Annotated in this window: 396 protein-coding genes, 1 tRNA gene and 1 riboswitch (1 of these 398 only partly in view); of the genes, 254 read left to right on the forward strand and 143 right to left on the reverse strand. The window is 70.9% G+C overall.

The window, feature by feature from the left end; translation table 11 throughout:
- A partial coding sequence (locus tag AC5RVZ_RS00005; protein WP_494063737.1) for a chaplin family protein occupies positions 1–533 on the reverse strand: 533 nt, incomplete at its 3' end.
- Positions 534–619: 86 nt separating this feature from the next.
- The gene (locus tag AC5RVZ_RS00010) at positions 620–1,582 is read right to left on the reverse strand and encodes a hypothetical protein (RefSeq protein ID WP_494063738.1); all 963 of its coding nucleotides are present in this window, start codon (positions 1,580–1,582) and stop codon (positions 620–622) included.
- Positions 1,583–2,157: 575 nt separating this feature from the next.
- Here AC5RVZ_RS00010 and dnaB point away from each other — a divergent pair.
- Positions 2,158–3,531 (forward strand): replicative DNA helicase, encoded by a 1,374-nt coding sequence (gene dnaB / locus AC5RVZ_RS00015; protein WP_494063739.1) that lies wholly within the window; start codon positions 2,158–2,160, stop codon positions 3,529–3,531.
- Between the two features lie 54 nt (positions 3,532–3,585).
- On the opposite strand, the gene AC5RVZ_RS00020 is transcribed toward dnaB, so the two are convergent.
- Positions 3,586–4,137 (reverse strand): DEAD/DEAH box helicase family protein, encoded by a 552-nt coding sequence (locus AC5RVZ_RS00020; protein ID WP_494063740.1) that lies wholly within the window; start codon positions 4,135–4,137, stop codon positions 3,586–3,588.
- 103 nt (positions 4,138–4,240) lie between these two features.
- On the opposite strand from AC5RVZ_RS00020, the gene cmtR reads away from it, so the two are divergent.
- Positions 4,241–4,576 (forward strand): Cd(II)/Pb(II)-sensing metalloregulatory transcriptional regulator CmtR, encoded by a 336-nt coding sequence (gene cmtR / locus AC5RVZ_RS00025; RefSeq protein ID WP_494063741.1) that lies wholly within the window; start codon positions 4,241–4,243, stop codon positions 4,574–4,576.
- Positions 4,573–5,271: a cation efflux transmembrane domain-containing protein gene (locus AC5RVZ_RS00030; protein ID WP_494063742.1), complete on the forward strand. Its 699-nt coding sequence runs from the start codon at positions 4,573–4,575 to the stop codon at positions 5,269–5,271. Before cmtR ends, AC5RVZ_RS00030 begins: the two co-directional genes overlap by 4 nt.
- Before the next feature lie 74 nt (positions 5,272–5,345).
- Here the strand turns inward: AC5RVZ_RS00030 and AC5RVZ_RS00035 are convergent, their stop codons facing one another.
- Positions 5,346–6,296: an NAD-dependent epimerase/dehydratase family protein gene (locus AC5RVZ_RS00035; protein ID WP_494063743.1), complete on the reverse strand. Its 951-nt coding sequence runs from the start codon at positions 6,294–6,296 to the stop codon at positions 5,346–5,348.
- Positions 6,293–6,937 carry a MerR family transcriptional regulator gene (locus AC5RVZ_RS00040; protein WP_494063744.1) on the reverse strand — a complete coding sequence of 215 codons (645 nt, stop codon included), beginning with the start codon at positions 6,935–6,937 and terminating at the stop codon, positions 6,293–6,295. The genes AC5RVZ_RS00035 and AC5RVZ_RS00040 overlap by 4 nt, the downstream gene beginning before the upstream one ends.
- Before the next feature lie 70 nt (positions 6,938–7,007).
- On the opposite strand from AC5RVZ_RS00040, the gene AC5RVZ_RS00045 reads away from it, so the two are divergent.
- Positions 7,008–8,477, forward strand: a complete 1,470-nt coding sequence (locus AC5RVZ_RS00045) for a glycosyltransferase (protein ID WP_494063745.1) — start codon at positions 7,008–7,010, stop codon at positions 8,475–8,477.
- 85 nt (positions 8,478–8,562) lie between these two features.
- Here AC5RVZ_RS00045 and AC5RVZ_RS00050 read toward each other — a convergent pair whose 3' ends face one another.
- The 3 genes from AC5RVZ_RS00050 to AC5RVZ_RS00060 form a co-directional block, all read right to left on the reverse strand.
- On the reverse strand, positions 8,563–10,845 hold the full coding sequence (locus AC5RVZ_RS00050) for an esterase-like activity of phytase family protein (RefSeq protein ID WP_494063746.1): 2,283 nt from the start codon (positions 10,843–10,845) through the stop codon (positions 8,563–8,565).
- Positions 10,846–11,006: 161 nt separating this feature from the next.
- Positions 11,007–11,186: a CsbD family protein gene (locus AC5RVZ_RS00055; protein ID WP_494063747.1), complete on the reverse strand. Its 180-nt coding sequence runs from the start codon at positions 11,184–11,186 to the stop codon at positions 11,007–11,009.
- Between the two features lie 44 nt (positions 11,187–11,230).
- Positions 11,231–11,893: a hypothetical protein gene (locus tag AC5RVZ_RS00060; RefSeq protein WP_494063748.1), complete on the reverse strand. Its 663-nt coding sequence runs from the start codon at positions 11,891–11,893 to the stop codon at positions 11,231–11,233.
- A gap of 129 nt (positions 11,894–12,022) precedes the next feature.
- Between AC5RVZ_RS00060 and AC5RVZ_RS00065 the strand changes: the two genes are divergently transcribed.
- A complete protein-coding gene (locus AC5RVZ_RS00065; RefSeq protein ID WP_494063749.1) occupies positions 12,023–12,811 on the forward strand; it encodes an alpha/beta fold hydrolase in 789 nt (262 codons plus the stop codon).
- Position 12,812: 1 nt separating this feature from the next.
- Here AC5RVZ_RS00065 and AC5RVZ_RS00070 read toward each other — a convergent pair whose 3' ends face one another.
- The gene (locus AC5RVZ_RS00070; protein ID WP_494063750.1) at positions 12,813–13,253 is read right to left on the reverse strand and encodes an iron chaperone; all 441 of its coding nucleotides are present in this window, start codon (positions 13,251–13,253) and stop codon (positions 12,813–12,815) included.
- A 210-nt stretch (positions 13,254–13,463) separates the two neighbouring features.
- Between AC5RVZ_RS00070 and AC5RVZ_RS00075 the strand changes: the two genes are divergently transcribed.
- From AC5RVZ_RS00075 to AC5RVZ_RS00085, 3 genes are all read left to right on the forward strand, one after another.
- Positions 13,464–14,849: a pyridoxal phosphate-dependent decarboxylase family protein gene (locus AC5RVZ_RS00075; protein ID WP_494063751.1), complete on the forward strand. Its 1,386-nt coding sequence runs from the start codon at positions 13,464–13,466 to the stop codon at positions 14,847–14,849.
- Between the two features lie 121 nt (positions 14,850–14,970).
- Positions 14,971–15,651, forward strand: coding sequence for an acyl-CoA synthetase (locus tag AC5RVZ_RS00080; protein WP_494064692.1), 681 nt, complete (start codon positions 14,971–14,973; stop codon positions 15,649–15,651).
- Positions 15,648–15,977, forward strand: coding sequence for an amino acid transporter (locus tag AC5RVZ_RS00085; RefSeq protein ID WP_494063752.1), 330 nt, complete (start codon positions 15,648–15,650; stop codon positions 15,975–15,977). The genes AC5RVZ_RS00080 and AC5RVZ_RS00085 overlap by 4 nt, the downstream gene beginning before the upstream one ends.
- A gap of 67 nt (positions 15,978–16,044) precedes the next feature.
- Here AC5RVZ_RS00085 and purB read toward each other — a convergent pair whose 3' ends face one another.
- Both purB and AC5RVZ_RS00095 read right to left on the reverse strand, forming a co-directional pair.
- Entirely contained in the window at positions 16,045–17,424 is a 1,380-nt protein-coding gene (purB, locus tag AC5RVZ_RS00090; RefSeq protein WP_494063753.1) for an adenylosuccinate lyase, read from the reverse strand.
- A gap of 59 nt (positions 17,425–17,483) precedes the next feature.
- Positions 17,484–17,990, reverse strand: coding sequence for a low molecular weight protein-tyrosine-phosphatase (locus AC5RVZ_RS00095; protein WP_494063754.1), 507 nt, complete (start codon positions 17,988–17,990; stop codon positions 17,484–17,486).
- A 186-nt stretch (positions 17,991–18,176) separates the two neighbouring features.
- On the opposite strand from AC5RVZ_RS00095, the gene AC5RVZ_RS00100 reads away from it, so the two are divergent.
- From AC5RVZ_RS00100 to AC5RVZ_RS00110, 3 genes are all read left to right on the forward strand, one after another.
- Positions 18,177–20,840: an ExeM/NucH family extracellular endonuclease gene (locus tag AC5RVZ_RS00100; RefSeq protein WP_494063755.1), complete on the forward strand. Its 2,664-nt coding sequence runs from the start codon at positions 18,177–18,179 to the stop codon at positions 20,838–20,840.
- 262 nt (positions 20,841–21,102) lie between these two features.
- Entirely contained in the window at positions 21,103–21,408 is a 306-nt protein-coding gene (locus AC5RVZ_RS00105) for a hypothetical protein (protein ID WP_494063756.1), read from the forward strand.
- A complete protein-coding gene (locus tag AC5RVZ_RS00110) occupies positions 21,405–22,871 on the forward strand; it encodes a hypothetical protein (protein ID WP_494063757.1) in 1,467 nt (488 codons plus the stop codon). Before AC5RVZ_RS00105 ends, AC5RVZ_RS00110 begins: the two co-directional genes overlap by 4 nt.
- Here the strand turns inward: AC5RVZ_RS00110 and AC5RVZ_RS00115 are convergent.
- On the reverse strand, positions 22,843–23,235 hold the full coding sequence (locus AC5RVZ_RS00115) for a phage holin family protein (protein ID WP_494063758.1): 393 nt from the start codon (positions 23,233–23,235) through the stop codon (positions 22,843–22,845). The genes AC5RVZ_RS00110 and AC5RVZ_RS00115 overlap by 29 nt on opposite strands.
- Before the next feature lie 63 nt (positions 23,236–23,298).
- On the opposite strand from AC5RVZ_RS00115, the gene AC5RVZ_RS00120 reads away from it, so the two are divergent.
- The 4 genes from AC5RVZ_RS00120 (at position 23,299) to AC5RVZ_RS00135 (ending at position 28,126) form a co-directional block, all read left to right on the forward strand.
- A complete protein-coding gene (locus tag AC5RVZ_RS00120; protein ID WP_494063759.1) occupies positions 23,299–24,411 on the forward strand; it encodes a histidinol-phosphate transaminase in 1,113 nt (370 codons plus the stop codon).
- A gap of 4 nt (positions 24,412–24,415) precedes the next feature.
- Positions 24,416–25,582 carry a thiamine pyrophosphate-dependent dehydrogenase E1 component subunit alpha gene (locus tag AC5RVZ_RS00125; RefSeq protein WP_494063760.1) on the forward strand — a complete coding sequence of 389 codons (1,167 nt, stop codon included), beginning with the start codon at positions 24,416–24,418 and terminating at the stop codon, positions 25,580–25,582.
- 23 nt (positions 25,583–25,605) lie between these two features.
- Entirely contained in the window at positions 25,606–26,616 is a 1,011-nt protein-coding gene (locus AC5RVZ_RS00130) for an alpha-ketoacid dehydrogenase subunit beta (RefSeq protein WP_494064693.1), read from the forward strand.
- Positions 26,617–26,752: 136 nt separating this feature from the next.
- Positions 26,753–28,126, forward strand: coding sequence for a dihydrolipoamide acetyltransferase family protein (locus AC5RVZ_RS00135; protein WP_494063761.1), 1,374 nt, complete (start codon positions 26,753–26,755; stop codon positions 28,124–28,126).
- Positions 28,127–28,133: 7 nt separating this feature from the next.
- On the opposite strand, the gene AC5RVZ_RS00140 is transcribed toward AC5RVZ_RS00135, so the two are convergent.
- On the reverse strand, positions 28,134–29,894 hold the full coding sequence (locus AC5RVZ_RS00140; protein WP_494063762.1) for a glycosyltransferase: 1,761 nt from the start codon (positions 29,892–29,894) through the stop codon (positions 28,134–28,136).
- 120 nt (positions 29,895–30,014) lie between these two features.
- On the opposite strand from AC5RVZ_RS00140, the gene AC5RVZ_RS00145 reads away from it, so the two are divergent.
- From AC5RVZ_RS00145 to AC5RVZ_RS00195, 11 genes are all read left to right on the forward strand, one after another.
- Positions 30,015–31,031, forward strand: a complete 1,017-nt coding sequence (locus tag AC5RVZ_RS00145; protein ID WP_494063763.1) for a metal ABC transporter solute-binding protein, Zn/Mn family — start codon at positions 30,015–30,017, stop codon at positions 31,029–31,031.
- Positions 31,028–31,870, forward strand: coding sequence for a metal ABC transporter ATP-binding protein (locus AC5RVZ_RS00150; RefSeq protein WP_494063764.1), 843 nt, complete (start codon positions 31,028–31,030; stop codon positions 31,868–31,870). The genes AC5RVZ_RS00145 and AC5RVZ_RS00150 overlap by 4 nt, the downstream gene beginning before the upstream one ends.
- Positions 31,867–32,748 carry a metal ABC transporter permease gene (locus AC5RVZ_RS00155; protein ID WP_494063765.1) on the forward strand — a complete coding sequence of 294 codons (882 nt, stop codon included), beginning with the start codon at positions 31,867–31,869 and terminating at the stop codon, positions 32,746–32,748. Before AC5RVZ_RS00150 ends, AC5RVZ_RS00155 begins: the two co-directional genes overlap by 4 nt.
- Before the next feature lie 9 nt (positions 32,749–32,757).
- Complete coding sequence (locus AC5RVZ_RS00160) at positions 32,758–33,171, forward strand: Fur family transcriptional regulator (protein WP_494063766.1); 414 nt, start codon at positions 32,758–32,760, stop codon at positions 33,169–33,171.
- The gene (locus AC5RVZ_RS00165; RefSeq protein WP_494063767.1) at positions 33,158–34,228 is read left to right on the forward strand and encodes a permease; all 1,071 of its coding nucleotides are present in this window, start codon (positions 33,158–33,160) and stop codon (positions 34,226–34,228) included. Before AC5RVZ_RS00160 ends, AC5RVZ_RS00165 begins: the two co-directional genes overlap by 14 nt.
- A complete protein-coding gene (locus AC5RVZ_RS00170) occupies positions 34,221–34,991 on the forward strand; it encodes a TIGR03943 family putative permease subunit (RefSeq protein ID WP_494063768.1) in 771 nt (256 codons plus the stop codon). The genes AC5RVZ_RS00165 and AC5RVZ_RS00170 overlap by 8 nt, the downstream gene beginning before the upstream one ends.
- Positions 34,981–36,393 (forward strand): hypothetical protein, encoded by a 1,413-nt coding sequence (locus AC5RVZ_RS00175; protein ID WP_494063769.1) that lies wholly within the window; start codon positions 34,981–34,983, stop codon positions 36,391–36,393. Before AC5RVZ_RS00170 ends, AC5RVZ_RS00175 begins: the two co-directional genes overlap by 11 nt.
- Positions 36,394–36,463: 70 nt before the next feature.
- On the forward strand, positions 36,464–36,823 hold the full coding sequence (locus tag AC5RVZ_RS00180; RefSeq protein WP_494063770.1) for a PadR family transcriptional regulator: 360 nt from the start codon (positions 36,464–36,466) through the stop codon (positions 36,821–36,823).
- Positions 36,820–37,647 carry a hypothetical protein gene (locus AC5RVZ_RS00185; RefSeq protein WP_494063771.1) on the forward strand — a complete coding sequence of 276 codons (828 nt, stop codon included), beginning with the start codon at positions 36,820–36,822 and terminating at the stop codon, positions 37,645–37,647. The genes AC5RVZ_RS00180 and AC5RVZ_RS00185 overlap by 4 nt, the downstream gene beginning before the upstream one ends.
- Positions 37,648–37,800: 153 nt before the next feature.
- Positions 37,801–38,541 (forward strand): DNA-3-methyladenine glycosylase, encoded by a 741-nt coding sequence (locus AC5RVZ_RS00190; protein ID WP_494063772.1) that lies wholly within the window; start codon positions 37,801–37,803, stop codon positions 38,539–38,541.
- Between the two features lie 61 nt (positions 38,542–38,602).
- The gene (locus AC5RVZ_RS00195; protein ID WP_494063773.1) at positions 38,603–39,946 is read left to right on the forward strand and encodes an acyltransferase family protein; all 1,344 of its coding nucleotides are present in this window, start codon (positions 38,603–38,605) and stop codon (positions 39,944–39,946) included.
- Here the strand turns inward: AC5RVZ_RS00195 and AC5RVZ_RS00200 are convergent.
- Both AC5RVZ_RS00200 and AC5RVZ_RS00205 read right to left on the reverse strand, forming a co-directional pair.
- Positions 39,906–40,559 (reverse strand): response regulator, encoded by a 654-nt coding sequence (locus AC5RVZ_RS00200; protein ID WP_494063774.1) that lies wholly within the window; start codon positions 40,557–40,559, stop codon positions 39,906–39,908. The genes AC5RVZ_RS00195 and AC5RVZ_RS00200 overlap by 41 nt on opposite strands.
- On the reverse strand, positions 40,556–41,761 hold the full coding sequence (locus AC5RVZ_RS00205) for a sensor histidine kinase (RefSeq protein ID WP_494063775.1): 1,206 nt from the start codon (positions 41,759–41,761) through the stop codon (positions 40,556–40,558). The genes AC5RVZ_RS00200 and AC5RVZ_RS00205 overlap by 4 nt, the downstream gene beginning before the upstream one ends.
- Positions 41,762–42,021: 260 nt before the next feature.
- Here AC5RVZ_RS00205 and rpmB point away from each other — a divergent pair, with 260 nt between their 5' ends.
- The 6 genes from rpmB to AC5RVZ_RS00235 all read left to right on the forward strand — a co-directional run bounded on the left by rpmB (position 42,022) and on the right by AC5RVZ_RS00235 (position 46,731).
- Positions 42,022–42,258: a 50S ribosomal protein L28 gene (gene rpmB / locus AC5RVZ_RS00210; protein WP_449569998.1), complete on the forward strand. Its 237-nt coding sequence runs from the start codon at positions 42,022–42,024 to the stop codon at positions 42,256–42,258.
- Positions 42,258–42,428 carry a 50S ribosomal protein L33 gene (gene rpmG / locus AC5RVZ_RS00215; protein ID WP_005051772.1) on the forward strand — a complete coding sequence of 57 codons (171 nt, stop codon included), beginning with the start codon at positions 42,258–42,260 and terminating at the stop codon, positions 42,426–42,428. Before rpmB ends, rpmG begins: the two co-directional genes overlap by 1 nt.
- A gap of 3 nt (positions 42,429–42,431) precedes the next feature.
- Positions 42,432–42,737 (forward strand): 30S ribosomal protein S14, encoded by a 306-nt coding sequence (rpsN, locus tag AC5RVZ_RS00220; protein WP_494063776.1) that lies wholly within the window; start codon positions 42,432–42,434, stop codon positions 42,735–42,737.
- Between the two features lie 105 nt (positions 42,738–42,842).
- A complete protein-coding gene (locus AC5RVZ_RS00225) occupies positions 42,843–43,970 on the forward strand; it encodes an alpha/beta hydrolase (protein ID WP_494063777.1) in 1,128 nt (375 codons plus the stop codon).
- Between the two features lie 304 nt (positions 43,971–44,274).
- Positions 44,275–44,562, forward strand: a complete 288-nt coding sequence (locus tag AC5RVZ_RS00230; protein ID WP_494063778.1) for an HU family DNA-binding protein — start codon at positions 44,275–44,277, stop codon at positions 44,560–44,562.
- A gap of 219 nt (positions 44,563–44,781) precedes the next feature.
- Positions 44,782–46,731, forward strand: a complete 1,950-nt coding sequence (locus tag AC5RVZ_RS00235; protein ID WP_494064694.1) for a bifunctional copper resistance protein CopD/cytochrome c oxidase assembly protein — start codon at positions 44,782–44,784, stop codon at positions 46,729–46,731.
- An 84-nt stretch (positions 46,732–46,815) separates the two neighbouring features.
- Here AC5RVZ_RS00235 and AC5RVZ_RS00240 read toward each other — a convergent pair whose 3' ends face one another.
- Positions 46,816–47,964 carry a hypothetical protein gene (locus AC5RVZ_RS00240; protein ID WP_494063779.1) on the reverse strand — a complete coding sequence of 383 codons (1,149 nt, stop codon included), beginning with the start codon at positions 47,962–47,964 and terminating at the stop codon, positions 46,816–46,818.
- Positions 47,965–48,025: 61 nt separating this feature from the next.
- Positions 48,026–48,859 carry an NAD(P)/FAD-dependent oxidoreductase gene (locus AC5RVZ_RS00245; protein WP_494063780.1) on the reverse strand — a complete coding sequence of 278 codons (834 nt, stop codon included), beginning with the start codon at positions 48,857–48,859 and terminating at the stop codon, positions 48,026–48,028.
- Positions 48,860–48,911: 52 nt separating this feature from the next.
- On the opposite strand from AC5RVZ_RS00245, the gene AC5RVZ_RS00250 reads away from it, so the two are divergent.
- The gene (locus AC5RVZ_RS00250) at positions 48,912–49,427 is read left to right on the forward strand and encodes a MerR family transcriptional regulator (protein WP_494063781.1); all 516 of its coding nucleotides are present in this window, start codon (positions 48,912–48,914) and stop codon (positions 49,425–49,427) included.
- A 9-nt stretch (positions 49,428–49,436) separates the two neighbouring features.
- Positions 49,437–50,795, forward strand: coding sequence for an ATP-dependent DNA helicase (locus tag AC5RVZ_RS00255; protein ID WP_494063782.1), 1,359 nt, complete (start codon positions 49,437–49,439; stop codon positions 50,793–50,795).
- A gap of 21 nt (positions 50,796–50,816) precedes the next feature.
- Here AC5RVZ_RS00255 and AC5RVZ_RS00260 read toward each other — a convergent pair whose 3' ends face one another.
- Positions 50,817–51,473 carry a biliverdin-producing heme oxygenase gene (locus tag AC5RVZ_RS00260; RefSeq protein WP_494063783.1) on the reverse strand — a complete coding sequence of 219 codons (657 nt, stop codon included), beginning with the start codon at positions 51,471–51,473 and terminating at the stop codon, positions 50,817–50,819.
- A 77-nt stretch (positions 51,474–51,550) separates the two neighbouring features.
- Positions 51,551–51,877, reverse strand: a complete 327-nt coding sequence (locus AC5RVZ_RS00265) for a DUF2470 domain-containing protein (RefSeq protein WP_494063784.1) — start codon at positions 51,875–51,877, stop codon at positions 51,551–51,553.
- An 81-nt stretch (positions 51,878–51,958) separates the two neighbouring features.
- Here AC5RVZ_RS00265 and AC5RVZ_RS00270 point away from each other — a divergent pair, with 81 nt between their 5' ends.
- Together AC5RVZ_RS00270 and AC5RVZ_RS00275 are read left to right on the forward strand one after the other, a co-directional pair.
- Positions 51,959–53,221 carry a serine hydrolase domain-containing protein gene (locus AC5RVZ_RS00270; protein ID WP_494063785.1) on the forward strand — a complete coding sequence of 421 codons (1,263 nt, stop codon included), beginning with the start codon at positions 51,959–51,961 and terminating at the stop codon, positions 53,219–53,221.
- Positions 53,222–53,262: 41 nt separating this feature from the next.
- Entirely contained in the window at positions 53,263–54,105 is an 843-nt protein-coding gene (locus tag AC5RVZ_RS00275) for an EamA family transporter (protein WP_494064695.1), read from the forward strand.
- Positions 54,106–54,128: 23 nt separating this feature from the next.
- Here the strand turns inward: AC5RVZ_RS00275 and AC5RVZ_RS00280 are convergent, their stop codons facing one another.
- Positions 54,129–54,623 (reverse strand): hypothetical protein, encoded by a 495-nt coding sequence (locus AC5RVZ_RS00280; protein WP_494063786.1) that lies wholly within the window; start codon positions 54,621–54,623, stop codon positions 54,129–54,131.
- A 426-nt stretch (positions 54,624–55,049) separates the two neighbouring features.
- The gene (locus AC5RVZ_RS00285) at positions 55,050–56,150 is read right to left on the reverse strand and encodes a LacI family DNA-binding transcriptional regulator (RefSeq protein ID WP_494063787.1); all 1,101 of its coding nucleotides are present in this window, start codon (positions 56,148–56,150) and stop codon (positions 55,050–55,052) included.
- 215 nt (positions 56,151–56,365) lie between these two features.
- Between AC5RVZ_RS00285 and AC5RVZ_RS00290 the strand changes: the two genes are divergently transcribed.
- Positions 56,366–61,786, forward strand: coding sequence for a fibronectin type III domain-containing protein (locus AC5RVZ_RS00290; RefSeq protein ID WP_494063788.1), 5,421 nt, complete (start codon positions 56,366–56,368; stop codon positions 61,784–61,786).
- Between the two features lie 81 nt (positions 61,787–61,867).
- Positions 61,868–62,851, forward strand: coding sequence for a Gfo/Idh/MocA family protein (locus tag AC5RVZ_RS00295; RefSeq protein WP_494063789.1), 984 nt, complete (start codon positions 61,868–61,870; stop codon positions 62,849–62,851).
- A 21-nt stretch (positions 62,852–62,872) separates the two neighbouring features.
- On the opposite strand, the gene AC5RVZ_RS00300 is transcribed toward AC5RVZ_RS00295, so the two are convergent.
- Positions 62,873–63,976: a LacI family DNA-binding transcriptional regulator gene (locus tag AC5RVZ_RS00300; protein WP_494063790.1), complete on the reverse strand. Its 1,104-nt coding sequence runs from the start codon at positions 63,974–63,976 to the stop codon at positions 62,873–62,875.
- Entirely contained in the window at positions 63,973–65,940 is a 1,968-nt protein-coding gene (locus AC5RVZ_RS00305; RefSeq protein ID WP_494063791.1) for a heparinase II/III domain-containing protein, read from the reverse strand. Before AC5RVZ_RS00305 ends, AC5RVZ_RS00300 begins: the two co-directional genes overlap by 4 nt.
- Positions 65,941–66,101: 161 nt before the next feature.
- Between AC5RVZ_RS00305 and AC5RVZ_RS00310 the strand changes: the two genes are divergently transcribed.
- The 12 genes from AC5RVZ_RS00310 to AC5RVZ_RS00365 all read left to right on the forward strand — a co-directional run bounded on the left by AC5RVZ_RS00310 (position 66,102) and on the right by AC5RVZ_RS00365 (position 79,459).
- The gene (locus AC5RVZ_RS00310; RefSeq protein ID WP_494063792.1) at positions 66,102–68,096 is read left to right on the forward strand and encodes a DUF2264 domain-containing protein; all 1,995 of its coding nucleotides are present in this window, start codon (positions 66,102–66,104) and stop codon (positions 68,094–68,096) included.
- Positions 68,097–68,146: 50 nt separating this feature from the next.
- Positions 68,147–69,445: an ABC transporter substrate-binding protein gene (locus AC5RVZ_RS00315; protein WP_494063793.1), complete on the forward strand. Its 1,299-nt coding sequence runs from the start codon at positions 68,147–68,149 to the stop codon at positions 69,443–69,445.
- Positions 69,446–69,533: 88 nt separating this feature from the next.
- On the forward strand, positions 69,534–70,478 hold the full coding sequence (locus AC5RVZ_RS00320) for a carbohydrate ABC transporter permease (RefSeq protein ID WP_494063794.1): 945 nt from the start codon (positions 69,534–69,536) through the stop codon (positions 70,476–70,478).
- Positions 70,478–71,431 (forward strand): carbohydrate ABC transporter permease, encoded by a 954-nt coding sequence (locus tag AC5RVZ_RS00325; RefSeq protein ID WP_494063795.1) that lies wholly within the window; start codon positions 70,478–70,480, stop codon positions 71,429–71,431. The genes AC5RVZ_RS00320 and AC5RVZ_RS00325 overlap by 1 nt, the downstream gene beginning before the upstream one ends.
- 3 nt (positions 71,432–71,434) lie before the next feature.
- Positions 71,435–72,136 carry a ferredoxin-NADPH reductase gene (locus AC5RVZ_RS00330; protein WP_494063796.1) on the forward strand — a complete coding sequence of 234 codons (702 nt, stop codon included), beginning with the start codon at positions 71,435–71,437 and terminating at the stop codon, positions 72,134–72,136.
- A 38-nt stretch (positions 72,137–72,174) separates the two neighbouring features.
- Positions 72,175–73,371 (forward strand): glycoside hydrolase family 88 protein, encoded by a 1,197-nt coding sequence (locus AC5RVZ_RS00335; protein ID WP_494063797.1) that lies wholly within the window; start codon positions 72,175–72,177, stop codon positions 73,369–73,371.
- Positions 73,368–74,276: a fumarylacetoacetate hydrolase family protein gene (locus AC5RVZ_RS00340; RefSeq protein WP_494063798.1), complete on the forward strand. Its 909-nt coding sequence runs from the start codon at positions 73,368–73,370 to the stop codon at positions 74,274–74,276. Before AC5RVZ_RS00335 ends, AC5RVZ_RS00340 begins: the two co-directional genes overlap by 4 nt.
- The gene (gene kduD, locus AC5RVZ_RS00345) at positions 74,273–75,037 is read left to right on the forward strand and encodes a 2-dehydro-3-deoxy-D-gluconate 5-dehydrogenase KduD (protein WP_494063799.1); all 765 of its coding nucleotides are present in this window, start codon (positions 74,273–74,275) and stop codon (positions 75,035–75,037) included. The genes AC5RVZ_RS00340 and kduD overlap by 4 nt, the downstream gene beginning before the upstream one ends.
- A 43-nt stretch (positions 75,038–75,080) precedes the next feature.
- Positions 75,081–75,932 (forward strand): 5-dehydro-4-deoxy-D-glucuronate isomerase, encoded by an 852-nt coding sequence (kduI, locus tag AC5RVZ_RS00350; RefSeq protein ID WP_494063800.1) that lies wholly within the window; start codon positions 75,081–75,083, stop codon positions 75,930–75,932.
- 32 nt (positions 75,933–75,964) lie between these two features.
- Positions 75,965–76,888: a sugar kinase gene (locus AC5RVZ_RS00355; RefSeq protein WP_494063801.1), complete on the forward strand. Its 924-nt coding sequence runs from the start codon at positions 75,965–75,967 to the stop codon at positions 76,886–76,888.
- Positions 76,889–76,985: 97 nt separating this feature from the next.
- Entirely contained in the window at positions 76,986–77,639 is a 654-nt protein-coding gene (locus AC5RVZ_RS00360) for a bifunctional 4-hydroxy-2-oxoglutarate aldolase/2-dehydro-3-deoxy-phosphogluconate aldolase (protein ID WP_494063802.1), read from the forward strand.
- The gene (locus AC5RVZ_RS00365; RefSeq protein WP_494063803.1) at positions 77,636–79,459 is read left to right on the forward strand and encodes a glycoside hydrolase family 35 protein; all 1,824 of its coding nucleotides are present in this window, start codon (positions 77,636–77,638) and stop codon (positions 79,457–79,459) included. Before AC5RVZ_RS00360 ends, AC5RVZ_RS00365 begins: the two co-directional genes overlap by 4 nt.
- A 29-nt stretch (positions 79,460–79,488) precedes the next feature.
- On the opposite strand, the gene AC5RVZ_RS00370 is transcribed toward AC5RVZ_RS00365, so the two are convergent.
- Both AC5RVZ_RS00370 and AC5RVZ_RS00375 read right to left on the reverse strand, forming a co-directional pair.
- Positions 79,489–81,213 carry an acyltransferase gene (locus tag AC5RVZ_RS00370; protein WP_494063804.1) on the reverse strand — a complete coding sequence of 575 codons (1,725 nt, stop codon included), beginning with the start codon at positions 81,211–81,213 and terminating at the stop codon, positions 79,489–79,491.
- 4 nt (positions 81,214–81,217) lie between these two features.
- A tRNA-Gly gene (locus tag AC5RVZ_RS00375) sits at positions 81,218–81,288 on the reverse strand.
- 87 nt (positions 81,289–81,375) lie between these two features.
- Between AC5RVZ_RS00375 and dcd the strand changes: the two genes are divergently transcribed.
- Positions 81,376–81,981: a dCTP deaminase gene (gene dcd / locus AC5RVZ_RS00380; protein ID WP_494063805.1), complete on the forward strand. Its 606-nt coding sequence runs from the start codon at positions 81,376–81,378 to the stop codon at positions 81,979–81,981.
- A gap of 11 nt (positions 81,982–81,992) precedes the next feature.
- On the opposite strand, the gene AC5RVZ_RS00385 is transcribed toward dcd, so the two are convergent.
- Positions 81,993–82,925, reverse strand: a complete 933-nt coding sequence (locus AC5RVZ_RS00385; RefSeq protein ID WP_494063806.1) for a hypothetical protein — start codon at positions 82,923–82,925, stop codon at positions 81,993–81,995.
- A gap of 140 nt (positions 82,926–83,065) precedes the next feature.
- Positions 83,066–83,854: a MarR family winged helix-turn-helix transcriptional regulator gene (locus AC5RVZ_RS00390; protein ID WP_494063807.1), complete on the reverse strand. Its 789-nt coding sequence runs from the start codon at positions 83,852–83,854 to the stop codon at positions 83,066–83,068.
- A gap of 118 nt (positions 83,855–83,972) precedes the next feature.
- On the opposite strand from AC5RVZ_RS00390, the gene AC5RVZ_RS00395 reads away from it, so the two are divergent.
- Both AC5RVZ_RS00395 and AC5RVZ_RS00400 read left to right on the forward strand, forming a co-directional pair.
- Positions 83,973–84,548, forward strand: coding sequence for a MarR family winged helix-turn-helix transcriptional regulator (locus AC5RVZ_RS00395; protein WP_494063808.1), 576 nt, complete (start codon positions 83,973–83,975; stop codon positions 84,546–84,548).
- 152 nt (positions 84,549–84,700) lie between these two features.
- The gene (locus AC5RVZ_RS00400; protein ID WP_494064696.1) at positions 84,701–86,347 is read left to right on the forward strand and encodes a BCCT family transporter; all 1,647 of its coding nucleotides are present in this window, start codon (positions 84,701–84,703) and stop codon (positions 86,345–86,347) included.
- 27 nt (positions 86,348–86,374) lie between these two features.
- On the opposite strand, the gene AC5RVZ_RS00405 is transcribed toward AC5RVZ_RS00400, so the two are convergent.
- Entirely contained in the window at positions 86,375–87,739 is a 1,365-nt protein-coding gene (locus tag AC5RVZ_RS00405) for an MFS transporter (RefSeq protein ID WP_494063809.1), read from the reverse strand.
- Positions 87,740–88,081: 342 nt separating this feature from the next.
- Here AC5RVZ_RS00405 and AC5RVZ_RS00410 point away from each other — a divergent pair, with 342 nt between their 5' ends.
- The gene (locus AC5RVZ_RS00410; protein WP_494063810.1) at positions 88,082–95,731 is read left to right on the forward strand and encodes a DUF7927 domain-containing protein; all 7,650 of its coding nucleotides are present in this window, start codon (positions 88,082–88,084) and stop codon (positions 95,729–95,731) included.
- Between the two features lie 81 nt (positions 95,732–95,812).
- On the opposite strand, the gene AC5RVZ_RS00415 is transcribed toward AC5RVZ_RS00410, so the two are convergent.
- Both AC5RVZ_RS00415 and AC5RVZ_RS00420 read right to left on the reverse strand, forming a co-directional pair.
- The gene (locus AC5RVZ_RS00415) at positions 95,813–96,847 is read right to left on the reverse strand and encodes a zinc-binding dehydrogenase (RefSeq protein WP_494063811.1); all 1,035 of its coding nucleotides are present in this window, start codon (positions 96,845–96,847) and stop codon (positions 95,813–95,815) included.
- A 65-nt stretch (positions 96,848–96,912) separates the two neighbouring features.
- The gene (locus tag AC5RVZ_RS00420) at positions 96,913–97,314 is read right to left on the reverse strand and encodes a VOC family protein (RefSeq protein WP_494063812.1); all 402 of its coding nucleotides are present in this window, start codon (positions 97,312–97,314) and stop codon (positions 96,913–96,915) included.
- Between the two features lie 242 nt (positions 97,315–97,556).
- On the opposite strand from AC5RVZ_RS00420, the gene AC5RVZ_RS00425 reads away from it, so the two are divergent.
- Complete coding sequence (locus AC5RVZ_RS00425) at positions 97,557–98,174, forward strand: peptidase M23 (RefSeq protein WP_494063813.1); 618 nt, start codon at positions 97,557–97,559, stop codon at positions 98,172–98,174.
- 212 nt (positions 98,175–98,386) lie between these two features.
- On the opposite strand, the gene AC5RVZ_RS00430 is transcribed toward AC5RVZ_RS00425, so the two are convergent.
- The 6 genes from AC5RVZ_RS00430 to AC5RVZ_RS00455 all read right to left on the reverse strand — a co-directional run bounded on the left by AC5RVZ_RS00430 (position 98,387) and on the right by AC5RVZ_RS00455 (position 104,368).
- Positions 98,387–99,190 (reverse strand): PfkB family carbohydrate kinase, encoded by an 804-nt coding sequence (locus tag AC5RVZ_RS00430; protein WP_494063814.1) that lies wholly within the window; start codon positions 99,188–99,190, stop codon positions 98,387–98,389.
- 11 nt (positions 99,191–99,201) lie between these two features.
- A complete protein-coding gene (locus tag AC5RVZ_RS00435) occupies positions 99,202–100,215 on the reverse strand; it encodes an SIS domain-containing protein (RefSeq protein WP_494063815.1) in 1,014 nt (337 codons plus the stop codon).
- Positions 100,216–100,315: 100 nt separating this feature from the next.
- Entirely contained in the window at positions 100,316–101,164 is an 849-nt protein-coding gene (locus tag AC5RVZ_RS00440; protein WP_494063816.1) for a sugar phosphate isomerase/epimerase family protein, read from the reverse strand.
- Complete coding sequence (locus AC5RVZ_RS00445; protein WP_494063817.1) at positions 101,161–102,069, reverse strand: carbohydrate ABC transporter permease; 909 nt, start codon at positions 102,067–102,069, stop codon at positions 101,161–101,163. The genes AC5RVZ_RS00440 and AC5RVZ_RS00445 overlap by 4 nt, the downstream gene beginning before the upstream one ends.
- Positions 102,063–103,055: a carbohydrate ABC transporter permease gene (locus AC5RVZ_RS00450; protein WP_494063818.1), complete on the reverse strand. Its 993-nt coding sequence runs from the start codon at positions 103,053–103,055 to the stop codon at positions 102,063–102,065. Before AC5RVZ_RS00450 ends, AC5RVZ_RS00445 begins: the two co-directional genes overlap by 7 nt.
- Positions 103,052–104,368 carry an ABC transporter substrate-binding protein gene (locus AC5RVZ_RS00455; RefSeq protein WP_494063819.1) on the reverse strand — a complete coding sequence of 439 codons (1,317 nt, stop codon included), beginning with the start codon at positions 104,366–104,368 and terminating at the stop codon, positions 103,052–103,054. The genes AC5RVZ_RS00450 and AC5RVZ_RS00455 overlap by 4 nt, the downstream gene beginning before the upstream one ends.
- 264 nt (positions 104,369–104,632) lie before the next feature.
- Here AC5RVZ_RS00455 and AC5RVZ_RS00460 point away from each other — a divergent pair, with 264 nt between their 5' ends.
- The 14 genes from AC5RVZ_RS00460 (at position 104,633) to AC5RVZ_RS00525 (ending at position 139,505) form a co-directional block, all read left to right on the forward strand.
- Complete coding sequence (locus AC5RVZ_RS00460) at positions 104,633–105,634, forward strand: SIS domain-containing protein (RefSeq protein ID WP_494063820.1); 1,002 nt, start codon at positions 104,633–104,635, stop codon at positions 105,632–105,634.
- A gap of 99 nt (positions 105,635–105,733) precedes the next feature.
- The gene (locus AC5RVZ_RS00465; protein WP_494063821.1) at positions 105,734–106,624 is read left to right on the forward strand and encodes a PfkB family carbohydrate kinase; all 891 of its coding nucleotides are present in this window, start codon (positions 105,734–105,736) and stop codon (positions 106,622–106,624) included.
- Positions 106,625–106,652: 28 nt separating this feature from the next.
- Positions 106,653–107,783 carry a LacI family DNA-binding transcriptional regulator gene (locus AC5RVZ_RS00470; RefSeq protein WP_494063822.1) on the forward strand — a complete coding sequence of 377 codons (1,131 nt, stop codon included), beginning with the start codon at positions 106,653–106,655 and terminating at the stop codon, positions 107,781–107,783.
- 160 nt (positions 107,784–107,943) lie between these two features.
- Entirely contained in the window at positions 107,944–109,809 is a 1,866-nt protein-coding gene (gene dnaK / locus AC5RVZ_RS00475) for a molecular chaperone DnaK (RefSeq protein ID WP_494063823.1), read from the forward strand.
- Positions 109,810–109,811: 2 nt separating this feature from the next.
- Complete coding sequence (locus AC5RVZ_RS00480) at positions 109,812–110,456, forward strand: nucleotide exchange factor GrpE (RefSeq protein WP_494063824.1); 645 nt, start codon at positions 109,812–109,814, stop codon at positions 110,454–110,456.
- Positions 110,457–110,471: 15 nt separating this feature from the next.
- Positions 110,472–111,458 carry a DnaJ C-terminal domain-containing protein gene (locus AC5RVZ_RS00485; protein WP_494063825.1) on the forward strand — a complete coding sequence of 329 codons (987 nt, stop codon included), beginning with the start codon at positions 110,472–110,474 and terminating at the stop codon, positions 111,456–111,458.
- 79 nt (positions 111,459–111,537) lie between these two features.
- A complete protein-coding gene (locus AC5RVZ_RS00490; protein WP_494064697.1) occupies positions 111,538–112,011 on the forward strand; it encodes a heat shock protein transcriptional repressor HspR in 474 nt (157 codons plus the stop codon).
- Between the two features lie 282 nt (positions 112,012–112,293).
- Positions 112,294–121,389 (forward strand): DUF7927 domain-containing protein, encoded by a 9,096-nt coding sequence (locus tag AC5RVZ_RS00495; protein ID WP_494063826.1) that lies wholly within the window; start codon positions 112,294–112,296, stop codon positions 121,387–121,389.
- The gene (locus AC5RVZ_RS00500; RefSeq protein ID WP_494063827.1) at positions 121,386–121,964 is read left to right on the forward strand and encodes a hypothetical protein; all 579 of its coding nucleotides are present in this window, start codon (positions 121,386–121,388) and stop codon (positions 121,962–121,964) included. The genes AC5RVZ_RS00495 and AC5RVZ_RS00500 overlap by 4 nt, the downstream gene beginning before the upstream one ends.
- 123 nt (positions 121,965–122,087) lie before the next feature.
- Positions 122,088–128,120, forward strand: a complete 6,033-nt coding sequence (locus AC5RVZ_RS00505) for a DUF7927 domain-containing protein (protein ID WP_494063828.1) — start codon at positions 122,088–122,090, stop codon at positions 128,118–128,120.
- Between the two features lie 314 nt (positions 128,121–128,434).
- On the forward strand, positions 128,435–130,954 hold the full coding sequence (locus AC5RVZ_RS00510; RefSeq protein WP_494063829.1) for a LuxR C-terminal-related transcriptional regulator: 2,520 nt from the start codon (positions 128,435–128,437) through the stop codon (positions 130,952–130,954).
- Positions 130,947–131,489 (forward strand): hypothetical protein, encoded by a 543-nt coding sequence (locus AC5RVZ_RS00515; protein ID WP_494063830.1) that lies wholly within the window; start codon positions 130,947–130,949, stop codon positions 131,487–131,489. The genes AC5RVZ_RS00510 and AC5RVZ_RS00515 overlap by 8 nt, the downstream gene beginning before the upstream one ends.
- Before the next feature lie 296 nt (positions 131,490–131,785).
- Entirely contained in the window at positions 131,786–138,955 is a 7,170-nt protein-coding gene (locus tag AC5RVZ_RS00520; RefSeq protein ID WP_494063831.1) for a DUF5979 domain-containing protein, read from the forward strand.
- Positions 138,956–139,076: 121 nt separating this feature from the next.
- Entirely contained in the window at positions 139,077–139,505 is a 429-nt protein-coding gene (locus AC5RVZ_RS00525) for an MmcQ/YjbR family DNA-binding protein (protein WP_494063832.1), read from the forward strand.
- Here the strand turns inward: AC5RVZ_RS00525 and AC5RVZ_RS00530 are convergent.
- Positions 139,470–140,066 (reverse strand): hypothetical protein, encoded by a 597-nt coding sequence (locus AC5RVZ_RS00530; RefSeq protein WP_494063833.1) that lies wholly within the window; start codon positions 140,064–140,066, stop codon positions 139,470–139,472. The genes AC5RVZ_RS00525 and AC5RVZ_RS00530 overlap by 36 nt on opposite strands.
- Before the next feature lie 123 nt (positions 140,067–140,189).
- Between AC5RVZ_RS00530 and AC5RVZ_RS00535 the strand changes: the two genes are divergently transcribed.
- The 3 genes from AC5RVZ_RS00535 to AC5RVZ_RS00545 all read left to right on the forward strand — a co-directional run bounded on the left by AC5RVZ_RS00535 (position 140,190) and on the right by AC5RVZ_RS00545 (position 143,941).
- On the forward strand, positions 140,190–141,401 hold the full coding sequence (locus AC5RVZ_RS00535) for a glycosyltransferase (RefSeq protein WP_494063834.1): 1,212 nt from the start codon (positions 140,190–140,192) through the stop codon (positions 141,399–141,401).
- 5 nt (positions 141,402–141,406) lie between these two features.
- On the forward strand, positions 141,407–142,651 hold the full coding sequence (locus AC5RVZ_RS00540; RefSeq protein WP_494063835.1) for a glycosyltransferase: 1,245 nt from the start codon (positions 141,407–141,409) through the stop codon (positions 142,649–142,651).
- A 246-nt stretch (positions 142,652–142,897) separates the two neighbouring features.
- Positions 142,898–143,941 (forward strand): GlxA family transcriptional regulator, encoded by a 1,044-nt coding sequence (locus AC5RVZ_RS00545; protein WP_494063836.1) that lies wholly within the window; start codon positions 142,898–142,900, stop codon positions 143,939–143,941.
- 53 nt (positions 143,942–143,994) lie between these two features.
- Here the strand turns inward: AC5RVZ_RS00545 and AC5RVZ_RS00550 are convergent, their stop codons facing one another.
- Positions 143,995–145,593 carry a M28 family peptidase gene (locus tag AC5RVZ_RS00550; RefSeq protein ID WP_494063837.1) on the reverse strand — a complete coding sequence of 533 codons (1,599 nt, stop codon included), beginning with the start codon at positions 145,591–145,593 and terminating at the stop codon, positions 143,995–143,997.
- 193 nt (positions 145,594–145,786) lie between these two features.
- On the opposite strand from AC5RVZ_RS00550, the gene AC5RVZ_RS00555 reads away from it, so the two are divergent.
- Together AC5RVZ_RS00555 and AC5RVZ_RS00560 are read left to right on the forward strand one after the other, a co-directional pair.
- The gene (locus AC5RVZ_RS00555; RefSeq protein WP_494063838.1) at positions 145,787–148,003 is read left to right on the forward strand and encodes an ATP-dependent Clp protease ATP-binding subunit; all 2,217 of its coding nucleotides are present in this window, start codon (positions 145,787–145,789) and stop codon (positions 148,001–148,003) included.
- A 94-nt stretch (positions 148,004–148,097) separates the two neighbouring features.
- Positions 148,098–148,940, forward strand: coding sequence for a UbiA family prenyltransferase (locus AC5RVZ_RS00560; RefSeq protein ID WP_494063839.1), 843 nt, complete (start codon positions 148,098–148,100; stop codon positions 148,938–148,940).
- 10 nt (positions 148,941–148,950) lie between these two features.
- Here the strand turns inward: AC5RVZ_RS00560 and AC5RVZ_RS00565 are convergent, their stop codons facing one another.
- From AC5RVZ_RS00565 to AC5RVZ_RS00580, 4 genes are all read right to left on the reverse strand, one after another.
- Complete coding sequence (locus AC5RVZ_RS00565) at positions 148,951–150,096, reverse strand: FAD-dependent oxidoreductase (RefSeq protein ID WP_494063840.1); 1,146 nt, start codon at positions 150,094–150,096, stop codon at positions 148,951–148,953.
- A 4-nt stretch (positions 150,097–150,100) separates the two neighbouring features.
- On the reverse strand, positions 150,101–150,805 hold the full coding sequence (locus tag AC5RVZ_RS00570) for a methyltransferase domain-containing protein (RefSeq protein ID WP_494063841.1): 705 nt from the start codon (positions 150,803–150,805) through the stop codon (positions 150,101–150,103).
- On the reverse strand, positions 150,802–151,974 hold the full coding sequence (locus AC5RVZ_RS00575) for a type III polyketide synthase (RefSeq protein WP_494063842.1): 1,173 nt from the start codon (positions 151,972–151,974) through the stop codon (positions 150,802–150,804). Before AC5RVZ_RS00575 ends, AC5RVZ_RS00570 begins: the two co-directional genes overlap by 4 nt.
- 85 nt (positions 151,975–152,059) lie before the next feature.
- On the reverse strand, positions 152,060–153,484 hold the full coding sequence (locus AC5RVZ_RS00580) for an MFS transporter (protein WP_494063843.1): 1,425 nt from the start codon (positions 153,482–153,484) through the stop codon (positions 152,060–152,062).
- Positions 153,485–153,542: 58 nt separating this feature from the next.
- Here AC5RVZ_RS00580 and AC5RVZ_RS00585 point away from each other — a divergent pair, with 58 nt between their 5' ends.
- Positions 153,543–154,079 (forward strand): helix-turn-helix domain-containing protein, encoded by a 537-nt coding sequence (locus tag AC5RVZ_RS00585; protein WP_494063844.1) that lies wholly within the window; start codon positions 153,543–153,545, stop codon positions 154,077–154,079.
- A 52-nt stretch (positions 154,080–154,131) separates the two neighbouring features.
- On the opposite strand, the gene AC5RVZ_RS00590 is transcribed toward AC5RVZ_RS00585, so the two are convergent.
- Entirely contained in the window at positions 154,132–155,499 is a 1,368-nt protein-coding gene (locus AC5RVZ_RS00590) for a glucose-6-phosphate dehydrogenase (RefSeq protein ID WP_494063845.1), read from the reverse strand.
- A gap of 142 nt (positions 155,500–155,641) precedes the next feature.
- On the opposite strand from AC5RVZ_RS00590, the gene AC5RVZ_RS00595 reads away from it, so the two are divergent.
- Positions 155,642–156,052 (forward strand): VOC family protein, encoded by a 411-nt coding sequence (locus AC5RVZ_RS00595; RefSeq protein WP_494063846.1) that lies wholly within the window; start codon positions 155,642–155,644, stop codon positions 156,050–156,052.
- A gap of 111 nt (positions 156,053–156,163) precedes the next feature.
- Here the strand turns inward: AC5RVZ_RS00595 and AC5RVZ_RS00600 are convergent, their stop codons facing one another.
- Positions 156,164–157,276 (reverse strand): ABC transporter permease, encoded by a 1,113-nt coding sequence (locus tag AC5RVZ_RS00600; protein ID WP_494063847.1) that lies wholly within the window; start codon positions 157,274–157,276, stop codon positions 156,164–156,166.
- The gene (locus AC5RVZ_RS00605; RefSeq protein WP_494063848.1) at positions 157,273–158,157 is read right to left on the reverse strand and encodes an ABC transporter ATP-binding protein; all 885 of its coding nucleotides are present in this window, start codon (positions 158,155–158,157) and stop codon (positions 157,273–157,275) included. Before AC5RVZ_RS00605 ends, AC5RVZ_RS00600 begins: the two co-directional genes overlap by 4 nt.
- A gap of 234 nt (positions 158,158–158,391) precedes the next feature.
- Here AC5RVZ_RS00605 and AC5RVZ_RS00610 point away from each other — a divergent pair, with 234 nt between their 5' ends.
- Positions 158,392–158,961 carry an NADPH-dependent FMN reductase gene (locus AC5RVZ_RS00610; RefSeq protein WP_494063849.1) on the forward strand — a complete coding sequence of 190 codons (570 nt, stop codon included), beginning with the start codon at positions 158,392–158,394 and terminating at the stop codon, positions 158,959–158,961.
- Positions 158,962–159,226: 265 nt separating this feature from the next.
- Here AC5RVZ_RS00610 and AC5RVZ_RS00615 read toward each other — a convergent pair whose 3' ends face one another.
- The 4 genes from AC5RVZ_RS00615 to AC5RVZ_RS00630 form a co-directional block, all read right to left on the reverse strand.
- Positions 159,227–159,976, reverse strand: coding sequence for a response regulator (locus tag AC5RVZ_RS00615; protein WP_494063850.1), 750 nt, complete (start codon positions 159,974–159,976; stop codon positions 159,227–159,229).
- Complete coding sequence (locus tag AC5RVZ_RS00620; protein ID WP_494063851.1) at positions 159,973–161,274, reverse strand: sensor histidine kinase; 1,302 nt, start codon at positions 161,272–161,274, stop codon at positions 159,973–159,975. The genes AC5RVZ_RS00615 and AC5RVZ_RS00620 overlap by 4 nt, the downstream gene beginning before the upstream one ends.
- 74 nt (positions 161,275–161,348) lie before the next feature.
- The gene (locus AC5RVZ_RS00625) at positions 161,349–163,502 is read right to left on the reverse strand and encodes a sigma-70 family RNA polymerase sigma factor (RefSeq protein ID WP_494063852.1); all 2,154 of its coding nucleotides are present in this window, start codon (positions 163,500–163,502) and stop codon (positions 161,349–161,351) included.
- 201 nt (positions 163,503–163,703) lie between these two features.
- Positions 163,704–164,543, reverse strand: coding sequence for an exodeoxyribonuclease III (locus tag AC5RVZ_RS00630; RefSeq protein ID WP_494063853.1), 840 nt, complete (start codon positions 164,541–164,543; stop codon positions 163,704–163,706).
- A 106-nt stretch (positions 164,544–164,649) separates the two neighbouring features.
- Between AC5RVZ_RS00630 and AC5RVZ_RS00635 the strand changes: the two genes are divergently transcribed.
- Positions 164,650–165,450, forward strand: a complete 801-nt coding sequence (locus AC5RVZ_RS00635; RefSeq protein WP_494063854.1) for a S1 family peptidase — start codon at positions 164,650–164,652, stop codon at positions 165,448–165,450.
- Between the two features lie 59 nt (positions 165,451–165,509).
- Complete coding sequence (gene pyrE, locus AC5RVZ_RS00640; RefSeq protein ID WP_494063855.1) at positions 165,510–166,088, forward strand: orotate phosphoribosyltransferase; 579 nt, start codon at positions 165,510–165,512, stop codon at positions 166,086–166,088.
- A 150-nt stretch (positions 166,089–166,238) separates the two neighbouring features.
- On the opposite strand, the gene AC5RVZ_RS00645 is transcribed toward pyrE, so the two are convergent.
- Both AC5RVZ_RS00645 and AC5RVZ_RS00650 read right to left on the reverse strand, forming a co-directional pair.
- The gene (locus AC5RVZ_RS00645) at positions 166,239–166,811 is read right to left on the reverse strand and encodes a YdeI/OmpD-associated family protein (RefSeq protein ID WP_494063856.1); all 573 of its coding nucleotides are present in this window, start codon (positions 166,809–166,811) and stop codon (positions 166,239–166,241) included.
- Positions 166,812–166,859: 48 nt separating this feature from the next.
- Entirely contained in the window at positions 166,860–167,669 is an 810-nt protein-coding gene (locus AC5RVZ_RS00650) for an HAD-IIA family hydrolase (protein ID WP_494063857.1), read from the reverse strand.
- A 40-nt stretch (positions 167,670–167,709) separates the two neighbouring features.
- On the opposite strand from AC5RVZ_RS00650, the gene AC5RVZ_RS00655 reads away from it, so the two are divergent.
- Positions 167,710–168,660 carry an SDR family NAD(P)-dependent oxidoreductase gene (locus AC5RVZ_RS00655; RefSeq protein WP_494063858.1) on the forward strand — a complete coding sequence of 317 codons (951 nt, stop codon included), beginning with the start codon at positions 167,710–167,712 and terminating at the stop codon, positions 168,658–168,660.
- Positions 168,661–168,813: 153 nt separating this feature from the next.
- Here the strand turns inward: AC5RVZ_RS00655 and AC5RVZ_RS00660 are convergent, their stop codons facing one another.
- Together AC5RVZ_RS00660 and AC5RVZ_RS00665 are read right to left on the reverse strand one after the other, a co-directional pair.
- Entirely contained in the window at positions 168,814–169,467 is a 654-nt protein-coding gene (locus AC5RVZ_RS00660) for a metal-dependent transcriptional regulator (protein WP_494063859.1), read from the reverse strand.
- Positions 169,468–169,489: 22 nt separating this feature from the next.
- Positions 169,490–170,779 (reverse strand): Nramp family divalent metal transporter, encoded by a 1,290-nt coding sequence (locus AC5RVZ_RS00665; RefSeq protein ID WP_494064698.1) that lies wholly within the window; start codon positions 170,777–170,779, stop codon positions 169,490–169,492.
- A 225-nt stretch (positions 170,780–171,004) separates the two neighbouring features.
- On the opposite strand from AC5RVZ_RS00665, the gene AC5RVZ_RS00670 reads away from it, so the two are divergent.
- Entirely contained in the window at positions 171,005–171,646 is a 642-nt protein-coding gene (locus tag AC5RVZ_RS00670; protein WP_494063860.1) for a TrmH family RNA methyltransferase, read from the forward strand.
- 18 nt (positions 171,647–171,664) lie between these two features.
- Here the strand turns inward: AC5RVZ_RS00670 and AC5RVZ_RS00675 are convergent, their stop codons facing one another.
- Positions 171,665–172,990 (reverse strand): MATE family efflux transporter, encoded by a 1,326-nt coding sequence (locus tag AC5RVZ_RS00675; RefSeq protein ID WP_494063861.1) that lies wholly within the window; start codon positions 172,988–172,990, stop codon positions 171,665–171,667.
- A 56-nt stretch (positions 172,991–173,046) separates the two neighbouring features.
- Here AC5RVZ_RS00675 and AC5RVZ_RS00680 point away from each other — a divergent pair, with 56 nt between their 5' ends.
- From AC5RVZ_RS00680 to AC5RVZ_RS00690, 3 genes are all read left to right on the forward strand, one after another.
- On the forward strand, positions 173,047–175,029 hold the full coding sequence (locus tag AC5RVZ_RS00680; RefSeq protein WP_494063862.1) for a M13 family metallopeptidase: 1,983 nt from the start codon (positions 173,047–173,049) through the stop codon (positions 175,027–175,029).
- Between the two features lie 118 nt (positions 175,030–175,147).
- Positions 175,148–176,032 (forward strand): serine hydrolase, encoded by an 885-nt coding sequence (locus tag AC5RVZ_RS00685; RefSeq protein WP_494064699.1) that lies wholly within the window; start codon positions 175,148–175,150, stop codon positions 176,030–176,032.
- Between the two features lie 17 nt (positions 176,033–176,049).
- On the forward strand, positions 176,050–177,216 hold the full coding sequence (locus AC5RVZ_RS00690; protein ID WP_494063863.1) for a thiolase family protein: 1,167 nt from the start codon (positions 176,050–176,052) through the stop codon (positions 177,214–177,216).
- An 11-nt stretch (positions 177,217–177,227) separates the two neighbouring features.
- On the opposite strand, the gene purU is transcribed toward AC5RVZ_RS00690, so the two are convergent.
- On the reverse strand, positions 177,228–178,103 hold the full coding sequence (purU, locus tag AC5RVZ_RS00695; protein WP_494063864.1) for a formyltetrahydrofolate deformylase: 876 nt from the start codon (positions 178,101–178,103) through the stop codon (positions 177,228–177,230).
- A gap of 47 nt (positions 178,104–178,150) precedes the next feature.
- Positions 178,151–178,537, reverse strand: a complete 387-nt coding sequence (locus tag AC5RVZ_RS00700) for a MerR family transcriptional regulator (RefSeq protein ID WP_494063865.1) — start codon at positions 178,535–178,537, stop codon at positions 178,151–178,153.
- A gap of 63 nt (positions 178,538–178,600) precedes the next feature.
- Between AC5RVZ_RS00700 and AC5RVZ_RS00705 the strand changes: the two genes are divergently transcribed.
- Entirely contained in the window at positions 178,601–179,812 is a 1,212-nt protein-coding gene (locus AC5RVZ_RS00705) for an MFS transporter (RefSeq protein ID WP_494063866.1), read from the forward strand.
- A gap of 52 nt (positions 179,813–179,864) precedes the next feature.
- Here AC5RVZ_RS00705 and AC5RVZ_RS00710 read toward each other — a convergent pair whose 3' ends face one another.
- Positions 179,865–180,590: a helix-turn-helix transcriptional regulator gene (locus AC5RVZ_RS00710; protein WP_494063867.1), complete on the reverse strand. Its 726-nt coding sequence runs from the start codon at positions 180,588–180,590 to the stop codon at positions 179,865–179,867.
- A 90-nt stretch (positions 180,591–180,680) separates the two neighbouring features.
- On the opposite strand from AC5RVZ_RS00710, the gene AC5RVZ_RS00715 reads away from it, so the two are divergent.
- Positions 180,681–181,568, forward strand: a complete 888-nt coding sequence (locus AC5RVZ_RS00715; protein WP_494063868.1) for an NAD(P)H-binding protein — start codon at positions 180,681–180,683, stop codon at positions 181,566–181,568.
- On the opposite strand, the gene AC5RVZ_RS00720 is transcribed toward AC5RVZ_RS00715, so the two are convergent.
- Both AC5RVZ_RS00720 and AC5RVZ_RS00725 read right to left on the reverse strand, forming a co-directional pair.
- The gene (locus AC5RVZ_RS00720) at positions 181,565–183,163 is read right to left on the reverse strand and encodes a peptide MFS transporter (protein ID WP_494063869.1); all 1,599 of its coding nucleotides are present in this window, start codon (positions 183,161–183,163) and stop codon (positions 181,565–181,567) included. The genes AC5RVZ_RS00715 and AC5RVZ_RS00720 overlap by 4 nt on opposite strands.
- A gap of 95 nt (positions 183,164–183,258) precedes the next feature.
- Positions 183,259–184,659 carry an MFS transporter gene (locus AC5RVZ_RS00725; protein ID WP_494064700.1) on the reverse strand — a complete coding sequence of 467 codons (1,401 nt, stop codon included), beginning with the start codon at positions 184,657–184,659 and terminating at the stop codon, positions 183,259–183,261.
- 116 nt (positions 184,660–184,775) lie between these two features.
- On the opposite strand from AC5RVZ_RS00725, the gene AC5RVZ_RS00730 reads away from it, so the two are divergent.
- Complete coding sequence (locus tag AC5RVZ_RS00730; protein ID WP_494063870.1) at positions 184,776–185,489, forward strand: GNAT family N-acetyltransferase; 714 nt, start codon at positions 184,776–184,778, stop codon at positions 185,487–185,489.
- A gap of 54 nt (positions 185,490–185,543) precedes the next feature.
- On the opposite strand, the gene AC5RVZ_RS00735 is transcribed toward AC5RVZ_RS00730, so the two are convergent.
- From AC5RVZ_RS00735 to AC5RVZ_RS00745, 3 genes are all read right to left on the reverse strand, one after another.
- The gene (locus AC5RVZ_RS00735; protein ID WP_494063871.1) at positions 185,544–186,464 is read right to left on the reverse strand and encodes a helix-turn-helix domain-containing protein; all 921 of its coding nucleotides are present in this window, start codon (positions 186,462–186,464) and stop codon (positions 185,544–185,546) included.
- A 36-nt stretch (positions 186,465–186,500) separates the two neighbouring features.
- Positions 186,501–187,709 (reverse strand): MFS transporter, encoded by a 1,209-nt coding sequence (locus AC5RVZ_RS00740; RefSeq protein ID WP_494063872.1) that lies wholly within the window; start codon positions 187,707–187,709, stop codon positions 186,501–186,503.
- A 110-nt stretch (positions 187,710–187,819) separates the two neighbouring features.
- Positions 187,820–188,698 (reverse strand): LysR family transcriptional regulator, encoded by an 879-nt coding sequence (locus AC5RVZ_RS00745; protein WP_494063873.1) that lies wholly within the window; start codon positions 188,696–188,698, stop codon positions 187,820–187,822.
- A gap of 69 nt (positions 188,699–188,767) precedes the next feature.
- Between AC5RVZ_RS00745 and AC5RVZ_RS00750 the strand changes: the two genes are divergently transcribed.
- Entirely contained in the window at positions 188,768–189,787 is a 1,020-nt protein-coding gene (locus AC5RVZ_RS00750; RefSeq protein WP_494063874.1) for a nitrilase-related carbon-nitrogen hydrolase, read from the forward strand.
- Positions 189,788–189,819: 32 nt separating this feature from the next.
- Here the strand turns inward: AC5RVZ_RS00750 and AC5RVZ_RS00755 are convergent, their stop codons facing one another.
- Positions 189,820–190,032 carry a hypothetical protein gene (locus tag AC5RVZ_RS00755; protein ID WP_494063875.1) on the reverse strand — a complete coding sequence of 71 codons (213 nt, stop codon included), beginning with the start codon at positions 190,030–190,032 and terminating at the stop codon, positions 189,820–189,822.
- A 2-nt stretch (positions 190,033–190,034) separates the two neighbouring features.
- Positions 190,035–190,841: an SDR family oxidoreductase gene (locus tag AC5RVZ_RS00760; RefSeq protein WP_494063876.1), complete on the reverse strand. Its 807-nt coding sequence runs from the start codon at positions 190,839–190,841 to the stop codon at positions 190,035–190,037.
- A 175-nt stretch (positions 190,842–191,016) separates the two neighbouring features.
- On the opposite strand from AC5RVZ_RS00760, the gene AC5RVZ_RS00765 reads away from it, so the two are divergent.
- The 6 genes from AC5RVZ_RS00765 (at position 191,017) to AC5RVZ_RS00790 (ending at position 196,350) form a co-directional block, all read left to right on the forward strand.
- Positions 191,017–191,943 carry a cyclase family protein gene (locus AC5RVZ_RS00765; RefSeq protein WP_494063877.1) on the forward strand — a complete coding sequence of 309 codons (927 nt, stop codon included), beginning with the start codon at positions 191,017–191,019 and terminating at the stop codon, positions 191,941–191,943.
- 136 nt (positions 191,944–192,079) lie between these two features.
- A complete protein-coding gene (locus AC5RVZ_RS00770; RefSeq protein WP_494063878.1) occupies positions 192,080–192,274 on the forward strand; it encodes a hypothetical protein in 195 nt (64 codons plus the stop codon).
- A 103-nt stretch (positions 192,275–192,377) separates the two neighbouring features.
- Positions 192,378–193,511, forward strand: a complete 1,134-nt coding sequence (gene menC, locus AC5RVZ_RS00775; RefSeq protein WP_494063879.1) for an o-succinylbenzoate synthase — start codon at positions 192,378–192,380, stop codon at positions 193,509–193,511.
- A 56-nt stretch (positions 193,512–193,567) separates the two neighbouring features.
- Positions 193,568–194,557: a putative periplasmic lipoprotein gene (locus AC5RVZ_RS00780; RefSeq protein ID WP_494063880.1), complete on the forward strand. Its 990-nt coding sequence runs from the start codon at positions 193,568–193,570 to the stop codon at positions 194,555–194,557.
- Between the two features lie 101 nt (positions 194,558–194,658).
- On the forward strand, positions 194,659–196,044 hold the full coding sequence (locus tag AC5RVZ_RS00785) for a glycine--tRNA ligase (protein WP_494063881.1): 1,386 nt from the start codon (positions 194,659–194,661) through the stop codon (positions 196,042–196,044).
- 66 nt (positions 196,045–196,110) lie between these two features.
- Entirely contained in the window at positions 196,111–196,350 is a 240-nt protein-coding gene (locus tag AC5RVZ_RS00790; protein WP_494063882.1) for a DUF3072 domain-containing protein, read from the forward strand.
- A 15-nt stretch (positions 196,351–196,365) separates the two neighbouring features.
- Here the strand turns inward: AC5RVZ_RS00790 and AC5RVZ_RS00795 are convergent, their stop codons facing one another.
- A complete protein-coding gene (locus tag AC5RVZ_RS00795) occupies positions 196,366–196,788 on the reverse strand; it encodes a DUF1801 domain-containing protein (RefSeq protein WP_494063883.1) in 423 nt (140 codons plus the stop codon).
- A complete protein-coding gene (locus AC5RVZ_RS00800; RefSeq protein ID WP_494063884.1) occupies positions 196,785–197,357 on the reverse strand; it encodes an HhH-GPD-type base excision DNA repair protein in 573 nt (190 codons plus the stop codon). The genes AC5RVZ_RS00795 and AC5RVZ_RS00800 overlap by 4 nt, the downstream gene beginning before the upstream one ends.
- 108 nt (positions 197,358–197,465) lie before the next feature.
- On the opposite strand from AC5RVZ_RS00800, the gene AC5RVZ_RS00805 reads away from it, so the two are divergent.
- The 11 genes from AC5RVZ_RS00805 to AC5RVZ_RS00855 all read left to right on the forward strand — a co-directional run bounded on the left by AC5RVZ_RS00805 (position 197,466) and on the right by AC5RVZ_RS00855 (position 209,777).
- Positions 197,466–199,877 (forward strand): FtsX-like permease family protein, encoded by a 2,412-nt coding sequence (locus AC5RVZ_RS00805; RefSeq protein WP_494063885.1) that lies wholly within the window; start codon positions 197,466–197,468, stop codon positions 199,875–199,877.
- Positions 199,874–202,600: an FtsX-like permease family protein gene (locus AC5RVZ_RS00810; RefSeq protein ID WP_494063886.1), complete on the forward strand. Its 2,727-nt coding sequence runs from the start codon at positions 199,874–199,876 to the stop codon at positions 202,598–202,600. Before AC5RVZ_RS00805 ends, AC5RVZ_RS00810 begins: the two co-directional genes overlap by 4 nt.
- Positions 202,601–202,604: 4 nt before the next feature.
- Positions 202,605–203,564, forward strand: coding sequence for an ABC transporter ATP-binding protein (locus tag AC5RVZ_RS00815; RefSeq protein ID WP_494063887.1), 960 nt, complete (start codon positions 202,605–202,607; stop codon positions 203,562–203,564).
- Positions 203,561–204,349 carry an ABC transporter ATP-binding protein gene (locus AC5RVZ_RS00820; protein ID WP_494063888.1) on the forward strand — a complete coding sequence of 263 codons (789 nt, stop codon included), beginning with the start codon at positions 203,561–203,563 and terminating at the stop codon, positions 204,347–204,349. Before AC5RVZ_RS00815 ends, AC5RVZ_RS00820 begins: the two co-directional genes overlap by 4 nt.
- A gap of 37 nt (positions 204,350–204,386) precedes the next feature.
- On the forward strand, positions 204,387–205,856 hold the full coding sequence (locus AC5RVZ_RS00825; protein ID WP_494063889.1) for a protoporphyrinogen/coproporphyrinogen oxidase: 1,470 nt from the start codon (positions 204,387–204,389) through the stop codon (positions 205,854–205,856).
- A gap of 100 nt (positions 205,857–205,956) precedes the next feature.
- On the forward strand, positions 205,957–206,340 hold the full coding sequence (locus AC5RVZ_RS00830) for a hypothetical protein (protein ID WP_494063890.1): 384 nt from the start codon (positions 205,957–205,959) through the stop codon (positions 206,338–206,340).
- Between the two features lies 1 nt (position 206,341).
- Positions 206,342–206,743, forward strand: coding sequence for a phage holin family protein (locus AC5RVZ_RS00835; protein WP_494063891.1), 402 nt, complete (start codon positions 206,342–206,344; stop codon positions 206,741–206,743).
- A complete protein-coding gene (locus AC5RVZ_RS00840) occupies positions 206,733–207,011 on the forward strand; it encodes a DUF3618 domain-containing protein (protein WP_494063892.1) in 279 nt (92 codons plus the stop codon). Before AC5RVZ_RS00835 ends, AC5RVZ_RS00840 begins: the two co-directional genes overlap by 11 nt.
- 160 nt (positions 207,012–207,171) lie before the next feature.
- Entirely contained in the window at positions 207,172–208,014 is an 843-nt protein-coding gene (locus AC5RVZ_RS00845; RefSeq protein WP_494063893.1) for a uroporphyrinogen-III synthase, read from the forward strand.
- Positions 208,015–208,054: 40 nt separating this feature from the next.
- Complete coding sequence (gene cofD / locus AC5RVZ_RS00850) at positions 208,055–209,032, forward strand: 2-phospho-L-lactate transferase (RefSeq protein ID WP_494063894.1); 978 nt, start codon at positions 208,055–208,057, stop codon at positions 209,030–209,032.
- Between the two features lies 1 nt (position 209,033).
- On the forward strand, positions 209,034–209,777 hold the full coding sequence (locus AC5RVZ_RS00855) for a sulfite exporter TauE/SafE family protein (RefSeq protein ID WP_494063895.1): 744 nt from the start codon (positions 209,034–209,036) through the stop codon (positions 209,775–209,777).
- Between the two features lie 100 nt (positions 209,778–209,877).
- Here AC5RVZ_RS00855 and AC5RVZ_RS00860 read toward each other — a convergent pair whose 3' ends face one another.
- The 5 genes from AC5RVZ_RS00860 to cofG all read right to left on the reverse strand — a co-directional run bounded on the left by AC5RVZ_RS00860 (position 209,878) and on the right by cofG (position 216,221).
- On the reverse strand, positions 209,878–210,309 hold the full coding sequence (locus AC5RVZ_RS00860; RefSeq protein ID WP_494063896.1) for a cupin domain-containing protein: 432 nt from the start codon (positions 210,307–210,309) through the stop codon (positions 209,878–209,880).
- Positions 210,310–210,459: 150 nt separating this feature from the next.
- Entirely contained in the window at positions 210,460–211,191 is a 732-nt protein-coding gene (cofC, locus tag AC5RVZ_RS00865) for a 2-phospho-L-lactate guanylyltransferase (protein WP_494063897.1), read from the reverse strand.
- Positions 211,188–212,225: a glucose-6-phosphate dehydrogenase (coenzyme-F420) gene (fgd, locus tag AC5RVZ_RS00870; protein WP_494063898.1), complete on the reverse strand. Its 1,038-nt coding sequence runs from the start codon at positions 212,223–212,225 to the stop codon at positions 211,188–211,190. Before fgd ends, cofC begins: the two co-directional genes overlap by 4 nt.
- Positions 212,222–213,727: a flavin-containing monooxygenase gene (locus AC5RVZ_RS00875; protein ID WP_494063899.1), complete on the reverse strand. Its 1,506-nt coding sequence runs from the start codon at positions 213,725–213,727 to the stop codon at positions 212,222–212,224. The genes fgd and AC5RVZ_RS00875 overlap by 4 nt, the downstream gene beginning before the upstream one ends.
- Positions 213,728–213,797: 70 nt before the next feature.
- The gene (gene cofG / locus AC5RVZ_RS00880) at positions 213,798–216,221 is read right to left on the reverse strand and encodes a 7,8-didemethyl-8-hydroxy-5-deazariboflavin synthase CofG (RefSeq protein ID WP_494064701.1); all 2,424 of its coding nucleotides are present in this window, start codon (positions 216,219–216,221) and stop codon (positions 213,798–213,800) included.
- A 113-nt stretch (positions 216,222–216,334) separates the two neighbouring features.
- Between cofG and AC5RVZ_RS00885 the strand changes: the two genes are divergently transcribed.
- A complete protein-coding gene (locus AC5RVZ_RS00885) occupies positions 216,335–216,799 on the forward strand; it encodes a hypothetical protein (protein WP_494063900.1) in 465 nt (154 codons plus the stop codon).
- 36 nt (positions 216,800–216,835) lie between these two features.
- On the opposite strand, the gene AC5RVZ_RS00890 is transcribed toward AC5RVZ_RS00885, so the two are convergent.
- Together AC5RVZ_RS00890 and AC5RVZ_RS00895 are read right to left on the reverse strand one after the other, a co-directional pair.
- Complete coding sequence (locus AC5RVZ_RS00890) at positions 216,836–217,657, reverse strand: ABC transporter permease (RefSeq protein ID WP_494063901.1); 822 nt, start codon at positions 217,655–217,657, stop codon at positions 216,836–216,838.
- Entirely contained in the window at positions 217,654–219,249 is a 1,596-nt protein-coding gene (locus tag AC5RVZ_RS00895) for an ABC transporter ATP-binding protein (RefSeq protein WP_494063902.1), read from the reverse strand. The genes AC5RVZ_RS00890 and AC5RVZ_RS00895 overlap by 4 nt, the downstream gene beginning before the upstream one ends.
- A gap of 166 nt (positions 219,250–219,415) precedes the next feature.
- On the opposite strand from AC5RVZ_RS00895, the gene AC5RVZ_RS00900 reads away from it, so the two are divergent.
- The 4 genes from AC5RVZ_RS00900 (at position 219,416) to AC5RVZ_RS00915 (ending at position 222,899) form a co-directional block, all read left to right on the forward strand.
- Positions 219,416–220,477: an enoyl-CoA hydratase/isomerase family protein gene (locus AC5RVZ_RS00900; protein WP_494063903.1), complete on the forward strand. Its 1,062-nt coding sequence runs from the start codon at positions 219,416–219,418 to the stop codon at positions 220,475–220,477.
- A gap of 12 nt (positions 220,478–220,489) precedes the next feature.
- Entirely contained in the window at positions 220,490–221,317 is an 828-nt protein-coding gene (locus AC5RVZ_RS00905; RefSeq protein WP_494063904.1) for an LssY C-terminal domain-containing protein, read from the forward strand.
- Entirely contained in the window at positions 221,314–221,865 is a 552-nt protein-coding gene (locus AC5RVZ_RS00910) for a hypothetical protein (protein WP_494063905.1), read from the forward strand. The genes AC5RVZ_RS00905 and AC5RVZ_RS00910 overlap by 4 nt, the downstream gene beginning before the upstream one ends.
- Before the next feature lie 92 nt (positions 221,866–221,957).
- Positions 221,958–222,899 carry a DnaJ domain-containing protein gene (locus AC5RVZ_RS00915; RefSeq protein WP_494063906.1) on the forward strand — a complete coding sequence of 314 codons (942 nt, stop codon included), beginning with the start codon at positions 221,958–221,960 and terminating at the stop codon, positions 222,897–222,899.
- A 37-nt stretch (positions 222,900–222,936) separates the two neighbouring features.
- Here AC5RVZ_RS00915 and AC5RVZ_RS00920 read toward each other — a convergent pair whose 3' ends face one another.
- A complete protein-coding gene (locus tag AC5RVZ_RS00920; RefSeq protein ID WP_494063907.1) occupies positions 222,937–224,598 on the reverse strand; it encodes a D-alanyl-D-alanine carboxypeptidase family protein in 1,662 nt (553 codons plus the stop codon).
- Between the two features lie 38 nt (positions 224,599–224,636).
- Positions 224,637–224,748, forward strand: a riboswitch (TPP riboswitch).
- Between AC5RVZ_RS00920 and AC5RVZ_RS00925 the strand changes: the two genes are divergently transcribed.
- From AC5RVZ_RS00925 to AC5RVZ_RS00935, 3 genes are all read left to right on the forward strand, one after another.
- Entirely contained in the window at positions 224,739–225,383 is a 645-nt protein-coding gene (locus AC5RVZ_RS00925; RefSeq protein WP_494063908.1) for an ECF transporter S component, read from the forward strand. (Overlaps the previous riboswitch by 10 nt.)
- 1 nt (position 225,384) lies before the next feature.
- Entirely contained in the window at positions 225,385–226,860 is a 1,476-nt protein-coding gene (locus tag AC5RVZ_RS00930) for an ABC transporter ATP-binding protein (RefSeq protein WP_494063909.1), read from the forward strand.
- On the forward strand, positions 226,857–227,654 hold the full coding sequence (locus AC5RVZ_RS00935) for an energy-coupling factor transporter transmembrane component T family protein (protein ID WP_494063910.1): 798 nt from the start codon (positions 226,857–226,859) through the stop codon (positions 227,652–227,654). The genes AC5RVZ_RS00930 and AC5RVZ_RS00935 overlap by 4 nt, the downstream gene beginning before the upstream one ends.
- 19 nt (positions 227,655–227,673) lie before the next feature.
- Here AC5RVZ_RS00935 and AC5RVZ_RS00940 read toward each other — a convergent pair whose 3' ends face one another.
- Together AC5RVZ_RS00940 and AC5RVZ_RS00945 are read right to left on the reverse strand one after the other, a co-directional pair.
- Complete coding sequence (locus AC5RVZ_RS00940; RefSeq protein WP_494063911.1) at positions 227,674–228,177, reverse strand: SRPBCC family protein; 504 nt, start codon at positions 228,175–228,177, stop codon at positions 227,674–227,676.
- Positions 228,174–228,899, reverse strand: coding sequence for a phosphotransferase (locus AC5RVZ_RS00945; protein ID WP_494063912.1), 726 nt, complete (start codon positions 228,897–228,899; stop codon positions 228,174–228,176). The genes AC5RVZ_RS00940 and AC5RVZ_RS00945 overlap by 4 nt, the downstream gene beginning before the upstream one ends.
- Positions 228,900–229,162: 263 nt before the next feature.
- On the opposite strand from AC5RVZ_RS00945, the gene AC5RVZ_RS00950 reads away from it, so the two are divergent.
- From AC5RVZ_RS00950 to AC5RVZ_RS00970, 5 genes are all read left to right on the forward strand, one after another.
- Positions 229,163–229,750 carry a DUF6790 family protein gene (locus AC5RVZ_RS00950; protein ID WP_494063913.1) on the forward strand — a complete coding sequence of 196 codons (588 nt, stop codon included), beginning with the start codon at positions 229,163–229,165 and terminating at the stop codon, positions 229,748–229,750.
- Between the two features lie 104 nt (positions 229,751–229,854).
- Positions 229,855–230,616, forward strand: coding sequence for an SDR family NAD(P)-dependent oxidoreductase (locus tag AC5RVZ_RS00955; RefSeq protein ID WP_494063914.1), 762 nt, complete (start codon positions 229,855–229,857; stop codon positions 230,614–230,616).
- A gap of 11 nt (positions 230,617–230,627) precedes the next feature.
- Entirely contained in the window at positions 230,628–231,413 is a 786-nt protein-coding gene (locus AC5RVZ_RS00960) for an enoyl-CoA hydratase/isomerase family protein (RefSeq protein WP_494063915.1), read from the forward strand.
- A gap of 124 nt (positions 231,414–231,537) precedes the next feature.
- Complete coding sequence (locus AC5RVZ_RS00965) at positions 231,538–232,386, forward strand: SDR family oxidoreductase (RefSeq protein ID WP_494063916.1); 849 nt, start codon at positions 231,538–231,540, stop codon at positions 232,384–232,386.
- 23 nt (positions 232,387–232,409) lie between these two features.
- A complete protein-coding gene (locus AC5RVZ_RS00970) occupies positions 232,410–232,790 on the forward strand; it encodes a VOC family protein (RefSeq protein WP_494063917.1) in 381 nt (126 codons plus the stop codon).
- A gap of 22 nt (positions 232,791–232,812) precedes the next feature.
- On the opposite strand, the gene AC5RVZ_RS00975 is transcribed toward AC5RVZ_RS00970, so the two are convergent.
- The 3 genes from AC5RVZ_RS00975 to AC5RVZ_RS00985 are packed head-to-tail and all read right to left on the reverse strand — an operon-like array spanning position 232,813 to position 234,845.
- Positions 232,813–233,676: an HAD family hydrolase gene (locus tag AC5RVZ_RS00975; RefSeq protein WP_494063918.1), complete on the reverse strand. Its 864-nt coding sequence runs from the start codon at positions 233,674–233,676 to the stop codon at positions 232,813–232,815.
- Positions 233,676–234,314 (reverse strand): LysE family translocator, encoded by a 639-nt coding sequence (locus tag AC5RVZ_RS00980; RefSeq protein ID WP_494063919.1) that lies wholly within the window; start codon positions 234,312–234,314, stop codon positions 233,676–233,678. The genes AC5RVZ_RS00975 and AC5RVZ_RS00980 overlap by 1 nt, the downstream gene beginning before the upstream one ends.
- Before the next feature lie 54 nt (positions 234,315–234,368).
- Positions 234,369–234,845, reverse strand: coding sequence for a GNAT family N-acetyltransferase (locus tag AC5RVZ_RS00985; RefSeq protein WP_494063920.1), 477 nt, complete (start codon positions 234,843–234,845; stop codon positions 234,369–234,371).
- A 52-nt stretch (positions 234,846–234,897) separates the two neighbouring features.
- On the opposite strand from AC5RVZ_RS00985, the gene rlmN reads away from it, so the two are divergent.
- A complete protein-coding gene (rlmN, locus tag AC5RVZ_RS00990) occupies positions 234,898–236,169 on the forward strand; it encodes a dual-specificity RNA methyltransferase RlmN (RefSeq protein ID WP_494063921.1) in 1,272 nt (423 codons plus the stop codon).
- Positions 236,170–236,208: 39 nt separating this feature from the next.
- The gene (locus tag AC5RVZ_RS00995; protein ID WP_494063922.1) at positions 236,209–237,720 is read left to right on the forward strand and encodes a DUF4407 domain-containing protein; all 1,512 of its coding nucleotides are present in this window, start codon (positions 236,209–236,211) and stop codon (positions 237,718–237,720) included.
- A gap of 36 nt (positions 237,721–237,756) precedes the next feature.
- On the opposite strand, the gene AC5RVZ_RS01000 is transcribed toward AC5RVZ_RS00995, so the two are convergent.
- Complete coding sequence (locus AC5RVZ_RS01000; RefSeq protein WP_494063923.1) at positions 237,757–238,677, reverse strand: LysR family transcriptional regulator; 921 nt, start codon at positions 238,675–238,677, stop codon at positions 237,757–237,759.
- 96 nt (positions 238,678–238,773) lie between these two features.
- Between AC5RVZ_RS01000 and AC5RVZ_RS01005 the strand changes: the two genes are divergently transcribed.
- Genes AC5RVZ_RS01005 through AC5RVZ_RS01015 form a run of 3 tightly spaced genes read left to right on the forward strand, consistent with a single transcriptional unit; the run spans position 238,774 to position 241,262 of the window.
- Positions 238,774–239,709 carry an aldo/keto reductase gene (locus tag AC5RVZ_RS01005; RefSeq protein ID WP_494063924.1) on the forward strand — a complete coding sequence of 312 codons (936 nt, stop codon included), beginning with the start codon at positions 238,774–238,776 and terminating at the stop codon, positions 239,707–239,709.
- Positions 239,710–239,765: 56 nt separating this feature from the next.
- Positions 239,766–240,779, forward strand: a complete 1,014-nt coding sequence (locus AC5RVZ_RS01010) for an aldo/keto reductase family protein (RefSeq protein WP_494063925.1) — start codon at positions 239,766–239,768, stop codon at positions 240,777–240,779.
- 9 nt (positions 240,780–240,788) lie between these two features.
- Positions 240,789–241,262: an NUDIX hydrolase gene (locus tag AC5RVZ_RS01015; RefSeq protein WP_494063926.1), complete on the forward strand. Its 474-nt coding sequence runs from the start codon at positions 240,789–240,791 to the stop codon at positions 241,260–241,262.
- A 41-nt stretch (positions 241,263–241,303) separates the two neighbouring features.
- Here AC5RVZ_RS01015 and AC5RVZ_RS01020 read toward each other — a convergent pair whose 3' ends face one another.
- Genes AC5RVZ_RS01020 through AC5RVZ_RS01035 form a run of 4 tightly spaced genes read right to left on the reverse strand, consistent with a single transcriptional unit; the run spans position 241,304 to position 244,911 of the window.
- Positions 241,304–241,837 carry a ribonuclease H family protein gene (locus tag AC5RVZ_RS01020; protein ID WP_494063927.1) on the reverse strand — a complete coding sequence of 178 codons (534 nt, stop codon included), beginning with the start codon at positions 241,835–241,837 and terminating at the stop codon, positions 241,304–241,306.
- A gap of 10 nt (positions 241,838–241,847) precedes the next feature.
- A complete protein-coding gene (locus AC5RVZ_RS01025; RefSeq protein WP_494063928.1) occupies positions 241,848–242,306 on the reverse strand; it encodes a GbsR/MarR family transcriptional regulator in 459 nt (152 codons plus the stop codon).
- A gap of 20 nt (positions 242,307–242,326) precedes the next feature.
- Complete coding sequence (locus AC5RVZ_RS01030; protein ID WP_494063929.1) at positions 242,327–243,946, reverse strand: ABC transporter permease; 1,620 nt, start codon at positions 243,944–243,946, stop codon at positions 242,327–242,329.
- Positions 243,943–244,911 carry an ABC transporter ATP-binding protein gene (locus tag AC5RVZ_RS01035; protein ID WP_494063930.1) on the reverse strand — a complete coding sequence of 323 codons (969 nt, stop codon included), beginning with the start codon at positions 244,909–244,911 and terminating at the stop codon, positions 243,943–243,945. The genes AC5RVZ_RS01030 and AC5RVZ_RS01035 overlap by 4 nt, the downstream gene beginning before the upstream one ends.
- A gap of 163 nt (positions 244,912–245,074) precedes the next feature.
- On the opposite strand from AC5RVZ_RS01035, the gene AC5RVZ_RS01040 reads away from it, so the two are divergent.
- The 8 genes from AC5RVZ_RS01040 to AC5RVZ_RS01075 all read left to right on the forward strand — a co-directional run bounded on the left by AC5RVZ_RS01040 (position 245,075) and on the right by AC5RVZ_RS01075 (position 257,948).
- On the forward strand, positions 245,075–245,788 hold the full coding sequence (locus AC5RVZ_RS01040; RefSeq protein ID WP_494063931.1) for a GntR family transcriptional regulator: 714 nt from the start codon (positions 245,075–245,077) through the stop codon (positions 245,786–245,788).
- Between the two features lie 10 nt (positions 245,789–245,798).
- Positions 245,799–247,325, forward strand: coding sequence for an MmgE/PrpD family protein (locus AC5RVZ_RS01045; RefSeq protein ID WP_494063932.1), 1,527 nt, complete (start codon positions 245,799–245,801; stop codon positions 247,323–247,325).
- 127 nt (positions 247,326–247,452) lie between these two features.
- Positions 247,453–248,352, forward strand: a complete 900-nt coding sequence (prpB, locus tag AC5RVZ_RS01050) for a methylisocitrate lyase (RefSeq protein WP_494063933.1) — start codon at positions 247,453–247,455, stop codon at positions 248,350–248,352.
- Positions 248,353–248,383: 31 nt separating this feature from the next.
- The gene (locus tag AC5RVZ_RS01055) at positions 248,384–249,574 is read left to right on the forward strand and encodes a bifunctional 2-methylcitrate synthase/citrate synthase (RefSeq protein ID WP_494063934.1); all 1,191 of its coding nucleotides are present in this window, start codon (positions 248,384–248,386) and stop codon (positions 249,572–249,574) included.
- A 4-nt stretch (positions 249,575–249,578) separates the two neighbouring features.
- On the forward strand, positions 249,579–250,034 hold the full coding sequence (locus tag AC5RVZ_RS01060) for a hotdog fold thioesterase (protein WP_494063935.1): 456 nt from the start codon (positions 249,579–249,581) through the stop codon (positions 250,032–250,034).
- Between the two features lie 207 nt (positions 250,035–250,241).
- Positions 250,242–251,417, forward strand: a complete 1,176-nt coding sequence (locus AC5RVZ_RS01065; protein ID WP_494063936.1) for a thiolase family protein — start codon at positions 250,242–250,244, stop codon at positions 251,415–251,417.
- 270 nt (positions 251,418–251,687) lie between these two features.
- Positions 251,688–257,432, forward strand: coding sequence for a pullulanase-type alpha-1,6-glucosidase (gene pulA / locus AC5RVZ_RS01070; RefSeq protein ID WP_494064702.1), 5,745 nt, complete (start codon positions 251,688–251,690; stop codon positions 257,430–257,432).
- Positions 257,433–257,546: 114 nt separating this feature from the next.
- A complete protein-coding gene (locus tag AC5RVZ_RS01075; RefSeq protein WP_494063937.1) occupies positions 257,547–257,948 on the forward strand; it encodes a hypothetical protein in 402 nt (133 codons plus the stop codon).
- A gap of 29 nt (positions 257,949–257,977) precedes the next feature.
- Here the strand turns inward: AC5RVZ_RS01075 and AC5RVZ_RS01080 are convergent, their stop codons facing one another.
- The 4 genes from AC5RVZ_RS01080 to AC5RVZ_RS01095 all read right to left on the reverse strand — a co-directional run bounded on the left by AC5RVZ_RS01080 (position 257,978) and on the right by AC5RVZ_RS01095 (position 264,274).
- Positions 257,978–258,160 (reverse strand): hypothetical protein, encoded by a 183-nt coding sequence (locus tag AC5RVZ_RS01080; protein ID WP_494063938.1) that lies wholly within the window; start codon positions 258,158–258,160, stop codon positions 257,978–257,980.
- A gap of 139 nt (positions 258,161–258,299) precedes the next feature.
- The gene (locus tag AC5RVZ_RS01085; protein ID WP_494063939.1) at positions 258,300–261,947 is read right to left on the reverse strand and encodes a choice-of-anchor I family protein; all 3,648 of its coding nucleotides are present in this window, start codon (positions 261,945–261,947) and stop codon (positions 258,300–258,302) included.
- A gap of 141 nt (positions 261,948–262,088) precedes the next feature.
- Positions 262,089–263,465 (reverse strand): GGDEF domain-containing protein, encoded by a 1,377-nt coding sequence (locus AC5RVZ_RS01090; protein ID WP_494063940.1) that lies wholly within the window; start codon positions 263,463–263,465, stop codon positions 262,089–262,091.
- Positions 263,462–264,274 carry an alpha/beta fold hydrolase gene (locus AC5RVZ_RS01095; protein WP_494063941.1) on the reverse strand — a complete coding sequence of 271 codons (813 nt, stop codon included), beginning with the start codon at positions 264,272–264,274 and terminating at the stop codon, positions 263,462–263,464. Before AC5RVZ_RS01095 ends, AC5RVZ_RS01090 begins: the two co-directional genes overlap by 4 nt.
- Before the next feature lie 192 nt (positions 264,275–264,466).
- Here AC5RVZ_RS01095 and AC5RVZ_RS01100 point away from each other — a divergent pair, with 192 nt between their 5' ends.
- The 3 genes from AC5RVZ_RS01100 (at position 264,467) to AC5RVZ_RS01110 (ending at position 267,508) form a co-directional block, all read left to right on the forward strand.
- Positions 264,467–265,666, forward strand: a complete 1,200-nt coding sequence (locus tag AC5RVZ_RS01100; RefSeq protein WP_494063942.1) for an acyl-CoA dehydrogenase family protein — start codon at positions 264,467–264,469, stop codon at positions 265,664–265,666.
- Positions 265,667–265,695: 29 nt separating this feature from the next.
- Positions 265,696–266,607 carry a 3-hydroxyisobutyrate dehydrogenase gene (gene mmsB / locus AC5RVZ_RS01105; protein ID WP_494063943.1) on the forward strand — a complete coding sequence of 304 codons (912 nt, stop codon included), beginning with the start codon at positions 265,696–265,698 and terminating at the stop codon, positions 266,605–266,607.
- A gap of 124 nt (positions 266,608–266,731) precedes the next feature.
- Complete coding sequence (locus AC5RVZ_RS01110) at positions 266,732–267,508, forward strand: enoyl-CoA hydratase (protein ID WP_494063944.1); 777 nt, start codon at positions 266,732–266,734, stop codon at positions 267,506–267,508.
- A 70-nt stretch (positions 267,509–267,578) separates the two neighbouring features.
- On the opposite strand, the gene AC5RVZ_RS01115 is transcribed toward AC5RVZ_RS01110, so the two are convergent.
- A complete protein-coding gene (locus AC5RVZ_RS01115; RefSeq protein ID WP_494063945.1) occupies positions 267,579–268,115 on the reverse strand; it encodes a MarR family winged helix-turn-helix transcriptional regulator in 537 nt (178 codons plus the stop codon).
- A 176-nt stretch (positions 268,116–268,291) separates the two neighbouring features.
- On the opposite strand from AC5RVZ_RS01115, the gene AC5RVZ_RS01120 reads away from it, so the two are divergent.
- The 6 genes from AC5RVZ_RS01120 (at position 268,292) to AC5RVZ_RS01145 (ending at position 274,765) form a co-directional block, all read left to right on the forward strand.
- Positions 268,292–269,068 (forward strand): electron transfer flavoprotein subunit beta/FixA family protein, encoded by a 777-nt coding sequence (locus tag AC5RVZ_RS01120; RefSeq protein WP_494063946.1) that lies wholly within the window; start codon positions 268,292–268,294, stop codon positions 269,066–269,068.
- A gap of 10 nt (positions 269,069–269,078) precedes the next feature.
- Entirely contained in the window at positions 269,079–270,059 is a 981-nt protein-coding gene (locus AC5RVZ_RS01125; RefSeq protein ID WP_494063947.1) for an electron transfer flavoprotein subunit alpha/FixB family protein, read from the forward strand.
- 482 nt (positions 270,060–270,541) lie between these two features.
- Complete coding sequence (locus tag AC5RVZ_RS01130) at positions 270,542–271,855, forward strand: cytochrome b/b6 domain-containing protein (protein ID WP_494063948.1); 1,314 nt, start codon at positions 270,542–270,544, stop codon at positions 271,853–271,855.
- Positions 271,856–271,935: 80 nt separating this feature from the next.
- Complete coding sequence (locus AC5RVZ_RS01135) at positions 271,936–273,204, forward strand: sensor histidine kinase (RefSeq protein ID WP_494063949.1); 1,269 nt, start codon at positions 271,936–271,938, stop codon at positions 273,202–273,204.
- Positions 273,192–273,896 (forward strand): LuxR C-terminal-related transcriptional regulator, encoded by a 705-nt coding sequence (locus AC5RVZ_RS01140; protein ID WP_494063950.1) that lies wholly within the window; start codon positions 273,192–273,194, stop codon positions 273,894–273,896. Before AC5RVZ_RS01135 ends, AC5RVZ_RS01140 begins: the two co-directional genes overlap by 13 nt.
- Complete coding sequence (locus AC5RVZ_RS01145; RefSeq protein ID WP_494063951.1) at positions 273,893–274,765, forward strand: DUF4097 family beta strand repeat-containing protein; 873 nt, start codon at positions 273,893–273,895, stop codon at positions 274,763–274,765. Before AC5RVZ_RS01140 ends, AC5RVZ_RS01145 begins: the two co-directional genes overlap by 4 nt.
- A gap of 94 nt (positions 274,766–274,859) precedes the next feature.
- Here the strand turns inward: AC5RVZ_RS01145 and cofE are convergent, their stop codons facing one another.
- Together cofE and AC5RVZ_RS01155 are read right to left on the reverse strand one after the other, a co-directional pair.
- Positions 274,860–275,639, reverse strand: a complete 780-nt coding sequence (cofE, locus tag AC5RVZ_RS01150; RefSeq protein ID WP_494063952.1) for a coenzyme F420-0:L-glutamate ligase — start codon at positions 275,637–275,639, stop codon at positions 274,860–274,862.
- Positions 275,640–275,668: 29 nt separating this feature from the next.
- On the reverse strand, positions 275,669–276,175 hold the full coding sequence (locus AC5RVZ_RS01155; RefSeq protein ID WP_494063953.1) for a GNAT family N-acetyltransferase: 507 nt from the start codon (positions 276,173–276,175) through the stop codon (positions 275,669–275,671).
- A 187-nt stretch (positions 276,176–276,362) separates the two neighbouring features.
- On the opposite strand from AC5RVZ_RS01155, the gene AC5RVZ_RS01160 reads away from it, so the two are divergent.
- Positions 276,363–276,923, forward strand: coding sequence for a thioesterase family protein (locus AC5RVZ_RS01160; RefSeq protein WP_494063954.1), 561 nt, complete (start codon positions 276,363–276,365; stop codon positions 276,921–276,923).
- 4 nt (positions 276,924–276,927) lie between these two features.
- Here the strand turns inward: AC5RVZ_RS01160 and AC5RVZ_RS01165 are convergent, their stop codons facing one another.
- Both AC5RVZ_RS01165 and AC5RVZ_RS01170 read right to left on the reverse strand, forming a co-directional pair.
- Entirely contained in the window at positions 276,928–277,059 is a 132-nt protein-coding gene (locus tag AC5RVZ_RS01165) for a hypothetical protein (RefSeq protein WP_494063955.1), read from the reverse strand.
- 84 nt (positions 277,060–277,143) lie between these two features.
- Entirely contained in the window at positions 277,144–277,458 is a 315-nt protein-coding gene (locus tag AC5RVZ_RS01170) for a DUF7882 family protein (RefSeq protein ID WP_494063956.1), read from the reverse strand.
- 175 nt (positions 277,459–277,633) lie between these two features.
- On the opposite strand from AC5RVZ_RS01170, the gene AC5RVZ_RS01175 reads away from it, so the two are divergent.
- Positions 277,634–278,425, forward strand: a complete 792-nt coding sequence (locus tag AC5RVZ_RS01175) for an EAL domain-containing protein (RefSeq protein WP_494063957.1) — start codon at positions 277,634–277,636, stop codon at positions 278,423–278,425.
- On the opposite strand, the gene AC5RVZ_RS01180 is transcribed toward AC5RVZ_RS01175, so the two are convergent.
- Positions 278,410–278,667, reverse strand: coding sequence for a hypothetical protein (locus AC5RVZ_RS01180; RefSeq protein WP_494063958.1), 258 nt, complete (start codon positions 278,665–278,667; stop codon positions 278,410–278,412). The genes AC5RVZ_RS01175 and AC5RVZ_RS01180 overlap by 16 nt on opposite strands.
- A 52-nt stretch (positions 278,668–278,719) precedes the next feature.
- Here AC5RVZ_RS01180 and AC5RVZ_RS01185 point away from each other — a divergent pair, with 52 nt between their 5' ends.
- A complete protein-coding gene (locus AC5RVZ_RS01185; protein ID WP_494063959.1) occupies positions 278,720–279,019 on the forward strand; it encodes a DUF7882 family protein in 300 nt (99 codons plus the stop codon).
- Here the strand turns inward: AC5RVZ_RS01185 and AC5RVZ_RS01190 are convergent.
- On the reverse strand, positions 279,011–280,954 hold the full coding sequence (locus AC5RVZ_RS01190; protein ID WP_494063960.1) for a bifunctional diguanylate cyclase/phosphodiesterase: 1,944 nt from the start codon (positions 280,952–280,954) through the stop codon (positions 279,011–279,013). The two genes, AC5RVZ_RS01185 and AC5RVZ_RS01190, sit on opposite strands and share 9 nt — an antisense overlap.
- A 179-nt stretch (positions 280,955–281,133) precedes the next feature.
- Here AC5RVZ_RS01190 and AC5RVZ_RS01195 point away from each other — a divergent pair, with 179 nt between their 5' ends.
- The 7 genes from AC5RVZ_RS01195 to rocD all read left to right on the forward strand — a co-directional run bounded on the left by AC5RVZ_RS01195 (position 281,134) and on the right by rocD (position 289,686).
- Positions 281,134–281,691, forward strand: a complete 558-nt coding sequence (locus AC5RVZ_RS01195) for a hypothetical protein (protein ID WP_494063961.1) — start codon at positions 281,134–281,136, stop codon at positions 281,689–281,691.
- Between the two features lie 101 nt (positions 281,692–281,792).
- Positions 281,793–285,560: a proline dehydrogenase family protein gene (locus tag AC5RVZ_RS01200; RefSeq protein ID WP_494063962.1), complete on the forward strand. Its 3,768-nt coding sequence runs from the start codon at positions 281,793–281,795 to the stop codon at positions 285,558–285,560.
- Positions 285,561–285,676: 116 nt separating this feature from the next.
- Positions 285,677–286,126 carry a hypothetical protein gene (locus tag AC5RVZ_RS01205; RefSeq protein ID WP_494063963.1) on the forward strand — a complete coding sequence of 150 codons (450 nt, stop codon included), beginning with the start codon at positions 285,677–285,679 and terminating at the stop codon, positions 286,124–286,126.
- Complete coding sequence (locus AC5RVZ_RS01210) at positions 286,126–286,341, forward strand: helix-turn-helix transcriptional regulator (protein ID WP_494063964.1); 216 nt, start codon at positions 286,126–286,128, stop codon at positions 286,339–286,341. The genes AC5RVZ_RS01205 and AC5RVZ_RS01210 overlap by 1 nt, the downstream gene beginning before the upstream one ends.
- A 1-nt stretch (position 286,342) precedes the next feature.
- Positions 286,343–287,389, forward strand: coding sequence for an NAD(P)-dependent alcohol dehydrogenase (locus AC5RVZ_RS01215; RefSeq protein WP_494063965.1), 1,047 nt, complete (start codon positions 286,343–286,345; stop codon positions 287,387–287,389).
- Positions 287,390–287,532: 143 nt separating this feature from the next.
- On the forward strand, positions 287,533–288,447 hold the full coding sequence (gene ddaH, locus AC5RVZ_RS01220; protein ID WP_494063966.1) for a dimethylargininase: 915 nt from the start codon (positions 287,533–287,535) through the stop codon (positions 288,445–288,447).
- Between the two features lie 12 nt (positions 288,448–288,459).
- Positions 288,460–289,686 (forward strand): ornithine--oxo-acid transaminase, encoded by a 1,227-nt coding sequence (rocD, locus tag AC5RVZ_RS01225; protein ID WP_494063967.1) that lies wholly within the window; start codon positions 288,460–288,462, stop codon positions 289,684–289,686.
- Between the two features lies 1 nt (position 289,687).
- Here the strand turns inward: rocD and AC5RVZ_RS01230 are convergent, their stop codons facing one another.
- Positions 289,688–290,392, reverse strand: a complete 705-nt coding sequence (locus AC5RVZ_RS01230) for a FadR/GntR family transcriptional regulator (protein ID WP_494063968.1) — start codon at positions 290,390–290,392, stop codon at positions 289,688–289,690.
- Positions 290,393–290,571: 179 nt separating this feature from the next.
- A complete protein-coding gene (locus AC5RVZ_RS01235) occupies positions 290,572–291,624 on the reverse strand; it encodes an NAD(P)-dependent alcohol dehydrogenase (RefSeq protein WP_494063969.1) in 1,053 nt (350 codons plus the stop codon).
- A gap of 257 nt (positions 291,625–291,881) precedes the next feature.
- Here AC5RVZ_RS01235 and AC5RVZ_RS01240 point away from each other — a divergent pair, with 257 nt between their 5' ends.
- From AC5RVZ_RS01240 to AC5RVZ_RS01285, 10 genes are all read left to right on the forward strand, one after another.
- Complete coding sequence (locus AC5RVZ_RS01240; RefSeq protein WP_494063970.1) at positions 291,882–292,913, forward strand: zinc-dependent alcohol dehydrogenase family protein; 1,032 nt, start codon at positions 291,882–291,884, stop codon at positions 292,911–292,913.
- Entirely contained in the window at positions 292,910–293,575 is a 666-nt protein-coding gene (locus tag AC5RVZ_RS01245) for a DUF2291 family protein (protein ID WP_494063971.1), read from the forward strand. The genes AC5RVZ_RS01240 and AC5RVZ_RS01245 overlap by 4 nt, the downstream gene beginning before the upstream one ends.
- Complete coding sequence (locus AC5RVZ_RS01250) at positions 293,572–295,101, forward strand: sugar ABC transporter ATP-binding protein (protein WP_494063972.1); 1,530 nt, start codon at positions 293,572–293,574, stop codon at positions 295,099–295,101. The genes AC5RVZ_RS01245 and AC5RVZ_RS01250 overlap by 4 nt, the downstream gene beginning before the upstream one ends.
- Before the next feature lie 20 nt (positions 295,102–295,121).
- The gene (locus AC5RVZ_RS01255; RefSeq protein WP_494063973.1) at positions 295,122–296,240 is read left to right on the forward strand and encodes an ABC transporter permease; all 1,119 of its coding nucleotides are present in this window, start codon (positions 295,122–295,124) and stop codon (positions 296,238–296,240) included.
- A gap of 76 nt (positions 296,241–296,316) precedes the next feature.
- Positions 296,317–297,309: a D-ribose ABC transporter substrate-binding protein gene (locus tag AC5RVZ_RS01260; protein WP_494063974.1), complete on the forward strand. Its 993-nt coding sequence runs from the start codon at positions 296,317–296,319 to the stop codon at positions 297,307–297,309.
- A 93-nt stretch (positions 297,310–297,402) separates the two neighbouring features.
- Positions 297,403–299,127, forward strand: coding sequence for a dihydroxyacetone kinase family protein (locus AC5RVZ_RS01265; protein ID WP_494063975.1), 1,725 nt, complete (start codon positions 297,403–297,405; stop codon positions 299,125–299,127).
- Positions 299,128–299,142: 15 nt separating this feature from the next.
- Positions 299,143–299,616 (forward strand): ribose-5-phosphate isomerase, encoded by a 474-nt coding sequence (locus AC5RVZ_RS01270; RefSeq protein ID WP_494063976.1) that lies wholly within the window; start codon positions 299,143–299,145, stop codon positions 299,614–299,616.
- On the forward strand, positions 299,609–300,400 hold the full coding sequence (locus AC5RVZ_RS01275) for a triose-phosphate isomerase family protein (protein ID WP_494063977.1): 792 nt from the start codon (positions 299,609–299,611) through the stop codon (positions 300,398–300,400). Before AC5RVZ_RS01270 ends, AC5RVZ_RS01275 begins: the two co-directional genes overlap by 8 nt.
- A gap of 15 nt (positions 300,401–300,415) precedes the next feature.
- A complete protein-coding gene (locus AC5RVZ_RS01280; protein ID WP_494063978.1) occupies positions 300,416–301,246 on the forward strand; it encodes a DeoR/GlpR family DNA-binding transcription regulator in 831 nt (276 codons plus the stop codon).
- Positions 301,243–302,100, forward strand: a complete 858-nt coding sequence (locus AC5RVZ_RS01285) for a ribokinase (RefSeq protein WP_494063979.1) — start codon at positions 301,243–301,245, stop codon at positions 302,098–302,100. The genes AC5RVZ_RS01280 and AC5RVZ_RS01285 overlap by 4 nt, the downstream gene beginning before the upstream one ends.
- Before the next feature lie 15 nt (positions 302,101–302,115).
- Here AC5RVZ_RS01285 and AC5RVZ_RS01290 read toward each other — a convergent pair whose 3' ends face one another.
- The 8 genes from AC5RVZ_RS01290 to AC5RVZ_RS01325 form a co-directional block, all read right to left on the reverse strand.
- On the reverse strand, positions 302,116–302,262 hold the full coding sequence (locus AC5RVZ_RS01290) for a hypothetical protein (protein WP_494063980.1): 147 nt from the start codon (positions 302,260–302,262) through the stop codon (positions 302,116–302,118).
- Between the two features lie 230 nt (positions 302,263–302,492).
- Positions 302,493–303,482 (reverse strand): serine hydrolase domain-containing protein, encoded by a 990-nt coding sequence (locus AC5RVZ_RS01295; protein ID WP_494063981.1) that lies wholly within the window; start codon positions 303,480–303,482, stop codon positions 302,493–302,495.
- A gap of 130 nt (positions 303,483–303,612) precedes the next feature.
- Positions 303,613–305,034 carry a rhamnulokinase gene (locus AC5RVZ_RS01300; RefSeq protein WP_494063982.1) on the reverse strand — a complete coding sequence of 474 codons (1,422 nt, stop codon included), beginning with the start codon at positions 305,032–305,034 and terminating at the stop codon, positions 303,613–303,615.
- A 136-nt stretch (positions 305,035–305,170) separates the two neighbouring features.
- Complete coding sequence (locus tag AC5RVZ_RS01305) at positions 305,171–307,207, reverse strand: bifunctional aldolase/short-chain dehydrogenase (protein ID WP_494063983.1); 2,037 nt, start codon at positions 307,205–307,207, stop codon at positions 305,171–305,173.
- Positions 307,208–307,258: 51 nt separating this feature from the next.
- Positions 307,259–308,011, reverse strand: coding sequence for a DeoR/GlpR family DNA-binding transcription regulator (locus tag AC5RVZ_RS01310; protein ID WP_494063984.1), 753 nt, complete (start codon positions 308,009–308,011; stop codon positions 307,259–307,261).
- A gap of 4 nt (positions 308,012–308,015) precedes the next feature.
- On the reverse strand, positions 308,016–309,038 hold the full coding sequence (locus tag AC5RVZ_RS01315) for a LacI family DNA-binding transcriptional regulator (protein ID WP_494063985.1): 1,023 nt from the start codon (positions 309,036–309,038) through the stop codon (positions 308,016–308,018).
- Between the two features lie 45 nt (positions 309,039–309,083).
- Positions 309,084–310,238 carry a Gfo/Idh/MocA family protein gene (locus tag AC5RVZ_RS01320; protein WP_494063986.1) on the reverse strand — a complete coding sequence of 385 codons (1,155 nt, stop codon included), beginning with the start codon at positions 310,236–310,238 and terminating at the stop codon, positions 309,084–309,086.
- Positions 310,235–311,074 carry a class I fructose-bisphosphate aldolase gene (locus tag AC5RVZ_RS01325; RefSeq protein ID WP_494063987.1) on the reverse strand — a complete coding sequence of 280 codons (840 nt, stop codon included), beginning with the start codon at positions 311,072–311,074 and terminating at the stop codon, positions 310,235–310,237. Before AC5RVZ_RS01325 ends, AC5RVZ_RS01320 begins: the two co-directional genes overlap by 4 nt.
- A 153-nt stretch (positions 311,075–311,227) precedes the next feature.
- On the opposite strand from AC5RVZ_RS01325, the gene AC5RVZ_RS01330 reads away from it, so the two are divergent.
- The 14 genes from AC5RVZ_RS01330 to AC5RVZ_RS01395 all read left to right on the forward strand — a co-directional run bounded on the left by AC5RVZ_RS01330 (position 311,228) and on the right by AC5RVZ_RS01395 (position 325,604).
- A complete protein-coding gene (locus tag AC5RVZ_RS01330) occupies positions 311,228–312,235 on the forward strand; it encodes an aldose 1-epimerase family protein (RefSeq protein WP_494063988.1) in 1,008 nt (335 codons plus the stop codon).
- A gap of 143 nt (positions 312,236–312,378) precedes the next feature.
- Positions 312,379–313,455 (forward strand): LacI family DNA-binding transcriptional regulator, encoded by a 1,077-nt coding sequence (locus AC5RVZ_RS01335; RefSeq protein ID WP_494063989.1) that lies wholly within the window; start codon positions 312,379–312,381, stop codon positions 313,453–313,455.
- Positions 313,452–314,498: a class I mannose-6-phosphate isomerase gene (locus tag AC5RVZ_RS01340; RefSeq protein ID WP_494063990.1), complete on the forward strand. Its 1,047-nt coding sequence runs from the start codon at positions 313,452–313,454 to the stop codon at positions 314,496–314,498. Before AC5RVZ_RS01335 ends, AC5RVZ_RS01340 begins: the two co-directional genes overlap by 4 nt.
- Positions 314,495–315,907, forward strand: a complete 1,413-nt coding sequence (locus tag AC5RVZ_RS01345; RefSeq protein WP_494063991.1) for an FGGY-family carbohydrate kinase — start codon at positions 314,495–314,497, stop codon at positions 315,905–315,907. Before AC5RVZ_RS01340 ends, AC5RVZ_RS01345 begins: the two co-directional genes overlap by 4 nt.
- 2 nt (positions 315,908–315,909) lie before the next feature.
- Complete coding sequence (locus AC5RVZ_RS01350; protein WP_494063992.1) at positions 315,910–316,758, forward strand: ATP-binding cassette domain-containing protein; 849 nt, start codon at positions 315,910–315,912, stop codon at positions 316,756–316,758.
- Positions 316,755–317,837 carry an ABC transporter permease gene (locus AC5RVZ_RS01355; protein WP_494063993.1) on the forward strand — a complete coding sequence of 361 codons (1,083 nt, stop codon included), beginning with the start codon at positions 316,755–316,757 and terminating at the stop codon, positions 317,835–317,837. The genes AC5RVZ_RS01350 and AC5RVZ_RS01355 overlap by 4 nt, the downstream gene beginning before the upstream one ends.
- Positions 317,838–317,887: 50 nt before the next feature.
- Positions 317,888–318,889: an ABC transporter substrate-binding protein gene (locus AC5RVZ_RS01360; RefSeq protein ID WP_494063994.1), complete on the forward strand. Its 1,002-nt coding sequence runs from the start codon at positions 317,888–317,890 to the stop codon at positions 318,887–318,889.
- Positions 318,890–318,961: 72 nt separating this feature from the next.
- Complete coding sequence (locus AC5RVZ_RS01365; RefSeq protein ID WP_494063995.1) at positions 318,962–319,729, forward strand: SDR family oxidoreductase; 768 nt, start codon at positions 318,962–318,964, stop codon at positions 319,727–319,729.
- A complete protein-coding gene (locus AC5RVZ_RS01370; protein ID WP_494063996.1) occupies positions 319,729–321,267 on the forward strand; it encodes a rhamnulokinase in 1,539 nt (512 codons plus the stop codon). Before AC5RVZ_RS01365 ends, AC5RVZ_RS01370 begins: the two co-directional genes overlap by 1 nt.
- On the forward strand, positions 321,264–322,019 hold the full coding sequence (locus AC5RVZ_RS01375) for a class II aldolase/adducin family protein (RefSeq protein WP_494063997.1): 756 nt from the start codon (positions 321,264–321,266) through the stop codon (positions 322,017–322,019). Before AC5RVZ_RS01370 ends, AC5RVZ_RS01375 begins: the two co-directional genes overlap by 4 nt.
- Positions 322,016–322,750: an SDR family oxidoreductase gene (locus AC5RVZ_RS01380; RefSeq protein WP_494063998.1), complete on the forward strand. Its 735-nt coding sequence runs from the start codon at positions 322,016–322,018 to the stop codon at positions 322,748–322,750. The genes AC5RVZ_RS01375 and AC5RVZ_RS01380 overlap by 4 nt, the downstream gene beginning before the upstream one ends.
- Positions 322,750–323,784: a zinc-dependent alcohol dehydrogenase gene (locus AC5RVZ_RS01385; RefSeq protein WP_494063999.1), complete on the forward strand. Its 1,035-nt coding sequence runs from the start codon at positions 322,750–322,752 to the stop codon at positions 323,782–323,784. The genes AC5RVZ_RS01380 and AC5RVZ_RS01385 overlap by 1 nt, the downstream gene beginning before the upstream one ends.
- 3 nt (positions 323,785–323,787) lie before the next feature.
- Complete coding sequence (locus AC5RVZ_RS01390) at positions 323,788–324,615, forward strand: class II fructose-bisphosphate aldolase (RefSeq protein WP_494064000.1); 828 nt, start codon at positions 323,788–323,790, stop codon at positions 324,613–324,615.
- Complete coding sequence (locus tag AC5RVZ_RS01395; RefSeq protein WP_494064001.1) at positions 324,612–325,604, forward strand: 1-phosphofructokinase family hexose kinase; 993 nt, start codon at positions 324,612–324,614, stop codon at positions 325,602–325,604. Before AC5RVZ_RS01390 ends, AC5RVZ_RS01395 begins: the two co-directional genes overlap by 4 nt.
- A gap of 5 nt (positions 325,605–325,609) precedes the next feature.
- Here the strand turns inward: AC5RVZ_RS01395 and AC5RVZ_RS01400 are convergent, their stop codons facing one another.
- Entirely contained in the window at positions 325,610–326,806 is a 1,197-nt protein-coding gene (locus AC5RVZ_RS01400; protein WP_494064002.1) for an HAD-IA family hydrolase, read from the reverse strand.
- Positions 326,807–326,905: 99 nt separating this feature from the next.
- On the opposite strand from AC5RVZ_RS01400, the gene AC5RVZ_RS01405 reads away from it, so the two are divergent.
- The 3 genes from AC5RVZ_RS01405 (at position 326,906) to AC5RVZ_RS01415 (ending at position 330,333) form a co-directional block, all read left to right on the forward strand.
- Complete coding sequence (locus AC5RVZ_RS01405; protein WP_494064003.1) at positions 326,906–328,315, forward strand: FGGY-family carbohydrate kinase; 1,410 nt, start codon at positions 326,906–326,908, stop codon at positions 328,313–328,315.
- 56 nt (positions 328,316–328,371) lie between these two features.
- Positions 328,372–329,280, forward strand: coding sequence for a hypothetical protein (locus AC5RVZ_RS01410; protein WP_494064004.1), 909 nt, complete (start codon positions 328,372–328,374; stop codon positions 329,278–329,280).
- 84 nt (positions 329,281–329,364) lie between these two features.
- Positions 329,365–330,333, forward strand: coding sequence for a LacI family DNA-binding transcriptional regulator (locus AC5RVZ_RS01415; protein WP_494064703.1), 969 nt, complete (start codon positions 329,365–329,367; stop codon positions 330,331–330,333).
- 166 nt (positions 330,334–330,499) lie between these two features.
- Here the strand turns inward: AC5RVZ_RS01415 and AC5RVZ_RS01420 are convergent, their stop codons facing one another.
- The 5 genes from AC5RVZ_RS01420 to AC5RVZ_RS01440 all read right to left on the reverse strand — a co-directional run bounded on the left by AC5RVZ_RS01420 (position 330,500) and on the right by AC5RVZ_RS01440 (position 335,738).
- Positions 330,500–331,975: a mannitol dehydrogenase family protein gene (locus AC5RVZ_RS01420; RefSeq protein ID WP_494064005.1), complete on the reverse strand. Its 1,476-nt coding sequence runs from the start codon at positions 331,973–331,975 to the stop codon at positions 330,500–330,502.
- An 85-nt stretch (positions 331,976–332,060) separates the two neighbouring features.
- Positions 332,061–333,050: an ABC transporter substrate-binding protein gene (locus AC5RVZ_RS01425; RefSeq protein ID WP_494064006.1), complete on the reverse strand. Its 990-nt coding sequence runs from the start codon at positions 333,048–333,050 to the stop codon at positions 332,061–332,063.
- On the reverse strand, positions 333,047–334,168 hold the full coding sequence (locus tag AC5RVZ_RS01430; protein ID WP_494064007.1) for an ABC transporter permease: 1,122 nt from the start codon (positions 334,166–334,168) through the stop codon (positions 333,047–333,049). The genes AC5RVZ_RS01425 and AC5RVZ_RS01430 overlap by 4 nt, the downstream gene beginning before the upstream one ends.
- Complete coding sequence (locus AC5RVZ_RS01435) at positions 334,165–334,959, reverse strand: ATP-binding cassette domain-containing protein (protein WP_494064008.1); 795 nt, start codon at positions 334,957–334,959, stop codon at positions 334,165–334,167. Before AC5RVZ_RS01435 ends, AC5RVZ_RS01430 begins: the two co-directional genes overlap by 4 nt.
- Positions 334,956–335,738, reverse strand: coding sequence for a nucleoside/nucleotide kinase family protein (locus AC5RVZ_RS01440; RefSeq protein ID WP_494064009.1), 783 nt, complete (start codon positions 335,736–335,738; stop codon positions 334,956–334,958). Before AC5RVZ_RS01440 ends, AC5RVZ_RS01435 begins: the two co-directional genes overlap by 4 nt.
- A gap of 152 nt (positions 335,739–335,890) precedes the next feature.
- Between AC5RVZ_RS01440 and AC5RVZ_RS01445 the strand changes: the two genes are divergently transcribed.
- Positions 335,891–336,619: an SDR family oxidoreductase gene (locus AC5RVZ_RS01445; RefSeq protein ID WP_494064010.1), complete on the forward strand. Its 729-nt coding sequence runs from the start codon at positions 335,891–335,893 to the stop codon at positions 336,617–336,619.
- A gap of 12 nt (positions 336,620–336,631) precedes the next feature.
- Here AC5RVZ_RS01445 and AC5RVZ_RS01450 read toward each other — a convergent pair whose 3' ends face one another.
- The 3 genes from AC5RVZ_RS01450 to AC5RVZ_RS01460 all read right to left on the reverse strand — a co-directional run bounded on the left by AC5RVZ_RS01450 (position 336,632) and on the right by AC5RVZ_RS01460 (position 339,159).
- Positions 336,632–337,480, reverse strand: coding sequence for an alpha/beta hydrolase fold domain-containing protein (locus AC5RVZ_RS01450; RefSeq protein WP_494064011.1), 849 nt, complete (start codon positions 337,478–337,480; stop codon positions 336,632–336,634).
- Between the two features lie 132 nt (positions 337,481–337,612).
- Positions 337,613–338,779 (reverse strand): L-rhamnose isomerase, encoded by a 1,167-nt coding sequence (rhaI, locus tag AC5RVZ_RS01455; protein WP_494064012.1) that lies wholly within the window; start codon positions 338,777–338,779, stop codon positions 337,613–337,615.
- The gene (locus AC5RVZ_RS01460; RefSeq protein ID WP_494064013.1) at positions 338,776–339,159 is read right to left on the reverse strand and encodes an L-rhamnose mutarotase; all 384 of its coding nucleotides are present in this window, start codon (positions 339,157–339,159) and stop codon (positions 338,776–338,778) included. The genes rhaI and AC5RVZ_RS01460 overlap by 4 nt, the downstream gene beginning before the upstream one ends.
- A gap of 185 nt (positions 339,160–339,344) precedes the next feature.
- On the opposite strand from AC5RVZ_RS01460, the gene AC5RVZ_RS01465 reads away from it, so the two are divergent.
- Complete coding sequence (locus AC5RVZ_RS01465) at positions 339,345–340,127, forward strand: nucleotidyltransferase domain-containing protein (protein WP_494064014.1); 783 nt, start codon at positions 339,345–339,347, stop codon at positions 340,125–340,127.
- 11 nt (positions 340,128–340,138) lie between these two features.
- On the opposite strand, the gene AC5RVZ_RS01470 is transcribed toward AC5RVZ_RS01465, so the two are convergent.
- The 3 genes from AC5RVZ_RS01470 to AC5RVZ_RS01480 all read right to left on the reverse strand — a co-directional run bounded on the left by AC5RVZ_RS01470 (position 340,139) and on the right by AC5RVZ_RS01480 (position 343,368).
- Positions 340,139–340,960, reverse strand: a complete 822-nt coding sequence (locus AC5RVZ_RS01470; protein ID WP_494064704.1) for a carbohydrate ABC transporter permease — start codon at positions 340,958–340,960, stop codon at positions 340,139–340,141.
- 83 nt (positions 340,961–341,043) lie between these two features.
- Positions 341,044–341,970, reverse strand: coding sequence for a carbohydrate ABC transporter permease (locus tag AC5RVZ_RS01475; protein WP_494064015.1), 927 nt, complete (start codon positions 341,968–341,970; stop codon positions 341,044–341,046).
- Between the two features lie 87 nt (positions 341,971–342,057).
- A complete protein-coding gene (locus AC5RVZ_RS01480; protein WP_494064016.1) occupies positions 342,058–343,368 on the reverse strand; it encodes an ABC transporter substrate-binding protein in 1,311 nt (436 codons plus the stop codon).
- A 250-nt stretch (positions 343,369–343,618) separates the two neighbouring features.
- Here AC5RVZ_RS01480 and AC5RVZ_RS01485 point away from each other — a divergent pair, with 250 nt between their 5' ends.
- From AC5RVZ_RS01485 to AC5RVZ_RS01495, 3 genes are all read left to right on the forward strand, one after another.
- A complete protein-coding gene (locus AC5RVZ_RS01485) occupies positions 343,619–346,309 on the forward strand; it encodes a family 78 glycoside hydrolase catalytic domain (protein WP_494064017.1) in 2,691 nt (896 codons plus the stop codon).
- 84 nt (positions 346,310–346,393) lie between these two features.
- On the forward strand, positions 346,394–349,225 hold the full coding sequence (locus tag AC5RVZ_RS01490) for a family 78 glycoside hydrolase catalytic domain (protein ID WP_494064018.1): 2,832 nt from the start codon (positions 346,394–346,396) through the stop codon (positions 349,223–349,225).
- Positions 349,226–349,303: 78 nt separating this feature from the next.
- Positions 349,304–350,311: a LacI family DNA-binding transcriptional regulator gene (locus AC5RVZ_RS01495; protein ID WP_494064705.1), complete on the forward strand. Its 1,008-nt coding sequence runs from the start codon at positions 349,304–349,306 to the stop codon at positions 350,309–350,311.
- 174 nt (positions 350,312–350,485) lie between these two features.
- Here the strand turns inward: AC5RVZ_RS01495 and AC5RVZ_RS01500 are convergent, their stop codons facing one another.
- The gene (locus tag AC5RVZ_RS01500) at positions 350,486–353,338 is read right to left on the reverse strand and encodes an FAD-binding and (Fe-S)-binding domain-containing protein (RefSeq protein ID WP_494064706.1); all 2,853 of its coding nucleotides are present in this window, start codon (positions 353,336–353,338) and stop codon (positions 350,486–350,488) included.
- Positions 353,339–353,409: 71 nt separating this feature from the next.
- Between AC5RVZ_RS01500 and AC5RVZ_RS01505 the strand changes: the two genes are divergently transcribed.
- Complete coding sequence (locus AC5RVZ_RS01505; protein ID WP_494064019.1) at positions 353,410–356,559, forward strand: glycoside hydrolase family 2 TIM barrel-domain containing protein; 3,150 nt, start codon at positions 353,410–353,412, stop codon at positions 356,557–356,559.
- Positions 356,560–356,592: 33 nt separating this feature from the next.
- Here AC5RVZ_RS01505 and AC5RVZ_RS01510 read toward each other — a convergent pair whose 3' ends face one another.
- On the reverse strand, positions 356,593–357,252 hold the full coding sequence (locus AC5RVZ_RS01510) for a histidine phosphatase family protein (RefSeq protein ID WP_494064020.1): 660 nt from the start codon (positions 357,250–357,252) through the stop codon (positions 356,593–356,595).
- 50 nt (positions 357,253–357,302) lie between these two features.
- Here AC5RVZ_RS01510 and AC5RVZ_RS01515 point away from each other — a divergent pair, with 50 nt between their 5' ends.
- Both AC5RVZ_RS01515 and AC5RVZ_RS01520 read left to right on the forward strand, forming a co-directional pair.
- Positions 357,303–358,544 carry an MGH1-like glycoside hydrolase domain-containing protein gene (locus tag AC5RVZ_RS01515; protein WP_494064021.1) on the forward strand — a complete coding sequence of 414 codons (1,242 nt, stop codon included), beginning with the start codon at positions 357,303–357,305 and terminating at the stop codon, positions 358,542–358,544.
- 161 nt (positions 358,545–358,705) lie between these two features.
- Positions 358,706–358,918, forward strand: a complete 213-nt coding sequence (locus tag AC5RVZ_RS01520) for a hypothetical protein (RefSeq protein ID WP_494064022.1) — start codon at positions 358,706–358,708, stop codon at positions 358,916–358,918.
- A 66-nt stretch (positions 358,919–358,984) separates the two neighbouring features.
- Here the strand turns inward: AC5RVZ_RS01520 and AC5RVZ_RS01525 are convergent, their stop codons facing one another.
- The 7 genes from AC5RVZ_RS01525 to AC5RVZ_RS01555 form a co-directional block, all read right to left on the reverse strand.
- On the reverse strand, positions 358,985–359,380 hold the full coding sequence (locus tag AC5RVZ_RS01525; RefSeq protein WP_494064023.1) for a hypothetical protein: 396 nt from the start codon (positions 359,378–359,380) through the stop codon (positions 358,985–358,987).
- 97 nt (positions 359,381–359,477) lie between these two features.
- On the reverse strand, positions 359,478–359,627 hold the full coding sequence (locus AC5RVZ_RS01530; protein ID WP_494064024.1) for a hypothetical protein: 150 nt from the start codon (positions 359,625–359,627) through the stop codon (positions 359,478–359,480).
- A 63-nt stretch (positions 359,628–359,690) separates the two neighbouring features.
- A complete protein-coding gene (locus AC5RVZ_RS01535; protein ID WP_494064025.1) occupies positions 359,691–360,536 on the reverse strand; it encodes a hemerythrin domain-containing protein in 846 nt (281 codons plus the stop codon).
- A gap of 193 nt (positions 360,537–360,729) precedes the next feature.
- Positions 360,730–362,880 (reverse strand): beta-galactosidase, encoded by a 2,151-nt coding sequence (locus tag AC5RVZ_RS01540; RefSeq protein WP_494064026.1) that lies wholly within the window; start codon positions 362,878–362,880, stop codon positions 360,730–360,732.
- Between the two features lie 2 nt (positions 362,881–362,882).
- Positions 362,883–364,394 carry an apiosidase-like domain-containing protein gene (locus AC5RVZ_RS01545; RefSeq protein WP_494064027.1) on the reverse strand — a complete coding sequence of 504 codons (1,512 nt, stop codon included), beginning with the start codon at positions 364,392–364,394 and terminating at the stop codon, positions 362,883–362,885.
- Between the two features lie 27 nt (positions 364,395–364,421).
- The gene (locus tag AC5RVZ_RS01550) at positions 364,422–365,426 is read right to left on the reverse strand and encodes a LacI family DNA-binding transcriptional regulator (RefSeq protein ID WP_494064028.1); all 1,005 of its coding nucleotides are present in this window, start codon (positions 365,424–365,426) and stop codon (positions 364,422–364,424) included.
- A 4-nt stretch (positions 365,427–365,430) separates the two neighbouring features.
- Positions 365,431–366,276 (reverse strand): NAD-dependent epimerase/dehydratase family protein, encoded by an 846-nt coding sequence (locus AC5RVZ_RS01555; protein WP_494064029.1) that lies wholly within the window; start codon positions 366,274–366,276, stop codon positions 365,431–365,433.
- An 84-nt stretch (positions 366,277–366,360) separates the two neighbouring features.
- Here AC5RVZ_RS01555 and AC5RVZ_RS01560 point away from each other — a divergent pair, with 84 nt between their 5' ends.
- Positions 366,361–368,961, forward strand: a complete 2,601-nt coding sequence (locus AC5RVZ_RS01560; protein WP_494064030.1) for a family 78 glycoside hydrolase catalytic domain — start codon at positions 366,361–366,363, stop codon at positions 368,959–368,961.
- Between the two features lie 61 nt (positions 368,962–369,022).
- On the opposite strand, the gene AC5RVZ_RS01565 is transcribed toward AC5RVZ_RS01560, so the two are convergent.
- A complete protein-coding gene (locus tag AC5RVZ_RS01565) occupies positions 369,023–370,513 on the reverse strand; it encodes a carboxylesterase/lipase family protein (RefSeq protein ID WP_494064031.1) in 1,491 nt (496 codons plus the stop codon).
- Positions 370,514–370,713: 200 nt separating this feature from the next.
- Here AC5RVZ_RS01565 and AC5RVZ_RS01570 point away from each other — a divergent pair, with 200 nt between their 5' ends.
- On the forward strand, positions 370,714–371,694 hold the full coding sequence (locus tag AC5RVZ_RS01570; protein ID WP_494064032.1) for a sugar-binding transcriptional regulator: 981 nt from the start codon (positions 370,714–370,716) through the stop codon (positions 371,692–371,694).
- A gap of 57 nt (positions 371,695–371,751) precedes the next feature.
- On the opposite strand, the gene AC5RVZ_RS01575 is transcribed toward AC5RVZ_RS01570, so the two are convergent.
- The 4 genes from AC5RVZ_RS01575 to AC5RVZ_RS01590 form a co-directional block, all read right to left on the reverse strand.
- Positions 371,752–372,414 carry an aspartate/glutamate racemase family protein gene (locus AC5RVZ_RS01575; protein ID WP_494064033.1) on the reverse strand — a complete coding sequence of 221 codons (663 nt, stop codon included), beginning with the start codon at positions 372,412–372,414 and terminating at the stop codon, positions 371,752–371,754.
- Positions 372,415–372,418: 4 nt separating this feature from the next.
- A complete protein-coding gene (locus AC5RVZ_RS01580; protein ID WP_494064707.1) occupies positions 372,419–373,333 on the reverse strand; it encodes a carbohydrate ABC transporter permease in 915 nt (304 codons plus the stop codon).
- A gap of 2 nt (positions 373,334–373,335) precedes the next feature.
- The gene (locus tag AC5RVZ_RS01585) at positions 373,336–374,217 is read right to left on the reverse strand and encodes a carbohydrate ABC transporter permease (RefSeq protein WP_494064034.1); all 882 of its coding nucleotides are present in this window, start codon (positions 374,215–374,217) and stop codon (positions 373,336–373,338) included.
- A gap of 68 nt (positions 374,218–374,285) precedes the next feature.
- The gene (locus AC5RVZ_RS01590; RefSeq protein WP_494064035.1) at positions 374,286–375,620 is read right to left on the reverse strand and encodes an ABC transporter substrate-binding protein; all 1,335 of its coding nucleotides are present in this window, start codon (positions 375,618–375,620) and stop codon (positions 374,286–374,288) included.
- A gap of 156 nt (positions 375,621–375,776) precedes the next feature.
- Between AC5RVZ_RS01590 and AC5RVZ_RS01595 the strand changes: the two genes are divergently transcribed.
- From AC5RVZ_RS01595 to AC5RVZ_RS01615, 5 genes are read left to right on the forward strand one after another with little or no spacing between them, the layout of a single operon-like run.
- Positions 375,777–377,768 (forward strand): glycoside hydrolase family 127 protein, encoded by a 1,992-nt coding sequence (locus AC5RVZ_RS01595; RefSeq protein ID WP_494064036.1) that lies wholly within the window; start codon positions 375,777–375,779, stop codon positions 377,766–377,768.
- 5 nt (positions 377,769–377,773) lie between these two features.
- On the forward strand, positions 377,774–379,030 hold the full coding sequence (locus tag AC5RVZ_RS01600) for a RuBisCO large subunit C-terminal-like domain-containing protein (RefSeq protein ID WP_494064037.1): 1,257 nt from the start codon (positions 377,774–377,776) through the stop codon (positions 379,028–379,030).
- Positions 379,023–380,291, forward strand: coding sequence for a four-carbon acid sugar kinase family protein (locus AC5RVZ_RS01605; RefSeq protein WP_494064038.1), 1,269 nt, complete (start codon positions 379,023–379,025; stop codon positions 380,289–380,291). Before AC5RVZ_RS01600 ends, AC5RVZ_RS01605 begins: the two co-directional genes overlap by 8 nt.
- A gap of 33 nt (positions 380,292–380,324) precedes the next feature.
- The gene (locus tag AC5RVZ_RS01610) at positions 380,325–381,863 is read left to right on the forward strand and encodes an HNH endonuclease signature motif containing protein (protein WP_494064039.1); all 1,539 of its coding nucleotides are present in this window, start codon (positions 380,325–380,327) and stop codon (positions 381,861–381,863) included.
- A gap of 30 nt (positions 381,864–381,893) precedes the next feature.
- Positions 381,894–382,466, forward strand: a complete 573-nt coding sequence (locus tag AC5RVZ_RS01615; protein WP_494064040.1) for a YdeI/OmpD-associated family protein — start codon at positions 381,894–381,896, stop codon at positions 382,464–382,466.
- Here the strand turns inward: AC5RVZ_RS01615 and AC5RVZ_RS01620 are convergent.
- Positions 382,451–382,843: a hypothetical protein gene (locus AC5RVZ_RS01620; RefSeq protein WP_494064041.1), complete on the reverse strand. Its 393-nt coding sequence runs from the start codon at positions 382,841–382,843 to the stop codon at positions 382,451–382,453. The two genes, AC5RVZ_RS01615 and AC5RVZ_RS01620, sit on opposite strands and share 16 nt — an antisense overlap.
- Positions 382,844–382,913: 70 nt before the next feature.
- Here AC5RVZ_RS01620 and AC5RVZ_RS01625 point away from each other — a divergent pair, with 70 nt between their 5' ends.
- Positions 382,914–383,597 (forward strand): 2-phosphosulfolactate phosphatase, encoded by a 684-nt coding sequence (locus tag AC5RVZ_RS01625; RefSeq protein WP_494064042.1) that lies wholly within the window; start codon positions 382,914–382,916, stop codon positions 383,595–383,597.
- 70 nt (positions 383,598–383,667) lie between these two features.
- Here the strand turns inward: AC5RVZ_RS01625 and AC5RVZ_RS01630 are convergent, their stop codons facing one another.
- The 3 genes from AC5RVZ_RS01630 to AC5RVZ_RS01640 all read right to left on the reverse strand — a co-directional run bounded on the left by AC5RVZ_RS01630 (position 383,668) and on the right by AC5RVZ_RS01640 (position 385,722).
- Entirely contained in the window at positions 383,668–384,156 is a 489-nt protein-coding gene (locus tag AC5RVZ_RS01630; RefSeq protein ID WP_494064043.1) for a SprT-like domain-containing protein, read from the reverse strand.
- Between the two features lie 41 nt (positions 384,157–384,197).
- Positions 384,198–384,725 (reverse strand): tetratricopeptide repeat protein, encoded by a 528-nt coding sequence (locus AC5RVZ_RS01635; RefSeq protein ID WP_494064044.1) that lies wholly within the window; start codon positions 384,723–384,725, stop codon positions 384,198–384,200.
- Positions 384,726–384,825: 100 nt separating this feature from the next.
- On the reverse strand, positions 384,826–385,722 hold the full coding sequence (locus tag AC5RVZ_RS01640) for a spermidine synthase (RefSeq protein WP_494064045.1): 897 nt from the start codon (positions 385,720–385,722) through the stop codon (positions 384,826–384,828).
- A 179-nt stretch (positions 385,723–385,901) separates the two neighbouring features.
- Here AC5RVZ_RS01640 and AC5RVZ_RS01645 point away from each other — a divergent pair, with 179 nt between their 5' ends.
- The 3 genes from AC5RVZ_RS01645 (at position 385,902) to AC5RVZ_RS01655 (ending at position 389,706) form a co-directional block, all read left to right on the forward strand.
- Complete coding sequence (locus AC5RVZ_RS01645) at positions 385,902–387,575, forward strand: ABC transporter substrate-binding protein (RefSeq protein ID WP_494064046.1); 1,674 nt, start codon at positions 385,902–385,904, stop codon at positions 387,573–387,575.
- A gap of 114 nt (positions 387,576–387,689) precedes the next feature.
- Positions 387,690–388,694 carry an ABC transporter permease gene (locus tag AC5RVZ_RS01650; protein ID WP_494064047.1) on the forward strand — a complete coding sequence of 335 codons (1,005 nt, stop codon included), beginning with the start codon at positions 387,690–387,692 and terminating at the stop codon, positions 388,692–388,694.
- A gap of 49 nt (positions 388,695–388,743) precedes the next feature.
- Positions 388,744–389,706, forward strand: a complete 963-nt coding sequence (locus AC5RVZ_RS01655; protein ID WP_494064048.1) for an ABC transporter permease — start codon at positions 388,744–388,746, stop codon at positions 389,704–389,706.
- Between the two features lie 137 nt (positions 389,707–389,843).
- Here AC5RVZ_RS01655 and AC5RVZ_RS01660 read toward each other — a convergent pair whose 3' ends face one another.
- The gene (locus tag AC5RVZ_RS01660; protein ID WP_494064049.1) at positions 389,844–391,598 is read right to left on the reverse strand and encodes an ABC transporter ATP-binding protein; all 1,755 of its coding nucleotides are present in this window, start codon (positions 391,596–391,598) and stop codon (positions 389,844–389,846) included.
- A gap of 207 nt (positions 391,599–391,805) precedes the next feature.
- Here AC5RVZ_RS01660 and AC5RVZ_RS01665 point away from each other — a divergent pair, with 207 nt between their 5' ends.
- Both AC5RVZ_RS01665 and AC5RVZ_RS01670 read left to right on the forward strand, forming a co-directional pair.
- The gene (locus tag AC5RVZ_RS01665) at positions 391,806–392,561 is read left to right on the forward strand and encodes a 5-oxoprolinase subunit PxpA (RefSeq protein ID WP_494064050.1); all 756 of its coding nucleotides are present in this window, start codon (positions 391,806–391,808) and stop codon (positions 392,559–392,561) included.
- A complete protein-coding gene (locus tag AC5RVZ_RS01670; RefSeq protein WP_494064051.1) occupies positions 392,555–394,111 on the forward strand; it encodes a 5-oxoprolinase subunit B/C family protein in 1,557 nt (518 codons plus the stop codon). The genes AC5RVZ_RS01665 and AC5RVZ_RS01670 overlap by 7 nt, the downstream gene beginning before the upstream one ends.
- A gap of 42 nt (positions 394,112–394,153) precedes the next feature.
- On the opposite strand, the gene AC5RVZ_RS01675 is transcribed toward AC5RVZ_RS01670, so the two are convergent.
- Positions 394,154–396,787 (reverse strand): DUF4062 domain-containing protein, encoded by a 2,634-nt coding sequence (locus AC5RVZ_RS01675; protein WP_494064052.1) that lies wholly within the window; start codon positions 396,785–396,787, stop codon positions 394,154–394,156.
- A gap of 297 nt (positions 396,788–397,084) precedes the next feature.
- Here AC5RVZ_RS01675 and rpoB point away from each other — a divergent pair, with 297 nt between their 5' ends.
- Together rpoB and rpoC are read left to right on the forward strand one after the other, a co-directional pair.
- Positions 397,085–400,585 (forward strand): DNA-directed RNA polymerase subunit beta, encoded by a 3,501-nt coding sequence (gene rpoB / locus AC5RVZ_RS01680; RefSeq protein WP_494064053.1) that lies wholly within the window; start codon positions 397,085–397,087, stop codon positions 400,583–400,585.
- A 42-nt stretch (positions 400,586–400,627) separates the two neighbouring features.
- Entirely contained in the window at positions 400,628–404,497 is a 3,870-nt protein-coding gene (gene rpoC, locus AC5RVZ_RS01685; protein WP_494064054.1) for a DNA-directed RNA polymerase subunit beta', read from the forward strand.
- 63 nt (positions 404,498–404,560) lie between these two features.
- On the opposite strand, the gene AC5RVZ_RS01690 is transcribed toward rpoC, so the two are convergent.
- Genes AC5RVZ_RS01690 through AC5RVZ_RS01700 form a run of 3 tightly spaced genes read right to left on the reverse strand, consistent with a single transcriptional unit; the run spans position 404,561 to position 406,460 of the window.
- A complete protein-coding gene (locus tag AC5RVZ_RS01690; protein ID WP_494064055.1) occupies positions 404,561–405,163 on the reverse strand; it encodes a DUF3618 domain-containing protein in 603 nt (200 codons plus the stop codon).
- Entirely contained in the window at positions 405,160–405,576 is a 417-nt protein-coding gene (locus tag AC5RVZ_RS01695) for a phage holin family protein (protein WP_494064056.1), read from the reverse strand. Before AC5RVZ_RS01695 ends, AC5RVZ_RS01690 begins: the two co-directional genes overlap by 4 nt.
- Positions 405,573–406,460 (reverse strand): hypothetical protein, encoded by an 888-nt coding sequence (locus AC5RVZ_RS01700; RefSeq protein ID WP_494064057.1) that lies wholly within the window; start codon positions 406,458–406,460, stop codon positions 405,573–405,575. The genes AC5RVZ_RS01695 and AC5RVZ_RS01700 overlap by 4 nt, the downstream gene beginning before the upstream one ends.
- A 224-nt stretch (positions 406,461–406,684) precedes the next feature.
- Here AC5RVZ_RS01700 and AC5RVZ_RS01705 point away from each other — a divergent pair, with 224 nt between their 5' ends.
- The 53 genes from AC5RVZ_RS01705 to rplQ all read left to right on the forward strand — a co-directional run bounded on the left by AC5RVZ_RS01705 (position 406,685) and on the right by rplQ (position 455,962).
- Positions 406,685–407,299 carry a hypothetical protein gene (locus AC5RVZ_RS01705; RefSeq protein ID WP_494064058.1) on the forward strand — a complete coding sequence of 205 codons (615 nt, stop codon included), beginning with the start codon at positions 406,685–406,687 and terminating at the stop codon, positions 407,297–407,299.
- A gap of 123 nt (positions 407,300–407,422) precedes the next feature.
- Positions 407,423–408,406 (forward strand): ABC transporter, encoded by a 984-nt coding sequence (locus AC5RVZ_RS01710; RefSeq protein ID WP_494064059.1) that lies wholly within the window; start codon positions 407,423–407,425, stop codon positions 408,404–408,406.
- Positions 408,406–408,954, forward strand: coding sequence for a hypothetical protein (locus AC5RVZ_RS01715; RefSeq protein WP_494064060.1), 549 nt, complete (start codon positions 408,406–408,408; stop codon positions 408,952–408,954). The genes AC5RVZ_RS01710 and AC5RVZ_RS01715 overlap by 1 nt, the downstream gene beginning before the upstream one ends.
- An 80-nt stretch (positions 408,955–409,034) precedes the next feature.
- Entirely contained in the window at positions 409,035–409,700 is a 666-nt protein-coding gene (locus tag AC5RVZ_RS01720) for a spermidine/putrescine ABC transporter substrate-binding protein (protein ID WP_494064061.1), read from the forward strand.
- A gap of 115 nt (positions 409,701–409,815) precedes the next feature.
- Positions 409,816–410,955 (forward strand): serine/threonine-protein kinase, encoded by a 1,140-nt coding sequence (locus AC5RVZ_RS01725; protein WP_494064062.1) that lies wholly within the window; start codon positions 409,816–409,818, stop codon positions 410,953–410,955.
- Positions 410,952–416,912 carry an Ig-like domain-containing protein gene (locus AC5RVZ_RS01730; RefSeq protein ID WP_494064063.1) on the forward strand — a complete coding sequence of 1,987 codons (5,961 nt, stop codon included), beginning with the start codon at positions 410,952–410,954 and terminating at the stop codon, positions 416,910–416,912. Before AC5RVZ_RS01725 ends, AC5RVZ_RS01730 begins: the two co-directional genes overlap by 4 nt.
- Before the next feature lie 37 nt (positions 416,913–416,949).
- Positions 416,950–417,915 carry an AAA family ATPase gene (locus AC5RVZ_RS01735; protein WP_494064064.1) on the forward strand — a complete coding sequence of 322 codons (966 nt, stop codon included), beginning with the start codon at positions 416,950–416,952 and terminating at the stop codon, positions 417,913–417,915.
- On the forward strand, positions 417,912–419,285 hold the full coding sequence (locus AC5RVZ_RS01740) for a DUF58 domain-containing protein (protein WP_494064065.1): 1,374 nt from the start codon (positions 417,912–417,914) through the stop codon (positions 419,283–419,285). Before AC5RVZ_RS01735 ends, AC5RVZ_RS01740 begins: the two co-directional genes overlap by 4 nt.
- Complete coding sequence (locus AC5RVZ_RS01745; protein WP_494064066.1) at positions 419,282–421,798, forward strand: transglutaminase TgpA family protein; 2,517 nt, start codon at positions 419,282–419,284, stop codon at positions 421,796–421,798. Before AC5RVZ_RS01740 ends, AC5RVZ_RS01745 begins: the two co-directional genes overlap by 4 nt.
- The gene (locus AC5RVZ_RS01750) at positions 421,795–423,372 is read left to right on the forward strand and encodes a DUF5684 domain-containing protein (RefSeq protein WP_494064067.1); all 1,578 of its coding nucleotides are present in this window, start codon (positions 421,795–421,797) and stop codon (positions 423,370–423,372) included. The genes AC5RVZ_RS01745 and AC5RVZ_RS01750 overlap by 4 nt, the downstream gene beginning before the upstream one ends.
- Complete coding sequence (locus tag AC5RVZ_RS01755; RefSeq protein ID WP_494064068.1) at positions 423,369–424,130, forward strand: hypothetical protein; 762 nt, start codon at positions 423,369–423,371, stop codon at positions 424,128–424,130. Before AC5RVZ_RS01750 ends, AC5RVZ_RS01755 begins: the two co-directional genes overlap by 4 nt.
- A gap of 16 nt (positions 424,131–424,146) precedes the next feature.
- The gene (locus tag AC5RVZ_RS01760) at positions 424,147–425,424 is read left to right on the forward strand and encodes an RDD family protein (protein ID WP_494064069.1); all 1,278 of its coding nucleotides are present in this window, start codon (positions 424,147–424,149) and stop codon (positions 425,422–425,424) included.
- Positions 425,421–429,911 (forward strand): type VII secretion EssC family protein, encoded by a 4,491-nt coding sequence (locus AC5RVZ_RS01765; protein ID WP_494064070.1) that lies wholly within the window; start codon positions 425,421–425,423, stop codon positions 429,909–429,911. Before AC5RVZ_RS01760 ends, AC5RVZ_RS01765 begins: the two co-directional genes overlap by 4 nt.
- A 224-nt stretch (positions 429,912–430,135) precedes the next feature.
- Complete coding sequence (locus AC5RVZ_RS01770) at positions 430,136–430,423, forward strand: WXG100 family type VII secretion target (RefSeq protein ID WP_494064071.1); 288 nt, start codon at positions 430,136–430,138, stop codon at positions 430,421–430,423.
- A 66-nt stretch (positions 430,424–430,489) separates the two neighbouring features.
- The gene (locus AC5RVZ_RS01775) at positions 430,490–430,816 is read left to right on the forward strand and encodes a hypothetical protein (protein ID WP_494064072.1); all 327 of its coding nucleotides are present in this window, start codon (positions 430,490–430,492) and stop codon (positions 430,814–430,816) included.
- Between the two features lie 8 nt (positions 430,817–430,824).
- A complete protein-coding gene (locus AC5RVZ_RS01780; protein WP_494064073.1) occupies positions 430,825–432,174 on the forward strand; it encodes a hypothetical protein in 1,350 nt (449 codons plus the stop codon).
- Between the two features lie 10 nt (positions 432,175–432,184).
- On the forward strand, positions 432,185–432,778 hold the full coding sequence (locus tag AC5RVZ_RS01785; RefSeq protein ID WP_494064074.1) for a hypothetical protein: 594 nt from the start codon (positions 432,185–432,187) through the stop codon (positions 432,776–432,778).
- Complete coding sequence (locus AC5RVZ_RS01790) at positions 432,778–433,320, forward strand: hypothetical protein (protein ID WP_494064075.1); 543 nt, start codon at positions 432,778–432,780, stop codon at positions 433,318–433,320. The genes AC5RVZ_RS01785 and AC5RVZ_RS01790 overlap by 1 nt, the downstream gene beginning before the upstream one ends.
- The gene (locus tag AC5RVZ_RS01795; RefSeq protein ID WP_494064076.1) at positions 433,317–434,177 is read left to right on the forward strand and encodes a hypothetical protein; all 861 of its coding nucleotides are present in this window, start codon (positions 433,317–433,319) and stop codon (positions 434,175–434,177) included. Before AC5RVZ_RS01790 ends, AC5RVZ_RS01795 begins: the two co-directional genes overlap by 4 nt.
- A 388-nt stretch (positions 434,178–434,565) precedes the next feature.
- Entirely contained in the window at positions 434,566–434,934 is a 369-nt protein-coding gene (rpsL, locus tag AC5RVZ_RS01800) for a 30S ribosomal protein S12 (RefSeq protein WP_018171438.1), read from the forward strand.
- A 5-nt stretch (positions 434,935–434,939) separates the two neighbouring features.
- Positions 434,940–435,410, forward strand: a complete 471-nt coding sequence (gene rpsG / locus AC5RVZ_RS01805) for a 30S ribosomal protein S7 (RefSeq protein WP_106816549.1) — start codon at positions 434,940–434,942, stop codon at positions 435,408–435,410.
- An 87-nt stretch (positions 435,411–435,497) separates the two neighbouring features.
- On the forward strand, positions 435,498–437,612 hold the full coding sequence (gene fusA / locus AC5RVZ_RS01810) for an elongation factor G (protein ID WP_494064077.1): 2,115 nt from the start codon (positions 435,498–435,500) through the stop codon (positions 437,610–437,612).
- A gap of 203 nt (positions 437,613–437,815) precedes the next feature.
- Entirely contained in the window at positions 437,816–439,009 is a 1,194-nt protein-coding gene (gene tuf, locus AC5RVZ_RS01815) for an elongation factor Tu (RefSeq protein WP_494064078.1), read from the forward strand.
- A 506-nt stretch (positions 439,010–439,515) separates the two neighbouring features.
- Positions 439,516–439,824 (forward strand): 30S ribosomal protein S10, encoded by a 309-nt coding sequence (gene rpsJ / locus AC5RVZ_RS01820; protein ID WP_194397473.1) that lies wholly within the window; start codon positions 439,516–439,518, stop codon positions 439,822–439,824.
- 11 nt (positions 439,825–439,835) lie between these two features.
- Positions 439,836–440,495: a 50S ribosomal protein L3 gene (gene rplC / locus AC5RVZ_RS01825; RefSeq protein ID WP_494064079.1), complete on the forward strand. Its 660-nt coding sequence runs from the start codon at positions 439,836–439,838 to the stop codon at positions 440,493–440,495.
- Between the two features lie 5 nt (positions 440,496–440,500).
- Positions 440,501–441,163: a 50S ribosomal protein L4 gene (gene rplD, locus AC5RVZ_RS01830; protein ID WP_494064080.1), complete on the forward strand. Its 663-nt coding sequence runs from the start codon at positions 440,501–440,503 to the stop codon at positions 441,161–441,163.
- Positions 441,160–441,465: a 50S ribosomal protein L23 gene (gene rplW / locus AC5RVZ_RS01835; RefSeq protein WP_494064081.1), complete on the forward strand. Its 306-nt coding sequence runs from the start codon at positions 441,160–441,162 to the stop codon at positions 441,463–441,465. The genes rplD and rplW overlap by 4 nt, the downstream gene beginning before the upstream one ends.
- 26 nt (positions 441,466–441,491) lie before the next feature.
- Positions 441,492–442,331 (forward strand): 50S ribosomal protein L2, encoded by an 840-nt coding sequence (gene rplB / locus AC5RVZ_RS01840; RefSeq protein WP_494064082.1) that lies wholly within the window; start codon positions 441,492–441,494, stop codon positions 442,329–442,331.
- Between the two features lie 12 nt (positions 442,332–442,343).
- Positions 442,344–442,625, forward strand: coding sequence for a 30S ribosomal protein S19 (rpsS, locus tag AC5RVZ_RS01845; RefSeq protein ID WP_494064083.1), 282 nt, complete (start codon positions 442,344–442,346; stop codon positions 442,623–442,625).
- A 25-nt stretch (positions 442,626–442,650) separates the two neighbouring features.
- Positions 442,651–443,070, forward strand: a complete 420-nt coding sequence (gene rplV, locus AC5RVZ_RS01850) for a 50S ribosomal protein L22 (protein WP_494064084.1) — start codon at positions 442,651–442,653, stop codon at positions 443,068–443,070.
- Positions 443,070–443,813, forward strand: coding sequence for a 30S ribosomal protein S3 (rpsC, locus tag AC5RVZ_RS01855; protein ID WP_494064085.1), 744 nt, complete (start codon positions 443,070–443,072; stop codon positions 443,811–443,813). Before rplV ends, rpsC begins: the two co-directional genes overlap by 1 nt.
- Positions 443,813–444,232, forward strand: a complete 420-nt coding sequence (gene rplP / locus AC5RVZ_RS01860) for a 50S ribosomal protein L16 (RefSeq protein WP_067354305.1) — start codon at positions 443,813–443,815, stop codon at positions 444,230–444,232. Before rpsC ends, rplP begins: the two co-directional genes overlap by 1 nt.
- Positions 444,232–444,546, forward strand: a complete 315-nt coding sequence (gene rpmC / locus AC5RVZ_RS01865) for a 50S ribosomal protein L29 (RefSeq protein ID WP_494064086.1) — start codon at positions 444,232–444,234, stop codon at positions 444,544–444,546. Before rplP ends, rpmC begins: the two co-directional genes overlap by 1 nt.
- Complete coding sequence (gene rpsQ, locus AC5RVZ_RS01870) at positions 444,546–444,878, forward strand: 30S ribosomal protein S17 (protein WP_494064087.1); 333 nt, start codon at positions 444,546–444,548, stop codon at positions 444,876–444,878. Before rpmC ends, rpsQ begins: the two co-directional genes overlap by 1 nt.
- Positions 444,875–445,243: a 50S ribosomal protein L14 gene (rplN, locus tag AC5RVZ_RS01875; protein WP_292709660.1), complete on the forward strand. Its 369-nt coding sequence runs from the start codon at positions 444,875–444,877 to the stop codon at positions 445,241–445,243. The genes rpsQ and rplN overlap by 4 nt, the downstream gene beginning before the upstream one ends.
- A 2-nt stretch (positions 445,244–445,245) precedes the next feature.
- Positions 445,246–445,605 (forward strand): 50S ribosomal protein L24, encoded by a 360-nt coding sequence (gene rplX, locus AC5RVZ_RS01880; protein ID WP_494064088.1) that lies wholly within the window; start codon positions 445,246–445,248, stop codon positions 445,603–445,605.
- Positions 445,606–445,607: 2 nt separating this feature from the next.
- Positions 445,608–446,198, forward strand: a complete 591-nt coding sequence (gene rplE, locus AC5RVZ_RS01885) for a 50S ribosomal protein L5 (RefSeq protein WP_494064089.1) — start codon at positions 445,608–445,610, stop codon at positions 446,196–446,198.
- A gap of 89 nt (positions 446,199–446,287) precedes the next feature.
- Positions 446,288–446,686, forward strand: coding sequence for a 30S ribosomal protein S8 (rpsH, locus tag AC5RVZ_RS01890; RefSeq protein WP_494064090.1), 399 nt, complete (start codon positions 446,288–446,290; stop codon positions 446,684–446,686).
- A 6-nt stretch (positions 446,687–446,692) separates the two neighbouring features.
- Positions 446,693–447,229, forward strand: coding sequence for a 50S ribosomal protein L6 (gene rplF / locus AC5RVZ_RS01895; protein WP_494064091.1), 537 nt, complete (start codon positions 446,693–446,695; stop codon positions 447,227–447,229).
- 2 nt (positions 447,230–447,231) lie between these two features.
- On the forward strand, positions 447,232–447,591 hold the full coding sequence (rplR, locus tag AC5RVZ_RS01900) for a 50S ribosomal protein L18 (protein WP_494064092.1): 360 nt from the start codon (positions 447,232–447,234) through the stop codon (positions 447,589–447,591).
- A complete protein-coding gene (rpsE, locus tag AC5RVZ_RS01905; protein ID WP_494064093.1) occupies positions 447,588–448,274 on the forward strand; it encodes a 30S ribosomal protein S5 in 687 nt (228 codons plus the stop codon). Before rplR ends, rpsE begins: the two co-directional genes overlap by 4 nt.
- Positions 448,274–448,459, forward strand: coding sequence for a 50S ribosomal protein L30 (gene rpmD, locus AC5RVZ_RS01910; protein WP_060960260.1), 186 nt, complete (start codon positions 448,274–448,276; stop codon positions 448,457–448,459). Before rpsE ends, rpmD begins: the two co-directional genes overlap by 1 nt.
- The gene (gene rplO / locus AC5RVZ_RS01915; RefSeq protein WP_494064094.1) at positions 448,459–449,052 is read left to right on the forward strand and encodes a 50S ribosomal protein L15; all 594 of its coding nucleotides are present in this window, start codon (positions 448,459–448,461) and stop codon (positions 449,050–449,052) included. The genes rpmD and rplO overlap by 1 nt, the downstream gene beginning before the upstream one ends.
- A gap of 102 nt (positions 449,053–449,154) precedes the next feature.
- Positions 449,155–450,480 (forward strand): preprotein translocase subunit SecY, encoded by a 1,326-nt coding sequence (gene secY, locus AC5RVZ_RS01920; RefSeq protein ID WP_494064095.1) that lies wholly within the window; start codon positions 449,155–449,157, stop codon positions 450,478–450,480.
- On the forward strand, positions 450,477–451,070 hold the full coding sequence (locus AC5RVZ_RS01925; protein ID WP_494064096.1) for an adenylate kinase: 594 nt from the start codon (positions 450,477–450,479) through the stop codon (positions 451,068–451,070). The genes secY and AC5RVZ_RS01925 overlap by 4 nt, the downstream gene beginning before the upstream one ends.
- A gap of 4 nt (positions 451,071–451,074) precedes the next feature.
- Positions 451,075–451,914: a type I methionyl aminopeptidase gene (gene map, locus AC5RVZ_RS01930; RefSeq protein WP_494064097.1), complete on the forward strand. Its 840-nt coding sequence runs from the start codon at positions 451,075–451,077 to the stop codon at positions 451,912–451,914.
- Positions 451,915–451,932: 18 nt separating this feature from the next.
- A complete protein-coding gene (locus AC5RVZ_RS01935) occupies positions 451,933–452,622 on the forward strand; it encodes a DsbA family protein (protein WP_494064098.1) in 690 nt (229 codons plus the stop codon).
- A gap of 144 nt (positions 452,623–452,766) precedes the next feature.
- On the forward strand, positions 452,767–452,988 hold the full coding sequence (infA, locus tag AC5RVZ_RS01940; protein WP_005050493.1) for a translation initiation factor IF-1: 222 nt from the start codon (positions 452,767–452,769) through the stop codon (positions 452,986–452,988).
- 66 nt (positions 452,989–453,054) lie between these two features.
- The gene (gene rpmJ / locus AC5RVZ_RS01945; RefSeq protein WP_138174654.1) at positions 453,055–453,171 is read left to right on the forward strand and encodes a 50S ribosomal protein L36; all 117 of its coding nucleotides are present in this window, start codon (positions 453,055–453,057) and stop codon (positions 453,169–453,171) included.
- A 147-nt stretch (positions 453,172–453,318) separates the two neighbouring features.
- Positions 453,319–453,699: a 30S ribosomal protein S13 gene (gene rpsM / locus AC5RVZ_RS01950; RefSeq protein ID WP_494064099.1), complete on the forward strand. Its 381-nt coding sequence runs from the start codon at positions 453,319–453,321 to the stop codon at positions 453,697–453,699.
- Positions 453,700–453,735: 36 nt separating this feature from the next.
- Positions 453,736–454,134 (forward strand): 30S ribosomal protein S11, encoded by a 399-nt coding sequence (rpsK, locus tag AC5RVZ_RS01955; protein ID WP_013583990.1) that lies wholly within the window; start codon positions 453,736–453,738, stop codon positions 454,132–454,134.
- A gap of 172 nt (positions 454,135–454,306) precedes the next feature.
- Positions 454,307–455,296, forward strand: a complete 990-nt coding sequence (locus AC5RVZ_RS01960) for a DNA-directed RNA polymerase subunit alpha (protein WP_494064100.1) — start codon at positions 454,307–454,309, stop codon at positions 455,294–455,296.
- Between the two features lie 66 nt (positions 455,297–455,362).
- Positions 455,363–455,962: a 50S ribosomal protein L17 gene (rplQ, locus tag AC5RVZ_RS01965; RefSeq protein WP_494064101.1), complete on the forward strand. Its 600-nt coding sequence runs from the start codon at positions 455,363–455,365 to the stop codon at positions 455,960–455,962.
- Between the two features lie 134 nt (positions 455,963–456,096).
- Here rplQ and AC5RVZ_RS01970 read toward each other — a convergent pair whose 3' ends face one another.
- Complete coding sequence (locus tag AC5RVZ_RS01970) at positions 456,097–458,139, reverse strand: acyltransferase family protein (protein ID WP_494064708.1); 2,043 nt, start codon at positions 458,137–458,139, stop codon at positions 456,097–456,099.
- A 181-nt stretch (positions 458,140–458,320) separates the two neighbouring features.
- Between AC5RVZ_RS01970 and truA the strand changes: the two genes are divergently transcribed.
- Complete coding sequence (truA, locus tag AC5RVZ_RS01975) at positions 458,321–459,178, forward strand: tRNA pseudouridine(38-40) synthase TruA (RefSeq protein ID WP_494064102.1); 858 nt, start codon at positions 458,321–458,323, stop codon at positions 459,176–459,178.
- Between the two features lie 30 nt (positions 459,179–459,208).
- Here truA and AC5RVZ_RS01980 read toward each other — a convergent pair whose 3' ends face one another.
- Together AC5RVZ_RS01980 and AC5RVZ_RS01985 are read right to left on the reverse strand one after the other, a co-directional pair.
- Positions 459,209–460,384, reverse strand: coding sequence for a hypothetical protein (locus AC5RVZ_RS01980; protein WP_494064103.1), 1,176 nt, complete (start codon positions 460,382–460,384; stop codon positions 459,209–459,211).
- A protein-coding gene (locus tag AC5RVZ_RS01985) for a sensor histidine kinase (RefSeq protein ID WP_494064104.1) crosses the window boundary here: on the reverse strand, positions 460,381–461,373 show its 3' portion. It continues 669 nt past the right edge of the window; the window shows 993 of its 1,662 coding nt (coding positions 670–1,662); its start codon lies beyond the right edge, outside the window; it ends in the stop codon at positions 460,381–460,383. The genes AC5RVZ_RS01980 and AC5RVZ_RS01985 overlap by 4 nt, the downstream gene beginning before the upstream one ends.

The raw sequence follows: 461,373 nt of genomic DNA on the forward strand, positions 1-461,373 counted from the left end.
CCGGTGGCGCCGTCGGTGTGGCTGTCGCCGATGACGGAGATGGCGTTGCCGGTCACCGAGACGGGTGCCGCGACCGACACCAGCCCCTGCGTGCCGGCGAGCAGTCCATCAGCGCCGGACGTGTGGCCGCTGGTGGCACCGTCGGAGCTCGCGGGAGCCGAGCCGGCGGCATCCGTTGAGGAGCTGTCGCCCACCACCGAGACCGCGTTGCCGGCAACCGTGACGGGCACCTTCACCGACACGAGAGCCTGGCTACCGGAGCCGACTCCGTCCGCGCCGCTCGTGGTCGCCGACGCGGGTGAAGCGGAGGACGGCGGGGCCGCTGACGCATCACTGCTGGATGCGTCGCCCAGCACGGATACGGCGGTGCCGGTGACGTTGACCGGGATGTGGACGTCGAGGACGGCCTGGGTGCCCGAGAGCAGCCCATCCTCCCCTGTGGTTTCGGTCGCGTTGGCGACCGTCGCACCGAGCAGCGTGATGCCGCCCGCGAGAAGCGTGCCCAGGAGGGCGCGCTTGCAGAAGCTTTGCATGATGTTCCCCTTGTGAGTTGATTGGCGAGCGCGCCCGAGAGTGCGCGCGGAAGTCGTGCCGCGCTTCAGCAGCGGCCGATCGCCGATCAGTCGGGGAAGACGTCGGTGGATCCGACGGGCGCCGGAGGCACGTCGTCGTCCTCACGTCCGGCACGGCGCACCCAGGCACGGTGTGCAGCCAGCGGAAGGAGGGCAGCGAGCGCCCAGGCGCCGGAACCCGCACCGCCGGGTCCCGTCATGGTCGCGGGAGGGCAGAGCCCAGCCGCAGGAGCACCGCCGAGAGGCACGGCGGTGGAAGCTGTTGCGCCGGCGAGCGGCGCGGCGGACACGTCAGAGGCCGACGCATCGCCACGCCCGGAGGAGCGGCTCCTCGTGGGCGATGTCACCGCGTCGTCGGGCTCGAGCGGCGCCGCGGCCACGTCGGCAGGGCCGCATGTCCACTCCGATGCGTCACCGTAACCGGGAAGCCCCGGGATCGCGGGGATCGACGGCCCGCCACCGCTCGATGGCCGGCCGATGGACGTCGCGGTCTCACCGACCGCGCGAACGGTCGCGCCCAGGGTGCTGTCGACCGACTCGATCAGGTCAGTCAGGGCATCGTCGGCACCCGTCTCGGCCACGACCCCACCGATGACCGGCACGTCCGAGATCAACTCGACGACGGGCGCGGTGACCCCGCCCACGACGCCGTCGGCGACGATCTCGGAGGCCGGCGCCGTCACGGTCGTGGCAACCGACCCCACCGTCCGGACGGCCTCGCGGACCGGCTGCCGGACGGGGGCGGGCGCGACCTCGATGACGTGTTTGACCGTGCTCGTCGCACCGGCGGTGACCGAGGTGACGCCGTCGGAGACACCGGATGTCGTCCGGTCGACCAGTGAGGTGACAGCACCCAGCAGGCCGTCGCCGTCGGCCTGGGAGTCGTCCGCGTGTGCGTGCCCGGCAGTGAGGCCGAACAGCACCGCTATGACGATCCAGGCGAACGCGGTCGCGACCCCGATCAGGGCCAGCCGAAGAATCTTCGGCAGCCGCCAGGTTGCTTGCTCCACGTTCACCTCCCCACGACGAACGACGTCACACGTTCCGAGCGGAACGTGCCTGAGGGTGCCTGGACCTGAGACAGTACAGCGCTTTCCGAGGCGGTGTCTAGAGGTCCCTTACCACCTTGACACCGGGCACGTTCATCGCGTACGCGCGTGGAGCATCCCGATCGCGGTGCCGAAACTGTGCACAGGTCACTCGTCAGGAGGAAACCTTCAACGACCACTTTAACCACATCTCCATCCACAGGGTGTGAGCGAAGAAACACCAGGTCTCGCGCTGTAAACGCGCCGCACCGCCCGGATATCGCAGCAGTTCTCCACAGCCGTTGCTCACAGGCGTCGCGGCGTTTCGCGCAGGCTCTCCACAGAGTTATCCACAGGTGCTGTTGCGGCTGTCGGAGGCCGTCCCTAGCGTGGGGTGCGGCTCACAGGGGGCGCGCTGCAACGTCGCGGCGGCACGACGGAGGGCACGAAGACGGACCGCGAGCATCCCGGATGCTCGCGAGCTTTCGCGTGCGCGCCCCGACCCGCGAGAGCCTCGCCCAAGATGTGACCCCCGAGAGTTGGAGGACGTGCAGCCTATGTCGATCGCCGACATCTCCGAGGAGCGCATGGGAGGCCCTCGCGAGTTCGAGCGCACACCACCTCACGATCTGCTCGCCGAGCAGAGCACGCTCGGCGGCATGCTGCTGTCGAAGGACGCCGTCGCCGACGTGATCGAGACCCTGCGGGGAACCGACTTCTACGTTCCCAAGCATGAGCTCATCTTCGAGGCGATCCTCACCCTGTACTCGCACGGGGAGCCCACCGACGTCGTCGCGGTCACCGATGAGCTGATCAAGACCGGTGATCTTCAGCGCGCCGGCGGCGCCGACTATCTTCACACCCTGACCTCGATCGTCCCGACGGCTGCCAACGCCGGTTACTACGCGTCAATCGTGTCCGAGCGGGCGCTGCTGCGTCGCCTCGTCGACGCCGGCACGCGGATCGTCCAGATGGGCTACTCGGGTCAGGGTGAGGCGCTCGACCTCGTCAACAACGCCCAGGCGGAGATCTATTCGGTCACGGGTGCCGAACAGGCAGAGGATTACGTGCCGCTGACCGTGGCCGTGGATGCCGCGGTCGAGGAGATCGAAGCCGCACGCGGCCGAGACGGTCAGATGACCGGCATCCCGACGGGGTTCTCGGGCCTCGACCAGCTGACGAACGGGCTGCACCCGGGCCAGATGATCATCATCGCGGCACGGCCGGCGATGGGTAAGTCGACGCTGGCCCTGGATTTCGCGCGCGCCGCGGCGATCAAGCACAACATGCCGACGATCTTCTTCTCGCTGGAGATGGGTCGCAGCGAGATCGCCATGCGTCTGATGAGCGCCGAGGGTGCGGTGCCCCTGCAATCCATGCGCAAGGGCACGCTGGATTCGCGAGACTGGACGACGATCGCGGCGACGCGCGGGCGCATCAACGACGCACCGCTGTACATCGACGACAGCCCCAACATGACGCTCGTCGAGATCCGCGCCAAGTGCCGGCGGCTCAAGCAGCGAGCGGGTCTGAAGATGGTGGTGATCGACTACCTCCAGCTCATGACGTCGGGCAAGCGCGTCGAGTCCCGTCAGCAGGAGGTCTCGGAGTTCTCGCGTGCGCTGAAGCTGCTCGCGAAGGAGCTCGGCGTGCCCGTCATCGCGCTGTCGCAGCTGAACCGCGGCCCCGAGCAGCGAGCCGACAAGAAGCCGGCCCTTTCGGATCTGCGTGAATCAGGGTCGATCGAGCAGGATGCCGACATGGTGGTGCTCCTGCACCGCGAGGCGGCGTACGAGAAGGATTCCCCGCGGGCGGGCGAGGCCGACCTCATCGTCGCCAAGCACCGCAACGGGCCCACCGACACCATCACCGTGGCGTTCCAGGGTCACTTCTCTCGCTTCACCGACATGGCCCCGGGCGACTTCGGGTGAACAACGGGGCGACCCCGGCCGGCGGGTCAGGGGAGTATCGGTAGCCCGTTCGCATCAGGGTTTGGGATCGACCGCCAGGGCCTCCAGAGCGGCGAGTCGTTGGTTCCGGTCACCGGTGATCTCGACGACATTCGGGTGTGAGCCGACGATGTCATCGTCTGCAATGAGGTCTAGAAGAACGTCGTTCATTGCTTCGCGAAGCGGAAGATGTTCCTCGGGGTGAGCGAAGATTTCGTCGGCGGGGGTGATGGGCAGCACGACAAGGAGGTCGACATGCTTCATCGCATCCCGAGTGATCTCGATCGATCGGCCGACGACTTCGCGAGAGTCCGCAGCGCCGGTCAGGTCCTCCACCGCCAGCAGGTAGGCGAGGAAATCGACAGGACCGCGCTCGGCGACGAAGGGGCCAGCGGTTTCGTCCGGATGCAGCCGCGTCGCGGAAACCCCCAGCTGGGCGGCGAACAAGGCGGCGCTCGGGCTGTCCCAGGCCTCATCGACCAGCTCGAACGGGTCCGGCAGCACTGCGAAATCCGGATGAAGACCGGCGAAGTCGGCCACGAGCGTGCTCTTCCCGCTCGCATGAGTTCCCGAGACGACGATTCGCACGTCGTGACTCTACGGCGCGGAGATCGCACTGTCAGCCGGGCGGCAGCCTCGGATGAGACGAGAACGACAGATGTCAGTTCAGTGACCGCTGTATAGTCACTGTGTGCTGACTGTTGCTTCGCGGCTGGATGTCATGAACCGGCTCGGCCGGGCGATGGCCGATCCGACGCGCTCCCGGATTCTGTTGAACCTTCTCGACCGCCCGGGGTACCCGGCCGAGCTCGCGAGCGAGCTGGAACTGACTCGCACGAACGTGTCCAACCACCTCTCGTGCTTGCGAGGCTGTGGGCTGGTCGTCGCCACACCAGAAGGCAGGCGCACGCGGTACGAGATCGCCGACCCGCACCTCACGCGGGGACTGCGCCAGCTGCTGGATGCCGTCGTCGCCGTGGACGAGGGAGCGCCGTGCGCCGGTGCTGATTGTGAGTGCTGCGCATGAGCCCCCGTCCCGGTCCGCCGACGTCGGCGAGTGTGGGAACCCTCGCCGCAGAACGCCGGCACACTCTGCAGCGTCGGATCCGATGGATCGTCACCGCGACGATCGGCTACAACGTTATCGAAGCCGTCGTGGCGATCGCGGCGGGAACCGCGGCATCCTCGGCGGCGCTCATCGGCTTCGGACTGGACTCCACGGTCGAGGTGCTCTCCGCGGCCGCCGTCGCGTGGCAGTTCACCCGCCGCGATCCCGAGCGATGGGAGCAGGGCACGCTCCGCGTCATCGCGGTGGCGTTCTTCGCCCTCGCCCTCTATGTCACCGCGAGCTCGATCCTGGCCCTCGCCGGCGGTGCCGCCGTCGCCCATTCGCCCGCGGGGATCGCCATCACCGCTCTCAGCGTCGCCATCATGCCGTTGCTGTCGCTGGCCGAGCGCCGCGCCGGGCGAGAGCTGGGGTCGGCCACCGCCGTCGCCGATTCGAAGCAGACCCTCATCTGCACCTATCTGTCAGGCGCCGTCCTCATGGGGCTCGTCCTGAACGGCCTGTTCGGCTGGTGGTGGGCCGACGCGATCGCCGGGCTCGTCATCGCCGCCTTCGCCGTCCGCGAGGGCGTCGAAGCATGGCGGGGCGACGCCTGCGCGACCTCCGTCGGAATGCTGCTCGACGCGGACGGCGAGGATGATCACCGCCACGAGTGACGGTGACCAGTCCCCGAGGCCCGAGCATCAGGTTCCGGACGGACAGCTCGTGTCGCGCGGCACAGGGGTGGCGCTCACGAGGTCGCAGGCAGCCGGCCCTCCCGTCGTGATCGCGCTGCATCGAGACAGGCCGCGATGCCGTCCGCGATCGGAGTGGCGCGGAGCCCGAAGGCCGCTTCGAACGCTGTCGACTCGAAGACGTAGGGCGCGGTGTACTGATACGACATCTCGAGCGTTTCGCGCGCGTCGCGATTGAACAGCGCACCGATCCGCATCGTCCTCATCCTCATCACGCGCGCGGTCGTGGACTCGCCGGCCGCGAGCCGGATGTACTCGCGACCGGTCAGTGCGGGCGCCGTCGGTAAGTGCCATACGCCGCCGCGCGCGGTGGCGCTCGTGCCGAGGACCGCGAGTGCTTCGCCGATATCGCGGGTGTACGTCAGGGAGTGCGGCTGGTCGGCATCGAAGAGCCATGTGCCATCTCTGTCCGCCGCGACCCGGTCGATCACGAACGTGTTGAACGCACTCGTGGTGGCGCCGGGCCCATAGAAGTCCGCGCTGCGGCCGACCGTGACGCGCAGCCCCCGCGACGCGGCGTCGTCGAGCGCTGCCAGCGCGGCTGCGCGCACTCGTCCCTTTCTGCTGGATGGCTCAAGCGGGGTCCGCTCCGTCATGGGCCTGCCGACCCGTCCGTAGGCGTAGACGTTGTCGAGGTACACCAGGTGTGTGCCGTGCACGAGGGCGGCCTCGATCGTGTTGTTCAGGATGACAGGCCACTGTCTCGCCCAGGCGCGGGCCGAATACGGCAGTCCGACGGTCAGGTACGCGACGTCGGCGTTCGCGAGCGCGCGCGACACGTCGGGCGCGCTGGTCAGGTCGGCCATCACGGACCGCGCGCCTTCGACGACCGACGGCCGCCGGCCGACTGAGGCGGTGGTCAGTCCCCGAGCGACGAGAGAGCGGACGGTCTCGCGGCCGGCGACGCCGTTGCCGCCCAGGACGACATGAGAGGCTCTCGTGTTCACGGCCGGGCTCGATTCGCGTCGAAGGGGAAGAGGTCGTGAGTGGCGTCTTGATGTGCGAGCCGACGCAGGCCTGCGAACAGCGGATCGCCGAGCACCGTGCCGACGATCATGCGCTCCGCGACGCTGTCGCGCTCGACCATGGTGGTCAGCGCGTGCAGGTCGGCCGCGGCGACTTCGGCGGCGGCGGTGGCGTAAACGGCCATGAACGCGTCGGGGGGATCGAACGAGATCGCGCGGAGGCCGTCCAGAGCCCGCGCTGCCGCGTCGATACCGGGGTTGTCTTCTGTGATGCGCCACCCCTGCGCTCGCGCGGCCGCCAGCACCCGATCGCGCGCGGCGTCGCTCGGAGCCGACTCGGGCGTTCGCGGTGTGCTCATCGCGTGCTGTGCGACCCGGAACGTCTCGGCCAACGGTTCATCCGGCGCGTCCACGGCCCGGATCACCTCTTTGGCTGCGGCGACCGACAGGCCACCCGTTTCCAGCAGCGCTCTGATGAGACGGACGCGCTGCACATGGGTGTACCCGTAGTCGACCTGGTTCGGTGCCGACCGCGTGCCCTCTGGAAGAAGACCTTCACGCTGGTAGTACTTCACCGCCGACAGCGCCACACCGGCGCGCCGGGCCAATTCGGATATCCGCACTATCGGAGAGTAACACTATCCGCTGCTCGAGCCCAGGCCATTTCCAGGACATGTGGCTAACGTGCGGTGCGTGGCGACGACGCCTCTTCCCAGCGGCAGGCACTTCGCGCTCGCGTGGACGATCCCCGATGAGATCGGCGGACTCACCAGTGCGATGCTTCATCGCTCGCGCGCCTTCGCGTCGCTTGCCGGGATCCCCGTCGACATCCTGACGTTCGACGATCGCGTCGACTACGCCGACGTGGAGGCGCGCCTTCGCCGCACCGGCGACATCGTGGACGGCATCCGGATCGTCAATCTCTGGGACTGGCTGCGTGTCCACGGCGTGCGGCCGGCGAAGGTGCCACTCGGCTCGCCGGAGCGCGCCTTCACCCCGCTCGCGCCGGCTCAGACGCACCGATCCGCCCATCACGACGGTGTCGAACTACGCCGCGCACGTCTCGCCGACGACGGACGCACGGTGCTCCAGGTCGATCACCTCCGCCCCGACGGCTCGTTGCTGGCCAGCGACCGCCGGGATACCCGTCAGCGGGGAGCGCTCGGCGGCAGGTCGGTCGTGCTCTGCGACGGGGAGGGGCGGCCTGCGCGTTCCTGGAGTCGCAGCTGGTCGCTGTACAGCTGGTGGCTCGATCAGGTCACCCACGGCGATGCGCCGAGCTTCCTCATCGCCGACAGCAAGCCGATGTCTCGGTTCATCCACACGTACCGCAGGGGGGATCGGACGATCGTCCACGTCGTGCATGGCTCGCATCTCGCCGGCAACATCGGCCCGTGGGGGCGCCTCCGGCCATCTCGTGCCGAGGTCTTCCGCCACCTGGGGGACTATGACGCCGTGGTGTTCCTCACCGAAAGGCAGCGGCGGGACACCCAGACGCGGTTCGGACGCGGAACCAACCTCTGCGTGATCCCGAATACCCGCACGCCGCCGCCCCCGCCTCGGCTGAACCGCCTGCCGACGGCGGGTGCGATGGTGTGCACGCTGTCCGGCCTGAAACGGCCCCAGCACGCTGTGCGCGCGATCCTGCTGGCGCGTCGTCTCGCTCCCGGTCTGACCCTCGACGTCTACGGCGACGGTCCCCGGCGTGCGGTGCTCGAACGCGCCATCGACCGGGCGCGCGCCGGCGACGCCGTGCGCCTGCATGGATACGTGCCCGACGCTCGGGAGCGGCTCGCGGAGGCTTCGTTCCTCCTCATGACGTCTCGCTCCGAGGGATTCGGGCTCGTCATGCTCGAAGCGATGGGCGCCGGCTGCATCCCGATCGCCTACGACATCCGATACGGGCCGGCCGACCTGATCACGCCTCGCGTCGACGGCTTCCTCGTCACGAGCGGCAACGTCCTGGGGCTCGTCCGCGCGATCCTGCGGCTGCAGGCGATGCCGCCCGGCGAGGTGCTCGCCATGAGGTCGGCGGCCCGCCGCACCGCGGAGCGCTACAGCGACGAACGGCTTCTGCCGCTGTGGGCGCGGGAGCTCGCGGCGGCGAGGGAGCGCAACCTCATGTCCCTCAGGACGTCGGCCGCGAGAGGAGGCGAGCCGTGAGCGGACACGGGGCCGATGCGGTGCCACACGATGCGTAGAGGGGGGCGATGCCGCAGCATCGCCCCCCTGCGCTCACCAGCGGCGGTCAGTCCTGGAGCGTCACGGTGTCGATGGTGACCGCGGCGATGCCGGGGTGGTCGCTGAAGACGCCGTCCATCCCCGCGGCAAGGAAGACCCGCAGCTCGCCTGCCAGGTCACCGGGCGCAGCGGGATCCGCGCTGGAGCGGAACTCCGCCGGCAGGAACTGGTTCTCCAGACGGAACGTCCAGCCGTGCACCGACAGTCCGGCCGCGTGGGCATCGGCGATGACGGACGTCGGGGTGCCGAGGGTCCCGGCGGCCGTGCGAGGGATCATGACCGACTTCTCGAGCCCCACGCCGTCCGCGTACTCGGCGATCTCGGCGAGACCGGCCGGCGTCACCATGTCGGCGTACGTGCGGGGGTCGCCGGCCAGCGTGAAGTCGTACGGACGGCCCGACGGGCTCACGAGCTGAGCGAGCGAGACAGCGGTCATGCCGGCGAGCTCGCGCAGATTCGACACCTCGAAGCTCTGCACGATGACCGGCGCGTCGTCGCGGTCCATGCCATTGGCGCGGAGGGCTGCGACCAGGGGCTCCTCGAGCGAGAGGCCGATCGAGTCGAAGTACGACGGATGCTTCGTCTCGGGGTACACCCCGACCGTTCGGCCATCGCAGCTCACCGAGTGGCGCGCGAGGTCGATCACCTCGTCGAGCGTGGGGACCTGGTAGAGCCCGTCGAACGCGGTGTTGCCGGGACGGGTCTGAGGCAGGCGCTCCTTCGCACGGAGGGTCCGCAGCTCGGCGAGCGTGAAGTCCTCTGTGAACCAACCGGTCACCGAGGCGCCGTCGATGACCTTGGTGGTCCGGCGGGAGGCGAACTCAGGACGGGCGGCGATGTCGGTCGTCCCCCCGATCTCGTTCTCGTGGCGGGCGACGAGGACGCCGTCCTTCGTGGCCACGACGTCCGGTTCGATGTAGTCGGCGCAGGCGGTGATCGCCGCCTGGTACGCCGCCAGGGTGTGCTCCGGGCGTGTGCCGCTGGAGCCGCGGTGACCGACCAGGGTGACGGTCGAGGGCTGGATCTTCGTCTTGTCGAGATCCACGATCACCAGCTCGGTGTCGTCGGGCGTGCCCGGGATGCGTGCGTCGTTGCCCGGGTAGTTGTTGTCATTGCCGATCAGGAGACTGCCGTCGCGCAGCTGCACCACTGTCTCGAACGACTGCACCGGAAGCGAGAACACCTCCCCCGTGCCGTACCCGTCCCCCTCGCCGATCCGGTGCGGATTGGCGATGCGCAGCGCGTCCAGCACGAGCGACTTCTGGAGATACCCGTCGGCATCGGAGCGGCGCAGATCCACCTCGTAGACCCGCTTGGTCACCGACTGCTCGCCTTCGAAATCGTCGCGCTCGACGAGCAGCAGGACGTCGTTGCGGACGGTGAACGCGTCGCCGATGACGTTGGCCTCCTGGTCGGTCTGGTAGCTCCAGGTGCGGCCGGTGTACTCACCGCGGCGGGTGTCGAACTCGAGGATCTCGCGGCGGCGGAGATCCGGGTCGTCGGCGTACGCTCCTTCGACCACCGGGTACAGGTAGCGGCCGTTGACGGAGCCCGCGAGGGCCTCGAATCCGCGACTCGCGCGCACACGCGGCGTCTCCCCCGGCTGCAGGTACGGGTTCTGCGGAGACTTGGCGCCGTCCAGTGCGTACGGCTTCTCCAGGAGCGTCCCGTCGCTGTCGAAGTGCAGCAGGAACGGCCCGAACTCCTCACCCACCCAGAAGGTGCCGTCCTTCGCGCGGACGACGGACTCGATGTCGAAGTCCGCACCGGTGAGCAGCCGCTCAGAGGTGTCCTCATTGACGATGGGGAAGTCCAGGACGTGGTTGCGGTCGTTGTAGGAGATGTAGCGCTCGACGCGGATCGAGCCGTCGCCGCCCTCGGCGGTCTGCCACGCCGGCCGCACCAGGTAGTTGCGCAGGAGGAAGTCGGCGGAGTTGCCCTTGGTTCCGAAGCCGTTGTCGGGCTGCGCCCAGAACGTGCCGTCGCCGTTGTCGATCGCGGCCGAGAAGCCGGGGATCACCTGACCGTTCCATGGCCCCGTCCGACCGTTCGCCGGCGATGCCAGGGCACCCGATGCCGGTCCCGGCTCCAGGTGATCGGCGGAGAGGGTGGCGCGAGCGACCAGCGTGGGCACGTGGGTCTGGACGAACGGGGACGAGGATCGCCCCTCCGAGGGACTCGCTGCGGCAGCGCTCGAGGTCGCTGCAGGCAGCAGGGCGGCGGCGGCCAGCGCCGCGGTGGTCAGGGCCATCAGGCGCAGCCGTGCGCCTCTTGTGCGGTTCGGACTCATGTTCCGAGCCAAACCACTCCGCCCTGCCTCGGCGTGACCGCCCGGCGAAGAGATGACAGCGACGCGGTGAACGGCGGGCTTCCGTGCCGTGCGCGATCACGTGCGCAGAACGAAGGATGCCCCCGGCCACTGGGGCCGGGGGCATCCGTTTCGACTCGATCTCAGCGGTCGTCCGTGAAAACGTCCTTGACATCGTCGCCGACCTTCTTCAGCTTGGCGCTGGCCTGGTCTCCCTGGCCCTCCGCCTCGAGACGGTCGTTGTCGGTGGCTTCGCCGATGCCCTCCTTGGCCTTGCCCTTGAGGTCCTCGGCGTTGTGCTTGATGTCGTCTCCCATACCCATGGGCATCTCCCTTCTCTTCGGACTGCGGTCTGAGTGGCCTCGTCTTACGCGCCCAAGCCGACGCGGTCGACGCGTCGGTGGTAGCGCATCCCCGTGATGCCGCCGAGGATCGCGGCGACCAGCGTGATGATCGCCGCGCCGATGGCGGTCAGGATGCCGGTGAGAGTCGCCGTCTCGGGCGTCACCGGGATGCGCGGGAAGCTGTCGAGATTCGCCAGGATGTCCCACTGGCTCCCGGCGACGGCGGTCACGATCGCGACGATGATCGCGATCGCGACGGCCCAGATCCACACGGCGAGGCCCTGCTTCCCTCCGCTGAAGCGCGCCATGCGCCCCGCGACGTAGCCGCCGGCGAAGTAGGCGAGGAACAGGACCACCGCGATGGCGATGGCCCCCACGATCGTCGCTCCGCCGAGGTTCTCGTTGGCCGCCTGGGTGGCGTCCTGGACCGTCTCCGGCGCGACGAGCCCAGCCGCGGCACCGACCGCCGCCACGATCGCTGTCAGGACCACCACGGCACCCATCGCGGTCAGCCACCCGAAGAAGGCGGCGCCGAACTTGAAGCCCCCGAAGCGCTCCTGCTCGCGGCCGACCACCTCGTCTCGCAGGCTCGCTGCGCGGCCGTCGGGCACGCCGTCGGCGTCGCGGTCGGTGCGCGGCGCGACCGGCTCACCGGTGCGCGGCTCACGGTCATCGTAGGAACTCATGCGGCGACGATATGCGCGACGAGGGATGCGATCAGCCCCGTTGCGAGCCCGCTCCGCCGGAGCTAACCTGTACCCCCCGCCCGCCGGCGGCCCGCTCCGCCGCGCTGATAACGGGAGCAGAATGGCGTCATGGACGCCACGCTTCCTCGCACGGAGATGCCCGCGCCGAGCTTCGTCATGTCGGAGGAGGGCTACAGGATCGCGACCTACGCGTGGGGCGAGCCGGATGGCGAGCCGGTGCTGTGCGTGCACGGCTTCGCATCGAGCTGCCGCGACAACTGGGTCGAGACCGGGTGGGTCCGCGACCTCACGCGGGCGGGCTTCCGCGTGATCGGCGTCGATCAGCGCGGCCACGGCGCGAGCGACAAGCCGCACGACAAGCAGGCGTATTCCATGGCCGCGTTCGTGGCGGACCTGCTCATCGTCCTCGACACCTACCTCGTCGACGACGTCCGTTACGCCGGGTACTCGCTCGGAGCGCGCGTCGGATGGCAGTTCGCCGTCGACGCCCCCGAGCACGTCTCCCGCGCCGTGCTCGGAGGCATCCCGGACGGAAAGCCGCTGGCGCGCCTGCAGATCGAGCAGGCGCGGGCTTACGCCGAGGACGGTGTGCCCGTGGATGACCCCGTCACCCGCAACTACGTCACGCTGGCCGAGCGGGTGCGGGGCAACGACCTGCGGGCGCTCGTCGCGCTCGCCGAGGGCATGCGGCTCGGCGACACCGATCCCGATCCGGCGCGTCCGCCGCAGCAGCCGATCCTGTTCGCGACGGGCTCCGGAGACGCGATCCTCGAGCGGTCGAAGAGGCTCGCGGCGAGCACGCCGCGCGGGGTCTTCGAGGAGATCCCCGGGCGTCACCACTTCAACGCACCCGGCTCGAGGGTCTTCCGTCAGCGGGCCCTCGACTTCCTGGTCTGAGTCACGCGACCGCCGCGCGCACCAGCTCGGTGACTCGCTCCTCGACGGCAGGCGTCCACGAGCGCACCGCGAACCCCACCGGCCACATGTCGCCGTCGTCGAGGTTCGCCCGGTCCTCGAAGCCGATCGTCGCGTAGCGCGTCTTGAACTTCCGGGCCGGTTGGAGGAAGACGACCATCTTGCCCTCGTCGTTGGCGTAGCCGGGCATGCCGTAGTAGGTCTTGGGCACGAGGTCGGGCGCCACCTCTGTGACGACCTTGTGCAGACCCTCCGCGAGGACCTTGTCCTCGGGCTCGAGGGCGGCGATCGCCTCGAGCACGGCTTTCAGCCCGGCCTCGCGGCTCTTGCCCGCCTTCGCCTGCGCGCGCAGCTCCTTCGCGCGCTGCCTGACGGCGTCGCGCTCCTCCTTGGTGAGACCGTCCGCCGTGGTCTTGTCGGCCATGTCGCTCCTCGCTTCCTTCCGCGGTGTTCCCGATGTCCGGGGTGGCGACCCCTCATCGTCACGTTACGTGCGGCGATCCCGCGGATGCTTCTCCATTCCTGCGCGATCCGCGACCGTCGGCATGGGCCGCGGCGCGCAAGGCCCCGCTCGCCTTGAGTGAGCGTCGCCGCGACCCCTACCGTGAGGTGTCACCCCCACCACGGAGCAGCCATGACCGCGACACCGCGCCCCGATCACATGCACGCCATCTCGGAAGCCACCCGGGACACGGTCGATGACGTACTGGACTACGCCCGCCGGCGGGCCCTGTACCCGGACGTGCCATTGGACAAGCCGATGAGCCCGCGCGACCTCGCCCGACTGGCCTCGGGGTCGATCACGGCGTCGGGCATCGGCTCCCGCCGCGCGATCGCCCTCTTCGAGAACGTTCTGGCTCCGGCGTGCCTGTCGATCGACCACCCCGGCTACCTCTCCTTCATCCCCTCCGCCCCCAGCAAGGCCTCCCTCGCCTTCGATGTCGTGGTGTCGGCATCCGCCATCTACGGCGGCTCGTGGCTCGAGGGCGCGGGAGCCGTCTTCGCCGAGAACGAGGTGCTGCACTGGCTCGCGGGCGAGTTCGGGATGCCTCAGGGCTCGGGCGGGGTCTTCGTCCAGGGCGGCACCATCGGGAACCTCTCCGCCCTCGTGACCGCACGGGATGCCGCCCGCCGCCGCAACCGCGAGGCGGGGCGCCCGGACCCCGCCCGCTGGATCGTGGCCTGCAGTGCGGAAGCGCACTCGTCCATCGCGTCGGCCGCCGCCGTGATGGACGTCGACGTCATGACGGCGTTGCCGGACGAGAGCGGAAGGCTGCGCGGCGAGGCCGTCGCGCGGATCCTCGACGAGCAGGACGACGCGGTGTTCGCCGTCGTCGCGACCGCGGGGACGACGAACTTCGGCATCGTGGACGACATCGCCGGTGTCGCCGAGGTCACGCGCGAACGCGGTGTGTGGCTGCACGTCGACGGCGCGTACGGTCTGGCCGCGATGCTCGTGGAGCGGATGCGGCCGGTGTTCGCGGGCGTGGAGCACGCCGATTCCGTCATCGTCGACCCGCACAAATGGCTGTTCGCCCCCTTCGACGCGTGTGCGCTGATCTACCGCGAGCCCGCGCTGGCCCTCTCGGCGCACACGCAGAAGGCCGAGTACCTCGAGACCATCACCGGCAAGCCCGACTGGAACCCCTCCGACCTCGCCGTGCAGCTCACCCGCCGCGCCCGCGGCCTTCCGCTGTGGTTCTCGCTGGCGACGCACGGCACCGACCAGTACCGGGCCACCATCGAGCACGGGATCGACCTGGCCCGGCGGATCGCCGACGAGATCACGGCGCGCGACGGGCTGTCGCTGGTGCGGGAGCCCGAGCTGTCGGTGGTCGTCTTCCGCCGGGAGGGCTGGACGCTCGCCGACTACGACGCGTGGTCGGACCAGCTGCTCGACGACCAGCACGGATTCGTCGTGCCGAGCGCCCACCGGGGCGAGCCGGTGCTCCGGTTCGCGATCATCTCGCCGCTGACCACCTTCGACCTGCTGACGGGGATCCTCGACACCCTGAGGTGAGGCATCCCGCGGCCGCCCGGAGGCTGTCGCGACACGCCGCGCACGTAGACTGGAGGTGTCCTTCTGCACCGAAGGGCCCCGCTCCCAGGAATGCGCCGTGACCTCAGCTTCTTCTGCTCGCATGTTCGACGTGCGCCATGTGCAGCTGGCGCGCGCGGCATTCGCGGCGATCGCAGCGGTCATGATCACGTTCTCACCGGACCACTCGGCCGCGGTGGGCATGGCGGTCTTCAGTGGCTTCGCGATCGCCACGGGGCTCGTCCTGCTCCTCTCGGTCTGGCTCGTGTATCCGGCCGGTAGGCGTTGGCCGGCCGCTGCTCTGGGCACGGCCACCCTCGTCGCCGGCATGGTCGGCGGCCTCGCACCGCTGCGCACCGTGACGGGCTTCTTCGTCGTGGTGATCGTGTGGGCGCTCGTCACCGGCGTGATCGAGCTCGTCGCGGGAGCCCTCGGCCTGCGCGGGCGCACCGAGCGTCGTGAGGTCGCGCCGGGCGTCGCCGATGCGCGACCCGCTCTTCCGCCGGTCCCGCATGCGGAGAGCCGCGACGCACTCGTGCTCGGCGTCATCACGCTGCTCTTCGGGATCGCGATGCTGTTCGTCCAGCCCGGCTATGCCCTCGACTACGCGATCGAAGAGGCGCACCAGACCTTCACGCTCACCGGGGTGATCATCGGCGTCGGCATCTTCGGGGGCTACGCCGCCATCGCCGCGGTCTACCTGGGCATCGCCGGATTCTCGCCGCGCACCGCACCTGCTCCGGTCGATGCCCCTGTCCCCGCCGACCAGAAGGATCCCGCGTGAGCGAAGAACGCCCCACCCGCCGTGACCTGATGAAGCCCGTGCAGCTGCTCGGGCTGGCCTTCGCCGCTGCGCTGTTCGCCGGGATCGTCACGCTCGTCTCGATGGGCTTCTTCCAGCAGCGCAGCGCCGAGGAGGCGCAGGGAGCGGTCGTCCTGGCGCTCATCGTCGCCGGCGTCAGCTTCATCGCGGTGCTGCTGATCGTGTCGCTGCTGCTGCTGGCGATCGACCCGGCGCAGGTGGCCAAGCCCGTCGACAAGCCCGTGCTGCTGCCGGACGAGGACAACGACGCGCCGGATGCCTCGGCATCCGGCGGGCCGAAGGCCTGAGCGAGGGCCTTCGCTCAGCGATCGGGAGCGGTCCTTCGTCGCAGCGCCGGAACGTGCCGTCGTCGCGTCAGAGCTCGTCGACCAGCCGTGACGCCAGGCCCGCGTAGGCCGCGGGGGTGAGGGCGAGCAGGCGCTCCTTGGCGGCGTCGCCGATGTCGAGGCCGCGCACGAACTCGGCGAGCTCGCCCGCGCCCACGCGGCGACCGCGCGTAAGGTCCTTCAGCAGCGCGTAGGGGTCGGTGATGCTCGAGCGGCCCGCCGCGATCTCGGCGCGCACCACGGTCTGGATGGCCTCGGCGAGCACCTCCCAGTTCGCGTCGAGGTCGGCCGCCAGCGCGTCCTCGGCCAGCGCGATCTCGCCGAGGCCCCGGCGCAGGTTGTCCAGCGCGAGCAGCGAGTGCCCGAGCGCGACGCCGATGTTGCGCTGCGTGGTGGAGTCGGTGAGGTCGCGTTGCAGGCGGCTGGTGACGAGCGTCTGCGACAGCGTCGACAGCAGCCCCCCCGAGATCTCGAGATTGGCCTCGGCGTTCTCGAACCGGATGGGGTTGATCTTGTGCGGCATCGTCGACGAACCGGTGGCCCCGGCGACCGGGATCTGCGTGAAGTACCCGATGGAGATGTAGGTCCACACGTCGGTCGCGAGGTTGTGCAGGATGCCGCCCGCGTGGCGGATCCGGTCGTACAGCTCCACCTGCCAGTCATGCGACTCGATCTGCGTCGTGAGCACATTGAAGTCGACGCCGAGCCCCTCGATGAACGAGCGGGTGAGCGCCGGCCAGTCGACGTCCGGGTCGGCCGACAGATGCGCCGACCAGGTGCCGGTGGCTCCCGAGAACTTGGCGAGGTACTCGCCGCTCTCGATCTGGCGTGCAACGCGCTGGAGGCGCCAGGCGAACACGCCGAGCTCCTTCCCCATCGTGGAGGGCGTGGCGGGCTGACCGTGCGTGCGCGACAGCATGGCGGCATCCCGGTGCGCGACGGCGAGGTCGGTGAGCGCCGTGATCACCTCGCGGAGCCGGGGCAGCCACACGCGCTCGACGGCGCGCTTGACCGTGAGCGCGTACGAGGCGGAGTTGATGTCCTCGCTGGTGCAGGCGAAGTGCGTCAGCTCGGCGATGGCGTCCAGACCCAGCGACGCGAGCCGGTCACGCACCAGGTACTCGACGGCCTTGACGTCGTGGCGTGTGACGGCCTCCTTGTCGGCGAGCCAGTCGATCTCGGCCTGCCCGAACTGGAGGTACAGGGCGCGCAGCCGCGCCTTGTCGTCGTCGGCGAGCGGCGTCGTGCCGAACAGCGACCGGTCGGTGAGGGCGATGAGCCACTCGACCTCGACCTCGACGCGCGCACGGTTGAGGCCGGCCTCGGAGAGGTAGTCGGCAAGCGGAGCGACGGCGGCGCGGTAGCGGCCGTCCAAGGGGCTGAGCGGCTGAGCGGGGAACTCGGTCACGGGACTCTCCCGTCGAAGTCGGAGGCGGAGATGCGACGCGGACGCGCGTGCGCCGGAGATCACATCGCCGGGCGGATCGCGGGTTCGAGCTGCCGGAAGAGCGCCCGGCTCGCGCTCTCGATCATACCGAGCACCTCGTCGAACATTCCGGGCCCGGCATAGTAGGGGTCGGGCACGTCCAGCGTCCGTGCGGCCGCGTCGAACGACAGCAGCAGCGCGATCTTGTCGGCGTCGGACTCGTCGCGCGCCCAACCCCGCAGGATGCGCTCATGACTGCGGTCCAGCGCCACGACGAGGTCGTTGCGCGCGAAGTCCGCGTGCGTGAACTGGCGGGCGCGGTGCCGCGTGCCGTCGTAGCCGGCTCGCTCGAGCGCCTCCAGGGTGCGCTGATCGGCACGCTCGCCGACGTGCCAGTCGCCGGTTCCGGCGCTCGACGAGACCACCCGGGCACCGAGTCCCGCGGCATCCGCGCACTCCCGGAACACGACCTCCGCCATCGGGGAGCGGCAGATGTTGCCGGTGCACACGAACACGACGCGGAAGGGCTCCACGGCGCTCGGGATCATGGGCTCCATTCTGGCGCGCCGCACGGCGCCCCCCAAGCGGAAGGGCGCGGCACCGCGCCGTCACCGAACGTTAAGGATCTCTCCTCCGGCGGGTCTTCCGGCCGGGATGCCTCTCCCCTACGTTGTGAGCATCAGGAAGGCCGCGCGGCCTTCCTTTCTTCTGTCCCGCGCCCGCCAGGAGGTCCTGTGCCCCGTCCACCCCGCCGCCTCACCGCGGCCTTCACCGCCGCCGCCCTCGCCGCTGCGGCGGTCGCCCTCGCCGCGCCGCCCGCGGCCGCCGCATCCGGTGATCTGCTGTTCAGCGAGTACGTCGAGGGGTCTTCGAACAACAAGGCTCTCGAGATCTACAACCCCATGACCGCCGCCGTCGACCTCGGCGCCGCCGGCTACGCGCTGCAGGTGCACTTCAACGGCTCCGCATCGGCCGGACTGACGGTGCCGTTGACGGGGACGGTGGCGCCCGACGACGTGTTCGTCTTCGCCCACGCCTCGGCCGGGGCGGCCGTGCTCGCGCAGGCCGACCAGACGACCACGTCGGGCCTGTTCAACGGCGACGACGCCGTCGCGCTCGTCAAGGGCGCCACCGCCGTCGATGTCATCGGCCAGATCGGGACGGATCCGGGCACCGAGTGGGGTACGGGGCTCACCTCCACCGCCGACAACACCCTGCGTCGCGCCGCGGCCACCTGCGTCGGTGACCCCGTGGGAGACGACGCCTTCGACCCGGCGGCGGGATGGATCGGGTTCGCCACCGACACCTTCGACGGTCTGGGCACCCACGACGCCGACTGCGCGCTCGAGCCGGGCACCGACCCGGGAACCGACCCCGGCACGGACCCGGTGACCGCCGACTGCGAGGCGCAGCCGGTCGCCATCGGATCCATCCAGGGCGCAGGTGACGCGACGCCTGTCGCAGGCGAGGACGTGCTGATCGAAGGCGTGGTCGTCGGCGACTTCCAGACCGGCGGCTTCAACGGCTACTACGTGCAGGACGCCGGTGACGGCGACCCGGCCACCTCCGACGGCGTGTTCGTCTACGCGCCGGGCGGCCTCGACGTGGCCGTCGGCGACGTCGTGTCGGTCGCCGGTGAGGCGGCGGAGCACTTCGGGATGACGCAGGTCGTCGCCGCCGATGTCGCCCTGTGCGCCTCGGGGCAGGAGCTGCCGGCACCGACCGAGCTCGCGCTGCCCGCGAGCGCCGAGCAGCGCGAGGCCCTCGAGGGCATGTACGTGACGCTGCCGCAGCAGCTGACCGTCGCCGAGACCTTCGAGTACGGCCGCTACGGCACGGTCAGCCTGACCCTCGGCCGCCAGCCGCAGCCGACCGCCGTCTACGACGCCGGCTCACCGGAGGCCGTGGCGCTCGCCGCGAAGAACGTCGCCGAGAGCATCACGGTCGACGACGGCCGGAGCTCGCAGAACCCCGACCCGGCCATCCACCCGAACGGCGAGGTCTTCACCCTCGAGAACACGTTCCGCAGCGGCGACCTGGTGACGAACGTCACCGGCGTGCTGGACTACCGCTTCGACGTGTGGGCGGTGCAGCCGACCGAGGGCGCCGACTTCGAGGTGGGCAACCCGCGCCCCGAGGCGCCCGAGGTGGGCGGCGACCTCAAGGTCGCGAGCTTCAACGTGCTGAACTACTTCACCACGCTCACCGGCTCCGACGCCCGTGGCGCCAACGACCCGGTGGAGTTCGAGCGACAGGAGGCGAAGATCGTCACTGCGCTCGCCGAGATCGACGCCGACGTGTTCGGGCTGATCGAGATCGAGAACAACGGCACCGCGGTCGCCACGCTCACCGAGGCCCTCAACGAGCGCCTCGGCGCCGAGGTGTACGACTACATCGACACCGGCGTGATCGGCACCGACGTCATCACCACGGCGCTCATCTACAAGCCCGAGTCCGTCACCCCCGCCGGGGCGTTCCAGCTGCTCGAGCAGGAGGACGACCCGCGCTGGCTCGACGACTACAACCGTCCGGCGCTGACGCAGACCTTCGCCGACGCGGACGGCGCGAAGGTGACCGTGGTCGTGAACCACCTGAAGTCGAAGGGCTCGGACTGCAACGCGGTGGGAGACCCGACCGACCCCAACGGGCAGGGCAACTGCAACGGCGTGCGCACGCAGGCCGCCGCGGCGCTCGCCGACTGGCTCGCCACCGACCCCACCGGTCAGGGCGCCGGCCGCGAGCTCATCCTCGGCGACCTGAACTCCTACGCGCAGGAGGACCCCATCCAGGTGCTCACCGGCGCCGGCTACACGGATCTGCTCGCGCACTTCCAGGGCCAGGATGCCTACTCGTACGTGTTCGACGGGCAGCTGGGCTACCTCGATTACGCCCTCGCCGGCGGCGATCTGCTCGATGAGGTCACCGACGCCGCGGTCTGGAACGTGAACGCCGATGAGCCGAGCCTCATCGACTACGACATGACGTTCAAGCAGCCGGCGCAGGACGCGCTCTATGCCCCGGACGCGTACCGCTCCAGCGACCACGACCCGGTGATCGTGGGGCTCGACCTGACGGGTCCCGACACGGTGGCGCCCACCATCGAGGCCGAGGCCGACCCGTCGTTCATCCGCGTGCCGAACAACAAGATGCACCCGGTGCAGGTGCGCATCGAGGCGGCCGACGACAGCGGCGAGGCGGACGTCGTGCTGACCGACGTCACGGTCGAGGGCACCTCGAAGGGAGCGTGGGAGCAGACCGGCGACCGCAGCTTCGAGGTGCGCGCGGTCAACGGCGCGATCTACCGGTTCACGTGGACGGCGACGGATGCCGCGGGCAACACCTCGACGGCGACGGCCACCGTGGTCGTCGGGCAGAAGGGGCTCCGCAACATCTCCTGATCTCCGGATCCGCTCGTCAGGACGCCGCCTCGGAAGCGAGGCGGCGTTCTGGCATTTCCGGCACTGTGCGTCCGGCGGCGCGGATTCGGATTGCGGGCGTGGATCCGGGCCCGGTGTGGCATCCCGGTCCGAATCCGCGGCGGAGCTCCGAATCCGCAGCGGTAGGCGGCGCGCCTCCTCCACATCGACGCGGATGCCGTTCGCGTCCACGACAACGCCATCGCGTCGGCGCCGGCGCGGTCGGCGGGGCCAGCATGAAGGCGTGATCGACCACGCCCTGAACTCCGCCGTGACGGACCTCGCGATCGTGGCACGCGAGCTCGCTTCGCTCATCGACCGCATCACGGATGCCGCCGCCACGGCTCGCGGGCTGGCCGATGCGACCGACTGGCAGGCGCGCGCGGCCACGGCGTTCCACGAGAAGACCGAGACCTGGGCCGGCGACGTCTCGGGCCTCGTGTGCGTCGCCGAGACGGCGCGGCTCGATGCGGCGGCGGCATCCGAGCGTCTTGCCCTTCTCGCCGCGTGGGCCCACCCGCATCCGCTCCTCCCGGCGGGGGCAAGGTGAACCTCGACGCACCCGACACCGCGAGCGGCAGGCCCGGCGGTGACGCCCCCCGCGACGCGCACGGCGGACTGATCGGCCTGCTGCCGACCGTGTGGCCCCGCGACGACCCGGGGCTCGAGATCCGCGGCGGGGGCGCGGTCGCCGTCGACACCGCGACGCTGCGCGACGCCGCCGCACGCGTGGTCGCCGCGAAGGGCGAGCTCGACGCCATCAGGGGCCGGCTCGGCTCGCTCCAGAACATGCTCTTCGTGGTGCAGCAGCACGCCCCCGACGCCCTCGCTTCGACGTCCGCGCTGTGGGCACGGCTCCTCGAGACGCGGCAGGAGGCCGAGCGGATCGCGGCGGCGCTGCGTGCAGCCGCCATCGCGTACGAGCTGGTCGAACTGGACGTCGCGCATCGGGCGGCGCTCCTCGCCGGCGACGGGGTGACAGCCGCCCGGATCGAGACGCGGTTGACGCTGCTGCGTGAAGAGCATCCCGATGCGTGGTCGACGGCGCTCGAGGCGCAGTGGGAGCGCACGGTGATGTGGCCCTCCGAACTGGTGCGCCAGGCGACGGAGACGGGCGTCACGGTCGGCTCGGAGTTCGGCGACCCGGCTGCGATCGTCGCCGGCGCCACGGCCGGCCTCCTGACGCTCGGCACCGCCTCCGCCCTCGGGATCTCGGGCACCGGGCGGCTCGCGCGCGGCACGCGACTGTCGGGCTCCGCGGGCCCCGTGGCGCTCGCGCCGGTCGTGCCCGCCCGCGCCTCGGGACCGCCGACGAGCCTGACCGCGGTGACGCAGCGGATGCCGGGGGCCGGCGAGTCCCGGGTGCGCGTCGAGCGGTACGTCATGCCGAACGGCACCAGGCAGTTCGCCGTCTACATCGCCGGCACGCAGTCCCTGGCCGTCGGCGGCGACGATCCGTGGGACAACGCCTCGAACGCCGAGCTGTACACCGGCCGCACCTCCGACTCGTACGCCGCCACCCGGCAGGCCCTGGCAGCCGCAGGCGCCGAGCCCGGAGACGTCGTGCATGCCTTCGGCCACTCGCAGGGCGCGATGATCGCGGCGCACCTGGCCCTCGAAGCGGACTACGAGACCAGAACGCTGGTCTCCTTCGGATCACCCGTCGCCGCCGACGTGGGCCCCGGCACGCTCAGCGTCACGGTGCGCCACACCGACGACCCCGTCGCGGCACTGGCCGGCGGCGGTCACGCGGAGGCGGTCGGTGCTCCGGGCAGCTTCGTCGTCGAACGCGTCGCCCACCCCGAGGTGGGACCGGGCGAGGTCACCGTGCCGGCGCACCGCATGGTGCAGTACGCCGACACCGCGGCGCTCGTGGATGCCTCGGCCGACCCGCGCGTGCAGCACCTGCGCGATGTGTTCGCCGAACTCGGTTCGGCATCCACCCTTACCGTCACCGAGTACGCCGCGGTCCGCGGCGGCGCTGTCAGTCCCTCTTCTTCGGCCGGAGGATGATGCCGAAGAGCCAGTTGATCAGCGAGATGAGCAGAGCCGCGACCACACCCCACCAGAACGACTCGACGCGGAGCCCCCAATCCCAGAAGCCTGTGATCCAGGCGGTCAGCCACAGCAGGAAGGCGTTGATGATGAGGCCGATGAGCCCCAGCGTGAGGATGTAGAGCGGGAAGGCCAGCACCTTGATGACCGTGCCGATGACGGTGTTCACCAGCGCGAAGATCGCCGCGACGAGCAGCAGGGTCAGCACCAGCTGGAGCGTCTCCCCCGGCGGGAACGCGATGACCGAGACCTGCAGCGCGGGAATGAGGGTCACGACCCAGATCGCGAACGCATTGACGACGACGCGGATGAGGAAGCCCATAGTGCGTCAGTCTGGCATGCACGGCCGACCGCTCGGAAGGCGCCGCGCTCGTAGACTCGGGGCGTGACCGACGCACCTGAGATCCCCGTTCGCGTGCGACCCGAGGTGGCGTCGCTGCCGCCGTACAAGCAGGGCAAGCAGGCCGGGGCCGACGCGTTCAAGCTCTCCAGCAACGAGAACCCGTTCGATCCGCTGCCGGGCGTGCTCGAGCGCATGCACGCGGCATCCGCTCTCAACAGGTACCCGGATGCCTCGGCGATGCGGCTGCGCGAGCGCCTCGCCGCCCGGTTCGGCGTGACGGCCGACTCGGTGCACATCGGAGCGGGGAGCGTGTCGATCCTGGCTCAGCTCGTCCAGGCGACCGCCGGGCCGGGCCACGAGGTCATCTACGCGTGGCGCTCCTTCGAGGCCTACCCCTGGCTCTCGGTGGTCGCCGGCGCCACCGCCGTGCAGGTGCCCCTGACCGAGGACGCGCGCCACGACCTGCCGGCGATGGCGGCCGCGGTGACCGAGCGCACCCGCGCGATCCTCGTCTGCACGCCCAACAACCCCACCGGTCCGATCGTCACGCAGGCCGAGTTCGACGCGTTCATCGACCGCGTGCCCGCCGACGTGCTGGTGATCCTCGATGAGGCGTACGCCGAGTTCGTCACAGATCCGGATGCGGTGAACGGGCTGCGCGTCCTGGGCGAGGGCAGGCACCCGAATGTCGTGGTGCTGCGCACCTTCTCCAAGGCCTTCGGGCTCGCCGCCCTGCGCATCGGATACGCGATCGGCCACCCTCGCATCCTCGACGCGGCCCGCAGCACGGCGATCCCCCTCTCGGTCACGGCTCTCGCCGAGGAGGCCGCCCTGGCCAGCCTCGACGCGGAGGACGAACTGCTGGAGCGCGTGCGCGCCATCGCCGAGCGGCGGGACCGGCTCGCCGACGCCCTCCGCGACGCCGGATGGCGCGTGCCCGTCGCGCAGGGCAACTTCGTGTGGCTGCCGGGCGGCGCCGAGACGCTCATGCTCGCCGATGCCTTCGACCAGGGCGGCCTCATCGTGCGGCCGTTCGCGGGCGACGGCATCCGCATCTCGGTGGGCGAGGAGGAGTCTGTCGAGAAGGTCCTACGGATCGCGGCATCCGTTGTGAGCGACCTCCCAGAGGGGCACCCCGGGCGCGGGCTAGCGTAGAACGGTGACCCCGTCCCAAGAATCGGCGACGCCCGGCGTCGCGGCGCCCGCGGAGGGCTCCGCACTGGTCCGCATCCTCGAGGCGGACGGGTCGTTCGCGCCGACGCCCGCGGCCGAGCGGTATCTCCAACTCGTCGAGGCGCTCAGCGACGCCGAGCTCGAGACGTTCTACCGCGACATGGCCGTCATCCGCGCGTTCGACGTGCAGGCGACGAACCTGCAGCGGCAGGGGCAGCTCGCGCTGTGGCCGCCGAGCTACGGCCAGGAGGCGGCGCAGGTCGGCTCCGCCCGCGCGGCACGCGCCCAGGACCACATCTTCCCGTCCTACCGCGAGCACGTGGTGACGAAGATCCGGGGCGTCGACCCCATCGACATCATCCGGCTCATGCGCGGTCTGACCCACGGCGGCTGGGACCCCACCGACCCGAAGAACGGCAACACGCGCATCTACACGCTCGTGCTGGGCGCCCAGACGCTGCACGCCACGGGCTTCGGCATGGGGCTGGTCTTCGACGGCCGCTGCGGCAGCGGCGACCCCGAGCGCGACGAGGCCGTGATCGTCTACTACGGTGACGGCGCGTCGAGTCAGGGCGACGTGCACGAGGCCATGGTCTTCGCGGCGAGCTACCGCACCCCCGAGGTGTTCTTCCTGCAGAACAACCAGTGGGCGATCTCGGTGCCCGTGTCGACGCAGTCGCGCTCGCCGCTGTTCAAGCGGGGCGAGGGCTACGGGATGCCGAGCATCCAGGTCGACGGCAACGACGTGCTCGCCAGCTGGGCGGTCACCCGCGTGGCGCTCGACGAAGCGCGAGCCGGGGACGGGCCGCGCGCGATCGAGGCGATGACGTACCGCCTCGGCGCGCACACCACGAGCGACGACCCCACCAAGTACCGCACGTCGGACGAGGAGGAGTCGTGGCGCCGCCGCGACCCGATCGCCCGCATGAAGGCGTACCTGCAGGCGCGCGGCGCCTCGGAGGCGTTCTTCGCCGACGTGGATGCCGAAGCGCAGGCCCTCGCGGACGACACCCGCACGCGGACGAACGCCCTCGGCGGCCTCGAGCGCGACGCCATGTTCGCCCACGTCTACAGCGACCCGCACCCGCTGGTGGACCAGCAGCGGCGGTGGCTGGCGGAGTACGAGGCATCCCTGGAAGGGAACGCGTCATGACGGACACCGCGCAGTCGCCGGCCATGCGCAGCGAGACCGCACAGCCCGAGGCATCCGCGCTGCAGACGATGCCCCTCAGCCGCGCCATCAACGCCGGCCTGCGCGCGGCTCTCGCCGGCGACGACCGCGTGCTGCTCATGGGCGAGGACATCGGCAAGCTCGGCGGCGTCTTCCGCGTCACCGAGGGGCTGCAGGCCGAGTTCGGCGACCGGCGCGTGCTCGACACGCCCCTCGCCGAATCCGGTCTCGTGGGCACCGCCATCGGTCTGGCGATGGCCGGCTTCCGGCCCGTCGTGGAGATCCAGTTCGACGGCTTCGTCTTCCCCGCGTTCGACCAGATCACGACGCAGCTGGCCAAGATGACGAACCGCCACGAGGGCGCTCTGGCGATGCCGGTCGTGATCCGCATCCCGTACGGCGGGCACATCGGCGCCGTCGAGCACCACCAGGAGAGCCCCGAGGCGTACTTCACGCACACGGCCGGTCTGCGGGTGGTGAGCCCCTCGACGCCGAACGACGGGTACTGGATGATGCAGGACGCGATCGCGTCATCCGACCCGGTGATCTTCCTCGAGCCCAAGAGCAAGTACTGGCAGAAGGGCGAGGTCGACACGTCGGCCCGGGCCCTGCCGCTGCACGCCTCCCGCGTCGTGCGGCGCGGCACCGACGTCACCCTCGTCGGGCACGGCGCGATGGTCACGACCATGCTGCAGGCCGCCGCGCTGGCGGAGTCCGAGGGGACCTCGTGCGAGGTCGTCGACCTGCGCTCGCTGTCGCCCATCGACTACGGCCCGATCCTCGACTCGGTGCGCCGCACCGGACGCATGGTCTACGCCCAAGAGGCCCCGGGCTTCACCAGCCTCGGCTCGGAGGTCGCTGCGACGGTCATGGAGCAGGCCTTCTACGCCCTCGAGGCGCCGGTGCTGCGCGTCTCGGGCTTCGACACGCCGTTCCCCGCCGCCAAGCTCGAGAGCACCTACCTGCCCGACGCCGACCGCATCCTCGAAGCGGTCGACCGCGCCCTGGCCTACTGATGGACCCCACCTCCCTCCGCGAGACTGCATCGGAGCGCCGAGACAGCAGGCGACGACTGCAGTCTCGGCGCCCGGATGCTGTCTCGCGGACAGGGGACGGGATCGGAGCGCGACGGATGCCTCGAAAGGACACCGCATGAGCACCCAGACATTCGTCCTTCCCGATGTCGGCGAGGGTCTGACCGAGGCTGAGATCGTCGCGTGGCGGGTCGCCCCGGGCGACACGGTCGCCGTGAACGACGTGCTGGTGGAGATCGAGACGGCCAAGTCCCTGGTCGAACTGCCGTCGCCGTTCGCCGGCACGGTGGGCGAGCTCCTCGTCGCGGAGGGCGCGACCGTGGACGTCGGCGCTCCGATCATCACGATCGCCTCGCCGACGGATGCCACCGCCCCGGCCGTCGTCGGGCAGTCCGAGCACGGCGGTGCCAGTGAAGCGGCGCCCGAGGGGGGCGAGGGCGCGGTGCTCGTCGGCTACGGCACGGGAGGTCACGTGCAGTCGCGCCGCCGCAAGCCCGCCGCACCCGCACAGCAGCGCGTCGCGGCATCCGTCGGCGTGGTCGCCAAGCCGCCGATCCGCAAGCTCGCGCGCGACCTCGGGGTCGACCTCGCGTCGGTCACGCCGAGCGGTCCGGCGGGCGAGGTGACGCGCGAGGACGTCGTCCGCCACGCCTCGCAGGCGAGTGTCTTCCGCAATCTGGAGACGCCCGAGTGGGGCGAGGAGCGCGAGCGGACCATACCCGTGGCGCCGCGCCCGGCCGCTGTGGCGCCGGCCGCCGTCGCGCCCGCGCAGCCGACCCCGGATGCCGCGGGCCGCGAGGAGACGATCGCCGTCAAGGGTGTGCGCAAGGCCACCTCGTCGGCCATGGTGCAGTCGGCGTACTCCGCGCCCCACGTGTCGGTGTGGACGGATGTCGACGCCACCCGCACGATGGAGCTCGTCAAGCGCCTCAAGGCCTCGCCCGATTTCGCCGACATCAAGGTGTCGCCGCTGCTGATCATGGCCCGCGCCGTGATCTGGGCGGCTCGCCGCACGCCGATGGTCAACGCCGCGTGGGTGGATGCCGAGAGCGGGCCCGAGATCCGCGTGCGGCGCTACGTCAATCTCGGCATCGCGGCCGCCACCCCGCGCGGACTCCTCGTGCCGAACATCAAGGACGCGCAGGACCTGTCGATGCGCGAGCTGGCCCGCGCGCTCGAGCGGCTGACCCTGACCGCGCGCGAGGGGAAGACGACGCCCGCCGATCAGCAGGGCGGCACGATCACGATCACGAACATCGGCGTCTTCGGGATGGATGCCGGCACGCCGATCATCAACCCCGGCGAGTCGGGCATCGTCGCCCTCGGCACGATCCGTCAGAAGCCGTGGGTCGTCGACGGCGAGGTGCGGCCCCGGTGGGTCACCACCGTCGCCGGCTCGTTCGATCACCGGGTCATCGACGGCGACGGCATGTCGCGCTTCATCGCCGACGTCGCGTCGATCCTCGAGGAGCCCGCCCTGCTGCTGGACTGAGCCGAGGTCACGCGCCCCGGCCTGCGCGTCGCAGGCGGTCGGCGACCCGGCGCGGGATCGAGCGGGGATCGGGATGCCGCAGTCCGGCGTCCACGCCCACGACCGTGTCGTCCACGTGCAGCAGGAAGCGCGTCTTCACCGCCCCGCCGGCGAGCCGCTCCGACGCTTCGCGTGAGAACCGCGCGATGCGCCATCGTCCGATCCGCCGCATCGTGTGCAGGGCGGACGCGTTCGTGCGGGTGGCCAGTCGCACGTCGACGCGCGCCGCCGGCGACAGCGACGCCACGCGCGCCGTGACGACCAGCCGGCCGCGCAGGCGGCGGACGCGCACGCGCTCCAGGGCCGTCTCGTCGACCTCCTGACGGCGCGCATGACGCTGTACCGCCTCCCGCTGCACCTCCGCCCACCGCGCCACGGTCGAGCGGTCGTCGTGCCGCTGCGCCGTCCGGCGCGCGTGCCGTCGCATCGCCGCCAGCGCGTCGTCCTCGAGCAGGCACAGGCCGACGAGGGCGCGTGCCGCGGCGTCGATGTCGCCGTCGGGAACGAGCCGGCCGTTGCGATCGTCGGCGATCACCTCGGCGGGACCGTAAGGGATGTCGTAGGCCACCGGCAGGCATCCGGACGCCATCGCCTCGAGGATGCTGAGCGACTCGCCTTCCGACCGGCTGGTCAGCAGGGTCCACGCGCCCTTCGCGTACTGGGTCGCGCCGTGCGGGATGTAGCCGGCGAAGCGCACGGCATCGGTCAGGCCGAGCCGCGCCGCTTCCTCCTCGAGCCGCGCGCGACGGCTGCCGTCGCCCACGATCTCGGCCGTGACCGGGATGTCCAGCGCCCGGACGGCCGCGATGATCCGCAGCGCGTGCTCTAGCCGCTTGATCGGGCTCAGCCGCGACACGATCACGCCGTGGAGGCGGTCCGGCGGCAGCCGCGGGATGTGGTCGGGCAGCGCCACCGCGTTGGAGACGACGGCGAAGTTGCCGGTGTCGCCGACCGACGCGACCGCGGCCGCGCGCTGACGGTCGGTGAGGAAGACGACGGCGTCCCACCGGTGCAGGTTCTCGAAGATGACGCGCCGCGCCGCGGTCAGCCGTCCCTGCGCGTCGTGATGCGACCCGTGGACCATGTGGATCAGCGTCACGTGCGGCCGCCGGTACTTCTGCAGGGAGCGGGCGACGGTCTTGCTGTCCACGATCGCCACCGTCGGGGCGCCGCCGGTGAGCTCGTCCAGCCACGCGAATCGGAACGCCGTCATCGAGCGCCACTGCCCCGTCGTGCGGCCTGCGCGGTCGAACGATGTGATGAGCCGTCCGCCGCGACGCCGGCGCTCCTCGAGGACGGCCAGCGTCCCGTCGGCACGCCGATGCTCGACGCGCGTGTCGTCATCCCCGGCTCGCCAGCGGTGAAGCGACCCGTACGGCGTCACGATCTCGGCATCGCAGGGACCCGGTGCGTCCCCGGGGTGCTCGACCGCCGGCACGGGTGCGCGCTCGGCCTCGCGGAAGTGCTCGTAGATGTTGCGCAGGCGCATGCCGTCGATGAGCTCGCCGCGCTCGCGCAGCGCGGCGCGCACCACGGCGCAGTCCGGCCGCGTCTCGAAGGTCACGACGTCCACCTCGGCATGGGCGTACTGGACGAAGGCTCGGGAGCGGCGCAGCAGCGCGGCGGTCATGCCGCCGAAGTCGTCCGGGATCCCCCACGCCACGGCGAGCTGCCGGCTGGGCGGGAGCGCGGCCGGCGCATCGGTGTCCGCAGGGAGAAGGTCGATCATCGGCGTTCACGGTACGCCACGCTCCAGCGCCCGTCCTGCAGGCTTGACGCGCCCCCGGCTTGCGGGTAGCCGACCCGCGGGCGGTTTGAGAACGATTATCAGTAACGTTAGAGTGGATGCATGACCTCGCGCCGACGTTCTCTCACCCTGCTCACCCTCGCCGCGGCATCGACTCTCGCGCTGGCAGGGTGCGCCGGTGCGCCGGCTGCGGGAGGGGATGCCACCGCCGAGGGAGGCGACCGCATCTCGGTGGTCGCCTCGACCAATGTGTACGGCGAGATCGCCGAGCTCGTGGGCGGCGACCTCGTCGAGGTGACCTCGATCGTCACCAGCGCGGCACAGGATCCGCACTCGTTCGAGCCGAGCGCGCGGGACCAGCTCACGATCTCGAGCGCCGACCTCATCGTCGAGAACGGCGGCGGCTACGACGGCTTCATCGACGCGCTCATCGAGTCCAGCGGCACGGAGGCGCCGGTCGTCACGGCGGTCGAGCTGTCGCATGACTGGCCCGAGAACGCAGGGCACGAGGAGGAGCACACCGAGGACGCGGCCGAGGAGGAGCACGCCGAGGAGGAGCACGCGCACGACCACGGCGATCATGAGCATGTCGAGGGCTTCAACGAGCACGTCTGGTACGACCCGCACACCGTCGCGCACCTCGCGGAGGAGATCGCGCACGCGCTGGGCGAGCTGAGCCCGGACGACGCCGACGAGTTCGCGGCCAACGCGGACGCCTTCGCCGCCGAGGTCGAGGGCCTCGAAGGGCTTCTCGCCCAGATCGACGCGGATCACGCCGGCGCGCGGGTGTTCATGACCGAGCCGGTCCCGGCGTACCTGGTGCGTGCGGCGGGGCTGGAGGACGTCACGCCCGCCGCCTTCAGCGAAGCCGTCGAAGAGGGCCAGGATGTCGCGCCGGCGACCCTGCTGGAGTCGCTGCAGCTCCTCGAGTCCGGCGACGTGGGCCTCGTCATCACGAACACGCAGACCGGCGGCGCCGAGACGGGACAGGTCGTCGAAGACGCCGAGGCGCGCGGCATCCCGGTCATCGCATTTTCGGAAACGCTCCCCGAGGACGAGACTTACATCTCGTGGATGCAGGCGAACATCGAGGCGCTGAGCGCAGCGCTGGCGGAGTGAGCGCGCGCGCCCACGATCCGGCGCCGCCGATCCTCTCGATCGCGGATGCCTCGCTGCGCCGCGGCGACCGGGAGCTATGGTCGGGCCTGGATCTCGAGGTGCGAGCGGGCGAGCTGATCGCGGTGCTCGGGCCCAGCGGCTCCGGCAAGACCACGCTGCTGCGGGCGATCCTGGGCCTGGAGCAGCTCTCGGGCGGCACGATCACCGTCCACGGCCGGCCGGGCTCGGACCTGCCGCGCCGCCACGGCAACCGCCGGATCGGCTACATCCCGCAGGCGCGGCCCCTGCCGCCCGACACCGCACTGCGCGGCCGGGATCTCGTCGCGCTCGGGGTCAACGGCCACCGTTTCGGCCTTCCGTTCCCCCGCCGCGGCGACCGTGCGCGGGTCGACCGCCTGATCGACGAGGTCGGCGCCCGGTCCTTCGCCGACCGGCCGGTGGGCCTTCTCTCCGGTGGCGAGCAGCAGCGGCTGCGCGCGGGCCAGGCGCTCGCCGACGATCCCGTGCTGCTGCTGTGCGACGAGCCGCTCACGAGCCTCGACCTCGCCAACCAGCAGGCGGTCATCGGCCTCATCGACCGGCACCGGCGCGAGAAGGATGCCGCCGTCCTGCTCGTGACCCACGACATCAACCCGCTGCTGGGCAAGGTCGACCGCATCCTCTACATCGCGGGCGGCCGTTTCACGCTCGGGACGCCGCAGGAGGTGCTGCGCTCGGACGTGCTCACCGCCCTGTACGGCGCGCACGTCTTCGTGCTGCGCGCGGGCGACCGGCTGGTCGTCGTCGGCGCACCCGACGCCGAGGCATCCCACCATCACCACGACGAGGCGCACGCATGAACTGGAACGACGTCGCCGACGCGATGTTCGGCGGCCTGCCCGTCTACGGCGAGATCCTGGCGCTGGTGTCCAACTCCGTGTGGGCCGGAGCCGTCCTCGGTCTCGTCGGCGGTCTCATCGGCGTCTTCGTGATGCAGCGCGACATGGCCTTCGCCGTCCACGGCATCAGCGAGCTGTCGTTCGCCGGCGCGGCCGCCGCCCTCCTCATCGGCTGGGACGTCGTCAGCGGCTCCATCGTCGGCTCCATCATCGCCGCGGCGATCATCGGGCTGCTGGGCGCGAGAGCGCGTGACCGCAACTCGATCATCGGGGTGCTCATGCCGTTCGGGCTGGGCCTGGGCATCCTGTTCCTCTCGCTCTACGACGGCCGCAGCGCCAACCGGTTCAGCCTGCTGACGGGTCAGATCGTCTCCGTGCAGACCGGTCAGCTCGGCTGGCTGATCGCCATCGGCGCGTTCGTCCTGCTGGGGCTGCTGCTGATCTGGCGGCCGCTGCGCTTCGACTCGCTCGATCCGCAGTCCGCCGCCGCGCGGGGCGTGCCCACCACGGCGGTGTCGCTGGCCTTCATGCTGCTGCTCGGTCTCATCGTCGCCGTCGCCGTGCACATCATCGGCGCGCTGCTGGTGATGGCGCTGCTGGTCACGCCCGCCGCCGCCGCGATGCGCGTGGCATCGGGACCGGTCTCGGTGCCGCTGCTGTCGGCGCTGTTCGGCTTCGTCTCGGCAGTGGGAGGCATCCTGCTGGCGATCATGGGAACGCTGCCGGTGAGCCCGTACATCACCACGATCTCGTTCGGGATCTATCTGGTGTGCCGGGCCGTCGGAGCCCGTCGCGGCCGCGTCACCCGCTCCCAGCCTGTTCTCCAGCCCGCCATCTAGACTCGGACCATGGTCCAGCGCAACACGTGGCAGCGCGAACGCGTGCGCGAGGCGCTCGCCGACGCCCGCGGTTTCGTGAGCGCGCAATCGCTGCATGCGACCCTCCGCGACGAGAACACCGGCATCGGCCTGGCCACGGTCTACCGTGCGCTGGCGGGCCTCGCAGCGCAGGGAGAAGCCGACTCGCTGCAGAGCCCCGAAGGCGAGGCGCTCTACCGCGCCTGCGCCAGCAGCGGCCACCACCACCACCTCATCTGCCGGTCGTGCGGCCTGACGGTCGAGATCGAGGCGAGCGACGTCGAGCAGTGGGCCCGCAGCACCGCGCAACGGCACGGCTTCCGCGACGCCGAGCACGTCGTCGACATCTTCGGACTGTGTGCGTCGTGCGCCCAGGCCCGGGAATCAGAGCGTGGCGGGAACTGACACTCGCACGCCGCTCGGCACATCGCCGAGCCGGCGCACCGCCACGGGTCCGGATGCCGCGCAGCGGCCATCCGCGACGGCGCGCACCCTGCTGTGGGCCGGCGTCGGCGCGGCCGTCGTCGCCGGCCTGTTCCTCATCGACGCCATCGCGCCCGCCCTCTTCCCGGCACCCCTGCCCACCCGTGCGCAGGATGGCCTGACGCTCGCGATCAGCGTTCTGATCGAGTCGCTGCCGTTCGTCGCGCTCGGGGTGGTGCTGTCGATCCTGGTGCAGGTGTGGGTCCCTCCGGGTGTCATCGAGCGCTGGATGCCGCGGCGCGGCTGGGCCCGTCGTGCGGTGCTGTCGCTCCTCGGCATGATTGTGCCGGTGTGCGAGTGCGGCAACGTGCCGTTCGCGCGGGGACTGATGATGCGGGGCTTCACCGTCTCGGAGACGATGACGTTCCTCATCGCCGCGCCGATCGTCAACCCGATCGTCATCATCACCACGCACCAGGCGTTCGGCTTCGACGACGGCATCCTCGTGGCGCGGCTGCTCGGCGGATATGCGATCGCCAATCTCATCGGGTGGCTCTACAGCCGGCACCCCGACCCCGACGCGCTCCTCACCGAGCGGTTCCGCGACGCCTGCGCCCTGGTCGTGAACGAGCCGGGCGGCCGCTGGCGGCGGACCCTCGCACAGTTCGTGGTCGAGCTGCGCGCCGTCATGCCGGCGCTGATCATCGGGTCGGCGCTCGCGGGCGCCGTGCAGGTGCTGATCCCGCGCGAGGCGCTGGTGGCCATCGGATCCAACCCGGCGCTGTCCATCGTGGCGATGATGTCCCTCGCGATGATCGTCGCGATCTGCTCCAACGTGGACTCGTTCTTCGCGCTGTCGTTCGCCTCGACCTTCACGCCGGGCTCACTGGTCGCCTTCCTGCTGGTCGGTCCGCTGGTCGACGTCAAGATGCTCGCGCTCATGCGCACGACCTTCACGTGGCGCGCGCTGGCCGGTGTGGTCGTGGTCGTGGTGCTCGCCTCGTTCGCGATCGGAACGGCGGTGAACCTCCTTGCGTAAGGCGCAGTGGGTCGGCACACGGTGGCTCGGGGTCGGGCTCGCCGCCGTCCTCGCTGTGGTGACGATCTCGCTCGCGGCGACGGGGCGCCTGGCGCTGTACATCAACCCCGACTCGACCTGGTTCGCGGTGTCGATGGCGGTGGTCGTCCTCGCCGGCACCGTGGCATCCTTCGCGCTGCCGCTCGGCGCCGAGGCCGATCACGGGCATGACCACGGCGGCGACCACGACCGGTCCGGAAGCGACCACCACCACGCGCCGCACCCGGTGGCCGTCGCCGCGACGGCGGTCGGGGGGATCGCGGCATCCGGCGTCGCCGTGCTCACGCTCGTCCTGCCTCCCGCGTCGCTGTCGGCCGAGCTCGCCATGGCCCGCGATGTGGGGGCCACGCCGCTGTTCGGCGGACAGGACGTCGTGACCCTCGCCGCCAGCGGCGACACGTCCTCATTCGGTGTCGGCGACTGGGCCACGGCGTTCGCCACGGCGACCGGTCCGGGTGCCTTCGACGGCGACGAGGTGGAGCTCACCGGGTTCGTCACGCCCGGCGAGGGCGATGCGTTCGACCTCACCCGCATGGTCATCACGCATTGCGTGATCGACGCCCAGCCGGCGAGCGTCCCGGTGGTGGGGCTCCCGGGAGATCCCGACACCGGGCAGTGGGTCACGGTCACCGGCACGGTGCGGTCGACCTCCGACGGCCGTCTCGCGATCGACGCGACCTCGGTGGAGCGGATCGCCGAGCCGGAGGACCCGTATGAGTACTGAGCCGGCGTCACGGCGCGCCCGCGCCCGGCGCCGCCGCAGCCGCGCGTTCGCCGTGACGTTCGCCGCCGTCGTCGGCGCCCTCGCCGTGCTCGGGCTGGGCGGCGCCGCCGTCAGCGTCGCGCAGGGACCCCGCGTCACCGATGTGTCGGTCGACCCCGCAGCCGCGGTCGAGGCGTCCGGATCCCGCCTCATCGTCACCACCTCGCAGTCCCTCGCCGAGATCGACCCGTCCCAGGTGACCGTGACCCCCGAGACGCCGTTCGACGTGGACACGTCAGGCCGCAGCATCGGGGTGCGCTTCACGCTGCCGCTGTGGGACGACACCGAGTACACCGTGCGCATCGACGACGTCGCCTCCCTCGGCGGCGGACCGACGGCGACCGTGACGGAGAGCTTCCGGACTCCGGCGGCGCAGGTGTACCTGCTGCAGCGCGGCACGGGCGACGGCGACGTCATCTACCGCACCGACCTGTCCGGTGAGCGGGCCACGGCGGTGTTCCGCCATCCGCACATCGAGGACTTCCGCGCCACGACCGCGCATCTGGTGATGTCCGTGCGCACCGAGGACGATCAGGCCGGCCTCATCGTGACGGATCTCGACGGCGGCGACGAGCGCAGCCTCCCCCTTCCCGGGGACGGGTTCGTCTCGAACCTGCAGAGCGCCGACCGCGGGGAGCTCATCGGGTACACCTTCTCGGATGCCGATCTCACGGCCGATTCCGGGCGGGAGAGCCGGCTGTTCACGGCGTCGCTGAAGGATCCGGAGGCCAAACCCGTCGAGATCGCGGTCGAAGGCGCGGATCCGCGCGTGGCCGAGTGGCGCTTCGTGCCCGACACCGACAGCATCCTGCTGCTGTCCTTCGACGGCTCCCTTCTGCTCACCGGCTCGGGCGGCGACGGCGCGACGGCGCTCGGCACGGCGATGACGCTCGAGGGCATCGCGCGCGGCTCGAGCGAGGCCGTGGTCGACCGTGTCGAGGAGACGACGGTGATCGATCTGACCGACGCCGGCGAGGAGCCGCTCGTCGCGCCGGACGTGGAGCTCGGCGGCACGAGTTCCGTGACGCCGCTTCCCGACGGGTCGACCATCCGCACCGCCGCCGTGCTGGAGGACGGCACGCCGACGGGGCGGACATCGGTCGCGCTCGTCGCCGCCGACGGCGCCACGCGCGTGCTCACCGAGGTCGCCGACACCGACGCGGTTCTGCAGGTGTGCGTCGCGCCGAGCGCCCGCTACGCCGCGGTCCTCGTCGCCCCCGACGCCGTCGCCAACGCGTACGACACGTACCAGCTGCCGCTTCCCGAGCGTCCCGAGACCCGCGTGGTCGCGCTCGAGGACGGGTCCCCGGTCGTGGCGCTGAACGGCTCCGCGATCTCGTGGTGCCAGGTGCCGCCGCAGTAGGACGCCGCGGCTCGACGCGGACGATATCTTCCTATTGACAATAGGAAGATATCTGCCTGATGATGGTGCCATGCGACGGCGACCGGGATCCCTGCTTCCGCTCGAGGCGGCGATCCTCAACGCGGCCCTGCGGCTCCACCGCAGCGGAGAGGACCGCTTCCACGGCTTCGGGATCGCGAAGGTGATCGCCGACGGCAACGAAACGGGCGCGCTGACCTCCCACGGCACGCTGTACAAGGCGCTCGGCCGGCTCGAGGCCGCGGGCCTTCTGACCAGCGACTGGGAGGACGCCGACCTGGCGACCGAACAGGGACGACCCCGGCGCCGGCTGTATCGGGTGACCGGAGCGACCGCCGTGGCCCTCGCCGAGCACCGACAGACGATCCCGCGGAGCGCCCCGCTCGGGCGCGCCGCGTGGGAGACACCGTGACCGGGCGTGCCGCCCGCGAGCGGGACAGGACAACGGCGACCGGTGTCGCCGTGCGCATGGTCCTGGCGTGGGTGGACTGCTACACAGGATGGGTGAGCGCGGAGGCGGCCGAGCGCCGACGCGAGGAGATCCACTCAGACCTGTGGGAGCAGCAGGCCGACGCACGCGCGAACGGAGCGCCGCGGCTGACCGCGACGCTGTCCATCGCGAGACGAGCAGCGGCCGGCGCGCCGGCCGACCTGCTCTGGGTACACACGCAACGCGCGGCATCACGGGGTCTGCCGGCCGAACAGAAGGCACGATCCATGAACAACACCGTCCGTCTCCTCTCCCGCTGGTGGTGGGTGCTCGGCGCCGCCGTCGTCTCCGCGTGGGGACTGGCCATGAGCACCGGTCAGCTGCTGCAGCCGGGCATGCCGTATCTCGAAGGCACGATCCAAGGGTTCGTCACGGCGCTGCTGCTCGCCTCCGGCGTCGTGCTGCGAGCGCGGATGCCACGTACCGCCGGCGTGCTCGTCGTCGCGGGGGGATCGATGTACGCGATCCTGTGGTGGGCGCCCCTCGTGATGGCGGTCGCGATCGCCGTCGTGGTCGGCGCCGCCGTCGAGGTGCTCCGGTCCGTCCCGCGTCGCGATGTCGGGCGGCTCACGCTCGCCGCTTCGGGGCTCCTCGCCGTCGGCATCACGCCGATCGGCTACGTCATGGTCGGCTACGACGCCGGCGCGGTCGGCCTGACGTGGTTCGCCGCCGCTGCGGCGGGAACCGCGCTCGTGTGGGCTTCCTTCCGGACGGCGCCCCTCTCGACGGGCCCGGCGACCGCATGAGACCTCATCGACTCCGGCGTGGCGAGGCGCAGGCCTCGACCCCGTGACCGCCGGAGCGCGTCCCGGGGGGCCGCTCGGCACGGCATCCCGGGACGCGTTGTCGTCCAGCGCCGCCCCCACGGCGAGCCTCTGCGAGCGCCGTAGACTCGGGCCATGGCGGAGGAACGGCTGCGGGCGGTGACCCGCGCCGACCTCATGGGACTGCCCGCCGACGTCGCCCCGCGCCTTCTCGGCGCGCACCTGTCGACGACGGTGGCGGGCGAGACCGTCACGGTGCGGATCACCGAGGTCGAGGCCTATCACGGCCGCGGCACCGGGCCGGTTCCCGACCCGGGCTCGCACGCGCGTATGGGTCCGACCGCCCGGAACGCGACCATGTGGGGCGAACCCGGGCACCTGTACGTGTACCTCAGCCACGGCATCCATTCCTGCGTCAACGTCGTCTGCGGGCCGGAAGGTCTCGCGGGCGGGATCCTGCTGCGCGGCGGTGAGGTGATCGAGGGAACGGATGCGGCGGCCCGTCGCCGCCCGGCAGCGCGATCGCACCGCGAACTGGCACGGGGCCCCGGTCGGCTGGGCGATGCCATCGGCCTGAAGCATCCCGTCCACGACGGTATCGACGTCGTCACCGGTGAGCCGCGGCACGGGGCGGTCGCGCTGCTGCGGCTGCGCGAGCGACCCGTCGCCGACGTCGCCGCCGGCCCGCGCGTCGGGGTGGCAGGGCTCGCGGGCACCGACGAGTTCCCCTGGCGCTTCTGGATCCCGGGCGAGCCCACGGTCTCGGCGTTCCGCTGGGGCCGGGGTGCCCTCGACGCGCACCTCGCCCGGGCGGCGGTCGACAGCGCTCACGGTGACGGGCCCACCGCGTCCCACCCCTACCCCGGTAGGGGGTGAGAAGCGGTACCCCGGAGGGATTCGGGGTGATGGCCGCCGTCCATAGCGTCGGAGGACGCTCATGGAAGGCCTCCGAATGTCCGTCGCCGCGCCCCTCGCTCCGTCTCTCCCCCGTACCGACCCGGTGGCCGGCGGTCCACCGTCGCGGGACCGCGCGATCGACGTGGTGCGCGCCGCGAGCCTCGTCGTCGTGGTGCTGCTGCACGGCCTGATGGCGGGGATCTGGGTCGAGGGCGGCCAGATCCGCATCGTCAACGCCGTGGAGGGTCAGGACTGGTTCGCGCCGGTGTCGTGGTTCGTGCAGGTCATGCCGCTGTTCTTCCTCGCCGGCGGCGTGGCCGCCGCGACGCAGTGGCGGCGTGTGCGGCCGCGCGGCACCACGGCGTGGCAGTTCGCGGCGGGACGCGTGCGCCGACTCGCGCTGCCCGCGGCGGTCGCGTTCGGCGTGATCGCCGCCGTGCTGACCGTCGCCGCGCTCGCGGGGACGCCGGCGGATCTGCTGGCTGACATCGGGTGGCGGCTCGCACAGCCGATGTGGTTCCTCGCGGTCTACGTCGGCGCATCGGCTCTCGTGCCGCTGCTGCACCGGGCGCACGAGCGCGCGCCGTGGCTGACGCTGGGGCTCCTCGTAGCCGCGGCGTTCGGCGTGGACATGGCCGGCATGGCGAGCGGGGCTTCCGCACTGGGCATCCTGAACCTCGCCTTCGTCTGGTTGGCGATGCAGCAGCTGGGGTTCTTCTGGGCGGACGGCTGGTTCCGTTCGCTGACGCCGGAGCGGCTCATCGCCGGCGTCGTCGGCTGCGTCGGTGCCCTGGCGGTGCTCGTCGGCATGGGATACAGCCCCGACATGTACGTGAACCTGAACCCCCCGACGGTGGCCCTCGTGGTGCTCGGCGCGGCGCAGACCCTCGTGGTCGCGGCGCTCGCCCCGCGTCTCACGCGCGCGCTGGATCGGAGCGCGGCCCTGTCGGCGGCGGTCGACGCGATCGGCGCGCGATCCATGTCGATCTACCTCTGGCACATGTCGGCGCTGGTGATCGTCGCGCTGGGGATGCTGTGGATCGACGCGTCGTTCCCCACCCCGCTCACCGTCGACTGGTGGATCACGCGGCCGCTGTGGCTGGCCGCGGTCACCGCGGCCGCCGTGCCGCTCGCCCTCGTCGCCGGGCGGCTCGAGGCACGCCGGACGGCCCCCCGAGCCGAGGGGCGTGCGCGCACCGTCGCCGCGGTCGCGGTCGCCACGGCGTCGGTGTGCGTCGTGCTGCTGTCGGGCTTCGCCCTCTGGGGCGCCTGGGCCGGCGCGATGGGTGTGACGCTCGCCTACGGACTCGCCGGGGGACCGCTCCCGATCGGACGCCGGCGCATCAGGAGGGCATCACGAGCCGCGACTCGTACGCGACCATGACCGCCTGAGCGCGGTCGCGGAGCTCGAGCTTCTGCAGGATGCGCGAGACGTGCGTCTTCACCGTCTGCTCGGCGATGAACAGCGACGCCGCGATCTCGGCGTTCGACAGTCCTCGCGCCACGAGCGTCAGGATCTCGCGCTCCCGTTCGGTGAGCTCCTCGAGCACCGCGCGATCGGTCCGGCGAGGCGTGGGTCCGGCGGTGTACTGCTCGATCAGCCGGCGGGTGACGCTCGGCGCCAGCAGCGCGTCGCCGTTGACGACGACGCGCACGGCGGCGGCGAGCTCGTCGGGCAGTGCGTCCTTCAGCAGGAAGCCGCTGGCCCCCGCGCGCAGCGCCTCGAAGACGTACTCGTCGATGTCGAACGTCGTGAGCATGATGACCCGTGGAGCATCGTCGTCCTGAGCGAGCGTCCGTGTCGCGGCGATGCCGTCGGTTCCCGGCATCCGCACGTCCATCAGCACCACGTCCGGGCGCAGCTCGCGGGCGAGGCTCACCGCTGCCGCGCCGTCGGCCGCCTGGCCGACGACGCGGATGTCGTCGTACGCGTCCAGCAGCGCCGCGAAGCCGGCGCGGACCATGGCCTGGTCATCGGCGATGAGCACCGTGATCATGTCGCACTCCTCTGGTGGACGGACGAGCGGGGGATGGACGCCGTCAGCTCGAAGCCGCCGTCGGGCAGCATCCCCGCGAAGACGACGCCTCCCAGACGCGTGACGCGTTCGCGGACGCCCTCCAGGCCGCTTCCTCCTCCGGTCTCGCGCGGGCCGGGTGCGGGCGCCGCGCCGTTGACGATCGACAGTCGCACGACGTCATCGTCCGACGTGAGCGCGATCCTCACCGGTGCGCCGGGGGCATGCCGCAGCGCGTTGCTCACGCCTTCCTGAGCGATGCGGTACAGCGCCAGGCTGACCACCTCGGGGAGGTCCTCCGGCGCGCCGGCGCTGCCCTGGAACGACACATCCGCCCCGGCTGACGCGGCCTGCTCGACCAGACGCGGGATGTCGCCCGCGTGGGCGAGCGGCGCCCGCGGGGCCTCGTCGCCTCCGCGGAGCACCGCCAGCAGCTCTCGCATCTCGCCCAGCGCGCGACGCGACGCCGCCGCGATCTCCTCGAACTCCGCCCTCAGCTGCGGTGGCGTCCCGGGGTGGCGCGCCGGTGCGCTGAGCGCCTGGACGTTGATCAGCGACATGCTGTGTGCGATCACGTCGTGAAGCTCCCGCGCGATGCGCGCCTTCTCCTCGGCGATGACGCGGGCCGCGTGCTCCTGCGCGGTGACCACGTTCGCCTCGGCGAGCTGGCGGCGTGTCCGCCACCACCGCTCACCGATGGCCGCCAGCGCCAGCACACCGGCCGACACCGAGAGGGCGACGATGATGTTCACCGACGCCGCCTCATCGTCGCCGCCGGGCACGAGCGCCACGACGGCGACCGTCGCCACGACGGAGGCCGCAAGGCCGGATGCCGCCACCAGCCAGTGCCCGCGGATCGCCAGCACGCCCGCCGTCGCCGCCGCCGCGATCAGACCGGTGACCGACCACGGCCACGGCGCACCCGGTTCGGCTGCCGCGGTGGACGCGAAGAGGACGGCGCTCGCCGTCGATCCCACCGCGGCTCCGAGCGGCAGGTACCACGCCGCGACGAGCGCCGCGGCCCGCACGAGGGCCACCGCGAAGGCGAGCCCGGCCGGCATCCCATGGACCGTCGCGTTCAGCGGCGCGTCCACGGAGACGACGCCGATGGCGGCGAGGGCGAGCACGACGGGAGCCCACGTGCGCGCGCGATGTCGGCTCATCGGTGCGACCGCTTCTGCCATGACTCCGACCCTAGGGCGCCTCCCCGGGTCGTCGCCTGCGCGCGGCGGTCGGAAGCGACGGCCGCTGCCTGGTGACCATGACGGCCGTCGGGCCGCGCGCCGGGTCCGTGCTAGACTGACTCTTTGTCTGCGCGCACTCCAGCACGCAGTTCGTGTCCCCACCTTGATCGCGGGCCTTCACGGGCCGGGTCGGGCGTGGGATGCAGACAAGGGATCTTGGGTGGCGCCGTCCGGCTCCACGGTACTAAGGAGACATCACTATGGCAGCAGTGTGCCAGGTGACTGGAGCAGTTCCCGGCTTCGGTCACAACATCTCGCACTCGCACCGCCGGACGAAGCGCCGCTTCGACCCGAACGTGCAGAAGAAGACCTACTTCGTGCCCTCGCTCGGCCGTAAGGTCACCCTCAACGTGTCCGCCAAGGGCATGAAGGTGATCGACGCGCGCGGCATCGAGTCGGTTGTGAAGGACCTGATCGCGAAGGGTGTGAAGCTCTGATGGCGAAGAAGGCACAGGACGTTCGTCCGATCATCAAGCTGCGTTCGACCGCCGGCACGGGCTACACCTACGTGACGCGCAAGAACCGCCGCAACAACCCCGACCGCATCGTGCTGAAGAAGTACGACCCGGTCATCCGCAAGCACGTCGAATTCCGCGAGGAGCGTTGATCCATGGCTAAGAAGAGCAAGATCGCGCGCAACAAGCAGCGCCAGGAGGTCGTCGACCGCTACGCCGCCAAGCGCGCGGAGCTGAAGAAGGCTCTCGTGAGCCCCAACTCGACCGACGAGGAGCGCGAGGCCGCCCGTGTGGGGCTGCAGAAGCTCCCCCGCAACGCGTCGCCCGTGCGCCTGCGTTCGCGCGACGTCATCGACGGCCGCCCCCGCGGTGTCCTGACGAAGTTCGGCATCTCGCGTGTCCGCTTCCGTGACATGGCGCACCGTGGCGAGCTGCCCGGCGTGACCAAGTCGAGCTGGTAAGCCGAGTCTGACGCGAAAGACCCGGGATTCTTCGGAATCCCGGGTCTTTCCGCGTCTCACGGGACATCTACACTCGGGCGTGAGCGCAACGGGGGAGGAGGGTGCATGCCGCTGGATCCGGTCTTCGAAGAGCGACTCCGCGTCCACCGCCGGTACCTCTTCGACCAGGCGCTGGGCGGCGTGCGCGCGCGGCTGACGGCGCTCTGGCCGTTCGGGCGCGCATCCGGGCCTACCGAGGGGGCGAAGGCGCCGCCGGAGGCGAAGACCACGGCGGCGTCCCCGCGGCGCTCGGCCGGCAAGGGCAAGCCTCCGCTCGGTCCGCACGCCCGCGCCAGAGCCCGTCACCGCCGCGCAGCGCTGGCGTGGGACCGCAAAGAGCTTCAGACGGTCGGCACGGCGGGTCCGGACGTGCGCATGACCGAGCATCGCCTGTCACCGGACGGCGTCCCGGCCTTCCGCGTCCGCATCTATTACCCGGAGCTCCACGGCAGCACCGCACGGGAGGAGCCGGTGCCGGCTGCGCTGGCGTTCTATGGCGGTGCCTTCCGCATCGGCGGCATCGACTATCCGACGACGGATGCCGGTCACCGCCGTCGTGCCGCCGACTCCGGCGTCGCGATCGTCGCGGTCGACTACGCCCTGGCGCCCGAGCACCGCTACCCGACAGCCGTCGAGCAGGCGTACGCCGCACTGGAATGGGTGTTCCGCGAAGCGGCGGCACTCGGGATCGACGGCGACCGCATCGGGCTGGCCGGCACCTCGGCGGGCGGCAACATCGCCGCGGCGCTCACGCTCGTCAACCGCGATCGCGCGGGGCATCCGCTGCGCCTCCAGATCCTGGAGGTCCCGGTGGTCGACCTCACCGGCCGTCACCTCGATCTTCGGGCGACGCGCGCCCTCGGCATCCCGCGGTTCCTCGCGATGCGGGAGCTGCGCTCGGTGGCGCGCACGTACCTGGCCGAGGTGTCGGACGCCCGCGACCCGTACGCGTCGCCGCTTCTGGCCGGCTCGCACGCCGGGCTGCCGCCCGCGGTCATCCTCACCGCGGAGTTCGATCCGCTGCGCGGCGACGGCGCCGCGTACGCCGCGGCCCTCCGTCGTGCGGGGGTGGAGGCGAGCGCCGTCCAGTACCTCGGCGTCACGCACGACACCCCCATCTTCACCGGCGTCCTTCCCGCCGCACAGCGGTGGCACGATGACGTGGTGACGGCGCTGCGACGGCTGCACAGCTGACCCGCCGCTGCGCTGGAACGGTCCGGGATCCAGCCCTTCGCCGGACGATCCGACGCCGATCCTCCCGACATGCGCGCGATCTCCGACGCGGGGCGATCGAGCCCGGTGAGCGTCACAAATGCCACATCCGTCACTCGCATCGTGCGACACGCCGCTCGAAAGGCCCGAAAACCGCAGAAATACGCGGAAAGAGCGGTCTGGTCGGGTACATTCGGACCCGGTCGATAGACCAACCGCGAGGCGATGGCCTCACGGTCCGAGCAATGACAAGACGGCGATCCGTCGTCGCTGGAGGACATACCCAATGGCCGACAAGTCCATCACCAAGACCGAGCTCGTTGCGAGCATCGCGAGCGCGACCGGGCAGAGCCAGTCCGCCGTCTCGAGCGTGCTCGACTCCCTCTTCTCCACCGTCTCCGAGGCGGTCGCCAAGGGCAGCAAGGTCGCCATCCCCGGCTGGATCTCGTTCGAGCAGGTCGAGACCTCGGCTCGCACGGGCCGCAACCCGCAGACCGGCGAGGAGATCAGCATCCCCGCAGGCAAGCGCGTCAAGGTCACCGCGGGCTCGAAGCTGAAGGCCGCCGTCAAGTAATCGACGAAGACCTCGAGAGGGGGATGCCGCGCACCGCGGCATCCCCCTCCGTCTTCCTCGGGCGCCCGGCAGCCCGCGTCACCCAGCGAGCGTCGATCTGCCGCGACGTAGGCTGGGAGGGTGACCTCCACCTCGGCTCGACCCGGCGTCGCCGCGCCTGACGGAGCCGCGCGACCCGCCGGATCGCCGTCCCGCCTCCTCAGGGCTGCCGGTCCCGCGATCCTGGTCGCAGCCGCACTGGCCACTCTGCTGTGGGGGCTCGCGTTCGGGGGAGGGGCGGCGCCGCTCGAAATCGGGGATCCGGGCCCGTTCGCGCGCTGGGGGCTGCCCGTGGCCAAGCTGCTGGTCAACCTCTCGGCGGCCGGGATGGTCGGCGTGCTCATCACCGCCCTGTTCACGCTCCGGGCGGGCGACCGGGAGTTCGACGTCGCCCTCGACACGGCATCCATCAGCGCCGCGGTGTTCACGATCGCGTCGGCCGCGACGGGATTCCTCACCTTCGTCGACGCCTTCAACCCCGCCGTCGACGCCGGCCCGCAGTTCGGCGCCCAACTCGGGCGCTTCCTCGTCGAGACCGAACTCGGCCGCACGTGGCTCATCACGACGATCGCCGGCGCGGCGCTGACCGTCCTCACCTTCGCGGTGCGCTCGTGGACGGCGACGGTGTTCGTCGCCCTCGTGGCGACGGCGTCGCTCGTGCCGATGGGCACGCAGGGACACTCCGGCGAGGAGGCGTTCCACCACGAGGCCATGACGGCGCTGATCCTGCACATCATCGCCGCGGCCGTGTGGCTCGGCGGGCTGCTGCTTCTCGTCGTCGTGCGGCCCCTGCAGTCCCGCGGCGACCTCGCCTCGACGGTGGCGCGGTATTCGAGCATCGCCCTCGCCGCCTTCGCCGTCGTGGCGCTGACGGGCACGGTGCGGGCGGCGATCGGCCTGCGCGAATGGAGCGCGCTGCTGTCCTCGTACGGCGTCGTGCTCGCCGTGAAGGTCGTGGCGCTCATCGCGCTCGGGCTCTTCGGCGCCTGGTACCGCACCCGCCTCATCGGCCGCATGCGGGAGTCGGATGCAGCGGCCGGCGCCTTCTGGAAGCTCATCGCCCTCGAGCTGGCGCTGATGGGGATCGCGAGCGGCGCCGCTGCGGCGCTCGCGCGCACGCCTCCTCCCGTGCCGCCGGCGATCCCCGAGGTGCCCTCGCCCGCCGAGCGCTTGACCGACGCGCCGCTGCCGCCGGAGCTCACGCCCGAGCGGTGGCTCACCGCCTGGAACATCGACCTGCTCTGGGCGGTCGTCGCCGGCTTCGCCGTGTTCTTCTACCTCGCCGGCGTATGGCGCCTGCGCGGGCGCGGCGACGCGTGGCCCGTCTACCGCACGATCATGTGGATCGCGGGGTTCGCGCTGCTCGTCTGGGTCACCGGCGGAGTGATCAACGTCTACCAGGACTACCTGTTCAGCATGCACATGGTCGGGCACATGCTGCTGACCATGGCGATCCCGCTCCTCATGGTCGCCGGCGCGCCGGTCACGCTGGCGGCGCGCGCGATCCGCAAGCGCGACGACGGCACCCGCGGCGGCCGCGAGTGGATCCTGTGGGCCGTGCACTCGCCGGTGGCCCGCGTGCTGACCAATCCGTTCGTCGCGGCCGGGCTCTTCATCGGCTCGCTCTGGGTGTTCTACTACACCGACCTCTTCCGCTGGTCGCTGTACGACCATCTCGGGCACGAGTGGATGGTCGCCCACTTCCTCATCACGGGCTACCTCTTCGTCCTGAGCCTCATCGGCATCGACCCGGTGCCCTTCCGTCTGCCCTACGCCGGGCGGCTGCTGCTCCTGATCGGCGTGATGGCGATGCACGCCTTCTTCGGCATCGCGATCATGATGCAGGAGGGCCTGATGGTGGCCGAGTGGTTCGGCTCCATGGGGCGTACCTGGGGAGCGACGCCGCTGGAGGACCAATACACCGGCGGCGGCATCGCCTGGTCGATCGGCGAGGTGCCCACGCTCATCCTGGCGATCACCGTCGCGATCCAGTGGAGCCGCAGCGACGACCGCGAGACGAAGCGGCGGGATCGGCACGCCGACCGCACTGGAGACGCCGAGCTGGAGGCCTACAACGCACGCCTCGCCGCGCTCGCCGAGCGTGACGCGAAGGCCGCCTCGCGGAGCTAGGGACGTTTCGTCTCCGTCCCGTCCCCGCGCGCACACTCCACGCGGCGCCGGCTCGGTCACCGCGGTGGTCGGCGACCGGGACGATCACTCGGTGGTGGGGCCGGTGACGACGATCGACGCGCTGCCGTCGGGCAGCACCGTGATCGAGCCCTCCACGACGAACGGCACGTCCTCGCTCACCGACCGCACCTTGCCGTCGAAGAGCGAGCGGATGTCGACGTCGATGTGCGCGACCGCCTCGGCGGGCCTGATGCGCCAATGCGCGCCGTCCGGGGCGACCGACACGGACGGCTGCCGCACGATCGACCAGGTGGGGAGCGAGTCGATGCGGTCCCGCACGACGTAGCCGAACGGGCAGGCCGTGGGCTGCAGCACCTGCTGCGTCGTGCAGGCGCTCAGGAACTCCTCGACCTTCTGCTGCACGACCGCGACGAACTCCTCCGTCGGCTCGGCCTGCACCTCGATGGGGATCGACCGGAACGGGCTGTCCGAGAGCACCGCGACACCGGGCGTGCTCGAGATGGCGGTGTCCACCGACACCGAGTACAGCCCGGGGGAGAACACGAGCAGGGGAAGGGGCGCCAGCGGGTCGGCATCCGCCCCGTCGGGTGAGACCTGCCGTTTGTCGATCTCGAAGCCGTTGACCTCGAACACCATCGAGCCGCGCACGCCGAGCTCCATGACCGCGAGCGGGCTCGTGGCGAACCGCCACGTGGGGGCGAAGCCGATCGTGCCGGCGCGCTCGATCTCGAAGGTGGTGATGCCCGGATGCCCGCGGGCCTCGTACTCGACCGTGACGCGGGTGATCTGCCCCTTCTGCTCCTCGGACACGACCTGCGCATCGCTCAACGGAGCCAGCGCGGCGCTGCGCAGCAGCGCCTCCGAAGCATTGGGCGGCAGGCCGGCCGCCTCGAGATCGGCCGAGCTCACCGTCACGCCCGGGACCGTGAGAGCCTGCGCCGCGTCCCCGTCGGCGAGCAGTCCGAGGTAGCGCTCGACGAACGCCGACGGACTGTAGAACTCCTTCTGGATCGTCGCGTAGGCGGCGACCGCAGCCCCTGCGAGCAGGATGCCGATGACGCCGAGCAGGCTCAGATCGGTCACGAGCCCGCGTCGCGACAGCATCTTGCGCGGCGGCTGGATCAGCGCGGGCGACTCGGCGCGCGCAGACACAGGGGCGACCGGCTGCGCGGTCGCGCGACCGGATGTCGTGTCCACCGCCCCTTGGTCCACGCGACCAGTCTAGAAAGGCGCCACCCGGGAAAGCCCTGGATGTCGGGGGATTGCGACGCGATCACGCCACGATCGCGTCGCGCACGACGCAGGCCGCCGCGACCTGGCCCGCCGCGATGGCCGCGGCCAGCGACACCATCGGCCCGCCCGCCGTCGCCGCGTGCGCCATATCGCCGGCGGCGTACACGCCCGGCACCGTCGTGCGCCCGAGCGGATCGATCTCGACGCCGCCGCTGCTGAGGATCCGGCACCCGAGCTGCTGTGCGAACGGTGCCCGCTGCCGGGATGTCGCCGCCGTGAACACGCCCGCGACGTCGACGTGCGAGCCGTTCGCCAGGTGCAGTTCGAGGCCGTCGTCGCGTGGCGAGACCCGCTCGAGCTCGCTCGGTGCGACGACCAGCGAGGAGGCGACGACAGGACGCAGCATCCGCTCGACCATCACGGCGTGGTCGCCGTCCATCACGATGCCCACGCGCTGCCCGGCGAACTCGTGACCATGGCAGAACGGGCACTGCGCGACGCGGGCGCCCCAGTGCTCGGCGAGACCGGGCACCGCCGGCAGTTCGTCGCGCATGCCCGTCGCGAGGATGATGCGGGCCGCCCGCTCGACCCCGCTCTCGGTGCGCACCGTGAAGCCGCCGATGGCTCCCGCGATCTCCTCCACTCGTGCATCGCGCACCTCGACCGTGCCGTACGCGGAGAGCTCGGCGCGGGCGAGTGCCCGCAGCTCAGCCGGGTTCCGGCCGTCGTTGGTGATGAGATTGTGGGCGTGCTCCACGGTGCCGTTGCGGTACTCGCCGGAGTCGAGCAGCAAGACCGAGCGGTGCATCCGCCCGAGGGTCAACGCGGCCTGCAGGCCGGCCGGTCCGCCGCCGATCACGATCGCTTCGTACATGGGTTCCCTTCCTCGAGTTGCGTTCGACTCGATCGTGTGACTTCATGTCGACATGAAGTCAAGTGGTCTGTCGATCGGGGATGCCGCGGCCCGGTTCGCGCTTCCCACGCATGTCCTCCGCCACTGGGAGGACGTCGGTCTGCTGCGACCCGTCCGCGACGGGGGCGGCCGTCGACGCTATGACGACGACGACCTCGTGCGCATCGCCGTGATCGTGCGGAGCAAGCGCGCGGGGATGAGCCTGGAGCAGATCGGAGTGCTCCTGGACGAGAACGCACCCGAGCGCCACCGCGTGCTCGAGGACCACATCGCCGACCTGCAGCGCCGGATGGCCGAGATGGAGCGCTCGCGGCGGATGACCGAGCACGCGCTGCACTGCCGCGCGCACGACATCACCACGTGCCCCCGCTTCCGCGCCATCGTCGCCGACGTCGTCGCCGGCACCGGGCCCTGGCGGGATGCCGAACCGCCGATCGGCACGGCGCCGTGGGAGGGCGCAGCAGGGGACGGCGCGGCGCCGTCCACCGATGCTCACGGCGCACACCGGAGCCGGGCATCCGCTGGTTAGCATGAATCGGTGAACACGCCGCCTCTGTCCGCCGAGCAGGAGGCGCTGTTCCGGCTCATCGAGGACACCCGGGAGCATGTGTTCGTGACCGGCCGCGCCGGCACGGGCAAATCGACGCTCCTGCAGCACCTCGCCTGGAACACCGACAAGCAGATCGCGATCTGCGCTCCCACCGGGGTCGCGGCGCTGAACGTCGAGGGGCAGACGATCCACTCGCTGTTCAAGCTGCCGATCGGACTGATCGGCGCGCACGACGAGCCGCAGTCCGACGCGACCCGCAAGCTCCTCAACGCCATCGACACGCTCGTGATCGACGAGATCTCGATGGTCAACGCCGATCTCATGGACGCCATGGACCGCGCGCTGCGCCAGGCGCGGGGGCGCCGGGCCGAGCCGTTCGGCGGCGCGCAGATCGTCATGTTCGGCGACCCGTATCAGCTCGCCCCGGTGCCGCCGCGCGGCGACGAGCTGCGGTACATCCGCGACCACTACCGCTCGTTCTGGTTCTTCGACGCCAAGGTGTGGGTGGGCGAGACCGCCGGCGACGGCATCATCGACATCGGCTCGTACGGTGCGGACCTGCACATCAGGGAGCTCGTGGACATCCACCGGCAGTCCGACCCGGCCTTCAAGGCGATGCTGAACGCCGTCCGCTACGGGCGCGTCACCGCCGACATCGCGCAGATCCTCAACGACACCGGCGCCCGCACGCCCCCGGACCCCGCAGACGGCGAGCATCCCATCATCACGCTCGCCACGCGCAACGACATCGTCAACAACATCAACCGCCGCCACCTCACCGAGCTGATCGGTCGCGAGCAGACCGCCGTCGCCGAGATCAACGGCGATTTCGGCCGCGGGGATGCCGCATACCCCGCTGACGTCGAGCTCAAGCTGAAGGTCGGCGCCCAGGTGATGTTCCTGCGCAACGACACCCAGTCGTTCGGTGAGCCGCCCAGGTGGGTCAACGGCACCATCGGGACGGTCACGCGGATCGCCGGCGACACGGTGCGAGTGGACGTGGACGGGGAGGAGTTCGACGTCGAGCCGGCGGTGTGGGAGAAGTACCGCTACGCGTACAACCCCGGGTCCAAGACGCTCTCGCGGGAGATCGTCGCCGAGTTCACGCAGTTCCCGCTGCGCCTGGCCTGGGCGGTGACGATCCACAAGTCGCAGGGCAAGACCTACGACCGCGCGATCATCGACCTCGGATCGGGAGCGTTCGCGCCGGGTCAGACCTATGTCGCGCTGTCGCGGCTGACCTCGCTCGACGGGCTCTATCTGTCCCGGCCGCTGCGTCCGCGCGACATCCAGGTGGACCCCGACGTGCAGCGCTTCATGGCCGGTGTGCGCGCCCGCGCGTCCTGATCCCGGGGTCGGCCTTCCGGGTCAGGCCACCTGCACGGATGCCTTCGCCGCGGCGAGATCCTCGAAGAGCTCCGTGTTGAACCGGTACGCCAGCAGGACCTCATCGATCACGCGCTCCCGCTCGGCGGCATCCCACGGCGCGGCGTCGAGCTGCTCCCGGTAGACGTCCTTGAAGGCCCTGGGGTCGGCGATGTCTTCGAAGAGGTAGAACCCGATGCCGTTGGTGTCGAAACCGAAGCGGCGCGCCATCAGGCGCCCGATGAACTGCCCGCCGGAGAGGTCTCCGAGGTAGCGGGTGTAGTGGTGGGCGACGAAGCCGCCCGCCCACGTCGCCCCGACCTCGTTGATGCGGTCGACGTAGCGCTGCGTCGTCGGCAGCGGTTCGATGCGCTCGCGCCAGTCCGGGCCGACGAGGAACTCGAGGTCCGCCTCGAGGGCCGGCAGGCGGGTCAGCTTGTCGCTGATGAAGACCGCGGCCACGGGATCGTTCCGCATCTGGCGCGCCGTCCGCTCCAGCGCTTCATAGATGAACCAGTGCTGCGCGACGAGTGCCACGTAGTCGTCCCGGGTGCCCTCGCCCTTCATGAGGTCGGCCATGAACCCGGCGCCCTCGCTCGACGAGTGGGCGCGGCTTGATCGCTCCCGCAGGGCGGTCGAGAACGGGATCGGCTCGCTCATGGCGCCAGTGTAGCGAAAGTAAGGCGTGCCTAACCTCCGCGTTCTCCGGACGGCCGGGCTGAGGCGAGGCTCCCGCCTCAGGAGTGAGGCCGCGGCGCGACCCCGAGGCGGCGACACGCCTCGTCGTACAGTGCGACGATCTCGCGCCGCACCTGCTGGCGTTCGGAGATCGGGCCGTTCAGCCAGCGGACGGCGACCGGTGCGGTGGAGCCGTCCGTGAGCGTCGCCTGCCAGCGGCCGCCGTCGCCGTCGAAGCCGTCCATGCGCGCCGCGATGATGTCGCCCGGTGCCACGCCGACGTCGCCGGCGAACGCGCGGGCGATCAGCAGATTGTCATCGCCGTGGTCGCCGTTCATGTGCCTGAGCACGCCCTCGAGCACCGCGTCATCGAACTGGTGGGTCATCCCCATACACTACGGAGGAGCGAGACGCGACCGTGACCCTGGTGTGTTTGAATTCATAACACGATCCTCCGGGGGTGTCAGTTGCCGGTCCGCTTCCGATCACGCCGCGCCGTCGCGGCGATCTCCGGCGTCCTCGCATGCGTGCTCGCGTTCGCCGCCTGCTCGGTGGATCGGCACGTCGAGCTCGACACTCCGACGCAGGCCGAGCGGCCGCTGCCCGAGGAGACCGTCCAGCAGCTGCAGGATGCGGTCACCCACGCCATGGGTACGACCGGCTCGTCCGGTGCCATCGTGGGCGTGTGGGCGCCGTGGAGCGGCTCGTGGGTCACCGGGCTCGGCACGCAGCGTCCGGACGGCGGCGGTGAGGTCAGTGCGGACATGCAGTTCCGCGCAGGGAAGCTCACGCGCGCGATGACGTGCGACATCCTCTATCAGGTGGCCGAGGAGGGGCTGGTCAAGCTCGGCGACGTGGTCTCGACCTACGTCGCAGGAGTGCCGAACCTCGACGTCACCCTCGGTGAGCTGTGCGACGGCACGTCGGGCATCGGGTCCTACTCGGGCCAGCTGTACTCGACGTGGATGGGCAACCCCACCCGCCAGTGGGACCCGCGGTACCTGGCGAGCTTCGGACTCGGGCAGCCGCGCAACAGCGAACCCGGTGCGGCATACCGCGACTCGGACGCCGGCTACGTGCTGCTGGGCCTCGCGCTCGAGCGCGCCACGGGACAGTCCGCCCGTCAGCTCTTCCGAACCTACGTCGCCGACCCGCTCGACCTGTCCGCCACCGCGCTGGGTGCGCTCGACGCCGAGCCCGTCCTGCAGGGCGGGCAGTCCCTGCCGGGTGAAGGCGGGGCGCTCGACTGCGCGCAGCCGCTGGATCTCACGCAGGCCTCGCCCAGCACGGGATTCACCGACGGCGGAGCGGTCACCGACATCGACGACCTGGGGAAGTACGTGCAGGCGCTGGCTTCGAACTCGCTCGTCGAAGACGAGAAGCGGTTCGCCGACGCGCTGCCGGTGGCCGCGGATGGGCCGACCTGGTTCACCGCGGCGGGCGGCGCGATCCAGGCTGGCCCCCTCGTCGGCCAGTACGGCAAGGTGCCGGGCTACATCACCGCGGCGTTCGCCGACTCCCGCAGCGGCCTGGCCGTCGCGGTCGTGCTGAACAACTCCGCCGCGGACGGCGCCGTGGGCGCCTACCTGGCGTGGGAGCTCGCGGCGATCGCGTCGAAGGCGCCTGCCGCCGACGGCGGCACCATCCCGGAGGCGGGCCTGCCGTGGACGGCGGAGCAGTACCGCGAGGCGATCGGGGCTGCGGCCGTGTGCGCACCGCCGGCCGGCTAGTGACGCCCGGCACCATCCGACGAGGCGCGACCCCGGCCATCCTGCTCGTCGTGGCAGGTCTGGCGTGCCAGGAGGTCGGCGCGTCGCTCGCGGTCCTGCTGTTCGACGAGGTCGGTCCGCTCGGCATGGTGATGCTGCGGCTGGTGTTCTCCTCGCTCATCCTGCTGGCGATCGCCCGGCCCCGCCTGTCGGGCCACGCCCGCGCCGACTGGACCGCTGTCGTGCTGTTCGGCGTGGTCCTCGCGGTGATGAACGGGCTGTTCTACCTCGCGCTCGCCCGCCTGCCGCTGGGCGTCACCGTCACGATCGAGGTGCTCGGTCCACTGGTGCTGTCCATCGTCGCCAGCCGGCGGGCGTCGGCGTGGCTGTGGGCGCTGCTGGCGCTCGCCGGGGTGGCGGCGCTGGGCGGTGGCGGTTGGGACCGTCTCGACCCTCTGGGCGTCGTGTTCGCCCTGGGCGCCGCCGCGAGCTGGGCGTTCTACATCCTCGCGTCCGCGCGCGTCGGGCGGGCCTTCCCGCGACTCGATGGGCTCGCGCTCGCGATGACGGTCGGAGCCGTCCTGGCCCTGCCGTTCGGCATCGCGGATGCCGGCGCGGCTCTGCTGCGCGTAGACCTGGTGGCTCTGGGCGCGGCGGTGGCCCTGCTGTCGTCGACGATCCCGTATGCCTTCGAGCTCGTAGCGCTCCGTCGACTGCCGGCGGCCGCCTTCGCGATCCTCATGAGCCTCGCTCCCGCCACGGCCGCGCTCGCAGGCTTCATCTTCCTCGGGCAGCGTCTGTCGTGGCTCGAGATCGTCGGCATCGCGCTCGTCATCGCGGCGAGCATCGGTGCGGTGCGCTCGTCGGCGCGGGCCGCGCGGGAGGCCGCCGAACCGGTCGGGTGATGAGCGGCGCGCTCGACGCTCGGCTAGAGCTGCTGCTGCAGGGCGGCGCTGCGGATCGACTGCCGCGTCAGCTCGGGCCACGCCAGCGCCATGTCACCGGCGGGACCGGCAGGCGCCGAGACGGTGTTCGCGATGCGGTCGCGCAGCAGCTCGCCGTTCTCGCAGCCGGTGATGTCGATCGCGACGACGTCAACATCCCGACCCAGCTCGCGCTCGAGGGCCGCGTGCAGCTTGGCCGCCAGGCGCGCCGCGCTCGACAGGCAGCTTCCCTGCGGCATCGCTCCGCGATGGCTGTAAGGCAGGAACAGATGCACGAGACGGTTGTCGGAACGTGCGATCCGCACCACGTCGTCGAAGGCGTGGCGCAGCTGCCGCTTGACCGCCAAGCGCGTGGAGCACTCGCCGAGGTCGATGCCCCATACGAGAGCTCGTGGGGATGCCGTCGCCTCGGTCTGGTTCACGGCCAGCTCGTTGAGTGCGGGCAGATGATCGCCCCGCACGAGAATGTCGGCTGACATTGTTGGTCTGCATTTCCCTTCGCTACCGCCGACCAGACTTCCCGGCACACCGTGGTTCCCCGCCTTCTGGGAAACCGCATCTGAGCATACGCCTTGCACGGTGACCTGGCGCCGGACGCCGCACCGTCGACCTTCCGCGACCCCCGTGACGGAATCGCGCGGGTCGCGCAAGCCCCTCGCGGTGGCATCCCTCTTCGAGGAGTCTGCCCGCATGAGCGAGGACGACCAGAAGCAGATCGCGGACGAGTTCGCCCGTTCGGTCAACATGACCGCCGGCGAGCTCGAGACGTGGCTCGACACCGACGAGTCGACGTCGGTGGGGCGTCGAGGACACGCCCTGGCGCTACTCACTGATGAACTGGGGTCACGACCCGCTGAAGTGATCAGCGGGGACGCCCCGCTGCCAGGTCAGGGCGCAGGCCGGCGTCATGCGACCCTCGTGGACTCGCGTGGTCGCAGTTCCGGCAGGAGGTGCACTCGCTGCACGGGTCGGAGCCGCCCCTCGGTCAGGCGCCCCACGATCGTCTCTATCGCGAGGCGGCCGACCTGCTGCTTCGGTGGACGCAGAGCCGTGATAGCCGGCTCAGCGCTTTCGGCCACTTCATCGTCATAGGCCACGACCGCGAGGTCCTGTGGGATGACCCAGCCGTGATCCCGCGCGTGCTGTTGCAGAAGCACGGCTTGCGGGTCGGAGTGGATCAGCACCGCCGTCGTCCGGGTATCGCGGCAGGTGCGCAGAAGATTCTCCATCTCCTGCTCTCTGCTGGCGCCGTCCAGGGTGTCCAGCGCCGTGTCGAGGTCGAACGTCGGGGTCAGGCCGAGTTCGTCGACGGCGCGTGTCCACCCCCGCCGGAGTTGCCATGACGTCGGTGAGCCGGGAGAGGCGAGGAGCCCGACACGGCGGTGGCCGCGGGATGCGAGATGGCGAGCTGCCAGCGAGCCTCCGAAGACGTGATCGGACGTGACCGCTTCCAGCCGCGTCAGGGCCAGCGACGAGGGCACGCGTCGCTCGGCGAGCACGACGGGGATCGGCAGACTGTCCAGCCACTCGAGCAGTGCCGAGCCCTCCGGCCCCTGCGTCTCCGGGGCGACGATCAACCCATGGAGCGTTCCCGCTTCCACGAGCGAGCTGATCTGGCGGCGCTGGTCCGCGGCGGAGTAGCTCGCGCCTCTCAGAACGAGCTGCACGCCCGCATCGGTCGAGGCGGCGCGGGCGCCGATGATGACATGCGGCCAGTAGTACCCGAGCGACGGCACGACCATCCCGACCCTGAAGCGCGGTGGGTCCGATCCTCGAGCGCCGTGTGCGACCGTCGTGTCCAGCCGACTGCGCAACGTCGCGCCGCCGTGGACGCGCGTGAGCAGACCCCTGTCGGCGAGCGCGCCGATGTCGCGGCGGATCGTGAGCTCGGCGACGCCGAATTCGCGCGCCAGGTCGGCTACGCGCACGGAGCCGACGCGCCGGAGCTCGTCCATGATCCGCTCACGGCGCGACAGGCCGAACGGCGGCGGCGTGCGAGATTCCACGGCGATCTCCCTCGATCGGTGCGTGCGAGCGTGTTCGATCGAGGATAGTCCGCAGCCTGAGATGCGCCGGAATCGGTGCACTGGCAGGTCGAGCAGTTCGATTCGATTCGAGTGTGTTCGACTGTGTGCTTTTCGCTTTTCGACTCTCAGCGCGAGGTGGTTCCCTGGCGAGCGGACCCGAGTGGGCTAATCCTTTCAACGACGAGGAACCTTCCATGGCGAAGATGTCATCTGCCCGGATCACGGCCGCCCTCACGACCGCCGCGCTCGCGCTGACAGCGGTTGCGATTCCGCTCTCGCCTGCCGCGGCGGCGGTGACCGATCCGGTGGTGCTGACCGTCGACGGCGCCGACGTCGCCGCAGCGGCGCAGAATCGGAACGGGCTGACTTTCAAGGGCTTCGGCGTGCTGTCGGCGAACTCCACCAGCGCGCTGCTGCTGGACTACAAGGCGCAGCATCCCGACAAGTACTGGGAGCTCATCGAGACGCTCTTCGGCGGCGACCACCCGATCATGAACACCGTCAAGATCGAGATGGGCAACGACCGGAACACCTCGACGGGTCCGAACGCCGCCACGATGCGGTCGCGCGACGAATATCCGAACGTGCTGCGCGAACCCGGCTTCCAGCTCGCCGCGGATGCGCAGCTGGTGGCTCATGGCGACGTGCACGTGAGCCTCCTGCGCTGGAACCGTCCGACGTGGGTCACGAACCATCAGGACCAGTACATCTGGTTCAAGAACACCGTCCTCGCCGCCTATCGCGAGTTCGGCATCATGGTCGACTCGATCAACCCCGACGCCAACGAGACCGGCAACCCCGAGATCCCGCTGTACAAGGACTTCTCCGCCTGGGTCGCGAATGACTCCAAGGGCTACGAGGGCGCCACCGCCACCGATCCGAACAACGGCTTCGCGTCGGAGGAGGAGAAGAGCCTCTACCAGGCCATCCAGACCATCGCCGCCGACACCGTCGGGACACCACCGGTATCATTCGGCAACGCGATGACCTCGGCCACCGACCCGTCGCTGCGCGACGCCGTCGACATCGTCGGCTTCCACTACTCCAGCGCCGACGACAGTGCCGGCAACATGAAGAAGATCGCCGAGCAGCTCGACAAGGAGGTCTGGAACTCCGAGGGCCAGTCGACGTTCTCCAGCTCCGCCGACCGCCCGAACAACAACGCCAGCGACGAGCAGGGCGGCTTCGGCACCCAATTCGGAGGCACCAACAGCGCGCTCGAGATGGGCAACTGGGTGACAACGGGGTTCCACGCGTCGCGCCGAACGATGAACATCTTCCAGCCGGCGATCGGCTCGTTCTACGACGGGTTCCAGTACTCCTCGAAGGAGCTCGTGAACGCTCGTGAGCCCTGGTCGGGCTGGCTGTACTACGACGGCGGTCTCTCCGTGATCGAGCAGTTCACGCAGTTCGCGAAGCTCGGGTGGGAGAACGCCGACAACACCGCCGGCATCTGGCGCGCGATCCCGCAGGCCTCGCGCAGCGAGCTGGGCACCGGCAACCCGCCGGGCGGCGCCCGTGCGGGCGGCGCGTCGTACACAACGCTCGCGGCGCCCGACGCCTCGGACTTCTCGACGGTGATCATCAACGACTCCACATTCACGAAGACCTATCGCATCAACGCGAAGGGCCTGAACCTCGGCTCCGACCAGACGGCGGAGCTGTGGGAGACCCGCGCTGCCGACAAGGGCGAGGCGTACGACGCCAACTACCTGCAGCCGGTCGGCGAGCTCACGCCGGACGCGGGCGGCTCGTACACGGTGACGGTCAAGCCGTGGTCGGCACTGACCTTCACCACCCTCGACCATGCAACGGCCGGTGCCGACGGCGCGATCACCGCGAGGGACGGCTACGGCAGCTCGCTGCCGAGCGCGAAGGAGTACACCGACGCCGACGGCGGTCGCGACGTCCTCGACACGGATGTGTCGGGTCACGTCAACGGCGTGACCGACGACGCCTTCCTCTACGGCGACGACTTCGACTATCGCGAACAGGAGCCGATCAAGGGCTACGACCCCGAGACCGGTCGGGTGGTCGACACGGACGAGTCGTTCCTCGACGCCCGTGGCGGCCGAGCCAAGCCGGAAGGCACACCCGCCCTGCAGGCAGAAGACAACGGCGTGACGCCGCGCTACACGAACGACACCAACGGCGCGTTCGAGTCGGTGGCGACCCCCGATGCCGCCCATGGGCGCGTGCTGCGTCAGCAGGTCGGCCCGGGCATGGCGGGCGGAGCCTGGAACGGCGGTGATCCGAAGACGACCATCGGTGACGCGCGCTGGGCCAACTACACCGTCTCGGCCGATGTGCTGTTCGAGGCATCCGGATCCCAGTACGCGACCGTCGGCGCCCGCGAGCAGGGCGGCACGCCGAACGGGCAGAACGTGTCGGCGGCCGAACTGCGGATCGATCCGGCCGGCGCGTGGACCTTCATGCGCTACGGAGCGACGCTGTCGAGCGGCAGCGTCGCAGGCAACGCGGCGGTCGGCTTCCAGCCCGGTGCGGGCGTCTGGAACAACGTCGCCGTGAAGGTGGCCGGCAACGTCTACACCGCGTACGTCAACGGCGTCGAGGTCGCCGCCTATACGGACGCCGCGCCGCAGGCGGCCGGTCGTATCCAGCTCGGCTCGAGCTTCAGCTTCGTGCAGTTCGACAACCTCAAGGTCGAGACCGTGCCCGGCTACACGCCGTACTACGCGGCGATCGTCGACGGCATGCACCAGACGAGCTGGGACGACACCTCGGAGCCGGTCCTCGAGTTCGACGGCAGCTGGAGCCACGTGAACGGACAGGGCATGTTCGAGTGGCAGCGCACCGCCTCCAAGAGCACGGCCAAGGGTGCCGCGATGACGTACTCGTTCACCGGAACGGGACTGGACATCATCGGCACGAACAGCGGCGCGCCCACCGTCGACGTGATCGTCGACGGCATCACCGTTGCCACTGCCGCGCCGACCTTCCCGGCCGGCAGCGAGAAGACGGCGTTCATGCTGCGCGGGCTCGAGAACACCGCTCATACAGTCGTGATCAGGACGGCGAACGACAGCTCCATCAACGTCGATGCGGTCGGTGTGATCACCGCGACCGCGGACTCCGCCGCCGTCGACACGGCCCCGCTCGCCGCGGCCATCGACACGGTCGACGGCCTCGAGGAGAGCGAGTACAGCGCCGAATCGTGGGCCGTGTTCGCCGCCGTGCTCGCCAACGCACAGGAGGCGGTCGACGCGCCAGAGGAGTACGGCCTCGACGCCGAGGGCGCAGCAGCCATCGCCACGCGCCTCACCGCTGCCGCCGACGGCCTCACACCGAAGGATGTCAGCCCCGACGTCCTCGACCTCGGCGTGGTGACGGTCACGTCCAGCGAGCGAAAGCTTCCGGCCAAGCTCGACTTCGCCGGCACGGATGCCGCGGTGACGTGGAGCCTCAGCTCGACCGCCGGGGCCAAGACCGTTGCAGAGCTCGGCACCTTCGCGGGGACCGGTCGCTCGACCGAGAAGCTGTCGTCGGGCTACTACCAGCGCTTCAGCGCGACCGTGCTCGTCGTACCCGCCGATCTCGAGTACTTCATCGACTCGGGGGCGTCGGGCGCGCCGGAGGGCTCGGTCTACACCGGAGTGAAGGCATCCTTCCCGGACCTGCGCAACGATGCCGCCGACCAGAAGTGGGACGGCACGACCGCGGGCAAGACGTGGGGCTACTCCACCGCCGCGACGACGCTCGCCGCCGGCACTCCGCGCGACTGGGGCTCGTCGTACGTGGGCGCCGACTACAACAAGCCCGTCACGTACCACCTCGCGCTGCCCGCGGGCTCGTACAACATCGTCGCCGTTCAGGCGCCGCGTGCCGGCCTCACGACCAACGTGTACTCGAAGATCAAGGTCGCCGGCGCCGAGACGACGAAGACGGCGGTCTCGAACGGTGCGGCCACCCCGGTCGCGCAGACGCTGACGCTCGACGCGGATGCCATCGTCGATGTCGAGTTCGGCACCAACGGCACGAGCGGCTACAACGCCCGCCTCGCGCTCGTCTACGTGCAGACCCTGCCGCGGGACCTCGGAGTGCAGGGCGCTCTCGGCGTCGACGACGAGCTGCCCGGGACCGTCGACGTCGCAGGCACGCCGCGAGCCGTGGAATGGGATGCCGAGTCCGCCGCGCAGCCTCGCGCCGAGTACGGCAAGCTCACGGTCACGGGTCGGTTGGCGGACACCGACCAGCGTGTCGTCGCCGGCTTCGAGGTCGTGCCGCCGGCGCTCGTGTACTACATCGACTCCGGCACGAACGGGGCCGCGTCGCCGCAGTACTCCGCCGTCGCAGAGGCGGTCCCCGGCCTGCGGAACGACAAGGTCGACCAGGTCTCGACCGCCGCAGAACAGTGGGGCTATGTCGCCGACGGGATGAAGGTCAAGGGCACGACCGACATCAACGAGAAGTACTCGACGGGTCTGTACCAGGACACGACGAAGCTGATCTACCGGCTGCCGCTCGACGCGGGCACGTACACCCTGACCGGCGGCTTCACCGAGTGGTGGAACCTCAACCGCACGATGAACCACACCGTCTCGGTCGCGGGCACGGAGCTCGCGAAGGGCAACATCCCGCTGTCGGGCTCGAGCACCCCGCTCGCCGCCGCACTGACCTTCACACTGACCGGCCCCGCCACGGTCGACTACATCGTGACGAACGAGGGGGCGGGCAGTGAGCGACCCGTCATCTCGTGGCTCGCGGTGGCGGACCGGACCCTGCCGGGCGCTCCGCAGAACGCGACCGCGGTCGCCGCGGGCGACACCTCGATCAAGGTCTCGTGGGATGCCTCGGCGCTCACCGGACCCGGATTCACCGGCTACCGCGTGTACGAGGCCGGCGGCACCGAGCCCGTGTGCGAGACGGCTGAGACGGCCTGCACCGTCAAGGGCCTCGAGCTCGGCACGACGCACGCCTACGAGGTCGCCGGCGTGAACGAGCTGGGAGAGGGCGAGCGGTCCGCGGCGACGGTACCCGTCACCCTCCCGGAGGTCGCATCGGACGACGGCGCGAAGTCGGCCCCCGGCAAGGGCGTGCTGGCGTCGAACGACGGCTGGGACACGGGCCTGCAGGACGGCACCTTCCAGGTGACGATGAACCTCTGGTGGGGTGAGAACGGGTCGCTGTTCAAGCTCTACCGCGACGGCCAGATCGTCGCGAAGGTGCCGCTCACGATGATGTCGCCGGGCGCCCAGCGCGCCGTGGTCGATATCGAGGGCCTTCCCAACGGCACCTACGTCTTCACGGGCGAGCTGCTGAACTCGAAGGGCACCACGGCGACGCAACCGCTCACGGTGAAGGTGACGGACGCCTCGCCCGGCAAGCCCGCGCTCTCGGCCGACAACAAGGACGGCGACGGGAACTACACGGTCACGGCGAACCTGTGGTGGGGCACGAACGCGACGTCGTACCGGTTCCTCGAGAACGGCGCCGAGGTGGGTGCGGGTGAACTCGAGGCGGCGAGCCCCGACGCGCAGCGTGCGACGCTGAAGGTGTCGGACAAGGCGAAGGGCACGTACACCTACACGGTCGAGTTCACGAACGCCGCCGGCACGACGACCTCGAAGGAGCTGGCGGTCAAGGTCACCAAGTGACCACACGGAGCGGGCGCTCGGTGGACGAGCGCCCGCGCCGGCGCCGCGTGGACGACCTGCGCCGCTGGTACCGTCAACGAGATGCGCGCGACGAGATGGGGGGTGCTCGGCCCGGGTGCGATCAGCCGCGACTTCGTGGCGGGTCTGCGCGCGTCCCAGTTCGGCGTGCTCCGTGCGGTCGGCAGCTCCTCACCCGATCGCGCGGCAGCCTTCGCCGCCGAGCACGGTGCCGCAGCATCCGGTTCCTACGACGACGTGCTGACACGGGAAGACGTGGACGCGGTGTACATCGGGACCGTGCACACGACCCACGCCGACCTCGCGATCCGGGCGCTCGAGGCGGGCAAGGCGGTGCTGTGCGAGAAGCCCGCGAGTCCGACCACCCACGAGGTGGAACAGGTGCTTCAGACGGCGCAGCGCGTGCGGCGGCCGTTCCTCGAGGCATTCAAGACGAGGTTCGGCCCGTTCGCCGACGCGTTGCGAGGGTTCGCCGCAGGGGGTGAGCTCGGCACGCCGGTGCACGTCGATGCCGCATTCGGCTTCGCCGCCGGGTCGCGGAAGGGCCGTCTGTTCGATCCCGCACTCGCCGGAGGCGCCATCCTCGATGTGGGGTGCTACCCGGTCGCGCTCGCGGTGCAGATCGCAGCGGCAGGCCATCAGCCGCTGGACACACCGACGATCGCGAACGTCGTCGCGGACCAGGTCGACGGGGTGGACGCCACCGCGTCGGCCCGGATCTCGCTGGGCGGGCTGTCGGCGGGGGTGTCGGCCTCGATCGTCCGGACGCTTCCACGGTCGGGAGCGATCCGCTTCGCCCGTGGGGAGCTCGTCCTCCCCGAGGCATGGGGAAGCCGCTCCCGCAGCCCGTCCAGCATCATCGTTCGAGGCCGCGATCGCGAGCGCCGTGTCGAGCTGCCGGTCGTGCAGCCCATGGCGGCCGAAGCGGATGCGATGTCGCTCGCCCTCGCAGACGGGCGGCTCGAGGTGCCCGAGATGCCGTGGTCGCATACGCGCGCGGTCGCGCGCGTGCTGACGCAGTGGCGCGCAGACGCGATCGGCGCCTGATCGCCGGCTCCCGTGCGGAACTCAGGCGCCGCGCGGGGGCGCGGTCGAGCCGCGCACGTTCAGGATCGGGCTGAGCACGACGCGGTGGATCGGGCGCAGGGGATCCTCGATGCGTCGCGCGACGAGGTCGACAGCGGCTCGGCCGACAGCGGCGCGCGGCGGACTCACCGCCGTCAGTGCCGGCGTGAAGAGCTCGGCGACCTCGTCGTCGTAGGCGATCACCGAGAGGTCTCCCGGCACGGAGATGCCCCGGTTGAGCGCCAGGTCGACGAAGGCCATCGCCTCGGGATCGGAGTGAACGACCAGCGCGGTGACCGCGTTCGACAGTGCGGCGTCGAGAGCGGCGTCCACCACAGCCGAGAAGTCGGGGCTGGTGCGGGGTGGAAGGCTGGTCTCGAAGTGGTCGGCGGGCGTCAGCCCGAGCTCGGCGCACGCGGCCTGCCAGCCTGCGGCGATCTTGCGCGACGTGGGCGAGTCGCGCGCGATGATCAGGCCCACCCGCCGATGGCCGAGCGACGCCAGATGGCGGGCGGCGAGCACGGCACCCAGGGCGTGGTCGGTCGTGACGTTCTCGACCGGGGTGCCTCCCGGCAGCAGCACTGCGTCGCGCTCGACGAGGACGCTCGGGACCCCGCAGTCGGCAAGCCACTGGACGACGTCCTGAGCGTGCGGCGTGTCGGTGTTGGGTGCGACGACGAGGCCGCGCACGCCCTCCGTGTGCACGAGGCGCTCGAGGACCGGTCGTTCGTCCTGCAGTTCGTAGGATGCGCCGCGGAGGACCACCCGCATCCCGAGCTGCGCCGCCTCGGCCTCCGCGCCGCGGACGACGCTCGGCCAGTAGAAGCTCAGCGACGGCACCAGCATCGCAATGGAGCCGGTGCGTGAGCGACTGGCGTGCGCTGCGTCGGTGTCGTCGAAGCTGTTCGTGCTGGGCACGGCTCCGCCGTGCACGCGCACGAGAAGACCTTCGCGCTCCATCTGAGCCAGGTCGCGGCGAAGCGTCACGGGTGCGACGCCGAGCTCGTCCATGAGCTGAGCGACCCGCACTGCGCCGTCCCGCTCGAGCGCGGCCAGCACGTGCGCGCGCCGCTCGGCGGCCAGCAGTACCTGGGGCTGGTCGGTCATCGTGCGTCCTCCGGGTTCGTCGAGTCCTGTTCTACCGTGACCGTGAGGCCCGTGCGCGTCGTCACGTCGAGGTCGAGGCGTGTCAGGCGCTGGCCCCAGACGCTCGAGAGCATCGGGTCGTCCAGCTCGCGCACGAGCAGCGCGGCGACGACTCCATCGGGCCACGAGATGCGCACCGGCGTCACGCCGTCCAGTGGCGTCACGTACGCGGATGCCTCTTCCAGGCGCACGTCGCCGGCCAGCAGCATCCGCACCGTCGTCCGGCTCTCGCCGTGTCGCTTCCCCGGGGTCCAGGCGTCCTCGATCACGGCCTGCCGCGTCGTCCGGTCGAGTCGAACGGTGCGACGCCAGGACGACACCGGCGGACCGGGGTACGCGCCGGCGATCTCCGCCGCGAACGACGACGTCTCGTCGGTCAGCGAGACCTCGACATCCGCGGCGGCGAAGCGACGGCCGTCGTGCTGCTCGGTGCCCTCGATCGCGGGCACGTTGTGCCAGCCGCTCTGCATGGTCCAGATGTCGTAGCGGCCGGGGCCGAACGTCTGCAGCGTGTAGGTGGGGCGTCCGGCGTCCACGATGACGGGCACGCCGTCGGAGGCGACGACGAACGAGCCCACGTCGTTGTGGTTGTGGTGCTCTGCGTTGTTCCCGCCCTTCGCGGCGACGGTGAGTCCCCTTGACGAGCCGGCGCGCTCGCGGGCGAGCAGCACCTCGGTCGAGGCGAACCAGACGTCGCGGGGCAGAGGGGATCTCGCCTGCGCGAGCCCGCTCCACGCGCGGTCGGTGAGACCACGCAGGAGTCGGCCGAGGCCTTCGCGCTCGTGTGCGGCGGGCGCACCGGGAACGCGATGCGCGGCCGCATGGGATGCGGCGTCGTCATCGCCCAGGGCGCGCGCCGCTCGGTGCAGCGCGTGCCACGGCTGGGCTTCCGTGGGCCGCGCCTGGCCGTCGGCGAGATTGAGGTACCAGGCGCCGCCGAGGTGGACGCGGTGCGGGAAGGCCACCGTCTCGCGCAGCGCCGGGATGTCCCGGAAGTCCAGCGCCCCGCCGGTGGCGTGACGGAGGATCTCGAGCACCTCCAGGGCGCGGCATGCGCCGTTCCACCAGTACGCGTAGCCCTCGTCGATCGCACCGTCGTCGGGCAGCGACGACACGTAGCGGTCGAGCCCCTCGATCGCGAGCGCGATCACGCTCGCCCTCTCGATCGGGGCATGCGGGTCGTCCAGCAGCCGCAGCGCTGCGACGATCACGTTCCCGTGGATCCAGGGATTCCAATTGTGGACGTCGCCGTCCAGGCCCAGCCAGTGCCAGTCGCGGCGCTGGACGAACGGGTTGAAGATCCGCGTGCGGGCTTCGTGACGAATCCGTGCGCGGAACCCCGGATAGCGGGCCTCGAGCTGCGCGCCGATGAGGTGATCGATCCAGGCGAGCTGCCCCACCACCTCGCCCGCGCCCAAGTCCACGAACGGCTCGGTCACCGTGGCGAGCACCGACCCGCGTCGGACGAAGGCGTCGTCGTGGGCCGGCCAGCACCACGAGCTCTGCTCGCACAGAAGCCACACGCCGTCGAGCACCTCCGCGAGCCACCGGTCGTCGAGGGTGACGGCTGCCGCGACGACGGCGCGGCTCAGGCGGTGCTGCCGACCGAAGGCCACGCGCTCCCACCCTTCTCGGTCGCCGTCCAGATGCACGCGGGCAGCCGCGCTCGCGCGCGGAAGGGGCCACTGGGCTGCGAGGTCCGCTTCGGCACGGGAGATGATGTCGGAGACGCTCCGAGCATCGGCCACGCCACCGGGGCCCCACACCGTCCGATCGGCGGCGGGTGCGACCGGCAGCGACGAAGGCGGCGGCACGAGGAGGGACGCGAGAACGGAGGCGAAACCGGCGGTGTCGACCCCCGTCTGTCGCCGGAAAGCCGACGCGAGGCGGCCTTCGAAGCGGGCTTCTGCGATCACCGCCGACATGGTTCCTCCTCGAGAAATGGGCGGATCCGCGGCCCGATGGACGGCGAATCGATCAAAAACGATCATAACAAGTCTGAACCAGTCTTGCAACGACCGGTTCCGGTTGATACGCTCGCAAACGTTCGCTTCAACGGCGAGAAGAACGCAGCGAGGAGAGCCCAGTGACGGACCTGCAGCAGAGCACGTCGGCGCTCGCCGGCATCGGCTCCGGCTGGACCCGCGCGGACTGGCTGACGTACGCCGACCGACTGCTCGGCACGGCGCGCACCTACGCCTCGCCCGGCAATGGACGGATCCTCTTCCCCGGAGCCGAGGGCGGCTACGGCCGCGCGGTCGACGGCCTCGAGGGCTTCGCCCGCACGTTCCTGCTGGCCGGCTTCCGCATCGCCGGCGCGCGCGGCGAAGGCACCGAGGAGCTCGCCGAGTTCTACCGACGCGGCGTCGTCACCGGAGTCGACCCGCACGCTGAGGACCGCTGGGTGCGTCTCGAGGAGCACGCGCAGGCCAAGGTCGAGGCCGCCTCCATCGCCCTCGTGCTCGACATGACGCGTCCCTGGATCTGGGATCGCCTCGACGCGGTCACGCAGCAGCGCGTCATCGACTACCTCGCGCCGGTCGTGGGCGACGACACGTATCCCAAGACCAACTGGCTCTGGTTCCGCGTCGTCGTGCAGACCTTCCTGCGCTCGGTCGGCGGACCGTGGTCGGCCGACGACATCGCGCACGACCTCGCGCTGCACGACGCGCTCGTGCGCGATGACGGGTGGATCTCGGACGGCTTCGAGCGCTCCTTCGACCACTACGTCGGCTGGGCGCTGCACGTCTACCCGGTGCTGTGGTCACGGATGCAGGGCGCAGACGAGCTCGCCGACGGTCGCACCGCGGGCGACGTCGCGCGGCTGGACCGCTTCCTGCAGGATGCTGTCGCGCTGATCGGCGCCGACGGCTCGCCCCTGCTGCAGGGTCGCAGTCTCATCTACCGCTTCGCCGCCGCCGCCCCGTTCTGGGCCGGCGCCATCGCCGAGGTGCCGACAGTGCCGCTCGGCCGACTGCGCACTGCGGCCGAAGCCGTCGTGCGCCACTTCGCGTCACGCGGCGTGCCCGCAGCCGACGGCGTCCTCACCATGGGATGGCACCATGAGTGGCGGCACCTCGCGCAGTCGTACTCCGGTCCGGGCTCGCCGTACTGGGCGGTCAAGGGCCTCCTCGGCATCGTGCTGCCCGCCGACCACCCGGTGTGGTCCGCAACAGCTGAAGCGCTGCCCATCGTGACCGCCGACGATCTGCGGGTCGTGCGCGCGGCGGGGTGGGTCGTCTCCGGAACCTGCGCCGACGGCATCGTCCGCATCGCCAACCACGGCACCGACCACGCCGCCGAGGGCAGCATGGTCGGCGACTCACCGCTGTACGCCCGCATCGGCTACGCGACGGCAGCCGCGCCGCTGGCGGACCTGCGCGCCTGGGACGAGCCGCTCGAGCAGTCGGTGACGCTCGTCGACGCCGAAGGCCGGGCCACGCATCGCGCCGCGATGGAGCTCATCGACGTGCGCGTCCAGGACGACGAAGGCGGTCGCGTCGGCATGTCGGCATCCGTCTCGCGGGCGCACTGGATCACGCCGCGCCCCTCGGCACATCGCCACGGCTCCGGTGTGGAGGGCGACGTCGAGCCGGCGGGCACCGTGACGGTCCACTCGCTGCTGCGCGGACCGTGGGAGGTGCGCCTCGCGCGGGTCGAGTCCCTGGCGGATGGCGTGGACGCCGGATCGCTGACACTTCGCGTCGGCGGCTGGGCGATCGCGGCCGACAGCGTCGTGCATGAGGCAGGTGACGCCGGGGCCTGGGTGTCCGGGAACGGGCTGCGCAGCAGCATCCGCCCCCTCCTCGGCGCAGCGGTCGGGGCCATCGAGACGCGGCGCGACGCCAGTCCTCTCGGGGCCGAGGCCGCCGTGCCGATCACGACGCAGCCGGTCGCGGTGGGGGAGTGGACGGCCACGCTGCTCGAGCTCACCGCCGACGACCTCGCCGCCGACGCGCGCGCCGACGTCGCGTTGGCGTCCGACGGCATCGGAACCACCGTCACGGTCACGTGGCCGGACGGGACGGCGACCACGAGTCGCCTCGCACACCCCGGAGACGCGTCCGACGCTGACCGGTAACCCCGATGGGCCCGAGGACGGGTCCGCAATCACAAAGGAGTATTCCCAGAATGAAGCGCAAGTACGCAGCCGCGGCGGGCATCGCCGTCGTGGCGACGCTGTCGCTCGCGGCCTGCAGCGGCGGCTCCGAGCCCGCGGCCGAGGAGTCGGGTCCCGTCACGCTGAGCCTCTCGGGCTGGAGCCTGGACACCACGCCCGAGTTCCAGGCCCTGGCGGACGCCTTCCACGAAGCGAACCCCGACGTCACCGTCGAGCTCAAGGGCTACGACGCCGCCGAGTACAACACGCTGCTCACCGCCGACCTGGCCGCCGGATCGGGCCCGGACATCATCACGCAGAAGGAGGTCAAGTTCGTCCCGACATTCGTCGAAGGCGGTCAGCTCCTCGACGTGTCCGATGTCGAGCTCCCCGACGGCATCAGCGGTGCCGCCTCGTACGAGGTCGACGGCAAGGCATACGCGGTGCCCTATCGCAACGACTCGTGGGTGCTCTTCTACAACAAGGCGCTGTTCGACCAGGCGGGCGTGGAGTACCCCGACGGCTCGTGGACCTGGGACGACTACAACGAGGCGGCCACTGCACTGACCGAGGGCCTCGCCGCGGCGGGCAGCTCGGCCAAGGGCGCGTACCTGCACCGCTGGCAGTCGACCGTGCAGGGCTTCGCCAACGCCCAGACCGGGTCCGACATCCTCGAGGGCGAGTACGAGTACATGGAGCCCTTCTACGAGAACGTGCTCGAGCTGCAGTCCGAGGGCGCGCAGGTCGACTTCAACACGTCGAGCGCGAACCAGCTCACCTACCAGGGCGAGTTCGGCAAGCAGAACGCCGCGATGCTGCCGATGGGCACCTGGTACGTCGCGACGCTGATCGCGCAGCAGGCCTCTGGTGAGGCCGACGAGTTCGAATGGGGCATCGCCCCCATTCCGCAGGCCGACGAGTCGACCGCGGGACTGGAGAACACCCCCGTCACCTTCGGCGACCCGACCGGCTTCGGCATCAACGCCGGCATCGACGAGTCCAAGGTGCAGGCCGCGAAGGACTTCCTCGCCTTCGCCGCGGGTGAGGAGGGCGCGCAGATCCTCGCCGGCATCGGCATCACGCCGGCCGTGCTGAGCGACTCGGTCGTCGAGACCTACTTCGCCGTGGACGGCGCTCCCGCCGATGACCTGTCGAAGTTCGCCTACTCGACCCACGAGGTGTTCCCGGAGAACCCGACGTCGAACAAGGCTGCCGCCATCCAGGGCATCCTCAACGACATGCACACCGCGATCCTGTCGGGCTCCAAGCCCGTCGCGGACGCGATCACCGAGGCGCAGGAGCGCGTCGCCAACGAGGTCGGTCTCGACTGATCCCCTTCCCGCCGGCGGGCTCGGACATCCGGCCCGGGCCCGCCGGCGGACCATCCTTCGCACTCGTACATCCACCCGGAGGTCCGCCATGGCGACCATCACCGCCGCCGCCGAGACCGGTGCCGCGCCGCCCCCGCCCGTGCCTGCGCATCGTCGGCGCTCGAAGCTGAGGCTGCGCAACACCCTCATCGGGTGGAGCTTCATCCTTCCCAACTTCCTGGGCTTCGGGCTGCTCACGCTCATCCCGATCATCGTGCTGTTCTACATGTCGTTCACGAACTGGAACGTGTTCGGCACGGCGAACTGGGTCGGCCTCGACAACTTCGAGCGGCTGCTCGGCGACGGCAGCTTCCGCATCTCGGTCCTCAACACCCTCTACTACTCGGTGCTGCACATCCCGCTGACGATCATCGTCTCGCTGGGACTGGCGCTCCTGCTGAACAACAAGCTGCGCGGCGTCGCGTTCTTCCGCACCGCCGCGTTCTTCCCCTACATCACATCGATCGTCGCGATCGCCGTCGTCTGGAATCTGCTGTTCAGCCCCGACTACGGCCCGATCAACGAGTTCCTGCGGTTCATCGGCATCCAGAACCCGCCCGGATGGCTCACCTCCCCCGAATGGGCCATGCCCGCGGTCGTCATCGTGGGGACGTGGCGTGACATGGGCTACTACATGATCCTTTTCCTCGCCGGCCTCCAGACCGTTCCGCGTGAGCTGCACGAGGCGGCGCGCGTGGACGGAGCGAGCGTGTGGCAGCGCTTCGTCAACGTGACGCTGCCGTGCCTGCGGCCGACCATGTTCTTCGTCACCGTGATGCTCACGATCAACTCGTTCAAGATCTTCGACCTGATCCTCGTCATGACCGACGGCGGCCCCGGGCAGTCCACGCTCGTGCTGTCGCAGTTCATCTACCGCAAGGGCTTCGAGGAGAGCCAGTTCGGCTACGCCTCGGCAGCGGCAGTCGCGCTGTTCTTCATGTGCATCATCGTGACGATCCTGCAGTTCCTCTGGAACAAGAAGCGGAGCATCTGATGACCGGTACGACCCAGACCGCGTCCGACCTGCAGACGATGGCCATCGTGTCGCCCGAGATGCCGCGCCGCGGACTGCGCAAGCTCTCCGGCGGCGCGCCGCAGCCGGCCGGACGCGAGAAGCTGACCCCGGCCCGGCGGGTCGGTCGGATCGCGATGTACGTCGCACTGATCGCGTTCGCGATCGGCCTGCTCACGCCCTTCGTCTGGATGGTCATGAGCTCGCTGAAGTCGGCGAACGAGGTGTTCTCGGTGCCGGTGCAGTGGTTCCCGGACGCCTTCGTGTGGGAGAACTACGTCGACATCTGGACGCAGTCGAACATGCTCGTCTGGATCCGCAACACGCTGTTCCTGGCGGTGGTGGTGACGTTCCTGCAGGTGCTGACCGGGTCGTTCGCGGCGTACGGCTTCGCGCGCATGCGCTTCCGCGGGCGCGACGTCCTGTTCCTGCTGTACGTCGGCACGATCGCCGTCCCGTGGCAGTCGTACATGATCCCGCAGTTCATCCTGCTGTCGAACTTCAAGGTGTCCGACACCCTGTGGTCGATCATCCTTCTGCAGGCCTTCGGCGCGTTCGGCGTGTTCCTGATGAAGCAGTTCTACGAGACCATCCCCGAGGAGCTCTCCGAGGCGGCACGGCTCGACGGCCTGAGCGAGTACGCCATCTGGCGCAAGATCATGCTGCCGCTGTCGATTCCGGCGCTGGCGTCGCTCACGCTCCTGACCTTCGTGAACACGTGGAACGACTACCTCGGGCCGCTCATCTACCTGCGCAACCCCGACCTGTGGACGATCCAGCTCGGCCTGAAGGGCTTCGTCTCGAACCTCTACGACACCAACTACGCGCTGCTGTTCGCAGGGCTCACCATCTCGGTCATCCCGATCGCGGTCATCTTCCTCCTCGGCCAGAAGTACTTCGTCGAGGGCATCGCGACGAGCGGACTGAAGGGCTAGGCCATGAAGAAGTCCGGCCCGCTGCAGAAGCTCAACGGCCTCGTTCCGCACGACACGTGGGCGTCCCTCATCGGCATGGTGTACCTGGCGCTGGTCGTGAACCTCCTGCTCGTCATCTCGTGCATGCCGCTCGTGGCGCTCCTCATGATGACCGACCCGGCCCGCTCGTGGCCCCTGCTCGCGGTCGCCGCGCCCCTCGCGGCTCCCGGCGTCGCGGCGGCGTTCCGCGCGTTCCGCGAGCACGCGGCGGGCGGCCTCGGCCCGGTGCGCGCGTTCATCGCGGGGATCCGCGAGACGTGGTGGCGCGCGCTCGTGACCGGCGCAGCCGTCACGGCGGTCGTCGTGGTGCTGCTGGTGGACGTGCGGATGCTGTCCGCCACGCCCGCAGCCGTGTTCACGGTTCCGCTCCTCGGCGTGCTTGCGGTGCTCGCGGTGGCCTTCGGGCTGGTCGCCCTCGTCGCGATCGCCGAAGTGCCCGGCGCCCGCTTCGGCGACGTGCTCCGCGCGAGCGTCCATCTCGCTGTGCGTCGCTGGTACCTCACCGCCGTGTCGCTCGCGGCGCTCGCGGCGCAGGCGGCGGTGTTCGCGACCGCACCCGCGATCGGACTGGGGCTGACGGCATCCGCCGCCCTGTATCTCGCTTGGACCAACTCGCGCTTCACGCTCCGCCCCGTGCTCGACCTCGACGAGCCGGCCGCCGCCTGACGGCGCTCCGGCTCTCCCCGACGAAGGATCCCTCACTCATGACGTCCACTTCGCCCGCTGCGGGCATCAGCGCACCCTCCGCTCCCGAAGGGACGGATGCCGCGATCGCGGCCGCGCTGTCCACCGTCCGCCGCAACAGCGCGAGCTTCGGCGGCGGCTTCCCCGGCGACACCACCGTCGACGACCGCTACGAGCTGCGGCCTGCCGAGGGCGGTATCCCGGTCGGCGGCAACCGCGGGTGGACGACAAGCTTCCGGACCGGGATGCTGTGGCTGGCGTGGCAGTTCAGCGGCGACGAGGACTTCAAGGATGCGGCCATGGCCGACGTCGTCGACTTCGAGCGCCGCGTGCGCGCCGAGGAAGACCTCGACACCCACGACCTCGGCTTCCTCTACACGCTGTCGACCGTCGCGGCCTGGCGCCTGGTCGGCGACGCGAAGGCGCGCGAGGCCTCGCTGCTGGCCGCCGAGCACCTGATGCGCCGGTTCCTGGAGCCTGCCGGAATCATCCAGGCGTGGGGGGACCTCTCCGACCCGGCGCAGCGGGGCCGCACCATCATCGACAGTCTCATGAACATGCCGCTGCTGACGTGGGCGCACGAGCAGACCGGCGAGAAGCGCTTCGCTGACGCCGTCGCACGCCACACCGCCCAGCTGCGCGAGCACATCCTGCGCGAGGACGACTCCACCTTCCACACCTTCTACTGGGATGCCGAGACGGGGGAGCCGCTGCGGGGCGCGACCGAGCAGGGCGCGTTCGACGAGTCGTGCTGGGCTCGCGGGCAGGCGTGGGGCATCTACGGCTTCGCCATGAACTACGCCGTGACCGGCGATGAGCGCCTGCTGGAGGCATCCCGTCGCTGCGCCGAGTACTTCCTCGCGCACCTGCCCGCCGACGAGGTGCCCTTCTGGGACCTCGTGTACACCGACGGCAGCGACGCCCCCCGCGACAGCTCCGCCGCAGCCATCGCGGTGTGCGGCCTGCTGGAGCTGGCGAAGCTGGAGACGGATGCCGAGCGCGCGGCCGAGTGGACCGCTCGGGCCCATTCGATCCTGGCGTCGCTCATCGCGAACTACACGCCGTCAGCGCCCGAGGACTCCGACGCGCTGATCCTGCACTCGGTCTACGACCTGCCCAAGGACAACGGCGTCGACGAGGGGACGCTCTGGGGTGACTACTTCTACCTGGAAGCGCTGATGCGCGTGACGCGCCCGGAGTGGAGGAAGTACTGGTGAGGCTGGCCTCCTATGCCGGCCCCGGCGGCGCCCGGCCGGCGGCCGTGGTCCGTGCCGGCGGCGAGGACCGTCTCCTGGACCTCGGTCATCTCGCACGCGACGTGACCGAACTGCTCGCCGGGGACGGGCTGCTTCAGCTCGCAGTCGCGGAGGTCGCGGCATGCGATGCCGCCTCCCTTCCCGCCGTCGACCCAGCGTCGCTCCTGGCCCCCGTCAGGCCGGGGAAGATCCTGTGCCTCGGCTACAACTACCGCGGCCACGTGCCGGACGGCGCGGCCCCGACGGCGAACGACCCGGAGTTCCCGGACGTGTTCGTCAAGACCGCCAACACGCTCGGCGGGCCGAGCGATCCCGTCCTGATCCCGCCGGGAGCGACGGACGTCGACTACGAGGGCGAGGTCGCGGTCGTGATCGGCAAGCGCGCGCGGCACGTCCCTCTCGAGGACGCGCTCGACCACGTCGGCGGCTACACGATCCTCAACGATGTGTCCGAGCGCGCCTGGCAGCGGCGGCAGAGCCAGTGGGCCCTGGGAAAGTGCTCCGACGGCTTCGCGCCCCTGGGCCCGTGGATCGTCACGCCCGACGAGGTGCCCGACCCGCAGAACCTGCTCGTCGAAGTGGTGCGCGACGGTGTCGTGACGGTCTCGCAGTCGACGGCGACCACGATCTTCAGCGTGGCGTACGTCATCCACCACCTGAGCCAGATCCTGACGCTCGCGCCGGGCGACATCGTCTCGACCGGTACGCCGCAGAAGCTGCCTGCCGCGCAGGAGACCCACCGCCCGCTCGCCGACGGAGACGCCGTCACCGTCCGCATCTCCGGGATCGGCGAGCTCACCACAAGATTCATCGCCGCTCAGGCCGTCGCCGCAGCGCCCGTCACCGCAGGGGAGTCCGCCACATGATCCTCGAATCGTTCCGCCTCGACGGCAAGGTCGCGCTCGTCACGGGTTCGAGCCGCGGACTCGGACAAGGTGCCGCCGTCGCGCTCGCCGACGCCGGGGCGGATGTCGCCCTCCTCGATCGCGGCGACGCCTCCGCCACCGCCGCGCTCATCGAGGCGAAGGGCCGTCGCGTGCATCGCGTGCAGCGCGACCTGGCCTCGGCGACGGCGGACGAGCTGTCGTCGGCCGTCGACGAGGTGATCGCCGAGCTCGGCGGGCTGGACATCCTCGTCAACAACGCCGGCACGATCCGGCGCTCGCCGGCGGCCGAGTATCCGGCCGGTGACTGGGACGACGTGCTCGCGATCAACCTGGACGCGGTGTTCCATCTCTCGCAGGCCGCGGGCCGCCACATGCTCGCTCAGGGGAGCGGCCGCATCATCAACGTCGCGTCGATGCTGTCGTTCCAGGGTGGCATCCTCGTGCCGGCCTACACCGCCTCCAAGCACGCCGTCGCCGGTCTCACGAAGGCGCTGGCGAACGAATGGGCCGCGGCGGGCGTCACGGTGAACGCCATCGCGCCGGGCTACATGGCGACGGACAACACCGCGCCGCTGCGTGCCGACGAGGACCGCGCCGCGTCGATCCTGTCGCGCATCCCCGCAGGTCGCTGGGGCGAGGCATCCGACCTGCAGGGGGCCTTCGTCTTCCTCGCATCGGATGCCGCCGCCTACATCACCGGCGCTGTCATCCCCGTCGACGGCGGCTGGCTCGTCCGCTGACGGCCGCCGACACCCGAGATCACGCAGAACCAGGAGAGAATCCGTGACCCAGACGCACATTCCGCAGCGCTACGCGACCAACCCCGCTCAGATCCCGGGCATGACGACGAAGGACCTGCGCGACACGTACCTCATTCCCGACGTGTTCGTGCCGGGCGAGATCCGGTTGACGTACACCCACCACGACCGCATCGTGCTCGGCGGCGCGGTGCCCGCCGGCTCGGTGCTCGAGCTGGGCGGATACCCCGAGATCCGCAGCGACTACTTCCTCGAGCATCGCGAGGTCGGCGTCATCAACGTCGGCGGCACCGGCACGGTCACCGCCGACGGCGAGGTCTACACACTGGTCAAGGGCGCGTGCCTGTACCTCGGCCGCGGCATCAGGAACGTGTCGTTCGCCGACGCTCCGGGCTCGGACGAGGCGGGGGCGCAGTTCTACCTGTTCTCGGCACCCGCGCACACCGCGTACCCCGCCGCGCTCGTGTCGCCCGGGGAGGGCACCGTGCGCGAGCTCGGCGATCAGGTCACCTCCAACCGCCGCACGCTCAACCAGTACATCCACGAGAACGGCGTGAAGAGCTGCCAGATCGTGATGGGCGTGACCGAGCTGCATCCGGGCTCGATGTGGAACACGATGCCGGCGCACACCCATGACCGCCGCACCGAGTGCTACCTGTACTTCGACCTGCCCGAGGACGCGCGCGTCATCCATCTCATGGGCGAGCGCGAAGAGACCCGTCACCTCGTGGTCGCCGATCGTCAGGCCGTCATCTCGCCCTCGTGGTCGCTGCACTCGGGCGTCGGCACTGCCGCCTACTCGTTCATCTGGGCGATGGCGGGCGAGAATCAGGCGTTCGACGACATGGACGCGGCTCCGGTCACCGACCTGCGGTGACGTATCCCGCCTCCCGACCGAAAGGGTGACCGATGCCGCAGCCTGACGACTCCGGCGGGGTGCCGCGCACGCTGCTCGCGATCGGCGAGACGATGGCGATGGTCACGCCCGTCGTTGCGACTCCCGTGGTCGACGCCGACGCCTTCCTCCTCGACGCGGGAGGTGCGGAGTCCAACGTCGCCTCTCATGTCGCAGCGCTCGGTCACCGTGCGGTGTGGTTCAGCAGGCTCGGCGCCGACGCCCTCGGACGGAGGATCGCTCGTCAGCTGACGGCCCGCGGTGTGGATGTCTCGCGCGTGGCGTATGACGAGGCGCACCCGACAGGGTTGTACGTGAAGGATCCGGGGAACGGCGTCCTGTACTACCGGCGCGGCTCGGCGGCCGCGCACCTCTCGGAGGCGGACGCCGAGAGGGTGGCCTTCGACGGCGTCGACGTGCTGCACGTGTCGGGCATCACTGCCGCGATCTCGGCATCCGCCTCCGCGTTCCTCTCGCGGGTCATGGCACGGGCGCGGGACCACGGCGTGCCGGTGTCGTTCGACGTCAACCACCGCGCGCCGTTGTGGGACGCCCGCACCGCGGCACCCGTGCTGCTCGATCTCGCTCGACGCGCCGACATCGTGCTGGTCGGCCGTGATGAGGCCGAGGCGCTGTGGGGCACGGTCGCGGCGACCGACGTGCGAGCGCTCCTGCCCGAGGTCGCCGAGCTCATCGTCAAGGACGGCGACGTCGGAGCCACGGCGTTCGCCGGCGCCGATGAGGTCTTCGTTCCCGCTCTCGTCGTCGAGGTCGTCGAGCCGGTCGGAGCGGGCGATGCCTTCGCCGGTGGCTATCTGGCCGGGTACCTCTCGGGGGATCCCGTACAGGACCGGCTGCTGGCCGGTCATCTCCGCGCCGCCCGCACGTTGCAGACCACGACCGACTCGATCGACGAGTCCGCGTCCAGCGGCCCATGAGGTCCGCCGCTCCGGGCGACGGGCACCGGATCGTCCAGTCCGGCGGGGCCTGCCCGCACCCTCAGATCAACCGCATCGACGCACGAAGGATCCCCGTATGACCTCGAACACGATCTCCCCGACGGATCCCGCGCCGCGAGGCGACTGGTTCGACACGGCGTTCGCCGCGGCACCGCTCATGGCGATCCTGCGGGGAATGGGCGTCGAGCGCAGCGTGCGCCTGTCTGACACGGCGTGGAACCTCGGCATCGACTCCGTCGAGGTGCCTCTGCAGACCGACGAGGACGAGCGGACACTGCGCGAGGTCGCGCGTCTGGCGGCGACCCGGGGCAAGAGGGTGGGCGCTGGGACGATCATCACCACCGATCAGGTGGCGCTCGCCGCAGACGCCGGCGCCGCGTACCTCGTCTCGCCCGGACTCGATCCGGTGGTCGTGCGGGCGGCGCAGGACGCCGGCATCCCGATCCTCCCCGGCGTCGCGACGCCCAGCGAGGTCCAGCTGGCGGTCTCGCTCGGGTTGACATGGCTCAAGGCGTTCCCCGCCACATGGCTCGGGGTGAACTGGTTCACGCACATCCGCGGTCCCTTCCCGCACGTGCGGTTCGTCGCGACCGGCGGTCTGGATGCCTCCAACGTCGAGGAGTTCCTCGACGCCGGCGTGCGTGTCGCCGCCGTCGGCTCGGCGCTGGAGGACGCGACGCAGCTCGAGCGGCTGGCTGCCCTGCTGCGGGCACGAAAGTCAGCCCGATGAGCGCGGACTTCGCGGACTCATCGGTCACGAAGGGCGGCTGGCACCAGCCCCACCGGGCGGGCGAGCAGCGTTTCTCGATCGGTGGATCGGACTTCCTGCTGGACGGCGAGCCGTTCCGTGTCCTGTCGGGTGCGCTGCACTACTTCCGGGTGCATCCCGGGCAGTGGGCCGACCGCATCCGGAAGGCGCGGCTCATGGGCCTCAACACCATCGAGACCTACGTGGCGTGGAACGCTCACGAGCCTCGCCGCGGCGAGTGGAGCGCCACGGGCTGGAACGACCTGGGTGCCTTCCTCGACCTGGTGGCGGCGGAGGGGATGCACGCGATCGTGCGCCCAGGCCCGTACATCTGCGCCGAGTGGCACAACGGCGGGCTGCCGGTGTGGCTGACGGGGATGCCAGGCATCGGGCTGCGCCGGTCCGAGCCGTCGTATCTCGCCGAGGTGACCGGCTACCTGGAGCGCGTCTACGACATCGTGGCTCCGCGCCAGATCGATCGGGGCGGTCCGGTGATCCTCGTGCAGATCGAGAACGAGTACGGCGCATACGACAACGACACCGCGTACCTCGAGCACCTGGTACGGGTGACGAAGGATGCCGGCATCACGGTGCCTCTCACGACCATCGACCAGCCCACGGACCAGATGCTTCGCGACGGCAGCGTCCCGGGGGTGCACCTCACGGGGTCGTTCGGCTCCCGGGCGGCCGAGCGGCTCGCGACCTTGCGGCGCCATCAGCCGACGGGTCCGCTGATGTGCGCGGAATTCTGGGACGGCTGGTTCGACTGGTGGGGCGGCTACCACCACACCACATCGGCGGTGGAGTCGGCCGCGGAGCTCGACGTGCTCCTGGCTGCCGGAGCATCCGTCAATCTCTACATGTTCCACGGCGGAACGAACTTCGGTCTGACCAATGGCGCGAACGACAAGGGCCGGTACCTGCCCATCGTGACGTCGTACGACTACGACGCTCCGCTCGACGAGCGGGGCGACCCGACCGAGAAGTACTTCGCCTTCCGGGACGTCATCGCGAAGTACGCGCCGGTGCCCGACGAGCTGCCGGTCCGTTCGGCCGCCGCGCCCGAGTTCTCGGTCCCGCTTGCGCGGCTGGACGCCGGCGCTTGGCTTCCTCCGCGTGACGAGCGGAGTTGGGACGCACCGCCGACGTTCGAGCAGCTGGATCACCTGAGCGCGCTCGTGTCGTATGAGGTGGACTTGCCGGACGACTTCCCGGGCGGCGTGCTGACCGTCGGCGAAGTGCGGGACCACGCCTGGATCAGCGTCGACGGTCGCCCGGTCGGCACGTTGTCGAGAACGTCGCATCAGGACGCGCTGATGCTGCCCCCGGGCGCGCGGCTGAGAATGCTCGTGGAGGAGCAGGGACGCGTCAATTACGCGTCCCGGCTCGGGGAGCCGAAGGGACTGGTCGGCCCTGTCTGCGTCGGAGATGCGCAGCTCACCGGCTGGGCGGCGACTCCGATCGACGTGGCGGAGGCCGGTGCCGTTGCGGCGGCCACGGACGCCGGGGCGACCACGACGGAGTCCGAGCTGGTGGGACCGTTCGCGCTGCGCGGCACCTTCGAGTTGGAGGCGCCGGTCGACCTCTTCCTGCTGACCGACGGCTGGGGCAAGGGCTATGCGCTCGTGAACGGGTTCCTGCTCGGGCGGTACGGCAGCAGCGGACCCCAGCGGACGCTGTTCGTACCGGCCGGCGCTCTGATGACGGGACGGAACACGCTCGTGATCATCGAGATCGAACGATCCGTCACGCCCGAGGCGCGCTTCGTCGCCGCGCCCGACCTCGGCCCACGCGAAGAGTAGGCCGCCCGAACCGGGCCGCCCCCTGCGGACTAGCCGAGCGTCGCGGCCGGCTCGGGCCGGTGCACGCCGCGAGGACGATATCCCAGCGCGTCCGAAATCCCGACCAGATCGCTCAGATACCAGAGGATGGCCAGCCACATCTCTGTGCCTTGAAGACCGGGCTCCGTTTCAGGTCGCCCCTGGGTTGCGACGCCCGGCTCGCGGAACCCGAAGCCCGCAGCGGGCCTCCACGCTTCCAGGGCATCCGCCAGCAGTCGAGCGGCCAGTGCACGCACCTCGGCCTCGCGGTACCCGGGACTGCCCGTTGCGCGTGCGAGCCAGAGCGGGTGGGCGACGTCGAGCACATTGCAGGCATCGCGCACGCCTGCCGAGAAGTAGCGAGCATCGGCGGCGTGCCGCAGCACGGTGTCGGTGACGCGATCCGGGTAAGGCACAGGCACGCCGAACTGGGCGAACGTGCCACGCGTGGCGCGGTAGAACCCGTTCACCGGCAGCAGCAGACCCCGCTGCGGGCTTTCGGCGCCCCACATCCCCGTCCTCGGATCCACGTGTGTCACGAGCCAGCCGAACAGCGCCTCGGCGATTCCGGGCGGAATGTCGCGGCCATCGCGGCGCGTCCACAGCAGGGCCGTGCCGAACCCGTCGACGTGGTGGCCGGCGTTCCAGGCGTCGGTGCCCCACGGCAGGTCGGCGCAGAACGCGATCACGGACGACGGCGTCGCGTCGGCGACCCAGCCGAGGGGCACGCTGAAGGACGATCCGAGGAGGTCGAGCGCATACCCGACGCTCAGCACGTGGTACGCGACATCCGGATGCCGGAAATCGAGGCCCGCCACCTGGCGGCCGTCGGCGTCCAGAGGCGCGACGGCGCCGCTGACGGCATCCTGCCACCCCCGCAGCCGGGCGACCTGGTCCGCCGCGGGCAGCTGTGGGGGAGGAGAGGCCAGCAGCAGGTCGGCGATCTCGATCGCATCCGCCTGGGCGCGCACGGTCGGCGCGGCACCGGGCCGGTCGAGGAAGAGTCCGCGCTCGGCATCCCATGCCCGATCCAGCAGGGCGGCCGCCTCGGAGCGCGCCTGATCCGCGAATCTCGAGACGCGGGTGGCGAGGCCGGTGACGGCGTCGGGTCCCGTCGGATGGGCCGTCCTACCGGTGGGCTCCGAACCGGCGGGAGGCGCGCCCGCCGCTTCGACCGGCTCGACCCGCCAGCGGATGAACTTCGCCGGGTTGCCGCCGACGATCGCGCCGGCGGGTACGTCCTTGGTGACCACGGCGCCCGCGGCGAGGACCGAATGCGAGCCGACGCGGACGCCGTCGAGGATGACCACGTGCGAACCGATCCAGACGTCGTCGCCGATGACGATGCCCTTCGACGACAGCGGCTGTCGGAACACCGGCGTACCGGGCTCCATCGAGTGGTTGAAACCGAGGATGGAGGTGTGAGCGCCGATCCGCACGCCGTCGCCCATCGACACGCGGCCCCGGATCACCGTGTAGGGGTTGATGCTGCAATCAGCGCCGACGTGAAGCCGGCCCGTGAGGTAGGCGCCGGCGGCCACGTAGCTGCGGTTCCCCAATCGCAGCACGTCGTTGTCGACGGACGCGTGCCTCGACACGAACGCCTCATCGCCGAACTCGTGGTCCGGGCGCTCGCCGAGCTCGCGGAGCAGCGCCCGTTGGGCCTCTTGGGCGTCGGCGTCGGCATCCCGCCAGAAATCCCACGGTGAATACTCGTGGGGTGCGACGGTGGCCATAGAGAGGGGCTGACGGGAATCGAACCCGCGCTGTCTGCTTGGGAAGCAGAAGTTCTGCCATTGAACTACAGCCCCGTGTGTGTCGATGAGCGCTGGCGCGCTCCTCGACGACCGGATGGTCGAGGGCCAGCATAACAGCACACCCCCGATAGGCTGGGCGGCGTGCTGCTGAGCGACCGCGACATCCATCTCGAGATCGACGCGCGGCGCATCGGCCTCGATCCGTGGGACCCCGCGATGGTGCAGCCCTCGAGTGTCGATGTGCGGCTCGACCGATACTTCCGGCTCTTCGACAACCACAAGTACCCGTTCATCGACCCCGCCGAGGATCAGCCCGAGCTCACACGACTGATCGAGGTCGACCCGTGCGAGCCGTTCATCCTTCACCCCGGCGAGTTCGCGCTCGGCTCCACCTTCGAGCTCGTGTCATTGCCCGATGACGTCGCGGCGCGGCTGGAGGGCAAGTCCTCGCTGGGCCGACTGGGACTGCTCACGCACTCCACGGCTGGATTCATCGACCCGGGATTCTCCGGTCACGTCACGCTCGAGCTGTCCAACGTCGCGACCCTTCCGATCAAGCTCTGGCCGGGCATGAAGATCGGCCAGCTGTGCTTCTTCCGGCTGTCCTCGCCGACCGAGAACCCGTACGGCTCGGGTCCGTACGGCAACCGGTATCAGGGGCAGCGCGGGCCGACGGCATCCCGTTCGTTCCAGAACTTCCATCGCACCGATGTGGGCGCCAGCGACGCGGGGGCGCGCGGCAACTGACGCCCGCCGTCTCACGGCTCGTTCGCGTAGACGAGCACGTCGTCGCCGTTGAGCACGAACTGCAGCGCCGTGCCGTCGGCGTACCGATCGCGCAGCTCCTCGGGTGCCTGATCCGATACGGACAGCGCCGCGGTGGGGGCGAACGCTCCTGCGGCACAGCCGATGGTGGACATGACCCCTCGGTTGCCTCTGTCGAGCACGTACAGGCAGTCGATCGAGTCGCCCGCTCCCAGCGACTGCGGCATCATGACGACGACGAGACCGAGATAGGTGTCGAACACGCGCGCGTCCGGTGGAGGATCGCCGAGCACCATCTCGGGCCACTCGGTCTCTTCGGCGACGTGGAGGACGGCGACCTGGTCCTTGTCCTGCACGGCCCACAGCGTCACCGCCACGGCGACGAGCGCGGTGAGCACGAGGGAGCCGGCCCAGACCAGCCGCACACGCCTGCGCCACCAGGGTGCGGGCTTGCCCTCCGCTGCCGCTGACGAGGGGGACTCGCCCCCGGATTCGCGGTCAGCGCGCTCCGCGTCGACCCCCGGCGGGATGCCGTCAGCGGGCGCGTAGACCGGATCGTGGTCGAGCGGCGCGGCGGTGAACGCCGCGGCGCGACCGGGCGAGCGCTCGCGTTCGGGGTCGGCATCCCATGTCGACGTCGCCTCACTGATGTCGGCGGATGCGACGGCTGCCGTCCCGCCGATCGAACCCGGCCCGACGGGCTCGGCCGCGCCGACGGGCACCGGAGCGACGCCATCTGCCGGCATGGCCGGGACCGTCGGGAACGTGGGGTTCGGGGTCGTGGGCGCGGCCTGGGATTGGGTGCGCGACAGCTCCTCCAGCTCCCGCAGCCGCGAGAGCGCGGCTGGATCGCCGTGGATGTCGGCGGCCGGGCCGTACGCGCGCTCGCGGAGGGCCCTCAGCTCGTCGCTGAACTGTTCGGGCACTCTGCCATCTTCCTCCACATCGGTCACCCGGAGGAGGGAGGACGGGGGATCTCGATACGCGCTGCTCGCTGCTCGATCGCCGGAGGCGAGGCATCCCCGGCGGTCGAGCAGCGGGCGGCGAGCGCGTCCATGCCGACCGGTCAGGCGGCGCCGGCCTGACGGCCCCGCTCGAACCCCGCGTCGAAACCGCGCTCGTACGCGCGCTCCGCCTTCCGTCCGCCATGGCCGTGCGGCTGGTGGTGGTGGCCACCACGCCGATGTCCATGGCCGAAACCGTGCCCGTGCGCCGACCACGGGCCGTGGCATCCCTCATCGAAGCCGTCCCGCGGGCCCTCGTGCGCGTCGGGTCGGCGACCGGGGTGTTCCGGGCGCCCCGGCTCGAAGCCGTGGTGCCGGTTCGGGCCCCAGCCGTAGCGGATCTCCGGACGGAAGGGCCGGGGGCCGCCCCAGCCTCCGAGGCGGCCCGGTCCGGGGAAGAACCCGGCCGCGCGGTCCTCATCCCGGCCGAGCTCGCGTGCCATCGCCTCGAGGGAGGCCATCGTGGTGGCGAACGCATCGGCTCCCACCGCGTCGACGAGACGGGTGCGCAGCCCGTCGAGGACCTCGCCCAGGCGGTCCTTGGCTGCGCGGCCCTCGTCAGTGAGCGTCCATGTGCCGTCGCCTCGCTGCTCGGCCCAGCCGCGCTCCGCCAGAGTGCGCAGCCGCTTGCCCTTGCCGGCCGGGCGCTCCTTCGGGCTCGGGCCGTCGACGTCGCCGGCGAGGACGTTCAGCAGCATCCAGTCGCTGCGGGTGACCCCCTCGCTCCCGAGCGCGGCGCCGACCTCGCGGGTCAGCAGTTCGTCGACCACGCGCAGCCAGTAGCCGAGCGGTCGTCGGTCCGTCGGGCGCTGTTCGCCGCCCGGGGCGTCTGGTGTGTCATCCGTGTCCATGAGAAGTCCTTCCGATGTGCGACGGCCCCGCCGCCGCGTCAATTGCATGTCATAACGCATGTACATGCAGTGTGACATGTGTTCCAGGTCCATGTCAATGCGCATGTATCTTGGGCTTATGCCGTCCTCGCCCGTCGACCCGGCCGACGCCATCGCCACGGCACTCTCGCGCCTGCGGGCGCGGCGGATGCCGAAACCGCCCTGGGGCGAGGGACCGATGCACCGGGGCCAGGGGCCGCAGCCGGCCGATATCCATGGCGGTGGTGCGCGCTTCGGGCCGCATGGCGCTCCAGGATGGGGGCACGGTGCTCGCGGACACGGCCATGGCGCCCAGCCGTGGGCCGCGTCGCGGCTGGGCGGGCCAGCCCGCATGCGCCTGCTCGAGGCCCTGGCGCAGGCATCCCACCCGCTCTCGATCGGCGAGATCGCGCAGGCCGTCGGCGTGGACCAGCCCCGCGCCTCGCGCCTCGTCCAGCAGGCGGTCGACCTCGGTCTCACCCGCCGCGAGGTCGACCCGAACGACGCACGCCGGACCCGCGTCGCGCTGACGGATGCTGGCAGCCGGCTCGTGCGCGGGTTTCGAGGTGAGCGGCGAGAGGCGATCGACGCGGCGCTCTCTTCGTTCACCGAGGACGAGCGGGCAGAGCTGGCGCGGCTGCTGACGAAGCTTGCAGATTCCTGGCCGCAGGTCTAGCCCCCTGGGTCGGCGGTGGGCCCGTCCGTTAGCGTGAGACGGTGAGCGACAGCGTCACTTCGCCCGAACCCGCGGGAGGAGCAGAAGGACAGGACGCGACGGAGTCCCCGGGCACCGGCGCAGCCGTCGTCCCGGCCACGGGGCGGGCAGGGATTCAGCGCTGGGTCTTCTGGCCCGCGGCCGTGGTGGTGCTCCCTTTCAGCGCGTTCGCGATCCTCGCGCCCCGCGCCGCGGAATCGCTGTTCTCGGGCATCCAGTCGACCATCGTCAACGCCTTCAACTGGTACTACGTCCTCCTCGCCGCGCTCTTCGTCGCATTCGTGCTCGTCGTGGGCTTCTCACGATTCGGCGACATCAAGCTCGGTCGCGACGATGACGAACCGGAGTTCTCGATCGGCGCGTGGTTCTCGCTGCTCTTCGCGGCCGGCATGGGCATAGGCCTCGTCTTCTACGGCGTCAGCGAGCCGCTGAGTCACTTCGTGAACCCGCGCCCCGGTGTCGAGGGCACGCCGCAGCAGCTTGCGCAGCAGGCGCTCACCCAGACCTACCTGCACTGGGGAGTCCAGGCGTGGTCGATCTACGTGATCGTCGGTCTGGCGCTCGCATACGCGATCCACCGCCGCGGCCGACCGATCTCCATCCGCTGGACCCTCGAACCGGTGCTGGGGCGCAAGCGGGTGGAAGGGCCGTGGGGCCACGCGATCGACGTCGTCGCACTCGCCGGCACGCTGTTCGGCGTCGCGACGTCGCTGGGGCTGGGGGTCCTGCAGATCAGCGCCGGTCTCGGTGCCGCCGGTTTCGGGGAGCCCAATGTCGCGATGCAGGTCGGCATCATCGGCGTCATCACGCTCTTCGTGCTGCTCTCCGTGCTCTCGGGCGTCACACGCGGCATGAAGTGGCTGTCGTCGACCAACCTGGTGCTCGCCGGGCTGCTGCTGGTGTACGTGCTGGTCTTCGGACAGACCGAGTTCCTGCTGCGGGAGTGGGTGCAGTCCATCGGCGGGTACATCCAGAACTATGTGGGCCTGTCCTTCACCGTCAGCGCGTTCCAGGGAACGGAGGGCGAGGCGTGGCAGGCGGCGTGGACCTCGTTCTACTGGGGCTGGTGGATCTCGTGGGCGCCCTTCGTCGGCATCTTCATCGCCCGCGTCTCGCGCGGGCGCACGGTCCGCGAGTTCGTGGTCGCCGTGATCCTCGTGCCCACCATGCTCGGCGTCCTGTGGTTCGCCGTCCTCGGCGGATCCGCGCTCTACCTCGAACTTAACGACCCTGGTGCGATGACCGGGCCGGATGGCACGGTCAACCTCGAAGGGGCGATCTTCCAGCTGCTCGGCCACTTCCCGGGCACGGCTGTGCTGACGATCGGGGTGATCGTCCTCATCGGCATCTTCTTCATCACCTCGGCCGACTCCGGCGCACTCGTGATGGGCATGATCGCAAGCGGCGGCGACCAGGAGCCGCCGAAGTGGGTCCGCACGTTCTTCACGCTGGTCACGGCGCTGCTCGCGATCGCCCTGCTGCTCACCGGCGGCCTGACCGCTTTGCAGACGGCAGCGATCACCATCGCCCTGCCGTTCAGCGTGGTCATGCTCCTCATCTGCTGGGCGACCATCGTCGCCTTCCGACGCGAGCGCAATGCCTACGAGCATGCTCGACGTGCGGCGTTCGTCGAGCGCATCGGCGAGTACTACGGGCTGGAAGTGGAGGAGCCGGACCAGCGCGGGATCCGCTGGCCGCAGCTGCCGCGCTGGTTCCACACGCGCGGGCGAGCCCCGCGTGACGGCGCGCCGCCGGAGTGACGCGGATGTCGCGAACGGCCCGCGTCGTCAGTGGCTGAGCTTCTCCTGCTTCGCCCGCACGGGCAGCAGCAGGAGAAGGCCCGCCAGCAGCACCAGCACGATGCCCAGGATGCCGAAGTAGGCCGCACCGAAGACGGAGACGAAGACGGCGAACATCGTCGGTGCGAGGAACGACACCGCGCGTCCGGTGGTGGCGTAGAGGCCGAACACCTCGCCCTCGCGCCCCGCCGGGATGATGCGGGCGAGGAATGTCCGCGACGCCGACTGGGCGGGGCCGACGAACAGGCAGAGCGCCAGGCCCGCGGTCCAGAAGACGATCTGCCCGCCGTCGTGCAGGAAGAACACGAGCAGGCCCGAGATCACCAGGCCGATGAGTGCGGCGACGATGACGGGCTTCGCTCCGAGCCGGTCATCGAGCGCGCCCACGGCGATCGTCGACAGTCCCGCGACGACATTGGCGGCGATGGCGAAGAGGATGACCTCACCGGGGGAGAATCCGAAGACGGATGCCGCGAGCACGCCGCCGAACGTGAAGACGCCCGCGAGCCCGTCGCGGAACACCGCGCTGGCGAGCAGGAACCACACGGTGTGGCGGCTCTCACGCCACAGGCGCGCGATGTCACGGCCGAGGCGCGCGTAGGAGGCGAAGAATCCCACCTTCTCGCGCCGGGCACCCGCGCCGCGGTACTCCGGAACGGCGAACAGCACGGGAAGGGCGAACAGGCCGAACCACAGTGCGGAGACGACCATCGCGAGCCGAACCGGCCAGCCGTCCTCGTCCGGCACGCCGAAGAGCCCCTGGATGAAGCCGAAGTAGACGATCAGCAGCAGCACGATGCCGCCGACGTATCCCATGCCCCAGCCGAAGCCGCTGACGCGGCCGATGGAGCGGGGCGTCGACACCTGGGACAGCATCGCGTTGTAGTTCACGCCGGCGAACTCGAAGAAGACGTTGCCTGCGGCGACGAGGAAGAGCCCCAGCCACAGGAACGACGGGTCGGGTGCGACGAAGACCATCGCCACGGTCAAACCGACGACGATGTACGTGTTCACCGCGAGCCACAGCTTGCGGCGGCCGGACGTGTCGGAGCGCTGACCGGTGACCGGCGCGAGCAGGGCGATCAGCAGGCCCGCGGCAGCGAGGGCCCAGCCCAGCTGCGCCTCGACGGCACCGGGCTCGCCGAAGCTCGAACTGGTCAGGTAGACGGTGAAGACGAACGTCGTGACGACGGCGTTGAAGGCCGCCGAGCCCCAGTCCCACAGTCCCCAGGCGAAGACCGCCCGCCCGCTGGTGCGCTGAGCTCCCTCGCCCGCCGCGGCCGCGGCGATCCCGTCGGTCCGCGTGAGGCCGGTGACGGTCGGTGCGGGAACGCGGGATTCGGGCGAACTCATGTCGGTCACGCTATGGCCCTTCGATGAACGGCTGGTGTCGCCGGTACATGCGCCGCCACACCGCGGCACCTCGTCAGGCTACCTCCCGGGCGATCCCGCACGGCGGCAAGGCTCCGGGTGAAACGAGGGGTGAATTTCGGGACGCTTCCGCGGGCACTTGGTAGAAAGGCTGGAAGTCTGTCTTCAGCGAGATCCCAGATTTCACGCACGGCGCACCGCTTGCCTGGCGATGCGTGCCGACCGGGGGGGTTGTTTGTGAGTCATACGCGTCTGTTCGCGCGGCGATCGATGACGGCGATGCGGGCGGACCGTGGCACGACCGCGCCGCGTCGCAGAATGCGGATGGCGCGGCGGCAGCGCAGCGCGGCCGCGGTCGCCGTCTTCGCGATGGCGGCGAGCTTGCTGACCAGCGGCGCAATGGTGACGTTCGGTGCGGCGGCTCCTGCATCCGCGGCAGTCTCAGCCTCGCAGGCGTGGGTGACGGGCGTCTCGGCCGTCAGCGCCGGCGACGCTGCCGGCAACGGTGCGTGGCGTACGTTGACGTTCGACACCGGCGTCACCGCCACCGAGACCACGACCTCCGTCACCGGAAGGTGCAACCCGTTCGGTACCGGCTCGGCCGGCGCGAACAATGTGGCGGCCTTCCTCGAGCCCGACCCACCTGCGGACGTGCGATCCGCGGACATCAACTGCGCCGGGCCCTACTTGGGCGGCGGGGCGAGAACCGCGACCGTCGAGTTCAGCAAGCCGGTGATCGCCCCCGTTCTTCATGCGGTGAATCTGGACGCCTCTCGAGCCGGGATCACCGGCGCGGGCATCACGCTCACCACCCTCGCCAAGAACAACGCCATGGAGGTCACGGGCACCACGCTGAACTCCACGCTGCAGCAAGCACTCAATGTCGGTTGCGCCGGTGACGACGGGTCGAACCCCAACGGTGCGTGTGGGTCGTTCCGGCTGACGTCCGCGGCTCCTGTCACCACCTTCACGCTGACGAACGACACGACGGGCAGCACGCTGCCGGAGGTGGGCAGCAACGACTCGTGGAGCTACACGCTGTCGTACCCGACCGCACCGATGACCAAGGCGTTCAACCCGGCCAGCATCACAGCGGGCGGCACCAGTGCGCTCACCTTCACGATCAGCAACCCGGCCAGCCCGACGCAGCCGACCCTCACTCCGCTCGACTTCACCGACCAGCTTCCCGCGGGGGTCACGCTGGCCGACGACACCGTGGCTGCCACGCCGGGCTGTGGTTCTCCGACGGTCAACGCCGCTGCCGGTGCGACCGAGATCACCGCTTCGGGCATCTCTGTCGCCGCCGGTGCGACGTGTGAGATCACGGTCAACGTCACGTCGGACACGGTGGGCAGCTACACGAACGACACGGACAACCTCTCCACCTCGGTGGCGAACCTGATCCCGGATGCCGACACCACCCTCACCGTGACTGAGGCGCCGGAGTCGCCGGTGCCGTTCTCCTGCCTCGCGGGTGCTCCCGGCACGCTTTTCCAGCAGGCGCCGACCGATGTCTACAGTGTCGATCTGATCACCGGTGCCAGTTCTGAAGTCGCAAGTGACATCGCGGCGAGCAACCTCAACGCGGCCGGCTACAACCCGGCAGATGACTTCATGTACGCGTTCGACCAGTCGGTTTCCTTCGTGCGCATCGGCAGCGACTGGGCGATCGACGACCTCGGGCTGCCCTCGAACTGGACGACGTTCCCGGTACCCACCGCCCTTCGCACCGCCTTGAACGTCGGCGAGTTCGACGCGGACGGCCACTACTGGGTGAGCAACTCGAACGCTGCTCAGCCGGGCTGGGTCGAGATCGACCTCAGCGACCCCGCCTCGCCGACATACATGCAAGTGGTCTCCGCCGGCAGCTTCACGATGCCGGCAGGGTGGCTGCAGGGCCCCGACTGGGGCTACAACGTCGAAGACGGCGACCTCTACGCCACGGCGTACATGAACACCGTCACGCCCGTGCGCATGGCGCTCGTCCGCTTCGACACCGACACGCACACCATGTCGCTCGTGCGGGATCTCGGCCCTCTGCAGAACCCCGGTGGTCAGCCGGTCAGTGCCTTGTTCGGCGCCGTCTACAGCGACCCCAACGGTTTCCTCTACGGTTCCGACAACGGCACCGGCGCGATCTGGCGCTTCGACATGGAGACCGGCGCAGCCGCGTTCTTCGCGCAAGGTCCGGCATCCGGGTTCAACGACGGCGCCCGCTGCTTCAACTCGCCGCTCTCGGTCGACTTCGGCGACGCGCCGAACTCCTACGGCACAACGCTGGTTTCCGACGGTCCCCGCCATATGATCGTCGACGGCATCCAGCTCGGCTCGGATGTGGATGCAGAGGCGGACGGCCAGCCGAACGCCGCCGCGGACGGCGATGGCGCTGACGAGGACGGCGTCGCCTTCAACCCCGCGCTCGACTATCCGAATGCCACGATCCGTACAGGTGTGGACGCGAACTCGCAGCAGCCGGTCGAAAACACTCTGGAGGTGGAGGCATCCGCTGACGGGTTCGTGAGCGTGTGGGTGGACTGGAACCAGGACGGCGACTTCCTCGATACCGGCGAGCAGGTCGCCAACGCGCAGCCGGTGACCACCGGCTCCAACGACATCACCTTCGCTCAGGGAACCAATCCTGCGGGCATCCAGACGTATGTTCGTGTGCGGTACTCGACGGACGCCGCGTCGATCGCCTCGCCCTCCGGTGCCGCACCGGATGGGGAGGTCCAAGACTACCGCGTGCTCGTGGAGCGCTTGATCCAGCCCGACTCCTGCGTTACCAACACGGTGGAGTTCTCTGCACTCACGTTCGGCGCTCCCATCTCCGAGGTGTCCAACGGCGGCGCTCCGGGCACCCGGGTTCGGTACGCCAACGTGACGGTCGTCAACGGAGTCGCCGTCGACGTCATAGGAGAGGTCGAGTCGGGTGCGCTGAACCCCGGCGTTCGGCCGCCGGACGGCTTCGGGGATTCCGCCGGCGCACACGACGACGCCGCCTGGACGACCGGTGATGCGACGATCCGCTACTCGTTCGTCGGGGCCGGCACGACGACGCCGGTGCCGATCAACGCGGTGATCACCGTCAACGACATGGACGCATTCACCGCCGACGTCAGAGAACGGGCGACCTTCGACCTCGCTGACCTTCGCTCATACGCCGTCACCCAGGGAAGCACCGTTGCCATCAGCGAGGCGGAGGGGAAGGTGACATTCACCGGAACCGTCGCGAGCGACGCGGGACCGGAAAGCCGGTTCCAGGTCGTGCTCCAAGGGATCGAATCATTCGAGTCCCGCTGGGAAGGCGCCCGCAGTTCCGGGTTCTCCATGGACGGCGACGGCGATATCGGCATCCAACCGCCCGCCTGCTCCGACTTCGGTGATGCTCCCAACTCGTACGGCACCGACCTCGCGAGCAACGGTCCGCGGCATACGGTCACCCCGGGCCTCACGCTCGGCGCCCGGATCGACTTCGACAGCGACGGTCAGCCGAATGCTGAGGCCGACGGCGACGACTCTGATCGTCTGGCGGACGAGGACGGGGTGAGCTTCAACCCGGCACTCGGGTATCCGAGCGCCACGATCCGGACCGGTCTGGACCCCGACTCGCAGCAGCCGGTCGAGAACACTCTGGAGGTGGAGACATCCGCTGACGGGTTCGTGAGCGTGTGGGTGGACTGGAACCAGGACGGCGACTTCCTCGATACCGGCGAGCAGGTCGCCAACGCGCAGCCGGTGACCACCGGCTCCAACGACATCACCTTCGCTCAGGGAACCAATCCTGCGGGCATCCAGACGTATGTTCGTGTGCGGTACTCGACGGACGCCGCGTCGATCGCCTCGCCCTCCGGTGCCGCACCGGATGGGGAGGTCGAAGACTACCGCGTGCTCGTGGAGCGCTTGATCCAGCCCGACTCATGTGTCACGACCGGCTCGCAGTACTACGCCTTCACGTTCGACAACGTGGCGGCCACCACCGGTATCGGGATGGTGGGATCGTCCACGCGGTTCGCGAACGTCAGCGTGATCCAGGGTGTACCGGTCGACATGGTCGTCGAGGTGCTCGAGGGCGTCATGAGGCCCGACCAGATGCCCCCCAACGGCATCGGTCGCGGCGACGGGATCAACTTCGGCATCGATGACGGCCAGTGGCAGATCAACACCATGGCGCGACTGCGGTACTCGTTCTACGAGGCCGGCACGACGAGTCCCGTCGAGATCAGCGGTGTGTTCACCGCCAACGACATGGACGGCCCGAACGTGGAGTCCGCCACGTTCACCGCTTCCGATCTGGCCGGTTACGCGGTCACTGAAGGCAGCGCGGTGACGATCCGCACGACTGGCGATGACATCGTGTTCAGCGGCGGCAAGGCATCGTTCGGAGACCCGGGAAGCCGCTTCCAGGTCGCGCTCGAGGACAAGAGCTCGTTCGAGATCCTCTGGAGAGGCGGGAACGGCTCCGGCTTCGGGTTCGACGGCGACGGGGACCTGACCATCCAGCCTCCCGCCTGCTCCGACTTCGGCGACGCGCCGGACTCGTACGGGACCACCCTCGCGAGCAACGGTCCGCGTCACACGATCACCCCTGGCCTCGCCATCGGCTCCCTGATCGATTTCGATCCCGACGGGCAGCCCACCGCCGCCGCCGATGGCGACGACACCGACCGTGTGGCGGACGAAGACGGCGTTGCCGGTGACGTCGTCGTAACAGTGGGCGACGAGACGACGGTCACGGTGTCGGTCACGAACGGCACCTCGGGTGCGGCGACGCTCGCAGGCTGGATCGACCTGAACGGCAGCGGCGCATTCGACGACGGTGAGCTCGTGACGGCTCCGGTGCCGGCGAACTCCGGGACCGCGGACTACCAGCTCACCTTCCCGGTGGGCGCCGTGACGACCGACACGTTCGCTCGGTTCCGTCTCTTCCCGGGTGATGTGACGACGTTCTCGCCGACGGGCGCGGCCACCGCCGGTGAGGTCGAGGACTACCCGGTGACCGTCGTGGAACGGGAACTGTCGATCACGAAGACGTCGGATGCGACGGCGGACTCGCGGCCGGGTGACACCATCACGTACACGGTCACGGTTCAGAACACCGGTGACGGCGATTACACGACCGCCAACCCCGCCGTGGTGCTCGATGACCTGTCCGGTGTGCTCGATGACGCGGCATTCAACCACGACGCGCAGGCCTCCGATGGCCCGGCGCCGACGTTCTCGAGCCCGCGACTGAGCTGGGCGGGGCCGCTGGATGCCGGCGAGACGGTGACGATCACCTATTCGGTGACGCTCGCCGCAGGTGGCGACGGCGTGGTGCGCAACGTGGCGTTCGGCCCCGGGTGCGACCCGGCGGATCCGGCGTGCGACACGACCGCCCCGGCGTGCGAACCGCCCGTGGGCGGCGTGGATCCGGTCACCGGCGTGCCATGTGCCGAGACAGAGCTCCTGCTGCCGCGCCTGACGCACACCAAGGTCGCGGACACGACCGAACTGCCGGCCGACGGCGGGGTGGTGACGTACACCGTGACGGTGGAGAACACCGGTCCGGGCGTGTTCACCGCGGCTGCGCCCGGCACGATGACGGACGACCTCTCGGCTGTGCTCGACGACGCGGCGTACAACGATGACGCCTCGGCGGACATCGGGACGGTCAGCTTCGATCCGGCGGACGACTCGCTCACCTGGGAAGGTCCGCTCGCGGTCGGTGCGATCGCGACGATCACCTACTCGGTGACGTATGACGCGTCCGCCGGCGACAACAGCTTGGTGAACGTGGCGTGCGTGCCGGCCGAACTCGCCACGGACCCTGCCGATCCGTGCCGATCGGTGCAGATTCCCGGCTCGGCGCTGCAGGACCGCAAGTCGGTGAACCCGGCATCCGGGACGTCGGTGGTCGCCGGTCAGCAGGTGACGTACACGCTGTACTTCCAGAACACCGGACTGGCCACGGCCACGGTCGACACGTTCGACGATCTGTCCGACGTCCTCGACGACGCCACGCTCACCGGCGGTCCGACGACATCGAACCCGGCGTTGTCGGCTGTGGTGAACGGCACGCGGATCGACGTGACCGGAGCGGTGCCCGCCGCTGCGACCTACACGGTGTCGTACACGGTGACCGTCAAGGCGTTCGCCGAACAGGGCGACCACGTGCTGGGCAACGTGCTCGGGGGCGACGCCGGATGCCCGACGGCAGACCCGACGTGCCGTACCGAGAACCCGGTGCGGCACCTGGCCGTCACCAAGACGTCGGATGCCGAGACGGATGTGACCACCGGCGATGTCGTCACGTACACCGTCACCATTCGCAACGACGGCGAAGGCGACTACACCGACGACGCCCCCGCCGTCGCCCAGGATGACCTGTCCGGCGTGCTCGACGACGCGAGTTACAACGCCGATGTGTCCGCGTCGGCCGGGTCGATCTCGTACACCGCACCCATCCTGACGTGGACCGGGCCCCTCGCGGCCGGCGACGCCGAGACCTTCACCTACTCGGTGACGGTCACCAACGGCGGAGACCATGTGCTGCAGAACACCGCCGCCGCGGTGTGTGCGAGCCCGGAGATCTGCGACCCGCCGGCCATCGTGACCACGCCCCTCCCGCACATCGTGCCGAGCAAGACGTCGGACCCGGCATCGGGCGAGGCTCTGCAGGGCGGCGATGTCGTGACGTACACGCTCTCGTGGACGAACGACGGCCAGGCAGCGGGGGCCGTCGACTCGACCGACGACCTGTCCGACGTGCTGGACGACGCCGACGTGACCTCCGAGCCCGCGCCGTCCGACGCGGCGATCACCGCGGAGCGCACCGGCGACGAGATCCGCGTCACGGGGACGCTGCAGCCCGACCAGACGGTCACGGTCACCTACTCGGTGACGATCAAGCCGGACGGCGAGCGCGGTGACAACATCGCGTCCAACGTGCTGACGCCCGACGTGCCGCCGTACCTCTGTCAGGACGCGGATGCCGACTGCGAGCCGTTCGCGCCGCCGACCACCACGCACCCGATCAGCGAGCTCGACGACTGGAAGCTCGTCGACCCGGCGTCGGGAAGCACCGTCCGCCCAGGCCAGCAGGTGACGTACACCCTGCACTTCGAGAACACCGGAGAGGCGGACGTCGATGTCAATCGCGACGACGTGCTCACGCAGGTGCTCGATGACGCGGCGGTCACGACCGGGCCGACGAGCTCCGACCCTGCCCTGTCGGTGTCGCCCATCAGCGCGGACCGCTTCACGGTGTCCGGCACGCTGACGCCGGGCCAACACGTGACCGTCATGTACGCCGTCACGGTGAACGCCGACGGTGATCGCGGGGATGACCGTCTTGGGAACGCCCTGGTTCCGACCGGAACCGACCCGGACGGCAGCTGCGTGCCGGTCGACTCCGACCGCCCGGACTGCACGGTGAACCACGTCTCCAACGTGATCGCGTCGAAGTCGGCCGACCCGGCGTCGGGCACCGAGGTGTCGCAGGGCGACCGCGTGACGTACACGCTCACGTTCGAGAACGTGTCGACGAACCCGGATGCCGCCAGCACGCCGATCGACTACACCGACCACCTGGCCGACGTGGTCGACGACGCCAACGTCTCGGCGGGTCCGGTGGCATCGGATCCCGGCGTGACGGCGGAGCGCGGGAGCCAGGCGATCCGGGTCACCGGCGCCGTGGCGTCGGGAGACACTGTGACGGTGACATACACGGTCACCGTGAAGGCGTACGACGAGCAGGGCGACCACCGACTCGGCAACGTGGTCGCCGTCACCGGCGAAGAGCCGATCTGCGCGCCGGGCTCGAACCTGTGCACCGAACATGTCCTGGTGTCACCGCCGGGCCTCGCGATCACCGGTGGCACGATCGCGTGGGCTGCGGTGCTCGGCGCGCTGGTGCTGCTGCTGGGCGGTGGCGGAGCGCTCGTCATCGCGCGCCGTCGGCGTGCGGGAGCGGCCGCGGACATCGCGGCTGACTGAATCGGGTGACGGCTGCGCCCCGCCCTCGCGGCGGGGCGGAGCCGCCACGACGCACCCGTTCTGACGTCGGATGCGGGCTCGTCACCGTCGCGGATCGATCATCGTCATCCCCGCGGGCGTGGCGGTGTCAAGATGCGGGAGCAGCCGAGCGGCCTCCTCGAGGCCGACGACCCGCTCGATGAGCTCGTGCGGTCGAAGCACCCCGCGTCCGATGAGCGTGAGCATGTCCGGATAGTCCACGGCGGCCATGCCGTGACTGCCGAGCAGATCGAGCTCCCACGCGATGGCTCGCGCCATGGGAACTGCCGTGAGGCCGGTGGCCGAGGGCAGCAGCCCGATCTGCACATGGCGTCCCCGTCGCCGCAGGCTCAGAACCGCGTCGGCGCAGGTCTGCTCGCTGCCGACGGCATCGACCGTGACGTGAGCGCCGCCACCGGTGAGGGCGTGCACCGCGTCGGCGACATCCGTCGCGGCATCCACGGTATGCGTCGCGCCGAGCCGGGTCGCCTCCGCCAAGGCATCGGGATTGCGGTCCACCGCGATCACGCGAGCTCCGAGTGCCGTCGCGATCATGACAGCGCTCAGGCCCACGCCGCCGGCACCGACCACGGTGACCCACTCGCCCGCCTGCACCCTCGCGCGTGCGGTCAGCGCTCGATAGGCCGTCGCGAATCGGCATCCCAGCGCGGCCGCGGCCTCGAAGGAGACGCCCTCGGGGATCGCGACGAGGTTGACGTCAGCGGCGTGGAGGACGACCGCCTCGGCGAACGAGCCCCAGTACGTGAAGCCCGGCTGCTCCTGCTGCGGACACACCTGGGCGTCGCCGGCGAGGCACCATTCACACCGGCCGCAGCCGAGCACGAACGGGGCCGTCACGCGGTCGCCGACCGACCACCTCCGCACCTCTTCGCCGACGGCGACGACCACGCCGGCGAGCTCGTGCCCGGGAATGTGCGGAAGCGCGATGTCATCGTGGCCGGCCCACGCGTGCCAGTCGCTGCGGCACAGTCCGGTCGCTCGCACCTGGACGACCACACCGCCGGGCGGCGGAACCGGGTCCGGCACCTCGCGGATCGAGAGTGGACCCGCCACAGCATCCATGATCATCGCGCGCATCGTCGCACCACCGTACGTCACGTGGGGGACGTCGTCCGCGGTCGCGCTCGCAGCCGCGCGAGCGATCAGGCGCCGTGAGGAGGGTTGTGCATGAACTCGATCCGGATGCCGTTGTCGTCCTCCACGAAGGAGGCGTAGTACCGATCGTTGAAGCGCGGGTATAGCTTCGGCTCCCGCACCGCCGACCAGCCGGCTTCCATGGCCACGGCGTGCAGGCGATCGACCTCGGCGCGCGAGTCCACCGCGAAGGCGAGGTGCTGCCACCCCACGCGCCCGTGGCGATGAGGGCCGGTACCCGGCTCGCGGGCGGGGAAGAGGATCAGCTCGGTCTCGCCCTCGGTATGCCAGGACACACCGCTCTCGGCGTCGCAGCGGGTGAACCCCAGCGCCCGGAGCACCGGATCGAACTGCGCGATTCCGATCTCGAGGTCGTCGACGGTGATGCCGATGTGATCGAAGACGGGCATCCCGGCAGTCTTGCGCACCGCGCCGCTCGCGAGCAACACGTCGCTCCCGGCGGAGACGAGGCCCGTTCCCAGCCGGGACTGGGAGACTTCGGGGCATGGCGCGAACCGGTCCCTCACGTGCGGCCGCGCGCCACGCCCGCCGGCCGCCGAGGAAGCGCACGCCGTCCGATGCGCGGGCGAACGGGAATCGGCGCCGCTCCGGCGCGAGCCGTCGGCGTTCCCGCGGCGCGCGCGCTCGCCGCGTGCGCATCCTGCTCATCACGTCGGCCGCCTCTCTCGCCGTCCTCGGCCTCCTCGCCGCCGTCGCGCTCGCGAGCACCGTGATGCGGGGGTCCGGCGACTGCCGCATCGCGGCCCTGGTGCCGCAGCGCTCGGCTGTGTCGGCGAGCGGGTGGGATGCCGAGCAGCTCGACAACGCCGCCGTCATCATGCGTGCCGGCAGCGACCTGGGGCTGTCGGCTCGTGATCAGGCGATCGCCGTCATGACGGCGATGGGGGAGTCCTCGCTGCGCAACCTCGACTACGGCGACTGGGAGACCAGCGGCGTCACCAACCCGGACGGCAGCCGCACCACGTCGATCGGGCTCTTCCAGCAGCAGGACGGCTGGGGAACTCGAGAGCAGCGCCTGGACCCGTACGCCGCGGCGTCGCTGTTCTACCGCGCCATGACGAAGGTCGTGCCGGAGGTGGAGAGGCATGGTCTCGCACCGACACTGGTGGCGCACCGCACGCAGATCAACGCCGACCCTCAGCACTACGCCCGCTACTGGCCGGCCGCGGTGCGCGTGGTCGAGCAGCTGTCCGGCTCAGAGACCGGGCTCGACGCGGCGACCGGCGCCCAGGAGTGCCCACGGGGGTGAGCCGCCGGTCTCGAGCGCAGGCTGATGACCGGTTCGGCGGAGGCGATCCATGCGGCCTTGACAGGCAGCGAACCCGAGGTCGTGGAAGGTTCCCTTCCGAGCAGGAGATGTGTCTCTCCGCAGGAGGCTCGAGCCCGAGAACTCCTGTGGAAGGGCGCTCTCCTGTGGAGCGAGCACGGGGACACGGATGCCGCGACCCGGGACCGTCGTTCTCACGGGATGCGCGCGTCCGGCCACCCGCCCCGATGCTCACAGGCGCGAGCGGCCTGTTGGGCGCCCGCAGCAAGCGCCGTCCCGACGCCTGCACCGCCCAGGCGTGCGGCGATGAATCCGGCGATGAAGGCGTCGCCGGCGCCCGTGGTGTCGACGACCTCGGCGGGCACAGCATCCTGCCGCCACCACCGCGAGCCGTCGGTTGCCATCGCACCCAACGCACCGCGCGTCACCACCGCCAGGGCCGCTCCTCCCGCGATGGCTCGACGCGCCCACGCGCGTGCTTCCTCCTCAGGCGGATCGGCAACCGATCCGAACGCGACGTCGAGTCCGGCGAAGCCCCGAGAGACCGCCCCGTCCTGGCTGAGACGTGGCAGTCGTCCGCCCATGGTGCGGATGGCAGCGCGGACGGCATCGGCTTCGGCGAGCATTCCGAGGTGCACCCAGTCGGCGCGGGAGATCAGCGCGAGCTCGGCTCGCCGCGGAACGTAGTTCGCGGTCACCCCGAAATCCTCGGAGACGAACTCACGCTCACCGCCGGGCTTCACGTCGATGCGCGTGAGTGCCGTCGCACCCGGACGAGTGACGAGGCCCTCGGGCGTCAAGCCGGCTCGCAGCACGCCCCGAGCGACCGCGCGGCCGAAGGCATCGGATCCGATGGCTCCGAAGTACGCCGTCGGAATGCCGGCGGCCACGAGCTGAGCGCCGACGTTGAGCGCATTGCCCCCGACGAACAGCGCCGGTTCCGCGCCGATGTACTCGTCGATGGTGTTGTCACCCACCACCGCCGCGGTCCGCCGCATCCGTCGCCGCCTCAGTACTGCACGCGCCTGTAATACCGGCGCGTGGTGAGTGGGTGGTCGCGGAGCACTTCCAGGTGGGCACTGACGCGCTCCAGCGCGGTCGCAAGCAGCGTGGGCGCGAGCAGCGCTCGGAGCTGTGGAGAGAATCCCGGCAGCTCGAAGTCGGCGGTGTCGATCACCGTGAGGGTCTGGGTGACGGTGGGTACGAACGCCTCGACGCGCTCGATCAGCGGCCGTCCGGCATCTTCACCCTTCAGCGCGAGGACGCTGACGCCGGGCTCGAGCAGCTCGAGGGTGCCATGGAAGAAGTCGCTGGCGTGCACCGGCCGGGTGCGGATCCACTGCATCTCCTCCAGGATGCACATGCCGTAGTAGAAGGCCTCCGGCCAGCTTCCGCCGGCGCCCGTCACGATGTGGTAGTCGCTCGCGGCGATCACTCGGGCGATCTCCTCAGCCCGGCCCTCGAAGGTGCGCTTGATGCCGAGGAGGGCGCCGGGCAGGTCCGAGAGCTGGGAACGCAGCCGCGGTGCGTCGTCGTCGCCGTCGAAGGCCTCGAGGATCGAAAGCGCGAGCAGCAGTGCCTGCACCGTGAAGGTCTCGCTCGAGGTGTCGTCCGCGGCGAACGTCGTGAGGTTGGCGTCGGCCTCCTTCGCGAGCGGGGTGCCGGCATCGCCGGTGAGCGTCACGACGAACGCGCCCGCGGCCTGGGCGGAACGCAGCAGCTCGATGCTCTCGACCGTCGTTCCCGAGAGCGACGGGATCACCACGAGCGTCGTTGGCCCGAGATGCACCGACCCGGTGTGCACGAGCTCCGCGGGCATCTCCTGCAGCACGCGAAGCCGGGAGCGCGTCTGCAGGAACCGGACGGCGGGCTGCATCAGGATGCCGGCCCCGCCGGAGCCGGCGAAGATCACGGTGTCGGTCCCGGCTGCGAGTCGCCGGCGCACGAGTTCGTCGATGCGAGGAGCGAGCGCGACGGCGCCGGACTGGATGTCGAAGAAGCGTTCGGTGTCGAGGTTGAGCATGGAGAAGTCCTTGAGAGTGAGGGGGAACGAAGGAATGCGCGCCCGTGGTCATGCACCCGGAAGGCGCGCGCCGGGCGGGCGCGGTTCGGCAGGTGCCGTCTCAGGCAGCGGCGGCTCGTGGGAGCGCCTGCTCGATCGCCGCGAGCGAGCGCTGCAGCACCGGCTTCGGGTCGAAGGCGTAGGAGCCGTCACCGAAGAGCTCGACCGTCATCGGCCCGGTGTAGCCGCGGCGGTCGAGGGCGGCGAGGATGTCGCGCAACGGCAGCTCGCCGTCACCCCAGGCGAGATGACCGGCCGGACTGCCGTCGATCAGGTGCACGTGCCGCACCAGCGAGCCGAGCCGGTCGAAGTACGCGTCGACGTCGTCGCCCGCCACGGTCATCGCCACGGTGTCGAGCGCGACGCCGAGGTTCGCGGCCGCGATGTCGGCGAGCATCGCGGCGGCATTCCCGGCCGTGTTGACCAGGTTGGACTCGACCCGCTGGAGCGGCTCCAGCACGCAGTCCAGCCCCAGGCTGTCGGCGTAGGCCGCGATCTCGCCGATCGCGTCCACGGCACGTCGCCATGCCGCATCCGTCGATTCGCTCTCGAACCCGCGACCGGGGGTCAGGAACAGCCGCGACGCGCCCAACTCGACGGCGAGCTCGGCCGCGCGGCGGAACATCGCGACGCTGGCGGCGCGCAGGCGCGTGTCGGGCGAGGCGACGTTGACCGGGTACATGACCTGCTCCGGGGTGAGGCAGTCGATCCGCAGGCCGCGCTCGGCGGCGAGACGGCGGATCGCCCGAGCCTCGCCATCGCTGGTCCGGCTCACGTGGAGATGCGGAGCGATGCCCCACAGCTCCACACGCTGCCGGCCGAGCTCGGCGAGATCGTCGAAGCACTCCGCGAGCGGGCGGTGCTGGTAGGAGAAGTTCGACCCGTTCACCTGGTCGAGTGCGATCGTCATTTGCCGATCCCTTCCGAGAGTCCCTTGATGAAGTACCGCTGGCAGAGGAAGAACAGGGCCACGACCGGCACCGCTGCGATCACCATGCCTGCGAAGACGACCGGGTAGTCGGTGCCGTGCTTGCTCATGAGGCTCGTCAGCCCCACGGGCAGCGTCTGCACGTCGGTGCCGCTGGTGAACACCATCGCGAACAGATACTCGTTCCACGCGAACAGCACGTGGAGGATGACCGTCGAGATGATGATCGGCTTCGACATCGGCAGGATGATCCGCCAGAAAGTCGTCCACCGGCTCGCGCCGTCGACCTCAGCCGCCTCGTCGACCTCGCGCGGCAGATCGATCATGTACGCCCGGATGAGGAACGTGGTGAACGGGATCCGGAACGCCGTGTAGAGGATCAGCAGCGCCCAGAAGGTGTTGTACAGACCCATCGCCTGGAACATCTTCACCAGCGGAACCAGTGCAACCGCCGGCGCCAGCATCAGTCCGCCCAGGATGAGCCCGGCGGTCACCCGGCCGAAGGGCACGCGGACGCGGGTGAGCCCGTACGCCGCCCAGGCGCTGATGAACACGGTCGTGATCGTCGACGTCACCGTCACGAGCACGCTCGTGGTGAGGTATCCGCTCACACCGCGGTTCCAGGCGTTCGCGTAGTTCTGCCAGCTCCACTCGAGGGGCAGCGCGAACGGGTTGCCGAAGAGCTCGGCGTTGGTCTTGAAGCCGTTCAGCACCATCCACAGCAGCGGGTAGACCACCACGGTGACGAGTCCGAGCAGGAACGACCAGATGAAGACCTTGCCCACGACGCCGAGGAAGCCTGCCCGCGTCACCGAGCGCGAGCGCACGTTGCGCGGGTTGACCGTGCGATTGGACACGGTGCGATCGGACACGGTTGCCGTCACCATTCGACCCTCCTGCGGCGCGTGTACCAGAGCTGCGCGAGCGCGATGGCGAGCGTGACCACGAAGATCACGGTGGCGATGGCCGCGGCGTAGCCGAAGTCGTTGCGGACGAACCCGTTCCGGTAGAGCCAGGTGCCGAGCACCTGCGTGGAGTTGTTGGGACCGCCACTGGTCATGACCATCACCTCGTTGAAGACCTGGAAGGCGCCCGAGATGGTGACGATCATCATCAAGCCCGTCATCTCGCGGACGAGCGGCAGCGTGACGTGGAAGAACCGCCGCACGGGGCCGATGCCGTCGAGCGATGCCGCCTCGTACAGCTCCGACGGGATGCGCTGGATCGCCACGGCGAACAGGAGCGTCGAGTACCCGAAGCCCTGCCACTGGCTCATCGCGATGATCGCGACCATCGCCGTGCTCTCCTGCCCCAGCCACGGCTGGGCCAGAGCGCCGAGACCGAGCACGTCGAGCAAGGAGTTGAGCAGCCCGAGGTTCGGCTCGTAGATGAAGTAGAACAGCAGGCCGGCGACCGTCAGCGAGATCGCCGAGGGGACGAAGTAGATCGCTCTCAGCGCCTTGCGCCAGCTCGTTCGGCGCAGGCTCTCGATGAGCGCGGCGAGCACGAGAGCGCCCGCCACTTGGAACGCGATCGACAGCACGGCGTACAGAACGTTGTTGCCGAGCGAGGCCCAGAAGACCGGGTCACCGGCGAGCTTCACGTAGTTGTCGAGGCCGACGAACGTCTGCGTCCCGCTGTAGATGTCCCACTCGAGCGTCGAGAACCCGAAGTTCTGGATAAGGGGCAGGTAGACGAAGACGGCGATGACGACGATCGCGGGCAGCACCCACGCGAGGCCTGCGAGTCGACGGGCAGGCGAGGCGCCGACCGACCGGCCGGGCCTGCCCGTTCTCGGCCGACGGCCGAGAACGACGGACGTGGTGTCTGTGGGAACGAGGGGGCCGGCGGTGGCCGGCCCCCTCGTGGTCATCGTGCTGATGAGTTCGCTCCTTGCACGCTCTCCATGACCTGCTCGGGCGTGGAGCTTCCGCTGATGAGGGCCTCACCGCCGGCGAGCCAGGCATCCGCCACCTCAGGGACGGTCACGGTGTCGAGCCAGACGACGAGCTGCGAGGCCTCGTTCACCTTCGTGATCCCTTCGAACACCGCGGCGCTCGAGGTCTCCTCCGTGACGGCGCCGATGACCGTGCTCGGCTGGCCATACGGCGGCGACGACAGTGTCTTGGCGTTCTCCTCGTCGGTGACGAACTTCATGAAGTCCACCGCCAGGGCGGCGCGCGGCGACTTCGCATTGATGAGGTAGCCCTCCGGCGAGCCTTCGATCGCCGCGGTGTCGCCCGCCGCATCCGAGGGGGCGGGCAGCGCGAAGATGCCGAACTGGTCGGGCGTCAGGACGTTGCCCTCCGCCGTGACGGTGTCGAACTCCAGGATCTCCTGGTAGTACATCGCCGCCCGCCCGCCGGCGAGGGCCTCCTGCGCCGTGGTGTAGAGCACGCCGTTCGTGCCGGTGCCGGTGTCGGTGCACTCGTCGACGAGGGTCTTGAACTGCTCGAGTGCGGCCGTGTATCCGGGGTGGCTCCACTCGGCGGAGGCGGGATCGAAGTCGGCGTGCAGCACGTCGCTCGGCACGTTGTACGCGAAGAGCTGCTGCAGGTAGTGCAGTGCCGGCCAGCCGTCCTTGTTGCCGAAGGCGATCGGCTCGTATCCGGACGCTCGGAGCGGCGCGCACGTCTCGATGAGCTCCTCGAAGGTGGTGGGCACCTCGACGCCTGCCTCGGCGAACGCGGTCTTGCTGTACCCCATGAACTTCCCGTTGTTGTACAGCGGGATGCCGTAGTACTTGCCGTCGACCGCGAAGGCGTCCAGCGACGCCTCGCCGAAGCGGTCGCCCCACTCTGTGCCGGGCGCGATGACCTCGGTGAGGTCGGCGGCGAGGCCGCCGCTGATGAAGTTCTCCGCCCAGTCGCCCGCCCACGTGAAGTAGATGTCGGGCAGGGCCCCGCTGGCCGTGAGCGTCTTCGTCTTGTCCTTCACCGACTGGTCGGTCTCCTGAATGAGTTCGACGTCGACGTCCGGATGCTCGGCCTCGTACGCCGCCGCCAGATCCTCGAAGTACGGGCCGAGGGGTTCGCCGGCGAACTTCGTGAGGATGCTCAGCGTGCCCGAGTACTCGGGTTCCGCCGTGACGTCGGCTGCGGGAGCAGGAGAGCCTCCGGCGCACCCCGCCAGGGTCAGGGCCGCGGCCGTCGCGGCCGCGGTCATCGCGTATCTGCGTACGTGCATGGGTACCTCTTTCCGAAGGACGGTTCTCGGGAGGGACCGACGGCGCCCGGGCGCCCACCGATCCGACGCTGGATATTGCGGTGCGTGACTTGGGAGCCGAATGTACATGAAACCTGAGACCGGTACCAGTCTCGAGTTCAAAAGATTCCCGCGGCGCGCATGCTTGACAGTCGCGTCAAGGCCGTGTCAACATGGTCGCCACCTGAGACCGGTATCACATTCGGATCCCGTGCCGGCCGGGAAACCACGCGAAAGGACACACGCATGCTCGGCTTTGAGGAGCCCGAATTCCGCGCTCAGACGGCCAGCGCCGTCGCCCTCCGCCCGCAGGTCGAGGAACTCGTCGAGGGCCTTCTCGACGACGGCATCGAGAATGTGCTGCTGGTCGGCTCCGGCGGCACGTACGCCCAGATGTGGCCGTACGAGTTCCTGGCGCGGCAGCGCTCGAGCCTTCCCGTGCGCTCCGCGATCGCAGCTGAGCTGATCGAGTCGGGCGACGCGCTCCTCGGAGAGCGCACGCTCGTCGTGGTGGCGTCGGTCTCGGGCACGACGGAGGACGTCGTCCGGGCGCTCGACTACGTCAAGGGCTTCGGTGCGAAGACCGTCGCCTTCACCGGCGTGCCGACGTCGCCGATCGCCCTGAACGTCGACCACGCGCTCGTCTCCGAGCCGAAGACCTGGCCGTTCGACATGCAGCTACTGCTGCTCGTGGGCCGCATCCTGTATCGGCGCGGCGAGTTCGACGGCTACCCCTCGCTCGCCGACGAGCTGGTGCATCTGCCCGACGCGCTCGTGGCCGCGGCGGAGCAGGCTGAGCCGCTCGCCGCGGCGTTCGCCGAAGCGCACGTCGAAACCGACTACTACTTCCTCATCGGCGGTGGGCCGCTGTGGGGCTTCACCTACCTGTATTCGATGTGCATCCTCGAGGAGATGCAGTGGCTGCGCACGACGCGCGTGCACAGCGCGGAGTTCTTCCACGGCTCACTCGAGCTGCTCGAGGAGGACACGGCGGTGCTCATCTTCCAGGGCGAGGACCGCACGCGTCCGGTCACCGACCGCGCGGAGGCCTTCGCCAAGCGGATCTCGAAAGACGTCACCGTCTTCGACACCCGGGACTACGCGCTCGAGGGCTTCAGTCAGGAGAACCGGCAGTACATCGCGCCGATCGTGCTCGACACCGTGATGGGCCGAGTGAGCAAGCACCTCGAACGCGTGCGCGATCACTCGCTCGACCTGCGTCGCTACTACCGCGTCATGGAGTACTGAGCACGACACGATCCGCGGGGCCGGACGCGCGTCCGGCCCCGCTCGACCCGCCGGACGCCTGCGGCGCGGGCGCCGGGTCAGAGGCAGGTGGAGGCACACATGCGCGTACTGGGATTCGGCGACAACATCGTCGACCGCTTCCTCGATCGAGGCATCGACTACCCCGGCGGCAATGCGGTGAACGTCGCGGTCTTCGCCCGACGGCTCGGGGCGGACGCGGCGTACGTGGGCGTCTTCGGGGACGACGACCTCGGCGCGTTCCTGCGTGAGGCGGTTCACGCGGAGGGCATCGCCATCGACCGGAGCGTCGTCCGCGCCGGAGAGACCGGCGTCTCGTCGTTGCACGTCCGGGAGGGCGACCGCGTCTTCCTGGGATGGAACGGCGGCGGCGTCACGGTGCGCGAGCCGATCGACCTCGAGGACGGACGGCTGGAGTACGCGGCGGGATTCGACCTGGTGCACTCCAGCGTCTACTCGCGCGTCGAGTCCGAGCTGAAGCGGCTCGCCGGCCTCGACGTGCTGGTGAGCTACGACTTCTCCAGCGAGGACGAGTTCCGGACGGGCGAGTACCTCGACGCCGTCGCCCCGCACCTCGACCTCGCTCTGGTGTCCTGCTCCGGGCTCGACGACTGCGAGGCGCGGGCGCTCCTGGCCGACATCGTCCGACGCGGTGCGTCGCTCGCCCTCGGCACGCGCGGCACGGATGGCGCCCTCGTCACCGACGGCCGCTTCTGGCGAAGTGCTCCCGCGCACCGCATCGAGGACGAGTCCGCCATCGTCGACACGATGGGATGCGGCGACGCCTTCGTCGCAGGATTCATTGTGTCGCTCCTCGGTGAGGGCTGGCGCAAGGCTGCGGGGCCGACCGCCGGGCAACTGGAGCGGGCGCTCGCTGCTGGCGCCCAGTCGGCCTGGGCGCAGTGCTTCGTCGAGGGAGCGTTCGGCCGCGGCCGCCCGGTCGGCGACGCGGTCGCCAGTAGCATGTGGTGAGCCGGTGACGCGGAAGGGGGCGCGGACGATGTCCCCCGAGCGCTCGACTCCTCCGACGATCTCCGACGTCGCCACCGAAGCCAATGTCGGGCGCGCGACGGCGGCCCGCACGCTCGGCGGCTACGGGTACGTGAGTCCTGAAGCCCGCGAGCGCGTTCTCGCGGCGGCGGAGCGCCTCGGGTATCGGGCGAACGCCCTCGCACGCAGCATGTCGACGGGCGTCAGCCACACCCTCGGGGTGGTCGTCGCCGACATCGGCAACCCGTTCTTCGCCGGCGTCGTGCGGGGCATCTCCGATGCGTCGCGCGCCCGCGGGTTCGACACCCTGGTGCTCAGCACGCACGAGGATCTGACCGAAGAGATCGCCGCGGTGAACGTGCTCATCGACAAGCGCGTGGACGGCATCATCGTCGCGTCGGCGGCGCTCACGCCCGCCGGCACCGCCCACATCGAGGAGGCGCGGGCGCGCGGCATCCCGGTCGTTCTCGTCGACCGCGCGGTTCCCGGGCTCGACGACCTCGCGGCCGTCGTGATCGACAACCGCGAAGCCAGCCGGGAGGCGGTGGCTTCGCTCATCGCCGCCGGTCACCGGCGCATCGGCTTCGTCTGGGGACCGCCCGTTCCCGAGCGTCCGGCCCGCCGGCGAGAGCTCGTGGATGCGGCCGCCCGGAACCTGTGGACCGACGGCGAGCGCCTGCGCGGCTACCTCGACGCGCTCGACGACGCCGGGTTGCCGTTCGACGCCGACCTCGTGATGGTGGGGGAGAAGACGGAGGCGCGCGCGATCGCCGAGGTGGAACGGATGCTGCGACTCGACGACCGCGTGACGGCGTTGTTCTGCACCGAGACCGACGCGGTCACCGGTGCGCTGCACGCGATCCGGGCGGCAGGCCTGCGCATCCCGGCCGACGTGTCGCTCATCGGCTTCGACGACAGCTCGTGGGCTTCGGTGATGGACCCGCCCCTGACCATGGTCGAGCAGCCCATGCTCGCCCTCGGCACTCGCGCCGCGGAGGTCCTGCTCGGCCATATCGACCGCGCCGCGTCGAGCGATACATCGCCGGAGGACGCGTCGGGCCGGATTCGCCACACTCTCGACACGCGTCTCATCAGGCGCGCCTCGGTGGCGCCCCCGCCGGGTGTCGCTCCAGCAACTTGAGCCGGTTCATATCAAGTTTGATTTGACGGATGCCCGGACGCAGGCGTATGGTTGAGCCATCGCGGCTCAACCTTGGGTCGATCCAAGCGACGTCGCGAGCAGACTTCACCCGATCCACGGGCTCAGGCAGCCGCCTCGGCCCACACGAAGGAGAGAACACATGGCACGTGCTGTTGGAATCGACCTCGGTACGACGAACTCGGTCGTGAGCGTCCTCGAGGGCGGCGAGCCGAAGGTCATCGCGAACGCCGAAGGGTTCCGCACGACCCCCTCGGTCGTCGCCTTCACCAAGGACGGCGAGGTGCTGGTCGGCGAGACCGCCAAGCGCCAGGCCGTCACGAACGTCGACCGCACCGTCTCGTCGGTCAAGCGCCACATGGGCACCGACTGGACCTTCGGCGTCGACGGCAAGAAGTGGACGCCGCAGGAGATCTCCGCGCGCATCCTGCAGAAGCTCAAGCGCGACGCCGAGCAGTACCTGGGCGACACCGTGACGGATGCCGTCATCACCGTCCCCGCCTACTTCAACGACGCCGAGCGTCAGGCCACCAAGGAGGCCGGCGAGATCGCGGGCCTGAACGTCCTCCGCATCATCAACGAGCCCACCGCCGCCGCGCTGGCGTACGGCCTGGACAAGGGCAAGGAGGACGAGCTCATCCTCGTCTTCGACCTCGGTGGCGGAACGTTCGACGTGTCGCTGCTCGAAGTGGGCAAGGACGACGACTTCTCCACGATCCAGGTCCGCGCGACGGCCGGTGACAACCGCCTCGGTGGCGACGACTGGGACCAGCGCCTGGTGGACTACCTGATCAAGCAGTTCAAGGACACCACGGGCGTCGACGTCTCGAACGACAAGATCGCGCTGCAGCGTCTCAAGGAGGCCGCGGAGCAGGCGAAGAAGGAGCTCTCGTCCTCGACGAGCACCTCGGTGAACCTGCCGTACCTGTCGCTGACGGAGTCCGGACCGGTGTCGCTGTCCGAGACGATCTCGCGGGCGAAGTTCGAGGACCTCACTAAGGACCTGCTCGACCGCACCAAGAAGCCGTTCGAGGACGTCATCCGCGAGGCCGGCATCAAGGTCAGCGACATCGACCACGTGGTGCTCGTGGGCGGCTCGACCCGTATGCCCGCCGTGTCGGAGCTCGTCCAGCGCGAGGCCGGGAAGGAGCCCAACAAGGGCGTGAACCCGGACGAGGTCGTCGCCGTCGGCGCCGCCCTGCAGGCCGGTGTCCTCAAGGGCGAGCGCAAGGACGTGCTGCTGATCGACGTCACGCCGCTGAGCCTGGGCATCGAGACCAAGGGCGGCATCATGACGAAGCTCATCGAACGCAACACCGCCATCCCCACCAAGCGCAGCGAGACGTTCACGACCGCCGACGACAACCAGCCGTCGGTCGCGATCCAGGTCTTCCAGGGCGAGCGCGAGTTCACCCGCGACAACAAGCCGCTGGGCACGTTCGAGCTGACCGGCATCGCCCCGGCTCCGCGCGGCATCCCGCAGATCGAGGTCACGTTCGACATCGACGCCAACGGCATCGTCCACGTGTCGGCGAAGGACAAGGGCACCGGCAAGGAGCAGTCGATGACCATCACCGGCGGTTCGTCGCTGCCGAAGGAGGACATCGAGCGCATGGTGCGCGAGGCCGAGGAGCACGCCGCCGAGGACAAGAAGCGCCGCGAGGCCGCCGAGGTGCGCAACCAGGCCGAGACGCTCGCGTACTCGATCGAGAAGCTCATCAAGGACAACGACGACAAGCTGCCCGCCGACGTCAAGGAGAGCGTGCAGGGCGACGTCGACGCGCTGAAGGCCGCGCTGGCCGGTGACGACGACGAGGCGGTCAAAAACGCCTTCGACAAGCTCAGCCAGAGCCAGACGAAGCTGGGCGAGGCGATCTACGCCGCCGGCCAGGCGTCGCAGTCGACGGATGCCCCGAGCGAGCAGCCCGCAGGCGACACGGGTTCGGCGGACTCCGATGAGGACGTCGTGGACGCCGAGGTCGTCGAAGACGAGGACGAGAAGAAGTAATCATGGCTGACAAGGACCACAGCTCCGTTCCCGAGCCCGAGGACTCCCGCGGCGCTGACGAGGTCCGGCCTGCTCAGGAGGGGTCGGAGGCGAACGCCTCCGACCCCGCCCCGCAGGAAGGACAGGATGCCGCCGGCGAGGCCGACGAGCTCACGGTGGACGACATCCTGGGTGCGTCGCAGACGGCCGAGGCCGCCGACGCCGACACCGCCGCCGACCGCGTGGAGGCGCTGGAGTCGCAGCTCCTCGACGACCTCAAGCGGCTGCAGGCCGAGTACGCCAACTATCGGCGCCGCACCGAGGAGCAGCGCGAGATCGAGGTCCAGCGCGCCCAGGGCGCCGTGGCGAAGGGTCTGCTGCCCGTGCTCGACGACCTCGACCGCGCCGCCAAGCACGGCGACCTCGTCGACGGCTCGCCCTTCGCCGCGATCGCCGAGAAGCTGCGCACGCTCGCCGAGCGCATCGGCCTGGTGACGTACGGGGAGGCCGGCGAGGTCTTCGATCCCCAGCAGCACGAGGCGATCTTTCAGGCGCCGACGCCGGGCACGACCGAGCCGACGATCCTCGAGGTCGTCGAGATCGGGTACCGGCTCGGCACCGTCGAACTGCGCCCTGCGAAGGTCGTCGTCGCCGTGCCGACCGAGTAGCACCGAAGGAGATCCATGGCCAGTCAGGACTGGTTCGACAAGGACTTCTACGCGGTGCTCGGCGTCTCGAAGGACGTCACCGATGCGGACCTGAAGAAGACCTACCGCAAGCTCGCCCGGAAGTACCACCCGGACTCCAACCCGGGGGATGCCGCCGCGGAGGCGAAGTTCAAGGAGATCAGCGAGGCCTACTCGGTGCTCTCCGACCCGGAGCAGCGGCAGGAGTACGACCAGATCCGTGCGATGGGGTCCGGCGCCCGCTTCACCGCGGGCGGCCAGGGCGCCGGCGGCTTCGAGGACGTGTTCAGCATGTTCGGCCAGGGTCGCGGCACCCGCACGCAGGCGCAGGACTTCGACGACATCTTCGCGATGTTCAATCAGCAGGGCGGCGGCTTCGGCAGCGGCCGGTTCGGGCAGACCAGCGGCGGCTATCGCGGCTTCGGCGGACCGACACGGGGCGCCGACGTCACCGCCCGCACGACGATCGACTTCGTCACCGCGACCAAAGGCGAGACCATCACGCTTCAGGGCGAGGACGGCAAGCCCTTCAAGGTGAAGATCCCCGCCGGCGTCGCCGACGGGCAGCGGATCCGTCTGCGCGGCCGGGGTCGTCCGTCGCCGGACGGCGGCGAGAACGGCGACATCGTCGTCCTGGTCACCGTGCGGCCGCATCCGGTCTTCACCCGCGACGGGCTGAACCTTCGTGTGACCGTCCCGGTGACCTTCACCGAGGCTGCCCTGGGCGCCACCATCGAAGTGCCCACGCTGGGCGGTGAACCGGTCAAGCTGCGCGTGGCGCCGGGCACGCCGTCCGGTCGCGTGCTGCGGGTGAAGGGGCGCGGCGTGTCGACGGCGAAGGGCACCGGTGACCTCCTCGCCGAGGTGCAGGTGGTCGTGCCATCGCATCTCGACGGTGCGGCGCGTGAGGCGCTCGAGCGCTTCCACGAGCTCGAACCCAAGGAGAACCCGCGTGCCGACCTCATGGCCAAGGCGCGCGGCTGAGACGATGCGCTCGCTGAGCGAGAGAGTCCGCGACCCGGACGACATGCGATAGACGAGAGTAGGCAAGGGGGTGACTGACATGGCAGAGGAGCACCAGATCGACGAGGACGCGCCGATCTTCGCGATCGCCGTCGCCGCCGAGCTCTCCGGCATGCACCCCCAGACGCTGCGCCAGTACGACCGGCTCGGGCTCGTCGTGCCCGCGCGCACACAGGGCGGGTCCCGGCGCTACTCGCTGCGGCATGTGCAGCAGCTCCGCGAGGTGGCGCGGATGTCGGCCGACGGCATCGGGCTTCCTGCGATCGCGCGCATCCTCGAACTCGAGGACCGGGTGCGCGAGCTGCACGGTCGCGTCCGCGACCTCGAGGAGCGGGTGCGGGTCGAGCTGGAGCGGCGCCCCGGCGCGCGCGTCTTCGCCGCCGGATCGACCGGGTCGGTGGTGACGCTGCGCAGCGGCACGCGCGTGCGCCGCGCGACCGAGCTGGTGGTGTGGCGCCCGCGTCACCCGCTTCCGCCCGCCGGTGACGCAGGCCGTTCCGACGACGACGCGTAGCCGGGCGCGAACGATCGCGCGGCACGTTCCTCGCGCCTCGCGCACGAGCGCTGCACTTACCGGCGATCGCTGCAGTCGGAACTGCAGCGGTCGCAGGGATGTGGCGCGCTCGGGATGCCGCCGGGTCGGCCCCCGGCGCGGGTGAAGCGAGGGGTGAAAATTCGCTCAGCGGATTCTCATTCGCGATAGCCTCCCGCCTGGAGGCCGTAATCCGATCTGACCGGATGCGGCCGAGTGACACGTGATGACGACCCAGCGTCATCGCGCATTCGGGGGAGTGACATGAGCGGTCGCCGGCGCGCGATTTTCGGTGAGCACACACAGCGACGGAGCATCCGGCGGACGGCCAAGGCGGCAGTGGCCAGCCTCGCCGCGGCGCTGATGGTGATCTCGGGCGCCACGGCGGCCAGCGCCGCCATCGTGGCGGCCCACGAGATCACCGCGAACTGGGCGGCCCCGGCGCCGACCAGCGTGATGTACGGCAACCCGGTCATCGCCGAGTGGCACATCAACACCAACGACGCCGAGCAGCCCGAGTCGAACCAGGATGTGACGAACGTCACGGCCACCCTTACGGCGGCGAACGGAAAGTTCGCGAACCTGCCGAGCGTGTGCCGGACGACCGGGGTCACGCCGGCCTCCTCCATCTCCGCAGACGGCGTCACTCTGGTGTGCAACGTCGGCACCGTCAAGGCCGGCACCGCCACCGTGCTGCAGACGCCGATCCGTGCCACCAGCACGAACGGCCAGCCGCTCTCGGCCTCGGGCTCGGTGTCGTCCGACCAGGCGGCCGCCCCGTCCGCCGTGGCCACGCTGCCCCCCGTGCCGGTGACCTACAACTACGGCATGGACCTCGTCATCTCGACGCCGTCGAGCAACCCCGCCGAGGGCGGGCAGCGCTCCCGCTACTTCGAAGGCAACGTCGAGCGCCAGTACATGATCGTCGACTGGGCGATCGCCGCGAACGTCGGCAGCCGCCCGGGCCCGGCGAACTACTCCTTCGTGCTGAACGTCTCCAGCTCCACTCCGAACGCCAACCCCAACCTCATCACGCCCGAGGAGTGCCGCCCCGTCAACGGCGAGATCGCGGCAGGCATCCCGTTCTCGGCGGCGAACCGCCCCGATCGCGCGGCCTTCCCGGGCGGCTGCACGATCACGAAGCTCAACGCCACGCAGTACCGCGTCACGTTGACCAACATCGACTACAGCCTCACCCGCGTTCCGGTGAAGGACTCCAAGGGTCAAAACCTTCCCGCAGGCAAGAACTACATCGCGTCGGGTGCTCTCATGCTGTCGCACCCCTCGCCGGCCACGTTCAACCAGACGTTCAACTTCACCGCCGCCGCTCCGGCATGGACCTACCCGGGCACCACGCAGCAGACAGCCGACCCGACGGCCAACAACGCCGACGCGATCACGCTGTACGTGCCCGGCGACTTCAGCAACCACTGGGCCGGCACTCCGGCGTCCTCGCGCTCCGCATGGGACGACCAGCTGTTCGTCGCGCCGGGTACCGGCTCGACGTGGACCCTGCCCAGCCCGACCGGTCAAGCGGCGGGTCAGCCCCTCCCGTTGTATTCGCAGGCCAACAGCTACGCGTGGAACGACTACCGTGGCCCGAACGCCGGCAACATCGCCGGCGTCTGCACGATGAATCAGACGGCGACGAACGCGCCCCCGCCGGAGAGCAACAACTTCGTCTACCGCTACATGGACGGCGGCGGGTGGGATCCCGCTCGCGGCGGGTATCTGCAGGTCCCGAGCCTGCGCTATTGGTACACCACCGCCAACATCGACACACGAACGTTCACCTGCGACTCGACGGCCGTGACCTGGGTGGCCGCGACGCCGGCCGGCGGCGTCACCGTCGGCGACCCGCGCGTCACGGGGACGAGCGTCGTGCAGCTGCCCGCGAACGTCACCGCTTTGAAGGTGACGTGGAACCCCGCGGTCGACAAGCCGTTCATGGTCTTCGTGCGCGGCTTCGGCTACATCAAGGCGAATGCCACCCCCTGGGTGGCCGGGGCGCCGAACAACATCGCGGAGGAGGGCTGGACCGTCGGGTCGTTCAACCGGCCCAACACCGTCACGGCGGCAGCGAACACCTGGTACAACAACAGCGCCGTAGGCGGCGTCAACGCGGCTACCCCCTGGAGCCCGTACACCGGCGCTGCGGGCGGCACCAACGGATACCGAGACGTCTTCCGCATCATCGGCAACACCGGCACGATCTCGAAGTCGGCGAGCCCGCAGACCGCGGGCCCCGGTCAGCCCGTCACCTATACGGTGCGGGCGGCGACCAACAGCACGACCACGCCGCCGACCAACAGCAACCTGACCGTCGTCGATCTGCTCCCCGCCGGGATGCAGTACATCGCCGGCTCGGCACGCATCGACGGCACCGCGGTCACCCCCTCCTCCACGACGGTCAGCGGCAGGCAGCAGCTCACGTTCGCCATGACGAACTCGCCCGCCAATACGCAGCGGGTCATCACCTACCAGGCGATGCTGCCGGCGAACTCCACCGTCGCTCCGGGCACGACCCTGACCAACACCGCGGAGGTCCGCGTCCCCGGTGACAACCGGGAGGCGGCTCTGAGACAGGCCTCGGCATCCGTCGTCGTGCCGAACAACGGCACGACGTCCTTCGGCAAGAGTTCGGCCGCGACGTTCGTGCCCTACGCGGGCGGAAGCTCGTTCTGGCGCATGACGCTCAACTCGCTCGACCCGTCCTCGAACGCCTACACCGACACGATCGACATCCTGCCGTACAAGGGCGACGAGAACGGCACCAACATCGACGGCGGCTACGAGGTCACCCGCGTCGCCGTGCCGGCGAACACCTGGCGCGTCTTCTACACGACGGCCGACCCCACGACGCTCAGCGATGATCCCCGCACCAAGTCCAACGGCACCAACCCCGGCGCGATCGCGGGCAACACCGTCGGCTGGACCGCTGTCGCTCTGAGCGGCACGAACGCCGCCATCCCCGCGAACGCCACGGCGATCCGTGTCATCGGACCGGCGCTCGCGCCGGGTGCGCAGCAGTCCTTCGACGTGCACTTCACCACCGCGGCGCCCACGAGCACCGAGTGCGCCGCGCCCGCGGCCGGCGACAACAAGCCCGGCCAGGTCATCGTCAACGCCGCCACCAGCATCGCCGCCCACACCGGCCTGCCGATGAAGTCGTCGGCGACCACCACGATCGCGGACTGCAATCAGATCGAGATCAAGAAGTACGTCCTCGAGAAGGGCGGCGACCGCAGCGACCCCGATGCCTGGCACGACGCCCAGGATCTCAGCGACTCCCCGCAATACGCGCGCGGCGACTCGGTGCCCTACCGCATCGTCGTGACCAACCGCGGCACCGGCACCCTCACGAACGTCGCGGTGACCGACCCGATGTTCCCCCAGTGCGCCTTCACGGTCGCGAGCCTCGCGGCCGGGGCCTCCGAGAGCCGTGAGTGCACGGCCGGTCCTGCAGCGCTCGGCACCACCGTCAACGAGGCGTTCGTCAACGTGACGCCGCCCGTCGGCGAAGCGCTGACGGGAAGCGACCCCGCGGGCATCGTCGTGCCGCTGCCGCCCAGCGTGACCAAGACGGCCGATCCCGCCACCGGCACGCCCGCGCTCGCGGGCGACCGCATCACGTACACCGTGACGATCTCCGAGCCTGAGGACAGCCCGGCGCCGTTCCTCTCGCCGAGCTTCGTGGACGACCTCTCCGGCGTCCTCGACGACGCCGTGATCGACGAGGACAGCATCACCGTGACGTCCTCGGCCGCGGACGGCGAGCCGGGCACCGCGGTCCTCGACGGGAACGCGCTGCGGTGGTCGGCCGACCGGATCTTCCCGGGCGAGACCATCACCATCACGTACGCGGTGACCGTGAAGGCCTACGACGAGGTGGGCGACCACCGCCTGCGCAACGTCGTGACCCCCGGCACCGACATCGAGTGCGACGTGTGCTCCACCGATCACCCGGTGCCCGGCATCCGCTTCACCAAGTCGGCGGCGCCGGGCACGGTGACCCCGGGTGGCACCGTCACCTACACCGTCGACGTCGTCAACACCGGACAGGTCGCCTACGGCGAGGACGGGTTCGCGACGGCGTCGGTGACCGACCCGCTCACCGACGTGCTGAAGGATGCCACGTGGCTCGGCACGTCGTCGCCCGGTGTCACCTTCGACCCGGCTGTCGGCGTGACGTGGAGCGGACCGCTCGCCGTGGGCGCCGCGACGTCGTTCAGCTTCCAGGTGCAGATCAAGCCCGCCGGAGTGGACGAGGACATCCGCGACGACCGGCTCGTGAACACGATCGTGTCCGACACCCCGGGCAGCAACTGCGCCGAGGACTCCACCGATCCCGCCTGCGACGCCACCGTGCTGGTGCAGTCGTACACCGTCGAGAAGTCCACGGCTGAGACGCCTGTCGTGCGCGGCGATGTCGTCTCGTACACGATCACCGTGCGCAACACCGGAGAGGTGGCGTACACCGCCGAGAACCCGGCATCCTTCGACGACGACCTCGCGGACGTCCTCGACGACGCCGACTTCGTCGAGGGCAGCGCCACCGGCGGTGCCGCGTTCGCGAACGGGCATCTGACCTGGGCGGGGACGCTCGCCGTCGGCCAGGTCCGGACGTTCTCGTACTCGGTGGCGGTCAAGCAGGCGCCGAACCTCGACAGCATGGTGCTGAACAACACCGTCACGCCGACGGGGGCCGGCGGCAGCTGTGCGGGTGAAGGACTGTGCGACACCTCCACGCCGATCGCGCAGTTCCATGTCGCGAAGTCCGCGGAGCCGGCGTACGTCAACCCCGGCGGCACCGTGCACTACGAGATCGTCGTCACCAACACCGGCGGCGTGCCGTTCACCGACGCGTTCCCGGCATCCTTCCGCGACTCCTTCGCCGGCATCGTCGACGACGGCGAGCTCGCGGCGACGATCGACGACGACGGGCAGATCGTCGACGGAAGCGTGACCTGGACGGCGGGCGAGCTCACCTACCGCGGTTCGATCCTGGACTGGAGCGGCCCGCTGGCGGTCGGCGGCACCGTCACGATCGAGTACGACGTGCGGGTGGACAACCCCGACCGCGGCGACCACCTGCTCGCCAACCGGATCACCACCCCGACCGGGCTCGCCAACTGCGACACCGGCTCGGCCGACCCGCTGTGCGTCACCGAGACGCCGGTGCAGTCCTACGAGCTCGTCAAGGTCGCCGACACCGACGTGGTCGAGGTGGGCGACACGGTGCAGTACACGATCACGGTGCGCAACACCGGAAACGTCCCGTACCCGGCAGGAGCCGGCGAGCCGCAGGCCCAGGTCTCGGACCCGATCGGCGACGTGCTCGAGAACGCCGCCTTCGACGGCGCGGTCACCGCATCTGCCGGAACGGCGACGTGGGATCCGGCATCCGAGACGATCCGCTGGACGGGCGACCTCCCTGTCGGCGGCGACCCGGTGACGATCACCTACAGCGTCGCCATCACGACGGCAGCGACACCGCCCGACCGGCTCGTCAACCGCGCGAGCACCGACAGCCCCGGCGGCAACTGCGACCCGGCCACCGACATCGATCAGGCCGACCCGCGCTGCTGGGTGGAGCTGCCGACGCGCTCGTACCAGGTCGTCAAGTCGGTGAACGACACCGTCGTGGAGCCCGGCCAGCAGGACCTGACGTACACGATCACGGTGACCAACACCGGCTCGGAGGACTACACCGGCACCACGATCGGCGACGAGAACGCTGCGGAGATCCGGGACGACCTCACCGACACGCTCGGCGACGCCGGCAACCCCGTGCTGGTCTCGCAGCCGGCGGGCTGGCAGGTGACGTTCGAGAACGGCGTGCTCGTCGGGGCAGGGCCGCTGGCCGTCGACCAGACCGTCACGTTCGTCTACACGGTCGACGTCGACGACCCCGACACCGGCGACCACCGCATGGACAACCGCGTGGAGACCCCGCCCGGACGCGGCGGGAACTGCACGACGATGTCGACCGACGGCGACTGCGACGTCACGGTGCTCGTGCGCGAGTTCACGGTCGAGAAGACCGTCGCGCCCGAGGTCGCCGAGATCGGCGACACGGTCGTGTACACCGTGCGGGTGCGCAACACCGGCGCCGTCGACTACACCACCGGCGACCCGGCCGGTTTCACCGACGACCTGACCGACGTGCTGCGCGACGCCGACTGGGGCGCCGTGCTGCAGGGCGGCGCGATCTTCGACGGCGTGGACACCCTCTCGTGGTCGGGAGCGCTGCCGGTCGCCGGTGAGGCGGTCATCCGCTACACCGTCATCGCGAACGGCGACACCGACGACGACATCCTCGTCAACGACGTGGACCCCGTCGGCCCTGGGGGTGACTGCGTCGATGCCGACAGCTGCACCACCGAGGTGCCGATCCGGTCGTTCACCTACGACAAGCAGGTCGACGCGACCTCGCTGGCCGAGGGTGACGATGTCACCTACACGATCACCGTGGCCAACACCGGCGCGGTGGCGTACACCGACGCGGCGCCGGCCGACATCGTCGACGACCTCTCGGGCGTGCTCGACGATGCCGGCGACCTCCGCGACATCACGATCGATCCCGATCGGGGCGCTGCGACGGCGAACGGCAGCGCGCTGCGGTGGCAGGGGCCCCTCGACGTCGACCAGACGATCACGATCCGCTACACGCTGACCGTGAACGACCCCGACACCGGTGACCACCACCTCGTCAACGCGGTCACGAGCTCGACGGGCGAGTGCGCCGAAGAGGGCGCGTGCACGACCGACACCCCGGTCCGCAGCTATCTCGTCGAGAAGTCGTCGATCCCCGCGGTCGTGACCCCGGGCGACGACGTTCAGTACACGGTGACCGTCACCAACACGGGTGCCGTCGCGTACACCGATGACGACCCGGCCTCGTTCGCCGACGATCTCGCCGACGTGCTGGATGTCGCCGGCGAGCCGTTCGACCTCTCAGTCGAGGGCGGCAGCGACAACGCGCCGACGTGGCACGCGGCGGACGAAGAGCTGCGCTGGGAGGGCGAGCTGCCGGTCGGCGGCGTCGTCACCGTCCGGTACACCGTGACCGTCGACGCGCCCGTGGCCGACGGGGCGGACTTCCTCCTCGAGAACGTCGTCACCCCGACGAGTCCAGGCGGCGAGTGCGGCGACTGCGAGACGGTCACGCCGATCCGGGCATACGACACCGTGAAGACCGTCAGCCACCGCGAGGTCCGTCCCGGTGACGTCGTCACCTACACCGTGCGCGTGAAGAACATCGGGCAGGTGGCGTACGCGGCACCCACGCTCGCCACGTTCACCGACGACCTGTCGGGCGTGCTCGACGACGCGAGCGGGCCGACCGGGCTCACTGGCGGTGCGACCGTCGCGGACGGTGCCATCTCGTGGGCCGGGGAGCTGCCGATCGGCGCCGTCAGGACCGTCACGTATTCGGTCACCGTGCTCGACCCCGCGCAGACGCCGACGCCTCCGGCTGACGGCATCCTCCGCAACGCCGTGGTGACGCCGCCCGAGGGTGGCTGTGCGGACACCGCCGCTCCTGACTGCACGACGGAGACGCCGGTGCGGGCGCTGCACTTCGAGAAGACCGTTGACCAGGAGGTCGCTCTCGCGGGCGACGTGATCGAGTACACGGTCACCGTCGAGAACACCGGTGCGGTGGACTTCACCGCCGACGACCCGGCCTCGTTCGACGACAGCCTCGCGCGGGTCCTCGACGACGTCGATCCCGTCACCGAGGCGTCCCTGCAGCTGGATGCCAGCGCGGGTCAGGCGAGCTACGCCGTGGCGACCAGCACGCTGCACTGGGAGGGTCCGCTCGCCGCGGGAGCCACGGCGACGATCACCTACCAGGTGACGATCGCCAATCCGAACCGCGGCGATCACGCCCTGCACAACCGCATCGTGACGCCTCCCGACATCCCGTCGAACTGCGGCCGGGACTCCGAGGACCCGCTCTGCGGCACCACGACGCTGGTGAAGTCGTACCACGTCGAGAAGTCGGCCGACCGGACCGAGTTCTTCCCCGGTGATGTGGTCGAGTACACCATCACCCTCGAGAACACCGGGCAGGTGCCCTACACCGCCGACGAGCCGGTCGTCTGGGACGACCCGCTCACCGACGTCCTCGACGACGCGGTGTACAACCTCGACGCGGCGGCCACCTCGTCGGTGCCCGGCAGCGACCCCGCCGAGGTCGCGTGGGATGCGGATGCCGGCACCCTCAGCTGGTCCAGCCCGTTGGCGGTCGGCGAGGTGATCACCTTCACCTACACCGTGTCGGTGCTGAGCCCCGCGCCGGAGACGGCCGACAAGATCCTGTTCAACCGGGTCAGCTCCACGACGCCCGGCGGCAACTGCTCGCCCACAAGCGGGGACCCCGTGTGCGAGGTCGACCTCGGCGGACCCTCGGTCGAGGTCGAGAAGACCTCGTCGAAGCAGACCGCCTTCGCCGGTGAGGTCGTGGAGTACACGATCACCGTGACGAACAACGGCGGCGTCGACTGGACGGCGGACCGTCCGGCTCAGATCGAGGACTCGCTCGTGGACGTGCTGGATGACGCGACCTACAACGACGACGCCACCCAGGGTGCGACGCTCGTCGGGTCGCGACTGCAGTGGCAGGGAGCGCTGCCGGTCGGCGAGTCGGTCTCGATCGAGTACTCGGTCACGATCAACGCGCCGCGCACCGGCGACGGCATTCTCGACAACGTCGTGACGACGCCGCCGGAGGTGCCGAGCAACTGCACCGCGATCCCGCCGCAGGCGCCGGACGCCCCGATCGGAAGCGCGGTCGATCCGACCGCGTCGACGGACGAGGCCTGCGCGACCCGCACGCTGGTGCAGTCGTACGAGACCGTCAAGACCTCGGATGCGGGCGACAAGGTGGCGCCGGGCGACACCGTGACCTACACGATCACGGTCCGGAACACGGGGCTCGTGGCGTACACCGAGGAGGAGCCGGCGCTGTTCGTCGACGACTTCAGCGGTGTGCTCGACGACGCGACGTACCTGGGTGACGCCACCGGGGGAGCCCGCTACGAGGCGCCGGAGCTGTCGTGGGCCGGTCCGCTGGCGATCGGCGAGGTGACCTCCGTCACCTACGGCTTCGAGGTCAACGAGCAGGGCGGCGACAACCGCATGCTCAACGTCCTCTTCAGCTCGGGCGAGATCGGCGGCAACTGCGTCGCATCGGACGTCGCCGGCTGCCAGGTGCAGACGCTGGTGGAGCGACCGCTGGCGATCACCGGCGGCACGTTGGCTCTCTCGCTGATGGGTGTCGTCGCGGGCCTGCTCGTCGCGGGCGGTCTCTTCCTCTGGATGGGCCTGCGTCGCCGCAGCCGCCGGACGGCATGACGCGCCTTCTCGCCCTCGCGATCGCCCTGCCGGCGCTGGTGACAGCGCCGGCAGGAGCGGTCGCCGACTCGGGGCAGCCGGCGATCTCCGTCACCGTCTCGAACGGCGTCGACCAGGCGGCACCCGGCGACACGTCGACCTACCGCGTGATCGTGGAGAACTCCGGCGGCGCGGATTTCGCCGGCTCGGTCGACCTCCGCCTGCCGGAGTTCGCCGACATCGCCGCCGACACCGGCGTAGAGGGCGGCACCGCCACCTGGAGCGTCGAGCTGCCCGCGGGGCAGGGTGCGGACTTCGAGGCCGAGGTGACGTTCGCCCGCGACGCCGGCGACGCCTATCAGGTGGTGGCGCTGGCGGAGGTCCGGGACGCGTCAGGCGACCTCGTCGTACGAGCGGCGGATGCCGACGGCATCCCGGGAGCCCACGCCCCCGCCGCCGTGCCCGGCATGACGCCGGACGGCGCGGACGGATTCGCGTGGTCGGTGCCGGTCCTCATCGGTGCCGGCTCGGTCCTTGCTCTCGCTGGGGTGTCGTGGTGGCTGATCGCGAGCGGGCGGCGTCCTCGCGACGGGTGAGGCAAGGGGTGAAGCGACGGGTGAAATCGCGACCGCTCCTGAAGGTTTCCTGATAGGCAGGTGAGGGCACCCTTGCGGGTGCCTGTTCGTGTTCGGTCACGAACGATGGCAAGAGGGGGAAACTTGAGCCGTTCGGGTTGGTTCAGCACGTTCACGCACGCACGCTCGGCGACCGGTGGACGGCGACGGATGCTGAAGCTCGGCGTGGTGACAGCGGTCACCGGTTTGACGGCGGCGCTCGTTCCGGCCGTCGCGTTCGCGGCGCCGGTGTCGGTGCACGAGATCACCGCGAGATGGGCGGGCGACCCGGCGCCGACCTCAGCGCCGTTCGGGCAGCCGGTCACGGCGGAGTGGCGGGTGAACACCAACGACGCCGACGACCCGTACTCGAACGAGCCGGTCGACAACGTGCGGGCGACGCTGACGGCAGGCAATGGTGTCTTCACCAGCATCCCCACCGTCTGCAAGACCCGGGATGTGACCCCGGCCTCGGAGATCTCGCCCGACGGCACGACCCTGCTCTGCAACCTGGGCACGGTGCGCGAGGGCACCGCCACGGTGATCCAGACGCCGCTGCGGGCGTCGTCGACCGCCGGCGGCAACCTCACCGTGTCGGGTACCGCGACGTCCGACTCTGCCGTCGCCGTGGCCGGCCCGGTCGACCCCGGGCCGCTGCCGATCACCTACTCCTATGGCATGGATCTCTCTTTGGACTCGGTGCCCGGCGCCACGTACCAGGGGACCGTGAAGCCAAGCCGCACGGGTGGCAACCGCATCTTCGTGCTTATGAACTACTCGCTCATCCTCGACGCCGGAAGCCGCCCCGGGCCGTCGAACTACTCGTTCCCCGTGACGGTCAGCACCAACGTGCCCAACGGCCTGGCCGGTCTGCAGTGGGAGGGCTGTGTCCCCATCGGCACCAATGCGCGGTCGACCGGACAGCCGTACTCTGATCCCGCGCAGACCGATCGCACGAACTTCCCCACGTGTTCGGTGACGGGGTCAGGCACGACGTATCAGGTCTCTCTCTCGAACCTCGACTACTCGCTTGTGAACACACCGACCGTCGACAGCCTCGGTCAGCTGCTGGGCGGGAATGGGGCGTACATCGCGTCGGGCACGGTGCAGTTCAGCATCCCGTCGCCGGTCACGCAGGTCACGGACATCGCCTTCGCCGCGGCGCCCGGGCCGTTCACCTTCACCGACGGCACCGTGCGTGCGGACGGAAACGCTTCGAACAACGCGTCCAACACCACGCTCGTTCCGCCGGGCGGCTTCAGCAACGCCTGGCACGGGTCGCCGGCGTACTCTCGGGCGGCATGGGACGCGAACCTGTGGGTGAGCCCCGGGACCAGTCAGAACGTGCCTTTGCCGCAGCCTGGCATCGATGACCAAGCCGACTGGGACGAAGCCATCGCGAACGGCACGTACCAGCAGGAACTGCCGCTGTACATGCAGGCGAACAGCAGCATGTGGAACACGTACCAGGGGGCGGGCGGTGCGCAGCTCGCCGGCATCTGCACTATGACGCAGACTCCCGCGTTCGTGCCGACATCGTTCGATGGTGGAGGTTGGGACGAAGGCCCGGGGGCATACCTGCCCTTCACCACCGCGCGTTTCTACTACACCACGCAAGCGCTCGACACGAAGACCGAGACCTGTGGCGACGCGGCTCCGAGTGCCAAGTGGGTCGAGGTGATTCCGCCGGCCGGGCACGAGCTCACCGATCCACGTGTGGGAAGCGACATCCTGATGCCCCTTCCCGCTGGCGTGACGGCGGTGAAGATGACATGGGACCCGGCCGTCGACCGCGTCCGCACTCCGCACGGCATTGCGTTCGTGCGCGCGTTCGGGTACATCGACCCGAATGCTCCGACCAGCGGTGAGGGGTGGACGGTCGGCGCGTTCAACTCGCCGGCCGATGCCGCGGCCACGTGGCCTGGGTACCCGACTTCCAACAACTGGGTCAACCTGAGCACCCTCCCCGGCGGTGCGGTCATTCCCGGTAGCACGTACGGGCCGAACGCGAACGGCATCCGGGACGCGTTCCGGCTGCAGGGTCCGCAGGGGCTCGTGGAGAAGGCAGTCTCGAGTACGACGGCTGAGCCGGGTGTTCCGGTGACGTACACACTGCGCGCTCAGGCGCAGAACACGGTGACCGGCCCGCCGCCGGTGTCCTTCGAGGTGGTCGACACGCTGCCGGCCGGCATGGTCTACGTGCCGGGTTCCGGGCAGCCGGCCCCGTCGAGTGTGAGCGCGGACGGGCGGACGCTGACCTGGAGTTTCACCGATGTTGCAGCGAACGTCTTCCAGAGCATCCGCTACCAGGCGCAGCGTCCGGCTGACAGTGTCATCGCTCCCGGGACGACTCTGACCAACGTCGCGGTGATCAACGTGCCCGGTGACAATCGCCCGGCGCACACGCCGGGGCGGACGGCGTACGCGACGGTCACGGTGCCGAGCGCGTCGGCGACGGTGTTCGGCAAGTCCTCGGTGGACAACGTTCTGTCGTTCGAGGGCGACACTTCGGCGTGGGTGCTGACCATCAACTCGCAGGATCCGGAGGCGAGCGACTTCACCGACACCATCGACATCCTCCCCGCCGTCGGCGATGGTCGGGGGACGGACATCGATGGCACGTACACGGTGACGGGTGTCGACGCGCCGGCGGGTTCGACGGTGTACTACACCGACGCGCCGCTGTCTGAGCTCAGCACCGATCCGCGAGACCCGTCGAACGGCGGCACGCCGGGGTCGGTGAGCGGCAACACCGTGGGCTGGTCGACGACGGCTTCGGAGAGCCCGACGGCGATTCGTGTGCTGGGTCCGGCGCTGGCGCCCGGTGCTACGCAGACGATCCGGATCGCGTACGAGACGCCGGCCGGCTCGAGCTGTGAGAACCCGGCGGCGGACGACAACAAGCCGGGCCAGATCCTGGTGAACACGGCCGGGTCGTGGGCGGAGCACAGCGCGCTGCCGATGCTGTCGTCCTCGGTCACCGAGATCGCGAACTGCTACGCGGTGGACCTGAAGAAGTACGTGCAGGATGCCGACGGTGAGTGGCACGACGCGAACACGCCCGCCGACTACCCGACGTTCCGCGTCGGCGACGAGGTGACGTACCGCATCGTGGTCGAGAACATCGGGCAGGGCACGATCACCGACCTTGAGATCACCGACGACCTTTTCCCCGAGGGGTCGTTCACGGTGGACGAGCTCGCCCGCGGCGAGGAGGACGTGCACGAGTACACCGTGACGATGACCGGTGGCGGCACCGTCATCAACAACGCGTGCGGCACGGCCGCCACGCCGCCGGACGCCGAGGCGCCGACGATCCTGTGCGACCCGGCCGGTGTCGAGGTGGTCAACTACACCACGGTGAAGTCGTCCGACCCGGCCTCGGGTGAGACGGTCAAGCCGGGCGACACCATCACCTACACGATCACGGTCGCGCAGGAGGGATCGGTGCCCGCGGACGCGGTGTTCACCGACACTCTGGTGGATGTCTCCGATGACGCCGTCTACAACGGTGACCTGTCCGCGGACATCGGCACGGTGTCGCTGGACGGCGATGTCATCTCGTGGTCGGGCGCGGTCCCTGTCGGGGGCACCGCGACCGTCACCTACTCGGTGACGGTGAAGGACTCCGCCGGGCTGGCTGCCGACGGTGATTACCTGCTGGGCAACGAGGTGACCAGCCCCGGCTGTGTCGGCGAGTGCACCACCGAGCACCCTGTCGCGGACTACCGCGTGGTGAAGTCCTCCGACCCGGTCGACGGGTCGAACGTCGAGGTCGGCGACACCATCGAGTACACGGTCACCGTGACGCAGCTCGGTGAGGCCGCGTACGAGGGGGCGTCGCTGGTCGATGACCTGTCGGACGTCCTCGACGACGCCACGTGGAACGACGACCTGGCCGCGTCGACGGGCACCGTCGGTTTCGACGCGGTCACGCAGACCCTGTCGTGGTCGGCTGACCTCGCTGTCGACGCCGTCGCGACCATCACGTACTCGGTGACCGTCACCGGAGAGGGCGACACGCACCTGCACAACGTCGTCACCAGCGATGGCTGTGCCACGCCGGAGTCCTGTGAGACGGAGCACTACACCGCGAGCTACACCACGGTGAAGACGTCCGATCCCGTGTCGGGCACGGACGTGCAGGTCGGTGACGTGATCACCTACACCGTCACCGTGACGCAGTCGGGTCTCGGCCGCGTGGTCGCGCAGTTCTTCAACGACGACCTGACCGATGCGCTCGACGACGCCACGTTCAACGACGACCTCGCGGCTGATGCCGGGACGGCGTCGTTCGATCCGGCCACGAGCCGCATCTCGTGGACGGGCAACCTCGGACCGGGCGACGTCGCCGTCGTGACGTACTCGGTGACGGTGACCGCCGCCGGTGACACCACCATCGCCAACGTCGTGCAGTCCCCGGGCTGCGAGACCGCGGCGGACTGCCGCACCGAGCACCTGACCGGCCGCTATGAGACCGTCAAGATGTCGAACCCGGCCTCGGGCAGCGACGTGCAGATCGGAGACACGATCGAGTACACCGTGACGGTGTCGCAGGTCGGTGAGGCGGCCGTCGAGGACGCGTCGCTCATTGACGACCTGACGGCGGTGCTGGACGACGCCACGTGGAACGACGACCTCGACGCCGGCGCCGGCGCGGCCGATTACGCCGAGCCGACGGTGACGTGGTCGGGCGACCTCGCTGTCGACGCCGTTGTGACGGTCACCTACTCGGTGACGGTCACCGGCGACGGCGACATGACGCTGACGAACGTGGTCACCAGCGCCGGCTGCGTCGACGAGGCATCCTGCACGACGACGCACCAGACCGGGGACTACACCGTGTCGAAGACCTCGAACCCCGCACCCGGAAGCGATGTCGCCGTGGGCGACACGATCACCTACACGGTCACCGTGGCGCAGCGGGGGCCGGGTGCCGTCACCGGAGCGTCGTTCGACGATGACCTCTCCGAGGTGCTGGACGACGCCAGCTGGGATGACGCCGTCACCGCGAGCGTCGGGACGGCCTCGTTCGACGACGCCGCAGCCGGGCTCGCCTGGTCCGGCGACCTCGCGGTCGGGGCGGTCGCCACCATCACCTACACGGTGACCGTCACGGGCGAGGGCGACATGGTGCTGACCAACGTGGCGGTGCCGGGGGAGAACGGTGAGTGTGTGCCGTCCGCCAACGGCAACCCGGAGTGCACCACGACGCACCAGACCGGCCGGTTCGAGTTCTCGAAGATGGCCGACCCGGTGCACAACAGTGACGTGCAGGCCGGCGACACGGTGACCTACACGGTCACGGTCAGCCAGGTCGGCCCGGCCGGTGTCGCGGCATCCGTCACCGACGACCTGTCGGACGTGCTGGATGACGCCACGTACAACGACGACGTCGCCGCGACCGCCGGCGCGGCCGCCGTGGACGGGTCGACGCTGACGTGGGCCGGTGACCTGGCGCCCGGCGACGAGGTCACGGTCACGTACTCGGTGACGGTGACGGGCGCCGGGAACACGACGCTGGCCAACGTCGTCACGTCCCCGTCGGAGGCGGGTTCGTGTGTCACCGCCGCCGACGGCACGGAAGACTGCCGCACCGTGCACAAGACCGGCGGGTACGTCTACGCCAAGAGCGCGGACCCGGCGTCGGGCACCGAGGTGCACACCGGCGACACGATCACCTACACGCTGACGGTCACGCAGCGCGGCCAAGGCGCTGTCGCCGACGCTGTCGTCACCGACGACCTGTCTGGCGTGCTGACCGCGGCGTCCTGGAACGACGATGCCACTGCCACCACCGGGAACGTCACCCGCGACGGCGACACGCTCACCTGGAGGGGTGACCTCGCGGTCGGGCAGACGGCCACGATCACCTACTCGGTGAGGGTCACCGCAGGCGGGCCGGCGGAGCTTGTCAACGCCGTCACGAGCGCGGACGAGCGGGCGATCTGCGACCCGGCCGGTGTCTGCGCCACCCAGCACGACGTGCCCGCGCCGCCGCCGCTGGCGATCACCGGCGGCACGATCGTCTGGACCGCCGCCGGCATCGCGGCGCTGCTCGTCCTCGCCGGAGCCGCGGCCATGATCATGGCCCGCCGCCGTCGAGAGGGCAGCCGGCCGGACGTCACGCTGAGCTGACCGACCCCACCGCCATCGTGCCCCGCCTCTCCGGAGGCGGGGCACGATGCGTTCCGGTCGCCCCCACACCGAGCGCTGCCGTTTCCTGCGAGCGCTGCACATCAAGCCGTAGCTGTCGCCGGAAACTGCAGCGCTCGCTGGACCTATGAGCGCAGACGAGCCCTCGACGCCGGCTCGGCGATGCGGCGACCGAGAATCGCGAAAACCGAGCGACATACGGGCCGCGCCGACCGGATTGGTTGTACCACTCCGCCGGACTGGCACAATGGACGGTGACTGGGGCCGGAAAAAGGACGCAACGCGAAGTGTGGTCAGTGCAGCGGCTCGACGTCGGAGTGCCTCGGGTGCCCGGCGACGTCATCTCCCGGCCGCGGCTGTTCGCGCTGCTCGACCAGAAAGCGCCTCTGACGCTCGTGCGCGGCGCATGCGGCGCCGGCAAGACCGTGCTGCTGCACGACTGGGTGCGCACCGCTGACGACCGCGTGGTCTGGCTGACCGCGGGTGCCGACGGAGCCGACAGCGACCGACTCGCCATCGAGCTCCTCCGGCGCCTCGACGTCCGGTCCGCGGATGCCGCCCGTGCGGGATGGCGCGGCGTCCGTGAGGCACTGGCCGACTTCCGCGACTCCCTGGTGATCATCGTCGACGACGCCGCACTCCTGTCCCGCAAGGCTCTCGTGCAGCTGTGCGAGACGGTCGCGGCGGTCCCGAACGTGCGCGTGATCGCGGCGGCGAACCGGCGCACCGTGCTCGACGACGACGGCGTGGCGCTGATGCTGGACCGGCTCGTCATCGGGCCGGCCGAGCTCATGTTCGACGAGGATGAGATCCAGCGCGCGCTGGGCGGAGACGCCGAGTCGGCGCGGCGGGTCCGGGCGCTCACGAGCGGATTCCCGGCGCTCATCCACGCGATGGCCAAACGCGGCGTCGCCGGGGACGCCGAAGCGCTGCTCGAGGTCTCGGCAGAGGCCGTCGAAGAGTACATGCGGATGCGGGTGGCGCGGTCGGGCTACAACCCGACGGTGATCGCGACGCTCGTCAAGGCGAGCTTCGCCGACGAACTCGACGTCGCGTTGGCGCGGGAGCTCACCGCGGATCCCGACGTCGACGTGGCCGGCGTGCTGGACGACGCGGAGCACTATGGCTTCGGCGCCTGGTCCTCGGATGCGAGGGGAGCGGTGTTCCGGTTCGCCCCGTTCGCCCGTCTCCTCCTCCGCCGCGAGCTCGAGCGCGCCTACGCCGACGACCTTCCGCGCATGCGACGCGCGACCGCGAAGTGGGCGCTGGGCCGCCGCCGGCCCGATGCGGCGCTTCGCATCGCCGTCGGGGACGACGCCGATCTCGCACTGGCCCGGGATGTCGTCATCGCGTCGTGGTACCAGCTGCTCAACCACGGTCACACCGTCCGCACGGTCCTCGGCGCCATCCCCATCTCCACCCTCAAGCAGGAGCCGCTGCTGGTCATGCTCCTCGCCGTCTGCTACAACGCCGTGCGGGTGCGCCGGGTACGAGGACTGCAGCTCTTCCGTATCGCCGTCTCCGCGGCCAACGCCCGGGATTCCGACCTGTCCAGCATCGACCGCATCTTCATCTGGGTCGCCGAGAGCGTCGCGCTCCGTCTGCTCGGCATGCACGATCGCGCCGCCGGGGTCGCGACCCGAGCGCTGAAGCTGCTGGTCGACACGCCCGAGGAGGAGAAGGAGGGCTACGCCGAGCAGATTCCGCTCCTCTCCGCACAGCTGGGCATCTCGCTGTACTACGGCGGCGACCACCGTGCGGCCATCGAGTGCTTCTCGTTCGGGGCCGCGCTCGCCGCGACCGGCGAGAACGAGCACGCGATCAGCAACCTCGCGATGCTCAGCGGCATCCACGCCATCAACGGTGACATCCCCGAGGCGCGGCACTACGTCGAGCTGATCCGCAGCGGCCGCTGGGGCAGGCGATATCTCGACGGCTACCAGGGGACGTTCTATCGCGTCGCCGAGGCCATCCTCGCCCTCGAGGAATCGGATGCCTCGCGCGCCGCCGAGCACGTCCGGGCGTTCGAGCACCACCGTGCCACGAGCGAGCACTGGCTGACGATGGCCTTGATCGAAGCGCTCGTCTCCCTGCGTCGCGGCCAGCCGGCGCTCGGTGTGGCGCAGCTGGAGTCACTGGTGCAGCTGCGAGGACGCGAGGGGACCTCCAGCAGCGCGCGACGGTCGCTCAGCCGACCCCGGCTCCTCCTGCAGCTGGGGCTCGGCAACACGACCGCAGCCAAGGCGATCCTCGACAAGGACTCGCCCGAGGACCGCTACGAGACCATCGTCGAACGCGCGCGGATCGCGCTGATCGAGAACCGGCCGCGCGACACGCTGCGCATCCTGCAGAGCCGCGTGGCGCCCAGCACGTCGCGGCTGCGGGCGTCGGCGGGCGCACTCAGGACCGCGGCCCTGATCCGCACCGGCGGCCCCGGCGCGGCTCGTCACGAGGTGCAGGCGCTCAGTGCTCTGCTGCGCGACCGCGGCCTCCGGTGGCCGCTCTCGCTGCTTCCGCCCGCCGACGCGCGGGCCGTGATCGCGATGCTGCGCGAGGACTCGCCGCAGGCTTTCGAGACAGCGGAGTCCGTGCTGCCCGAGTCCGTCGGCGTGCCGCCGCTGACCGATCGGGAACTCGTCGTGCTGCGGGCGCTGTCGTCCGGCGATCCGCTGCAGACGATCGCAGCAGACCTCGGTGTGTCGCTCAACACCGTCAAGACGCAGGTCAAGAGCGTGTACCGCAAGCTGGGCGTGACGAGCCGCGAGGAGGCGGTCGCCGCCGCGGTAGCCCGTGATCTGCTCTCCGACCATGACTGATCGCCGGATGCCGACGCGCGCACTGCTGATCTCCGCGTCGTTCGCGGCGGTGCAGACGGTGATGTTCGCGCTCGTCGTTCCGGTCACGACCGTTCTCGCGGCATCCGCCCCGCCCCTCTACGCTCTGGTGGCGGCCCTTCACAGTGCGATGCCGCTCCTCGCGCGACTGGTCACGGGACTGCCCGGCACGGCCACCATCACGGCGGGGATCACGGGACTGCTGACGGCGGTGCTCTCTCCGATCGGGTTCCTCGCTGCCGTGCCGATGCTCGTGGCCGGGATCGTGTACGACGTCATCCTGCATCGGCGGCGGGACGGCGTGCCGCTCTGGCGGCTCCTGATCGCCGCGACCGCGGTGGGCGCCGCGCTCTTCGTCGTCTCGCTCCCGGTCTTCTCCACCGACCACCTCGTCCTGCCCGTGCTGCTTGCGACGCTCGTCTGCCGGGTCGTCGGCCAGATGGCCGTCGCGCTGCTCGTCGCCGCGGTCGCCCGCCTCCTCCTGCAGGCCGGCATCCGCCGCGCGGCTCCCCGCTGAGCGCTGCACGGATGCCGGCGGGCAGCGGCGCCGCGGGTGAAGGCCAGGGTGAAACGCCGGGGTGATGGCTGCCGCACGGGCCAGCGAATGACTGGTACCGTTCCCATCGCGATTGCGCTCGACGAAGCGCTCGGCACCAGGGGGAGCGGCGCCGCGGGGATCCGATCCGGGACGCCGCGTCATGATCCGTCTGCTGCTGCGTCTTGATCATCGGCGCCGTATCCACGGCGCCGGTCAGCTACCTCCCGAGTGCCCGCACAACGACGCGGGCGCTCGGCATGCGAAGGGCACCACCTATGGCATCCACTCGTGCGCGCAGATACCCGCTCGCCCGCTCGCGAACCTCGATCGTCGCAGCGGTCGCCGCCGTCCTCTCCCTCTTCGCCACCCTCGTCATCGCACCGCCCGCCAGCGCCGCGGACGCCGCCCTCACCGTGAACAAGGTGGTCGACGGCGTCGACGCGGCGACGCACCGCCCGGGTGACGAGTTCACGTACACGATCACGGTGGGCTGCGACGACGCGGACTGCATCGAGGCGGAGCTCATCGACGAGGTGCCGGCGGCGTTCGCGGGCTTCGAGATCCTGCGGCACGCCTCGCAGCCGTCGTCGCAGCCCGCGACACTCACGCTGCAGGGCTGCCAGGCGACGGTCACCGAGGACTGCTCGCTGCACGTGGACTTCCAGCAGCCGCTCGACGGCGGTGGTGTCGGCATCCGCGCGGGCGACACCTATCAGGTGACGCTGACCCTGAAGGTGCCGCAGGACCTCACGCCGATGTGGCCCTCCAACGGCGTCCCGGTGCTCAACACCGCCACGGCGTCGGCCACCACCGCTGACTCGGTGTCCGACACCGCGACCGTCACCGTGGAGATCGCCCGCACGATCGACGTCGCCGTGGGCAAGACCTGGCAGCCGGCGTCGCAGCAGTTCCAGCCCGGTGCGGCCTCCACCATCGACCTGACCGTGCGGAACACCTCGAACGTGGATGCCTCCTCGCTCACGCTTCAGGACCCGGCAGCCGCCGACGACAGCGCCGCGACCCTGGATGCCGCCAACCCGTTCCGCCTGGTCGACTTCACCGGCTTCGGTCCGGTGACCGCGCCGGAGGGTGCCGACCTCGTCGCCGTCGACGCCTACGTCTACAACGCCGGGTCGTGGACGTGGGTGACCGGTGCGCCGGCGCCGATCGCCGACATCGCGCTGCCGGGCGGCGTCGCCCCGGCTGCCGTCGGCGGGCTCCGCTTCACCTTCAGCTCGTCGGACGGGGCGATCGTGGCGGGCGGCGCGGCCGGCTCGGTCGCTCTGGCGGTCGCGCAGCGCGCGACGGACCGCAACTCGGGCGCCTCGCTCATCACCGGCGCCGAGGTGACCAACCGCGTCGCGGGCACCGTCACCGTTCCCGACACCGCGCCCGTCACCAAGACCGCCACGGCCCCCTACGCCGTCGGCGCGCTGACCGTGCTCGTCGAGGCGACCAAGTCGATCTCTCCGGCGCGCATCCCGGCCGGGACGAGCGCCACTGCGACGATCGGCGCGCGCAACAACTCCAACGGCCCGCTGACGTCGCTGACGCTGACGGAGGCCGAGTACTTCACCGAGGACGTCCTGTTCGAGGGCTTCACCGCACCCATCGCCTATCCGAGCGGCGCCACGTCGGCGAGCGTCACCTGGACGTTCAGCAGCGGCGCACCGGTCACGGTGCCGGTCGCGAACGGCGAGACGCCGGCGGATCCGACGCCCCCGGCCGGTGCGCACCTCACCGGCTTCGCGCTGACCTTCGAGGGCGCCATCGCCGCCGGCACCGTCTTCAACGCCTCGTTCGGCATCGGCACCACCGCAGACCTCGTCGAGTCCGAGGCGGGCAGTCCTGTGGAGCTGCCGAACACGGTCGACGTGACGGCCGTGAACCCGGCGGGAACGGCGTCCGACGACGCGACCGCTCCGCTCTCGGTCTTCTACCCCGACATCCGGCTCGCGCTGGACAAGAGCATCTCTGCCGCCGCTCCGGTGACGGCCGGCGGCACCGTCGTCGTGCAGCTGCCCACCACCACCTCGACCGACTCGGCCTATGTGCGACCCGACCGAATCGTCGTGGAGGACCTCTGGCGCGAGAGCGAGGCCGACGACTTCTGGAACGCGTTCACCCCGACCGCGATCGCTCCGACGCAGGTGCTCTCCGGCTCGACCCTGACGATCGAGGCGCTGACCGCCTCGGGCTGGCAGCACGTGACGGTGTTCGGCCCCGCGGGCACGACCGAGGTGTTCTCGGGTGACCTCGCGACCCTCGACCCGGATCTGGACGTCGAGGAGATCGAAGGCCTGCGCTACACGTTCGCGCACCCGGACGGCTTCCCCGCGGGGACGACGGTGAGCCCGAACACCGTGTTCGAGGCGCGCGGCACGCTGCGCAGCGGCGACGGCCCGACTGCGACCCCGAACGCCGATCCCGTCGAGTACGAGAACGTCGCCACCGCTCAGGCCGAGGGCCTGGTCGCCGGCGGCACCCGCGTCGACAGCGACCTCGTCACCGCCGACGCACCTGCCGAGATCGTCGCCTTCAGCGGCGTGGGCACCCTGATGGCGGACAAGAACTGGACGCCGTCGTCGCTCAGCTCGCAGTCCGGGGCCGAGGCGACCAGCCGCCTGGGCTGGGGCGTGACCGCCACGGGGTTCGAGTCCGTGACGATCTCCGACCCCGCGGACGGTGAGGCGACGCCGGAGCAGACGGTCTTCCAGGCCTTCGACCTGCGGCAGATCCGCTCGTCGAACGACGCCAGATGGCGATGGGACTCGGTGTCCAGCGTGGAGCTGTACATCAACGGCGCCTGGGCGGCCGTGCCCGCCCCCGGCGGTTCGTGGATGAACGGCCCCGCGTTCAAGGGCTACACCCTCACCGCCGAGCAGTCGGCCGCCGCGACCGGCGTGCGTCTGACAGTGGTGCCCAACGACGCCGCGCGTGCGGCCAGCACCGATCCGCTGCGCCCCGCGCCCGGCTCGGGCGTCGCTCCCAGCCCGCTCGACGACTTCCGTTCCTTCGACCTCGTCTGGCAGCTGCGCAACGTCGTCCGCGTGGTCGACGACGCGGGCCGGTGGGCCACCGCCAAGCACGGCTACAACGACGCCGATCCGGCGACGATCTGGAACACCGTCGGCATCAGCGGCGTGCAGCGCGGCGAGGCCGTGGGCCCGCGGACCGACCGCGACAACATCACGCTGATCGACCAGCCGCCCGCCGTGGTGGCGACCAAGTCGGTCGACCGCGATGTCGTGCCCATCCCGGTGATCGGTGAAGTGCCGGCCGAGGGCTACCCGCAGATCGTCTACACCGTCGGAGCCCACAACGACTCGTCGTCGCGCGCGTCGTACCTCCGCGTGACCGATCCGATGCCGTGCACCGACGCGACGGTGGAGAGCTGCGTCTCCGACGCCGACGCGTGGGATGCCGACCCCTACGCGGGTGCCGCGTACGACCCGGCGACCAACCCGTTCGAACGGGTCGACCTCACGGCGATCGCCTTCAGCATCCCGGGGAACGCCGGCGTCGACCCCGCCGCCTCCACGCTGACGCTGTGGAAGCGCGCCGCGGACGGCACGCTGTCGACACAGCAGGTCCGCGTCGCAGACGCTGCCGCGCTGTCGGCCGACGAGCTCGCGGACGTCGTCGGCGTGAGCGTCCTGTACCAGGGCACCAACCCCGAAGTCACCGGCGGCACCATCGCGACCGATGTGAACCTCGGCATGACGCTGACGACACGTCTGCGCGTGACCGAGCGCAGCACCGGGGCGAACGCCACCGAGCCGGTCGTCGTGCCGAACGACGTGGTCGCCCAGTCGTACGACCCGGTGCTCTTCGCCACGGCGACCCCGTACGACCCCGCCGAGGCCGACCTCCGCCTCGTGACCGGACGCCTGGATGTGACCGCCGCCAAGACGATCACCCCGGCGACGCTTCTCGAGCGCGACCGCGACGACCCCGTCGCCGTGCGCCTGGAAGCCACCGACGGCGAGGCGACCGTCGCGACCGAGCGGGTGACGATCGAGGATTCCGACACGGACTTCTGGGACCGCTTCCGCTTCGTCTCGCTCGACGGCGTGCAGCTGCCCGCCGGCGCCGACCGCGTGCAGATCGACCTCCGAGTCGGAGGCGAGTGGATCGAGGGCGAGCCGGCGCCGCAGGCGACGCTGCCGGATGCTCCGCTCGAGGACGTCACCGGCATCCGCTTGGTCTTCACACGGGCAGACGGCGGCGTGTTCTCGCACACCGCGCCGCCTGCGCACTGGACCGCCGCCGCCGATCTCACCGTGCAGCTGCTGGACACGCTGCGCGGCACCGAGGACGCGATCCCGTTCCCCAGCACGGTCGACAACACGGTGCAGACGGAGTCGGCGCGCGCGGACGACGCCGCGTACCCGGCAGTCACCGCCGACGCGGCCGACGACATCGCGCTGGAGACCGGCACGTACGCGGTCGACGTCGCCAAGGCTCCGGAGGACAACGTCCACACGGTGGAGGCGGCGACGACGGTGCCGTGGACCCTCGAGTTCACGAACGCCGGAACCGGCTACATGACGGTCGAGCGGCTGACCGACACCCTGCCGACCTCCCTCGAGCCGGACTTCTCCGAGGCGCCGGCCTTCGAGACCTCCGACGGCGGCCTGCTGTCGACCGACGTGACGTTCGCGTACGACCCGGCGACGAGGCAGATCGCCTTCACGTGGCCCGAGAACGGGCGCCGGATGGCTCCCGATGAGACGTTCACCATCACGCTCGGAATCGTCCTGCAGCCGGGACTGACCCAGGGGCAGCGTGCGACGAACCAGTTCGTCGTCACGACGGCGCAGGAGCTGACGTCGTGCACGAACACGTCGGGCAACAATCAGGGCGTGCTCGACGGCCTCGCGGCCAACGAGTGCGGTACGACGAACTTCGTCGAGCCGATCCCCGGTGCATCGCTGGCGACCGTCAAGGGCGTCAAGGGCGAGATCGACGGGGTCCTGGTCGACGGCGCGGTCAACACCGTGACCGCCGGCGGACCGTGCGTGTCGGACGCCGAGGGCTACTACCGCACGCCGTGCGCGGCGTACACCGTCGTGGGCGCGACCGACGCGTGGAAGCTCGACACGGTCAACAGCGGCACCTCGCCGTACCGTGCGCTCACCATCGTCGAGCCGCTCCCGACCCCGGGCGACCGCATGCTCGCCACGGGTGCCGCCCGCGGCTCGACCTACCGGCCGATCCTCGACGGCGCCTTCGGCCTCGATGTCGCCGCGCCCGAGGGCACGACGATCGTCCGTCAGGTCACGACCGACGCCGACGTGTGCGTCGGATCCGGCACCGGGACGACGTGGCCGTCCGACCCCACGTGCGACGCTCAGACCTGGACCGACATGGCCGCCTTCGCGGGCGACTGGTCCGAGGTGACGGGCCTGCGCGTGCGGCTGGACTTCTCGACGACCGCGGCGGGCTCTCTCGCGCCGGGCGGTGCGGTCGTGGTCCGCTACCAGACGGTCAACGAGCCGGCGACGGCGGACGACCCGGATCTCGCGCCGATCGATGTGCCCGTCACCGACCAGTTCGCGTGGAACCAGTACGGCGCCCAGGCGGAGCTGATGGACGGCAACACGCTGCGGCGCGCACCGGTGAAAGCCGGTGTGACGCTCGTGAGCGGTCCGATCGAGGTGCGCAAGGAGGTCGGCGGTGCTGCCGCGGCCTACGCCGCCGATGCGTTCCGCGTCGACGTCGCCTGCACGGTCGCCGATGCGACGCTCGACCTCGGCGCGGCCGCGACCGTCACGCTCGACGCCGGGAACGACTTCGCGGCACGGATCGACGGCATCCCCCTGGGTGCGCAGTGCTCGGTGTCCGAGCAGGGCGAGGTCGGCGAGTTCGGCGAGACGAGCCGGATCGAGCCGGATGCCCCGATCCTGGTCCTGCAGTCCGGCACCGAGGTGCCCGGCGCTCAGGTCGCCACGATCACCAATGTGTACGACTTCGGCGCGCTGAGCATCACGAAGGACGTCGACACGGCGGCCACCGTGGGCTCGTTCGGACCGTTCGCGTTCGAGCTGTCGTGCACCACCGGGCTCGGCGATGACGTGGAGCTGGCGGCATCCGACCGCTCGTTCACGCTGGCCGACGGGCAGACGCACACCGTGACCGCGGGCACCGTCCCGATGGGCGCGACCTGCGAGGTGACCGAGACGGACGCCGACGCCGCGGATGCGACGACGTTCTCGGGCGACGGTGTGACCGATGCCGGCGACGGCTCGGCGACCATCACGGTCGGCGCTGCCGCCGCGGTCACCGCGGTCAACCGCTATGAGGCCGGCGAGCTGTCGGTCCTCAAGACGGTGATCGGCGATGGCGCCGCCGAGTACGGCGCGGGCCCGTTCGCGGCAGCGGTGTCGTGCACCTACGGTGGCGAGATCGTCTACACGAACCCGGCCCTGCAGATCGTCCCCGACGAGCCGACGCTCGTCGACGCGCGATTCCCCGCCGGCACCGTCTGCGAGGTGAGCGAGGTGCTCACCGGCGGCGCGACCGAGACCGAGAACCCGCCGGCTGTCGTCATCCCGGCACCGGAGGACGGCGAGGCGCTGGGTGCCGTCACGGCGCTCGTGACGAACGACTTCCGCACGGGAGGACTTCTGATCGAGAAGGAGCGCACCGGCGACGGCGTCGAGGAGTTCGGCGCCGGCCCGTTCGAGGCGCAGGCGGTGTGCACCTGGGTCAAGGACGGTGAGACGCTCACTGTCCCGCTCGCGGACGGCGGGTTCGTGACCCTCTCGGAGGAGAACGGTTACGAAGCGCGGATCGACGGCATCCTCGTCGGCGCGGAGTGCGCGGTCGCCGAGACGGATCAGGGGCTGGCCACCGAGGTCACCCTCAGCCCCGCGGACGGCCTCGTCACCGTGCTCGACCCGGAGGCGACCGAGGAGGTCGCGACGGTGCTGATCACCAACCGGTTCGACGTCGGCCAGCTGCAGATCGAGAAGATCGCGGACCGCGGGACCGCGCTGGTGGGCGACACCGTGCGCTACACCATCATGGTGCGCAACACCGGGCAGATCGACGCGGTCGACCTCACGGTGACCGACACGCTGCCCCAGGGTGCGTCCTTCGTGGCCGCGAACCCGACGGCCCGCGCCAACGGCGGGGCGGTCGAATGGGAGCTCGCCGAGCTCGCTGTGGGTGAGGCCGCGGTGTTCACCGTGGACGTGCGCTACGACCGCGCGGGCGAGACGGTCAACCGGGCGACGGTGACCAATCCCGACGGCCCCTGGCGTCCGATCGACGCGGGCAACCCGTGCGGCGACGACGATGAGGCGGTCTGCGCACCGGTGCTCGTCACCGAGCCGCTCGCCATCACCGGTGGCGCCGGCTGGATCCTTCCGGCCGCTCTCGCGGCGGCGCTGCTCGCGCTCGGACTGGTGCTGTTCGCGCTGCGCCGACGCCGGGTCTGACGCTCACAGCGGAAGGAGGCGGGTTCCTCGGGACCCGCCTCCTTCGGCGTCCTCCAAAGCGAAGGCACCGAGGTCGCGCCGGGTGGTCGCGGATCCGGTGAGGACCACGCAGGATGGACGCATGGCGACACTGGACGACGTCCGGGCCATCGCGCTCGGCTTTCCGGGCGTGACGGAAGCCGAGGATGGGCACAGCGGACTGCCGACGTGGCGGACCAAGGCGGGAGCCTTCGTCTGGCAGCGGGTCCCCAGCGGGCGGGACCTCGAGCAGTTGAGGCGGCACGGCCGGCAATGGCCGCCTGGCGAGGTGGTCGATGTGCGCACGGACGGCCTGGACGTGAAGCAAGCCCTCGTCGAGACGTACGCCGAGACGTTCTTCACCATCCCGCACTTCGACGGCTATCCGGCCGTGCTGCTGCGGGTGTCCTCGATCGCCCCAGACCTCCTGCGCGAGGTGCTCACCGACGCATGGCTCACCCGGGCGACCAAGCGCGACGCCGAAGCGTGGCTCGCGTCACCTCGGAGGTTCGATCCGCAGCACCTCGGGTGAGGGGGCGAGCGTCAGCTCGTCGGTGACGCGGACGGTGCGGGCGAGATCGTCGACCGCGCCGATCACGGTGCCGAAGCGCTCACGATCCGAGCACACGGCCGTCACCGTCACGAAATGGGTGCCGGTGTCCCACGTGTACGTCGCGAACGGCGGCGTGCGGGCGTCGCTCGGAAGCGCCATCTCGAGCTTCTCGCCGACCCCCAGGTAGGGGTTGGGGAACGAGACGGTGTCGTCGTACTCCATCGGCATCATCGCCCGCGCTGCGCGCAGCTCGTTGGTGGCCTGCTGCAGCTGGGCCATGACGACGACGAGCTCCGCATCGGCCTTCCAGACCCACACCAGCACGCGGCCGGCGGCGCGGCGCATCAGGAAGGGCGCGGCCTGGCTCATCGCCCACGCTGCGACGCCGCCCCCCGGTCGGGCCTCCATTCCCATGGCCGAGCCCGCCTGCGACAGCAGCATCCGGATCGCCGCCTTGCGGTGGCGTCGACCGCGGAGGCCGAGGGACTCCGTGACAGCAACCCAGAGCGTCGGATCCGCGTCGGCCTGAAGTCGGGGCATGACCCCAGCGTACGTGCCACGCCCGCCGGTTCCCGTGTCCGGCGAAACCCCTCGGGTACAGTGGACCCCGCGCGACACGACCCTCGCCGCCGCGCGTCCGCCGCACAGACAGGCCCCCATCCCGTGACCGATCCTGCGACGCCCGCCGACTCCTCCACCGGCTCGAACCCCCCGCTGACCATCCTCATCGGGGCCGACACGTTCCTTCCGCACGTCAACGGCGCCGCCCGGTTCGCAGAGCGCCTCGCCGCGGGTCTGGTCACGCGCGGGCACCGCGTCCACGTCATGGCGCCCAGCAGGACGCATCGGGAGCACGGAACTTTCACCGAGGTCATCGAGGGCCAGCCGATGACCATGCACCGCCTGCCTTCGTGGCGGTACTACCCGCATGACTGGCTGACGTTCGTGCTGCCGTGGCGGTCGAAGCACTACGCCCGCATCGTGCTCGACGAGGTCAAGCCCGACGTCGTCCACATCCAGTCCCACATCGTCATCGGACGCGGGCTCGCACGAGAGGCGAGGAAGCGGGGCATCCCTGTGGTGGCCACCAACCACGTGATGGCCGAGAACATCCTCGACTTCACGACGCTGCCCGACGCACTGAACAAGTGGTTCGTCAAGATCGCATGGGCCGACGCCAAGCGGACGTTCCAGCTGACGCGCGCGGTCACGACCCCCACGCGCAAGGCGGCGGACTTCCTCGAGTCGACCATCGACATCAGCGGCGTCATCCCGATCAGCTGCGGGATCGAAGCGGCCAACTACACCGCCGACCTGACCCCGCGCAGCGACAACCGGATCGTCTTCGTCGGCCGCCTCACCACCGAGAAGCAGATCGACGTGATCCTGCGGGCCATCGCGAAGCTCGACCCTGAGCTGGACGTCCGCTTCGACGTCGTCGGCACCGGTGACCGACGGCGCGACCTCGAGCACCTGACCGCCGAGCTCGGGCTCGCCGACCGGGTGCACTTCCACGGGCACACCTCCGATGAGGAGCTGCGGGACCTGCTCACGCGTGCGAGCGTCTTCGCGATCGCGTCCATCGCCGAACTGCAGTCGATCGCGACGATGGAGGCGATGGCGTCCGGGCTTCCCGTCGTCGCAGCCGACGCGGTCGCCCTGCCGCACCTCGTGCACGACGGCCAGAACGGGTACCTCTTCACGCCGGGTGACGTCGACGACCTCGCCGCCAAGCTGACGACGGTGCTGACGCAGGCGCCCGAGGAGCGGCTGCGGATGCAGCGGGCCTCGCTCGAAGGCGTCAAGGTGCACGACATGCGCCGCACGCTCGACACCTTCGAAGCGCTCTATCGCGACGAGCCGTTGCCCGAGTAGGTCCCGTGCACGTCGTGATGTTCGGCGACCAGCACGCCGAGACGCTCGGCGGCGCCCAGGTCTCCATGCGCCTGCAGCGGCGCTTCCTCGAGAAGGCAGGACACACCGTCACGATCGTCGCGCCTGCGCGACACGGATCGCGCGCGCGGTCCGCGCAGCCGGATGCCGCGTACGTCGACCTGCCGTCGATGCCGATCACCGCCGACCGTGAGTACGCGCTGGCGTGGCCCGGACCGCGCACCGACCGACGGGTCGATGCGGCGCTCGCGACGCGGCCGCCCGTCGACGTGGTGCACGTCCAGGCCGACTTCTGGAGCGCGTTCGTGGCGTACCGGTTCGCCGCGCGGCACGCGCTGCCGGTCGTCCACACGATGCACAACCGGCTCGACGTCGGCGTCGAGGCGACGGTGCCGTTCCCCTCCGTCGCGCTGCGGGCCCTTCACTCGTGGCAGCGACGGGCGCTCGGGGCCACCGGCATGCATGCAACGGCGGGGCACGACGGGTGGGCGTACCTGCGCGGCCTCGCCGCCGGCGCGCATGCGGTGACGGCGCCGTCGACACACTTCGCTCGTCGTCTCGAACAGCACGGCGTCCGCCCGGGACGCGCGGTGGAGGCGGCGCAGGGGGTCGACGTCATCTGGAACGGCATCGACGACGACCTGCTCGTGACGACGCTGGCCGCCACACCCGCCGAACGGGTCGCCGGCCCACCACGCTTCGTGTGGCTCGGCCGCATGAGTCCCGAGAAGCGCCTGCTGCCCTTCCTCGAGGCGGTCGTCGCGTCTGAGGTGGACGCGGAGGTCGAGCTGATCGGCGCCGGCGGCCAGCTGCGCGCGGCTCAGCGACTCCTCGCCCGGCGCCCGCCGCGTGCGCGGGTGCGCTTCGCGGGACGGATGCCGTACCCCCAGTCCCTGCGGCGGATCGCCGCCGCGGACGCGGTGGTCCAGACATCCATCGGCTTCGAGACGCAGGGCATGACGATCTTCGAGGCTGCGTCGCTGGGCACGCCGTCGGTGGTGAGCGACCCGGATCTCGCGGCGGAGCTCGGCTCGGGGCTGTGGCCGGTCGGAGACGGCACGACGCCCGACACGTCCGTCGACGCGCTGGCGGGCGCGCTGCGCGCCGCGGCATCCGACATCGCCGCGGGCACCCCGCGGGTGCCCGATGTGTCGATCCGCGAGCGGTTCCGCCAGTCGTCGCGCACGGCCGCGATGGTCGAGGTGTACGAGCGGGTCATCGCCGCGCACTGAACGGTCCGGTGCGGACGAGAGAAGGTCGTCTCTCAGGGGAGACGGGCGCGGTCGGTGGGGATGCGCCGGTAGCCGTCGGTGCGGAGCGAGACGACGGTCGAGGCGATCGCAGCGACCGACAGGGCGGCGAAGGCAATCACGATGAACATGGCAGAAACGCTACGCTTGCGGTGATTCTGCCACGAGTGGCAGAATGGACAGCGCTCGTAGGAAAACTGCCAGCTCCATCTCGCAGAGGGAGATCTCATGAAGACGGTGGCGTGCATCGTCCAGGACGGGTTCGCGCCGTTCGAGTTCGGCGTGGCGTGCGAGGCGTTCGGGCTCGACCGCGCGGACGACGGCATCCCGAATTTCGACTTCCGGGTCGTCACACCCGACCCGGGCCCGGTGAACTCCAAGCTCGGATTCTCGATCAACGTCGACAACGACCTCTCGTTCGCGTACGAGGCCGACCTCGTCGTCGTGTGCCCGACGCCCCGCGAATACTGGCAGCGCACCGACCCGCGCGTTCTCGACGCGGTGCGGGCGGCCGTCGCCCGCGACGCCTGGGTGCTCAGCGTGTGCAGCGGATCGTTCATCCTGGCCGCCGCCGGCGTCCTCGATGGTCGGCGCGCGACGACGCACTGGATGTACGCGCCGACCATGATGGCGATGTATCCGCAGATCGAGGTCGATCCCGACGTCCTCTACGTGCAGGACGGGCGCATCATCACCAGCGCGGGCACGGCAGCCGGGCTGGATGCCTGCCTGCACCTGCTGCGCCAGGAGCTCGGCGCCGAGCTGACCAACAAGATCGCGCGGCGCATGGTCGTCCCGCCGCAGCGCGACGGCGGCCAGGCGCAGTTCATCGACAAGCCGCTGCCGACCACCACGTCGCTGTCCCTCGCTCCGGTCACGGACTGGATGCTCGAGAACCTTCGCCTGGAGCTGACCGTCGATCAGCTGGCCGCCAAGGCCCACATGTCCCCGCGCACGTTCGCGCGCCGGTTCAAGGCGGACCATGGCGCGACGCCGGCGGCGTGGCTGGCCCGGCAGCGCATCATCCACGCCCAGCGCCTGCTGGAGAGGACCGACCTCGGCCTGGATCGCATCGCATACGAGAGCGGCTTCGGCTCCGCTGCGGTGCTGCGCCAGAACTTCGCCCGCGTCCTCGGCATCACACCGACGGCGTATCGCGCCCGCTTCTGCTGCACGGCCGAGGCCGCTTCCGCCGCAGCGGCGTCGGCTCCGGATGCCGCCGATCCCGAGAACCGCGGCATCGACGCATCCCTGCTCGAGCCGGTCGCCTGACGGGCACGACGGGAGCGGCGGGGCCCATCCGTCCCCGCCGCTCCCGGATCCGGTCAGCGCAGCGCGCGATCGCGCAGTCCGTCGAGGTCGGCACCCGACCCCGAGGACTTCGCGCTGAAGGTGCCGACGCCGCCGCCGGTCACGGTCGACGTGTCGAACGCGAACGTGATGACGGCGGCCGCCATCGCGTCGGAGTTGACGTCGAGCGCGATGCGGTTGACGTTGCCGGTCAGCCGCCGCTTGTACGCGTCGTTCAGCGCGTCGTACAGCGCCTCGTCCTGCCCTTCGCCGGTCAAGTTGTCGCACGGCTGGTGGTAGCAGGGGTCGTACGCCGCGCCCGGCACGCCGCCGTACAGCGCAGCCTCGTCCGCGGTCTTCAGCTCCTCGGCGCCGGTGAACAGCCCGCCCGCCGGGATGCCGACCGCGATGAACGGACCGTAATCCGAGCGACCCGAGAAGTCGGTGTCCTGATAAGGGAGACCCCGGGCGTCATAGAACTGCTCGAAGACGTCCTCGATCGCCGCCGAGCCCTCCGGGATGAACCCGTCGGGCGCCGTGCCGCTGGAGTTGTCCCCGTCGTAGATGCCGTAGAAGTAGTTCGGAGAGCCGATCATGTCGAAGTTGAGGTACAGCGCGATGTCGGCCACCTCCTGCTCCGACAGGTTCGCGACGTAGTACTCCGAGCCCAGCAGGCCGTCCTCCTCGGCGCCCCACCAGGCGAAGCGCACGGTGTTGGTCGGTTCGACCCGCTGCATCTGGATCGCCGTCTCCAGCAGCGCCGCGCTGCCGGTGCCGTTGTCGTTGATGCCGGCGCCGCCCTGCACGCTGTCGAGGTGAGCACCTGCCATGACGACGTTGGTGTCATCGCCCGTGCCCGTCTCCGCGAAGACGTTGTAGGAGGTCCGCTCCTCGGCGAAGTAGTCGACCGTGACCGTCACCTGCGCCCCGGGCGTGCCGGCGAGGTCCTCACCGACGGGAGAGGCCACGAAGACGGCGGGGATCGTCAGACCGGTCGCGTCGCCGATCATGCTCACCAGGCCCGGCCGGCCGTCGTTGGTCACGATCACCGCGGATGCTCCCGCTGCCTGGGCGTTCAGCGCCTTGAGACTGAAGTCGCACGAGCCGCGCTGCACGAGGGCGACTCCTCCGACGGGGAAGCCGGTGAAGTCGGCCGCCTCGCATCCGCTGGTGCTGGTTCCGTCGGCGGGGAACGGCACGATGAGGTCGACCGGGACGAGCGGGCCGGTGGCCGTGCCCTCCGGTGTGCCGCTGTCGAAGGTGTTGCGCACGAAGTCCTGGCCCTCCACCCACGTGGTGGCCGGGTTGGCGCGGCTGAGCGCGCTGTTCTCCTCGGTGTACGTGAACGGGAACTCCTGCACCTGCGGGGTGTATCCCGCACGCTCCAGCTGCTCGACGACGTAGTCGACGGACGCCGAGTACCCCGGTCGACCGGCGGCGCGGTCGCCGTGCTCGTCGGCGATGTCCTGCAGCTCCTTGAGGTGATTCATCACCTGGCTGATCTTCACGGCCCGCGTGATCTTCTCGACGGTGTCCGCTTCGGGCACGGCGTAGGCCGGCGCAGCCAGCCCCACCGTGGCGACCATGGCGGAAGCGGCGATGCCGACTCCCCACCTGCGCCTCGTGAGCGTCATGGTTCCTCCTTCTCGGATGTCGGCGACCTCGTTGACGCCGATGCCGACGAACGTAGCCGCCCCGCGCAGGGCTTCGTAAGGGGGGTCTCGTGCACGAGAAGAAGCGCTGGTGCGATTGCCGTGGCATCCCGCGACTGGTAAACTTGAGTCGTGCAGGCTCAACTTTGGAAGCCCCACAGATTTCAGGAGACGTATGAACGCCACACAGCAGCCCGGACAGGAGGAGCAGCAGAGCGCCCTCGAGCAGTTCGGGATCAACCTCACCGATCGTGCCCGACAGGGCAAGCTCGACCCCGTCATCGGGCGTGACAGCGAGATCCGCCGTGTCAGTCAGGTGCTGACGCGACGGACCAAGAACAACCCCGTGCTGATCGGCGAGCCCGGCGTCGGCAAGACCGCCGTCGTCGAAGGCCTCGCGCAGCGCATCGTCGCCGGCGACGTCGCCGAGTCGCTCAAGGACAAGGAGCTCGTCGCCCTCGACATCTCCGCGCTGGTCGCCGGCGCGATGTACCGTGGCCAGTTCGAGGAACGCCTCAAGAGCGTGCTGAAGGAGATCACCGAGTCGGACGGCCGCATCATCACGTTCATCGACGAGCTGCACGTGCTCATGGGCGCGGGAGGCGGCGAGGGCTCGGTCGCGGCATCCAACATGCTCAAGCCCATGCTCGCTCGCGGCGAGCTGCGCATGATCGGCGCGACGACGCTCAACGAGTACCGGGAGTTCATCGAGAAGGATGCCGCGCTGGAGCGCCGCTTCCAGCAGGTGTACGTCGGCGAGCCGAACGTCGAGGACACCGTCGCGATCCTGCGTGGACTGAAGGGGCGCTACGAGGCGCACCACGGCGTGACGATCACCGACGGCGCCCTCGTCGCCGCCGCGTCGCTCAGCAACCGCTACATCCCCAGCCGGCAGCTGCCCGACAAGGCGATCGACCTGATCGACGAGGCCATGAGCCGACTGAAGATGGAGATCGACTCGAGCCCGGTCGAGATCGACCAGCTCCGCCGCCAGGTCGACCGGATGCGCCTGGAAGAGCTCGCGCTGAAGAAGGAGAAGGACGAGGCATCCAAGGAGCGCCTCGCCCGGCTGCGCGAGCAGATGGAGCAGGCATCCGTCGAGCTGAGAGAGCTCGAGGCGCGCTGGGAGCGGGAACGCGCCGGACTCAACCGCGTGGGCGAGCTGAAGAAGCGCCTCGACGCGGCGATCACCGAGCGCGACCAGGCGCTGCGCGCCGCCGACTACGCCAAGGCGTCGCGCCTGGAGTACGAGACGATCAAGCAGCTGCAGGCAGAGCTCGCCGCCGCCGAGAGCGCCGAGGCGAACCCCGCCGAGGAGCGCATGGTCAACGAGCAGGTCACGGACGAGGACATCGCCGCGGTCATCGCAGCGTGGACGGGCATCCCGGTCGGACGCCTGCTGCAGGGCGAGACCGAGAAGCTGCTGCACCTCGAAGCCGAGCTGGGCAAGCGCCTGATCGGACAGAAGGATGCCGTCAAGGCGGTGTCCGACGCCGTGCGCCGGTCGCGGGCGGGCATCAGCGACCCGAATCGGCCGACCGGCTCCTTCCTGTTCCTCGGGCCCACCGGTGTGGGAAAGACCGAGCTCGCCAAGGCGCTCGCGGAGTTCCTCTTCGACGACGAGCACGCCATGGTGCGCATCGACATGTCCGAGTACGGCGAGAAGCACTCGGTGTCGCGTCTGGTCGGCGCCCCTCCCGGCTACATCGGGTACGAACAGGGCGGTCAGCTCACCGAGGCGGTGCGGCGGCGCCCGTACAGCGTCGTGCTGCTCGACGAGGTCGAGAAGGCGCATCCCGAGGTCTTCGACGTGCTGCTGCAGGTCATGGACGACGGCCGCCTCACCGACGGTCAGGGGCGCACGGTCGACTTCAAGAACGTGATCCTGATCCTGACGTCGAACCTCGGCTCGCCGATCCTCATCGACCCGACGCTGTCGGTCGAGCAGAAGCGCGAGCAGGTGCAGGGGCTGGTGCGGCAGGCGTTCAAGCCGGAGTTCGTGAACCGTCTGGAGGACATCGTGATCTTCGCGGCGCTGACCGAGGACGACCTGGCGCAGATCGTCGAGCTCGCCGTCGACGCGCTGCAGCGGCGCCTGAAGGATCGCCGCCTCACGCTCGCAGTCACCCCGGACGCGCGCGCGTGGCTCGCCGAGCGCGGCTACGACCCCGTGTTCGGCGCGCGGCCGCTGCGCCGGCTCATCCAGTCCGAGATCCAGGACCGCCTCGCGATGGCCCTGCTGTCGGGCGGCGTGCGCGACGGCGACGTGGTGCGCGTCGACGTCGCTGCCGACAGCTCACAGCTGGTGCTCACCAGCGACGGGCCGGCCTCGGCATCGGATACGCCTCTCGACGAGGACGAGGTGATCGAGGCCGAGCTGCTCGAAGAGTGACACGGTTCGCCGAGCCTCGTCTCGCCGCCGTATCGGTCGGGTGGCGCGGCGGCAAGCTCACCGGCCACGACCAGTGCCCGTGAGAGCATCGAGCGTGCGCACCGTCCGGGCTCTGTGGGGATCCTCGCATCCCGGCCCCACGCTCGTGGTCACGGCGCTCGCGATGGCGCTGGGCATCGCGGTCGGCCTCGAGCCGTGGCGGCTCGGGCTGCTGGCGCTCGCGGTCTTCACCGGTCAGCTGTCGATCGGCATCTCGAACGACGCCCTCGACGCGGTGCGCGACCGTGCCGTGGGTCGCACCGACAAGCCCGTCGCACGCGGCGAGGTGAGCGAGCGCGTCGCGTGGGGTGCGGCATCCGGCGCCCTCGTCGCGGCTCTGGCGCTGTCGGCTCCGCTGGGATGGCGGATGCTGGCGGCGCATGCCCTGATGCTGGGATCGGCATGGGCGTACAACGTCGGACTGAAATCCTCCGCCTCCTCGCTCGTGCCGTTCCTCGTGAGCTTCGGGATCTTCCCGTCGCTCGCGCCGCTGTCGGCGGCCGATCCGGCGTTCGCGGCCGGCTGGGCCTGGATCGCGGGCGCGGTCCTCGGCGCGGCCGTCCACCTGACGAACGTCCTGCCCGATCTCGACGACGACGCCAGCACGGGCGTCCGCGGCCTTCCGCATCGGCTCGGCGCGCGCATGTCGGCGGTGCTCGCCGCCGCCGGCATCCTCGCGGGCGCGGTCGCCGTGCTGGTGGGTCCCGCGGGCGGCGATCTCGCGCGCGTGTCGCCGGTGTCGTGGGTGTTCTTCTGCGCGGTCGTGCTCGTCGCCGTGGCCACCGTGGTCCGCGCGTCGGTGCGGCCACCCGCGCGCGTGCTCTTCCGCCTGGTGATGCTGGCAGCGCTCCTTCTCGCCGCGCAGCTCGTCGCGTCCGGCGGTGCGCTGGCCGGCTGAGCAGGCCGGATCAGTGACCGGCGTCGCGGTCGAAGCCCATCGCGTACGCGTGCGCGAATGCCCGGTCGACCGGCGGCGTCAGCATCCCCCGCACGGCACCGCGGCGCACCGCGTCGCTCGCGACCGACGCCGGCCGGCCGAGCGCGGTGTTGACCGCCGCCAGTCGTGCAGCGGTGCGCGCGGATGCGAGCCGTCTGCGCTCCCAGCGCTGCAGGTCGGCAGCCGGTTCCCGGCCGGTACGGATCCAGCCGGCCAGGAGAGGAGCGAGCGTCGCCGCATCGAGCAGTCCGAGGTTCATCCCCTGCCCGCCGATGGGGCTCACCTCGTGCGCGGCGTCACCGATCACGAAGACGCGCCCGTTGCGCATGCGGCGTGCCACCGCGCGCCGCACGCCGAACTCGGTCGCCTCGACGATACCCGCGGCGGCCGTCTCGTCGCGTGCCGCGACGGCCTGCCGCAGGCGCTCGGCGCGCGCCGCGGGACTGGGGTCGCCGCCGGGCCGGTCCCAGGCGACGAACCGGCGGACGCCACCCGGCAGCGGGAACGACTCCAGCACGCCTTCGGCGTCCAGGTTGACCACCGCCACCTCGGAGTCGTCGCGGTCCCCGACCACGGCATCCGTCATGAGGTAGCGATCGCGGTACTCGTGCACGCGGACCGCGCCGCGCCGATACACGACATCGCGTCCGCCCACGCCGCCGGCGACGACGACGAGCGGCGCCCGGATGTCCTCTTCGATGCCGTCCGTCCACGCGCGCACCCGCGCCCGATCCGCCTCCGGCGACACGGTGGACACGCGCATGCCCCGTCGCGGCTGCGGGGCTCCCGCGGCGAGCACCCGCTCGGTGGCAGCCTGCGGCAGGGTCGCCACGAACGGGAACCGCGCGGAGAGGCGGCCGAAGTCGACGGCGCCGATCGTGCGCCCTCCTGCGCGCGCCTCGCCGCGCCGCACGCGGACGGCGTCGGCCAGGAGAGCGTCGGTGACACCGGATGCCTCGCACGCCGCGAGCACAGGCGCGTGCACGCCGATCGCCCGCGAGCCCGCTCCGGCGCTCACGCGGCGCTCGAGGACCTCGACGTCGACGCCCTGCCGGGTCAGCTCGCCGGCCAGGAGCAGGCCGACCGGGCCGGCGCCGACGACGACGACATCCGCCACCGGGTCAGGCCCGCCCGAGTCCGACGGCGAGCAGCCGGAACGGGGCAGGCGCCTGCACACGCCATCGACCGGGCGCCATGCCGTCGAGCACGTCCTGCAGCTCCGCCCTGGTGAAGCTGCGACGGATGCTGCGCAGCCCGTCGGTGCGCAGGAACGTTCCGGGAGCGAGAGGTGTGACACCCACCGCGTACAGCGCGTAGGCCAGGCGGCTGCGGGCGATGTCGCCGTGGAGGATCAGGCCGTTGCTCAGGCGCTGGGATGCCGTGACGTAGCCGGCGAGGTCGTCGCCGAGGTGATGCAGCACGTGGTTGGACAGCACGGCGTCGTATCGCTCCCCGGCTTCGAGGAGCGACGCCGCGTCCGCGCACCGGAACGTGACGGCAGGCGGGTGCTCGCGGCGCGAGGCGACCTCGTGCGCGCGGGGGTCGGGGTCGGCGCCCGTCCACTCGACCTCGAGGCCGTCGCGCTCCGCGCGGCGTGCGAGTCGCACGACGAGGTCGCCGCCGCCGGACCCGAGGTCGAGCACGCGCGCAGGTCGTCCGAGCGCCGCCAGATACGGGCGCAGCCGGGTGCGGTACACGGTGCCCCACCCGGCCACGAGGCGGTTGACGGTCTCGAAGCGCTCGAGGGTCAGGCGCAGTCGCTCGGCATCGCACTCCGGGTCGTCCATCAGCTCGCGGACGGTCTCGTCGCGGACGGTGAGGTTCATGCGTCCGCCATCGCCCATCCCGCGCGATCGTCCGCCGCGGTCGGTGCGGCGTCGATCGCGCGCTTGGTGAGGAGCGCGGATTCCACGGTGAGCCCGGGACCGAACGCGATCGCGGCGATCGCGTCGCCGTCGCCGGTGGCGTCGTCGCGGAGGAGCTCCCTCAAGATGAACAGCACGGTCGCGCTCGACATGTTGCCGTAGTCCCGCAGCACGCGCCGCGAGGCGTCGATCGCGCCCGGCGGGAGGGCCAGGCCGCTCTCCACACGGTCGAGCACGCTGCGCCCTCCCGGGTGCACCGCCCACGCCTCCGGCGTCGGCGCGTCGCCGAGGAAGCCCCGGACGGCCTCGCCGATCTCCCGGCCGATGATCCGGGGAACCTGCGGCGTCAGCGTCATCTCGAAGCCGTGGTCGCCGATCGTCCACACCATGTCGGCCTCGCCCTCGGCGGTCACCGTGGTCCCGAACCGCTCGATCTCGAGCCCGCCGGGCGAGCCGACGGAAGGGTCGGCCGTCACCACGGCCGCTGCGGCGCCGTCGGCGAAGACGCTCGCCGCGACGATCTGCTGCGGGTCCTCGGAGGCTCGGATGTGCAGTGAGCACAGCTCCACGCACACCACCAGCACCACCGCCCGTGGCTGGGATCGGCAGATGTGCTCCGCCATCCGCACGGCGGGGATGGCAGCGGCACAGCCGATGAAACCCAGATGGAAGCGCTCGACGGTCGTGGGCAGTCCCAGGTCGCGGACGAGGCGGTAGTCCGGCCCCGGCGCGAAGAATCCCGTGCACGACACCGTGATGACGTGCGTGATGGCGGATGCCTCGACATCGGCCTCCGCGAGGGCGTCACGGGCGGCCTCGGCGTACAGCGGCGGGGCCAGTCGCGTGTAGAGGTCATTGCGTGTCCCGGTCAGCGGATGCCTGAGGGCTCCCGTGGCGTCGAGGAAGGCGGCATCCGTCGATCGCTCCCCGCGGTCGTGCGCCGTCGCGGTGCCGAGCTCGGCGAGCACGGTGTATCGCGTGTCGATCTGCGCGGCGTCGAACGCGGCGGTGATGCGACGTGCGGTGAGCCGGTCGACGCCTGGCTGGCCGGCGAACAGGTCGCGCACATGCGCCTGGGGGAGCCGGGTGATCGGAACCGCCGTCCCGATCGACACGATGCGCGCGGTCATGCTGCAACCTAAGCATCCGCGCGGCGGATGCGGCAGACCGTTGCGCCGGAGGCCCTTCTTGTCTATGAGGGCCGGAGGTCCCGCGTCACGCGGGGCGGGACTCGTCCGCAGCCGCTGTTGTCGTGTGCACGTCGGGGAGGTCGCGCATCCTCCAGAAGGGCCCGAAGACGACGAAGGCGGCCGACGCGAGCTGGCCCGCCGCGCCGATCCACATCGTCGGCACGACGCCGAGCCAGGTGCCCAGTCCGCCCGCGAGGAGAGCGGCGATCGGCATGACGCCCCACACGACGAATCGGACCGAGGCGTTCATCCGCCCCAGCAGCCGGGACGGCGTGATGCGCTGACGGAACGTGACCTGCGTGATGTTGTACAGGAGCACCGTGAAGGTGACGACGAACGACTGGGCGATCAGCAGCGGGAACGCGATCGAGGGCACCATCGCCGCAACGGGGAGCAGCATCGCCACGAGGCTGAACCCCAGCGAGCTGACCGGGATGGCGCGGGCTTCGCCGATCCAGCGCACGATGTGCGGCGTCGCCATCGCGCCCACCAGCCCGCCCACCGCGCCCAGCGAGAACACCACGCCCATCGCGGCCGGTGAGAACCCCAGCTCGCGCAGCAGGAACAGCGGCAGCAGCGTCATGGAGATGGTGCTGAAGAAGTTCGACGCTCCGGTGGTGCCGACGATGCGGCGCAGCAGCTTCTCGGTGAAGACGAAGCGCAGGCCCTCCCAGATGTCGCGCAGGATGGGCCCGTGCTCGGTGGGGGCGCGATCCTCGTGGTCCCGGGTGAACACCAGCGCCAGCGCCGACACGAGATAGGTCCCCGCCGTCGCGAGGACGGCGAAGGGGGCGGTGACGATGCCGATCAGCCAGCCGCCGACGCCGGGGCCGGCGATGTTGGCGAGCTCGTACGTGGCCTGAAGCTTGCCGTTGGCCTCAGCGATCTGATCGGATCGCACCAGAGACGGGACGATGCTCTGATACGACACGTCGAAGAAGACCGTCGCGACGCCGACGATCGCGGCCACCACGATGAGGTGCCAGATCTCCAGCACGCCCGCGAGCCACAGCAGGGGTACGACGGCCAGCGCGATCGCCCGCACGAGATCCGCCGCGATCATCACATGGCGCTTGCGCATCCGGTCGATCCATGCGCCGGCTGGCAGGCCCACCAGAAGGAACGCCGCAACGTTGGCGGCACTGAGGACGCCGACCTCGAGCTCGGTCGCCTGCAGCAGGAGTACGGCGAGCACCGGCACGGCGAGCTCTGTCAGCTGCGCCCCGAACTGGCTGAGCGCCTGCCCGCTCCACATCGTCATGAAGTTCCGATCGCGCCACAGCGAGGCGGCGCGGCGGCGGCGCTTCGAGGTGGCTGCGGGGTCCGCAGCGGCGACATCCGCGGCGGCGTCGGCACGCGTGGTGAGCGCGCCTGCGGCTTCCGCGCGCGCCTGTGCCACGACGTCGTCGTCGACGCCGGGCGGCGGCTCGGAGGGCGGCGATTGGGACATGTCAATCAGTGTGCGCCCGCTGATTGAGGAAAGTCAATCAGTAACGTACTCTGGCGTCGTGGTCCAGCATCGCGAAGACCGGATCGAGCTGCGGCGAGGCGATCCCGAGGCCGAGGCGCGCATGCGGGCCCTCAGCTCGCCGCTGCGCCTGCGGGTGCTGCGACTGTGCGCCTTCGAGTCGCGCACCAACAAGGAGCTCGCCGAACTCCTCGGCGTCAATCCCGGCACGATGCTGCACCACGTGCGCACTCTCGTGCAGACGGGCTACCTCGCCGCCGAGCCGGAGCGCACGGGTGCCCAGGGTGCGCGCGAAGTGCCGTACCGCGCGACAGGCCTGTCGTGGCGCACGTCCATGCCCGAGGGCAGTCACGTCCTCGTCGAGACCTTTCTGCAGCAGATCGAGGGCGTCTCGGACGCGGACCTGGATGCGACCTGGCTCGGGCTCAAGCTCAACGCCGAGCACAAGGCCGAGCTGCAGCAGCGTCTGTACGAGCTCGTGCAGGAGTTCAAAGAGCGCGGGCCCGACCCCGACGGCGACACGTACTCGCTGTTCACCGCGCTGCACCCCGACCACAACCCGCCGTCGCTGCACTGAGTCGCCGCACTCCGGGGCGGCGTCCTGCGGCGGCGGGTCGGCGGCTGCCGGGTCAAGGAAGCGCGGGCCAGTCCTCGGGACCGAGCGAGCCGGCGGGGTACTCCTGCAGCGGCACCTCGCCGCGCCGCCAGGCGGCCAGCACCGGCTCGACGATGCGCCAGGAGTCCTCGGCGGCGTCGCCGCGCACCGACAGCGTCGCGTCGGCGTCGAGGATGCCCGAGAGCACCTCGCCGTACGCCTTGAGGGCGCCGGGGCCGAGATCCGCCGCCAGCGTCGCGCGCTCCAGCTCGAACGGGTCGTCGCCGCCGTTGACGTTGAGCTCGAGGTCCATGCGGTCGGGCCCGAGCGAGAAGCGCAGCACCGATCCCGGCGCGTCGCCGGTCAGACCCGCCGGGACGAGGTTGACGGGGCGGAAGGTCACCACCACCTCGCCATGCTTCGCCGGCAGGCCCTTGCCCGACCGCAGCCGGAAGGGCACGCCGGCCCACCGGTCGTTGCGCACCTCGCAGACCAGCTCGGCGAGCGTCTCGGTCTCGCGCGCGGGGTCGACACCCGGCTCGTCGACGTAGGACGGCAGGTCCCGCCCGCCTGCCGAGCCGGCCGTGTACCGCGCTCGCCGCGACGCGGTGGCCGGGTCATCGCCCCAGACATGCGTGGCGCGCAGGACCGCCCCGGTCGCGTCGCGGAAGTCGCGCTCGTGCAGCGTCGCCGGCGGCTCCATCGCCAGCACCGCCATCACCTGCAGCAGGTGACTCTGGATCATGTCCACGAGCGCCCCGGCGCGGTCGTAGTAGCCGGCCCGCCCCTCGAGACCCAGCGTCTCGTCGTACCGGACGACGACCGACTCGATGTGCTGGGCGGACCAGACCGGTGCGAACACCCGGTTGGCGAACCTCACGCCGAGCATGTTGAGGGTGGTCGACCGGCCGAGGAAGTGATCGACGCGGAACACCTGCTCCTCGGGCACGAGACGTTCCAGGGTCGCATTGAGCGCGCGGGCGCTCGCTTCGTCGACGCCGAAGGGCTTCTCCAGGGCCAGGATCGTGCCCTCGGGGATGGCGACGTCCTGCAGCGCCTCGCACGACGTCGCGGCGACGGCGGGCGGCACGGCGAAGTAGAGGGCGATCCGGTTCCCGGGGTCCGACAGAAGGCTCGTCAGATCGGCGGGATCGGTGATGTCCGCGCGCTGGTAGCTCGTCTCGGCGATCGTGTCGAAGGCGGCAGCGAACCCGGCCGACGTGAACGCGTCACGGACCACCGTCCGCCAGCGCTCGTCGTCCCAGTCGTCCATGCCGGCCCCTCTCAGCCGCACCCGGCGATCGGGCTCCATCGTGAGCAGCTGCCCCAGTGCCGGCAGCAGCAGCCGCGAGGTGAGGTCGCCCGAGGCGCCCAGGATCAGAAGCGTGGTCTCCGTCGCCATGCGGCCCAACCTACCGACGCCGGCCGGCCCCGGAAGAGGGGCTTGCGCGGCGGCATCCCGCCCCGCGTCCACCGGGATCTCGACAACGACCGCCGGCCGGAGGATCGTGGGATGCGGGGGTCAGCTCAGTCCCGGAGGAGAGATGTTCACACCGAATCGGCCGTTCTCGAGCTTCGCCGTTCCCGACGTCGGCGAAGCGGTGGCCTTCTATCGCGACACGCTGGGGCTCGACGTCACCGTCTATGAGGAGATGGGCGGCGGCTTCACCATCGCGCTGCCCGGCGGCGGGCAGATCTTCGTCTACCCCAAGCCCGATCATCAGCCCGCGGTCTTCACGGTGCTGAACTTCATCGTCGACGACGTCGATGCCGCCGTCGATGACCTGAACGCGCGCGGCGTGGTGACGAAGATCTACACCGACCCCGACTACGGAACGGACGACAAGGGGGTCTCCCGCGGATTCGAGGGCGGCCCCGACATCGCCTGGTTCCGCGACCCCGCCGGCAACGTCATCGCGGTCATCGCAGCCGATCCGCAGATGATCGGCCGCTGAGCGGCCGGCCCCGACGCCGCATCCGGTCGACGAGCGAGCGAAGCGAGACGAAACGCCGCGCGCGTTTCGTCTCGCTCCTTCCTCGCTCGCTCAACGATCCGAGGCGCCGTGTCAGCTCGAGAGCGCCTCGGTGAGCTTGACGCGCGCGCCCATGCGCAGCAGCGAGTTCTCGTAGATGCGGGCGCCGACGAGGATCGCCGCGATGCACGTCGCGATGAGGATCACGAGCGACAGCAGCGGCTCCCACCACTGCGCCTCGCCGAGGAACAGCCGCATCGGCATGCCCACCGGCGCCGAGAACGGCACGTACGACATGACGCCGAGCACCAGCGGGTTGTCGTTGAAGAAGATCACCAGGAAGTACGGCGCCATGATCAGCATCGTCAGCGGCGTGGTGGTCGAGCCGATGTCCTCCTGACGCGACACCATCGACGCTGCCGCGGCGAACAGCGACGCGAGGAGGATGAAGCCGAACAGGAAGAAGATCGCGAACCAGGCGATGGGGCCGCCGAGGCCCTGCAGCAGCGCCGTCTGATCCGTCACGGTCAGGCCCACGACGGCGATCGCGGCGAGGATCAGGATCTGCGCCATCGCGAGGATCGTGTTGCCGATGACCTTGCCCGCCAGCAGCACGCGGACCGGGATGGCGGAGATGAGCAGCTCCACCACGCGTGTCTGCTTCTCCTCGACGACGCTCTGCGCGATCGTGCCACCGAACAGCGACGCGGCCATGAGGAACACCACACCGAAGCCGATCGCGGCCACGTAGCCGAGCGCGGCGTTGGTGTCATCGGGGTTCAGCAGCTCGACCGGCGGGACCTGTGCGAGCTGCAGCAGCAGCTGCGTCGGGGCGCTGTCGTCGGCGAGCACCGTGAAGCCCGTCGGCGACGCCGTATCGCCCACGATCGCGGCGTCCACGTCGCCGCTCTCGACGAGGGACTCCGCCTCGCCCCGGTCGGCGACATCGGTGATCTCCAGGCCCTCCGCGTCCGTGACGTACTGCTCGGCATCCGAGGTGACGGCCACCGGCGTGCCGCTGGAGTTGGCCGCCGAGAAGCCGCCCCAGATCACCAGCGCCAGCGCGCCGACGAACAGGATGGCGGTGGAGATGACGAACGCCTTGCTGCGCAGCTTCGAGCCGATCTCGCGCTCGGCCACGAGCCAGATGCCCTGCGCGGGGCTGAGACCCGACGCGGTCGTCGATGAGGGGAGAGGCGTGCTCACTGGATGACCTCCTTGAAGATCTGGGCGAGGGTGGGATGCTGCGGCGCGAAGCTCGCGACGTCCCCCTGTGCGACCGCTCGACGCAGCACCCGCTGCGCGGTCTCGTCGCTGTCGGCATCGAACACGGCGTAGCCGCCGTCGAAGTCGAGCACCTCGACGCCCGGCTCGGTGCGGAGCCAACCGGCGTCACCGGCCGAGACGAGCTCGAACCGGCGGGTGGAGTGCGCGGCCCGCAGCGCATCGCGGGCCCCGGCGGCGCGGATCGTGCCGCCGGCGATGATGACGAGGTCGTCGCAGAGGCGCTCGACGACGTCGAGCTGATGCGACGAGAACAGCACCGCCGCACCGGCCGCGGCCCGCTCCTGCAGGACGCTCGCGACGACGTCGACGGCCAGCGGGTCCAGTCCCGAGAACGGCTCGTCCAGGATCAGCACCTGCGGCTCGTGCACGAGGGCAGCGGCGATCTGGGCGCGCTGCTGATTGCCCAGCGACAGCGTCTCGACGTTGTCCTCGAGCCGCTCGCCGAGGCCGAGCTGCTCGAGCAGCGCGCGTGCGCGGTGCGTGGCATCCGTCTTGGAGAAGCCGTGCAGGCGGGCGAGGTACACGATGTGCTCGAGGACCTTCATCTTCGGGTACAGCCCGCGCTCCTCGGGCATGTAGCCGAATCGGCGGCGGTCTCCGGTCGTCACCGCCGCGCCGTCGAGCGTCACGCTGCCGGCGTCCTTGGACAGCACCCCGAGGGTGATGCGCATGGTGGTGGTCTTGCCCGCGCCGTTCCCGCCGACGAAGCCCGTGAGCCGTCCCGGCCGCACGTCGAACGACACGTCGTCGAGCACACGGCGCCCGCCATAGCTCTTGGTGATGCCTCGCAGTCGCAGCATCCCTCTCTCCTTCCGGCCCGCATCCGATCGGGACGTGCTCCACGCTACGGAGCGGGGTCGCGCCGCGCCTCCGCCCTGAGGCGGATTCCGCGGGACCGCCCCGCGGGGGAGGGTCGAAGACGCCGGCGGATTTTCATGCGAGGGAATAGATGGCCAGTGCATGTACTTGAATAGATGTTGGAACGTCCCCGGCGCACCGCCTGGAGCGCCGCCGTGTGAAGGAGAAGACGCACCATGACCGATCGGACCATCGGCTACATCGTCGGCAGCATCTCGTCGACCTCGATCAACCGCCGCCTGGCGAAGGCGCTCGAGCGTCTCGCCCCCGAGGGCACCACCCTCGTCGAGATCCCCATCAAGGACCTCCCGTTCTACACGCCCGACTACGACGCCGACTTCCCCCAGGTCGCGCGCGACTTCAAGCAGGCGATCGCCGACGCCGACGGCGTCATCATCATCACTCCGGAGTACAGCCGCTCCATCCCCGGCGTGCTGAAGAACGCCCTCGACTGGTCGGCCCGCCCGTGGGGCCAGGCATCCTTCGACGGCAAGCCCACCGCCGTCATCGGCACGTCGCAGGGCGGCATCGCGACCGCCGCGGCGCAGCAGCACCTGAAGGCGATCCTCAGCCACTACAACGCGCCCACGCTGGGCCAGCCCGAGGGCTACGTGCAGAGCACGCCGGGCCTGTTCACCGACAACGGCGAGGTCACCAACGAGCAGACCGCCGAGTTCCTCGCCGGCTACCTCCAGGCGTTCGTCGCGCTGATCGACCGCTTCGCCGAGGTCCCCGTCGCGGCCTGAGCCGCGTCCTCGCACCTCCGGAGGAGATCGCTCCTGCGGAGGACGGAGAACCCGAGTCCGTCCTCCCGATCGCCGATCTCCTCCGGTACGCATCACGGATGCCCCGTCCGGCGCACTGCGCCCGGCCGGGGCATCCGTCGTCTCGGGCCCCGCGCCCCTGATCGCAACTCAGGCAGAACCCGCCTCGCCGGCCCGGATGCCGGCATCCGGGCCCTTCCAGCCTGAGTCATGGGCACCGGCGGCCGGCACCGCGGCCGGGGACGCGTCAGGCGAGACCGTGGCGGTGCGCGTAGACGACGGCAGCGACGCGATCGCGGGCGCCGAGCTTCTGCAGCACGTTGGACACGTGCGTCTTCACGGTCGCCTCGCCGATGTACAGCCGCGCCGCGATCTCGGCGTTGCTGAGCGCCTGCGCCACGAGCCGCAGCACCTCCGCCTCCCGCTCGGTCAGGTCGGGCACCGGCGCAGGCCCCTCGCGCGCCGAGAATCCACCCGGCGGCCGAGACTCCGGGTGAACCCCACGGTCTCGGCCGTGCGGCGGATTCTCGCGGCCGGCACCGGCGGCCCGGGCCTCGACAGGCGAGCGGGCGAACCGCTGGATCACGCGGCGGGTCACCTCGGGAGCCAGCAGCGCATCGCCGGCAGCCGCCACGCGCACGGCGGCGACCAGCTCCTCGGGCCCGGCGTTCTTGAGCAGGAAGCCGCTCGCACCGGAGGCCAGCGCGTCGAACAGGTAGTCGTCGCGGTCGAAGGTCGTCACGATCACGACGGCCGCCGTCACGCCCGGGTCCGCCGCGAGGCGCCGGGTCGCCTCGAGCCCGTCCATGTCCGGCATCTGCACGTCCATGCAGATGACGTCAGGCCGAAGGGCGGATGCCGCCGCCAGGGCCTCCACGCCGGTCGTCGCCTCACCGACGACGGCGATGTCGCCGGCCGACTCCAGGATCATGCGGAATCCGGCGCGCATGACGGCGTGGTCGTCGACGAGGAGCACGCGGATCGGGGAGGCGGTCATGCGCGCACCGCCGCGCCGGACGACGCCGCCCGATCGATGGAGTCCCCGCCGAGCGGGATGCGCAGCCGGACCAGGAACCCGCCACGGCTGCGCGGTCCCGCCTCGAGCGTTCCCCCGGATGCCGCCGCCCGTTCCCGCATCCCCACGATCCCGAGCCCCGGTCGCATCGGCGTGGTGGAACGCCCGGTGTTCGACACCTCGAGTTCCACGGCGTCGTCGCCGTAGCGCAGCCGGACGTCGGCGGAGGCGCCGGGCCCGCCGTGACGGCGGGCGTTGGTCAGCGCCTCCTGTGCGATGCGGTAGAGGTTCACCTGGGTGACCTCGGGCAGCTCGACCGGCTCGCCGATCACCGTGAACGTCGTGGGAAGGCCGTTGTCGTTGGCGTGCGCGATGAGGTCGGGCAGGGCCGACACGTGGACCGTCGAGCCGCCCTCGGCGTCGGTCGCGGAAGTCCGCAGCGTCTCCAGCAGATGCCGCAGCTCCTGCAGTGCGGACCGAGCGGATGCCTCGACGCCGAGCAGCGCCGCCCGCGCGGCATCCGGGTCCCGGTCCAGCACCGCGCGTGCCGCACCCGCCTGCACGCCCATCGCCGAGACGTGGTGCGCGACGACGTCGTGAAGCTCGCGCGCGATCCGGACGCGGTCGAGGGCGACGGCCTGGGCGGCGGTGACCTCGCGCTCGCGTTCCAGCTCGTGCGTGCGCTCCTCGAGCGCGGCCCGCGAGAGCGCGGCCGCATACGACCGATCGCCGAAGTAGTAGGCGCCGCCGAAGAAGGCCGCGTTGACGAGGAACTGGATGAGCATGAAGGCCGCGAACGGGGAGAACAGGCCGGCCCGTGACAGGGTCTCATCGCTCGGATCGATGGCCGCCTGGAACGTCGTGATCAGCAGCCACACGAACATGCCGACGATGATGCCGACGCGTACGAACATCGCCCGGCGCCGGTCGTCGACCCACGCGCCCACCGTGTACATCGCGATGAAGACGGCGATGTTGCTGACGTACAGCTCCGGGATGCGTGCGGACACCCCGGCGAAGAACACCACGGCGACGACGATCGCCACGATCTCGGGGTACCGGCGCCGGACAGCGAGCGGGGCGGCGAGGCCGACCGCGTACAGCAGCGCCCACTGCATGTCGGCCGCTTCCTCGCCGCCGTAGACGCCCGCGACAGAGCCCAGAGCGGCGCTCAGTACGGCGCCGAGCAGCAGCGCGCCTGCCAGCCACGCGTCGTTGCGGAGGTCGCGTGCCGTCGGCGGCGGTCGGCGCTCGAGGCGGGCGGAAGCGGAATCGGCCATCCCTCCACGCTACGGCCGGGCCCGATCCGCCACATCCGTCGCACGGGGGAGAGCGGATGCCGCCCGGTGCGGACTCAGGGCGCCGAGCCGGTCGGGTCGGTCACGGTGAAGGTGTAGGACTCCAGACGTCCGACTCGCTTGGTGACGGGATCGATGTACCGGATGCCGATCACATGCGTGCCGGCGCGCACATTGCGCACCACCCGCTCGATCGGCTCTGCCTCCAGGCGATGCTCGTTGCCGGTGAAGACGGAATCGACGGCCACGATGACGGTCTCGCCGGGGATGCCACTGAGGAAGATCGGGAACTCGCCGACGCCGTCGCCGTCCACGTCGGTCAGGGTCGCGTCGAGGCTGCCGTCCTCCGAGGCCACGGTGGGCACGGGGAAGACATACGGGCCGATCGCGGTGCTCGGCTCGGACGGCAGCGACTGGGCGTCGGTCTGCACGGCGCGGACCGTCATGCCGTCATGCAGCGCGTCGCCCGGCAGCGCAGCGGTGAACGTCCCGTCGGGCGCGACGTCGGCTCGGGTCAGTTCGGTCCCGGTCTCGTCGAGCAGCGTGACGACCGCCCCGGGAACGCCGGTGCCCGTGACCTCGTCGGGCACGGGCGAATCGAGGCGCTGCGGAGCGCTCAGGGTCGGCGTGGCCGAGACCGGCGTGGGCGTCGGGGTGGGTGTCGGACTCGGCGTGGGTGTCGGTGTGGGCACCGGATCCGGAGCCGGACTCGGTGCGGGCGGCGGCGGTGTGACCGGCCGCGGTGCCGGTGACGGGTCTGAAAGCGGCACGGGTGCCGTCACCGGCGGCGACGTGATCGGTTCTGTGACGGGTGCGGCGACGGGCGCCTCGGGTGCCGCAGAAGCCTGCGGCGCCGGTCGGTCGGCGGCCGGTCGATCGGGTGCGGTGTCGGACGGCGCTTCGATGGCCACGTCCGGGTCGGGAGCCGGTGGCGTTCCCCACGGCGCCACCGCGATCACGATGGCGGCCGCGGCGGCGACGGCGGCCACGCCCAGACCCACCAGGATGCCGATGACCGCCGGGGTGGCGCCGCCGGTGCCCCCCGCACCGGCAGCGCCACCGCCGGCGCCCACGACCCCTGCGGCGCTCGCGGCGGTCCCCACCGCCCCGGCGCTTGCGGCCCCTGCGGCGCTCGCGGCGGTCCCCACCGCCCCGGCGCTTGCGGCCCCTGCGGCGCTCGCGGCGGTCCCCACCGCCCCGGCGCCCGCATCCCCTGCGGCGGTCGCCGCGGTCCCCAGTCCCGCGGCGCCGCCAGCCCCTGCAACGCTCGCGGCGGCCCCCACCGCCGCAGCGCTGCCAACCCCGATGCCCCCGGCATCCCCCGCGCGACGTGCCCCCGCGTCGCCGGTCGCCATCCCTTGGGATGGATCCGCGCCGTTCCCCACGACGGTCGCGGCCCCTGCCGCCGCGGCCGGAGTGGCGTCGGCGGTGTAGGCGAGGGCCCCCGCCCCGCCCAGGACGAGTGGGAGAAGGACCACTCGCAGCTTGTGAGAGACGTTCTCGATGTCGGCCGAGACGATCTGGCACGCCGCGCACTGCGCGAGGTGCTCGTCGAAGCGACGGCGGTCGCCGCGCGACATCTTGCCGCCGGCGAGGATGCGCTCGCAGACCCACCGGCACTCGGCCGGCCGATTCGGGTCGGCGACGTGCGCCTCGAGCCACGCTCGCCGGAAGCCCTCCCGGGCGCGATAGGCCAGGGCCGACACCGCGTTGGAGGACATCCCCAGCAGCGGCGCGATCTCGCGCGGCTTCATGCCCTCGACCTCGGTGTACCACAGCAGCTCGCGCCAGCGCTCGGGCAGCGTCCGGAACGCCTGCACGAGCACAGACCGTTCGGCGATGCTCTCGGCCGCGTCCTCCGACGCGTTCTCGAGCCGATCGTCGAAGTCGTCCACCGGCAGCTCCTGCGCGCGTCGTCCCCACGACGCGGCGAGGTTGCGGATGGTGCTGAACAGATAGGGCCGGAATCCCTCTCGCGGCCCGCCACCGTTGCGGATGGCGCTCAGGATCGACGTGAACGCCTCCGACACGAGGTCGTCGGGGTCGAAGCTCGGAGCCACCGCGCGCGCGGCACGCAGTCCGCTGCCGACGTGGCGCTCCCACAGCGTCGCGTACGCCGCGTCGTCGCCGCTCCGGGCCGCGACGACGAGCTCGTCGTCCGAGGGCTCGAGGGGAGCGTCGTCCACGTTGGGGTGGACGGGGCTCGACACGGGTTCACCTTCCTCGCCGATCGGCGTGCGTTTCACGGGTGCGGCCTGGCGGGCGACACCGCGCCAGGCGCCGGCCGCGTCCCGCGGTGACCCCGTACGGAGTCCCCCCTGAATGGACGCAGCGTGGCGTACACAAGACAGGACGTCTCGATTCGCGAAACGTGACGCGAAACGAAGAATTTCTCCGAATCTAGCGCCGAATCAGAAGATCATGGGCCGATCGTCGTCATCGGGGCCCTGCAGATCCAGGTCGACGACGACGGGAACGTGGTCGCTCGGCGCCTCACCCTTGCGCTCGTCGCGGTGGATCGCCGCTGCGGTGACCGCATCGGCGAGCGCGTGCGAGCCGAGGATGAAGTCGATGCGCATGCCCTGATTGCGCGGGAAGCGCAGCTGCTTGTAGTCCCAGTACGTGAAGCCCGTCGGCACGAGCGGCCGCACGACGTCCTGCAGCCCGGCCGCCTCCAGCGCGGCGAACGCCTCGCGCTCGGGCGGGGACACATGCGTCGAGAAGCCCTGCACGACGGCGGGGTCGCCGTTGTCGGCATCCGTCGGAGCGATGTTGAAGTCGCCGACGAGCGCCAGCGGAAGATCCGGGTTCGCCGTCAGCGCCGCACCGGTGTACTGCGCCAGGGCCGACAGCCATTCCAGCTTGTAGAAGAAGTGCGGGTCGCCCAGCGACCGGCCGTTGGGCACGTACAGGCTCCACACCTCGACGCCGCCGATCGTCGCGCCGAGCGCGCGCGCCTCCTGCGGGGCATCGGGGCCGGTGTGTCCTTTCGCGAAGCCCGGCATGCCGGGGAACTCGGTCCGCACGTCGGTGATCGGCTCGCGGCTGGCGATCGCCACGCCGTTCCACTGCGAGAAGCCGTGCGCCTCGACGTGGTAGCCGGCCTCCTCGAAGCGGTCGAACGGGAACTGGTCGACCTTGCACTTGATCTCCTGCATCGCGAGCACGTCGATGTGCTCGCGCTCGGCGAAGCCGACGATGCGGTCGACACGCGCGCGGATGGAGTTGACGTTCCAGGTGGCCAAGCGCATGGGATCAAGCCTAGGTCGGGGCGGCGACGCTCCCGTGCGAAGGAACCCCTTGTCGCCGCCGCGCCGCGGTGGAATGCTCTACCGCAACCTGACAAAGGGAGGCACCATGCGCAAACCAGCGCTCGCCGTCGCGGCTGCCGCGGCGGCTTTTCTGTTCCTGTCCATCGCGTCACCGGCCCAAGCCATCACGAACGGCGTGCCCGATGGTGACGATCATCCGAACGTGGGCCTGATGGTGGCCTTCATCGACGGCGAGCCGCAGTGGCGCTGCAGCGGGACGCTCATCTCGCCCACCGTCTACCTCACCGCCGGACACTGCACGTACGGCGCCGACCATGTCGAGATCTGGTTCGACGACGACCTGAGGGATGCCGCGGCCGTGGGCTACCCGACCGACGGGGAGGTCTCGGGCACCCCCTACACGCACCCGCAGTACGACGACGCCGCCTTCTACCTCTACGACCTCGGCATCGTGGTGCTCGACGAACCCGTCATCGTCGACGAGTACGGAGCACTGCCGACGCTCAACCAGCTCGACGCGCTGGCCACCCAGCGCGGCAAGCAGGACGTCACCTTCACCGCGGTCGGATACGGCCTGCAGAAGAGCTTCCCCGACTCGATCGCGGACGTGAAGAACCAGGCCGACCGGCTGCGGATGGTCTCGTACCCGAAGCTGAACCAGATCAACACCGGCTTCACGGGGGAGGGCTCGCTGCTGCTGTCGAACAACGCCCACACCGGTGGAACGTGCTCGGGCGACTCGGGCGGCCCGAACTTCATCGGCGATTCGAACGTGATCGCCGGTGTCACCTCGTACGGGCTGAACGTCACGTGCGCAGGCACGGGCGGCGTCTACCGGATCGACCGCGCCGACGACCTGGCGTGGATCTCGACGTTCCTGGACTGATCGGGTGAGACGGATGCCGCGATCTCTCGCCGGATCGCGGCATCCGTAGACTCGATCCCATGACCGCCGCCTCGACGCCCGAGCTCGAACTCGACCGCCAGCAGCTCATCGCGCTGATCAAGGCCGAGGCGGTGTTCCACGGCGACTTCACGCTTTCCAGCGGGAAGAAGGCGTCGTACTACGTCGACATGCGCAAGCTCACCCTGGACCACCGTGCCGCTCCGGCGATCGGGCGCATCATGCTCGATCTCATCCGCGATATCGACGGCATCGTCGCCGTCGGGGGACTGACCCTCGGCGCCGACCCGATCGCGAACGCCGTGATGCACGAGTCGGCCCGCACGACGCGGCCGCTGGACGCCTTCGTCGTCCGCAAAGAGCCCAAGGACCACGGCCGCGGCCGTCAGGTGGAGGGAGCGGATGTCGCGGGCAAGCGCGTCGTGGTGGTCGAGGACACCTCCACCACCGGCCAGTCGGCGCTGAAAGCCGTGGAGGCGCTGCGGCGCGAGGGTGCCGAGCCGGTCGCCGTCGCCGTGATCGTCGACCGCAAGACCGGTGCCCAGGCCGCGGTCGAGGCCGAGGGTCTGCAGTGGCTCGCGGCCATCGACCTCGACGACCTGGGACTCGCGCCGCAGTAGGCCGTTCGTCTCGGTCGCTGCGCTCCCTCGGTCAGTCGCGGTCTCCGCCGCGGCCGCGCCCGCGCCACCACTGCCACAGCACCACCACGAGCGTGCCGAGGATGATGAGGCCGCTCGTCATCAGCAGCAGGCTCTGCTCGAACTCGCTCATCACGGTCTCTTCCCCTCCGCCGCGTCCGCGACGAGCTTCGCGATGCGCGCCGCGCGGGTCTCGGTGCGGCGTGCGGTGTCGACGTTCGTGATGCCGAGCTTGCGCACCGACGGCGGGAAGGCATCCCACGCCGCCCGGGCGGCCGGGACGGCGTCGAGCGCGGCGGCGAGGTCGTCGGGCTCCCGGAGGGCCTCGGCGTTGTCGAGCACCGTCCACGAGCCGTTCGCCTTCGCGACCTCGATGGCGCGGATGCCGGCTTCGGCGAGGAGCCCTTCGGCTTCGAGCCGTTCCACGCGCGCCTTGTTGGTCGCCGCCCACCCGCTCGACGGTCGCCGCGGCGCGAACCACAGCCCGCCCCGGAGGTCGTCGAACGTGCGCACCGGTCCGTCGATCCATCCGAAGCACAGCGCCTGGAGGATCGCGTCCTCGTACTCGACGAACGTCAGGCCCGAGCCCGGGCGGGCTCGCACCAGCCACGCACCCGTGGAGGTGCGATGGTTCTGCTCGAGCCACGCGCGCCAGGCCGCGGCATCCCGCGCCTCCACCCGTTCGCCGACGTCGAGCGCTCCCATGGTGCGACCCTACCGGGAACCCCCGACGCGGTCGCCTCGCGTCGAAGGTCAGATGCCCTCGGGCATCTCCGACTCGACCGGCTCGTGATGCAGCAGGTCCGCGACCGACTCCAGCACCTCGTCGGGGCGGAACGGGTACCGCTGGATCTCGGCGGCGTCGCTGATGCCGGTGAGGACCAGCACGGTGTGCAGACCCGCCTCGATGCCCGCCACCACGTCGGTGTCCATGCGGTCGCCGATCATGCCGGTGTTCTCGGAGTGCGCCCCGAGCCGGTTCATCGCCGAGCGGAACATCATGGGATTCGGCTTGCCGACGACGTAGGGCTCCATGCCGGTGGCCTTGGTGATGAGGGCCGAGATCGCCCCCGTGGCCGGCAGCACCCCCTCGGTCGACGGGCCGGTCGCATCGGGATTGGTCGCGATGAACCGGGCGCCGGCGTTGATGAACCGGATTGCCTTGGTGATCGCCTCGAACGAGTAGTTGCGCGTCTCGCCGACGACGACGTAGTCGGGGCGCGTCTCCGTCATGATGAAACCGGCCTCGTGCAGCGCCGTCGTGAGACCCGCCTCGCCGATCACGAACGCCGTGCCCCCGGGCATCTGGCTGCGGAGGAAGTCAGCGGTCGCCAGGGCGGAGGTCCAGATCGACTCCTCGGGCACGATGAGCCCGGAAGCCCGCAGCCGGGCGCTCAGATCCCGCGGCGTGAAAATCGAGTTGTTGGTGAGCACGAGGAAGGGGGTTCCGCTGTCGCGCCACTGCTGCAGCAGCGCCGAAGCGCCCGGAATCGGGGTGTTCTCGTGGACCAGCACCCCGTCCATGTCGGTCAGCCAGCAATCGATGTCGGCACGGGTGCGCATGCGTCCAGACTATGGGGGCGGCGGGCATAAGGTCGAAGTCGTGACCTGGGACCCCCGGAGCCTCCCCGACCTCTCCGGCCGTGTCTATCTCGTGACCGGATCCAACGCGGGCCTGGGCTATTTCGCCTCGGAGCAGCTGGTGCGCGCGGGCGCGCGCGTGGTCATGTCGGCGAGGCATCCCAACCGGCTCTCGAGCGCGCGCGCCGCGATCCGGCGACGGGTTCCGGATGCCTCGCCGGATGCCACCGAGCCGCTGATCCTCGACACCAGCAACCTCGGCTCGGTGCGCTCGGCGGCGGCGAGCGTGCGCGGCCGCGGACGCCTGGACGGCGTGCTGCTGAACGCCGGCATCGTGCACGCGCCCAAGACGCGCCAGACCACGGTCGACGGGCACGAGGTCGTGTTCGCGACGAATGTGCTGGGGCACTTCGCGCTCGCGGGAGAGCTGCTGCCCGCCCTGGCCGAGGCCGAGGGGCGCATGGTGTGGGTGGGCAGCGTGTCGACGTCGCTGACGCCGTACGACCCGGTCGACCCCCATCTGACCGAGCGCTACTCGTCGTGGCGCGCCTACGTGCAGTCGAAGGTCGCCACGACATCGCTCGGATTCGAGGCGGACCGCCGTCTGCGTGCTGCGGGCGTGCCGGTGTCGAGCATCGTCGCGCACCCCGGCTACTCCATCGGCGGGCGCACCCCCGAGATCGCCGGAGTCAACGAGCCGTCACGCGCCAAGCGCCTGAAGGACCGGCTGCAGGCCGGCATCGCACAGTCCAAGGAGCACGGGGCCTGGCCGCTGGTGCGGGCGCTGGTGGACCCCGGGGTGCGCGGCGGGGAGTTCTGGGGCCCGCGCACCGGCACCCGCGGCGAGCCGCGCCGCGCGACGGCATCCCGCATCACCCGTGACCCCGAGATCGCGTCGCGCCTGTGGGAGGCGGCCGAGAGCGCGACCGGCGTGCACTGGCCGTTCGAAGCGGCCGCCCGGCCGCGCCACTGAGCCGCCGCGGCACCGGAACCCGACTGCCTGCGGCCACCACTCTGCGCATAACTCAGGCTGAACGGGCCCCCGTGGTCCCGAGCCGGCCAGGATGCGGCCTCCAGCCTGAGTTGTGAACACTCGGACGTTCCAAGCGGCCGCCCGCGGATGTGATCAGGCGGAAAGCCAGACGGCGTCGGCGGCGGCCGCCGGCAGCGACACGTCCGTTCCGCCGGCTGCGGCGCCGATGGTCAGCCGCGGTGCGGCGGCATCCGCGACCGTCACGGTCGTCCCCACCAGCACCCCAGCCGCCTCGACAGCGCGCAGCACCTCGGGATCGCGGTCGCTCACCCGGAGCACGCGTCCGACGTGCCCGGCGGGCGCCAGCGCGAGCAGGACGAAGGGCTCGCGGTGCACCGTGCCGTCGGCATCCGGGATCGCATCGCCGTGCGGGTCGAAGCGGGGGCGGCCCAGCCGCTCGTCGATGCCCTCGAGGAGCCGGTCGCTGATGACGTGCTCGAGCACCTCGGCTTCGTCGTGCACCTCATCCCACGCGTAGCCGAACTCGCTGACGAGCCAGGTCTCGATGAGACGGTGTCGTCGGATGATGGATGCCGCGCGGCGCGCACCCTCCTCCGACAGTGAGATGGGCCCGTACGGGCGATGCGTCACGAGTCCCTGAGCCGCCAGCTTGCGGACCATCTCGGTCACGCTCGAGGGGGCCAGGCCCAGCTCTGCCGCCAGCTGCGACGGAGTGATCCGGTCGTCCTGCCACTCGGTGTGGTGGTAGATCGTCTTGAGATAGTCGTCGACGGCGGGGGATGCCACGTGTTCAGGCTACCGGCGCCGCTCAGGCCCCCGTGAGCACGAGCCAGAGCAGCACCGCGTTGAGCGCGATGAGGAAGACCGAGGCGAGGGCTCCCGCGACCGTCGTCCACACGCGGTTGCGGTACCCGCCGAGCACGTCCGGCTTCGCCGTCAGCACGACGAGCGGGACGAGCGCGAACGGGATGCCGAAGGACAGGACGACCTGGCTGAGCACGAGGGCCAGAGTCGGGTCGAAGCCCAGTGCGAGGATCGCCAGCGCCGGGACGAGCGTGATCAGCCGTCGCGCCAGCAGCGGGATGCGCACGTGCAGCAGCCCGTGCATGATCTCGGCGCCAGCGTACGCGCCGACCGACGTCGAGGCGAGGCCGCTCGCGAGCAGTCCCACGGCGAACAGCGTCGCCACGAGCGGCCCGAGCCCCACGTCCAGGGCGGCGTACGCGCCCTCGAGCGAGTCGGTGCCCGGCACGCCGGCCAGGTTCGCCGCCGCCAGGAGCAGGATGCACAGGTTCACCGTGCCGGCGATGAGCATCGCGATCGTGACATCCCACCTCGTGGCACGCAGCAGCCGCCGGGTCGAGATGCCGCGCAGCTCCTCGAGCGGGACGTCGACCCGGGGGCCCGCTGAGGCGTCCGGCTCCGAGCGGGAGCCCCGCAGGCGCCCGACCGCGGCCGCCGGCGCGAACCGGTCCCGCGCGAGGGCGCTGTGCGCGTAGATCGCGTGCGGCATGATCGTTGCGCCCAGGATCGAGGCGGCCAGCAGCACCGAGTCGGTTCCCTCGAACCGTGGAACGAGTCCGGTGGCGACCGCGGAGGGCTCGGGCGGCGCGAGGAAGACCCCGAACGAGAACCCGACCGCGATGATGACCAGCAGGCCGATCACGACGAACTCGAACGGCTTCGGTCCCCGTCGCGACTGGATCAGCAGCAGCGCGATCGACACCGCGCCGGTGATGACGCCGCCCCACAGCAGCGGGACGCCGAACAGCAGGTACAGCGCAACCGCCCCGCCGATCACCTCCGCGATGTCGGTGGCCATCGCGACGAGCTCGGCCTGCAGCCAGTACGCCCGCCGTCCCCATCGGCTGCGGATCCGGATGCCGAGCGTCTCGGGAAGGCTCCGGCCGGTGACGATGCCGAGCTTGGCCGACAGGTACTGGATCAGCCACGCCATGACGTTGCCGATCACCACCACCCACACCAGGAGGTAGCCGTACCGGGCGCCGGCGGTCATGTTGCTCGCGACATTGCCGGGGTCGAGGTAGGCCACCCCGGCGACGAGCGCGGGACCGATCAGCCAGGCTAGACGCGGCAGCGACCGCGGAGTCCGCGGACGGTCGGTCCGCGGCGTCCGGTCGACGTCGGCGACGACGGAATCTTTCGGCACCCCGAAAGATTACCGCAGTTTCGGCGCACCGAAAGATCATTCACGTCGGTGTTGCGCCGGCGTCGTCCCTCGCCTGGCGATCATGTCCGATAGGCGCGTGAACGCGCCTCTGGCGCGTCCGCCGTGCGGGGGACACGGGGATAGCCTGAGCCGGTGACCACTGCTGACGCGCCCGGAACGGGTGAGCCGACGCTCCCCGTCGGCGTCGGTCCGTGGCCGGGTGGTCCCGACGCATGGCCGGATGATCCGCGTTACGACCCGGACCTGCTGGCGCGCGGCGACAGCCGCAACGTCGTGGACGCGTACCGGTACTGGCGGATGGAGGCGATCGTCGCCGATCTCGATACGCGCCGCCACGGCTTCCATGTCGCGATCGAGAACTGGCAGCACGACATGAACATCGGCTCGATCGTGCGCAGCGCCAACGCGTTCCTCGCGGCCGAGGTGCACATCATCGGCCGAAGGCGCTGGAACCGCCGCGGCGCGATGGTCACCGACCGCTACCAGCACGTGCGCCATCACGAGGACGTCGCGGCTTTCGCGGCATGGGCGGATGCCGCATCCCTGCCGGTGATCGCGATCGACAACGTGCCGGGATCGGTGCCGCTTCCCGACGCCGACCTGCCGGAGGCGTGCGTGCTGCTGTTCGGTCAGGAGGGACCCGGGCTCTCACCCGAGGCGCTGGCGGCGGCATCCGCGGTGGTGGAGATCACCCAGTACGGCTCCACGCGCTCGATCAACGCCAGTGCGGCCGGCGCCGTCGTCATGTACGAGTGGTGCCGCCGCTGGGCGTGACACGGGTCCGGACGGCGCTCAGACGCCGACCGTCATCCACGCGGCGCCGCGCACCCGCCAGCCGAGCGTCACCAGGCGCGCGAGCATGTAGACGCCGAAGAACGCCGCCGCGAGCCACGCCAGACCGGCCGCCCCGGCCGGATGCAGCATCCCGACGAGGGCGAGGACGGGCAGGAACGGCACGAGGTTGAGGACGCCGACGATCGCGAGGTACTTCGCGTCGCCGGCGCCGATCAGCACGCCGTCGAGCACGAAGACGACTCCGCACACCGGCTGCGCGACGGCGAGCACGACAAGAGCGGGCTGCACGAGCGCCGCGACGGCGGCGTCACCGGTGAACACCAGGCCGATCACACCGGAGAAGGCCCCGATGAGCGCCCCGACGACCACGCCGAACCACGCGCCCCATGCGACCGTCCGGCCGAGCACACGGCGCACCAGGGGGGTGTCGCCCGCGCCGAGCCCCTTGCCGATGAGCGCCTGCGCGGCGATGGCGAGGGCGTCGAGGGCGAAGGCCGCCGTCGAGAAGATGGTGAAGGCGACCTGCCAGCCCGCCAGTTCGCCGGTGCCGAGGCCTGTCGCGACGGCCACCGTCGCCAGCAGCGCCACGCGCAGCGACACGGTGCGCAGGAAGAGCCATCCGCCCGATCGGGCCGATCCGCTGACGCCGTCCCGCTGCGGGCGGACGGATGCCTCGTGCCGGCGCGCGAGCCGGCCGACCACGACGACGTAGGCGGCGACCATGCCCCACTGCGCGACGACCGTGCCGACCGCCGACCCCGCGATTCCCCAGCCGAAGCCGTAGATGAACAGCCAGTTGAGCAAGGCGTTGGCACCGAAGCCCACACCGGCGATCCACAGCGGCGTCACCGTGTCCTGCATGCCGCGCAGCAGCCCGGTCGCGGCGAACACGACCAGCATCGCCGGCAGGCCCCACATCGAGATGCCGAGGTAGGTCTCCGCCTGCCCGGCCACGGCGGGCGCCGCGCCGAACAGCGACACCAGGAACGGGGTGGCGAGGTACCCGACGAGGGCCAGCACCGCGCCCATGCCGAGCGCGAGCCACATGCCGTCGATCCCCACCGAGACGGCGCGCGAGGGGTCGCCCGCGCCGAACCGCCGGGCGACTGCCGGCGTCGTCGAGTACGCGAGGAACACCATGAGGCCGACGATCGTCTGCAGGACCGCGGAGGCGATCCCCAGTCCCGCGAGCGGCGTCACACCGAGGTGACCCACCAGTGCCGAGTCGACGATGAGGAACATCGGCTCGGCGATCAACGCGCCGAGCGCCGGGACGGCCAATCGCAGGATGTCGCGGTTCAGCGTGTCGCGCGTGCTCGTCACGCTCCGAGCCTAGGCCGCACGACCGCTGCCCTCGGGCGGGCCACTACCCTGGACCCATGACCGACGCCGCCCGCTCCGGTCTCGCGCTCGAGGAGCTGAGCGCCGAGATCCGCCCTCAGGACGACCTCTTCCGCCACGTCAACGGCGCATGGCTGGAGCGGACCGAGATCCCCGACGACAAGGCCCGCTGGGGTTCGTTCCACCTCATCGCCGAGCAGGCCGAGAAGGACGTCCACGCGATCGTCGAGGAGTCGCAGCGCGCCGAGCCGGGCACGGAGGCGCGCAAGATCGGCGACCTCTACACGAGCTTCATGGACGTCGAGCGCATCGAGGAGCTCGGCGCCGCTCCGCTGGCCGACGTGCTCGCACGGATCGACGCGATCGGCAGCATCCCGGAGTTCCTGGGCGTCGTCGGGCAGTTCGAGCGCGACGGCGTCGCGGCGCTCATCCACCTGTACATCGAGCCGGACCCGGGCAACCCGCAGCGATACGTGCCGTTCTTCATCCAGGGCGGACTGTCGCTTCCCGACGAGAGCTACTACCGTCTGGACAGCTTCGAGCCGACCCGCACCGCCTTCCGCGCGCATCTGCAGCGGATGCTGGAGCTGGCGCACGTCGAGGATGCCGCGGCCGCCGCCGACCGCGTCTTCGCCCTCGAGACAGAGCTCGCCACCCACCACTGGGACAACGTCGCCAGCCGCGACGCCGTCAAGACCTACAACCTCAAGACGTGGGACGAGGTGCAGGAGCTCGTCGGCGCCGACCTGACGCCGTGGCTCGAGGGCGCCGCGCCCGGCCGCGGCGAGGCATTCGGCGAGGTCAACGTGTACCAGCCGAGCTATCTCGAGGGCCTCGGCGCGCTGCTCGTCGAGGACCGGCTCGAGGACTGGAAGGCGTGGCTGCGGTTCACCGTCGTGCACTCGGCGGCGCCGTTCCTCTCCGACGACTTCGTCGCCGAGAACTTCGCGTTCTACGGCACCCAGCTCACGGGCGTTCCCGTGAACCGCGAGCGCTGGAAGCGCGGCGTGAGCCTGGCCGAGGCGGCGATGGGAGAGGCGATCGGCCGCGTGTACGTCGAGCGGCACTTCCCGCCGGCGGCCAAGGGGGCGATGGACGAGCTGGTGGGGAACCTCATCGAGGCGTACCGGCAGTCGATCGCGGAGCTCGAGTGGATGAGCCCCGAGACCCGCGAGCGGGCCCTGGCCAAACTGGATGCCTTCACGCCCAAGATCGGCTACCCGGTCAAGTGGAAGGACTACTCCACGCTCGAGATCGATGCGACCGATCTCGTCGGCAACGTGCGGCGTGCGCACGTGTGGGAGCACGACCGGCAGCTCGACAAGGTCGGCCAGCCGATCGACCGCGACGAGTGGTACATGACGCCGCAGACGGTCAACGCGTACTACAACCCGCTGATGAACGAGATCGTGTTCCCCGCCGCGATCCTGCAGTATCCGTTCTTCGACGCCGGCCGCGACGCCGCCGCCAACTACGGCGGCATCGGGGCTGTCATCGGCCACGAGATCGGGCACGGGTTCGACGACCAGGGGAGCCGCTTCGACGGGGACGGGTCGCTGCGCGACTGGTGGACCGACGAGGACCGTGCGGCGTTCGAGGAGCGCACCCGAAACCTCATCGCGCAGTTCGACGCGCTGACGCCGACCGGGCTGTCGGAGGAGTACAAGGTCAACGGCTCGCTCACGATCGGCGAGAACATCGGCGACCTCGGCGGTCTCGGCATCGCCATCAAGGCCTACCGGCTCCACGTCGCCAAGTCCGCGGACGGCGGGGACCCCGACGGTCCCGAGATCGACGGCTTCACCGGCATCCAGCGCCTGCTGCTGAGCTGGGCGCAGATCTGGCAGCAGAAGGGGCGGGATGCCGAGACCATCCGGCTGCTGACGATCGACCCGCACGCGCCGAACGAATTCCGCTGCAACCAGATCGTGCGCAACATCGACGCGTTCTACGATGCCTTCGGGGTCACCAAGGCCGACAGGCTGTGGCTCGACCCCGAGCAGCGCGTCACCATCTGGTGAGCCGGCCGGAGGCCGCTCGCATCCAACTGAACACGCAAGGACCCGACGGAACACCTGCCACCTGAACGCACAGGAAGGAAGCCCCGTGGGCACTGAGCCCAGAAGGGATGCCGAATCGCTGCGGGGGTCGCGGCGCGGCACCAGTCGCCGACCGCCCAGAAGGGCGGCGGTCGGACGCCGCTCATTCACGTCGACGCTGAAGGCGCTCGATGACCTCGCCGCGTCCGGAGCGAAGGTCTCCGTGCGCATCAACGATCTCGACCGGGGGACCTCCGTCCTCACGGGCGACGACTTCGTCACCCTGCCGATCGCCGGGCTCGGTGTCGTGCCGCTGCTCATCGAGGTCGCGGCCGGCTTCGAATCCGGGCGGCTGGACCCGCTCGAGATCGTCGACCGGTCCGGCGTCGAGACGGTGACCGTCGGCGGCGTCTGGCAGCACCTGAAGGCGCCGGCGCTGCCGCTGTCGGACCTCGCCGTGCTCACGGCATCCACGGGTGACGCGCTGGCGACGAACGCGCTGCTGTCCCGGGTCGGTCTGGAGGCGGTGCGCACCCGCATCGAGCAGCTCGGCCTCACGCGCTCCGCGCTGCTGGACCGGTTCCGTGACGAACGGGGCCCCGACGACGCCCCGCACTTCGCGCTCGGCTCGGCACGCGAGCTGGCCGAGATCTTCGCCGCGCTGGTGAACTCGCAGGTCGTCTCCCCGGGAGTGAGCGCCCAGGTCGCGGAGTGGCTGAGCCTCAACCACGACCTGTCGCTGGTGGCATCCGCGACGGGACTGGACCCCTTCGCGCACGAGAACGATGACTACGGACTCCTCTTCGTGAACAAGACCGGCCGGGATGCCGGCATCCGGGTCGAGGCGGGTGTCCTCGCGGGCCCGCGCGCCGGTGTGGCGTACGCGCTGATCGTGTGCTTCGACGACCTGTCGATCTACCACCGGCTGCGGGCGCACGAGGCCTTCCGTACGCTCGGAGTCGAGCTCATGGAGTACGTGTTCTGAGCCTGGGAAGGAGCGACGTGGCTCCCGCATACGTGTACGACGCCGTACGCACGCCGTTCGGCAGAGCCGGCGGCGCGCTGTCGGGCGTCCGGCCCGACGACCTCGCCGCGGTCGCGGTCCGCGCTGTCGTCGAGCGGACCGGCATCGATCCGGCGCAGCTCGACGACGTCATCCTCGGCGATGCGAACCAGGCGGGCGAGGACAACCGCAACGTGGCGCGGATGGCCGCACTGCTGGCGGGCTTTCCCACGTCCGTGCCCGGTATCACCGTGAACCGGCTGTGCGGATCCAGTCTCGAAGCCGTGATCCAGGCATCGCGCGCGATCGAGGCAGGAGACGCCGATGTCGTCCTCGCCGGAGGCGTCGAATCGATGAGTCGCGCCCCGTTCGTCGTCGAGAAGTCCCACAGGCCGTGGCCCACGGGGAACCAGACGCTGTGGAACACCGCGATCGGCTGGCGCATGGTGAACCCGGCGCTGCCGACGGCGTGGACCATCTCGAACGGCGAGTCGGCCGAGAAGCTCGCCCGGATCCACGGCATCTCCCGCGCGGCCCAGGACGGGTTCGCGCTGGAGAGCCACCGTCGCGCCGCGCGGGCTTGGGCCGACGGCGTCTTCGACGACGAGATCGTGCAGGTGCCGGGCGCGCCGCTTGCCCGCGATGAGGGCATCCGCGACGACACGTCGCTGGAGAGGCTCGGGTCGCTGGCCGCGCTCTTCGCCGAGGACGGCACGGTGACCGCGGGCAACGCGTCGCCCCTCAGCGACGGCGCCTCGGCCGTCCTGATCGGCCGCGACGGCGCGGTGGATGCCGAGCCGCTCGCCCGGATCGCCGGCCGCGGCGCGTCCGGCAACGATCCGGATGTCTTCGGTGTGGCCCCCGTCGAGGCAGCCGATCGCGCGCTCGCGCGGGCGGGGCGCACGTGGGCCGACGTCGATCTGGTCGAGCTGAACGAGGCGTTCGCTTCGCAGAGCCTGGCGTGCCTGGCGCTGTGGCCGGAGCTCGATCCCGCGAAGCTCAACGTTCACGGCGGCGCGATCGCGATCGGTCACCCTCTGGGCGCATCGGGCGGGCGCATCATCGGCCGCGCGGCGCACGAGCTCGCGCGCCGCGGAGGCGGCGTCGCCGTCGCGGCGATCTGCATCGGCGTGGGTCAGGGCCTCGCGGTCGTGCTCGAGCGCTGACCGCGCGCTGGTCAGAACACGATGGTGTGATTGCCGTGACGGATCACGCGGTCCTGGGCGTGCCACAGGACGGCGCGCGAGAGCACCTGGCGTTCGACGTCGGCGCCGCGGCGTGCCAGTTCGGCGGCGGAGTCGGCGTGCGTGACGCGCACCGTGTCCTGCTCGATGATCGGTCCCTCGTCGAGGTCCCCGGTGACGTAGTGCGACGTCGCGCCGATGAGCTTGACGCCGCGCTCCTTGGCCTTCTTGTACGGCTCGGCTCCGATGAAGGCCGGCAGGAAGGAGTGATGGATGTTGATCACCGGCACGGCGAGCCGCTCGAGGAAGCCCGGCGACAGGATCTGCATGTAGCGAGCGAGCACGACGAAGTCGACGTTGCCCCGCAGCAGCTCGAGGATCTTCGCCTCGGACTCCGACTTGTCGGGACCCGCGACCGACGGCACGTGGAAGAACGGCACGCCGAACGAGCGGACGTCCTCGGCCGACGTGGTGTGGTTCGAGATCACCATGGGGATCGTCACCGGAAGCTCGCCTCGGCGGTGCCGCCACAGCAGGTCCAGCAGGCAGTGGTCCTGGCGCGACGCCAGGATCGCCATGCGCTTGGGCGCAGACTGGTCGGTCAGCGACCATTCGAGATCGAAGCCCGCGAGGGTCTGAGCGATCTCCGCCTCGATGTGCGGCCGGTCGGCTGCGAACCGGGGACGGTGGAACACCACGCGCTGGAAGTACGCGCCGCCGGTCGGGTCGTCGGAGTACTGGTCGAAGGCGACGATGTTGCCGCCGATGCGCGTGATCATCGCCGAGACCGCCGCGACGATTCCCGGGCGGTCGCTGCCGTGGACGATGAGGCAGGCGTGATCGGGGTTGAGCAGCGGGGAGACGGCCATTGTTCGATTCTGCCCTGCTTCGACGGCGGACCCGAAAGCGAATGCCGTCACCCCGCCCGCAGTGCGCCGATGAGATCGCCGTGACGCGTCAGCTGGAGATAGCGGGAGACGGCGTCGCGGCTCTTCGTCAGGCACGCGATGCGCTCCTCGAGCGCCGCGAGCTCGGAAGCGAGCTCTTCGGCGAGGGCGAGGGAGCACTCCGGCGGCGCGGCCAGCTCGCACTGGCGTTCGATGTCGAGCACGACCTTGGCCATCCGCGTGGAGAGCCCCGCCTGGATGAGTCCGCGCACACGGCGTGCGCGCTCCACGTCGGCTTCGTCGTACGCGCGGTAGCCGTTCGCGCAGCGGTGCGACGACAGCAGCTCCTGCTGCTCGTAGTACCGCAGCATGCGGGTGGGGATGCCGGTGCGCTCCGACAGCTCGCCGATCTTCATGTCTTCTCGTCGTTCGTGACAGAGCTTGACCTTGACATTGGTGTCAAAGTTTAGTCTCGCACCATGACGACGACAACGCCTGTGGGCGCGGCACCCGCAGCCGCCCTCCGCTTCCCGCTGCGTGCCCTGCTCATCCTCAGTCTCGGCGTGCTGATCACCGTGACCGCCGAGTCGCTGCCGGCGGGGCTTCTGCCCGAGATGTCGGCGGACCTCGGCGCGTCGCCGATGCAGATCGGGCTGCTGATCTCGGTGTGGGCTCTGACCGTCATCGTGACGAGCCTGCCGCTCGCGCGGGCGACGGCGCGCGTGGATCGACGGCTCGTGGTCGGCTTCTCGCTCGCGGTCTTCGCGCTGGCGAACCTCGCCACAGCACTCGCACCCGGCTATGCGTTCGCGCTGGCCATGCGCGTCGTCGCCGCCACGGCGCACGGGGTGTTCTGGGCCGTCGTGATCGTCTACGCCACGTCGCTGCTGTCGCCCTCGCATCTGGGCCGCGGGCTCGCGATCGTCACAGCCGGAGGCACTGCCGCGACCGTCGCAGGACTGCCCGCCGCCACGCTCCTCGCCCAGGGGGTGGGGTGGCGCGCGGCCTTCATCGTGCTCGGGGCGATCGCGCTGATCCTCGGGGTCATCGTGGTGCGCGCCATGCCGCGGTTCCAGCCCGCGCCGGCCGAGGCATCCGACCGCGGCGCCGGTCTTCTGCGCGATCCCTCGCTCCCGGCGCTCGCGGCGTTCGGGATGGCGGCCGTGCTCATCGCCGTCTCGCAGTTCGCGTCGTTCACGTACATCCGCCCGTACCTCGAGGTCTCCGCGGGCGTGGAGGCGGACTGGGCGGCGGGGCTCCTGTTCGCCTACGGGATGGCGGGGATGGTCGGGGTGGTGGCGGCGGGCTTCCTCGCCGACCGGTTCCCGCGCGGCGCGCTCGTGACGATCCTCGTCGGCTTCGTCGTCGCCTTCGCCGTGCTCACCGGGTTCGCCGCATCGCTGCCGGCGGTGATCGGCGCGCTCGTGGTGTGGGGCTTCGCGATCGGCGCGCTGTTCCCGCTGCTGCAGACGACGCTGATGCGGATCGCCACCGATCGCACGAGGACCCTCGCCAGCGCCGGCATCGTGGTGCTGTTCAATGTCGGCATCGCCGTCGGGCCCTGGCTCGGAGGTGTCACCGGCGGTGACCTCCGCCCCACCCTCACGACCGCCGTCTCCGCCGGCGCGATGCTGGTCGCCGCCGTGGTGGGCGTCGTGGCCGTCATGCTCGCCGGGCGCCGCCTGCGCTGACCCGCGCGACCCGCGGCCGGGAGACCGCGGCTCGAGGGTGCCTCAGCGCCGGTCATGCTCGGCGGCGCCGCTCTTCTTCGCGCGCGCGGCCGAAGTCGGTGAGGAGCCAGTGCTCGATCGAGACGTCCGGGAAGGGGCGCGCGCGGAACGAGCTGGGTGTCGGTTCGAGGTCGCCGAGCCGGTCCAGGCGGAACAGGCGCCAATCGTCGCGGTCGACGTCGAAGCCGATGAGGTACCACTTCCCACCGCGGAGAATGTGGCGGTAGGGCTCGATCAGCCGGTCCGAGACGCGACCGCGCTGATCGCGGTACCGGAAGCGGACCCGCACGCCGGCGGCGATGGCGTCGGCGAGCACGCCGATCGCAGCGACGTCGACAGGGACCTTCGCCCGTTCCAGCACCTGCGTCGACAGCGCCGTGGCCCGAGCGCGGCGACTCAGCCGCGGCGGGAGCACCTGCTCGAGCTTCATGGCGGCCGTCGCCACCGCCGGGTCGCCAGGCACCCAGGCGCCCAGCACCGCGATAGCGGCGACCATGGCGGTGACCTCCTCCTCGGTGAAGAGCAGCGGCGGCACCTTCAGTCCCGGACGCAGTTCGTACGCGGCCCCCGGGCCAGGGCGTGAGCGGACGTCGTAGCCGAGTTCCCGGAGTCGCTGGGCGTCGCGCCGCACCGTGCGCTCGCTCACCTCGAGCCGGCGCGCAAGGACGTCGACCGCCCAGGAGCCGCCGCCCTGCAGCAGCGACAGGAGCTGGAGCCTGCGCTCGGTCGGTCCCGCCATGCGACCATCCTGCCGGGAGAAACGGCCAGGAATCGGCCGCATCCCCTCGTAGCGTCGCATCCGGGACCTCGTCAGGAAAGGAATCACGTCATGCGAATCGCCGTCACGACTCCCAACGGCCACGTCGGTCAGCACCTCGTGCCCATCCTGGTGCGGGCCGGCATCCGCCCACTGCTGCTCACCCGCACGCCGTCGCGCGTGCCCCGAGACCTGCACCACTACGTCGACATCGTGCGGGCCGACTCCTGGAATGCCGAGGAGGTCGTCGCCGCGACCTCCGGGGCTGACGCGCTGTACTGGGTCACGCCGTCACCCTCGAGCGCCGACCCGCTGGCGGACTACGCCCGCGGAGCGGATGCGCTCGTTTCCGCGGTCCGGCGCAACGGCATCCGCAGGGTGGTGTTCCAGAGCAGCGTCGGGGCGGAGAAGCGTCACGGCGCCGGCGAGATCGATGGCCTGGCGGCGACCGAGGTCGCCCTGGATGCGCTCGGCGTCGACGTGGTCCACCTGCGCTGCGGCTACTTCTTCACCAACCTGCTGTTCCAGCTGGAGGCGCTCCGGGTCGGCACGATCGAGGTGGTGCTGCCGCCCGATGCGCGGATGAGCTGGGTCGCTCCCCGTGACATCGCAGAAGTGGGCGCGACCTGGCTGCTCAACCCCGGCTGGTCGGGGCGGCGCGTCCAGGCCGTCCACGGCGCCGCGGACCTCAGCTGGAACGAGGTGGCCGGCATCCTGAGCGCTGAGCTCGGGCGCGAGATCCGGGTGGTGCGCATCCCGGACGAGGCGATGCGGGACCGGTACCTCGCTGCGGGGATCCCCCCTCGCGCCGCCGATGCGCTCCTGGGGATGTCGACGGGGCTGCGCGACGGCTTCGCGCCCGAGCAGCCTCGTACCGCCGCGACCACGACGGCCACCTCTCTGACGTCGTGGGTGCGTGAGGAACTGGCGCCGGCGCTGATGTCGGCGAGCGCGGTCTAGCGCACGCCGCGCATCAGGGCGAGCACCGGCTTGACCGACAGCACGAGCGCGACGCCGAGCACGATCGAGATCGCCCCGAGGATCGTGAAGTAGGGCACCTCGTCCTCGGGGTTGTAGAACTGCGCCAGCCACCCCGCGATCACCGTGCCGAGCGCGACGGACAGGAAGTACAGCGCGACCATCTGCGTGTGGAAGCGCTGGGGCGCGAGCTTCGTGGACGCCGACAGCCCGACCGGCGAGATGAACAGCTCAGCGAGCGTGAAGACCAGCAGGATCATCACGACCGCCAGGAGCGGCGTGGAGTTGGCCGGACCGTTCGCCCACGGCAGGAACAGCAGGAACGCCGCGCCCATGATGATCGCGCCGAGCGCGAACTTCGTCGGCGTGGACGGCTGGCGGGTGTCGAGCTTCGTCCAGACGGCGGCGAAGACGCCGGAGAGCACGATGACGAAGATGGGGTTGATGGAGTTGACCCATGACACCGGCATCTCCCACCCGAACAGGTCGCGGTCCAGCCGCTGATCGGAGTAGATCGTCAGCACCGTGAACTGCTGCTGATACAGCGACCAGAAGCCGACGTTGACGATGAAGAGGGGAATGAAGCTGAAGACCCGGGAGCGCTCGACGGCGCTGATCGCGCGCGAGGAGAGGATGACCGCGAAGTACGCGATCGCTGCGGCCAGCGTCACGAGGATGACGATGCCGTCGAGATTCTCCGCTCGGATGACGCCGACCAGCACAAGCACCGCGATGAGGGCGACGCCGGCCGCGGCGATGCCGATGACGGGGCCGCGCCGGCTGCGTGGCAGCGGGTTCGGCACGGCCCGCGCCGACTCGGGCAGCTGCTTGCGGCCGAAGGAGTACTGCAGGAGGCCCAGGGCCATGCCGACGGCCGCGGCGCCGAAGCCCCAGTGGAAGCCGACGGTCGACTGGAGAGCGCCGGTGACGATCGGCCCGAAGAACGCGCCGAGGTTGATGCCCAGGTAGAACAGCGAGAACCCGGCATCCCGTCGCGGGTCCTTCTCGCTGTACAGGGTGCCGACCACGGCCGTCGCGTTCGCTTTGAGCCCGCCCGAGCCGACGGCGACGAGGACCAGGCCGATGGCCAGGCCAGAGGCGTTGGGCAGGATCGCCAACGCGATGTGGCCCGCCATGATGACGATCGCGCTGTAGAACAGCACCCGCTCGGAGCCGAGCAGCCGGTCGGCGATCCACGCCCCCAGGATCGTGGAGAGGTAGACCGTGCCGCCATACGCGCCGACGATGCCGGTGGCGACCCCCTCGCCGATCCCGAGTCCGCCCTCGGTGGCGGTGTAGTACATGTAGATCAGCAGGATGCCCTGCATGCCGTAGAAGCTGAACCGCTCCCACATCTCCACGCCGAACACGTGCGCGAGAGCCCAGGGCTGACCGAAGAACCGGGTGTCGTGGTCCTCGGTGCCCGGAGGCGCGGTCGTCGCGGCGGCGTCGGTGCCGCTCTCCTCCGCTGCCCGTCGCCCGCGGCGGGTTCCTGCGGCAGGATCGGCCGCAGCGGTCGCCCCGGTCGGCGGACCGACCGGCACCTGCTCGGGCTCGGAGTCTCGCCTGTCGTCCATGGCGCCAGGGTAGCCACGCCGACTCGCCGCGGCGAGGGGGCTTGCGCCGTGGCCCTTCACTGCGGCAGGACATCCCCATCACGCAGCGGCGAACGTCACTCCCGCAACGACGGATGCTGCTCACGTGTCGAGTGGTGACGCGGGATGAACAGCGCGACCAGGAGAGCCACCACTGCCGCACCGCCGCCCAGGACGAACGACACCTGGAATGCGACGGGTTCGGGGACGGCGACGCCGTCCACATCGATCGCGAAGGTGGCCAGCACGGCGCCGATGACGGCCGCGGCGGTGCTCGTGCCGAGCGAGCGGAACAGGGCGTTCAGCCCGTTGGATGCGCCGGTCTCGGACTGCGGCACGGAACGCATGATCAGCATCGGCATGGCGGCGTATCCGAATCCGATCCCGACACCTATGCCGATGTTCGCCACGACGATCTGCCACACCTCGTCCTGGAACAGCAGCGTGAAGGCGTAGGTGACGATGAGCGCGATAGCCCCCGCGATCAGGAGGAGCTTCGGACCCACGGCGTGTGCGAGCCTTCCGGAGAAGGGCGACAGCACCATCATCACCAGGCCTGCAGGCATCACGACGAGACTCGCCGCCAGCAGCGACAGGCCGAAACCGCCGGTCGCGACGGGGAGTTCGAGCATCTGCGGGTAGATCACGTTCGACGCGAACAACGAGAAGCCGACGGCGATCGATGCGATGTTCGTGAGCAGCACGGGGCGGCGTGCCGCGACACGCAGGTCGAGGAGCGGCTCGTCGATCCGCAGCTCGTACCAGCCCCACGCCAGCAGCACGGCGACACCGCCGAGGCCGAGCGTCAGCACCGCAGGGGAGGACCAGCCCCACTCGTTGCCGCGCGAGACGGCGAGAAGGATGCCCAGCAGACCGACCGCGAGCCCGACCGTCCCGACGTAGTCGAACCGGCCGCCGGTCCGCAGGGCGCTGACCGGCACGATCCACAGCACGAGCCCGATCACCACGACACCGAGACCGGCCGACATCCAGAAGAGGGCATGCCAGTCGCTGTGCTCCGTGATGAGCGCGCTGATCGGGAGGCCGAGCGCCCCGCCGACGCCGAGCGTGGCGCTGATCAGCGCGATGGCGGCATCCACCCGGTCCTCGTGCAGCACGTCCCGGAGGATCGAGATGCCCAGCGGCACGACCCCGGTGACCGTGCCCTGCAGGGCCCGGCCGACGATGACTCCGACGATCCCGGGGGACAGCGCCGCGATGACCGATCCCAGAACGAGCAGCCCGAGAAGCACCAGCACGATCCGGCGCTTGCCGTACATGTCGCCCAGTCGCCCGGAGATGGGGGTCATCACGGCGGCCGCGACGAGCGTCGACGTCACGACCCACGCCGTATCCTCACGGCTGGCATCGAGCAGCTCCGGCAACTCCGACTGGATCGGGACGACCAGGGTGAACATGAAGGACGAGGCGAGCCCCGCGATCGCCAGGACCGCGACGATGGCGCCCTGCCGAGGCATCCGGGTGAGGCTCCGTCTGTCGTCCTCGCCTCGGCTGCCCATCCGTCCAGGCTAACTGCGCCCTCGCACCCCGGCTCTGCGGCGGCACCGCCGTGCGCACGAGGTAGCGTGGGCGGATGGCCGAGACCGCGCCGCGCCCGGGAATCGAGATCCGTCCGCTGGAGAGCGTGGAGGAGGTGTTCCGAGCCTCCGACGTGCTGGCCGAGGTGTGGGGTGGAGACCGCGCCGGGATGCCTCCGAACCTGCTGCGGGCACTGGCCCATTCCGGCAACTACGCGGTGGGCCTCTACGACGGCGACCGGATGGTCGGAGCATCCGTCGCCTTCTTCGCCGCGCCCGCGACCCGGTCGATGCACAGCCACATCACCGGCATCCTTCCCGGTCTCCAGGCGCACGGCCTCGGCCGGCTGCTCAAGCAGCACCAGCGCGAGTGGGCGCTTGAGCGCGAGGTCGGCCACATCACCTGGACCTTCGACCCGCTCGTCGCGCGGAATGCGCATTTCAACCTGCGGGTCCTTGGCACCCGCGTCACCGACTACCTCGTCAACCACTACGGCCCGATGGACGACGGCGTCAATCGCGGCGACGAGACCGACCGCATCATGGTGCGCTGGGCGCTCGCCGCGCCGCCCGTGCCCACCCCCTCGCACGATCGGGTGGTGGCCTCGGTGCCGATCCCTCACGACATCGAGGCGATGCGGCGCCAGTCGCCGGCGGATGCCGCGGCGTGGCGCCTGCGCGTGCGCGAGGCCGTGCTCGGCCACCTCGCGGAGGGCCTGGTGATCGGCGGCTTCGACGACGAGCGCGGATACCTGATGGTGCGCCCGTGACCACGCCGCAGCGGGCGTGAACGACGGCTCACCCGGCCGAGCGCCGGGACTCGGCTACGCGACGACAGCCGGACGCCGACTGTGCCGCCACGCCGACGGCGTCATCCCGGTCTGCCGGCGGAACGCGCGGCTGAAGCCCTCGTCGGACGAGTAGCCGAGCTCGCGCGCGACCGTGGACACGGGCAGTCCGCGCTCGAGCATCCCTTTGGCGGTGTCGATCCGCACCTCGGTGACGTAGCTCGCGGGGGAGCGGCCCAGCGCCGCCCGGAACCGCTCGGCGAACACCGAGCGCGACATGGCGCCGACGTTCGCGAGGAGCTCGACCGTCCAGTCGCGCCCAGGCTGGTCGTGGATCGCCTCGATGACGCGCGTCAGGAACGGATCGCGTCGCGACGCGGGCCAGCCTTCGGGGGCGCAGCCGTTCTCCGCCCACGCCCGGATGAGCGAGAGGAGCACCGTGGTGTTCATCAGGCGGCAGATGACGGGATCACCCGAGCGCGTCGCGCATCGGTCAGGGTCGACGAGCCCCATGTTGGCGGCCAGGGCGGCGGCTGCCGGCTCCAGGCCCGCGAAGTCGGTGACCGCGAGCACGTCGTCGGGCAGGAGGGCGCGCAGCCCCGCGGCCGCGTCCGCGAGCTGCAGATCGACCACCACGACGGCCGACGCGCTCTGCGCCTGCAGTGCGAGAGGCTTTCCTCCCAGCGCGAGCAGGGCGTCGCCGGTCCGGAGCAGCGAGTGGTCCCCCGGTGCGGCGACCTCGATGCGGCGCGACGCGCGGTCGACGTCCAGGCGGCAGCCCGCACTGAGCGGAGGGCGCCCGCGAAGCGCGCCCTCCGCGATGTAGACCAGGGTCACCGCGCCTGACCGAAGGGGCAGCAGTGATCCTGCTTCCAGCGCGACGCGTCGAGCCACTCCGACACGGAGGTCGACGGAGGCGAGCACGTGCGCCAAGGCATCCTGGTCGACAGTCACCATGAGGTCGGCAACATGCCCCGGTCGAGGGCTATTCCGTCAGGTGCGGATGCGGTTGGAAGCGCCGAACAGCACCGCGCCGACCACGAGCATCGCCGCGCCGATCATGTAGACCAGCTCGACCCCGACGTTGTCGACGAGGAACCCGCCGACGGCGGCGGCGAGAGTGATCGCGGCCTGGAAGCCGACGACCACCAGGCTGCCGCCCGGCTCGAGCCGGTCAGGCATCCGGTGTCCCACCCATGTGTTGATGACGATGAGCCACGAGGCGAAGAAGAAGCCCCAGACGAACGACACCACTGAGATGGCGACGACCGATCCCGACAGCAGCAGCATCGCCATCACCGCCACGGCGATCACGACCGGGGCGAGCACCGCGAAGAACGCGAACGAGCGGTCCACCACCATGCCGATCACGATGTTGCCGATGAGGCCTCCGACGCCGAACAGGGCGAGCAGCAGCACGATGGTGCCTGCGTCGACGGTGGCCGCGTCGGGTCCGACCTGCATGCGCTCGAGTGCCAGGCGGATGTAGGTGTAGGCCAGGAAGTGCCCGAGCACGACCAGGATGTGCCCGATCAGGCCGAGCGTGATGCCGGGGCGCCGGGCGGTGTCGCGAAGGATGGCGAAGCTGGACGCCTGCGCGGGCGGCACGGACGGCAGCAGCAGGCGGAGGGCCAGTGCGAGAAGACCCGTGACGACGCCGGCGAGCGCGAACACGACTCGCCAGTCGAGCAGCTCGCTGAGCATGACACCGACCGGAACGCCCGCGACGGTGGCCAGCGACGCACCCGCCGACGCGAACATGACGGCCCGTCCGAGCCGCTCGGGCCCGGCGATCCGCGCGGCGACGGTGATCGACATCGACCAGAACGCGCTGATGGCGGCGCCCAGGAAGAACCGCGCCAGCAGGACGATCAGGAGGTTCGGCGCGACGGCGACGGCGAGGTTCGACAGCGCGGCCGCCAGCGCCATCCACGCCAGCAGGGAGCGGCGGTCCAGGCGCGGGAAGACCAGTCCCACGGTGGGTGCGACGAGGAGGCCGACGAGAGCGGTGACCGTGACGGTCTGGCCCGCCTGCCCCGCCGTCACCCCCAGTCCGGCTGCCATCTCGGTGAGCACGCCGTTGGGGAGGAACTCTGCGGTGACGAGCAGGAAGCTCATCAGCATCATGGCGATCAGTCCGCCGTAGCGCATCTTCTCAGCGGCGGCGGACAGGGCGACGGGGATCGAAGCGGTCGTGGGCATAGCGCCACGATGTCAAGCGGCCGGCCGCACCGCCCGACCACTCGTCCGCGGCATCCGACCGATCGTCCGCAGCGCCCGTGCGGCGCGGATGCCGTGAGCGCCGCCGCGGGTCAGCGCGGCGCCGGCTGCGTGAGCCGGGCGAGGAACGCGCGGACGACCGGCGTCTCCGTGCCGGGCTTCCACACCGCCCCGACGCGCCAGGACGCGCTGCGTCCGCTCACTGCGGTCATCCGGACTCGGGGAGGGGTGATGTGGCGGCCGCTCTCGGGGACGATGGCCGTTCCCGCGCCCGCCGCGACGAGAGCGAGGACGGTCTGCAGGTCGTCGGCCTCCTGGGCCACCGCCGGATGCGCTCCGATGTCGTCGAGGAACCGTGCGATCTGCGAGCTCAGTCCTGGTCCACGCGCCGGAGCCAGGCGGACCAGCGGCTGGCGGTCGAGCCACCCCGCGACGGTGGCTTCGTCGGTCGGCGGATCGACATCATCGGGGTGCGCGATGGCAAGACGGTCGCTCAGCACGGGGATGCTGCGCAGGTCGCCGGGTACGGGCAGTCGCGCGAACCCCACGTCGATGCGGCCGACCCTCAGTCCCTCGATCTGCGCCGACGACGACATGTCGTGCAGGCTCACCGACACGCCGGGACTCGTTCTCCGGAACGCGGCGATCGCGCGCGGTGCGACGGAGATGCTCGAGAGGCCGAACCCCACGGTCAGGTGGCCCTCTTCGCCCGTCGCCACCCGCCGTGCCCGCCCCTCCAGACGTGCCACGCGGTCGACGATCTCGCGGGCCTCCTCCAGGAGCGCCGCGCCCGCGTCCGTCAGTTCGGCACCGTGCCTGCCGCGCCGGAACAGCGGTGTGCCGACGACAGCCTCGAGCTGCTGGATGCGCTTCGTCAGTGCGGGCTGCGTGATCGACAGCGACGCCGCCGCCGCGCTGAACGTCGGGGAGAGCGCGGCGCTCGTGAACGCCTGCAACAGGCGAAATTCCATTCCTCGATGGTATAGAACGGCGCCGGATCTTCATTGGACGTTATCGCGCGGGTGAGGTTGGCTGGATGCGTGAGTGAAGCAGACGGCACGATGCCCGACACCCAGCCCGCGGGCATCCGCGCATCCGTGGTGCAGTTCACGCCCGCACCGTCCGACAAGAGCGCGAACCTCGCGACCGTCCGTCGTCTCGCGGAGCAGGCGGCGGCCGACGGAGCCCAGCTCGTCGTCTTCCCGGAGATGTGCCTCCTCGGCTATTGGCACCTCACCAAGACGACTTCCGAACGCCTGCGCGCGCTGGCCGAGCCTGCCGACGGTCCGCTCGTGCGAGCGATCCAGGAGATGGCGGCCGAACTGGGCGTCGGGATCGGCGCGGGCTTCCTCGAGTCGGAGGATGGCCGGCTCTACAACTCGTACGCCGTGTGCCTTCCCGGCGGGGAGGTGCACATCCACCGCAAGCTGCACGCCTTCGAGCATGAGGCGATCACGAGCGGCGACCGGTTCACGGTGTTCGACACCCCCTGGGGACAGCGGACGGCGATCCTCATCTGCTGGGACAACAACCTCGTCGAGAACGTCCGCGCCGTGGCGCTCCTGGGCGCGACGGTGCTGATCGCGCCCCACCAGACCGGCGGGACGAACTCGCGCAGTCCCCACGGCATGAAGCCGATCCCGGCCGCTCTGTGGCACAACCGCCATGAGGATCCGGAGGCTCTCGCGGAGGCGGTCGACGGTCCCTCCGGGCGCGGCTGGCTGATGCGGTGGCTGCCGTCGCGTGCGCATGACAACGGCATCTTCGTGCTGTTCAGCAACGGGGTCGGGCCCGATGACGACGAGATCCGCACGGGCAACGCGATGATCCTCGACCCGTACGGCCGCGTCGTCGCCGAGGCCGCCGTCGCCGACGAAGCCGTCGTCACCGCCGACCTCGACCTCGACCTGCTTGCGCTGGCCACCGGGCGCCGCTGGCTGCTCGGCCGTCGCCCCGAGCTCTACGGCATCCTCACGCAGTCTTCGGGCCTGGAGAGAGACGCCCGCGCCGCCCGCCACTCCGACGAGCCGGTACCCGTCGACTTCCGCGTCACGAGCTGACGTCGGGGCCATGCGGGGGCACGCGCCCGACGCTATTCCTCGGGCTCCTCGTACGGGTTGCCGGGGCGCACCGGAGCATCCTCGCGGATGTCGATGCGCGTCACACCGTCGCGGTGGGTGACGTCGATGCGCGGCGCGGCATCCTCCTCCACGGCATCCGGTGCCGAGAGCAGCTGATCGCGACGCTTCTCCTCGTGCGTCATGCCGGTCTCGTCCCGCTCTTCGCCGGACTCATCGGATCGCATGCTCATCCCTCCCGCCAGTCGTCGCTGGTCAGATGCGAGCCGGCCTGCGGGCCCATCTGCAGCATGCCGCCGTCGACGCTCCAGCTGGCGCCGGTGACGTAGCTCGCGGCCGGCGAGGCGAGGAAGGCGACCACCGCCGCGATCTCCTCCGCCTTGCCCGGGCGTCCCAGGGGGATTCCCGGCCGGTGGGTGTTCTCGGCGTCCTCGGAGTCCATGTCGTTGATGGGCGTCGCGATCTCACCGGGGGCCACGGCGTTCACCGTGATGGCGTGTTCGCCGAGCTCCTGCGCCATCGTCTTGACCAGGCCGCCGAGGCCGTGCTTGGACGTCACGTACGGCGCGGATCCGACGCGGGGCTGCGTCTCGTGGACGCTCGTGATCGCGATGATGCGTCCACCGGCTCCCGCCGACACCATGCGACGGGCTGCGGCCTGCATGCCGGCGAAGGCGCCGTCGAGGTTCAGCGCGACGATGCTCCGCCAGTCCTCGAGCGACAGCTCCAGGAAGGGACCGCCGGAGCCGCCGCCGGCGTTGTTGACGAACACATCGATGCCGCCGAGGCGGTCCATGAGCTGCTCGAGGGTGGGTGCGACCTGATCCAGCTTCGTCGCGTCGAACTGCACCACCTCGGCGGTGCGGCCGCGTTCGCGCACGGCCTCGGCCGTGCGCTGGGCGCCCTCCTCGTCGGAGTGCCAGGTGATGCCGACGTCCATGCCGACGTCGGCCAGAGCGATCGCGGTCGCTTGGCCGATGCCGGAGTCGGAGGCCGTCACGATCGCGCGTCGCGGTGCGAAGTCGAAGGTGTCCATGTGCCGACGCTAGGCCGGTGGGGCGGCCGGTTGAAGGGGTTGCCTCACGGCGCCGGACCGGCTAACGACGCCTGCATGTCGGAGGATCGGCCGTTCGTCGGAGCATTCCTGCCGAATCCTCCGAACCCAGCGCGAATCTCCGACCGCGCCCGGCTGCCGGTGGGATGCTGGCCGCATGTCGCACACGCCCGCGCAGTACCGCGCCCACTTCGACTTCGACATCCGGTTCGCCAACGGCGGGGGGCTGGCCGGCACGGGCTTCCGCCTCGACCTGCCCTCGGCGGAGGTCACCGAGGAGGAGCTCGGGCGGCTGCTGGTCGCCCATCTCGGGGTGGCCCTCGTGGACGAGGTCGAGCTGCGCGGGGTGCGCATCGTCGAGGAGCCGCACCGCGGCAGTCGCGGCGTGGCCCCCGCGGACTCGGGTGCGGGTGCACGGGTGGTCGACCTCAGCCACCCGATCCGCGCGGGCCTGGTGACCTACCCCGGTCTTCCGGCGCCGACCATCACGCCGCACCTCACGCGCGAGGACTCCCGCGCTCGCTACGCTCCGGGAACCGAGTTCGCGATGGACCTCATCACGATGATCGGCAACACCGGCACGTACCTGGACTCGCCGTTCCATCGCTACGCCGACGGCCCCGACCTCGCCGGGCTCGAGCTGTCGACGATGGTGGGCCTGCGCGCCGAGGTGTTCCACCTCGAGGATGCCTGGGATCAGGCGCGCCGCGGCATCCGCGCGGAGACCCTCGCCGACCGCGACGTGCGCGGGGCGGCGGTGCTCCTGCACACGGGATGGGACCGGTGGTTCGGCCGCCCCGAGTACGGAGTCGGGGCCCCGTTCCTCACCGGGGAGGCCGCCCAGTGGCTCATCGATGCGGGGGCGGTGCTCGTCGGCATCGACTCGGTGAACATCGACGACACCCAGTCGGGCGGCGAGCGACCTGCGCACTCGCTGCTGCTCGCGGCGGGCATGCACGTGGTCGAGCACCTCACGAACCTCGGGGCCCTTCCGCCGCGGGGCGCGCGATTCACCGCCGCGCCGCCCGCCGTCGAGGGCTTCGGCACGTTCCCGGTCCGCGCCTTCGCCGAGCTCCCCGCCTGACTCCGCCCCGCGGCCGCGATTCGCGCAGCGGCCGGCGCGTCACGGGTGCCGTCCTTTCAGCACTCGGCGACAGGCGAGGGGCGGGTGTATCAGCTGCGGGGGCCGGGGCTCTTCCCTGCGAGCGAGGGGAAGAGCCATGCGCGAGCACATCGAGATGTTGATCCAGGCGCTGGGGAGCGCACTGCGCGGCGGCGGAGCCGAGCGCACGGCGGTGCGGCACCGGCGCGGCCCGATGCGGACTGCACCGAAGCGACGCCGTCCGCGGGTCGCGCGGTCGACGTACGTGCCGTTGCGCCGCGAGGCGCACGCGCCGATGCGCTACGCGCACTGAGGCGGATGCCGGCGCCGCTCGGCACCTGACGGGGCCGACCGGTGCTCGAGCTGTCCCGGGAGCGCCGCCACCCCAGCGGAAGGGCCCGGCGTACCCTGAACGCATGCCCATCGCCCGGCCCGCGGCATCCGTCGCTCTCGAAGCCGTCGAGCTGCGCGTCTTGCACGTGCCGCTGGTCGCGCCGTTCACGACGTCGTTCGGCACCGAGACCGTCCGCGAGGTGATCATCGTGCGTGCGCTCACGGCCGACGGCGACGGCTGGGGCGAGGTCGTGACGGGCGACGCGCCGCTGTACTCCAGCGAGTACACGCAGGGTGCGTGGGATGTCGCACTCCGGTTCCTGGTGCCGGCCCTGCTGGATCGCGGACGCCTGGCGCCGCACGAGGTGGCGGGCGTGCTCGAGCCGTTCAAGGGCCACCGAATGGCCAAGGCCGGCCTCGAGCTGGCGGTCATCGACGCGGCGCTGCGCGCCGAGGGACGGCCGTTCGGCGAATACGTCGGCGCGAAGCGCGACCGCGTGCCCAGCGGCGTGTCGGTGGGCATCCAGCGGGATCCGGCTGCGCTCGTGGAGACCGTGGCGGGATACCTCGACGAGGGATACGTGCGGATCAAGATCAAGATCAAACCGGGCCGCGACGTCGACGACACCGCGGCCGTGCGGGACGCGTTCGGCGGCATCCCCCTGCAGGTCGACGCGAACTCGGCGTACACCCTCGCGGATGCCGACACGCTGGCCGAGCTCGACCGGTTCGACCTGCTGCTGATCGAGCAGCCGCTTCAGGAGGACGACCTGGTCGACCACGCGACGCTCGCCCGGCGCCTGCGCACCCCGCTGTGCCTGGACGAATCGATCGTGTCCGACAAGGCCGCCGCCGACGCCCTGGCGCTGGGCTCGGCATCCGTCATCAACATCAAAGCCGGCCGTGTCGGCGGCTACCTCGAAGCGGTCCGCATCCACGACCGGTGCCGCGGGGCCGGCGTGCCGGTGTGGTGCGGCGGCATGCTCGAGACCGGCATCGGCCGCGCGGCCAACGCGGCGCTCGCCGCGCTGCCGGGCTTCACGCTGCCCGGCGACGTGTCGGCATCCGACCGCTTCTACGCCCGCGACATCGTGACCGAGCCGGCGACGCTCGAAGACGGACACGTCCGCGTGCCCACCGGTCATGGGCTCGGCGTCGACATCGACCCGGTCGCGCTCGAGGACTTCACCGTCGCGAGAGAACTGCTCAAGCGGTAGCCGGAGCCGTCGTGTCCACGCCGTCGCGTTCGCAACTCAGGCAGAACGGGCGTGGGATGCCGTCGTACGGCCCTGGCAGCGGCGATCTGCCTGAGTTGCGCGCACGCGTCGGGCGGCAGCGGCGGCTGCTCGAGCGCGCATCGGTCCGCCGCGGGCCCGTCCGCCGCGCCTGGGCGGTGACGTTCGCGCTGACAGCGCTCGCCGCTTCCGCCGTGCTCGCCGGCTGCACCGCGTCCGCACCCGCCGGTGCCGGACCGACGCCCACGCTGCCGGCCGGGATCTCGGTCGACCTCGTGCAGCTGCGCGCCGATCTGGCGCCGCGGCAGGCGCAGGTTCACGTGGTGAACGGCTCGGACGAAGCGGTGACGGTCGGCGAGGTCCGTGTCGAGGACGCCCGCTTCGACGGCCCCGCCAGGCGCGTCGTCGCCGGACGCACGAGCGTGATCCCCGCCGGTCGCAGCGTCGACGTGCGCGTCCAGCTGCCCGCTGTCGACTGCGCCGCCTCGTCGGACGGGCGGCCGAGCGTCGTGCTGGAACTGGTCACCGGCGACCGCGCGATCGAGGTGAGGGCGTCGGCCTCCGATCCGCTCGGCTTCCTTTCGCCCCTGCACGCGCGCGAATGCCGGCGGGAACGGCTGGCGGATGCCGCGACGCTGGCCTTCACCGGCTTCCGACCGTCGCCGCCGGGCGAACCGGCAGCGCTCGAGCTCACCGTGACGCCGACCGGCGACGCCGCGGCGACCATCGCCGGCGTCCAGCGGACGAATCTCGTCGACTTCGACGCCGGGACGGCGGAGGGCGCGTATCCCCTCGACCTGCGGATCGCACCCGGTGCCGCCGAGCCGATCGTCGTCGCGCTGCCGATCGTGCCGTTCCGCTGCGATCCGCATGCCGTGCAGGAGGACAAGCGCGGCACCGTCTTCGACGTCCGGGTGGAGCTCGAGGGGGACGGGGGCGAGTCCGGTGAGATCGAGCTGTTCGTGGGCGAGGAGCTGCGCGGCGAGATCCTCGGGTGGGTCGCGGACTGGTGCGGCTTCGCCGGATGAGCGTCGAGCGGCCGTTCGCGGCGTGATCGATAGAATCGACGGATGCCGCGTCCGCGGCATCCGCACCTTCGTGCCTTTCCTTCCCGACCATTGGAGCCACCGTGGCCGAGCAGTCCCGCCTCGACAAAGTCATCGCCCTCGCCCGTCACCGCGGGTTCGTCTTCCAGGCGGGTGAGATCTACGGCGGATCCCGGTCGGCGTGGGACTACGGGCCCCTGGGCACCGAGCTCAAGGAGAACATCCGCCGCCAGTGGTGGCAGAACTTCGTACGGGGCCGGGGCGACATGGTGGGCCTGGACTCGTCGATCATCCTGCCCAAGCGCGTGTGGGAGGCCTCGGGTCACGTCGCGACGTTCACCGACCCGCTCGTGGAGTGCCTGCAGTGTCACAAGCGTTTCCGGGCCGACAATCTCATCGAGGACTTCGAGGAGCGCAAGGGCCGCAAGGCCGAGAACGGCCTCGCCGACGTGCCCTGCCCGAACTGCGGCACCAAGGGCCAGTACACCGAGCCGAAGGCGTTCTCGGGACTGGTGAAGACCTACCTCGGCGTCGTCGACGACGAGTCGGGCCTGCACTACCTGCGTCCCGAGACCGCGCAGGGGATCTTCGTCAACTTCTCCAACGTCCTCACCGCCAGCCGCAAGAAGCCGCCGTTCGGCATCGGCCAGGTCGGCAAGGCCTTCCGCAACGAGATCACGCCCGGCAACTTCATCTTCCGCACGCGCGAGTTCGAGCAGATGGAGATCGAATACTTCACGCCCCCGGCCGAGGCGCACGAGTGGTTCGAGCACTGGGTGGAGGAGTGCTGGAACTGGTTCGTCGACCTCGGCGTCGACCCCGGCAACATGCGCCGCTACGACGTGCCGGAGGAGGACCGCGCGCACTACTCGGCCGGCACGATCGACGTCGAGTACCGCTTCGGTTTCCCCGGCAAGGAGTGGGGCGAGCTGATGGGCATCGCCAACCGCACCGACTACGACCTGAAGAGCCACACGGAGGCCTCCGGCCAGAGCCTGACGTACTTCGATCAGGCCTCGGGTGAGAAGTACATCCCGTACGTCATCGAGCCGTCGTTCGGTCTCACCCGCGCGATGATGGCGTTCCTGGTCGATGCGTATCACGAGGAGCAGGCCCCGAACGCGAAGGGCGGCATGGACACCCGCACCGTCCTCAAGCTCGACCCGCGGCTGGCGCCGGTGAAGGCCGCGATCCTTCCCCTCTCGCGCAACGAGCAGCTGTCGCCCATCGCGCGCGAGGTGGCCGAGGATCTGCGCGGCGAGTGGAACATCGACTTCGACGACGCCGGCGCGATCGGCCGTCGCTACCGCCGGCAGGACGAGATCGGCACGCCGTTCTGCGTCACGGTCGACTTCGACTCCCTGGACGACCGTGCCGTCACCGTGCGCGACCGCGACACGATGAGCCAGGAGCGCGTGCCGCTCGAGGCCCTCCACGGGTACCTCGCGGAGCGCCTCAAGGGCGCCTGACGAGGGGATGCGACCGGGGTTGTCAACCCCGGTCCGGCGTCGTCCAGGCGGGTTAGTCTCGCACCCATGTCCGATTCGAACGACGCACCCGACGTGCTGGGGGCCGGCGAGCCCACCGACAACCCGGCGGCGAAGGATCCTTCCCAGTGGGTCACCGGCGACGAGCCGATGACCGCGGCTCAGCGCAGCTACCTCGACACGCTGGCTCGCGAGGCGGGCGAGGAGATCTCGGCCGACCTCACGAAGGCCGAGGCCTCCGAGCACATCGAGCGCCTGCAGCAGAAGACGGGGCGCGGCGCGGAGTAGTCCGCTCCACGGCGGTCAGCCGGTGACGGTGATCCGGGTCGAGCCGGTCTCCCCCGCGAGCGTGCGCCGGTAGTCCTCGGCGATGATGTCGCGCAGCACCTCGGTGTCGACGGACTGCAGGTCCTTGATGTAGAGGCAGCCGACGCCGGTGTCGTGGGGTCCGAGCCTCGCCAGACCCGCGCTGTGGGCACCCGTGTCGAGGAGGTACACCGTGGTGGCCTGCTTGCGGGGAGCGAAGGCGACCAGCGGCATGTCGCCCTCCGTGCCGGTGGGGTAGCGGTAGTGGCACGATCCGAAGCCGACGATCGTGCCCCACAGCTCGGGCTCGCGCCCGGTGATCTCGCGCATGAGCGCGACCATGGCGACGGCATCCCGCTGCCGCTTGGCCGGCGTCACTGCGGCGAGGAACTCGTCGACGCTTCCTCCGGTCGGCTTCATGCCTTCTCCTTCGCGGCGGCCTTCACCGCCCGCTTGTACTCGCGCACCTTCGTCAGCGACTCCGGCGAGACGATGTCGGCGACGCTCCGATACGCGCCCTCCTCGCCGTAGGGGGCGGATGCCTCGCGCCAGCCCTCACCGGCGAACCCGTACTGCTTGCCGAGGAGGGCGAGGAAAATCCTCGCCTTCTGCTCGCCGAACCCCGGCAGCCTCTTCAGACGCCGCAGCACCTCCGCCCCGTCCGGCGAGCCCTGCGTCCAGATGGCGGCGGCGTCGCCGCCCCAGTCGTCGGCGACAGCCGCGCACAGCGCCTGCACGCGGCCGGCCATCGAGCCGGGGAAGCGGTGCACCGCCGGAGTCGCTTTGAACAGCTCGGTGAAGGTCTCGGGATCGAAGGTCGCGATGGCGGAGGCATCCAGCGTTCCGGCCCTCTCGGCGATCTTGAGGGGCCCTGCGAAGGCGGTCTCCATCGCGACCTGCTGGTCCAGCAGCATGCCGATCAGCAGCGCGAGCGGGTCGTCGGTCAGCAGTCGATCGGCGGCGGGATCGCCCGTGATGTGGAGCGTCATGGCCTCAGTCTCCCATCGCGGCGCCACGTCGGCATCCCCGCCGCAGGCTCTCCTCCAGTAGGTTGTCAACCACCCAGGAACGACGACGAGCCGCGGAGGACCGAGCCCATGCCCGATCGCCGCTCGCTGTCGTCGGCGCGGCTGCTGGCCGCCCGCGCCCTGGCCCGCCGCGCGCTGCTCGCCAGTGCCACGGCAACCGTCGCGGTGGCCATCACCACGGTGACGCTCGTCCTCGCCTGGCTCGAGCGGGCGGTCGCGGGCGCCGGGAGCCCGCCGCCCCCCGGCGTCGCGGCCGGAGAGGTGGCGGCACAGGCCGCGCAGGGAGCGGCGGCGCTGGCTTCGGCGGCTCCTGCCCTCGTCCTGCTCGTGACGATCCTCGCCGGCACCGCCGTCGCCCAGATCGCGCGGCTGACCGCCGCCGCCCGCGACTACGAGACCGCGACGATCCGGGCCCGCGGGTTCTCGCGCGCGCAGTCCTGGACGACCGATGGCGCTGAGGCCGCCGTCGTGGCGATCCTCGGGCTGGCGATCGGCGTCGCCCTCGCCGCCGGGATCGCCGCGACGACCGGGATGACCGCTTCCGCCGCGCTCGCGCAGTGGCCGTGGGCGCTGGTCACCGCCGTCGTGCTGGCCGCCGTGCACGCGGTGTCGCTGCGTCGCGGTGAGGAAGCGAGGCCGTCGTCGCGGGTCACGCGCGCCACGACCGCGGCCCTCGTCGTCGTCGTGGTGCTGGCATCGGCCCTCGTGATCTGGCAGCTGCCGCTCGCGCGCGGGAGGGGGTTCGACCCCGTCGTCGCGATCGCGCCCGCGGTCGTGCTCATCGCCGGCGCGCTCCTGGCGCTCGCGGGGTTCGGTGCGGCGTCGTCGGCGTGGTCGGCACCGGCCGCCGCGCTGCCCGCGCTGCGGCCGGGATACCCAGCGCGGCAGATCGCCCGCCGCATCCCGGTCTACGCGGTGGCGGTGCTGCTCGTCTCGCTCACCGTCGCACAGGCCGCGTTCACGTCCGCCTACGCGGCCACGTGGCAGGCGATGACGACCGGCTCCGCGGCCGTGCGCGCCGGCGCCGCCCTTCGCGTGGACACCGCTCCCCATGCCGTCGAGCCCGAGGACGTCGCGACGGCGGCGGCCGTGGAAGGGGTGGATGCGGTCTCTCCGGCGTTCGTCGGCGACGTCGAGATCGGCCAGGTCGTCGCGCAGGCGGTGGCCACACCCGCCGCCGCGCTGAGCACCGTGGTGACGGAGGCCGATGGGCTGATCGACGCACGCGCGCTGGCGGCCCTCGCCGAAGCGGCCGATGAGGGTGCCCCGGTCGTCACGACGGACCCCGTCGAGCTCGGCGAAGGGGCGACCGGTCTGCGTGTGACCGCCGATGTGGATTCCGCGGCCGGCAACACCGCGTCGCTGGTCATCGATGCGCTGCTCCTGGACGCGACGGGGACGCCGGTCCTGATGGGCCTGGACAGCGAGTACGTGCTGCGCGACGGGGCAGCAGCCGGTGTGATCGCCGAGGCGCCCCTCCCCGCGGGGACCGCCCCGTGGCGCGTGCTCGCCCTCGCCGCGGGAGTCGGGCCGCGTGCGGGCGCCATCGACCTGGCCGTGACGGTGTCGGGCGTCGAGGCTGTCGGGCAGGGTGCCCTCGAGATCGCGGGCACGGCGGTGCTGAGGGGCAGCGCCCCCGAGGACCTCCTGTGGCTCGCCGACGGCGGTGCGCTCGCGGACGCCCCGCCGTCGGAGGGCGCCGCACAAGGGGCGGGCCTTCCTCCGGTCGCCGCGGCGGTCACGGCGGAGCTGGCGGAGCGCCTCGGCCTCGGGGTCGGGGAGCCGTTCGAATTCCGCTACGCCGGAACCGGGCGTCGCGGCGCCGCCGTCGTGTCGTCCATCGTCGAGGCGGTGCCCGGCGCCTCCTCCTCCCTCGCCGTCTTCGTGCCGCTCGAGAGCCTGCTGACCTCCCAGCTGCAGCGCGGCACATCTTTCGTGCCGGCGAACTCCCTGTGGGCGGCGGGGGCGACGACGGCCGATGATGCCCTGAGCGCCGCGCTGGGCGACCGGCCGGTCCAGACCTCGGCGCCCGGTGTCGCGGCGAGCGTGGTGGGCGCCCTCGGCGCGGGGTGGTGGATCGCCACGGCCGGATCCGCCGCGCTCGCGCTCATCGCCGCGTTCGCCATCGCGCAGACCCTGGCCGCGGCGCGCAGGCGCGAGCTGGGCGTGCTGCGGGCCCTCGGCATCACCGCGGGTGCGCAGGCACGCATGCGGGCGGCGGAGCTCGGCGGCGTCTTCGGCGCCGCGATCGTCCTCGGCACGGCCGCCGGTGTGCTGGTCTCGTGGCTGATCGTCCCCGAGCTCGTCCGCGCGATCACCCCGGGCATCCTTCCTCTGGCCGGAGGCGTCAGCATGTCGTGGACGCCTTTCGCCGTCACGATCGCGGCGTTGTCGGCCGGTCTCGCCGTCATCGTGGGAGTCGCCGCCGCCGCGGTCTCACGAGCGGCCCGCGTGGCGACGGTGGGGGAGGAGGCCCGATGACGCGGCGCGTGGCGACCGGCGCGCTCGTTGCGCACCACCTTCGGTCCCGTCCCGGCGGCGGCGCCACGGTGGCGCTGCTGGTGCTGGTGCTGTCGCTGATCGCGATGGGCGCGCCGCTCGCCCTGGGGCTCCTCGGCGACGCCGCGCTGCGGGACCGGCTGGACGCCCTCTCGGCCACCGAGCGGGACGTGGTGTCGGAGAATCCCGGAACGCCGCAGCTGCCCGAGGCGGATTCGGGCGAGCCGATGCCGGTCGGTCGGGTGTGGGGGACCTTCCAGCGCGCCCTGGAGGGCATCAGGACGACGGCGGATGCCCCGCTTCCCGCCGTCCTCGGAACGGCTCACGCGGTCACCGTGTCCAGCGAGAACCAGGTGCTCGAGAACCCGCAGACGCAGGCGCTGACCGTCGCCTTCGATCCCGGATACGAGGACCACATCCGCGTCGTGGACGGTCGGCTGCCCGATCCGGCCGGGGCGTATCTCACCGCCGAGGGGACCGGCTTCGGCGGCAGCGCTCTGGTCAACCGCTTCGAGGTCGTCCTCGCGACGACGGTGGCATCCGATCTCGGGTGGACGGTCGGCGAGACCCGTTCCCTGGGACTGCCGGCCGAGCCCGTGGAGATGGTCCTCGTCGGCCTCTTCGAAGCGGTCGACCCGGCGTCGGACTACTGGCAGCACATGCCGTCCGTGCTCACGCCCAAGATCTTCGACGACGGCAATGGCCCCCGCGTCACCACGGGGACCGTCTACGCCCACCCCGCCTCGCTCATCGGCGCCGGGCTCGTCGGGACCTACACGACACGCGTCTGGTTTCCGGCGGACGTCCCGGCGATCGACGCGCGCATCGCGGGGCAGACCGTCGCCGCCCTGCGCAAGTTCACCGCCGTCTCCCACGCCGTGGGCACGCAGGCGGACGGCGTCGGCATCCTGAGCCTTCGCTTCGACGCCGACATCACCGGCGAGATCGAGCTGGCGCGCGCGCAGGAGACGTCGACCGCGGGCGTGATCGCGATGCTCGTAGCGGGACCGGTGGGCGTGGCGGCGGCGGTGCTGATCCTGGGATGCCGGCTCATCCTCGAGGGGCGGCGGCCGGGTCTCCGCCTACTGTCGGCGCGCGGAGCCTCGCTCGGACAGCTGCGCGGACTCCTCGGCGTGGAGGGGGCGCTGTTCGCTGCGGTGCCGGCCGTGATCGGCGCGACGGGCGCGATCGTCCTGGGCGCCCTTCTGTTCGGCGCGTCACCGGGTCTCGTCGGGGGCGTCGCCGTCGTGCTGCTCGCCGTCGCTCCGAGCGTCATCCTGGTGGCGCTGGCGCCCACGGCCGCCGAGCGCCCGGCCCGCGCCGATCTCGGCCGCCGGGGATCGCGCCTGCGGCTGATCGTCGAGGCGGTGATCGCCGGCCTTGCCGCCCTGGCTCTCGTGCTGCTGTTCGTGCGCGGCTACAGCGCCGGGGTCGACGTGCTCCTCGCTGCGACCCCGCTCCTGCTCTCCCTCGTCGCGTGCCTGCTGACGTTGCGTCTCTACCCTGTGCCGGTGCGGGCGATCCTCGGCCGCGCCCGGTCCGCCCCCGGTGCCGACGCGTTCCTCGGATCGGCCCGTGCCCTCCGGGAGCCCACCATCGGCCTCACGCCTGTGCTCGCGCTCGTGGTCGGAGTCTCGGTCGCCGTGAGTTCGGGCATCCTCCTCTCGGCACTGCAGAACGGCGTCGCCGAGTCCGCTCGCGCGCAGGCCGGCGCGGATGTGCGCGTCACCGGCGCCAGCTTCACGCGCGACCAGGTGGACGATGCGGCAGGCATCCCCGGCGTCGCCGCCGCCGCGGGGATCTCGGGCGCGGAGCCGGAGATCCTCGACATCGGCGGCGCGAAGCGCTCGACCTCGGTCTTCGTCGTCGACACGACCGCGCTGCGCGCGGTACAGGGCGACGGGCCCGGGATGCTGCCGGCCGGCGTCTCGCTCGAGGCGGAAGGCGAGGTCGTGCCGTTGGTCGTCGCCGGGGCGACGGACGGCATGATCGACGGCTCCGGCGAGCTGCGGATCGGCGGGGTCGACGCCGAGGTGGTCGGTGTGACGCGGGGACCGGTGCCCATCGGCGCCCGCGAGAACTGGGTGGCGCTGGACTCCTCGTACGCCGAGGACGTGCTGGGCCGGGATCCCGCGGATCGCACGGTGCTCGTCCGACTGGCCGACGGCGTCGCCGCCGGTGACGTGGAGGCAGAACTGCGGACGATCCTCGGCGCCGACATCCGGATCGACACCGCCGACGAGATCACCCGGCGCATCGAAGCGGGACCCGCGGTGCAGGGCGTACGGTGGGCCCTGCTCCTCGCGACGGCGGTCGCGGCGCTGCTCAGCGCGCTCGCGATCGTGATGACGCTCACCCTCGCGGCCGGTCCTCGCGCCCGCGTGCTCGCTCTGCTGCGGACGCTCGGCGCCCCGTCGCGCTCGGCGACCTCGCTGGCGCTGTGGGAGATCGGCCCGCCCGCGGTCGCCGCCGTGGTCGCCGGCACGGCCTTCGGCGCCCTGGTGCCGCTCGTGGTGCTCGCCGCCGTCGACCTGCGTCCGTTCACCGGCTCCTCGGTGGCGCCCGCATACCAGGTGGACCCCGGGATCCTGGGGCTCACGCTCGGAGGATTCATCGCCCTCGCGGCGCTGCTCACCGTCGTCGCGCTGACCGCCTCCCGGCGTGTGCGTGCGGCGGGTGCGCTGCGGACGGTGGAGGAAGGATAGGACCATGGCCGTGACGCGACAGACCCTGGGGTCGACCGCCCCGGATGCCGACATCCTGTGTCTGGATCTGGTGCGCATCTTCAAGGTGGCCTCCACCAGCGGCCCTGGCGTCGAGGTGCAGGCGCTGCAGGGCCTGAACCTCCGTGTCGACCCGGGGGAGCTCGTCGCCGTCGTCGGCGCGTCGGGATCGGGCAAGTCGACGCTGCTGTCGATCCTCTCGAGCCTGGATCAGCCGACCGCCGGCGTCGCGTGGGTCGCCGGCCACGACCTGCTCACTATGAGGGAGAAGGAGCGCGTCCAGTTCCGCCGGCACAGCGTCGGGTTCGTCTGGCAGCAGACCTCGCGCAACCTCCTGCCGTACCTGTCGGCGAGCGAGAACGTCGCCACGGCTCTGGCCATCACGGGGAAGGTGCGCGGCGGGACCGCTCGCCGTGCTCGGGTGGCGGAGCTGCTGGACCTGCTGGAGGTCTCGCACTGCGCCGACCGCAGGCCCGCCGAGATGTCCGGCGGCGAGCAGCAGCGGGTGGCGATCGCGGTGGGCATCGCGAACGAGCCGCGCGTGCTGCTCGCGGACGAGCCGACGGGTGAGCTCGACGACACCACGAGCGCCCACGTCCTCGAGGCGATGCGATCGGTCAACCAGGAGCTCGGGGTGACCACCCTGATCGTGACGCACGACCCCGCGGTGTCCGAGCACGTGGCCCGCACGGTGCAGATCCGCGACGGCAGGACCTCGACCGAGGTCCTGCGCTCGACGCGGCTGGACGAGCACGGCGCCGAGCACCACGTCGCGGAGGAGTACGCGGTGCTCGACCGGGTGGGACGGCTGCAGCTGCCCGACGAGTTCGTCACCGCGCTGGACCTGCGCGACCGGGTCCGCCTGGCGCTGGAACCGGACCACGTCGGCGTCTGGCCCGGGCAGACCGCGCCGGCCGCGGCATCCGTCCCCGAGGAGGAGTCATGACCAGCGCGCTCCGCGGCGAGAAGCTCAGTCGCACGTTTCACTCGGCGGCGGGCGACGTGCACGCCTGCGTCGACATCGACATCGAGGTCGCCGAGGGGGAGCTGGTCGTCGTGCGCGGGGCATCCGGCGCCGGCAAGACGACGCTGCTGAACATGCTGGGCGGGCTCGAGCGCCCGACGTCGGGGCGGGTGTGGATCGGCGATGTCGAGGCCACGGCGCTCGACGAGGACGCGCTGGCCGAACTGCGGCGCGAGCGCCTGGGCTTCGTGTTCCAGTCCTTCGGACTCATCCCCATCCTCTCCGCCGCCGAGAACGTGGAGCTGCCGCTGCGGATCGTCAAGACGCCGCCGGCCGAACGCGATGCCCGCGTGGCGGAGGCGCTGCGGCTCGTCGGGCTGGCCGATCACGGTGCGCAGCGCCCGGGCGAGCTCTCGGGCGGACAGCAGCAGCGGGTCGGCATCGCCCGCGCGATCGCGGCGCGCCCGCGCGTGCTCATCGCGGACGAGCCCACCGGTCAGCTGGACTCACGGACCGCCGCAACGGTCATGGACCTCATCGGTGACCTCGTGCACTCCCAGGGTCTGGCGGCGATCGTCTCCACGCACGATCCGCTGCTCGTGCAGCGCGCCGATCGCGTCATCGAGCTGCACGACGGCCGTGTCACCTCGGTCGACGGGAAGCCGCGCGCCGCCGATACCGCTGTCGCGCTCGAGCCGTTCGCCGACACGGAGCCGCCCGCCGCGCCGCTCACCCGGGCCGAGGCACGCCGCCGCGGTCACCCCTGACCCCGGCTGCCGGCCCGCGACGAGCCCGAGTGGGAGGATGGATGCCGTGACCTCCGACCTCGACGACCTGGCCGCGTGGGCTGGCGAACGCCGTGTGGTCGTCATCGGGGGCGGCATCGCGGGCCTCGTGGCCGCATGGGAGTGCGCCAAGATCGGCATGGCGGTCACGGTGCTGGAGGCATCCGACCGCCTCGGCGGTGTCATCGGCGAGGCCCGCATCGCGGGCGTTGACGTGGAACTCGGTCCGACGTGCTGGTCGACGCGAGGCGGAGCCGTCCGGAGGCTCCTCGACGAGGTCGCCCCCGGGGCGGCCGTCGCCCGGCCGCGCGCCGACGCCGAGTGGATCGCCGGCATCCCGAGGACGGGGGCGGCGCCGCTGCCGGCGGCGACCGTGCTCGGCATCCCGGCCAACCCCTGGGATGAGAGCGTCCGCCGCATCATCGGCTGGCGCGGCGCGTGGCGTGCCTACGTCGATCGGCTCCGTCCTCCGCTGACGATCGGGTCCGAGCGCAGCCTCGGCCGCCTCGTGCGCTCCCGCATGGGCGCCGTCGTGCACGACCGGCTCGTCGCCCCGCTGAGCGTCGACCGGTTCGGGCTGCATCCCGAAGAGGTCGACGTCGAGATCGCGGCCCCCGCCCTGAACCCGGCGCTCACCCGCACCGGCTCGCTCGCCGGCGCGGCCGCGGAGCTGAGCCTGGACGAGGACACGGCAGCGGCGTACGAGGGTCTCGTGGGCGGGATGCCGCAGCTGGTCGCCGCGCTCGGCGACCGTCTCGCCGAGCGGGACGTCGACGTGCGCACCGGCACGCGGGCGACAGGAGTCGCGCCCGTGGAGGACGGCTGGATCGTCGACACCGAGACGCTCGAGGAGACGGGCGCGGAGTCGGCGGCGGCCGTGATCGTCGCGACGGACGAGGTCTCCGCGCGCACGCTGCTGGCGCCGGCGCTCGAGGCGCCGTCTCTCACGGTCGAACCGCCCGGCGGCATCGCGCGGGAGGTCGTCACCCTCGTCGTCGACGCGCCGTCGCTGGACGCCTCCGCCCGCGGTCCCCACATCCACGCGATCCCCGGTTCGCACCAGGCCGTCGGAGTCGTCCACGAGACCGCGCGGTGGGCGTGGCTCGCCGAGGCCGCCGGTCCCGGCCGGCACATCGTCCGGGTCGCCTTCGGCGCGCCCGGCGTGGCGCCTGCCACACAGGCCCTCGACGACACCGAGGCGGGCCGGCTCGCGGGGGCCGAGGCATCCGCCCTCCTCGGGGTGCCGCTCGAGCAGGCCCAGGTCCTGGGAGCGCATCGCGAGCGCTACACCCTCGTCCCGCCCGCGTCCGCCCTCGGCCGTCGCGACGCCACCGCCGCGCTGCGGGCGCGGATCGAGCCTCGGCCGGGGCTCGGCGCGGTGGGCGGCTGGCTCTCGGGCAGCGGCTTGGCGCAGGTCGTCGCCGACGCCCAGCGCGAAGCCGACCGCGTACGGCGTGCGGTGCTGTGGGGCCGATCACCGGCGGGGTGAGTGCGCTCGGACCCCGCGTGTCAAGAGCGGATGCCGGGATCGGAATACGCCGCTACCCTGGGGAGCGTCGTCAGTGCACCACCGAGCGTGAGGAGACCTCATGAAGGGCAAAGCAGGACTCGTCGTAGGACTGGCCGTCGGGTACGTGCTCGGTTCACGGGCAGGGCGGGAACGGTACGAGCAGATCAAGGAGCAGTGGCTCAAGGTCTGGAACCTCGACCAGGTGCAGGAGCAGGTCGGGAAGGTCAAGGAGGCCGCCGGCTCGGCCGCGGCGGCGCTGCCCTCCACGCTGTGGAAGTCGGCGGTCAAGGTGACGCAGGCGGCGTCCTCCAAGGGCACGCCGGGTCAGAAGCTGGATGCCACGCTGAAGGCGGGCAAGGAGTCGGTCGACGACGTCGACACGGCGGCGAAGACCTCGGCTGCGGCGGTGAAGGACGCGGTCGACGACGGTGTCGAGGGGACGAGCGGCCGGGGCGGAGCCTGACGTGACGACGCCGCGAGGCTTCCGCGATCGCGCGGACGACAGCCTGCTCACGCTGCTGGGCGAGGTGCCCGAGCTCATCCGCAACCTCGTCGTCGCCGAGATCGACGCGGCGAAGAAGTGGGTGGGCCGCACCGCGAAGGACGGCGGGTGGGGCGCGCTGTGGATGTTCGCGGCGCTGTTCGTGCTGTTCTGGTCCGTTCCCGTGCTCGGGACGTTCGTGATCGCGGGACTGTCGTCGTGGTGGCCGGTGTGGCTCTCGGCGCTCGTGGTGTTCTTCGCGATGCTCATCGTCACCGCCGTCCTGGCGCTCCTGGGCATCCTTCGTTTCCGGCGGATCGGGCAGCGCCAGAACCCCGTCCAGTCGGTCGCTCAAGACGTCAAGGAGGTGCGCGATGAGCTCTGAGGCTCCCGTGCCCGTGCCCCGCACCGCTGTTCCGCTGGGCATCACGGATCCCGTCGAGCAGGCCAGGGCCGAGCTCAAGGCCGCGCTCGCGGCGATCGAGGAGAAGGCGAACGTGCCGCGCCGCGTCGGGCGCGCGGTGGACGAGGGCGTAGAGAAGGCGCGGGCGTTCCGCCGCCGCAACCCGCAGGCGGCGACCGCGGCGGTGGTGGCGACCGCGTTCGCGATCGGCACGGCGGTGTGGGGTCTGGTGCGCCTGTACACGCGCTGACCGGCCGCCGGACGCACCCTCCGGAGGTGAGGGGTATGCTCGGGAGGCAAGGCAGTGCAATGGTGCGTATGCTGCCGACCGCGCGAACCCGATTCGAATCGCGCGTCGGCTGCTCGAACGTCTGGGGCGGCCGACTGAGCACCACGAGAGTCGACCCCTCATGAACACAGCTGCACACCATCAGCCCACAAAGCCATTGACGGGATGGCGCGTTCTCGTGCCCCGCGGTGGCCCCTGGGGCGACGGCGTCGCCGCTACGCTGCGCAAGCAGGGCGCGACGCCCGTGATCGCGCCTCTGATCAACTTCGCCCCCACGAACGACCAGGCAACCCTCGAGCAGGCGCTCGCCGACCTCGCCGCGGGTGCGTTCGACTGGCTGACCGTCACGAGCGCCACCACGGTGGACGTGCTGTACGCCTATCGCGCGATGGTTCCGCCGCACACCAAGATCGCGGCTGTCGGTGAGACGACGGCGGCCGCGCTGCTCGCCGTCGGGTACCGCGTCGACCTGGTGCCCGAGCGGGACAACTCCGCCGCGGGCATGGCCGAGCAGCTCATCGCGCTCGAGCCGGAGCCGCGCGACATCCTGACCCTGCGCAGCGAGATCGCGAAGCCCGTTCTCACCCGGATGCTGTCCGAGGCCGGCCACCGCGTCCGCAGCGTGGTGGCGTACCGCACCGTCGGCGTTCCGGTCACCGATCGCATCGCCGAGGATGTGCGCTCGGGCCGCATCAACGCGATCCTCGTCACCAGCGGATCGGTCGCCGAGCAGGTGCACGCGCAGTTCCCCGATCTGCCCGAGACCACGCTCATCGCCGCGATCGGCCCCCGCACCGCGAAGGACGCCAAGCGCGCCGGTCTCGACGTCGACGTCGTCGCCGACACGCAGACCGTCGAGGCGCTCATCGACGCCGTCGCGAGGTTCCCGCTTCCGCACGCGACCGACGAGTTCGCACCGCGCACCGGCGCCCTGCCGCTGCCGCGCGCGGACCGCGGGGCGTGATCGCGGGTGCACGCGTGACTCCCGGTCGACAGGCCGGTCGATGACCGCCACGCGCATCGTCGTCCTGGCGGGCGGCGTCGGCGGGTCGCGCTTCGTCCTCGGCGTGCGCGCCGCCCTGCGCGCGCGGGGCATCGACGACACCGCGGACGCGCTGACGGTGGTCGTCAACACCGGCGACGACCTGTGGCTCTCCGGCGTGCGCCTGCAGCCGGACGTCGACTCCATCACGTACGCCCTCGCCGGGGTCAACGACTCCGAGCGCGGCTGGGGTCGTGCGGGCGACACCGAGACGGTCAACCAGGAGCTCCAGGCCTGGGGCGCCGGATGGCCCTGGTTCACGCTGGGCGACCTGGATCTCGGCACGCACGTCGCGCGCACGGGCTGGCTGCGCGAAGGACGCACGCCCACGCAGGTGCTCGAGCGGATGTCGCGACGCTGGCCGCTGGGCGCTCGTCTGCTGCCGATGACCGACGCCGAGGTCGACACCGTCGTCGAGCTCGTCGACGGCGCCCGGATGCACTTCCAGGAGTGGTGGACCCGCCACCGCGCGACGCTCGCGCCCGCGGCGTTCCACAATCCCGGCATCGGCTCGGCGTCGCCCGCGCCCGGAGTCCTCGAGGCGATCGCCGCCGCGGATGCGGTGCTGGTCGCCCCGTCCAACCCCGTCGTCTCCATCGGGCCGATCCTCGCCGTGCCCGGGATGCGTCAGGCGCTGCGCGGCGCGCGAGCCGTCGTCGGCGTCTCGCCCATCATCGGAGGGCGCGTCGTCCGGGGGATGGCCGATGTGTGTCTCACGGCGATCGGCGTCGAGACGTCGGCCGCCGCGGTCGCCGCCCACTACGGCGCCCGTTCACAGGGCGGCCTCCTGGACGCGTGGCTGGTGGCCGACGAGGACGAGACGCTCGCGCCGGCGGTCGCCGAACTCGGCATCCGCTCGGTGGTTGCCCCGCTGTGGATGACGGATGCCGCGCGATCGGCCGCGCTCGCGGAGGCGACCCTCGTGGCGGCCGGCGCCTGACGTGCCCGAACTGACCTGGTTCGCGTGGGCGCTGCTCGCGCTGGCATCCCTCGTCGTGGGACTGTCGAAGACCGCCGTGCCCGGCGCCGGCACGGTCGCGGTGGCGATCTTCGCGGCGGTGCTGCCCGCGAAGCAGTCCACCGGCACGCTGCTGCTTCTGCTCATCGTGGCCGACCTGTTCGCCGTCACGATGTACCGGCGGCACGCGGACTGGCGCACCATGCTCCGTCTGGCGCCGGCGATCGTGGCGGGCGTCATCGTCGGCGTCGGGTTCCTCGCGGTCGCCGACGACGTGTGGGTCAAGCGGACGATCGGCGTGATCCTGTTCGGCGTCATCGCCGTCACGCTGCTGCGTCGCCGGATGCAGGCCGGCACTCCGCCGGACCGGTCGCACCGCGTCGCCGCGGCCGTCTACGGCACGCTGGGCGGCTTCACCACGATGGTCGCCAACGCCGCGGGGCCGGTGATGTCGATGTACTTCCTGGCGGCGCGGTTCGAGGTGAAGGCGTTCCTCGGCACGGCGGCGTGGCTGTTCGCGCTCGTGAACCTGTTCAAGGTGCCGTTCTCGATCGGCATCGGAGTCATCACACCGGCCGGTCTGCTGGTCGATCTCGTGCTGGTGCCGCTCGTGATCGCCGGCGCGCTGGGCGGCAGATGGATCGCCTACCGGCTGAACCAGCGCCTGTTCGAGCGCCTGGTGATCGTGTTCACGATCGTCGGTGCGGCGTACCTGCTGTTCAGCTGATCGGCTCCGCGGCATCCGGTCGGCGTGACATCCGCGGGCAGAACGCGCTCGGCGGGCCGCCCGCGCCGCGAACCGTCCCCCGGTGCGTGAGCCGACGGGGTCAGGTCCAGGGTGAGGGGCGGTCGGGACCGCGCCGGCTGTCATCGGGCAGGTGGGGCAGCTGCTCGCCTCCGGCGCGGATGCAGAGCCACCGCAGCTGCTCGGGGCTGTCGGGCAGCGCCCGCCATGTGCGCCACACGTCCTGACCCACCCGCACCACGGTGCCCGCTCTCACGTCGACGATGTCGTCGTCGAGGGCCATCTGACCGCGTCCGGCGAGGAACACGTACACCTCCTCCACGCGGGAGTGCGTGTGCCAGTACCCGGCCTCCTCGCCCGGCTCGTACGCGTTGGCGGTCATGCCGATGTACTGCATCGCGAGCTCGTGGTCCACGACCCGCCGACCGTCGCGCGAGCTGTCCGCGCGGAAGCCGCCGTAGTGCTCCCGCCACTGCTCGAGCCCGCCCATCTCCAGCACCTGATAGTCGCTCACGACGTCAGGCTAGCCGGGCGCCCGCTCGTCCCGCGCTTCCGGCGGCACGCGAGGGAGGAGATGGCCGGAATCGAGGGACGGATGGCGCGCCGGACGTCTCCGGCCGCGGCCGTGTCCTCGTCGAAACGCCGGATGCCTGGTCCCGTCCGGTCAGCGGGACCCGTCCCTGAGCACCGCCGTCGTCCGCGGACCCAGGCCCAGGCCCGCGGCCTCCTCGAGCTGCTCCGCGGTGTCGACGTCTCGGCGCAGGGTGGAGGTCTCCGCCACCGGCAGCGCCTCGCACCCGAGCAGCGCGTGGCGCGCGAACGAGCCGTCGCCGAACGCGGAGGCCCAGGTCATGCCCGCTCGCGCGGTGACCAGCGTGCTGCCCGTCCCCTCGGCATCGGCGACGACGGCGCGGTCGACGGATGCCGCAGCGCCGAGCGCGTCGGCGAGGTCGGCGGGCCGCAGCGCAGGAAGGTCCCCGAGCAGCGCGGCGCGAGGCATCCGGCCCTGCGGATCGACGGCGGTCATGCCCGCCGCCACCGCGGCGTCGACACCCAGCGCTCCCCCCTCGGACACATACCGCAGCGCGGGGATGGAGGCCGACTCGCGCGCGAGGGCGGGGTCGTCGGTGACGACGACCACCTGCGCCACCGCCTCGCAGGCGCTCGCGGCCGCGAGCGTGTCGAGCGCGATCGCGCGAGCGAGGGCGGCCCGGTCGACACCGTCGACGTCCAGTCGCGACTTGCCCCGCGACGGCGGCTTGACCGGCACGACGACGATCCACCGGGGCGCCCCGGTCTCGTCGGTCGCGGCAGCCTCCGTGAGCACGAGGTCGTCGGGATCCGACGCCGTGCCCTTCGACCGCCGCCGGAACAGCGTGTTCAGGCGGACCTTCATGACGCGTACCGCGCCCGCAGTCGCGGCAGGATCTCCTCGCCGTACCTGCGCAGGAAGGCCTCCTGGTCGTGCCCCGGGTCGTGGAACACGAGGTGGCGGAATCCGAGGTCGATGTACCAGCCGATGCGCTCGACGTGCTCGTCGGGGTCGTCCGAGACGATGAAGCGGGACGCCGCCCGCTCGAGGGGCAGCGCCTCGCCGAGCCGCTGCATCTCGATCGGGTCGTCGACGCCCATCTTCTCCTCGGGACTCAGCGCCAGCGGCGCCCAGAACCGCGTCTTCTCCCGAGCCTGCTCGACCGTGTCGGCCAGCGACACCTTGATCTCCATGAGGGTGTCGATGTCGTCCCGGGTGCGGCCCGCCTTCGTCAGGCCCTCGTCGAGCGCGGGCATGAGCGTGTCGGTGTACAGCTCGCGCTTCTTGCCGCTGGTGGTGATGAAGCCGTCCGCGATGCGGCCCGCCAGACGCGTCGCGGCGGGGCCCGCCGCGCCGATGTAGATCGGCACGGGCTCTGGCAGCTTGTCGTAGATCGTGATGTTGTGCGCGTGGTAGTAGGTGCCGTCGAAGCTGACGCGCTCCTCGGACCACAGCCTGCGGATGAGCCCGATCGCCTCCTTCAGGCGCTGGAAGCGCTCGGGCGGGTCGGGCCATGCGATGCCGAGGTTCGCCTCGTTGAGGGCCTCGCCGGTGCCGACGCCCAGGATCACGCGCCCCGGATACATCACGCCGAGCGTCGCGAAGTCCTGCGCCACGACCGTCGGGTTGTAGCGGAACGTCGGCGTGAGCACCGATGTGCCGATCAGCACGCGCGACGTCTTCGCCCCGATCGCGCCCAGCCATGGGACGGATGCCGGGGCGTGACCTCCTTCGTGCAGCCACGGCTGGAGGTGGTCCGAGATGAAGACGGAGTCGAAGCCCACCTCCTCGGCGAGGACGGCGTAGTCCAGCAGCTCGGTCGGGCCGAACTGCTCCGCGGACGCCTTGTAGCCGAAACGCAGGGGGACGGCGGTGCGCTGATCCTGTCGCAGCGTCATGCGACTCCTTCCATCGGGACGTGCTGTGCGGTGGTGCGGGGAACGGGGGCCGGCGCGGGGAGGAACTCCGAGCCGTCGGCGCGGTCCAGGCGCGCGCGGAAGGCGTCGACGGTCCCCGGCCACAGCAGCGTGAGCCGGCCGGAGCGCTCGTCGACGTACCAGTTGCGGCATCCGCCGGTCATCCAGGGGGTGGATGCCGCTGCCGAGGCGATCTCGTCGGTGTAGGTCCGCTCCGCGGAAGGATGGACGCGCAGGACGCCGCCGGCCGCGCCGCGGTGCCCCAGCACTCGGGCGACGTAGGCCGCCTGCTCCTCGATCATGAGCACCGACGAGGAATGGCCGAGCGACGCGTTCGGACCGTTGAGCACGAACAGGTTCGGGAACCCTGCGACGACCGTGGAGGCGAAGGACGTCATGCCCTCGGACCAGTGCGCCGCAAGGGTCTCGCCATGCTCGCCGACCACCAGGTCGGCGTACGGCTGCTGCGTCGACGCGAAGCCCGTCGCGAGCACGAGGGCGTCGACGTCATGACGCGACCCATCGGCGGCGACGAGCGTCGGCCCGGCGACCGCTCGCAGTGCGGACGGCACGAGGGTGACCGCGTCCGAGGCCACGGCCGGGTAGAACTCGTCGGACAGCAGCACCCGCTTGCAGCCGAAGGCGTAGTCGGGCGTGAGCATCGCACGCAGAGCCGAGTCGTCCACCTGCGCCTCGAGGTGGGCGAGAGCCTGCGCTCGCGCGTGCGCGGACGCCGCGGCATCTCCCGACCGCGACGCGAAGCGCGCCTCGCCTTCGGCGTACAGCTCGGCACGCAGACGCGACAGCTCGTCCGGACGCGCCGCGAAGCGCGCGCGGTCGGCGTCGGTGTAGGCGACGCCGCCGCGGGGGACGATCCAGGCGGGACTGCGCTGGAACAGCGTCACGTGCGACGCGATGCGAGCCAGCTGCGGCACGAGCTGGACGGCGCTGGCACCGGACCCCACGACGCCGATGTGCAGACCCGCGAGGTCCGCGCCGTGGTCCCACCGTGAGGAGTGGAACAGCGGCCCGCGGAAGGTCTCGAGCCCCGCGACGTCTGGGATGCGCGGCTCGGTCAGTCGCCCGCAGGCCAGCACGATGGCATCCGCGGCCACGACGCCGGCCGGTGTGCCGATGCGCCACACCTCGTGCTCGGCGTCCCAGTCCGCCCACTGCATCGCCGACCGCAGCCGCAGGCGGTCCCGCAGCCCCTCGGCGGTGACGACGTGCTCGAGGTACTCGCGGATCTCGTCGCCCCGGGCGTACGTCCCCGACCACGCCGGGTTCGGGTGCGTCGCGAACCCGTACAGGTGCGAGGGCACGTCGCACGCGACGCCGGGGTAGGTGTTGTCGCGCCACGTGCCGCCGACGGATGCCGCGCGCTCGAGGATGACGAAGTCTTCGCGGCCCGCGCGCGACAGGGCGATGGCCGTGCCGATCCCCGCGAAGCCCGCACCGATGATCGCGACCTCGACGCGGGTCATGCGGGACCGCCTGCGGCTGCGGTCGGCGATGCCCCGGTGCCGGGAGCGGATCCCGGCGGATGCAGCGGCGTCATCGCAGCGACGCCCTGCGGTCGGCGGGCGGCTCGGCGTAGTCGGTGGTCCGCTGGCGGAACGGCCGGAAGAGCCGGGCGACGAGCGCCGCGGCATCCCGCACCGGCAGCTCGGCGCCGTACTCGATGCCCGCCTGGGGCTTCACCCGCCCGTCGAGCAGCGTGCCCCCGAGGTCGTCGCCGCCCGCGCCCAGCAGCTCGGCCGCGGCGCTGCGGCCGACGCGCGTCCAGGGGATCTGGATGTGCCGGATGCTTCCCGAGAGCAGCAGCCGCGACACCGCGACCATCGCGCGGTGCTCGTCGAGGGCGCTGCGCCCCGGAACGAGCGGAACGCCCCCCGCGGGGCCGGGGAGCGGGATCGGGACGAACTCGGTGAACCCGCCCGTCTCGCCCTGGATCCGGCGCAGCTCCCGCAGGTGGGCGATGCGCTCCGCGGCCGTCTCGACGTGCCCGTAGAACAGCACGGACGTGGAGCGGAAGCCCGCGCGGTGCGCGGCCGCGATGCCGGCGATCCAGCGATCGATCTCGAGATCGCCGGGGGCCACGAGCGGGCGGACGCGCTCGCTGAGCACCTTCACGCCGGTGCCCGGGACGGTGTCGACCCCGGCGCTACGCAGCGCGTCGAGCGCTCCCTCCAGGCCCAGCGCGCCGCGGTCGGCGAGATCCCACACGTCCTGCGGGCGGTAGGCGTGCACGTGAAGGTGCGGGACCGCCGCCTTCGCGGCGCGCACGATCTCGAGGTATCCCTCGGGATCCTCGGATGCCGGCAGCCGGCCCTGCACGCACAGCTCGGTCGCGCCGAGCTCCCACGCGTCGCGGGCGATCGCCGGGACGTCGTCGAGCGTGAAGGTCGTGGGGTCGGGCTCCGGGGCCGAGCGCAGGCCGGTCGAGGTGAGGTTGCGGTTCACGACGATGCCGACCGCCTCGCCCACGGTGTAGCGGCGCACGTCGTCGGCGGTCGCCGCCAGCACGTCGAGGTCGTCGCCGGTCGCGTGCAGCAGCGCGACCCACTCGTCGTCCTCGAGCGCCGAGGGGTCGGCGGCGGCCGTCTCGGCCAGACGGCCCGCCGCTCCCCGGCGCGCGCGCCCCTCAGCCACTCCGTGTCCGTCCGCCACGGCTGTCCGCGATCGCGGGCCGGGCGCGAACCGGTGTGACGGACGGACCTCGGGACCCTCGGCGAGGCCCGCGCCCGCGGCGAGACCCGTGGCGGGGTCGGCCAGAGCGGCGACGGCCGGGTGGAGAGCGGGATCGATCCAGGTCCCGGCGTCCTGCACGAACTCCGGCTGCGCAGTCAGGCGCTCGCGCAGCTCGAAGCCGAGTTCGCGGGTGAGCCGTGCCAGATCGTCCAGGTGCGGCCAGGGCCGCTCGGGGTTGACGTGATCGGCCGTGAGCGGCGACACGCCGCCCCAGTCGTCGGCGCCCGCCCGCACCAGCAGCCCGAACTCGGACGGGTCGGACAGATTCGGCGGCACCTGGATCCGCATATGCGGGCCCATCACGAGGCGGGCGACCGCCACGGCGGCGACGTACTCCCGCAGGTCGGCGTCCGGCGCGCCCTCCATCGCGGTGCGGGGCTTGGCCCGGAAGTTCTGCACGATCACTTCCTGCACATGACCCTGCCCGCCCACGGCATGGCGCTCGTGGACCTCGCGGATCGCGACGAGCGACTCGGCGCGGTCGCGCACCGTCTCGCCGATGCCCACGAGGATGCCCGTGGTGAAGGGGATCCGCTCGCGCCCGGCATCCTCGATCACGGCGAGTCGCACAGCGGGATCCTTGTCGGGCGATCCGTAGTGCACCTGCCCGCGCTCCTCGAACAGGCGGCGCGATGTCGTCTCGAGCATCATCCCCATCGACGGCGCGGCCGGCCGCAGCATCCGCAGCTCCTCCGCGCTCATGACGCCCGGATTGGCGTGCGCGAGAAGGCCTGTCTCGGCCGTGATGAGACGCGCGACGTGCGCGACGTAGTCCAGGGTCGATGCGAAGCCATGCTCGTCGAGCCATGCGCGGGCCTGCGGCCACCGGTCCTCGGGGCGGTCGCCGAGGGTGAGCAGGACCTCTTTGCATCCCATGGCCTGGCCCTGCCGCACCACCGCCAGCACCTGCTCCGGCGACATGTACGCGGGCTTGCGCTTCTTCAGCAGCTGGCCGGGCGTGTCCACGAAGACGCAGTAGTGACAGCGGTCGCGGCACAGCGTCGTCAGCGGCACGAACACCTTGCGCGAGTAGGTCAGGATCCCCGGCCGGCCGGATGCCTCCAGCCCGGCGTCGCGGACCTCGCCGGCCGACGCCAGCAGGCGCTCGAAGGGCTCCCCGGTCGCCGTCAGGAGTGCGACGGCGTCGTCCACGTCGAGGCGCTCGCCCGCTGCCGCGCGCGCGAGCGCATGGTCGACGAGCGAGGCGGAGGTGCCGGAAGGGGACACGACGGTCACCGATACAGTCTCGCATCGCGCGCGCCGGCCGGCGTCGAGGATCGTTGCCCTCTCGTGAGCAAAATCGTCCTGGCGCGGCGGCGCTGCGCTGGCAGACTAGATCCATGGTGACCCTGCTGCTGGACTCGACGCAGCTCGCGGTCGTGCTCTCGCCGACGGAGCGTGCCATGTCATTCCGCAAGGGGAATGTCGTGATCGAGCGATCCGCCATCACCAAGGTGCAGCTCACCGACGACGCGTGGACCTGGCTGCGTGGAACACCCAGCCCCGGCACGCACGTGCGCGGCCTCGTCGCGATGGGCACGTGGCGCTCGGCCGCCGGCGACGACTTCGCCGTCGTCCGCCGCCGCCGCCCGAGCGTCGTGATCGACCTCGACGGCCATCACGAGTTCGAGCGCGTGATCCTCACCACGCGGCACGGGGTCGCGCTGGCGCAGGCACTGCGTCTCGAGGTCGACGAGGAGCCGGCCGACGTGGCCGAGATCGCTGCGGAGACGGCGAGCACGCCTGCCGGAGCCGGCAGGAAGCCCCGCAAGCGCAAGGCGCCCGCTCCCATCCCCGCTGTCTGACCGCGGTCGCCGAGCGCGCCCACTGGCCCCGGGGCGTCAGCTGACGTCGCGGCGCCAGCTGACCAGGTGTCCGACCACGACGAGCACGACGGCGTAGCCGGCGAGCACGAGGCCGCCCGCCCACCAGTCGAGGTCGCCACCGGTCGTCGCGCCCGTCATCGCGGTGGCGTAGAGGCTCGCCCCCACCAGCGTGTCGCCGGCGGCGCCCGGCAGGAAGCGCGTCACGTCGCTCAGGCCCTCGACGAAGCCCGCGGCCATGCGGCCGATGGGCTCCAGGAACTGCGTGAACACCAGCACGCCGACGATCGCGCCGACCTGGTTGCGCACCAGGGCGCCCACGCCGATGCCGATGAGGGCCCACAGGACATAGGCGAGCAGCATCCGGGCGAACTGCGCCCATGTGTCACCCGACGCGATCGCCGTCTCGAGCCCGTACGCCGCGAGCAGGCCGGCCGACGGGCCGACCGACGCGACGATGCCGACGACGCCGAACAGCACGCCCAGGAGCACGCCGACCGCCACCTTCGCCGTCAGCACGCGGCCTCGGCGCGGGGTGGCGAGGAACGTCGACGTCAGCGACTTGTGCCGGTATTCCGACGTGACCATGAGGGTGCCGATGAGGAGGGGGAAGACGTACCCCGCCGAGGTCGCGGTGCTGTACAGCACGGGCGGAAGAGCGTCTTCCGGAACCGCCGGAGCGTCGCCCGGCAGCGAGCCGGTCGCGGCGGCGGCGAACACGAATGCGACGGCGGCGGCGGTGAAGCCGATGTAGACCACGAGGACGATCGCGAGGATCCACCACAGCGACGTCGTGAACTGCTTGGTCGTCTCTGCGCGCGTGGCGGCGGTGAGGCTCATCGGGGCTCGCCCCCTTCGGTGTCGTGGCCTTCGTGATCGGGATCGGCCGGATGCTCGGCGTTCGGCGCCGACGGGGAGTGGACGACCTGCTTCCCCTCGGCGCGGCGAGCGTCGAAGGAGGAGAAGAAGCGGTCGGCCTCCACGTCGGACTCAGTCTTGACCTTCGATTCCCACGGCCGGTCCGGATCGGATGCCGACAGCTCCTGATCGATCGCGCCGATCGCCTCGACGTCGGGGTCGGCGTCCTCCGGCGTGGGCGGTGCGTCGGACGAGGCCGCGGCGTCGTCTTCGAACGCGTGCTCTCCGGCGTCGGCTGCCGACGCCGCCGGCGGCACGACGTCGATGACACCGGTGCGCGCGACCGCGTAGGTCGCGGTGTTCGTCGTGGCGAGCTCCGGAGAGCGCGCCGCAGCCGCATCGGCGACCGACACGTCGGCATCGGGCGCCGCGCTCGTATCCGTCGGGCGCGCCTCGGCGGCCGTCGCGGCGGCGCCGGCGCTCGTCACGGACTCGTCCGCACCGGACGCATCCGTCGCGCCGGCGGCATCCGTGGCGTCATCCGCCGCCGCACTCGCACCGGCCTCCGTCGCCGCGACGCCCACCGCTGCGGGCGTTCCCGCGGCGTCCTCGGATTCGGCCGCCGGCGCGCCGGCGGCGCCGGACACCGGGGCATCGACGCCGGCGGCGCTGTGATGCACGCGCCGCCCATCGACGAGCTCGAGGAAGACCTCCTCGAGCGCCGGTCCTCGCTTGTGAAGAGTCGACAGGGCGATGCCGGCGGCTGCGACGGCCTTCCCCACGGCGGCGGGCTCGACGCCGCGCACGGTCAGACCCGACCGCAGCACCTCGAACGGCACGTCCGCGGCGCGCAGCGCCGCCGCGAGCGAGACCCGGTCGGGGGCATCCACGACGGTGGCGTGCTCGGCGGGGTCGGACAGCTCATCGAGCGTCCCTTGGAACACCAGCCGCCCCCGCGAGATGATCAGCAGCGCATCGACCGTCTGCTGCACCTCGGCCAGGAGGTGGGACGAGACCAGCACGGTGCGCCCCTCGCGCGCGAGCTCCCGCAGGAACCCGCGGATCCAGCGGATCCCCTCGGGGTCCAGCCCGTTCGTCGGCTCGTCCAGCACGAGCACACCGGGGTCGCCGAGCAGCGCGTACGCCAGCCCCAGCCGCTGCCGCATGCCCAGCGAGAAGCCGCCGATCCGCCGGCCGGCGGCATCCGCGAGACCGACCAGCCCCAGCACCTCGTCGACGCGGCTCTTGGGCACACCCGCCGCCTGCGCGTACACCGTGAGGTGCGCGGCCGCCGTGCGTCCGGGGTGGAAGCTGGATGCCTCCAGCACCGCGCCCACCGTCTGCAGCGGACGCGCAAGGTCGGCGTAGCGGATGCCGCCGATGGTCGCCGACCCCGCGGTGGGCTTGACCAGTCCGAGCAGCATCCGCAGGGTGGTGGTCTTGCCGGCCCCGTTGGGTCCCAGAAAGCCGGTGACCCGTCCGGGTTCGACGCGCGCGGTCAGATCGGAGACCGCCATGACGGACCCGAACCGCTTGCTGACCCCGGAGAATTCCAGCGGCTGTCCTTCGGGCATGCCGAACCCTCTCGTCGTGCTGAGCATCCTCCCCATCTTGGCGGAACTCCGCTCCGGCCGCCGGGAATGGCGGGCCCGACGCTCCGTCGCCGGGTCGCCGAGACCCCTGGCCGGCGGCTCGTGGGCCCGATCCCGCCGGTGCGCGCCTCCCGGTAACGTTGCGCTCGTGACCGACGTCGACGAGCCCACCGTCCTGGTTCGCACGCGCGGAGGTGTCGGGCGCCTGACCCTCAACCGTCCGCGCGCCATCAACGCCCTCGATCTCGGCATGATCCGTGCGCTGCACCAGGCGCTGGACGCGTGGGAGCGCGACAGCGAGGTCGCCCTGGTCGTCATCGACGGCGCGGGCGAGCGGGGCCTGTGTGCCGGGGGTGACGTGCGCGGACTCGCCGAGCGGGTCAACGCCGGACGCGCCGACGAGACGGCGCAGTTCTTCCGCGAGGAGTACGCGCTCAACGCGCGGATCGCGGAGTATCCGAAGCCGATCGTCGCCTTCGCGGACGGGATCACCATGGGCGGCGGGATCGGGGTGGCCGGCCACGCCGCCATCCGCGTCGTGACCGAGCGCTCGCAGCTCGCCATGCCCGAGACCCGCATCGGCTTCACGCCCGATGTCGGCGGGACGTGGCTGCTGGCGCGCGCACCCGGCCGGCTGGGCGAGTACCTCGGACTGACGGGTTCGACCATGGACGCCTCGGATGCGATCGACGCCGGCTTCGCGGATCACTTCGTCCACTCGGACAGCCTCGGCGACCTCCGCGACGCCTTCGAGACGCGCGCGGACCCGTCCAGCCCCACCGAGCTCGTGCTGCTCTTCGACGACACGCCGCCGCCGTCACGACTGGCCCGCGCACGGGAGTGGATCGACGACGCGTTCGCCGCCGACACCGTCCCGCAGATCATCGAGCGCCTGCGGGAGCGACCGGAGGCCGAGGCATCCGAGACCGCCGACCTGCTCGAGCAGCTCTCGCCGACGGGCCTGGCCGTGACGCTGGCATCCGTCCGTCGCTCCCGCGAGCTGGCGGGGCTGCGCGACGTCCTCGCGCAGGAGTACGGCCTTGTGATGTGGTTCGCCACGACGCAGCCGGACCTCCGAGAGGGGATCCGGGCGCAGGTGATCGACAAGGACCGCTCCCCGCGCTGGCAGCCGCCGACCCTCGCCGAGCTCCCACCGGACGTCGCGGACTCCGCTCTGGCGCATCAGCCCGACAGGCCGCTCTGGGATTGATCGCGAGGCGTGATGAACCGGGAGCCGCGTCGTCGCCCGTATTCGATCGGGATCGCGATCGACTGGTTCTTCTTCGTCTTCGCCGGTCTCGCGTCGGTGTGGCTGGCGTACCTGAGCTTCACAGAGACGTTCCGCATCGGCTGGTGGGGCATCCCGTTCTTCGTCGTGTTCTGGGTACTGCTGGCCTACCTCGTGCTGCCGCGCCTGCATCGCATCCTCACGACCGTCTACGTGCCGGACTACTTCATCGGCCGGGCACGCACGAGTGACGGTCTGCTCGGCGATCCGGTCAACATCGCCTTCCTCGGCCGGGGCGAGCAGATCGAGGCGGCGATGCGCGCCGCCGGATGGACACGCGCGGACGACGTGACCCTCGCGTCCTCATGGCGCCTCATCACCTCGACCCTGCGTCGCCGCAGCTACGACGAGGCGCCCGTCAGCCCGCTGTTCCTGTTCGGCCGGCAGCAGGACTTCGCCTATCAGCAGGAGGTCTCGGGCAATCCCGCGCAGCGTCATCATGTCCGGTTCTGGCAGTGCCCCGACGGCTGGCTGCTGCCGGGCGGACGCCGCGTAGACTGGCTCGCCGCCGGCACGTTCGACACCAGCGTCGGACTGTCGCTGTTCACCTTGCAGGTGACGCACCGCATCGACGCCGACACCGACGTCGAGCGCGACCACATCGTCGCATCGCTGCGGGATGCCGACCCTCGCGTCGTCGTCGACGTCATCGAGGACTTCGCGACCGGCTACCACGCCCGCAACGGCGGGGGCGACAGCATCCGCACCGACGGCGACCTGCCGATCGTGGACGTCCGCGCCCTCGAGGCGGTGCACGCATGAGCGACCCCCGGCCGGAGGCGACCCCGCCCGCCCGGGAGCCCACGCCCCACAAGCGCCCCGCGTACGAGCCGGCCACGCGGCTGCTGGTCCCCACCGGCTACGACCCCGACATGAAGCGGCCGGTGACGACGGTCGCCGGTGCCGCCCTGGTCCTGGTGCGAGTGATCGCGGGGATCGTCGTGCTCGTGGGCATCGCAGCGGGCTGGGACTCGCTGATCGACGACGCCGACTCGCTGCTGGACGGCTTCGACCCCTCGCCCGAGGGGGCGCAGGCCGCGTTGTGGTTCGTGCTCGCCGCCGGCGGCACGGTCCTCGCGATCGACCTGCTGCTGGCGGTGTTCGTCTACCTCGGGCGCAACCCCGCGCGTGTCATCGTGATGGTCATCGCGGCGATCTCGATCAGCACGTCGTTCTTCGCGTGGTGGGCGCAGGGGCAGGAGATCCAGGTGGAGGGGACCTACTTCTCCCTGAGCCTGGACATCCTGATCCTGCTGGCCCTGTCCAGTCGCAGCGCCGCCGCGTATGCGCGTCGCAACGAAAGACGCTGAGCCGGCTGCGCGATCGAGGCTGAGAGCCGCCTCCGGGCCCGTGGCGTACCCTGAGTCCGGCCGCGAAGGCGGCGGAAAGCGGGAGGGTGCGCGTGTTCGACAGTCCGTTGTCGGCCTCGGCCTACGAGGTGCTCGCGGTGGAGCCGGACGCGGACGATGAGACGCTTCGGCGCGCGTACCGCCTGCGCCTGCGGCAGACGCACCCGGACACCGGCGGCGACGCGGCGCTCTTCATCCAGGTGCAGCGTGCATGGGAGCTCATCGGAACGCCGGAGGCGCGGGCGGCCTACGACCGGGGTCACGGCTTCGGCGACACCCCGGCGGCGCAGTGGTCCGGGTCGTCCGGCGAGAGCTGGCGCCCGCCGGCGGCGCGCACCGACACACGACCCCGGGCCCGGTCGTACGGGCATCCCGGCGGCTGGCGACGCGAGCGCTATCTGGATCTGATGCGCGAGTGGGTCGGCCGCGGTGTGGCGCTGGAGGATCCGTACGACCCCGCGCTGGTGCGGTCGGCTCCGCAGCATCTGCGCCGCCTTCTGGCCGACGCGCTCGCCGAGGAGGCGACCGCGCGCATCGTCGCCGACCTCGGGATGGGCTACACGGTGTGGCATGACGTCGCGGCCGTGGGGCGGGATGCCGACGCCGACGCGAAGATCGACCACATCGTGCTCGGTCCGAGCGGCCTCTACGGCATCCTCTCGGAGGACTTCGGCGGGCCGGTGCGGATCCGCCGCGGCGAGTTCGTCGGCGACGGCGTTCCCGGTGCCCCGGTCGCGCAGCTGCTCGCACGGATGCGGGTGATCGCGCGGGCCGCAGGGGTCCGCTTCAGCGGCGCGATCGTCGTGCTCCCCGATGACGACGTGCTGGATGCGATCGAGGAGATCGGCAAGGTGCGCGGGGTGCGCGTCGCGGTGGTCTCCCGCAGCGCCCTGGCCACCGTGCTGCGGCGCGGGATCACCGGCGCCCGCGACATCGGCGGCAACGAGGTCTTCGACGTGCGCACCCGCCTGCAGCAGACCGTGCGCTTCGCCTGACGTCCGAAAACCGCCGGCGGAACGAGGGAACCCCTCGTCAGTCGTTCAGGCCGAACAGGTCCAGCGGATGGGTGAGTCGCCACCACGGCGACGGGTCGGCGACGTCGTCCGCGAGCCGGAGGTCCACCGTCGCGGTGTCGACCGGGCCGGCGACATCGAGGGAGCCGACCGTCTCACCGGCGTCGCGGTCGTCGCCGAGGTCGAAGGTGGTCGTGACGGTGCCCGCCTGCCCGTTCCACAGCACCACCGACGCGTCCTCGGCGGTGACGATCTCGACCTTCTCGCCCCACCGCGTCTCGACGTACCCTGCGACGCTGCCCTCCGTCACCGACGGCTCCAGCTGCAGGTCCTGCTCCAGCTGGGCGTAGAGATCCCGGCTGGCGGCGAGCCGCGCAGCGTCGTCCGGCTGGCCGAGCACCGACGCGAACAGACGCACGGTGGTGTCGCCGATCGCGACGTCCTTGGCCGACAGCAGGTTCCACGCGTCGAGCGTGCCGGTCTTGATGCCCAGGACGCCCGGGTCGGCGAGGAGGCCGTTGGTGTTCTCGACGAGTCCGGCGCCGGGCAGCTGCACCGACGGCTTCGCCACGATCTCGGCGATGACGGGATTGGCCAGCGCCTTCTGCGCGAGGGCGATGAGCGCCTCCGGGCTGGCGGCATTGCCCGGGTCCATGCCGGTCGGCTCCACGACCGTCACGCCGGGGACACCGTGCGACTCCAGCCACGCGCGAGCAGCGGACGCGAAGACGGCATCCGAGGGCCAGAGGTTCTGCGCCAGACGGTCGGCGTAGTTGTTCGCCGAGCCGATCAGCATGCCTTCGAGCATCTGATACTGCGTCAGGACGCCCCCGACGGGAACGTCGAGCGCCGACTCGCCGTTCGCACGGTACTGCCAGTAGCGGGTGCTGTCGGCGGCGGTGAAGCGGAACTCCGGACCCTGCTCGCCGGGCGACAGCGGCATCTCGTCGAGGACGACCAGCGCCGTCACGACCTTGGTGATGCTCGCGATCGCGTCGGGGTCCGTCGCGGAGGCCACGGCGCCGGGGAAGCCGTCCACCGCCACCGCCGCACTGCCTTCGGCAGGCCACGTCAGCGCGGCCGCCGGCGCCGCCGCCGGCTGCACCTGCACGGCGGTCACGGTGGGCGCGACCGCGTGCAGCGGCCACAGGAGCGTGGTGCCGGAGTAGGCGCCGAGGAGGCCCGCGATGACCGCCACCGGGGCGATGACCCCCGCTCGCAGCGGCGAGCGGCGCGGCGCGTTCGCGAGCAGGTCCTTCTCGACGGGCACGTAGGGACTCGCTGCCGCGGTGAGGTCGCCCGGAGCCGGCATCCGGCCGACAGTGCTCCCGTCGACCCACGCCAATGCCCGAGGCCGGCTGACGACCTCGGCGGGCCGGAACGCCGCGGTGGCGGCGCCGGCGGGGGACTCGGGTGCCGAGAGGGAGCCGGTGCCGATCGAGGCGTCCGTGGCGGTGTCGGTGGCCGTCGCCGCCGGCACCGGCGGCGACGCGACGGTGAGCCCGGTGTCGCCGGCAGCGGCGGGCGCCGCGCTGCGCGCCGGATGCGCGGTGTCCGCGGTGTCCGACTGCCGGGGCGGGGCCGCCTCTCCCTGCGCCGCGTCGCCGGACAGGACCGGGATCGCACCCGTCCGCGCGCGCCGTTCGCGGCGCGTGCGCGGGGGAGCGTCGTCCAGTGTCACTCGCTCAAGATACCCCGCACGCGCGGCGGTATACTCGAGGCCACAACCACGGGAGTCCGGTGAGCCGGGCTGAGAGGAAGCGATCCACGCTTCGACCGTCGAACCTGATCCGGATCATGCCGGCGCAGGGAGGAGTTCATATGCACACGTCCACGTCCACCGTCGACTCCGCTCGCGGCGGGAAGACCCCGACGAACCGCTACCGCTGGCGCGTCGTCGACATCGTGGTGGCCGCCGTCCTCGGCGTCGCCCTGGGCCTGGTGTTCTGGGCCTGGAACACCGTCGGCTATGCCTGGTTCACCGCGATGGACGGCTTGACCCCCGGCCTCGGCGGGATCGCCGTGGGCATCTGGCTCATCGGCGGCGTGATCGGCGGCCTGGTCATCCGCAAGCCGGGAGCCGCGCTGCTGGTCGAGGTGATCGCCGCGATCGTGTCGATGCTCATCGGGAACGTGTGGGGCGTGTCCACTGTTCTCTCCGGCCTCGTGCAGGGGCTCGGCGCGGAGCTCATCTTCGCGCTGTTCCTGTACCGGCGGTTCACTCTTCCGGTGGCGATCCTCGCCGGCGCGGGCGCCGCTGCGGCCGCGTGGATCTTCGAGCTGTTCTACGGCAGCTCGCCGAACATCCTGAAGACGCTGGAGTTCAACCTCATCTACCTCGGGTCGGTGCTGGCGTCCGGGGCGGTGCTCGCCGGCGTCGTCGGATGGGCCGCGGTGCGGGCGCTCGCGGCGACGGGGGCGCTGAACCGCTTCGCGGCCGGACGCGAAGCGCGCCGCGAGGTCTGACATGCCGACCACCCGCCCGGCCCGCATCACGGCGGCGGGCTGGGGATGGCGCTACGCCGGGCGTCGTGCACCGGCCGTGCGCGATGTGTCCTTCACGATCGAGCCCGGCGAGCGCGTGCTGCTGCTCGGCGCGTCCGGTGCGGGCAAATCGACGCTGCTCGCCGGCATCGCGGGCCTTCTCGGCGGTGCCGACGAAGGCGACGAGACCGGCTCGCTGCTCGTCGACGGCCACCGCGCCGAAGCGCAGCGCGGTCGTGTGGGGCTCGTGCTGCAGGATCCGGACGCCGGGGTGGTGCTCTCACGTGTCGGTGACGACGTCGCGTTCGGCTGCGAGAACCTCGGCGTCCCGGCGGCCGAGATCCCGGCGCGCGTGCGCGAGGCGCTCGACGCGGTCGGGCTCCGCGTGCCGCTGACGCATCCGACGAAGGCCCTGTCGGGCGGGCAGAAGCAGCGACTGGCTCTGGCCGGGGTGCTGGCCATGCGTCCCGGCGTGCTGCTTCTGGACGAACCGACCGCCAACCTCGATCCCGAGGGCGTTCGCGACGTGCGGGAATCCGTGGCGCGCGCCGTGGCGGAGACCGGTGCGACCCTCGTGGTCATCGAGCACCGCACCCCGGTATGGGTCGACCTCATGGATCGCGTGCTGGTCGTGGGTGCCGAGGGCGGCCTCCTCGCCGACGGCCGACCTGACGAGGTGTTCGCCCGCCACGGCGCGACGCTGGCGTCGGCGGGCGTGTGGGTGCCGGGGCATCCGCTCGAGCTGCCGGTGCTGCACCCGGCCGCGCCGGCCGCCGACGCCGTGCTGGAGGCATCCGCTCTGTCCATCTCGCGCGACGGACGCGCCGTCGTGCGCGAAGGACTGGACGTGCGCGTCCCCCGTGCCGCCGCGACGGTCGTCACCGGCCCGAACGGAGCGGGCAAGTCCACGCTCGCCCTGACGCTCGCGGGGCTCCTGCCCGAGGCGGCCGGGGAGGTGATCGCCGCACCCGAGCTCGCGGCGCGGTCCGGCCGGCGCCCCTCGCGCTGGAAGTCCCGCGAGCTGCTGACCCGCATCGGCACGGTGTTCCAGGAGCCCGAGCACCAGTTCCTCGCCTCGACCGTGCGGGACGAGCTCGCGATCGGTCCGCGCTCCCGGGGCCTGAACGCGCCGGCGGTGGCCGCGATCGTGGACGACCTGCTCGAGCGGCTGCACCTGGCACCGCTCGCGGCGGCCAACCCGTTCACGCTGTCGGGTGGCCAGAAGCGTCGGCTGTCGGTGGCGACCGCGCTCGCCGACGCGCCGCCGGTGATCGTTCTCGACGAGCCCACCTTCGGTCAGGATCGCCGCGGCTGGATCGAGCTGGTGCGCCTCCTGCAGGCCCAGATCGCCTCGGGCACGAGCGTCGTCGCCGTCACGCACGACGAGGAGGTCCGGCACCACCTCGGCGGCCACCGCATCGACCTGGGAACCGCCGTCCCGGCGGGGAGCATGCCGTGACCGCGGTGCAAGTCCGCACCGAGAGCCGGTCGCCTGTCACCCCGTGGCTCGACGGCGTGAACCCGGTGACCAAGATCGTGCTGGCCCTCGTGCTGTCGATCCCGCTCCTCGCCTCGATCGATGTCGTGAGCGCCCTGGCCGCGATCGCCCTCCAGCTGTGCTGCATCCCGCTGACGGGTCTGCCGGTATCGACGGTGACGAAGCGGATGCTGCCGATCCTCATCTTCGCGCCGGTGGCCGGTGTCAGCATGCTGCTGTACGCCGAGCCCGGTGGAACGGTGCACTGGTCGTTCTGGTACGCCACGATCAGCGACGACTCCATCGCGCTCGCCCTCGCGGTGTGCGTGCGCGTCCTCGCGCTGGGACTGCCGACGATCCTGCTGTTCGGACGCACCGACCCCACCGATCTCGCCGATGCGCTCGCGCAGATCGCGAGACTCCCCAGCCGGTTCGTGCTCGGCGTGCTCGCCGGCACGCGCACCCTCGGTCTCTTCCTCGACGACTGGCGCAGCATGGACCTCGCCCGTCGCGCGCGGGGCGTGGGGGACACCGGCGCGGTGCGCCGCTTCTTCTCCATGGCCTTCGTGCTGCTCGTGTTCGCCGTGCGCCGGGGCACGAAGCTCGCGATGGCGATGGAGGCGCGCGGCTTCGGCTCGGGGATCCCGCGCACGTGGTCGCGTCCCTCACGGCTCGGAGCGCGCGACCTCGCGGCGCTCGGAGGCGGCGTGGCGATCATGGCGATCGCGATCGGCGCAGCGGTCGCTGCCGGATCGTTCCGTTTCGTATGGTCGTGACGTCGCGCCCCCCGCGCGATCAGTCGGCGGCCACGAGCTCCTCGTACGCCGGCTGCAGCGCGGGGAAGTAGTCGTCCCACCGCACCGAGTCCGCGTCGAGCCCCGCCTGAGCGGCGACGAGGCGGTCGAGGTAGTACTCCCAGCCGGGCCCGATCGTCCCGACGTCCTCACTGGGGTTCAGCCGCTGGCCGAAGGTCAGGATGGTGTCGCCGTCCTGCTGGGCGAGCTCGAACCACAGGTGCCACGCGCCGCCGGCCTGCGACGTGTCGCCGGCGAAGCGACGGGGCGGATCGCACTCGAGGATCGTGTACTCCTCGGGCTCGGCATCCGCTCCCTCCGCCGTCATGAAGAACGTCACGCCGCCGGTTCTCGGGTCGCCTTCCCACCGGCCGATCCAGCGCTCGAGCCGGTCGGACTCGGTCAGCTCGCGCCACACCTCCTCGGGGGTGGCGCGGAAGCGCCGAAGGATCACGAGGTGGGGGTCGCCGTCGATCTTGGCGACGGTTCCGGTGATGGTCGTCATGTCGCGTTCCAGAGCTCTCGGTAGTACGACAGACGCACGGGGTCGGGCTCGATCCCATACGCCTCGATGAGGGCGTCCTCCCATCCGTCGCCATAGTCCCATGCCGTCGACATCGACGCCACCGCGATGTCGGCCCAGCGGTCCGCGACGCCCAGCGTGCCGAAGTCGACATGCCCGCTCCATCGACCATCGTCCCCGATGAGGGTGTTGGGGCAGCAGGCGTCGCCATGGCAGACCACGAGCCGGTCGATCGGAGGCGCCTCGCGCAGCGCTGCCGGCATCCGGATGCCTCGGCGCTCGGCGTTCGCGATCCGCGCGGGCACCGACCAGTCGTAGGGGCAGTCGGCCACCGGAAGCGCATCATGCAGGGCGCGCAGGCCCTCGCCGACCGCGCGCACGGCGAGCTCGGGCTCGGCGACCCAGCGCGGGTCCACCGCCGACCGCCCGGTCAGTGCGCCCGTCACGAGCCACTCGTGCGTGTCGTCACCGCCCAGCTCCAGCGGCGACGGCACACGCGCGTAGGGTGCGGCCCAGGCAAGGCGAGCAGCCTCGCCGGCGAACGAGGACTCGGCGTTGCGCGGGCCGTGCTTGATGTAGCGACCATCGTCCGTGCGGAATGTCAGACCGCCGTAGTCGTTGCGCCACACCGGTTCGAGGCGCGCCCCGCGGGCGAGCTTCCGCACCACCTCGGGCACGGCGACCGGCTCGATCGGGATCGACACGGGTCCATCCTGCCCTGCCGCGTCCGCTCATTCCGGCTGCCCCATCGCCGAGACCGTATCTCCTCGCCGAGACCGCACGCTGCGGGCGTGCGCGACATGCGGTCTCGGCGAGAGCACACGTCGTCGACGGGGTCGGGGGAGGGGTGGGGCTCATTCGAGTCAGGCCGACGCCCCTTGTCATCGTCGTTCCCCGGCGGGACGGCCAGTACAGTGCAATCGCGGCACCCGCCGTGGTCGTCAGGGGGACTGTCGGAAGGACGTCCATGGAATCCGTCATCGCGAACACCATCACTCTCGTGCTGTCCAACTTCACCGTCACGCTGCTGCTGCTCGGCCTGATCACCGCCGGCATCGGGATGCTCAGGCGCAAGCGTCGGACCGGCGAGCTCTCACCGGCCGATGTGTGGGAGAAGCTGCTCAACCACTTCCTGCTGCTGTCGGTGGGGGTCAGCTACCTCTACAACTTCGTCATGCACAGCGTCTTCGGAGATTTCACGGCCGAGATCATCGGCTGGGAGCAGAGCCCGTTCCAGCTGGAGGTCGCCTTCGCGAGCCTCGGCTTCGCCGCCGTGGGCTTCCTCGCCTTCCCGGACCGGCAGGGCTGGGTGGTCAAGCTCGCCGCCCTGCTCGGGCCCGCGCTGTTCCTGTGGGGCGCCGCGGCCGGCCACGTCTACCAGCTCGTCACCAGCGGCAACCAGGCGCAGGGCAACGCGGGAAGCATCCTCTACACCGACATCCTGCTGCCCGTGGTCGGGTTCGTCTTCCTCTGGGGCTTCGTCGCGGCCGCCCGCCGCGAGCGCGACGTCCTCCGGCAGGAGGACGCCCTCGCGGACCCGGTCGACGCCCGCTGACCCGACCGGGCGGTCGCATCGGTAGCGTGGGGTGAGGCATGCCGCGCGTGCTGGAACGCAGTACCACGTATGGTGGAACCCGATACCGGTTCGAAGGAGAACGAATGGACATCACGGGTGCGTCCGCTCTCGTCACAGGAGGGGCGAGCGGCCTCGGTCTCGCAACGGCACGCTGCCTCGCCGAAGCTGGAGCGGCCGTCACGATCGTCGACCTTCCGGGCTCGGCCGGCGCCGAGGTCGCACGTGAGTTCGGCGGGTCCTTCTCGCCGGCCGATGTCACCGATGCCGACCAGGTGGCGGCAGCGGTGGCGGCCGCGGCGGCTTCCGATCCGCTGCGCGTCGTCGTGAACTGCGCCGGCATCGCGCCGCCTGCCAAAGTGCTCGACAGGGACGGGATGCCGACGCCGCTCGCCGGCTTCGAGCGCATCGTCCGGGTGAACCTGATCGGCACGTACAACGTCATCGCTCAGGCGTCGGCCGTCATGGCGCAGGCCGACCCCAGCGATTCCGGCGACCGCGGCGTCATCGTCAACACCGCCAGCGTGGCCGCCTTCGACGGGCAGATCGGCCAGCCGGCGTACTCGGCGAGCAAGGGCGGGGTGCACGCCATGACGCTGCCGATCGCGCGGGAACTGGCCCGCTACGGCATCCGGGTGTGCACGATCGCCCCCGGCATCATGGAGACGCCGATGCTGAAAGGCCTGCCGCCGGCCGCGCAGGAGTCGCTCGGGCAGCAGGTGCCCTACCCGCAGCGCCTCGGCACCCCGGACGAGTACGCGCGTCTGGTTCTCGCCATCGTCGACAACGGCTACCTCAACGGCGAGACGATCCGCCTGGACGGCGCGATCCGGATGGCGCCCAAGTGAACGAGGCTGACATGACCGATTCGATCCTCCTCGACGTCCGCGACGGCCTCGCCCGCGTGACGTTCAACCGCCCCGCCTTCCTCAACGCCATGGATTTCGAGATGGGCGCGCGCTGGCGCGACATCGCCCGGACGGTCGTGGACGACGCCTCGGTGGGTGCGGTGATCCTGGATGCCGCCGGCCCGGCGTTCTGCGCGGGCGGCGATGTCATGGCGATGGCGACGTCCGGCGCCGCAGGCGCCGACGTCACCGCCGCCGCGAAAGTCATCCACGAGGGCATCCGGACGTTCGTCGAGTCCGACAAGCCCATCGTCGCCGCGGTGCAGGGCGCGGTCGCCGGCGGCGGGCTCGGACTGATGCTGACGGCCGACTACATCGTTGCGGCGGACTCGGCGAAGTTCGTCAGCAAATACGCGAACATCGGCCTGACGCCCGACCTCGGGGTGTCGACCCTGCTGCCTGCGGCGATCGGTCAGCGCCGGGCGCTTCAGCTGCTGCTGCAGGATGTCACGATCGAGGCCGCGACGGCGCTGGACTGGGGGCTGGTCACCGAGGTGGTCGCTGCGGGACACGTCGCCGGGAGGTCCGAGGAGGTCGCGCGGTCCTGGCTCGACGGTGCCACGGGCGCGTTCGGGCAGGCCAAGCGCCTCATCCGCTCCGGCGCCGGGCGCGCCTTCTCCGACAACCTCGACGACGAGGCCGCGTCGATCGGCGCCCGCTTCAATACCGAGGAATCGAGAGCGCGAGTGGCGGCCTTCGCCGCGGCATCCGCGAAATCCGCTCGACCCCGAGACTGACCATGTCCCGAATTCGCTGCTCGAACGCCCTCCCAGGCCGCATTCCTGGGACACGTCACCGCGAGATCGGGACACACCATCGCCAGGAGCCAGACGTGATCACGGCCAGCAAGGAGACCTCGACATGACCGATGCCGCCAACGGAACACTCGCCGGCAAGACCATCCTGATGTCCGGCGGCAGCCGGGGCATCGGACTCGCCATCGCGCTGCGGGCAGCGCGCGACGGCGCGAACGTCGCGCTCCTGGCCAAGACCGACACGCCGCACCCCAAGCTGGAGGGGACGGTGCACTCCGCCGCCGAGGAGATCCGCGCCGCGGGCGGTCGGGCGCTGCCGATCGTCGGCGACGTCCGCAACGACGACGACGTCACCGAGGCGGTGCTCAAGACCGAGGGCGAGTTCGGCGGCATCGACATCGTCGTGAACAACGCCAGCGTGATCGACCTCTCCGGCTCCCTCGACCTGCCGGCGAAGAAGTACGACCTGATGCAGGACGTCAACGTGCGCGGGACGTTCATGCTGTCGCGGACGGCGATCCCGATCCTGAAGGAGGCCGCGAACCCGCACATCCTGTCGCTCTCGCCGCCGCTGAACCTGTCGCCGCGCTGGCTCGGCGCGCACACCGGCTACACGCTGGCGAAGTACGGCATGACGATGGCGACGCTCGGACTCGCGGCCGAGTTCGCCGACGCCGGCATCGCCGCGAACACGCTCTGGCCGCGCACGACGATCGCGACCGCCGCGGTGCGGTTCGCCCTCGGAGGAGACGCGATGATGAAGGCGAGCCGCACGCCCGAGATCTACGCCGACGCCGCGTACGAGGTGCTCATCAAGCCCTCGCGCGGGTACACCGGGCAGACGCTGATCGTCGAAGACGTCCTCGAAGCGGCCGGCGTGACGGATTTCTCGCGGTACGCCGCCGTGCCCGGGACGCCGGACGAGCAGCTCTTCCCGGACGTCTTCCTGAACTGACAGCGCCGGCGTAAGGTGACCGCATGGCGGTGCGGCAGCTCTTCCCGATCCTGGTGACGCGCGACCTGCCGGCCATCGTGCGCTTCTACGAAGCGGCGCTCGGCGCCGCGGTGACCTACCGCTTCGGTGCCGATGACGTCGACGACTACGTCTCGCTCACGCTCGGCGACGCGTCCCTCGGCATCGGTCGAGACCCCGACGTCGAGCCGGCGCCCGCCGCTCACGACCGCTCGTCGCTGTGGTTCTACGTCGACGACGTCGACAGCGCCTTCGAAGCGTGCATCGCCGCCGGCGCCCAGGCGGATCAGCCGCCGGCCGACATGCCGTGGGGCGAACGGGTCGCCCGCGTGCGCGACCCCGCCGGCAACCTCGTCAACCTCGGCGCCGAACCGGCGGTCGGCTGAAAGCTCCCGCCGGCGGCGCCGGTCAGACCAGGCCCAGCCGCCGGAAGGCGTGCCACACGCCGTCGTCGAGCACGTTCGTCGTGACGAAGTCCGCCATCGCCTTGAGCTCGTCGTGCGCGTTGCCCATGGCGACGCTCGTGCCGCAGACCTGGAACATCTCGACGTCGTTCCAGCTGTCTCCCACGGCGATCGCGCTCGCCGCGTCGCGTCCGAGGTGCTCCAGCAGCAGCTCGATCGCCGACCCCTTGGTGGTGTCGCGCTCGCTGATCTCCCCGTTCGAGCCGCCCGGCAGCGGGATGCTCCCCGGCACCACGAGGAAGTCCTCGCCGAGGTCGGCGCGCAGTTCGTTCAGGCCCTCGGCGTGGTCGCTCACGAACACGGCCTTGGCGATGCGCGTGAGGTCGGCGTCGGCCGTGCTCGGGAACCGGCGGCCGGCGAGGCCGGCGAACGAGTCCTCGGGCCGGAGGCCGCCGCGGGCGGTCTCGCGGTCGCGCAGCTGCTGCAGATACGTCGCGAGCAGCTCCGCCATGTCGTCGCTCGCGTAGACCCCGTCATGCGTCTGCAGGAAATACCGGATGCCACGGGCATGCAAGGCGGACAGCATCCGGTGGGTCAGTGCGGGGGCGAGCGGCCGGTCGGCGACCACCGTGTCACCCGCCGTGACGAGCGCCCCCGAGTTGGTGATCGCCCCGTCGAAGCCGATCTCGGCGACGCGGGGGTGGATGTCGGCCGCCGAGCGTCCGGTGCTGAGGAACACGAGGTGCCCCGCGGCGCGGGCGGCGCGGATCGCCTCGGCCGTCCGCGGTGCGATGTGCTCCCCGTGCTCGAGAAGGGTCCCGTCGACGTCGAGGAAGATGGTGCGCGAGCTCGCGGTGTCCGGCGCCATCAGTGCCGGTCCCCGCTGAACAGCAGGATGCCGCCGAGCCCGATCATGAGCCCACCGCCGGTCGCGGACAGCGTGGCGATGCGGCGCGGGGAGCGGCCGAACCAGGACCGCGCCGCGGCCGCGACCAGCGCCCAGATGCCGTCCGAGACGAGGGCGATGACGAAGAACACCAGGCCGAGCTGCATCATCTGCAGCGGCACGGAGCCGCTGGACAGATCGACGAACTGCGGCAGCACCGCGACGAAGAACGCGATGGTCTTGGGGTTGGTGATGCCCACGAGGAACCCTTCGCTCAGCTGGCGCCACGCGGAGCGGGGCATCGTCGCGCCGGCGGCTTCCGCGGCGGCGCGGGAGCGATGGCGGATGGCCTGGATGCCGAGGAAGACCAGGTAGGCGGCGCCGAGGATCTTCACGGCGGTGAACAGCATCACGGACTGCGCGACGATGCCGCCGACCCCGAGGGCGACGAGCCCGACGACCGGCAGCAGGCCCAGAGCGTTCCCCAGCACGCTGAGCAGACCTCCGATCCGGCCGAGGGCGAGCGCGCGCCCGATCGTGAAGAGCACGCTCGGACCCGGGATCACGATCAGCACCACAGCGGCGAGCGTGAAGGCCAGCAGGTTCTCGAGTGGGACCACGACGTCACCCTAGTCCCCGCGCCGCGCGAGCCGAAGCGCCCGGTGGAGCCGGAGTCAGTCGCGCAGCGACTTGCGCATGAAGACCTGCGCTGTGCCGTCGTCGCCGGGCACCCGCTGGGTCTCGCGGTAGCCCTCGCGCTGGTACAGCCGCAGGTTCGCCTCGCTCAGCGACCCGGTGAACAGCTCCGCCTCGGTCGCGCCGACCTCGCGCCCGCGCGCCTCGACCGCGGCGAGGAGCGTCGTGCCGACGCCTCGGCCCTGCTGATCGGGCGCGATCGCGATGCGGCCGATCAGCAGCAGCTCGCCGTCTCGCTGGGCGCGCACGGCCCCGACGATCCGGGGCCCCGACAGCGCGACGCATCCGAGGTTCTCGCGCAGCTCCGCCTCGAGCTCCTCGAGGGTCTGCGTGAGCGGCGGCATCTCGGGGGTGCCGTAGATGAGGGCCTCCGACACGAACGCCGCGCGCTGGAGGGTCAGCACCTCGCCGGCGTCCTCGGGTCGGATGGGTCTGACCGTCACCTCGTCGCTCACGACACCACGCTAGCCGGGCATCCGTTCAGGCGGGTCGCCTACCCTGGGAACCATGACCGAGATCTCGCCCGTGCGCGCCACGAAGCCCCGTCCGGTGCGCCAGGACGGCGAGTCCGGCGGCGTGGCGCAGGTGCGGCCGCGCACCGAGGGATGGACCCAGAAGAAGGATGCCGAGGGCCGGCCGCTGCTGCAGTTCGCCAGTCCCAAGCGCGGCAAGCCGCCGGTGCATCTGGCCGATCTCACGCCGCCGGAGCGGGTGGCGAAGGTGCAGGAGCTGGGGATGCCGGGGTTTCGGGCCAAGCAGCTGGAGAAGCACTACTTCCGTCACTACACGCACGACCCCGCCGAGATGACGGATCTGCCGGCGGCCGGGCGCGACGAGCTCGTGCACGGTCTCCTCCCGCCGCTGCTCACCGAGGTGCGCCGCCTCGAGACCGACAGCGGCGACACCATCAAGTTCCTGTGGAAGCTGCACGACGGGGCCCTGGTCGAGTCGGTGCTCATGCGGTACCCCGGTCGCATCACGCTGTGCGTGTCGTCGCAGGCCGGATGCGGCATGAACTGCCCCTTCTGCGCCACCGGGCAGGCGGGCCTCACGCGCAACATGTCGGCCGCCGAGATCATCGAGCAGGTCGTCCGGGCGAACCGCATCATCCGCGACCGCGGCTTCGGACGCCCCGAGCATCCCGACGAGCGCGTCACCAACATCGTCTTCATGGGGATGGGTGAGCCGCTGGCCAACTACGCGCGCGTCATGCAGGCGGTGCGGGTCATGACCGACAAGGATCACGGGCTCGGAATGAGCGCACGGGGCATCACGGTGTCGACCGTGGGCCTCGTCCCCGCGATCACGAAGCTCGCGAACGAGGACATCCCCGTCACCTTCGCGCTGTCGCTGCACGCGCCCGACGACCAGTTGCGCGACGAGCTCATCCCGGTCAACTCCCGGTGGAAGGTCGACGAGGCCCTCGATGCGGCACGGGCCTACTTCGAGAAGACCGGGCGCCGCGTGTCGATCGAATACGCCCTGATCAAGGACATGAACGATCACGGGTGGCGCGCCGACCTGCTCGCCGAGAAGCTCAACGCGCGCGGACGAGGCTGGGTGCACGTGAACCCCATCCCGCTCAACCCGACGCCCGGGTCCATCTGGACGGCCTCGGAACGCGACGTCCAGAACGAGTTCGTCCGGCGGCTGAACGCCGCCGGCATCCCGACGACCCTCCGCGACACCCGTGGCAAGGAGATCGACGGCGCGTGCGGCCAGCTGGTCGCGACGGAGGAGGACGTGGCCGCGGCCGCCGTCACGCCGCAGGAGGCGTGACACACCCGACGCCCAGGTTGGCTTGCCTATGGTGGCCGAATGTCTTTTTCCGTTCATCGGCCGGGCAGGTTCGGCTCCGACGGCCGCATCGAGCTCGACGCGGACTCCGAGACGGCGGACGAGCTGTACCTCGACGACCTCCGGAGGGCGCGTGCAGCGTCAGGTGACACAGACGGTCCCGAGGACCCGTTTCCGGCGACCGACGAGCTGATCGACACCCCGGCGCAGCATCGTGCGGGACGCGGCCCCGAAGCCGAGCGCACCGGGGACGCCGAGGGCAGCCCGGAACGCAGCGCCGATCCCGCGCTCGCCGGACGCCCCGCACGCGCGCGGCGGGCACGCAGCCGCGGCTCGGCCGCGCGGCGGCTCGCGGTGCTCGGCGGTGCCGACGGCTCGGTGCTGGATCACGTCCCCACCGAGACGCCCCGCTTCGTCCAGATGTTCTTCGTGCTCGCGGGCACCGCTCTGGTCTCGGCCATCTCGATGTTCTTCGCGCTCACGACGGGTGTGCAGATCCTCGCGTGGGCCGCCGTGCCGCTGGCGATCGTGTGGGCGCTCATCATCTTCAACCTCGACCGCTTCCTCACGTCGACGATGCGCTCGAGCCACAGCATCTGGCGGCTCATCGGCCTCGCGTTCCCGCGCGTGATCATGGCGGCGGTCATCGGCATCGTGGTGGCCGAGCCGCTCGTGCTGCAGATCTTCCACAACGACATCGCCCGCGAGGTCAACGCCACGAATGTCGTGCAGGCGCAGACGGACCAGGACGCGGTCGCGAACGGCCCTGAGAAGCAGGCGCTGGATGCCGCGAGCGAGCGCGTCGCCGCCCTCGAGAGCCAGGCGGCCACCGGCGTCGTCGCGGGCGCCGACACCATGTCGGCGTCGGCCGCGGCCGCGCAGCAGACCGTCGACGATCTGACCGCGAAGCTCGCCGCCCAGCAGCAGGTGATCGATCAGGCACGCGCGATCTACCAGTGCGAGATCAGTGGCGAGGGCGCCGGCGAAGTCGCCGGCTGCAGCGGTGTCGCCGGCGAGGGGGCAAGCTCCGGCGCCGCTCAGGACCAGCTCGAGGCCGCCCAGGCGTCATACGACGACCTGGCCTCGCAGCTGCGCGCCGCCGAGGCCGATCTCGCTGCCGCGCAGGCGACCGGGACCGCGGACGTCGCCGCCTCGGAGGCGCAGAACAAGCAGCAGGCGCGGGACGAGCTGCCGGCCGCACGCGAGCAGTACGAGGCGGCCCTCGCCGCCTACAACGCCCGCGCCGCGGAGATCGCGGGCGGCAACGCCGGTGCGACGGGCCTGCTCAGCCAGATCAGCGGGCTCGAGCGGCTGTCGCACCAGCAGCCGGTGCTCGCGTGGGCGCACTGGCTCATCGCGGGCCTCTTCTTCATGATCGAGCTGCTGCCCGTGCTGGTGAAGGTGCTCACGAGCTGGGGCGAGCCGTCGCTGTACGAGAAGGCCGACGCCCTGCGACGGCAGGTCGCACTGGACCGCGTCACCGCGCGCAGCTGGCGCGAGCGCGTCGACGTCGCCCAGGGCGGCGTGGCATGACCTCGGCGCGCTGATCGCGGCCGTCCGCGCCGACCGTCAGGCGGGCGCCAGCGCCTCGGCCGCCGGCTCGGCGTCACGCGAGGCCCGCTCACTCGCGAGCAGGTCGAGGAGGCGGCCGGCCGACGGATCGGCGGTAGGTGCGACGATCGCCGAGACGACCCACTGGGGCGTCGCATCCTGAGGCAGCGACACCTTCACGAGGCCCTCCGCGTGCGGCTTGGATGCCACGTGCTCCGGCACCAGCGCGATGCCGAGCCCGCGATGGACGAGGTCGAGGAGCGTGTGGACGTCGTCGACGGTGCACCGCACCCGGCGGCGGATCCCGTGAGAGGCGAAGGCCGCGTCGTTGAGCGACCGGACGCCCCACGCGGGGCGGAAATCGACGAACTCGCGATCGGTCAGCTGAGCCCACGCGACGCGGGCCGACCCGGCGAGCGCGTCGTCCGGCGGTGTCAGCAGCACGAGCGGGCGGCGGCCCAGCTCGGTGGCGCGCACCGTGGAGACGTGCTCGGTCGTCGCGACGAAGGCGACGTCGAGTTCGCCGCCGCGCGCCTGCGCCGACAGCTCGTGGGAGCCGGCCTGCGTGAAGTGGATGTCGACCAGCGGATGCCGGCGATGGAAGCGCTCCAGCAGCGGCGGCAGGTCCACGAACCCGAGGCACTGCTCCGCGCCCACGCGCAGGCTCCCGGACAGCTGGTGCGTCGCCCGGACGACGGCATCCCGCCCGGCGGCGGACTCGGCGAGCATGCCCCGCGCGTGCGGCAGCAGAGCGAGCCCCGCATCGGTCGGAACGACACGGCGCGTGGTGCGCGAGAACAGGCTCGTGCCCAGCTCCTCCTCGAGACTGCGGATCGCAGCCGACAGGCCCGACTGCGAGACACCGCAGATCGCCGCTGCGCGCGTGAACTGCTGCTCGTCGGCGAGGGCGACGAAGTACTCCATCTGACGGAGATCCATTCACACACGATACTTCTGAATCGCATTGTTGTCAGTTGTTGGACTTCTGCCTGGTGCGGTGCCTAGGGTGGAACCCCCACGCAGCGAGGAGCAGCAGTGAAGCGAATCCCCTTCGGTCCGGACGCCGCCGAGGCGCCGAACATCGTCCTCGGCCTGATGCGCATCGCCGACAAGACCGATGACGAGGTGCGCGAGCTCGTCCGCACCGCCCGCGACGCCGGCATCGACTTCATCGATCACGCCGACATCTACGGCAAGGAGCTGCACGGCTGCGAGCGCCGCTTCGCCGAGGCGATGCAGCTGACGCCGTCGCAGCGGGAGGGGTTCACCATCCAGACGAAGGCGGGGATCGTCAAGGACGGACCGTACTTCGACTTCTCGTACGAGCACCTGATCCGCTCGGTCGAGGGCTCGCTCGAGGCGCTGCAGACCGACTACATCGACGTCCTCCTGCTGCACCGTCCGGACGCGCTCGTGGAGCCCGACGAGGTGGCCCGGGCCTTCGACGAACTGGAGCAGTCCGGCAAGGTGCGCGCCTTCGGGGTGTCCAACCACACGCCCGGACAGATCGCGCTGCTGAAGACCGCGGTGCGCCAGCCGATCGTCGCCAACCAGCTGCAGCTGTCGATCACCCACGCGCCGATCATCGCGCAGGGGGTCGCGGCCAACATGGCGGGGCTCGAGCAGTCGGTGACGCTCGACGGCGGGGGTGTGGTCGACTACTGCCGCTTGGAGGGCATCACGATCCAGGCGTGGTCGCCGTTCCAGTCCGGCTTCTTCACGGGCACATTCCTGGGTGCGCCCGAGTATGCCGAGCTCAACGAGGTCATCGACCGGCTGGCAGCCGAGTACGACGTCCCGCCGATCGCGATCGCGACCGCCTGGATCACCCGGCATCCCGCCGGCATGCAGGTCGTGCTCGGCACCACGACTCCCGAGCGCGTCGCCGGCGCCGCTCTCGGCTCCGACATCCCGCTCACGCGCGCTCAGTGGTACGAGCTGTTCCGCGCAGCGGGGTACCGCGTCCCCTGAACCGCCGCGCCCTCCCGGCGCGGCACCAGCCACCCCTCGAAAGGAATCACATCCGGATGGTCGAATATCGCTACCTCGGCAACAGCGGGCTCAAGGTCTCGGAGATCACGTACGGCAACTGGGTGACCCACGGGTCGCAGGTGGAGAACGACGCCGCCATCAAGACGGTGCACCGGGCTCTGGATCTCGGCATCACGAGCTTCGACACCGCCGACGTCTACGCCAATACGGCGGCGGAGTCGGTGCTGGGCGAGGCGCTCAAGGGCCAGCGTCGTGAGTCGCTCGAGATCTTCACCAAGGTCTACTGGCCGACCGGGCCCAAGGGACCGAACGACAACGGCCTCAGCCGCAAGCACATCTTCGAGTCCATCAACGGCTCCCTCAAGCGGCTCGGCACCGACTATGTCGAGCTGTACCAGGCGCACCGCTACGACTACGAGACGCCGCTCGAGGAGACCATGCAGGCCTTCGCGGACGTGGTGCGGCAGGGCAAGGCGCTCTACATCGGCGTGTCCGAGTGGACAGCCGAGCAGCTGCGCGAGGGTCACGCCCTCGCCAAGGAGCTGAAGTTCCAGCTGGTGTCCAACCAGCCGCAGTACTCCGCGCTGTGGCGGGTCATCGAGGGCAAGGTCGTGCCGACCTCCGAGGAGCTCGGGATCTCGCAGATCGTCTGGTCGCCGATGGCACAGGGCGTGCTCACGGGCAAGTACCTTCCCGGGCAGCCCGCGCCCGAAGGCTCGCGGGCCACCGACGAGAAGAGCGGCGCGAACTTCATCGCCCGCTTCCTGCGCGACGAGGTCCTCGAGGCGGTGCAGAAGCTCAAGCCGGTCGCCGAGCAGGCCGGGCTCACCATGGCGCAGCTGTCCATCGCGTGGGTGCTGCAGAACAAGAACGTCGCGGCCGCGCTGGTCGGGGCATCCCGCCCCGAGCAGCTCGACGACACGGTCAAGGCGTCCGGCATCGCCCTCGACGCCGACACGATGGCCGCCATCGACGAGGCCCTCGCCCCCGTCGCGGTCACCGACCCGCAGGAGACCTACTCCGTGTCGCCGAAGAAGCGCCCGGCCTGATCTGAGATCATGCCCACGACCAGCGCCGGCATCCTGCTGTACCGGCTCACCGGCCCCGAGCCCGAAGTGCTCATCGCGCACATGGGCGGGCCGTTCTGGGCTGCGAAGGATGCCGGCGCTTGGTCGATCCCGAAGGGCGAGTTCGACGAGGGCGAGGAGCCGGCGCTGGATGCCGCACGCCGGGAGTTCCGCGAGGAGCTGGGGGTCGACCCGCCCGAGGGGCCGTATGCCGAGCTGGGGACGTTCCCGTACTCGTCGGGCAAGCGGGTGACGGTGTTCGTCGCCGACGGCGAGGACTTCACGGTCGAGAACCTGGAGTTCGGCGAGTTCGAGATGGAGTGGCCGCCCCGCTCAGGGCGGACCGCGTCCTTCCCGGAGGTCGACCGCGCCGAGTGGATGGGGCTGGATGCCGCCCGGGAGCGCCTGGTGAAGGGCCAGCGCGCCGCCATCGATCAGCTGCAGGAGCACCTCGCCGCGCTGTGAGCTGCGCGTCCCGGATGGGCGACGAAGGAGGCCGGTCCGCCTCAGCGTCCGTTGCGGGGGGCGCTCGAGACGTCGATCCGATCCTGTGAGCCCAGCGACGACCACGCGCTCGCGACGCCCTTGGCGGCATGCTCGGATGCCCGCACGGCGCGTTCGTCCGCCCACGCGTTGAGCACGTGTCCGGAGTGGCCGCGCACATGCTCGAGCACGACATCGGGAAGGCCCGCCGCGCGGCGCGCGTCCCGCACGCGGATCAGCTGCTCGAGCAGATCGACGTTCTTCGTCGGCGCCCCCGTCGAGGTCTTCCAGCCCCGGCGGCGATGACCGTCCATCCACTTCTCGTACGTGTCGATCGCGTACCGGGAGTCGGCCTGGACGACGAGATCGACCACATCCATGTGGTCCTCGATGGCCTTGAGCAGTCCGGTGAGCTCGCCGATGTTGTTCGTCCCGAGCGGGATCGACCCCGCGGCCCAGTGGCCGTCCTCCCCGACCCACGCCCATCCGGTCGGTCCGGGGTTGCCCTTGCAGGCGCCGTCGGTGGCCACGATGTAGCGGGGAGGAGCGTCGGTCACTCAGGCAAGGCTACCGGCGCTGCGCTCTCCACTCGTCCACGAGCTGCGGCATCCGCTCGGTCAGGAAGCGCAGGAAGTCGGCGGTCTCGCGGGCGCGCGCGACCGACGCGGGAGCATCCTCGTTCTCATCCGCGATGCGCTCCATGTGCGCCGCGAGGGCGGCGTACAGGGGAGCGTTCGACGTGATCATGCCGGCCCACGCGTCGTCGGTCAGGTCGTAGCGGTCACGACGGTCGCCGGGCCGCGACAACCGCTGGATGAGCCGCATCGAGATGAGGTACCGCACGGCGCCCGACACGGCTGCGGCCGAGACGCCGAGCCGGTCGGCCAGCTCCGCGGCGGTGTACCCCTCATCGGGCGAGCCGACGAGCGCCATCATCACGCGGGCAGGCATCCGAGCCATGCCGGCCGCCGCCAGCATCGCCGCTGCCTGCTCCGCGGATTCGACGCCCGGATGCCCATCGCCCATGGATCCTCCCCTACTCGAACCTATCCGCCCGGGGCGAGTTCGCGACGTCGCATGAAGGCGAGCGCCGCCGCGCCCCCGCTGAGCATCGCGATCGAGAGCCACAGGATGCCTCCCTGATCGACACCGTCGCCGTCCGGGACCGGGATGGCAGCGAAGGGCGAGAGAGCGACGAGGTCTTCGTCGATGCCGAAGATCGTCCCGAACAGAGCCAGGCAGGCCGCCGCCAGGACCAGCGCCCATCCGACGACGACTGTCGCCCGTGGTGCGACGGCGAACACCAGCGCTGCGAGCACGGCGAACACCGTCGCGGCGAGGGCCTGCCCGGCTCCGACCACCAGGGCATCCCCGACCAGCGACTCCTCGCCCCCTGACGCCGTCAGGGCGATCCCCGCCCCGAGGACCGCGGCGCCCGCGATGACGACGATGCCGAGCAGTGCGACGACCAGGAACGCGCTGAGCCATCTCACCCGGCTCACCGGCGTCGCGAGCGCCGCCTCGGCCGTGCCATGCGTCTCCTCCTGCCGTGCACGCTGGACGGTCTGCACGCCGTAGCACGCCGCCAGGACGCCGACCATGACGAAGAACGTCACGATGAGGCCCTGATCCATCGATCCTTCGGCGGCGAGCTGATCGAGGATCGCCCTGACGGCCGGGTTCTCCGACGCGACCTGCTGCACCACCGAGGCGAGAGATGTCGAGAGGATGCCGACCACCGCCGCGCCGACGGTCCAGGCGATGAGCGAGCCGGCGCTCAGCCGCCACACCAGTCCCACCGGGCCGGAGAGGAGCGGGGATGCCGCCGGACGAGCCCGGCGCGCGGCGAGCACACCGGTTCCCAGGTCACGCGCCGACTTCAGGACCAGGGCGATCCCGATGAGCGCTGCCGACACGCCGAGCGCGAGAAGCAGGGGAAGCGGATCATCATCGGCGAACGGGCGGCTGTTCTCGGCCCACACGAAGGGCGAGACCCACGCCAGCCCGCTGCTGGTCATCCGGGTCAGCGTGTCGTCGGGTGCGCCGAGGGCGTTGCCGATGCCGCCCACGAGGAACGTCCCGACGAGCAGCATCACGGTCAGCGAGTTGGCGGCTCGTGCGCTGTGGAACAGCTGCGCCGCCAGCAGCCCGACGGCGAGGAAGACCACGCCCGTGGCGGCGATCGCCGCGCCGGTGAATGCGCTCCCGGCGAGGCCGAGACCGCTGAGGAGCAGTCCACTCGCGCCCGCCACGCCGATCAGTGCGCATGCGAGCACACCGTGCAGGAGGGTGGCGGCGAACGGCACCCCTCGCCCGGCAGGTGTGGCCGCCACGAGTTCGGCCCGTCCGGTCTCCTCCTCGGCCCGGCTGTGCCGGACCGCGAGGAACCCCGCCATGAGGGCGGCGAGCATCGCGAGGAACGGCAGCACCAGGAACACGATGAACGCCCCTTCGTCGGTGCCCGACGGAAGCCCGCGGAAGAGCAGGACCACGGGATTGGCCACCGCCAGCGCCAGCAGCGAGGTGCGCTCCTCGAGCGAGCCGAAGGATTGGGCCACTCCCACGCTCGAGCCGTACGCGAGCACGGCTGTCGCGAGCGTCCACACGGCCAGCTGCGCGCCGTCGCGCTGCGCGCGCAGCCCGAGGAGGGCCGTGAAGCCGTTCACCGGGCACCCTCGAGTCGGCCACCGGACACTCCGGCACTCGACGATGCGCGGTCTCCTGCGTCGCCGCGGAGCTCGTCGCCGTAGTGGCGCAGGAAGAGCTCCTCGAGCGACGGCGGTGCGATACGCAGCCCCGAGACGCGTCGCCGCGCGAGCTCGGGCAGCACGGTCGCCACCGCATCGCTGTCGACGGTGAAGCGCACGCGTCCGTCCCGGGCGCTGACGTCATGGACCCCGGTCAGCTCCGCGAAGGCGGCGGCATCGGCGCCTTCGAACGAGACCTCGTCGCGCGTCAGGTGCCGCAGCTCCGACAGGGTGCCGCTCTCGACCACGCGGCCCGCTCGGATGATGGACACGCGGTCGCACAGGTGCTCGACCTCCGAGAGGATGTGGCTCGACAGCAGCACCGTGGCTCCGGCATCCCGGACCCGTTCGATCTCGCGGCGGAACATGACCTCCATGAGGGGATCGAGGCCGCTGGTGGGCTCGTCGAGGATGTAGAGGTCGGCCGGCACGGCGAACGCGGCGATGAGAGCGACCTTCTGCCGGTTGCCCTTCGAGTACGCCCGACCCTTCTTCCGGGGGTCGAACTCGAAGGCCTCCATCAGCCGCTGCTTCTCGGTGCGGTACCGGGCGTCGTGCCGGGACGCACCGCGAAGCCGCGCCATGAGGTCGATCGCCTCACCTCCGGACAGGTTCGGCCAGACGCTGACATCGCCCGGGACGTAGGCGATGCGGCGATGCAGCGCGACGGCATCCCGCCACGGGTCGGCACCGAAGACGGATGCCTCGCCGCCGGATCTGCGCGCAAGGCCGAGCAGGATCCGGATGGTGGTGGACTTCCCGGCGCCGTTCGGGCCCAGGAACCCGTGGATCCGGCCCTCCTCGACGACGAGGTCGAGGCCGTCGAGGGCGTGGACGCTGCCATAGGTCTTGGTCAGGCCGCTCGTGCGGATGACGGTGTTCATGGTGGCGAGGATACGCGCGTTTCATGAATTTGTGAATCGTGTAGCGCTCGGGACGAGCGCATCGGCGGCTTTGTATACCAGTCGACCGAGCATCCTGCCTTTCGCTCCCGATCTGACCGCGTTTGTATACACTGGGTCGGGCCGTGGTGAAGGAGGTGACGCCGTGCGAGCCAGTGACCGCGCGTACGCGACGCTCCTCGATGAGATCCAGTCCGGTGTGCTCCGTCCCGGCGCCGTCCTCGGCGAAGTCGAGCAGGCGGCCCGCCTGGGGGTCAGCCGCACCCCGCTGCGAGAGGCGCTCGGACGCCTCGCCGCGGACGGGCTCGTGGCCCAGCAGTCGCCGCGCGTGACCGTCGTCACGGCGATCGACGCCGACGACATCCGCGAGATCTTCGAGGTGCGACGCGCACTCGAGGAATCCGCCGCGCGGCTGGCCGCCGCACGAGGGGATGCGGCGGCGTTCGCGGAGCTCGAGCGTGCGTTCGCCGGCGTCGATCTCGACGGCGGTGACGGACTCGACTCCTACTACCGGCTCATCGCCCGCTTCGACGAGACGCTCGACGACGCGGTGGCCAACGACTATCTCACCGCCGCGCTGCGCACCGTCCGCAATCACCTCGTCAGGGTGCGCAGGCTCGCTCGTGACAACCGGGACCGGCTGACGGCATCCGTCGCCGAGCACCGGCTCATAGCCTCCGCCATCGCCCGCGGCGACGCCGACCTCGCCGCGCACGCGACCCATGTGCACCTGCACAACGCGCTGACCAACATCCTCGAATCCCTCGACGCCGCGTCCCGGCCGTCGGGCCACGGCGATGGCTCGCATGCCGTCACGCCCGCCGGCCCGTCGGAGCTCGTCGACGGGCCGCGCCCCTGAAAGGACGATCATGACCGTCATCCACCATCTCCGCGTCCACCGCAGCGACGAGAACCTCCCTCGCGAGGGGCAGCTGGCGTGGCACATCGCCCAGGTCGCAACGGACCCCGTCGAGGTCGACGGCGATGTGGTCGACATGATCATCAACCGTGTGATCGACAACGCCGCCGTGGCTGCGGCATCCCTCACCCGTCGCCCGGTCAGCGCGGCGCGTCAGCAGGCCCTCGACCACGCGGTGTCGGTCGGCGGCGCGGGGGCGACGGTCTTCGGGTGCGCCCTCGAGCGCCGCACCTCACCGGAGTGGGCCGCCTGGGCCAACGGCGTCGCGGTGCGGGAGCTGGACTTCCACGACACGTTCCTCGCGGCGGACTACTCGCACCCCGGTGACAACATCCCCCCGATCCTCGCCGTCGCGCAGCACGTCGGGGCCGACGGGCGCGCGCTGGTGCGCGGGATCGCGACCGGCTACGAGATCCAGATCGACCTCGTGCGCGCCATCTGCCTGCACAAGCACAAGATCGACCACGTGGCGCACCTGGGACCCTCCGCCGCGGCCGGCATCGGCACGCTCCTCGGACTGGACGTCGAGACGATCTATCAGGCCGTGGGCCAGGCGCTGCACACCACGACCGCCACGCGCCAGTCCCGGAAGGGGGAGATCTCCACCTGGAAGGCGCACGCACCGGCCTTCGCCGGGAAGATGGCCGTCGAGGCGGTCGACCGCGCGATGCGCGGCGAGACCTCGCCGAGCCCGATCTACGAGGGCGAGGACGGCGTCATCGCGTGGCTCCTGGACGGGCCGGATGCCACCTACGACGTGCCGCTTCCCGCCGCCGGGGAGCCCAAGCGCGGCATCCTGGACTCGTACACGAAGGAGCACTCGGCCGAGTATCAGGCGCAGGCCTGGATCGACCTCGCCCGGCGGCTCGGCACCGAGCGGCCGGAGCTGCGGGACCCCGCGAACATCGAGTCGATCGTGCTGCACACCTCGCACCACACCCACTACGTCATCGGGTCGGGCGCGGGCGACCCGCAGAAGTACGATCCGAGCGCTTCCCGTGAGACCCTCGACCACTCGATCCCGTACATCTTCGCCGTGGCGCTGCAGGACGGCGGGTGGCACCACGTGCACTCGTACCTGCCCGAGCGCGCTGCCCGTCCCGACACGGTGGAGCTGTGGCGCAAGGTCTCGACGGCGGAGGACCCTGAGTGGACCCGTCGGTACCACTCGGAGGACCCGGACGAGAAGGCGTTCGGCGGTCGCGTGGTGATCACGCTCACCGACGGATCCGTCGTCGAGGACGAGATCGCCGTCGCCGACGCCCACCCGGTGGGCGCCCGCCCCTTCGCGCGCGAGGACTACATCCGCAAGTTCCGCACCCTCGCCGAGGGCGTGCTCGCCGCTGCCGAGATCGAGCGCTTCCTCGAGCTCGCGCAGCGTCTGCCGGAGCTCACGCCCGAAGAGGTGCAGCAGCTGACCATCGTCGCGGACTTCGGCGTGCTCGCCTCCGCCCCGGCGCCGAAGGGCCTGTTCTGATGTCGATCTGGCTTGCTGCCACCGCGCATGACTCAGGCAGATCCGGCCAGAAGCGCCCGCTTCCGGTCCATCCGGAACTGATCTGCCTGAGTTATGCGCACGCGGAGGGGCAGAGGAGGAATCGCTGATGCTGTACTCGACCGTGTCACCCGCCGAGAAGCGGCGGCTCCTCCGCGAGCGGCTCGACTCGGGTGAGCTGCTGCGCTTCCCCGGCGCCTTCAACCCGCTCAGCGCCCGCCTGATCGAGCGGAAGGGCTTCGAGGGGGTGTACATCTCGGGCGCCGTGCTGTCGGCCGACCTCGGGCTTCCCGACATCGGCCTCACCACGCTCACGGAGGTGGCGGGGCGCGGCCAGCAGATCGCCCGCATGACCGACCTGCCGGCCATCATCGACGCCGACACCGGATTCGGCGAGCCCATGAACGTCGCGCGCACGATCCAGACCCTCGAGGACGCGGGCCTTGCCGGCACGCACATCGAGGACCAGATCAACCCCAAGCGCTGCGGGCACCTCGACGGGAAGGCCGTCGTCGACGAGGACACCGCCGTCAAGCGCATCCGCGCCGCCGCCGACGCCCGCCGTGACCCGAACTTCCTCCTCATGGCGCGCACCGACATCCGGGCGGTGGAGGGGATGGACGCCGCGATCGACCGGGCGAAGGCGCTGGTCGACGCCGGCGCCGATGCGATCTTCCCCGAGGCCATGCGCACGCTCGAGGAGTTCGCGGCGATCCGCGCCGCGGTCGACGTGCCGATCCTCGCCAACATGACCGAGTTCGGCAAGTCCGACCTCTTCAGCGTGGACCAGCTGCGCGACGTGGGCGTCAACATCGTGATCTGGCCGGTCTCGCTCCTGCGGATCGCCATGGGCGCGGCATCCCGTGCACTCGATACGCTCGACGAGGAGGGGCACCTCGCCTCCAAGCTCGACGAGATGCAGCACCGCGCCGACCTGTACGACCTGATCGACTACGAGCAGTACAACCACTTCGACTCGAACGTCTTCAACTTCCACATCCAGCGGTGAGCGACCGGGAGTCCAGCAAAGGAGCAGGCACATGACCGAACCCGACATCAAGAAGGGCCTCGCCGGCGTCGTCGTGGACTACACGGCGATCTCGAAGGTCAATCCCGAGACCAACTCGCTGCTGTACCGCGGATACCCGGTCCAGGAGCTCGCGTCGACGCAGCCGTTCGAGGCGGTGGCGTACCTGCTGTGGCACGGCGAGCTGCCGAACGACGTGCAGCTGGCACAGCTGCGGGCGACCGAGCGGTCGTACCGCCACCTTCCGGTGGACGTGCGCGCCGCGATCGATCTCGTGCCGATCGACGCGCACCCGATGGACGAGGTGCGCACCGCGGTGAGTCTCATCGGCGCCCGTGACCTCGCGGGGTCGGGATCGGTGCTCGACGCCAGTGGAAGCGCGGAGGAGAACCTGGCGCGCAGCATCCGTCTCTTCGCGGTCCTGCCGGCGATCGTCGCCTACGGCCAGCGCCGTCGCCGCGGCCTGCAGCCGGTGGCGCCGCGGGACGACCTCGACTACTCGGCGAACTTCCTGTGGATGACCTTCGGCGAGGAGGCCGATGGCGTCGTCGTCGACGCGTTCAACCGCTCGATGATCCTCTACGCCGAGCACTCCTTCAACGCCTCGACGTTCACGGCGAGGGTGATCGCGTCGACCCTCAGCGACCTGTACTCGGCTGTCGTCGGTGCGATCGGCGCTCTCAAAGGACCGCTGCACGGCGGCGCGAACGAAGCCGTGCTGCACATCTTCACCGAGATCGGGTCGGCCGAGAAGGTCGGGCCGTGGCTGGACGAGGCCCTCGCCCAGAAGCGGAAGATCATGGGCTTCGGGCACCGCGTGTACAAGCGCGGCGACTCGCGCGTGCCGACGATGAAGGCGGCCCTGGACACGCTCGTCGAGCACTACGACCGACCGGATGTCGCCGCGCTGTACGACGCGCTCGAGTCGGAATTCGTCAGTCGCAAGGGCATCTACCCCAACCTCGACTATCCATCGGGTCCGGCGTACAGCCTCATGGGCTTCGACACGGCGACCTTCACGCCGCTGTTCGTCGCCGCCCGCGTCACCGGGTGGACCGCGCACATCATGGAGCAGCTCGCCGCGAACGCGCTCATCCGTCCGCTGTCGGAGTACAACGGTCCGGCGGAGCGGCACATCGAGGGGTACGTCCCGGATGCCGCGACGCTCGAGGCCGCCGAGCGCGCCGAGGAGTCCGCGGGATGACGCGATGACCCTGTGGCACGGCGACGTCGCCGCCGTCGACCTCCCGGCGATGGCGACCGGCACGCTCATCGAGAACCTCGGGATCGAGATCGTCGAGGTGCGCGACGACGCACTGGTGGGCCGGATGCCGGTGGATCACCGCACCGTGCAGCCGGCCGGTGTGCTGCACGGCGGGGCATCCGTCGCGCTCGCCGAGACCCTCGCATCGTGGGCCGGGTACCTGGCGGTCGACCGCGAGAAGTTCCACGTCGTCGGGCAGGAGATCAACGCGAACCACGTCCGCCCGATCGCGTCCGGCTGGGTGACCGCGACGGCCACTCCCGCGAACATCGGCCGCCGCGCGCACGTGTGGGAGATCCGCATCGTCGACGAGGCGGGCCGGCTGGTGTGCATCTCGCGGTGCACGCTCGCCGTGATCGAGCAGCGCAGCACCTACGCCCCGCCCGGCTCGCGCGGCTGACGCGCCGCCGTGCAGCATCCGCCTCCCGTCGAGACCGCACGTACTCGCCGGGGCCGCACGCTGCCGGCGCCGTCGACGTGCTGACTCGGCGAGAGGATGCGGTCTCGACGAGGGAGACGAGGGAGACGACGGAGACGAGGGAGACGAGGAAGACGAGGGGGCGAGGGAAGGGCGGGAGGGACGTAGGCTCGAAGGAGGAGGAGAACCATGCCCGCAGCCGTCATCGTCGACGTCGTCCGCACTCCGTCCGGGCGCGGGAAGCCCGGCGGTGCGCTCAGCGGCGTGCACCCGGTGGACCTGGCGGCGCACGTGCTCACCGGGCTGCTGGAGCGCAACGGCCTCGAGTCGCGACAGGTCGACGACGTGCTGCTGGGATGCGTGAGCCAGATCGGCGACCAGGCGATGAACATCGCGCGGCAGGCCGTGCTCGCGGCCGGGTTCGACCAGACCGTTCCCGCCGTCACGATCGATCGCCAGTGCGGATCCAGTCAGCAGGCGGCGCATTTCGCCGCGCAGGGCGTGATCGCCGGCGCGTACGACATCGTGATCGCGGGCGGTGTCGAGTCGATGAGCCGGGTGCCCCTCGGCTCCTCCCAGCAGGGCGGCTCGCCGGCGTCAGGCATCCGCCGCCGCTACCCGGACGGCCTGGTGAATCAGGGTGTGTCGGCGGAGCTCATCGCCCACCGCTGGGGTCTGTCCCGTGGGGACCTCGACGCGTTCGCGGTGCTGTCGCACGAGCGGGCCGCGGATGCCTGGGCGAAGGGGTGCTTCGACTCCCAGGTGCTTCCGGTCCTCGGTGCGGAAGAGGCGGTCGCGTTCGACGAGACCGTGCGACCCGGCACGACGACCGAGGGGCTCGCGGGCCTGAGCCCGGCGTTCCGCACGGAGGAGCTGGCCGCGCGGTTCCCGGAGCTGGACTGGCGGATCACGGCGGGCAGCTCGTCGCCGCTGACGGATGCCGCTTCCGCGGTCCTGATCATGAGCGAGCAGAAGGCGACGGAGTTGGGCCTGACGCCGCGGGCGCGCTTCCACTCGTTCGCCGTGGTCGGCGACGACCCCGTCATGATGCTCACCGGGCCGATCCCCGCCACGCGGCGCATTCTCGAGCGCAGCGGACTCTCGCTCGACGAGCTGGACGCGTACGAGGTGAACGAGGCCTTCGCATCGGTCCCGCTCGCCTGGCTGCAGGAGCTGGATGCCGATCCGGCGAAGCTGAATCCGTGGGGCGGTGCGATCGCCCTCGGTCACGCGGTCGGCGCGTCCGGCACGCGGCTCCTCGGCACCCTCGTGTCGTATCTCGAGGCGACCGGCGGTCGTTACGGTCTGCAGACGATGTGCGAGGGCGGCGGCATGGCGAACGCGACGATCATCGAGCGGCTCTGAGCGCTTCGTCGCTGTCGCAGCCGTACGCGGCCGTCGCCCGGCTGGGGATGCGCGGTGGACCGCGGGGATCGGTGACCGGGCCTGCCGACTGCAAGCGGTTGCTCCTGCGGCCGCTTCCGCCGCGTCGACAGCTCGCACTCACGCGCGATGAGACGGTTCTCATTCTGTAAGCGCTTGCATCTGCGGGCCGGCAGCCGCTAACGTCGGGGCCACACACGCACACCCCGGCACGTCGCCGTGCCAACGCCTCAGCCTGGAGCTCCCGTGTCGATGACGACCTCCCCGCGTGCCCGCCGCAGCCTCGCCGCGCTGACAGCGACCGCCCTCACGGCGACCGCCTTCACCGTGACCGGCCTCACCGCGACACTTCCCGCCGCTGCCGCCGACCGGACCTTCGCGCTCGTGGGCAGTCTGCAGTCCGAGCTCGGCTGCCCCGCCGACTGGCAGCCGGACTGCGCCGCCACGGAGCTCGCCGCCACCGGGACCGACGGGGTCTACGCCGCGGAGTTCGAGGTGCCGGCGGGCTCGTACGAGTACAAGGTGGCCGTGAACGACTCGTGGGACGAGTCGTACGGGCTCGACGGCGGCGGAGACAACATCCCGCTCACCGTCGCCGGCCCCGCGACGCTGCGGTTCCTCTTCGACGACACGACGCACCGCGTGGGCCTGGAGGTCGAGAGCCTTCGCGCGGGCTACACCGACGCGGATGACGCGCTCGTCGCGCCTCCGGTGCGCCAGCCCGGCAGCCAGGAGCAGTTCTACTTCGTCATGACGGACCGCTTCGCCAACGGCGACCCGTCGAACGACACCGGCGGCATCGCGGGCGACCGGATGGCGCACGGCTTCGACCCGGCCGACAAGGGGTTCTTCCACGGCGGCGACATCGCCGGCCTCCGCGAGAACCTCGACTACATCGAGGGGCTCGGCACGACGGCCATCTGGCTGACGCCGAGCTTCGCGAATCGACCGGTGCAGGGCGAGGGAGCGAACGCCAGCGCCGGCTACCACGGTTACTGGGTCACCGACTTCACACGGATCGACCCCCACCTCGGCACCAACGAGGAGCTCGCGGCTCTCATCGACGAGGCGCACGCGAAGGACATCAAGGTCTACTTCGACATCATCACCAACCACACGGCCGACGTCATCGACTACGCCGAGAAGCAGTACTCCTACATCGATCAGGCCACCGAGCCGTACCGCGACGCGAGCGGCACGCCCTTCGACCCGGCCGACCATGCCGGCACCGGCGGCTTCCCGGCCCTGGATCCCGCCACGTCGTTCCCGTACACGCCCGCGGTCGACGCGGACGATGCCGACGCGAAGACCCCGGACTGGCTCAACGATCCGACGCTGTACCACAACCGAGGCAACTCGACCTGGTCGGGGGAGTCCGTGACGTACGGCGACTTCGACGGTCTCGACGACCTCATGACGGAGCATCCCACCGTCGTGAACGGCTTCGTCGAGGTCTATCAGGACTGGATCGACCTGGGGATCGACGGCTTCCGCATCGACACGGCCAAGCACGTGAACTTCGAGTTCTGGGAGCAGTGGTCGGCCGAGGTCCTCGACTACGCGCACGCGCAGGGCAAGCCGGAGTTCTTCATGTTCGGCGAGGTGTACGACGCCGATCCGGTCAAGCTCGCCCCCTACGTCCGCGACACCGACATGAGCAGCGTGCTCGACTTCGCCTTCCAGTCGGCCGCTGTCAGCTTCGCCGCCGGCAACAGCGCCAAGGGACTGCAGAGCCTGTACGCGGGCGACGACCGCTACACCACGCCGGATGCCTCGGCGGCGGCGCTCCCGACCTTCCTCGGCAACCACGACATGGGGCGGGTCGGCTACCACTTGCAGTCCACCCCGGATGCGTTCGAGCGCGATCTGCTCGCCCACGAGCTGATGTTCCTCGGCCGCGGTCAGCCCGTCGTGTACTACGGCGACGAGCAGGGTTTCGCCGGCGCGGCGCCGGGGAACGACAAGAGCGCACGTCAGTCGCTGTTCGCCAGCCAGGTCGCCGAGTACCAGAACCAGCCGCTCATCACCGGCGAGAGCGCCGGGTCTGTCGACCGCTACGACGCCTCCGCGCCGGTCTACGAGCACATCGCGGCGCTGTCGGCGCTGCGGGAGGCGCACCCCGCCCTGGTGACGGGCGCGCAGATCGAGCGGTACGCCGACAGCGGCGCCGGGGTCTACGCGTTCTCGCGGGTGGATCGCGACGAGAAGGTCGAGTACCTCGTCGCGCTCAACAACACCGCGGCCGACAAGGCCGTCAGCGTGCCGACCCTCACCGCAGGTGCCTCCTTCTCGCCCGTGTACGGCACCGACCGGTCGCTGTCGACGGATGCCTCGGCCCAGGCATCCGTCACCGTCCCGGCCCTCTCGGCCGTCGTCTATCGCGCGGACGCTCCCGTCACGGCGCCCGACGCGCCGGTGGCGATCACGGTCGCGGCGCCGGCAGCCGGCGCGGCAGTGACCGGCTCGTCGGCGGTGAGCGCGGATGTGGACGACTCCACGTGGCAGGAGACGAGCTTCGCGTGGCGCGTCGTCGGCGCGGACGAATGGCACGCGCTCGGAACCGCCGAGGACACCGATCCGCGGGTCTTCCACGAGATCAGCGACCTCCCGAGCGGCACGCTCGTCGAGTACCGCGCTGTGACCACCGATGCCGCAGGCGGCCACGCCGCCGCCTCGACGTACGCCTCCGTCGGCAACGCCGTCTCGCTCATGGCGCCGGAGGAGCCGGAGTCGCCGATCGACATGGTGACGGTGCCCGGCAGCCTCAACTCCGAGATGGGCTGCGCCGGAGACTGGGCGCCGGGCTGCGAGGCGGCGAGGCTCACGCTGCGCGCCGACGGGATCTGGGCGGGAACGTTCGACCTGCCGGCCGGCGACTACGAGTACAAGGTCGCCGTCAACGGCTCGTGGGACGTCAACTACGGCGCGAACGGGGCCCCCGGCGGCGCCAACATCGCGATCGCGCACGGGGGCGGGTCGATCACGTTCTACTTCGATCCGCGCACGAACATCGTGCAGTCGACGGCCGAAGGTCCCATCGTGACGCTGCCGGGGTCGGCGCAGAGCGAGCTCGGGTGCGCGGCCGACTGGGCGCCGGACTGTCTGGCGACACTCATGGCCGATGGCGACAAGGACGGCGTGTACGAGTTCGCGACCGATGCGATCCCGACCGGCGCCTACGAGGCGAAGGTCGCCCACGGTCTCAGCTGGGCGGAGAACTACGGCGTCGGCGGTGCCCGCGACGGACAGAACTACTCATTCAGCGCGACCGAGGGCAAGCTGATCGTGTTCCGCTACACGCTGGAGACCCACGTGCTCGAGATCGAGGTGTCCGACCCGCCGCTGGCCGGCACGGGCGAGCAGCGTGCGCACTGGATCGACGCCGGCACGATCGCGTGGCCCGCCGACCTCGGCGCACCGGCCGACGGCGCGACCTGGCAGCTGCACACCTCGCCCGAGGCGTCCCTCGAGGTCGCCGAGAACGAGGTCATCGGCGGCGACGCGATCGATCTGTCGCCGATCCAGGGCGGCCTCACCCAGGCGCAGAAGGCCCGATTCCCCGCTCTGGCGAGCTTCATCGCCCTTCGCGTCGACGACGCGGATGCCGCCGAGCTGCTGCGCGGGCAGCTGAAGGTCTCCCAGCGGGATGCCGACGGCACCCTGTCCGCGTTCACCGGGGTGCAGATCCCGGGCGTGCTGGACGACCTCTACGCCGACGCGGTGGGCGAGGCCGACCTCGGGGTGGCCTTCAAAGCGAACAAGCCGACGTTCCGCCTGTGGGCGCCTACCGCTCAGCGGGCCGCTCTTCTCACGCGCGATGCCGGCTCCGAGGGTGACGCCACGAGGCACGAGGCGCACCGGGATGAGGCATCCGGGGTCTGGACGGTGCAGGGCGGCAAGGCGCTGAAGGGCGACGAATACTCGTGGGAGGTCGTGGTCTACGCTCCCACGACGGACGCCGTCGAGACCAACGTCGTGACCGACCCGTACTCGGTGGCGCTCACCCTGAACTCCGAGGCCTCCGTCGCCGTCGACCTCGACGACAAGCAGTGGCGGCCGAAGCTGTGGGAGAAGACCAAGGCACCGGTGATCGACCGGCCCGTCGACCGTGCCATCTACGAGCTGCACGTGCGGGACTTCTCGATCACCGACGAGTCCGTGCCCGAAGCGGAGCGCGGCACGTACCGGGCCTTCACCCGCGACAGCGCCGGGACACGGCAGCTGCGGCAGCTGGCCGAGGCCGGAATCAACACGGTGCACCTGCTGCCGACGTTCGACATCGCGACCATCGAGGAGGACCGCTCGAAGCAGGCCGTGCCCGACTGCGACCTCGCCTCGTACGGCCCGGCCGACACCGCGCAGCAGGCGTGCCTCGAAGCGGTCGCCGACGCCGACGGCTTCAACTGGGGCTACGACCCGTATCACTTCTCGACGCCCGAGGGCTCGTACGCCGTCGATCCCGAGGGCGGCGCGCGCGTGCACGAGTTCCGCGAGATGGTGGGCGCGCTCCACGGCATGGGTCTGCAGGTCGTGCTCGACCAGGTGTTCAACCACACCGCGCAGTCGGGCCAGGGTGAGAAGTCGGTGCTCGACAAGGTCGTGCCCGGCTACTTCCACCGGCTCAACCTCGCCGGCGGGGTCGAGACCTCGACGTGCTGCCAGAACGTCGCGACCGAGCACGACGTGGCGCAGAAGCTCATGGTGGACTCGGTGGTGCTGTGGGCGCGCGAGTACAAGGTGGACGGGTTCCGCTTCGACCTCATGGGGCATCACTCGAAGGCGAACATGCTCGCGATCCGCGAGGCGCTCGATGCCCTCACCCTCAAGAAGGACGGTGTCGACGGGTCGAAGGTCTACCTGTACGGCGAAGGGTGGAACTTCGGGGAGGTCGCGAACAACGCACTGTTCGAGCAGGCGACGCAAGGACAGCTCGGCGGCACGGGCATCGGCACGTTCAGCGACCGCCTGCGCGACGCCGTGCACGGCGGCAGCCCGGTGGCGGCAGAGACGGTCCAGCAGCAGGGCTTCGGCACCGGGCTCGGAACGGACCCGAACGGCGCGCCGATCAACGGCACGCCGGAGCAGGCGCTCGCCGACCTCGCGCACCAGACCGACCTGGTGAAGCTCGGCCTCGCCGGCAACCTTCGGGACTTCACCTTCACCGTGTCCGACGGCTCGGTGAGAGCCGGGGATCAGCTCGACTACCGCGGCTCTCCGGCGGGCTACGCCGAACAGCCCGACGAGATCATCACCTACGTCGACGCGCACGACAACGAGACGCTGTACGACCTGTCGGTGCTGAAGCTTCCTGCCGATACGCCGATGTCCGACCGGGTGCGCATGAACACGCTGTCCCTCGCGACCACGGCTTTCGCGCAGACGCCGTCGTTCTGGCACGCCGGCACGGAGCTACTGCGGTCCAAGTCGCTCGACCGCAACAGCTACAACTCCGGTGACTGGTTCAACCGCATCGACTGGACCGGCCAGGAGTCCACCTTCGGGTCGGGGCTCCCGCGAGCCGCCGACAACGAGGACAAGTGGGGCATCATGGCGCCGCTGCTGGCCGACCCGGCGTTGAAGCCGGGTGCGGCCGACATCGCCGCGGCCGAGGCATCCGCTCTCGATCTGCTGCGGGTGCGTCAGGAGGTCGGGCTGCTGCGGCTGGGATCGGCCGAGCTGATCCAGCAGAAGGTGTCGTTCCCGGGAAGCGGTCCGGATGCACAGCCGGGTCTGCTGGTCATGCTCATCGACGATCTGGTGGGCGAGGACGTCGACCCCGCGCTCGACGGTGCGATCGTGGTGTTCAACGCCTCGCCGGACGCCCGCACCCAGGCGCTGCCGGAGCTGGCCGATCGCGACTTCGCCCTGGCCTCCGCGCTGGCGGAGGGCTCGGATGCCATCGTGAAGACCACGACGTGGGATGCGTCGACCGGTGCCCTCACGATCCCTGCGCGCACCGCGGCGGTGCTGGTCGAGCGCACGACAGCGGACAGGTGATGCGCGCAGACGTCTCCCGAGCAGCCCGGATGCGCTGATCAGCGGCGGCGTAGCGCCGACCCGGCCGTCCACAGCCGCCTTCCGCCCGCGCGGACCCGGGTCTACCATGCACGCATGGCCTCGGGACAGGGCGGTTCCGGAGGGAACGCGGCGCCGCGCCGGGACTGGCTGGCGCGGACGCCGATGTGGGCTCGGATCGTGGTGCCGCTCGCGCTGCTGGCCGTCGCGGCGCTGATCGTCGTCGCCGTGCTGTCGACGAGGGGCCGGCCCGAACCCGAGGCGGTCATGCGCGAGCAGTGCGCCTCCGCCGCGGAATCGCTGCTCGAGGGCCGCGGCGCCACCGACATCGAGGTTGCGGCATCCGCGATGCAGGTGACCGAGACGAGCGACGGCTACCGCGTGCAGGGGACCGCGTCGTTCGAGCAGGACGGCGCGGGGCATCACACCGACCTGCGGTGCATCCTGCGTGCGGAGGGAGACGGCTGGCGGATCGCCTCGGTCCGCGTCAGCCCGTGAGCGTTCGCCAGGACGTCGCCCCAGGCCGATCACACGACAGCGAGAAGGCCGCCGCCGAAGACCGCTGCGGCCGCCAGGACGAACGCGCCCAACGCCAGGGCGAGGATCAGCGCGACGAGGATGTTGCCGGCGATCGCCAGCATGAACGCGGCGGCCACGGACGGGGTCCGGCGGCCGACGGCGACGGGACGGGTGTTGACGGAAGCGGTCACGACTCCGACGGTACGGACCGGCGCTCGCACGCCGCGTCGGCCTCGAGTCGTATCCCGCTCCGTCGGAGGGATGATCCTGCTGGTGAAACGGGAAGGGCCCACGGATGCGGCATCCGTGGGCCCTCTTTCCGGCTGTCGGTCAGACGCGTGCCATCGGCCGTCGTCGCACCATCAGGACGGCGCCGCCGAGGACGGCGAGCACCGCAGCGATCAGCGCGAGCGCCAGCGGCAGCTGCGCGCCCGTCACCGCGAGCTGTCCCGGGGCGACCACCGTGACGGTGGCCTCGAGCGGCTCGTATCCGGCGGACTCGATCACGAGCGTGTGAGCGCCGAGCGGGAAGTCCGCCGGCACCCGCAGCGTGAACGACACCGTGCCGTTCGCGTCCGCCGCCGGGATGCCCTCCACGACGACCGGGTCGCTGAAGAGCGTCGCCGAGATCTGCTGACCGGGTTCCAGCCCCGACACCGTCACCGGCAGCGATCCCCCCTGCTCGACCGTTCCCGAGCCGACGTCGACCGTCGCCCACGCGGTACCCGGGGCCGGCGACGGCTCCGAGCCGTCGGCGACAACCGCGCGACCGAGGGGCGCGGGGGCGACCGGCGAGTTCGCCTCGAAGTACGCCACGGTCGCGGTCAGGTCCACCTGACCGGTGTCGGTGCGGTCGGCGCCCTGGGCGAAGGTGAAGAAGTTGTCGCCGCCGGCGGCCAGGAACGAGTTCGTCACGACGGTGAAGCGGTCCGTCGGTGCGATCCGCTCGCCGTTCAGCGACATGGACACGATGCGCTCGCCGCGCGCGGCATCGGGATCGTACTCGTACGAGAAGCCCTCCGAGACGCCGAGGTGCAGCTTCGGGCGCGACGCTCCGTCGGGCTGCCACTGCTCCTCGAGCACCGCCTTCAGCTGGGCGCCCGTGAGCGTCACCGTGACGAGCGTGTTGGCGAAGGGCTGCACGTCGGCCACGTCGCGGTAGGTCATGGTGCCGTCGGTGCCGTACAGCAGGTCGTCCCGCAGACCACCGGGATTCATCAGCCCGATCTGGGCCGGCGTGCCGGCATAGTCCTCGTTCGACGTCGCCCACAGGTACACATCCGCGACGAGGTTGCCGAGCGTCGACTCGACGCCACGGTCGGAACCGGCCGTGCCGCCGCGCAGGATGTCGGCCGTGATGGAGCCGACCTCGACGGCGCCCTCGACCTCGGCCACCTCCACGGCATCCTCGACGATCGCCTTCACGGTCGCGTCCTCGGGGAACGCCGCGACGCCGTCGACCACCAGCGGAACGAGTCCGCCCGCGATCGACACGAGCTCCTTGGTTCCGGCGTCCACCGAGATGTCCAGCGTGCCCAGGGTGGTGCCGTACTGGTGCGCCTGGATGACCGGGCGCTCCGTCCCGGCGGCGCCGTCCACGGGAACCGAGCACGCGTACTTCTGGTGGGTGTGGCCCGAGACGATCGCGTCGATCTCCGCCGAGGCTCCGCGGATGAGCTCGCCGTATGCGGTGTCGTCCGCTGCGACCGCCGCGCAGTCGCTCGACGCGGAGCCTTCGTGCGTCAGCAGCACGATGACATCCGCGGCATCCGCGGCCGTCAGCTCTCCGGCCACCCGGTTGGCGGCCTCGAGCTGATCCCCGAACTCGATGTCGGCGATGCCGGTCGGGGTCACCATGGATGCCGTCTGCTCGGTGACGGTGCCGATGAAGGCGATGCGGACGCCGTCGACCTCGCGCACGGCGTACTCCGCCAGCGCGGGCGTGTCGGTTCCCTTGAGGTAGACGTTCGCCCCCAGGCCGAACAGGTCGTCGCCGTAGCGGGGGAGCACGCGGTCGGTCAGGTCATCGAAGCCGCGGTCGAACTCGTGGTTGCCGACCGCGCCGAGGTCGAGTCCTGCGGCGACGAGCGCATCGATCGTCGGCTCGTCCTCCTGGATGAACGAGGTGAAGGTGGAGGCGCCGATGTTGTCGCCGGCCGAGACGAACAGCGTGTTCGGGCTCTGCGCCTCGAAGGCCTTCACCGCGCCGGCGAGGACCGCCGCCCCCGCCTCCCCGTTGCCGTAGTTAGCCTCGATGCGGCCGTGGAAGTCGTTGATCGTCAGCACCTGGATGTCGGTGGTCGCGGGCTCGACGACCTCGGAGATCGCGTACAGCGTCGTCGTCCCCGACACCTCGTTGCCCACGGCGAGCAGAGGCTCGCCGGTCGCCGAGGTCTCGGCGGGAATGAAAGCGATGCCCTCCGGACCGAGGTCACCGGCCGCGCTCAGGGCCCCGCCGTCCTCGACCGACACGGAGAAGTCGCGGTTGTTCACGTACGTCACGAACTCGGATGCCGCCGGCTCGGTGACGTCGTAGACGGCGACGCCTCCGACGCGCTCGAAGCCCACGAACGCGTACGTGCGGCCGCCGACGGCGCCCAATGCCACGTTCTCAGGCTCGGGACCCTTGTCGTCGCTGCGTCCCTCGAGGTTCGACGCGGAGTGGTTCGAGTTGACGAACTCCGGAGCCGCCGCGGCGGTCACTTCCTCGAAGGAGGAGCCGGAGTCGAAGACCTGCTGCCCGTCGACGGTCCAGATCGAGAACGATCGGGCGCCGTAGGCGTACAGCTCGCTGTAGCAGCCGGCGTCCGCGTCGAACCCGTCCTCGGTCGTGACGTTGAGGCGGCCGAGGTCGGCGTCGCCGGTCAGGGCTGCCAGCGGCGCGCACACCGGACCCCGGCCGTCCGTGGCCAGGTCCTTCACGCGGGCCGGCTCGACGTAGTCGCCCCACTCGCGGGCGTCGCCCTCGTTCGCGGTGACGAGATACGTCTGGCCGCCCGCCGTGTACGACTGGATGCCGTCGGGCATGTACATGCCCTTGAGTCCGGCGAAGGTGCGAAGCGAGAAGCCGCCGTCGCGGTCGCTCGGGTCGAGGGCGTTCCGGGTCAGCGAGTGGTCCTTGGCGCCGAGCGCCCAGATGCCGGTGACGGTCGCCGAGGCGAGGTCGACGACCGCGACCGCGTTGGCCTCCTGCAACGACGCGTAGGCGGTGCCGCCCTCGACGGTGATGTACTCCGGCTCGAGGTTGCGGCTCACCGGGAGGTCGTCGGCGTGGGGGGCCGGTCCGAACACGCGCACGTCAGCCGGGAGCGTCTGAGATCCGCCCGCTTCGAACGCGTGGAAGTCCGCCGTGCGCACCGCCTCCTGCGAGGGAGCGGCGACGGTGTCGGGCAGCGCCACGACGCCGATCGACCCCTCCGGATCGACGCTGAAGTCCTCCGCAGGCTCGCCTTCGTTCGCCACGACCGCGAAGGCGCCGTCCTTCGAGAAGGTCACCATGTCGGGCAGGGCGCCGACCTGGACCGTGCCCAGCGCTGCGGAGGCGGCATCCGTCGCGTTGGCGTCGAAGAACAGCAGATGCCCGGGGTCCGTCTTCACCTCCGCCTCGAACGCCACGACGCCGAGGCCGTCGGCGCGCACGGCGACGGAGTTGGCCACGCCCGAGGAGCTGATGGTGAACTCCTCGGCCATGGCCGCGGGGTCGCGGTAGTCGATCACGCTGACGGAGCCCGCCTGCGCGTTCACGACGAACAGGCGGTCGCCATGGGCGGCCACGATCTCGGCCGCGCCGTCGTCGAAGACGCCGGTCTCGAACGTGCCGACCGGTGAGAGCGACAGGGCGGCGTCCTCGGCCGAGTGCTCGATGGGATCGGGGACGATCGCCGCGGTGGCGGGGATGAACGGCGTCAGCGCGAGCGCACAGACGGCTGCCGTCGTCGTCGCGGCGGCGACGAGGCGGCGAGAGGCATGCGAGAGCATCGGGTTCCTCACGGAGGGGACGGGTGACGCGCGGACTGCGCCCTCCGTGCCTACCGGTGCCCGGTGTCCTCCGGGTGAACACGGGGGGAACGGGCGCGCGCTCGCACGCCGCATCCAGCGTCGGCCGGGCTGCCCATCGCCTCAGACGGTGCTGTCGAAGGTCGCCCGACGCTTCCCCGCCCGCTTGGACTCGTACATCGCGCCGTCGGCGCGGACCAGCAGCTGCTCGGCCGTGGGAGGGGAGTCGAGGCCCGGCCGGTAGAGCGAGATGCCGACGCTGACCGATGCCGAGATCACGGCATCCTGAGCGAGGATCGGCTCCTGCGCGATCTCGAGGATGCGTGCCGCGATCGCCGCCGCGGCATCGCCGTCCGCGTCGGCGCAGATCGCCACGAACTCGTCGCCGCCGATTCGGCCCACCATGTCGCCGGAGCGGACGCCATGCTTGAGGCGGGCGGCCAGTTCCACGAGCACCATGTCGCCGACGGCGTGACCGAAGGCGTCGTTGATGCTCTTGAAGTCGTCGACATCGAGGAACAGCAGCGACAGCGGTTCGCCGTCGCGCGTCGCAGATTCGATCGCATCGTCGAGTCGCTGCTGCAGCAGCACGCGGTTGGCGACACCGGTGAGCTGGTCGTGCAGCGCAAGAAGGGCCAGCCGCCGCTGAAGCCGCACACGCACCAGGGTCTGCGACGCCTGGCGACCCAGTGCCCGCTGCAGCTCCGAGAACTGGTCGTCGAAGTCGGTGCGACGGGCGAACGCGCAGACGAGGACGCCGAGTCGCTCCGCGTCGGCGACGATGGGCGTGACGCTGACGGACACCAGCCGCGCTGCCCGCAGCGCGGCGGCGAGCTCCGGGTGCTTCCGCTCCGCCTCATGCGCGGTGAGGACGACGGGCGCGGTGGCCGCGTGCAGTGCGGGAGCGGCGGAGAGGACATCCTCCAGCACACCGGATCCGCCGGCCAGCACGAGTGCGCCGTGCTCGTCGGTCAGCAGGACCGCAGTCTCACGCGCCGAGAAGGCGCTGCGCGACACGGCGGCGAGCGATTCGGCGACGTCCTCGTCGGTGGCGCTCAAGTCGAAGCGGCTGGAGATCTCCTGGAGCACTCTGACGCGCTCGGCAGAGGCCTCAGCTTCGCGCCGGGCCTGCAGGAGCGTCCGCTCGTATCGCGTGCGCTCGCTGGCGTTGAACACCGCCGTCCGGACGAGAGCCGCCTCGACGTCGTGGCGGGAGTTCACCATCACGGGCAGCGTCTGCCCGCCGGCGGTGACCATGGTGATGGCCACCTCCTCCACGGCTCCGCGCAGATGCAGCAGCTGGGTGTGCCGGGTCTCGAAGAAGAGGCGGCTTCCCGGGTCGAGGAGCTCGACGAACCTCCTCCCGATGACGTCTTCGGCGGTGTGGCCGAGCCAGTCGAGGAGGGTGCCGTTCGCTTCGACGATGGTTCCGTCGATGGTCGTGGCGACGAGCCCGCAGGGTGCGCTCTGGAACCAGTCGCTCTTGGGCCCGGCGCTCACGATAGATGACGGCGTATTCCCGCGACGACCTCATCCGGTGCCGACAGGATCGGGACGTGCCCCGTCGCCTCGAGCATCGTCAGGTGGCTGCCCGAGATGGTGGCGTTCACATACTCGCCGACGGGGACCGGGGCGATCAGGTCCTCGCTGCACTGCATGACCACGGTGGGCACCGAGACAGCGGGAAGGTCGGCGCGGTTGTCCGACAGGAAGGTCACATGCGCGAAGTGCCGGGCGATCCGCGGGTCCATGCGGCAGAAGCTCGCGGTGAGGCGCTCGCCCAGCTCAGGGCGATCCGCATTGCCCATGATGACCGGCGCCATCTCCTGCGACCAGCCGAGGTAGTTGGCGTCCAGCGATTCCAGCAGCGCCTCGATGTCGGCCTGCTCGAAGCCGCCGTAGTAGGAGCCGTCGTTGGTGTAGCGCGGAGAGGGGCCGATGAGCACCAGCGTGCCGAACCGCTCGGGGCGTCGGTTGGCGGCCAGAACGCCGATCATCGCACTGACGGAGTGGCCGACGAACACGACGTCGGAGGCATCCAGCGCGTCGAGGATCTCGAGGATGTCGGAGGCGTAGCCGTCGAGCGAGTCGTATTTGCCGTGGTCGTACTGCGACACATCGGATCCGCCCGAACCGACGTGGTCGAACAGCACGACGTTGCAGTCCTCCTCGAACTGCGGTGCGACGAGGTTCCACGTCTCCTGGCTGCACCCGAAGCCGTGTGCGAACATCACGGTGCGTCCGGCCGGGTTGCCGCTGATCGTGACGTTGTTCCGGCGCAGGACGTCGGTCATCTCGGAGGTGGTCATGGGTGCGGCGTTCCAATCTTCGGCGAGGTGCCGTCCCCACCCGATCGTAGGCGAGAGCACGCCGCGCCGCCGATTGCTCGGTCCTCCTATCGAATACGAGGACATCCAGGTATTCTGGATCCGTCGCGCCGACGATGGCCGATGACCCGGATCCGGATGCCTCACGAGGGCGTCGCGATCGAAGGAGCAACGATGTCCACCACGATCACTCCCGCCGCCCCCGCCGCGCTCCCCGATGACGAGCGAGCCGCGATCCTCGAGGCGGTGCGCGACTTCGCGCAGACGGAGCTCGCGCCCCACGCGCTCGAGTGGGACGCCGCCTCCCACTTCCCGCGCGAGACCCTGCACCGGGCGGGGGAGCTGGGCCTGGGCGGCGTGTACGTGCGGGAGGATGTCGGCGGCTCGGGATTGTCGCGCTCGGACGCAGCCGCGATCTTCGAGGAGCTCGCCCAGGCCGACCCCGCCATCGCCGCGTACATCTCGATCCACAACATGGTGGCCTGGATGATCGACGCCTACGGCTCCGACGCCCAGCGGCGGGAGTGGCTTCCCCTGCTCACCTCGATGCGAGGCTTCGGCAGCTACTGCCTCACCGAGCCGGGAGCCGGCTCCGACGCGGCGGCGATCACCACCAGCGCGATCCGCGACGGCGACGAGTTCGTGCTCACCGGCGTCAAGCAGTTCATCTCCGGCGCGGGCGAGGCATCCGTCTACGTCGTGATGGCGCGCTCGTCCTCGGTCGGCGAACCCGTCCAGCCGGGCGCCCGAGGCATCACCGCCTTCCTCGTGCCGGGCGACGCCGCCGGCCTGACGTTCGGAGCGAACGAGCACAAGATGGGCTGGAACGCCCAGCCCACACGGCAGGTGATCCTCGACGAGGTGCGGGTGCCCGCGGCGAACGTGCTCGGGAGCGTGGGGCAGGGCTTCAAGATCGCGATGTCGGCGCTCGACGGCGGCCGCATCAACATCGCCGCGTGCTCGCTGGGAGGCGCGCAGTGGGCGCTGGACCGCGCGATCCGCTACGTGCACGAGCGGTTCACCTTCGGTGAGCCGCTGGCCGAACGCCAGGCCGTCGTGTTCGCGCTCGCCGACATGGGAACCGAGCTGCGCGCCGCCCGCGCGCTGGTGCGCGATGCCGCCGCAGCCCTCGATGCGAAGGTCGCCGGGGGCGATGTGCCCGATCTCGCCATGCGATGCGCCATGGCGAAGCGCTTCGCGACCGACGCGGGCTTCCGTGTCGCCAACGAAGCGCTGCAGCTGCACGGCGGCTACGGGTACCTTCACGAGTACGGCATCGAGAAGGTGGTGCGCGACCTCCGCGTGCACCAGATCCTCGAGGGCACGAACGAGATCATGCGCGTCATCATCGGCCGGCAGCTGCTCGACGCCTGACGCGTGTCCGGACGAGGAGGTCCGCACACATGAGGATCGCATTCCTGGGCCTGGGTCACATGGGCCTTCCGATGGCGAAGAACCTGGCCGCGGCCGGTCACGACGTGGTGGGCTTCGACGTCGTCCCCGCTGCGAGGGAGTCGGGCCGCACCGCGGGCCTGACGGTGGCCGAGTCGGGAACGGATGCCGTCGGCACGACCACGCCGCAGGCCGAGGTCGTCATCACGATGTTCCAGACCGGCGGACAGGTGCTCGACGCCTACCGTGGGCCGGGCGGGGATGACGGGCTGCTCGCCGCGGCCGCGCCGGGAACCCTCTTCATCGACTGCTCGACCATCTCGGTCGAGGACGCGCGCTCCGCCCACGAACTGGCCGAGGCCTCGGGCCACCGAGCCCTGGACGCGCCGGTGTCGGGTGGTGTGGTGGGCGCCGAGAACGCCACGCTGGCCTTCATGGTGGGCGGCACCGAGAAGGACTTCGAAGCGGCCCGCCCCCTCCTGGAGACGATGGGTCGCCGTGTCGTCCACTGCGGTGGCGCGGGGCTGGGGCAGGCGGCGAAGGTCTGCAACAACATGATCCTGGCGGTGTCGCAGATCGCCGTCGCGGAGGCGTTCGTGCTCGGGGAGCGTCTGGGACTGTCGCATCAGGCGCTCTTCGACGTCGCCTCGAACGCGTCGGGACAGTGCTGGGCACTGACCACCAACTGCCCCGTGCCGGGCCCCGTCCCCACGAGTCCCGCCAACCGGGACTACCAGCCGGGGTTCGCCGGAGCGCTCATGAACAAAGACCTGGGGCTGGCGGAGCATGCCATCGAGGCGACGGGTGTCGAGGCCCGCATGGGCATGCTCGCCCGCGAGATCTACGCCCGCTTCGCCGAGGGTCCCGGCGCGGGCATGGACTTCTCGGGCATCATCACGACCATCCGCGACCACTCCGCCTGAGCGGCTCGTCCGCTCCCGCGTTCTCGCTCTGGCGAGCGCAGGACGATCCCCGACAAGATCGACGTGTGCCGGCGAGAACCATCGCCTCGCGAGGCGCCGACACCCCGAAGCGAAAGCAGGACCGATGACCGAGTACGCCACGATCCTCGTCGAGACGCGCGGACGAGTGGGGTGGATCACGCTGAACCGCCCCGAAGCGCTGAACGCGCTCAACACGCAGGTGATGCAGGACGTCGTCGCCGCGGCATCCGCGTTCGACGCCGACGACGGCATCGGCGCGATCGTGCTCACCGGCTCCGAGCGGGCTTTCGCCGCCGGCGCCGACATCAAGGAGATGGAGGGCAAGTCCGGGCTCGAGATGCTCATGGGGGACCACTTCGGCGGCTGGAGCCGGTTCGCCGCCGTGCGCACGCCCGTGATCGCCGCCGTCGCGGGGTACGCGCTGGGCGGCGGCTGCGAGCTGGCGATGATGTGCGACATCATCCTCGCCGCCGACACGGCGAAGTTCGGCCAGCCCGAGATCAACCTCGGCGTCATCCCGGGCATGGGCGGGTCTCAGCGACTCATCCGCGCAGTCGGCTACTACAAGGCGGCCGACCTCATCCTCACGGGCCGGGCGATGGATGCCGCGGAGGCCGAGCGCTCGGGGCTGGTCTCGCGGGTCGTGCCGGCATCCGACCTCCTCGACGAGGCGGGCGCGCTCGCCGACGCGATCGCGTCGAAGTCGCTGCCGTCGGTGTACGCGGCGAAGGCGACGCTGGATGCCGCGATGGAGGTGCCTCTCGCCGAGGGCCTGCGGCTGGAGCGCCACGTGTTCGCGAGCCTGTTCGACACCGCCGATCAGAAGGAGGGCATGGCCGCGTTCCGCGAGAAGCGCCCTCCGAGGTTCGAGAACCGCTGACGACGTGGCGTGGCGGCCGTCGATGAGGGAGCGACCGAGCCCTGCGGAGGGGCACCCGGGAGGGGAGCGCTCAGAGCGGCTCGGGCTGCGGCTTGGGATCGGTGAAGTCGCCGGCGTCCTTGCGCAGCCGCGCGATGATGCGCACGAGCTCGGTCGTGTCCTCCTCGCTGAGGCCCGGCTGCTCGAAGACCTGCTCGTTGAGGGCCAGCGTGGCCTCTTCGACGAGCGACCGCCCCGCCTCCGTGATCACCAGGATGGCGGCCCGCCCGTCGCCGGGGTGCGGCTCCCGCGACACCAGCCCGTCGCGGGCCAGCCGGTCGACGGTGTTGGTGACGCTGGTGGGATGCACTTGGAGGCGGGCGATGGCGCTCGCCATCGGCATCCGTCCCTCCCGGGTGAACCCGAGGAGCCTCAGCATCTCGTAGCGCGCGAACGAGAGACCGAACGGCTTCAGCGCGGCGTCGATGCGCGCGAAGATCAGCTGCTGTGCCCGGATGATCGATGTGACGACCGTCATGCCGGCCGCCGCCGGCTCCCACCCATGCGCGATCCACTGGCGCTTCGCCTCGGCGATCGGGTCGATCGGAAGACGCCTGGTGCCTGCCACGTGAACCTCCTCGCTCCACCGTACCGGGGTCGTGCCGGACAGCGCTCGGATGCCCCGTCGCGCGGGCTTATGTATACACAGACCGCCGCGGCGGTGCGCTTCACCCGAGCTCGAGCGCGTGATTGGGTACATTGCATCGCGCGCCATAGACTCGTGGCCAGCGTGAGGAGATCGTCATGAAGATCGTCGTCCTGGTCAAGGAAGTCCCGGATACGTACGGGGATCGCAAGCTGTCGCTGGAGACCGGGCTCGCCGATCGCGCGGCGTCTGAGGCGGTGCTCGACGAGATCTGCGAGCGCGCGCTCGAGGTGGCCTTGTCGTACGCCGACTCCCACGCCGGGACGGAGGTCGTCGTGCTGTCCATGGCGCCCGAATCGGCCGTTGCGACCGTGCGGAAGGGACTCGCGATGGGTGCCGGATCGGCGGTGCAGATCGTCGACGAGGCGCTTCTCGGCGCGGATCTCGGCCTGACCGCGGAGGTGCTGGCCGCCGCCCTGCGCCGGATCGGATTCGATCTCGTGATCGCCGGCAATCAGTCCACGGACGGGTCCGGGGGCGTGCTGCCGGCCATGATCGCGGAACTGCTCGAGGTGCCGCACGCCACGGCGCTGAGCACCGTCGAGATCGGCGAAGCCGCGGTGCGGGGCGTCCGCTTGAGCGACGCGGGATCCATGACGGTGTCGGCGCCGCTGCCGGCGGTCGTCTCCATCACCGAGGCGCTGCCGGACGCCCGGTTCCCCAACTTCAAGGGCATCATGGCGGCCAAGAAGAAGCCGTTCGAGACGCTGTCCCTGGCGGACCTGGGAATCGAGGCGGAGGAGCCCGAGGCGGCGCGCTCGATCATGATCGCGGTGTCCGAGCGACCGCCCCGAGAAGCAGGCATGAAGATCGTGGACGAGGGCGATGCCGGCGAGCAGCTGGCGCAGTTCCTCGTGTCGAACCGGTTGGTGTGAGGAGCGGGTGGTGGCGGAGTTCGCAGCGGATTCGATCCTGGTCCTCGTCGACGTGATGCCCTCGGGGGAGCTCGCCAAGAGCGCCGCGGGGCTGCTCGGCGCCGCAGCCGAGGTGGGGACCCCCGTGGCGGTCGTCGTGACGACGCCCGGCAAGGTGCAGCAGGCCGCCGAGCAGGCCGCGACGCTGGGCGCCACGGCGGTGCTGACCGCCGAGGGCGATCCGGGCGTGCTGTCGGCGCCCGTCGTGGACGCACTCGTCGCCGCCGCCCAGCTGGTGCACCCCGACGCGGTCCTGGTGTCGAACTCGATCGAGGGGCGTGACATCGCCGGGCGCTTCGCCGCCCGCACCCGGTCGGGGCTGTGCGTGGATGCCGTCGGGGTATCCCGCGACGCCGAGGGCGTGGTCGCACACCACTCGGTGTACGGCGGGGCCTACAACGTCGACGCGGCGGTGACCTTCGGCGCGCCGGTGATCACGGTGCGTCAAGGCGCGATCGACGCCCGCGCCGAGGCGCAGCCGGTGAACGCGGTGCCGTTGGCGGTGACCGCGTCCGGCAAGCCCGCCGCGAGCGTCGAGGCCTTCGACGAGGTGCAGGCGACGTCGACGCGGCCGGAGCTGCGCGGCGCGGCCAAGGTCGTCTCGGGCGGCCGGGGCCTCGGGTCGAAGGAGAAGTTCGAGCTCGTGGAGCAGCTCGCCGACGCGCTCGGCGCCGCCGTCGGGGCGTCTCGCGCCGCGGTCGACGCCGGATACGTCCCCCAGTCGTACCAGGTGGGTCAGACCGGTGTGTCGGTGAGCCCGCAGCTGTACGTCGCCCTCGGCATCTCCGGGGCCATCCAGCACAAGGCCGGCATGCAGACGGCGAAGACCATCGTGGCGATCAACAAGGATGCCGACGCCCCGATCTTCGAGATCGCGGACTTCGGCGTGGTGGGCGACCTCTTCACCGTCGTGCCGCAGCTGATCGCGGCGCTCGACGCCAAGAAGAGGTAGGACTGATGGCGACCTTCGGCTCGACGGTGCGACGCGGACTGCCCCGGGTGCCCGGTGGCGAGCCGTGGCCGCCTGCCGCCGCGATCCCAGGTCAGGGCGAGGTCGGGACGGGCCCGTCAGCGGAGTCGTCTGCAGCATCGGAGCCGTCCGCGCAAGCCGTCGTCGCGCCGCGGCCCGCCGCACCGGGGGAGCCCGCTGGGCCTCCTTCGGTGACACAGGCCGCTCCGGTGACGCCGGGAGTGCGCCCCGATGCCGCGGCGTCGTCGGCTGCGTCACTCCGGGCGTCCGCAGACGGCGCGCGCGTGGTGCGGCGCGGGCTTCCCCGTGTGGCGGGCGGCGAGCCGTGGCCGCCCGCGCGAGAGGTGCCCGTCGCGCGACGGGCGACCGCCGCGCCGGCGGGTGCCCAGACGGTGCAGCCCGCCGCCTCCGACAGTGACACCCCACAGGATGCGACGCCCGAGATCCAGCCCAAGCCTGCTGGAGTGTCGCAAACCACGGGCTCGGGCGGCTCCACTCCGCGCGTCGTGGCGCCCGGCTCGACGGCGGCCGCTCCCGCGGGTGCGGGGCGCGCTCTGAGACGCGGGCTGCCGCGCGTGCCGGGCGGTGAGCCCTGGCCCCCCGCAGGGCTCGCGCCGACGCGGTCGGATCGCTCCGCCGAGAGCACAGCCCCTCTCGAGACGCCCGACCGCGCCGGTTCCCTGCGAGGGCTGCAGGAAGAAGCGCCGCGCTCGCCGGGAACGGCAGCGCTCGTTGCGGATGCCGGCACAGGGGCGTCCGAGCAGCCGTTCGCCACGGCCACCGGGGTGCCGTTGACGGAGCCGCTTCCGTTCACCCGCACGGTGTGGGCCGGTGCTGCCGCGCGCACGCGACCGGCGCCGCGGCCGGAGCCGGAGCGGGTCGGGCCGTTCACGCGTCTGCAGTGGGCGGGCGCGGCGATCGTGGCCGGTGGCGGGCTCCTGGTCGCCGCCGCGATGGCCGTGCTGGTGGTGCGGTGGCTGCTGTCCACTCCGTGGGGTGCGGACTTCCTGCAGGCGTTCCCCGGCGAGTACCACCTGCCCGAGGGGGCGCCGGTGGGCTTTCCGGCGTGGCTGGGCTGGCAGCACTTCTTCAACACGTTCCTGATCGTGCTGATCATCCGCTCGGGGTGGCGGGTGCGCACCGAGAAACGGCCGACGGCGTTCTGGTCGCCGCGGACCAACAGGAAGCGCAAGATCAGCTTGACGCTGTGGTTCCACCAGGCGCTGGATGTGCTGTGGGTGCTCAACGGCGTGGTGTTCGTGGTGCTGCTGTTCGTCAGCGGGCAGTGGATGCGGATCGTCCCCACCAGCTGGGAGGTCTTCCCCAACGCGCTGTCGGCGGCGCTGCAGTACGTCTCGCTGGACTGGCCGACCGAGAACGGCTGGGTCAACTACAACAGCCTGCAGCAGCTGGCGTACTTCGCCACCGTGTTCGTCGCGGCGCCGCTGGCGGCGGTGACGGGGGTGCGGATGTCCGGCGTGTGGCCGAAGAACGCCGCGGCGCTGAACCGCGTCTACCCGGTGGAGTGGGCCCGCGCGATCCACTTCCCGGTGATGATCTACTTCGTGCTGTTCATCCTCGTGCACGTCGCCCTGGTCTTCGCCACGGGGGCGCTGCGGAACCTGAACCACATGTACGCCGCGCAGGATGCCGTCAACTGGACCGGCTTCTGGATCTTCGTCGCCTCGATGGTGGTCATCGCGGCGGGCTGGGTCGCCGCACGCCCGCCGGTGCTGGCCCCGATCGCGCGGCTGTTCGGGACGGTCTCCGGCCGCTGACGCGGTGTGGGGGATAACCCGAAGAGAAGTCTCCGGATGCCTCGGACGCGCGGTATGAGGCCCCGTCCTACGTTTGAGCCATGGCTTCTCCACCTCGCTCCGTCGCCGCAGGCGCCACGACCTCGCCCGCGCGCGTCGCCGGCGCCGTCGTCCACCTCGCCGCGCTCGGCTCCGTCGGCCCCGTGCTCTTCACGATCGTGCTCGTCCTGTTCGCGCTCGGACTCGGACTCCTTCCGCTGCTGGGTATAGGGCTGCTCTTCCTGCTCGCGTTCGTCTATGCACTCTTCGCCCTCGGCTGGCTCGAGACGGCGCGCATCGACGGGCTGTACGGCTTCGGCCTGACCCTCCCGCGGCCGCGCCGCAGCGGCCGGCCCGGCTTCGGCGGGTTCCTGCGGACCCTGTGGCAGCAGGCGATCGATCCGACCACGTGGCGCGCGGTCGCGAACGCGGCGATCGCCACGCTGCTCGGCTGGATCACGCTCGTGCTCGTCGGCACGTTCGCGTCCTCGCTGGTGATGGCCTTCGCGCCGCTGTTCGCCGATGCCGGCTCCGTGCCGCTCGCGCGCACCGGTATCGACGTCCCGCTGTCGTGGACCGTCCCCGTCGGCATCGTCGCCGCCGTGCTGTCGGCCGCCGCCGTGATCGGGCTGGCGCTGCTGCACGGCATCCTCGCCCGCGCCATCGTGGTGCCCTCCCGCGAGGCCCAGCTCGCGGAGGACGCGCGCACGTCGAACGAGCAGCGGGTCGGCGCAGTGCGCGCAGCCGACGTCGAGCGGACGCGGATCGAGCGCGACCTGCACGACGGCGTCCAGCCACGACTGGTCTCGGTCGGCATGACGCTCGGCCTCGCGCAGCAGAAGATCGACGCCGACCCGGAAGCGGCGAAGGCGCTCATCGCCGAAGCCCACACCTCGACCAAGGCGGCCATCACGGAGCTGCGGCAGCTGGCCCGCGGCATCCACACCGCGGTGCTCGACGACCGAGGCCTGGACGCCGCCCTGTCGGCGCTGGCCGGGCGCTCCGTGATCCCGGTGCACCTCGACGTGCGCCTGGACGGACGCTGCAGCCGCGACGCCGAGGCCGCCGCATACTTCACCATCGCGGAGGCGCTCACGAACGCGGCCAAGCATTCGCGCGCCACCGAGTGCCGGGTGGTCGTGCGGCTCCGCGAGCCGGGCACGCTGTGGGTCCGCGTCGAGGACAACGGCGTCGGCGGCGCTCGCGTCGTGGCCGGCGGCGGCCTCGACGGCATCACGAACCGCGTCCTCGCCGCAGGCGGGCAGCTGCGGATCGACAGCCCCGTGGGCGGTCCGACCAGCATCGAGGGGAGCATCCCGTGCGCATCGTGATCTGCGAGGACTCGGCGCTGCTGCGCGAGGGCCTCGTCCGGGTCCTCGAGGATGCCGGCCACGAGATCGTCGGCAGCCTCGCCGACGCCGGCCGTCTGGACGAGACGGTCGATGCGACAGCGCCCGACCTGTGCATCCTCGACGTGCGACTGCCCCCGAGCTGGACCGACGAGGGCATCCGCGCCGCACTGTCGCTGCGCGGACGGATGCCTCATCTGGCCGTGCTCGTGCTCTCGCAGTACGTCGAGGAGCGCTACGCCGCCGACCTCATCTCCTCCAGCGGGGGAGCGCTCGGCTACCTCCTGAAGGACCGGGTCGCCGACGTGTCGGACTTCCTCGAGGCGATCGACCGCATCGGCGGCGGCGCGACCGTGCTGGACCCCGAGGTGGTGGCGCAGCTGCTGAGCCGGCGCCGCAGGGACGACCGGATGCAGCGGCTGACCGATCGCGAGGCATCCGTGCTCGCGCTGATCGCCGAGGGTCGCTCGAACCAGGCGATCGCGAAGGCGCTGCACGTGAGCGAAGGCAGCGTCGAGAAGCACATCACGGCGGTCTTCCAGAAGCTCGACCTCGAGCCGGACGAATCCGGCAACCGGCGGGTGCTCGCGGCGCTCGCACACCTCGAACACGGCGGGTCCCGTCCCGCTCCCGGATCAAGCGGCCCTGCTCCGCAGACAGGAACGAATCGATGAGCACGATCACTCCGCCCCCTCCCGGCGCGCCGGCCCCTCAGGCGGCGCCCGTCCCCCAGCCGCCGTCGGGATCCGCCTCCCGCGTGGTGGCGATCCTCGCGATCGTCCTCGGCGCCGTCGTCGTCCTCGGCGCGCTGACCTCCGCGGTCGTGGGGACGATCGCGGCGGCGTCGGTGCACAGCTCCACCCGCACGGTCGCCGTCGACGGCGTCGAGGACCTCACCGTCGATGCCGCGGCCGGCTCGATCCGCGTGGAGTTCGCCGACGTCGACGAGGCCGAGCTGGAGGTCACCGGGGTGTTCGGCGCCGACCGGTGGCGACTGGACGAATCCGACGGCTCACTCGTGGTCGCCTCGCCCGACCGCTTCGGCCCGTGGTTCTTCCGCGACTGGTTCTTCGGCGACTGGTTCGGACGCCCGGGTGACGCCGTCCTGCGCCTTCCCACGGCCCTGCAGGGACTGGATGCCGACGTGACGCTGTCGGCCGGCGAGTTCACGCTCGAGGGCGACCTCGGCGAGCTCGACCTCGAGCTCAACGCCGGGCGTGCGACCGTCACGGGCAGCGCCGAGGAAGCGTCCGTCGACGTGCAGGCCGGACGCGGATCGCTCGAGCTGAGCGATGTGTCGACGGTGGCGCTGTCGGTCAGCGCAGGGTCTCTGGACGCCGAGTTCTCCGGGAATCGGCCGGACGATGTGCAGGTCGACGTCAGCGCCGGATCGGTGAACGTCACCGTGCCCGACGGCGACTACGACGTGACCAGCAGCGTGTCGGCGGGAGGCCTGGACAACCGCATCGGCTCCTCTCCCGGCGCGGCCAGCACGATCCGCGTCGATGTCGCGGCCGGACAGGTGACCCTGAGGGCGAACTGACGCGGGACGCGGGAGGCGGGAGCGGGCGACATCGTCCGCTCCCGCCTCCCGCATGCCCCGGAGCGCTGCCCCGCGCCTGGAGCGCATCTCGACGTCAGCCGTCGGATGCCGCGGCGCGGCCTGCCTCGTAGCCCTCGGCGTAGGCCTCGTCGGCGCCGAGCCGGAACATGTCGCGCTCCGCCGGCCGCACGATCGTCCGCGCGCCGGGCAGGTCGAGAGCCCCGACCAGGTCCGCGCGGCCCCGGACGACCGCGACCGGTCGGCGTGCCGCCTTCCCCTTGACGAGGTCGGCGGCGGCGGCGACCTCGTCGGCCACGCACGGCATGGTCACCACGAGCGGCCGGCCCTCGGCATCCGTTGCGCCGCGCATGTCCTCGAAGACGAGCACGCCGCCCGCGCCGATGGCGTGATCGGTCTGACCCTCGCGCCACGCGCGTCCCAGCGTGTCTGAGATGATCACGCCCACGCGCACGCCCAGGCGGGCTCGCAGGCCCGCCGCGAGTGCGCGCGCCGAGGCATCGGGGTCGACGGGCAGCAGAAGCACGGTCCCGTGCGGGGTGTTCGACGCGTCCACGCCCGCGGCCGCCGAGACGATCCCCAGGCGGTTCTCGACGATGCGGGTGGTCTGGCCCGTGGGGGAGGTGCGGGATGCCACGACCCGGACGGTCTCGGCTGTGATGGCGTCCTCGCGATCGTCGGCCGCGACGAACCGGCCCTCCGCCTTGGAGACGATCTTCGACGTCACCACCAGGATGTCGCCGTCGGACAGCTGGTCACCCGCTGCCTGCGCGAGGACCTCGACGAGGTCGGTGCCGGACGTGATCTCAGGGATGCCGTCGAGCGGCCAGACGGTGAGCCGGGGACGAGGGGTCATGCCCTCCAGTCTCCTGGAACCGACGTGCGTCAGCGGACGAACCGCACCTCGGTCAGCGTCTCGCCCAGGAACGGCTCGGTGTGCGTCGCGCCGTCGAGGGTGAAGCCGTTTCGCGTGTAGAAGCGATGCGCCCGCGGGTTGTCATCCGCGACCCACAGGTACAGCGGCTCGCCCTCCTCGACGACGGCGTCGAACAGCTTCTGGCCGATGCCGGTGCCGTGGTACGCGTCGAGCAGGTAGATGAAGTACAGCTCGCGGAAGCGCGGCGCGTCGCGGTCGCGCGCCGGGCCCGAGCCGGCGAAGCCGACGATCTCGCCGTTCACGAGTGCGGCGTACATCTTGAACTGCGGGCCCTGTGCGGCCCAGTGCGTCCACAGCTCCGCCAGGCGCTTGGGCGAGACGGCCTCGAGTGCGGCCTTGCTGATCAGGTGATCGTAGGTTTCATGCCAGCACGTCGCGTGGACGCGCCCGAGGGCTTCCGCGTCGACGTCTCGCACCGGACGGACGACGATGTCGGTCTGGATTTCGGCTCCCATGGCCAGACTCTACGCGCGAGGTCGCGGAACGAGAAATCGCGCGAACGCCGTGTGAACGGCCCATGACGGATGCCACGCGGACGACGCATCGGACGATCTCCGGCCCGCGCTCGCACGCGGGAAGCGCACTGTCGGAAACCGACAAACGAATCCCGGTCTCACGGGGAGATCACTACCATCGCTCGACGTGAACGTGATCTGGCGGACGCTCCTGGTGATGCTGACGGCGCGACGCCGTGCCCGGCGGGACGGGCGACTGGGTCCGACCGAGATCGGCCGCATCCGCCTGACGACGCTGCCGACCGACATCGACCTGCTGCGGCACATGAACAACGGCCGCTATCTGTCCCTGTTCGACCTGGGCCGCTGGGATCTGCTCGTGCGGACCGGGCTCTGGGACGTCATGAGGAGGCACGGCTGGTACGCCGTCGTGTCGAGCGAGACGGTGACCTTCCGCAAGTCGCTGAATCTGTGGCAGCGATTCGAGCTCGAATCCCGCTTGATCGGCCACGACGACAAGGCGATCTACCTGGAGCATCGAGCAGTCGTCGCCGGGGAGGTGTACGCCCGAGCGATCATCCGGGCGCGGATGCTCAAGCGCTCCGGCGGCACGCTCTCGCACGAGGAGCTCTTCGCCGCGGTCGGTCGCCCCGAGGGCATACCGGAGGTGGATGCCTGGGTGCACGACTGGGCGGCGGCATCCGCTCTTCCTCCCACGCGCGCCGAGGCGCCGAGCGTGTGGAGCTGAGCGGTCAGCGCAGCAGCGCGGCGACCACCAGGGAGAGCGACCCGGCGATGGCGATGTTGATGGTGGCCAGCAGCGCCGTCCACACCTGAGTGGAGCGCCGGGCCATCACCGCGCCTCGGCTCGGTCGAATCGTCATGCTCCGACGTTAAGCAACCGGCGGGCTGCCCGGCCGCCCTTGACAGAAGGCGCATCACCGTCTATGGAGCGGTGCGGGGTCCGCTCAGGGTGCCGCGCGGGGGTCCTCCGGCTCCGGCACGATCATCAGGCCGCCGGGAGAGTTCGCGGACTTGGTGAGGGCCTCCACCCACGCGGGATTCAGGCGCGGCTGACGGCTGCCGAAGTATTCGAACGCGAGGGAGACGTTCGGGCTCAGCCACACCGACATGCGGCCCATGCCGCTGCGCATCGGATCGGTCCAGGTGAACGCGAAGGTCTCTCCGCGACGGAGCTTGGACCAGATGACGACCTGCAGGTGCGCCAGCACGCGGTCATCCAGCGAGACGGTGACCTTGGAGTCGTAGGTGAGCGTGCCCATCGCACCCACCTTACGCGTCTGTCGGCGGCGGGCCCACTCGGCGGGCGGGACACGCGGGGAACCGGGCGACGACACCGAACGGACACGCGCGCGGATGCGGTCAGCGAATTATACGCATTCGACTATCATTTGTCCGATGTTGCGTGAATCCCGTCGTGTCACCGACGCTAAGGGGATGATCGATTCGCCCGTGCTGACGCGCGACCTGCGGATGGCCGTTGAGGACGACGGTCTCGCCGTGGCGTATCAGCCGATTTTCGAACTGGGGAACGGGCCTGGGAGCACCGCGCGTCTGACCGCGGTGGAGGCGCTGAGTCGGTGGGCGCATCCGTCGGTCGGCGAGGTCTCGCCCGACCGCTTCATCCGCCTGGCCGAGAGTGCGGGATTCCTGGACGCTCTGGACGAGTACGTCCTCGTGCACGCCGGTGAGCAGCTGCGCGTGTGGCAGGCGGCAGGCCACCGGCTGGGGCTGTCGGTCAACGCGTCGCCGTCGCACCTCACGGTCGCGTACGTCGACGTCATGCTCACGCGCCTGGACCACCTGAAGCTTCTGCCGGGCAGCCTGACGGTCGAGATCATCGAGGTGCCGTCGCCGCAGATCATCCCCGGCATGGCGGAAGCCTTCTCGCTGCTGCACGAGGCCGGTGTGGCGATCGCCATCGACGATTTCGGAGCCGGCGACACGACCTACGACATGCTGCGGATGCTGCCGATCGACGAGGTCAAGGTCGACCGCAGCCTCACTCAGAGCAGCAGCGGTGAAGCGGACGACACCGTCCACGAGGTCGTCGCCCTCGCAGCGGAGCACGGCTGGCGCGTCGTCGCCGAGGGGATCGAGACCGAAGCGGATCTCGAGCGGGCCCGCCGCCGCGGATGCCACCGCGGCCAGGGGTATCTGCTGGGCAGGCCGACGGGCCCGCAGGAGATCGAGGAAGTCCTGAACGGACGGGATCAGAGCGCGGTGTAGTGCCCGTCCGCGTCGTCGTCCTCGTCGGCCGCGGAGTTGTCCCCCACGTCGATCGTCGTCCAGGTGACAGGCATCCCGGGGGAGAACAGGATGTCGATGCCGGGGCCTCCGCGCAGACCCGGGATGTTGACGTACCCGCCGCCATCGCGGATCGCTTCGAGAACCTGCTGCTTGAGCGGGGTGACAGGATCGGGCAGGAAGTAGTCTCGCCCGTCGACTGTGAGCCGGTGCATGATCGCCATCCCTCCAGCGTAGCGGCGCGGAAGTGCCCGCTTCCCTCGTAGGATCGAAGGGATGGGTACTCTCCACTACGGCTCGCCTTCGGCCGAGTTCTCGATCGACGACCGCACGCTCGCACACCTCGAGCTGGTGATCGTGGCGAAGCTTCGCCGCAAGGAGGGCCTCGCCTTCTCGATCACCGACGAGACGACCCGCGTGCGTCAGGCCATCTGGCTGTCGCCCGCGGCGACGGTCCGGTTCGAGTACGACGCACCCATGCCCGAGATCAACCGGGTGTGGCTGCAGGAACTCGTCGAGGCGGCGAACTCGCCGACAGGTCTGCGCATCCTCGAGGAGCCCTCGACGTCAGCCTGACGCTCGAGCGCCGCCCTGCCGCTTCGCGCGGTACATCGCCGCGTCGGCGGCGGCCAGCAGCTGCGACGCGGTCCGGGCCTCGCTCACGGCGACGACCCCGGCCGACGCCGTCACCGCGATCGAGATGCCGCCCACGGCGATGGGCTCGGACACGGCGGCGAGCGCGCGCTCGGCCACCACGCCGGGATCGCCGACGTCGATGCACACCATCACGAACTCGTCCCCTCCCAGCCGCGCCACGACATCCGAGCCGCGGGCGAGGCCTGACAGGCGCCGGCCGACGGCGGCCAGCACCGCGTCACCGGCATCGTGGCCGTGCGTGTCGTTGACCGCCTTGAAGCCGTCGAGGTCGATGAACACGACGGAGACGTGCCCGCGCTCGCTCTCGAGCACCTGATCCAGCCGCTCGGCCAGGAAGCGACGGTTCCGCAGCCCCGTGAGGGCGTCGCGCATCGCGAGCTCCGCCAGCTCGGCCTGTGCGCGGCCCGCGAGAGCGCCGCGGATGTCGGCTCCCAGGGCGAAGGCATCCTGGGCGTGTGCGCCCCAGGGCAGGCACTGCCCGGTCACGCTCTCCCTCCATGCGGAGAACGAGCGCCGAGGAGACAGGTCGTGATCGCGGTTCGCGCTGGTCTGGTCCCCGAGCCATTCGACGGTGCGCGCCACCTCTTTCCGCAGGAAGACCAGCCGGTCATCGCCTTCGAGCGGCACCACGATGACACCCGCGATGCCGTCGAGCTCCGCGGCCAGGTCGGGCCGCTCACGGGGCAGCGCCTCCGACACGAAGCCGCCGTCTCCTGCGGCCGCGAGCAGGTCGGCCGTGCGCTCCAGCGGCGGCACGGAGCCGAGTGTGTGCAGGGCGCCGCTCAGCCTCAGCACCACGCCGTCAGCGGGCACGACATCCAGCACGGTGCTCGCGCCGCGCAGCAGGACGGAGGCGACGTCGACCGGGCCGTGCAGCGGCGCCGTGAGCGTCGCCCGTCGCGCGCGCGCTCCGAGCTCGCGGCGAAGGCGGGTGATCTCCTCAGCCGCGGTGAGCTGCATCGTGAGCTGGCTCGCGAGCACTTCGAGCGCTCGCCGCAGGAGCACCGGCACCCGACGCGGCGTCCGGTGCGCGCACGTGATCATCCCGACCAGCCGCTCCTCGGCCACCAGGGAGAACGAGACGGTGGAAGCCTGACCCATGTTGCGCATGAACTGCAGGTGGTGCGCAGACACCGCGCGCAGCTCGGTCGGTCCCAGGTCGACCGGTTCCGCGCTCGGAAGGAGCGTGCGCACCTCCCGCCCGGGGTCCTCGGTGTCGGCGATGAGCCGCGAGCGCTTCTCGACGTACAGCGCGCGCGCCTGAACCGGGATGTCGGAGGCGGGGAAGTGAAGACCCAGGTAGGGCTCCATGTCGGACTCCCGTGCATCGGCGACGACCTGACCGTGGCCGTCGTCGTGGAAGCGGTACACCATGACGCGGTCGAACCCGATGAGCCGCTTGATCTCGTCCGCTGCGCGCACCCGGAGCTCGTCGGGATCGGTCACGGAGGCCAGCCGCTGGATGGCGCCGACCACCCCCGTCCGCACGTACTCCAGGTCAGGGACGACCGGCTCCAGCTCGACCAGCAGCGGCGCCGTGGCGCGATGCGTGATGACGTCGTAGGACCGGCCCTCGATCACGACCCGCACCGGGTCCACGGCCACGCCGTGCGCGACCGCCCGGTCCAGCACGCCGTCGCCCACGTCCGCGATCGGACGCCCCAGCCAGCCGGCCGCGTTGTCGCTGGCCACGACGACCGTGCTGGTGCCTTCCTCCACGCCGAGCAGCATCCCGTGCGACTGGATGCGACCGATCGTGCGGATGGGCTCGGCGGCGCACTCCTCCAGCCGCCTCCGCTCGCCGCTGTCACGGAGGGAATCGCTGTGGAACGACAGTGCCGGGTGGTCCGTCACAGCGCCTCCTTCGGGGACGGCTCTCCGGCGTCACCGGCGAAGCCCTCCCATCGTAGGGCGAGGATCGCCGGACTACTCCAACGCCGTTGCACGCGCAAGGGCGTTGCCGGTGGGTCGAAGGCGGCGCTTTCGTGGACCGTGGGAGCGTCGCGACAGTCGGCGCCGAGGAAGGAGGGACCGTGGACGCCACCACCATCATCTGGATCATCGTCGGCATCGCCATCGTCCTGGTCATCGTGGTCGTCGCGCTGCTGCTGATCTCGCGGGCGCGCGGGGAGCGCCATCGCACCGCCCAGCACCAGAAGGCGGAGCGCCTGCGCGAGGAAGCGCGCGAGACCGACCTGCGGGCCCGCGAGCACGAGGCCGAGGTCGCACGGGCGCGTGCCGAGGCGTCCGCGGCGACCGCCGCAGCCGAGGCCGCACGCGCACGCGCCGCGGAGGCGTCGCTGGACGCCGACCGTCGGGCCGGCACGATCGACGAGCACACCTCGAACGCCGAGAAGCTGCGTGCAGAGCAGGCCGAGAAGCTCCGGAAAGCCGACGACGTCGACCCGTTCGTGCAGACCGATGCCGGCCAAGGCGACCGACGTGTCGACGGCGCCGGCGACCACACCGGTGCGGCGGATCGGCCCGCGGCGGACGCGACGGGTCGCCGGGACGGCGACCACTCGCCGGCGGACCGCGGCCCGACCGACGCCACGACCGATCATCCGCCGATCCGCCGCGACCCGGCGTAGCGATGCTCGTCGCGGTGTGACTGCCCGCGGCGGCGCATCCGACCCGACACTCCCGCCGAGAACGGGCTGCGACAGCCCCGGCAGACCGTAGGCTTGTCGCCATGGTGACCGACCTCTACGAGGGGGACACCGACCGCCCGGCCCCCGGCGACGACCTCGCCGCGCGTGCCGTCGCACTGGCGCAGCGGTGGATCACCGAGAGTGCCGAGGTCGAGGTGGACCCCGCAGCCGAGCGACTGGCCGGCGTGCTGAAAGACCGCAACGGTCTGCCTTTCACGATCGGCTTCGTGGACGGCGTGATGCGTCCGGAGAGCCTCGCCGCCGCGGCATCCAATCTGCATCGCGTCGCGCCGCTCGTCCCCGAGTTCCTGCCGTGGTACCTGCGACAGGCGGTGCGGATCGGCGGCGCGGTGGCGCCGGTGCTGCCCGCGCCGGTCGTGCCGGTCGCTCGTCGAGTGCTGCGCGAGATGGTCGGACACCTCGTGGTGGACGCGCGGCCCGAGAAGCTCGGCCCGGCGCTGGAGAAGATCCGCGAGTCCGGTGCGCGCCTGAACCTCAACCTGCTCGGGGAAGCCGTGCTCGGCGAGGAGGAGGCGCTTCGGCGGCTGGAGGGCATCCACGAGCTCATCCGCCGGCCGGACGTCGACTACGTGTCGGTCAAAGTGTCGGCCATCGCCAGTCACATCTCGATGTGGGCGTTCGACGAGGTGGTGGACCGGGTCGTCGAGCGACTGATGCCGCTCTACCTCACCGCCGCGCGTCCTTCCACGGCATCCGGCGGGACGACCTTCATCAACCTGGACATGGAGGAGTACCGCGATCTCGATCTGACGATCGCGGTGTTCACCCGGCTCCTGGAGGATCCTCGTCTGCACGGGCTGGAAGCCGGCATCGTGCTCCAGGCCTACCTGCCCGACGCCCTTCCGGCGCTTCAGGAGCTGACGGCCTGGGCGCGGCAGCGGCGGGCGGCCGGTGGTGCGCGCATCAAGATCCGCCTCGTGAAGGGCGCGAACCTGGCCATGGAACGGGTCGACGCGGTGATGCACGGCTGGTCGCCCGCGACCTACGACGCCAAGGTCGACACCGACGCCAACTACGTGCGGTGCCTGCGCTTCGCTCTGCAGCCGGAGAACACCGCCGCGGTGCGGGTCGGGGTCGCCGGCCACAACCTCTTCGACATCGCGTTCGCCTGGCTGCTCGCGGGCGCGACCGGCGTGCGTGCCGACGTCGAGTTCGAGATGCTCCTCGGGATGGCGCAGGGCCAGGTCGCCGCGGTCTCGCGCGAAGTCGGGCACGTGCTGCTGTACGTGCCGGTGGTCCGCCCCGACGAGTTCGACGTCGCCATCAGCTACCTGGTGCGGCGCGTGGAGGAGAACGCCTCGAGCGACAACTTCCTGTCCGCGGCGTTCGACCTCGCCGAGGACCCGGCGATGTTCGCGCGGGAGCGGGACCGCTTCCTGGCCTCGCTCGACCGCGCCGACGACCCCTCGCTCCCGATCGGTCCGCGTCGCCTCCAGGACCGCACCGCCACGGCGGGCGAACCGCCCCGCGAGCAGGCGAGACGTGTGCGGCCTGCGGCCGAGGAGGAGCAGGCGGGCCTCACGCAGGCCGTCATCGGCATCGCCCGCTCGGCGATCGCCGAGCAGGCGGCTGGCGAGACGACCCCCGTCGCGCCGCTCGTGCCCGAGCAGGTCTTCGGCGGAGTGCCGTTCGTCGAGACGGCGGTGTTCTCGCCGCGCGAGAGCGACGCGCCCGTGGGCGGCGTCGCGGGCTTCCGCAACGCACCCGACAGCGACCCGGCTCTGCCGGCCAACCGGGCGTGGGCGCGCGACATCCTGGCGCGGATCGAGAGCTCCCGCGCCGGAGACGCCACGATCGCCGCCGCCCGGGTGACCGACGAGGCGGCGCTCCGGCTCATCGTGCAGCGCGTCCGGGACGCCGCCGGCATGTGGGGCACCACCCCCGCGGCCGACCGCGCGAGCGTGCTCGCAGGAGCCGCGCAGGCCCTGGAGCGGCGGCGTGGCGAGCTCATCGAGGTCGCGGCGTCCGAGACCGGGAAGGTGTTCTCGGAGGCCGACGTCGAGGTCAGCGAGGCCGTCGATTTCGCCAACTACTACGCCGCGTCGGCGCGCGAACTGGACCGCGTGAGCGGTGCGATGTTCGAGCCGGCACGCCTGACCGTCGTCACGCCGCCGTGGAACTTCCCGATCGCGATCCCCGCGGGCGGCGTGCTCGCCGCGCTCGCCGCCGGCTCGGGCGTCGTGTTCAAGCCCGCGCCGCAGGCGCGCCGCTGCGCCGCCGTGGTCGCCGAGGCGCTGTGGGAGGCCGGCGTGCCGCGCGACCTGCTCGCGCTGGTCGACATCGAGGAGGGCGCGCTCGGGCAGACGCTCATCTCGCATCCCGACGTCGACCGGGTCATCCTGACCGGCTCGTGGGAGACGGCGGCCCTCTTCCGGTCGTGGCGGCCGGAACTGCCGCTGCTCGCCGAGACCAGCGGCAAGAACGCGATGATCGTCATGCCCTCCGCGGACCTCGATCTCGCGGCATCCGACCTGGTCAAGAGCGCCTTCGGGCACGCCGGCCAGAAGTGCTCGGCCGCGTCGCTGGCGATCCTGGTCGGACCGGTCGGGCATTCGCGGCGGTTCGCGCGCCAGCTCGTCGACGCCACGAGGTCGCTGCGGATCGGCCCGCCTTCGGATCCGCTGTCCGAGGTCGGACCCGTCATCGAGCCGCCGAGCGGCAAGCTGGAGTGGGCCCTGACGACCCTCGAGGAGGGTGAGCGCTGGCTTCTCGAACCGGATCTGCTCGACGTCGACCCCGAGTACCGTGGCCGCCTGTGGTCGCCCGGCATCCGCACGGGCGTGCAGCCGGGGTCGCGCTTCCACCGCGAGGAGTTCTTCGGACCCGTCCTGGGCATCATGCATGCCAGGTCGCTGTCGCACGCGATCGAGCTGCAGAACGCGGTGGCGTACGGCCTGACCGCAGGCTTGTACACCCAGAACCCGGACGACCTCGCCCTGTGGCTGGATCGGGTCGACGCGGGGAACCTCTACGTCAACCGCGGCACGACGGGCGCCATCGTGCAGCGTCAGCCGTTCGGCGGATGGAAGCGCTCGTCGGTCGGGCCGGGCGCCAAGGCGGGCGGACCGAACTACCTCGTGGGCCTGGGGCGCTGGCGGCCGACCGCGGGCGGGCCCGCCTCGGCCACGCTGCACCTCCGAGGCCTGGACACGCGCATCACGTCGGTGATCGAGGCGGCGCAGCCGTCGCTGGACTACGAGTCCTTCGAGTGGCTGCGGCGCGGGGCGCTCTCGGATGCCATCGCGTGGGACCGCGAGTTCGGCCGCGTGCGCGACGTCACGGGTCTCGGCGTCGAGCGCAACCTCTTCCGCTATCGTCCGGTCGGTTCCGTGGCGCTGCGCGCGACATCGGATGCCACGTGGCAGGCGGTGCTGCGCGTCGCGATCGCCGGCATCCGCGCGGGATCCGCGCTGACCCTCAGCGCCCCGGTCGGCCTGCCCGCGTCGGCACGGCGTGCGCTCAGCGACCAGGGCGTCGGGGTGTTCGTCGAGACCGATGAGCAGTGGATCGAGCGCATCACCGCAGCGGGCGGAACCGTCGCCGCCGGCGAGGACGAGCCGCAGCCCCGCCCGTCCCGGGTGCGCCTCATCGGTCCGCGCGATTCCGTCGACGCGCTGCATCGTCGTCTCGCGGTCGCCGTCCACGGCGACCCCGACCTCTCCGTCTACGACAACGAGGTCACCACCGCGGGGCGGCTGGAGCTGCTGCCGTTCCTGCGCGAGCAGTCCGTCACGATCACCGCTCACCGCTTCGGCAACCCCGACCGGTGGTCCGAGGACGTCATCTGAGCACAGCCCGACCCGTTCGTTCCTGTCGGGCTCGGCGGCCGCCATGCACGGCCATGTAAAAGATGTTTGACACCGAGGTCGGCGACGCCTAGTCTCACGTGTAAACAATCTTTTACATGGAGGAGGCGGTCGTGGTCTATCAGGAACGCAACGTCTGGTCGAGTCTCATCGTGAGCGTGGTGGCCATGATCGCGTACGCGGCCGTCGTCCTGACCGAGGCAGCCGGCGGCGCGTTGACGGATGTCGAGTGGGTGCCGATCATGCTGTGGACCATCGGCGGCAGCATCGCCGCGTCGATCGTGATCAGCATCGTGTGGGGCATCCTCGCGGGAATGCGGGATCCCGACGGGGTCGGCGCCTCCGACCAGCGCGATCGCGACATCGCCCACATGAACACGCGCGTCGGTCAAGCCTTCCTCGTGCTCGCCGGGCTCGGCGTGATCGCGCTGTGCATCCTCGAGTCCGACTGGTTCTGGATCGCCAGCACCATGTTCTACGGCTTCGGGCTCTCGTCCATCGTGGGCGGCATCGCGAGCGTCACCGCGTACCGGCGCGGGCTCGCCTGATGGTCAAGCCGACGAAGGTCACGAACTCCGTCCGCTCCGTGCGCGAGGACGCAGGCATGACGCAGGCTGAGCTCGCCCGCCGCGTCGGGGTGACCCGTCAGACCCTCATCGCGATCGAGCAGGGCAGGTACTCGCCCTCGCTCGAGCTCGCATTCCAACTCGCCCGCGCGTTCGGCGTCGGGCTGGACGATCTCTTCTCGTATCCGGAGGACTGACATGGACACCCCATCGACGACGGCTGCCGCGCGCCGCCATCCCGACGTCATGACAGCGTGGCGGCAGGAGCGCTACGGCGACGCGGATGTCGTGACGCTGCAGCCGGTCCCCACACCGGCGCCCGGACGCGGGCAGGTTCTGGTCCGGCCCCTGGCCGTCGGCCTCAACAGCGGCGACATCCACGTCATGCGCGGCGAGCCGCTCCTCGTGCGCGCCGCGTTCGGGGTGCGCCGCCCGCGTCAGCCGGTGCGGGGCATGGATGCCGCGGGCACCGTGATCGCCGTCGGCGACGGGGTGAAGGACGTCGTCGTCGGCGACGAGGTGGTCGGCGAGCTGCCGGCCGGCGGGGGGCTGGCGGGCTTCGCCATCGCGCCGGCCTCGCGACTGGTCCGGCGCCCCCGTGCGCTCAATCCCGTCGTCGCGGCATCCCTTCCCATCGCCGCCGGCACCGCCTGGCAGGCGCTGGACCGCGCCGGCGTCCCCGAGCAGGCGACCTCCACGTCGCCGCGGCGCGTCCTGGTCATCGGCGCCTCCGGCGGGGTGGGCACATTCGCCGTGCAGCTCGCCGCGCTCCGCGGCGCTGACGTGTGGGCGCTGTGCGGTGAGCGCAACCGGCGACTCGTCGAAGGACTGGGCGCCGCCCGGACCTTCGACTACCGCGCGGTGCAGCCCGGCGCACCCGAACTGGGCGAGGGGCGCTTCGATGCCGTCATCGACATCGCCGGGACGGCACCGGTTCGCACGCTCCAGCGGCTGGTCCGCCACGGAGGCGCCGCCGTGCTCGTCGCAGGAGAGGGTGGCCGTGTGCTCGGGCCGGTGGGACGCATCGCATCGGCCGCGGTCCTCTCGCTGGCATCCCGGCGTCCGCTGCGTCCCCTCGCCGCCACGGCGAAACCCGAAGTGCTCCGTCGCCTCCTCGACCTCACCACGGAAGGCCGCCTGCGTCCCGTGATCGAGCGGGTGTACGCCTTCGAGGACGCCGCCGCCGCGCTGGCACATGTCGCCGCCGGGCACACCGTCGGCAAGGTGGTCGTCGCGGCGAGCTGACGACAGACTGTTTCCAGGCGCTGCACAGGCGACGTGAGAGAATGGCTTCGGCGTGCCCGGGTCGCCCTCCGACGAGCTCGAGAACCGAGACAGGAGGCCGCCGGGCCTCTGGACAGCGTCCGCCGCCCTTCGCAAGGAGATCGATGTCCACGCAGAACACCGCGCCCGCTTCGACAAGCTCAGCGACCGAGAACCTCGACTCGGCGACGGAGAGCCTCGGCGTCGCCGAGAGGGTGCAGCAGCACCGCCGCTACCTGATGTGCCGCCCCGAGCACTTCACGGTGAGCTACTCCATCAACCCGTGGATGGAGCCGAAGAACCCGACCGACACGGCGCTCGCACTGCGCCAATGGCAGACCCTGTACGACGCCTACATCGAGCTGGGGCACGAGGTGCACCTCATCGACCCCATCCCGGGCCTGCCCGACATGGTCTACACGGCCAACGGCGGGTTCCTCATCGACGGCGTCGCGTACGGTGCGAAGTTCCGCTATCCCGAGCGGATGCCGGAGGGGCCGGCGTTCATGGCATGGTTCCGGGACAACGGCTTCGACGTGGTCGAGCCCGTCGAGGTGAACGAGGGGGAGGGCGACTTCCTGCTCGTCGGCGACACCATCCTGGCCGGAACCGGCTTCCGCTCGACCGGCGACAGCCACCGTGAGATCGCCGACGTGTTCGGCCGCGAGGTGCTCAGCCTCACCCTCGTGGACCCGCGGTTCTACCACCTCGACACCGCCATCTCGGTGCTCGACCCGGTGGAGGGCCCTGGCGGCGTCGACCGGGCGAACATCGCCTACCTTCCCGGCGCCTTCGACCAGCGCAGCCAGGACATCCTCGCCGAGCGCTATCCCGATGCGATCCGCGTCGCGGATGCCGACGGCGCCGTCTTCGGTCTCAATTCGGCCAGCGACGGGCGCAATGTGATCATCTCGCCCCGCGCGACCGGCTTCGAGGCACAGCTGCGCGAGCGCGGCTACAACCCGGTACTCGTCGACCTGTCCGAGCTGCTGCTCGGCGGCGGCGGCATCAAGTGCTGCACGCTCGAGCTGCGGCGCTGACAGGAGACGACCATGACCTCGCTATCGACCTCGCCCGACACCACCACGGTCCGCGTCATCGCCGGTGAAGAGGAGCACGTCGCCCGCAACTACGCGCCGCTTCCCGTCGTGATCGCACGCGGCGAGGGCGCGTGGGTGACGGATGTGGAGGGCAAACGCTACCTCGATCTGCTCTCGGCCTACTCGGCGCTGAACTTCGGGCACGCGCATCCCGCGCTGCTGGCCGCCGCGCAGGAACAGCTCAACCGCCTGACGCTGACCAGCCGGGCCTTCCACAACGACCGGCTGGGCTCCTTCGCTGCCGCTCTTGCCACGCTGTGCGGCAAGGAGATGGTGCTTCCCATGAACACCGGCGCCGAAGCCGTCGAGACGGGCATCAAGGTGGCACGGGCGTGGGGATACCGCGTCAAGGGCGTCACGCCCGACTCCGCGACCATCGTGGTCGCGCACGGCAACTTCCACGGCCGCACCACGACGATCGTGGGCTTCAGCGATGATCCCGACGCGCGCAACGACTTCGGTCCCTTCGCCCCCGGCTTCGTCCACGTGCCCTTCGGCGACGCGGCCGCCATCGAGGCGGCCATCGACGAGACGACCGTCGCGGTGCTCATCGAGCCCATCCAGGGCGAGGCGGGGATCGTCCTGCCCCCGCAGGGATACCTGCGTGAGGTGCGGGAGATCTGCACCCGCCGCAACGTCCTGTTCATCGCCGACGAGATCCAGTCGGGCCTCGGCCGGGTCGGCGAGACGTTCGCCTGCGACCGCGAAGAGGTCGTGCCCGACGTGTACCTGCTCGGCAAGGCCCTGGGAGGGGGCATCCTTCCGGTGTCGGCGGTCGTCGCCGATCGGGATGTGCTGGGGGTGCTGCGCCCCGGCGAGCACGGCTCGACGTTCGGCGGGAACCCGCTCGCGTCCGCGGTGGGCCTGCGCGTGGTCGAGATGCTGCAGTCCGGGGAGTTCCAGCAGCGTGCGAAGCTGCTCGGCGAGCACATGGACACGAAGCTGCGGGAGCTCATCGGGCACGGCGTCACGGCGGTCCGCTCCGCCGGGCTGTGGGCGGGTATCGACATCGATCCCGCCGTCGCGTCGGGGCGCGAGATCGCAGAGCGTCTGATCGCCCGAGGCGTGCTGGTCAAGGACACGCACGGCCACACCATCCGCATCGCCCCGCCGCTGGTCATCCGGGCGACGGAGATCGACTGGGCTGTCGAGCAGCTGCGCGTCGTCCTCGCCGGCTGACTCAGGCGGTGCGGCTCAGGCGTGAGTGCGCCGGCGGGCCGCCGAAGTGCCGGCGCATGGCCCTGCGCGCGCGTTCCGGATCGCGCGCCTCGATCGCGTCCACGATCTCGTAGTGGACCCGATCGGTCAGCTGCGTGGATTCAGAGTCGGCCGCCGCGCCGGCGACCTCCCGCCGCCGCGCCGCGATGTCATCGCGCAGCACCGGGCGCAGTCCCTCCTCGAGGAAGCGCAGCACCGAGTTGTCCACCATCGCCTGAAGGTGCTCGTGGAACGCCACGTCGGCATCTCGGGCGCCCGTTTCGTCGCCGGCCTCGTGCGAGGCCACCATGCGGTCCACGTCCCGGCGCAGAGCCGTGACCTGGGCGGGCGTGGCGTGCCGTGCCGCCGCCTCGGCGATCGCCTCCTCGAGCAGGACGCGTGACTCGGCGAACTCCGCGTCGGTGAGGTATCCCAGTGCGCGGGCGATCGTGAAGAAGGTGCGCACGAAGTCGTACGGCGGCTTCGTCAGGTAGGTGCCTCGCCCTTGCGTGCGTCGAAGGAATCCCAGTCGCTCCAGCACGGCGAGCCGTTCCCTGAGCGCGCCCCGGCTGACTCCCAGCGCCTCGCACAGCTCCCGTTCGGGTGGAAGACGGCGCTTGCCGGTGTCCTTGTCGGCGGTCGAAAGCTCGAGCAGGCGCGCGACGAACGCGTCCAATTGTTCAGGCACGAGTACCCCCCCAGGTCCCCAGTGACGGCCGCCCTCCCCAGGACCGGCCTTCCTGCATGCTACACAGCGACCGCCGACGCGGTCCAACGCTCGCTCAGAACACCTGCACCGGAACGCTCGTGCCACCCGGTGGCGCCATTGGGCGCCGGCGCTGCCACGGGGTCTGCGGCCGGGCGCCCTCAGTCCTGCGTCGGCACCACCACGGACTTGATGGTCGACGGGTTCGCCGTGGACTCCAGCGCCTCGCGCACCGCCCCCAGGCCGAACGTGCCCGTGACCATCCGGTCCAGATCCACCTGCCCGCTGGCCACGAGCGCGACGGCCGTGGGCCACGTGTTGGCGTAGCGGAAGACGCCCGTGACGACGAGCTCCTTGTTCTGGATGGCGGTGATGGGAAGCGGCACCTCGGGCAGCCCCATGCCGACGAGCACGGCGCGCCCCGCGGGCCGGAGCGCCTGGATGCCCGCCTTCACGGCGGACGCGGCCCCCGAGGCGTCGGCGAACGAGTCCACGCCCGCGACGGCGGCCTCGAAGTCGGGGCTGCTGGGGTCCACGACCGAGGTCGCACCGAACGAGAGCGCGGCGGCGCGCCGGTCCTCGGCGATGTCCGACACGATCACCTCGGCAGCGCCGTACGCGCGCGCAACCTGGGCGATCGCGATGCCGACCGGACCGGCGCCGGTCACCAGCACGCGGTCGCCGGGGGAGAACTGCGCCTTGCGCGCGGTCGCGATCGCCACGGAGAGCGGCTCCATGAGCGCTGCGGCGTGGTCGCTGACGCTGTCGGGGATCGCGTGGGCGAAGTGGCTCTGGATGGTCACGTACTCCTGGAACGCGCCGTCGGTTCCCGGCACCGCGTAGAACTCCATGTGCGGGTCGAGGTTGTAGTCGCCGCGCAGCGTTTCGCGGGAGGTGGTCGACGGATGCTGCGGCTCGATCGAGACGCGCTCGCCGATCCGACCCGGGTCCACGTCGTCGCCGATCGCCACGATCGTGCCGCCGGACTCATGGCCGAGCACGAGCGGCTCGGTCACCACCCAGTCGCCGAGATGCCCGTCCTTGTAGAAGTGCACGTCGCTGCCGCACACGCCGACCGCCGTCACTCGCACGAGCACCTCGTCGGGACGCGGCACCGGCACCGGGCGCTCCTCCAGCGCGATCTCGCCGGCGCGGACCAGAACGGCCGCGCGCATGCGACCGGAGTCGGCGGGTGCGTCCGTGAGGGTGCTCATGTGGGTCTCCTTCGACGGGTGCGTGGGATCGACCAGCTGCGGTCTCGGATCCAGTTTGACACGGATATGTGATGTTCTTATGGTGTATCTCACGTGATCACGTGACAAGATCACAGGAAAGATAACACAAGGCTCATCGGCCTTGTGCCGCGCGGACATCAGCCCGAAAGTTCGATGCCACCGCGCGGGACAGCGAGAACGCCACCGTCGCCGTGACCTCCGGCCCACCGACGGCGATGGCCCAAACGGGAGCAAAGATGCGCGCAGTTGTATTCACGTCGGAAGGCGAGTTGGCACTCGAAGAGCGCCCCATGCCGACGCCCGGCTACAAGGAGATCCTCATCGAGACCGCCGCGGTCGGTATCTGCGGAACCGACACGCATGTCTTCGACGGCGAGTTCGAGGGGACGGTGTTCCCGCTCGTGCCGGGACATGAGGCGACGGGCACGATCGTGGCCCTCGGCGAGGGTGTGAACGACGGCGTGTTCGACTTCCAGGTGGGCGACCACGTGGCCGTCAACCCGAGCACCACGTGCGGCGAGTGCGAGTTCTGCCAGAACGGCCACCAGAACCTGTGCCGGTTCTGGAACGGCCTCGGCGTCGTGGCCTCGGATGGCGCGTCGCAGCAGTACTTCACGGCCCCCGCCGGGAACGTCTACAAGCTCAAGCCCGAGACCGACCTGTACGAGGCCGCGCTCATCGAGCCGCTCGCGTGCGCGATCCGTGGATGGGACGTGCTGCCGCGTCGCCTCGGCGACCACGTGCTGGTCTACGGCGCCGGGACCATGGGCCTCATGATGGCGCAGCTGGCGAAGAAGGCCGGGGCGGCCACCGTCACGATCGTCGACCTCAACGAGGCCCGTCTCCAGACCGCCGCCGAGTGCGGGATCGAGCTGCGCTACACCAGCGCCGACGACGCCGACCGTGAGAAGTGGGACGTCGTCATCGACTGCACCGGCAACATCCGCGCGATCGAGGACGCCCTGACCCGCGTCAAGCCGGCCGGCTACTTCCAGGACTTCGGTGTCGCGCCCGCCGACAAGACGGCGCAGTTCTCGCCCTTCCGCGTCTACCGCGACGAGATCACCATCGTCGGCACCATGGCGGTCCTGAATTCCTTCGGCCGCGCCGTCGAGCTCTTCGAGGCGGGTGCGATCAACGCCAAGGCGATGATCAGCCACTCCTTCACGCTGGACGACTACTCGGACGCGCTGGAGATGTTCCGCCGCGGCGAGGGCCGCAAGCTGCAGATCCGCCCGAACGACACCGAATCGCGGGTCTTCCTGTGAGCGCCGCGACGGCTGCGTCGGCCACGACGCCCCGCAAGAAGCTCTCCACCGGTGCCAAGCGCGGCATCTGGATCGGTGTCATCGCGCTCGTCGTCCTCGGCGTGATCCTCGGAACCAAGGTCGTCAGCAACGACGACGCCTCCCTGCAGGGCGCGCAGGAGTTCAACCCTGCCACCTTCGGTGCCGAGAACTTCCCGCAGATCCAGGAGGCGATCGCCGAGCGCGCCACCGACGCCACCACCCTCGCAGAGGCGATCGCGGCCGATCCCGCGGCGGCCGCCGAGGAGTACGCCGTCGCCAGCTCCGGCGGCCCGGTGTACAGCGTCACCTTCACCGGCGTGGTCGGCGAAGGGCAGTCCGGCATCTACGAGGTCGACGTCGAAGGCGTTCCCGACGACCTGCTGATCCGGGTGCAGACCGGTCCGGCCATCAACGGCACCGAGCTGCGCGACGCGACCGGCGAGATCACGTTCGGCCAGTTCACCAACCAGATCGACTACCAGAACGCCGCCGCGGCTCTGAACGAGGAGCTCAAGGCGCAGGTGCTCGCGGATGTCGACACCACGGCGCTGACGGGCAGGACGATCACGGTGACCGGCGCGTTCACCCTCATCAACCCGGCATCCTGGCTGGTCACGCCCACCGAGATCGAGGTCTCATGAGCGAGACGACCCACTTCAACGACGTCGTCCTCGAAGCGCGGAACATCGTCAAGACGTACGGCGGCACGCGGGCGCTCAAGGGCGTGAACTTCGAGATCCGACAGGGCACCGTCACGACGCTGTTCGGCGAGAACGGCGCCGGGAAGTCGACGCTCATGAAGATCCTCTCGGGCGTCGAGCAGCCGACCTCCGGCGAGATCGTCCTCGACGGCGAACCGGTCGTCTTCGCCTCGACCACCGACGCGCAGGCCCGCGGCATCTCGATCATCCACCAGGAGCTGAGCCTCGCGCCGAACCTGTCGGTGCGAGACAACATCTTCATGGGTCGCGAGATCACCGGTCCGTTCGGCGTGGACTACGCCGAGGAGGCCCGGCAGACCAAGGCGCTGCTGCAGGAGCTCCAGCTGCCGATCGAGCCGGACACGCTCGTGGCGGATCTCCGCGTCGGTCAGCAGCAGATCGTCGAGATCGCCCGTGCGCTCTCCGTGAACTCGCGGATCCTCATCATGGACGAGCCGACGTCCGCCCTGGCCGCAGCCGAGGTCGAGGTGCTCTTCGGCATCATCCGCGACCTCCTCGCACGCGGCGTCGCGATCGTCTACATCTCGCACCATCTCGAGGAGGCGCTCGAGCTCACCGATCACGCGGTGGTCCTTCGCGACGGCACGATGACCGCGCGCGGCGAGCGTGAGGACATCGACCTCGAGTGGATCGTCCGCAACATGGTGGGCGAGAACTTCGACCTCGGGTCTCCGCCGACGGGCTACGACTTCGGCGACAAGGTGCTCAGCATCCGCAATCTCACGGTCGTGGACCGCGAGAACCCGGAGCGCGCGATCGTGAACGGCCTGAACCTCGATGTCCGGGCCGGTGAGGTCGTGTGCATCTACGGCCTCATGGGAGCCGGACGCACCGAGCTGCTGGAGGCGATCGCCGGCAAGGAGCCGGTCGCCGGCGGCGACATCCTGCTCGACGGCGCCTCGATCCTCTCCGACACCATCGCGGAGCGGATCGCGGACGGCATCGGGCTGGTGCCGGAGGACCGTCAGCGCGACGGGCTCGTGCAGACCTTCGACGTCGGCACGAACCTCACTCTTGCGAGCTTGGATCGGAGCCTGAACCGGGGTGCGATCTCGCGGCGCGTCGAGAAGAAGCGCGCGCTGGACCTGATCCGCGCCGTCACGGTCAAGACCCCTGGTCCTGACCTCCCGATCGGCGCCCTCTCCGGCGGCAACCAGCAGAAGGTCGTCATCGGCAAGATCGTCGCGACGAACCCGCGCGTCATGCTGCTGGACGAGCCGAGCCGTGGCATCGACGTCGGCGCGAAGGGTGAAGTCTTCCGTCTCCTCGCCGAGCGCGCCCGCGAAGGCCTCGCGGTCGTGTACTCCACGTCCGAAGTGGGCGAGTGCTTCAGCATCGCCCACCGCATCATCGTGATGCGCCGCGGCCGGATCTCGGCCGAGTTCACGCCGGACGCCACCAAAGACATGATCATGGCCGCTTCCGGCGAAGCCGTGGCCGCCTGACGCCCAGAACGGATCGCACAATGACGACGACGACAACGACCATCCTCGAGAACAAGAAGAGGTTCTCGATCGCGAAGCTCCTGCTGGAAGGGCGGGCGTTCCTCGCGCTCATCCTCATCATCGTGGTGTTCTCGCTGCTGTCACCGAACTACCTCACGGTCGACAACATCCTCATCATGGCCTCGCACGTGGCCATCTACGCGCTGCTGGGCATGGGCATGCTCATGGTGATCCTCAACGGCGGGATCGACCTGTCGGTCGGTTCGACGCTCGGCTTCTCTGCCGTGATCGCCGGCTTCCTGCTGCAGGGCGTGCCCATCAACATCTTCGGCATCACACTCTTCCCGAGCGTGCCGGTCGTCGTGCTGCTCTCGTGCGGCGTGGGTGCGCTCGTGGGCCTGGTCAACGGCATCCTGGTGTCGAAGTTCAAGGTCGCGCCGTTCGTCGCGACGCTGGGCATGCTGTACGTCGTGCGCGGCCTCGCGCTGCTCATGACCAACGGTCTGACGATCAACGACCTGGCGGGCGAGCCCGAGCTGGGCAACACCGGCTTCGAGTGGCTCGGCTTCAACCGCATCCTGAACATCCCCATCGGCGTCATCATCATGGGCATCGTCGCGGTCATCCTCGGCTATGTCCTGGGACGGACGAAGTTCGGCCGCTGGCTGTACGCGTCGGGCGGCAACGAGCGCGCGGCCGAGCTGTCGGGTGTGCCGGTGAAGAAGGTCAAGATCTACGTGTACGTGATCTCCGGCGTGTGCGCCGCGATCGCCGGCCTCATCCTGGCATCGACGCTCACCAGCGCCAGCCCCACCGCCGGCAACACGTACGAGCTGACCGCGATCGCCGCCGTGGTCATCGGGGGCGCCGCCCTCAGCGGCGGGCGCGGCAACATCCGCGGCACCCTGCTGGGCGCGTTCGTCATCGGCTTCCTCTCCGACGGCCTCGTCATCGTCGGCGTGTCGGCCTACTGGCAGATGGTCTTCATGGGCGCCGTGATCGTCGTGGCCGTCCTGCTGAACACCCTCCAGTACGGACGCCGTCGTCGCCCCGCCGCGACGACGACCCCCTCCGCCCCGTCGGCCCCCACCCCGGTGGCGGCCACACAGGGATCCTCCACGTCGGGACAGGGCGCCTAGGCCACGGCCACGAGCCCCCTGACCGCGAAATCGGCATCGAAGAACGCTGCCGAGCCACCAAGAAAGGACACATCACATGCTGCGCAAGAAGGCGCTTGCCGCCCTCGCTGCCGCGGGCGCGCTGGTTCTGGGCCTCACCGCCTGCTCCAGCGGCAACACGGCGGGCTCGGGCGAGACCTCGGGTGGATCGGGTGAGGCCGGCGGCCTCATCACGATCATCGTGAACGACCCGGCCAACCCCTACTGGAAGACCGAAGGCGACATCGCCGCGGCCACCGCCGAGGAGCTCGGATACGAGACCACGGTGGGCGCCCACAAGGGCGACACCAACACCGAGAACACCCTGATCGACACCGCGATCTCGAACAAGTCGGTGGCCATCATCCTCGACCCGGCGAACGCCGACGGCTCCATCGCCGCGGTGAAGAAGGCCGATGCTGCCGGCATCCCGGTCTTCCTCGTCAACGCGGAGATCAACGAGTCGGGCCTTGCCAAGGCGCAGCTCGTGTCGAACAACGCCCAGGGCGCCGCGCTCGGCGCCCAGGAGTGGGTGCGCCTCATGGGCGAGAAGGGCAACTACGTCGAACTGTTCGGCGCGCCCTCGGACAACAACGCCCAGACCCGCTCCAACGGCTACACCACGGTGATCAGCCAGTACCCCGAGCTCGCCCAGGTGGGCAAGGAGGTCGCCGACTGGGACCGCACCAAGGGTCACGACAAGATGCAGTCGCTGCTGCAGGCGAACTCCGCCATCAACGGCGTGATCGCCGGCAACGACGAGATGGCCCTCGGCGCGATCGCCGCGCTGAAGGAGGCCGGCCGGCTTCAGGACATCGTGGTCGGCGGCTTCGACGGCTCGCCCGACGCGGTGGACGCCATCAAGGCCGGCGAGCTGGCCTACACGGTGCTGCAGCCCGTCGCCACGTTCTCGGAGGAGGCCGTCCGCCTCGCCGACGAGTTCATCCGCACGGGTGAGGCTCCGGAGACCGAGAAGCAGTCGTTCGACTGCATCCTGATCACCAAGGACAACGTCGACAGCATGACGGGTGCCTTCACCTTCGAAGGCTGACGACGACAAGCCGGCCGCGCGCTCCCGTGCGGCCGAACGGGGGCGGGTGCCACTCGCATCCGCCCCCGTCCCCCTTCTACTTCAAGAGGCACCATGAGCTACGTTCTGAACGATCCCGCCGATTTCGCCGACGAGTCCGCCGCGGGCTTCGTGGCAGCCCATCGCGATCTCGTCCGGCGGGTTCCCGGCGGTGTCGCCCGGGCGACGGCCACCCCTGCCGGCCAGGTCGCGGTCGTGATCGGCGGCGGATCCGGACACTATCCGGCCTTCGCCGGCCTGGTCGGTCCCGGTCTGGCGCACGCCGCCGCCATGGGGAACGTCTTCGCCTCGCCCAGCGCCCAGCAGGTCTACAGCGTCGCCAAGTCCGTCGCGACCGAGGCGGGCGTCCTGCTGAGCTACGGGAACTACGCCGGTGACGTGCTGAACTTCGACCAGGCGCAGGAGCGCCTGAACGCCGAGGGCATCCCGTGCCGCACCGTCCGCGTCACCGACGACATCTACAGCGCCCCCCGCGACGAGCGCGACAAGCGCCGCGGGATCGCCGGCGACCTGGCGGTGTTCCGCGCCGCCGCATGGGCCGCCGAGCAGGGCTACGACCTCGACGGCGTGTATGACGTGGCCTCCCGTGCCAACGACCGCACCCGCTCCTTCGGCGTCGCCTTCACCGGCTGCACGCTGCCCGGCGCGAGCGAGCCGCTCTTCACCGTGCCCGCCGGCCAGATGGCGGTCGGCATGGGCATCCACGGCGAGCCGGGGATCGGCATCCGCCCGCTGGCGACCGCCGCCGAGCTCGGCCGGCTCTTCGTCGAGGCGCTGCTGGAGGAACGACCCGACGACGTCGCCGCCGCAGACGGCGCCCGCGTCGCGGTGATCCTTAACGGCCTCGGCTCGGTGAAGTCCGAAGAGCTGTTCGTCATCTACGCGACCGTCGCCGAGCAGCTCGAAGCCGCCGGCCTCACGATCGTCCAGCCCGAGGTCGGCGAGTACGCGACGAGCTTCGAGATGGCCGGTGTCTCGCTGACGCTGCTGTGGCTCGACGACGAGCTCGAGGCGGCGTGGAACGCCCCCACCTACACCCCGGCCTACCGCAAGGGCACACGCGATCTCACCGGCTCCATCGCCGGTGAGGAGGCGGTCGCGGATGCCGCCGACGAGATCCCCGCGGCCAGCGACGACTCGATCGCGGCCGGTCGCGCCGTCCGGGCCGTCGTGGAGGCCATCCGCGACGTGATCGACCGCGAGGCGGACGAACTCGGCCGCCTCGACGCGATCGCGGGCGACGGCGACCACGGCATCGGCATGCAGCGCGGGGCGCGGGCCGCCGCGGAGGAGGCGGCGCGGGCCGTGGACCTCGGCGCGGGCGCCGGCACGGTGCTCGCCCTCGCGGGCGACGCCTGGGCGCTCAAGGCCGGCGGCACCTCCGGTGCGCTGTGGGGTGCGGGGCTGCGCGCTGCCGGCGAGCGCATCGGCGATGCGCAGGCTCCGGACGCGGCCGTCGTGGCCGAGGCCGTCGAGGCGGCGCGCGCAAAGGTGCAGGGCTACGGCAAGGCGCAGGTGGGCGACAAGACCCTCGTGGACGCTCTCGTCCCGTTCACCGAATCGCTGCAGCGGCGCGTGGCCGCCGGCGAGGCGCTGCCCCGCGCCTGGGAGGCGGCCGCAGCGGATGCGACCGCCGCCGCCGAGGCCACCGCCTCGCTCATGCCGCGCATGGGACGCGCGCGGCCTCACATGGAGAAGAGCGTCGGAACCCCCGACCCGGGAGCGATCTCGTTCGCTCTCGCAATGACCGCGGCAGCCGCGGTCCTGGCGAACGACTGAGAACAGGAGTCAGACATGAGCCGTCAGTGGCGAGTCGTCGTCGGCAGCGACGACGCCGGATACCAGTACAAGGAAGCCCTCAAGGCCGACCTCGAGAAGGACCCCCGCGTGTCGGAGGTCATCGACGTCGGAGTGGACGCCGACGGGCACACGGCCTACCCGCGCGTCGCGATCGCCGCGGCGGAGAAGGTCCGCGACGGAGACGCCGACCGTGCGCTGCTGGTCTGCGGCACGGGCCTGGGCGTCGCGATCGCCGCGAACAAGGTGCCGGGGATCCGGGCGGTGACCGCGCACGACAGCTTCAGCGTCGAGCGCAGCGTGCTGAGCAACAACGCGCAGGTGCTCACGTTCGGTCAGCGCGTGGTCGGCCTGGAGCTGGCCCGGCGCCTGGCGAAGGAGTGGCTCGGGTACGAGTTCGACGAGGGCTCGCCGTCGGCGGAGAAGGTCGCCGTCCTGACGGAGTACGAGCAGACCGGCAGCTGTGGCTGACGGCGCCCACGCGCGTCCGCCACATCAGCCTGTCACGCTCGGAGTCAGCCTCAAGCTCTACCTCGACGTCGCCACGACCGTGGACTGGGCGCGCAGAGTCGCGACCATCGCCCGCGGCCACACCGCCGTCCGAAGCGGCGCCGTGCGTCTGTTCGTGATGCCGTCCTTCCCGGCCATGACCGGAGTGCGGGAGGCGACAGCCGGCACGACCGTCGAAGTGGGCGCGCAGAACCTGCATTGGGAGGACCGCGGCCCCTACACCGGCGAGGTGAGCGGTGCGGACCTCAGAGAGATCGGATGCACGCTCGTGGAGGTCGGTCACGCCGAGCGCCGTGCCCTGTTCGGTGAGGACGACGACGTGGTGCGACGAAAGCTCGCCGCCGCGGTCCGCAACGGGCTGACCCCGGTGCTGTGCGTCGGCGAGAGCGACGAGATGCCCGCTGCCGAGGCAGCATCCCGGTGCCTCGACGAGCTGGACTCGGCCCTGGCGGGTCTGGACGGGATGCGCATCGACGACCTCATCGTGGCGTACGAGCCGGTGTGGGCGATCGGCAAGCCGACCCCCGCGCCGACCGACCACATCCGGGTCGTCGCGGCCGCACTGTGCGATCGTCTCGCCCAGGACGAACGCGTCGCGGCCTCCTCGGTAATCTACGGGGGAAGCGCTCAGCGGGGGATGCTCGGTGAGCTGGGTGATGCGGTGGACGGGCTGTTCCTCGGCCGGTTCGCACACGACACCGCGAGCCTGGCCCGCATCATCGACGAGGCGGCAGCGCTCCGGTAGACCGGAGGGAGAGACATGAGTTCGCAGACGGTGCCCCCCGGCGACACGTCGAACGGGTCGCGGCAGAACCGGCAGGCCGCCCGCCAGCGGGCCATCACCGAAGCCGTCATGTCGGCGGGCGCGGTGCGGATCGAGGACCTCGCCGACCGCTTCGGGATCAGCCACATGACGGTCCACCGCGACCTCGACGAGCTCGAAGCACGTGGCCTGCTCCGCAAGAGCCGGGGCGTCGCCACCGCGCTGTCCACGGCGCTCGTCGAATCCAGCGACGTCTACCGCTCCAGCCGGGAGCTGCCCGAGAAGGAGGCGATCGCGCACGCGGCGTTGGAGTTCATCGAGCCGGGACAGGCCATCATGCTCGACGACTCGACGACGACGCTGCACCTGGTGCCGCATCTGCACGCCAAGAAGCCTCTCACCGTCATCACCAACACCCTGACGATCATGAACGAGCTGAAGTCGACCAACGGCATCACGCTGCTCGGGCTCGGCGGCCAGTACTACAACTGGTGCAGCGCCTACATGGGGCGGATGACGACGACCGCGATCTCCGCGCTGCGCGCGGACCTGCTCGTCATGTCGACCTCCGCCATCTCGGACGACATCGCCTTCCATCAGACACTCGAGACCGTCGACGTCAAGCGCGCGATGTTCGACGCCGCCAGCACGCGGATCCTCCTGGCCGACCACACGAAGTTCACCAAGCGCGCGCTGCACGCCATGCTCCCGCTGGCGGAGTTCGACGCCGTCATCGTCGACTATGCGACGGACCGCAGCCACGTCAACCGGCTGCGTAAGGCAGGGGTCAACGTCGTCGTCGCCAAGCGCCTCGGACACACGCGATGAGCGCGGGTCCGGGAGCGAGTGCGACCCCGCTCGTGGTCGTCGGAGCGATCAACGTCGACATGACCGCACGGGTGCGGCGGGCCCCCGCCCCGGGCGAGACCGTGACGGGAGGCATCCTGTCACGCCAACCGGGCGGCAAGGGCGCCAACCAGGCGGTGGCCGCGGCGAAGCTCGGGGCTCGCGTGCGCCTCATCGGCGCGGTCGGGTCCGACGAAGCGGGCGACGAGATGCGGCGTCATCTGGCCGCTGCCGGCGTCGATGTCGAGGGCGTCCAGCGCACACGCGACGCCACGGGCACCGCGCTCATCGTCGTCGACGACACCGGCGAGAACTCGATCGTCGTCTGCCCCGGCGCGAACACCGCGATCGAGTCGGCATCGATTCCGGATGTCTCCGGCCACGCGGTGCTGGCTCAGCTCGAGGTCGACCTCGCCGTCGTCGAGCGCGTCGCGTTCGGCACCGACGGCTTCTTCGCCCTCAACGTCTCGCCCGTTCAGCCGCTGCCCGACGCGCTGCTGGACCGGGTCGACCTCTTCATCGTCAACGAGGGCGAGTACGCCCAGTTCCCGGAGCTCCGGGCGCGCCCGCTCGTCGCGGTGACCCTCGGGGCGGAAGGAGCGATCCTCCTGCGCGACGGCGTGGAGATCGCGCGGGCACAGGCTCGCGCGGCGTCGGTGGTCAGCTCGGTCGGCGCCGGGGACGCGTTCGCCGCGGCCCTCACGGTCGCCCTCCTCGAGGGGCACGATCCGCAATCGGCCCTCGCCGCCGCCTGCGCGGTCGGCGCGGCCGCCGTCGCGGACCCGCAGTCGCAGCCGGACCTCGAGCAGCTCGCGGCGTACCTGCCCGCCTCCTGAGCGCCGGGCGGCGGTTCAGGACGTCGGGTTGTCCGGCTCGACGGTTTTGAGGGTGTCCTCCTCGACGGGGTTGTCTGCTTCGAGCTGCTCCTCGGTGATCTCGATCCCGCCGGTCGGGGTGTCGTCGTCCTGCGGCTGGTCCTCGGCGCGCTGTTCGTCCATGCCCTCACGCTACGTCGCCGCCCACACCCACGACAGGGCTTGACGTCGAGGCATCCGGCGCGTCGCGTCATGCACACGCCCGCCGGCCCGCCCGTGTGGTCGCCGAGCCTGCGGTGTGTCGTCGAGACCGTATGTGGTCGCCGAGACCGCACGATCCGTGCGGCGACACCATGCGTCCTCGGCGAGACCGTACGTTCTCGACAAGAAGGAAGCCCCGCGGGAGGAAGGGGTCAGAGGGCGGAGATCACGGCGTTGTCGAGTTCGTCGAGCTCCACGCCCGGCCGCTCGGCCTGGTTGGTCAGCAGCACGAACGCCACGCCCGCGGAGGGATGCACCCAGAACTCGGTGCCGGCCCACCCGCCGTGCCCGAACACGTCGCGGTCGATCAGGCCCGGGGCGCGCGTCCGCAGGTTCCACGTGAACCCCCAGTCCTGCCCGCGCTCGGCGGGGTAGGGCTCCAGCCGTGGGAGCCCTTGCGTGAGGGGCCGGAGCATCATCGCGAGCGTCCCGGGGCGCACGATCCCGCCCGTCTCGCCGCGGCCGATGCGCAGCAGCGCCGAGCCGACGGCGAGCAGATCCGCGGCGGTGCCGATCATGCCCGCCCCGGGATTCCGGTGCTGTGCGAAGCTCCGCATGTCCAGGCCCAGGCGCGCCGCGTCGACGACGGTGTGCGGCTCGGCCGCCGGGTCGAGCGTGAACCCGTGGGCACCGATGGTCGAGGCCCACGCCGCGACGTCGGCATCCCACTCCCACCCGGCCGTGCAGCGCACGAGCTCGGCGATGCCGTCGAAGGCGACGGTCGAGTACCGCGACGCGGTGCCCGCCGCGAAGTCGCGCCCCGGTGCGAGCAGCGCGGTCCGCAGCCCCTCGGGCGGGTCCAGCGAAGGCTCCCGGATGCCGGAGGTGTGGCTCACCAGGTGGCGCAGGCGCACCACGTCGTCGCGGGAGGCGCCGAATTCCGGGATCGCCTGAGCGAGCGGCGTCTCGGTCGTGAGCAAGCCGCGCTCGACGGCCCGCGCGGCGCTGAGGCCGGTGAGCACCTTGGTGATCGAGAAGAGCCAGTAGGGGTCGCCCACACGGGCCGGTCGCCCCTCTGTCGCCCCAAAGGCATCCAGCGCCACGACGCCCTCGGCGGTGGCGACGCCGAGGACGGCTGTGGGAAGACGTCCGGCATCGACGTGTCGTCGGGCCCAGTCGAAAGCGGCGCCGTATCCCGTCATCGTTCCTCCCTCATGTTCCCGAGCGCCCGTGCTCGGCGTGCGCCGAATCGGATCCGCGCCTCCGATCCGGGCCGACACCGCCGATCGAGCCGGATCCTCGCGGAGGATCCGAATGCGAGCGGCGCCGCCATCACCTGCGCGGTTCGTACCGCTGCGGCGTGAAGGATGCCGCGACCGCGCGGCGGAGGTTCTCCAGCGTCGCATCCGGTCCGAACCAGCCGTGGGCGCGGGCTTGCACGAGCACGTTCCCGAGCGCCGTCGCCTCGACGGGGCCTGCGAGCACGGGCAGACCGGACCGGTCGGCGGTCGCCTGGCACAGCAGCCGGTTGAGCGCGCCGCCGCCGACGACGTGGACCACGTCGATGTCGCGGCCGGTGAGTCGCGCGGCGGTGGCGACCGCGTCGGCGAAGGCCTGCGCGATGCTCTCGACGATCGTGCGCGCGAAGGCCTCGCGCGTGGCCGGCACGGGGGCGCCGGACTCCTCGAGGACCGCCGCGATGCGGGCGGGCATGTCGCCCGGCGCCGACAGGCGAGGATCGTTGGCGTCGAAGAGGGGGATGCCGCCTTCGACGGATGCCGCAGCATCCAGGAGCGTCGGCAGGTCGATCGGGTTGCCGTCCTCGGCCTCCCAGGCGCGCACGGACTCGCTGAGGAGCCACAGTCCTGTCACGTTGTGCAGGAACCGCACGCGCCCGTCGACGCCGCCCTCGTTGGTGAAGTTCGCCTCGCGCGCCTCGTCGCTGACGACCGGCTCGTCGAGCTCGACCCCGACCAGACCCCACGTGCCGCACGAGATGTAGGCGGCATCCGGTGTGCTCAGGGGCACCGCGACGACGGCCGAAGCGGTGTCGTGCGACCCCACGGCGATGACCTCGAGGTCCGCACCCACCCGCTCGAGCGCCTCGCCGCGCAGGCGGCCGAGGTGCGCGCCGGGTTCGACGAGCTCGGGCAGGACGGATGCCTCGACGCCCAGCCGCTCGATCAGCTCGCGGTCCCAGGCGCCGGTGCGGACATCGACCAGTCCCGTCGTCGAGGCGTTCGTCCGCTCGGCCACGCGCGCGCCGGTCAGGAGATGCGCGACGAGGTCCGGGATGAGAAGTGCCGTCTCAGCGTCGGCGAGTCGGTCCTCGACGGCGTACTGGTACAGCGTGTTGAAGGGCAGGAACTGCAGTCCGTTGCGGCGATACAGCTCATCGAAGGGCACGAGCCGGTGCACGGCCTCGACGCCCCGGGCGGTGCGTTCGTCGCGGTAGTGGAACGGCTCGCCGAGCAGCTCGTCGCCGCGGACGAGGCCGTAGTCGACGGCCCACGAGTCGATGCCGACGCTGGCGATCGCCGGCTCGCGCCGCACCGCCTCGGCGAGCCCGTCGAGGATGTGGCGGTACAGGGCGGTGAAGTCCCAGTGCAGTCCGTCGCCGGCGGGCACGGGCCCGTTGGGGAAGCGCGCCACGGCCTCGAGGCGCAGCATCCCGTCTTCGACGTAGCCGAGCATGACGCGGCCGCTCGTCGCACCGAGGTCGACCGCCGCGACGACCCCGCCCGTCGCGCTCATTCGGCGCTCCGGGCGATCGTGCTCCCTGTCGACGACGTGCGTACTCGCCGAGGACGCACGTCGACGACGCGCACGACGTGCGGTTTCGGCGATACCGTGCGGTGTCGACGAGTGAGGGCTGGAGTGTCGGCGCCGGTCATCGGAGGAACGCCGCCGCGACGCCGGAGTCCACCGGGATGTGCAGGCCGGTGGTGCGCGAGAGCTCCGGCCCGGTCAGGACGAACACCGCGTCGGCGACGTTCTCGGGCACGACCTCGCGCTTGAGGATCGTGCGGTTGGCGTAGAACTGACCGAGGTCCTCTTCCTTGACGCCGTAGGTGGCGGCGCGGTTGGCGCCCCAGCCCGACGCGAAGATGCCCGACCCGCGCACGACCCCGTCGGGGTTGATGCCGTTGACGCGGATGCCGTGCTCGCCGAGCTCGACCGCGAGCAGGCGCACCTGGTGCGCCTGGTCGGCCTTGGTGGCCGAGTACGCGATGTTGTTCGGGCCGGCGAAGACGGAGTTCTTCGACGAGATGTAGATGATGTCGCCGCCGAGCTTCTGGTCGATGAGGATCTTCGCGGCGGCCTTGGAGACGAAGAACGAGCCCTTCGCCATGACGGCGTGCTGCAGATCCCAGTCCTTCTCGGTGGTCTCCAGCAGCGGCTTCGACAGCGACAGGCCGGCGTTGTTGACGACGAGGTCGACACCGCCGAACGCGAGCACCGCCTCGTCGAGGGCGGCCTGCACCGCGTCGGCGTCGGCGACGTTGGCCGCAACGCCGATCGCGACGTCGGTGTTGCCGAGCTCGGCGGCCGCTGCCTGCGCCTTCTCCAGGTCGAGGTCGGCGACGATCACGCATGCGCCCTCCGCGGCGAGGCGGGTGGCGATGGCCTTGCCGATGCCGGATGCCGCGCCCGTGACGAACGCGATGCGTCCCTGGTGGGTCTTGGGCTTGGGCATCCGCTGCAGCTTGGCCTCTTCCAGCGCCCAGTACTCGATGCGGAACTTCTCCGCGTCCGAGATGGGGGAGTAGGTCGACAGCGCCTCGGCGCCCCGCATGACGTTGATGGCGTTGACGTAGAACTCGCCGGCCACGCGCGCGGTCTGCTTGTTGGCGCCGAACGAGAACATGCCGACGCCGGGGACGAGGACGATGAGCGGGTCGGCGCCGCGGATCGCGGGGGAGTCGGCGGTGGCGTGGGCGTCGTAGTACGCCTGGTAGTCGGCGCGGTACCGCTCGTGCAGCTCCTTCAGCCGCGCGATCGCGTCCTCGATGGGCGCGCTCGCGGGCAGGTCGAGCAGCATCGGCTTGACCTTGGTGCGCAGGAAGTGGTCGGGGCAGCTGGTGCCGAGCGCGGCGAGGGCGGGGGCCTTCTCGGAGGCGAGGAAGTCCAGCACGACGTCGGCGTCGGTGAAGTGGCCGACCATCGGCTTGTCGGTCGAGGCCAGACCGCGGATGGTCGGAGCGAGGGCCGCCGCACGGGCCCGCCGCTCGGCATCCGGGAGAGCCTCGAAGCCCGCGCGCACCCCGCCGAACGGGTCCGCCTTGCCGTGCTCGTCGATGTAGGCCTGGGCGGTCTGGATGATCCACAGCGAGTTGCGCTCGGCCTCCTCGGACGTGTCGCCCCACGCCGTGATGCCGTGGCCGCCGAGGATCGTGCCGATCGCCTGCGGATTGCGCGCCTTGATCTCGGCGATGTCGAGGCCGAGCTGGAACCCGGGACGGCGCCACGGCACCCACACGACCTTGTCGCCGAAGATCTTCTGCGTGAGGCTCTCGCCGTCGGCGGCGGTCGCGATGGCGATGCCGGAGTCGGGGTGCAGGTGGTCCACGTGCGCGGCATCCACGAGGCCGTGCATGGCGGTGTCGATCGAGGGCGCGGCGCCGCCCTTGCCGTGGAGGCAGTAGTCGAAGGCGGCGACCATCTCGTCCTCGCGCTCGACACCGGGATAGACGTCCACGAGGGCCCGCATGCGGTCCAGGCGGAGCACGGCGAGGCCGGACTCGGTGAGGGTCCCGAGGTCACCGCCCGAGCCCTTCACCCACAGCAGCTCGACCGGCTCGCCGGTCACCGGGTCGGTCTCGGTGCCCTTGGCGGAGGTGTTGCCGCCGGCGTAGTTCGTGTTCTTCGGGTCGGCGCCGAGGCGGTTGGACCGCGCGATGAGGTCGGTGACGGCGGGCGAAGTCATGGTGCCTCCGATGAGTGATCGTGTGAAATCAAACAAAAGGTAACACGGCGGTCATCGGATGTCGACCAGGCCCCGGAACGGGTCGAGGCGCTCGTCGCTCGGGTCGAGCTCCGTCACCAGCAGCGCGACCTCCTCCCATGCGAGCGCCCGGGCGGTCGCATGGCGGCCGAGCTTCGTCGAGTCGGCGAGGACGATCGTCTCGTCGGCGTGATCGGCGAACACCCGCTTGATCTGCGTCTCGTCGATCGTCGCCTCGCTCGTGCCGAAGTCGGGGTCGAGGGCGGCGGCGCTGGTGAAGAAGCGGTCGTAATGCAGTGAGGCGGCGGTCTGACAGGCGACCGCGCCCACGAAGCTGTCGGTGCGCAGTTCGAGCCGGCCACCGACCAGCACAGCGTCGACTCCGGCACGGCCCTGAGCGGTGCGCAGGTTGTCGTACGAGTTGGTCACGACCAGGAGCTCGTGGCTGGCGTCCAGCTGCGCCACGAGCGCGCCGACGGTGGACGAGGCATCCATGGCCACGGCCCCGCCGTGGGGGAGCAGGTCGAGGGCTTTGCGGGCGATCTCGGACTTCGCGCCGCCGCGCGCGGCCATCCGCACGCCGAACCCCTGCGGGACGATCGCGGCCACGGCGCCGCCGCGCACCCGCCGCAGCAGTCCCTCGCGCTCGAGGTCGTCGAGGTCGCGGCGCACCGTCATCGCCGAGACGCCGAGCGCCTCGGCGACCGGGTCGAGCCGGATGCTGCCGTCGCGGGCGAGGATCTCGAGCAGGCGCGCGCGGCGCTCGGTGCTCAGCATCGGTGGCATGCGATCAGGGTAGCCGGGGCGCATCGACGCTCAGCCGCCCGCCGCGATCGACCAGAGCGGTGGGCACGAGCTGCGTGGACGGCTCGGCGGCGCCGCCCGACGCGATGCGGTCGAGGAGGGTGGTGGCGGCCCGGATGCCGAGCTCGGCGATGTCGTACGAGACGATGCGGATGCGACGCGGCAGCATCCACGACAGCTCGAAGTCGTCGAAGCCGCTGACGTCGACATCGGCGTCGCGCGTCATGATCTCCTCGAGGGCTCCGACCGTCGCGCGGTTGTTGCCGCAGAAGACCGCCGTCGGCGGGTCGGACGAGTCCAGCAGTCGCGCCATGGCCGCGCGGGCGTCCTGCGGCGTGTGCAGACCGCTCACCACGAGCGCAGGATCCAGCGCCCGCCCCGCGGCGGAGAATGCCTCCTCGGCGCCGGCGAGCCGCTCGCGCATGGTGTAGATCTCGGGCGCGTCCAGCAGGATGCCGACACGCTCGTGCCCGGCGGCGAGAAGCTCCACGACCGCGGCACGCGCTCCGCCGCGGTTGTCGATCAGCACGGCGTCGGCCGGGATCCCCGAGCCCGGGCGGTCGAGGAAGACCACGGGCGTGCCGTGTGCGACCTCGCGTGCGAGGTAGGAGTGGTCCGATGCCGCCGGCACGAGGATCAGCCCGCCGACGCGTCGCTGGCAGAGGTCGAGCGCGAGCCGGCGCTCGGCGGCCGCATCCTCCTCGCTCGAGGCCATGACGACGTGCATGCCGCGCTGGACCGCGACGCTCGACAGTGCGGCGGCGACGCCGAGGTAGAAGGTGTTCGCGAGGTCCGCGGCGACGAATGCGAGCGTGTCGTTGGTGCCCGAGCGCAGGCTCGCCGCCAGCGCGTTGCGGTGGTAGCCGAGGCGCTCGATGGCGTCGTGCACACGCGCGGCCATCGCCGCGTCCACGTTCGGCTCGGTGTTGATCACGCGCGAGACGGTCTTCAGGCTCACGCCCGCCTCGGCAGCCACATCGATCATGGTGGGCCGGCCGCTCTTGCGCATGGCAGTCCTCCTGTCGGTCCGCCTCAACGATAGGGACTCCCCGGGTCAGACCTCCGGACGCACGAACGAGCCGGACTCGTGCGCGGCGATCGCCGCGGCGAAGATCCGGTGCGTGAGCGCGGCTTCCTCGGGACGCACGGTGCCGAATCGGTCACCGAGGGCGCCGGCGCGCTCGGCGAGGAACGCCGCCCACATCTGCAGGATGCCGTCCGAGAACCCGGACTCGAAGTTCGGGCCCGTCACCGTCGGCCACACCGACTGGCTCCCGGCGTCGATGACCTGCCAGCTCTGCTCGCGGCCGATGCCCGGTACGTCGACCACGGCGAAGACCTGCACCTGCTTCGGGTTCTTCGTGCTGAATCGCACGCCGCCGTTCATGCCGATCGCCTCGAACTCCCACGTGTTCTTCTCGCCGGGTGCGATGCGCTTGGTCTCGGTCGCGAGCGGGAACGGCGCGCCCTCGTGAGAGCTCCACGAATGGATGACCGCGTTGTCCCACGTGTCGCAGGGAAGCAGGTCGCCGTCGGGACCGGGGCGCTCCGTGACGATGTCCTGCAGCACGCCCATCACCCGCTCAGGCGCCCAGCCCAGTCGCAGCGGCACGTGCCACGTGTGCATGCCGAGGTCGTTGAGCACGCCCGCCTCGCCGCAGAACCTCTTCTGTCGCTTCCAGTTCAACGGCTTGGCCGTGTCGAGGTCGCTGGCGTGCAGGAACGTGCACTTGGCCTCGATGATGCGGCCGAGCGCGCCGGAGCGCACGTAGTCGATGGCCCACTGGGCGCCGGGGAAGAACGGCATCTCGCTCGAGACCCTGACGAACGCCCCCGGTGTCTCGTCGATGGCCGCCATGATGGCGTCGGCGGCCGCCCGGTCGATGCCGAACGGCTTCTCGGCCAGGAGCGCCTTGCCCGCCCGGATCGTGTCGACGTAGAGCTGTTCGTGCAGGTCGTGGCGCACGGCGATATAGACGACGTCGATGTCGGGGTCGGCGAGGAGCTCCCGGTGGTCGGTCGTGGTCAGGCGCACGGTGTCGATGCGCTCGAACCACTCGAGGGCGGCGGGGTTGATGTCGCACACCGCGACCAGCTGCGGATCGGCCGGGTGGTCGACGAGTGCGGGCCAGCGGCGCAGCGCGGCGGCGATCTCGCGGCCCATCAGGCCTCCGCCGATGATGCCGACGTTCACGCGCTCGCCGCTCATCGGGCGCCTCCGATCAGGCCGAGGGCGTCGTCGACCGACGCGTCCTCGTGGACCACCGCCATGAGTGCGGCGGTGATGCCGGCGGGATCGGGATGCTGGATGACGTTGCGCCCGTACACGATGCCGCGTGCACCCTGCGCAAGGACGGCCACGGTGCGCTCGAGGAGCGTGCGGTCGTCCACCCGCCCGCCTCCGCGCACGAGAACGGGCGTGTCCACGGCCGCCTGCACGACGCGGTGGTAGTCGGCGATGTCATCGGTCGGGTCGGCCTTGATGAGGTCGGCTCCGAGTTCGCGCGCCTGGCGCACCAGCGTGACGATCTTGGCGGTGTCGCCGTCCACGGCGTAGCCGCCCGAACCGGGCTTGGTCTGCATGACGAGCGGCTCGATCATGAGCGGCATCCCGTAGCGCTCGGCGTCCGTGCGCAGGGCGAGGATCGACCGGATGCACTGCTCGCGCACCTCGGGGTGACCGGGCAGGTCCAGCAGGTTGACGCATACCGCGACGGCGTCCAGGCTCACCGCGACCTCGATCGCGTCGGGCACGTGCAGCGAGTGCAGCGGCGACTCCAGCGGGTCGTTGTAGACGTTCGCGATATCGGTGCGCAGCACCAGTCCGGGCTTCTGCTTTCCGGGGATCGACTGCAGGAGCGGCGCCTGGCCGAGGCTCAGCTGGATGGCGTCCGGTCCCGCGTCGACCAGCGTGGCGACGGTCTGCCGCATGTCCTCGATCCCCGTGAGGAACGAGTGCTCATGGAACGCGCCGTGGTCGACGGCGACATCGAGTGCACGTCCGGAGCGGGCGTGGAACAGGCGGTTCAGGCGAGGCTTCGTCATCGATGTGCCCTCTCGGTGGGTCGTGGCGCGGCGATGCGCACGAACAGTATGGGCGGGTGAAGACAACGTTGTCAATCGTGCCTGTCGAGACCGGTGGGAGGGCTGGTACGGTGACGGCACGCGCAGCGTCGCGGCGCGGGGAAGGGCGGGACGATGGCGGCCGAACTGTACGGGACACCGATCGACGAGGCGTGGCGTCGCGTGGGACACCGGGGCCAGGCGGTCTCGGTCGAGTCCTCGATCCGCGCCGACGGCCCCGACGCGGGATCGCGCCGCATCCGGATCGTCAACGGCGACCTCGACGCCGAGCTGCTTCCTGACCGCGGGCTCGACGTCGGCCAGGTGCGGGTCGCGGGCATCCCCCTCGCGTGGATGTCGCCGACCGGCTTCCCCGCCCTTGCTGAGACGACCGACGCCGCGGGTTGGCTCCGCGCATTCGGGGGCGGTCTGGTCACGACGTGCGGCCTCCTGAGCTACGGCGCGCCCTCCGTCGACGACGGTACGCCGCACCCGCTCCATGGCCGCTACTCGTCGCTCAAGGCGCAGATCGCCCGTACCGAGGTGAACGACGACGACGTCGTGGTCGAAGGCGTGGTGCACGAGGCGACGGTGTTCGGTGCGCACCTGGAGGTGCGGCGCCGGATCGCCAGCCCGCTCGGCTCGCGCACGCTGCGCCTCGAGGACGTCATCGTCAACCGCGGGGCCCAGCCCGTCGAGCCGATGGTGCTCTACCACCTCAACCTCGGTTGGCCGCTCGTCGACGAGGGCACCGTGCTGCGCAGCCCGTCGGAGAGGGTGGAGCCCCGGGACGCGGAGGCCGAACGAGGTCTTGAGACGTGGGGGCGCTTCCCCGCGGCGACCGGCGCCTATCCCGAGCAGGTCTTCCGGCACGAGCTCCCCGTGAACGAGCGCGTGACCGTCGCCGTCGAGAACCCCCGGGGTGTCGGCGTGCGCATCGCGTTCGACACGACGGTGCTGCCGGCGCTGTTCCAGTGGCGTGTCGCCGAGCGAGACGGTCATCTCGTGCTCGGTATCGAGCCCGCCACCGCACCGACGATCCTCGGACGGGCAGACGCGAGGGCGCGCGGGATGCTGCAGCCTCTCGCTCCGGGCCAGGCTCTCACCCTGGGCATCGAGGTCCGGGCCGTTCTGCCCATCTGAGGCGACGCCCGGCCTGCGCGCTCCCCTGCGCGGTAACGAATCGGGAACGCGTCTTGACAACGTTGTCGCATCAGGCTGAAGATGTTGGTCACTGACTCTGCGAACCGCGCAGATCCGCCCATGACAACGCTGTCGAGGTTGCGATGACGCACGAAGGAAGCACGGCCGCCGCCGCGGCTGACGTGCGTCGCTATGGTCGGCGACGGGCGCGGATCAAGGACGTCGCGGATCTTGCCGGCGTCAGCATGAAGACCGTCTCGCGGGTGGTCAACGGCGAGCCGGGAGTGCTTCCCGAGACCCGCGACCGGGTCGCCACCGCCGTGCTCGAACTCGGCTTCGTCCCCGACCGTCACGCCCGCTCGCTCAAGCGCGGCGACTCCGACACCATCGGCATCCTCATCGACGCCATCTCCGACCCGTTCTTCGCCGCCTTCGTCAGCGCCGTGGAGGAACTGGCGCTCGCCGAGGGCCTCAGTGTGCTCTTCGCGAGCACGGGCTATGACGCGGCGCGCGAGCGGGAACAGCTGGCGCGCCTGACCGGCGACCGGCTGCGAGCGCTCATCGTCGCGCCGGTGGGCGTCGCGTCCGATGAGCTCGAGGCGCTTCGCCGCCGGGTCCCCGTCCTCTGCGTGGACCGTGCCCGCGAGGGGATCGACTCCATCGTGGTCGACGACTTCGGTGCGACGGTCGAGGCCGTGCGCGAGTTCATCGCGCGCGGGCACCGCCGTATCGGCTTCATCGGCGAACAGACGCCGTACCCGACGGTCGCCGAGCGGCTGGAGGGCTATCGTGCCGCACTCGCAGAGGCGGGACTGGAGCTCGACGAGTCGCTCATCATCGCGCAGGGCCGGCACCGCGAGGAGCAGTCGGTCAACGACCTGCTCGCTCGTCCGGATGCCCCGACCGCGGTCTTCTGCGCCACCAGCCCCGCCGCGATCACCACGATCAACGCCATCGCCGCCGACCGCCTTCGCATGCCGGCGCTCATCTCCTTCGGCGATTTCGAGTTCGCCGGCGCGTTCACGCCGGGCATCTCCTGCGTCGACCAGGATCCCCGAGTCATCGGCGAGGCCACGTTCCGGCGCCTGGTCGCACTGACGCAAGACCCTGCCGCGGCCCCGGCCCACATCGTGGTGCCGACGCGGCTCATCCGCCGCGGCTCCGGGGAACTGCTCCCCGACGCCGTCGACGTTCCCACCCCGATCGGAGCCCTTCGATGATCCCGGTCCTCCTCCCGCCCAACCCGGTTCAGCACTTCTACCGGGGTGGTGACCGCATCGCGGCGCTGCGCGGCATCGTGCCCGAGACGGATCACCAGCCTGAGGAGTGGCTCGGCGCGACGGTGTCGCGCTTCGGCGACCCCCTCACCGGACTCGCCGTCACCGGCAGCGGCGCACTGCTGCGCGACCTCGTGACCGCCGACCCGACCGGCTGGACAGGAGGTGGCCGTGGGCGCGACGCCGGGGACGTCGGCATCCTGGTCAAGCTCCTCGACGCGCGGCAGCGCCTTCCCGTCCACGTGCACCCCGACCGGGGATTCGCGGCCCGGCACCTCGACTGCCCGTACGGCAAGACCGAAGCCTGGTACGTGCTCGACACCGAACCCGACTGCGCGGTGCACGTGGGATGGAACGCCGACCTCGACCCGACCGAACTCGATCGCCGGCGCGACTCGCAGGACAGCGAGTGGATGCTGGCGCACATGAACCGCGTGGTGGTCCGCGAGGGGATGGGGGTGCTCGTGCCCGCCGGCACCGCGCACGCCATCGACGGCGGCATCTTCGTGGCCGAGGTGCAGGAGCCCACCGACTTCTCGATCCTGCTGGAATGGTCCGTCACGACCTCGACGCGCGACGAGTCGCACCTCGGCCTCGGCTTCGACACCGTCATGCCGGCCGTCTCGACCGCGCGGCTCGCGCCTGAGCAGCTGGCCGCGCTCATCAGCGACGCGGGCACGACCTCGGCGGGCGCGACCTTCCGCTCGCTTCTGCCGGCGGCGGCCGACCCGTACTTCCGGCTGTGGGATGCCGCCGTGCGCGGCGCCGCCAGCAGCATCCGCCCCGCCGGCTTCGCCGTGGTGCTGGTGACCGAAGGCGAGGGGGCGATCGTCGGCGCGGCCGAGCGGATCCCGGTCGTGCGCGGGCAGGCCTTCGCCGTGCCGCACGCGTTCGGCGACTGGAGGCTGGAAGGCGAGGCATCGGTCCTCGTCGCCGAGCCGGGCGCCGGCTGGCCGGGCACCCTCGCCGAGGGGGGCGTCGCATGAACGAATACGTCGTCGGCGTCGACATGGGCTCGACGAGCATCAAGCTGCTGGTCGCCACGCTCGGCGGGCGCCAGCGGCTGGTGGTGAGCCGTCGGTCGCCGTGGACGAGCCTGGATCATGGACGCACCGAGATGCCCGCGACGCGTGCGGTCGACACGGTGCGTGCGCTCGCTGCCGAGGCGGATGCCGAGCTCTCGAAGGACGGCCCGTACCGCATCCGCGCGCTCGGTGTGTCGGGCATGGCCGAAGCAGGCGTGCTGCTGGATGCCGCCGGCCGCCCGGCGGCGCCCATCATGGCGTGGTTCGACCCCCGCGGCGCCGACGAGATCGCGCGGACGCCGGAGCACTTCCGTGCCGAGTTCCTCGGCCGCACGGGACTTCCCGTCGGGCCGCTCGCATCGATCTCGAAGATCCTGCATCTGCGCGACGGCGGCATCGACCTCGCTGGGCGGACGTTCCTCAACGTGCCGGAGTACGTGGTCCACGCTCTGGGTGGCCCTCGCGTCGCCGAGTACTCGCTGGTCTCGCGCACCGGTCTGCTCGACCAGGACGACAGCACCCCGTGGTCTGCGGCGTTCGACGTGCTGGGCGTGAGTGAAGACCTGCTCGGCGAGAGGGTCGGCGCCGGCACGGCGCTGGGCATCCTCACCGACGACGGGATGCCGGAGCCCTTCCGCGGCGCCGTCCTCACCGTCGCCGGGCACGACCATCTGGTTTCGGCCGTCGCCGTCGGGGCGACGCACAGCGGGCAGCTCTACGACTCGATGGGGACCGCCGAGGCCTTGGTGCGCGTGCTCGATGCCACACTGCCGTTCGACGCACGGGAACGGCTGGCCGTGGCAGGCATCAACACCGTGCGCCACGTCCTGCCGGGCAAGTACGTGCTGCTGGCCGGGACGAAGTCGGGCCTGCTCATGCGCCGGGTGCTGCAGCTGCTGGGCATCACGGATGCCGCCGGGCGCGCCGGGATCGACGACCGAGTGATGGAGCTGCCGGTGATGGGCACCCTCGCCGACGGCGGCATCCGCGTCGAGGGCGCCCGCAACGACGACGGCGTGCTCAAGATCGTCGCCAACAGCGACGGGCTGAGCCCCGCCGAGCTGTTCGCCGCGGCGCTGCTGCACGGCAATGACATGTGCGCGGAGCTGATGGCGGTCATGGACCGCGAAGTGGCGCCGCCGACCTCGACGGTGCTGACCGGCGGCTGGTCGAGCATGGCCAGCGTCGTCCGCGCGCGGCGGCTCATCCTTCCCGACGTCACCGTCGCCACGCACGACGAAGGCACCGCGTACGGCGCCGCACTCTTCGCCGCCTTCGCGGCGGAGACCTCGACCGACTTCGACAGCGTGGCCACCGCATTCCTCGCCGGCCACTCCGACCACATTCACCACAGCAAGGAGAGGAGCTGACGATGGCGATCAGTTCTACGGTTCCGGTTCTGCAGGCGCGGGGGTTGTCGCGTCAGTTCGGGCATGTGCGGGCGCTCAATCAGGTGGACTTCGAGGTGTATCCGGGGGAGGTGACCGCGCTGATCGGGGACAACGGCGCGGGCAAGTCCACCCTGGTCAAGGCGCTGTCGGGTAACCTCGCCGTCGATTCCGGGACGATCCTGTTCGACGGGCGGGAGGTGGAGATGTCCACTCCGTCGCAGGTGTCGGCGCTGGGCATCGAGACGGTGTACCAGGATCTGGCGCTGGCGCCGCATCTGGACCCGGTGCAGAACATGTACCTGGGCCGGGAGCTGCGCCAGTCCGGACTGGCAGGCGCGCTGGGGTTCATGAAGACCAAGGAGATGCGGGCGCAGTCGCGGGCCGCGTTCGACGAGCTGGGCGCCACCGTCCGGTCGCTGACCTCCCCGGTGGGGGAGATGTCCGGCGGGCAGCGGCAGGCGATCGCGATCGCCCGTGCGGTGCACTGGGCCTCGCGGGTGGTGTTCCTGGACGAGCCCACCGCCGCGCTGGGGGTGCGGCAGACCAAGAACGTGCTGGAGACCATCCGCCGGGTGCGCGACAAAGGCATCGCGGTGGTGTTCATCTCCCACTCCATGCCCCACGTCATGGAGGTCTCCGACCGCATCCAGGTGCTGCGCCTGGGCACCCGGGTCGCGAACATCCCCGCCCACGACACCTCCATGGAAGAACTCGTCGGCCTCATGACCGGCGCCGTCACCCGCGACACCGTCGCGACGCCCCCTGCCGATCTGACCCCCGAAGGCGACCTCGTCGAGGAAGACGCCGCCGACAAGGAGCTGAACTCATGAGCACGACCAAGCCGCCCACCGAGACCGTCGCCATCGGGACGCTCGAGGAGCCGAAGACCGGATTCTGGCGCGGACTGCTGCGCGCCCAGGCGTTCCAGATCCTGCTCGTGCTGATCGTCATCGTGCTGATCTTCAGCGCGCTGGCGCCGGACACGTTCGCACAGTGGTCGAACTTCCGCCTCATCATCCAGAACGCCTCCATCCTCGCCGTGCTGGGCGTCGGCATGACGTACATCATCATCACGGCCGGCATCGACCTGTCGATCGGCTCGGTCCTGGTCTTCTCCGGTGTGGTCGCGGCCATGGTGATGCGGGAGATGGGGGGCAGCGACTGGGGCACCGCCATCGTCGGGATCCTGGTGTCGATCGGCTGCGGCCTCGCATGGGGCCTGCTCAACGGCTTCCTCATCGCGAAGGGCAAGATCCCGCCCCTGATCGTCACGCTCGGCTCGCTCGGGATGGCGCTCGGTCTCGCGCAGATCCTCACGGGCGGGGTCGACGTCCGCCAGGTGCCGACCGTGCTCACCACCACGATCGGCTACGGCAACGTCTTCGGCACCATCCCGACCATCTCCGTGATCGCTCTGGTGATCGTCATCATCGGCGCCGTGGTCCTGCACTTCACCCGCTTCGGGCTGCACACCTACGCCGTCGGGTCCAGTGAGCTGGCGGCGCGCCGAGTGGGCGTCAAGGTCGACCGGCACCTGATCGCGGTGTACACGCTGTCGGGCGGCCTCGCCGGGGTCGCGGGCATCCTGTCGCTGTCGCAGTTCTCCACCACCGCGATCGCCGGGCAGTCGCAGACGAACCTGAACGTCATCGCGGCGGTCGTCATCGGCGGGACGTCGCTCTTCGGCGGCATCGGCACCATCTTCGGCACCGTCGTGGGCCTGTTCATCCCCGCGGTGCTGCAGAACGGGTTCGTCATCACCGGCGTGCAGCCGTTCTGGCAGCAGGTCGCCGTCGGCGCCGTCCTCATCACCGCCGTCTACATCGACCAGGTCCGCCGCGCCCGTGCGATGCGCGGGTCGTCCCAAAGCCTCTGGCGCAAGTTCGTCAGCGGAGGCCGCGGCCGCTAGCGCCCGGCTGATCAACACCCAACACAGTCAAGAGAAGAACGGTGATCACAATGAAGTGGAGCAAGAAGGCGTTCGGGTTCGCCGCAGTCGGCGCAACCGCGACGCTCATCCTCGCCGGATGCGCCGGAGGAGGCGGAGCGGGCGGCGGCGATGCCGACGGCGGCGCCGGCGGCGACGAAGGCTACAACATCGCATTCGTCCAGGGGGTGGCCGGCGACGAGTTCTACATCACGATGGAGTGCGGCATCCGGGAGGCCGCCGAGGCCGAAGGTGCCACGGTCGAGGTGCAGGGGCCGGAGAAGTTCGACCCGACGCTGCAGAAGCCGATCGTCGACGCGGTCGTGGCCTCCAAGCCCGACGCGCTGCTGATCGCGCCGACCGACGTCACGGCGATGCAGGCGCCGATCCAGGCGGCCGCCGACGCGGGGATCAAGGTCGTCCTCGTCGACACCACGCTCGAGGACCCGTCGATGGCGGTCTCGCAGATCGCCTCCGACAACGAAGGCGGCGGCGCTGCGGCGTTCGAGGCGATCCAGGCCGCGCACCCCGAGGGCGGCAAGGTGCTCGTCGTCTCGGTCGACCCGGGCATCTCCACGACCGACGCGCGCGCGAAGGGCTTCGAGGACGCCGTGGCCGAGGACCCGAACTTCGAGTTCCTCGGTGTGGAGTACTCGCACAACGAGCCGGCCGAAGCGGCCCGCATCGTGACCGCGGCGCTGCAGGCCAACCCCGACATCGTCGGCATCTTCGCTGCGAACCTGTTCGCCGCCGAGGGCTCGGCGACCGGCATCCAGCAGGCCGGCAAGCAGGGGCAGGTCACCATCGTCGGCTTCGACGCCGGTCCCGCTCAGGTCGAGGCGCTGCGCAACGACGTCGTGCAGGCGCTCGTCGCCCAGGAGCCGGGCACGATCGGTCAGGAGGGCGTGGCGCAGGCCATCGCCGCGCTGAACGGCGACACCCCGGAGGAGAAGATCCAGACCGGCTTCACGGTCATCACGAAGGACAACCTCGAGGGCGAAGGCGGCGAGGCCGTCTACCGGTCCAGCTGCTGATCCGTCAGCACCCCGCGGCGGCCGGGACCTCTCGTCCCGGCCGCCGCTCCCACCGTCGACGAAAGGGCACAGATGATCTTCCCCGACCTCGCCGGGCGCGTCGCCGTGGTCACCGGCGGCGCACGCGGCATCGGCTACTCGCTGGCATCCGCTCTCGCACGGCAGGGAGTGAGCGTGGGACTGCTGGATCTGCTGCCCGATGTGGCCGGGTCCGCGAAGCGTCTCGCCGATGAGACCGGCGTCGCGACGGCCTCGGCGCAGGTCGACGTGACCGATGCGGCGTCGGTGGAGGCAGCCTTCGCGGCCGTGCGCGACCAGCTCGGCACACCCGACCTCCTCGTCACGGCCGCGGGCATCACGATCTGGGGCGACTCCGCAGAGGTGGATCCCGGCACCTGGTCCAAGGTCATCGGCGTCAATCTCAGCGGCACCTTCTTCAGCACCCAGGCCTTCGCGCGGCCGCTCCTGGCCGAAGGGCGTGAGGGCTCGGCGATCCTCATCTCGTCGATGTCGGGACGAGTCGTGAACGTGCCGCAGCATCAGGCCTCGTACAACGCGTCGAAGGCCGCCGTCGACCAGCTGGCGAAGTCGCTCGCCGTCGAGTGGGCGCCCGCGATCCGCGTCAACGCCATCGCGCCCGGCTACATCCTGTCGGACATGACGCGCCAGTTCACCGAGGCGAACCCCGAGCTCGCCGCCGACTGGGTCTCGATGATCCCCGCCGGCCGCATGGGCGAGCCGGCCGACCTCGACGGCGTCGTGCTGCTGCTGGCCTCGTCGGCGTCCTCGTATCTCACCGGCCAGACGCTCGTCATCGACGGCGGCTACACCGCCATCTGATGGTGTCCACCGCCTACCTCGCCGTCGACCTCGGGTCGTCGAGCATCCGCGTCATGGTCGGCTTCCTCGGGGAGGACCGCTCGGGCACGCCGTCGCTCGCGATCCGCGAGGCGGGCCGGTTCCCCAACACGCCGGTCTCGCGCCCGGAAGGGCTGAGCTGGGATGTCCCCGAGCTGTGGGAGGGGGTGCTGACCGGACTGCGTGCGGGCGTCGACGTGGCGCGGAGAGCCGGCGCGCGGCTGCGAGGCATCGGCGTGGACGCGTGGGGTGTGGACTATGCGCGGCTGACCGCCGACGGCACTCTGCGCGAGTTCATGCGTCACCATCGCGACGCCGACCCGGTGCTCGCCGGGCGCACGTCGGCCACGCGCGACGCCGCCGCCGACTACGCCACGACCGGCGTGCTCGACCAGGCCATCAACACGGCGCATCAGCTGCGTCAGGATGCCGCCGCCCACATCGGCTCCGACGACGACATCATCCTCCTGACCGCCGATGCCTTCGTGTACCTGCTCACCGGCCGCGTGGGCGCAGAGCCGTCGCTGGCCTCCACCACAGCGCTGCTTGACCGCTCCACCGGCGACTGGTCGGCCGCCCTGGCCGCCGATCTTCCGGCCCGGCTGCCGCCGATCGTGCCGACCGGAACATCGGCGGGGACGACGACGACCGCAGTGACCGCCGCGATCGGCGCCGAGCATGCCCTCCCGGTGTTCACCGTCACCGCGCACGACACCGCGGCCGCCTTCATGGCAGTGACGGACGCCGCCGACGAAGGCACCGGCGTCGTCTCCAGCGGCAGCTGGGCGGTCGCCGGTGTCGCCCTGCCCGCGCCGATCCTGACGGAGCAGGCGCGCGTGCTCGGGTTCACCCAGGAGCTCGGTGCGGGGGGCGACACACTCCTGGTCAAGAACCTCAGCGGCATGTGGCTGCTGCAGCAGACGCTGCGCGAGTGGGCCGAGACCGGCGACGAGACACCGGGTTCGGTGCACACCCTCGTGCGACTGCTGAAGGACGCCTCCGGCTCGTCCTATCGCGGTCGCTTCGACCCCGCCGATCCCCTCCTGCAGGCACCCGGGGGTCTGGTCGCGCGCCTGGAGGACGCGTGCGCCGCGAGCGGCGCCGGACGCCCGGCATCCCGCGCCGACCTGGTGCGCGCGATCGTCGACAGCCTCGCGTCGGCCTATGCCGAGACGCTCAGGCAGGTGGAGCAGCTGACCGGACGTCCCCTCGCCCGGGTGCGGATCCTCGGCGGCGGCGCGCGCAACGAGCTGCTGTGCGCGCTGACCGCAGAGCGCACCGGCCGGCCGGTCCTCGCGGGCCCGGTCGAGGCGTCCATCCGCGGCGTGCTGCTGCAGGTCGCCATCGCGGCCGGCGACCTGCCCGACGCTGCTGCAGCGCGCGCCGTGGCGGTCGACGACGGCGAGGACCCCGACCGGCTGTACAAGCCCTCGTCGTCGACCGGCGGCCAGATGCCGGCCGGCCCCGCTTCCGCTGCCGTCCCGGCTGTCGCCCCCATCCCGATCGGAGACCCTGCGTGAACCCGCGCGATCTGCTCACCGACCTCAGTCGCCGCCTCGGCGATCCCGCGATGGATGCCGCGGTGCTCGGCGAGGGGAACACCTCGGTGCGCGACGGCGACACCATGCTCGTCAAGGCGTCGGGCGCCGTGCTCGCCGAAGCGGAGCCCGGCGACTTCGTGCGCGTCGACCTGGCGGAGGCGCTCGCCCTCATCGCCGACGAGGGCGCGGGGGATGCCGAGGTCGACGCGCACTTCGGCGAGATCGCCGCGCGGGAGGGGCGCCGGCCGTCGGTCGAGGCGCTCCTGCACGTGGTCCTGTACGAGGCGACAGATGCGCGCGTCATCGCCCACTCGCATCCCACCGCCGTGAACGCGCTGCTGTGCTCGGAGCGGCCCGAGCTGCTGGTGGATGGCGCTCTCTTCCCCGACCAGATCGTCGTGCTCGGGGCATCCCCCCTGCTCGTGCCGTACATCGACCCCGGTCTGAAGCTCGCGCGCGAGGTGCGGACGCGGCTGCGGGCCCATGCCGACCGGCACGGCGAACCGCCCGCCGTGGTGTACCTGCGCAATCACGGCATGTTCGCCGTGGGAGCCAACGCGGCGCACGTCCTGGGCATGACCGCGATGGCCCAGAAGTGCGCGCGCGCCATCATCGGGGCCGCCGCCGTGGGCGGGGTGCGCTTCATGCCGGCCGACGAGGTGACGCGCATCGAGACGCGTCCTGACGAGAGATACCGGCGGGCGCTGCTCGCCGCGGAAGGAGCACGATGACCGCCGTGACGCTCGAGGGCAAGGTCGCTCTCCTCACCGGGGCGAGCTCGGGCATCGGACTCGCAACGGCCCACGCCCTCGTGGCAGCAGGATGCCGTGTCGTGGCCGTCGCCCGCGACGCCGGCCGTCTCGCCGAGCTGGCCGCGGCGTCGCCGGGTCTCATCTCGACGATCGCCGCCGACGTGTCGGATCCGGGCTCCGCTCAGGAGATCGTCGACGAGACGCTCCGCCGGCAGGGGCAGCTCGACATCGTGCTGCCGAACGCCGGCATCTACGTCGGCGGCGACCTCGTCGACGCCTCTGTCGATCAGATCGCCCATCTCGTGTCGACCAACGTCACCGGCGTGATGACCCTCGTGCGCGCGGCGCTTCCGCCCCTGCTGGAGCAGGGCAGCGGTGACATCGTCGTCACGAGCTCGGTGTCGGGCCACCAGGACATCGAGTGGGAGCCGGCGTACTCCGCGAGCAAGCACGCCGTGCAGTCCTTCGTGCACACCGTGCGCCGCCAGTACGCCGGAAGCGGCGTGCGCATCGGGGCCATCGCGCCCGGTGTCGTGCTGAATCCGCTGTGGGGTTTCGCGCACGGATCGCCGGAGGAGGCGGAGCGCATCGCGGAGCGCACCGGCATCCGCTCATCCGATGTCGCCGACACGATCGTGTTCATGCTGACGCGGCCGGCGCACGTGGTGGTGAGGGACCTCGTGCTGCTGCCCACGGGGCAGCCGATCTGATGAGCGCAGGCACGATGCGGGCGGTGGTCTTCCGGGGGCCCGGAGACCTCGCCTTCGAGCGCGCCGCGCACCCGGTGCCCGGCGCCGGCGAGCTGCTGGTCCGCGTCGACCGGCTGGGCGTGTGCGGAACCGACGTGCACCTTTTCGACGGCTCGCTCGGCTACTTCGCGTCCGGGCTGACGCGATACCCGATGCGACCGGGGCACGAGTGGTCGGGGGTCGTGATGAGCGCGCCGGACGACCGCGTACGCGTGGGCGATCGCGTGGTGGGCGAGCCGTTCCTCAGCTGCGGGCGGTGCGGCCTCTGCCGACGCGGACGCCGCGACCAGTGCCCGGCTCGCGACGAGATGGGGGTGCGCGGGGCGGCACCGGGCGCTGCGGCGGAGTTCCTGGCCGTGCCGGTGGAGAACGTCGCCGTCGTCCCGCCCGGGCTGGATGCGACGACCGCGGTGCTGGCCGAGCCGCTCGTCACCGTGCTGCACGCGCTGAGCGCGACCCGGTGGGAACCTGGGGAGTCGGTCGGCGTCGTCGGCGCCGGGACGCTGGGCCTGCTCGCCGCCCAGGTGGCGCGGGCGGGCGGATCCGCCGTGACGGTGTACGCCCGGGGTGATCGCGCCGAGCGTGCGGACGGCGTGGGAGCGCGGTTCGTGCGCGTCGACGCGGCCGTGGACGACGTCCATGACGTCGTGATCGAGGCCGCCGGAGGCACAGGCTCCGCGGCACTCGCGATGCGGGTGGCCGCGCCGACAGGCCGGATCGCCCTGGTCGGCGTGGCCTCGGCGCCCGAGGTCGTCGACACGACACGAGCCATCACGAAGGGCCTCGAGCTCGTGGGCGTGCTCGGCGGCATCCCGTACCTCCAGCGCGCCGTCGCGCTGCTGGCGGCAGGCGTCGTGCGGCCGGAACCCGTGATCGACCGGGTGCTCCCGTTCGAGCGCTACCGCGACGCGCTCGACCTCGTCGCTGCCGGTCGCACCCGCCTGCCGAAGATCGTGCTCGAGATCGGCCACGCGCCGGACCTCGTCGAGGAGTGAGACGTGACACTGACATCCATGCGAGACCTGCTCGACGGCGCGCGCGCCGTCGCGGCGTTCAACTTCATCCAGCTGGAGGTGGCCGAAGCGATCGTCGCCGGCGCCGAGGCAGCCGGTCACGGCGTCGTGCTGCAGCTGTCGCAGAACGCCGTCGCGTTCCACGGCGCACTGGCTCCGGCGGCGTCAGCGGCGCTGCGCGTGGCGGAGTCCGCCGCCGTGCCCGTGGTGGTGCACCTCGACCACGCCACGGAGGAGAGCCTGATCGAGGAAGCCCTGCGGCTGGGCATCCCATCGGTGATGTACGACGGCGCGCATCTGCCCGATGCCGACAACCTCGCCCGCACGAGGGGGGTGGTCGAGCGCGCCCACGCGGCGGACGTGTGGGTGGAGGCGGAGCTCGGTGAGGTGGGCGGCAAGGGCGCTCACGTGCCGGGCGTGCGCACGGACGTGGAGGACGCATCTGCCTTCGTCGCCGCGACGGGAGTGGATGCGCTGGCCGTCGCCGTCGGCAGCGAGCACGCGATGCGTGAGCGCAGCGCCACGCTCGATGAGGCGCTCATCCGGGCGCTCGCCGAGCGGCTGCCGGTGCCGCTCGTCCTTCATGGATCAAGCGGTGTGTCGGACGCGGGCATCGACGGTGCCATCGCGGCGGGGATGCGCAAGATCAACATCGGCACGCACCTGAACGCGGTGCTCACCGGCGTGGTGCGTGCGGAGCTGGAGCGGGATCCGTCGGTGATCGACCCGCGGACCTACCTTCGGCCTGCGCGCGCGGCCGTCGCCGCGGAAGTGGAGCGGCTCGTGCGGCTGATCTCCGGGGATGCGGCATGAGCGCCCGCTCCGGGATCGTGACGCTGACCGCGGCCGGCGCGATCGATGCGACGTATCGGGTGGGGATGCTGGAGCGCGGGACCTTCACCCGCGCCACCGCGTACGAGCGGGAGGTCAGCGGAAAAGGTGTGAACGTGGCGGCGGCGCTGCGCGTGGGCGGCGTCGACACCGCCGCTGTCGTGGTGCTCGGCGAGGACGACATCGCGTTCGCCCAGCGCTCATCGCACGCGGACATGCTGCGGATCGTCGCCGTGCCGGGCGCGACGCGGGTGAACACCTCGGTGATCGACGATGGCAGAGCGACCACGAAGGTGAACGCGCCGACGCCGCCCATCGCGCGACATGCATGGGCCTCGCTGCGCTCGGCGGTACGCGCGGCCTGCGCGGAGCTGTCGGCAGGGTGGCTCGTGGTCTCGGGCACCGTGCCGACGCTGTCGGAGACGGGTGAGCCGGTCGACCTCGCCGACGTCGTGCGGGACGCAGCCGATACAGGGATCCGCGTCGCCCTCGACACCAGCGGTCCGGCTCTGGCCCGCGCGGCCGGCGACCCCGCCGGCATCGCGTTGATGAAGCCCAATACGCACGAGCTCGCCGAGCTCCTCGACCGGCCGCTCCGGACGATCGGCGAGGTCGCCGACGCGGCGCGGGAGCTCGTGCGGCGCGGCGTCGATACCGTCTACACGAGCATGGGCGCGGACGGCGTGCTGGTGGTGTCGGCATCCCACGTCGTGCACGCGCACGCCGCGGCGCGGGATGTCGTGAACACGGCCGGGGCGGGGGATGCCTCGCTCGCGGGCTTCCTCGTCGGCCTGGGCGACGGTGACGCTCGCGACCCCGACGCTCTCGCTGCGGCTGCCGCCACCGCGGCCGCGTGGGGCGCGCACGCGGTGGCCCAGTCCACGACGATCCTGCCGGACCTCGTCGACCTGCCGGCGGCGCACGTGACCCGTGACCCCGACCCCGCCTCCCCGCTGTCGGAGCCCGCCTGACGGCGTCAGGATGCCGCGCGAAGGCGCAGGCCCTCGGGGGTGACGTCGATGGCGACGCCGTCCAGGCCGTCGAGCACGAGGTCGGCGTGCAGCTCCTCCGCCGCGACCGTCCCGGTCAGGGCGAGGACGTGGCAGCCCGCGGCGCGTGCGGCGGCGACGCCCGCCGCAGCGTCCTCGATGACGAGGCATCGCTCCGGGTCGACGCCGAGCCGCGCCGCGGCGGTGAGGAACGGCTCAGGATGCGGCTTGCCGTGGGTCACCTCGTCCGCCGTCACGAACACATCGGGCGGCACGAAGCCCGCCGCCTTCAGCCGAGCGGTCGCCAGCGACGTCGTCCCTGAGGTCACGATCGCGCGGCGCCGGGCCGGGACGCTGTCGAAGAACGCGCGCGCGCCCCGCACCGGCGGCAGATCGACGGCGTCGGTGGTCTCCAGCTCGGTGATGTGCGCCAGTCCCTCGGCGTGCAGGTCCGGCGGAAGAAGTCGCGCGATGAGGGTGCGGGCGGGCTGTCCGTGGTTCTCGTGCAGCGCCTCGGCGGAGACGCCGTAGTGCTCGGACCAACGGCGCCATGACCGGACGACGGACGCCGTGGAGTCGACGAGCGTGCCGTCGAGGTCGAACAGCACCGCGTCGAACGTGCGGGTGAACAGCTCCGCATCGGGATCGATCCGGCGCCGCACGCCGAGCTCGATGAGCAGGCGGTCCAGCTGCTGAGCTGTCGACAGCTCGGCATCGACGGGCGTCACGGGGATGGCCGGTGCCATCGGAGCCGTGTCCGGCCGATGCTCATCGCGAGCCTCGCCGCGCGCCGCGCGCCGTGCGGCGAACAGAGCAGGATCTCCCTCCACGTGGATGACGCGCAGCGACGCCGGCGCGACGGCATCCTGCAGCAGCTGCCATTCCTCGCCGCCGGCGAGCTCTGCTGTGAACGGAGCGACGAGCACGACGCCGCCCGCCGTGGCGACGGCGTCCCTCGCGACCGCGCGCAGCGCCGCATAGCGCCCGTCGCGGATCGCGCCCGCGTGCGGCGATGTCAGCCAGTGTCCGCCGAAGACCTCATCGCCGAGGGCGTCCAGGAGGGGCGTCGTGACGGCATCGAGGTCGACCAGCGGAAGGCGGAGGGATGCCGCCAGCGCGCGGCCGAGCGTCGACTTGCCGCTTCCGGCGGCGCCTGCGACGGCCACGGCGATCGGCTCGGGCATTTGACAGGACTCCGGCATACGTCCACCATAGACGTATCAAGTCACCGGTGTCATGCTTGATTTCACGCGGTTCGCCCGTGACACCGAAAAGGAGACGCCGTGTCCGACGATGCACGCAGCGAGGTTTCGCACGCGGGTGAACGACGCGCGTCGACGTCTGTCGCCCTGCCGCTCTCGGCCGGCCTGGACCTCGGCAGCACCGGCCTGAAGATGCTCGTCGTCGACGCGTCCGGAGCGGAGATCGCCAGCCACCAGGTGCCCACGCCGTGGCGCGCCGGCGACGGCGGCACGACCGAGCTGGACGCCCCCGCTCTCGTCGACGCCGTCCGCTCGCTCCTGGACGGGATCGACGCGGCGCTCGCCGGCTGCACCGACGCGTCGATCGATGCGATCGCGATCGCAGGCATGGGGGAGACGGGCATCCTGATCGATGCTGAAGGCGACCCCGTGGCGCCGGGCTTCGCGTGGTTCGATCCGCGCGGCGCCGAGCAGGCCGCAGCGTTCCCCGACCACATCCGATCGCAGTTCGCCGGGCGCACCGGACTGCCACTGGGCGCCCAGGTGACTGTCGCGAAGCTGGCGTACCTCCGCGACGCGGGGATGCCGCTCGCCGGCACGCGCTGGCTCAACCTGCCGGAGTTCCTCGCGGCATCCCTCGGCGGGGACATCGCGCTCGAGTACTCACTCACCTCGCGCACGGGGCTCCTGGACCAGGACACCGGCCGGGCGTGGCCGCAGATGCTCGAGGCGCTCGGGCTCGATGAGACGTTCCTGCCGCCTCTGCGCGGTGGCGGCGTGCCGTGGGGACGCGTCGACCCCTCCTTCGGTTCGCGGACCGCGGGAGCGGTCCTCACCGTCGCCGGCCACGACCACCTCGTCGCGGCCGCAGCGAGCGGCTCCCTCGGCACCGACGCGTACCATGTGTCGATCGGCACCGCCGAGGTGCTGCTGCGCGTGCTCGACGCCCCGCTCGGCTTCGCCGCGCGTGAGCGTCTGGCCGATGCCCTCATCAACGAGGTCCGACACATCGTGCCCGGCAAGCACGTGCTGGTCGCCGGGGCCAAGACCGGGCTGCTGCTGCGGCGGGCGCTGCAGGCCGCCGGCATCTCGGACCGTGCCGGACGAGACGCCCTGGATGCCGCCGTCATGGCCGCGCCCGTCGAGGGCGCGCTTCCCGCCGGTGCGATCGAGGTCGCCGGCGCCCGCAACGACGACGGGGTGCTGCGCCTGACCCTCAACACCGACGGTGCGACGCCCGCCGAGATCTTCGGCGCGGTGCTCCGCCACAGCAACGCCGAAGTCGCTGCCCTCGTCGCGGCGATGGACCGCGAGGTGGCGCCCGCCGCGCACGCGACACTCACCGGCGGGTGGGCGGGGATGGCCTCCGTCCGCCGCGCCCGCGCCCTCGTGCTGCCCGATCTGCGCGTCTCAGCGCGCGAGGAGGAGACCGCGTTCGGAGCCGCTCGCATCGCGCAGGCGCTTCGAACCGACCAGACCGTGCCGGCCTGAGCCGGCGAACGCGCCGGCGTGAGCCGGAGCAGGACCACCCACCAGGAGAAGAACCCATGACCACCACCACCGCCGTCAACGCCATGACCACACTGGAGCGGCGCGCGCTGCAGTCGATCTCCACCCCGGACGGCAACATGCTCATCGTCGCGGCCGACCAGCGCAACGGCATGAAAGCCGCCATCAAGGACGCGCCGGGCGGCCCGGAAGCGATCACGCGCGAAGAGCTGGCTGCCGTGAAGGCCGACCTCGTCCGCCACCTCGCCAACCACGCCCCCGCGATCCTCCTCGACCCCGAGGTCGCGCTGCCGGCGATCGTCGACGACGGTGTGCTCGCCCGCGAGACCGCCCTGGTCGTGGGGCTCGACGCCTCGGGATTCGAGACCGTCGACGGGCTGCGATACACGCGGTTCGTGCCCGGGGTCACCCCGCGCACCGTGCGCGAGCTCGGCGGCGGCGTCGCCAAGATGCTCTACTACACGCGCCCCGACAAGCAGGATGAGACCTCCCGCGTGTTCGCGGAGATCCGCGACCTCGTCGAGGCGTGCGAGGCCGAGGGGCTGCTCCTCATCGTCGAGCTGCTGACCTACCAGCTGGAGGGGGAGTCCGACCAGGAGTACGCTGCCGCGTTCCCCGCACTCGTCGCCGAAGGCGCCGCGCTGGCCGTCGCCGCCGGGGCGAAGATCCTGAAGCTGCAGTACCCGGGCTCGGCTGAGGCCAGCGCGGCCGTCACCGCCGCCGCGCAGGGCGTGCCGTGGGCGGTGCTGTCGGCGGGCGTCGACCATGAGACCTTCATCGGCCAGGTGGCCACCGCCGTCGCGAACGGCGCCGCCGGAGCGATGGCCGGGCGGTCCCTGTGGAAGGACAGCCTCTCCTTCGACGCCGCTCGCCGCGCGGAGCTCCTCACGACGCGGGCGCTTCCGCGTCTGCGCGAGCTCGCCGACGCCGTGGACGGGCGTGCCTGAGCTGCGAGTGTGAGCGCACTGCGCCGATAAGGTGGCCGAGGCCGCACTGAGCGGACGGGATGCGAGGAGGTGCCGGTGACGACGATGCGGGATGTCGCCGCGCGCGCGGGCGTCAGCACGAAGACCGTCTCGCGGGTCTTCAACGACGACCCGCACGTGCTGCCTGAGACGCGCGCCCTCGTCGAGCAGGCGATGCGCGAGCTGAACTACGTGCCGAACGTGCTGGCGACGACGTTCCGCGCCGGGCGGACATCCGTCATCGGCGTCGCTGTGCCCGACATCGTCGACCCGTTCTTCGCATCCATCGCGCGAGCTGTCGAGGACACGGCTCGCGAGCGCGGTCTGTCGACGCTTGTGACGAGCCTCGGTGAGAACCCCGACGACGAGCGGCCCGCCATCGAGTCGATGCTCGGCCGCCAGCTGTCCGGCCTCGTCGTCGCGCCGGTCGGTGTGGATCACTCGTGGCTGCAGCGCTGGCGGGAGCACACGCCCATCGTCTTCGTCGACCGGGCGCCGGTCGGTCTCGAGACCGACACGTTCACCGAGGCCGACGAGGCCGGCGCGGTGGAGGCGGTGGGACACCTGCTGTCGCACGGCCATCGCCGCATCGCCTATATCGGCGACGTGGTCCACCTGTCGACCGAGACCAACCGGCTCGAGGGCTGGCGGCGGGCGCAGCGCGAGGCGGGCATCGAACCGGACGACGACCTCGTGCAGGTCTTCGTCTCGGACCGGGATGCCGCCGCAGGCGCCGTCGCACGCCTGCGCGCGCTGCCCGATCCGCCCACTGCGATCTTCTCGGCGAACGCTCGATGCTCGATGGCGCTCGCGTCGGTTCTGCGCGACGAGCCGATCGCCCTCGTCGGATTCGGCGACTTCCCGATGGCCGACGTCCTCACTCCCTCGATCACGGTGATCGATCAGAACCCGCGGCGGCTGGGAATCCTGGCAGCGGAGCGGATCTTCGCGCGGCTCGCCGGCACCGACGTCGACGGCGCCGCGGCGACCGTCATGGACGTCGGTCTGGTCGAGCGGGAGTCCTGCCGCATCTAGCGCCGCCTCCCGGCAGCCCGTGTGGTGACCGTCCACGCCGGCCGTCGGCTCGCCGCGTTCACAACTCAGGCAGAACCGGCCCTTCGTCCGGCCAGGACCCCGGAATCCGTCATCCTGCCTGAGTCATGCGCACCCGTGCAGCGGGCAACTGCCGCCGAGGAGCCGCTCAGCCCAGCGCCGCGATGCTCGCCCGGGCGCCGCGTGCCGCGAGCGAGGCCCGCGCGGCGATGAAGGCCTCACGCAGTGCGGGGTCGGCCCCGAGGTCGCCGAAGACCGGCGCGAAGTCGAGGAAGGCGCCGGGGGTCGAGCGCTCCGCGGCCACCGCAGCCTGCAGCGCATCCAGCCGTCGGTCGGATACCGGTGTCGGGGTGCCGTCCTCGGCGGTGCCCTCGAGGAAGACGCTCCAAGCGGCCAGCACGAGCGCCGCACGGGCGATCCGGCCCTCGCCGGCGAGCTGCGCCCTCACCACGGGCAGCAGGAACTTCGGGATGCGGTCGGACCCGTCGACGACCTGACGGGCGAGGGTGTCGCGCACCGCCTCGCTGCCGAAGCGCGCGAGCAGCTGTTCGCAGTAGGCATCCAGGTCGATGCCCGGGACGGGAAGAAGCGTCGGGATCGCCTCCTGGTGCATGTAACCGCGCAGGAATCCGGCGAACAGGGGGTCGGCGCAGACCTCGTGCACGAAGGTCGCACCGGACAGGATGCCGAGGTAGCTCATCGCCTGATGCGACGCGTTCAGCAGCCGCAGCTTCATCAGCTCGTACGGTTCGACGTCCTCGACCAGCTGCACACCCACCGTCTCCCACGGCGGGCGGCCGAGCGCGAAGTCGTCCTCGAGCACCCACTGCTCGAACGCCTCGGAGCGCACCGGCCACCGGTCCTCGATTCCGAACCGATCCTTCACAAGCGCGCGGGTCTCGTTCGTGGTGACCGGCGTGATGCGGTCGACCATGGAGCTCGGGAACGACACGTTCTCGCCGACCCAGGCGCCGAGTTCGGCATCCACCCGTTCCGCGAAGCCGGTCACGGCTGTCCGGGCGACGTCCCCGTTGCCCTGGATGTTGTCGCACGACATCACCGTGAAGGGAGGCACCTGCGCCCGGCGACGTCGCGCCAGCGCCGTCACGAGGTACCCGAGCGCGCTCCGCGGCGGCGCATCCCCGCCGAACCCGGCCAGATCCGCCAGCGTCGCCTCGTCCTGTGGATCGAAGGCGCCCGTGGCGTCGTCGATACCGTAACCGCCCTCGGTGATGGTGAGCGAGACGATCCGGGTGCCGGCGTCGGCGAGCTTCGCCAGCACCGCTTCCGGGTCGTCGGGTGCGAAGAGGTAGTCGGTGAGCGAGCCGATCACGCGCGCCGTCTCGGTGCCGTCGGGGGCGGCGGTCACGAGCGTGTACAGGCCGTCCTGCCGGCGCAGGGCGTCGCGCATGGCGGCGTCGGAGGGGAGGAGGCCGACGCCGCAGATACCCCACTCGGTGGACCCGGTGGCGAGGATGCGGTCGACGAACATCGCTTGGTGCGCGCGGTGGAAGTTGCCGACGCCGAAGTGCGCGATGGCGCTCGTCACGGCGGTCCGGTCGTAGGCGGGGCGTTCGACCTCGGGAGCGAGGGCGTCCAGATTGTCGGCGTTGAGAGCGACCATGTCGCCATCCTCCAGGGATCGGGGCGAGGAAGAAAGGAACCCGTGGGCGCCCGACCTGCGGGCGCCCACGGGATGCCGACAGAGGTCAGCAGCTGGACCTGTAGACCGCGTCGGCGCCCTCGGTCTCCAGGTTCTCCTTGGTGATGACGGTGAAGCCGGTCTGGATCTTCTCCTCCGGGGTGTCGCCGTCGAGTGCGGCCAGCGCCTGCGCGACACCGTCCTGACCGATCGTCGCCGGCTCCTGGGCGACGAGCGCCTGCACGACGTCGTTCTTCAAGGCCTCGACCTGGGCGGGACCGGCGTCGAAGCCGACGACCGTGACCTCGCCCTGCTTGCCGGCCTGCTGGATGCCGGTGGCGGTGCCCTCGGCGGCGAACAGGTTCGCGGCGAAGATGCCGACGATGTCAGGGTGCGCCTGGAGCGCCGCGGTCACGATGCGGGCCGCTTCGGCCGGTTCGTTGTGCGAGTACTCGATGCCGAGCGACTCGAACTTCGGGTCGTCGGCGACGGCTGCTTCGAAGCCTTCGGCGCGCGCGTCGGAGGTCGAGATGCCCGGGTCGATCGAGACGACGAGCACCTTGCCGCCCTCAGGGTGCGCGGCCTGGATCGCCTCGAACGCCGCAGCGCCGCCGCCTTCGTTGTCGGAGGCGATCTGCGAGACCGCCATCGACGGGTCCTCGAGCGTGGTGTCGACGAGGACGACCTTGATCCCCGCGTCGGCGGCCGCCTGGATCGGCGCCTGCATCGCCGTGACGTCGGTCGGCGCGATCAGCAGCGCGTCGGGCTTGGAGGCCACGACCGCGTCGACGATCGGCTTCTGCAGCGTCGGGTCGAACTTCTCCGGCCCCTGCACCTCGACCGTGGCACCTTCGGCCTCGGCGGCCTCCTGGATGCCGCACTGCATGGAGATGTAGAACTCGTCTCCCGCGACGCCCTGCACGAATGCGATGTCGTAGCCGTCGTCCCCTTCCGTGCCGGTGGACGCGGTCTGGCCGCCTGCCGAACAGCCGGCCAGGGCGAAGGTCGTCGCCGCGCCCAGCGCGACGAGACCCAGAGCAGGCTTGCTCCACTTCATCGTGATTCCCGTTCTCTCGGTGTGTCGGCCGCGCGCTGACCGCGCCGGCCTCCGCTGACGAACCTGCGCCAGAGGCCTTGGGTGTTGCCGCGCATGGCCGCCGACCGGCGCACCTGGTCGACGTAGACGGCGGTGATGAGGACGGCGCCGACGGCGACCTGCTGCCAGAACGGCTGCACGCCGGTGATGACGAACCCGTTCTGCAGCACCGCGGGGATGAACAGGCCCACGACGGTGCCGAGAATCGTCCCCACGCCGCCGAAGAGCGACGTCCCGCCGATGACGACCGCCGCGATGACGTTGAGGTTCGTCTGCGACTGCCCGGCGATCGCGGTGGTGGAGAACTGCGACAGCGACAGGATGCCGGCAAGCCCCGCCAGCCCGCCCGAGAGGGCGTAGATCGCGATCAGCTGCGCGTCCACTCTGACGCCGACCCGGCGCGCGGCGATCTCGCTCGAGCCCACCGCGAGCGTGTGCAGGCCGAAGCGCGTGAAGCGCAGACCGATCGCGCCGACCACGATCACGGCGAGGGCGATGACGGAGATCGTCGGGATCGTGCCGAAGAGGTTGCCGTATCCGATCGTCGTGGTGAGGACGGTCGGAACCTGGCGGATGTCGACCCCGCCGGTGAGGATCTGCGCGAGACCCAGAGTGATGCCGAGCGTGCCCAGCGTCACGATCAGCGGCGGGATCTTCGCCTTGGCGATGAGGAAGCCGTTGAACAGGCCCCACGCCAGGCCCGCGGCGATCGAGACCAGGATGCCGACGATGGCCGTGCCCCAGCCGTCGCCGCCCATCGCCCGCATCACCATCGCCGCGACGACGCCCGAGAAGACCAGCACGGAGCCGATGGACAGGTCGATGCCGGCGGTGATGATCACGTAGGTCATCCCCACCGCGAGCACGGCGAGGATGGAGGCGTTCTGGATGATGAGGCGGAAGTTCGACCACTGTGCGAACGTGTCCGGCGCCAGCGCGCTGAAGATCAGCACGATGACGATCAGCACGAGCAGGATCTGGAACGCCTGCGCCCTCACGATGCGGCGAAGGAAGGAGATCTGCGGCTCGTCGAAGGTGCCGATCGCGACCGTTTCGGTCGGGGGCTTGGTGGTGGTCACAGCGTGTCCTCCTTCGCAGGGACGGTGTCGCGGGTGACGGCGCCGGTCATGAGGCCGACGAGTTCTTCCATGGAGGTGTCGTGGGCGGGGATGTTCGCGACCCGGGTGCCCAGACGCAGCACCTGGATGCGGTCGGAGACCTCCATGACGTGTGGCATGGAGTGGGAGATGAACACCACCGCGATGCCTTTGTCGCGCACCCGGCGGATGGTCTCCAGCACGTTCTTGGTCTGCCGCACCCCCAACGCGGCGGTGGGCTCGTCCAGGAACACCACCCGGGAGGCCCAGTGCACCGCACGGGCGATCGCGATCGCCTGCCGCTGCCCGCCGGACATCTCCCCCACCGGGGAGGTCAGCGACCGGACCGTGGCGCCCAGCTCGTCGAACGCGACCCGCGACTGCGCCCGCATCTCCTTGGTCTTCATGAACCCCAGCGCGCCTGCCAGTCCGGACTGGCGCAGCTCCCGGCCCAGGTACATGTTCTGCACCGGGTCCAGATGCGGCGCCAGCGCCAGATCCTGGTACACCGTCTCGATGCCCAGCGCCGACACCTGCGACGGAGTGGACATCTCCACCTCCCGCCCATCGAACAGGATCGTCCCCGAATCGACGGCGAGGTTGCCCGACAGCGCCTTGACCAGGGTGGACTTGCCCGCGCCGTTGTCCCCGATCAGCGCGGTCACCTCCCCCGGATACACCTCGAAGTCCACCTGATTGAGCGCCCGCACATGCCCGAACTGACGCGACAACCCCCGCGCCTGCAGAACCGGAACCGTAGCCGTCATCGTCATGCGTGATCTCCTTCGGACGGGGATGTGGGACGGGAGGCGACGCGCACCACGAGGTCGGCACGATCACGCGCGGTCTCGACGAGGCGGGCGTTGGGCTCGTCGACGTCGCGGACCCAGGCGGTGGCCTCGTCGGCGGGATGCCCGTGCCCGAGCCGTCGGGCGACGAGGCGCCGCCGGCGTTCGTCGGCGTCGACGTCCAGGTACCAGACCTCGTCGAGAAGCGGGCGGACCGCATCCCATCCGTGCTCATCGTGGAGCAGGTAGTTGCCTTCGGTGATCACCAGCGGCACGTCGGCTCTCACCGGCACGGCGGAGCCGATCGACTCCTCGAGCTCGCGGTCGAAGACAGGGGCGTAGATCGTCCCGGCGGTCTGCGTCGACAGCCGCCGGAGCAGTGCGACGTAACCATCGACGTCGAATGTGTCCGGCGCGCCCTTGCGGTCGCGGCGCCCGAGGCGCACGAGCTCGGCGTTGGCGAAGTGGAAGCCGTCCATGCCGACGACGACGGCGCGGTCTCCCAGAGCATGCAGCAGGGCGGCGGTCACGGTGGACTTGCCCGCGCCGGGGGTGCCGGTCACTCCCAGGATGCGGCGGCGCCCGTCGCTCAGGAGCAGACGAGCGCGCTCGGCCAGCTCATCGAGCGTCGCTTCGGCGATCGGCGGGGGCGTGGGGCGGGTGCTGAACACTGCTTCGTGGTCTTCCTCGAGTCGATGCGGAGGCATCGCGGCTGCGTCGGTGGAGCGGGTCGCCGCTGCGGGAAGCGGCACAACTTCGAGCACGCTACGCTGATCATGTCACCGGTGTCAAGCCCACCACCCGCACCACCATGACACCGGAGACATGACCGCGATTCTGTGGTTACATGTCCCACGGCGTCGCTGCCACGCGGCGTCGTCCATCGTGATCGATCCCGCAACAGAGAGCACGTCCCATGAGCGATTTCCAGGGCCGCACCATCCTCGTCACCGGCGCCGGCGGCGGCATCGGCGGTGCCACCGTCCGGCACCTCGTCGCGGCAGGGGCAGACGTCCTCGCCGCGGGGCGGACGCCGGAGAGCGTGGAGGCGATCGCCCGCGAGACCGGCGCCACCCCCGTGGCATTCGACCTGGAGTCCGAGGAGGAGATCCGCACCGCCATCGAGGGCCGCGACCTCTACGGCGTCGTGAACTGCGGGGGCTGGGGCGGCGAGATCGCCACCCCCATGGACACCGACATCGCCGTCTTCGACAAGGTCATCAGCATCAACGCCCGCGGCGCGCTGCTGGTCATCAAGTACGCATCGCGCGAGATGGTGCGCCTGGGTAAGGGCGGTGCGATCGTCAACGTGTCGAGCCAGGCGAGCCTGGTGGGTCTTGCAGGCCACATCTCGTACGGCTCGTCGAAGGCTGCGCTCGACAACATCACGAGGGTCTCCGCGCTCGAGCTCGGCGGCTACGGCATCCGGGTCAACAGCGTCAATCCGACCGTCGTCATGACCCCGATGTCGGCGTGGTACTGGGGCCGTCCCGACATCGAGGGGCCGTTCCTCGACGCGATGCCGCTGCACCGCTGGGCGACCGAGGACGACATCGCCGCCCCCATCGTCTTCCTGCTCAGCGACGGCGCGGCGATGATCTCGGGCGTCTCACTGCCGATCGACGGCGGCTACACGAGCCGCTGACGCGGAGGTCGGCTACGCCTTCGTCCCGACGCCGGCGGGAAGAGCGGCGAGGCGGGCGGCGAAGAGGTCGATCGTGCGCGATGCCGCCGGGCCCTCGTGCGGGCGGTTCAGGTGTCCGTGGTCGGTGCCGGGTTCGACGAGCATCTCGACGTCGCGCCCGGCCGTGCGCAGGGTGGCGGCGAACACCTCGGCCGACACCCGCAGCTCATCGACATCGCCGTTGACGATGAGCGTCGGCGGGAAGTCGCGGAGCTCGTCGGGCGTCGCGAGCCCGGGGATCGCCGCCACCGGCGCGCCGGCGACGTCGCCGCCCAGGTAGTTCTCGTACATGCGCAGCACCGCCGCAGGTCCGAAGCGGTCGGCGACCGGGTCGGCGTCGAGGGCGGCGCGCAGTGCGGCATCCGGGGCGGGCTGCACGGCGAGCAGCGTCGGGTAGGCGAGCACCACGAGCGCGGGAAGCGGCGCGAACCCCCGCTCGATGAGGCGCAGGGTGGCACCCGCGGCGAGATTGCCGCCCGCACTGGCGCCGCCGAGGGCGAGGCGGGTGCGGTCGATCCGCAGCCGGTCGGCCATGTCGACGGTCCACGACCAGGCCGAGATCACATCGTCGGATGCCGCGGGATAGTGGTGGCCGGCACGTCCGGCGGCGGGCGCGTCGGGGTCCGGTGCGAGGCGGTAGTCGACCGAGACGACGGTGGTGCCGTGCGCGGCGAGGCCGCGAGCCACGCCGTCGGCCTCGGGCATGTCCAGGTCGCCGAACGCGAATCCGCCGCCGTGCGCCCAGACCAGGCCCGAGCCGTTGGGAGTGCGCGCCGGGTAGACGCGCACGAGCCCGTCCGCGGCGGAGTGCGGGTCGCTCATCGGCATCCTCCGTGTTTCATCGGTCGCTTCCGGTGGCTGCTGCCCGCCGCTTGTGGAGGGGAACGGCCGGAAGGTGGACCGGGGCTGCGGGGATCGGCATCCCGCAGCCCCGGCGGTTCGGGGGGAGGGGGCTTACGCGCCCCAGCCGGCCTGGACGCCGCCGACGCGCTCCTGGGCGATCTTCTCCTGGTAGCCGGACGCCGCGTACGCGGCCATCGGGTCGGCCGGCAGTCCGCGCGACTCGCGCCACTCGGCGAGGGCCGGGCGCACGTCGGTGTAGAAGGCGTCCATGAACACCGCGTTGGCTGCCAGCACGTCGTTGGCGCTCTGCGCGGCGGCAAGGGCGTCGCGGTCGACCAGCAGTGCGCGAGCGGTCATCTCCTGGACGTTGAGCACCGAGCGGATCTGGCCCGGGATCTTGTCCTCGATGTTGTGGCACTGATCGAGCATGAACGCCACGTCGGGGCTGTTCAGCCCGCCGCCGCGGACGACCTCGAAGATGATGCGGAACAGCTGGAAGGGGTCGGCCGCGCCGACGATGAGGTCGTCATCGGCGTAGAACCGCGAGTTGAAATCGAACGAGCCGAGCTTGCCCAGGCGCAGCAGCTGCATCACGATGAACTCGATGTTGGTGCCCGGCGCGTGGTGGCCGGTGTCGAGGCACACCACGGCGCGCTCGCCGAGGGCGGCCACCTGCGCGTACGACGTGCCCCAGTCCGGAACGTCGGTGTGGTAGAACGCCGGCTCGAAGAACTTGTACTCGAGCACGAGGCGCTGCTCGTCCGACAGGCGCGCGTAGATCTGCTGCAGGGAGTCCTGCAAGCGGTCCTGCCGCCCGCGCATGTCGTTCTGACCCGGGTAGTTCGACCCCTCGGCGAGCCAGATCTTGAGGTCCCGCGACCCGGTCTCGTTCATGATGTCGATGCACTCGAAGTGGTGATCGATCGCCTTCTGGCGGATGCGGTCGTCGTGGTGGGTGAGGGCCCCGAACTTGTAGTCCTCGTCCTGGAACGTGTTCGAGTTGATCGTGCCGAGCGAGACGCCGAGGTCCTCCGCGTGGCGCCGGAGGTCGGCGTAGTCGTCGACCTTGTCCCACGGGATGTGCAGGGCGACGCTCGGTGCGAGGGCTGTGTAGCGGTGCACCTGCGCGGCATCGGCGATCTTCTCGTACGGATCGCGGGGCGTCCCCGGCGTCGGGAAGACGCGGAAGCGCGTGCCGGAGTTGCCGAACGCCCACGAGGGGAGCTCGATGCCCTGCTGTTCGAGCGTGGACTGGATCTCGGGAGACAGCGTCGTCATGATGCGGTGCTTTCCTTGTGGGTGGTCGCAGCTGCGGCCAGCTGGTCGTGCAGATGGAAGATCTCGGTGAGCGGCGTGGCGGCCTGATCGGGGCGGCCGTCGAGTCCGATGAAGAAACGCGCCATCTCGGCCTCCCAGCGCGCGGCCACCTCGGATCCGGCAAGGTACGCCTGTGCCGCTTCATCGTCGTCGGTCTCGTAGTAGCCGATCAGCCGGCCGCCGTCGCCGAGGAAGAGCGAATAGTTCCGGCGTCCCGCCGCGGCGATCTCGGCCAGCATCTCGGGCCACACCGGCGAATGCCGTGCGATGTACTCGTCGAGCAGCTCGGGCTTGATGCGCAGTTCGAAGCAGACGCGCGTCGTCGCGGTGGCGCTGGTCATCGGTGGAGCTCCTCGGGAAGGGGGCGCGTCGTCGCGTCCGCGCTATGAATCGTTTCAACGATAAGCGACGATCCTCGGGCGCGCAAGGCGGAAAGCGTTTGCCGCGCACGACTCCTCCGCCACCGCCGCCGAGCTGCCGGTCCGTGCCGGTACCGTGGGGTTGCCGTCGACGCGAAGGAGCGCCTGTGGAGCAGCATGAACGAGCGCTGGAGAGCTACGTCGAATCCGCGCGTCGATCGCCCGGTGCCCTCGCCGTGGTGCTCGTCGGCTCCGTCGCGCAGGGCCGCGAACGCGGAGACTCGGATGTCGACGTCTACCTGGTGGTGGACGAGGAGAGATTCGCCGCCGAGACGGGTGCCGGCCGGTTCGCGTGGGTTGAGCGGCGCGACGCCGACTACCCGGGCTCGTACATCGACATCAAGCTGGCGAGCCTGGCCTACCTCGAGGCCGCCGCCGAACGAGGAGATGATCCGACGAGGGCATCCTTCCTCGGCGCCCGTGTCGCGTGGAGCCGCGTGCCGGGCCTCGACGACATCATCGCCCGCATCACGGTCATGCCCGATGACGTGTGGCACGAGCGCGTCCGGTCGCATGTCGCCCAGGCGCGTCTGTACGGCGGCTACTTCCTCCGCCAGGCGGTCGCCCGCGGCGACGCGTTCCTCCGTCGGCATGCGGCGCTGCACCTCGCGCTCGCGGCGGCGCGGGCGGCGCTCGCGTCCGCGCATGTCCTGCTCCCGGGTCCGAAGTACCTGTCGAAGCTCGTGCGGACCGTCGACACGCCTGAGGGGTTCATCTCGGCGTGGGAGCGAGTGGTCGACGATGGCGACCTCGATGCCGCGGACGAGCTGCTCGGCATCCTCTCGGCGTGGCTCGGCGCCGCTCTCACGCCCGACGATGCGCTGTCGATCTTCATCCGCGACAACGAACTGGCCTGGCTCCGCGGAACGGTCCCCGCGGAGTTCTGGTGATCCGATCACGGTCAGCCCTTGACGGCTCCGCTGGTCATCCCCGCCACGATCTGCCGGTTGAAGAAGATGTACATGACCAGCGGCGGGATGGTGATGAGCAGGATGTCCATGAACAGCAGGTTCCACTGGCTGAGGTTCTGGCTCTGGAAGTTGTACAGCGTCAGCTGAACCGTGGCGTTGGCGTCGCCGGGCAGGAAGTACAGCGGACCGGTGAAGTCGTTGAAGACCGCGACCGCCTGCACCACGATGACCGTCACCACCACGGGCTTCAGCAGCGGCAGCACGACGGTGAAGAACAGCCGCATGGGGCCGGCGCCGTCGATGATCGCCGCCTCGTCCAGCTCTCGCGGGATCGTCGAGACGAAAGCCCGGAAGAGCAGGATGCAGAACGACAGCCCGAACGTCGCCTCGATGAGGATCATCCCCGGCATCGTCTTGAAGATGCCGAGGGTCTGCATCACCCAGATCGTCGGCACCACGGCGGGCGGCACGATGAGCCCGGCGAGCACGAAGAAGTTGATGAGGTGGTTCCAGGGCGACTTCCGTCGCTGCAGCACATAGCCCACCATCGCCGCGAACACGACCATGATCGCCACGCTCGCGACCGTCAGGATCGTGCTGTTGATGAAGGCGCGCAGGAGCACGTAGTCACGCGTCTCCCACACCGCGAGGAAGTTCTCCCACAGATACCAGCCCTGCTGCGGCAGGGAGAACTCGAACAGCGACGCCTCCTGCGCGTTCTTCGCCGCCATCAGCAGGATGAACGCGAACGGCACGATGAAGACGACGATCGAGGCGAGGATCGCGATGATGCCGACGAGGTACTTGCGCATGAAGCGCTTGAAGGTCAGCGGGCGCCGGTCGCTGCGGAACCGCGAGGGCTTGGCGCCGGCCGTGGTGATCGTGCGCGTGAGGGTCATGCTTCCACCTGCCGACGGTTGAGGACGTAGAAGATCGGGACGATGATCGCGGTGACGATCAGGAACAGCACGACGTTGCCCGCGGTCGACAGGCCGTAGAAGCCGGCCTGGTACTGCTTGTAGATGACCGACGCGATCACGTCGCTCGAGAAGCCGGGGCCGCCGCGGGTCATCGCCCAGATGAGCTCGAACGACCGCAGTCCGCCGATGAGCGACAGCAGCACGACCGTGGCGGTGGCCGGCCGCACCAGCGGGAGGGTGATGTTCCAGAACGTCTTCCAGCCGCCGGCGCCGTCGACGCGGGCGGCCTCGAAGTACTCCTGCGGAATGGCGACGATGCCCGCGATGTAGATGAGCGTTGCGATGCCGACGCCCTTCCAGACGTCGACGAGTGCGATCGACAGCAGCGCCCATGCCGGGTCGGTCAGCCAGCCGGGTCCGTCCACGCCGAAGGTCGCGAGCGTCTTGTTGATGAGCCCGTCGAAAGGGTCCATCAGCACCTTGAAGGTGATCCCGACGCCGATCGTCGAGACGAGCACCGGGAAGAAGATGGTGGCTCGGAGGTATCCGCGCCCGAGGATGGACCCCGTCAGCAGGATGCCGAGCGCCAGGCCGAAGACCACCTTCAGGCCCGACGTGAGGAAGCCGTAGATGAAGGTGTTGATGAGGCCCTGGAAGAGCATCGGCTCGGTGAAGAACGTCACGAAGTTCTCGAAGCCGATGAACTGCACGTCGAACAGCGACCATCGCGTGAGGCTGAAGTAGAACGAGGCGAAGGTCGGCACGGCGAACAGGACGACGTAGAGCACGGCCGACGGGATGTAGAACCACGTCGGGTACATGCTCTTGATGCGTCGGCGCCTCCTCGCGGCGGGCGGCGGCGCCGCCGTCGTGTCACTCGGTCGCTCGGTGATCGTGGTCATGAGGGCGTCTCCGTCGATGTCGTCGGGGGCCGCGTCGCGGACGACGCGACCCCCGGGTTGATTCCAGCCGATGTCAGGCGCGCCGCCTCACCAGCCCTCGAGGCCCAGCTGCTGGGCCTGCTTCACGACGTCCTCGTCGTAGAGGGCCGCGCCCTCCTCGGCGGGACGGATGCCCGAGCCGACCTCGACGGTGATGTTCTCGAGGTTCGGTCCCTTGATGGGCGAGAGGAACTCGAGCGCGGGGTTGGTGTTGCCCTCGTCGAAGTACGGCTGCATGTCCTTCAGGAGACCCGGAACGTCGTCCGGGAGCGAGCAGGCGTTCGTGGCGAAGGGGCCGCTGGGCACCATGACGGTGGTCTGGATCTCGCAGCCGCCGGGGGAGTTGATGAACTCGACGAACGTCTTCGCCGCCTCCAGCTTCTCGCCCTCGGTCGTCTTCGGGATGTACACCGCGTTGGGGAGCCACACCGTGAGCTTGGTGTCCTCGGCGTTCTGCGCGGGCAGCGGGAAGACGCCGATGTTCTCGAGTTCGTCCGGGAAGTTCTGCTGGAAGGTCGAGACGATGCCGGTGAGGATCGGGTAATGCGCACCCTCGCCGGTGGCCACCATGCGCGCTCCGTCGTCGTACACCGCGGAGGCGAAGTCCTCGTTCCACCAGCCGGCGTCGAAGCCCGCCTGCTGGTTCACGAAGCCCTGCAGGGCCGGCTCGTCGACGTACTTCCGCTCGCCCTCGGTGTAGGCCTCGGCCCAGTCGGGGTCCTGCGCGAGCACGTTGCCGAAGTCGCCGAGCACGAACAGCTGGCTGGTCCAGGTGTCGCCGTAGGTCTGGACGACCGGCGTGATCCCGGCGGCCTTGATGGCTTCGTTGTTCGCAGCGAACTCGTCCCACGTGGTGGGCACCTGCAGGCCGAGGTCGGCGTAGACCTTCTTGTTGTAGACGACCGCGCCGGCCTGGGTGGCGCCGAAAGGCGCTCCGTAGATGCCGTTGTCGGTGGAGACGACGTCCTTCATCGTGTCGATGAGGTCGTCCACCCAGGGCTCGTCGTCCAGGGGCACGAGGTTCTGGTCGGGGTTGAGCGCCTGGAAGAGCGATCCGGAGTTGTAGTAGAAGACGTCCTCCATCTCGCCGGTGGCGAGCTTGGTCTTCATGAGGTTGTCACCCTCGGTGCCCGCGGGCTGCGTCTCGAGCCGGACGGTGATGTCGTCGTGCTCGGCCTCGAACGCCTCGATGAGCGCTTCGGCGATCTCGACGTTCGTGCCGGTGTTCTGCGTCAGGAACGAGATCTCGACCGTTCCGTCGCCGCCTCCGCTGCCTCCGCTGCACGCGGCGAGCGGGAGCGCGAGTGCCGCGATTCCCGTCGTCACGGCGAGCAGCCTCCGGGTACGGGTGCTCTTCATTCTTTACCTCCTTGTAAAGCCGAGCGGTGGATCCGCCCACGCTGCCGGAACCTTGGTGCTGCACCGAATGGTTGAAACCATTCAGCTCTCGTACGGTACGACCCGCCCCCGACGTCGTCAACAGCCACTTTGAAAGGATTCATCACGAAGCGGTAACGGGAGGAGCGAGGGTTGACACCGCGCTATGAATCGATTCACGATGGCCTCGCGAGCGGCGACGGAGCCGCGTCGCGAAAGGACGAGCACGGACATGACGGCGCTTCCCCCGCTTGCCTCGACCGACTCCGCCACGAGGATCCGCGACCTGCGCACGCAGCACGGCCCGGGACTCCTCGGCGTGCCCGACACCGGGCTCCGCCTGTCGTGGCGCGTCGAGAGCGATGACCCGCACGCCCGGATCCTGGGACATCAGCTGGCGACGGGCGCCGACGAGGCGACCCTCGCAGCGGGCGATCCCGTCACCGGCGACGCGTCCGTCGGCGTCCCCGTCCCGGGGCGGCTGGCCCCGCGTGAGCGCCGCCTGTTCTCGGTGCGGGTCGCCACCCGGGCCGGCTGGACCTCGTGGAGCGAGCCGATCGTCGTCGAGGCCGGTGTCGCCGGCCCGGAGCTGGAGGCATCCGTCATCGGGATCCCGAGCGAGATCGATGGACCCGTTCCCCTGCTGCGCCGACAGTTCGCCCTGGATGATGTCCCGGCCGCGGCGCGGTTCCGGCTGAGCGCGCTGGGGCTCGTCGATGCGTGGATCAACGGCGTGCGCGTCTCCGACGCGCTGCTGACCCCCGGCTGGACCTCCTATCAGGAGCGGATCCTCCTCGACACGTACGACGTCACGGGACTGCTGCGGGCCGGGGAGAACGTCATCGTCCTCGCGGTCGCCGACGGCTGGTATCGCGGCAGCTTCGGCTTCGCCCGTCGCACGGCGATCTACGGCGACCGGACGGGGGCGCTCGCGCAGCTCGAAGCCGACGGCGTCGTCATCGTGACGACGGATGCCTCGTGGCGCGGCGGCTTCGAGGCGATCCGGAGCGCCAGCATCTACGACGGCACGGTCACCGACCTGCGCCGGCACGACCCGGCGGTCCACGAGCCGGGATACCCCGAGGACGGCTGGGTCCAGGCATCCGTCATCGATGCCGATCCGCGCCTGTTCGAGCCGCGGTCCGCTCCGCCGGTGCGGGTGATCGCCGAGCTCCCGATGACCGTGACGCGGGATGCCGCCGACGGGCGGACGAGGCTCGACGCCGGGCAGAACATCTCCGGCTGGGTGCGACTGGTCGTCGAAGGTGCCGCCGGGGACGTCGTGACCATCCGTCACGCCGAGGTGCTCGAGCCCTCCGGCGCCCTGCACCTGAAGGCGCTGCGCTCGGCGAAGGCGACCGACATCTATGTCCTCGATCGCGACGGCCGGCACACGCTCGAGCCCTCCTTCACCTTCCATGGGTTCCAGTACGCCGACGTGGAGGGCGCGGAGGTCGTCTCGGCCGAGGCGATCGCCATCTCCAGCGACCTCGCTCCGCGCAGCAGCTTCGCGTCCTCGCATGAGGCGCTGAACCGTTTCCATTCCAACGTCAGCTGGTCTCAGCGCGACAACTTCGTGTCGGTCCCCACCGACTGTCCGCAGCGCGACGAGCGACTGGGCTGGACCGGCGATGCGCAGGCCTTCGCCGCGACGGCGTGCACGCTGGTCGACGCCGAGGCGTTCTGGATGTCATGGCTGCGGGACCTGGCGATCGATCAGACCGACGCCGGCGTCCCCTCCGTCGTGCCCGACATCATCCGACCGCACGACATCGTCATGCCGGACGGCCCGATCGAGAACATGGGCCGGGCCGGGTGGGCGGATGCCGCCACCATCGTGCCCTTCGCCGTGTACGAGGCGTACGGCTCCACCGACGTGCTGGTCCGGCAGCTCGACAGCATGCGGCGCTGGGTGACGCACCTGCGCGAACGCGCGGGCGAGGATGTCGTGCTGCCGACGTCGTTCCAGTACGGCGACTGGCTCGACCCGGACGCGCCGGGGGACCGTCCCTGGCTGGCGAAGGTCTCGAGCGACTTCGTCGCGAACGCCTTCTACGCCCATTCCGCTCGGCTGCTGGCGCGGGCCGAGCGGCTCGTCGGGGACCGGGCGCTCGGCGACGAGGCCGACGCGCTCGCCGACCGCGTCGCCGCCGAGACGTTCGCCCGCTGGGGTGAGGACGCGATCCTGACGCAGACCGGCGCGGCCCTGTCGATCGAGTTCGACATCGCCCCCCGCGAGCGGCACGCGGAGATCGCGCGGGGCCTGGCCGAGAACGTCCGTCGCGAGAACGGCCGTATCGCCACAGGATTCCTCGGCACACCCCTCGTGCTGTTCGCGCTGTCGAGGCACGGCCATCTCGACGAGGCGTATCTCATGGTGCTGCGCCGCGACGCGCCCTCGTGGCTGTATCAGGTGGACCGCGGCGCGACCACGGTCTGGGAGCGCTGGGACGCGATCCGGCCGGACGGCTCCATCCACTCCGGCGACCTGGAGTCCTCGCCCACCGTGGACGGAGACGGACCGGAAGCGGCCGGGATGCTGTCGTTCAACCACTACGCCTACGGGGCGATGGTCGACTGGCTCTACCGCACCGTCGCGGGACTGGCGCCGGACCTCGACGAGCCGGGCTACCGTCTGGTGCACGTCGCGCCGCGGCCCGCCGTGGGACTCGACCGCGCCGAGGCGTCCATCGACACCCGGTACGGCCGGCTCGCGATCCAGTGGCAGCTCGCCGGCGACGTCTTCGAGGCGACGCTCGACGTGCCTTTCGGCACTCGCGCGGTGCTGGACCTGCCCGTCACCGATGCGTCGTCGGTGACGGTGGACGACGACGCGCCGCCCGCCGAGCTCACCCATGGGCGGCACCGCATCGTCGTGACCGCGCCGGCCGTCGCCCGCGCCGAATCCGCTGTCCCGGCATGAGGTGACCCCTCGTCGCGGCGGCCGCTGCTCTCTGCGGCATCCGGCCCGCCTTTCCACATCCGTCCGAACGCAAGAAGGAGTGCCATGACCGAGCCCACCGCGCACATCGTGATCGAAGCCCCCTACCGCAGCGACGTCGTCCCGACCCCGGCCCCCACCATCGGCTGGCGCACCGAGACGGAGACACCCGGGTGGCTGCAGGCGACCGCCGAGCTGGAGCTGACCCGTGGCGAGCGCATCGAGACGCACCGCATCACGGGCGGCGCCGCGACGCAGGTGCCGTGGCCGTTCGCGCCGCTCGCGCCAGGCGAACAGGTCGCCCTGCGCGTGCGGGTCACCGGAGAGGACGGTGTGGCAGGCGGCTGGAGCGCCCCGCGCCGCATCGTGGCCGGCTTCCTCGGTGACGGCCAGTGGCGTGCCGCGACGATCGGACTCGCCGACCCGGCGGGCCCCGCCCAGCCGGCGTACCTGCGTCGCGAGTTCGATGTCCGGAGCCCGGTCGCACGCGCGACGCTCTACGCCACGGCCGTGGGGGTCTACCAGGTGGCGATCAACGGCGATGACGTCGACGATCAGGTGATGAAGCCGGGATGGACGCCGTACACGCAGCGCACCATCCACGAGACGACCGACGTGACGGCGCTGCTGCTGCCCGGGCGCAACGCGATCGGCGTGCGGCTGGCGGGCGCGTGGGCCACCGAGAACTTCGGCTTCCGCGACAACGCGCACAGCATCTACGGCGATCAGCCGCGGTTCGCCGCGCAGCTGCTCGTCGAGTACGCCGACGGGAGCCAGGAATGGCTGGCGACGGATGCCTCGTTCCGGGCGACGACCGGCCCGCTGGTAGCCAGCGGCCTGTACGCCGGCGAGGAGTACGACGCCCGGCGGGCACTGGTGGACGATGCCGGCCGCAGCTTCTCCGACCCCGGCTACGACGACGCCGCCTGGACCGCCGCGGCGGTGCTCGACGCCGTCGCGGAACCCGAGGCCCGGGTGTCGCCGTTCGTGCGCCGCCTGGACGAACGGGCCGTCGAGGAGGTCATCCGCACCCCGAGCGGCAAGACGGTGCTCGATTTCGGCCAGAACCTCGTGGGCCGACTGCGGATCCGCGTGAGCGGGCCGGCCGGGACCGAGATCACGCTGCGCCACGCCGAGGTGCTCGAGCACGGCGAACTGGGGACACGCCCCCTCCGCGCCGCAGCGGCGACGGACCGCTACACGCTCGCCGGCGACGGCGTGGAGGAGTGGGAGCCCGAGTTCACCTTCCACGGCTTCCGCTATGCCGAGGTCACGGGCTGGCCGGGCGAGCTCGACCCCGCGGCGATCACCGCCGTCGTCGTCCACAGCGACATGGAGCGCACCGGCTGGTTCGAGGCATCCGATCCTCTCGTGAACCGGCTGCACGAGAACGTCGTGTGGGGGCTGCGCGGCAACTTCCTCTACGTGCCCACCGACTGCCCGCAGCGCGACGAGCGCCTCGGATGGACCGGCGACATCCAGGTGTTCGCTCCGACCGCGTCGTTCCTGTACGACGTGAGGGGCTTCCTCGACTCGTGGCTGCGGGACCTCGCGATCGAGCAGGCCGAGGGTGACGGCGTCGTCCCGTTCGTCGTCCCGAACGTGCTGGGCCCGGCGCGCCCCGCCGCCGCGTGGGGGGATGCCGCCACCGTGGTGCCGTGGGTGCTGCACGAGCGGTACGCCGACACCGCGACGCTCGCCCGGCAGTACCGCAGCATGAAGGCGTGGACCGATGTGCTCATCCGGATCGCCGGTGAGCGGCGGCTGTGGGAGGGTCGGTTCCAGTTCGGCGACTGGCTCGACCCGGACGCGCCGCCGCACCTGCCGGCGAAGGCGAAGACCGACCCGGACATCGTTGCGAGCGCCTATCTGTACCGTTCCGCCGAGGCCGTCGCCCGCGCCGCCGCCCTGCTGGGCGATGATGACGATGCCGCCGAGTACGGCCGCATCGCCGAGGAGGTGCGGGCCGCGTTCCTCGCCGAGTACGTCACGCCGGCGGGGCGCATGGTCTCGGACGCGCAGACCGCCTACGCCATGGCGATCGTCTTCGACATCGCCCCCGTCGAGCAGCACGCGGCGCTCGGTGAGCGGCTCGCCGAGCTGACGCGACGGTCGGGGTACCGGATCGGCACCGGCTTCGTCGGCACGCCCATCATCCAGGACGCGCTCACTCGCACCGGTCATCTCGACGCCGCGCGACGGCTGCTCCTGCAGACCGAGAACCCCTCGTGGCTGTACCCGGTCACCATGGGGGCGACGACCATCTGGGAGCGCTGGGACTCGATGCTTCCCGACGGCACGATCAACCCCGGCGAGATGACGTCGTTCAATCACTATGCGTTCGGCGCGATCGGCGACTGGCTGCACCGGGTGGTGGCCGGGCTCGCCCCCGCTGAGGCCGGATATCGGCGCATCCGCATCGAGCCCCGGCCGCTCGCCGGCCTGGAGCATGCGTCGGCGGAGCACCTCACCCCGTACGGGCGTGCGCGCGCGGGCTGGCGCCGTTCCGACGGAACGGTGCGGGTCGAGGCGGTGATCCCGCCCAACACGACGGCGACGGTCGTGCTGCCCGACGGCCGGACTCATGAGGTCGGCTCGGGCGCACACGCCTGGGAGGTGGCCGACGTCGACGTCCCCGTACCGCCGGTGGAGGTGGGGCTGCACTCCAGCCTCGCCGCGATCATCGACGATCCGGAGGCGTACCGCGCCGTGCTCGAGGTGCTCGAGGCGGAGCGGCCCGAGCAGGCGGAGGCGTTCCGGGCGAACACCGCGTGGGTGCACGGGCGGGAACTGGGCGAGGCGCTGACCATGCACGCGTCGCCGGCGGTGCAGCAGGCGGTGGCGGACCGGCTCGCGGAGCTGTCGTCGCGCCGGGAAGCGATGACCGTGGACGCGTGAGGCCGCACCGGGCACGGGCTTCGACCCGTGCCCGGTGCCATACACTCGCGGACAGCAGATCGAGCTCGGGGGGATGTCATCGTGGTGAGCGTGCGGGATGTCGCCGCGGCGGCGTCGGTGTCGGTCGGCACGGTGTCCAACGTGCTGAACCGCCCCTCGAAGGTGTCGCCCGCCACGGTGGAGCGGGTGCTGCGCGCGATCGACCAGCTCGGGTTCGTGCGCAACGACGCGGCACGGCAGCTCCGCGCCGGCCGCAGCCGGAGCATCGCCCTCATCGTGCTCGATGCCGGGAACCCGTTCTTCGCGGAGGTCGCGCGAGGCGCCGAGGATCGCGCCGCCGAGGCCGGCATGAGCGTCCTCCTCGGCAACAGCGACGAACGCGGCGACCGCGAGGGGGCCTATCTCGACCTCTTCCGCGAGCAGCGGGTCAACGGCGTGCTGGTCACGCCGGTCGGACGGGACCTCGATCGGCTCGTGCGCCTGCGCGACGGCGGCGTCCCGGTGATCCTCGTCGACCGGGAGGACGGCGAGGGCGCCTTCGCCTCGGTGTCGGTGGACGACATCGAAGGCGGCTACCTCGCCGCGTCGCACCTGCTCTCGATCGGCCGGCGGCGGATCGCCTACGTCGGCGGCCCCACGACCATCCGTCAGGTGGCCGACCGACTCGAGGGCGCCCGCCGCGCGATCGGCGAAGTGCCGGGCGCATCCCTGGAGGTCATCGCGATGCCGGCGCTGACAGTGCTGCAGGGCCGGGCGGCCGGCGAGCTGCTGCGCGAGCGCCGATCCGGCGAGCGACCGGACGCCGTCTTCGCCGCGAACGACCTCCTGGCGGTCGGGGCGCTGCAGGCGTTCTCGCTGATGTCCGACATCGGCGTGCCGCGCGACATCGCGCTCATCGGCTACGACGACATCGACTTCGCCTCCGCGACGGTCGTGCCGCTCAGCTCCATCCGGCAGCCCGCGCACCTCATCGGCTACACCGCCGTGGACCTGCTGCTCAAGGAGCTCGACGATCCCGACGGCGACTACGAGCGCACCGTGCGCTTCCAGCCCGAGCTCGTCGTGCGGGAGTCCACGTCCGGCTGAGCGCACGCGGGCCGACGCGCTCGCGGGGTCGTGGATTCGGATATTCGGCAGGTCCTCGGACGTACGAGCGCGCGGCATCCGATTCCGTCGTCTGGCTCCGAATCCGGGACACCTGAACCGGTGCGGTTCTCCGACTCCGGGATGCCGGCATCCCGCCGGACGCCCCGACCCGGTTCACCGGGCGGCGGGGCGGGTCGCCTCCTCGAGGAGCTCCAGCACGTGGCGGTAGTCGCTGCCCGTGGCGCGGGACATGCCCAGCTCGCACGTGCGGTTGCAGGACGCATGCGCATCGGCCCCGAGCGCTCGCACCTCGGCGGCCTCGGGAGCCGTGGCCGACGCGGTGAGCTCGGGATGCAGCATCCCGCGGTCGCCGGCGAAGGCGCAGCATCCCCAGGCATCGGGCACGACGACCTCCTCCGCGACGACTTCGGCGACCCGGCGCAGCGCCGGATCGAGTCCCAGCTGCGTCGAGGAGCAGGTCGGATGCAGCGCGAGGGTGCCGATCCGCTCGCGCGTGAGGTCCAGACGCGGCAGGAGCACCCGTTCGGCGAACGCGACCGCGTCCTCGACGCGTGCTCGCACGCCGGCGTCAGCCAGCAGGTGCACGAATCCCTCGGTGCAGCTGGAGGCATCCGTCACGATCGTCAGGTCGCCGTCGCGGGTCGAGCGGCGCACCTGCTCGACGACCCGCCGGGTCATGACGTCGCGGCCGCCGGCGTAGCCCTTGGACGTCCACGGCGTGCTGCAGCACAGCGCGTCGACCCGGTCCGGGACGACGAGGCGCACACCGGCGCGCTCGGCGAGTCGGCGGAACGCCTCCGTCACGCCGATGCCCTCGCCCGCCGGGCCGAACATGGTGTTGACGCAGGCGGGGATGTACACGGCGACCGCGGCGCCGTCGCCGGATCCGATCACGCCGCCCAGCCGGCCGCGTGCGCGACCGCCGCCCGGCAGGTCGCCGGTGTACCGCGGCACGGTGTCGGCGCCGAGGACGGCCCGAGCGGCGTCGGTCGCCGCGGTGACGAGCGCGGCGGGCGCGTGGTCGCTGACGGTGAGCGCGACGGATGCTGCGCGCGTGGCAGGGCTCCACGCCGAAGCGGCCGCCTTCCACGCGGCGCTCGCCACGGGACTCGCGCTCTCGCGGCGGAGACGCTTGACCAGGGCGCCGGTGTTGATGAGCACCGGACAGGCCGTCTGGCACATGCCGTCCACCGCGCACGTGTCGACGCCCGGGTGGTCGTAGTCCTGCTCCAGCTCGCGGGCGAGCGCGCGGTCACCGGATGCCTCCGCCCGGGCGATCGCGCGGCGCGTGACGATCCGCTGACGCGGCGTCATCGTCAGGTCCTTGCTCGGGCACACCGGCTCGCAGTATCCGCACTCGACGCAGCGGTCGGCCTCGGGTTCGATGGGCTCGGCCAGCTTGATGTGGCGGAGGTGCGCTTCGGGGTCTTCGTCGATGATGACGCCGGGATTGAGGATCCCGCGCGGGTCGCACAGGCGCTTGAGCTCGCGCATGACGTCGTACAGTTCATCGCCGTACTGGCGGCGCACGTACGGGGCCATCACGCGGCCCGTGCCGTGCTCGGCCTTGAGGTTGCCGCCGGCGTCGAGGACCAGGTCCACCATGTCCTCGGTGAAGGCCGCGTAGCGCGCGAGCTGGTCGGCCGTCTCGAAGCGGTCGGTCAGCATGAAGTGGATGTTCCCGTCTTTGGCGTGACCGAAGATGACGCTGTCGCGGTAGGCGTACCGGTCGAACAGCGTCTGCAGGCTCGCGCAGGTGGCGGCGAGGGCTTCGACGGGGACGACGACGTCCTCCAGCAGGGCCGTCGTGCCGCGGGGGCGGGCCCCCGCCACGGAGGCGTAGAGGCCCTTGCGCAGCTTCCACGCGGCGGCCCGCTCGGCGGCGTCGCTGGAGAACGCGGCCGCGGACCGCAGCGGCTGTGCTGCCAGGACACCGGCGCCGCGGGCGACGAGCTCTGCGAGGACGGCGTCATCGGGAGCGTGGTACTCCACGAGCAGTGCGGCGTCGTCGCGCACCGTGAGGTCGGCCACCTGACGAGGGGCGCCCGCGAGGGTCTGCCCGACACGGAGCGACACGGCATCCATCAGCTCCAGCGTCGCGGCGCCGGTCTCGACGAGGCCGGGCAGCGCCCGGGTCGCGGCGTCCAGGTCGGGGAAGACCGCGAGCGCCGTCGCGACGTGCGGCTGGATGGGAATGGTGCGGAACGTCGCTTCGGCCACGAATGCGAGCGTGCCCTCGCTGCCGATCACGAGGTGCGCGAGGAGCTGTGCCGGGGTGTCGAAGTCCAGGAACGCGTTGACTGCGTAGCCCATGGTGTTCTTCATCGCGAACTGGCGGCGGATGATCTCGACCGATCGCGGGTCGGACATGACGCGATCGCGCAGACGCAGGAGGCGGTCGACGAGTTCCGGCTCCGCGGCGCGCAGCGCCTCGTCGGCGTCCGGCGCGCCGGAGTCCACGATCGTTCCGGAAGGCAGGATGAAGGTGAGCGCCTCGAGCGTGCGATAGGTGTTCTCGGTGATGCCGCAGGCCATGCCGCTGGAGTTGTTGCTGACAACGCCGCCGATGGTGCACGCGATCTCGCTGGCCGGGTCGGGCCCCAGCCGGTACCCGTGGCGGGCGAGGCGGGCGTTGACCTGCCTCACCGTGGCGCCGGGCTGGACGCGCACGCGTCGTCCGTCGTCGAGCACGTCGATGCGGCGGAAGCGGCGCCGCACGTCCACGAGGACGCCGTCGGTCGACGCCTGGCCCGAGAGGCTCGTGCCCCCTGAGCGGAAGGTCAGCGGCGAGCCGGTCTCGCTCGCCGCTCGCAGCACCCGTGCGACCTCGGCGGCGTCCTCGGCGATCACGACGGCGCGCGGCGTGAGGAGGAAGTGGGAGGCGTCCGCCGCGTAGGCGGTGCGATCGATCGCGCGGGTGGAGAGGCGGGATGCCTCGCCGAGGGCGGCGGCGACGGCCTCCGGGATGCCGGCGTGCGCGTGCGCGTGCGCGGCCGGCGCGGTGATGGTTGCCACGGGGACTCCTGCCTGGGCTAGACTGCCATCGCATTCAGTACAGAATGGATATGCACGCTCCTATGGATATGCAGAGTAGCGGATTCGTCGTGGGCACCACCATCGGTTCGTCGGACGACGGCCGCTACTGGGAGAGTACGCATCCGGGCGCGGGTCGTCGCGCGCCCCGTGCCGATGTCGTGAGCGACGCGCGGAGCCTCAGCCTCAACGGCACCTGGCGGTTCCGTCTCGCCCCCTCGGCGGCGGGGACCGGCGAGGCGTTCCTCGCCGACGACTTCGACGACAGCGCATGGGATGCCATGCCGGTCCCGTCGCATTGGGTGCTGGAGGAGTTCACACCGCTCGCCGGTGGCCCTGCCCGCCGGATGCTGGGGACCGAAGAGGGTCCGCTGTACACCAACACCGCCTATCCGATCCCGCTCGACCCGCCCCGCGTGCCGACGGAGAACCCCACGGGCGACTACCGGCTCGTGTTCGACGTTCCCGCCGACTTCGGGCGCGCGGTGCTGCGCTTCCAGGGCGTCGACTCGTGTGCGAAGGTCTGGCTCAACGGCAGGGAGCTCGGCTGGTCGAGCGGGAGTCGGCTGCCCTTCGAGTTCGACGCGCCGGTGCGCGCCGGCCGCAACGTGCTCTGCGTCCGCGTGCACCGCTGGTCGACGGGGACGTACCTGGAAGATCAGGACATGTGGTGGCTGCCCGGCGTCTTCCGTGACGTCGACCTGCTCGAGCGGCCCGACGGCGCGATCGACGATCACTTCGTGCACGCGGACTACGACGCCGCGACCGGGCTCGGCACGCTCCGAGTGGATGCCTCGACCGAGGCGGTCGTCGAGATCCCGGAGCTCGGCATCCGGATGCCTGCGGGCGAGTCCGCGACCGTGGCGGTCGAGCCGTGGAGCGCCGAGCGTCCCCGGCTTTATCGCGGCACGCTGCGCTCGCGCGGCGAGACGGTGGAGCTCAGCGTGGGGTTCCGGCGCGTCGAGACCGTCGACGGCGTCTTCATGGTCAACGGGCGGCCGGTCGTCTTCCGAGGCGTGAACCGTCACGAGCATCATCCCGAGACCGGTCGCACGCTCGACCGCGACACGATGATCCGGGACATCGTGCTGATGAAGCGTGCGAACATCGACGCGGTCCGCACGAGCCACTATCCGCCGCATCCGGAGTTTTTGCGACTGTGCGACGAGTACGGGCTCTGGGTGATCGTCGAGTGCGACCTCGAGACCCACGGCTTCATCTATGAGGGCTGGCAGCACAACCCGCCCGCGCTGCCCGAATGGCGTGACGCGGTCCTCGACCGGCTCCACCGCACGGTCGAGCGCGACAAGAACCGCCCGTGCGTCGTGGTCTGGTCCCTCGCGAACGAGAGCATGACCGGTGCCGCGTTCGGCGAGATGCGCCGATGGCTCGATGAGCGGGATCCGTCGCGCGCGGTGCTGTACGAGCGGGATCCCAGCTACCGCGACTCCGACTTCTACTCGCTCATGTATCCGTCTCTGGAGCTGCTCGAGAGCATCGGGCGACGCGAGGAGCCCCGGGGCGGGCGGCTGAGCATGCACGGCATGGTGTTCAACGACTCCTCGACCGCCGACGGCTCGGCGGCGTCGGGAGGGATCACGGATGCCGACGACGAGAGACGCCGCGGGCTGCCGTTCCTCATGGTCGAGTACGCGCATGCGATGGGCAACGGCCCGGGTTCGCTGCAGGACTACTGGCGCATCATCAAGGCGTACGACCGCCTCTGCGGAGCCTTCGTCTGGGAGTGGATCGACCACGGCTTCACCGCGCACACGGCCGACGGCATCCCGTTCACGATGCATGGCGACGACGTGGACTACGAGCCGCGCGGCGGCCGGTTCAGTCTGCACGGGCTGGTCTTCAGCGACCGCACGCCGACTCCCGGTCTGGTGGAGCTGGCGAAGGCGCACGAGACGGTCTCGATCGCGGTGACGCCGGACGGCGTCCGCGTCGCCAGTGATCGGCACAGCGCGGACACGTCGGATCTCGTGTTCCGCTGGAGCATCGAAGCCGACGGGGCGGTGGTGGCCGAGGGTGCGATGGAGGTGCCGGTCCTCGCGCCCGGCGAGTCGGTGGAGGTTCCCCTTCCGGATGCCGCTGCACCGCTGGTGTCTGATGCAGCGGGGGCGGGCGACGCTGATTCGGCTCTCGGCGCCGTTGCGGGGAGTGCGGCATCCGGGTCCGTCGATGTGGTGCTCACGGTGGAGGCCGCACTCGCGGAGGACGCGCTCTGGGCGCCTGCCGGCCACGTGGTGGCGTGGGGCCAGCACGTGAGATCCGCCTCTCGACGGAAGGAGCCGGCGCACCGTTCGCGGGCCGGGCGGGACGGTCCCGCTGCGCGCATCGTCGGTCCGTCCGCGGGCACCGCGCGTGTCGGCGCAGGGGTGTTCGATACGGACTCGGGGCGCCTGGTGCGTCTGGGCGATCTGGAGCTCGACGGTCCGGTGCTGGATCTGTACCGTGCGCCGACGGAGAACGACCACGGCCAGGGAGACATGAACAACGTCGCGTCGGTGTGGCGCAAGACGCAGCTGCACCGCCTGCTGCACCGCGTCGACGAGGTCGCGCTCGTCGAGGAGGGGCTGCGCGTCCGCGGACGGACAGCGCCGCGCACGCACCCGCACGGGGTCGCATGGACGATGTCGTGGAGGGCGGAGGGGAACGGTCTCGCGCTCGACGTCGAGGTCGATTACGTGGGCCCGTGGGCGGACACGCCCTACATGCACCGCGACATCTGGGTGCCGCGGCTCGGTCTCCTGCTCGGTCTGCCCGGGGCGGCCGAGCAGGCGACGTGGTTCGGGCGGGGTCCGGGGGAGACCTACGTCGACTCGTTCGAGGGCTCGCGGGTGGGCCGCTTCCAGCGTTCGATCGATGAGCTGCAGGTGCCGTACCCGGTCCCGCAGGAGAACGGGAACCATGTGCAGACGCGGTGGCTCGAGGTTGCCGGCGCCGATCTGCCGACCCTGCGCGTCGAGGGTCGGCCGGAGTTCGACTTCACGGCACGGCGCTGGACCTCGCACGACCTCGAGCGCGCCGCCAAGCCGCACGAGCTCGTCGACTCCGGCCGCGTGTGGCTCAACATCGACCGCATGCAGCAGGGCCTGGGCTCGGCATCCGTCGGTCCTGCGCTTCCGGAGCGGTACCGCGTGCCTCGCGAGGCGACCTCGTGGAGGGTGTGGTTCGGCACCCGCTGAGCCGCTGCCGCTGAGCCGCTGAGCGGGGGCCGGTCAGGATTCGGAAGGCGCGAGCGGGAGCTGGACGCCGTAGTTCCAGGACAGGATCGCCGGCTGCTCCCGGTAGTAGCCCAGGACCGACACCGAACCCGCGTCCAGAGTCAGCTGCGCCCCGAAGCGCGGCGACATCCGCAGGAACACGGCCGTCAGGATGCGCAGAAGATGCCCGTGGGCGACGAGGGCGACATCGCCCTGCGCCATCGCGGGCACCACGCGGGTGAGCACTCGAGAGGCGCGGGCGGCGACTTCCTCCACCGTCTCTCCGGGTGTGCGCCCCCGGATCACGCCGTGCGTGAAGGCGCTCCAGTCGTAGCCCAGTTCGTGACGGATGTCGCGGGTCGTGCGTCCCTCGTAGCCGCCGTAGTCCCACTCGACCAGCAGCGGATCGATCTCGGCGTGCAGGCCCGCCAATGCAGCGGTCCGCTGCGCGCGCTGCAACGGTGAGGTCAGGACGAGGGAGAAGTCGTAGCGCCCGATGAACCGACCCGCATTGCGCGCGAGATCCTCCCCCCGAGCGGTCAGCGGGATGTCGGTGAGTCCGGTGTGCCGACCTTGCCTCGACCACTCGGTCTCGCCGTGGCGCAGCAGGACCAGCTTCCCTGCGGGGTTGTCGGGAATGGGGCGGTCGGGCAACGGGTCGTCGTCGGTGGGCACACCGCAACGGTAGTGTCCTGCGGTCACCAGGCGGCGGCGTCGAGCACTTCGTGCGCGACCTCCTCCGCGAGCACGCGGTGCAGATGACCCGGGAGCCGTCCGGCATCCTCTCGCACCCCTACACGGTGCCGAGCTCTCCCGACTCTCCGTACTACTCCGACGCGCTGTGGGACTGGGACTCCTGGTTCATCAGCGTCGTGCTGGGGCAGGTCGAAGCCGACACGGGGCAACCCGGACGCTTCGGCGCGTACGAAGAGGGCACCATCCGCAACTTCCTCGAGCACACCGACGAGGACGGCGTCATGCCGGTGCTTCTCAAGCCCGACGGACCGTTCCTGCACGCCGACCCGAGCCGCGCGGCCGGGTTCTCGGAGAACATGCACAAGCCCGTGCTCGCCCAGCAGGCGGCGCTGCTCGCGCGCCGCCGTGGCAGCGCCGAGTGGATCCGCCGCGACCTGCCGGCGCTGCAGCGATTCCTCGAGCGCTATCTCGAGAGCCACATCCACGCGGAGACGGGTCTGGCCTACTGGCAGACCGACTTCGCGATCGGCGTCGACAACGACCCCTCGGTCTACTACCGACCCGACCGGAGCACGGCATCCATCTATCTGAACTCGCTGCTGTACCGGGAGCTGCTCGCGTACGGGTCGCTGCTGGAGGACATCGATGAGGTGCGCGAGGCGAACCGCTGGCGCGGGCGTGCGCAGGATCTCGCCGACGCCATCAACGAGCATCTGTGGGACGAGCGCGACGGCACGTTCTACAGCGCCGACCTCGCCCTGCGCCCGATCGATCCCGAGGACTGGCTGCACCGCGGGGCTCCCCGCTCGTGGTCGTCGGTCCTTCTGCGGGTGGACAGCTGGTCGAGCTTCCTGCCGCTGTGGGCCGGCTTCGCCTCACAGGAGCAGGCCGACCGCATGCGGGAGCGGGTCCTCGACCGCCGCACGTTCCGCGCCAACTACGGCGTACGGACGCTCTCGCGCCTGGAGAAGCAGTACAACCTCCGCGCGTCGAACAACCCCTCGAACTGGCTCGGCCCCATCTGGGGAGTCAGCAACTACCTCGTCTTCCGCGGCCTGCTCAAGTACGGGTTCACCGACGACGCGCGGGAGCTCGCGGAGGACACCGTGCGCCTGTTCGGCCGCGACCTCGAGACCACCGGCTCGCTCCACGAGTACTACAACCCCGACAACGGCGAGCCGATCATGACACGCAACTTTCAGAACTGGAACTTCCTGGTGCTCAACATGATCGCCTGGCTCGAAGGGCGCCCGGTGGTCGCGGAGTTCTGACCGAGCCCACCACCTCCACAGCTCCGCTCGGCCCGCACGACCCGAGCCTCTCTGTCGTTCCACGCCGCGGCGCTAACTGCCGGCGTCCCGTTCGTCAAGGGCCTCAGCCGGCGGGGGCCCTTGCCGCACGCTGGCCGCGTTGTGCGAATGGAGGCCGACGGATGAGTCTGGGGTACGACGTCACCGTGTGGGAACGGTACGCGACAGAGCTCGCTCTCGCCTACGGCGATACGGCGGCACGGATCCATGCCGTGCGCATCGCCCACAGGAAGCACGGTTTCGACATCGACCTGATCTCGCAGGCCAGTGGCTTCCCCGTGTGGCGGGTGCGCCAGGCGATCTGCGACGACGCTTCCAGACAGACCCTCGACTGACGTTCACCTCGCTCGCCGGTGCGCCGACTCCGGGAGAGCCCGGACCCGCGGATGCCGGCGCGAGCGTCAGCGGGGACGGCGGCTCAGCAGCAGCGAGACCAGGATGACGACGTCGACCACGAAGAAGGGCCAGGACTCGTACTCCTGGTATCCGATCAGCTTCACCAGACCGAAGACGAGGTGAAGCAGCACCAGGCCGATCGCGAACCAGTACACCTTCGCGCGTCCCGGCCGGAGGAGGACTCCGGCGACGACGTATCCGATGGACATCACCAGCGACCACGCTGCCACCGCCCAGTCGGCGGCCGTGGATACCCCACCCTCTTCGGGCGAGGCGAAGAACGTGAAGAAGATCGCACCGGCGAAAGTGACGAGGCCGGCCAGGATCAGCAGCACGCGGGCGATGATGGAGAACAGGCGGGTCGAACGGCGCGAAGTAGTCGCGACATGGTCCGTCGTCATGGGCCCGAGGATAGGGTTTCGTGCGAGACGAGGTCAAGCATGCGTCTTCCGGTCGATGCGTGGCCGAGTCCCGCTGACGGCGTCAGTGGGAAGCGGCTCAGCGCGTGTCGGCGGGTACCGGCGGCAGCTCCACGTCGTTGGCGCTGACCCACACCGCGCAGGCGAAGGCCAATGCGAGGCTCAGGGCGACCGCCCCGAAGAAGCCGCTCAGCACGATCGTCCACGGACTGCGAGCGGAGCGGGCCATGCTCCGGATCCTACGTCGACGGACTCTTCCGAGCGAGGCCGCGTTCGCTCAGCGTGACGCTGTTCAGAGCGATCGACGCGCCCTGAGCGCCACGGCCCCGCTCGTCACGACCACGACCGCTGACGAGGCCCAGAGCACAAGCGACCGTCTCGCCACGCGTGGCCGCACCGCGGTGGAGGGGTCCTCGCCCCGCCGGAGAGGACCGAGGCTCTCGAGCGCGTGCGCCGCCCGGGTCAGCGCGCCCGTGGTCGCGCGCAGTCCTCCCTCGGCCCAGCTCGGACTCGTCAGGCGCCAGGCGTCGAGCCGGTCACGTGACCGGTCCAGGATCGACAGCGGAAGAGCGGCGATGACGTTGCCCGGCGGGCGTCGCGCGACGATCGGATGGGCCCTGGTGGGAGCGATCCGGCGGACCAGCTCCCATGCCACACCGAGAAGCCTGAGCCGGCCGGCTGAGACCCGAGCCTGGAGGCGCGGGAACAGCTCGTCCTCTTCGTCGCGAACGTCGTCGCGGAGAACGTCCGCCAGGCGGTCGAGCGCAGGCTGACGCTCCCTTGATCCGAGTTCGAGCGCCTCGAGGCGGGTCACGAGTTCGTTGACCTCCTGATGCTCCTGCTCGACCTGCAGGGTCAGTTCCTCCCCGTCCGGAAGCACACGCCTCATGACCGGCCACAGCACCGCCTCCTCGGCGAAGGCGTGCGGGAAGACGAGCCGGTAGAGCTCCAGCAGCACCGGGAGCTGGTCCTCGGGCGACGCCTTCGCCAATCGTCGGAGAAGCGTGTCGAGCTTCTCGTGGTCGGCCCTCTGGCGACTGAGCACGCTGAGGCGGCCGCCGAGCTCGCCGACGGTCTGGTCGGCGATCGTCCGGGTGCTGCGCGATCCGGGCTCGCGATCGTGAGAATCGACGTGCATCTGGGCTGCCCCCTTGTCTGCCGGCTTCGGCCGTCGAGCGACGCTACGAACCGCGGCGACCCCGCGGGAACTGGCTTGACCGCGGCGGGGAAGACGAGTATCAGGGGCCGCTGCTCCGGCGCACCGGTCGGCGGTCCAGCCGCCTCTCCCCTGCAGCCCGCGCTCCGGGGTCGCACGGCCGCGAGTCGGTCGGTCAGCCCTCGCGCCAGACCCGGACGCCCCAGGGCTCGAGGGCGACCGCTGATCCCGCATCGTGCCGGGCGTCGTCGAGGACGGATGCCACACCGCGGGTCAGCTCGACCGTCCGCGGCTCTGGCGACCAGTTGTGCACGACCCAGACCCGTCCCCGCGCGCCGACCAGCGAGTGCGCCGTCACCTCGAGAGGTCGGGCGCCGATCGGCGTGGGCGTGGCCGGTCTGCCGACGGCGTCCTCCACCACGGCGCGGAACAGGGAACGGTCCAGCAGCGTGCCCACGAACGTGATCATGCCCTCGCCGACTTCGCTGCGCGTCACGGCGGCCCACCGCCCGTAGTGCGGGTGGTCGTAGCGCAGGAGCGTCGTCGCGCTATGACCGGGCTCCAGCGCATCGACCCAGCCGTGTGCGTGGCCGGATGCTCCGCCTTCCCGCTCCGCCACGACCGGCACGGGACCGGCGAGTGCCGCGAACTCCCGGTACGCGACACCGGCCGCCGCGCCGAGAACCGCGGGCGCCACCGACGTGCGCATGCGCGCCTGATCATCCCCGTAGCCGGTGCGGGGACCGACGATGAGCCGACCGCCGCGCCGCGCGTACTCGTCGAGCACGGCGAGGGTGCGGTCGGACGCGGCGATGAGGCCCGCGACGATCAGCGCCGGGAAGCGCGCGAGCAGTTCCCCGGCTTCAGGCAGCTGGCGCTCGTTGACGTGGCCGACCTGCAGCCCCGCGTCGACGGCGGCACGCCCGAACGCCCCGACGATCCGCGCGTACGCGCCCCGGTCCGGCCCGTCGGCAGCGGCCAACGGCGGCTCGAAGGCCATCGTCCACTCGCTGTCGTGCGCGTACACGAGGCCGACGTCGGCGTCGGGTTCGGCATCCGCGACCCACTCCCCCGCCCGCGCGAACTGCCCGCCGACGCCGGCGACCTCGGCATGGATGCGACCGGGTGCGAGGTCGTGCCCCAGGATGCCGCCCCAGTGCACCTCCGCACCGGAGTGCAGCGTGTGCCAGTGCCAGTACGAGACCAGGCGTGCGCCGCGAGCGACGAGGAGCCATGCCGCCTGGGCCAGCTGACCGTCGTACGGGGGCCGCGTGAGCCACGCCGCTCCGATCGAGGCGGCGCCGGTCTCGGTCACGAGGAATCCGCCACGGGCGGCGGGCCGGTCGAAGTGCGTCGCGCGCATGCGGTCGGCCATGAGCACCAGCTGCGCCACGTCGTCGGCGTACCACTGACCGCCCGAGCCCTGGCGCGCGGCATCCAGGTGGTCCTGCGCCAGGTAGTAGGCGTTGCCGCTCGAGACATCCAGGTGCGCACCCACCGCGACGTCGTCCATCGCGGGGCGCTGGTAGGCGATGCAGGTCGTGAGCGACACGCCGTCGGCCACCAGCCCCCGCGCGATCTTCGCCTGCCAGCCGATGAACTCCGCCGTCTGCTCGGCTTGGAAGCGCCGCCACGCCAGCTCGTACGCGGGCGTGGTGTTGCCGGCGGGATGCCACAGCTCGTCCCAGTCCGAGATGCGGTGCGACCAGTACGCCAGCCCCCACTCGCGGTTGAGCGTCTCGACGTCGCCGTACCGCTCGGCGATCCAGCGACGGAACCGGGCGACGACATCGTCGTTGTGGATGAGATGCAGGCCGGCCTCGTTGTCGAGCTGCACGCCGATCACCGCGGCGTGGCGTCCGTGCCGTTCGAGCACCGCGCGGATGACCCGCTCGGCGTAGCGGCGGAACACCTCGGACGTGTAGTCGACCTCCTGACGCCCGCCCCACGGCACGGCCCGGCCGTCCCTGCGGACGACGGCGAGCTCGGGGTGCTTGCGCGCCAGCCACGGCGGCACCGCGTAGGTCGGCGTGCCGAGGATGACGTCGATGCCGTACTCACCGGCAGCATCCAGCACGGGCGTCAGCCACTCGACGTCGAACTCGCCGTCGCGCGGCTCCCACGTGGACCACACCGACTCGCCCACGCGGATCACCGAGATGCCGGCATCCTTCATCAGACGCAGGTCCGTGTGCAGCCGCCCCGCATCGGGCAGGTACTCGTTGTAGTAGGCCGCCCCCAGCCGCGGCCCACCGCGCCAGGGCGCCAGCCGGTCGACGGCTTCCCCGACGATCGGCGCGGCGCGACCCGAGCCTGGCTGAGCCACGGTCAGACCCCGACGCGGGTGATGCGCAGCGCGAGCGCCTCACCGGCGGGCAGCTCCACGGGCGCGGACTCGCGATCGTACGCGTCGTTGCGCTGCACGTCCGTGAGGGTGAACCGTCGCCCGACCGGCGTGATCGTCATGTTCCACGTGTCGACGATGTCCACTTCGAAGACGTCGCCCGGCTCCGGCCGCTCCCCCGGCACGCCGATCGGCAGGCGGAACTCCCATGTGGCAGGCGCGCTGCGGCCGAGGTACTGGACGTAGACGCGGCGCGGGTCGCCGGCGACGTAGGCGGGGTCGTCCCATTTGTCGATCGGATCCAGGCCCGGCGCGTCGATCTCCTCGAGGAAGCGCCGCAGGAACGCCAGGCGCACCGGCGACTCCCCCCGGAGCGGACCTCCCTCGACCATGTGCAGGCTGCCGCTGTCGGTCAGGAAGCTCTCGCCGTGCGAGGCGTAGCACCCGGCGACGGTGGTGACCCAGAACTGGTGCACCAGCTCATGGGCGTCCAGCTGCCCCCAGCGCTCGGGGATGTCGCCCTCGTACTTGATCTCGTCGAGCACGACGGGCTTGCCGTAGACATCCCGGTACAGGTTCGCGCGACCGAAGTCCGTGGTCACCGACCCGTTCTGGATGGAGGCATGCGTGACCCACGGCTGGTTGTTGTCGTACAGCTCGATCCAGTTGTGGATCGAACGCAGGTGGTCGTGGGGGTCGATCTCGGCGAGCAGCGTGCCCGTGCGGTCCCAGCGGTCGTCGGGGCGCTCGAGCTGGTCGAACTCGTTGCACAGCGACCACCACACGTGGGGGTAGGCCGCCAGGCGCGCGACGAGGTAGCGGAGGTAGATCGCGTCCTCCTCCTCGCTGAACTCGTTGAGCCCGAACTGTCCGCGGTCGTACGCGTTGTAGATGAGGACGTCGGCCTGGATGCCGCGCTCGCCCAGGAGCTCGACCGCCCGGTCCAGGCGCTGGAAGAACTCCGGCACCGGACGCGACACGTCCCAGCGGCCGTCGGTCTTCTCGAACGGCATCAGGTCGGGCACGTGCTCGACGTAGCCGCCGCCCTGCGGGAAGACCATGAACCGGAACTTGTTGAAGCCGGCCTCCGCGATCGCGTCGACCGTCGAGGAGAAGAGGGGCTCGTCCTGATGCAGCCAGTTGTACGCCGTCGTGCCGACCGGCCGGAACGGCGTGCCGTCGGCGTGCGCGAAGTGGAAACGATGCGCCACGCGGACGGGCCCGTGGTCTTCGCCGGGCACGACCTCGAACGACCCGGACGCTGCATCCAGCTCGATCCCGCGTCCTTCGGCACGCCACTGCCACACCCCGGTCTCCTCGGGGGCGAAGCGCGCGCGGTACGTGGTGCCGCCGTCCCAGAATCCCGGCACCGTCGTCTCGGCGCCGGCGGCGTGGCGGAAGGTCACGGTCACGGGAGCCTCGGCTCCGACGGGGAGCGCGGCATCGGCCTGGAAGGTCAGCTCGACGGGACGGTACAGCGGGCGGGACATCATCATCCTCCGGATGGTTTCGGTGTCGGTCGGTCAGGGACGGGGTCGTGTGCTCTCGCGCACAATGAGCGCCGGCGCGAAGACGCGATGAGGATCGACGAGATTCCCGTCGATCACCTCGAAGAGCAGGTCGACGGCGGTCGCACCGAAATCCTCGTGGCGAGCCCGCACACTGGTGAGCGGGATCAGGGACGCCTCGGCGAACTCGTTGTCGTCGTAGCCGACGAGGGCGACGTCGCGGGGCACCACCACGCCGCCTGAGGCGAGCGCCTGAAGGATGCCGAGCGCGAGCACGTCGTTGGCGGCGAAGATCCCGTCCGGCCGGTCGCCCGCCGGACGCGCCACCAGCTGCGCTCCGACAGCACGTCCGGCCTCGAGCGTGCGGTCCGCGACATCGATGACCTCGAGGTCCGCGCCGGCAGCTGCTGCGACCGCTCGGGCGCCGGCCAGGCGGTCGGCCACCTGCCGCACACCGCCGGGGCCCCCGACGAAGGCCGGTCGGCGGCATCCGACCTCGACGAGGTGACCCATGGCCTGCCGCCCACCCGAGACGTCGTCGATGGAAACCGAGGGCTGCGTCGGGGTGCGGGCCTCCTGGCCCACCAGCACGGAGGGCGTGCCGCGCTCCCGCATCACCGCCAGGCGGTCCTCGATCTCCTCGAAGGAGGCCACGAGCAGCCCGCGCACCTGCTGCTGCTCGTACGCCGCGAGGTAGGCATCCTCGCGGGCGCGGTCGCCATGGGAGTTCGCGAAGAACACGGTCACCCCGAGCTCCGCCGCGCGCCGCTCGACCTCATCGGCGATCTCTGCGAAGTGCGGGTTGCCGACGTCCGGCGAGAGGTAGCCGATCACGCTGCTCACGCCGAGCCGCAGCTGACGTCCTGCGCTGTTGGGGACGAACCCGATCTGCTCGATCGCCGCTCCGATGCGCTGAGCGGTCTTCACCGACACCCGGTCGGGGTGGTTCAGGTAGGTCGAGACGGTGCCGATCGCGACACCCGCATGGGCGGCGACCTCTCGGATCCCGGGGCGACTCACGACGTCAGCCCGCCACGGAACGGCGCCAGTCGTGCTCAGCGGCGAAGCCCAGGCGCTCGCGGATCTTCCGCGTGGACATGAGCGACTCGAACTCGCCGAGGTCGTCGGCCACCGGCGTGCCGGGGAACCACCGGGCGGCGAGCTCGCGCGAGGGCGCTGCCGTGCCGGACTCGGGTGCGGCGACGTTGTAGACCTCGAAACCCGGCTGGGCCGCCGCGAGTGCGAGGGCGACCGCCTGGGCGCCGTCACGGGCGTCGATCCACGACCCCAGGAGGTCGCGTCGGTAGTCCGGCTCGGCGGCGCGCTGGAACGTCGCATACTCGTCGGCCGCGACGACGTTGGTGAACCGCAGCGCCGTGATCGAGGTGTCGTCATGCCAGCGCACCAGCTGCGCGGCGATCGCCTCCTCGGCCACCTTGCCGAGCCCGTACGTGTTGTTGGCGCTCGTGTACGTCTCATCGACCGGCAGCGACGGCGGCGCTTCGTCGAACGGGAAGCCCATCGCGGTGATGCTCGAGGCCAGCACGATCGTGCGGATGCCGGCCCGGTGGGCCGCGAACAGCGCGTTGAACGAGACCGCCACGTTGTTGTGGAAGGTGGCGGCGTCGGGCACGAGACCGTTCACCGGGATCGCTGCGAGGTGCACGAGGGCATCGAGCCCGTCGTGTCGCGCGGTGACCGACAGGAAGGCATCGAGCGTCTGACCGAAGTCCGTGAGATCCACGCGGGTGAACCCGGGTCCCGGGGTTCCGGCCAGGTCGAATCCCATGACGTCATGGCCGTCCGAGCGCAGCCGCTCCACCGTGGCGCGCCCCAGCTTGCCGCCGCTGCCGGTGACCCCGATGATCATGTGCTCCTCCGTCCGCCCGGCACTTCCTCGCGCCGCGACCGTCCGGCTAAGCTTAGTTGAAACGTTTCGAATCTGGAGGAACACATGGTCGTCATCGTCGACGCCCCGCGCATCGAGCATCATCGCGAGCCTCTCGGGATCGGGGAGCCGATGCCGCGACTGTCGTGGACCGTCAGCTCGGCACCGGCCGACTGGACGCAGACCGCGTACCGCGTCGACATCGACCGTGACGGCTCGCGGCGCTCGTACGAGGTGGACGGCGGCGACCAGGTGCTCGTCCCGTGGCCCGCCGAGCCGCTGCGCTCACGCGACATCGCCACCGTGCGGGTCGCAGTGCGGGGCGCCGACGGCGCGTGGTCCGAGGCATCCGCTCCTACCACGCTCGAAGCGGGGCTGCTCGAGCCCGCGGACTGGCTGGCGCGGCCGGTGGGCGCCACGCGCAACGAGAACCCGAACACCGACGACCGTCGGCCCTCGCTGGTGCGGCGGGAGTTCGCGGTCCGCCACGGACTGGTTCGGGCGCGCCTGTACGCGACCGCACATGGCCTGTACGAGGCCGAGCTCAACGGCGAGCGCGTCGGCGACGACGCGCTCTCGCCCGGCTGGACGGTGTACGGGACCCGGCTGCGGTACTACACCTACGACGTCACCGACCTGGTGACCCCCGGCGCGAACGCGATCGGCGCCTGGCTCGGCGACGGCTGGTACCGCGGGCGGCTCGGGTGGCGCGGAGGATTCCGGAACATCTACGGGTACGACCAGTCCTTCCTCGGCCAGCTCGAGCTCACCTACGACGACGGCACACGCGAGATCGTCGCGACCGACTGGTCCTGGCGATCGGCGCCGAGCCCGATCCTGCACAGCGGGATCTACGACGGCGAGGACTACGACGCCCGCGAGGAGCTGCCCGGCTGGTCGAGCCCCGGCTTCGACGACTCCGCGTGGGAGGGCGTGCAGGAGCGGCACCGCGACCCCGCGACGCTCGTCGCGCCCACCGCTCCTCCGGTGCGTGCCACCGAGGAGCTGCGGCCGGTCGAGGTGCTCACCGGCCCCAGCGGCTCCCGCATCCTCGACTTCGGGCAGAACCTCGTCGGACGCGTCCGCATCCGCGTGAGCGGACCGGCCGGCGCCACCGTGACCCTGCGCACGGCCGAGGTGATGCAGGACGGGGAGATCTACACCCGTCCACTGCGCGCCGCTCGCTCGACCGACAACTACACGCTCGCCGGCCGTGGCATCGAGGAGTGGGAGCCGCGCTTCACCTTCCACGGGTTCCGCTACGTCGAGGTGTCCGGCTGGCCCGGCGACCTCGACGCCGACGCAGCGGCGGGCGCACTCGTCGCGCGGGTCTACCACACCGACCTCGAGCGCACCGGCTGGTTCGAGTGCTCCGACCCGGCGCTGAACCGGCTGCATCAGAACGTCGTGTGGGGCATGCGCGGCAACTTCGTCGACATCCCTACCGACTGCCCGCAGCGCGACGAGCGCATCGGCTGGACCGGCGACATCCAGGTGTTCGGCCCCACCGCGTCCACGCTCTACGACGTCTCGGGCATGCTGTCAGGCTGGCTGCGGGATGTGGCGATCGAGCAGCTGCCCGACGGCACGGTGCCCTGGTACGTGCCGGTGATCCCCGCGGTCGACAAGTGGACGCCGATGCGTCCGGGAGCCGCCTGGGGCGACGTCGCGACGCTCCTGCCGTGGACGCTGTACGACCGTTTCGGCGACCTCGGGGTGCTGCGCGCGCAGTTCGACAGCGCGCGGCGCTGGGTGGACCTGCTCGAGCGGCTCTCGGGGCCCTCGCGCCTGTGGAACACCGGCTTCCAGCTCGGCGACTGGCTCGACCCCGCGGCCCCTCCGGAGGACCCGGCCGACGCCCGCACCGACCGGTACCTCGTGGCGACCGCGTACTTCGCCAAGTCGGCCCGCACCGTCGCCCGCATGGCCGAGGCGCTCGGCCTCGAGCCCGAGCAGGTGCACTACGACACCCTCGCCGACGAGATCGTGGCGGCGTTCACGGCAGAGTATGTGCACGAGGACGGCACGATGACCAGCGACGCGCAGACGGCGTACGCGCTGGCGCTGCAGTTCGACCTCATCACGGATGCCGCCAAGCGCGATGCCGCGGCATCCCGTCTGGCGCAGCTGGTGCACGAGGCGGGCAACCGCATCGCCACCGGCTTCGTCGGCACGCCGCTCGTGTCGGACGCGCTGAGCGCCAACGGGCACGTCTCCACGGCGTACGACCTGATCCTCGAGCGCGAGTGCCCGTCGTGGCTGTATCAGGTCGAGCAGGGGGCCACGACCGTGTGGGAGCGGTGGGACTCGCTGCTGCCGGACGGCACCGTCAACCCCGGGCAGATGACGTCGTTCAACCACTACGCGCTGGGCGCGGTCGCGGACTGGATGCACCGGGTGATCGCCGGCCTGGCGCCGGCAGAGCCCGGGTACCGCCGCATCCGCTTCGCTCCGCGGCCCGGCGGCGGCCTGACCTCCGCGTCGGCGCGCCAGCTCACGCCGTACGGCGAGGCATCCATCGCGTGGCGCCTCGAGGACGGCGCCCTCCACGTGGAGGTGATCGTGCCCGTCGGCGCCGAAGCCGTGCTCGACCTCGAGGGCGCACCCGAGGAGCGCCTCGGCTCGGGGACGCACAGCCGCCGCGTGTCCGTCGCCGTGCCGGTCTGACGCCGGCGCGAGAGGCGGTGCGCGCGGTCGTCCCCGCGCTCTGGCAAGCCGTGTGCGCGGGTCAGAGCAGCGCGCGCACGGAGGCGTAGCCGTCCCCGATGACATCCGGAGCGGACGCCTCGCCGCCGAACACGCGCGTCGGCCGCCGCTCGGCGGACCACCGCGGCCACCCGGGATCGCCGTCGCGGATGAGCCCCACCGCCGCGCCGTGCACGGCGGTCGCGAGCCGGCGCGGGGGTGCGTCCCCGGCGATCGCAGGCACGTGAGGCTCGTCGAGGCAGTCGAACAGGAACGGCACGTCGAGGCAGTGCAGCGCCCACCCGCGCGTCGGGGACGGCCACGAGAAACGGTAGACCCACGTGGCGGCATCGGCGCGCGCGTCCGCCACGCGCATCACCGTGGAGCGGAAGATCACGTCCGTCGCGTAGCGCCCCAGGAAGGCGGCGTTGCCCTTGCGCAGCTGCGGGCGGTTGTCCGCGACATAGGCGCGGCGACGCTCTCGGTCCATGCCCAGTCGTGCCAGCGCCAAACTCACCGGCACGAAGCGCAGCGTGCCGCGCTCGCGCTCGGTGGCCATGGTGAATTCGTCGTCGGTGGTGCCGAGCACGAGCGGCTTGTCCGAGCCGACGCCGGCGGCGAGCGAATCGACCGTGTGCCGTGGGATCAGGTCGCCGTCGATCATCGGCCCCCACGACAGACCCTGCTCCAGCAGCGCCGCGACGATCGCGACCGGATCCTTCGAGTCCGGCTCACCCGCCCTCCGCTGCAGCGCATGCAGCCTCTCCTCGGGCACCGAGGCGAAGCCCTCCCTCGTCGGTGCGACTCCGGCCAGGCGGGCGAGCTTCGCCGACGCCGTGCGGGCGCGCTCCGGCGACACGTCCCCGAGCGCGCTGGATGCCGCCCATGCCGAGTGGAAGAGGTGCTGGGCCGCCGGCATCCCCAGCAGCGTCAGCACGGCCCCGCCCCCGGCGGATTGCCCGCCGATCGTGACGCGTTCCGGATCGCCGCCGAACCCGGCGATGTTCTCGCGCACCCATGCGAGCGCCGCGAGCCAGTCCCGCGCGCCGCGATTGGACGGGGCGCCGGGGATGTGACCGAATCCGTCGAAGCCCAGGCGGTAGGAGATCGTGACGGTGACGACGCCGTCCCGATTGAACGACCGCCCGTCGTACCAGGGGCTGGCGGGCGAGCCCGAGATGTAGCCGCCGCCATGGATCCACACCAGCACCGGGAGCCGGGCGGGCTCGCCCGGAGCCGGCGTGAAGACGTTGACGTTGAGGGTCGACTCCCCGGGGACGCTGGGCTCGGGGATGAGGGTGATCCCCTGATCGCCGCGCTGCGCGGTGGCCCCGAACCGGGTCGCGTCGCGCACTCCGTCCCACGGTATGGGCGGGACAGGGGCGGCGTAGCGGAGCTCACCGACCGGCGGCTGGGCGAACGGGATCCCGAGGAACGCCGCCGAGGCGCGCCTCGTCCCTGGCTCCCCTCGCCAGACGCCCCGGACCCGGCCGGCTCGGGTGGACACGACAGGCGGTTCGGGCGGCACGGTCATTGGCGTCCTCCACGGTGGCGAGGCAGGTCGATGTGCGACGCGCCCGGCCGTACCGACACGCCGAGGCCGCGCCGAGCCCAGTCTGGCGCATCCGGCTCCGGGAGATTCGACCGGAGAAGGAGTGGCCGGGCGGCGCAAAAGTGAATATCCTTTCGTTAGCGAATCCGGATACAGGATGCGGATCGCCCGATCGGAGAACCGTGTCGCCGAACCGCTACCCCCGGCCCGCCGACGGCCAGGTCCGGCTGCTCACCAAGGTCGCCCGGATGTACCACGAGCGGGGCGTGCGACAGGCAGACATCGCTTCCGCGCTCAATATCTCACAGGCGAAGGTCTCCCGTCTGCTCAAGCGCGCGGAGTCCTTGGGCATCGTTCGGACGATCGTGACGGTGGCACCCGGCGTCTACGCCGAGCTCGAGGAGCAGCTCGAGGAGCGGTACGGGCTCGCCGAAGCGGTCGTCGTGGACGTCGACCCGGATGCCGACGAGGAGGAGCTCCTCGCCTCGGTGGGCGCCGGCGCGGCCGCGTATCTCGAGGCGACGCTGTCGGGCTCGGATCGGATCGGCGTCTCGTCGTGGAGCCAGACCGTGCTGGCGATGGTCGATCGGATGCGCCCCTTCACGGTGCGCGGTGCGACCGAGGTCGTCCAGCTTCTCGGGGGCGTGGGGGCGCCCGAGGCGCAGAGCCACTCGAACCGCATCCTGGGCGAACTCGCGAGGATCCTCGGCGCGGAGCCGGTCTACGTGCAGGCACCCGGTGTGGTCGCCGACCCTGCCGTTCGCGACAGCCTGCTGCACGACCCGTCGATGCAGGAGGTGACGCGGCACTGGAACGAGCTCACGATGGCCCTCGTCGGGATCGGCAGCATCGAGCCGTCGGACGTGCTCGCCACCAGCGGCAACGCCTTCGCACCCGACGACCGCGCGACGCTGCTCGCCCAGGGCGCGGTCGGAGACATCTGCCACCGCATCTTCCGCGCTGACGGCACGCTCGTGCGCGGCGAGGTGGACGACCGCATCATCGCGATCCCGGTCGAGAACCTCATGCGCATCCCGCGCCGGGTCGGCATCGCCGGCGGCGCGCGCAAGCTCGAGGCCATCCACGGGGCTCTTGCTGGCGGATGGGTGACCACGCTCGTCACCGACCTGCGGTCGGCCGAGGAGCTCGCCGGCCGGGCCTGAACCCTCGCTCGGAGGCGTTCGCTCTCGCTCGAGACGGAACGCTGACGACCGGAGGCGTCAGAGAGCGGCGACGGCCTCGCTCAGGCGACGGATGCCGGGCTCCAGGCTGGTCAGCACCGGGACGTCGACGTGGGCGGCCTCGGCCGCGGACGCCATCGAGGCCTGGGCGAGCACGACCACATCGGCGTCGACGGCGACGCGCTCGATCGCGGCCGCCACGAGCCGGTCGTGCTCGGCGCGGTCACCACCCGAGACGGCGGCGAACGCTCCTTCGATCACCTCGCTGGCGAACTCCGGCGACCGCCCGGCGAGGTCGGCACGCTCGCGGAGCAGCCCGAGGGTCGGCGTGAGCGTGGTCGGCAGGGTTGCGAGCACCGCGATCCGGTCGCCGGCCTGCACGGCGGCATCGGCCATCGCCTCGTCGATGCGCAGCACCGGGATGCCGACGGCCTCGCCGACCGGCGCCGCGAGGTGCGAGATCGAGGAGCACGTGAGCATCACGACGTCGGCGCCGGCGCTCTTCGCGGCGCTGACGAGGTCGGTGAGCCGCTCGGGAACGGATGCCGCGCGCTCGGGATCGCCCAGATCCGCGACGATCTTGTCGTCGAGGTAGTTGACCGTGCTCGTTCCCGCGAGGTGCTCGCGGGCGAGGTCGGTCACCGGCGGGATGACGACGGCGCCGGTGTGAACGAAGGCGATGCGCGCGGTGGGGGACGTCATGGGATCAGCCTTTCAGAGCGCCGCCGGCCATGCCGGCCATGATCTTCTTGTTCAGCGTCAGGAAGACGATGAGCAGCACCACGATGTTGATGCTCACGGCGGCGAACAGCGGTCCGTACTGCGTCGAGCCGTACTCGTCGCTCAGGCTCAGCAGGCCCACCTGGATGGTCGCCAGCTGCGGACGCGTGGTGAACGTCAGCGCGATGAGCAGATCGTTCCAGACGCTGAAGAACTGCACGAGCCCGACGGTCAGGATCGCGTTCTTCATCATCGGCATCCCGATCACGAAGAACGATCGCAGGGGGCTCGACCCGTCGACCGTGGCGGCCTCGAAGATCTCGCGCGGCACGGACCGGAAGTACGTCGCCATGAGGAACGTCGTCAGCGGCAGGCCCATCACGGTGTAGGTGATGACGAGCGGCAGCAGGGAGTCGGTGATCCCGAGCCGGAAGTAGACGATGAACAGCGGCACCAGGATCATCTGTCCCGGCACCATGATGCCGGCGAGGATGTACAGCAGCGTGCCGTTGCGGCCCTTCCAGATCATCACCTCGAGCGCGTACCCGGCGGCGACGCCGATGAACACGATGAGCAGCACCGACGGGATCGTCACGATGATGCTGTTGAGGTAGTTCTGCCCGACGTTGCCGTTGGTGAGCGCGGTGATGTAGTTGTCGAACTGCCAGGTCTCCGGCAGCGACAGCGCGGGGTTCGAGAGGAACTCCGACTGCGTCTTGAAGGACCCCAGCACCATCCACACCTGCGGGTAGAGCACCACCACCAGCAGGATCGTCACGACGATCCACACCGGGATGCGGCGCACCAGCCGCAGCGCCTTGCGGCGGGCGCGGCTCGGCGCGGGCTTGCGATGCGTCGGCGTGGCGACGGTCGCGGGGGCTTCGAAGTCGGTGAGGGTCATCGTCACACCTCCGCCTTGCGGCGAGACGAGCGGAAGATCGCCAGCGTGAACACCAGGCACAGCATTGTCAGCACGAGCGCGATCGTCGAGCCGTAGCCGTACTCGGCGTACTCGAACGCCGTGCGGTACATGTACAGGGTGAGCGGCGCGGTCGACGTTCCGGGTTGGCCGTTGTTCAGCGCGAGCAGGCTGTCGAAGACCTTGAGCGTGGCGTTGAGGCTGAAGATGATCGACGACAGCAGGATCGGCAGCGACAGCGGCAGCACGATGTGGCGCACGAGCTTCAGGCCGTTGGCGCCGTCCAGACGCGCGGACTCGATGACCTCCTCCGGGATGTCGAGCAGTCCCGCGTACAGCAGGACGGCATAGAAGCCCATCGAGCCCCACAGCGTCATGACGATCGCGGTCGCCATCGTGCCGGCCGTCGAGGCGAGCACTTCGACGCTGTCGCCTCCGAAGAAGTTGATGATGTCGTTGACCGGCCCCTGGTTGTCACCGACGGCGACGAAGCTCTTGAACAGCAGCGCCACGGCGACGGTGGGCAGGATGGCGGGGAAGAACACGATCGTGCGCAGGAACGACGAGCCCTTGCGCAGCACGAAGACGTACAGCAGCGCCAGACCGTAGCCGAGCGCCACCTGCCCGATCGTGGCGACGATCGCGAAGAAGACGCTCACCCACATCGACTGCAGTGCCGCGCTGTCGGTGAAGAACGTGGTGAAGTTGTCGAACCCGACCCATTCGAAGCCCCGCAGCGTGTTGCCCTCGAAGAACGACAGCCCGAACGACCAGGCGACCGGTACGACCTTGAGGAGCGTGTAGAGCAGGAGCGCCGGGGCGAGCAGGATGAAGATCGTCTTGCGATCCCCGAAGATCGAGTTCATCTCCGAACTGCTTTCTGTGGAGGCGCCGGCTCCCCGAGGCTAGCCCCCGGGAAGCCGGCGCAGCGGCATCAGCTGTTGGCGTCGATGCTCGCCTGGAGTTCGGCCATGTAGTCCTCGGCGCTCATCTGCCCCGTGGTGAGCAGCGTCGCGTTGGTGGAGGCCAGGGAGTTGCTCTTCGGGTCGAACAGCGCCTCGAACCACAGCACCGTCTCGTCGATCCCGGCGATGCGCTCCTGGATCTCGGCGGTGTTCTCCGAGATGTCGGTGACCTCACCGTTGACCTTGAAGCCCGAGATCACGCCGGCGTCCTGCAGAGCCTGCTGACCGTAGTTCTCGGCGATGCAGCTGACCCAGTCCACGACCTTCGGCCCGAACTGCTTCGCGTTGATGATCATCGGAGCGCCCGCGTTGGCGGGGTACTGGTCGATGCTGCCCTCGCCGCCCTCGACGGCCGGGAACGGCATGAAGCCGATGTTCTCGCCGCCGATCTGGTTGCGCTCGGGGTCGTTGATCGCACTCAGCAGCCACGTGCCGTCGTAGGTCATGGCGGCCTGGCCGGTCAGGAACATGTTCGACGAGGTGTCGCCGTCGCGCGTCGAGAAGCCCTCGCCGAAGTATCCGGCCTCGGCGAAGTCGGCGAGCGCCTGCGCACCGGCCACGTACTCGGGATCGGTGAGCTTGGCCTCACCGTCGCGGATGGCCGCCATGGCATCCGGGCCGACGTTGCGGAAGATGTACATGCCCATGATGCGGGTGAGCGGCCAGCCGTTGGCGCCGGCCTCGGTCATCGGCACGACACCGGCGTCCTGCAGCGTCGCCGCAGCGTCCACCAGCTCGTCCCAGGTCTGCGGCTCCTCGATGCCGTTGTCGGCGAAGAGCTGCTTGTTGTAGAAGATGCCCTCGATGTTGTACTGGTACGGCAGCGAGACGAAGCCGCCGTAGACCTGCTCGACGGTGGAAGCGGCGGCGGGGAGGATGTTCTCCCACGCGCCGGACTCCTCCAGAGCCGCCTTGAGGTCGCCGACGAGGCCGGCCTTGCCGAGGTCGCCGTCGGGGCGGATGAGCGCCGTGCCCGCGATGGTGTGCGTCGGCATGGCGTCCTGGCTCGCGAGCAGCGTGATCTTCTGGACGGTGTCGGCCTGCGCCACCTTCTGGTGCTCGATCGGGAGAGCCTCGTTCTCGGCCTCGCACGCGCCGGCTGCGAGGGCATCCAGCTGCTCTTCGAGTACGGGGTTCTCGTTCGCCGTCATCACGGTGAAGGCATCCGGGTCGGTGCCACCGGCACCGCCGTCGCCCGAGGGCGCGGCGCCTCCGCCGCTGGCGCAGGCGGCCAGCGGCATCACGGCAGCCAGGGTCAGGCCCAGCGCCGCAAAGGTGCGGCGACGGGTGCTGCTGGTGTTCATAGCGTCCTCCTTGACGAACGGCCATGCGGGTGAAGGGTACGACCTGAGAGTAGGCACGAATCGAAGGTGTGTCAACAATCAGTGTTGAAATTCTATTCACTTCATGGTCGAATCGTGGCTACAGTTCAGTGACGACCCGTTCGGAAGGACCACCTCATGCCCGCCATGTCAGCGCTTCGGGCGCACGCCCGGCTGCGACCACTCGGCGCCGACAGCGCGCGCTGGTCGAGCGGCTTCTGGGGCGCGGTGCACGATCGCACGCGCGACGTCACCATCCCGCAGATCTGGTCGTCGCTGAGCGATCCCGCCATCAGCCCGGGACTGGCCAACTTCCGCATCGCGGCGGGGCTCGAAGCCGGCGCGCACGCCGGCCCGCCCTTCATGGACGGCGACTTCTACAAGTGGCTCGAGGCGGCGATCGCGCGCCTCGAGACCGATCCGGACCCGGAGCTGGCCGCACGCATCGAGGGGATCGCCGAGCTCATCGCGTCGGTGCAGCGCGAGGACGGGTATCTGCACACCCCGACCATCATCTCGACGCGCAACCACGAGGACGCGCTCGCCCTCGCCGACCGGTTCCACTTCGAGACCTACAACCTCGGCCACCTGATCACGGCGGGCGTGCGCCACTACGAGGTCACCGGTTCCACGACCCTGCTGAATGTCGCGCGCAAGGCCGCCGGGTTCCTCGAGGACCTCGCGACCAACAAGCCGCTCGAGCTCGCCCGCAGCGCGATCTGCCCCTCCCACTACATGGCGGTCGTGGAGCTGTACCGTGCCACCGGCGACGAGCAGTACCTGCGCCTCGCCGAGTCGTTCGTGCGCGTGCGCGACGAGTTCCAGGGCGGCGACGACAACCAGGACCGCGTTCCGGTGCGCGAGCAGACCGTGGTCGCCGGTCACGCCGTGCGCGCCAACTATCTCTATGCCGGTCTCGCCGACCTCGTCGCCGAGACCGGGGACGCCGAGCTCGAGGCGGTGCTCGAGAAGCTGTGGCGCGACGTCATCGACACGAAGCTCTACATCACCGGCGGCTGCGGCGCGCTGTACGACGGCGCATCGCCGGACGGCTCCCCGTGGCAGGACCAGATCAGCCGCGTGCACCAGGCATACGGCCGCGCCTACCAGCTGCCGCACACGACGGCGCACAACGAGTCGTGCGCGAACATCGGGATGATCTTCTGGAGTGAGCGGATGCTGTCGCTCACGGCAGATGCGCAGTACGCCGACGTGATCGAGCAGATCTCGTTCAACAGCCTGCTCTCCAGCATCAGCCTCGCCGGGTCCGAGTACTTCTACACGAATCCGCTGCGCCAGGTGCGGGACCTGCCGTACCCGCTGCGCCGCCCCGGCGACACCGCGCTGCACCCGACTCCCCCGCCGCCTCCCTCGGACGAGCGCCTGCGCGAGAGCTATCTCAGCTGCTTCTGCTGCCCGCCCAACATCGCCCGCACGCTGGCGCGATTCCACGAGCGTGCCGCGTCGCTCGCTGACGACGGGCTCTACGTGCACCTGTACGGCGGCAGCGACCTGGATGTGGCCACCGACGACGGCCGCACGCTCGCGCTGCGCGAGGACGGCGACTACCCCTGGGGCGAGGTGATCCGGTTCACGGTCGCATCAGCCTCGGGCGGCGGCATCCCGCTGCGCCTTCGCATCCCGGGATGGTCGACCGATGCCTCGCTGACCGTGAACGGCGAGACCGTCGCGGTGTCGGCTCCCGGCACGTACACCGCGCTGGACCGCGAGTGGCACGAGGGCGACGTCATCGAGCTGACCCTGCCGATGCCGGTGCGCGTGCTGCGCGCTCACCGTCTGGCCGAGGAGGTCACGAACCAGGTCGCGGTCCGCCGCGGGCCTGTCGTGTACTGCCTCGAGAGCGCCGACCTTCCCGAGGGCGTCGTGCTCGAGCAGGTGGCGCTCCGCCGCGGCGCGGGCTTCACTCCGATCGAGGCCGAGGTCGCCGGTCACCGCGTCCTGGCGCTCGAGACCCAGATCGCCGTGCTGCCGCGGACCACCGAGGACGCGCTCTACGATGACCTCGGCGCCGCCGAGCTGACGACCGCCACCGTGCGCCTCGTGCCGTACTACGCGTGGGGGAACCGCGGCGCCGGCGAGATGTCGGTCTGGCTCCCGCTGGTGTGGTGACCGCCATGACGACACAGCACGTCCTCGCGACGTACATCATCGAGACCTGTCTGCCCCTCCAGCATGCCGCCGAGGTCCTCGCCGGCGAGCAGTCGACGGGCACGTTCGTGCGCGTCGAGCGCGAGTCCGACGACCTCCGTGCCCGCTTCGCCGCCCAGGTCGAGTCGATCGAGGAGATCCCCCTCACCGGCGCCTCTCCGCTTCCCGGGTCGGTGGGCGATCCCGCCGACCGACGCCGGGCACGGCTGCGACTGCGGTTCCCGCTCGACAACTTCGGCCCCTCGCTGCCCAACCTGCTGGCGGCGGTCGCGGGCAACCTGTTCGAGATCAAGGAGCTGTCGGCGATCAAGCTCATCGACCTCGAGCTGCCGCCGGCGTTCGCGCTGCGCTACGCGGGCCCGGGCTTCGGCGTCGAGGGCACCCGCCGCCTCCTCGGGCGGCCCGAGGGCGCGATGATCGGCACGATCATCAAGCCGAGCATCGGCCTGGCCCCCTCCGAGCTGGCCGAGGTCGTCGGTCAGCTCGCCGATGCGGGCATCGACTTCATCAAGGACGACGAGCTCCAGGGGAACGGTCCCTCAGCGCCGCTCGCTGAGCGCGTCAAGGCCGTCATGCCGGTCCTCGAGCGCTACGCGGACCGCACCGGCCGCAAGCCGATGTACGCGTTCAACATCACCGACGACATCGACCGACTCGAGGCGAACCACGACCTCGTCGTGTCGGCCGGCGGCACGTGCGTCATGGCGTGCGTGAACCTCATCGGCCTCGCGGGCCTGGAGTTCCTGCGCCGTCACGCCGAGGTGCCGATCCACGGCCATCGCGCCATGCTCGGCGCGTTCAGCCGCTCGGAGCAGGTCGGTATAGGGTTCCGTGCGTGGCAGAAGCTGGCACGGCTCGCCGGCGCCGATCATCTGCACACCAACGGGATCAGCAACAAGTTCTACGAGACGGATGCCGAAGTGCTCGACTCCATCGCCGCCGTGCGTGAGCCGCTGCTCGGGCTGACCCCGACGGTGCCCGTGCTGTCGTCAGGCCAGTGGGGTGGTCTGGCGCACGCGACGTACGCGGCGGTCGGCACGACGGACCTGCTGGTCCTCGCGGGCGGCGGCATCCACGGTCACCCCGACGGTGCGGCCGCCGGTGTGGCGAGCATGCGCGAGGCGTGGCAATCGGCGGCATCCGGGGAGTCGATCGAGGAGGCGTTCGAGCGGTCCCTGCCGCTGCGCCGCGCTGCCGAGATGTTCGGGCCGGTGCGTGTCTAGAGCGCGCGTCGCCTACTACGGCGACGACTTCACCGGCAGCGTCGACGTCCTGCTGCAGTTCGCGCGCCGCGGCTGGACCGGCCGGCTCTTCACCACCCTCCCGAGCGACGAGGAGCTGCAGCGCGCGGCGGACGAGGTCGATGTCGTCGGCGTCGCCGGAATCGCGCGATCGCTTGCACCCGACGACATGGAGGCGGAGCTGCGACCGGCACTCACCGCGCTCACGAGGCTGTCGCCGCAGGTGCTGCAGTACAAGGCGTGCTCGACGGCGGACTCCTCACCCGAGGTGGGAAGCCTCGGCCGGGTCATCGAGCTCGGGCGCGAGCTGGTGTCGCCGGCCCCGGTGCCGATGCTGTTCGCGCAGCCGGACTTCGGCCGCTACACCGTCTTCGGCCACCACTTCGCCGCCGAAGGCGGCAGGGTGCACCGCCTGGACCGTCAGCCCACGATGTCCGCGCACCCGTCGACCCCCATGACGGAATCCGACCTCGCCGTGCACATCGGCCGTCAGACGGAGATGCCGGTCGGCGCGATCCCGCTCGTGTCGTATGCGGATCTGGAGCTGCGACTCCGTCAGGCGTCCGAGGCGGCCGTCGTGCTCGACGCGGTGACCGACGACGACCTCGTGAAGGTCGGTGCAGCACTGCACGGGCTGCCGCGCCCGGTGTTCGCAATCGGCTCGGGCGGGCTGTCGCACGGGATCGCCGCGGCGGACGCCGGGTCCGGGCCGCCGATCGCCCGATCGACTCCGGCCTCAGGCCCGGTGCTCGTGGTGTCGGGCAGCCGGTCGGCGCAGACGCGGCGGCAGGCAAATGCCGCGGCCGCAGCGGGCTGGCTCGTCGCGCCCCTGCCGCTCGAGGGGGCGGCCGTCGGCCACGCGGCCCGGTCCGCGGTCGAGGCGCTGCGGTCGGGGCGCGGAGTCGTGTTCACCTCGGACGACACCGATACCGCGGCGGCGGCAGATCGACCCGTGCTGGAGGCGATCGCGGAGGCCGCAGCATCCGTCGTCTCTGCTGTTCTGCGGGCCGCGGCGAGCCGTCGCGTCATCGTGTGCGGCGGCGACACGTCGAGCCGCGTCACGCGACTGCTCGGTGTCGAGTCGCTGTCGATCGCTGCGAACCCGTGGGGGAACGTCGTGCTGCTGCGCGCGAGCGCCGCCGATCCCGCGGTGGACGGGGTGGAGCTGCTGCTCAAGGGCGGGCAGGTCGGAGCGGATTCGCTGTTCACCGACATCGCGGCGCTCGGCGTGAACGAACATTAGATCGAATGTCGGAGGCCTGCGGCATGATGAAGCATGGCATTCTTCTCCGATCTGCAGGCAGCGCTCGACGCCCTGCGAGTCGCGGTCGGAGACGATGTCGAGGCGATCGACATTCCCGCCGCCATGCAGAATCTCTCCGACGACGACGTGCTGGCGCTTATCGAGAGTGCGAGCGTGCTGGTGCGGGGCGGCGAGTGCATCCGGATCGCGAGTTCTGGAGCCGTGGCGTCGCGCTCCAGCCGTGACGCCGGACACGGAGGCCTGGCGCAGAAGCGGGGACATCGGTCGACGGTGTCGCTGATCCAGGACCTGACCGGCACCACACGGGCGGAGGCAGCCAAGCAGGTGCGGCTCGGCGAAGCACTCGCCGCCGCGCTGCCGACCGCCGATGGTCTCTGCGACGTTTCCGGCGGGGGGCGCGTCGTCGAGGCTGAGGCTGATGCCGCGGCTTCGGGTGACGCGCCGCGGCAAGGAGGCGAACGGCCTCGGCACGCGGTGCTCGGTGATGCCCTCATGACGGGCGCCCTCACGTCGGCACAGCACGACGTGATCTACCGCGGTCTCGGCGAACCACCCGTCGCAGCGGGGCACGACGTGACGTCCACCTCCCCGGCGGAGGCGAGGGTGGCGTGGGAGACCGCGGCGAGCCAGCTGATCGATGAGGCACGGAACCGCACCGTCGAGGAACTCGCGAGTGCGGCTCGCTCGATCCGCGACCTCTTCGACCCCACCGGCGCGCAGCTTCGCTTCGCTCAGCGATTCGAAGCACGCTCTTTCCGCCGATGGACGGATCGAGACGGCATCCGTCACGGCAGCTTCACGTTCGAAGACGAGGGCGGCGCGTGGATCGAGTCCATCATCGACACCGCGCTGCGACCCCGCCGCGGAGGGCCGCGATTCGTCGACCCGGATGAGAAGGCGCGGGCCGAAGAACTCACCGGAGACCCGCGCACCAACGACCAGCTCGCCTACGATCTGATGCTCGACATCCTCCGCGCCGGCGCACTCGCCGACGCGGAGACGGTGTTCGGCACGCGACAGGCCGGGATTCGCATCGTCGCGACCGCCGAGGCGCTCGACGACGCCGTCGCCGGACGGCCTACGGTCGGGCTCCTCGAAGACACCGGCGTCACGGTTCCCGGCTCACTCATCGTGCGGCAGACGTGCGACACCGGCACAACCACCTGCACGCTCGATGACCGGGGAAACCCGCTCGACCTCGGGCGAGAGGCGCGCCTGTTCTCGGCGAAACAGCGCCTCGCCCTCGCGATTCGCGACGGCGGATGCCGCTGGAAGGACTGCGATCGACCCGCCTCGTACTGCGAAGCCCACCACATCGACCCCTACAGCCAAGGCGGTCGCACCGACATCGACCGCGGCATCCTGCTCTGCCGCTGGCATCACATGCAGCTCCACCATGCTGGCTGGCGGATCACGCGCGATGGCAAGAACGACTTCTTCCTGCGCTCACCCGATGGCAGCCGGACCGTCGCATTGCCCTCCCGCCTTGCGAGACGCTACGCCTGGGGCGACCTCCAGCCGCCACCCCGAAGATTCCGCCCTGCCGCATGACCCCGGACGTCGCAGAACTATCCTCCAAACATGGCTGATCGCAAGGAAAAGCCCGAACTGCACGTCGATACGGTCGCGGAATGGGAGACCTGGCTGGACTCGGACCCAGACCCTACAGGGGTGCGACTGCGCCTGCGCAAAAAGGCGGCGAGCAGACCCGGGATCACCTACGCAGAGGCCCTCGATGTCGCGCTGTGCTTCGGGTGGATCGATGGGCAGAAGTCTCCGCTCGACGCCGACTACTACCTGCAGACCTTCACGCCACGACGACCGCGGAGCATCTGGTCGAAGATCAACATCGATCACGTGACTCGGCTCATCAAGGAAGGCCGCATGCGCCCTCAGGGCCAGCTCGAGATCGACCGCGCGAAGGCCGACGGGCGATGGGCGAGCGCGTATCGCCAGCGCGACGGCGAGATTCCCGTAGAGCTACAGGAAGCCCTCGACGCCGACCCCGAGATCGCGAAGGCGTTCGCAGCCCAGTCGGCGCAGAACCGATTCGCGATGGCATTCCGCGTGGCCAACCTCAAACGCCCGGAGTCGCGCGCCGCGCGGGTCGCTCAATACGTCGAGATGCTCAAGCGAGGTCAAACCATCCATTGACGGCACGACTGCTGATCTCGTGACGTCGTCGCGCCCATGTGCCAGACACTCCAGGACCAGCTCGACGCCGCGGCGATCGACGACGTCGTGATCGACGCCGACGATCTGTCCCCCAAGATGCGCACCGCGCCGTCCCGGTCCTGGACGTAGCGGTCGGTGGTGTGGATCAGCTGCCGGCCGAGCGGGATGCGTCCGAACGCGGACATCTGCACGGGGACGTCGTCGCCCGCCTGCCAGGAGGTCGGCAGGCCGCCCGGCACGAGCGGGTCGACGTCCAGCAGCGGCCCGTACAGCTCAGCCACCGCACGGGGCGAGTGCAGCGCGCGCCAGGCCGCGTCGGCGTCGCAGTCGATCACGAGCTTGAGCATGATCCGCATTGCTTCAGTGTCGCACCGGCGCCGTGCGCGGGCGCGGGGTTGACGGATGCCCGCCGCCTACGCTGGAGGGATGCCCGAGAGCCCGTTCGACCAGCGTCGTTATCAGGTCCGTCTGGAGTGGGGCACCGCCGGCCTCGCGAGGCTCGCCCCGTCGGATGTCGTGGTCGTGGTGGACGTCCTGCGCTTCTCGACGACCGTGACGGATGCCGTCGCCCGAGGGGAGACGGTGCCTCTCGACGAGTCGGCGGACGCCGTCTCGGTGAATGGCGCGGCCGTGGCGACCGCGGCCGCGGCATCCGGTGCCGTCGTCCTGCTCGGCTGCCTGCGCAATGCGAGGGCGGTCGCCGGTGCGGTGATGGCCGAGCAACGCCGAAGGGGTGATCGGACGAGCATCGCCGTGATCGCGGCGGGGGAGCTGACGGGACGCGAGCCCGACGCGGCGCTGCGGTTCGCCGTCGAGGACCAGCTGGGAACGGGCGCGGTCATCGACGCGCTGGGCGCCCTCGGCATCGATCACACCTCGCCCGAGGCCGCCGCCGCGTGCGAGGCGTTCCGCGGGCTGCGCGGTGCGGTGCGCCACCTGCTCACGGCCAGCGGCTCGGGCCAGGAGCTTCTCGACCTCGGCCGGCGCGACGAGGTGCTGGCCGCGGCCTCCGTCGACGCGGCATCCGTCGTCCCCGTCCTGCGTGACGGCGCCTTCGTGGCGTACGAGGCTGGCGATCCCTCGGCGAAGTCGGAGCCGGCCGGGCAGTAGGCGAGAGACGGGTCGTGTCGAGACGGAGGAGCTCGATACGCCGGCGCGCTCCTCGATCACCGGATGGGGTTCAGCGCGGCGTCATCGCGGCCAGGCGCGCGGCCGGTGTGATCTCGCGTCGGGTCCACGAGAACACGTAGCGCTCGTCGAAACGGGGCGCGCACTTCGCGCACGACGTCGCGCGCGTGGCCTTGCGGTGCCGATACGTCACATGCCCGTTGGGGCACACCCCGATCCATGGCGCCAGCTCGGTCGCGGTCTCGCCGTGATGGGTCGTGCCGCCGACGTAGCCGAGCTCGCGCGCAACCGCCTTCCAGCGCGGACCGTGACCGGCGCCTGCGCCCGCCATCGCGTGCGCCACTTCATGCAGCAGGGTCTGATGGTTGGTGTCGTCGTCGTACCGGGCCGCGAGATAGCGCGAGACGCTGATGCGCTTGCGCGTGTAGTCGCACAGGCCCGCGCGGCGCTTGGCGTTGTCGAACGCGAACGTCCACGAGGCATCCAGGTGACGGGCGATGAGCGCTTCAGCCCAGTGCCTGACGCGGTGCAGTTCGGACATGCGAGAAGGCTAGAACGGATCTACGACACTCGGTGCGGCGGTCAGCTCGCGACGGCAGCGGCGGCGCGGCGACGCTCGGCGGCATCGATCGCCAGCAGCGTCGACTCCAGCTGGTCCTCGGTCGCGCCGGCGTTCTGTCGCAGGAACAGCGCGCGCTTGAAGTCCTTGCGGGCCGACTCGTAGTCGCCCACGTCGTAGGCGACCTTGCCGCGGTGCTGGTACGCGAAGGCGGCGATGCCCGACCAGCCCTGGCCCTCGGCCTCTTCGGCGCACGTCGTGAGCTCCTGCTCGGCGGCGGTGTACGCGCCGCGCACCTGCATGACCGTGGCGTGGAGGATCCGGGCCCGCAGCAGGTCCTTGCGCGTGCCGGCCATGCGGGCGACGCGGACGGACTGCTCCGACACGACCAGGGCCTCGTCGGCGCGGTCGAGCACCTTCAGCAGCCACACGCGCTCGAGCAGCGCCGGCAGGCTGCGCTGGTTCCCGATCTCGTCCAGCCGCTCCTGGCACTGCCGAGGATCGACCTGCTCGCGGAGAGTGTGGGGGTCGTACCCGTGGATGTAGCTCACCGAGGACTCCCTTCGCACGCGTCATGGATCGCCCATCCAGTCTGCCCCGGCCCTCGTGGAACACCCGGCCTGACGCGCCGGACCCCGCCGTTCCGAGTCGTCAGCGTTCGAAGACGGATGCCGACGGCCGGGGCGACGGCGTGGCATCGGCGTCGGTCGCCACCCGCGCCCCGCGCGCGAACTCCTCGAGCTCGCGTCCTTCGGCCACCTTGGCCGGGTGGGGCCCCGCCGCCAGGAGCCGCGGCAGCCACTCCGTCGGAAGGGGCGCGCGGGAGGCGGCGATCACGAGATTGCCGAAACGGCGCCCCTTCAGGGTCTGCACCTCAGCCAGCACGATCGCGTGTTGGAGCACGGCCTGCACGGTGGAGACCTGACGACGCGCGAACGCCAGGCCCGAGCCGTCCGCCACGTTGACCAGCAGCACGCCGTCGGGTGCGAGGAAGCGCGCGACATCGGTGTAGAACTCGACGGTCGTCAGATGCGCGGGCGTCTGGGCGCCGGAGTAGACGTCCGACACCACCAGGTCGGCCGTGCCGACCAGGCCCGCGGGCAGGCGCCCGAGCGTCTCGCGCGCGTCGCCGATGCGAACGCGGATCGCCGCGCCGCGGGGGAGCGGCAGGTTCTCGCGCACGAGGTCCCACAGTGCCGACTCCAGCTCGATCACCTGCTGGCGCGAGCCCGGCCGCGTCGACTCGATGTAGCGGGGGATGGTGAGCGCGCCGGCTCCGAGATGGATGGCGGTGATCGGCTGTCCGGGCATCCGCATCCGGTCGATCACCGCGCCCATGCGCGCGACGTACTCGAAGTGCAGGTGTCCGGGGTCGTCCGGGTCGACGTGCGACTGCGGGGTGCCGTCGACGACGAGCTCCCACCCGCCCGCGTACGCGGAGGGGACGATGCGCGCCTGCGCGCCGTCGGACAGCACGGCGGCCGGTGCCGGTGCGCCGGAACCGCGACGGCCCCCGCCCTCGGGGGGTACGATCCTCGCCCGCGCCATGCCCCCACGTTAGCCGTCCCGGTTCCCGCCGGTCGAAACACAAATGAGACACACCTGTCATCGCCGCGATGCGTTCTCACGAGTAGCGTCGGAGCATCACACCCCGCTGAGGGCTGCGCGCACCTCTGCTACACGACGATGTGCAGCGGAGCCCACACGACATGGAAGGTGCACAGCACATGCTCCACACATCGAGAAGGCGCTGGCTCTCCGGCGCCGCGGCGGTCGCCGTCGGGGCGATCGTCCTCACCGCCTGCGCGAGCCAGCGAGAAGGCGGCGGCGAGACCGACGGCGCTGACACCGAGGTCGACTCGACGTTCGTCTTCGGCGCGTCCGGTGACATCTCGGGCCTGGATCCCGCGATGGCCAACGACGGCGAGACCTTCCGGGTCTCGCGCCAGATCTTCGAGGGGCTCGTCGGCGTGGAGCCGGGAACGGCCGATCCCGCGCCGCTCCTCGCCGAGAGCTGGGAGCAGTCCGACGACGGCCTGACCTACACGTTCCAGCTCAAGGAGGGGGTGACCTTCCAGGACGGCACGGACTTCAACGCCGAGGCGGTCTGCTTCAACTTCGACCGGATGAACAACTTCACCGGTGTGGCGGCCACCGAGAGCCTGTCGTACTACTGGGGCAAGCTGATGCGCGGCTACGCCGACACCGGCACGTCGATCTACGGCGGTTGCGAGGCCACCGGCGACCTCGAGGCCACCATCACGCTCACGCAGCCGTTCGCCGGCTTCATCCCGGCCCTGTCGCTGCCGTCCTTCTCGATCCAGAGCCCCACGGCGCTCGAGGAGTACGCGGCCGACGAGGTCGGCGGCACCGCCGAGGCTCCGGTCCTCAGCGAGTACGCACAGGGCCACCCGGTCGGGACCGGCCCGTTCAGGTTCGAGTCGTGGTCGCCCGGCGAATCCGTGACGCTGAGCGCCTACGAGGACTACTGGGGTGAGCAGGGCCAGGTGCAGGAGGTGATCTTCCAGGTCATCGGCGACACCACGGCCCGCCGCCAGGCGCTCGAGTCCGGGTCGATCGACGGCTACGACCTCGTCGCGCCGGCGGACCTCGGCGCCCTGGAGGAGGCCGGATTCAACCTGGTCAACCGCGACCCCTTCAACATCCTGTACCTCGCGATGAACCAGGCCGTGCCGGCGCTCGCCGACATCCGGGTCCGCCAGGCGATCGCCCACGCGATCGACAAGGAGCAGCTCGTCACCCAGGTGCTTCCCGAAGGCACCGAGGTCGCGCAGGAGTTCATGCCGCCCGCGGTGATCGGCTGGAACGAGGACGTGACGACGTACGAGTACGACCCCGAGGCCGCCCAGGCGCTGCTCGCCGAAGCCGGCTTCAACGAGGCCAACCCGCTCACGCTGCAGTTCAACTACCCGACCAACGTGTCGCGGCCGTACATGCCCAACCCCGAGCAGATCTTCACGAACCTCGCCTCCCAGCTCGAGGCGGTCGGGATCGTGCTCACCCCGGTCGGCGAGGAGTGGAACCCCACCTACCTCGACCGCATCCAGGGCGGCCCGGACCACGGCATCCACCTGCTCGGCTGGACCGGCGACTACAACGACCCCGACAACTTCGTCGGGACGTTCTTCGCCACGCCCGGCAACGAGTGGGGCTTCGAGAACGCCGAGCTCACGCAGGCGCTGACCGAAGCGCGGGGCCTGGCGACCGAGGAGGATCAGGAGGCGGCCTACCGCGCGGTGAACGAGCAGATCATGGAGTTCCTGCCCGGCGTCCCGCTGGCCCACCCGGTGCCGACGCTCGCGTTCGCGCCGCGTGTGACGTCGTACCCGGCCAGCCCCGTGCAGGACGAGGTCTACAACATGGTCGAGCTGAGCGAGTAGCACGCGGAGGACGGATGCCCCGTTCCGGCGCACCACGCCGGGACGGGGCATCCGTCGCCCTTCGTCCACGAGCCCCGCGGCTGCGTGCCGCCCACCGACTCGGAGAACCATCCCGTGCTACGAACCATCGGCCACCGGCTCCTCCTGCTGATCCCGACGCTGTTCGGCCTCTCGCTCCTGCTGTTCTTCTGGGTGCGGGCGCTGCCCGGAGGGCCGGCCGTCGCCCTCCTCGGCGAGCGCGCCACACCCGAAGCCGTGGAGGAGATCAACGAGCTCTACGGCTTCAACCAGCCGCTGATCGTGCAGTACTTCACCTGGATCGGCCGCCTCCTGACCGGCGACTTCGGAAGCTCGCTGCAGACGCGCGCCCCCGTCATCGAGGAGTTCGCGCGACGGCTCCCGGCGACCCTCGAGCTGAGCCTGCTCGCGATCATCCTGGCCGTGGGCATCGGCATCCCGCTGGGATATCTCGCAGCCCGCCGCCACGGCCAGGCGTCGGACCACATCCTCGTCGGCGCGAGCCTCCTGGGCATCACGATCCCCGTGTTCTTCCTGGCGTTCATCCTCAAGTGGATCTTCGCGGTGCAGCTCGGGTGGCTGCCCTCGGAGGGCCGGCAGAACCCCCGCATCGACGCGACCCACTACACCGGCTTCTACGTGCTGGACGGGATCCTCACAGGTGAGTGGGATGCCGCATGGGACGCGTTCGCGCACCTGATCCTGCCGGCCGTCGCCCTGTCGTCGATCCCCCTCGCGATCATCGTGCGCATCACCCGGGCATCGGTGCTCGAGGTGCAGAACTCCGACTACGTCCGCACCGGCATGGCCAAGGGCGTGTCGCAGTCCACCATCCGCAGCCGGTTCATCCTGCGCAACGCGATGCTGCCGGTCATCACCACGATCGGTCTGCAGGTGGGCCTGCTCATCTCCGGCGCGGTGCTGACGGAGACGGTGTTCGCCTTCCCCGGCATCGGGTCGTTCCTCTACCGCGCGATCTTCTCGCGCGACTACCCCGTCCTGCAGGGGTTCATCATCTTCATCGCGATCGGCTACGCGCTGATCAACCTGGCGGTCGATGTGTCGTACAGCTTCATCGACCCGAGAGTGAGGGTCTCGTGATCGCTCGGATGTCCGTGACCGGCCGCGGCGACCGCGTAGGAGGTGCCGCATGACGTCCGCGATCCTGCCCCCGGCCCCCGGCGGCGGGCCCGCCGATGGCGCCGCCGCCGACGACAGGGAGCTGCTGCGCGCCCAGCCCTCCGGGGGCGGATTCTGGCGCGACGTCTTCCGTCGCCTCCGTCGCAACCCCAGTGCCTGGGTGGGCGCGGCGGTCATCGCCGTCTTCCTCCTCGTGGCGCTGCTGGCCCCTGTGCTGGCACCCTACGGGCCGACCGCTCTGCCGGGGCAGCGCTTCATCACGCCGACGCACATCCCCGGGCCAGGGGAGATCCCGGAGTTCCCGCTGGGGCTCGACCGCTTCGGCGGCGACGTGCTGTCGAAGCTGATCTGGGGCGCCCAGGCGACGCTGCTGATCGGGGTCATCTCGACCGCCATCGGCCTCATCGGCGGCGTCGTCCTCGGCTTCCTGTGCGGCATGTTCGGCGGCTGGGTCGACACGCTCATCATGCGCGTCGTCGACATCATGCTCTCGGTGCCGTCGCTGCTGCTGGCGGTGTCGGTGGCCGCGGTGATCGGGCAGAACCAGGCATCCGTCATGATCGCGATCGGGGTCGTGCAGGTGCCGGTGTTCGCGCGGCTGCTGCGCGCCTCCATGCTGCAGCAGCGGTCGGCCGACTACGTGTTGTCGGCCCAGACGCTGGGACTCGGCCGCGGCAGCATCACGATGAGCCACGTGCTGCCGAACTCGATGGGTCCGGTGATCGTCCAGGGCACCCTGTCGCTGGCGACGGCCGTCATCGAAGCCGCCGCGCTGTCGTACCTGGGACTGGGCGGTGACGTGCCGCAAACGGCGGAGTGGGGCCGCATGCTCACCTACGCGCAGCTGGAGCTGGCGATCGCGCCGTTCCTCGCCTTCCTTCCCGGCATCTGCATCACCGTCACGGCCCTCGGCTTCACCCTCGTGGGAGAGGCGCTGCGCGAGGCGATGGATCCGCGCACCCGCGCCCGCTGAGGCATCCCGTCCTGGGCCCGGGGAGGGTGACGTGTCCCGATTCCACGGAGGCATGTCCCGAAGAATCGGTGACGAGGCGCTGGCGAACCGTGTTCGTGGGACACGGATGCCTGCGCGCGGGGACCTCGCCGGCCAGGTCAGACGGCGATGTCGAGCTCGTTGCCGGGGATGGAGGCGAGGAGCCGGCGCGTGTAGGGGTCGCGGGGGTTGGTGAAGATCTCCTCGGACGAGGCGGCCTCCACCAGCCGGCCGTCCTTCATGACGCAGACGTAGTCGCTGATGAGACGGACCACGGCGAGGTCGTGCGAGATGAACAGGTAGCTCAGGCCGTACTCGCGCTGCAGATCGCCCAGGAGGCGCAGGATCTGGTCCTGCACGAGCACGTCGAGCGCCGAGACGGGCTCGTCGCAGACGATGAGGTCGGGCGACAGCGCGAGAGCGCGCGCGATCGCGACCCGCTGGCGCTGCCCGCCGGACAGCTCCGAGGGGTAGCGGCGCAGCATGGTCTGCGGCAGGGCGACGTCGTCCAGCAGCTGCCGCACGCGCGCCGCCCGGTCCTTCGAGGTGCCGCGCTTGTAGAAGTCCAGCGGCTCGGAGATGATCCGCTCGATCGAGAACATCGGGTTCAGCGACGAGTACGGGTCCTGGAAGATCGGCTGCACGCGCTGACGGAACTCACGCAGCTCGCGGCCCTTGAGAGAGGCGACGTCCCGCCCGTCGAACCGGATCGCGCCGCTGGTCGGCTGGTACACCTTGAGCATCATGCGCGCGGTCGTGGTCTTCCCCGACCCGGACTCCCCGACGATCGCGACGGTCTCGCCGCGCGGGATCGCGAAGGAGACGTCCTTCACCGCGACGAAGTCCTCCTTCTGCCCGCGGATCGGGAAGACCTTCGTCAGCCCCTCCACCTCGACGATGTTGTCCGGCGCGGCCGTCTGCCCGCCGGAGCGCGCGGAGAGACCCGGTCCGGAGACCACCGCGGGAGCGGCATCCGTCGGGTGGCCGGGAAGGGCGACATCGGCGCGGCCGGCGCCCGGCCGATTCTTCCGGAAGACCTCGGGTCGCAGCCGCACGGCGGCGACCGACGGTGCGGCCTGCACGAGGGCCTGCGTGTACGGATGCTGCGGGTCCTCGAGGATCTGCCGGGCCGGGCCCTGCTCGACGATGCGGCCACGGTTCATCACCACGACCCGCGAGGCGCGCTCGGCGGCGAGCCCGAGATCGTGCGTGATGAGCATGACGGCGGTGCCGAGCTCGCTGGTCATGCGCTCGAGCTGATCGAGGATCGTCTTCTGCACGGTGACGTCGAGCGCGCTCGTCGGCTCGTCCGCGATGAGCAGCCGCGGGTTGCAGGCGAGTCCGATCGCGATGAGGGCGCGCTGCCGCATGCCGCCGGAGAACTCGTGCGGGTACTGCTTGGCCCGCTCCTCGGCGTCCGGCAGGCCCGCCGCGGTCAGGGTCTCGACGACTCTGCGGTCGACGTCCCTGCGGGTGGCCAGCCCGTGCGCCAGGAGCGTCTCGGCGATCTGGGTTCCGATCTTCGCGACGGGATTGAGGTTCGACATCGGGTCCTGCGGGACGAGGCCGATCGAGCGGCCCCGGATCGTGCGCATCACGCTCTCGGGGGCGCCGACGAGGTTCTCCCCCTCGAACAGGATCGATCCGTGCGTGACCCGGCCGTTGCCGGGGAGGAGGCCGATCACCGCCATCGCGGTCGTGGACTTGCCGGACCCCGATTCGCCGACGATCGCCAGCGTCTCGCCGGCGGCCAGGTCGAGGTCGACGCCCTCGACCGCGTGGACCGGGCCCTCGATCGTCCGGAACTCGACGGCGACGTCGCGCACCTGGAGCAGCGGCGCTCCGGTGGCCGAACGGTCGTTGTTTCGCGCCATGGGTCCCATCCTGCCCGGCGCGACCGTCGGGCGCACCCGGTGTCGTCAGGCTTTACGCATCCGTAACGCGGATTCGTCCCGTCCGCTGCGCGCATGACTCGGGCAGATCCTGGATTCCCGCGCGTTTGCGGCGGGGGGCGCCCTGATCGCCTGAGTCGTGCGCAGGCGGGGCGGGTCTGCGGAGGGCGGCGGCGATACCGTTGATCCATGGCGGCGATCGACCTCAACGCGGACCTCGGGGAGACCGTGGACGGCGTGCCCACCGCCGACGACGAGGCGATGTTCGCCGTCATCTCCAGCGCCAGCGTCGCGTGCGGCGGTCACGCGGGGGATGCCTCCTCCATGCGCGACGCCGTCGAGCGTGCCCGCCGGTACGGCGCCGCGGTGGGGGCTCATCCGTCCTATCCCGACCGGGCGAACTTCGGCCGCGTCGCGGTCGCGATGGACCCCGCCGACCTGACCGCCGCGGTGTCGCGACAGCTGACCGATCTCCTCGGCGCCGGCGCCGACATCCGCTACGTCAAGCCCCACGGCGCGCTCTACCACGCCGTCGCCGCCGACGACGCGCACGCGGATGCCGTCGTGCGAGCCGTCGGCGACCTCTCGGCGACGCTCGGCCGGCCCGTTCCGGTGCTGGGACTGGGCGGCAGGATCGAGCAGGCTGCGGCAGCGGCCGGGCTGCCGTTCGTGCGGGAGGCGTTCCTCGACCGCGGGTACCTGCCGGACGGCGGCCTGGTGCCCCGCACGCAGGCGGGCGCCCTGCTCGACGACCCCGACGACGTCGCCGCCCGCGCGGTACGGCTGGTCCTGCACGGCGAGGTCGAGGCGGTGGACGGATCGGTCGTCGCCGCGGAGGCGGCTTCGCTGTGCCTCCACGGCGATTCGCCGTCCGCGGTCGCCATGGCCCGTGCTGTTCGTGCGGCGCTGGACGCCGCCGGTGTGCGGGTGCGAGCGCCATGGTGACGGCGCGCGTCCTCCCCATGGGCGAGCGCGCGTTCCTGCTCGAGGTCGCATCGCTCGACGAGGTGCTGGCGGTGCACGCCGCGCTCGGCGCCGACCGCCCGAGCGGCGTCATCGACGTCGTGCCCGCCGCGAGAACGGTCCTCGTCCGCTTCGATCCGGATGTGCTCGCGCCGTCCGCGGCGCGCGCCTGGGCGACGGATGCGGCATCGGCGGCTGCGCCGGGCGACAGCGCCCACGGCCCGACGGTCGAGCTCGGGATCGTCTACGACGGCGCGGACCTGTCCGACACCGCCGGTCTGCTCGGCGTGGACGTCGACGAGCTGGTCCGCCGTCACTGCGGCATCGAGTGGACCGTCGCCTTCACCGGTTTCGCACCCGGATTCGGGTACCTCGTCAGCGCGGAGTGGCCCTTCGACGTGCCCCGGCTGGAATCGCCGCGCACGCGGGTGCCGGCGGGCGCGGTGGGCCTGGCGGCCGGCTTCACCGGCGCGTATCCGCGCGAGACGCCGGGCGGGTGGCGTCTGATCGGCACCACGTCCGCCCGGCTGTTCGATCCGGATGCCGCATCCCCGGCGCTGCTCGCTCCCGGTATGCGCGTCCGCTTCCGCCCGACCGGACCCGCGGAGGTGCAGGCCCGGCCTGTCGCCGCCGCCGCAGGCGGGATCGGCCCGGCCGCGGCGGGAGGCATCCGGGTCGTCGAGCCGGGACTTCTGGCCACCGTCCAGGATCTGGGGCGCCCGGGTGCGGCGTCGGTCGGGGTCGCGTCATCGGGAGCGCTCGACCGGACGGCTCTGCGCACCGCGAACCGGCTGCTCGGCAACACCGAGGGCGCGGCGGCGATCGAGGTGACGATGGGCGGCTTCCGTGCCGTCGCGGACGCCGACGTGTGGGTCGCGGTCGCAGGCGCGTGGGGACCGGTGCGGATCGGCGGCCGTGAGGTCGACCCGTACGTCGCCCACGAATGGCCGGAAGGCACGGAGCTGCAGCTCGACTGGTTCACGCACGGCGCGCGCGCCTACGTCGCGGTGCGCGGGGGGCTGGACGCACCGGTCGTGCTCGGGTCGCGCGCGACCGACTCGCTCGCGGGGCTGGGCGCCGCGGCGCTGCGTGCCGGCGACGCCATCGGGGTGCGCGGCGAGTCGGCCGGACCCGTGCCGGTCGCGCCCCCGAGCGCCTGGGGTGCGCCGCAGGACGACGAGATCGAGCTCGACCTCGCCCCCGGCCCGCGCGCCGATTGGTTCACGGCGGAGGCCCTGGCGACGCTGTTCGACACGGTGTGGACGGTGTCGGGCGCGGCGGACCGGGTGGGGGTCCGCCTCGACGGTCCCGCGCTGCCGCGGGCACGGCCCGCCGAGCTGCCGAGCGAGGGGATGGTGCCCGGAGCGCTGCAGGTGCCGCCGAGCGGTCGCCCCACGGTGCTGCTGGCGGATGGCCCGGTCACCGGCGGCTATCCGGTCATCGCGGTCGTGGCGGATGCCTCGCTCGATGCGCTGGGTCAGGCCAGGCCCGGTACGCGCGTGCGCTTCCGCCACGCGCGACCGGTCGGCTAGCGCACCCGCGGGAGGTCGGTGCCCGCGCCACGGGGGATGCGGTCACCAGGCCGACAGCGCCTCGGCGACCTTCGCGTGCTGCGCCTCGGGCAGGGCCAGGTGGACCGATTCGGCGACCGAGAGCTCGGCGCCTGCCGCTTCGCCGGCCGCGACGGATTCCGGGTCGCGGCCCCGGAGGATCTCCAGGTACGGCGTGTGCACGGTGAAGGCCTCGACGTCGAAGATGCCGATGCGGCGTCGGATCTCGCCCGCCGCCACGGCGAGCGCCGCCGCGCGCCATGCCTCGCCGTGCGCGGCCGCGACGGCGCAGACGCCCTCGAGCCCGTAGGCGACGCCCTCGTCGTAATGGAGCCCGACCGAGATCAGCAGCGTCTGGACGAACTCCTCCTCGGCCTCCTCGATGTGCCCGAGCTGGAAGTTCAGGCGCGCCCGCAGATTCCCGGCGACAGAGGTCGTGAACAGATCGCCGCGCGACTGGGCGATGTCGGTGGCCCGTCCGAAGTGGGCCAGGGCGTCATCGGTCGCGCCGCGCACCCACGCGAGCCGCCCGAGCGAGACCTCGGTGATCGCCTCGGCCCACGCGTTGCCGAGCTCGTGGAGTGCGCGCACCGCTTCGTGCAGCTCCGCCTCGGCCCTGTCGGCGTCGAGCTCGGTCAGCTGCACGCGAGCGGTCGCCCGTGCGGCGAGCGCCATGGCGGCGGCATCCCGGTCCCCGCTCTCGGTGAACAGCCGCACGCATTCACCCAGTCCCGCGACCACCTGCTCGCTGGGCCGCTGCCACATCTCGCCCCACAGGGCGAGGAACCACGCGACGGCCCGGGTGTGGGCGGTGATCGGATGCTGATGCTGCTTGTCGAGCAGCTCGAGCATCCACAGGCGCACCTCGGCGAAGAAGCCGGAGATCCACCAGTAGATGAGCAGGCACCACGCGAAGTCGCCCGCGTCGTCGAGACGGTCGGTGTAGACGAGGTGTCGTACCGCCGCGCGCAGGTTGGGCAGCTCCAGTCCCAGGCGCATGACCGCCTCCTGCTGCCCGGCGCCGCTGAGGAGAGGAGCGACCTCGCGGACCATCCCGCGGTAGTAGTCCGCGTGCGCGTGGCGCACCGCATCCGCGTCGCCGCGCGTCTTCAGCTGCCCGATCGCGTACTCGCGCACGATCGCCAGCAGCGAGAACACCCGCCGATCGCCGATCTCGTTCTGCTTGACCAGCGACGCGTCCACCAGCGCGGCGAGGGCGTCGATGGCCTCGCCGTCCCACGAGCGGCCGGTGCCGATCGCCTCGACGGCCTCGAGGGTGAAGCGGGTCGCGAACACGCCGAGGTCCACCAGGAGGTCGCGCTGCTCCTGCGGCAGCAGGCTGACGCTCCAGTCGATGGTGGCCCGCATGGTGCGGTGCCGCTCGGGGAGGTCCCGTACGGCGGCCGTCAGCAGCGGCAGACTCTGCTCCAGCCGCTTCGCGATGCCCGCAGGGGTGAGGATCCGCACCTTGGCCGCCGCCAGCTCGATCGCCAGCGGCAGCCCCTCGAGGGTGCGGCAGATGTCGGCGAGGTCGCGGGCATTGTGCTCGGTCACGTCGAACGCGGGGTCGATCGCCTGCGCGCGGTCGACGAAGAGCGCCACCGCGGCCGATCGCCGTGTCGGGTCGAGGTTCGCCGGCGAGTGGTCGACCGGCGTGGTGAGCGGGGGCACGTCGTACACGCGCTCGCCGCGGATCCGCAGAACGACGCGGCTGGTGACCAGGAAGGTGGCGGTCGGGGCGACGGTGTACAGCCGGACCAGCACCGGGGCGGCTGCGACGATCTGCTCGAAGTTGTCCAGGACGATCAGCACCCGCCGGTCCGTCAGCGCGTGCGCGATGCGCTCCTCCAGCGCGGCTTCGCCGTTGTCGCGGATGCCGAGGTAGTAGGCGATCGTCGGCAGCAGCAGCCCCGGCTCGAGCACGCCCTCGAGCATCACGAAGTACACGCCGTCGGGGAACAGGTCGCCGCACGCCCGCGCCGTCTCGATCGCCAGACGGCTCTTGCCGATCCCCCCGGGGCCGATGAGGCTCACGACACGGTCGGTGCCGCGCGCCAGAAGGGTGCGCACCGCGGTGACGTCGTCGTCGCGGCCGAACGTCGTGGTGAAGGGGACCGGGACGCGGCCGAGCAGCGACGCGCCCGGGACGTCCAGCTCCGGTTCGTCCACGAGGCGCGACTCGTCGAATCGCTCGGCGAGGAGGGTCGCGAGGTCGCCGAGGACCTGCTCCTCCAGAGCTGCGGCGCTGTCGAAGTAGAGATAGGCGGCGTTGTCGTCGGCCTGGATGCGCCTGATGAGGGCCTTCAGCCGCTCATCGCGGTCCTCGGTCGAGCGGATGTAGATGAGCTTGGGCATCGACCGGGGGGCGAGGTTGTACTCGTCCTCCAGTCCCGACACCTCCTCGCCCGGGGCGACCCATCCGTAGCTGGAGCCGTAGATCCCCACGAAGATGTCGCTCTGCGCGAGGTAGGAGCGGTACAGCTCGCGAGGCGCGTGAGGCCTCGCGCCGAGCTCGAACATCACCGGTGCCAGGCGCAGCCGCTCGATGGCGGCCTTGACCGCCGCGCGCTCCTCGGCGAGCTCGCGCAGCGTCGAACTCACGAACACCCGGATCCGCTGATCGGGAGTGCGGATCACGGGGTGTCGCACCCCAGTCATGTGCACATCATGGACCCTCGGCGCCGTTCCCGCCACGGTCGGTACGATGAAACCCCGGATCCGCGGCGTTATACCGCAGCATCCGAGACTCGTCAAGAATCCGAGTGGACACGGCGAGTCGTGAAGCGTATAGTGGGTCCTTGCGCTCCTGGATTCCCCCTGCCCTCATATGGTGGTCGGCTGTGCCCGCGCCCCTTCGCCTGATCGCGAAGCGTGCCGCGCGTGCTTCGGGGACGACTGAGCACTCCACCTGACGACAAGGAAACGAGCCCCTACGGGCCCACGGAGGTAATCCCCTTGGCTGCTGCGCGCAACGCATCCAACCCCACCACCACCCCCAAGAACGGCCGCGGAGCATCCCGCCTCTCGTTCGCCAAGATCTCCGACACGCTGACGGTCCCCGACCTTCTCGCGCTGCAGACCGAGTCCTTCGACTGGCTCGTCGGCAACGAGGCATGGAAGGCCCGCGTCGCCGAGGCGAAGGCCGCCGGTCGCACCGACGTCCCGGAGATCAGCGGCCTCGAGGAGATCTTCGAGGAGATCTCGCCGATCGAGGACCTGAGCGAGACGATGCAGCTCTCGTTCACCAACCCGTACCTCGAGCCCGAGAAGTACTCCATCGAGGAGTGCAAGGAGCGCGGCAAGACCTACGCCGCCCCGCTCTACGTCGAGGCCGAGTTCATGAACCACCAGACCGGTGAGATCAAGACTCAGACGGTCTTCATGGGCGACTTCCCGCTGCAGACCGACAAGGGCACGTTCATCATCAACGGCACCGAGCGTGTCGTGGTGTCCCAGCTCGTGCGCTCGCCCGGCGTCTACTTCGACAAGACCCCCGACAAGACCTCCGACAAGGACATCGTCTCGGCGCGCGTCATCCCCAGCCGCGGCGCATGGCTCGAGTTCGAGGTCGACAAGCGCGACCAGGTCGGCGTGCGCATCGACCGCAAGCGCAAGCAGTCGGTCACCGTCTTCCTCAAGGCGCTGGGCCTGACCAGCGAGGAGATCCTCGCCGAGTTCGCCGGCTTCGACTCCATCGAGGAGACGCTGTCCAAGGACACGATCCTCACCAAGGAGGACGCGCTCCGCGACATCTACCGCAAGCTCCGTCCGGGCGAGCAGGTCGCCGCCGAGGCCGCCCGCGCGCTGCTGGACAACTTCTACTTCAACCCCAAGCGCTACGACCTGGCCAAGGTCGGTCGCTACAAGATCAACCAGAAGCTCGGCCTCGACAAGCCGCTGACGGACTCGGTGCTCACGGTCGACGACATCGTCGCCACGATCAAGTACCTCGTCCGCCTGCACCGCGGCGACGTCACCTTCGAGGGCGTCCGCGGCGGCAAGACGGCGGAGATCCGCCTGGACGTCGACGACATCGACAACTTCGGCAACCGCCGCATCCGCGCGGTGGGCGAGCTCATCCAGAACCAGGTCCGCACCGGTCTGTCGCGCATGGAGCGCGTCGTCCGCGAGCGCATGACCACGCAGGACATCGAGGCGATCACGCCGCAGACCCTGATCAACGTCCGCCCCGTCGTGGCCGCGATCAAGGAGTTCTTCGGGACGAGCCAGCTGTCGCAGTTCATGGACCAGAACAACCCGCTCGCGGGCCTGACCCACAAGCGCCGCCTGTCGGCGCTGGGCCCGGGCGGTCTGTCGCGTGAGCGCGCCGGCGTCGAGGTCCGCGACGTCCACCCGTCGCACTACGGCCGCATGTGCCCGATCGAGACGCCCGAAGGCCCGAACATCGGCCTCATCGGCTCGCTCGCGTCCTTCGCGCGCATCAACGCGTTCGGCTTCATCGAGACGCCGTACCGCAAGGTCGTCGACGGCAAGGTGACCGACCAGATCGACTACCTGACCGCCTCCGAGGAGAGCGACTACATCGTCGCGCAGGCCGGTGTCGAGCTGAAGGCCGACGGCAGCTTCGCGCAGGACCGCGTGCTGGCCCGTCGCGGCCAGGGCGGCGAGGTCGACCTGTTCCACGCCGAGGAGATCGGCTACATGGACGTCTCCCCGCGCCAGATGGTGTCGGTGGCGACCTCGCTCATCCCGTTCCTCGAGCACGACGACGCCAACCGCGCCCTCATGGGTGCGAACATGCAGCGCCAGGCCGTGCCGCTGCTTCGCTCGGAGTCGCCGCTGGTGGGAACCGGTATGGAGGGCTACGCCGCGATCGACGCCGGTGACGTCATCACCGCGGAGAAGTCCGGCGTCGTGCTGGAGGTCTCGGCCGACGTCGTGACCGTGCAGCTGGACGAGGGCGGCACGCAGGACTACTTCCTGCGCAAGTTCGACCGCTCCAACCAGGGCACCAGCTACAACCAGCGCGTCATCGTCTCGGCGGGCGACCGTATCGAGGCCGGCGAGGTCATCGCCGACGGCCCGGCGACCGAGAACGGCGAGCTGGCGCTGGGCAAGAACCTCCTCGTGGCCTTCATGACGTGGGAGGGTCACAACTTCGAGGACGCGATCATCCTCAGCCAGGACCTCGTGAAGGACGACACCCTCTCCTCGATCCACATCGAGGAGTACGAGGTGGACGCCCGCGACACGAAGCTCGGCAAGGAGGAGATCACGCGCGACCTGCCGAACGTGAGCCCCGACCTGCTGAAGGACCTCGACGAACGCGGCATCATCCGCATCGGCGCCGAGGTGCGCCCCGGCGACATCCTCGTCGGCAAGGTCACGCCCAAGGGCGAGACCGAGCTGTCGGCCGAGGAGCGTCTGCTCCGCGCGATCTTCAACGAGAAGAGCCGCGAGGTGCGCGACACGTCGCTGAAGGTGCCGCACGGTGAGCAGGGCACGATCATCGCGGTCAAGGAGTTCAACGCCGAGGACGGCGACGACGAGCTCGGCTCCGGCGTCAACCGCCGCGTCGTGGTCTACATCGCCCAGAAGCGCAAGATCACCGAGGGCGACAAGCTCGCCGGCCGACACGGCAACAAGGGCGTCATCGCGAAGATCCTCCCCGTCGAGGACATGCCGTTCCTCGCGGACGGCACGCCCGTCGACGTGATCCTCAACCCGCTCGGCATCCCCGGCCGCATGAACTTCGGCCAGGTGCTGGAGACCCACCTCGGGTGGATCGCCAAGCAGGGCTGGAAGGTCGAGGGCACCCCCGAGTGGGCGGTGCGCATGCCCGAGCAGGCTCTCGAGGCCGCGCCCGGCACGAAGGTCGCCACGCCCGTGTTCGACGGCGCGTTCGAGGAGGAGATCGCGGGTCTGCTCGACTCGACGCTCCCCACGCGCGACGGCGAGCGCCTGATCGACTCGTCGGGCAAGACGACGCTGTTCGACGGTCGCTCCGGCGAGCCGTTCCCGGCGCCCATCTCGGTCGGCTACATGTACATCCTCAAGCTGCACCACCTCGTGGACGACAAGATCCACGCGCGCTCCACCGGCCCGTACTCGATGATCACCCAGCAGCCGCTCGGTGGTAAGGCGCAGTTCGGCGGTCAGCGCTTCGGTGAGATGGAGGTGTGGGCCCTCGAGGCCTACGGCGCCGCGTACGCGCTGCAGGAGCTCCTCACGATCAAGTCCGACGACATCCTCGGCCGCGTCAAGGTCTACGAGGCGATCGTCAAGGGCGAGAACATCCAGGAGCCCGGCATCCCCGAGTCGTTCAAGGTGCTCATGAAGGAGATGCAGTCGCTCTGCCTGAACGTCGAGGTGCTCTCGGCCGACGGCACGGCGGTCAACCTCCGCGACACCGACGACGAGGCCTTCCGCGCCGCCGAGGAGCTCGGCATCAACATCTCCAGCCGCTTCGAGTCCTCGTCGATCGACGAGATCTGAGCCCGGCCGGTCCGATAAAGAATTTCCGACACAGGAGAACTAGTGCTCGACGCAACAACTTTCGATGAGCTTCGCATCGGCCTGGCCACCGCCGACGACATCCGTCGCTGGTCCTACGGCGAGGTCAAGAAGCCCGAGACCATCAACTACCGCACGCTCAAGCCCGAGAAGGACGGCCTCTTCGGAGAGCAGATCTTCGGGCCCTCCCGCGACTGGGAGTGCGCGTGCGGCAAGTACAAGCGCGTCCGCTTCAAGGGCATCGTCTGCGAGCGCTGCGGCGTGGAGGTCACCAAGTCCTCCGTCCGCCGCGAGCGGATGGGCCACATCGAGCTCGCCGCGCCCGTGACGCACATCTGGTACTTCAAGGGCGTCCCCTCGCGCCTCGGGTACCTGCTCGACATGGCGCCGAAGGACCTCGAGAAGGTCATCTACTTCGCCGCCTACATGGTGATCTCCGTCGACGAGGAGGCCCGCCACCGCGACCTCCCGACGCAGGAGAACAACATCCGCCTCGAGCTGAAGACGCTCGCCGACCGTCGTGACGCGCGCGTCGCCGCCCGCCTCCAGAAGCTGGAGGAGGAGCTCGCCGCTCTCGAGGAGGAAGGCGCTAAGGCCGACCAGAAGAAGAAGGTCAAGGACGCCGCCGAGAAGGACATGGGCGGCATCCGCAAGAACTTCGACGAGCAGATCGCTCGCCTGGAGCGCGTGTGGGAGGACTTCCGCACGCTCGAGGTCGGCCAGCTCAAGGGTGAAGACGAGATCTTCCACGAGCTGCAGGACCGCTTCGGTCAGTACTTCGAGGCCCACATGGGTGCGGAGTCGATCAAGCGCCGCCTGGAGGCCTTCGACCTGCAGGCCGAGGCCGACAGCCTCCACCTGCAGATCTCGGAGGGCAAGGGTCAGCGCAAGATCCGTGCGATCAAGCGCCTGAAGGTCGTCAACTCCTTCCTGCAGACGGGCATGAGCCCGGCCTCGATGGTGCTCGACGTCGTCCCGGTGATCCCGCCGGAGCTGCGCCCGATGGTGCAGCTGGACGGTGGCCGCTTCGCGACCAGCGACCTGAACGACCTGTACCGTCGCGTGATCAACCGCAACAACCGTCTCCGTCGCCTCATCGACCTCGGTGCCCCCGAGATCATCGTGAACAACGAGAAGCGGATGCTGCAGGAGGCCGTCGACGCGCTGTTCGACAACGGCCGTCGTGGCCGCCCGGTCACGGGCACCGGCAACCGGGCCCTGAAGTCCCTCAGCGACATGCTGAAGGGCAAGCAGGGACGCTTCCGTCAGAACCTGCTCGGCAAGCGCGTGGACTACTCGGGCCGTTCGGTCATCATCGTGGGTCCTCAGCTGAAGCTGCACCAGTGCGGTCTGCCCAAGCAGATGGCGCTGGAGCTGTTCAAGCCGTTCGTGATCAAGCGCCTGATCGACCTCGGTCACTCGCAGAACATCAAGGCCGCCAAGCGCGCTGTCGAGCGCACGCGTCCCGAGGTGTGGGACGTGCTCGAGGAGATCATCCGCGAGCGCCCCGTGCTGCTCAACCGCGCGCCCACGCTGCACCGCCTCGGCATCCAGGCCTTCGAGCCGCAGCTCGTCGAGGGCAAGGCCATCCAGCTGCACCCGCTCGTGTGCGCCGCGTTCAACGCGGACTTCGACGGTGACCAGATGGCCGTGCACCTGCCGCTGTCGGTGGAGGCGCAGGCCGAGGCCCGCATCCTCATGCTGGCGTCCAACAACATCCTGAAGCCGTCGGACGGCCGCCCGGTGACCCTGCCCTCGCAGGACATGATCATCGGTCTGCACCACCTGACGACGATCAAGGAGGGCGCCGCCGGTGAGGGCCGGGTGTTCGGCTCCGTCGCCGAGGCGATCCTGGCCAAGGACGAGGGCACCCTCGACCTCCAGGCGAAGGTGCGCATCCGCATCCCGGGGCTCACCTTCCTCGAGGGGGAGGCCCCCGAGGGCTACGAGCGCCACGGCCTCGTGGACGCCTCGCTCGGCCAGGCGATCTTCAACGACACGCTCCCCAAGGGCTACCCGTTCGTGCGCGAGCAGGCCGACAAGGGCAAGCTGTCGCAGATCGTGAACAAGCTCGCCGAGGAGTACCCGAAGGTGGAGGTCGCCGCTTCGCTCGACCGCATCAAGGACGCCGGCTTCTACTGGGCCACGCGTTCGGGTGTGACGGTCGCGCTCAGCGACATCCTCACGCCCCCGAACAAGGGCGAGATCGTCGCGGGCTACGAGAAGCAGGCCGCGAAGGTCCAGTCGCAGTTCGAGAAGGGTCTGACCACCGACGCCGAGCGTCGTCAGGAGCTCATCAAGATCTGGACCGAGGCGACCGACGAGGTCCAGAAGGCGATGCGCGACAACTTCCCGGCCGACAACACCATCAACCGCATGGTGTCCTCCGGTGCGCGTGGTAACTGGCTGCAGATCCGCAACATCGCGGGTATGCGAGGCCTGGTGAACAACCCGAAGGGTGAGATCATCCCGCGCCCGATCATCTCCTCGTACCGCGAGGGGCTGTCGGTGGCGGAGTACTTCATCGCGACGCACGGTGCCCGCAAGGGTCTGGCCGACACGGCCCTCCGTACGGCTGACTCGGGCTACCTGACCCGTCGACTCGTGGACGTCTCGCAGGACGTCATCATCCGCGAGGAGGACTGCGGCACCACCAAGGGCCTCGAGTTCACGATCGCCGCTCCGGGTGCCGACGGCACGCTGGTGCGCGACGCGAACGTCGAGAACTCGGTGTTCGCCCGGACACTGGCCACCGACGTGGTCGACGCGCAGGGCACCGTGGTCGCCGCCGCCGGTGACGACGTGGGCGACGTGCTGATCGACAAGCTCGTCTCCGAGGGCATCGAGACCATCAAGGTCCGCTCGGTGCTCACGTGCGACTCGGCTGTCGGCGTCTGCGCGCAGTGCTACGGCCGTTCGCTCGCGACCGGCAAGATCGTCGACATCGGCGAGGCGGTGGGCATCATCGCCGCGCAGTCGATCGGCGAGCCCGGCACGCAGCTGACGATGCGCACGTTCCACACGGGTGGCTCGGCCTCGGCCGACGACATCACGCAGGGTCTGCCCCGCGTGCAGGAGCTGTTCGAGGCGCGCACCCCGAAGGGCGCGTCGCCGATCGCGGAGGCCGACGGCCGCATCACGATCGACGAGACCGAGAAGAGCCGCAAGGTCATCCTCACGCCCGACAACGGCGACGAGCCGCACGTCTACCCCGTGCTCAAGCGCGCGACGCTGCTGGTCGAGGACGGCCAGCACGTCACGGTGGGCCAGCCGCTGCAGGTGGGAACGCTCGACCCGAAGGAGGTCATGCGCGTCATGGGCGCCCGCGAGGTGCAGAAGTACCTCGTCAACGGCGTGCAGGGCGTGTACCGCTCACAGGGTGTGCCGATCCACGACAAGCACATCGAGGTCATCGTCCGGCAGATGCTGCGCAAGGTCACCGTGGTCGACCACGGCGACACCACGCTGCTGCCGGGTGAGCTGGTCGACTTCAAGCGCTACCAGCAGATCAACCGCGAGGCCGTCGCCGAGGGCAAGCGCCCCGCGTCGGGTCGTCCGGAGCTGATGGGTATCACGAAGGCGTCGCTTGCGACGGAGTCGTGGCTGTCCGCGGCATCGTTCCAGGAGACGACGCGCGTGCTCACCCAGGCGGCGATGGAGGGCAAGAGCGACCCGCTGGTCGGCCTCAAGGAGAACGTCATCATCGGAAAGCTCATCCCCGCCGGCACCGGACTTGCGAAGTACCGCAACGTCACCGTGGAGGCGACGGAGGAGGCCAAGAGCGAGCGGTACCCCAACCGCATCTTCGCCTCGGACGGCGCCTACTCGGACGCCGACCTGAGCTACGTCGACTTCGACAGCTTCTCCACGGACGGCTTCACCGACTACAACTGAGTCGCATGACGAAGGGCCCCGGCTTCGGCCGGGGCCCTTCGCGTTCGTCCGGGATGCCTCACGTCAGAACTGCTGCGTCCCGCTTTCGGATCCGCCGCTCTCGGTGACGTTCCCCTTCACCCGCTCGGCGGTGTGCTGGGCCTCGTCCTTGACCGTCTGCGCGGAGGACGCCGCCGCGTCCTTGACCTGCGCCATGGCGTCCTGCGCCGGCTCCTTCAGGCTCTGGGCCACTTCCTGGGCCGTGTCCTTCGCCTTGTCGACGAGCGGCTGCGCCTGCTCGCGGAGGTTCGATCCGAGACGGCGCTCCGCATTCGACGTCGGGATGAGGCTCGCGGCGAGGAAACCGAGTCCGGCTGCGACCAGCCCGACGACCAGGGGTGCGCCCTGCGTGGTCTCCTTCGCCTTGTGCGGCAGGTTCTTCACCGCGTCGCCGGCGTCCGAGAGCGCGCTTCCGGCCGAGTGGCCCATCGACGATGCCGAGTGGCCCATGTCGTCCGCCACGCCCATGACACGCTCCTTCACTCCTCCGAAGCGCTCACGCAGACGCGTCTTCTGGCGCTCCATGATCTTCGGCGGCGACACCTTGTCCGCCAGTGCGTCCACATCGCGGCCCAGTTCGCCGCGCGTGCTCTCGATGTCGGCGCGGATCTGCTCAGGGGTGCTCATTTGTTCTCCTCATTCCTCTTGAGTGCGTCCGGGATCTCCTTCACGGTCTCGACCGTGCGTGGTGCGCCGCGCACGGTCTTCAGGCGCGAGCGGCCGACCGCGAACAGGATCGCGGCGATGATGCCCCAGATGACCGCGACGATGACCGCCGACCATCCCCAGCCGACGAGCAGGCCCAGCGCCCACCACAGGGCGATGGAAAGGAACAGCACAGCCATCGAGGCGGCGTAGCCGGCGCCGCCGATCATGCCCGCGCCCGCACCCGCCTTCTTCGCGGAGTCGGTGACCTCGGCTTTGGCGAGCTCCAGCTCCTTCCGCATCAGCGTGGACAGGTCGCGGGTCACCTCGCCGACCAGCTCGCCGAGTGACGTGTCCGCCGCCTTCTGCTGCGACGGTGTCGGCATGTCGGTCATCGCTGGGCCTCACCGCTCGGCGACCACTCGCCGCTCGCGGGCTCGTCGGCGTCGGCGATGCTCTCGCGTCCGCCGGTGGCGTTCGTCCCGGACTCCGTGCCCAGCGGCTCCGCCGCCAGGGCGTCGCCGATGGGGGCGTCGCCGGCGCCCACGCCCGGCATCGCGCCGGCAGCGCCGGTCGTGCCGATGCCGGCGTCGTCGTAGGCTCCGCCGCCTGCCATGCCCGCGCCCGCGGCTCCGGCCGTCGTCATCCCGGCGCCGGCTGCGCCCGTGGTGCCCACGCCCGTCGCGCCGCTCTCGCTGCCCATGCCCGTGGCCACGCCCATCCCGGTCGTGCCGGTCGTGTAGCCGACGCCCGTCGTGCCGCCGCCCGTGCCGCCCGTGGACCCCGAGTCGCCCGCCGGCATCATCGCGCGCGTCAGACGGCCGGCCACGATGCCGAGGACCGCCGCGCCCGCCAGGAACGCCCCGGTGTGCCGACGCGCGAACCCGCGGAGCTCGCGGACCAGATCGGCCGGCTCGCGCTCGTCGAGCCAGGACGCGACCTGACGGGTCTGGTCGCCGACCCTGCGGACGAGTCCGGCCGCCATCCCGTCGGTGTTGCCGGCGTCGGCCATGCCGGCCAGGTCATCCGCGGTGGAACGGATCGCCTGGGCCGCGCGACGCTGCTGATTGGAAGCCTGATCCGACAACTGCATCCGGGTCTCGTGCAGGAAGCCGCGCGCGGCGCTCTTGGCCTCGTGTGCGACATTCCCCGCTTCTTCGCCGGCCACGCCGGCGACGTGCATCGCACCGGCGTCGACCTCCGCGACGGTGTCCTTCGCGCGCTCCTTGAGCCCCTCGCCGCCGCCGCCCGATGTCGAGCTCTGTTCGTATGCAGACATGCTCATCCTTCGCTCTCTCGTGCCTTCTCCTCCCCGCGGATCCGGGTCGTCCGGGGTGCGGGAGGACATCTACCGTGCGTCGAATGAAGGTCCCGTGCCGAGGGGGTCGCGCCTCGGGAACCGGACGGGTATCCTGTGCCGCCGACGCCCTCCTCGCGGCATCCAGCGCGCCGCTGCGCGGCATCGCCGGCGTGCGGCTTACCGTGTAGGCGGAGGTCGGGGAGATGGCGCGCATCGGGGGTCGCAACTCGTGGATCGCCGTGCCCGTGGGCATGATCTGCGCGGTCATCGTCGGAACCCTGGTGTGGCTGTCGCTGCCCATGCTGCCGGTGACGGTCGCCTGGGTCGGAGACACCCTGCGGGGCGCCACGGCCGCGCAGACGCCGCCCGAGGACCGGGAGACGCCGGCCCAGCGGGCCGCCGCTGACGGCGCCATCGACTGCCGGACGCTCTATCCCGACGACCTGTGGAACGAGCTCACCTGGCGCGCAGGGTCGCTCCTCGGCCAGAGCGTCGATGCGCCGGCCACCGAGGTCACGGCGCTCGCGGACGCCCTGTCGCCGCAGGTCCTCGTCAGGTGCGACTGGCGCGCAGACGGAGGCAGCATCGTCACGACGCTGTCGCGCGTGAGCGCCGAGGCGCGCACCATCGCCGACGCGGCGCTGCGCGCTCACGGGTTCGCCTGCACCGCGGACGGCGAGGGGCTGGTGTGCACGCGGACGCACGGCGACGTCGTCGAGGAGCACACGCTGCGCGGCGACCTGTGGCTGGCCACGGCCGAGGACGGGTGGCATCCCGAGGATTACGGCAAGCGTCTGGATCGGAACGTCTGGGGCTGAGGGTCCGGGATGCCCGCCGTCGCCGCGCGGTGCGCGGAAACGCGGCACGCCTCCCGGACGCGGGACGCCGCGGGGACTACCCTCGCACTGCGGGGCGCGCGCCCCGCGTGAGGAGTGCCTGCGATGAGTGACCCCAAGTCGTCCTACGGCGAACCCGTCGAAGAGCCCCGGAACGTCGACGACGTGGTCGGGCGCGCCAACGAGGGCCTGGCCGAGGCGGAGGCCGCCCGGCGCGAGCCGTCCGTCGACGCGGCGCCGGCCGAGCGGACATCGGACGCGGGTGCCGCACGCACGCCGGATGCCCCCGCCGAGACCTCCGCCGCCACGACGGCGCCCGAGTCCCCGGCGCACGAGCCCGACCCTTGGGACTCGCCCGAGGCGCAGGCCCTCGACTACCGTGCGACGCCGTCCGACGCGGGCGACAGCTCCTCCGACACGGCCGTGTACACGCCGGCGGGCGACGACACGCGCACCACGGCGGACGCCCCTGCCGTCACTCCCAGCGAGCCGGTGGCCGGGACGCCTTCCCACGCCGCCCCGCAGCCGATCTTCGTCCAGGCGCCCGAGCCGCCCCACCCGCGGGGCAACCGCGGCGCAGCGGGCGCGATCGGCCTGCTCGCCGCGCTCGCGTTCGCGGTCCTCTACTTCGCGGCGTGGCTCGGGTTCGGAGCCCTCGCGGGCGACGTGACCGGAGAGAACCTCGGATCCACGGCGCTGCAGGCGCTCGCCACGTGGTCGCTGTGGGTTCCCGTCGTGGTCTTCTTCCTCGCCTTCTGGGTGCTCGGCGCCATCATCAACCGCGGCCGCTGGGGCGCCTGGGTGATCCTCGGGCTCCTGGTGGGCGTCGCCGCCTACGGCGGGCATCTGCTCGGCGCGCTCTTCCAGGCGCCGTTCTGGTCGCTGACGGCCAGTGAAGGCGCCGCGCTCGTGGAGGAGCAGCTGCTGGCGCCCCTCGCGATCGCCGCGTTCGTCATCGGACGGGAGCTCACGATCTGGTTCGGCGCGTGGGTGGCTGCGCGCGGACGTCGCGTGACCGAGCTGAACATCGAAGCCCAGCGCGAGTACGAGCGCACCCTCGAGGCCGGTCCGCAGCTGGTTCGGCCGTAATGTCCGAGGCGCCGGAGGGCAGCGGCGGTCCCGTCCGCCCCGTCACGGCGCTCGTCTTCGCGACCGCAGGGTACTTCGCCCTGCTCGTCTTCGGGCTCGGCATGACGAGCCTGGTCCTCGGTGAGGATGTGATCGCGACACGCGGACTCGGGCAGGTGCCCGGTGTCGCCGCCGTGACGCTGTCGACTCTCTCGTTCGTCGCCGGACTGTGGGCGGCCGTCCGACGTGCAGGTCAGCCCCCGGCGGGCGACGGTCTGGCCGGCGCCGAGGGACCGCCTTCCCCGACGCGGTCCCAGCCGTCGTACGGGGGCGCCGCCTGGACGGCCCTCGCGGCCTTCCTGGGCTATCTCGCCGGGGTGTGGTTCGGCGCTGTCGCGACCGGAGCGGGAGTGGCCGTCGCCTCGGCGGTCGCGGGGCGGCTCGCGACGACGTGGTTCGGTCTGGTCATCGCGGCCGCGGCGTTCGTGGCGGCGTGGTCCGCCATCGCGCTCGTGCGCACCCACGCCCGCCGCCCGCGGTGGCCGTGGGAGGACGAATTCGACGAGTGAGAACGGGCAATCGACCCTGATCTCGGACTTTCTCCCGCGCCTGCCCCGTCCGAGCTCGCCGGGAAGGGCATGATGGGGGTGTGGAGCGGTCGCTCGAGACCCAGGTCAGCCAGGCGGTGGACGCCTGGCTGGCGTGGCTGCCGCGGTGGGAGCCCGCCACGCACCGCGGACGGGTCGCGCCGTGCCGGCGCTGCTTCGGGTCGCCGGTGCTGTCGTCGGCGGGGCTCGGTGCCGACGTGCCGCACGGCGTGCAGCACGGCCTGTCGACACGGATCAAGACGATCATCGATCGTGCCGTCGCGGACTACACGGCCATGAACCTGCCGATGCTGCAGGCCGAGCTGGACCAGCAGGCGGCTCGCAACCGGGCGCGCAGCTACCGGCCCGCCGAAGGCCTCGAGCCGGAGTTCGAGGGCCTGCCGCTGGATCCCGAGCCGACTCCCGGAGCGCCGTTCCTGTTCACCATCGCGGGGCTCGCGGAGGAGGCGGATGCCGACGTGCCGGCGCTGCCGCCGCTGACCGACGAGGCGAAGGCGGCGCTGCGCCAGGAGGTGGGCCTGGCCGACGACTACGCGAACATGATCGGCCGTGAGGTGTGCGCGATCCTGCTGCACCATCGCCTGCGGATCCAGGCCGCCGTCGCCGAGTTCGTCGAGCCGCAGATCGAGGCGATGCTCGCCGAGCTCACGCAGTCTCTCGATGCGCCGTTCGATCCCCATGATCCGCGCGATCGGCTCGACGGCTGATGCGGCGCGGCGGTCCACAGGCGGCGGGGCCGCACAGCGGTCTTTGCTAGCATGGCCAGGTTTATTGCGCTCTCGGTGAGAGTTGTGCTCGGCATGCGACCTGCGGGGAGGTGAGGTGGCCGCACGGCTTCCCTCTGCGCCACCCATCCTGCCGGGACTGGCGTACATCCGGCCTCTCGGATCGGGCGGCTTCGCCGACGTCTTCCTCTACGAGCAGGACATGCCGCGTCGCAACGTCGCGGTGAAGGTGATGCCCAGCGACGTGCGGGATCCGGAGCTCCGGCGCATGTTCAACGCCGAGGCGGACGTGCTGGCGCACCTCTCGGCGCATCCCTCCATCGTGACCGTCTACCAGGCCAGCATCTCGGCCGACGGGCGTCCCTACATCGTGATGGAGTACTGCCCCGGATCACTCGCGCAGCGCTACCGGGTCGAGCGCATCCCCGTCGACGAGGTGCTCACCATCGGCGTGCGCATGGCCAGCGCGCTGGAGTCGGCTCATCGCGCCGGGCTCGTGCACCGCGACGTCAAACCCAGCAACATCCTCGTCACCACCTTCGGCACGCCGGTGCTCGCCGACTTCGGCATCTCGTCGTCGCTGCTGCGGCAGTCGCCCGACGAGGTGCTGGCGATGTCGATCCCGTGGAGTGCGCCGGAGGTGATCGCCGAGCAGACCGCCGGCACCGTGGCCAGCGAGGTGTGGAGCCTCGGCGCGACCGTGTACTCGCTGCTGGCCGGGCACAGCCCGTTCGAGCGGCGAGAGCGAGGACAGAACTCCAAGGAGCTGCTGCGCCGGCGGATCGCGCGCGCCGCCTACGTCGACATCCCGCGTCATGACGTTCCCCCGTCGCTGCAGCGCGTGCTGGCGACCGCGATGAGCCGCGACCCCGCGCGCCGCCAGCCATCGGCGCGCGCGTTCGCAGAGGCGCTGCGCGAGGTGCAGGCCGAGCTCGGGCTGTCGCCGACGCCCATCGAGGTGCCGGACGTGGACTGGACGCCGGCATCCGGTCCGGTGGACTTCTCAGACGCGGCGCTGCGGGGACCCGCGCGCTCGCGGATCGAGCGCGAGACGACCCGCAAGCGGCCGGTCGGCGCAGGCGTGGCGGCGCTCGTGCGCGACGAGGACACCGACATCTCCGCGCCCTCGCGCGCCCGGACGCGTGTGCTGCCCTGGGTCGTGGGCGTCGGCGCCGGCGTGGTGGCAGGGGGCGCGATCGCCGTCGCCGCGCTGCTGGCCGCGGGGGCCCTGGGATGAGGCGCAGCACCCTCGGCGGACTGGTCGCCGGCGGCGTGGCCGTCGCGCTCGTCGTGGGCGTCAGCGTGGTGTGGCCGGGACTGGACGCCCAGGAGACCCCTGAGGTCGACGCCGCCGTGTGGGCCCTGCAGACCGGTGAGGGCCGCCGTTACGCCCGGGTGAACACCGCGGTCGGAGAGCTCGACACCGTCCGCAGCATCAGCAACCCCGATCAGGTGGTCCAGACCGCGGATGCCGCCTACGTGTTCAGCGACAGCTACAGCAAGGTCACGCGGATCGACGAGGCGATGCCGGTGGACCTCGACGAGGAGATGCTGCAGGCGTCGCCGTCCACGCCGCCGGGCACCGTGGAGGTCGTCACAGCGGGGGACCACGTCGCCTACCTGACCGACGCGGGGGCGGTGTACGCCGGACTCCTCTCGTCCGGCGCCCCCGCGCAGCTGGACCCGTTCCCCTCGGACGACGAGGATGCGCCGCAATACGCCGCCGAGGCGATCGCGGTCGACGATCGGGGCATGCTGTTCAGCTACTCCCGCGAGGACGGCTCCGTGCTGCGCTACGACATCCGCGAGTCGGCGGTGCGCGGCCGGGATCCGCTGGAGGCCGAAGGCCTCGCCGCTCCGGCGATCACGGCGGCAGGCGACACGTGGGCGGTCGTGGACACCGAGGACGGCGACGTGTGGCTGCGCGGCGCCGACGGTGCGGCATCCGCCCCCACCACCGGCACCGTCGTCGTGGGGGAGCCGGACGCCCGGGGCGCCGATGTGTACCTGGCCGACGAGACCGGCCTCGTCCGCGTGCCGGTGGACGGGTCCGGGATGGACGTCGAGGTGGGGGGCACCGCCGGCGCGGTGCTCGGGACGCCCGCTGAGCCGGTGAACCACGACGGCGAGACCTTCGCGGCCTGGCTGCCGCAGGGCGAGACCGGCGGCGTGCTGTGGCGCTCGGGCAGCGCCGAGACGGTGCCGCTGGATTACGGCGGCGAGGCGATGCCCGACGAGCGCCGCCCGGTGTTCGTCGCGGGCGGGTCGACCCTGATCCTCAACGAGACCCGGTCGGGGTGGGCGTGGTCCCTGCCCGACGGCGCGCTCATCGCGTCGAGCCAGGACTGGTCGCTCGATGACCGCACGAACCCGGACGCCGTGCCCAGCCAGGAGCAGCTGCAGGTGGTGCTCGACCCGAAGCCGCCGATCGCCGAGCCCGACGCCTTCGGCGTGCGGGCGGGGGCCCTGGCATCCCTGCCGGTGCTCATGAACGACCACGATCCGAACGAGGACGTGCTCGCCATCGACCCCGCCTCCGTGACGGGACTGGATCCCGGGTTCGGCACCGTCACGATCACCGACGACGGTCAGCGGTTCGCGGTGCGGGTCGCGCCGGGCGCGACCGGCTCGGCGTCGTTCTCATACGCGGTCACCGACGGCACGACCGCCGGCGGACTGGTGTCGGAGCCGACCACGGTCACCGTGACCGTCGTGGAACCGGACGCCAACGCGGCGCCGGAGTGGTGCGGGGTCGACCGCTGCCTCGTGGAGTGGCCGGAGCCGCAGGTCGCCAGGGGCGGCACCGTCACCGTGCCCGTGCTGCCGGGATGGGTCGACCCCGAGGGAGACCCGCTCCTGCTGCTGGGAGTCCAGAACGTCACCGGGACCGGCAGCGTCGCCGCCACCCCCGGCGGCGACGTCGTCTACCAGCACAGCGACTCCGGCGACTCCGGCGACGAGGTGGTGGAACTGGCGGTCACGGTGGCCGATACGCACGGCGCCACAGCGACGAAGTCGCTCATGGTGACGGTGTCATCCCAGCCGCAGCTGGCGGCGCAGTCGTTCGCCGTCGTCGACACCGTCGGCTCGGGCATCACTGTCGACGTCGCCGACCATGTCACCGGGACGGCGGGCATGCTCACGCTGGACTCGGTGCGGGTGCTCGATGACGCCGCGGCGACCGCGACCATCGCGGGCGGGTCGACGTCCTTCGATTTCTCGGCGCGGGAGGCGGGAACCTTCCGGGTCGACTTCACGGTCACCGACGGCACCTCCGAGGCGACCGGCACGGCCCGCATCACGCTGCTGCCCGCCGATGCCCCGGCGCAGCTGGCGACCTCGCCCGTCGTCGCGTTCGTGCGTCCGCAGGAGGATGCCACGCTCGAGGTCTTCGACGCCGTCTCGAACCCCACGCGGCGGGTGCTGCTGCTCAGCGATGTGGTGGCGACGGCGGAAGAGGGCGCCACGCTGTCGGTCGATGCGGTGGGGCAGAACCACCTGCGGGTGTCCGGCTCCACGGCGGACGGGGCACCGGGGCGTCTGGGCACCGTCTCGTACGTGGTCAGCGACGGAACCGAGGACGAGGGCGCCCGGGTGGAGGGGCAGGCGACGGTGTACCTGCTCCCGCCCGCTCCCGAGCTGGCGCCCATCGCCGTCGACGACGCCGTCGTCGTGCGCGCCGGCGCACAGATCGACATCCCGGTGCTGGTCAACGACATCTCGCCGGCGGGCGGGCGGCCGGCGCTCAACCCCGAGGCGGTGACGTCCTCGACCGGTGCGGCGCTGGCGTTCGCGTCCGGCGACGTGCTGCGCTACCTCGCCCCCGACGAACCCGGCGAGTACGCCGTCGAGTACGGGGTGTTCACGACGGGCTCGCCCTCGCTCGCCGACACGGCGCAGGTGCGCGTGCGGGTCATCGACGACGAGGCCAACCGCGCCCCGACGGCGGACACCCTGGAGGGGCGCGTGCTGAGCGGGCAGTCGGCGACCATCGACTTCGACGGCTTCGGCATGGATCCCGACGGCGACGTCGTGACGCTCGACCGCATCGTCGAGCAGCCCGAGCGCGGAGCGGCGACCATCTCGGCCGACGGCACCTCGATCGTGTACACGAGCGTCCCGGGCGACGCCGGCCAGGTCTCGTTCCGGTACCGCGTGGTGGACGCGCTGGGCGAGACGGGTGAGGGGACGGTCCGCGTCGGCGTCCTGGACGGCGAGGCCAATCCGAGTCCGGTCACCTTCACCGACTACGTCCAGGTGCAGGCGGGCGCCGACAACACCATCCGCGTGAGCCCGCTGTCGAACGACATCGATCCGACGCTGGGAACGCTGCGGATCACAGACATCCGACCGGACCTTCCCGAGACGCTCGTCGACGGCAGCGACAACCCCGAGTTCGCGCGCCTGTCCGAGCGCATCGTCTCGGTCGACGACACGACGGTGGTGGTCGCGGCGGGCGAGGAGCCGGCGACGATGTCGTTCCTGTACGACGTCGAGTCGTCCTCGGGCAACACCGGCCGGGGCCTGATCGTGGTCAAGGCGGTGCGAGAGAGCGTGCCCGACTACCCGATCGTGTCCGACACGATCCTCACGGTCGAGACGCGCGAGGACTTCCCGCGCGGCGTGGACGTCGTCGCCGGGAAGGTGATGTGGTCCGGCGGTGACGTGTCGGATCTCGAGGTGTCCCTGTGGGGCGACCCCGAAGACGTCACGGTGACAGGGACCCGCCTTCGGGGTGAGCTGCCTGCGAGGACCCGGCTCATCCCCTTCGCCGTGACCGGCGAGGGCACCTCCGGCCAGGTCACCTCGTACGGCTTCCTGAAGGTCCCCGGCGGCGACGACGTCGCGTTGACGATGCGCGCGGGCGCGACGCCCCCGACCGTGGACGAGCTCGATTCGGTGACGTTCGACCTCGCGGGCCTGGTCGCCCGTCCGCGCGGCTCCCAGCTGGAGGTGGGCGCAGACGTGCGGGCGTCGGGAGCGCGTCCCGAGGCCGCGTGCGCGGTGGTCTCCGACACGACGGTCCGCTACGACGCCGGCGCCGGAGCGCCGTGGGTGGACGCGTGCCAGGTGCCGGTGCGACTGGCGGGGACGGACGACTGGACCTATCTGTCGGTGCCGGTCATCGTCCATCCCCGCGATCCGCAGCCCGAGCTGCGGCCGGCATCCATCACCGTCGGGCCCGGTGAGACGGCGACGTTCGACCTGCGCAACATGACGACGTGGCAGCTGCGCGAGGACTGGAGCGGCATCCGCTACGGCATCGAGCACGGCGGCAGCGCATTCGAGGTCGCCCAGGAGGGGTCGATCGTGACCGTCACGGGCGCCGACCGCGCCGTGCCGGGTGCGGAGGAGGCGGTGGTGGTGTCGGCACCGAGTCACACCGCCGTCGCGCCGGCGCGGCTGCTCCTGCGCGTGGGCGCCGCGCCGTCGACGCTGCCGCAGGGCGGGTCGGTCGTGCAGCAGTGCTCGCAGTCCTCGGGATCGTCGTGCACGATCGACGTCATCGGCGGGAGCGGCGAGGTCAATCCGCTGCCGCGCACGCCCCTGGAGGTGGTGGCCGTCCGGCCGACCGGCGCATGCGTGGGCGTGAGCTTCCACGTGGCATCCGGCTCCGCCGTCACCGCGTCGTGGACGAGGGATGCCCCCGGCGCGACGTGCAGCGCGACCTTCTCCGTGCGCGACGCGCAGGGACGCGTCACCAGCTCCGAGCGCGACGGGCGGCTGCTGCTGGATCTGCTCGGCTTCCCCAAGTCGCCCGCCAGCATCGTCCAGACCGGCTACGCCGACGGATCGGTCACGCTCCGGGTCGATCCCGGCGAGGCCCGGCTGGCATACCCGTCCCTCGCCGGCTTCGTCGTGCGCACCGGCGGCGCCGAGGTGGGCCGGTGCTCGACGGACGGGACGTGTCCGCCGATCGCCGCGCCCAACGGCGAACAGCGCACGTACGAGGCGTGGGCCGTCAACGCCGTCGGGGAGTCGCGCGCGAGCGTGCGGACGGTCGCGTGGGCGTATGACGCGCCGGGCGCCCCGGCCGGCGTGGACTGGGCGCCGGTCGTCACGTCCGACGGCGCCGGCGGCATCATCTCGCTGTCGATCGAGGGCGTCGACGCCTCCGAGACGGGCATTCTCGAGATCTCCAGTCCGTCGGGCGAGACCGTTCGCGTCCCGGTCGGGCGCAACGACGAGCGCGTCGAGGTCCGCAGCTTCCGCGTCGGGGCGAACGTCCCCACTCCGGTCACCATCACGCCGTATTCGCGCTTCTCGCTGCCGCCGGGGCTCGGCGGTCAGCCGTCCGGACAGTCCGTCACGGTCAACGCCCACGGGGTGGGGGCGCCGCTGAACGTCACGCTGTCCCTGACCTCGCGCTCGACCGGCAACAATCAGTCCACGGTGGAGGCCGTGGCGACGGCGCAGCAGAACGGCATGGGGTCCGAGCTGCGGTACGACATCGTGCCCTACGACCAGCGGTTCCGCTGCGACCCTGTGGTGGGAGGCGACCGTGCCTCGTTCCCCGGGCTGGCCGACGGCGAGGAGTATCGCTTCGTCGTCTGCGTCGAGTCGTGGTACGAGGGAACCGCGTTCGGCAGCAGCGGCGCCGAGGCGAGCGTGCGGGCCACCCAGAGCGGCGCCGCGCCGCAGGGGTACACGTTCGTGGTCGACCGTCAGCCGCTGATCGAGGGGCAGCAGGCGCGCTGGCGCATCACGCGCGACCCGCAGTCGAGCGAGAACCCGCCGCGCAACAACGAGGTGCACTTCGAGAACTGGGGACCCGGTTCGACCATCTATGACCGCAACCCGGAGATCAGGGTGTTCTACCGGCACCGGCTGTGGGGCACCGAGTCGGCACGGGCTCCGGTCACCCCGGCCCCCGGCAGCGCGCCGTATCAGGTGCAGGCGCGCTGGTCGATCGACGGCTGCACCGCCGGCAGCACGCTGCAGCGCGGCTCGTCGTCGAGCAACGGCGAGGGCACCGTCACCTGGTCGGATGCCCGCATCCGGTTCTACGACGCCAGCGGCGCGCAGCTGCCGTACACGGCCGGCTCGTGGACGGTGCCGGCGGGAGCCGCGAGCGTTGAGGGCGTCGAGGTGACCGTGTCGTGGAGCGCCGCGTGGAACCTCGCTCCGGCGACACAGCAGCTGAGCGCCACATGCGACCCCGGGACGCCGCCGGGGCAGCCGCCGACCCCCTGACCTCTTCACCGAGCACCGACGACCGCGAAGGACACACATGAGCATCACGCAGGAGCAGGCCGACTGGTTCGCGCAGACGTTCGGCCAGATCGCCGACAACGTCGAGCGCGCCGTGCTCGGCAAGCGCCACGTCGTGGAGCTCGTCCTCACCGCGATGCTCAGCGACGGCCACGTGCTCCTGGAGGACGTCCCTGGGACGGGCAAGACCTCGCTCGCGCGAGCGATGGCGCAGTCGGTGCAGGGCACCAACACGCGCATCCAGTTCACGCCCGACCTGCTTCCCAGCGACATCACGGGTCTGAGCGTCTACGACCAGAAGGAGGGGGTGTTCGAGTTCCACTCCGGCCCCATCTTCGCCAACATCGTCCTCGCCGACGAGATCAACCGCGCGAGCCCGAAGACCCAGTCGGCGCTGCTGGAGGTCATGGAAGAGGGGCGCGTCACGATCGACGGCGTGACCCGGCCGGTCGGCGTGCCGTTCCTCGTGCTCGCGACGCAGAACCCGGTGGAGCAGGCCGGCACCTACCGGCTTCCCGAAGCGCAGCTGGACCGCTTCATGATGCGCACGTCGCTCGGCTATCCCGATCACGCCGCCACCGTCCGCATCCTCGACGGCGCCGCCATCGCGACCGCCGAGCTGGCGCCGGTCATCACGCCTCAGGCGCTGGTGGGGATGGCCGACATCGCGGCCCAGGTGTACGTCGACGCGCTCGTGCTCGACTACATCGCGCGGCTCGTGGACGGCACGCGGGCGGCGGACGAGGTGCGGCTGGGCGTCAGCATCCGCGGCGCCCTCGCCCTCACCCGGGCCACCCGCACACGCGCGATCGCGCAGGGCCGCACCTACGCGACCCCCGACGACGTGAAGGCGCTCGCGGTGCCCGTGCTCTCGCACCGGCTGATCCTGCACCCCGAGGCGGAGTTCGATGGGGTGACCCCCGAGACGGTCGTCGGTCAGGTGCTCCTCGACGTCGCACCGCCCAGCAGGCGCGAGGCCGTATGACGACCACCGAGTCGCGCCTCACCCGCACCGTCGCCTCCACCGGGACCGCCGGGCGCACGCACGTCACCTCGACGAGCGTGGCACCGTCGGGACGCGGCCGCGCTCTGGTGCGCGCCGCGGTGTGGGCGGCGGAGGCTTCGCGGGCAGCCGGCTCGGCGGTCAGGACCGCGGCGGAATGGACGGCCGGAACCGTCCGGCCCGCCGGCGTGCTCGTGGCGCTCGCCGCGACGGTGGGCCTCGGGCTCGGGATGCTGTTCGGCTGGGTGGAGTGGATGGTCGCCGGCGCGGCATCCCTCATCCTCCTCGTCGCGGCGGTGCCGTTCCTGTTCGGGGCGCGCGCATACGAGGTCGGCCTGTCGCTCGCGCACGAACGCGTGGTGGCCGGCGAGGACGTCACCGGCGACGTGGTGGTCCGCAACGACGGCCGCCGCATCGCGCTGCCAGGGCGCATCGACATCCCCGTCGGAGCCGGCCTGGTGGAGTTCGGCGTTCCGCTGCTGCGCCCGGGCCACACGGTGTCGCAGCCGCTGGAGATCCCGGGGCTCCGCCGCGGCGTCGTGACGGTCGGGCCCGCCACGACCGTTCGGAGCGACCCCGTGGGCCTGCTGCGGCGCGAGCACGCGTTCGAGGACGTCCACGAGGTCTTCGTGCACCCGCGCACGACGGTGCTTCCCTCCACCAGCGCCGGGCTGATCCGCGACCTCGAGGGAAGCCCCACACGCCGGCTCGTCGACGCCGACATCTCGTTTCACGCCATCCGCGAGTACGCCCCCGGCGACTCCCGCCGCCAGATCCACTGGCGCTCCACGGCCAAGACCGGCCGGCTCATGGTGCGCCAGTACGAGGAGTCCCGCCGCTCGCGCATGGCCGTCGTGCTCGGCGCGTCCGAGGGCGAGTACGCCGACGCGGACGAGTTCGAGCTCGCGGTCTCCTGCGCGGCATCCCTCGGGCTGCGTGCCGTGCATGACGCCCGCGACGTGCAGATCGTCACCGGATCCGAGATCCCCCGCGTCGTGCGGGGCCGCCTGCGCGCCATCCGGCACATCCCCGCCGCCGCCCCGCGTCCGATGCTCGACGGCTTCAGCGGCGTCGAGCTCCTCGAGAGCACCATGCCGGTCACCGAGGTGTGCCGGCTGACCGCGGAGTCGGGGGAGCGGCTGTCGATCGCGTTCGTGGTGGTCGGTTCGCGTGTCACCCTCACCCAGCTGCAGCAGGCCGCGCTCGCGTTCGCCGCCGACACCGCGGTGGTCGGGGTGATCTGCGACGAGAGCGCGCATCCGCGGCTGCAGCCGCTCTCGGGTCTGACGGTCCTGACGGTGGGCACCCTGGACGACCTGACGGGTCTGCTGCTGCGGGGAGCGACGTCGTGAGGCGGGCCACGGATGCCGTGAACCCGCGCCGGAGGCCGCTGCGCCTCGTGCCGCGGATCGTCGCCGGAACCGCGTTCACCGTCGTGATCGTCGCGGTCGCCGCCATCGCAGCGTGGCCGATCTACCGCTCCGGCAGCTACCTGCTGCTCGTCGGCTCCGCCGTGCTCGCGGCAGCGGCCATCGCCGCCACCGGGTGGCTCCGCCGCTGGAGCGCGTGGATCGTCGCGGCGGCCCTCGCCGTCGGGATGCTGCTGCTCGGGGTGCCGCTCGCCGTGCCGTCGCGACTGGGCGGCCCCGCGGAGCTGACGCGCGGACTGGGGGAGCTCGCGAGCGGTGTGGTGCTCGGGTGGAAGGATCTCGTCACCGTCGAGCTGCCGGTCGGCTCCTACCGCAACCTTCTCGTTCCGGCCCTCGTCGTCTTCCTCGTCGGCGCGTGCGCCCTGCTGCTCCTCGCGTGGCGGGATGACCGCGCGGCGTACCTCGCCGTGCCCGTGGGCCTTGCCATGGTCTCCTTCGGGCTCTTCTTCGGGCGCACCACGGTCAGCGCCCCGCTCAGCGTCGGACCGGTCACCCTGCACGCCCCGGTCGAGACGGCCGTCGGTGCGACGGCGCTCCTGTCGGGGGTGCTGTGGCTGGCGTGGCGCACGCACGACGAGCGCGCCCGGGCACTGCAGCGGGCGGCGGTCTCCAGCGGCGTCCGCGTCTCGCGCCGTCCTTCGAGCACGGATCGTCGGCGCACCGCACTGGGAGCAGCCATGACGGTCGGGGCCGTCGCGCTCGCTGTCGCGATCGTGCCGTTCGCCGCCCGCGGCGCCGAGCGCGACGTGCTGCGCTCGGCCGTCGGCCCGGACATCGACCTGTCGGCCGAAGTCAGTCCGCTCTCGCGCTACCGGTCGCTGTTCGCCGACGACCGCGCCGAGGATGTGCTGTTCACCGTCGAGGCGACGCGCGGCGCTGCGCTGCCCGAGCGGGTGCGCATCGCCACCCTCGACGCCTACGACGGCGAAGTGATCCGCGCCGGAGGAGACGGCGCGGCCGAGGCGGGGCGCTTCGTCCGCGTGCCGTCCGCACTGGATGCCGGGCCCGGCCGGGAGGTCGCGGCGCGCTTCGAGATCGAGTCGTGGAGCGGCATCTGGATGCCCACGGCCGGCCGCCTCGAGACGGCGGCGTTCGAGGGGGACCGGTCGAGGTCACTCGCGGACGGCTTCTACTACAACGCCGAGGCCTCCGCGGGAGTGCAGACCGCCGGCGGCGGCCTGCGCGACGGCGACGCCTACGTCCTCTCCGGCGTCGAGGCGGGAGCCGGCGACCTGACCCAGGCGGACGCGCCCGGCGAGACCTCGGGCGACGACATCGCCCCCGAGAACCTCCGCCGGTGGATGGACGCGCATGCGACGGGGTCCGACGGAGCAGCGCTTTCCGCGCTGGTGTCGCTCCTGCGCGAACGGGGATACCTCAGCCACGGCCTGACCGAGGGCGAGGCGCCTCCGGTGTGGACGACCGCGCTGGCCGACTACTCGTTCCAGCCCAGCGCCTCGGGGCACTCGGTCGCCCGCGTGGACGCGATGTTCGCACGACTGCTCGAGCGCGAGAGCGACCCGCGGGCGGAGGCGACGGGCAACTACGTCGCCGCCGTCGGCGACGACGAGCAGTTCGCCGTCGCCGTCGCCTTGATGGCCCGCGAACTGGGGTTCCCCTCGCGCGTCGTGCTCGGTGCGCGGCTGACCAGTGCCGACCCGCAGCTGCCCACGTGTCGCGAGGGACAGTGCCGTGCGCAGGACCTGGCCGCATGGACGGAGGTGCAGTCGGCGGACGGGCAGTGGCTGGCGATCGACGTCACGCCGCAGTACGCGACCTCGCCGAGCCTCGAGGTGACCGAGCAGCGCGACCCCGAGAACGTCACCGAGGTGCGGCCGGATGCCGTCGAAGAAGTGGTCCCTCCCGACCCGACGCAGGAGGACACCGCGTCCGACGACAGTCGCGAGGAGGAGGCCGGTCTCGCCCTGGCCTGGCTCTTGCCCGCGCTGCGCGTCGCCGGGATCGTGACCCTGGTGCTCCTGCTGGCGCTCGGACCGTTCGCCGTCGTCCTCGCAGCGAAGGCCCTGCGCCGCCGGGCGCGCCGTCACGCCCCGTCCGCCGCCGCGCGCATCGCCGGCGGGTGGGAGGAGTACGTCGACGCAGCGATCGACGCCGGCCGCGACGCGCCCCGAGCGGCGACGCGCACCGAGCTCGCGGCGGCCTTCGACACCCCGGCAGGAGCGCGGCTCGCCCGCGAAGCCGACCGCGCCGTGTTCTCGCACGCGGATGTCGCCGACGACCAGGCCGAGACGTTCTGGGCGTCCGTCGACGAGGAGCGGCGCGCGCTGCGCTCGGAGCGTGGGTTCTGGCGAGGACTCGCCACGACCGTATCGTTGAGATCATTGGTCCGACCGTTGGCGCCTGCGAAAGGCGTCCGAACGCGAATCGTCGAGAGGGGGAGACGACGGGCTGTGCCTGTTCGTCCGATGCCATGACCGCCACCGATGCCTCCGCGGCCGTCCTCGGGCCGCTGATCAGTCTGCTGCTGTTCGCCGGGTTCTACGTCTGGATGGCGCTCGCGCTGGCCGCCGTCTTCCGCAAGTCCGGTGCGGAGCCGTGGAAGGCGTGGGTCCCCGTGCTCAACTACGTCGTGCTGCTGCAGCTGGCGGGCCTGTCGCCGTGGCTGCTGCTGTTCGCCCTGGTGCCGTTCGGGCTCGTGGTGGTGCTCGGCATCGCGATCTACCGCATCAGCGTCGCCTTCGGCTACGGCGCCGGACTCACCGTGCTCGGCGTCATCCTGCTGCCGGCGTGGGCCTCGGTGATCGGGTTCGGCAGTGCCCGGTGGGTCGGCCGCGAGGAGGCCGAACCCGGTCCGCGGCGCTCCGCGGCGCCGGCGTCGGCGCCCGCGCTGCCGTCCCTCCCGCCGTTCCGCGGCCCGCAGGATACGTTCGGCGTCGCCCCGTCCACGCCGGAATCCACGTTCGGCGGCGTGTCGCAGCCCTCGTACGGCGTCACGTCGGCGTTCGCGCCACTGACGACGTCCGAGTCATCCCCTTCGGCGCCGCCGACCACGCCGTTCTTCGCCCCCGCCCCGTCCCCGGTCCCTCCCGCCGCTCCGACCTACAGCCCAGGCTCGCCGGTCCGGCGGACGCCGACGGCGCCGGATGCCGAGCCCGCCGTGGCCGGCTCATGGATGGCGCCGGCCGGCGGATGGAACCCGCCGCCGCTCCCGGACGACGAGGACGACCCCGTCGAGGCGGAGCCGCGCGAGCAGCAGCGCACGGTCGCGCCCGAGGCGCCGTTCCCGGCGTCGCGTTCGCGCCGCACCGATGCCGCGGCGGAGGGCCACGATGAGACGGTCCCCGCAAACGACGTATGGCGGGGGTTCGAGGCGTCGGACGTCACGGGTGAGGTGACCGGCGCGATCCCCGGAGCGCCGGCGCCGATCTCCGCCGTGGCGACGCCGGCCGCGGAGCACACGCCGGCTCCGTCCACGCCGCCGGTCACGCCTGTCCCGCCGCCGCCCATGCCCTCGGACGAGCCGGACCCGTGGGTTCCGTCGCGGTCGCCGATGAACGACCGCGACGCGTTCCCGGAGGCGTCGGCACCGGTGTCGGCCGTCGCCGGGGCGCCCAGCGCTGGAGGCCCCATGGCCGCCCGGTCGTCGGTGTCGGCCTTCCACGCGCAGCCCGAGATCCCCGACAGCGCGATCGAGGAGACCGTGATCGCGCGCCGCCGCCGCACGCATTGGTCGCTCATTCCGCCCACCGGCAACCCGGTCGACATCGGGGCCGAGACCGTGATCCTCGGCCGCAAGCCCTCGCCCGACCCGCAGTTCCCGGGAGCGCAGCTCATCTCGATCCAGGACGGCACGGTGTCCAAGACGCACGCGCGCCTGCAGCTGCGTGACGACCGCTGGTACGTCACCGACCTCGACTCGACGAACGGGGTGCTCTTCGCCACCCTGATGGGAACCGAGGTCGAGGCGCCCCGTGGCGTCGAGGTCGAGGCGGGCGACCGGTTCCTGCTGGGTGACGCCGAGATCCGGCTGCAGCGGAGCGACACGTGACCGGGGCCGGTCACGAACACACACCCCCGACCGCTCGCACCGACTTCTCCGCGCGCGCCGCGGACGAGGGGACTCCCGACGACGCGACGGTGATCTCCACCCGGCGGTCCGCCGAGACGACGCCGGACGATGCGACGCCGGACGACGCCACGCCGGACGACGCCACCATTCTCGTGTCGCGGTCAGGGCGCTTCCCGGATGCCGCACGCGCATCGCCGCCCGGCTCGGCGGCGCCTCCTCCGGGACCGCGCCGGACCGCGTCCTCCCCCGACTCCGCGGCGACGCCCGACGATGCGACCGTGGTCGCACCGCGGCGTGGCGAGCGGGCGGCAGCTCTCCAGCCGGACGACCCGGACGATCGGACGGCCATCGCAGGGCGGCGCGCGCCCGAGCCTGCGCGAGGCCCCGTCGCCGGTCCGGCGGCCGGCGCGGAGACCGACGAGACACAGCTGCGAGGCGTTCGCCGCCGTCAGCCGACGGCGCCGGCCGCTGCCGACGAGGGAGCCGGTCGCACCGCCTACGTGCCCGACGCCGACGGGGTGACGGGCCGCCGGCCGCCTCGCAGACCCACGGCCGTCGTCGCACCCCGGACGATCGCGCCCGCGCCGCGAGCCGACGTCGCGTCGCTCCCGGCCGATCTCGCGCGCGTGCACCGCCGGCACCGTGCACGCCGCCGCCGCACCGTCGTCGCGATGGCGTCCGTCGCCGTCGTCGCGCTCGCGGCGGCTGTCGCCGGCGTCCTGCTCCTGCTGATCTGAACCCCCCGAGGATGCGATGACCCCGCTCGATGCTGTGCCCGACGGCGCGCTGGACGCCGACCCTGCGTACGCCGCGCGGCTGGGCCTCGTCTCCGCCGGCGCCGGCATCCGGTCGCTCGCCTTCGCGATCGACGCCGCGATCTGGGCGGTGGCGGCCGCTCCGGCTGCCGTCGGCGCCGTGATGGTCGTGACCGGCGACGTGTCGGTCCTCGCCGTCGTCCTCCTCGCCGTGGGCTGCGCGCTGACGACCGTGCTCGGCCTGATCCAGCTGATCACCCACGGGCGACGAGGCGTCACCGCGGGCAAGGCGGCTCTGCGCCTGCGTTCCATCAGCGCGACGAACCTCGGCGCCCCGGGCTTCTGGCGCGTCGTCCTGCGCGCGCTGGTGCTGTGGGCCAGCGGCATCCTGCCCCTGCTGGGCCCCGCCGTGATGTTCGCGTCGAGCCTGTGGGATCCGCAGCGACGCGGACGCAGCATCCTCGACCGCGTCGGAGGATGCTGGGTGATCGACGCCCGCGCGGGACTGGATCCCTTCGACGCCAAGGCGCTGCGGCACGCCCGCCGCGCCGCGCGCGGTCGTCCGGAGCAGAGCGAGGAGCTGCCGTCCATGGCGACCGGCGTCGACGGCGACTCCGCGCTGCGCATCCCCGACGCACGATCGCGGGCGGGCGTCGTGGGGCCGGGGACCACGGGCGCACAGTGGCAGCGGCTGACCGACGCAGACCACGCCGAGCTCATCGCGGAGGTGCCCGGGCACCGGGCAGCAGAGCCCGCGTTCGCGCCGGCCGTCGCCCCCGTGCCCACCGCCGTGGCTCCCGCTCCCGCCGTGCCATCCCTGCCCGCCGGGCCCTCCGTCCCCGCTCCCGCCGCGGCATCCGCCCCCGCCGCGGCATCCGCCCCCGCTCCCGCCGAGGTGATCCAGGCCGCCGGTGCGGTGCCCCCCGGCGGCAGCCGCCGGGCGCAGGCGATGGTGCGCTTCGACGACGGCTCCGTGGTCCGGGTGCCGGTGCTCGGGCTGATCGGCCGCGATCCCGAGCCGGCCGCCGGCGAGCAGGTGGACGCGCTGGTGCGCCTGGAGGATCCCGAGCGCCTGCTGTCGAAGACGCACGCGGCCTTCGGGCAGGATGCCGAGGGCGTGTGGATCGCCGACAGGGGGTCCCGCAACGGCACGCAGCTGGTCTCGCCCGGCGGCGATGTCGTCGACGTCGGCGCGCGTGCCGTGGTCCCCGTGGGGTGGTCGGTGCAGGTGGGCGGCAGATCGTTCGAGCTGGTTGCGAGAGGTGCTGATTCGTGAAGCTGAAGCTGAGCCTGCGTCGTGGCGCGGGGTCGTCCGTCGACGTCCTCGTCACCGCCGACTCGACCGCGACGGTGCAGGACGTCGCGCGCGCCCTCGCCGAGGGTGACGCCCTGGCCGCCCCCGGCGCCGTCAACGCCAGCGACACGCCGACGCTGCTCGTGGCCTCGCCCGCCGGTCAGCCGGTGCATCTCGATCCCGCCACACCCATCGGCGACGCTCCCATCGGCTCCGGTTTCGACGCCTCCGTCGTGCCGGCCGCAGCCGGTGGATCGGGCAGCGCCGCGACGGCGGCGGTCATGCGGATCCACAGCGGTCCCGATGCCGGCCGGACCGTGCCGCTGGCGGCGGGCTCCACCGTGATCGGGCGCGTGTCACCGGCGCAGGTGCTGCTGGACGATCCGCTGGTGTCCAAGCGGCACGCCCGCGTCGACGTCGATCAGGGCATCGAGCTGGTCGATCTCAACTCCGCCAACGGACTGGTCGTGGACGGCGGACTCGTGCAGCGCGTCCGCGTGCTGCCCGGCCAGCGGATCACGATCGGCGCCACCGAGGTCTCGTTCGCGCTGGTGCCGCGCACGGCGACGGACGAGTCGCTCGTGCTCGAGCGCGGCGGCGCCCTGATGTTCAACCGGTCGCCGCGCGTCGAGGACCGCTACGCCGGTCAGGAGTTCCGGCACCCGATCATCCCCAATGAGGCCGACCCGCGCATCTTCCCATGGCCCATGATCATGGCCCCGGTGCTGCTGGGCTTCGCGATGTTCGCGATGACGCAGCGACCGACGTCGCTGCTGATCGTCGCCATGGCGCCGCTGATGATGCTCGGCAACTTCATCGGCCAGCGCACCCAGCAGGGCAAGAAGCTCAAGCTCGAGATCGAGACGTTCGAGGCGCAGCTGGACGAGCTCGAGGAGACCCTCGAGCGCGAGGAGGGGATCGAGCGGGAGCGCCGAAGGGCCGAGGCGCCGGCGACGGCCACGATCTACGAGAACGCGATGTCGCTCGGGCCGCTGCTGTGGACGAGGCGACCCGAGCACTGGAACTTCCTCGGGCTCCGCCTGGGCGTCGGCTCCGCCGCGAGCCGCAACACCGTCCAGGAGCCGACCGATCAGCGCGGCATCGCGCAGTACGCGCAGGAGGTCCGTCGCATCCGCGACCGCTTCGCGCGGATCGACGACGTGCCGGTGATCGAGCTGCTGCCATCGGCGGGGGCGATCGGCATCGCCGGCCCGCGCGAGCTCGCCGCGGACGTCGTCCGTGGCCTCGGCGTGCAGCTGTTCGGCCTGCACGCGCCCAACGAGGTGGTCACCGCCGCCATCATCGACCCCGCCTGGACCGGCGACATGGAGTGGATGAAGTGGCTGCCGCACACCACGAGCCCGCGCTCGCCCTTCGCGGAGATGGCGCTCGCCGACAGCCAGTCCGCCGGCACGGCGCTGCTGAACGGCCTCGAGGAGGCGATCCTCGAGCGGCTGTCGGGCTCGGCGACGCGTCGCGGCCCGCTTTCGGCGAAGGATGCCTCCATGGCGCTGGGCAAGCACGTGGGCGAGGCAGCCGGCAGCACCGCCACGGTGGGCGACGTCTCGCTCGTGCTGTTCGTCACGCACGACGCACCGGTGGACCGGCCGCGCCTGACGCAGGTGATCGAGCGCGGACCGGACGCGGGTGTCTACACCGTCTTCGTCGCTCCCACGGTGGAGTCCCTCCCGGCCGCGTGCCGGACGTACATCGACGTCTCCGGCGGTCTGGACGAGGCGATGGTGGGCTGGGTGCGTGCCGGCGACCGTGCCGAGAGCGTCGAGATCGAGGGCGTCTCCCGCGACTACGCCGAGATCTTCGCCAAGCGCCTGGCGCCCGTGGTCGACTCCAGCTCGGTTGCGGCCGACTCGTCGGATCTTCCCGCGAGCGTCTCGCTCCTGCGCCTGATCGGCACCGACATGGCCTCCGAGCCCCAGGCGGCGATCGAGCGCTGGGCGCAGAACAACTCGATCATCGACCGCTCGCGGGGGCCGCGGCCGCGGCTGAAGCGCGCGGGCACGCTCAAGGCCTACATCGGGCAGGGAAGCCCCGACGCGATGTCTCTGGATCTGCGCACGCAGGGCCCGCACGCCCTCGTGGGCGGTACGACCGGATCGGGCAAGTCCGAGTTCCTGCAGGCCTGGGTCCTGGGAATGGCCGCCGAGTACAGTCCGGACCGCGTGACGTTCCTGTTCGTGGACTACAAGGGCGGCTCGGCGTTCGCGGACTGCGTGGAGCTTCCGCACTGCGTGGGCCTGGTGACCGACCTGAGCCCGCATCTGGTGCGGCGCGCGCTCACGAGCCTGCGGGCGGAGCTCCATCACCGTGAGCACCTGTTCAACCGCAAGAAGGCCAAGGACCTGCTCGAGCTCGAGAAGCGGCAGGACCCCGAGACGCCCCCGGCCCTCGTGCTCGTCATCGACGAGTTCGCGGCGCTGGCCACCGAAGTGCCGGAGTTCGTCGACGGCGTCGTCGACATCGCCCAGCGCGGCCGGTCGCTCGGCATCCACCTCATCATGGCCACGCAGCGGCCCGCAGGCGTCATCAAGGACAACCTGCGCGCCAACACCAATCTGCGCGTGGCCTTGAGGATGGCCGACGCCGCCGACTCGAACGACGTCGTGGGCGACGTCGTGGCCTCCACCTTCGATCCGTCGCTGCCCGGGCGCGGCATCGCCAAGACCGGCCCCGGGCGCCTCGTCCCCTTCCAGTCCGGCTACGCCGGCGGCTGGACCACCGACGAGCCCGACCGGGCGCAGGTGCGCGTGGCGGAGCTGCGCTTCGGGTCGGTGACCCTGTGGGAGTCCGACAGCGAGGGGGAGTCGGACACCCACGACGAGGATCTCGGGCCCAACGACCAGAAGCGGCTGGTCGCCAACCTCGTGCGTGCCGCGGCCGATGCCCGCATCCCGGCGCCGCGCCGGCCATGGCTCGACGACCTCGCGGCCACGATCGATCTGCGCGACCTGCCGCTGGACGGCGGCGACGAGGTCATCCCGATCGGTCTCGCCGACATCCCGCAGCGGCAGCTGCAGGAGGCGGTGTACTTCCGTCCCGACACCGACGGCCACATGCTGGTCTACGGCACGAGCGGCGCCGGCAAGAGCGTGGCGCTGCGCACGATCGCCATCGCGTCCGGCGCGCGTCCGCAGCTGGGACGGGTCGCGGTGTACGGCATCGACTTCGGCACGGGTGCGCTGCGCTCGCTCGAGACGATGCCGCACGTGGGCTCGGTCGTCGCCGGCGACGACGTCGAGCGCGTGCAGCGCCTGCTTCGCACGCTCCGCGGCGTGCTGGACGACCGTGCCAAGCGATTCTCCGCGGTCAACGCCGCGACGCTCACCGAGTACCGGCGGATCACCGGTGACCTGACCGAGACGCGCATCATCCTGCTGCTGGACGGCTTCGGCATGTTCAAGCAGGACTGGGAGACCGTCTCGGCGCGCGCGTCGTACTACGCGATCTTCATGCGCCTGCTGGGGGAGGGGCGGCCGCTCGGGGTCCACGTCGTGGCCACGGCCGATCGCTACGGCGCCGTTCCGACGGCGGTGAGCGCCAACGTGACCAAGCGCATCGTGCTGCGCATGTCGGACGAGGGGTCGTACTCGATCCTCGGCGTCGCCAAGGACGTGCTCAATGAGCGCAGCGCTCCCGGCCGCGCGATCGTCGACGGCTTCGAGACGCAGGTGGCGGTCATGGGCGGAACCACGAATGTGGCCGAGCAGAACGCGGCGGCCGAGGCGTTCGCGGCGTCGCTGCGGGCCGCCGGGGCGGTCGAGGCCAAGAACATCGGGTCGCTTCCGACCGAGCTCGACCCCGCCGAGCTTCCCCCCAGGGTGGACGGGTTCCCTGTCCTGGGCATCGGCGACGACACGCTCGGGCCCAAGGGATTCGAGCCGATCGGCACGTTCGTCGTGGCGGGGCCGCCGCAGAGCGGCAAGACCACGGCGCTGCGGGCCATCGTGTCGTCCCTCGAGCGCTTCGATCCCGAGGTCGAGCTGTTCCACGTCGGCGGCCGCCGGGCGGCGCTGCGCGAGGGGCGTTCCTGGCGGCGCTCGGTCTCCGCGATCGAAGACGTGCGGGCGCTGGCGAAGGAGCTCAAGGAGATCGTCGCCGACGAGACGATCACCAAGCGCATCGCGATCGTCGTGGAGAACATCGCCGAGTTCAGCGACACCGATGCCGAGCGACCGCTGAAGGAGCTGTTCCAAGCGGTCAACCGCAGTGACCACTTCCTGGTCGCCGACGGCGACGTGTCGCAGCTCAGCAGCGGGTTCGGGCTCATCGGGGAGCTGAAGGCCGGGCGCAAGGGCATCGCGCTGCGACCGGACACCTACGACGGCGACTCGCTGTTCAAGGTGCAGTTCCCGAAGGTCCAGCGGCACGAGTTCCCGGCCGGACGCGGCCTCTTCGTCGAGAACGGGCGATTCGTCACGGTGCAGCTGCCGCTCATGAACGGTCGCCTCTAGCCTGCCGCGCGAGAGGACGACCATGCCCCGATCCCCTTCCGGGCTGGGGCTCGGTGCGGTGAGAGCTGGAAGTCGTCGCGATGAGTGTCGGCGTGCAGGATCTCGGCGCCGCCGGATCGCCGGGAGGAGGGCGCATGGGGAATGATCCCCATGGGCCGATTCCGGCGGATCCGTTACCGTGAATCTCGGCCGGGGGTTCCGGTCCCACTGACGAAGGAGATGTGATGGCGGATTTCAAGGCTTCGTACGGCGAGATGGAGGCCATGGCCGGCAAGCTCGACACCGGTCGCGAGGAGATCGGCGACGTGCTGCGTCGCCTGAAGAGCGACGTGGACCGTCTGCTGGGTGACGACTTCAAGACGCAGCACGCGTCCGGCAAGTTCGGCGAGGGCTACACCGAGCTGACCACGGGTCTGGAGAAGGCCATCGAGGGCATCTCCGACATGGGCGAGTCGCTGCGCAAGATGATGCAGGCGATCAAGGACACCGACCAGGCGCTGGCCGGCAACTGACCTGTCCGACTCGAGGGGTGGGAGGCTGCGGCTTCCCGCCTCTCGGCGTCCTGAGGAGTGGACCCGATGACCGACGTGTACGTGAAGGTCGATCACCTGAATCGCCTGAACGGTTCGCTCAAGCAGATCCTGGTGGAGTTCGAGGACGCGGCGAAGAACACCGACGCCCTGCAGGACCTGATCGGGCGGCCCGACGGGCGGAGCGGACTCCGCGACCGCACGCATGACTTCGAGGGCGGCTGGGACGACCGGCGCAACGCCCTCATCGACAAGCTCAGGAACGTCCAGGTGGCGATCGAGGAGACCTGCAAGGGCTGGCAGGACTTCGACCTCGAACTGTCCCGCAATCTCTCCCTCGAGGAGAACGCGGGCGATACGCTGCCCACGCGCTAGGAGACGTGATGGCGATCTACACCAACAAGAACCACCGCGTCCATGTGATCGAGGGCAACGCCCCGGGGATCATCCAGCGCGGTCAGCAGATCGAGGACCTGGGCGAGCAGATGATCGGCGCGGCCGGCGTGCTGTCCGCCATCGCCGACGGCGCCTCGGAGGAGAAGGGACGCTCGATCGAGCGCATCCGCGACGAGGTGGGCGAGACGCACGCCGAGCTGAAGCTCGCCGGCGAGCGGTACAAGCCGACCGGCACGGCGATGAAGGAGTACGGCTCGTCGCTCGAAGGCGTGCAGCTGGCGCTGAAGTCGCTGGTGACCGAGATCGAGACGGCGAAAGCGCAGCTGGACGCCAAGATCGAGGCGGCGCAGAGCGCGCAGGCGGCCGCCGATGCCTCCGCCGACTACGACCCGGAGGACTCCGCCGCCAAGGGCAGCCACCGGGCCGACGCGTGGCAGGCCCGCGACGCCGGGATCGCCGCGGACAACGCGCGGATCCATTTCGACGACCTCCTCGACGACTTCGACTCCCAATGGGACACGTGGGATGCGGCGTACGATCTCGCCCTCGGGCGGATCAACCAGGCGACGACGGGCAACATCACCGACGAGTGGACCGACGATCTGGCCGGCGTCGCGGAGATCGTCGTGGACGTGCTCTCGGTCGTCGGATTCGTCGTCGCGATCGCCGCGATCGTCATCGGCGGCCCGATCCTCGCGATCGTCGGCGCCGTCATCGGCGTCATCGCCCTGATCGCGACGGCGTTCCTGTACTTCAAGGGGCGCAAGGGCTTCGATGAGCTGATGTGGTCCATCGTCGGCGTCCTCCCGTTCGGGAAGCTCGGCTCGTTGTTCAAGGCGGGGCAGCGGATGCAGGCGCTGAAGTTCCTGACCGGCCCGGTCGCCGAGATCGCCGAGAACGTCAGGACGCTCCGGTCGGTCCGCGGACTGGTGAACGGGATCGCGACCGGAACCGGCAACGGCCTCGGCAACGTCGCGCGATCGGGTTTGGCCTCGCGGGTCGCCGACACGTTCGCGGGCATCCGATGGGGCGATATCACCTCCCGGAGCACCGCGGTCAACAATCTGCTTCGCGGCGGCAGCGGCGGGTGGTCGGCGAACATCCTCAGCGAGCTGGGAACGTACACCGCGCACCATCAGAACGTGATCCGGACCGTGTCCGGCCCGAACGGCCTGGTCGACGGGCTGTCCGAGCTGCCGAACATCGGTCAGCAGATCTTCAACGCCGGCGACATGGGCATCAAGACCTACGCGTCGGGCAACGACACGTGGGGGGTCATGAGCGGACTGTTCAGCAGCAACCCCGCCGATTCCTGGCGTGAACAGCTCGCCCGGTAGCGTGGGAGCGATGGATCACGCAGCTTCACCGGTGCCGCCGTATCGCCTGATCGTCCCGGACGGGTGGGAGGAGCTGCCCGCGGACCGCGCGGGAGTGGACGCGCTCATCCGGCGCAGCTCCGCGGTGCTGCGCGCGCAGCACCGTCCTGATCTCGACGCCGGACTGCGCTCCATGCTGGAGGCGGCCTACCGCAAGATGAAGCAGGGTCGCGCGTTCGCCATCTACCTGCAGACCAGCGCGAACGAGATGCCGGTGCCGATGTCGATCACCGCGTCGGTCGTGTCCGGGCAGTTCGGCGGCACGCTCGACCGACAGGTGGCATCGCTGTTCCGCGAGCGGAACGCCCAGTTCCTGCGCGACGACCGCACCATCGTCCGGTGGGAGACGGCGGTCGACGTCAAGGCGGGCCCCGAGGCCGGGCGTGCCCACTCGGTCGACTACCTCATCCCGGTCCCCGGGCGCGAGCGGCGCGACGCGCTGCAGTTCACCACCGTCATCCCCTTGCCCGGCGATGTCGGCGACGTGGGCGACGTGGTGTCCGCCCTGGTCGAGCTCAGCGATCTCGTGATCAGCACCTTCACCTGGAAGCCCGAGGCGGCGTGATGCACTACCGCGTCGACTACGACCCCGACGTGTGGGTGCCGGCTCCCGTCGGAGACGACGGGACGTGGCTCGACGACGTCGTCGCTCGGTACGAGAGCAGACTGGGGCCCGTCGAGCCCGAGCTCGCCGATCGGCTCCGTGCGTTCGCCGAGATCTGCCGCGCAGCCCGCACGGACGAGGCCGACGAGCTGTTCCTGTTCTGCCCGCTGGAGCTCATGCCGGTTCTGGGCCTGCTCGCCCTGCGCGTGGAGCGTACGGACGAGCCGATCGATCTGGACCGGGCCGTCGCGGACGACGCGACGGCGATGCTCGAACCCACTGTCGAGACGGTGAACAGCCCCGCGTGGGGCGAGGGTCGCCGTGCGGCGGTCATCACCGCATCCTCGCGAGAGGGTGCTGCCGCCGGCCGCATCAACTACGCCTTCGAGCGGGAGGGGACCGTGCTGCTGGCGACCGCGATCGCTGACCGCGTCACGTACGCGGCCGCCATGCTGCCCTTCGCCGATCGGCTGATCGGCGCCGTCGAGCTGGAGACGACGTGACCCCCCGCGACAAGGCCGTCCAGACGGCGGAGACCATGGCACTGGACACGGGCCGGTCGGCGCGTTCGATCGCGCGCGATCTGCAGGATGTCGCCCTGCGCGCCCTCGACGAGCGCACCGCGCAGCGGCTCGCTCTGGTGGACCGCGAGTTCGACCGGGCGGCGTCCGGGCTCGAGCGCGACCTCTCGGCCGCCGCGGCATCGGAACCTCGGAAGCGACGCCTCACGCCCCTCCCCGACACTTTAGGGATGCTCGCGGCAGGCTTCGGCGCCGCATCGGCGATGGGAGCCGGTCGAGTCGCCCCCTCGTCGCCCGTGAGCGAGCTGCCGATCGTGGGTCCGACCGTCCTGGTGTGCGCGTCGATCGCCGCCGTGGCGATCCTCACTGGCGCCGTCATCGCCAGGCGCGAGAGCTCGACCTCCTCGCCGCGTGCGGTGATGCTGTGGCTGACGCTCATCTGGTCCGCGATCGCTGCGGTGGCGATGTTCGTCCGGTTCGCGACGGAGGGCGTGACGGCCGTCGCGATCGCCGGATCGGTCGCGATGGTCGCCGTCGCGATCCTCAGCCTTCTGCTGGCGCTGGGCGCACAGAGGCGTGCGGGCACGCACTCCGAGCCCGACGAGCCGACCCCCGCGGGGGCGCGCCTGCGCAACGAGCTGATCAGCGCCGGGGAGAACGCGCAGGACAGCGCGCACGCGGCGCTGGCGGAGCTCGACGAGGACCGGCGCGAGATCTTCGCAGAGGCCTACGCCGCCGGCATCGCGGCCGTCATCGCGCGCCGTGCGCTCCCGGCACCGACCGTGAAGCGGCTGCGCACGCTGGACTGGGCGGCCGCGCGATACGACGTGTCACCCTGACGGGCGAGGGAACCGTGTCGTCGTGACGCAACCGCCGCGGTGGCCGGCGGCATCGGGATCGCCCGGGCGCGCCGACGCGGCTGACGGCAGCAGGCGTCCGTTTGCCCGCCCCGCCAAACGCACGTATCATTGATCGGGTGTGCGCTCACGCGCGCCGTCCGCCGTGCCCCGGTGCGAATCGGGGAACACGGGCGGTCGAGCGAGTGTTCACTTCTCAGGGAACGGCCTGCGAACAGGCCACCCCCACGGCATATCCACCACGAACGCTCGTCACCATCATGTCGCGCAGGTGGATCCGCGTGAGCCCGCAGCGTCACGGATCGCAAGATCCGTCCTCGGCGGGGGAGACCACGATCGCTGTCACCGTGCAGCACAACTAGGAGAGAACGTGCCAACCATTCAGCAGTTGGTTCGCAAGGGTCGCTCGCCCAAGGTCTCGAAGACCAAGGCGCCCGCCCTGAAGGCGAACCCGCAGCAGGCGGGGGTCTGCACCCGCGTCTACACGACCACGCCCAAGAAGCCGAACTCGGCCATGCGCAAGGTCGCCCGTGTCAAGCTCCGCAACGGCACCGAGGTCACCGCCTACATCCCCGGCGAGGGCCACAACCTGCAGGAGCACTCGCTCGTGCTCGTGCGCGGCGGCCGTGTGAAGGACCTCCCGGGTGTCCGCTACAAGATCGTCCGAGGCGCGCTCGACACGCAGGCCGTGAAGAACCGCAAGCAGGCCCGTAGCCGCTACGGCGCGAAGAAGGGTTGATCTAGATGCCTCGCAAGGGACCCGCCCCCAAGCGCCCCGTGGTCAACGACCCGGTCTACGGCGCACCCGTCGTCACGCAGCTGGTGAACAAGATCCTCGTCGACGGCAAGAAGTCGCTCGCCGAGTCGATCGTGTACGGCGCCCTCCGCGGCGTCGAGGCGAAGAACGGCCAGGACGCCGTCGCCACGCTGAAGAAGGCGCTCGACAACGTGCGCCCCACGCTCGAGGTCAAGAGCCGCCGCGTCGGTGGTTCGACCTACCAGGTGCCGGTCGAGGTCAAGCCTCACCGCGCCAACACGCTCGCCCTCCGCTGGCTCGTCAGCTACGCCAAGGGCCGTCGCGAGAAGACGATGACCGAGCGCCTCCAGAACGAGATCCTGGATGCCTCGAACGGCCTCGGTGCCGCGGTCAAGCGCCGTGAGGACACCCACAAGATGGCCGAGTCGAACCGCGCCTTCGCGCACTACCGCTGGTAACAGCCATCGGGCGCTCCGTCTCGCTCGACGCACTCGAGCGAGACGGAGCGCCCACCCAGACCACCTCCAACAGGTAAGGAAGACCCCGTGGCACAAGACGTGCTCACCGACCTCAACAAGGTCCGCAACATCGGCATCATGGCGCACATCGATGCCGGCAAGACGACGACGACCGAGCGCATCCTCTTCTACACGGGCGTCAACCACAAGATCGGCGAGACGCACGACGGCGCTGCCACCACCGACTGGATGGAGCAGGAGCAGGAGCGCGGCATCACCATCACCTCGGCTGCCGTCACCTGCTTCTGGGAGGGCAACCAGATCAACATCATCGACACGCCCGGCCACGTGGACTTCACCGTCGAGGTGGAGCGCTCGCTGCGCGTGCTCGATGGCGCCGTCGCCGTCTTCGACGGCAAGGAGGGCGTGGAGCCCCAGTCCGAGACGGTGTGGCGTCAGGCCGACAAGTACGACGTCCCGCGCATCTGCTTCGTCAACAAGATGGACAAGCTGGGCGCCGACTTCTACTTCACCGTCGACACGATCATCTCGCGCCTGAAGGCGAAGCCCCTCGTGCTGCAGATCCCGATCGGCGTCGAGAACGACTTCGTCGGCGTCATCGACCTCATCTACCAGCGCGCCCTCGTGTGGCCCGGCGACGCCAAGGGCGACGTGACGATGGGTGCCAAGTACGAGATCCAGGAGATCCCGGCCGACCTCGTCGACAAGGCCGCCGAGTGGCGCGAGAAGCTGCTCGAGACCGTCGCGGAGTCCGACGACGCGCTGCTGGAGAAGTACTTCGGCGGCGAGGAGCTCACCCCCGAGGAGATCAAGGGCGCGATCCGCAAGCTCACGATCGCCGGTGAGGTCTTCCCGGTCCTGTGCGGCTCGGCGTTCAAGAACCGCGGCGTGCAGCCCATGCTCGACGCGGTCGTGGACTACCTGCCCTCGCCTCTGGACGTGCCCGCCATCGAGGCGCACGACCCGAAGGACGAAGAGAAGATCATCGAGCGTCACGCCGACCGCGACGAGCCGTTCGCGGCCCTGGCGTTCAAGATCGTGTCGCACCCGTTCTTCGGTCGCCTCACCTACATCCGCGTCTACTCGGGTCACCTCGAGTCCGGCGCGCAGGTCGTCAACGCGACCAAGGGCAAGAAGGAGCGCATCGGGAAGATCTTCCAGATGCACGCCAACAAGGAGAACCCGGTCGACTCGGTGACCGCCGGCCACATCTACGCGGTGATCGGCCTGAAGGACACCACCACCGGTGACACCCTGTCGGATGCCTCGAACCAGGTCGTCCTGGAGTCGATGACGTTCCCCGAGCCCGTCATCGAGGTCGCGATCGAGCCCAAGACCAAGGCCGACCAGGAGAAGCTGGGTCTTGCGATCCAGAAGCTGGCCGAGGAGGACCCGACGTTCCGCGTGGAGCAGAACGCCGAGACCGGCCAGACGGTCATCAAGGGCATGGGCGAGCTGCACCTCGACATCCTCGTGGACCGCATGAAGCGCGAGTTCAAGGTCGAGGCGAACGTCGGAAAGCCGCAGGTGGCGTACCGCGAGACGATCCGCAAGACCGTCGAGCGCCACGACTACACGCACAAGAAGCAGACCGGTGGTTCCGGCCAGTTCGCGAAGATCCAGTTCGCGCTCGAGCCGCTCGAGGTCACGGCCGACAAGACCTACGAGTTCGAGAGCAAGGTCACCGGCGGTCGCATCCCGCGCGAGTACATCGAGCCGACGAACCAGGGCTTCCAGGACGCCATGCAGGTCGGCGTGCTCGCCGGCTACCCGATGGTGGGCGTCAAGGCGACCCTCATCGACGGTGCGTCGCACGATGTGGACTCGTCCGAGATGGCGTTCAAGATCGCCGGCTCGATGGGCTTCAAGGAGGCCGTCCGCAAGGCGAACCCCGTGCTCCTCGAGCCGCTCATGGCGGTCGAGGTGCGTACTCCCGAGGAGTACATGGGCGACGTCATCGGCGACCTGAACTCCCGTCGCGGTCAGATCCAGTCGATGGAGGACGCCGCCGGCGTCAAGGTGGTGCGTGCACTCGTGCCGCTGTCCGAGATGTTCGGCTACATCGGCGACCTGCGCTCGAAGACCTCGGGCCGCGCGGTGTACTCGATGGAGTTCGACAGCTACGCCGAGGTCCCTCGTGCCGTGGCCGACGAGATCGTCCAGAAGAACAAGGGCGAGTGATCGCTCCGGATGCCGGGGGCACCGCGCCCCCGGCATCCGCTCCACAACTCAATATCGGTAGTCCAGTAGGCGGCCGAGCCGCCGGAGCGAGACTCACACCGAACCACCAGAACCCTCTCCACTAAGCTGAGAGACATCCCCGTAGACGACCGGTCGCAAACCAGTGCCCGGAACTTCTACACGACCGTCCTGAGGAGGACCCAGTGGCTAAGGCCAAGTTCGAGCGGACCAAGCCGCACGTGAACATCGGAACGATCGGTCACGTCGACCACGGCAAGACCACGCTCACCGCCGCGATCTCGAAGGTGCTCGCCGACAAGTACCCGTCGGCCACCAACGTGCAGCGCGACTTCGCGTCGATCGACTCGGCTCCCGAGGAGCGTCAGCGCGGCATCACGATCAACATCTCGCACGTCGAGTACGAGACCCCCAAGCGTCACTACGCACACGTCGACGCCCCGGGTCACGCCGACTACATCAAGAACATGATCACCGGTGCCGCCCAGATGGACGGCGCGATCCTCGTCGTCGCGGCCACTGACGGCCCGATGGCGCAGACGCGTGAGCACGTTCTGCTCGCCAAGCAGGTCGGCGTCCCCTACCTGCTCGTCGCGCTGAACAAGGCCGACATGGTCGACGACGAGGAGATCCTGGAGCTCGTCGAGCTCGAGGTCCGCGAGCTCCTGTCGTCGCAGGACTTCGACGGCGACAACGCGCCGGTCGTCCGCGTCTCGGGCCTGAAGGCTCTCGAGGGCGACGAGAAGTGGACGCAGTCGATCCTCGACCTCATGGAGGCCGTGGACTCGTCGATCCCCGACCCGGTGCGCGACAAGGACAAGCCGTTCCTCATGCCGATCGAGGACGTCTTCACCATCACCGGTCGTGGCACGGTCGTCACCGGCCGCGCCGAGCGCGGTACCCTCGCGCTGAACTCCGAGGTCGAGATCGTGGGTCTGCGCCCGACGCAGAAGACGATCGTCACGGGTATCGAGATGTTCCACAAGCAGCTCGACGAGGCGTGGGCCGGCGAGAACTGTGGTCTGCTCCTGCGCGGCACCAAGCGTGACGACGTCGAGCGCGGCCAGGTCGTCGTCAAGCCCGGCTCGGTCACCCCGCACACCAACTTCGAGGGCACGGCGTACATCCTGTCCAAGGAGGAGGGCGGCCGTCACAACCCGTTCTTCACGAACTACCGTCCGCAGTTCTACTTCCGCACCACCGACGTCACCGGCGTCATCACGCTGCCCGAGGGCACCGAGATGGTCATGCCCGGCGACACCACCGACATGACGGTCGAGCTGATCCAGCCGATCGCCATGGAGGAGGGCCTCGGCTTCGCGATCCGTGAGGGTGGCCGCACCGTCGGCGCCGGCACGGTCACGAAGATCCTGAAGTAAGTCTCCGCGACAGCGTCAGAGGGGTCGGGCTCGCAAGAGCCCGGCCCCTTCGTCTGTCACGCGCACGGCAAGATGCGACGAGGCTGGGAAGCCGCCGAGCATACCGGCGTCGCGACACGCCCGAGTTTGCGACACGCCCGGGCGGCACGTAGACTAGCGAGGTTCCACATTCCGGTGCCCCTTGTGGCGTGCGCCGGATCACTGCCAGGGCAGTGCATAGGCAGCGCGAAAGCGCGGAGACCTAGGCCGCGGGCAGCAGAACCACCACATCTCAAATCCCTCCAGCGCGGAACACGTTCCGCGCGCGGTCGGACAGCGGATGCCGGGAGCGACGCTTCGGCGCGGCATCCGGATTGACATCAGAACAGCGGTGCAGCATCCCTCGACAAGCTCGGGAACCGAGCGGCCGCGAGGAAGAAGTGCCATGGCGCGCGAGCGCCACCGGGCGTCCAATGCCCCCGGGCCGACCGGGACGGTAAGACGCGAGAAAGAGAGTGAGCAGACAAATGGCGGGACAGAAGATCCGCATTCGCCTGAAGTCGTACGACCACGAGGTCATCGACTCCTCGGCGCGGAAGATCGTCGACACCGTGACCCGTGCGGGCGCGACCGTCGTCGGACCCGTGCCCCTTCCGACGGAGAAGAACGTGATCCCCGTGATCCGTTCCCCCCACAAGTACAAGGACAGCCGCGAGCACTTCGAGATGCGCACCCACAAGCGTCTGATCGACATCGTCGACCCGACGCCCAAGGCCGTCGACTCGCTGATGCGCCTTGACCTGCCGGCCGACGTCAACATCGAGATCAAGCTCTGAGGACGACGACCATGGCACACATCAACGAAAAGGTTTCCAAGGGCCTCCTGGGCACCAAGCTCGGCATGACCCAGGTGTGGGACGACAACGGCAAGCTCGTCCCCGTCACGGTCATCGAGATCGCGCCGAACGTGGTCACCCAGGTCCGCACGCCCGAGAAGGACGGCTACAGCGCCGTGCAGATCGCGGCCGGCCCGATCGACCCCCGCAAGGTGAACAAGCCCCTCACGGCCCACTTCGAGGCCGCCGGTGTCACCCCGCGTCGTCACCTCACCGAGATCCGCACCGCGGACGCTGCTGACTACTCACTCGGTCAGGAGCTGACGGTGGACGGCACGTTCGAGGCCGGCCAGCTGGTCGACGTCGTCGGCACCAGCAAGGGCAAGGGCACCGCCGGTGTCATGAAGCGCCACAACTTCAAGGGCGTCTCCGCCTCGCACGGTGCGCACCGCAACCACCGCAAGCCCGGCTCGATCGGCGCCTCGTCGACGCCGAGCCGCGTCTTCAAGGGCATGCGCATGGCCGGCCGCATGGGCGGCGAGCGCGTGACCGTCCTCAACCTCACGGTGCACGCCATCGACGCCGAGAAGGGCCTGCTGCTCGTCAAGGGCGCCGTCCCCGGCGCGCGCGGCCGCACCGTCTACGTCCGCAACGCAGTGAAGGGTGCCTGATCTCCATGGCTGACTCGACTCTCGCGCTCGACGTCGTGAAGGCAGACGGCAACAAGGCCGGCTCGGTCGAGCTGCCCGCCGCGCTGTTCGACGTCAAGACGAACATCCCGCTGATCCACCAGGTCGTCGTCGCGCAGCGCGCGGCGGCTCGCCAGGGCACGCACTCGACCAAGCGTCGCGGCGAGGTCTCCGGCGCCGGCCGCAAGCCCTTCAAGCAGAAGGGCACGGGTAACGCCCGTCAGGGCTCGATCCGCGCGCCGCACATGACCGGCGGTGGCATCGTGCACGGCCCCAAGCCGCGCAGCTACTCGCAGCGCACGCCCAAGAAGATGATCGCGGCCGCCCTGCTCGGCGCGCTCAGCGACCGCACCCGCGGCGAGCGTCTCCACATCGTGGAGTCGTTCGGCATCGACGGCGCCCCCTCGACCAAGGCCGCCGCCGCGGTCCTGGCCGCCCTCGGCGCGACCAAGAACGTCCTGGTCGTGGTCGACCGCACCGACGACCTCAGCATCCTGAGCGTGCGCAACCTCGCGTACGTGCACGTGCTGACGTTCGACCAGCTGAACGCCTACGACGTGCTCGTCTCGGACGACATCGTCTTCACCAAGGCCGCCTACGACGCCTTCGTCGCGTCGAAGTCCGGCGCCACCGAGGAGGTCTCGGCATGAGCACCATCGCCGTCAACAAGGACCCGCGCGACATCATCCTGAAGCCGGTCGTGTCGGAGAAGAGCTACGGGCTCATCGACGAGGGCAAGTACACCTTCCTCGTGGACCCGCGCGCTTCGAAGACCGAGATCAAGCTCGCCATCGAGAAGATCTTCGGCGTCAAGGTCGCGTCGGTGAACACCATCAACCGCGTGGGCAAGGCCCGTCGCACCCGCTTCGGCACCGGCAAGCGCAAGGACACCAAGCGCGCCATCGTGACCCTGAAGTCGGGCACCATCGACATCTTCACGGCAGTCGGCTGACGGTCGGGACGAAGGACGAGAGAACTATGGCTATTCGCAAGTACAAGCCCACGACCCCGGGTCGCCGCGGCTCGTCGGTGGCCGACTTCGCCGAGATCACCCGATCGACGCCCGAGAAGTCGCTGCTGCGCCCGCTCGCCAAGTCCGGTGGCCGCAACAACCAGGGCCGCATCACCACCCGCCACATCGGCGGTGGACACAAGCGCCAGTACCGTGTGATCGACTTCCGTCGCAACGACAAGGACGGCATCAACGCCAAGGTCGCGCACATCGAGTACGACCCCAACCGCACCGCGCGCATCGCGCTGCTGCACTACTTCGACGGCGAGAAGCGCTACATCCTCGCCCCGAACAAGCTCCAGCAGGGCGACATCGTCGAGTCGGGTGCCGGCGCCGACATCAAGCCCGGCAACAACCTGCCGCTGCGCAACATCCCCACCGGTACGGTCGTCCACGCGATCGAGCTCCGTCCCGGCGGCGGCGCCAAGCTCGCCCGCTCGGCCGGCGCCTCGGTGCGTCTGGTCGCCAAGGACGGCCCGTACGCGCAGCTGCGTCTGCCCTCGGGTGAGATCCGCAACGTCGACGCGCGCTGCCGCGCGACCGTCGGCGAGGTGGGCAACGCCGAGCAGTCGAACATCAACTGGGGCAAGGCCGGCCGCAAGCGCTGGAAGGGCGTCCGCCCGACCGTCCGCGGTGTCGCCATGAACCCGGTCGACCACCCGCACGGTGGTGGTGAGGGCAAGACGTCCGGTGGTCGTCACCCGGTTTCGCCGTGGGGTCAGCCTGAGGGCCGCACCCGCCACGCGAACAAGGAAAGCGACAAGTACATCGTTCGCCGTCGCAACGCCGGCAAGAAGCGCAAGTAGGAGTAGAGGAAGATGCCTCGCAGCCTTAAGAAGGGCCCCTTCGTCGACGAGCACCTGCTTCGCAAGGTCTCCTCGCAGAACGAAGCCGGCACCAAGAACGTCATCAAGACCTGGTCACGTCGCTCGATGATCGTCCCGGCCATGCTGGGCCACACGATCGCCGTGCACGACGGTCGCAAGCACATCCCCGTGTTCGTGACCGAGACCATGGTCGGCCACAAGCTGGGCGAGTTCGCGCCCACCCGCACCTTCCGCGGTCACGTGAAGGACGACAAGAAGGGCCGTCGCCGCTGACGCGGTGACGCAAGAGGAGACAGAAATGGTGGAGTCCATCGCACGCGTGCGACACATCCGCGTGACCCCTCAGAAGGCTCGTCGCGTCGTCGCGCTCATCAAGGGCAAGCAGGCTGAGGAGGCCCTGGCCATCCTCAAGTTCGCGCCGCAGGGTGCGAGCGAGCCGATCTACAAGCTGGTCGCCTCGGCGATCGCGAACGCTCGCGTGAAGGCCGACAAGGACGGCGAGTACCTGGACGAGCAGGACCTGTACGTGAAGAACGCGTACGTCGACGAGGGCACGACGCTCAAGCGTTTCCAGCCCCGCGCCCAGGGCCGCGCGTTCCAGATCAAGAAGCGCACCAGCCACATCACGGTCGTGCTGTCGACCCCGGAGGTGGCCGAGACGGCCGCTGCCTCGACGAGCTCGGCAACCGGTAACAAGAGCAAGAAGGCGAGCAAGTAATGGGACAGAAAGTCAGCCCGTACGGCTTCCGCCTCGGCATCACCACGGACCACGTGTCGCGGTGGTTCTCGGACTCGACGAAGCCGGGCCAGCGCTACGCCGACTACGTCGCCGAGGACATCAAGATCCGCAAGCTCCTGCAGTCGAACCTCGACCGCGCGGGCGTGAGCCGCATCGAGATCGAGCGCACGCGTGACCGCGTCCGCGTCGACATCCACACGGCCCGTCCCGGCATCGTGATCGGCCGCCGCGGCGCCGAGGCCGAGCGCATCCGCACCGACCTCGAGAAGCTGACCGGCAAGCAGATCCAGCTGAACATCCTCGAGGTGAAGAACCCCGAGGCCGACGCTCAGCTCGTCGCGCAGGGCGTCGCCGAGCAGCTCACCGCACGTGTGGCGTTCCGCCGCGCGATGCGCAAGGGTCTGCAGGGCGCGCAGCGCGCCGGCGCCAAGGGCGTTCGCATCCAGGTCTCCGGCCGCCTCGGCGGCGCCGAGATGAGCCGCTCGGAGTTCTACCGCGAGGGTCGTGTGCCGCTGCACACGCTGCGCGCGAACATCGACTACGGCTTCTACGAGGCGAAGACCACCTTCGGCCGCATCGGCGTGAAGGTGTGGATCTACAAGGGCGACCTGACCAACAAGGAGCTCGCGCGCGAGCAGGCCAACCAGAAGCCGGCGCGTGAGCGCGGCGACCGCCGCCCGCGTCGCAACGAGGCCCCCGTGGCAGAAGGAGCGTCGGCGTAATGCTCATCCCCCGCAAGGTCAAGTACCGCAAGCAGCACCACCCCAAGCGCGACGGCCAGGCCACCGGCGGCACGAAGGTCTCCTTCGGCGAGTTCGGCATCCAGGCCCTCACGCCCGCGTACGTGACGAACCGTCAGATCGAGTCCGCTCGTATCGCGATGACCCGTCACATCAAGCGTGGCGGCAAGGTGTGGATCAACATCTACCCCGACCGCCCGCTCACCAAGAAGCCCGCCGAGACCCGCATGGGTTCGGGTAAGGGCTCGCCGGAGTGGTGGGTCGCGAACGTCAAGCCGGGTCGCGTCCTCTTCGAGGTCGCCGGCGTCAACGAGCAGCTGGCTCGCGAGGCGCTGACCCGTGCCATCCACAAGCTGCCTCTCAAGGCACGCATCATCAAGCGCGAGGAGGGCGACGCGTAATGGCGATCGGCACCAAGACGCTCGCCACGAGCGAGCTCGACACGTTCGAAGACCAGCGTCTCGTCGAGGAGCTGCGCAAGGCCAAGGAAGAGCTGTTCAACCTGCGCTTCCAGTCGGCCACCGGCCAGCTCGAGAGCCACGGCCGCATCCGTGCGGTCAAGCGCGACATCGCGCGGCTCTACACCGTGATCCGCGAGCGCGAGCTCGGCATCCGTGCCACGCCCGCTCCGCTGGAGACGGCGACGAAGGCGAAGAAGAGCAAGGCCAAGAAGGCGGATGCCGCTGACGAGGCCGCGAAGGAAGAGGCCGAGTGATGGCTGCAACCAAGAAGGCCGCGGACGCGGTCGAGACCAAGGGACACGAGTCCGCCGAGCACGACGTGCGCGACGCCGACGCCCGTGGCTACCGCAAGGCGCGCCGCGGCTACGTCGTGAGCGACAAGATGGACAAGACCATCGTCGTCGAGGTCGAGGACCGCGTGAAGCACCCGCTGTACGGCAAGGTCATCCGCCGCACCTCCAAGGTCAAGGCGCACGACGAGGACAACACCGCCGGCATCGGCGACCTCGTCCTCATCAACGAGACCCGCCCGCTGAGCGCCACCAAGCGCTGGCGTCTGGTGGAGATTCTGGAGAAGGCCAAGTGATTCAGAACGAGTCCCGCCTCAAGGTCGCCGACAACACCGGTGCCAAGGAGCTGCTCACGATCCGCGTGCTCGGCGGCTCCAACCGTCGCTACGCCGGCCTGGGCGACATCATCGTCGCGACGGTCAAGGACGCGATCCCCGGCGGCAACGTCAAGAAGGGCGACGTCGTCAAGGCGGTCGTCGTCCGCACGGTCAAGCAGACCCGTCGTCCCGACGGCTCTTACATCAAGTTCGACGAGAACGCCGCCGTCATCCTGAAGAACGACGGGGAGCCCCGCGGCACCCGCATCTTCGGGCCGGTCGGCCGTGAGCTTCGCGACAAGAAGTTCATGAAGATCGTCTCGCTCGCCCCGGAGGTCATCTGATCATGGCGAAGATCAAGAAGGGCGACCTGGTTCAGGTCATCTCGGGCGCCAAGCCCGAGCGCGGCGGCGACCGCGGCAAGCAGGGCAAGGTCCTCGAGGTCCTTGCCGAGCAGAACCGCGTCATCGTCGAGGGCGTGAACTACGTCACCAAGCACAACCGCGTGGGCCAGTCCCAGCGCGGCACCAAGACGGGCGGCATCGAGACGATGGAAGCCCCGATCCACATCTCCAACGTCGCCCTCGTCGACCCCTCGACCAAGAAGCCGACCCGCGTCGGCCACCGCGTCGAGGAGCAGGTCAAGGACGGCGTCAAGCGCACGGTCCGCGTGCGCTACGCGAAGAAGTCAGGCAAGGACCTCTGAATATGAGCACCGCCACTGCCGTGGAGGCTGGCAAGATCCAGCCCCGCCTGAAGCAGAAGTACAAGGCCGAGATCCAGCAGAAGCTGCAGGACGAGTTCGGCTACCGCAACGTCATGCAGATCCCCGGCCTGGTCAAGGTCGTGGTGAACACCGGTGTCGGCGAGGCCGCTCGCGACAGCAAGGTGATCGAGGGCGCGGTCGACGACCTCACCAAGATCACCGGCCAGAAGCCGGTCGTGACCAAGGCTCGCAAGTCGATCGCGCAGTTCAAGCTGCGTGAGGGGCAGCCCATCGGCGCGCACGTCACCCTCCGCGGCGACCGTGCCTGGGAGTTCCTGGACCGCCTGGTCAACCTCGCGCTGCCCCGCATCCGCGACTTCCGCGGCCTGTCGGCCAAGCAGTTCGACGGTCACGGCAACTACACGTTCGGTCTCCAGGAGCAGTCGGTGTTCCACGAGATCAACCAGGACCGGATCGACCGCGTGCGCGGGTTCGACATCACGATCGTGACGTCGGCCACCACCGACGACGAGGGACGCGCGCTCCTGCGCCACCTCGGCTTCCCGTTCCGTTCGGACGACGCTCAGGCGTGACACAGCGCCGGGCCGCCCGGCCCGGCATCCACCACAGGTCGGCGTTCTTGTAAAGGGCGTCGAAACCTGGTGAACGAAGGAAACAATCCATGACAATGACAGACCCGGTCGCAGACATGCTGACCCGTCTGCGCAACGCGAACTCGGCGCACCACGACTCCGTGTCGCTGCCGAGCTCGAAGCTCAAGACCCACATCGCCGAGATCCTCAAGCAGGAGGGCTACATCTCCGACTGGGCCGTCTCGGACGCCCGCGTCGGCCAGACCCTCACGCTGACGCTCAAGTACGGCCCGAACCGCGAGCGGTCGATCGCCGGTATCAAGCGCGTCTCCAAGCCCGGCCTCCGCGTGTACGCGAAGTCCAACGAGATCCCGCGGGTTCTCGGCGGGCTCGGCGTCGCGATCCTGTCCACCTCCTCCGGTCTCCTCACGGACCGCCAGGCAGAGCAGAAGGGCGTGGGTGGGGAAGTCCTCGCCTACGTGTGGTGATCTGACATGTCGCGTATCGGTCGTCTTCCGATCGACATCCCCGCCGGTGTGACCGTCACGGTCAACGGCCAGGATGTCGCCGTCAAGGGCCCCAAGGGCGAGCTGTCGCTCACCGTGGCCCGTCCCATCGAGGTCAAGGTCGAGGAGAACCAGGTTCTGGTGACCCGTCCCGACGACGAGCGCGAGTCGCGCTCGCTGCACGGCCTGACCCGCACGCTCATCAACAACAACATCATCGGTGTCACCCAGGGCTACTCCAAGGGCCTCGAGGTCGTCGGCACGGGTTACCGCGTGGCGCAGAGGGGCGGCTCGGTCGAGTTCGCGCTCGGCTTCTCGCACCCGGTGCTGGTCGACCCGCCCGCCGGGATCACCTTCACGGTCGAGGGCAACAACAGGCTCACCGTGAGCGGCATCGACAAGCAGGCCGTCGGCGAGGCGGCTGCCAACATCCGCAAGATCCGCAAGCCCGAGCCGTACAAGGGCAAGGGTGTGCGCTACGCCGGCGAGGTCGTCCGGCGCAAGGCCGGAAAGGCTGGTAAGTAACCATGGCCGTGAAGTCGAAGTCCGACGCGCGCGCGCGTCGTCACGCCCGCCTTCGCAAGAAGGTCGTCGGCACCCCCGAGCGTCCCCGCCTGGTCGTCACCCGTTCGTCGCGCCACGTGTTCGTGCAGCTCGTGGACGACAGCAAGGGCCACACGCTGGCCTCGGCGTCGACCCTCGAAACCGATCTGCGTACGACCGACGCGGACAAGACCGCCAAGGCCCGTAAGGTCGGCGAGCTGCTCGCCGAGCGCGCGAAGGCCGCCGGCGTCTCGGCCGCCGTGTTCGACCGCGGCGGCAACCGCTACGCGGGCCGTGTCGCGGCGATCGCCGAGGGCGCCCGCGAGGGAGGTCTGAACCTGTGAGCGAAATCAAGGAGAACAACGTGACCGAGCAGGCTGCTGCCGAGGCTCCGGCCGAGGCGGCCACCGCGCCCGCTGAGCGCGAGCGCGAGCCGCGTCGCGGCGGTCGCGAGCGCAACCCGAACCGCGAGCGCGGCGGGCGTGACCGCAACGAGAGCCAGTTCCTCGAGCGTGTCGTGACCATCAACCGCGTGTCGAAGGTCGTCAAGGGCGGCCGTCGCTTCAGCTTCACCGCGCTCGTCGTCGTCGGCGACGGCAACGGTGTGGTCGGCGTCGGCTACGGCAAGGCCCGCGAGGTGCCGCTGGCGATCTCGAAGGGCGTCGAGGAGGCCAAGCGCAACTTCTTCCGCGTGCCCCGTGCCGGCTCGACCATCCCGCACCCGGTGCAGGGTGAGGCCGCCGCCGGTGTGGTGCTGCTGCGCCCGGCCGCTGCGGGTACCGGTGTCATCGCCGGTGGTCCCGTGCGTGCCGTGCTCGAGTGCGCCGGCATCCACGACGTGCTGTCGAAGTCGCTCGGCTCGTCCAACACGATCAACATCGTCCACGCGACGGTGGAGGCGCTGAAGCAGCTCGAGGAGCCGCGTGCGGTCGCCGCGCGTCGTGGCCTCGACTTCGACCAGGTCGCCCCCGCGCGTCTCGTCCGTGCCGAGGCTGAGGCCGCGGCCGCTGCGAAGGCAGGTGTCTGATGGCTGCGCGTCTGAAGGTCACGCAGATCAAGTCCAAGGTGAGCGAGAAGCAGAACCAGCGCGACACGCTGCGTTCGCTGGGTCTCAAGCGGATCGGCGACTCCGTCGTCCGCCCCGACGACGCGCAGACGCGCGGTTACGTCAAGACCGTCGCGCACCTCGTCAAGGTTGAGGAGATCGACTGATGGCTGACAAGGCCGAGAAGACGACCGAAGAGGTCGTCGAGAAGAAGGCTCCGGCCAAGAAGCCGGCTGCCAAGAAGGCTCCCGCCAAGAAGGATGCCGAGAAGAAGGACGCGCCCGTGTCGCGTCCGGGCGTGCTGAAGGTCCACCACCTGCGTCCGGTCCCCGGCGCCAACACCGCCAAGACCCGCGTGGGTCGCGGTGAGGGCTCGAAGGGCAAGACCGCCGGCCGTGGCACCAAGGGCACGAAGGCCCGCTACCAGGTCCGCGCCGGCTTCGAGGGCGGCCAGATGCCGCTGCACATGCGCACCCCGAAGCTGCGCGGGTTCAAGAACCCGTTCCGCGTCGAGTACCAGGTCGTGAACCTGGACAAGCTCGCGGAGCTGTACCCGGCCGGTGGCGACGTCACCGTGAGCGACCTGGTCGCCAAGGGTGCGGTGCGCAAGAACGAGAAGGTCAAGGTGCTCGGCACCGGAGACATCTCGGTGAAGCTGAACGTGTCGGTCGACAAGGTCTCGGGTTCCGCCGAGCAGAAGATCGTCGCCGCCGGCGGCACCGTGACGGCCGTCCAGGCCGTGGAGAGCCCGGTCGAGTAATCGTCTACACAGTGGGGGTCGGAGCTTGCTCCGGCCCCCTCTGGGTTACCCTGGACGTCGGCATGTCGTCGTGCATGCCGGCATCCCTCTGGAGGAGTCCTCTTGTTCAGCGCCATCGCGCGGGTCTTCCGCACCCCTGACCTGCGGCGGAAGATCGCATTCACCCTGGCGATCATCGCCCTGTACCGGTTCGGCGCCCACGTGCCCGCGCCGTTCGTCGACTTCCCGAACGTGCAGTCCTGCCTCGACCAGAGCGGCAGCACCGAGGGGCTGCTGTCGCTGGTCAACCTGTTCTCAGGCGGCGCGCTGCTGCAGCTGTCGATCTTCGCGCTCGGCGTCATGCCGTACATCACCGCGACGATCATCGTCCAGCTGCTGCGCGTGGTGATCCCGCACTTCGAGAGCCTCTACAAAGAGGGCCAGGCGGGCCAGGCCAAGCTGACGCAGTACACGCGATACCTCACCATCGCCCTGGCACTCCTCCAGTCCACCACGCTGGTCACCGTCGCCCGCAGCGGACAGCTGTTCGGCGTGACCGGCATCCCCGAGTGCGAGCAGCTGCTCACCAACGACGTGTGGTGGGCGCAGCTGCTCATGATCATCACCATGACCGCCGGCACGGGCCTCATCATGTGGTTCGCCGAGCTGGTCACCGAGCGCGGCATCGGCAACGGCATGTCGCTGCTCATCTTCACCTCCATCGCGGCGACCTTCCCGGCGGCGATGGGCTCCATCTGGGCGGCCCGCGGCTTCGAGGTGTTCCTCCTCGTGCTCGCCGTCGGCATCGTCGTCGTCGCCCTCGTGGTGTTCGTCGAGCAGTCGCAGCGCCGCATCCCGGTCCAGTACGCCAAGCGCATGGTCGGCCGCCGCACGTATGGCGGCACCAACACGTACATCCCGATCAAGGTCAACATGGCCGGCGTCGTGCCGGTGATCTTCGCGTCGTCGCTGCTGTACATCCCCGCGCTCATCGCGCAGTTCAACATGCAGCCCGGCGCCGGCAACGAGATCCCCGGCTGGGTCGCGTGGATCCAGACGTACTTCACCAACGGCGACCACCCCATCTACATGGCGGTGTACTTCCTGCTGATCGTCGGCTTCACCTACTTCTACGTCGCGATCACGTTCAACCCGGTCGAGGTCGCCGACAACATGAAGAAGTACGGCGGCTTCATCCCCGGCATCCGCGCGGGCCGGCCGACCGCCGAGTACCTCGACTACGTGCTCACCCGCATCACGCTGCCGGGCTCGCTCTACCTCGGTCTCATCGCCCTCCTGCCGCTCATCGCCCTGGCGACGGTCGGTGCGAACCAGAACTTCCCGTTCGGCGGCGCGTCGATCCTCATCATCGTGGGCGTCGGCCTCGAGACGGTGAAGCAGATCGACGCGCAGCTGCAGCAGCGCCACTACGAAGGACTTCTCCGATGACCCGTCTCCTCATCGTCGGGCCGCAGGGCTCCGGCAAGGGCACGCAGGGCGTCCGCATCGCCCAGGCCTTCGGCATCCCGGCGATCTCGACCGGCGACGTGTTCCGTGCGGCGGTCGCCGACGGGTCGCCGCTGGGGAAGCAGGTCAAGGCCGTGATCGACGCCGGGTCGCTCGTCTCGGACGAGCTGACCGGCGCCGTCGTCCGCGAGCGGCTGTCGCAGCAGGATGCCGCCGACGGGTTCCTGCTCGACGGGTACCCGCGCAACATCGCGCAGGTCGGCAACCTCGACGAGTTCCTCGAGGGTCGCCAGGAGTCCCTGGACGCGGTGATCGAGCTCGACGTCCCGCGGGACGAGAGCATCGCGCGCCTCACGCGACGGGCCGCCGAGCAGGGACGCGCCGACGACACCGAGGAGGTCATCGCGAACCGCCTCGCCATCTACGAGCGCGAGACCGCGCCGATCCTCGAGGTGTACCGCACCCGTGGTCTGCTGGACCGCATCGACGGCGTCGGCTCGCTGGACGAGATCACGGCCCGCATCATCGCGGCGCTCGAGGCGCGCGGGCTCGTCCGCGCCGCCACGGTCTGATCCCGTGTCGCTGCGCCGCTCCATCTACAAGTCGCCCGCCCAGCTGCGGGCGATGGTCGAACCCGGACTGATCACCGCCGCCGCGCTGGACGCGGTGCGCGACCTCATCGCTCCCGGCGTGACGACGGCGGAACTGGATGCCGCGGCATCCGCCGTCATCACCGGCCGGGGGGCGAAGTCGAACTTTCAGATGGTGCGCGGCTACCGTCACACCATCTGCGCTTCGGTCAACGAGCAGGTCGTCCACGGCATCCCGGGCGATCGTGCGCTCCAGCCGGGCGACATCCTCTCGATCGACGCCGGTGCCGAGTACAAGGGCTGGAACGGCGACTCGGCGTTCACGGTGGTCCTGCCCGACCCGGCGCGCCCGGGGATCGTGGCCGAGCGCGAGCAGCTCTCGCGCGTGACCGAGGGATCGCTGTGGGCCGGCATCGCGGCGCTCGCCCGCGCAAGGCACATCGGCGAGGTGGGCGCTGCCATCGAGGACCACATCGAGGCGCACGCGCCCGACGGCGGCTACGGGATCCTCCGCGAGTACGTCGGGCACGGCATCGGCCGGAAGATGCACGAGTCGCCGTCGGTCTTCAACTACCGCGTCAGCGACCCCGGACCCGAGGTGCGACCGGGGCTCGTGCTGGCCATCGAGCCGATGGTCGTGATCGGCGACCAGGCGACCTTCGTCGAGGACGACGGCTGGACGGTCTCCACCCTCGACGGCACGGCGGGTTCACACTGGGAGCACAGCGTCGCGGTGCACGATGACGGAATCTGGGTGCTCACGGCGCCCGACGGCGGCGCGGCGGGACTGGCGCCCTTCGGGGTCACGCCCCGCGAGATCGCATAGCGGAGGAGGGTCCGGGAAATGGCTCAGGGCACGCGCAAGGTCAACTGGTTCGCGGTCTGGGTGAGTGTCGCCGTCGTGGTGGCTCTCGTGATCGTCACGGTCCTCGTGGTCACGCTCAACAACGAGGCGGAGAACCCCGGGCCGGGGGAGACGCCGGCGGCGTCGAACATCGATCCGGAGACCGGTGCGATCCTCGTCGGCGACGGCGAGGAGCGCCTCGACACCTACATCGACTTCATGTGCCCGGTATGCGGGCAGTTCGAGCAGATCTACGGACCGGCCATCGAGGGACTGGTCGACGACGGCGCCATCACGCTCGGCATCCACCCGATCTCGATCCTCGACCGCCAGTCGCAGGGCACGGAGTTCTCCACGCGCGCCGCGAACGCGATGTACTGCGTGGCCGAATCGGATCCGGATGCCTCGCTGCCGTTCCTCCAGGCGATGTTCCAGAGCCAGCCCGCCGAAGGGACCGCCGGCCTCGCGAACGAGGAGATCCTCGCCATCGCCGAGGGTGTGGGCGTGACCGGCATCGACGCGTGCGTGAACGACGGCGAGTACGAGCGGTTCGTCGCGGCGATGACCGAGAAGACCCCGATCCAGCCCGGCATGGAGGGCATCGCGACGCCGACCGTCGCGGTCAACGGCGAGGCGATCGCCAACCGCGACCTGCCCGAGCCCGACCAGCTCGCCACCCTGTTCGAGTAAGGCGCCTCCCGCGGCGGCGCATTTGCCGCGGCATCCGTTATCACGTATGCTTGTTCTTTGGTGCGTTGCGCCCTCATCGGCGTGTCGCCGCACCGAATCCCACCCACCGCAGACCGACCGGTCCGCACAACTGTAAGCGAGCGTATGGCGAAGAAAGACGGTGTCATCGAGATCGAGGGCGTCGTGTCCGAGGCGCTGCCCAACGCGATGTTCCGCGTCGAGCTCACCAACGGACACAAGGTGCTCGCCACGATCTCGGGCAAGATGCGGCAGAACTACATCCGCATCATCCCCGAGGACCGCGTGGTCGTGGAGCTCTCTCCCTACGACCTGACCCGCGGCCGCATCGTCTACCGCTACCGCTAGACCGGTCGAGAAGTAACGCCCCACGTGTGCCACGCGTGCCCGGCGAAGACAGCGAACAGGAAAATCATGAAGGTCAACCCCTCCGTCAAGCCCATCTGCGACCACTGCAAGATCATCCGCCGCCACGGCCGCGTCATGGTGATCTGCAAGAGCAACCCGCGTCACAAGCAGCGCCAGGGCTGATCGGATGCCGCGCGCTGACGCGGCCCTCAGACTCACAACTCAATACACATCAGGCAGCATCAGAACCTCTTCGGAGGGGACACCTCGGGGCGGAGGCCCGGGCACCGATGCTGCTCCACACCTCCACGACACTCCTAGGAGAGCCGCATGGCACGTCTCGCCGGCGTCGACATCCCGCGCGACAAGCGCGTGGTCATCGCCCTGACCTACATCTACGGCATCGGCCGTACCCGCTCGATCGAGATCCTCAAGGCGACCGAGATCGACGAGAACATCCGCGTCAAGGACCTCGACGACGACCAGCTCGTCGCGCTCCGCGACTACATCGAGGCCAACTACAAGGTCGAGGGTGACCTCCGCCGTGAGGTGGCCGCCGACATCCGCCGCAAGGTCGAGATCGGCTCGTACGAGGGCCTGCGCCACCGCCGCGGCCTGCCCGTGCGCGGCCAGCGCACCAAGACGAACGCGCGCACCCGCAAGGGCCCGAAGCGCACCGTCGCCGGCAAGAAGAAGGCCGGCCGCAAGTAATCGGCTCGCGCACACAGGTTTAGGAGAGCAAAAGCAATGGCACAGGCCAAGTCCGCTGCGCGCAAGCCGCGCCGCAAGGAGAAGAAGAACATCGCCGTGGGTCAGGCCCACATCAAGTCGACGTTCAACAACACGATCGTCTCGATCACCGACCCGTCCGGCGCCGTCATCAGCTGGGCGTCGTCGGGTGGCGTGGGCTTCAAGGGCTCGCGCAAGTCCACGCCGTACGCCGCCGGCATGGCCGCGGAGTCCGCTGCCCGTCAGGCGCAGGAGCACGGCGTGAAGAAGGTCGACGTCTTCGTGAAGGGCCCCGGCTCGGGTCGCGAGACGGCGATCCGCTCGCTGACCGCCGCGGGCCTCGAGGTGGGCTCGATCCAGGACGTGACGCCGCAGGCCCACAACGGCTGCCGTCCGCCCAAGCGTCGCCGCGTCTGACATCCTCACTGCCGCGCGCGGTCCGCTCGCATCCTCCGGGATGGCCGAGCGGGCCGCGCAGCGGCCGTCCCGGAACACACGGACGCCGCGCTTCGCGGCGTCCCGGATACAACTCAACACCTCACTCACCGCACGTGTCATATAGCGGGCACGTGATCGAAAGGAACACATAGTGCTCATCGCACAGCGTCCCACTCTGACCGAGGAGAAGATCGGGGAGTTCCGCAGCCGCTTCGTCATCGAGCCGCTGGAGCCCGGCTTCGGCTACACGATCGGCAACGCGCTGCGTCGCAGCCTCCTGTCGTCCATCCCCGGTGCAGCAGTGACGTCGATCCGCATCGACGGCGTCCTCCACGAGTTCAGCACCATCCCGGGTGTCAAGGAGGATGTCACCGAGATCATCCTCAACATCAAGCAGCTGGTCGTCTCCAGCGAGCGCGACGAGCCCATCACCGCGTACCTGCGCAAGACCGGCGCCGGTGAGGTCACCGCCGCCGACATCTCCGCTCCCGCCGGTGTCGAGGTGCACAACCCCGAGCTGGTCATCGCGACGCTCAACGACACCGCCCGGTTCGAGCTCGAGCTCACGATCGAGCGCGGTCGCGGCTACGTCTCGGCGACGCAGAACCGCAACGAGTACGCCGAGGCCGGCCAGATCCCGGTCGACTCGATCTACTCGCCCGTGCTGAAGGTCAGCTACCGTGTCGACGCCACCCGCGCCGGTGAGCGCACCGACTTCGACAAGCTCGTCCTCGACGTCGAGACCAAGCCCTCGATCGCCCCGCGCGACGCCGTCGCGTCGGCCGGTCGTACCCTGACCGAGCTGTTCGGCCTCGCCCGCGAGCTCAACGTCGAGGCCGAGGGCATCGAGATCGGCCCCGCGCCGGTCGAGACGGTCCTCTCGAACGAGCTGTCGATGCCGATCGAGGACCTGGACCTGTCGGTCCGCTCGTACAACTGCCTCAAGCGCGAGGGCATCAACACCGTTTCGGAGCTCGTCGCCCTCTCGGAGACGCAGCTGATGAACATCCGCAACTTCGGTCAGAAGTCGGTCGACGAGGTGCGTGACAAGCTCACGTCGCTCGGCCTGTCGCTGAAGGACTCGGTCCCCGGGTTCGACGGCGCGCACTTCTACGGCGGCTACGACGACGAGAACGTCTGAGCCGACCGGACGCCGGGTCACCGGCATCCGTCCACCGACCGACTTTTCCCACTGGAGTAATCAAGAATGCCCAAGCCCACGAAGGGACCCCGCCTCGGAGGCGGCCCCGCCCACGAGCGCCTGCTGCTTGCGAACCTCGCCGCGGCCCTGTTCACGCACAAGTCGATCAAGACGACCGAGACCAAGGCCAAGCGCCTGCGTCCGCTCGCCGAGCGCCTCATCACCTTCGCCAAGCGTGGCGACCTGCACGCGCGTCGTCGTGTGCTGTCGGTCATCGGTGACAAGGAAGTCGTGCACGTCCTGTTCACCGAGATCGCGCCCCTCGTCGCGGACCGCGACGGCGGCTACACTCGCATCACCAAGGTCGGCAACCGCAAGGGCGACAACGCGCCGATGGCCGTGATCGAGCTCGTTCTCGAGCCGGTCACCCCGAAGGCGAAGTCGACCCGGAAGTCCGCCGCGGCCGCTGCTCCGGCAGCTGCCGCCGAGGAGCCGGCCGCCGAGACGACCGCTGAGGAGTCGAACGTGAGCGAAGAGCCGATCGAGGACACCACCGCCGAGGAGTCGGCGACCGCCGGCGGCGCCGAGTCGCAGGAGGAAGGCGAGGCCGCCCAGGCTGCCGCCGAGGAGGCCGTCGAGGCCCCCGCCGAGGAGAAGTCCGAGTAACGGGGCGCCGGGCGTCGCAGCCCGGCCGGTCGCGGCTCGCGCCGCGGCATCCCTTGCACCGCGAGACCCGCGGCCCTTCGGGGCCGCGGGTCTTCGCGTTCGCGGCTGGTCTCCCGCGATGGAGTCGCTGCGGATCAGCCGTGACGGGGCGCCGGTGTCGCTGACCCACCCGGCTTCGGGTCGAGATCGATGCCGAGGTGCTCCTCGACGCTGCGCAGGAAGTTCTTCTTGCGCTCCAGTCGCTCCCGCTCGGCGGCGTCGACCGCGTCGGCGACGGTCTCGGCGAAGATGCGCCCGCCCTGGGCGCCCGGGTGGACCTGGTCTCCGGCGAGCAGATCGGTGCGCGTGCCGATCGCGCCGGCCCAGTCGGCCACGCTGACGTTGTGGTGCGCGTCGGCGAAGGCCTGCAGGTCGGCGTTGACACCGGGGATCCAGTCGCGCGGTGCGAACGCGTTCACGAGGACCAGGTGACGCTGCGGCCCGACGACCTCCAGCATCCTCTCCAGCGACTCGACGTTCACGGGACCGTTCGTTCCGAGCGCGACGACCACGTACGGGCGCAGCCGCCCTCCTGCCGCAAGGGACTCGAGGGCGCCGGGACCGGCCCAGATCGACCGTGACACCTCGGCATCCACCTCGATTCCCGGCAGCCGCTCGAGCAGCGCGGGAGCCGAAGCCAGCATCACCGAGTCCCCGACGGCGCTGATCCGGTCGCCCGTCACGTGCACGGCAGCCGGGCCTTCGGTCTCGACCGGGACCGGCGTGGGCGCCGGAGAGGCGGCGGCTTCACGCTGGGCATCCTTCAGGGCGGCGCGGCCGGCATCGACCACGGCCTGCCCGCTGGACTCCTCGGGCGATGCGGCGATCGCCGCGCCGGTGCCGGCGAGCATGAGCAGGCCGGCGAGCGCCGCGGCGGCCCCGCGAAGCCGCCCGTGCGGCTCGCCGCGCAGGCGTCTGCCCACGGCGCGTGCCGACGCGCGAAGGCCCCGCCGGCGGATCGGCATCTCGATGAAGCGGTAGGAGGCAGCGGATGCCGTCGCCGTGGCGACGAGCACGACGCACCCGATCCACACCGGAACCCCCGCGGACGTGCCGGTGCCCTCGAAGGCGGCGACGGCGAGCACGAGCAGCGGCCAGTGCCACAGGTAGATGCCGTAGGAGCGGTCGCCGATCCACCGCAGCGGCTGAACGTCGAGCGCGCGACCGAACCAGGACCCCGGCCACACCCCGGCGACGATCGCGACACCGCTCAGGACACTTCCCAGGAGCAGGACGCCCGGGAAGGTGACGACGGAGCCGGTCGCCGGCATGGTCGCGAGGACGACGATCCCGATCAGGGCCAGGATCCCCGCGACGCCGATCGCCGTCCGGGCGAGAGTCGTGTCGACCCAGCGCGGCCGCGTCTTCGCGTCCGAGGGCGGGATGACGATCCTCCAGCCCGGCGGAAGCGTGACACCCTCGGGCAGCGGGGGAACGACCGCCGCAGGCGGACGCGTGAGCAGCGGCGCCAGCAGGAAGGCCAGCGTCACACCCAGGAGCAGTCCGAACGCATGGGTGTCCGTGCCGAAGTAGGCCCGCGTCACGTCGTCCCCTCGGCCGACGACCGCCGCCATCCACACCGCCGACGCGGCGGCCAGCGCGGTTGCGGCCGCCACCCGGGTCCACGCGCGAGGCAGCAGCACGACCACGAGGAAAAGCAGCGGCCACGCGAGGTAGAACTGCTCCTCGACGGCGAGCGACCAGACGTTCCGGAACAGCTCGGGCGTGGCATCCGCGAAATACCCGCCGCCGCCCGCGAGCGACACCCAGTTGTAGCTGAAGGTGGCGGCGCCGAGCACCTGGGTTCCCAGGCGCACGAGCACGTCGCCGCCGACGATCCACGCCAGCGTGGAGCAGAGCCCCACGACCAGCGCCAAGGCCGGCAGCAGGCGACGGGCGCGCCGCTGCCAGAAGCCCGCCAGGCGGATGCGACCGGAGGCGTCGTGCTCGCGCAGCAGCAGGCTGGTGATGAGGAAGCCGCTGATGACGAAGAAGACGTCCACCCCGATGAAGCCTCCCGGCAGGAGGGCCGGGGGGAACAGGTGGTACACGACCACCAGGGTCACCGCGACGGCACGCAGACCGTCCAGCCCGCGGTAGCGGGCGGCGGGGCGTTCGGCAGGCGCAGTCGACGTCATCACATTCACAGGGGGAAGCCGCAATTGTACGCGGTGGCACCTGTCGTATCACCGGGAGGCGACGGGGGAGTCCTCCCGCGCCGTGCTCCACGCGACATCAGGGTCGGCACCTGTCGTACCACCGGAAGGCGTCGTCGGCGTCCTCCCACGCCCGGCTTCGCGCGGACATTAGGGTTGGTGGGTGCGGATCCGCCTCGACATCGCCTACGACGGCACGCACTTCCGCGGCTGGGCACGGCAGCCGGGCCTGCGCACCGTGCAGGAGACCCTCGAGGGTGCACTCGGCCGGGTGCTGGGCGGCGCGCCGCGCCTGGTGGTCGCCGGCCGGACTGACGCGGGCGTCCACGCGACGGGCCAGGTCGCGCACGTGGACCTCGACGACGGCCAGCGGGAGCGTCTGCTGTCACGACGCTCGCGGACGGCGGCATCCGATTCCGTCGAGAGTCGTGTGGCCGCGCTGGCGGCGCGGATGACCGGGGTGGTCGGGGCGTACTCGGATGTCGCCGTGTCGCGGGCAGCGGTCGCCCCCGAGGGCTTCGACGCGCGCTTCTCCGCCGTCTGGCGCAGGTACGAGTACCGCATCGCCGACCTCGCCGCCGGCTACGACCCCCTCGAGCGGCACCGCACGACGTCGGTCCGCGCGGCCCTGGACGTCACGGCGATGGATGCCGCCGCCCGTGGTCTCATCGGCCTGCACGACTTCGCGGCGTACTGCAAGCCCCGCGAAGAGGCCACCACCATCCGGACGCTCCTGGAGTTCGACTGGCGCCGTGACGAGGCCGGCGTCCTGGTGGCGAACGTGAGAGCCGACGCCTTCTGCCACAGCATGGTGCGAGCCCTCGTCGGGGCGTGCGTCGCGGTCGGCGAGGGCCGCCTCGACCCCGACGACGTGCTCGACATCCGCGACGCCCGCGAGCGGGTTCCGGAGGTGAAGGTGCTCGCCGCCCGCGGGCTGACCCTCACCGAGGTCGGCTACCCGGCGGACGAGCTGCTCGCCCAGCGTGCCGAGCAGACCCGCGCCCGTCGCGACAGCGAGTGATCCACCACCGAGCGCGGACGCCGCGGATGGTCATCGCCCCACAGACGAACTGATCAGCCGCTCGACGACGCGGGCGCCCACCCGCTCCCACCGGTCGCCGCCCTTCTCCGCGGCGAGTGCGGCGGCTTCGCGGGCGGTGTCCACCAGCGTCTCCAGCTCGTAGCCGAAGACAGACGCCGGAGCCCATCCCGCGCTCGCCGTCGGGCGGATGGGCAGGCTGGTGTGGACGTCGAGTGACGGAACCCTCTCGAGGATCGTGCGCAGGAGGTCCCGCACGGCCGTGTCCGACCGCGGCACCAGGACGACCACGGTGCCGGCGGCCGGAGAGCCGATGTCGCACTCGGCGGGGAACACCGCGCGGACCTCCTCCTCGAACCTCGCAGAGAGCGTGGAGAGCGCCGTGGACCCGGCGGTCTGCCGGATGTCGGCGTCGTCGTCGAGGCGCAGGTAGACGATGGACCACGGCTCGGCGCTGGGCTGCGCACGTCGCAGCCGATCCGCAGCCGTCCGCTCGAACCACTGCCACGCCGTCGTCGTGGCCGCCGTGCGCGCCAGACCTCCGTCGCGGGTGGCCAGTCCCACCACGGCGACGAGGGCGCACGCGACGTACACCACCATCCCGATGGAGGCGATGATCCGCAGCAGGGTGAAGTCGTCGCCGCCCGACGGCGGCATGACCAGGCCGGTGACGAAGGTTCCGACGCCGAGGGCGATGAAGGCGGCGGAGAGGATCGCGAGCGGAAGCATCAGCCGGTCCGCTCGTCGCTCCGCCGCGCGTGCCCAGTCCGAGAAGAACAGCAGCGCGAAGACGGATGCCGCCAGGAACACCGTCCGATACGCGATCGGGTACCAGCCGGAGTCGCCGACCACGAACAGCAGGGTCGCCGCGGCGATCGCGAGCGCGGGACCGGTCCACAGATGGGCCCGAAGCCCCCAGAGAGCGCGGAACCCGGACCACAGGAGCGCCGGGGCTCCCATGAGCGCTCCCAGCCACAGGCGGCGCAGGTCCTCGTTGCCGGAGAGCTCTCCGGCCATCACACCGCACGAGGCCACCATGGCCAGCGTGAACGCGAAGGTCCAGTAGAGCGTCGCCGCGCTGGGCTTGACGAGGAAGGCGATGCCGATGGCGAGCATCATGGCGAGCGTCGAGATCGCAGCCTGTGCGACTCCGATCTCGAAGCTCGCGCCGATGAGGACGTCTGTCATGCCGGCTCCTGGACGGTCGTGCGTATGGTGTCACTCGGCTCGCACGGCAGATGGACCGACACCGTCGTGCCCTCACCGGGGCGGCTGTCGATGCTCAGCGTGCCGCCGTGGGCCTGAACGATCTGATGGGTGATGCCGAGCCCCAGTCCGGTGCCGCCGGCCTTCTCCTTCGCCTCTGCGGTGCGGAAGTACGGGGTCATGATCCGCGGCAGGTCGTCGGGGGAGATCCCGATGCCCGTGTCGGCCACCGACAGCGACACCCCCGCCTCGGTCCGGCATCCGACGATGCGCACCTCGCCGTCCCGCGGCGTGTACTTGATCGCGTTGCTGACGAGGTTGTCCACGACCTGGCGCAGCCGGAAGCCGTCGGCGATGACGGGAAGCGGCTCGTCGAGCTCGAGGTCGATGCGGACGTCGTGTGTGGTCGCCGTGGGGCGGAAGGATGCCACCGACTCGAGGACGAGCTGGCGCAGGTCCACGTCGGCGAAGTCGTCCCGCCGGTCGAAGCCGTTCCGGGACCCGACGAGCATGCTCTCGGTCATCTCGAGCATCCGCTCGCTCGCGCGCAGGATGGCCTCCAGCCGCTGACGGGTGCGCGGGGCGGGATCGTCCAGCTCGAGCGCCAGTTCGGCGTTGCCGATCATGACCGTCAGCGGATGCTTCAGCTCGTGGGATGCCATCGCCGTGAGCCGCTCCCGCTCGCGCTGCGCGTGGGTGATCGCCGTGACGTCGTGCACGAGCAGCAATGTGCTGGGCTCTTCGTCCCGGTATGCCCGCAGACGCTTGGCGGTCACCGACAGCGCCCGCCACTCGCCCTCGGCGGTGAAGAGCCACACCCGGGCGTCTGTGAACGTCTCGCCACGTGCGGCGCGGGCGAGCGGTCGCTCCGACGCGGGCACCGGCATCCCGCGCATCGCCGTGTACTCCACCGAGCGCGGCGGGACCAGCGGATCGAGCGGGTCGAGCCCGTACAGCCGCGAGTAGGCGTC

The organism is Arthrobacter sp. Cza30 (assembly GCF_059090765.1).

Bases quoted from the DNA above. Each gene is read 5' to 3' on its own strand.
- dnaB (WP_494063739.1), top strand. From the start codon at position 2,158: ATGTCGATCGCCGACATCTCCGAGGAGCGCATGGGAGGCCCTCGCGAG.
- AC5RVZ_RS00030 (WP_494063742.1), top strand. From the start codon at position 4,573: ATGAGCCCCCGTCCCGGTCCGCCGACGTCGGCGAGTGTGGGAACCCTC.
- AC5RVZ_RS00050 (WP_494063746.1), bottom strand. From the start codon at position 10,845: ATGAGTCCGAACCGCACAAGAGGCGCACGGCTGCGCCTGATGGCCCTG.
- AC5RVZ_RS00055 (WP_494063747.1), bottom strand. From the start codon at position 11,186: ATGGGTATGGGAGACGACATCAAGCACAACGCCGAGGACCTCAAGGGC.
- AC5RVZ_RS00060 (WP_494063748.1), bottom strand. From the start codon at position 11,893: ATGAGTTCCTACGATGACCGTGAGCCGCGCACCGGTGAGCCGGTCGCG.
- AC5RVZ_RS00065 (WP_494063749.1), top strand. From the start codon at position 12,023: ATGGACGCCACGCTTCCTCGCACGGAGATGCCCGCGCCGAGCTTCGTC.
- AC5RVZ_RS00070 (WP_494063750.1), bottom strand. From the start codon at position 13,253: ATGGCCGACAAGACCACGGCGGACGGTCTCACCAAGGAGGAGCGCGAC.
- AC5RVZ_RS00075 (WP_494063751.1), top strand. From the start codon at position 13,464: ATGACCGCGACACCGCGCCCCGATCACATGCACGCCATCTCGGAAGCC.
- AC5RVZ_RS00080 (WP_494064692.1), top strand. From the start codon at position 14,971: ATGTTCGACGTGCGCCATGTGCAGCTGGCGCGCGCGGCATTCGCGGCG.
- AC5RVZ_RS00095 (WP_494063754.1), bottom strand. From the start codon at position 17,990: ATGATCCCGAGCGCCGTGGAGCCCTTCCGCGTCGTGTTCGTGTGCACC.
- AC5RVZ_RS00115 (WP_494063758.1), bottom strand. From the start codon at position 23,235: ATGGGCTTCCTCATCCGCGTCGTCGTCAATGCGTTCGCGATCTGGGTC.
- AC5RVZ_RS00130 (WP_494064693.1), top strand. From the start codon at position 25,606: ATGCGCAGCGAGACCGCACAGCCCGAGGCATCCGCGCTGCAGACGATG.
- AC5RVZ_RS00135 (WP_494063761.1), top strand. From the start codon at position 26,753: ATGAGCACCCAGACATTCGTCCTTCCCGATGTCGGCGAGGGTCTGACC.
- AC5RVZ_RS00140 (WP_494063762.1), bottom strand. From the start codon at position 29,894: ATGATCGACCTTCTCCCTGCGGACACCGATGCGCCGGCCGCGCTCCCG.
- AC5RVZ_RS00145 (WP_494063763.1), top strand. From the start codon at position 30,015: ATGACCTCGCGCCGACGTTCTCTCACCCTGCTCACCCTCGCCGCGGCA.
- AC5RVZ_RS00155 (WP_494063765.1), top strand. From the start codon at position 31,867: ATGAACTGGAACGACGTCGCCGACGCGATGTTCGGCGGCCTGCCCGTC.
- AC5RVZ_RS00160 (WP_494063766.1), top strand. From the start codon at position 32,758: ATGGTCCAGCGCAACACGTGGCAGCGCGAACGCGTGCGCGAGGCGCTC.
- AC5RVZ_RS00175 (WP_494063769.1), top strand. From the start codon at position 34,981: ATGAGTACTGAGCCGGCGTCACGGCGCGCCCGCGCCCGGCGCCGCCGC.
- AC5RVZ_RS00180 (WP_494063770.1), top strand. From the start codon at position 36,464: ATGCGACGGCGACCGGGATCCCTGCTTCCGCTCGAGGCGGCGATCCTC.
- AC5RVZ_RS00190 (WP_494063772.1), top strand. From the start codon at position 37,801: ATGGCGGAGGAACGGCTGCGGGCGGTGACCCGCGCCGACCTCATGGGA.
- AC5RVZ_RS00195 (WP_494063773.1), top strand. From the start codon at position 38,603: ATGGAAGGCCTCCGAATGTCCGTCGCCGCGCCCCTCGCTCCGTCTCTC.
- AC5RVZ_RS00200 (WP_494063774.1), bottom strand. From the start codon at position 40,559: ATGATCACGGTGCTCATCGCCGATGACCAGGCCATGGTCCGCGCCGGC.
- AC5RVZ_RS00205 (WP_494063775.1), bottom strand. From the start codon at position 41,761: ATGGCAGAAGCGGTCGCACCGATGAGCCGACATCGCGCGCGCACGTGG.
- rpmB (WP_449569998.1), top strand. From the start codon at position 42,022: ATGGCAGCAGTGTGCCAGGTGACTGGAGCAGTTCCCGGCTTCGGTCAC.
- rpmG (WP_005051772.1), top strand. From the start codon at position 42,258: ATGGCGAAGAAGGCACAGGACGTTCGTCCGATCATCAAGCTGCGTTCG.
- rpsN (WP_494063776.1), top strand. From the start codon at position 42,432: ATGGCTAAGAAGAGCAAGATCGCGCGCAACAAGCAGCGCCAGGAGGTC.
- AC5RVZ_RS00225 (WP_494063777.1), top strand. From the start codon at position 42,843: ATGCCGCTGGATCCGGTCTTCGAAGAGCGACTCCGCGTCCACCGCCGG.
- AC5RVZ_RS00230 (WP_494063778.1), top strand. From the start codon at position 44,275: ATGGCCGACAAGTCCATCACCAAGACCGAGCTCGTTGCGAGCATCGCG.
- AC5RVZ_RS00245 (WP_494063780.1), bottom strand. From the start codon at position 48,859: ATGTACGAAGCGATCGTGATCGGCGGCGGACCGGCCGGCCTGCAGGCC.
- AC5RVZ_RS00250 (WP_494063781.1), top strand. From the start codon at position 48,912: ATGAAGTCAAGTGGTCTGTCGATCGGGGATGCCGCGGCCCGGTTCGCG.
- AC5RVZ_RS00260 (WP_494063783.1), bottom strand. From the start codon at position 51,473: ATGAGCGAGCCGATCCCGTTCTCGACCGCCCTGCGGGAGCGATCAAGC.
- AC5RVZ_RS00265 (WP_494063784.1), bottom strand. From the start codon at position 51,877: ATGACCCACCAGTTCGATGACGCGGTGCTCGAGGGCGTGCTCAGGCAC.
- AC5RVZ_RS00280 (WP_494063786.1), bottom strand. From the start codon at position 54,623: ATGTCAGCCGACATTCTCGTGCGGGGCGATCATCTGCCCGCACTCAAC.
- AC5RVZ_RS00290 (WP_494063788.1), top strand. From the start codon at position 56,366: ATGGCGAAGATGTCATCTGCCCGGATCACGGCCGCCCTCACGACCGCC.
- AC5RVZ_RS00295 (WP_494063789.1), top strand. From the start codon at position 61,868: ATGCGCGCGACGAGATGGGGGGTGCTCGGCCCGGGTGCGATCAGCCGC.
- AC5RVZ_RS00300 (WP_494063790.1), bottom strand. From the start codon at position 63,976: ATGACCGACCAGCCCCAGGTACTGCTGGCCGCCGAGCGGCGCGCGCAC.
- AC5RVZ_RS00305 (WP_494063791.1), bottom strand. From the start codon at position 65,940: ATGTCGGCGGTGATCGCAGAAGCCCGCTTCGAAGGCCGCCTCGCGTCG.
- AC5RVZ_RS00315 (WP_494063793.1), top strand. From the start codon at position 68,147: ATGAAGCGCAAGTACGCAGCCGCGGCGGGCATCGCCGTCGTGGCGACG.
- AC5RVZ_RS00320 (WP_494063794.1), top strand. From the start codon at position 69,534: ATGGCGACCATCACCGCCGCCGCCGAGACCGGTGCCGCGCCGCCCCCG.
- AC5RVZ_RS00325 (WP_494063795.1), top strand. From the start codon at position 70,478: ATGACCGGTACGACCCAGACCGCGTCCGACCTGCAGACGATGGCCATC.
- AC5RVZ_RS00330 (WP_494063796.1), top strand. From the start codon at position 71,435: ATGAAGAAGTCCGGCCCGCTGCAGAAGCTCAACGGCCTCGTTCCGCAC.
- AC5RVZ_RS00335 (WP_494063797.1), top strand. From the start codon at position 72,175: ATGACGTCCACTTCGCCCGCTGCGGGCATCAGCGCACCCTCCGCTCCC.
- kduD (WP_494063799.1), top strand. From the start codon at position 74,273: ATGATCCTCGAATCGTTCCGCCTCGACGGCAAGGTCGCGCTCGTCACG.
- AC5RVZ_RS00355 (WP_494063801.1), top strand. From the start codon at position 75,965: ATGCCGCAGCCTGACGACTCCGGCGGGGTGCCGCGCACGCTGCTCGCG.
- AC5RVZ_RS00360 (WP_494063802.1), top strand. From the start codon at position 76,986: ATGACCTCGAACACGATCTCCCCGACGGATCCCGCGCCGCGAGGCGAC.
- AC5RVZ_RS00365 (WP_494063803.1), top strand. From the start codon at position 77,636: ATGAGCGCGGACTTCGCGGACTCATCGGTCACGAAGGGCGGCTGGCAC.
- AC5RVZ_RS00370 (WP_494063804.1), bottom strand. From the start codon at position 81,213: ATGGCCACCGTCGCACCCCACGAGTATTCACCGTGGGATTTCTGGCGG.
- AC5RVZ_RS00390 (WP_494063807.1), bottom strand. From the start codon at position 83,854: ATGGACACGGATGACACACCAGACGCCCCGGGCGGCGAACAGCGCCCG.
- AC5RVZ_RS00395 (WP_494063808.1), top strand. From the start codon at position 83,973: ATGCCGTCCTCGCCCGTCGACCCGGCCGACGCCATCGCCACGGCACTC.
- AC5RVZ_RS00405 (WP_494063809.1), bottom strand. From the start codon at position 87,739: ATGAGTTCGCCCGAATCCCGCGTTCCCGCACCGACCGTCACCGGCCTC.
- AC5RVZ_RS00410 (WP_494063810.1), top strand. From the start codon at position 88,082: ATGGCGCGGCGGCAGCGCAGCGCGGCCGCGGTCGCCGTCTTCGCGATG.
- AC5RVZ_RS00415 (WP_494063811.1), bottom strand. From the start codon at position 96,847: ATGCGCGCGATGATCATGGATGCTGTGGCGGGTCCACTCTCGATCCGC.
- AC5RVZ_RS00420 (WP_494063812.1), bottom strand. From the start codon at position 97,314: ATGCCCGTCTTCGATCACATCGGCATCACCGTCGACGACCTCGAGATC.
- AC5RVZ_RS00430 (WP_494063814.1), bottom strand. From the start codon at position 99,190: ATGCGGCGGACCGCGGCGGTGGTGGGTGACAACACCATCGACGAGTAC.
- AC5RVZ_RS00435 (WP_494063815.1), bottom strand. From the start codon at position 100,215: ATGCTCAACCTCGACACCGAACGCTTCTTCGACATCCAGTCCGGCGCC.
- AC5RVZ_RS00440 (WP_494063816.1), bottom strand. From the start codon at position 101,164: ATGACGATCGCACTCGACCAGGTGAACGGGTCGAACTTCTCCTACCAG.
- AC5RVZ_RS00445 (WP_494063817.1), bottom strand. From the start codon at position 102,069: ATGGTGACGGCAACCGTGTCCGATCGCACCGTGTCCAATCGCACGGTC.
- AC5RVZ_RS00450 (WP_494063818.1), bottom strand. From the start codon at position 103,055: ATGACCACGAGGGGGCCGGCCACCGCCGGCCCCCTCGTTCCCACAGAC.
- AC5RVZ_RS00455 (WP_494063819.1), bottom strand. From the start codon at position 104,368: ATGCACGTACGCAGATACGCGATGACCGCGGCCGCGACGGCCGCGGCC.
- AC5RVZ_RS00460 (WP_494063820.1), top strand. From the start codon at position 104,633: ATGCTCGGCTTTGAGGAGCCCGAATTCCGCGCTCAGACGGCCAGCGCC.
- AC5RVZ_RS00465 (WP_494063821.1), top strand. From the start codon at position 105,734: ATGCGCGTACTGGGATTCGGCGACAACATCGTCGACCGCTTCCTCGAT.
- AC5RVZ_RS00470 (WP_494063822.1), top strand. From the start codon at position 106,653: ATGTCCCCCGAGCGCTCGACTCCTCCGACGATCTCCGACGTCGCCACC.
- dnaK (WP_494063823.1), top strand. From the start codon at position 107,944: ATGGCACGTGCTGTTGGAATCGACCTCGGTACGACGAACTCGGTCGTG.
- AC5RVZ_RS00480 (WP_494063824.1), top strand. From the start codon at position 109,812: ATGGCTGACAAGGACCACAGCTCCGTTCCCGAGCCCGAGGACTCCCGC.
- AC5RVZ_RS00485 (WP_494063825.1), top strand. From the start codon at position 110,472: ATGGCCAGTCAGGACTGGTTCGACAAGGACTTCTACGCGGTGCTCGGC.
- AC5RVZ_RS00490 (WP_494064697.1), top strand. From the start codon at position 111,538: ATGGCAGAGGAGCACCAGATCGACGAGGACGCGCCGATCTTCGCGATC.
- AC5RVZ_RS00495 (WP_494063826.1), top strand. From the start codon at position 112,294: ATGAGCGGTCGCCGGCGCGCGATTTTCGGTGAGCACACACAGCGACGG.
- AC5RVZ_RS00500 (WP_494063827.1), top strand. From the start codon at position 121,386: ATGACGCGCCTTCTCGCCCTCGCGATCGCCCTGCCGGCGCTGGTGACA.
- AC5RVZ_RS00515 (WP_494063830.1), top strand. From the start codon at position 130,947: ATGACTGATCGCCGGATGCCGACGCGCGCACTGCTGATCTCCGCGTCG.
- AC5RVZ_RS00520 (WP_494063831.1), top strand. From the start codon at position 131,786: ATGGCATCCACTCGTGCGCGCAGATACCCGCTCGCCCGCTCGCGAACC.
- AC5RVZ_RS00525 (WP_494063832.1), top strand. From the start codon at position 139,077: ATGGCGACACTGGACGACGTCCGGGCCATCGCGCTCGGCTTTCCGGGC.
- AC5RVZ_RS00530 (WP_494063833.1), bottom strand. From the start codon at position 140,066: ATGCCCCGACTTCAGGCCGACGCGGATCCGACGCTCTGGGTTGCTGTC.
- AC5RVZ_RS00545 (WP_494063836.1), top strand. From the start codon at position 142,898: ATGAAGACGGTGGCGTGCATCGTCCAGGACGGGTTCGCGCCGTTCGAG.
- AC5RVZ_RS00550 (WP_494063837.1), bottom strand. From the start codon at position 145,593: ATGACGCTCACGAGGCGCAGGTGGGGAGTCGGCATCGCCGCTTCCGCC.
- AC5RVZ_RS00555 (WP_494063838.1), top strand. From the start codon at position 145,787: ATGAACGCCACACAGCAGCCCGGACAGGAGGAGCAGCAGAGCGCCCTC.
- AC5RVZ_RS00570 (WP_494063841.1), bottom strand. From the start codon at position 150,805: ATGAACCTCACCGTCCGCGACGAGACCGTCCGCGAGCTGATGGACGAC.
- AC5RVZ_RS00575 (WP_494063842.1), bottom strand. From the start codon at position 151,974: ATGACCGCGCGCATCGTGTCGATCGGGACGGCGGTTCCGATCACCCGG.
- AC5RVZ_RS00580 (WP_494063843.1), bottom strand. From the start codon at position 153,484: ATGTCCCAATCGCCGCCCTCCGAGCCGCCGCCCGGCGTCGACGACGAC.
- AC5RVZ_RS00590 (WP_494063845.1), bottom strand. From the start codon at position 155,499: ATGGCGACGGAGACCACGCTTCTGATCCTGGGCGCCTCGGGCGACCTC.
- AC5RVZ_RS00595 (WP_494063846.1), top strand. From the start codon at position 155,642: ATGTTCACACCGAATCGGCCGTTCTCGAGCTTCGCCGTTCCCGACGTC.
- AC5RVZ_RS00605 (WP_494063848.1), bottom strand. From the start codon at position 158,157: ATGCTGCGACTGCGAGGCATCACCAAGAGCTATGGCGGGCGCCGTGTG.
- AC5RVZ_RS00610 (WP_494063849.1), top strand. From the start codon at position 158,392: ATGACCGATCGGACCATCGGCTACATCGTCGGCAGCATCTCGTCGACC.
- AC5RVZ_RS00615 (WP_494063850.1), bottom strand. From the start codon at position 159,976: ATGACCGCCTCCCCGATCCGCGTGCTCCTCGTCGACGACCACGCCGTC.
- AC5RVZ_RS00620 (WP_494063851.1), bottom strand. From the start codon at position 161,274: ATGGCCGATTCCGCTTCCGCCCGCCTCGAGCGCCGACCGCCGCCGACG.
- AC5RVZ_RS00630 (WP_494063853.1), bottom strand. From the start codon at position 164,543: ATGCGCTTGGCCACCTGGAACGTCAACTCCATCCGCGCGCGTGTCGAC.
- AC5RVZ_RS00635 (WP_494063854.1), top strand. From the start codon at position 164,650: ATGCGCAAACCAGCGCTCGCCGTCGCGGCTGCCGCGGCGGCTTTTCTG.
- pyrE (WP_494063855.1), top strand. From the start codon at position 165,510: ATGACCGCCGCCTCGACGCCCGAGCTCGAACTCGACCGCCAGCAGCTC.
- AC5RVZ_RS00645 (WP_494063856.1), bottom strand. From the start codon at position 166,811: ATGGGAGCGCTCGACGTCGGCGAACGGGTGGAGGCGCGGGATGCCGCG.
- AC5RVZ_RS00650 (WP_494063857.1), bottom strand. From the start codon at position 167,669: ATGCGCACCCGTGCCGACATCGATTGCTGGCTGACCGACATGGACGGG.
- AC5RVZ_RS00680 (WP_494063862.1), top strand. From the start codon at position 173,047: ATGACCGACGCCGCCCGCTCCGGTCTCGCGCTCGAGGAGCTGAGCGCC.
- purU (WP_494063864.1), bottom strand. From the start codon at position 178,103: ATGGCCGTCTCCCCGCTGCTCAACCCCGATCACGCCTGCCTCATCGTC.
- AC5RVZ_RS00700 (WP_494063865.1), bottom strand. From the start codon at position 178,537: ATGAAGATCGGCGAGCTGTCGGAGCGCACCGGCATCCCCACCCGCATG.
- AC5RVZ_RS00705 (WP_494063866.1), top strand. From the start codon at position 178,601: ATGACGACGACAACGCCTGTGGGCGCGGCACCCGCAGCCGCCCTCCGC.
- AC5RVZ_RS00710 (WP_494063867.1), bottom strand. From the start codon at position 180,590: ATGGCGGGACCGACCGAGCGCAGGCTCCAGCTCCTGTCGCTGCTGCAG.
- AC5RVZ_RS00715 (WP_494063868.1), top strand. From the start codon at position 180,681: ATGCGAATCGCCGTCACGACTCCCAACGGCCACGTCGGTCAGCACCTC.
- AC5RVZ_RS00720 (WP_494063869.1), bottom strand. From the start codon at position 183,163: ATGGACGACAGGCGAGACTCCGAGCCCGAGCAGGTGCCGGTCGGTCCG.
- AC5RVZ_RS00725 (WP_494064700.1), bottom strand. From the start codon at position 184,659: ATGCCTCGGCAGGGCGCCATCGTCGCGGTCCTGGCGATCGCGGGGCTC.
- AC5RVZ_RS00730 (WP_494063870.1), top strand. From the start codon at position 184,776: ATGGCCGAGACCGCGCCGCGCCCGGGAATCGAGATCCGTCCGCTGGAG.
- AC5RVZ_RS00735 (WP_494063871.1), bottom strand. From the start codon at position 186,464: ATGGTGACTGTCGACCAGGATGCCTTGGCGCACGTGCTCGCCTCCGTC.
- AC5RVZ_RS00740 (WP_494063872.1), bottom strand. From the start codon at position 187,709: ATGCCCACGACCGCTTCGATCCCCGTCGCCCTGTCCGCCGCCGCTGAG.
- AC5RVZ_RS00745 (WP_494063873.1), bottom strand. From the start codon at position 188,698: ATGGAATTTCGCCTGTTGCAGGCGTTCACGAGCGCCGCGCTCTCCCCG.
- AC5RVZ_RS00755 (WP_494063875.1), bottom strand. From the start codon at position 190,032: ATGCGATCCGATGAGTCCGGCGAAGAGCGGGACGAGACCGGCATGACG.
- AC5RVZ_RS00760 (WP_494063876.1), bottom strand. From the start codon at position 190,841: ATGGACACCTTCGACTTCGCACCGCGACGCGCGATCGTGACGGCCTCC.
- AC5RVZ_RS00765 (WP_494063877.1), top strand. From the start codon at position 191,017: ATGTCGCACACGCCCGCGCAGTACCGCGCCCACTTCGACTTCGACATC.
- AC5RVZ_RS00770 (WP_494063878.1), top strand. From the start codon at position 192,080: ATGCGCGAGCACATCGAGATGTTGATCCAGGCGCTGGGGAGCGCACTG.
- menC (WP_494063879.1), top strand. From the start codon at position 192,378: ATGCCCATCGCCCGGCCCGCGGCATCCGTCGCTCTCGAAGCCGTCGAG.
- AC5RVZ_RS00780 (WP_494063880.1), top strand. From the start codon at position 193,568: ATGCCGTCGTACGGCCCTGGCAGCGGCGATCTGCCTGAGTTGCGCGCA.
- AC5RVZ_RS00790 (WP_494063882.1), top strand. From the start codon at position 196,111: ATGTCCGATTCGAACGACGCACCCGACGTGCTGGGGGCCGGCGAGCCC.
- AC5RVZ_RS00795 (WP_494063883.1), bottom strand. From the start codon at position 196,788: ATGAAGCCGACCGGAGGAAGCGTCGACGAGTTCCTCGCCGCAGTGACG.
- AC5RVZ_RS00800 (WP_494063884.1), bottom strand. From the start codon at position 197,357: ATGACGCTCCACATCACGGGCGATCCCGCCGCCGATCGACTGCTGACC.
- AC5RVZ_RS00805 (WP_494063885.1), top strand. From the start codon at position 197,466: ATGCCCGATCGCCGCTCGCTGTCGTCGGCGCGGCTGCTGGCCGCCCGC.
- AC5RVZ_RS00810 (WP_494063886.1), top strand. From the start codon at position 199,874: ATGACGCGGCGCGTGGCGACCGGCGCGCTCGTTGCGCACCACCTTCGG.
- AC5RVZ_RS00815 (WP_494063887.1), top strand. From the start codon at position 202,605: ATGGCCGTGACGCGACAGACCCTGGGGTCGACCGCCCCGGATGCCGAC.
- AC5RVZ_RS00820 (WP_494063888.1), top strand. From the start codon at position 203,561: ATGACCAGCGCGCTCCGCGGCGAGAAGCTCAGTCGCACGTTTCACTCG.
- AC5RVZ_RS00825 (WP_494063889.1), top strand. From the start codon at position 204,387: ATGGATGCCGTGACCTCCGACCTCGACGACCTGGCCGCGTGGGCTGGC.
- AC5RVZ_RS00830 (WP_494063890.1), top strand. From the start codon at position 205,957: ATGAAGGGCAAAGCAGGACTCGTCGTAGGACTGGCCGTCGGGTACGTG.
- AC5RVZ_RS00840 (WP_494063892.1), top strand. From the start codon at position 206,733: ATGAGCTCTGAGGCTCCCGTGCCCGTGCCCCGCACCGCTGTTCCGCTG.
- AC5RVZ_RS00845 (WP_494063893.1), top strand. From the start codon at position 207,172: ATGAACACAGCTGCACACCATCAGCCCACAAAGCCATTGACGGGATGG.
- cofD (WP_494063894.1), top strand. From the start codon at position 208,055: ATGACCGCCACGCGCATCGTCGTCCTGGCGGGCGGCGTCGGCGGGTCG.
- cofC (WP_494063897.1), bottom strand. From the start codon at position 211,191: ATGAAGGTCCGCCTGAACACGCTGTTCCGGCGGCGGTCGAAGGGCACG.
- fgd (WP_494063898.1), bottom strand. From the start codon at position 212,225: ATGACGCTGCGACAGGATCAGCGCACCGCCGTCCCCCTGCGTTTCGGC.
- AC5RVZ_RS00875 (WP_494063899.1), bottom strand. From the start codon at position 213,727: ATGACCCGCGTCGAGGTCGCGATCATCGGTGCGGGCTTCGCGGGGATC.
- AC5RVZ_RS00885 (WP_494063900.1), top strand. From the start codon at position 216,335: ATGGTGACCCTGCTGCTGGACTCGACGCAGCTCGCGGTCGTGCTCTCG.
- AC5RVZ_RS00890 (WP_494063901.1), bottom strand. From the start codon at position 217,657: ATGAGCCTCACCGCCGCCACGCGCGCAGAGACGACCAAGCAGTTCACG.
- AC5RVZ_RS00895 (WP_494063902.1), bottom strand. From the start codon at position 219,249: ATGCCCGAAGGACAGCCGCTGGAATTCTCCGGGGTCAGCAAGCGGTTC.
- AC5RVZ_RS00905 (WP_494063904.1), top strand. From the start codon at position 220,490: ATGAACCGGGAGCCGCGTCGTCGCCCGTATTCGATCGGGATCGCGATC.
- AC5RVZ_RS00910 (WP_494063905.1), top strand. From the start codon at position 221,314: ATGAGCGACCCCCGGCCGGAGGCGACCCCGCCCGCCCGGGAGCCCACG.
- AC5RVZ_RS00925 (WP_494063908.1), top strand. From the start codon at position 224,739: ATGCACACGTCCACGTCCACCGTCGACTCCGCTCGCGGCGGGAAGACC.
- AC5RVZ_RS00930 (WP_494063909.1), top strand. From the start codon at position 225,385: ATGCCGACCACCCGCCCGGCCCGCATCACGGCGGCGGGCTGGGGATGG.
- AC5RVZ_RS00940 (WP_494063911.1), bottom strand. From the start codon at position 228,177: ATGACGACCATCACCGGAACCGTCGCCAAGATCGACGGCGACCCCCAC.
- AC5RVZ_RS00950 (WP_494063913.1), top strand. From the start codon at position 229,163: ATGGAATCCGTCATCGCGAACACCATCACTCTCGTGCTGTCCAACTTC.
- AC5RVZ_RS00955 (WP_494063914.1), top strand. From the start codon at position 229,855: ATGGACATCACGGGTGCGTCCGCTCTCGTCACAGGAGGGGCGAGCGGC.
- AC5RVZ_RS00960 (WP_494063915.1), top strand. From the start codon at position 230,628: ATGACCGATTCGATCCTCCTCGACGTCCGCGACGGCCTCGCCCGCGTG.
- AC5RVZ_RS00965 (WP_494063916.1), top strand. From the start codon at position 231,538: ATGACCGATGCCGCCAACGGAACACTCGCCGGCAAGACCATCCTGATG.
- AC5RVZ_RS00970 (WP_494063917.1), top strand. From the start codon at position 232,410: ATGGCGGTGCGGCAGCTCTTCCCGATCCTGGTGACGCGCGACCTGCCG.
- AC5RVZ_RS00975 (WP_494063918.1), bottom strand. From the start codon at position 233,676: ATGGCGCCGGACACCGCGAGCTCGCGCACCATCTTCCTCGACGTCGAC.
- rlmN (WP_494063921.1), top strand. From the start codon at position 234,898: ATGACCGAGATCTCGCCCGTGCGCGCCACGAAGCCCCGTCCGGTGCGC.
- AC5RVZ_RS00995 (WP_494063922.1), top strand. From the start codon at position 236,209: ATGTCTTTTTCCGTTCATCGGCCGGGCAGGTTCGGCTCCGACGGCCGC.
- AC5RVZ_RS01000 (WP_494063923.1), bottom strand. From the start codon at position 238,677: ATGGATCTCCGTCAGATGGAGTACTTCGTCGCCCTCGCCGACGAGCAG.
- AC5RVZ_RS01010 (WP_494063925.1), top strand. From the start codon at position 239,766: ATGGTCGAATATCGCTACCTCGGCAACAGCGGGCTCAAGGTCTCGGAG.
- AC5RVZ_RS01015 (WP_494063926.1), top strand. From the start codon at position 240,789: ATGCCCACGACCAGCGCCGGCATCCTGCTGTACCGGCTCACCGGCCCC.
- AC5RVZ_RS01025 (WP_494063928.1), bottom strand. From the start codon at position 242,306: ATGGGCGATGGGCATCCGGGCGTCGAATCCGCGGAGCAGGCAGCGGCG.
- AC5RVZ_RS01035 (WP_494063930.1), bottom strand. From the start codon at position 244,911: ATGAACACCGTCATCCGCACGAGCGGCCTGACCAAGACCTATGGCAGC.
- AC5RVZ_RS01045 (WP_494063932.1), top strand. From the start codon at position 245,799: ATGACCGTCATCCACCATCTCCGCGTCCACCGCAGCGACGAGAACCTC.
- prpB (WP_494063933.1), top strand. From the start codon at position 247,453: ATGCTGTACTCGACCGTGTCACCCGCCGAGAAGCGGCGGCTCCTCCGC.
- AC5RVZ_RS01055 (WP_494063934.1), top strand. From the start codon at position 248,384: ATGACCGAACCCGACATCAAGAAGGGCCTCGCCGGCGTCGTCGTGGAC.
- AC5RVZ_RS01060 (WP_494063935.1), top strand. From the start codon at position 249,579: ATGACCCTGTGGCACGGCGACGTCGCCGCCGTCGACCTCCCGGCGATG.
- AC5RVZ_RS01065 (WP_494063936.1), top strand. From the start codon at position 250,242: ATGCCCGCAGCCGTCATCGTCGACGTCGTCCGCACTCCGTCCGGGCGC.
- pulA (WP_494064702.1), top strand. From the start codon at position 251,688: ATGACGACCTCCCCGCGTGCCCGCCGCAGCCTCGCCGCGCTGACAGCG.
- AC5RVZ_RS01075 (WP_494063937.1), top strand. From the start codon at position 257,547: ATGGCCTCGGGACAGGGCGGTTCCGGAGGGAACGCGGCGCCGCGCCGG.
- AC5RVZ_RS01085 (WP_494063939.1), bottom strand. From the start codon at position 261,947: ATGCTCTCGCATGCCTCTCGCCGCCTCGTCGCCGCCGCGACGACGACG.
- AC5RVZ_RS01095 (WP_494063941.1), bottom strand. From the start codon at position 264,274: ATGACCACCTCCGAGATGACCGACGTCCTGCGCCGGAACAACGTCACG.
- AC5RVZ_RS01100 (WP_494063942.1), top strand. From the start codon at position 264,467: ATGTCCACCACGATCACTCCCGCCGCCCCCGCCGCGCTCCCCGATGAC.
- mmsB (WP_494063943.1), top strand. From the start codon at position 265,696: ATGAGGATCGCATTCCTGGGCCTGGGTCACATGGGCCTTCCGATGGCG.
- AC5RVZ_RS01110 (WP_494063944.1), top strand. From the start codon at position 266,732: ATGACCGAGTACGCCACGATCCTCGTCGAGACGCGCGGACGAGTGGGG.
- AC5RVZ_RS01120 (WP_494063946.1), top strand. From the start codon at position 268,292: ATGAAGATCGTCGTCCTGGTCAAGGAAGTCCCGGATACGTACGGGGAT.
- AC5RVZ_RS01135 (WP_494063949.1), top strand. From the start codon at position 271,936: ATGGCTTCTCCACCTCGCTCCGTCGCCGCAGGCGCCACGACCTCGCCC.
- AC5RVZ_RS01145 (WP_494063951.1), top strand. From the start codon at position 273,893: ATGAGCACGATCACTCCGCCCCCTCCCGGCGCGCCGGCCCCTCAGGCG.
- cofE (WP_494063952.1), bottom strand. From the start codon at position 275,639: ATGACCCCTCGTCCCCGGCTCACCGTCTGGCCGCTCGACGGCATCCCT.
- AC5RVZ_RS01155 (WP_494063953.1), bottom strand. From the start codon at position 276,175: ATGGGAGCCGAAATCCAGACCGACATCGTCGTCCGTCCGGTGCGAGAC.
- AC5RVZ_RS01165 (WP_494063955.1), bottom strand. From the start codon at position 277,059: ATGACGATTCGACCGAGCCGAGGCGCGGTGATGGCCCGGCGCTCCACT.
- AC5RVZ_RS01170 (WP_494063956.1), bottom strand. From the start codon at position 277,458: ATGGGCACGCTCACCTACGACTCCAAGGTCACCGTCTCGCTGGATGAC.
- AC5RVZ_RS01175 (WP_494063957.1), top strand. From the start codon at position 277,634: ATGATCGATTCGCCCGTGCTGACGCGCGACCTGCGGATGGCCGTTGAG.
- AC5RVZ_RS01180 (WP_494063958.1), bottom strand. From the start codon at position 278,667: ATGGCGATCATGCACCGGCTCACAGTCGACGGGCGAGACTACTTCCTG.
- AC5RVZ_RS01185 (WP_494063959.1), top strand. From the start codon at position 278,720: ATGGGTACTCTCCACTACGGCTCGCCTTCGGCCGAGTTCTCGATCGAC.
- AC5RVZ_RS01200 (WP_494063962.1), top strand. From the start codon at position 281,793: ATGGTGACCGACCTCTACGAGGGGGACACCGACCGCCCGGCCCCCGGC.
- AC5RVZ_RS01205 (WP_494063963.1), top strand. From the start codon at position 285,677: ATGGAGGAGGCGGTCGTGGTCTATCAGGAACGCAACGTCTGGTCGAGT.
- AC5RVZ_RS01210 (WP_494063964.1), top strand. From the start codon at position 286,126: ATGGTCAAGCCGACGAAGGTCACGAACTCCGTCCGCTCCGTGCGCGAG.
- AC5RVZ_RS01215 (WP_494063965.1), top strand. From the start codon at position 286,343: ATGGACACCCCATCGACGACGGCTGCCGCGCGCCGCCATCCCGACGTC.
- ddaH (WP_494063966.1), top strand. From the start codon at position 287,533: ATGTCCACGCAGAACACCGCGCCCGCTTCGACAAGCTCAGCGACCGAG.
- rocD (WP_494063967.1), top strand. From the start codon at position 288,460: ATGACCTCGCTATCGACCTCGCCCGACACCACCACGGTCCGCGTCATC.
- AC5RVZ_RS01235 (WP_494063969.1), bottom strand. From the start codon at position 291,624: ATGAGCACCCTCACGGACGCACCCGCCGACTCCGGTCGCATGCGCGCG.
- AC5RVZ_RS01240 (WP_494063970.1), top strand. From the start codon at position 291,882: ATGCGCGCAGTTGTATTCACGTCGGAAGGCGAGTTGGCACTCGAAGAG.
- AC5RVZ_RS01250 (WP_494063972.1), top strand. From the start codon at position 293,572: ATGAGCGAGACGACCCACTTCAACGACGTCGTCCTCGAAGCGCGGAAC.
- AC5RVZ_RS01255 (WP_494063973.1), top strand. From the start codon at position 295,122: ATGACGACGACGACAACGACCATCCTCGAGAACAAGAAGAGGTTCTCG.
- AC5RVZ_RS01260 (WP_494063974.1), top strand. From the start codon at position 296,317: ATGCTGCGCAAGAAGGCGCTTGCCGCCCTCGCTGCCGCGGGCGCGCTG.
- AC5RVZ_RS01265 (WP_494063975.1), top strand. From the start codon at position 297,403: ATGAGCTACGTTCTGAACGATCCCGCCGATTTCGCCGACGAGTCCGCC.
- AC5RVZ_RS01270 (WP_494063976.1), top strand. From the start codon at position 299,143: ATGAGCCGTCAGTGGCGAGTCGTCGTCGGCAGCGACGACGCCGGATAC.
- AC5RVZ_RS01280 (WP_494063978.1), top strand. From the start codon at position 300,416: ATGAGTTCGCAGACGGTGCCCCCCGGCGACACGTCGAACGGGTCGCGG.
- AC5RVZ_RS01285 (WP_494063979.1), top strand. From the start codon at position 301,243: ATGAGCGCGGGTCCGGGAGCGAGTGCGACCCCGCTCGTGGTCGTCGGA.
- AC5RVZ_RS01290 (WP_494063980.1), bottom strand. From the start codon at position 302,262: ATGGACGAACAGCGCGCCGAGGACCAGCCGCAGGACGACGACACCCCG.
- AC5RVZ_RS01295 (WP_494063981.1), bottom strand. From the start codon at position 303,482: ATGACGGGATACGGCGCCGCTTTCGACTGGGCCCGACGACACGTCGAT.
- AC5RVZ_RS01300 (WP_494063982.1), bottom strand. From the start codon at position 305,034: ATGAGCGCGACGGGCGGGGTCGTCGCGGCGGTCGACCTCGGTGCGACG.
- AC5RVZ_RS01305 (WP_494063983.1), bottom strand. From the start codon at position 307,207: ATGACTTCGCCCGCCGTCACCGACCTCATCGCGCGGTCCAACCGCCTC.
- AC5RVZ_RS01310 (WP_494063984.1), bottom strand. From the start codon at position 308,011: ATGCCACCGATGCTGAGCACCGAGCGCCGCGCGCGCCTGCTCGAGATC.
- AC5RVZ_RS01315 (WP_494063985.1), bottom strand. From the start codon at position 309,038: ATGCGCAAGAGCGGCCGGCCCACCATGATCGATGTGGCTGCCGAGGCG.
- AC5RVZ_RS01320 (WP_494063986.1), bottom strand. From the start codon at position 310,238: ATGAGCGGCGAGCGCGTGAACGTCGGCATCATCGGCGGAGGCCTGATG.
- AC5RVZ_RS01325 (WP_494063987.1), bottom strand. From the start codon at position 311,074: ATGACGAAGCCTCGCCTGAACCGCCTGTTCCACGCCCGCTCCGGACGT.
- AC5RVZ_RS01330 (WP_494063988.1), top strand. From the start codon at position 311,228: ATGGCGGCCGAACTGTACGGGACACCGATCGACGAGGCGTGGCGTCGC.
- AC5RVZ_RS01335 (WP_494063989.1), top strand. From the start codon at position 312,379: ATGACGCACGAAGGAAGCACGGCCGCCGCCGCGGCTGACGTGCGTCGC.
- AC5RVZ_RS01340 (WP_494063990.1), top strand. From the start codon at position 313,452: ATGATCCCGGTCCTCCTCCCGCCCAACCCGGTTCAGCACTTCTACCGG.
- AC5RVZ_RS01345 (WP_494063991.1), top strand. From the start codon at position 314,495: ATGAACGAATACGTCGTCGGCGTCGACATGGGCTCGACGAGCATCAAG.
- AC5RVZ_RS01350 (WP_494063992.1), top strand. From the start codon at position 315,910: ATGGCGATCAGTTCTACGGTTCCGGTTCTGCAGGCGCGGGGGTTGTCG.
- AC5RVZ_RS01355 (WP_494063993.1), top strand. From the start codon at position 316,755: ATGAGCACGACCAAGCCGCCCACCGAGACCGTCGCCATCGGGACGCTC.
- AC5RVZ_RS01360 (WP_494063994.1), top strand. From the start codon at position 317,888: ATGAAGTGGAGCAAGAAGGCGTTCGGGTTCGCCGCAGTCGGCGCAACC.
- AC5RVZ_RS01365 (WP_494063995.1), top strand. From the start codon at position 318,962: ATGATCTTCCCCGACCTCGCCGGGCGCGTCGCCGTGGTCACCGGCGGC.
- AC5RVZ_RS01370 (WP_494063996.1), top strand. From the start codon at position 319,729: ATGGTGTCCACCGCCTACCTCGCCGTCGACCTCGGGTCGTCGAGCATC.
- AC5RVZ_RS01380 (WP_494063998.1), top strand. From the start codon at position 322,016: ATGACCGCCGTGACGCTCGAGGGCAAGGTCGCTCTCCTCACCGGGGCG.
- AC5RVZ_RS01385 (WP_494063999.1), top strand. From the start codon at position 322,750: ATGAGCGCAGGCACGATGCGGGCGGTGGTCTTCCGGGGGCCCGGAGAC.
- AC5RVZ_RS01395 (WP_494064001.1), top strand. From the start codon at position 324,612: ATGAGCGCCCGCTCCGGGATCGTGACGCTGACCGCGGCCGGCGCGATC.
- AC5RVZ_RS01400 (WP_494064002.1), bottom strand. From the start codon at position 326,806: ATGCCCGAGCCGATCGCCGTGGCCGTCGCAGGCGCCGCCGGAAGCGGC.
- AC5RVZ_RS01410 (WP_494064004.1), top strand. From the start codon at position 328,372: ATGACCACCACCACCGCCGTCAACGCCATGACCACACTGGAGCGGCGC.
- AC5RVZ_RS01415 (WP_494064703.1), top strand. From the start codon at position 329,365: ATGCGGGATGTCGCCGCGCGCGCGGGCGTCAGCACGAAGACCGTCTCG.
- AC5RVZ_RS01420 (WP_494064005.1), bottom strand. From the start codon at position 331,975: ATGGTCGCTCTCAACGCCGACAATCTGGACGCCCTCGCTCCCGAGGTC.
- AC5RVZ_RS01425 (WP_494064006.1), bottom strand. From the start codon at position 333,050: ATGAAGTGGAGCAAGCCTGCTCTGGGTCTCGTCGCGCTGGGCGCGGCG.
- AC5RVZ_RS01435 (WP_494064008.1), bottom strand. From the start codon at position 334,959: ATGACGATGACGGCTACGGTTCCGGTTCTGCAGGCGCGGGGGTTGTCG.
- AC5RVZ_RS01445 (WP_494064010.1), top strand. From the start codon at position 335,891: ATGAGCGATTTCCAGGGCCGCACCATCCTCGTCACCGGCGCCGGCGGC.
- AC5RVZ_RS01450 (WP_494064011.1), bottom strand. From the start codon at position 337,480: ATGAGCGACCCGCACTCCGCCGCGGACGGGCTCGTGCGCGTCTACCCG.
- rhaI (WP_494064012.1), bottom strand. From the start codon at position 338,779: ATGACGACGCTGTCTCCCGAGATCCAGTCCACGCTCGAACAGCAGGGC.
- AC5RVZ_RS01460 (WP_494064013.1), bottom strand. From the start codon at position 339,159: ATGACCAGCGCCACCGCGACGACGCGCGTCTGCTTCGAACTGCGCATC.
- AC5RVZ_RS01470 (WP_494064704.1), bottom strand. From the start codon at position 340,960: ATGCGCAAGTACCTCGTCGGCATCATCGCGATCCTCGCCTCGATCGTC.
- AC5RVZ_RS01475 (WP_494064015.1), bottom strand. From the start codon at position 341,970: ATGACCACGATCACCGAGCGACCGAGTGACACGACGGCGGCGCCGCCG.
- AC5RVZ_RS01480 (WP_494064016.1), bottom strand. From the start codon at position 343,368: ATGAAGAGCACCCGTACCCGGAGGCTGCTCGCCGTGACGACGGGAATC.
- AC5RVZ_RS01485 (WP_494064017.1), top strand. From the start codon at position 343,619: ATGACGGCGCTTCCCCCGCTTGCCTCGACCGACTCCGCCACGAGGATC.
- AC5RVZ_RS01490 (WP_494064018.1), top strand. From the start codon at position 346,394: ATGACCGAGCCCACCGCGCACATCGTGATCGAAGCCCCCTACCGCAGC.
- AC5RVZ_RS01505 (WP_494064019.1), top strand. From the start codon at position 353,410: ATGGATATGCAGAGTAGCGGATTCGTCGTGGGCACCACCATCGGTTCG.
- AC5RVZ_RS01520 (WP_494064022.1), top strand. From the start codon at position 358,706: ATGAGTCTGGGGTACGACGTCACCGTGTGGGAACGGTACGCGACAGAG.
- AC5RVZ_RS01525 (WP_494064023.1), bottom strand. From the start codon at position 359,380: ATGACGACGGACCATGTCGCGACTACTTCGCGCCGTTCGACCCGCCTG.
- AC5RVZ_RS01530 (WP_494064024.1), bottom strand. From the start codon at position 359,627: ATGGCCCGCTCCGCTCGCAGTCCGTGGACGATCGTGCTGAGCGGCTTC.
- AC5RVZ_RS01535 (WP_494064025.1), bottom strand. From the start codon at position 360,536: ATGCACGTCGATTCTCACGATCGCGAGCCCGGATCGCGCAGCACCCGG.
- AC5RVZ_RS01545 (WP_494064027.1), bottom strand. From the start codon at position 364,394: ATGATGATGTCCCGCCCGCTGTACCGTCCCGTCGAGCTGACCTTCCAG.
- AC5RVZ_RS01555 (WP_494064029.1), bottom strand. From the start codon at position 366,276: ATGATCATCGGGGTCACCGGCAGCGGCGGCAAGCTGGGGCGCGCCACG.
- AC5RVZ_RS01560 (WP_494064030.1), top strand. From the start codon at position 366,361: ATGGTCGTCATCGTCGACGCCCCGCGCATCGAGCATCATCGCGAGCCT.
- AC5RVZ_RS01565 (WP_494064031.1), bottom strand. From the start codon at position 370,513: ATGACCGTGCCGCCCGAACCGCCTGTCGTGTCCACCCGAGCCGGCCGG.
- AC5RVZ_RS01575 (WP_494064033.1), bottom strand. From the start codon at position 372,414: ATGACGTCCCCCACCGCGCGCATCGCCTTCGTTCACACCGGCGCCGTC.
- AC5RVZ_RS01580 (WP_494064707.1), bottom strand. From the start codon at position 373,333: ATGACCCTCACCGACTTCGAAGCCCCCGCGACCGTCGCCACGCCGACG.
- AC5RVZ_RS01585 (WP_494064034.1), bottom strand. From the start codon at position 374,217: ATGAACTCGATCTTCGGGGATCGCAAGACGATCTTCATCCTGCTCGCC.
- AC5RVZ_RS01590 (WP_494064035.1), bottom strand. From the start codon at position 375,620: ATGAACACCAGCAGCACCCGTCGCCGCACCTTTGCGGCGCTGGGCCTG.
- AC5RVZ_RS01595 (WP_494064036.1), top strand. From the start codon at position 375,777: ATGCCCGCCATGTCAGCGCTTCGGGCGCACGCCCGGCTGCGACCACTC.
- AC5RVZ_RS01600 (WP_494064037.1), top strand. From the start codon at position 377,774: ATGACGACACAGCACGTCCTCGCGACGTACATCATCGAGACCTGTCTG.
- AC5RVZ_RS01610 (WP_494064039.1), top strand. From the start codon at position 380,325: ATGGCATTCTTCTCCGATCTGCAGGCAGCGCTCGACGCCCTGCGAGTC.
- AC5RVZ_RS01615 (WP_494064040.1), top strand. From the start codon at position 381,894: ATGGCTGATCGCAAGGAAAAGCCCGAACTGCACGTCGATACGGTCGCG.
- AC5RVZ_RS01620 (WP_494064041.1), bottom strand. From the start codon at position 382,843: ATGCGGATCATGCTCAAGCTCGTGATCGACTGCGACGCCGACGCGGCC.
- AC5RVZ_RS01625 (WP_494064042.1), top strand. From the start codon at position 382,914: ATGCCCGAGAGCCCGTTCGACCAGCGTCGTTATCAGGTCCGTCTGGAG.
- AC5RVZ_RS01630 (WP_494064043.1), bottom strand. From the start codon at position 384,156: ATGTCCGAACTGCACCGCGTCAGGCACTGGGCTGAAGCGCTCATCGCC.
- AC5RVZ_RS01640 (WP_494064045.1), bottom strand. From the start codon at position 385,722: ATGGCGCGGGCGAGGATCGTACCCCCCGAGGGCGGGGGCCGTCGCGGT.
- AC5RVZ_RS01645 (WP_494064046.1), top strand. From the start codon at position 385,902: ATGCTCCACACATCGAGAAGGCGCTGGCTCTCCGGCGCCGCGGCGGTC.
- AC5RVZ_RS01655 (WP_494064048.1), top strand. From the start codon at position 388,744: ATGACGTCCGCGATCCTGCCCCCGGCCCCCGGCGGCGGGCCCGCCGAT.
- AC5RVZ_RS01660 (WP_494064049.1), bottom strand. From the start codon at position 391,598: ATGGCGCGAAACAACGACCGTTCGGCCACCGGAGCGCCGCTGCTCCAG.
- AC5RVZ_RS01665 (WP_494064050.1), top strand. From the start codon at position 391,806: ATGGCGGCGATCGACCTCAACGCGGACCTCGGGGAGACCGTGGACGGC.
- AC5RVZ_RS01670 (WP_494064051.1), top strand. From the start codon at position 392,555: ATGGTGACGGCGCGCGTCCTCCCCATGGGCGAGCGCGCGTTCCTGCTC.
- AC5RVZ_RS01675 (WP_494064052.1), bottom strand. From the start codon at position 396,787: ATGACTGGGGTGCGACACCCCGTGATCCGCACTCCCGATCAGCGGATC.
- AC5RVZ_RS01690 (WP_494064055.1), bottom strand. From the start codon at position 405,163: ATGAGCACCCCTGAGCAGATCCGCGCCGACATCGAGAGCACGCGCGGC.
- AC5RVZ_RS01695 (WP_494064056.1), bottom strand. From the start codon at position 405,576: ATGACCGACATGCCGACACCGTCGCAGCAGAAGGCGGCGGACACGTCA.
- AC5RVZ_RS01700 (WP_494064057.1), bottom strand. From the start codon at position 406,460: ATGTCTGCATACGAACAGAGCTCGACATCGGGCGGCGGCGGCGAGGGG.
- AC5RVZ_RS01705 (WP_494064058.1), top strand. From the start codon at position 406,685: ATGGCGCGCATCGGGGGTCGCAACTCGTGGATCGCCGTGCCCGTGGGC.
- AC5RVZ_RS01710 (WP_494064059.1), top strand. From the start codon at position 407,423: ATGAGTGACCCCAAGTCGTCCTACGGCGAACCCGTCGAAGAGCCCCGG.
- AC5RVZ_RS01715 (WP_494064060.1), top strand. From the start codon at position 408,406: ATGTCCGAGGCGCCGGAGGGCAGCGGCGGTCCCGTCCGCCCCGTCACG.
- AC5RVZ_RS01730 (WP_494064063.1), top strand. From the start codon at position 410,952: ATGAGGCGCAGCACCCTCGGCGGACTGGTCGCCGGCGGCGTGGCCGTC.
- AC5RVZ_RS01735 (WP_494064064.1), top strand. From the start codon at position 416,950: ATGAGCATCACGCAGGAGCAGGCCGACTGGTTCGCGCAGACGTTCGGC.
- AC5RVZ_RS01740 (WP_494064065.1), top strand. From the start codon at position 417,912: ATGACGACCACCGAGTCGCGCCTCACCCGCACCGTCGCCTCCACCGGG.
- AC5RVZ_RS01750 (WP_494064067.1), top strand. From the start codon at position 421,795: ATGACCGCCACCGATGCCTCCGCGGCCGTCCTCGGGCCGCTGATCAGT.
- AC5RVZ_RS01760 (WP_494064069.1), top strand. From the start codon at position 424,147: ATGACCCCGCTCGATGCTGTGCCCGACGGCGCGCTGGACGCCGACCCT.
- AC5RVZ_RS01770 (WP_494064071.1), top strand. From the start codon at position 430,136: ATGGCGGATTTCAAGGCTTCGTACGGCGAGATGGAGGCCATGGCCGGC.
- AC5RVZ_RS01775 (WP_494064072.1), top strand. From the start codon at position 430,490: ATGACCGACGTGTACGTGAAGGTCGATCACCTGAATCGCCTGAACGGT.
- AC5RVZ_RS01780 (WP_494064073.1), top strand. From the start codon at position 430,825: ATGGCGATCTACACCAACAAGAACCACCGCGTCCATGTGATCGAGGGC.
- AC5RVZ_RS01785 (WP_494064074.1), top strand. From the start codon at position 432,185: ATGGATCACGCAGCTTCACCGGTGCCGCCGTATCGCCTGATCGTCCCG.
- AC5RVZ_RS01790 (WP_494064075.1), top strand. From the start codon at position 432,778: ATGCACTACCGCGTCGACTACGACCCCGACGTGTGGGTGCCGGCTCCC.
- rpsG (WP_106816549.1), top strand. From the start codon at position 434,940: ATGCCTCGCAAGGGACCCGCCCCCAAGCGCCCCGTGGTCAACGACCCG.
- rpsJ (WP_194397473.1), top strand. From the start codon at position 439,516: ATGGCGGGACAGAAGATCCGCATTCGCCTGAAGTCGTACGACCACGAG.
- rplC (WP_494064079.1), top strand. From the start codon at position 439,836: ATGGCACACATCAACGAAAAGGTTTCCAAGGGCCTCCTGGGCACCAAG.
- rplD (WP_494064080.1), top strand. From the start codon at position 440,501: ATGGCTGACTCGACTCTCGCGCTCGACGTCGTGAAGGCAGACGGCAAC.
- rplW (WP_494064081.1), top strand. From the start codon at position 441,160: ATGAGCACCATCGCCGTCAACAAGGACCCGCGCGACATCATCCTGAAG.
- rplB (WP_494064082.1), top strand. From the start codon at position 441,492: ATGGCTATTCGCAAGTACAAGCCCACGACCCCGGGTCGCCGCGGCTCG.
- rpsS (WP_494064083.1), top strand. From the start codon at position 442,344: ATGCCTCGCAGCCTTAAGAAGGGCCCCTTCGTCGACGAGCACCTGCTT.
- rplV (WP_494064084.1), top strand. From the start codon at position 442,651: ATGGTGGAGTCCATCGCACGCGTGCGACACATCCGCGTGACCCCTCAG.
- rpsC (WP_494064085.1), top strand. From the start codon at position 443,070: ATGGGACAGAAAGTCAGCCCGTACGGCTTCCGCCTCGGCATCACCACG.
- rplP (WP_067354305.1), top strand. From the start codon at position 443,813: ATGCTCATCCCCCGCAAGGTCAAGTACCGCAAGCAGCACCACCCCAAG.
- rpmC (WP_494064086.1), top strand. From the start codon at position 444,232: ATGGCGATCGGCACCAAGACGCTCGCCACGAGCGAGCTCGACACGTTC.
- rpsQ (WP_494064087.1), top strand. From the start codon at position 444,546: ATGGCTGCAACCAAGAAGGCCGCGGACGCGGTCGAGACCAAGGGACAC.
- rplX (WP_494064088.1), top strand. From the start codon at position 445,246: ATGGCGAAGATCAAGAAGGGCGACCTGGTTCAGGTCATCTCGGGCGCC.
- rplE (WP_494064089.1), top strand. From the start codon at position 445,608: ATGAGCACCGCCACTGCCGTGGAGGCTGGCAAGATCCAGCCCCGCCTG.
- rpsH (WP_494064090.1), top strand. From the start codon at position 446,288: ATGACAATGACAGACCCGGTCGCAGACATGCTGACCCGTCTGCGCAAC.
- rplF (WP_494064091.1), top strand. From the start codon at position 446,693: ATGTCGCGTATCGGTCGTCTTCCGATCGACATCCCCGCCGGTGTGACC.
- rplR (WP_494064092.1), top strand. From the start codon at position 447,232: ATGGCCGTGAAGTCGAAGTCCGACGCGCGCGCGCGTCGTCACGCCCGC.
- rpmD (WP_060960260.1), top strand. From the start codon at position 448,274: ATGGCTGCGCGTCTGAAGGTCACGCAGATCAAGTCCAAGGTGAGCGAG.
- rplO (WP_494064094.1), top strand. From the start codon at position 448,459: ATGGCTGACAAGGCCGAGAAGACGACCGAAGAGGTCGTCGAGAAGAAG.
- AC5RVZ_RS01925 (WP_494064096.1), top strand. From the start codon at position 450,477: ATGACCCGTCTCCTCATCGTCGGGCCGCAGGGCTCCGGCAAGGGCACG.
- AC5RVZ_RS01935 (WP_494064098.1), top strand. From the start codon at position 451,933: ATGGCTCAGGGCACGCGCAAGGTCAACTGGTTCGCGGTCTGGGTGAGT.
- infA (WP_005050493.1), top strand. From the start codon at position 452,767: ATGGCGAAGAAAGACGGTGTCATCGAGATCGAGGGCGTCGTGTCCGAG.
- rpmJ (WP_138174654.1), top strand. From the start codon at position 453,055: ATGAAGGTCAACCCCTCCGTCAAGCCCATCTGCGACCACTGCAAGATC.
- rpsM (WP_494064099.1), top strand. From the start codon at position 453,319: ATGGCACGTCTCGCCGGCGTCGACATCCCGCGCGACAAGCGCGTGGTC.
- rpsK (WP_013583990.1), top strand. From the start codon at position 453,736: ATGGCACAGGCCAAGTCCGCTGCGCGCAAGCCGCGCCGCAAGGAGAAG.
- rplQ (WP_494064101.1), top strand. From the start codon at position 455,363: ATGCCCAAGCCCACGAAGGGACCCCGCCTCGGAGGCGGCCCCGCCCAC.
- AC5RVZ_RS01970 (WP_494064708.1), bottom strand. From the start codon at position 458,139: ATGACGTCGACTGCGCCTGCCGAACGCCCCGCCGCCCGCTACCGCGGG.
- AC5RVZ_RS01980 (WP_494064103.1), bottom strand. From the start codon at position 460,384: ATGACAGACGTCCTCATCGGCGCGAGCTTCGAGATCGGAGTCGCACAG.